Here is a 453736-nt window from a genome sequence, read left to right as displayed (position 1 = left end):
CGGCGGCGTTAATGATCAGCGTTTTAATTTTATCTCCGCCACCGCGCAGTTTACTGCCGGTGGGGAAGCCTGCGCCGCCGAGGCCAGCAACGCCAAACTGGTGGATACGCTCGATCAGCGCTTCACGCGTGCGGGTCTGATAGTCGCTCCAGCCATCGCGCTCGATCCAGCGGTCTTCGCCGTCGGCGTCAATGATCACGCTCATCTCCGCCAGCGCCGACGGGTGCGCGGTAGTGTGCGGAGCGATGGCGGCAATGGTGCCGGAGGTCGGGGCGTGAACGGGCAGCATTCTTCCCCAGCCGCGGGTCAGCGGCTGGCCGCGCAGCACCCGGTCGCCCACTTTAACGCACAGTTCGCCCTCGGCGCCAATGTGCTGCTTCAACGGGATAACAAAGCGCTGCGGCAGGGAAACCTGACGCAGCGGGGTGCCGTTAGACTGGGTTTTCATTTCAGGCGGGTGAATACCGCCGTTGAAATCCCAGACCTTGTCTTTTCGGAAAGCGGAAAATAGCTTAAACATGTTGTTCCACAGGAATATTTCGCACCGGGATCGTATGCAGATCCCATTTCCAGGTCTCCGGGGTGGTGGCCACCGGAACGAGTGAAATGCACTGGGTCGGGCAGGGGGCGACGCACAAATTGCAGCCGGTGCACAGGTCGCTCATCACGGTATGCATGGCGCGGGTCGCCCCAACGATGGCATCCACCGGACAGGCCTGGATACACTTGGTACAGCCAATGCAGTTCGGCTCGTCAATTACCGCGAGCATGCGGGCCGGCTCCGCTTCCTGTGCGTCGCCGTCGACAGGCTGCGGGTCGACGTTCAGCAAGGCGGCGATTTTTAACATCACCGCTTCGCCACCCGGCGCGCAGCGGTTTATTTTCTCACCCTGTACGCCGACTGCTTCCGCATAGGGGCGACACCCAGGGTACCCGCACTGCCCACACTGGCTCTGCGGCAATAGCTCATCAATTTTTTCCACCACCGGGTCGTCCTGCACCGCGAAACGACGCGAGGCGTATCCCAGTATTAAGCCGAAAATCAGCCCTAACAGGCTGATGGCGATCACGGCTATCCAGACTGCGCTCATTACAACTTCACCAAACCACTAAAGCCCATGAAGGCCAGAGACATTAAACCGGCGGTAATCAGCGCGATGGCATTACCGCGAAACGGCGCGGGGACATCGGCCACCACCAGCCGTTCACGGATCGCCGCGAACAGCACCATTACCAGCGAGAAGCCGACGGCGGCGGCAAAGCCGTACAGCGCCGACTGCAGGAAATTGTGGCCCAGATTAATATTCAGCAGCGCTACCCCGAGTACGGCACAGTTGGTGGTGATCAGCGGTAGAAAGACCCCCAGCAGGCGATAGAGCGCAGGGCTGGTTTTACGCACCACCATCTCAGTAAACTGAACCACCACGGCGATAACCAGAATAAAGGCCAGGGTACGCAAATAAACCAAATTTAGCGGGATAAGGATCCAGGTATCAATCAGCCAGGCGCAAATAGAGGCCAGGGTCATCACGAAGGTGGTAGCGAGCCCCATCCCCATTGCGGTTTCCAGCTTTTTGGAAACCCCCATAAACGGGCACAGACCAAGAAACTTCACCAGAACGAAGTTATTGACCAGGACTGTACCAATAAAGAGCAGTAAATAATCAGCCATCATGCGACCTGAAACGAAAAAAAGCCGCTTATTATCGAATAAAACGATACCAGCGACAACAGGTTAAGTGTGGGGGTATTACGGATTAACAAAAGTCCGTTTTACCCGCTGCGAACGGCGAAAATAGGGCGCCAGCAGCGCAGCGGCCAGCAGCGGAAACAGCAGCTGACGCAGGGCAAGCACATCCGAGACCGGCGAGAAGGCAAAAGCCTTTATCGCCAGCAGCAGGGTGATGAGCAGCCAGATAATGTAGTGTTTCGGCACCACCGAGCGCCGCTTGAAAAAGGCGATAGTCAGCCAGAGCGTGTAATACCACATGGCGAGGGCAAACAGCAGCGAGGCGACCCACAGCGCCATATGGCCCGCGCTCATGGCGCGCAGTAGGGTATAGGTCAGCGGCGACATCAGCGCATTGGCAAAAAACAGCAGCGATAACGAGGCGCTCAGCAGCGCCACCAGCAACCAGGCCAGCGGAGCCAGCAGCCATCCGCCGATGCGCTCTGCAGATTGAGACGTCATGTTTCTCCCCTATTCAACGCCAGTGAATAAAATCAGGCCGGGAAGTATAAGCAACTGGCGTGAAGGATGACAGCCTTACTGCACGAATCGCCAAACGGATTTAGGAACCTGGCCCACATCGAACAATTTACCACCGGAGACCAGCTCTGCGCGACGATGATCGGCGGCGCGATACATATTCACGATCTCCTGGGTGTCAGTCAGGGAGTAGTTAAGGTGATCAAATAGTTTTTCAAGGCTTTCCAGCGAACTGATTTTGCGAAATTTTAATAAGTAGTCCAGCACGGTCATTTTCGTATCCATTTTATAATCGGAATTATTGCGTTGAATATTATCAGCATTCACTAAACCTACTCTCAACCAACGGCGCCTTCTGCTGGGGCCGCGTGGAATGAATCAGGTTATATAAACCCATGACAAGGGGCAAAGCCAGCCTTGAAGAGCAGGGAGAAGTTTAAGAATATTCTAAAATCAGACCGGGCGCCGAATGGCGCCCGCAAGAGAAGATTAACGCTGTTCGCCGTGACTGGCAATAACAGATTTGTACCAATAAAAACTCTTCTTTCGTTTCCGCGCCAGATTTTGCTGGTGATCGACATAGACAAAACCATATTGCTTTTGATAGCCGTTGTGCCAGCTCAGCAGATCGATAAATGACCAGGGGTAATAGCCGCGCACATCTGCCCCCAGCGCCAGCGCTTTTTCGAGGGCGCCAATATGGCTGCTGAGATAATCAATCCGCGGGTCGTCGACCACTTCCCCGTCAATAATCGGGTCCTTCGCGCCGAGGCCATTCTCGGTGATATATATCGGAATATCGCCATAGCGCGCCTTAATCATCATAATGCCGTCAGTTAGCCCCTGCGGCCAGATTTCCCAGCCCCATTCGGTATATGTACTCTGGGGATTACGCACGAAATAGAATAATCCCTCCACGCCAGGCTCGCCGCCGGTAGCGATCTCAGGCGGCTGGGCAGATACCGTTTCCCGGCGATAGTAATTCAGACCGATAAAGTCGCAGCGGTTGTCACGGAGCAGCGCGTCGTCGCCTGGAGCAAAGCGAGGTACCCCCCACAGCGCCTGGGTCTGCGCCAGCAGGTCGGCAGGATAGGTGCCTTTCAGCACCGGATCGTACAGCCAGTGAGTATGGATGGCGTCAGCCAGTTCGGTGGCCTTAATGTCCGCCTCGCTGTCGGTGAGCGGGGTATGCGGTTGCAGTACGTTGACGAAGCCAATCTCGCCGGCCACAGCCATCTCGCGAAAGGCCTTCACCGCCAGCGCATGGGCGATAAACACGTGGTGGCAGGCCTGAATAGCACGCGCCGGATCGCGGACCGCCGGGGGATGGAGGCCGTTAATGTAGCCGTGCCCAATGAAGACAATGGTTTCGTTGAAGGTAGCCCACAGCTTCACCCGTGAACCAAAGCGCGCATAGCACAGGCGGGCGTACTCGGCGAAGGCCTCGGCGGTAGTGCGCGCTTCCCAGCCGCCCTCATCCTGCAGGGCCTGCGGCAGATCCCAGTGATAGAGGGTGATCATCGGCTCAATATTGTGCGCCAGCAGTTCGTCGATCAGATCGCTGTAAAACTGGGCCCCCGCTTCATTCACCTTACCGCGCCCGGCGGGCAGCAGGCGGGGCCAGGAGATGGAGAATCGATAGCTTTGCAGGCCCATCTCGGCCATTAACGCCACGTCTTCGCGAAAACGGTGATAGTGGTCGACGGCAATATCGCCGGTGGTGCCTTCAAAGGTGGTACCCGGCAGATGAGAGTAGATATCCCAGATTGACGGTCCTTTACCGTCGGCGTCGTGTCCTCCCTCAACCTGATACGCTGCGGTAGCGGCACCCCATAAGAAATTGTGCGGAAAAGCGGCCATGAAAAAGCTCCCTGTCTGATGATAAAGGGAGTGTAATAAAAGCGCGAACATATGTGCAACCGGTTTCTGAAACCGGTTGCACAGTTGCGAGGCGGGTCACTGTTTTAACGCGGAGCTACTTCGTGTGCACCACATCCGCTGGCGGTGGGGACTGATAGTTATCTATATGGTGTGCGATAACCAAAAGCAGTGCCGAAATACCAAAAACAATCCAGCCAATAAGTTCTACAATACGGGTAAAAACAGTTGTCATAACACTTCAATATCCTTTGAACACAGCGTGAAATGTTACTCGATGGTCAGCAGATCACAAGGGGTATCTGTCTGATTTCTCACACTTGCATGTAAGTCGCAAAGTAAGGAATGATAAGTTTTGCTCACGGTTTGTAAAATTATTCTCATTAACCTGGTGTTGATATCAGTTGCATAAGCGAGGCGGTAAGATGAGCGATGCGATCCGGGTGGGGCTGGTGGGGTTCGGTTACGCCAGCAAAACGTTTCATGCGCCGTTGATCGGCGGCACGCCGGGTATGGCGCTGAAGGCGGTCGCCAGCAGCGACGCCGATAAGGTCCATGCCGATTGGCCTGGCGTGAAGGTAATGAGTGCGCCGGGGGATCTGCTGGACGACCCGGATATCGATCTGGTGGTCATCGCCACCCCGAACGACACCCACTTTCCGCTGGCGAAAGCGGCGCTGGAGGCGGGAAAGCATGTTGTGGTGGATAAGCCCTTTACCGTGACACTGTCACAAGCTCGCGAGCTGGAAAGCCTGGCGAAGCACTGCGGTCGGATACTTTCGGTGTTTCATAACCGGCGCTGGGACAGCGATTTCTTAACGGTCAGCGCGTTGATCAACGAAGGTCAGCTGGGGGAGGTGTGTTACTTCGAGTCGCATTTCGATCGCTTCCGACCACAGGTGCGCCAGCGCTGGCGTGAGCAGGCGGGTCCTGGCAGCGGCATATGGTATGACCTCGCGCCGCATCTGCTCGACCAGGTCGTGGTGCTGTTTGGCCTGCCGGTAAGCATCACGGTGGACCTCGCGCAGCTTCGGCCCGGCGCGCAATCCACCGACTATTTTCACGCCGTGCTGGCCTATCCGCAGCGGCGGGTAGTACTGCATGGTACGTTACTCGCCGCCGCGGAGAGCGCGCGCTTTATCGTCCACGGCTCGCGGGCCAGCTATATTAAGTACGGTCTTGACCCGCAGGAGGAGCGGCTAAAAAACGGTGAACGGCTGCCGCAGGAGGACTGGGGATATGATATGCGCGACGGTACCCTGACCCGCGCCGAAGGGGATGAACGTAGTCAGGAGAAATGGCTGACGCTACCGGGTAATTATCCCGCCTACTATGCCGCTATCCGCGACGCGCTTAACGGCGTAGGGGAAAACCCGGTCCCGGCCAGCGAGGCGATTCAGATAATGACCCTGATTGAGTTGGGTATCGAGTCGGCCAGACATCGTGCCACGCTCAGCCTGGTCTGAGGAGGAGCCCGGCAGCACGGCTGCCGGGCCGGTTATCAGCCTTTGGCAACCCGCTGAATGAGGGCGGCTTTTTCCTGTTCGCCGAGGAACGCCAGGGTCAGGCCGTTGATCTGCGCCTGACGGATCTGCTCCCGGCTCAGCCCTGCCGCCGGCGCCGCCACGGTATACTCGTGAATGATGTCCACACCCTGGACCGCCGGATCGTCGGTGTTGAGGCTCGCCAGCACGCCGTGCTCAAGGAACTGCTTCAGCGGATGCTGGGCCAGGGAGGCCACGGTGCTGGTTTGCACGTTCGAGGTCAGGCAGGATTCAATCCCGATGCGGTGCTCGGCCAGGTAGTCCATCAGGGCTGGATCCTCTACCGCTTTAACCCCATGGCCGATGCGCTCCGCGCCCAGCTCACGAATGGCCTGCCAGATACTTTCCGGGCCGGCCGCTTCGCCCGCGTGGACGGTGATATGCCACCCGGCGTCGCGGGCCTGGTTAAAATGGTTGCGGAACAACGTACCCGGGAAGCCTAGCTCATCGCCGGCGAGGTCGAGGGCTGTGATGCCCTCGCGGTGGGCGAGCAGCGCCGCCAGCTCTTCCTGACAGGCGGCTTCGCCGAAGGTGCGGCTCAGAATACCGATCAGCCGGGCGTCGACCTGGAAATCGCGGCATCCCTCTTGAACCCCGGCAATTACCGCCTCTACCACGCCGTCGACCGGCAGCCGGTGGGTCATCGCCATATAGCGGGGAGAGAAGCGCAGCTCAACGTAGTGCAGGCCATTTCGCGCCGCGTCTTCGACGTTCTCATACGCCACGCGGCGACAGGCTTCCAGCGAGGCCAGGACCTTTACCCCCCAGTCGAGCTTGGCGAGGAAACTAACCAGATCGGGCTCAAGGCTGGTGACCTGGACATGAGGACGCAGCGTGTCGAGGGTGGTTGCGGGAAGAGCGATATTAAATTCGCGGCCAAGATCGAGGATGGTTTGGGCCCGGATGTTACCGTCAAGATGACGATGAATGTCGGTTAATGGCAATGAGGAATCAATCATGGTCGCACTCTTTTTTTAGTTAAAGTGCACGTCATTATACAACATGAACATAACTGTTTAAAAGCATTGAAAAAATGTATGCGATACAAATAGCTGGCAGCAATCAGGTCAGCATTACGGTCTTTTTGACTGGCCCCTTTAAAACGCAGAACGAATATCATGATTGACGCGATCCTGACCAGATCAGAAATGCACACGCGCTGACCGCGGCGCCCGCAAGGCAGACCGCCTGCCATCCCCAGTGGGAATAAAGCTGTGTGGCAACGATAGCCCCTGTCGCGCTGCCCAGCGAATAAAAACACATGTAAGCCCCAACCAGGCGGCTTGCCGCTGCAGGCCTGGCGGCAATGATCAGGCTCTGGCTGGAGACATGAACGGCCTGTACCGCAAAGTCCAGCGCAATGACGCCAGCTATCAGCCAAAGCAGAGAGGTTTCGGCATAGCCGATAGGAAGCCATGAGATGGTCAGCAGCGCCAGCGCCAGGCCGGTAGTGCGCTGAGCCCATCCCTGGTCAGCCCACTTGCCCGCTCTGGCGGCGGCCAGCATGCCAGCGAAGCCGGCTAAGCCAAACATCCCCGTCTGGGTGTGCGAGAGGGAAAGGGCGGTGAGCGGCATGACCATGGTCGTCCATAGCATGCTGAAAGCGGCGAAGATAAATAGCGCCAGGATCCCGCGCTTTCTCAGTTGCGGCTCGGTGAGGTACAGCTGAAACACGGACTTCAATAAGGAAAGGTAAGTCGGCTTTTGCGGCTGCGGCTGCGGCTGCTGCGGGGGCGAAGGCATGATTTTCCAGACGACCCCTGCAATCACCAACATCAGACAGGCAGCCGTGAGATACACAGCTCGCCAGCCGGCGATATCGGCTATCGCGCCTGAGATAAACCGAGATAACAGGATACCTGAAACAATGCCGCTGGTCAGGGTACCCACCGCCTGGCCTCGTTTCTGCGGCGTCGCCAGTACTGCCACCCAGGCCACCAGCACCTGCACCACCACGGCCATCAGGCCGACGATCAGCATGGCGCCAAGCAGAGTTGCTATATTGGGGGATAACCCTGCCGCGACTAACGCCGCTACTGAAAGCAACAGTTGACTCATCACCACGTATTTACGGTTCAACCAGTCCCCGAGCGGAACCAGGAACAGCAGGCCAATGGCATAGCCCGCCTGCGTAGCGGTGATGACGCTACCAATCATGCCTGGCGACACCTTCAGGCTGACCGCCATCGAGTCGAGTAAAGGCTGTGCTGAATAAACATTGGCTACTGCCAGCGCGCAGGTTAGTGAAAACAACGCCGTTATCCCTGTGGTCAGCATCGTGTCAGGGACTGACGCAGTTTGGATCCTTTGGCCGGTACATCTACTTGCCTTACATTTCATAAGAGACCCTCTGTCTGGTTGCTTTTTAAAACTAGTGTACCTATAGAATTAGCCTTGCTGGTTTTTTTTTGCAACTGGTAAAGGTGAGGATTAAGCTAGATCAGTAGATAAATTGATAAGGAGCGCGCAGATGGCAAAGCAGGAATCACTTAGAACCAGTGAATGTCCGGTGGCGAGAACGTTGGAATCAATTGGTGAACGCTGGTGCCTGATGATTATCCGCGAAGCATTTGACGATGTGCGGAGATTCAGCGAGTTTCAAAAAAATTTGGGGCTGGCCAAAAATATCCTTGCCTCGCGGCTGAAGCATCTGGTTGATATCGGTATTTTCGAGATTTTACCGGCATCGGATGGCAGCGCATACAAGGAATATGTCCTGACTGAAAAGGGGCGCTCCGTGTTTCCCATTGTTGTTGCGCTGCGGCAATGGGGAGAGCGTTATATGTTTGAGCAAGGGGAAACCTATTCGGTCCTGCTGGATAACGCGCACGGCCAGCCCCTTCAGTATCTGGATGTGCGTTCCGCTCAGGGGGATAAACTGCAACCAGGCGACTGTCATCGCCGGCGCATTGTGTCAGATACCCGCGCCGAATAATGGCGTGAAGAATTTGCAGGATACCAGCGAGAATACGAGCGTACCGCTAAAGGGTCATGGAACAATCCTGACGTGTTTTTTTGCGAACTGCTTCTGATGCCAAAGCTCCGGACGCGTGAAAGTGACCCACCGCCAACCGCAGGAGGCGGTGCATAACCATTTACAATTATATTTTATTTGAATGTATTCATGTTACATATTAAATTCTGCTTACTTTATCGACGATGAGGCAAGGATGCGGATGTGGAGAGCGTAATCCATAACAATATTGAGGGTTTTCTGCTGTTGTTATTAAGCATGTGGCCGATTCTGCTGGTGGTATTCATTGGCGTCGCAATTTCATTCTATACCATGCTGTTACGCAAGACGGCGCTGGCCTGCCTGCTTTTCGCCCTCGCCATCGGCGCCGCAGGCTGGAGTCTCGCTTAGCCGCTGGCCTCAGGGTTTATCCAGCAGGCTCATGCTGGAGGTGGCGGCGCCATCATTCAGATTGGCGGGCGAATGCCAGTCGCGACCCGCCAGCGCACTGTCGCTCTGTCCGCTGCCGACGCCTTGCTGCGTCGACAGTGATGAACCTTCCAGTGCTTCATCCGCCCCTGACCGATCGGGCAGGGAACTGGTATAGCCGCCATTATTCGAGTACGTATCCATGCCGTTGACTTCGTTAGGCACCGTGTCGGTAGTCGTACCGTCATCGTTAATGCAAAAAGAGCCGCCAATGCCGTTTGGCTGACAGTCTGCAGCAAAAGCCGGACTGGCCAGCGCGGTCAGAAGCAATAACGGTAAGCCGATTTCCTTCATTCTTATCTCCCAGGGCCGTGTGGTCTGCCAGACATTCTGTACTATAGCGGCGGCAGTAGCGCGGTAAGTAACAAAACTGTGTAATTTTGTAATGACCGGTGGACGGTTTGTCGTTCGGCCAGGAAAGAGCGTGCGCTAAGCGTGGTATAGCGGCTCGGCAGAAAGCGGTAATCAATTGTTAATTCTACGTAAAGGTTAATGAAAATTTAAGGGAACGCCGCTATGTTGGCAGCATCATACTTTCCATTAAGGATATGCCATGCGCGATAAATATTCCGGCCTGCAGATTGGGATTCACTGGCTGGTTTTTTTGCTGGTAGTAGTAGCCTATGCGGCGATGGAGCTGCGCGGGTTTTTTCCCCGCAGTGAACGGCCATTGATTAATATGGTGCATGTTTCCTGCGGGATCACCATTTTCGTGCTGATGGTGGCGCGTCTGCTGGTGCGGCTGAAATCGCCGGCGCCGCCGATCGTACCGAAACCATCGCCGATGATGACCGGTTTCGCCCATCTTGGTCACCTGGCGATCTATTTGCTGTTCATTGCCTTGCCGTTGATCGGCATGGTGATGATGTACTGGCGCGGTAACCCCTGGTATGCCTTTGGTCTGACCATGCCGTATGCCCCGCAGAGCGATTTTGAGCGGGTGGATACCCTGAAGGCGATCCATGAATGGTTGGCCAATGCCGGGTACTTTGTGATTGGCCTGCATGCTCTCGCCGCGCTGCTCCATCATTACTGGTGGAAGGATAATACTCTGCTTCGAATGATGCCTCGTAAGCGCTAAATCATCCTCTTTCACTTCCTGACCCCGTCCCGCGACGGGGTTTTTTTTGCCTTCACCGCTAATAGAATATAGTATACCCCCCTATATGATACGGAGGCGTAATCGTGCCACATTCACCTGAAGATAAAAAACGGGCGCTCAGCCGCGTAAGACGCATCCGCGGCCAGGTCGAAGCCCTTGAGCGCGCGCTGGAGTCCGGCGAGCCCTGTATGACTATTCTGCAGCAGATCGCCTCGATTCGCGGGGCGGCGAACGGCCTGATGGGCGAAATGGTGGAGATCCACCTGCAGGACGAGCTGGTCAGCGGCGACACCACCCCTGAGCAGCGGGCCGCGAGAATGGCAGAGGTCGGTCATCTGCTACGATCCTATTTAAAATAACATCACGACGAGGAAGAGACAGTTATGAAATCACGCGCAGCAGTGGCCTTCGGCCCCGGTCAGCCGTTAAAAATCGTTGAGATTGACGTCGCGCCGCCGAAAAAAGGCGAAGTTCTGGTGAAAATCACCCACACCGGGGTGTGTCATACCGATGCCTTCACCCTCTCCGGTGACGATCCGGAAGGTGTCTTCCCGGCGGTGCTGGGCCATGAGGGCGGCGGGATTGTCGTGGAAGTGGGCGAGGGCGTCACCAGCCTTAAGCCGGGCGATCACGTCATTCCGCTGTATACCGCCGAATGTGGCGAGTGCAAATTCTGTAAGTCGGGTAAAACCAACCTCTGTCAGGCGGTGCGTGCCACCCAGGGTAAAGGGCTGATGCCGGACGGCACCACTCGTTTCTCGTACAATGGCGAACCGATCTATCACTATATGGGCACCAGCACCTTCAGCGAATATACGGTTTGCGCCGAGATTTCGCTGGCGAAAGTCAATCCGCAGGCGCCTTTGGATAAAGTGTGCCTGCTGGGCTGCGGCGTAACCACCGGTATCGGCGCGGTGCATAACACGGCGAAGGTCAAGGCCGGGGATAGCGTCGCGGTCTTTGGTCTGGGCGGCATTGGTCTGGCGGTGATCCAGGGCGCGGTGCAGGCGCAGGCCGGGCGCATTCTGGCGGTTGATACCAACCCGGATAAGTTCACTCTCGCTAAAGAGATGGGCGCGACCGATTTTATCAATCCGAACGACTACGATAAGCCGATTCAGGATGTGATCGTTGAGTTGACCGACGGCGGGGTGGATTTCAGCTTCGAGTGCATCGGCAATGTAAATGTGATGCGCGCGGCGCTGGAGTGCTGCCATAAAGGCTGGGGTGAGAGCGTGATCATCGGTGTAGCCGGCGCCGGGCAGGAGATCAAGACCCGTCCGTTCCAGCTGGTGACCGGCCGCGTGTGGCGCGGTTCCGCCTTCGGCGGCGTAAAAGGGCGCAGTCAGCTGCCGGGAATGGTGGAAGACGCCATGGCGGGTAAAATTCGCCTCGATCCGTTTATTACCCATCGCCTGCCGCTGGAGCAGATTAACGAGGCCTTTGATCTGATGCATGAAGGTAAATCGATTCGCACCGTGATCCACTTTGGCGACCAGTAATCCCCGACGCTGAAGGCGAATCGTCACTCATAAAAAAAGGGCCCGGATGGGCCCTTTTGTGTATGTCGATCAGTGATGGTCTGGGAGCGCGTAGGCGATGATGTAATCGCCGCGATCCGGTGACTGACGGGCGCCGCCGGCATTGATAATGATGTACTGCTTACCGGTTTTCGGTGAGACGTAGGTCATCGGGCCGGACTGGCTGCCGACCGGCAGACGCGATTTCCAGATCTCTTTGCCGTTCGCGGTATCAAAGGCGCGCAGGTAGAAATCCTGGGTGCCGGCGAAGAACAGCAGTCCGGACTGCGTTGCCAGCGATGCGCCAAGGGTCGGCATGCCGATTGGAATTGGCATGTGCATACGGATCCCCAGCGGCCCGGTGTCTTCTACGGTGCCAACCGGCACCTGCCACACCAGTTTCCCGGTTTTCAGATCTACCGCGGACATGGTGCCGAACGGCGGCTTCTGGCAGGGAATGCCCAGCGGCGACAGGAAACGTTCGCGCATCGCGCCAAACGGCGTGCCCTCCATCGGCACGATGCCCATCTCGATCCCGCTGGCGTCTTTCGCCACCTTCGCGCGCGGCACCATATAGTTGGCCAGGCCCAGACGCATATCGTTGACAAACATCAGGCTGTTGTTTGGATCCAGCGAAACACTGCCCCAGTTCATGCCGCCGAGTGAGCCCGGGAACTGCAGGGAACGATCTTCACCTGGCGGGGTAAAGACGCCCTGATGGCGCATCTCTTTGAACTGAATACGGCACAGCAGCAGGTCGATCGGTGTCGCTCCCCACATATCGGACTCGGTCAACGTCTGGTTGCCGATCATCGGCATCCCTACCGAGTAAGGTTGCGTCGGCGAGTAGCGTTCACCTTTGACGTTGCCCGCCGGCACCGGACGCTCTTCCACTTTGGCCACCGGCTCGCCGGTCTCGCGGTTGAGCATAAAGATCATGCCCTGCTTGCTGGTCTGCACCAGCACCGGGGTGGTGCCGCCCTTGCCGTCAGGCAGATCGTACAGCAGCGGCTGAGACGGCAGGTCAAAGTCCCACAGATCGTGGTGTGTGGTCTGGAAGTGCCAGCGCACCTGGCCGGTGGTGGCATCCACGGCCACGATAGAGGAGCTGTATTTATCGTCCAGCGCGGTACGTTCGCCGCCAAAGAAATCTGGCGTGGCGTTGCCGGTGGGCAGATAGATCAGATTCAGCTTCGCGTCGTAGGACATCGCCGACCAGACGTTTGGCGTACCGCGCGTGTAGGTCTGGCCTTCCGGCGGAACACCGGTCAGCGCTGGATTGCCCGGATCCCACGCCCATGCCAGTTTGCCGGTGTGGACATCAAACGCGCGGACCACGCCCGGCGGTTCGCCAGTGGAGTAGTTATCCGCGACGCGGCCGCCCACCACAACCACATTGCCCGCCACCAGCGGGGTGGAGGTCTGCTGATAGTAACCCGCTTTCACTTCACCCATGCCGACGCTGAGGTCGACAATACCGCCATCGCCGAAGTTTTCGCACAGTTTGCCGGTATCGGCATCAATGGCGATCAGGCGGGCGTCGATGGTCGGCAGGAACAGACGACGGGAACAGGCGGCCGGCTGCGTGCCTGACGCTGGCGCGGTTTGCGCCTGGCTATCTTCGTAATACCCTAAGCCGCGGCAGCGCTGCCAGTTGGGTGAAGAGGATTTGGAGTCATAGCGCCATTTCTCTTTTCCGCTGTCCACATCCAGCGCCAGCACTTTACTGTAAGGGGTACAGACATAGAGAGTATCGCCAATCTGCAGCGGGGTGTTCTGATCTTCTGCGCCCGAGCCGTTGCTCTGTGGGATATCGCCAGTATGCGCTACCCAGGCAACCTGCAGCTGGTTGACGTTTTGTTTGTTGATTTGGTCGAGGGCGGCGAAACGGTCGCCGTGGGTGGTGTTACCCCAGTGCGCCCAGTTTTTCTGCTGTTCGCCTGGCGCGACGGGCTTGACTGGTACCGCTTCAGTCGCGCTGACCAGCGGTGCGGATTTGAACATCCAGCCAAAGCTCACCGCCAGCGCCACGGCGAGAACGGCGGCGACGCCATAGGCCGGGCCTTTTTTCGCCGGTGGGCTGGCGAGGAAAGGCCAGACCAGGGCGGCCAGGAAGGCCAGTACGCCGAGCGCAAACAGGCGCGAGAAGAGCGGCCAGTAGTTCCAGCCAGCGTCACTAATCGCCCAGATCACCGAGGCGATAAACGCCACGGCGTATAACAGAATACCGCCGCGGCGGTTGCGGAAAATCAACACCGCCGCGATGACCATGACCACGCCCATCAGCGCGAAGTACAGTGTACCGCCGACGAGGGCCAGTTTTGCCCCAAGAATACCCACAGCCAGACCGATGATGAGCATCAGTCCGGCGAGAAGCCACTGCAGGATCCGGGGGAATCCGCGCGGCGCGTTGCCAGTTGCCATGTAATCTCCTTAACCACACCAGCCACCTCACTGCGAACCAAATGAAACATGTTTCTTTTGAATCATTTTTGAATGAAGTGGTTTTAACCTTCATAAAACTGTATTTGTTGCTTGATTAGATTTCGAGTGAACCATTTGGTGAAATCGAGACATGATAGATCTGTTAAAGAAGTTTGCGCAAATGTTAATAAATAATTTCGCACTAAATGATTATTTTGCCGAATATGTCTAACGTCATGGGGAGCGGCGTAGGCGCGTTTGCAGGTTCCCCGGCCGCTGCGGGCCGGGGAGAAAGGGGGGTCAGGCAGGCATGGACTTACGGATAGCGCTGAGCAGCGTCTGCGTACCCGGGGTCAGTGTCGCATCGACGCGGGTTAAAATGCCGATGGGCTCTCCGGCGCCCTGGGTGGCGATCGGCAGGGCGGTTAGCACGCCACGGCGAAGATCGTCTTTTACCGCCCCGGAAGGGACAAACCAGACATAGTCAAAATCCACCGTCAGCTGGCGCGACAGGGAGGCGGAGAGGGTCTCGATGCAGCCGGCGGGCATCTTACAGCCCTGGCTCTGGAGCAGCGCTTCGGCGTTTTGCCGCGGCACGGTGCCTTTAGGTGAGACCACCACCGGCCACTCCATCACCCGACTAAGGGTCACCGTCTCCTGAAGCAGGGGATGTCCCGGGCGAACCACCAGCTTCAGGGATTCAAGGAACAACAGTTCGTAATGCAGCCCGCTCATCAGCTCCGGGTCGGACATACGTCCAATGCCGATGTCGATCTCCCCGGATTTTAAGCCGGCGAGCAGCATGGTGTTGTTCATAGTGGCGACCTGCAGCGTGATATCTTTTTGCTGCTTGTGAAACTGGCCGATCACCGTCGGTAGGATCCCCAGCGCGGCGGTGGGCAGCGCGCCGATGCGCACGATATCGTTATTCAGGCCCTCTTTGCGGTTCAGCGCCTGGCCGGCCGAATTAAGGGCGTCAAGCACCTTAACGGCATGCGTCAGAAACTGTTCGCCGACCAGGGTTAGCTGCGCCCCAAGACGACCCCGCTCGAACAGCCGGGTACCGGTCAGCTGTTCTAGCTCGTTAAGCGTTTTCGAGAGTGCTGGCTGGCTCAGATTTAATGTTTCAGCCGCGCGCCCCAGCGTTCCCTGTTGAGCGACGGCCACGAAGGTGTGTAGATGGCGCAAGCGAATGCGCTGACTGAAGAGACCATTTTTTTCCATAGTAAGATGATGTTAAAAACACAGCGGTGAAAGAGACAAGCGGACTTGTTTAAATTTGATAACCAGATAGCAAAATATTATTAACATTTGAGTTGGTTACATGACAAGATCTTTCCCTGTGGTTGAAAACGCCTTCGCCCCGCAGAAACGGGGCGAAGGTGGTGGTCACCGCGACGGCTAAATATCGAAAAAGACGGTTTCGTTCTCGCCCTGCAGATGAATGTCAAAACGATAGACCACTTCCGTACCGCGAACCTCGCGCTCGGCGATTAAGGTTTTGCGTCTCACCTCCCACTCGATGAGATTCAGCACCGGGTCGCTGGCGTTGGCCTCGTGTTCATCGGCAAAGTACATCCGCGTATTCAGGCCAATATTGATCCCCCGCGCCACCACCCACAGGTTGACGTGCGGCGCCATCAGCCGGCCATCGCGACCGACCACCGGGCCCGGCTTGATGGTTTCAAAGCGCCAAATGCCGGAGGTGAAATCAGAGCAGGTACGCCCCCAGCCGCGGAAGGCCGGGTCGACGGCTTTCTGCTGTTGACGATCGTCAGGATGGTTATAGCGACCCGCGGCGTTGGCCTGCCAGATCTCCAGCAGCACATCGCGGACCGGCGTCCCGGAGCCGTCGATAACCCGGCCTTCAATGGTGATGCGCTCCCCGGCGGTATCGGCGGTAGTGAGGACCGGGCCAAAATTTTTCTCAAAAATATGAAAGCCTGCGGCGTCCGGCGCCAGGCCGATATGAACATAGGGTCCCGCCGTCTGCGAGGCGGTTTCAGGCAGATACTCTTTCATCGGGCGGCCCCCTGAGTGCGATTTTCAAACAGCGTGGCGCGGTGGCCGCGCAGAACAAGGTCGAAGCGGTAGGCCAGACAATCCAGCGGTACGGCGGCGTGCAGGTCCAGCTCGGCGATCAGCGTGCGCACGGCGTCGTCATTCTTAATAGTCCTGACGATCGGGCACTGCTTAATCAGCGGGTCGCCTTCAAAATACATCTGGGTGATCAGGCGCTGGGCCCAGGCGTCGCCCGAGAGTGAAAAATGGATATGCGCCGGACGCCAGTCGCTGGCCTGGTTGCGCCAGGGGTAGGGGCCAGGTTTGATGGTGCGAAAACAGTAATAGCCGTTTTCATCGGTAAGCACCCGGCCGCAGCCGCCAAAGTTCGGGTCAATCGGCGCCAGATACTGATCTTTTTTATGCCGGTAGCGACCGCCAGCATTGGCTTGCCAGACTTCCACCAGCGTATTTTTCATCGGTCGGCCGAATCCATCGCGCACGTAACCGTGGACGATGATCCGCTCGCCGATCGGCAGGCCTTCTTTGGCATAGTTCAGGATTAGGTCATTATCCAGAGGGCCGAGGTCGTCGCGGCTAAATACCGGGCCGGTGATCTCTGACAGCGAGTTCTGCAGAGAGATGAGGGCGTTTTTTGGCGAGCGCAGGACGCTGGTTTTATAGCCCGGCGCGTAAGCGGGCGGGTGGCTACTGTAATCGCGATGGACAACCTCACGTGGGGACCATTTGTCGTTCATAGGGTACTCCGTGTAGACGGTAGAGGGGCATATTGTTGTAATGTCGCCAGAAGCAGTGTGTGTAAATGTATTGTTAATTTAAAGTGAAATTACCGGGTGTTTTTCATAACTATGGGTTATGTTTTGCGCAATGACCTGGACCGGCGGCAGGTTATCGCCATCACAGTTTGTAAATTCTTCCCCCCGCGGCGAGGCAGCTTTCCTACACTCCAGGAAGTATTCACTGGAGGTAACACATCATGGCGAACACCATCACGGCTGATGAGATTCGGGAGCACTTTTCACAGGCCATGTCGGCCATGTACCAGCAGGAAGTTCCGCAGTACGGAACGCTGCTGGAGCTGGTGGCTGACGTCAACCTGGCGGTACTGGAAAATAATCCGCAGCTGCATGAACAGCTCGCTAACGCTGACGAGCTGGCGCGCTTAAACGTGGAGCGCCACGGCGCGATTCGCGTGGGCACAGCGGAAGAACTGGCGACGCTCCGTCGCATGTTTGCCATCATGGGAATGTATCCCGTTAGCTATTACGATCTCTCGCAGGCCGGCGTGCCGGTCCACTCCACGGCGTTTCGTCCCATCGACGATGCCGCGCTGGCGCGCAATCCATTTCGGATTTTCACCTCGCTGCTGCGCCTGGAGCTGATTGAAAATCGCGCCCTGCGCGAGCGGGCCGAGGCGATCCTCGCGCGGCGCAAAATCTTCACCCCCCGCTGCCTGGCGCTGATTGCGCAGTATGAAGCAGAGGGCGAATTCACCTCTGCCGACGCGCGCGAGTTTGTCCAGGAGGCGCTGGAGACGTTCCGCTGGCACCGGCAAGCCACCGTCGATGAGGAGACTTACCATGCTCTGCATCGCGAGCACCGCCTGATTGCCGATGTGGTCTGTTTCCCGGGGTGTCATATCAACCATCTCACGCCGCGGACGCTGGATATTGACCGCGTCCAGTCCCTGATGCCGGAGTGCGGTATTGAACCCAAAGCGTTGATTGAAGGGCCACCGCGCCGGGAGGTCCCGATCCTCCTGCGGCAGACCAGCTTTAAGGCGCTTGAGGAGCCGGTGATGTTCGCCGGAGAACACCGAGGCACCCATAGCGCCCGCTTTGGCGAAATTGAGCAGCGGGGCGTGGCGCTGACGCCGAAAGGGCGCGCGCTGTACGATCGGCTGCTGCAGGCGGCAGGAACCGGGAAAGACAATCTCAGCCACCAGCAGCATCTACAGGAGGTGTTTAGCGAATTTCCCGACAGCGAATTTCTGCTCCGTCAGCAGGGGCTGGCCTGGTTTCGCTACCGCCTGACGCCCACGGGTGAGGCACATCGCCAGGCGTTTCGCCCGGGCGACGATCCGCAGCCGCTGATTGAGCGCGGGTGGGTGGTCGCCCAGCCGATTATTTATGAAGATTTTTTACCGGTCAGCGCGGCGGGCATTTTTCAGTCCAATCTGGGCAACGAAACCCAGGCGCGCAGCCACGGGAACGCCAGTCGCGAGGCGTTTGAGGCAGCTCTGGGCTGCCCGGTGCAGGATGAGTTTGAACTATACCGACAGGCGGAGGAGCGCAGCAAACGACGTTGCGGTCTGCTGTAAAATCAGTACCCTGCTGGCATCAGCCTTACAGGGAGCAGGTTATGCAACATCCGTCGAAACCGTTGGCGAAAACCCGTCAGGGAACGCTGGCCGGGAGCGCAGAACAGGGGATTCATATCTGGCGCGGCATTCCGTACGCCGCGCCGCCCGTGGGCCCGCTGCGCTGGCGCGCGCCGCAGCCAGCCGCCCGCTGGCAGGGGGTACGTCCAGCCGAGACCTTTTCCGCCGCCAGCTGGCAGGACATTGACTACTGCCGCGAGCTCGGCGGCGGCGATCCTGGCGCCTTCAGCGAAGACTGCTTATATCTCAACGTCTGGGCCCCGGCCAGCGCAGCGCAGCGCAGCCGCTGCCGGTGATGGTCTGGCTGCACGGCGGCGGGTTTACCATCGGCGCCGGCAGCCTGCCGCCTTACGATGGCAAAGCGCTTGCCAGCCGCGACGTGGTGGTGGTGACAGTTAACTACCGGCTGGGCCATCTCGGTTTTTTCGCCCATCCGGCGCTGGAAGAAGAGGCGGGCGAACGTCTCTATAATTTCGCGTTGCTCGATCAGATTGCCGCTCTGCAGTGGGTTCAGGAGAATATCCACGCCTTCGGCGGGGATGCCGCCAACGTCACGCTGTTTGGCGAATCCGCCGGGGCGCGCAGCGTGCTGTCGCTAATGGCCTCCCCGAAAGCGAAAGGGCTGTTTCATAAAGCGATTATTCAGAGCGGGTATACGCTACCCGATCTGCCGCGGGAAAAAGCGCTGGAAAAAGGGCGCCTGCTGGCGGAACACTTCGCCTTACCGCAAGCCAGCGCTGAGGAATTGCGGGCGATCCCGGCGGAGGCCTTCTGGTCGCTCACCGCGCCTCTGAATACCGGGCCAGCGCCTATTGTCGGAGACGCGGTGCTGCCGCAGCCGATGCTGGAGACCTTCTTTGCCGGCCGCCAGCATCCGATACCGGTGATGATCGGCTCCAATAGCGATGAAGCCAGCGTGATGGCCGTGTTCGGCGTCGATATTGCCGGGCAGATCCAGAAGCTGCGCCGAGAGCGCCGTCTGGGGCTGGGGCTGATCAAACTCCTCTATCCCGGCGTGAAGGGCGATGAAGCGCTGGGGCGGGAAGTATGCCGCGACATGGCCTTCACCACCCTTGGTTATGTAGTGATGCAGGCGCAACAGCGCGTGGGTCAGCCGTGCTGGCGCTACTGGTTTGATTATGTCGCGGAAGCGGAGCATGACGCCTACCCGCATGGGGCCTGGCATGGCAACGAGGTGCCCTACGTGTTTGATAACCTGCGGTTGACCGACCCGGTGCGGCAGTACGCCAGCGAAGCGGATCTGGCCTTCGCCGCTCAGGTCGCTGACTACTGGACGCAGTTTGCACGCCTCGCCAGCGGCGAGCAGACGCTTTCCGGCGCAGTGCGCTGGCCGGCGTGCCTGCGCGGGCGGGATCGCCTGTTGCGCATTGGCTTGCATAAGCGCGCCGGGTTTAAAGTGGAGAACCGCTTTATGCGCGCCAGACTGGCGCTGTTTCGCCGGGTGATGAAGCATCACGTGACGCTGGAATAAATCCCATAATGCGCAACTGTCGCCACCGACCGGTGGCGACGTTATCTCACATGACCACCACCGGCTTGATCACCTTGCCGGACGCCGAATCGGCGAAGGCCTGGTTGATATCGGCCAACGGATAGCGGGCGATAAGCTTATCGATAGGGAATTTTCCCTGTTTATAGAGTTGCACCAACAGCGGAATAAACAGCGCCGGCACGGCGTCGCCTTCAATCACCCCGACCAGCGATTTTCCCTCCGCCATCAGGTCGTTCTGCACGTTAAGGGTGATATCTCCGGTAAAGCCTACAATCGCCACCGTTCCCAGCGGTTTCACCGCGTGTACGGCCTGCAGAACGATAGCGGAGACGCCGGTCGTTTCCACCGCGTAGTGGGCGCCTTTACCGGTGATTTGTTTAATCACGGCGACGGCATCCTGTTCCTTGCCGTTGATCTGATGGGTGGCGCCCAGTTCGCCCGCCAGGGCGAGGCGGCTGGCATGGATATCCACCGCGATAATCTGTGAACAGCCGGTTAATTTCGCTGCCATGATGGCGCTGAGCCCCACCGCGCCGCAGCCAAACACCACCAGCGATTCGCCGACCACCGGTTTCAGGCGGTTGAGCACCGTCCCGCTACCGGTCTGGATACCGCAGCCCAGCGGGCCGAGCAGGGTGAGATCAACCTCCGGGTCGACCACGACCGCGTTGCTGGCGCGGGTGACCACATACTGGCTGAAAGACGACTGGCCAAAGAACAGGGACAGATCCTGGTCTCCCAGCCGGTAGGGGGTGGTGCCATCCCCGCGTCGGCCGCCAAAATTAAGCGTATTAAAATCTTCGCAAGCCGAAGGGTGGTTGCTTAAACAATTTTCGCAGTGGTGGCAGGCGGCGTAGCTGAGCACCACGTGGTCTCCTACCCTGATGCCGCTAACCGCCTCGCCGACGCTGGCAACGATCCCGGCGCCTTCATGGCCGAGGATCGCCGGCATAGGCACAACCCCGGGGTTGTCGCGCATCACGGCGTCGGTATGGCAGACGCCGGTGGCGACAATTTTCACTAATATCTCGTCCTTCCCCGGCGGGGCGACCTCGACGTCTTTGATGACAAAAGGCTGCTGGTAGCCCAGCGTGACGGCTGCTTTCACTTGCATGGCATGACTCCTGAATGAATTCCCTGGAGAGCGTGGCGGGACAGCCCGAACGGCTCTCCCCTGTTGGCCGCTAACGTGAAGAAAGATAGCGGTTATCGGGGAAAAGTTAGCACCAGGCGCGATGGAAATTTGCGCGAATCGTGCCTAAAAAACGCGCGCGGCGAGGAGCGATACATGGGGTGAATATTCAGCACTGGAGAATAGATTTCCCTTGAATAGTCAGGGGCAAAAAGCGGCAGGCAGCGTGTATGCCCTGGCTACACGTCAGAGGAAATGAAAAAAACAGGCTGTTCCTCTGGACAGGGCTTTTTTACCTTTTTTCTGCTGGCAACAATTGGATTATTAATCGTTTTTGTCTAGAGTGGGCGGAAATTATCACGCAGCGTGATGACGCGTTGCGAATCAATTCACCCGTGCAGAAGGACGCTTTCTCAGGCATGAACCGCAGACGTTTTCTTAAATCTTCCATGGCTGTTGCCGCCGTATGCGGAACGTCAGGAGTCGCTTCCTTATTCAGTCAGGCCGCTTTTGCCGAAGACGCGGGCATTGCCGACGGGCAAACGCGTCGTTTTGATTATGCTGTTCTGCAGGCGATGGCTCACGATCTGGCGCGCCAGCCGTGGGGCGGCGCCCCGCGCGATCTGCCGCCGACGCTCGCCAATCTCACCCCGCAGGCCTATAACAGCATCCAGTACGATGCCAACCACTCGCTGTGGAACAATATTGAAGAGCGTAAGCTGGACATCCAGTTTTTCCACGTCGGGATGGGGTTCCGTCGCCGCGTGCGGATGTTCTCTTTAGACGCCAGCACCCAGCAGGCGCGCGAGATCCACTTCCGTCCGGAGCTGTTTAAGTACAATGACGCCGGTGTGGATACCCGTCAGCTGGAAGGACAGTCTGACCTCGGCTTCGCCGGGTTCCGGGTGTTTAAAGCGCCGGAGCTGGCGCGCCGCGATATCGTGGCGTTCCTCGGCGCCAGCTACTTCCGCGCGGTAGACAGCACCTATCAGTATGGCCTGTCGGCCCGCGGTCTGGCGGTGGATACCTTTACCGATACCCCGGAAGAGTTTCCCGACTTTACGTCGTTCTGGTTCGAAACGGTCAAAGGGGACGCCACGGTGTTTACCGTTTACGCGCTGCTGGACAGCCCGAGCATCACTGGCGCCTACAAGTTCACCATCCACTGTCAGGATACCCAGGTTATCATGGACGTGGAAAACCACCTGTACGCCCGCAAGGATATCAAACAGCTGGGTATCGCGCCGATGACCAGTATGTTCAGCTGCGGCAATAATGAGCGGCGGATGTGCGACACCATCCATCCGCAAATCCACGACTCCGATCGGCTGTCAATGTGGTTGGGCAACGGGGAATGGGTCTGCCGGCCGCTGAATAACCCGCAGAAGCTGCAGTTCAATGCCTTCCAGGACAAGAACCCGCGCGGCTTTGGTCTGTTGCAGCTGGACCGTGATTTCTCCCACTACCAGGATGTGATGGGCTGGTATAACAAGCGTCCCAGCCTGTGGGTTGAGCCGCGTAACCAGTGGGGCAAAGGGGCGGTCAGCCTGATGGAGATCCCAACTACCGGCGAAACGCTGGATAATATCGTCTGCTTCTGGCAGCCGGAAAAGGCGGTGAAGGCGGGCGACGAACTGGACTTCCGCTACCGTCTTTACTGGAGCGCGCAGCCGCCGGTGAGCACCCCGCTGGCGCGCGTTCTGGCCACCCGCACCGGGATGGGGGGCTTCCCCGAAGGATGGGCGCCGGGTGAACACTACCCGGATAAGTGGGCGCGTCGTTTTGCCATCGACTTTGTCGGCGGCGATTTGAAGGCGGCCGCGCCGCGCGGTATTGAACCGGTGATCACCCTCTCCAGCGGGGAAGCGAAGCAGATTGAGATCCTCTACGTCGAGCCGTTCGATGGCTACCGGATCCTTTTCGACTGGTATCCGACCACCGACTCAACCGACCCGGTGGAGATGCGTCTGTTCCTGCGCTGTCAGGGAGAAGCCATCAGCGAAACCTGGCTCTATCAGTATTTCCCGCCGGCAGCAGATAAACGCAACTACGTTGACGATCGGATCATGAAATAACCCTGAGTCACCCGACGCCCGCAGGCAGTCCCTGCGGGCCAGAAGAGAGCGCTATGACCACAGATATCCCAGCAGTACCTGAGTCGATCCCGGTAACCGACGCGCTGACGCTAATCGCCATTGATGAGCGCTACGTTAGCGACCTGCACCAGCTGGTGGTCAAAAACCAGCGCTGGCTACAGCAGTCGCTCAGTTGGCCCGCCGAGGTGCGCAGCGAAGACGAGACCCGACGTCATGTGCAGGGCAACGTGATGCTGCATCAGCGGGATTACGCCAAAATGTTTTTGCTGTTTCTCGATAAGCAGCTAGTCGGGGTCCTGTCGTTCAATCAGATCGAGCCGCAGAATAAAACGGCCTATATTGGCTACTGGATCGATGAAGAGCACCAGGGGCAAGGGCTGCTTTCCCGTTCATTACAGGCCTTTATCCGCCATTATGCCGCCAGCGGGCTGGTGCGCCGGTTTGTGATCAAATGCCGGGTGGCGAACACCCGCAGCAACCAGGTAGCGTTGCGCAACGGGTTTGTTCTGGAAGGCTGTCTCCGACAAGCCGAGTATCTGAACGGTAGCTATGACGATCAGAATATCTACGCCCGCATTATTGACCGCGATGAGGCATTAAAGCGCGCCTAACAGCGGCGTGCGGGTGATGTGCTGCTGGCCGTCAAGCGTTTTCGGGCCGCGCAGATGAATGGCCTCTCCCTCCTGTGCGGCAATCTGCACCTCGTCATTGATGGAGACCTGGTGCTCAACGATCACATCGCCGGTGATGACTGTCCGCCCCTGGATCAGCACATCGTCGTCGAGCAGAATCGGACCACCTCGCAGCTGCGCCTCGCCGCCGACCATCGCCCGATGCTTCAGCAGGCAGTTGCCTTCAATCACCGCATTCTCTGCCACCTGCGAACTGTAGCGCACGGTGGGAATGGCATCCTCTCCACGACCGGCGATCAGACGCGCGTGCCCGTATACCCGGGCGTTATCGCATACCCAGACGTCGTTTTCTTCGTTTCCTTCAAGTCTTGCCTGGTCAAACACTTCCGCCCGATGTTCGACAAACGCATGCTCAACGAAGGCATCGCCGTAGATTTGCGCCTGGTGGAGAATGCGCGAGGCGCTGACGGTGGCTCGCTGATAGATCTGCAGGACTTTGTCGCGATCGGCGGTTAACCCGCGCGCGGCAATCACCTGGCAGTGGGGGAGAAGACGCGCCTCGTCGGCAAGGCGACAATAACCGCGCACCTGGCTCTGCATAACCGTGACGTTGTCACTGATCTGCGCGTGATGGCTGATCTGCGAGGCGTGAATGCAGGCCCGTCCGCCGATGGTGGCCTCATGGCTGACCACGCAGAACCCGGTTAAGCGGGCGTCGTCACGGATGCGCGCCCCGGCGAAGACCACGCTGTTGACATCGTAGATCCAGCACTCCCCCTGCTGGCTGAGAGCGCATTCCTCATCCACCCAGCCGCCTTCGCTGCCCGCTTTAACGTCAGCGAAATCAATAAGCGCCACGATCTGGCGCAGGGTGACGCTTTGTTTGCCATGCTCTTCCTCATAACAATACTGCCGGGTCTGTTCGCTGAGACGGTATTTACGCATGGCCGATCCTTATTACTTATGGTTAACATAAACATAGCAAAGATCGCCATAGCGCGCGGGATAAGGTTCCTTTAGAATGCAACTTCAAATTAAATTGATATCATCAATAAAATGAATAAAACGCAAACGCCGCGGCAGGTGCTAAACCTGCCGGCGGGTTATTTTGGCATGGTGCTCGGCACCATCGGAATGGGCTTCGCCTGGCGTTACGCCAGCACCCTCTGGCCGGTCAGCCGCAGCATTGGTGATGGGCTGGTGACGCTGGCGATGGCGATGTGGGTCCTGCTCAGCATGGCGTTTATCAGCCGGGCGATCCGCTTTCCGGCGAGCGTGCTGCGGGAGATGCGTCATCCGGTGAGCAGCAGCTTCGTCAGCCTGTTTCCGGCCACCACGCTGTTGGTGGCGATTGGTTTGGCTCCCTGGTGCCGGCCGCTGGCGTTCGGGCTGTTTGTGCCGGGCGTGGCGCTGCAGCTCGCCTATGCCGCCTGGCAAAGCGGTGGGCTATGGCGGGGGAACCATCCTCGCGAGGCCACCACGCCGGGGTTGTATCTGCCGACAGTAGCCAATAATTTTATCAGCGCGATGGCCTGCGGCGCGCTGGGATTTTCCGATGCCGGACTGGTGTTCCTCGGCGCCGGGGTCTTCTCCTGGCTGAGCCTCGAGCCGGCGATCCTCCAGCGTCTGCGCAGCGCAGGCGCGCTGCCGACGCCGCTGCGCACCTCGCTGGGGATCCAGCTGGCTCCTGCGCTGGTGGCCTGCAGCGCCTGGCTCAGCGTAAACGGCGGGGAGGCCGATACCTTCGCTAAGCTGCTGTTTGGTTACGGCCTGCTGCAGCTACTGTTTATGCTCCGTCTGATGCCCTGGTATCTTCGTCAGCCGTTCAATGCTTCTTTCTGGAGCTTCTCGTTCGGCATTTCCGCGCTGGCCACCACCGGTCTGCATCTCGGCCAGGCCAGGGGAGACGGCTTTTTTCATCATCTGGCGATGCCGCTATTTATTTTTAGCAATCTGGTTGTCGGCCTGCTGCTGCTGCGTACAGCGTTGCTGTTGGTCAGCGGAAAACTGTTGCTCCAGGTCGACCGGGAAACACTCCTGAATAAGAAGGAAGGATCATGACAAAGCGTGACGCGGATTATTTTAGTCAAAAATACAGCCTCACCCGTACCCATTCCGAGGTGCTGCATGCCGCGACGATTGTGCCGCCGGGGCGGGCGCTGGATCTGGGCTGCGGCAACGGGCGTAACAGCCTTTATCTGGCGGCGAACGGCTTCGCGGTGACGGCGTGGGATAAAAATCCGATGAGCGTCAACAATCTGGAAAGTATTCGCGCCGCCGAGCGACTGGATAATCTGCAAACGGCGGTGAAAGACCTCAACAGCCTGAGCTTTGACGGCGAGTATGACCTGATCCTCTCCACCGTAGTGATGATGTTCCTCGAGCCTGACACCATCCCGGGCCTGATCGCCAATATGCAGCGCTGCACCGCCGCCGGCGGCTATAACCTGATTGTGGCGGCGATGGATACCGAAGACTATCCCTGCACTGTCGGCTTCCCGTTTGCCTTTAAACCTAATGAGCTTCGTGATTATTACCAGGGCTGGGAGCTGCTGAAATACAATGAGGACGTCGGCGAGCTGCATCGCACCGACGCCAACGGCAATCGCATCAAATTGCGCTTCGCCACCCTGTTGGCGCGCAAGCCTGCCTGATTCGCCGCGGCGTGGGAAGCTGAGCATGGCCCGCGCCGCATTCCCCGCCAGAGCCTGGGCAAGACAGAGACCCGTTGCGGCGAAAATGAGCCTGGAAAACCGCGCGATACCCCTTTTAAGTGATTATTTATTAACGTAATGTTCAGGCAATCAATATTTATAAATCTTCCTTGACGAAGCCCTTTTTTTGTCACAAAACTAGTGGGTCCTATTTGCTATAACGTCTGCCGAAAAAAACTGCATTTACAGGGATCTCTCTATGCGTACTCGCGTTTTACTGAAAGTCGCCGCTCTGGCGGGAATATTGGCGTTGACCGGCTGTGCGGCGAAAGTGGCGCAACCGGATCAGTATTCGGGCTTCTTAAAAGATTATTCCAGTTTGAAAGAAACGACCTCTGCCTCCGGCAAGCCGGAGCTGCGCTGGATCGATCCGAACTTCAATCCGGCCAACTATGACAATATTGTTTATCACCCGGTGACCTACTATCCGGTACCGAAGCCGACCACCCAGGTAGGGGAGAAGGCGCTGCAGGATATTCTTAACTACACCAACAAAGAGCTGAAACAGGCTATTTCCGAGCGTAAACCGCTGGCCACTACCGCCGGCAAGCGCAGCCTCATCTTCCGCGGGGCGATCACCGGGGTGGACTCCAGCAAAGAGGGGCTGCAGTTCTATGAAGTGATCCCGGTCGCTATGATTGTCGCCGGCACCCAGGCCGCCACCGGCCATCGTACCATGGACACCGATCTGTACTTTGAGGCGGAGGTCATTGACGCCAGCACCAATAAGCCGGTCATCAAGGTCGTTCGTAAAGGGGAAGGCAAAACCCTGGCGAATGAGAATACACCGCTGACCGTCGATACCCTGAAGCAGGTTATCGATGATATGGCGGTCGACGCCGTTAAATTCGATCCCTCTCAGCGTTAATCGTGCCAGCGCCGTCTGACGACGGCGCTGGTTTTCTTCAGCCTCCTCAGGCCAGCCTTCGGCGCAGCAATAGCTGTTCCGGTTTGGCAAACATCACCAGGTTACCCAGCAGGATCAGCGCCAGCCCGATCACGGCGCTGCTGTGCCAGACATACCCTTCATAGACGGTGGAAATGGATAAGGCGACCAGCGGAAACAGCAGCGTACTGTAGGCGGCTTTGCTGGCGCCGATGCGCCCAACGAGAGTGAAATAGGCGCCAAAGGCGATGACCGAGCCGAACAGCGCCAGGTAAAGCAGGGCGCCCAGATAGCTGACGGTCCATTCTGGCATAAAGTTATCGCCGCGCAGCAGAGCGATCGCCCCCATCACCAGCGTGCCGTAGAGCATCGCCCAGCTGTTGGTGGTCAGCGTTTCCAGCCCGCGGCGCTGGTGGCGAATACTGAACATATTGCCGAGCGAAAAACCGTAGGTGCCCAGGGCGCTCAGCCCGATCCCCCACAGCAGCGAGGCGTTCAGTCCGTTGGCCAGCAGGTCGTCCCAGAACAGGATGACGATACCGGCGAGACCCAGCGCGGCGGCGGCCCAGAAGCGGCCCGGCGGCTGCTGGCGAAAAAAGAGAAAGCTGTTGATGGCGTTAAACAGTACCGCCATCGAAAAGATCACCGATTCCAGACCGGTATTGATCCAGGCGGCGGCGGTATAAAAACACCAGAAATTAAAGCAGAAGACGCAGCAGCCCTGCAGCAGGCAGCAGAGATGATCTTTCGCGCCCAGCGGCCGCAGGCGTCGTGTGACGAGCAGAATCGCCAGCATCGTGACGCTGGCTACGGCGAAACGCCAGAAAATCGATACCGGCGCGGCCACCGGTCCCTGTTGTAAAAAAATCGCAATCCACGTTGTACCCCAGATCACGACAACGAGTGCATAGAGTAATGCGTTCACCCTGGTTCTCCTCTACCTGTTGATGGGAGGAGTATGCCGGCTGCCGGCTGCTGCGGCTTTCACCGGTTTGTTGTCGGCTTGCAAATTCTTGCGCTTATTTGCCATCCGCTGGCGGTGAGGACTGGAAACCGCGCCGTAGTCTCCCTAGACTAGGGCTTTTACAGACAATGTGTGAAGACGATGGGTTACGGGACATTTGAAACATTACGGCGACAGAACGCGGTGCTGAAGGGAACCGTGGAGCTGAATTCCGGTATTCAACTGGCCGCCTGGTATAACAATTGCGATACCGTGACGGTGCGCAGCGACCATCATACTTTAAGTCTGTACGTGGCTGATGGCTACGAAAGCTATCAAAAGACGCCGCACGGCTGGAAAAATGGCGGCGGCCCGGATCGTTTTTGTCTGATGCCGAAAGGCGATGAAAGCGTATGGGATATCCGCGGCGATCTGTCGTTTGTGCATCTTTACTGTACCGATGCGCACCTGCGTCGCGTCGGCGAGGAGGTGTGGGACCGCAGCCCGGCGAACTTCACCCTGCAGGAAAAGACCTTCGCCAGCGATGATAAAATCACCGCAGTGTATCGTCAGTTTTTGCTGGCTAACGACTGGCGGCAGCCGGCGAACCAGCTGACCCTCAGCGCCGCCAGCAGCTTACTGCTCACCCATCTGATCCAGCACTATTCCACCGTGCAGTGGCGTTTGCCGACGGTCACCGGCGGGCTGGCGCCAGGCGTAAAGCGTCACGTACTGGCCTGGATCGATGCTCATCTCGATCAGCCCTTGACCCTGGCCGACCTGGCGCAGCAGGCGGGTCTGAGTGAGTTTCATTTTGCTCGTATGTTTCGTCAGTCGCTAAATATGGCTCCGCATCAGTACGTCATGCAGCAGCGAATGGCGAAGGCGCAAAACCTGATCTGCCATAGCGCGCTGCCGTTAACCGAGATAGCGCTGGCCTGTGGTTTTAGCTCCCCCAGCCATTTCAGCCATCGGGTCAAAGCCGCCACCGGCCTGACGCCCTCCCAGCTACGGGCGGCGCAGCGCGGATAGCACGCCGTAACTCACCCCGCCGAGCACCACGCCCCAGAAGGCGGAGCCAATTCCCGCCAGCGTCACCCCGCTGGCGGTGACCAGGAAGGTTAACACCGCCGCATCGCGTTCACTGGCCTGATGCACCGCCTGAAACAGACTCCCGCCGATGGTGCCGAGCAGCGCCAGACCCGCCAGCATCTGGATCCACGCCGGCGGCAGGGCCGACATCAGGGCGGTGATTGACCCGCCGAACAGACCGGCCAGCAGATAAAAACCGCCCGCGGCTATGGCCGCCAGCCAGCGCTGGTTCGGATCCGGGTGCGCCTCCGGGCTCTGGCATATGGCGGCGGTGATCGCCGCGATGCAGATGGAATAAACCCCAAACGGCGCCAGCAGTAGTGCCAACCCCCCGCAAACGACGATCAGTGCGGAGACCGGTACGGTATAGCCTGATGCCTGCAGGGTGGCGAACCCCGGAGCGTTCTGCGAGGCCATGGTGACGAGGAAGAACGGCAGACCGACGCTGAGCAAAAGCGCCGGAGTAAACTGCGGGGCGACCCATTCCGGCGTCACAAATGCCAGCGGCACGGGGGCGCTAGCCACATCACCGGACGCCGCCGCAATCAGCGCTCCAATCACCAGCGCGGCCACCACGGCGAAGCGGGGCCACAGCGCTTTACACAGCAGCCAGGCGGCGAGCATCCCGCCGCACAGCGGCAGATGATCCTGTAAGCCGGCGAAGGCCTGCAAACCAAACCGTAGCAGGATCCCAGCCAGCATCGCGGCGGCCAGCGAATGGGGAATGATCTTCATCAGCCGGGCAAACAGGCCGGTGGCGCCGCAGATAACGATCAGCGCGTTGGCGAAAATAAAGATCCCCACGGCCTCGGCGAGGGTCACCCCCTGCAGGCCGCTAACTAACAGCGCAGCGCCCGGCGTTGACCAGGCGGTGAGCACAGGAACTTTCCGCCAGGCGCTCAGCGCGAGAGTACTGATGCCCATGGCGAGGCCAAGAGCCGTCATCCAGCCGGCGATCTGCCCGGGGGTAGCGCCGGCCGCGGCGGCGGCCTGCCAGATGATGGCGGCGGAGCTGGCGTACCCCACCAACACGGCGACGAAGCCAGCGAACAGAGTGGGAAGCGGAAGACTAAACGAGCGCATCGATGATTCTCATGTGCGTTATAACATCCATTCACTGTATCATTGTGCGTTATAACGCACAAGCGGTGGTTCGCGCAGCTACCCTGGGAGAAAAACTCGCCGCCAGTGGCGTACGATGCCGTTAAACGTCCTGAAAAAATCAGACAAATGGCGGTATACTTTGCGCAGTAAAAACGGGAGGAAGGATGAATATTGCGCAACATCTGGCGGCAACGCTTAAAACCCTGCGCCAGCAGCGAGGCTGGAGCCTGTCGCGACTGGCGGAAGAGACCGGGGTGTCGAAAGCCATGCTCGGGCAGATTGAGCGGAATGAATCAAGTCCAACGGTGGCGACGCTGTGGAAGATTGCCACCGGGCTGAACGTACCGTTTTCGGCGTTCATCGTCCCGGACGCCAGCGCCGCGCCCTCCGCGTTTGATCCGCAGCAGCAGGCGATGGTGGTGACGCCAGTATTCCCGTGGGATCCCGAGCTGCGCTTTGACCATTTTTCGATAACCCTTGCCCCCGGCGCGCTGAGCGAATCAACGCCGCATGAGAAAGGGGTGATTGAGCATGTGGTAGTGATAAGTGGTACGCTGGATTTGTGCTTACAAGGGGAGTGGCACTCGCTGCAGGCGGGTGAGGGTAGGCGTTTCGCCGGCGACGCGACGCATGCGTATCGTAACCGCGGCGCCCAGGCGGCCCATTTCCATTCTCTTATCCATTATCCAAAAGAAAAAACCGCGAGCGAACCCGCGGCCAGACAAGATGACTGATGATAACCACTCACAACGTGACGAGGAAAATCCGGAATACGTGATGACAGTACTCTTCGCCGTGATTTGAGGGAAATATCTTTTCCATCAATACTTTGTTGAAAAGTGAAAATTCGTCGTCGTGTGACGGCGGAAAAGGTTTTCGTCTGCGCCCGGTTCTGACTACAATAGCCGCCATTTCGACCCCCTTATACTGGATAACAACACGCGTATGCGCCTGCACAATCATCGTCTTGAACTTCTTAGTCCTGCCCGCGACGCCGGTATCGCTCGCGAAGCGATCCTTCACGGCGCCGATGCCGTTTACATCGGTGGACCTGGCTTTGGTGCCCGCCACAACGCCAGCAACAGTCTGAGCGATATCGCCGGGCTGGTGCCTTTCGCTCATCGCTTTGGCGCAAAGGTATTTGTGACGCTGAACACCATTCTGCATGACGATGAACTGGAGCCGGCGCAGCGGCTGATTACCGATCTCTACGACGCAGGCGTCGATGCGCTGATCGTCCAGGATATGGGGATCATGGAGCTGGATCTGCCGCCGATTGAGCTGCACGCCAGCACCCAGTGCGATATTCGCAGTGTGGAAAAAGCGAAGTTTCTCTCCGACGCCGGCTTCAGTCAGATCGTGCTGGCGCGCGAACTGAACCTCAGTCAAATCAAAGCCATTTACGACCACACTGACGCCACTATCGAATTCTTTATCCATGGCGCGCTGTGCGTGGCCTATTCCGGGCAGTGTTACATTTCGCACGCCCAGACCGGACGCAGCGCCAACCGCGGCGACTGCTCGCAGGCTTGCCGCTTGCCGTATACCCTGAAGGACGATCAGGGGCGGGTGGTGGCCTATGAGAAACATCTCCTGTCGATGAAGGATAACGATCAGACCGCCAACCTGGCGGCGCTGATCGACGCTGGCGTACGCTCCTTCAAAATTGAAGGCCGTTACAAAGACATGAGTTATGTGAAAAACATCACTGCGCACTACCGTCAAATGCTGGATGCCATTATCGAAGATCGCGGCGACCTGGCGCGCGCCTCGGCTGGACGCACTGAGCATTTCTTTATCCCGTCCACGGATAAAACCTTCCACCGGGGCAGCACTGACTACTTTGTTAATGCCCGCAAAGGCGATATCGGCGCCTTTGATTCGCCGAAATTTATCGGCCTGCCGGTAGGTGAAGTTCTGAAGGTAGGCAAAGACCATCTCGACGTTGAAGTCAGTGAACCGTTAACCAACGGCGATGGTCTCAACGTGATGATTAAGCGCGAAGTGGTGGGCTTCCGTGCTAATACCGTGGAAAAAACCGGCGAAAACCGTTATCGGGTATGGCCGAACGAGATGCCAGCGGATCTGCATAAAGTGCGCCCCCATCAGCCGCTCAACCGCAACCTCGATCATAACTGGCAACAGGCGCTGCTAAAGACCTCCAGCGAACGCCGCATCGCGGTAGATGTGACGTTGAGCGGCTGGCAGGAGCAGCTGGTTCTCACCATGACCTGTGAAGATGGCGTCAGCGTGACCCACACCCTTGACGGGGAGTTCGCCGAAGCTAACCAGGCGGAGAAAGCGCTGGCCAACCTGCGTGACGGTGTCACAAAACTGGGGCAAACCATCTACTATGCGCGCGAGGTGCAGGTTAATCTGCCGCCGCTGTTTGTGCCCAACAGCCTGCTCAACCAGCTGCGTCGGGAAACTGCGGAGATGCTGGATGAAGCGCGCCTCAACGCCTGGCAGCGCGGCACCCGCAAGCCGGTCTCCGTACCGCCGCCGGTCTACCCTGAGACCCATCTCTCCTTCCTCGCCAACGTCTATAACCACAAGGCGCGGGCGTTCTACCAGCGCTATGGCGTACAGCTGATCGACGCCGCCTATGAAGCGCACGAAGAGAAGGGCGATGTGCCGGTGATGATCACTAAGCATTGTTTGCGGTTCGCCTTCAACCTCTGCCCGAAGCAGGCGAAAGGCTCCATCAAGAGCTGGAAAGCCACGCCGATGCAGCTGATCCATGGCGATGAGGTCCTGACCCTGAAGTTTGACTGCCGTCCGTGCGAAATGCACGTGGTCGGCAAGATCAAAAACCATATCCTCAAAATGCCGCACCCGGGCAGCATTGTGGCCTCCGTCAGCCCGGACGATCTGATGAAGACGCTGCCGAAGCGCAAAGGGGCCTGATTCGAGTCGATGCTATTGGCAGGATGCCCGCGGTTTACGGTCGTCCTGCCAGCGGTGATGTTCGCGCAGGTCTGCGGCGGCCTCCTCGTGCTGGCTGCGAAGCTCATCGCTATCCGCTTCGTTCAGCAGCTGCTGTTCGAGACTTTGCACCGGAAAGTACTCGTGTCCCTGACGATGGGCCAACAGATGCCCGGAAAATAATGCGCACAGCAACAGCAGGGCGCTTATGCTTCTCTTTAACATACCTTTTCTCGACGGAACAATGGCGTGGACATACTATGTCAGGCGCAATGCAGGCTTTTTTTCGGGCATCTCAAAGAACGGCAAGAGTTTGTCAACGATGGCTGACGAAGGATGAAAAAAGGCCTGACGCGGAAGCCAGGCCAGAGTGTTACGCTTTCGGCGGCAGCGGTTTCCCGCTGTGCTCGCTCCCTTTTGGCGGCTGCTTGCCGTTGTGCTGCGGCTGTTTACCGTCGTGCTGCGGCTGTTTGCCGTCTCGTTGTGGCTGTTTGCTGTTGTATTGCGCTTGCTTACCTTCGTGTTGGCCGTTTTTCACCGGCGGTTTACCCTGATGCTGCGCGCCTTTTTCCGGCGGCGGCGGCGGGTTGTCGGCAGCAAAAGCCCATGACGACATTCCAAGCGTCATTACGGCGGAGAGTAAAGCTAACTTCTTCATAGCAATATCCTTTCTTCAGATGTATCACCGTATTTCATCAGGCAAAAGTGAAGATAAGATGGAGAAGTCCCTTTTCGGACCTCTCTGCATCCCACTCAGACTTTTAGCCCTGCGGCGGTCATCAGCAGGCGAAACAGCAAGCTTATGGCGGCCAGCGTCAGTACGCTGCCTCCCCAGAGCGCGATCAGCCACAGCAGACGTTTAGGCCAGGCAGTATGCATCAGTGATATCCCTCCCCGGGCTGAACTTTGCCGCGGAACACGTAATAGCTCCAGCAGGTGTAGCCAAGAATGACCGGAATAATCAGCAGGGCGCCCACCAGCATAAAGCCCTGGCTTTGCGGGGGAGCGGCAGCCTGCCACAGCGTGATGGCCGGCGGGATAATATGCGGCCAGATGCTGATCCCCAGTCCGCTGAAGCCGAGAAAGACCAGGCCCAGCGTCAGCGTGAAGGGCGAAACATGGCGGTCGCGCTGATGCAGCGTGCGCCACAGCCAGCCGCTAACGAGGATCACCAGCAGCGGCACCGGCAGCAGGAAATAGAGATTCGGCAGGCTGAACCAGCGGGCAGCAATCGCCGTGTGCGCCAGCGGAGTCCACAGGCTGATGACGGCAAACACCGCCAGCAGGGCACCCAGCAACCGCCGCGATGCGCTGCGCATTCTCTGCTGCAGCGCGCCTTCACTTTTCATCACCAGCCAGGTGGCGCCGAGCAGCGCATAGGCCACGCATAGTCCGAGTCCGCAGAACAGGCTGAACGGGGTCAGCCAGTCAAACATGCCGCCGCTGAAGGCGCGACCGCTGACGGTGAAACCGTTGATCACCGACCCGACCACCACGCCCTGGCTGAAGGTTGCCAGCAGGGAGCCGCCAAAAAAGGCGCGATCCCAGAATGGCCGGTGCGACGGCGTAGCCTGGAAGCGAAACTCAAAGGCGACGCCGCGAAAAATCAGGCCGATCAGCATCAGGGTCAGGGGGATCGACAGGGCGTCGATGATCACCGCGTAGGCGAGGGGAAAGGCGCCAAACAGGCCGGCGCCGCCGAGCACCAGCCAGGTTTCATTGCCATCCCATACCGGCGCGACGCTGTTGACCATTACGTCGCGATCCCCGCCGCCCCGCACCGTGCTGAACAGCAGGCCGATGCCCAGATCAAAGCCATCCATGACGATGTACATCAGCGTGGCAAAGACGATAATCACGAACCAGATCACCGATAATTCGATACCCATTAGCGGGACTCCTTCTGCAGATAACCTTCAGTGGCGGCGGACAGCGGGCGGGCTGGCGTACCGGTTGTCGCCGGGAGCATCTCCTGCGGCCCCTTGCGGATCAGGCGCAGCATATAGCTGTAGCCGACGCCGAAGACGGCGCTGTACACTACGATAAAGGTCAATAAACTGACCGACATATGCAGATCGCCATGAGCGGAAACGGCATCGGCGGTGCGCTGAACGCCATACACCACCCAGGGTTGGCGGCCCACCTCGGTGGTCACCCAGCCGGCGAGAATAGCGATCAGGCCGGATGGCCCCATCCACAGGGCAAAACGCAGAAACGGCCGCGAGTGGTATAGCCGGTCGCCGCGACGCAGCCACAGGGCCAGCACGCCCAGCAGCAGCATCAACATGCCCAGCCCGGCCATCAGGCGAAATGACCAGAACACCACAGTAGAATTCGGGCGCTCCTCAGGAGCGAACTCTTTCAACGCCGGCACCTGTTTATCAAGACTGTGGGTGAGGATCAGACTGCCCAGGGCCGGGATCTCAAGCCCGTAGCGGGTGCGCTGCTGGTCCATATCGGGCCAGCCAAACAGCAGCAACGGCGTTGGCTCACCCGGCGGATTTTCCCAGTGCCCCTCAATGGCGGCGATTTTCGCCGGCTGGTGCTGCAGGGTATTCAGGCCATGCATATCGCCGATCAGCGCCTGGACGGGGGCGACCAGCAGCGTCATCCATAGCGCCATCGAGAACATCTTACGGATCGCCGGCGACTGATTGCCGCGCAGCAGATGCCAGGCCGCCGAGGCGCCGACAAACAGCGCGCTACTGAGAAACGCCGCTACTGTCATATGCAATAATCGGTAGGGGAACGACGGATTAAAGATCACCGCCAGCCAGTCGACGGGCACGACCTGGCCATCAACGATCTCAAACCCCTGCGGGGTCTGCATCCAGCTGTTAGAGGCGAGGATCCAGAAGGTGGAGATGATAGTACCCAGCGCCACCATGCAGGTGGCGAAAAAGTGCAGCCCCGGCCCCACGCGGTTCCAGCCGAAAAGCATCACCCCGAGGAAGCCCGCTTCCAGAAAAAATGCCGTCAGGACTTCATAGGTCAGCAGAGGGCCGGTTATGCTGCCTGCAAACTGTGAGAAACCGCTCCAGTTGGTGCCGAACTGGTAGGCCATCACCAGCCCGGAAACGACCCCCATACCGAAGTTGACGGCGAAAATCTTCGACCAGAAATGGTACAGCGAGCGCCAGACGGGATTTTTGGTTTTTAGCCATAAGCCTTCGAGCACCGCCAGATAGCTGGCCAGTCCGATGGTAATGGCGGGGAAGATAATATGAAATGAGACCGTAAAAGCGAATTGAACTCGCGCCAGATGGAATGCATCAAGACCGAACATGCAGGACTCCACAACAAAATTGATTCAGCGCAATTTTAGGTGGAGTGACGACTGAGGGGCAGAGGCAGTCACGCCATTTTTTATCATAACAGTTGGCCGCTGTTATGATTTTTCAGCTGTTGCCAGGGCGAGAAAATATCCTTGAGCAACCTTGATTAATCCCTGCGGAAGGTGATTAGGCGTCTATTCCGCTGTCTGTCATGTTATTGCTAACGGCTGGCTACGCGGCCCTGCCGCCGGTATGGCGTAGTCACCTGGTCGGCATAATATATCCTTACCACCCGCCGTAGCTCATATTTTGGCTTACGAAATCCGCCACGGATTTTTACTCTGATTTATTGTCACTCATTAGTATGAGAATAAGTAAAAACGCTGAGCCGGTTAATCGTAAATTAAATAATAATAAATTGTCGGCTCCGCGGCTAATTTGTACTGTATGAGCTCGGGAATAAATAAAAGGGAATGCCAATGTCTGAAAAAGGATTACAGAGTCTGTGCATTACGCTTGGCGTAATGATTATCTTCTGGTTTGTTTTAATCTCGCTATTCTGGGTGGTGATATTTTAAACCCATCTCGTGCTATCACGGCGACGCGGCCGCCGCTGCAGATATAACAGTTACAGGAAACTATGATTTTTTTATAACTGATATATGATAATGGGACGTTATCGTACGGGGACGGCCGCAATGAAAAAGTATCAACAGTTGGCGCAGCAACTGACCGAGCAGATCGCCCTTGGCGTCTGGTTGCCTGGCGATCGGCTGCCGTCGCTGCGCGAGCAGGTGATCAGCAGCGGCATGAGCTTTATGACCGTCAGCCATGCCTATCAGCTGCTGGAAAGCCAGGGGCGCATCGTCGCCCGTCCGCAGTCGGGTTATTATGTTGCCCCCCAGCCGGTGAAGCTCCGCCAGCCGGCGCCGCCTGCCCAGGTCACTCGCGATGAAGCCGTCGATATCAATACCTATATCTTTGAGGTGCTCCAGGCCAGCCGCCAGGCGTCGATGCTGCCCTTTGCCTCGGCCTTTCCGGACCCGCGTCTCTTCCCGCTGCAGCAGCTCAACCGCTCGCTGGCGCAGGTGAGTAAAACCGCCACCGCCATGAGCGTCATTGAGAATCTGCCGCCGGGCAATGCAGAACTTCGGCATGCCATTGCCCGTCGCTATGCCCTGCAGGGGATGAACGTCTCGCCGGACGAGATCGTCATCACCGCCGGGGCGCTGGAGGCGCTTAACCTCAGCCTGCAGGCGGTGACCGAGCCGGGAGACTGGGTGGTGGTGGAAAACCCCTGCTTCTACGGCGCCCTGCAGGCGCTAGAGAGGCTGCGTTTGAAAGCATTGTCGGTAGCCACTGACGTCAGGGAAGGCATTGATCTGACGGCGCTGGAGGCGGCCCTGCAAAACTATCCGGTGAAGGCCTGCTGGCTGATGACCAACGGCCAGAATCCGCTCGGCTTCACCCTCAGCGCTGAAAAAAAAGCGGCGCTGGTGGCGCTGCTGGCGCGCTATAACGTGATGTTGATCGAAGATGATGTCTATAGCGAGCTCTATTTTGGCCGCGAAAAGCCGTTACCGGCGAAGTTCTGGGATCGCCAGGAGATGACGCTGCACTGCAGCTCGTTCTCAAAATGTCTGGTACCCGGCTTTCGTATCGGCTGGGTGGCGGCCGGCAAACAGGCGCGGCGGATCCAGCAGCTCCAGCTGATGAGTACGCTTTCCACCAGTTCGCCGATGCAGTTAGCCCTGGTGGATTACCTGTCCACCAAGCGCTATGACGCCCACCTGCGCCGTCTACGTCGTCAGCTGGCGGAGCGTAAACAGCAGGCCTGGCAGGCGCTGCTGCGCCATCTGCCGCCGGAGGTCATCGTCCACCACAGCGACAGCGGCTACTTTCTGTGGATCGAACTACCGGAAGGGGCCGACGCTAGCGCACTTAGCGCCCGGGCGCTGGCGTCGCACATCAGTATTGCCCCAGGGAAAATGTTCTCCACCTCCGACAACTGGACCTCGTTTTTCCGTTTTAATACCGCCTGGGGCTGGGGGGAACGCGAAGAGCAGGGGGTGAAGCGCCTGGGGGAGCTTATTCGCGAACAGCTTGCCTGACCCTGTCGTTTATTTTTCTCATCATAAACATTCTGCGAAAATAAGCGAAAGAGGATTTTTATCGAGGCCGGTCATTATTTTACCGGCGCTCACCATAGGAAATATGCATACCCCTCCTCATTCCCTAACTCGTTGTCTATAATCCATAAAGTCCTGCTTGTGTTGGCGATTTTTACGTAATGCGTCCCGGGTCACAACCTGAATAAATTCCCCTGGGGGCGTTAATCCGCTGACTACCCTTATTTCAGGAGATATTTTTACGGCACGGCTGCCGCTAATTCCTTTGTGACAGGAGTAACACCTGATGAGCAAAAAAATTGCCCGTTGCAGCCTTTATGTGCTGGGTATGGCTTGTTTGACCGTTCAGGCGGCAGAGCCGCTCACCTCGCTGGATAAACCGGAAGGGCGGCTCGATATTATTGCCTGGCCGGGATATATCGAACGCGGTCAGACCGACAAACAGTACGACTGGGTGAGTCAGTTCGAAAAGGACACCGGTTGCCAGGTTAATGTCAAAACCGCTGGCACCTCTGACGAGATGGTCAGTCTGATGGCCAAAGGCGGCTACGATCTGGTCACCGCCTCGGGTGATGCTTCGCTGCGCCTGATCATGGGCAAACGCGTGCAGCCGATCAACACGGCGCTGATTGCCGGCTGGGGCTCCCTTGATCCGCGTATTGCGAAGGGGGCGTGGTTTAACGTCGGCGGTAAAGTCTATGGCACGCCGTATCAGTGGGGGCCGAACCTGCTGATGTACAACACCCGCGTATTCCCGACGCCGCCGGACAGCTGGCGCGTGGTGTTCGTCAAGCAGGATCTACCGGATGGTAAAACCAACCAGGGGCGGGTGCAGGCCTATGATGGCCCGATCTATATCGCCGACGCCGCGCTGTTTGTCAAAGCCACCCAGCCGCAGCTGGGGATCGAAGACCCCTATCAACTGACCGAAACCCAGTACAACGCGGTGCTGAAAGTCCTGCGCGACCAGCAACCGCTGATCCATCGCTACTGGCATGACGCCACCGTACAGATGAACGACTTCAAAAACGAAGGGGTAGCCGCCTCCAGTTCGTGGCCCTATCAAGCCAACGGCCTGAAGGCGGAAGGCCAGCCGGTCGCCACCGTGTTCCCGAAGGAGGGGGTAACCGGCTGGGCGGATACCACCATGCTGCACAGCGAGGCGAAGCACCCGGTCTGCGCCTATAAATGGATGAACTGGTCGCTCACGCCGAAGGTGCAGGGCGATGTGGCGGCATGGTTCGGTTCGCTGCCGGTGGTGCCTGAGGGCTGTAAAGCCAGCGCGCTGCTCGGTGATAAAGGCTGTGAGACCAACGGCTATGAGCAGTTTAACCGCATTCACTTCTGGAAAACGCCGGTTGCGGAAGGCGGGAAATACGTGCCCTATAGCCGCTGGACTCAGGACTATATTGCGATAATGGGCGGCCGCTAAGGATCGGAGGCAAACAATGACGTACGCGGTCGAGTTCCAGAATGTATCGCGCCTGTATGGCGATGTGCGGGCGGTGGATGGGGTTAGCATTGGCATACGCGATGGAGAATTTTTCTCGATGCTGGGTCCGTCCGGCTCGGGTAAAACCACCTGCCTGCGGCTGATTGCCGGTTTTGAGCAGCTCTCCGGCGGAACCATCCATATCTTTGGTCAGCCGGCCAGCGAACTGCCGCCCTGGCAGCGGGATGTGAATACCGTGTTCCAGGACTACGCGCTATTTCCCCATATGTCGATCCTTGACAACGTCGCTTACGGCCTGATGGTCAAAGGCATGGCGAAGAAAGCGCGCCATGCCCGCGCCCAGGAGGCGCTGGAGAAGGTGGCCCTTGGCTTTGCTCATCATCGCAAGCCCTCCCAGCTCTCCGGCGGCCAGCGGCAGCGGGTCGCGATTGCCCGGGCGCTGGTGAACCAGCCTCGGGTGCTGCTGCTCGATGAGCCGCTGGGCGCCCTGGATTTGAAACTACGCGAGCAGATGCAGGTGGAGCTGAAAAAGCTGCAGCAGTCGCTGGGGATCACCTTCATCTTCGTGACCCACGACCAGAGCGAAGCGCTGTCGATGTCGGATCGCGTGGCGGTGTTTAACAACGGGCGCATTGAGCAGGTGGATGCCCCGCAGGATCTCTATCTGCACCCCAGGACCGCATTTGTGGCCGGTTTTGTCGGCACCGCCAACGTTTTTGCAGCCGAGGCGGCCCGACGATTGTGCGGGATGGCGGGCAGCTGGTCGCTGCGTCCGGAGCATGTTCGCCTGCAGGGCGGCGGCGAGGTGCAGGTGCAGGGTGTGGTGCAGGCGGTGCAGTATCAGGGGGCGGCGACGCGGATCGAGCTCCGCCTCGCGGATGGCGACAAACTGCTGGTCAGCCAGGCCAACATCGATGGCGCGGCGGCGGCCAGCGTTCCGCGAACCGGGGAAATAGTACAGGCGTCATGGTCGCGCTCGGCGATGACCCCGCTGGAAAGCGGAGGCTGAGATGACCATGGCAATAATTCCTGCGCAGACCGGGCGCATATCGGGGATCTTCTGGCGCCGACCGGCGCTGGGCCTGTTTTTACTGCTGCTCGGGCCGCTGATGTGGTTTGGCATCGTCTATCTGGGATCGCTGCTGACCCTGCTGTGGCAGAGCATTTATACCTTTGACGACTTCACCATGTCGGTGACCAGCGACTTCACGCTGGCTAACCTGCGGGCGCTGTTCAACCCTGCCAACTACGACATTATTGTGCGGACCCTGGTGATGGCGCTGTGCGTCACGCTGGCCAGCGCGCTGCTGGCGCTGCCGATGGCCTGGTATATGGCGCGCTACACCAGCGGCAAAATGAAGGCCTTCTTTTATATCGCGGTCATGCTGCCAATGTGGGCCAGCTATATCGTCAAAGCCTATGCGTGGGTGCTGCTGCTGGCGAAAGATGGCGTGGCGCAGTGGTTCCTCGGTCATCTTGGACTGGAGGGGGCGCTGAACGCGCTGTTGAGCGTCCCGGCGGTTGGCGGCAATACCTTGTCCACCTCCGGCCTTGGACGCTTTCTGGTGTTCGTCTACATCTGGCTGCCGTTTATGATCCTGCCGGTGCAGGCGGCGCTGGAGCGTATTCCGGGATCGTTGCTACAGGCCTCGGCCGATCTCGGCGCGGCCCCGCGGCAGACCTTTCGCTACGTGGTGCTGCCGCTGGCCATTCCCGGCATCGCCGCTGGGTCGATCTTCACCTTTTCGCTGACGCTAGGCGACTTTATCGTGCCGCAGCTGGTGGGCCCGCCGGGATACTTTATCGGCAATATGGTTTACTCGCAGCAGGGGGCGATCGGCAATATGCCGATGGCGGCGGCGTTTACCCTGGTGCCTATCGTCTTGATTGCCCTCTATCTGGCGTTCGTGAAACGTCTGGGAGCCTTCGATGCACTCTGAACGCGCGCCCTGGTATCTGCGACTGGCGACCTGGGGCGGGGTGATATTCCTCCACTTTCCGCTGCTGATTATCGCCATCTATGCTTTTAATACGGAAGATGCAGCCTTTAGCTTTCCGCCGCAGGGGCTGACGCTGCGCTGGTTCAGCGAGGCGGCCGGGCGCAGCGACATTCTGCAGGCAGTGACACTGTCACTTAAGATCGCCGCCCTGTCGACCGCCATTGCCTTAGTGCTTGGCACGCTGGCTGCAGGAGCCCTGTGGCGCAGCGCCTTTTTTGGCAAAAATGCGGTGTCGCTACTGCTGCTGCTGCCTATCGCCCTGCCGGGGATCATTACCGGCCTGGCACTCCTGACGGCGTTCAAAGCGGTCGGCCTTGAGCCTGGCCTGCTGACGATCGTGGTGGGGCACGCGACCTTCTGCGTGGTGGTGGTGTTTAACAACGTCATCGCCCGTTTCCGCCGGACTTCGTGGAGTATGGTGGAAGCCTCGATGGATTTAGGCGCTACCGGTTGGCAGACCTTTCGTTACGTAGTGCTGCCCAATCTGGGGTCGGCGCTGCTGGCGGGGGGAATGCTGGCATTCGCTCTGTCGTTTGATGAAATTATCGTTACCACTTTTACCGCGGGGCATGAACGCACCTTGCCGCTGTGGTTGCTGAATCAGCTGGGGCGGCCGCGAGATGTGCCCGTCACCAACGTTGTCGCGCTGTTGGTGATGCTGGTAACGACGATACCAATCTTAGGGGCCTGGTGGCTCACCCGCGACGGCGATAACGACGCCGGAAACGGGAAATAAAACCATGAAACAGGATAATGCTATGCAACACAACCTATTGATAAACGGTAAGTTAGTGGCAGGTGAAGGCGAGAAGGTTCCGGTATATAACCCTGCAACCGGCGAAGTGATCCTGGAGATTGCCGAAGCGACAGCGGCCCAGGTCGATGCCGCCGTTGAGGCGGCGGACCGGGCATTCGATGCCTGGAGTCAGACGACGCCGAAGACGCGTGCGGAATGTCTCCTGAAGCTGGCGGACGCCATCTCGGCGCAGGCTGAAACCCTGGCGCAGCTGGAGTCGCTGAACTGCGGCAAGCCGCTGCACTGCGTGATTAATGATGAAATGCCGGCCATCGCCGACGTCTTCCGCTTCTTCGCCGGCGCCGCTCGCTGCCTGCCGGGGATGGCGGCCGGAGAGTATCTCGAAGGGCATACCTCAATGATCCGCCGCGATCCGGTGGGCGTGGTGGCCTCCATCGCGCCGTGGAACTATCCGCTGATGATGGCGGCCTGGAAGCTGGCCCCGGCGCTGGCGGCGGGCAACTGCGTAGTGATAAAACCCTCGGAGATCACCCCGCTGACGGCGCTGAAGCTGGCGGAGCTGGCAAAAGATATCTTCCCGGAGGGGGTTATCAACGTGCTGTTTGGCCGCGGTAAAACGGTGGGCGACCCCTTGACCGCCCACGTTAAAGTGCGAATGGTCTCCCTGACCGGATCGATTGCCACCGGGGCCCATATCATCGGCCATACCGCCTCGTCGATTAAACGCACCCACATGGAGCTGGGCGGTAAGGCGCCAGTGATCGTTTTTGACGATGCGGACATCGATGCGGTGGTGGATGGGGTGCGGACCTTCGGTTTTTACAACGCCGGCCAGGACTGCACGGCCGCCTGCCGGATCTACGCCCAGCAGGGTATCTATGACCAGCTGGTGGAGAAACTTGGGGCGGCGGTGGCCAGCCTGAAAATGGGGGCGCCGGAGGACGCTGCCACCGAACTGGGTCCGCTGAGCTCGCTGGCCCATCTTGAGCGCGTTAGCGCGGCGGTGGAAGCCGCAAGGGCGCTGCCGCACATTAAAGTGGTCACCGGCGGCAGTCGGGCTGACGGCGCGGGCTATTACTTCCAGCCGACGCTGCTCGCCGGCGCCCGGCAGGAAGACGCTATTGTCCAGCGCGAAGTGTTTGGTCCGGTAGTCAGCGTGACGCCTTTCAGCGATGAAGCGCAGGCCCTGAGCTGGGCGAACGACTCTCAGTATGGCCTGGCCTCCTCGGTATGGACGAAAGATGTCGGTCGCGCCCATCGTCTTAGCGCCAGGCTGCAGTACGGCTGCACCTGGGTCAATACCCACTTTATGCTGGTCAGCGAAATGCCGCACGGTGGCCAGAAGCTGTCAGGCTACGGCAAGGACATGTCGATGTATGGCCTTGAGGATTATACCGTGGTCCGCCATGTGATGGTTAAGCATAGCTAAAGGATTGACCATTTAGCGCCAGGCGACTATTGCGCGATGGGTGTGTTAGGCCGCTAATAGTCACAATGGCAAAAATTGTCAAAACTCAACCCAGGGGATATGAGATTATTCTGATGCCCCTTCAAGAGCTAAGCCATCATGAGTGCCGGAGATAAGCGCCGGATGGGGTCCGCCAGTCACCCTGGGCGCACAGCGCCCGGCGGGTGGGGCGGCAACATCGCGGTTCGCGACCGAATTGCGGCCCCTGTCTGTCGGCAGGGGCTTTTTTGTGCTCGCAGAAGAGCGAAGAGATGAGCCGGCCAGTCGCGCCGGGATAACGAGAATACCGCTTTAACTACTTTCAGCGCTTGGTTTTTTTGCTGGGCAGGCTGGCGCTGCGCCGGTCACGAATGTAGGAAATAAGATTATACACCGCCGCGACCAGCAGGATTAGCGCGATGACCAGCGTGATGATTCCGGACATATCCACCTCGAAATTCACAGCGCGAACTGCGCTAAAGCATTACCAATGGTTATGAATGTAAGTATTATCTGACGCGAAGGCAAATGATATTTGTTGTCATTTAGCGCTATTTCTGGCTCTTATCCGTGATGACGGAGATGAAGAGGTTATGTTACAACGGCTTGCCATCGCCATTTATCTTCTTACGATGACGGCCCGCGCGATATATTGCGCCTGTGGCGAAGGCGGCGATCCTTTTCCCCTTGCCGACGGCGAAATATTTTCCTTATTAGCGAAATTAACTCCCCTGAACAGAAAGTATTTCACGGCTAGAGATAAGCTTTTAATATTTACGGTTATCGCATGATATTTGTTCTGAATATTTTATAGCCCTGAGGCAGAGGCAAATACCGGATGCCGCCCGGTAGCGCGCCCCGGGTTTGACTTTCCGCCGCCGCTCATGCGATCATTTAGGGCATATTAGGTTTTGACGTTGATGTCGCTGTGAAAATTTTTGCTTTTATTCTGCTGGCTATCGGCGCTGTGGCGCTGAGCTATGGTAATGCCCCGGCGAAACGAATCCAAAGCTGTGAGAAGATGGGCGTAGGGCAGGCCGTCTGCGCCGCCGCCGAATGGGATAGTGAAAAACTCAATGTACTGCCGCGCTATAACCCCAGTCTTAATAAGGTAATAGCTGCCGCGCAGTTAGCCCCCGCCGCCCGACAGCAAGATAACAACTCTGTTGTTCGCGCGTAAAAAAGCAGCCTTCGTGGCTGCTTTTTTAGGTTTCGTTGCTGAATTAAATGATTAAAACCAGCCAAATCTTACGGACAGCAGGCTGATAAGCGCGAACGCGGCGCAGACATTAATCATAACGACGGTTTTACTGGAGACATCCATAGCGCCACCCTAATGAGGAAGTCCTAAAGGTATAGTACGGCGCCAGCGGTTGCGCTATCAGATTAAGACGAATCAGGCTTTATTCTGAATATTCAGCCCGTTTCTGATTTTGTTATACAGGTATCTCTGAATCACGACGTCATGGCAGATAATCATCCCACCATGGAACGCCCTCAGGGAAGGAAAAAGTAAGAATGACGTTATATCAAAAAATGTTGGTGTTTTACGCCATTATGGGCGTGATATGCGCCGTGATTAGCTGGTTTTTAACCAAAGAGAGCCGGATGATCCGCCTGCTGGCGGCCCTGCTGATCGGCGCCACCTGGCCGTTCAGCTTCCCGATGGCGCTGCTCGTCTCGCTGTTTTAACCCTCAGGCGCTAGACGGCAGAAAGGGGTAGCACAAAGGATAAGGTTACTGTATAAAAAAACAGTAACCTTATCATGGAGGCATACAGGTGAACGGTTTTTATTCGTCCGTCGCTGGCGCCACGCTGCGCTGGCACGATTTCCCGGGAGATGGCCTTCCGGTGGTGTTTATCCACGGCCTTGGCTGCGCGTCATCCTACGATTATCCCCGCATTGCCAGCGATCCCGCGCTCCGCGAACGGCGCAAAATACTCATCGATCTGCCGGGCTTCGGCTATAGCGATAAACCGCGCGTGTTTAGTTACAACATACATGAGCAGGCTTTAGTTTTGGAGCAGTTCCTCAGCCACCTGCGCCTGCAGCGCTTCGCGCTGTTCGGGCATAGCATGGGAGGGAGCATCGCCATCGAAGCGGCGGGGCTACTGGGCGAGCGGGTGACCACGCTGCTGGTCTCGGAACCCAATCTGTTCGCCGGCGGCGGCGAGTACAGCAGGCGCATTGCGGCGCAGTCAGAGTCAGCCTTTGTCGCTGACGGCTATGCCCGGCTGCTGGCGGAGGAGCGCTCGCCGTGGGCGGGTTGTTTACAAAACAGCGCCCCCTGGGCCGTCTGGCGGGCCGCCAGCAGCCTGATATGCGGCAGCGACACGCCCTGGTTTACCCAGCTATGCCAGCTGCGCTGCCAGAAAATGCTGATCGTCGGAGAGCGGTCGCTCCCTTATGCGGATAGCGACCTCGTTCAGGCACAAGGGATCCCGGTCGGCATCGTGCCCCATGCCGGACACTCGATGGCGTGGGAAAACCCGCAGGGGCTGGCGCAGCTTATCGCCAGCCATAGTTAAGAGGCGCTGGGCCTCAGAAGGGAAGCTCGCGGGGCTGGGTCTGGATCGTTATCCAGCGCAGCTCGGTGAATTCCGCGATCCCGGCCCGGCCGCCAAAGCGGCCATAGCCGGAGGCTTTGCAGCCGCCAAACGGCATTTGCGCCTCATCATGCACCGTTGGGCCATTGATATGGCAAATCCCGGTATGCAGACGTTGCGCTACGTTCCACGCTCTGGCGCTGTCGCGGCTGTAGACCGCAGCGGAAAGACCGTACTCACTGTCGTTGGCCACCGCCAGCGCCTCCTCTTCGCTATGAACGCGAATAATCGCTTTCACCGGACCGAAGGACTCTTCACGCCACAGCCGCATCTCGCGGGTCACGCCGTCCAGCAGGGTCGGGCTCATATGGGTATCGTTGGCTTTACCACCGGTCAGCAGGCGAGCGCCTTTCGCTAACGCATCGTCAATGAGCGCGTTGCAGCGGGCGATGGTGTTCATATCGACAACCGGGCCAGTGAGGGCGGCAGGCAGGGCGGCGGCGCGCCTGGCCAGCAGCGGGATAAACGCCTCCGCTACGGCATTGTCGACAATAATGCGCTCGGTGGACATGCAGATCTGCCCGGCGTTGGCGAAGGCGCCAAAAACAGCGCCCGCTGCCGCTTGCTCAATATCAGCATCGTCCAGCACCAGCAGGGGCGCTTTTCCACCGAGCTCGAGCACCGCTGGTTTCAGATACTGTCCGCAGGTGCGGGCGATAATGCGTCCCACCGGTGTGGAGCCGGTAAAGTTAACGCGCCGCACCGCCGGGTGGGCGATCAGCGATTCCACCAGCGCCGGCGCATCTTCAGGCGCACAGGTAAGATAGTTCACCACGCCCGGCGGGAAGCCCGCCGCGTCAAGGGCGTCGATAATCAGTCCCTGAGTGGCGGGGGAAAGTTCGGCGCCTTTAAGGATCACCGTGTTGCCACAGGCCAGCGGCGTCGCCAGGGCCCGGGTGGCCAGAATCAGCGGCGCGTTCCACGGCGCCATGCCCAGCACCACTCCCGCCCCCTGGCGGACGCCCATCGCCAGGTTACCCGGCACGTTGGACGGAATTATTTGCCCTTCAATCTGGGTGGTCAGCGCCGCCGCTTCACGCAGAATATCTGCCGCCAGATGAACGTTAAATCCGGCCCAGTGCGCGGTCGCGCCGGTCTCCGCCGCCATGGCGGCGATAAATTTCGCCTCCCGCAACAGCATCTGTTCCGCCGCCTCGAGCAGTAAGCGACGTCGTTCCGCCGGCGCAGTATCGCGCCACAGCGGAAAGGCGCAGGCCGCGGCTTCGACGCAGCGTTTGCCGTCGGCGAGGCTGGCGGCAGCGGCCACCGAGGCTGCCTCATCGTGGGCCGGGTGGCGTCGGGTAAAGGTGCGGCGGCCTTCGGCATCGTGCCACTGGCCGTTAATGTACAGATTGCAGGTGATTGTCATGGTGGAAACCTCTTGTTCTGCGGTTCCCCCAGTGTACCGGGCGGCACTGACGGGAAGCGTGAGCCGGGCGGTTATCGCACATTTTTTTGCAGGAATTTTGTGTGGCTCACATCATCCCGAAGCCCTCTGGCGTAAAAAGCAGCGCAACGTCGATTAAACCAGCAAATTCCACGCGTTTTGCATAAGGTGATAGCCATTGATTATTTGCCGCCGTCAGGCGGCTGTGCTGTTATTACTGTTCTTATAATCAATAATCAGGACTTATAACCATGTCTACAGGGAAAACCACGCTGGCGCTGCTGCTGAGCGCACTGCTGCCGGCCGGCGCCGCCTGGGCCGCAGGCAATGACACTCTGGTCTACTGCTCAGAAGCCTCTCCGGAGTCCTTCAATCCGCAGATCGCCAGCTCCGGTCCGTCGTTCGTCGCCAGCTCGCAGGTACTGTATAACCGTCTGGTGAGCTTTGACCCGGTGAAAAATACGCCGATCCCGTCGCTGGCCACCGAGTGGCACGTCTCTGAGGATGGCAAAACCTGGACCTTTACTCTGCGTCAGGGGGTGAAGTTCAACAGCAACAAATTCTTCAAACCGACCCGCGATTTTAACGCCGACGACGTCCTGTTCTCCGTGCTGCGCCAGATGGATCCTCAGCATCCTTATCACAAGGTGTCGCAGGGGAACTATGAATACTTCCACGACGTGGGCCTCGATAAGCTGATTAAATCGGTGAAAAAGGTGGATGATTACCATGTCCAGTTCGAGCTAAACGAGCCGAACGCGGCGTTTCTTGCCGACTGGGGCATGGACTTCGCCTCTATTCTGTCGGCAGAGTATGGTGAGGCGATGCTGAAGAAAGGAACGCCGGAAAACGTTGATAACTGGCCTGTCGGTACCGGGCCGTATGCGCTGCAGCAGTATAAAGTGGATTCGCAAATCCGCTATATTGCCAATCCCCACTATTGGGAAGGCGAGGTACCGACCAAGCACCTGATCTTCTCCATTACGCCGAACGTCGAGACTCGTCTGGCGAAACTGCAGACCAACGAGTGCCAGATTATTCCCGCGCCGTCGCCGGTACAGTTCCCGGTGATTAAGGGCAATAAAGATCTGGCGCTGCATGCGGTTGAGGCGCTGAACGTCGGCTATCTGGCGTTTAACACCGAGAAAAAACCGTTTGATAATGTGCTGGTGCGCCAGGCGTTAAACTACGCTACCGACAAGCAGGCGATCGTCAAGGCGGTATTCCTCGATTCCGGCAGCGTGGCGAAATCACCGATCCCGTCGACGATGCTCGGGTATAAGAAAGATCTCCCGGACTATGACTACGATCCGCAGAAAGCCAAAGCGCTGCTCAAGCAGGCGGGTCTGGAGCAAGGCGCGGAAGTGACCCTGTGGTCAATGCCGGTCCAGCGCCCCTACAACCCAAACTCAAAACGCATTGCCGAAATGATCCAAAACGACTGGGCGAAAGTGGGGGTGAAAGCCAAAATTGTCAGCTATGAATGGGGCGAATACCTTGCCGGTATGCGTAAAGGGGAGCACGACAGCGCCCTGTATGGCTGGATGTCGGACAACGGCGATCCGGACAACTTTGCTGGCACATTGCTCAGCTGTGATAATATCCAGACCGGCTCCAACGCCGCCCGCTGGTGTGATAAATCCTATGACGCGCTGGTAAAGAAAGCGCTGTTGGTGAGCGATCCGCAGGCGCGGGCCAAACTCTACGAACAGGCGCAGGAGATTTTTTATCAGCAGGCGCCATGGATCACCCTGGCGACCGGGAAAACCTTCTATGCGACGCGCAGCAACGTCAGCGGCTACACCGTCAGCATGATGGGGAGCGATTTTTCCAAAGCGAAGCTGAATTAAGCGAAAGGAGAACAGGATGGCACATCTGGATGAGGTTATCGTCAAAGTCGATGACACCCTGGCCGAGGGCGTTATCGCGCATATGAATGAGCTGCTAATCGCCCTGAGTGATGATGCGCAACTCAGTCGTGAGGAACGCTATATCCAACAGCAGCGTCTGCGCACCGCCATCGCCCATCATGGGCGACAGCATCAGGAAGAGCAGGACGCGCGCCGCGAGCAGTTGACCAAAGGCGGCGCGATCCTCTGAAGATGCGCTCAGAACTGGCGTCTGGCCACCAGCCAGGCGCCCACCACCAGCATCACCGCCCCGCATAACGGTCCGATCAGCGCCCGCACCGGCACGCCGTGGGCGCGAACTAAATCCATGATCAACCCGCCCACCAGCTGGCTGGCCACCAGTACCGCAATGGTCGTCGCCGCGCCAACGTTTTGATAACCGCTGATGCTGGCGAAGACGAAAAAGGACCCCAGCAGGCCGGGGATCAGCGTCCACCACTTCACGCTCAGGGCCAGCTCCTGAAAGCCGGCGACGCCCTGGCGCAGCAGTAACATCGTCACGAAGATAACGATCCCGACCAGCGAATTGAGCAGCATAGCGATAAGGATCGTCGACGCCGACTGGGTGATGCGCACCATCAGAGTGTTCTGCACCACCAGGCCAACGCCGGCGGCGATCAGGCAGGCGAGAGTGAGCGACGCGTTCATGCTTTGCCGTCCGGGTCCTGACGCGCATCCAGCTGCAGCTGCATAAAGGTCAAATCCAGCCAGCGGCCAAATTTGGTGCCCACCTGCGGCATCTGCCCGGTGGTGATAAAGCCCAGCGTTTCATGCAGATGCAGCGAAGCGTGATTCTGCGACTCGATGCCGGCGACCATCACATGTTTATTCAGCCGTCGCGCTTCGGCGATCAAGGCGACCAGCAGCTTGCGGCCCAGCCCTTTCCCCTGATGTTCGGGATGAACGTACACCGAATGCTCCACGGTATGGCGAAAGCCGTCAAACGCCCGCCAGTCGCCAAACGAGGAATAACCGGTAATGACGCCGTCTTCCTCGCTCACCAGTACCGGAAATCCAGCCAGCTGGCGGGCTTCAAACCAGGCGATGCGGTTGTCGGTATCCACAGTTTTATCATTCCAGATGGCGGCGGTATGGACGACGGCATGGTTATAGATCTCGGCGATCGCCGCGCAGTCGTCTTTAATGGCAGGACGAATGGACATAGCAAACCTCAATTTTTCGTACACTATAGTAGTACAATATTATTACAATAATGAACGCCACGCTGTCATCCGTTTTCAGCATAATTTTAACGGCTAACCCGGGAATAACGCGTCTCGGTGGATGGTTGTGTAATGGGGGGGCGCACACTATAGTGTTACGTTATGAATACTATAGAAGACAACCTCAATCAGCGCATCAGCGCGCGCATCCGCATCGAGCGCGAGTCCCGCGGCTGGTCGCTGAACGACCTCGCCGAACGGGCCGGCGCCTCGCGGGCGATGATCCATAAAATCGAGCGCGGCGAAAGCAGCCCGACCGCCTCGATGCTGGGCCGCCTTTCCGGCGCCTTCGGCATCAGTATGTCGACCCTGATCGCCCGCGCGGAAATGCAGGAGGGCAAGCTGCTGCGCTTTGCCAGCCAGCCGGTATGGCGCGACCCGCAAAGCCACTATCTCCGCCGCCACGTTTCGCCGCGCAGCGATTTGCCGATCGATCTGGTGCAGATTGAGCTGCCGCCCGGTAGCGATGTGCCGATGCCCGCCGCGTCCTATGCGCTTGCCCGCCAGCTAATCTGGCTGCAACAGGGCGAGCTGGTGTTTGTCGAAGGCAATACCCGCCATGAGATGCAGGCGGGGGATTGTCTGGAGCTTGGCCCGCCCAACGATTGTCGCTTTATTAATGAATCCGCAGAGACCTGCGTCTATCTGGTGGTTCGCCTTAATCAATCGCCATCCGGCTCTTAATGTTAAAGCATAATACGCATAAAGCAGCTAGCCTCAGTACAGTCTGCTAACAAGAGGAGTTTGCTATGACAGATCAACCGCAACGCCATCGCCGCTGGGTGCTGGCTTCCCGTCCCCATGGTGAACCGACGGCAGAGAATTTCCGCCTGGAAGAGAGCGAAGTGCCGACGCCAGGCCCGGGTCAAGTGCTGCTGCGTACCGTTTATTTATCGCTCGACCCGTATATGCGCGGGCGCATGAGCGACGCGCCGTCCTATTCGCCGCCGGTGGCCATTGGCGCGGTGATGGTGGGAGGGACCGTGAGTCGCGTGGTCAGCTCAAATCATGCCGATTATCAACCCGGCGACTGGGTGCTGGGCTACAGCGGCTGGCAGGATTATGAACTCTCCGACGGCAGCGGACTGGTGAAGCTGGGTGACAATCCGCAACACCCGTCCTGGTCGCTGGGAGTTCTGGGGATGCCCGGCTTCACCGCCTACATGGGTTTGCTGGACATCGGCCAGCCAAAGGCGGGCGAAACGCTGGTGGTCGCCGCGGCGACCGGGCCGGTTGGCGCCACGGTTGGACAGATCGGCAAAATTAAGGGCTGCCGCACCGTCGGCATCGCTGGCGGCGCGGAAAAATGCCGCTATGCGGTTGAGACGTTAGGCTTTGATCTCTGCCTTGACCATCGTGCGGATGATTTTGCCGAACAGCTGGCCCAGGCCTGCCCGCAGGGTATTGACGTTTATTATGAAAACGTCGGCGGCAAGGTTTTTGACGCGGTGCTGCCGCTGTTGAATACCGCAGCGCGGGTACCCGTCTGCGGGCTGGTGAGCGGCTATAACGCCACCGGGCTGCCGGACGGGCCAGATCGTCTGCCGCTGCTGATGGCGACCATCCTCAAAAAGCGCATCCGGATGCAGGGCTTTATTATCGGCCAGGATTACGGGCATCGGATCGCCGAATTCCAGCAGCAGATGGGGCGCTGGGTGCAGGAGGGGAAAATTAAATATCGCGAACAGCTGATCGACGGTCTGGACCAGGCGCCGCAGGCGCTGATCGGCCTGTTAAAAGGTGAGAACTTCGGTAAGGTAGTGATCCGCGTCGCGGCGGACGACTAGCCTGGCGGGCTTCGACTTAACAGGCCCCTTTCCCGCCAGGGAAAAGGGGCCTGGCATAGAGGTCAGGCGTAGAAGGCTAACCGCTGGGCGAGCAGATCCACAAAGGCTTCGCGGTCCACATCCAGCATCAGGGTCGTATTGGGCCGATTGCCGGTCAGATGGTAGTAATCGACCACCGTCATCCCCTGGGTATATTTGCCTTCCGTTTCTACGCCAACCCAGCGTTCGATCGTGGTAAAGATCTCCGGCTTGAGGAGCCAGGCGATGGTGCAGGGATCGTGCAGCGGCGCGCCGTCGAAGCCCCACTTTTCATCTTTGTGGTAGGCCATAAAGAAGTCGAGCAGCTCGGCGACGATGGTCGACACCGGGTTGCCAATCTGGCGGAATCGCTCGATATCGGCGGGAAGGATTTGCGCCTTATGGGTGACGTCAAGGCCCGCCATCACCACCGGGATCCCGGACTGAAAGACCATTTCCGCGGCCTGCGGATCAACGTAAATATTAAACTCCGCCGCCGGCTGCCAGTTGCCCAGCCCCATGGCGCCCCCCATGATCACGATGCGGGCGATCTTCGCGTGCAGCTCCGGATGGCTGGCGAGCAGCAACGCCACGTTAGTCTGCGGTCCGGTGGCCACCAGAGTCACCGGCTCCTGGCTTTCCCGCAGCACGCTGGCCATCAGCTCGACGGCGGTGCAATTCTGCGGCGCAAAGGCCGGCTCAGGCAGGCTCGGGCCATCCAGTCCGCTCTCGCCGTGCACGTTATCGGCGATGATCAGATCGCGCATCAACGGCTTCCACGCGCCGCCGGCAACCGAAATGTCCGGCCGGTTCAGCAGCGTCAACATACGCAGCACGTTGCGCAGGGTCTTCTCCGGGGTCTGGTTGCCTGCAGAAGCGGTGACGGCTTTCACCTCCAGCTCCGGCGAGGCGAGGGCGAGGACCAGGGCGATCGCGTCATCATGTCCCGGATCGCAATCAATCATAATCGGCAGTGCCATAGCAGCTCCTTGTTGGCGATGTTCTGTGACCAGACTAACGCTGCGAGTCGAGGCAGACGAGATGGTGTGCAGAATAGTGTGATGGAGACCACGATTGCTGCGAGGTAACGCGTATCGTTACGCGACCGTCCGTAAACATGGTGCCTCGTTTTGCGGTGGCGCAAGTTGGCGCCCGGCGCGGCGCGATATAATAGAAAAATTGCTAATCCTTACGGATATTAATGGTTTGCTTTTCGGCGGGCGGGTTCTTATCCTTAAGAAAACTCAAGAGGTTATTACGATGAAAGATGTAGTAGATAAATGCAGCACCAAAGGCTGCGCCATTGATGTCGGGACGATCATTGATAACGAGGACTGCGTCTACCGGGCCGAGAAGGTGTTCCCAAGCCGCGAAGAAGCGGAATCCACCGTAGCCGCCGTGCGCGAACGTGCTGCCGCCGCAGCGCCGGCCAGTGAACCGCCGCAGGTCGATTACACCATCGTCGCCGCTGGCGACGTGGTGAAACTCGACCTCTCCATCGCCTTCTCCTGCCAGGCAGAAAAGATCATTTTCGAGTTATCCTTGCGAAATCTGCTTTAATTCGCGCCCGTAGCGGAAGCGCGATGCTCTGGCGGGCAGGCGCCTTCCGCTGATGCAGCATGCTGCCCGCCCGGCGACCTGAGCCGGGTGAGCGCGGTTAGTCTTGAAAGACGACGTTTCCGCCAACCATAGTCATCACCACGCGGCTGGCGCCAATCTCCTCATGGGCTACGGCGAAGATATCGCGGTCCAGCACCTGAAAATCAGCGACTTTGCCGACCTCTATCGATCCGCGTACCGCTTCTTTCCCTTCCTGATAGGCCGCATTGATGGTGTACATCCGCACGCCGTCCGCCACGCTAATTGCCAGCTCCGGGCGAATAACCTTGCCGCTGGAAGATGATTTGCGGGTGACCGCTGCCTGAACCATTTTGCGCCAGTTCACCAGCGCCATGATGCCATCTGACCCGCCGGCGACGATGACCCCAAGGTCGATGATATCCCGTAGCCCTTTGCAGATTTCCCCCTTGATGCCACAGTAGCGGGCGCGCTGTTCATAGTCATATGCCGGGCCGCCGGGTGAGGGTTGTTCGGAAAGCAGAATGCCGTATTTTGCCGCCGTCACGAAATCTTGCCGATCGCCCATGGAGCCGTGCAGCACATAATGCCGTCGGCTCTCCCCCGGATAGCGCTGAATCGCCTGCACGAAGCTGTTAATCGTGACTTTTACCGCCTTATCGCCGACCGCATGGACTGCCACCTGAAAACCGCGCTGGTGAGCCAGCAGAATCATCTGCTGTAGCGCCTCAACTTGTGCTTCCTCGGTCGCCTCGGGGCCACCAAACACCGAGCGTCCGCGATATCCCGGCCGGTCGGCGTAATCCTGATTCATCCACGCCGTGTGCGACGTGGGTACGCCATCGCAGAACAGCTTTATGGTCCGGCAATCCAGCCAGTCCCGGTCGGTGAACAGAGAGAAATCAAAGCTATCCAGATCGCGCTTCAGGGTGGCGCAGGACTGAACGCCCCGCTCGGCGGAGTAAAAGGCGATGGATACCCGGGCGGTGAGTTTTCCTTCATCCTGCAGTTCACGGTAGGCGGCGATGGCGCGATCCCCCGCAGCGCCCACCTCGCGCGTGTTTTCCCCCGGACCCATGGCGCCTTCCGTGTAGCTGGCATACCCTTCGCTGTTCATCAGGCGCTGGGCTGCCAGAAGGTTCTCTTTGAGGGCCGCTACGGTCAGACGGGGCATCGTGCCGGATGCGAGATGCAGGGCGGGCAGGTCGATGAAATTGCCGTCCAGTTCGCCACTGGCCGTTCGCCCCAGATGTCCGCCGAGGGGATCAGGGGTGCTGGCGTCAAGACCGGAGAGGGCCAGCGCCCGGCTGTTGACGATGCAGGAGTGACCGTCCCACAGGGCGAGCAGGGTGGGATGATCGGCCGTGACGTCGTCAATATCCCAGCGCGTCAGAGAGCGCTGCTCGGCCGCGCACTCCTTGATTGCGTTTGGATCCAGACCGCAGACACGAATCCATGCCCCGGCGGGAGTGCGGGCTGCCTGGTCGCGCAGTCTTTCCCGCAGTACTGCCAGGGAACGCACGTCCTGGCAGTTCAGGCAATGCCAGCTGTCAGCGAGCCAGCCGATATGGATATGTGAGTCATGCGCGGCGGGTAAAATGAGTTTGCCGCCAAGGTCAATGACCTGCGTCTGGGGACCAATATGCTGCTGAATCTCCTGGTCTTCACCAACGTTAATAATCCATCCCTGCTTCACGGCGATGGCGCGCTTAAAACTAAAATGTGCGTCCACCGTGGCGACCTTGCCGTTAATCAATACGCAGTCCGCATAAACGACATTATCCATTTATCCCTCCCTGGCTGATAAAAGTGCCGATCAATATAAATAGTAACCATGGTGATTATGTGGCGACTATCTGACTACGAAGGGGGTGGAGTGTCAAGCGCGGGTCGTTGGCGGGTGTCCGCCTGGCGGTGGAATAGACGGTAAGGAAAAGCGCTTCGCCCGCCGATCGCGAGAGGCATCGGCGGGGAAGGGGCGTGTTATTCGAAGCGCCAGGCGAGGTTCAGGCCGATGCCGTAGTTACGTCCCGGGGCAGGCTCGTAGTAACGCCCGTTAGACTCGTTAACGATGACAGACCCGACGTACTCCCGGTCGAACAGGTTGTCGATGCGACCGAACAGATCCATATCCATCCTGCCGTAGCTCCATTTATAGCCGGTCGTCAGGCCAACCACCGTCCAGGAGGGCGCTTTGGCGGTGTTTTCGTCATTGGCCATGATATCGCTCATATAGCGAATATCGCTCCCGGCGTACCAACCTTGCTCCGGCTGATAGCCAAAGGAGGCGTAGCCCATATTGCGCGCGATCCCCGGAATGCGATTGCCATTGCAGCTGGCGTCGTCGCAGACGTTAGTGCGATAGGTCGCGTCCAGCCAGGTCCAGGCCGCCTTCAGACGCCAGCTCTCGCCAAACTGCTGATCCAGCCCCAGCTCCATCCCCTGACGGCGGGTCTTGCCGGCGTTTTTATAACTGGTGCGCCCGCCGCTGCTGCTGTCGACCACAATCTCATTATCGGTATTGGTCTGGAACAGGGCGGCGGTGAACAGCCCATTGCCGATCCGCGTCTTGCTGCCGATCTCCACCGTGTCGTTGGTGGAGGGTTTCAGGCCGAAGTTGAGGCCGCTCTGGTTATCGGAGCGGTAGGAGAGTTCGTTAATGGTTGGCGTCTCGAAGCCGCGGCCGGCGGAAAGATAGACGTTCCACGCGTCGGTCAGGGCATATTTCAGCGAGCCCGCGGGCAGCCATTTGTGATAGCTGGCATCACCGCTGTCATCGCCATTGCCTGGGGTGATGTAGTAGTCGTTCGAGTCGAACCATACCGAGCTGTAGCGAACCCCGGCATCGAGCGAGAGTTTGTCAGTGAGCTGCCACTGGGTCTGCAGGTAGGGGTCGACGTTCCACATCAGGTTGCGTTCGTTACGGCGCAGCGCGCCCTGTTCGCCATACTGCGGCGCGCCGTTGACCATCACAAAGTTTTCATACCCTTTGCGCCGCTCGCTCATGTTCTCGTAGTCGAGACCGGCGGTGAGCGTGACGGGCACCAGCAGCTCTCCGCGATGGGTCAGCCGGGTATCAATCCCCTGGTAGTGACGGGTAAGGTCGATCACCCCGCCGGCATGGCTCGGCTTCAGCTGCGGCGCGCGCGGGATCGACTGGAACTGAGTGGTTTCACGTTCTCCAGCGTACATCATAACGCTGAGATCGTCCTGGGCACTGAGCTGGCGCTCATAGCGCAGGCCGGCCTGGGTCTGTCGGGTATTCTTGCGGGTATTATACTGGTCGCCGCGCGGCGACTGGCGCGGGTTATCGCGCCATTCATCGGCGGTCAGGCCACCGGCGTCATTGGCTTTGATATCCACGCTATTCAGCAGCAGAGTCAGCTTACTGACGTCGTTGATGCGCACCCCCAGCCGGGCGTTCGCCAGATTTTTGCGCGCGCCGCTGTGATCGCGATAGCCATGGGTGGTGAAGCGATTGGTTGAGACCGTGTAATCCACATCGCCTGCGTGGCTGCCGTCGCCAACGGCGCCAGTGGCTTTCATCCCGTAGTGCCAGGTGCCGAAGCTGCCATAGTAGCTGCTGGCTTCCACGGTGGGCGGCTGGGTGCCGGTCTGGCTGGTGACGTTGATCACCCCGCCGGACGAGTTACCGTACAGGGCAGAGAAGGGGCCGCGCAGCACCTCAATGGTGTCAACGCTGCCGATATCAATATTTGAGGTCTGCCCCTGGCCGTCGGGCATGGTGGCCGGAATGCCATCCACATAGATGCGCAGTCCGCGCACGCCATAGGTTGAGCGCGAGCCAAAGCCGCGAATCGACAGCTGCAGATCCTGGGCATAGTTTTGCCGGTTCTGCACCTGCAGGCCCGGCACGGCGCCCAGCGATTCAGAGAGATTGACGCGCGGCGCGGCCTGGCGCATCTCATCCCCATTCACCACGCTGACGGCGGCGGGGGTATCCAGTTCAGAAACCGTGGTTGGCGCGGCGGTCACCACCATGGTTTGTTCATCAGCGGCCTGGGCTGCGGCAATGAGCGGCAAGAGCAGGGCCGGGAGGGCGGCGTGACGCACGGACAGGATTTTCATCGATAATACTCAAAACGAACCAAATGGAACATATGTATATATGTTACCTCGTTTGTAAAATATTTGAAAATTATTAACTGCTACTGGTTAACGGATAGTGCTCGCCAGGCATGAATTTACCGCACAACAACAATTAGCGCTCCACTTTGAGATAAATAATGATTACTATTCGCATTCAAAAATAAGGGTAAAGCCAGGACTTTACCGCCGGAAGCGATGTCGGGTCAGCACATACTGGTTTATCAAAGGGAGTCGTCATGTCATTACGTCATTTTGCCGCGCCGCGTCTGCGCCATTCACTGCTCGTCACTTCTCTGCTGCTGGCAGGCAGCTTTAGCGCCCACGCCGCGGAAGAGATGCTGCGCAAGGCCGTCGGAAAAGGGGCCTACGAAATGGCCTACAGCCAGCAGGAGAATGCGCTGTGGGTCGCCACATCACAGAGTCGTTCGCTGGACAAAGGCGGGGTGGTTTACCGTCTTGACCCCACCACCCTCGACGTGACGCAGATTATTCACAACGATCTGAAGCCGTTCGGCGCCACTATCAACCATGCCACCGGCACGCTGTGGTTTGGCAATACCGTCGACAGCACTGTCACCGCTATTGACGCCAAAACCGGCGCCGTGAAGGGGCGCCTGGTGCTGGACGAGCGTCAGCGCAGCGAAACCGTGCGTCCGCTGCAGCCGCGCGAGCTGGCGGTCAATGAGCAGACCAACACGGTCTACATTACCGGTCTGGGCAAAGAGAGCGTGATTTGGGTGGTAGATGGCGCAACCCTGAAGCTGAAAACGACCATTACCGGCACCGGGGCAATGGCGACGGGTCTGGCGATCGATCCGCAGGCTAAGCGTCTGTATACCACCAACGCCGATGGCGAACTGCTGACCATCGACAGCGAGAGCAACACGATTGCGTCGCGCAAAAAATTGCAGGATGACGGCAAAGCGCATTTCTATCTTAACCTGAGTCTCGATACCGCCGGCCATCGTGCCTTTATTACCGACAGCAAGCAGCCGGAAGTGCTGGTGGTCGATACCCGCGACGGCAAGGTGCTGGAGAAAATCGCCGCGCCGGAGTCGCTGGCGGTGCTGTTTAACCCGGCGCGCAACGAAGCCTATGTGACGCATCGTAAGGCCGGGGAAGTCAGCGTTATCGACGGCAAGAGCTACAAGGTGGTGAAGACCTTTAAAACGCCGACTCACCCCAACAGCCTGGCGCTCTCCGAGGACGGAAAAACGCTGTACGTTAGCGTGAAACAGGCTTCCAGCCGTGAGAAAGAAGCCACCGCGCCGGACGATGTGATCCGCATCGCCCTGTAAGACCTCAGCGCGACGAAACCGGAAAACGGTGGTCGCGCTCCGCATGCCGCCGGGCCAGGCCCGGCGACTCACCCTCTGTTACAAACGCCTATTGGCCTGACAAACCAGATGGTTATACACTTAACCCTTTCCCGCCACGTGCGGGCAGTGGTAATCAGTGGAGATAAAATGAAAAAGCCATTCATGGTGATTTGCGCCGGCGCGATGCTGGCGCTGCTGGCAGGTTGTTCGTCAAACTACGTTATGACCACGAAGAGCGGTCAAACTATCGTTACCCACGGCAAGCCGCAGCTGGATAAAGAAACGGGGATGACCAGCTATATCGATGAGTCAGGTAATAAGCGGGAAATTAACAGCAGCGATGTGTCGCAGCTGGTTGAAGATAATTAAGTTCTGACCTCCCGGTTTGCCCGCGATGGACAAACCGGGAGTCCTGCCAGTTACTTCCTCAGCGTCGGCGCCGTGCTGTGAATCTCATGCACGCGTTTACGCACACCAAACCAGCCAGCCACCAGCAATACCGCCAGCAGCGGAATTGATCCTATGGTGTAGGTACCGTTCGGATAATCGAAGGCCATCAGCACCAGCACGCTGAACAGGAACAGCAGCGTCAGCCAGGAGGTGAACGGCGCCCCCGGCATTCTGAAGCTGACCTTTGCCGCTTTCCCTTCCTTGATCGCTTTGCGCAGACGCATCTGACACACCACGATAAAGCCCCAGGAGGCAATGATCCCCAGCGAGGCGACGTTGAGTACGATCTCAAATACCTGAGATGGCACCAGATAGTTGAGGAAAACCCCGACTACATATACCCCCAGCGTCGCCAGGATCCCGGCGTAAGGGACGTGGTGACGGCTCATCTTCGACATAAACTTCGGCGCGGAGCCTCCCATCGACATCGAGCGCAGAATACGCCCGGTACTGTAGAGACCCGAGTTAAGGCTGGAGAGGGCCGCGGTTAACACCACGATGTTCATCACGCTGCCGATATATGGCACGCCCAGCTTTGAGAAGAAGGTAACGAACGGGCTCTGTCCGGCCTGGTAGGCGTTCCACGGCAGAAGCAGCACCAGCAACACCACCGAACCGACATAGAACAGACCGATACGCCAGATCACGCTGTTGATGGCCTTCGGCACCATTGTCTCCGGATCCTTACACTCTCCGGCCGCGGTCCCCACCAGCTCGATGGAGGCGAAGGCGAAGACCACCCCCTGCACCAGCACCAGCGCCGGCAGGAGGCCGTGCGGGAAGAAGCCGCCGTTATCGGTGATCAGATGGAAGCCGGTGGCATTGCCGTCCAGCGGCTTACCGGAGCCGAGGAAAATGGTGCCGACCACGAGAAAGGCGACGATCGCCAGCACCTTAACCAGCGCGAACCAGAACTCCATTTCGGCGAACCACTTCACGCCGATCATATTCATGGTGCCGACGATAGCCAGCGCGCCGAGGGCGAAGACCCACTGCGGCACATCGCCAAACGCGCCCCAGTAGTGCATATACAGCGCCACGGCGGTGATATCGACAATCCCGGTCATCGCCCAGTTAACGAAGTACATCCAGCCGGCCACGTAAGCGGCTTTTTCACCGAGGAACTCCCTTGCATAAGAGACGAAGCTGCCGCTCGAGGGGCGGTGGAGGACCAGTTCGCCGAGGGCGCGAAGAATAAAGAAGGAGAAGATGCCGCAGACCAGATAGACCAGGGCGAGCGCTGGCCCTGCCATTTGTAAACGTGCCCCGGCGCCGAGGAACAAACCGGTACCGATAGCGCCGCCGATGGCGATCATCTGTACCTGACGGTTGCCCATCGCTTTGTGATAACCCGCTTCATGTGAGTTAAGCCAGTGGCGTTTTGCAGCATGATGCTCCGCTGCATTTTCGTGTTTCGTATTCATTGATGTATCAGTTTCCTGTCAATGCCCATGTTTGCAGCCGGAATGGAGGACGGCTGGCACATTATGCTGGCTTTCTCATCATTCTGACGTAGGAGATAAGCTCAGACATGGCGCTGAATCCTACACGTAACCTAATAGTTACGCACCTAAAACATTTACCGAGAGCATTTGACAGATTTATCAATGAGATCAGCGTCGCAGAGTTTCCAGTAACAGCGTGAAAGCGCTGGTATGCTGGCGCCGGCTGGGGTAATAGAGATGGTAGCCGGGGAAGGCGGGGGTCCACTCCGCCAGCACCCGCACCAGCCGGCCGCTGGCTAAGGCCTCCGCCACGCAGTCATCCGGCACGTAGGCCAGCCCGAGGCCCGCCTCCGCCGCGTCGATGCGCTGCGGCAGGCTGTTGAGGATCAGCTGTCCCTCCACCCGCACCTGAATCTCCCGGCCATCGCGGGCAAATTCCCAGGCGTAAAGTCCCCCTCGTGTCGGCAGGCGCAGATTGATACAGCGATGTTGGGCAAGATCCCAGGGCGTTTGCGGCGTACCGGCCCGCTGCAGATAGGCCGGCGAACCCACCACCGCCATCCGCATATCCGGGGCGATGCGCACGGCAATCATGTCTTTTGCCACCTGTTCGCCGAGACGCACCCCGGCGTCGAAGCGGTCACCCACGATATCCGTGAGCCCATTATCAACAGTGATTTCGATGTTAATATCAGGATATTGCAGCATAAATGGCTTTAGCGCCGGCCAGAGTACCGCGCTGGCGGCATGCTCCCCGGCGGTAATGCGCAGGTTGCCCGCCGGGCGTTCTCGGGTGTCGCGCAATGCAGCCAGGGCCTGCTCGATCTCTTCCAGATGCGGACCGAGGCGCTGAATCAGTCGCTCGCCCGCTTCGGTCGGCACCACGCTGCGGGTGGTGCGGGTCAACAGCCGGACATCGAGCCGCGTTTCGAGATGGCGCATGGCATGGCTGAGCGCCGACTGCGACACGCCAAGCTGGGCCGCCGCGCGGGTAAAGCTGCGTTCACGCGCCACCACCATAAAGGAGAGCAGATCGTTTACGTTCTCTTTTAGCATAATCTTTCCGGATTGATGAATACTGCTCACAGGTACGCAGAGTGTATGCCCGGCCTGAGGATTGTGCCAGCCTGATGGCCGGACGCAGTGGAGCAGAATGGTTATGGCGGATGATTTATTCCTCTGTGCAGGGCAGGTATTGTAGTAGGCCCAAAAAACGCCAGCGCCAGGTGAACCGACATTCGCTGGCGCGGCATGACCGGGGGGACGGCAGCCTGAAAGATGATTCAAGAGTATCGCCAGGCAGAGTCTGGTAACCGGGGAGAAACAGAGATGAATATCAACGTGGTCGGCACCAGCGGCTCAGGCAAATCCACTTTGGCCCGGCGCCTGGCGCACAGGCTGGAATTACCCTGGATCGAGCTCGATCGCCTGTACTGGCGGCCGAACTGGCAGGGCGCGCCGGATGAGGCATTTTTCGCCGCCATTGCCGCCGCGACGGCCACGCCGGGCTGGGTGCTGGATGGCAATTACAATCGCAGCCGCAGCGTTAAATGGCGTGCGGTGGATTTGGTGATCTGGGTAGATTATGGTTTCTGGCGCACGCTGCGCCAGGCGGTATGGCGGGCGGCGAGCCGGGCGTGGCGACATCAGGAGCTGTGGCCGGGCACGGGCAACTGCGAGAGTTTTCGCCGTTCGTTCTGCAGCCGGGAATCCATCATCCTCTGGACGCTGAAAACCTGGCGGCAGCATCGCCGACGCTATCTGGCCGATATGCAGGATCCGCAATATCGTCATATTCGCTTCGTCCGGGTGCGCAATCCGCGGCAGGCCGAGGCGCTGCTCCGCGAGCTGGAAGCGCAGCGTTCAGCCGGGCATATCTAATTTTCAGCAGTACACATGTGAATTAATTGTTTCTCAATAGTTAGCAGAGATTTTAATAATGCAGGCACGTACTTTCATATGAGCCTGCGAAATGTCTTATCGAATCAGTATTCTGGATAAAAGTCCGCTTGCCGCCGGGGAAACCGCCGCGCAGGCGCTGGCGCGTACATTAACGCTGGCGCAACACGCCGAAGCCTGGGGCTACCACCGCTTCTGGGTCGCCGAACACCACAATACCGATCAGCTGGCGAGCCCCTCGCCGGAGCTGGTTATCGCCTGGCTGCTGGGCCACACCCGGCGGATCCGTCTTGGGTCCGGCGGCGTCATGCTCCAGCACTATAGCCCCTATAAGGTCGCGGAAAACTTTAACCTGCTGGCCGCCCTCGCGCCGGGCCGCATCGATCTCGGGGTCGGCAAGGCGCCTGGCGGCCTGCCGCTCTCCACCCGCGCCCTGCAGCAGGGCCTGCATCAAGAGGAGAAAGGGACCTTTGCCGATCAGCTGGCGCAGCTGGATAACTGGCTGTCGCTGACTGAGCCCGGGGGAGAGGAGAGCCTACGCGCCACGCCGATCCCGCCTCGCCGGGCAGATGGTTTTCTGCTCGGCGCCAGCCTGGAGAGTGCTGAACTGGCCGCCCGCCTTGACTGGAACTTTGTCTTTGCCGCCCATCTCAATGGCGACAGCGCGCTGCGCCGTGCCGTGTTCAACCGCTGGCGCGAGCTCAGCCCGCGTGAGGCGATGGTCGCCGTCCAGGTGGTGGTCGCTGACGATCCGGCCACCGCCGCCGCGCTGGCGCAGCAGGTCGAGGTGTGGGGCGTCGAGCTGGAGAACGGCCAGCGGGTGACCGTCGGCAGTGAGGCGCAGGCCGTCGCTTTTGCCCGCCAGGCCGGCAGCCGACCGACGCGCATTGCCCGCCGTGAATCTTCGCTGATCTCCGGTACTCCCGAACAGGTTAAAGCCCGGCTTGACGCGCTGCAGGCGGAAGAACAGTTGGATGAACTCATCATTGATACCCCCATTAGCGACGGGCCAGCGCGCCTGCACTCCCTGCGCCTGCTGGCGCAGGCTCACTACGGCAAGGAGGTGCTGAATGTCCTTTGAACAACAACTGATTAGCTGGCGGCGCGAGCTGCACCAGAACCCGGAGCTCTCACTGCAGGAGGTGGCCACCACCGCGCGGATCCGCGACTGGCTGCAGAGCGGCGGGCTGACCCTGCTGCCCTACGATCTGAAAACCGGGCTGGTCGCCGAAGTCGGCAGCGGCGACAAGGTGATTGCCCTGCGGGCGGACATCGACGCGTTGCCCATCGAGGAGGCGACCGGTCTGCCTTACCGCTCGCAGAATCAAGGGGTAATGCATGCCTGCGGCCACGATATTCACACCAGCGTGATGCTGGGGGCGGCGCTGCTGCTGAAGGAGCGGGAAGCGGAACTCCCGGGGCGGGTGCGGATCCTGTTTCAGCCGGCGGAGGAAAATTTTGGCGGGGCGAAAACCCTGATCCGCGCCGGGGCGCTGGAGGAGGTGTCGGCGATCTTCGGCATGCACAATGAGCCCGGCCTGCCGGTGGGCGAATTTGCCACCCGCGGCGGCGCGTTCTACGCCAACGTCGACCGCTTCGTCTTCAAAGTGACCGGGAAGGGGGCGCATGCCGCCCGCCCACATGAAGGAAGGGATGCGATCCTGCTGGCCAGCCAGCTGGTGACGGTGCTGCAGAGCGTGGCCAGCCGGGAGGTGAACACCCTCGACTCGGTGGTGCTCAGCGTGACGCGGATCCAGGGAGGCAATACCTGGAACGTGCTGCCGGAGAGCGTCGAGCTGGAGGGGACGCTGCGCACCCACAGCAGTGAAGTGCAGCAGCGGGTCAAGGCCCGGGTCAGCGAGATTGCGGCCGGTTTCGCCAGCGCCTTTGGCGCGCAGATTGACGTCTTCTGGTACGCCGGCCCGACGGCGCTGGTCAACGACGCCCGCTGGGCCGACTTCGCCAGCGAGGTGGCAGCCCAGGCCGGGTATCGCACCCACCATGCCGATCTGCATCTCGGCGGCGAAGATTTTGCGGTCTATCTTCAGCATATTCCCGGGGCGTTCGTCAGCATCGGCAGCGCCAGCGAATATGGTTTGCACCATCCGGCATTTAATCCGGATGAACGGCTGATTGCGCCCGCGGCGCACTATTTCGCCCGTCTCGCGGAAGAAGCGTTACAACACATTTAACGAATGACAGGGGAAGGGGTAGCTATGTCTGAAAATCGACAATTGCGTCTGGGAACCATATTGCATGGCGCATCGGGAAATATGTCCGCCTGGCGTCATCCGGCGGCCCAGGCGGACGCCAGTATTAATTTTGATTTCGTCACCCAGACGGCGCTAAAAGCAGAAGCGGGGAAGCTGGATTTTATTTTTGTCGCCGACGGTTTATATATTAACGAAAAATCGATTCCCCATTTTTTAAATCGCTTCGAACCCTTAACGGTACTTTCCGCGCTGGCCGCGATCACCCGGCGACTGGGGCTGGTGGGGACGTTATCGACTTCTTACAGCGAGCCGTTTACCACCGCCCGCCAGTTCGCCAGCCTTGACCATTTAAGCCAGGGACGGGCGGGGTGGAACGTGGTCACTTCCCCGCTGGAGGGGTCGGCGAAAAACTTCTCCCGGGCCCAACATCCGGATCATGCGCTGCGCTATCGCATTGCCGATGAATATCTGCAGGTGGTGAAAGGCTTATGGGATTCATGGGAAGAAGATGCCTTTGTGCGCAATAAGGAGACTGGCCAGTTCTTTGATAAAAATAAACTGCATACGCTCGATCACCACGGCGATTTCTTTAAAGTTGCCGGGCCGCTAAATATTGCCCGCACGCCGCAGGGCCGACCGATTATTTTCCAGGCCGGCGCATCGGACGACGGCAAGAAATTAGCCGCACGCCACGCCGATGCCATTTTTACCCATCAGGACTCGCTGGCCGAGGCGCAGGCATTTTATCGGGATGTCAAAAGCCAACTCGCCGCATATCAGCGCAGTCCGGACCAACTGCATATTTTCCAGGGCGTCAGCGTCATCGTCGGGGATGACGCCGAGGACGCGGAGCGGCAGTACCAGACCACCGCGGCGTTGGTCTCCATCGAGGATGCCCTGAATTATCTCGGGCGCTATTTCGAACACCATGACTTTTCGCAGTACCCGCTTGATGAACCGTTCCCGGATATTGGCGACCTCGGACAAAACAGCTTCCGCAGCACCACCGACGAGATTAAACGTCACGCCCGCGAGCGGGGCTTAACCCTGCGCCAGGTGGCCCTGGAGGCAGCCAGCCCGCGTCCGCGCTTTACCGGCACCGCCAGCGATGTCGCTGATGGCCTGCAACTGTGGTTCGAGCAGCACGCGGCGGACGGCTTCATTATTCAGGGCGGCACGCCGGAAACCTTCCCGCGCTTTGTGGATGAGGTGGTTCCGCTGTTACAGGCGCGCGGACTGTTCCGTCGCGACTATCCGGGCACCACCCTGCGGGAAAGTCTGGGTCTGGCGCTACCCGCTAATCAATTCCAAAAATAATAAAAGAGAATCACGCTATGCAGAAAACAACACTCTTGCTGGCCGTCGCGTTGGTATTTAGCGCCTCATCGTGGGGTCAGGACGTCAAGATCAATGGCACCGGAGTGAGCCTGGAGGCCAACAAAACGCCGATTCACACAGCGAAAAATCCGCAGGCCATTGCCCTGTTGCCGCAAGATCTGCATCTGGCGGTGCCGGGGAAATTCACCGTCGCGGTGGCGGCCCTGAACTCTCCGCCGCTGACGGTCTTTGCCGATGACAACAAAACCCTGCTCGGCAGCGAGGCGGATATCGCCCGGCTGGTGGCGGAGAGCCTCGGGCTGGAAGTAAACGTGGTTCCCACTTCATGGGAAGACTGGCCGCTGGGGGTCACCTCCGGCAAATATGATGCCGCGATCAGCAATATTACCGTCACCAAAGAGCGGAAAGAGAAGTTCGATTTCGCCACCTACCGCAAAGACTCGCTGGGCTTCTACGTCAAAAGCACCAGTCCGCTGAGCAAGATTGACAAAGCGGAAGATATCGCCGGGCTAAAGATTATTGTCGGCTCCGGCACCAACCAGGAGGCGATCCTGCTGGCGTGGAACGCGGAGAACGTCAAGAAGGGGCTTAAGCCGTTTATCCCGGTCTACACCAAGGATGATGCCGCCCAGACGCTGGCCCTGCAGACCGGACGAGCCGATGCCTTCTTCGGTCCCAACGTGATTGGCGCGTGGAAGGCGGCGCTGACCGGCAAAACCAAACTGGTGGGCAGCGTCGATGGCGGCTGGCCGAAAGCGGCGCACATCGCGGTAACGCTGAAAAAAGACAGCGGGCTGGTGAATGCCGTCCAGGCGGCGCTGAACGGGGCTATCGCCAGCGGGGACTACGCCAAAGTGCTTAACCGCTGGGGCGAAGGGGTGGAAAGCATTCCGCAATCGGAAATCAATCCGCCCGGACTGGGCGACTGACAGGAGGCGCGATGAGCGAAGCATTCCGCGATATTTCTCCGGAGGCTCCGGAGCTGCAGCCGATTATTAGCGGGCTGTTTGCCGAATATGCCGCCCGCTACGGCGACTATTTTTCCCGCGATGCGGAAGTGGAGTTAAGTGAGTGGTATGTGCCGCCGCAGGGGCTGTTTATTGTCCTTGAGCGTGAGGGCGAAATTATCGCCACCGGCGCGTATAAGCCGAAGGATCGCCACACCGCAGAGATCAAACGTATCTGGACGCACCGCCGTCTGCGCCAGCAGGGGCTGGCGGCGAAGGTGGTCCAGGAGCTGGAACGACGGGCGGTGCTGGCCGGGTACAGCCATATCTACCTGACCACCGGTTTCCGTCAGCCGGAGGCGGTAAAGCTCTATCTCAGCCAGGGGTATGAGGCGCAGTTTGACCTCACGCGAGACCCGGAAGAGTACAGTCAGCCGCCGTACGATGGCCGGCTGCGGTTCACTAAAGCGCTGGCGGTGAGCGCCTACAGCCACAGCGCCTGAGGAGGCATTATGCATTCATCTGAAACGATCAAAGTGGTGCCGGCGCGCTATCCGCTGCGGGTGGTCGGGGCTCTGGTCGCCCTGCTGGTGCTGGCGGTGGTGATCCAGTCGGTGGCCTTTAACCCGCGCTGGGAGTGGGGCGTCTTCGCCCGCTGGTTCTTCGACCCGGTGATCCTCGAGGGGCTGGGGCAAACCCTGCTCCTGACCCTGCTCGGCACGGTGTTAAGCGTGATCTTCGGCGGCCTGCTGGCGCTGGCCCGTTTGTCCTCATCGTGGCTGCTCAGCAGTCTCGCCTGGGGCTATATCTGGCTGTTTCGCTCGCTGCCGCTGATTGTGGTGCTGATCATTCTCTATAACTTTTCCTATCTCTACGACACCCTGTCGCTGGGGATCCCGTTTACCGGCGTGACCTGGGCCAGCTATCAGACCATTAACGTGCTGGGGCAATTCTCCACGGCGGTGGTGGGCCTGACCCTGGTGCAGAGCGCCTATACCGCGGAGATTATTCGCGGCGGCTTTCTCGGCGTCGACCACGGGCAGTATGAAGCCGCCGCCGCGCTGGGGCTACCCGCCTGGCGGCGCACGTTGCGCATTATTCTGCCGCAGGCGCTGCGCACCATCCTGCCCTCCGGCTTCAACGAGATCATCAGTCTGGCCAAGGGAACGGCGATGGTGTACGTCCTGGCGATGCCGGAACTGTTCTACACCATCCAGATGATCTACAACCGTACCCAGGAGGTGATCCCGCTGTTGATGGTCGGCGCCGCCTGGTATCTGGCGATCACCAGCGTCCTCTCCGCCATTCAGTATCTGGTGGAACGGGGCCTGGCGCGCAGCGAGCGCCGCTCGGCGGTAAACAGCGCCCGCAGCAGTCGAACCACTCAATCCGCACGTCAAGCGCAGCCGCAGGAGGCCGTTCATGCCCAGCTCTCATAATGGCCATATCTCTATCACCGGGGTCAGCAAATATTATGGCCGCCACAAGGCGCTGGACGATGTGTCGCTGGAGATCCCCCCGGGCACGGTGACGGTGATCCTCGGCCCTTCCGGCTCGGGCAAGTCCACGCTGCTGCGCACCATAAATCACCTCGAACGGGTCGATGAGGGATTTATTCAGATTGATGGCGACTATATCGGTTATCGCCGCAAAGGCGACAAGCTGTATGAGATGAAAGAAAAGGAAATTCTTCGCCAGCGGATCAACGTCGGCTACGTGTTCCAGAACTTTAACCTGTTTCCGCACCTGACGGTGCTGGAGAACCTGATTGAGGCGCCGATCGCCCACCAGCAGGTCACGCGCAAAGAGGCCATTGCCCGCGCCTATGAGCTACTGGACGTCGTCGGACTGCGCAATAAAGCCGACGCCTGGTCCCGGCATCTCTCCGGCGGCCAGCAGCAGCGTATCGCCATTGCCCGGGCGCTGGCGCTGAACCCGCGGGTGATCCTGTTTGATGAGCCCACCTCGGCGCTGGATCCCGAGCTGGTGGGCGAGGTGCTGGATGTGATCAAGAAGCTGGCGCGATCGGGCACCACCCTGGTGGTGGTCACCCATGAGATTGGCTTTGCCCGCGAGGTGGCCGACCAGGTGGTGTTTATGGTCGACGGCAGGATCGTCGAGCAGGGCAGCAGCGACGAGGTGCTCAACCATCCGCAGCATCCGCGTACCCGGCAGTTTTTATCCAGGGTGCTGCCGTCATGAACAGAGCGCTAATGACCCTTGTTCTCAGCGCTTTTGCCATGAGCGCTCACGCGGCGCTGGATCTGCGCGCCAATGAGCAGCCATTGCCGGTCACCCGCGACCCGCAGGCGATAGCGAAAATTCCGCCGGGCTATCGCTTCGTCGAGCCGGGGACGCTAACGGTGGCGATCTCGGCGCTCAATTCGCCGCCGCTGGCCCTGCTGGCTAGCGACAACCGCACGCGGATCGGCAGCGACCCGGATATAGCCCGCCTGCTGGCCGGAAGCCTTGGCCTGAAGCTCAGGCTGGTGCCCACCGCGTGGGAGGACTGGCCGCTGGGCATCGCCTCCGGCCGCTACGATGTGGCGCTGATCAATATCGCGGTGACCGAGAAGCGCAAAGAGAAGTTCGATTTTGCGACTTACCGGGTGGACTCCCTGGCCTTCTCGGTGAAATCCACCAGCGATATCGCCGCGGTAAACGGACCCGCCGATCTCGCGGGGCGCAAAGTGATCGTCGGGTCCGGCACCAATCAGGAGCGGATCCTGCTGGGCTGGAACGAGGACAACCGCGCCGCCGGACGGCCGCAGGCCCAGCCGGTCTACCTGACCGATGATGCCTCCGGCAATCTCTATATCCAGTCCGGGCGGGCGGATATCTTTTTCGGCCCGCAGTCGGTGGCAGCCTATAAAGCGGCGCTTAACGGCCAGACCCGGGTGGTGGGCCTGGGGCCGAAAAAAGCGTGGGTGGCGACAACCACCAAAAAAGGCAACGGCCTGGTCTATGCCCTGCAGGCAGCCCTCGACGGGGCGATTGCCCGCGGTGAATATCAGCAGGTGCTGGCGCGTTGGGGGGAGCAGGGCGAAGCGGTGGCGCAGTCGGTGGTCAACCCGCCGGGGATAACCTACTAACCCCCAGTGGCATGGTGTGCCGGGTGGGTGAGCGGCAAATTTCTGCCTACACTTAGGCATTACCCTGGAGGCAGACCATGATAACCGTTTATGGCGTGCCGGGATGGGGCTCGACGATTAGCGAGCTGATGCTCTCCCTGGCCGATATTCCCTACGAGGTGGTTGACGTGGAGGGCTTTGACCAGCCCGGTCCGGCGCGCGAGCGTCTGCGGCAGATTAATCCGCTGTGCCAGGTGCCCACCCTGAGGCTGGCCGACGGGAGCATCATGACCGAAACCGCCGCCATCGCGCTGATGATCCTCGACCAGCGTCCCGATCTGGCCCCCGCGCCGGGGACGCCACAGCGTCCGCAGTTTCAGCGCCTGCTGGTCTGGCTGGTGGCCAATGTCTATCCTACCTTTACTTATGCCGATTACCCGGAACGCTGGGCGCCCGCCGCCGCGGAGCAGCTGGTGGAGAATTGTCGCCAGCACCGGAAAAATCTCTATCTCTGGTTCGAACAGCAACTGGCCGCCGGGCCGTGGGCGCTGGGCGCGTCGGTAACGTTGCTGGATTGCTATATCGCGGCGATGTACCGCTGGGGACCCCGCCAGGCGTGGTTTGACGACCACGCGCCAAAATTCGCCGCCATCGCCCGGGCGGTCTGTCAGCGACCGGAGCTGGCCGCGGCGCTACGCCGTAACAAGCTGATTTAACGCACGCGATGCCAACCAGAACGGCCATTCTGTGGTAGCGTTATGGCTCTGATCACAAGGAGTCTTTGCTATGCCGCATGTTGATATTAAATGTTTTCCCCGTGAACTGACTGATGAACAAAAAACCGCGCTGGCCGCCGACATTACCGAGGTGCTGATCCGCCATCTGAACAGCAAAGAGAGCGCCGTCAGCGTCGCACTCACTCAGGTTGAGCCGGACGCGTGGCAGGCGGTGTGGGACAGTGAGATCGCCCCGCAGATGGCGCAGTTGATTAAGCAGCCGGGTTATAGCATGTAACCCGACACCCGGAGGCGATGCTGCGCATTTGTCCGGGCTACGCGCTCTCAGCGGTCTGCAGTTCCGTAGCCCGGGCAAGGCGCTTTGCGCCGCCCCCGGGGAGGGGCTTCTCCGGCGACGCACTGAGAGAAACAGCATGTTCATCTATCCTAAGCGCCAGAGAGCCAACCGAGGTGGGTATGAAAGACGAATTGTTTGCCGATCTGCTGGCGAGTGCAGAAGAAATGGTCAGGATCGAGAAAGGTGAACAAATGCCGATGGAGCAGCACGTTCATACCTTCAGCGAAATTGACGTGAAAGCGATACGTGAAGCCACAGGTTTAAAACAGCAGGACTTTGCAGCGGCCGTTGGCGTTAGCTACGAGTTGGTTAAAAGCTGGGAAACGAAACGACGTCACCCAACCGGTGCAGCCAGAAAACTGCTTTTATTGCTTCAGGGTAATCCATTGATTATCAACTTGTTGAAGGTTGTTTGAAAGGTTATTCTTCGCAAGGAAAATGGCAGAGTTTGCCCCCTTTCGTAACCGGGGTCTTTAAAAAGGAGTGCATTACGTATGGAAACCAACGATTCTATTTTGAAAGAAATCAAGAAATACAGCGCTCATATTGATAGGTTTAGAGCGCGAGCAAACACTCATGGTATCTGGTTGTTTATTGCTACCCTTGGATGCTGGGGGGTAACTGAGCCCAGTATTCGGATATTAGCATTCGTTATGCTTTTCTTTATTTTTTTGTTTCTTCTACACGGTAGCTTTCCAGGTGAAAAGCGAACGTTTAAAAAGATTCACGATGATATAAAAAATAAAATAGTTGATAATTTAACACCAGAACAACAGCAAGAAAGGTTTCACGATCTTCTCATCGTTGAGAAAAAACGAAAGTCACTTGTTGGAATTATAAAAACAACCTTTATCTTTTTAGCCTGTTATGGTTTTTATTTTATGAGTTTATATTACTTCATACAGCACTGGCATAGTGACAAAGTAACAGCGTGTATTTAAATCAACCCGTCCTGGCATTTGAGCCGGACGGGCCGTTTGATTAAAACCAAATCTCCGTCTGCACGCCGAAGTTCCATGTCCCGCCGGCGGTAAAGCCTTTGCTGCCGAAATCGTCATTTATCGCGTAGCGATCCAGCGCTTTATCCCAGTTCATCCAGGTGGCAAAGAAGCGGATTTCCGGCCGCGCCTTGATATCCAGCACATCACCCACTTTAAAGGTGGGGGCGAAGGTCAGCTTGTAGAAATCACCGCGCACCGCCTGATACTGATAAACGTTGTCATTATAGCGATAGCTGCGCCCGTTCGGATTGAGATCCATATACTGCCACGAGGCCTCATACAGCAGGGCGAAGTGAGCGGAGATCCCCTGTGATACCCGCAGGTTAAACGTCGCCCAGTCGTAGCGGTCGCCGTCGCGATAGCGGTCTTCGCTATGCTGGGCTATCACCGACGGCGCCAGCTGCCAGTTTTTCCCCAACGGCAGGATGCCATACGACGCAAAGCGCAGGGAGGCCGCGTTCTCGGTCAGATCGCCATCGCTCCCCGGCTGACGCGCTTCGGCGCCCAGCCCGACGCCGTATTGCAGGGCGCTTTCCGACACCCCCGGCGCCAGGCCGTAGAACTGTTGTTTGTCGTGCAGGGCCAGCATCGCGTAGTAGCCGTTTTTGGCGGTGTTATCGCTGCGCAGGGCATAGCTCCCGGTGGTCGAGGTATTATCTTTCAGATCATCGTTGCCCTGGGCGGTCATCACCGTGGTCATCAGTTGCCAGTTGCCGTAAAAATGGTTGGCGGTGAACAGCAGATTCTGGATGTCATTATCCGCGTAATTATCGCTGCCAAGGTCGCCGAAGTTACGTGCATACACCGAATAGTCGCCGCGCAGGCCGCTTCCCCAGTCGACATCATTGATCCCGCCGCCGGTACCGCCGAGGAACATGATGTCGCTATCGGTAAAGTGGATATCGAAGTTATCCCGATCAAAGCGCTTGCCGGCCCAAATTGAGGCGCGTTTTAACGGACCGGTGAATTCGGCAAAGTTACCCATCTCGACGTACAGCTGACGAATGTTCAGATGGTGGCTGTCGTTATCCTGAACCCACGGATCCGGGTTGGTGGCCCCGTCGGCGAGCATGGTCTTAAAGCGCGCCCATGAACCATCGTTGAAGGTGAGCTTTTTGCCAAAGCTCAGCTCAGCGTAATTATCTTTTTCGTTACCGAGACGACCGACATGGGCATCGCCGTTGAGCGAACTGGCCGGGGAGACGCCCGGCCCGCCGCGGGCGCCTTTACCATGGCTGTTGACTAACATCCCGGAACGGGCGTAGGCGTTAAAGGTAAACCCATCGTCCGGGGCGCGCTTCGCCAGCTGCTCGCTCAGTTGCTGATTAGTGGCCTGCTGTTTTTGTTCGCGAGCCGTGGTCTGCTGGCTGAGCGCCTGCACCTGCTGCTCCGCCGCCGCGGCGCGCTGCTCGGCGGCGGCAGTTTGCTGTTCTGCCCGCTGCGCGCGGCGGCTGGCCTCGCTGGCCTGCTGTTCAGCGAGATTGAGGCGCGCTTCCAGCTGCGCCAGCCGTTGCTCCACGCTCAAGCCGGCGGCGCTGACGCTGATGAGCGGAAAAAGGGCGCAGCAAACCGCTGCGCTAATCACAGAGATACGCATAAAAATCCTTAATTTATCCAGAGGTTAAATCAGCGGGGGCGCCTTACATGGCGGGAGATTCTCCGGCGGTCGGGGCCGGGGCTGGCGAGGCGCCGCGTCCGGCATCAAGGTCGGCACGAATCTGCTCATACTGATCGTCGAGGCGGTAGAAGCGGCCCATCCACAGCATCGAGGCGAGGATCAATAGCGCCGGAATGTATAGATAGCAGGCCTTGATGGCCAACAGGGCGCTGTCGCTCTGCGTGTGGTTGGCGATATAGCCGCTGGAGGAGAGCAGCACGCCGGTGATAGCCCCGGCACCAGCCATCGCCACCTTGCCGAGAAAACCGTTTATCGAGGTCAGGATCCCTGCGGTATTAATCCCGGTTTTCCACACGCCGTAATCCACCGGGTCGGCCTGCATCGAGAAATAGATAGCCGTGCGTTGGCCGGCGCCGAGGGAGAGGATCACGGCCCCGACGATCAGTCCCAGAACGTGGGCGCCAGACACCATCATAATCCCCATCCCGAGCAAATTGACCGCGCTGGCCACCAGATAGACATGACGTTTTTTCATGCGTCGGGCCAGCAGCGGGACGGTGAGGGTGCCGAGCAGGGGAACGAAGGTGGAGATCCCGGCGATAACCGCCGTCAGCTCGGTATTCCCGACGTAATAATGGAAGAAGTACACCAGGGCCCCGGTCTGAAAGAAAAAGGCACCCCACATCAGAAAGATATTGCTGGCGAAGACCCACCACGGACGATTGGCGCGCAGACTAATCCAGGCGCGTTTCAGGGTCATGCGCTCCCCGGTAAGGGTGATCTTTTCTTCGACGTTGCGAAAGCTCACCAGCAGGAAAAAGGCCGCCAGTACGCCAAAAATCACCGCGGTATAGAGGAATCCCTGCTGCTGGTTGCCTTTGCCTAGCATGCCGACCAGCGGCAGCGTAGCCACGGCGACGATGGTGGCGCCAAGGGAGCCCAGCAAAATGCGCACCGCCGACAGCGTGGTGCGTTCTGCGGAATCACTGGTTAAAAACGGCAGCATGGCGCAGAACGGAATATTCACCAGGGTGTAGAGGAACGACAGACACAGATAGGTGACAAAGGCGTACAGCAGTTTGCCGGTGGTGCCGAAATCCGGCACATAAAAGGCCAGAATACACAGCAGGCCAAAAGGCAGGGCGCCGATCAGCAGCCAGGGGCGGCAGCGCCCCCAGCGGGTGGTGGTATTGTCGATCACCAGCCCCATCAGCACGTCGGCCACGCCGTCTACCAGCCGGGTGACCAGGAACATCAGGCCGACATAATAGGCCGGGAGACCCATGACGTCGGTGTAAAAGAACATCAGATACAGAGAGATCATCTGCCACACAAGGTTGCAGGAGAGATCGGCAATGCCATAGCCAAGGCGCTGCCGCCACAGGGTAAACGTTGTTTCTGCCATAAATCACTCGCTTATCGTTGTTGTTAAAGTCCGTACTGGCGAATAAACCAGGCCGGGGTACAGCTCCACGCATGGCAGTAACTGTTGATAAGCTTACTGCCATACGGGGAAAAGTCAGGATGTTGGGGGTCGAAAATTTCCCAGAAGGTGTCGGCGCCGTAGGCGACCATCGCCCCCCAGTAGGCTTTGATCTCCGCCACCGCCTCCTCGCGCAGGCCGGACTGTAGCAGGGCAACAATGTGATGATGACGCAGGTACGGGGTGTTCATGGCAATGGCGGGCGGCTGCTGCTGCAGGCGGCGCATCAGCGCCTGACGCTGCCCGGCGGTGCCAACTTCCGCCAGCACCAGCCAGATCTGCGACGCCCATGAGACCTGACGCACGGCGCCGCTGATAAACACCTGCCGATCGTTGTCCCACAGGTGGTGGAGGGCGGCCTCCTTCAGCTGCCAGAGCGTGGCAGTGTAGTCGGGTACCCGCTGCGGTTCAAAACGCTGCGCCAGCCAGAGGGCGCGCTGCAGACAGTAGATGAGCACCCCTTGCGCCGAGGCCTGTTTATTCAGCTCCGCCTGCCAGTCGATAAATACCCACCAGTCATCGCTGTCGCGCACCAGCCCCTGAGAATCGCAGCGGGTCAGCGCCAGCTCGATTTGCCGCCGCGCCGTGGGCCACAGCTCACCGACGGTTTCCGTGTCGCCGGTGCTTTGCAGGTAGTTATAAAGCACGTCGACAAAAAACAATGAGTAATCAAACAGAAAGGTGTCATCGGCGCGTACCTCTGGCTGAACAAAGACATTGGCGGAAACCATGCCATCTTCCCGGGTATGGCCGGCAAAGAGATACAGGCAGCGGCGGACCAGATCGTGGTGGCCGAAGGTCACGTCATTCACCTGCGCCTGCAGGCGCAGGTCGCCCAGCCACAGCCGACGGTCGCGTTTCGGCCCATCTTCAAACACCTCCTGCATGCAGTTTTTCAGGGTACGAACGGCAACGTCATCAATGGCTTTCAACTGCGGATCGGCGATGACCGCCGGGTGCGGGCTGCCGGCAGAGGTGACGGTTTCCAGAGCGATCTCATCGAACTGCAGACGAAACTTGCGCGACAGCGCTTTGACCTCCACCTTCAGGTAGCGCAGGCAATAGCGACGTGGCAGAGCGACCCGGGCGGGCAGGACGTCAAGCCACAGATCCTGCTGCTGCAACCAGCTGCTGCTCAGCCATCCCTGGTATTCGCTGAACGGCTCACAGACTTCGCTCAGCGTCTCGCCGAAGGTGAAGTGCAGATGGGCCGGGGCATCGGGCGGGCTGCCGACGCTGCGGCAGCTGAACTGCAGGTAGCCAACAAAATGGCTGCCAAAATCAATAATGATGCTGTCGCCGACGTTGAGCGGTTGCTGATAAAACTGCTCCGGCGTGCAGACGGTATTCCCCCGCCAGCCGTTCAGCGCTCCTGGTTCAGCGACGGCCTCGACGATGGCCTGCGGCGTCTGGCGCAGGCGTTGCAGCGCGGGCGTCAGGTCGGCCGCACGCTGTAAAAAGCGCGGATGACGGATCATCGCCACGCTGGAATTGTATTGAATTGCTTGTGACATACTGCGTCCTCTCCGTTAGGTTAGGCGCAGCATAGGCCGTCGTCCGGCGCGGCTACCACTCTGGCAATGCCAAACCGTCAGTGAAAATGGCAGGAATAATGAGGTGGGGGCGCTGGCGATCACAAATCCGCACATCGGGCGCGTGCCGAGGGCCGGAATAGATTATCGTGCCCCTGCGCCATAGGTTGTTCAGGATTTGCTGTAATGATGACACTGACCGTTGAGTATTATTTCACCCATTCCCAGGATAAGCTCGGCATGTACGCCAGTGACCCGGAGGATAATAGCCAGGAGCACGGCCATGAATTTGCCGAACTGGTGATCGTTGAGGAGGGGCATGGGTTACACGTTATTAATGGTCGCCCGCTGTATATCCAACAGGGAGACGTATTTTACGTCCAGCCTGGCGATGTGCATTATTATGATGAGCTGGGGACGCTGAAGCTGATTAATGTCTTAATTAATCCGGCGGTGGCCTTTGGCTATTTACAGCAGATGGAGGGATTGCTGCAGCAATTATCCGCGCAGCGCGCCGCCTGCTATGGCTGGCTAGCGCCGGAGACTCGCAGCTATTGCCGGGAACTGGTGGAAAAGATATTTTCCCCGGCGCTGAGGGCGGCGGATAATACTCCGCTACGGGAGTCTCTCTTTTTCCAGCTGGTGACCACCATTCTCACAGCCGAGTCGGAAGCCGAATATAGCAGCACTCGCTATAAACTGCATAAATTACTCACCTGGCTTCAGGAGCACTGTTTCGAAGAACATAACTGGCAGCAGCTGGCGGAGCAATTTCATCTCACCACCCGCACCGCGTTTCGCCATATTAAAGAGGCCACCGGATTAACCCCGGATAATTATCTGAAACGTCTGCGGCTGGTCTCCGCGCGGGTCAAATTACGCGAAACGGAGATGACCATTACCGAAGTGGCTTATCTGTGCGGCTTTGCCAACAGCAACCACTTTACCACCCTGTATAAAAAAGTGTTTGGCCTGACCCCCAGCGCCGATCGCCGCCGCCCACCGGGTTAAAAGGGGGCCGCAGGCCGGGCAGGTGAAAAACCTGCCGCCCGCGGCAAGTCATGCTTATTCGTCGAGGGAGTTTGCCCGCACATGACGGCCGCTGGCGACAAAATTGCCGGTGCCAAGATGATGCAGGGTATTGAGCTTATCGTCGTCGAATTGCCAGCGTCCGGTGACGAACGCGCGCTCATCGGCGGCGGCAGAGACCACCTCCCCGAACAGGGTATCGTACTGGGTCTGGGCCGCCGTCGCCGGCAGCAACCGGCACTCCATCCATGCCAGACATTTCTCCTCGATCAGCGGCAGCCCCAGCTCCGGACCGGTTACTACCGGGATCCCCCAGGCATTGAATTTGTCCTCATCGCGGCCGCTGACGCTGCCGACGGCGTAGGTCCAGCTGGCGGCTGCGACGCCGGGAACCACAATGCCGAAGGTGCCATTGCGCTCGATGATCTCCCGCGTCCAGGTGCTTTTATCCACCACGATAGCCACCCGCGGCGGGGCGAATTCCACCGGCATTGACCAGGCGGCGGCCATAACGTTGCGCCGGTCGGACGGGGCATCGTAGCTGGTGATCAAAATGGTTGGGCCGTGGTTGAGCAGACGGCTGGCGTACTGCAGTTCAACGTGGCGAAAGCGGCTCATAGGCGTTCCTTGAATAATGGGTCGGTTGGCAGGTAACACGTTAAGCCGCAATGAAAATGTAATCAATACGTCATCTCGTCTGACTATAGTCGCCAGCACTAAGTCCCAAAGAGGATCACAATATGTTGGCTCCCCTGATGCTATCCCAGGTGAGCGTGCCCCGTCGGATGTCGACCGCCGGGCTGGTCTCGCTGTCCCGAAAGGGAGGGCGATGATGCGCACGCTGACCCCTATCACCCTGCAGGAGGTCTCTTTCGCCTTCGCAGAGACCCCTATTCTTGACCGCTTCACGTTGCATATCGAACCCGGCCGCATCGTGGCGCTACTGGGCCCTTCCGGCTGCGGCAAAAGCACGTTGCTGCGTCTGCTGGCCGGGCTGAGCGTGCCGGCCAGCGGCGAAATCCGCTTTGGCGACAGGCTGGTCGCCCGCGCAGGATGGGGATTGCCCCCGGAGCAGCGCGATATCGGCATGGTTTTTCAGGATTATGCCCTCTGGCCGCATATGAGCGTGGCGCAGAACGTCGCCTTTCCGCTGCGCATGCGCGGCGTCTCCCGCAGCGAACGCGAGCGCCGGGTCAGCGAGGCGCTGGCGCGGGTAGGCCTCAATGGCTTTGCCGAACGTAAGCCTTCAGGCCTCTCCGGCGGTCAGCAGCAACGGGTGGCGCTGGCGCGGGCGATCGTCGCCGCGCCGCGGGTGCTGCTGTTTGATGAACCGCTCTCCAACCTGGACAGCGAACTGCGCGAATCGCTGTGTGGCGAAATGAGCCGCCTGCTGCGACAGCTCGGCATCACCGCCCTGTATGTCACCCATGACCGACGTGAAGCCGAGCTGTTAGCCGACCAGATTGTCTATTTATCCGCGGGCCGCGTGGCCGCTGTCCGCGCCGTTACGCCAACCTCAGGGGAAGTTGCATGAACACCGTTATGACCGTTAAGAAAGGAGTGGTACTCGCGATGGCTCTCTCCGCCATGATGCTCTCCAGCGCCCATGCGCTGACCGTTTACACCGCCGGACCCGGCTCGCTGGCGAAAAGCCTGGCCAGCGGTTTTGAACAACAGACCGGGGTGAAGGTGACCGTTTTTCAGGCCACCACCGGCAAAGTGATGGCCCGACTGGAGGCCGAGCAGGCCAACCCGCAGGCGGATGTGCTGATCTCCGCCTCGTGGGATACCGCCGAAGATCTGCACCAGCGGGGCTGGTTGTTGCCTTTTGCGAGCGCCAACGCCGACCAGGTACCGGCGAACCTGAAATCGGCGGACTATATCGCCCAGGGCGTCTCCGCCCTGGGTATTGTCTGGAACAGTAAAAGCGGCACCCCGGAACCGAAAGAGTGGCGGGATCTCACCCAGCCGGCGTTTAAAGACAAGGTGACAACCCCCGACCCGGCGCTCTCCGGCGCGTCGCTGGATTTGCTGATCGGGCTGCAAAACAGCATGGGCGACCAGGCCTGGCAACTGTTTGACGATCTGAAAAAGAACGGCATGGTAGTCAGCGGACCCAACGCCCAGGCGGTGACGCCGGTGATGCAGGGGGCGAAAGCGGCGGTGTTTGGCGCGGTGGATTATGTCTCCTACGGCAACATTCAGCAGGGCGAGTCGCTGAAGGTGATCTTCCCGGCCAGCGGAACAGTGATTGCCCCGCGCCCGATGATGATCCTCAAAACCAGCCAGCATCCCGGCGATGCCAAAGCCTTTATCGATTACGTGCTGTCGCCGGAAGGTCAGGCGAAGGTCGCCGACGCCTGGCTGATGCCCGCCCGCCGCGACGTGGCGGCTAAACGTCCGCTACTGGACGCGCTGAAGGTGCTGCCCACCACCAGCGAGGGCAGCAGCGAGCGGGGCGCCGTGCTCGCCCGCTTCAGTCAGCTGTACGCGCAGTAATTGATCCCGTTTCTCCGGCGCTGGCCGCCGGAGGACCCTCAGCTTCAGGAACCGGTTGTGAAACAAACATTCCTTTCCGGCGCGACCCTTGCCGCCCTGGTGATGCTGGTCGCGTTACCGTTAGTGTTTATTCTGCTGCAGGCGATTTTTCCCCATTTTAGCGCCGGTTCGCTCGGGGACGCCTTTGGCGGTATCCCGGCGCTGCTGGCCGATCCTCAGCTGCCGGCGATGCTCGGCGGTACGCTGTGGATCGCCGCCGGCGTGGCGCTGGTCAGCGTAATGATTGGCCTGCCGCTCGGCATCCTGCGCGGTATGTTTTCGCTGCCGCTGCCCCGGCTGTGGGATCTCCTGTTTTTGATCCCCTTTCTGACGCCGCCCTATATCTCGGCGCTCTCCTGGATGCTGGCCCTGCAAAGCCAGGGCTATCTGCAGCAGCTGACCGGCTGGCAGCTGAACGATCTGCTGTTCAGCCGCAGCGGGATCGTGCTGGTGATGACCTTTAATATATTTCCGGTGGTCTACTTTGCCGTCTCCCGCAGCCTGCTGGCGAGCGGGACCCGGCTGGCGGTGGTCGCCCGCGTCCATGGCGCCAGCGCCTGGCGCGCCTTCTGGCACGTGACGCTACCGATGCTCTCTCCGGCGCTGGCGGCGGGGATGCTGCTGGCGTTTACCCTCGCCATCGAGGAGTTTGGCGTACCGGCGGCGCTGGGCAGCCGGGCGGGAGTGGTGATGCTGACGGTCGGTATTGAGAAAAAGCTGGCCGACTGGCCGGTGGATCTCCCTGGCGCCGCGCTATTGTCGCTGCTGCTGATGGCGGTGGCGTTGTTCGCCTGGTGGCTGCAAAGGCGGCTGGTGGGGGAGAAAGAGGTCACCAGCGTCACCGGTAAGCCGGGGGAGAACCACGGGGCATCGCTGGGCTGGATGATGCTGCCCGCCGTGCTGGCGATGGCGGCCATCGGCGGCCTGGCGGTCGGCGTCCCCGCCGTCTCGATGATGCTCACCAGCGTGATGGGCACGCTCTCAGGTGGCGTGAGTGTTGAGAATGTCACGCTGCGTCATTTCGCGGCGCTGTTTGACCAGCAGGGAGATGCCCTGTCGGCCCTCGGCACCAGCCTGTCGCTGGCCCTGGGTTCGGCGCTAATCGTCGGCGCGCTGGGCCTGCTGACCGCCTGGCTGGTGATGGTGCAGAAGATTAAAGGGCGCGGGATGGTGGACGCGCTGTCGCTGATGCCGGCGGCGCTGCCGGGCGTGGTGGTGGGGGTCGGTTTGATCCTGCTGTGGAATCAGCCCTTCTGGCCGCGCTCGCCCTATAACACGCTGTGGATGCTGCTGCTCTCCTATTGCTGCCTGCTGTTGCCCTGTCCGGTGCGCTATGTCGGCAGCGCGCTGCGCCAGCTGGGCCCGAACCTTGAGCCCGCCGCCAGGGTGCACGGGGCGTCGCCACTGCAGGCGCTGCGGTTGATTGTCCTGCCGCTGGTCTTTCCGGCGCTGCTGGCGGCGATGCTGATGGTGTTCGCGGTGGCCTCCCGGGAGCTGGTGACCTCGCTGCTGCTCTCTCCGGCCGGTACGCAAACCGTGGCGGTGTTTATCTGGCGCCAGTTCGAACAGGGTTCCGTCGGTCAGGGCATGGCGATGGCCAGCCTGACGTTGTTGACCGGTCTGGTCCTGATGCTGACGGCGCTGGCGCTGATGCAGCGCCGCACGTGCGGTTAACGCTAAGCGCACAAAAAAGACGGTCGGCGCGGAAAAATAGGCTATAAATGTCGGACACCTACAGCTGGAGGCCCTGATGAGTCCCTTTTTACGCGCCTATTTTTCCCGTCTGAGCTGGACGGGTGAGCCTGATGTTTCCATTGATACCCTGCGGGAACTGCATCTGCAGCATAACAGCGCCATCCCCTTTGAAAACCTCGACGTCCTGCTGCCGCGTGAAATCCACCTTGACGATGGGGCGCTGGAAGAGAAGCTGATCGCCGCCCGCCGCGGGGGGTATTGTTTTGAACAGAATGGCCTGCTGGAGCGCGCGCTGCGCGAGATAGGCTTTAACGTCCGCAGCCTGCTGGGCCGCGTGGTGCTGGCCAACCCGCCGCAGATGCCGCCGCGTACTCACCGTCTGTTGCTGGTGGAAGTGGCGGGGGAGCGCTGGATCGCCGACGTCGGCTTCGGCGGCCAGACGCTGACCGCGCCGATCAAACTGCTGGCCGATATCCCACAGCAAACGCCGCACGGCAGCTATCGTCTGGTGCATGAAGGGGATGAGTGGACGCTGCAGTTCAACCATCACGAACACTGGCAGTCGATGTACCATTTCGATTTAGGCCGCCAGTATGCGTCTGATTATGTGATGGGCAACTTCTGGTCGGCGCACTGGCCGCAGTCCCACTTCCGTCACCATCTGCTGATGTGTCGTCATCTGCCGGACGGTGGCAAAATGACCCTCACCAACTTCCACTTTACCCACTGGGAGAATAACCATGTGGTGGAGAAGATCGATTTTGCCGATGTCTCCGCGCTGTATGAAGGGCTGCAGACCCGCTTCGGCCTGGGGGTGGACGATCCTAAACATGGCTTCAGCGAAGCGGCGCTGGCGGCGGTGATGGCGGCGTTCGATACCCATCCGGAAGCCGGGAAGTAAATCTCCTCATGCCCGGTGGCGCTGCGCTTACGCGGGCCTGCGAGGTTTGAGCCTGTGAGAGGCCCTGTAGGCCGGGCAAGGCGTAGCCGCCACCCGGCGAAATTACAGGTACCGTGCCTGATATCTTGCCCGGCGGCGCTGCGCTTGCGCGGGCCTACGGGTATGAGCCTGTGAGAGGCCCCTGTAGGCCGGATAAGGCGTAGCCGCCATCCGGCGAAATTACAGGTACCGTGCCTGATATCTTGCCCGGCGGCGCTGCGCCTGCGCGGGCCTACGGGGTATGAGCCTGTGAGAGGACCCTGTAGGCCGGGTAAGGCGACAGCCGCTACCCGGCGAAATTACAGGTACCGTGTCTGATATCTTGCCCGGCGGCGCTGCGCTTGCGCGGGCCTGCGAGGTTTGAGCCTGTGAGAGGACCCTGTAGGCCGGGTAAGGCGACAGCCGCCACCCGGCGAAATTACAGGTACCGTGTTTGATATCTTGCCCGGCGGCGCTGCGCCTGCGCGGGCCTGCGAGGTATGAGCCTGTGAGAGGCCCCTGTAGGCCGGATAAGGCGTAGCCGCCATCCGGCATAAAGCCTGGAGTCAGGTACGATAAATACCCGGATTTGGCGCGAAGGCCTCGTCCGGGCTACCGGTAAGGATGAATGGTAAACGCCGCCAGCGCTCAGCGCCGGGAGCGTACCACCTGGTAACGCCGGGTGAAATATTCCACCGGCGCGCTCCAGACGTGAACCAGCCGGGTGAAGGGGAAGATCAGAAAGATGGTCATTCCGAGCACCAGGTGGACGCGGTAAATCCATGCGACACCGTCCAGATGCGCCGAGGCGCCGCCGTGGAAGGTGACCACCGCCTGCGCCCAGTCCACCAGCTTGAGCATTTCGCTGCCGTCCGGATGCTGGGCGGAGAAGGGGATGGTCGTCAGCCCCAGCGCGCACTGAATCAGCAGAATGCACAGGATCAAAATATCCGCGGTCGTGGAGGTGGCGCGAATTCGTGGGTTGGTCAGGCGGCGCATCAGCAGGCCGATACCGCCTACCAGGGTCAGCACGCCGCAGATGCCGCCAAGGATCATGGCCATCAGCTGCTTCTGGGACATCGGCAGGAACCACGAGTAGACCCAGTGTGGGGTCAGCATGCCAAAGAGATGGCCAAAGAAGATGCCGAGAATGCCGATATGAAATAAGTTCGACCATAGCACCATCCCGCGCTTATCCAGCATCTGGCTGGATGAGGCGCGCCAGGTATACTGCCCGTAATCGTAGCGCAGCCAGCTGCCCACCAGAAAGACGGTGCCGCACAGGTAAGGGTAGATATCGTAAAAGAAGACGTTCAGATACTGGATCATTTCGGGCCTCCGGCGCGGATGTCAACGTACTGCGGCGCCACATTCTGACTAAAGCGTCGTTGATAAGCTTGCATCGACGAGCTATCGCAAGCGGTCGCATTATCTTCGATAAACTTCACCTGCTCTTCTTCCCACACGGCGTCCAGCGCCTGATGGGTATCGTCGCGCTTTTCTCCCGCCACCTGTTTTGTGACACTGTCACTGGTGAGCGGGCTTTTAGCCAGCGCCAGCAGGGCGTCAAACAGCTGGTAGTACGGGCAGGCTCGCTGCTTAAGACGGCCGCCGATCAGCGCCAGAATCGGCGCGATATTCTGCAGCCCCTCCCGAGCCTCCGCGGGAGGTAGAATACTGAGATACTCCAGATACAGCGGCAGATGGTCGGGCAGCTCGCGACAATCGATCTGCAGACCCGCCTGCTGATACTGATTCATCAGGTCGACCATCGCCTGGCCGCGGTCGCGGGATTCGGCATGCACATGTTCAAACAGCAGCAGCGAGGTGGCGCGCCCGCGCTCGAACACCTCGCACCATTCGGCCTGGCGATCCAACAGCGGAGCCGTCAACAGCTCACCGACAAACGGCGTCAGGGAAGGGACATCGGCCCTGATCAGCGCCAGGGCGTCGTCGCGGTTCTCCCACAGTAACTCGTCGGGGTACTCCAGCAGCAGACCGATCACTTTCAGGATCCGCATCACTCGCCCTCCCCATGCTTACGCACGCCGCTGACGTCGATGGCGTCGATCCGCCGGCTGTTAAACAGGTTGAATTTCGTATCTGACCCGTGGCAGCCATCGCCGAAGGTAAAGCCGCAGCCGTTACGTTCCGGAAAGGCATCCTCCGCCAGTTCGCGATGGCTGGTGGGGATCACGAAGCGGTCTTCGTAGTTGGCGATCGCCAGATAGCGATACATCTCTTCGACCTGCTCAACGCTGAGGCCCACCTCTTCAATGGCCCGGGTATCGGTGACGCCCTCGACGGTTTGCGAGCGCTTGTAGTGGCGCATCGCCATCATCCGTTTCAGCGCGCGCAAGACCGGTCCGGTATCGCCGGCGCTCAGCAGATTCGCCAGGTATTGCACCGGGATGCGCAGACTCTCAACCGCCGGCAGGATGTTGCCGTTGCTCGGTAAGCCGCCGGCGTCGGCAACCGACTGGATCGGCGACAGGGGCGGCACGTACCAGACCATCGGCAGGGTGCGATACTCCGGATGCAGCGGCAGGGCCAGCTTCCAGTCCATCGCCAGCTTATAGACCGGCGACTTCTGCGCCGCCTCAATGACGTTGTGCGGGATCCCTTGCTTTAGCGCTTCCTCGATGACCGCCGGATCGTTTGGATTAAGGAACACCTCGCACTGGCGCTCATAGAGGTCGGTTTCATGTTCGGTACTAGCCGCCTCTTCAATACGGTCGGCGTCATACAGCAGTACGCCAAGATAGCGGATGCGCCCGACGCAGGTTTCTGAGCAGACCGTTGGCTGCCCGGACTCAATGCGCGGATAGCAGAAGATACATTTTTCCGACTTACCGCTCTTCCAGTTAAAGTAGATTTTTTTGTACGGGCAGCCGCTGATGCACATCCGCCAGCCGCGGCATTTATCCTGATCGATCAGTACGATGCCATCTTCCTCACGCTTGTAGATGGCGCCGCTCGGGCAGGTGGCCACGCAGCTCGGGTTGAGGCAGTGCTCGCACAGGCGCGGGAGATACATCATGAAGGTATTTTCGAACTGGCCGTACATCTCTTTTTGCATGGCTTCGAAGTTACGGTCGCGGGCGCGTTTCTCGAATTCGCCGCCGAGCAGCTCCTCCCAGTTCGGGCCCCAGTTAATCTTATCCATACGCTCGCCGCTGATCAGCGAGCGCGGGCGGGCGGTCGGCAGATATTTGCCCTCCGGCGCGTTGTGCAGGTGCTGGTAGTCATAGGTAAAGGGTTCGTAGTAATCGTCGATCGCCGGCAGCACCGGGTTGGCGAAAATCTTCGATAATACGCTGACCCGATTGCCGAGGCGGGGCGTCAGCTTACCGCTAATGCCGCGGATCCAGCCGCCTTGCCACTGATCCTGGTCCTCCCAGTTTTTGGGGTAGCCAATGCCCGGTTTGGTCTCCACGTTATTGAACCACGCGTACTCCATGCCTTCGCGGCTGCTCCAGACGTTTTTACAGGTGACCGAGCAGGTGTGACAGCCGATGCATTTGTCCAGATTCAGCACCATTCCAACCTGAGAACGGATTTTCATTTTTTCGCCTCCTGTACCTGATCGCGACCTTCGTCATCCAGCCAGGCAATATTCTTCATTTTGCGGATCATGATGAACTCGTCGCGGTTCGATCCGACGGTGCCGTAGTAGTTAAAGCCATAGGCCAGCTGGGCGTAGCCGCCAATCATGTGCGTTGGCTTCGGACAGACGCGGGTTACCGAGTTATGAATGCCGCCGCGACGACCGGTCACTTCCGAACCCGGGATATTCATAATCCGTTCCTGAGCGTGGTACATCATGGTCATCCCCGGCGGCACCCGCTGGCTCACCACCGCCCGCGCGGTGAGAGCCCCGTTGGCGTTGAACGCTTCAATCCAGTCGTTATCTTCAATGCCCAGCTCTTTCGCGTCGGTTTCGCTAAGCCAGACGATCGGCCCGCCGCGCGACAGCGTCAGCATCAGCAGGTTTTCGCTATAGGTGGAGTGGATCCCCCACTTCTGGTGCGGCGTCAGGAAATTCAGCGCTTTTTCCGGAAAGCCGTTTGGCGGCACGGCCTTCATCTGGCTGACGCTGCGGGTATCAATGGGCGGGCGATAGGCTACCAGGCTTTCGCCGAAGGCGCGCATCCACGGATGGTCCTGATACAACTGCTGGCGGCCGGAGAGGGTGCGCCATGGGATCAGCTCATGCACGTTGGTATAACCGGCATTGTAGGAGACGTGCTCGCTTTCCAGTCCCGACCACGTCGGGCTGGAGATAATTTTGCGCGGCTGCGCCTGAATATCGCGAAAGCGGATCTTCTCATCCTCTTTATTGAGCGCCAGATGGGTATGATCGCGGCCGGTAAACTCTCCCAGCGCCTGCCAGGCTTTCACCGCCACCTGGCCGTTGGTTTCCGGGGCGAGGCTAAGAATAACTTCGGAGGCGTCAATGGCGCTGTCGATCCGCGGCCGGCCTTTGGCCGGACCGTCGGGCTTGACGTAGTTAAGCTTGCCGAGGAAATCGACTTCGCTTTGCGTATTCCACGAAATGCCTTTTCCGCCGTTGCCAAGCTTATCGAGCAGCGGGCCGAGAGAGGTGAAGCGTTCCCAGGTGGCAGGATAGTCGCGTTCCACCAGGACAATCGACGGTGCGGTTTTCCCGGGGATCAGATCGCATTCGCCCTTGCGCCAGTCAAGCACCTCGAACGGCTGCGACAGTTCGCCGGGGGAATCATGCTGCAGCGGGACCAGCACCACATCGGTCTCTTTGCCAAGATGGCCGACGCAGACCTGCGAGAAGGATTTAGCGATATCCTTGTAGATCTCCCAGTCGCTTTTCGCCTCCCAGGCCGGGTCGACGGCGGCGGAGAGCGGGTGGATAAACGGGTGCATATCCGAGGTGTTCATATCGTCTTTTTCATACCAGGTGGCGGTCGGCAGGACAATATCGGAGAAGAGACAGGTACTGGACATGCGGAAATCGAGGGTCACCAGGAGATCGAGTTTGCCCTCAATCGCCGCGGTCTGCCACTCGACTTCCTCAGGTTTTACCTCATCGCTGGCACCCAGTTCATCACCCTGAATACCGCTGTCGGTCCCGAGCAGGTATTTCAACATGTACTCATGCCCCTTACCGGACGATCCCAGCAGGTTTGAGCGCCAGATAAACAGGTTGCGCGGATGGTTTTTGCCGCTATCCGGCTGCTCGGCGGCAAAGCGAATATCGCCTGATTTTAACGACTGGACGGTGAACTCCGCGGGGGAGAGCCCGGCGGCCTCGGCCTGCTGCTTAATGGTCAGCGGGTTGACGTTGAGCTGGGGCGCAGAGGGTAACCAGCCCATCCGTTCCGCACGGACGTTGAAGTCGATGAGGCTGCCGCTAAATTTGCTGGCGTCGGCCAGCGGCGACAGCAGCTCCTGCGCGGTCAGTTTTTCGTAGCGCCACTGGCTGGCGTGGTTGTAGAAATAAGAGGTACTGTTCATCTGCCGCGGCGGACGACTCCAGTCCAGGGCGAACGCCAGCGGCAGCCAGCCGGTCTGCGGGCGCAGTTTCTCCTGACCGACATAGTGCGACCAGCCGCCGCCGCTCTGGCCGACGCAGCCGCAAAATACCAGCAGATTAATCATCCCGCGGTAGTTCATATCCATGTGGTACCAGTGGTTCACCCCGGCGCCGAGGATAATCATTGAGCGGCCGTGGGTCTTATGCGCCGTATCGGCAAACTCGCGGGCGATTTGTTCGATATGTTGACGCGGTACGCCGGTGATCTGCTCCGCCCATGCCGGGGTATAGGCTTTGACCTCGGCGAAATCCTTCGCCGCATTGACATCGTCAAGCCCGCGATCCAGACCGTAGTTGGCCAGAATCAGGTCATAGACGCTGACCACCAGGCCGTTTTCGCCACTGGCCAGCGTCAGCTGTTTAGCCGGTAGCGGGTGAAGGGTCACCGGTGACTGCGCTACGCTGCGAAAATGCGGGTTTTCGTTGCCGCCAAAGTAGGGGAAGCCCACCGACACCACGCTGTCGCGAATATCCAGCAGCGACAGCTTAAGCTCGACATCTTTGCCGTCTGCCCGTTGTTCGAGATTCCATTTGCCTTTTTCGCCCCAGCGAAAGCCGATGGAGCCGTTCGGCGCCACCAGTTCGCCGTCGCTGTTATAGGCCACGGTTTTCCATTCCGGGTTATTACTTTCTCCGAGACCGTCAAGCAGGTCGGAAGCACGCAGCATACGGCCCGGCGTATAGCTGCCGTCGTCGCGCGGCTCGAGTATCACCAGCATCGGCATGTCGGTGTAGGTCCGGCAGTAGTTGAGAAAGTAATCGCTCGGGTTATCGAGGTGGAAGGCTTTGAGGATCACATGGCCCATGGCCATCGCCAGCGCGCTGTCGGTGCCTTGCTTCGGCGCCAGCCACTGGTCGCAGAGCTTAGCGACTTCCGAATAGTCCGGCGTGATGGCGATAGTTTTGGTGCCCTTGTAGCGCACTTCGGTAAAGAAGTGGGCGTCCGGGGTTCGGGTCTGCGGCACGTTGGAGCCCCAGGCAATAATGTAGCTGGAGTTGTACCAGTCGGCGGATTCCGGCACGTCGGTCTGTTCGCCCCAGGTCATCGGCGAGGCGGGGGGCAGATCGCAGTACCAGTCATAAAAGCTCAGGCAGGTGCCGCCAATCAACGATAAATAGCGAGTGCCCGCGGCGTAGGAGACCATCGACATCGCCGGGATCGGCGAGAAGCCGGCGACGCGGTCCGGGCCATAGTGTTTGATGGTCCAGACGTTGGCGGCGGCGATGAGCTGGTTCAGCTCTTTCCAGCTGGAGCGGACAAAACTGCCTTTGCCGCGCGCCGCTTTATAGCTGCGGGTTTTTGCCGGATCCTGCATGATGCTATCCCATGCCAGCACCGGGTCGGGATGCTTCGCCAGGGCTTCGCGCCACAGCTCAATCAGTCGTTTACGCGCCAGCGGGTACTTCAGGCGGTTGGCGCTGTAGAGATACCAGGAGTAGCTGGCGCCGCGCGGGCAGCCGCGCGGTTCGTGATTTGGCAGATCCGGCCGGGTGCGCGGATAATCGGTCTGCTGGGTTTCCCAGGTAACGAGACCGTTTTTGACGTAAATTTTCCAGCTGCAGGAGCCGGTGCAGTTCACACCGTGCGTGGAGCGGACAATTTTGTCGAACTGCCAGCGTTGACGGTAGCTATCTTCCCAGTCACGGTTGTTGTTGTAGACCTGGCCGTGGCCGTTGGCAAAGGTCTCGCCCTTCTGCTTAAAGTAGCGAAAGCGATCCAGAAGTTTACTCATGACATTTCTCCTGCTCCGATGATGTCCGGCATCGTGCCACCCGGCCGGATGAGCGAACGAACTCGTAAGGCCGGATAAGGCGTAAGCCGCTATCCGGCAGATAAATCGTTATGGTTAAGCGGGTTTACGGCGGCCGTAGACCAGCCAGGTCACCAGCACGCAAACCACATAGAAGACAAAAAAGACTTTCATCGCGCCAACCGGTGAGCCGGTCATCGCCAGCGAGGTGCCGAAGGCTTTCGGAATAAAGAAGCCGCCGATGGCGCCGATCGCCGAGATAAAGCCCAGCGCGGCAGCGGTATCGGTCACCGCCTCGTGCTGCGCTTCTTCATCGCTGCCGCCGCGCTGTTTTACGCTGTCGATGGTGAGCTGGCGGAAGATGACGGCGATCATCTGGAAGGTGGAGCCGCTTCCCAGACCGGCGGTTAAAAAGAGCCCCATAAACACCACGTAGAAAGCGAGAAAGCTGCCGGAGCCGCTGCCTGGCAGGGTCAGAAACAGCAGGCCGGTAAACAGCGCCATCAGGACGAAGTTAACCAGCGTCACCCGCACGCCGCCGAGACGGTCGGAGATGATCCCGCCGAACGAGCGCGCCAGCGCGCCGATGAACGGTCCAAAGAAGGCGAGCTTGAGGATATCGACCGCGGGAAACTGGGTTTTCGCCAGCATGGCAAAGCCGGCGGAAAAGCCGATGAACGAGCCAAACGTCGCCAGATAGAGCAGGCTTAACAGCCACATATGCGGTCGCTTGAGAACGGGAAGCTGATCGCGAATCGAGGCCTTTGAACCGGCGATATCGTTCATGCCGAACCATGCCGCGACGGTGGCGAGCAGCAGCAGCGGTACCCAGACGAGCGCCGCATTACTCAGGGTGATTGTCGAACCATCGGGCTGGGTGACGCCATGGACGCCGAGAGAGGTGAAGAGCGGCAGGAAGATGACCGCCGGGGCGACCATCTGCATCACGCTTACGCCCAGATTGCCAAGGCCGCCGTTGACTCCCAGCGCGCTGCCCTGTTTCGCTTTGGGGAAAAAGAAACTGATATTTCCCATGCTGGAAGCAAAATTCGCTCCGGCAAAACCGCACAGCAGCGCAATAATAATAAATACCCAGAACGGAGTAGTAATATTCTGGATTGCCACCCCTAACCAAATACAAGGCACGATCAGGATAACGGTACTTAATACGGTCCAGTAGCGCCCGCCAAAAAGGGGTACCATAAAGGAGTAGGGGACCCGTAATATCGCGCCGGAAAGTGAAGGCAGGGCGGTTAATAAAAAAAGCTGGTCGGTGGTGAAATGAAAACCGACCTTATTGAGATTGACCGCTACGGCGCTGAATAACATCCATACGCAGAAAGCAAGTAGCAGGCAGGACACTGATATCCATAGATTTCTTCGCGCAATGGCTTGGCCTTTATTTTCCCAGAACGCCTTGTTTTCAGGCCGCCAGTTGTTCAAAAGGTAATGATTATCTTTATCATTCTGCACCGACATATTGCCCTCTACTTGCCCGGAAAGGAGTAAATAAATAAGGTCAACAGCTGAATACAAGGGGATAGTGAATAACGCTTAATTTGCGTTATCTATGAAGCGTAGATAAAAAAAACGTGCTGACAGAGAGCACGTGGTAAGCGTAGCGGAATTAATTGTTACTAAATGTAAATATGCCTAAAACAACTCCAGCGTAATCATCTTATTTACATAGCGGCTAAACGCCGCCTCATCCAGGGCCTGCGCGTCCAGCGCATAAATCCCGTCGAGGCCGCACACCAGGGCGATAAAGCGCCAGGCGATATCCGCCGCAGGCTCAGCCGACCGAAATTCGCCGCTGGCGAGGCCCTGCTCGATGATGGCGACGGTCTCGGCATGCCACATATTCATGGTCAGCAGGTAGGCCGCTTTGATGTCCGGATCGCTGTCGGCCAGCACCTGGCCTTCGCGCCACAGGCGGATATAGGGTTCCAGTCGGCCATCCTCGCTGCCGATCATCGAGAACAAGCGCTCGCGCCAGCTGGCGTCCTCAGCCACCAGCGGCATGTCGAGCATCTCGCGGATCAGGCGGATGAAAACCTGCGCTTTCAGCTCGCCGATGGAGGTGAAGTGGTGGTGCAGCTGCCCGGCGGCCACCTGGGCTTCGCGGGCGATCTGCCGCACGGTCATGGCGGCAAAGCCGCCGCGCAGCGCCAGGCGCATGGCGGCCTGCATAATCCCTTCCCGTCGCGCATCACGTTGTAAATAGTGCATAGAACCCCGCTGTCATCTGGCTTTGGCCGAGTGTAACAAAAAGTTGGACATGTGTTCAACAATCCGGCAGGATCGCCATCCTGGACGTGTGTCCAATATTCAATATTGATTGAGGTACAAGCTATGTCACGGCAATGGATGACGCTGATGGCGATTTTGCTGGTTTATATTCCGGTGGCGATTGACGCTACGGTGTTACATGTGGCCGCGCCGACCCTCAGCGTGGCGCTGGGTAGCAGCGGCAATGAGCTGTTGTGGATCATTGATATCTACTCATTAGTGATGGCCGGGATGGTGCTGCCGATGGGCGCCCTTGGCGATAAGATCGGCTTTAAGCGCCTGCTGCTGCTCGGCAGCGCCATTTTTGGCATCGCCTCGCTGTGCGCCGCGCTGTCGCCGACGGCCATGACGCTGATTGCCTCACGCGCTTTGCTGGCGGTGGGGGCGGCGATGATCGTCCCGGCGACGCTGGCCGGGATCCGCAGCACCTTTGCCGAGGCCAGCCAGCGCAATATGGCGCTGGGGCTGTGGGCAGCGGTCGGCTCCGGCGGCGCGGCCTTCGGCCCGCTGGTGGGCGGTATCCTGCTGGAGCATTTCTACTGGGGGTCGGTGTTCCTGATCAATGTGCCGATCGTGCTGGTGGTTATCGCGATTAACGCGAAAGTGGTGCCGCGCCAGCCCGCGCGCCGCGAACAGCCGCTCAATCTACTGCAGGCGCTCGTTTTGATTGCCGCGATCCTGATGCTGGTGTTTAGCGCGAAATCGGCGCTGAAGGGCCAGCTGGCGCTGTGGCTCACCGCGCTGGTGGCGCTCGGCGGGGCGGCGATGTTAACCTGGTTTATCCGCAAGCAGCTGTCGGCGGCCCGCCCGATGGTGGATATGCGCCTGTTCACCCATCGCATAATCTTAAGCGGGGTGATGATGGCGATGACGGCCCTGATTACCCTGGTCGGTTTTGAGCTGCTGATGGCCCAGGAGCTGCAGTTTGTGCACCAGAAAACGCCGTTCGAGGCGGGGATATTTATGCTGCCGGTAATGGTGGCCAGCGGCTTCAGCGGCCCGATTGCCGGCCTGCTGGTGTCGCGGCTTGGGCTGCGCGAGGTGGCGACCGGCGGGATGCTGCTCAGCGCCTTCAGCTTTCTCGGCCTGGCGTTGACCGATTTCAGTACCCAGCAGTGGCTGGCCTGGGGGCTGATGACGCTGCTGGGCTTTAGCGTGGCCAGCGCGCTGCTGGCCTCCAGTTCCGCGATTATGGCGGCAGCGCCGAAGGAGAAAGCGGCGGCCGCGGGGGCGATTGAAACCATGGCCTATGAGCTGGGCGCCGGTCTCGGCATAGCGCTGTTCGGCCTGATCCTGACCCGCAGCTACAGCGCCTCTATTGCGCTGCCGTCTGGCCTGAGTGGCGCCATGGCGCAGCAGGCGGCGTCATCGATTGGCGAGGCGGTGAGTCTGTCCCAGGCGCTGCCCGCCGGGGTGGCGCAGGCGCTGATGGCGGCGGCGAAGGCGGCTTTTATTCAGGCTCATAGCCTGGTGCTGGCGACGGCGGGTGTATTGCTTCTGCTGCTGGCCGCCGGGATCTGGCGCAGCCTCGCCACCGTGGCGAAACCGCAGTCGGCGCTATAGCTGCAGCGACAGATCCATCGCCGCGCGCCGTAGCGGGGCGAGGGCCTTCCCTTTTAACGCCGCGGCGCTGACCGTCGCGGCAGGTACCCCGACATTCAGGGCGGCCACCACCTGACCGTGACGCGACAGCACGGGTACCGCCAGCGAGCACAAGCCTACCTCGATCTGCCGGTCGGCGAGGGCATAGCCCTGCATGCGCACCCGGGCGATCTCTGCACGTAAACCGGACAAATCGCACAGGGTATGCGGAGTGTAGCGAATAAGCGTAGCCCGTGACAACGTCACTTCCAGCTGTTCCTCCGGCAGCGCGCTCAGCAACACCCGCCCCATCGACGTGGCCCACGCCGGCAGGCGGCTGCCGCGCCCCAGATCGATGCTCAGTAAATTATTGACCGCCGCGCGGGCAATATAGAGCACGTTATCCCCGTCGAGCGTGGCCGCCGAACAGGATTCGCCGAGCGCTTTGCCAAGATTATCCAGCGCCGTCTGCGCCACCTTGGCCAGCGGCGTGCCTGCCAGATAGGCGTGGCCGACGGCCAGCACCCGGGGGAGCAGTTCATAGCTACGGCCATCCGGACTGTGCACCATGCCCAGCGCGGCGAGGGTATACAAACAGCGGCGTACCGCCGCGCGCGAGATTTGCGTTTTCTGGCTGAGCTGGGAAATGGTCAGCCGCTGGCGCTGGGGGGTGAAGGCGTTAAGGACCTCCAGCCCGCGGGCCAGAGATAGCATAAAGTTAGGGTCGTGCTCGGCCTGCCTGGCGCTCAGCGTATTGGGGATATTGTCGCTCATCGCATCCTTCTCCGTTGCAGCGTAAAGCTCACGGCAGATCACTATACCTTGCGCAAAATGGGGCGCGCTGAATTGTGCCGGTTTTACCACCACGATCACATTAATAACCGTCTTTTAACAAACGCGTCGATAATCGCACAACATTTCGATTATCGCCGTTGACCATCCGCCAGGCTGAACCCTATTGTCAATGGCACAGACCCCCGTTATGGATGTGGGTACAAAAAGTTATATATCTCATCAGGAACAGAAAATGACTGCCACCGTAGAGCAAATCGAGAGCTGGATTGTGGATGTCCCGACCATCCGGCCGCATAAATTGTCGATGACCACCATGGGCTGCCAGTCGCTGGTGATCGTGCGCCTTACCCGTTCCGACGGCATTTGCGGCATCGGCGAAGCCACCACCATCGGCGGCTTGAGCTATGGCGTTGAGAGCCCCGAGGCCATCTCGTCGGCGATCACCCATTATCTGACGCCGCTGTTGAAAGGGCAGCCGGCCGATAACCTGAATGCGCTGACCGCCCGTATGAACGGCGCCATTAAAGGCAACACCTTTGCGAAGTCCGCCATCGAAACTGCGCTGCTCGACGCCCAGGGCAAAGCCTTAGGTCTGCCGGTATCAGCCCTGCTCGGCGGCGCGCTGCAAACGGCGTTGCCGGTGCTGTGGACCTTAGCCAGCGGCGATACCGCGAAAGATATCGCTGAAGGAGAAAAACTGTTGGCCGAAGGCCGCCACCGGGCGTTCAAACTGAAGATCGGCGCGCGTGAACTCGCCACCGACCTGCGTCATACCCGCGCCATCGTTGAAGCGTTAGGCGACCGCGCCAGCATCCGTGTCGACGTCAACCAGGCCTGGGACGCTGCCACCGGCGCGAAAGGCTGCCGCGAACTGGCGGCGATGGGCGTCGATCTTATCGAACAGCCGGTCAGCGCCCACGATAATGCCGCCCTGGTGCGGCTAAGCCAGCAAATTGAAACCGCGATCCTCGCGGATGAAGCGGTCGCGACCGCTTACGATGGTTATCAGCTGGCGCAGCAGGGCTTTACCGGCGCTTACGCGCTGAAAATCGCCAAAGCCGGGGGGCCGAACAGCGTGCTGGCGCTGGCCCGCGTCGCGCAGGCGGCAGGGATTGGCCTGTACGGCGGCACCATGCTGGAAGGCACCGTAGGGACCGTGGCTTCTCTGCACGCCTGGTCGACGCTGCCGCTGCAGTGGGGTACCGAGATGTTCGGCCCGCTGTTGCTGAAAGACGATATTGTCAGCGTGCCGCTCACCTTTGCCGACGGTCAGGTGGCGCTGCCGCAAACGCCGGGCCTTGGCGTCGAGCTGGATGAAGACAAACTGCATTTTTATACCCGCCAGCCGTAGCGGGGAACAGGAGAAAAAAATGTTATTTAAAGTGGAGATGACCGTCAATATTCCGCCTGGCTTTCCCGCCAACGAGGCGGAGGAAATAAAACAACGCGAAAAAGCCTATTCGCAACAATTACAGCGGGAAGGCAAATGGCGGCATATCTGGCGCGTTGCCGGCCTTTATGCCAACGTCAGTATTTTCGATGTTCAAGATGCCGAAGAATTGCATCAAATATTAATGGGATTGCCGCTATATCCCTTTATGGCGATAAAAGTGGAAGCCCTCTGTCGTCATCCGTCATCAATTCGCGATGACGATCGCTAATAATAATATCTGACCTCACGCCGGTATTACCGGCGTATACCCTGCAAAATATAAGAGAGAACCAGTATGAGTAATGTATTCGTACAACAACCAGCTATTCAGAAATTATTACGCGACAGTGCCGGATTAGATGTTGCCGGCGGCGATGAACGTTTTAAGGCGATTATTCATCGTCTGCTGGAAAATATCTGCACGCTCATCGACGACTATAACGTTACGGAAGAAGAGTTCTGGCACGCGGTAAACTATTTGCACGAGCTGGGCGGGCGTCAGGAGGCGGCGCTGCTGGCGGCGGGTCTGGGACTGGAGCATTTCCTCGATCTGCGCCAGGACGCCATCGACGCGGCAGCGCATCGGGAAACCGGCACCCCGCGCACCATCGAAGGGCCGCTGTACGTGGCTAATGCGCCGCTGGCCGAGGGTCACGCCCGCATGGATGATGGCGCCGACGCCGGAGAAGTGATGTGGCTGCACGGTGAAGTCAAAGACACCGAAGGTCGGCCAGTGGCCAACGCTATTGTTGATATCTGGCACGCCAACACCCTCGGAAATTATTCCTTCTTCGACCCAGGCCAGAGTGAGTACAACCTGCGCCGGCGGATCCGCACCGGCGCCGATGGCCGCTACAGCGTGCGCAGCATCATGCCCTCCGGCTACGGCTGCCCGCCGGATGGCCCAACCCAGAAACTGCTGGACAGACTGGGTCGCCACGGCAACCGTCCGGCGCACATTCACTTTTTCGTCTCCGCGCCGGGTCATAAACATCTGACCAGCCAGATTAACCTCAATGGCGATAAATACCTGTGGGACGATTTTGCCTTTGCCACCCGCGACGGCCTGATTGCCGATCCGGTAAAAGTGACCGACCGCGAGATCATCGCGCAGCGCAATCTTGAGGGAGAGCACACCGAGGTTTGTTTTGATTTCACCCTGTGTAAAGCGCTGAGCGCCGACGAAGAGCAGCGTGGGATCCGCGTGCGCGCCAAAGAGTAAGCGGCATTATCGGCCCCGGGCACGCTACTGCCCGGGCCAGATATTGCACTCGAAAACGAAGAATTCACCCTGTTTCTTTCATCCTGAATCCTGCAGGAGGGACCGACTCATGCAAAAAACGCTCTCGACGCTCAAAGACAAAATCAATAATGCCTTAGTTGTCGACCGTGAAAATCATATTTACCGCTGCCATCGTTCTATATTTACCGACCCGCAGCTGTTTGAATTTGAAATGAAGCATATTTTCGAAGGTAACTGGGTATTTCTCGCTCATGAAAGTCAAATTCCCCAGCCGGGTGATTATTATACCCTGACGCTGGGACGGCAGCCGGTTATTATTACCCGCGATAAAAAGAATGAGCTGCACGCGCTAATTAACAGCTGCGCCCACCGCGGCGCCATGTTATGTCGACGCAAAACCGGGAATAAAAATTCGTTTACCTGTCCGTTTCACGGCTGGACCTTCAGCAATAACGGCAAATTATTAAAAGCCAAAGATGAGAGCACCGGCGGCTATCCGCCGAGCTTTAAACAAGACGGCTCCCACGACCTGCAAAAATTGCCGCGTTTTCAGTCTTACCGCGGTTTCTTATTCGGTAGCCTCAAGGCCGACGTGCAGCCGCTGGAGGCCTATCTCGGAGAAACCTGCAAGATTATCGACCTGATCGTCGACCAGGCGCCGGAGGGGCTCGAGGTACTTAAGGGTTCGTCGAGCTATGTATATGAGGGCAACTGGAAACTGGGCGCGGAAAACGGCGCCGATGGCTATCACGTCAGCGTGGTCCACTGGAACTACGCCTCAACCATGTCACGCCGCAACTATGAAGCGGAAGGGACGCACGCGGTGGATGCCAACGGTTGGTCAAAAAGCCTCGGCGGCGGCTATGGATTTGATAACGGCCATATGCTGTTGTGGACCCGGGCGCTCAACCCGGAAGTGCGCCCGGTCTATGCCCACCGCGAACGGCTGCAGGCGGAATTTGGCGAACGCCGTGCCGACCAGATGGTCAACGAAACCCGCAACCTGTGCCTGTACCCCAATGTCTACCTGATGGATCAGTTCTCGACGCAAATCCGCGTAATCCGCCCCATTGCGGTGGATAAAACCGAAGTCACCATCTGGTGCTTTGCGCCGAAAGGGGAATCCGACCAGGCCAGAGCGCTGCGAATCCGCCAGTACGAGGATTTCTTTAACGTCAGTGGGATGGGGACGCCGGACGACCTCGAAGAGTTCAGCGCCTGTCAGCGCGGCTATCTCGGCGAAAATCTGCCATGGAGCGACCTCAGCCGCGGCGCGCTGCGCTGGGTCGATGGCGCGGATGAGCATGCGCAACATGCCGGCTTTTCGCCGCGGTTAAGCGGGGTGAAATCGGAGGACGAAGCGCTGTACATCGCCCATCACCACCACTGGCAGACGCTGATGCTGGCGGCCATTGAACAGGAACAACAGCGTTACGACCAGTCCATTACCCAGCGCGTGGAGGTGGCCTGATGCTTAACCTCGAACAGGTTCGCCAGTTTCTCTACTATGAAGCCCGTCTGCTGGACGATCGTCAGTGGGACGAATGGCTCAGCTGCTACAGCCCGCAGGTGGTCTACTGGATGCCGGCGTGGGGCGACGATGACCAGCTGACCCGCGACCCGCAAAAAGAGATTTCGCTTATCTACTACCCCAACCGCGAAGGGCTGGAGGATCGCGTCTACCGCATTAAAACCGAGCGCTCCGGGGCCAGTACGCCGGAGCCGCGCACCGCCCACATCATCAGCAACGTTGAGCTGATGGGCGAAAGCGACGAGGGTCTGGAGGTGCGTTACAGCTGGGTCACCTGGAGCCATCGCTATCAGCACACGGATGCCTATTTTGGCTCTACCTGCTGCACGCTAATCGAACAGGACGGCAGACCGCAGATCGTCCGCAAAACCGTGCGCCTGAATAACGACTATATCCGTCAGGTGATTGATGTTTACCACATTTAAGAGGCGCTTATGACCTTCAATATTGCTCTTAATTTTGAGGACGGCGTAACCCGCTTTATTCAATGCCATGCCGGAGAGAAAGTCCTGGATGCCGCCTATCGCCAGAAGGTGAATCTGCCGATGGACTGCTCGGACGGCGTTTGCGGTACCTGCAAATGCCACTGCGCCAGCGGTGAGTACGACCTGGGCGAAGATTATCTCGACGAGGCGTTAAGCGACGACGAAGCGCAGAATCGCCAGGTGCTGACCTGCCAGATGGTCCCGACCAGCGACTGCGTGATCGATGTGCCGGTGGCCGCTGCCCAGTGCAAAACGGCCCTGGCGACGCTCGGGGCGCAGGTGCGGCAGGTGAATTTACTGTCCGATACCGCCATCGAACTGGTGGTCGCCCTCGATGAGCCGCTGGCCTTCCTGCCGGGGCAGTACGTCAACATTCAGGTGCCGGGTACGCCTCATGTCCGCGCCTACTCATTTAGCTCGCAACCGGGTTCCCTCGAAGGGCGTTTTCTGATCCGTAACGTGCCTGGCGGGATGATGAGCCAGTGGTTAACCCAGCGGGCGCGGCCCGGCGATCGTCTTACCCTCAGCGGCCCGATGGGCAGCTTCTATCTGCGCCACGGCGAACGTCCGCTGCTGATGCTGGCGGGCGGTACCGGCCTGGCGCCGCTGCTCTCCATGCTCCATACCCTGCAGACACAGGGCAGCCAGCGTCCGGTGATGCTGCTGTACGGTGTTACTCGTGACTGCGATCTGGTGAAAACCGACGCGCTGGATACCTTTACTCAACAGCTGACGGGGTATCGTTGGCTACCGGTGGTGGCCGATGAAAACAGCACTTGTCCGCAGCGCGGCTTTGTCACCGACCATCTCGACGACGCGATGCTGAACATCGGCGACGTGGACATCTATCTCTGCGGCCCGCCGCCGATGGTTAACGCGGTTGCCACGGCGTTGCGCGACCGCGGGATCACCCCGGCGGGGTTCTGGTATGAGAAATTTATCGCCAGCCAGAGCGCGGCGGCATAAGGAGGCAAAATGCGTTTTACCGATAAAGTCGTCGTCATCACCGGCGCGGCGCAGGGCATTGGCCGCCAGACGGCGGAGCAGGCGGCTGCAGAAGGCGCGGCTCTGCTGCTCATCGATCGCTCGTCATACGTCCATGAGCTGGCGGCGACGCTGGCGCAATCCGGCTGTCTGGTGCTGGCGCTGGAGGCGGATCTGGAAGCGTGGGAAAGTACCGAGCAGGCGTTTGCCGCCGGGGTCGCTCATTTTGGCCGTATCGACGTGCTGATCAACAACGTTGGGGGCACCATCTGGGCGCGCCCCTTTGCCGAATATCAGCCGGAGCAGATTGAGAAAGAGATCCGCCGCTCGCTGTTCCCCACGCTGTGGGGCTGCCGCGCGGCGCTGCCATGGATGCTGAAGCAGGGCAAAGGCAGCATCGTCAACATTTCGTCGGTGGCGACGGCGGGAGTGAATCGGGTGCCGTACTCGGCGGCGAAAGGCGGCGTTAACGCGCTGACCCGCTCGATTGCCATGGAGTACAGCGGCAGCGGTATTCGGATTAACGCCGTGGCCCCGGGCGGGACCGAGGCGCCGCCGCGCCTGACGCCGCGTAACGAAGAGCAGCCGAGCGAGCAGGAAAAGGCGTGGTATCAGCAGGTCGTCGATCAGACGGTGGCGAGCAGTCTGCTGCACCGGTACGGCACGCTGGCGGAACAGGCGAATGCGATCCTGTTTCTCGCCAGCGATGAGGCCAGCTATATCACCGGCGTGACGCTGCCGGTAGCCGGAGGCGATCTCGGCTAACGGCGGGTGGCGTACCAGCAGAGCAGGGAGCCGAGACATACCATCCCGGCCCCCTGCCAGAAGGACCACGACAGGGTCGCACTCAGCAGGATCGCCGCCAGCGCAGAGGAGAGCACCGGCGTGAAGTAGGAGGCCGCCGCCAGCAGGCTGACGTTGCCGTGCAGGATGCCAACGTTCCACGCCGCGTAGGCCAGCCCCAGCGCCACGGAGACCGTCATCAGCTTAATGACCACCGGCCAGCTAAACAGCATCGGCGGCTGGTCGCTGGCGAGAAATTTCAGCCATAGCGTCAGGGCGGTTAACAGGACGAACAGCGTAATGGCGTTTTTACCGCGGGCATATTTGGCCGTCACCGTGCAGTAGGCGGCCCAGATAAACGCCCCGACAAAGGCCAGCAGATAGCTAAGCGGGCTGGAAATGACGTTACTGATAATCTCATCGGGCTGTAGCCCATGCTCACCGCCCAACACCCAGCCAACGCCCAGCAGGGCGAGAATCAGGCCGGGGATCACCAGCCAGCCGCTTTTCTGGCCATTAAAGAGAATGGCGAATAAAATCGTCAGGCTGGGCCACAGGTAATTGACCATTCCCACCTCAATGGCCTGCTGGCGGCTGGCGGCATAGCCCAGCGACAGCGCGAGGCAGATTTCATAGCTGACAAACAGCACGCTGCCGGCCAGCAGATAGCGACGCGGGATCTGGCGCAGGTTGGGAAAGCCGACGGTAAAGATCAGCAGCAGGCCGCTAAGGCTGTAAATCATCGCCGCGCCGCCGACCGCTCCCAGTCCTTCGCTGACGCCGCGAATCAATCCGACCATCGTGCTCCATAAGATAATGGCGGCGAAGCCGATCGTCGTGGCTCTCTTTTTCTCCATGCTTTTCCTGATGGTTACGCAAATGCAGCCGGCATATATATCATCTTTTTATCGGTGAGGGGCGAAATTTTCCGCCGTTGCTAACCCTTAGGGATTAGCGAAAATGGCCAGGGCTGGCGATTAAGGGGGCGAAGGTTTTCCTCCTTGATTTGACGCAAATTTTCCCGGGATTTTGCTGTTAGTTTCCTCCGCGCGATGAATCAACATCCTGCATGGAGGAATGCAATGGACGTCAGCCGCAGAAAGTTCTTTAAGATCTGCGCAGGCGGTATGGCCGGAACTACCGCCGCCGCCCTGGGCTTTGCCCCTAAAATGGCGCTGGCTCAGGCACGCAATTTCAAATTGCTGCGTGCGAAAGAGATCCGCAACACCTGCACTTACTGCTCCGTGGGCTGCGGGCTATTAATGTATAGCCTCGGCGACGGTGCGAAAAACGCCAAAGAAGCGATCTACCATATCGAAGGGGACCCGGACCATCCGGTGAGCCGCGGCGCGCTGTGCCCGAAAGGGGCAGGCCTGCTGGACTATGTCCACAGCGAAAACCGTCTGCGTTATCCGCAATACCGCGCCCCAGGCTCGGATAAATGGCAGCGCATCTCCTGGGATGAAGCCTTTAACCGCATCGCCCGACTGATGAAAGCCGACCGCGACGCCAACTTTATTGAAAAGAATGAACAGGGCGTGACGGTTAACCGCTGGCTTTCCACCGGCATGCTGTGCGCCTCGGCGGCAAGCAATGAGACCGGCATGCTAACGCAAAAATTTGTGCGATCGCTGGGTATGCTGGCGGTAGACAACCAGGCGCGCGTCTGACACGGACCAACGGTAGCAAGTCTTGCTCCAACATTTGGTCGCGGTGCGATGACCAACCACTGGGTGGATATCAAAAACGCCAACGTCGTGGTGGTGATGGGCGGTAACGCCGCCGAAGCCCATCCGGTGGGTTTCCGCTGGGCGATGGAGGCGAAAAACAATAACGACGCCACGCTGATCGTCGTCGACCCGCGCTTTACGCGCACCGCGTCGGTGGCCGATATCTATGCGCCGATTCGTTCCGGTACCGACATTACCTTCCTGTCGGGCGTGCTGCTGTACCTGATCGAAAACAATAAGATCAATGCCGAGTACGTTAAGCATTACACCAATGCCAGCCTGCTGGTGCGGGATGATTTTGCCTTCGAAGAGGGGCTGTTCAGCGGCTACGATGCGGAAAAACGCCAGTACGATAAATCGTCCTGGAACTACCAGTTCGATGAAAACGGCTACGCCAAACGCGATGAAACGCTCACCCACCCGCGCTGCGTGTGGAACCTGCTGAAGCAGCACGTTTCCCGTTACACGCCCGAGGTGGTCGAAAACATCTGCGGTACGCCGAAAGCGGACTTCCTTAAAGTGTGCGATGTGCTGGCCTCAACCAGCGCCGCGGACCGCACCACCACCTTCCTGTATGCCCTGGGCTGGACGCAGCACACCGTCGGCGCGCAGAACATCCGCACCATGGCGATGATCCAGCTGCTGCTCGGCAATATGGGGATGGCCGGCGGCGGCGTCAACGCCCTGCGCGGCCACTCTAATATTCAGGGGCTGACCGATTTGGGCCTGCTGTCGACCAGTCTGCCGGGCTATTTGACGCTGCCATCGGACAAACAGACCGATCTGCAAAGCTACCTCAGCGCCAACACGCCGAAGGCGACCTTGCCCGAGCAGGTGAACTACTGGAGCAACTACCCGAAATTCTTCGTTAGCCTGATGAAATCCTTCTACGGCGAGGCGGCGCAAAAAGAGAACGACTGGGGCTTTGAGTGGTTACCGAAGTGGGACCAGGCTTACGACGTTATCAAATACTTCAATATGATGGATAACGGCAACGTCACCGGCTATATCTGCCAGGGCTTTAACCCGGTTGCCTCCTTCCCGGATAAAAACAAAGTGGTTCGCAGCCTCAGCAAGCTGAAATATATGGTGGTTATCGACCCGCTGGTGACCGAAACCTCGACCTTCTGGCAGAACCACGGCGAGTCTAATGATGTCGACCCGTCGGCGATTCAGACCGAAGTCTTCCGTCTGCCGTCGACCTGCTTTGCCGAAGAGGACGGTTCGATCGCCAACTCCGGTCGCTGGCTGCAGTGGCACTGGAAAGGTCAGGATGCCCCAGGTGAAGCGCGCAATGATGGCGAAATCCTTGCCGGGATTTACCATCGCCTGCGCGAACTGTACCGCACCGAAGGCGGGAAGGGCGCGGAACCCCTGCTGAAGATGAGCTGGCGCTACAAGCAGCCGGACCATCCGGAATCGGAAGAAGTGGCAAAAGAGAACAACGGCTACGCGCTGGCGGATCTCTACGATCAAAATGGCACTCTGCTGGCGAAAAAAGGCCAACTGCTCAATAGCTTCGCGCTGCTGCGCGATGACGGCAGCACCGCGTCGTCTTGCTGGATCTATACCGGCAGCTGGACCGAGCAGGGTAACCAGATGGCGAATCGTGATAACGCCGATCCTTCGGCCCTGGGCAATACGCTGGGATGGGCCTGGGCGTGGCCGCTCAATCGTCGGGTGCTGTACAACCGCGCTTCGGCCGATATCAACGGCAAGCCCTGGGATGCGAAGCGGATGCTGATCCAGTGGAACGGCAGCAAGTGGGTCGGGAATGATATTCCGGACTTCAATACCGCGCCGCCAGGGAGCAACACCGGGCCGTTTATCATGCAGCAGGAGGGGCTGGGTCGCCTGTTTGCGCTCGATAAACTGGCGGAAGGGCCGTTCCCGGAGCACTACGAGCCGATGGAAACCCCGCTTGGCACCAACCCGCTGCACCCGAAAGTGGTCTCCAGCCCGGTGGTGCGGTTGTATGAAGAGGACGCCATTCGCTTAGGTAAGAAGGATAAATTCCCGTATGTCGGGACCACCTATCGTCTGACCGAGCATTTCCACACCTGGACCAAGCATGCGTTGCTCAATTCCATCGCGCAGCCGGAACAGTTTGTCGAAATCAGCGAAGGGCTGGCGAAAAGCAAAGGTATCGCTAACGGCGATTGGGTGAAAGTCAGCAGCAAGCGCGGCTTCATTCGCGCGGTTGCCGTGGTGACCCGCCGACTGCGCACGCTGAACGTCAACGGCCAGCAGGTGGAGACCGTCGGGATCCCGCTGCACTGGGGTTTTGAAGGCGTGGCCCGCAAAGGCTACATCGCCAACACCCTGACGCCTAACGTTGGCGATTCCAACTCGCAAACGCCGGAATACAAGGCGTTCCTGGTCAACATCGAGAAAGCGTAAGGAGCGATTCAATGGCGATGGAAACCCAAGACATTATTAAACGCTCCGCGACCAACCCGATCACCCCCGCGCCGCGCGCGCGGGACTATAAAGCGGAAGTCGCCAAGCTTATCGATGTCTCCTCCTGCGTGGGCTGTAAAGCCTGCCAGGTGGCCTGTTCCGAGTGGAATGACATCCGCGATGACGTGGGGCACTGCGTCGGGGTGTACGACAACCCGGCGGATCTCAGCGCCAAATCCTGGACGGTAATGCGCTTTAGCGAGACCGAACAGAACGGCAAACTGGAGTGGCTTATCCGCAAGGATGGCTGTATGCACTGCGCAGAGCCGGGCTGCCTGAAAGCCTGCCCATCCGCCGGGGCGATTATTCAGTACGCCAACGGCATCGTCGATTTCCAGCAGGAAAACTGCATCGGCTGCGGCTACTGCATTGCAGGGTGTCCGTTTAACGTCCCGCGCCTCAATAAAGAGGATAACCGGGTCTATAAATGCACCCTGTGCGTGGATCGGGTCAGCGTCGGCCAGGAGCCGGCCTGCGTGAAAACCTGTCCTACCGGTGCTATCCACTTCGGTACGAAGAAAGAGATGCTGGAGGTGGCCGAGGAGCGGGTGGCTAAGCTTAAAAAACGCGGTTATGCCAACGCCGGGATTTACAACCCGCCGGGCGTCGGCGGAACCCACGTGATGTACGTCCTGCATCATGCCGACCAGCCGGAGCTGTATCACAAGCTGCCGAAGGAACCGCAGATCGATACCAGTATCAGTCTGTGGAAGGGGGCGCTGAAACCGCTGGCGGCGGCGGGCTTTATCGCCACCTTCGCCGGGCTGATTTACCACTACATCGGTATCGGGCCGAACAAGGAAGTTGACGACGACGAGGAGAAGCATGATGAGTAAATCGAAGATGATTGTGCGCACAACGTTTATCGATCGCGCCTGTCACTGGACGGTGGTTATCTGTTTCTTCCTCGTGGCGCTGTCGGGAATATCGTTCTTCTTTCCGACGCTACAGTGGCTAACGGAAACCTTCGGCACGCCGCAGATGGGGCGTATTCTGCACCCGTTCTTTGGGGTGCTGATTTTTGTCGCGCTGATGTTTATGTTCGTGCGCTTTGTCCACCATAACATCCCTGATAAACAGGATATTCCGTGGCTGAAAGGCATCGTCGAGGTGCTGAAAGGCAACGAGCATAAGGTGGCGCGCGTCGGTAAGTATAACGCCGGGCAGAAGATGATGTTCTGGACCATCATGAGCATGATATTTGTGCTGCTGGTGACCGGGGTGATTATCTGGCGCCCATATTTTGCGGAATATTTCCCGATGCAGGTGATTCGCTATAGCCTGCTGATTCACGCAACATCGGCCATCATTCTGATCCACGCCATCCTTATCCATATGTATATGGCGTTCTGGGTGAAGGGGTCGATTAAGGGAATGATTGAAGGCAAGGTGAGCCGCCGCTGGGCGAAGAAACACCACCCGCGCTGGTATCGCGATGTCGAACGCCTGGAAGCGATGAAAGAGAGTCGTGAAGGGATGAAGTAAGCCTTCACGGCGCGAAACCCGCTCCGGAGATGTCGGAGCGGGTTCCCGGCAGTCAGCAGTTCGTGATAAGTGTATCGATTGAATCGATAACGCCCTGGCGCGCATGACTCAGATTGCAGACGAAATCCTGTGGCGGGATCCGTTTATTAATTAAGTTACTGCTCATTGGCGTACAAAGTAAAAAGCTGTCAATTCTATATTTATCCTTGGTACGGCATGCTGATGCCAGCGTGGTAACTGTTGTGGTCGCATTAAAGGAATAATGACTCTCGTGGCCAGGTCTGCATAATAATCATTCTGCACGATCATATAATATGGCAGGGTTTTATTTGTCTGAGCAGAACAATTTCGATAAACATTGAATTATTCAAGCATCATAGCACCCTGAAAAATTCATCATCAGTAAGAGTGCCTCCTTTTGCAATAAATTCATTCATTGCGGCAATGAATTCCTTGTGCTGTCGCTGTTTATCTGCTTCTCGTAAATCCTTACCTGGCTGTTCTGACGCCTTCTGGACGGGTACGTCAGTGGGTCTTTTACGTAGCGTATTACTTTTCATCATAGGCTCCTTGCGGTTGGTTCTGTGATTATTTACTTTACCCACTAAAAAATAAATACCAGCAGTAAGTTTAATATTTATTTTGCGAGACAGCTTCCAGAGGGAAGTAACAGCCTGAAATATTCATGGTTATAGTAATAAACCTGGCGCTGGCATTAACCAGCGCGACGGGAAATAATCAAAACTTCTCTGGAATGAAGCGGAAAGGAAAATTAGTCTGTTTCATTTTGCCAATTTTGCGCTTCGGCAGCGTCACAGGCTCCACCGGTAAAGCTTCATAGGGGATCTGCGACAGCAGATGGGTGATGATATTCAGACGCACGCGCTTTTTATCCTCCGAGCGGGCGACGAACCACGGCGCCCAGGCGGTATCGGTGGCGGCGAACATGGCGTCGCGGGCAGCGGTATATTCATCCCAGCGGTTGAAAGACTTAATGTCCATCGGCGAGAGCTTCCAGATTTTACGCCCGTCGTCGATGCGATCCCGCAGACGGCGCTCCTGCTCCTGCGGAGAGACCTCCAGCCAGTACTTGAGCAGAATAATGCCCGATTCGACCATGCCGCGCTCCACCATCGGCGCGCCGTCGAGGAACTTCTGCACCTCCTCCGGCGTACAAAAGCCCATCACCCGTTCGACGCCGGCGCGGTTATACCAGCTGCGATCGAAAATCACGATTTCGCCGGCCGCCGGGAGATGCTTGATATAGCGCTGAAAGTAAAGCTGGCTTTTTTCGCGCTCGGTGGGCGAGGGTAAGGCGACGACCCGGAAGATACGCGGGCTGACGCGCTCGGTGATGGCCTTAATGGTGCCGCCTTTCCCGGCGCCGTCCCGGCCTTCAAAGACAATGCACACTTTCAGTCCTTTGTGTACCACCCAGCGCTGCAGTTTCACCAGCTCAACGTGGAGTTTGCGCAGCGCTTTCTCGTACGCTTTGTTGTCGAGCGGCGCGATTTTTGCCGCCGTGTCGACCGGATTACCGCTTTTCTTGTTGCCCATCGCCATGCTCCGTGTTGCCGAGGTATCCCTTTGAAGTGTAATCCTCCCCCGGCGAGGCGGTGGAAAATTATTCGCCGGGTTTTCCCGCCAGGATGACTTCCAGTCCCACCCGCTGCCCCCACGACAGCTCCAGGGTGTTACCGTCCGGGTCGGCAAAGAAAGCGAAATAGCCCACCGGATCGCCCAGCTGCTCCGGCTCCCGGCGTAAAACACCTTCCCGCCGTGCGAGGGCCACTTTCTCATCGATCTCGGCCTGGGTGGCGCAGGCGACGCCGAGATGGCCGAACGGTCCCAGCGGCGTATCGGCCGGATCGTCACTTTGCACCAGCACCAGGGCGAAAGGCCGGGTGCGGTCGCTGAGCCATGCCACTTTCCGCGCCGAGGGGAGGTCGGGCTCGCGCTGGTGAATGACGGTCATCGCGGTATAGCGGGTATAAAAATCGATGCTGCTGGCCAGACAGCGGACGATAAAGGCGACATGAGTAAAACCGACATCAACACTATGCATGGATAATTCTCCCAAGGTGAACGATGTTTTGACTTTACAACCTCAAGTTAACTTGAGATCAATGAGGTGTTTATCTCTTTGAGCCCACTGATTTTGATAGGGGATTGTTACTGCGAAACCACGCCGCCGGTATGCCACGCGGCTGGGGAACATGAACGAATCAGGCTGTTGTATGGAGGAAACTGTCGTCGGGCGTTTTTAGCTGGTGTGTCGGGGCGGGATAGTAAATAATGCCGGCCGGCTCTCAATATCCCTATAAGATGTATGAAAAAAACGATTTTTTCACTGGCGCTGGGCACCTTTGGACTTGGCATGGCGGAGTTTGGCATTATGGGCGTGCTGCCGGATATGGCGCACGATGTCGGAATATCCATACCCGCCGCCGGCAATATGATTGCCTGGTATGCCTTCGGCGTGGTGATCGGCGCGCCGATCATGGCGCTGCTCTCCAGCCGGTTTTCCCTGAAATCGGTGATGCTGTTCCTGGCTGGCCTGTGTATTCTCGGCAATACTCTGTTTACCTTCTCCAGTAGCTACGCCATGCTGGCGCTTGGCCGGCTGGTTTCCGGGTTTCCCCACGGGGCGTTTTTTGGCGTCGGCGCGATTATCCTGTCGAAAATCGCGCCGCCGGGGAAGGTGACCGCCGCGGTGGCGGGGATGATTGGCGGCATGACGATCGCTAACCTGGTGGGCGTCCCGGGCGGCACCTGGCTTGGGCATCACTTCAGCTGGCGCTATACCTTTGCGCTTATCGCGGTATTTAACGTGGCGGTATTTCTGGCGATCTTCTGCTGGGTGCCCACGCTTTATGACCGGGCCAGCACGCGGCTGCGCGAGCAGTTCCGTTTTCTGGCCTCCCCGGCGCCGTGGCTGATTTTCGCCGCCACCATGTTCGGTAACGCCGGCGTGTTTGCCTGGTTCAGCTATATCAAGCCCTTTATGCTCAACGTCTCCGGCTTTGCTGAAAGCAAGATGATGCTGATTATGATGCTGGCGGGGCTGGGAATGGTGGTCGGCAATCTGTTCAGCGGCAAAATTTCCGGGCGCTACAGCCCGCTGCGCATTGCGGCCATGACCGACGGGGTCATAGCCGTGACGCTGCTGCTGATCTTTGCCTTCGGTGAACACAAAGTCGCTTCGCTGGCGCTGGCGTTTCTCTGCTGCGCGGGACTATTCGCCCTGTCAGCGCCGCTGCAGATCCTGCTGCTGCAGAACGCCAAAGGCGGCGAGATGCTGGGGGCGGCCGGGGGACAGATCGCCTTTAACCTCGGCAGCGCCATCGGCGCCTTCTGCGGCGGAATGATGATCGCCCAGGGCTTTGGCTGGAACAGCGTGGCGCTCCCCGCCGCCGCGCTGTCGTTTCTGGCGATGAGCGCCTTGCTCATCTATGGCTGTCATCAGCGGCGACAAGCTTACTAACGACGCCTACTCACGCCAGGGTTCGCCCAAGGTAAGCATCAGGCGGTTGGCCCAGGCGAAAAAGGCCGCGGACTGCAGCAGATCCAGCTGGGCCAGAGTATCTAAGCCCTGCTCATCAAGCGCCGCCAGATGATCGGCGTTTAACGCGGGTGGCGTCACCGATAGCGCGGCGGCGGCGTCGATTTCCGCCTGCCAGCGCGGCGATTGCCCGTCGCGCAGATCCTCTCCCGGCGTCACCGCCAGCAGCGTGTCGACGGCGGTCTCGTCCTTCGCCAGCTGCGCCGCTTTGCGGGCATGCACCGAGGCGCAGTAAATACAGCCGTTGATTTTACTGGCGACCGTGGCGGCCAGCTCGCGTTCGGCGCGCGGCAATCCTCCCGCGGTATAGAAAATGCCCTTATCGGTCAGGGTCCGCTGCTCCAGCACCGGCTGGTTGCGCGCCAGCAGGCGAAAGTAGGGGGAGTCGCTATGGCCATATTTGGCCAGAATCGCCTGTTCTTCAGCGTTGAATTCCGCCAGCGGTTTATCGGCCAGCCAGGGTTCCCAGTGCAGCTCGTCGCGGGTGAAGCGAACCGGGGCCGCTTTGCCGCTCTGCGCGTACGGGGTGGTATGCCAGTATCCGGCGACCAGCGGCGTATCTGCGCTGACGATGGGCTTATGGTTGAGCGCCCGCAGGCCCAGCAGCAGTCGGCTCTGGAAGCTGACAAAGGCTACCAGCTGCGCCAGGGTGACGATGCCCCGCAGGCTCCAGCCCGCGCTGGTTAAGGTGTGCAGCGCGCCGGGAGTGGCTTCAACGGGGGTGAAGGTGAGCAAGCGGGCAAAGGCCAGCGCCGGGACCAGACGATCGGTGGTCGGATCGGCGAGGCCGAAACCGGCATAGTGCGCCGCCAGCGCGTCCGCCTGGTGCAGTTTCGCCACCTTCGCGGCCACCGCGAAGCGTTCATCAAGAGGAAAGTCAGCGTCCTGCTGGCGGAACAGCACTTCATAACTTCCCTGGGCGTGACGGGTGGCGGCATCGCGGACGGCGCGCGCCTGATAAAGCGGGGAACCGGGGGTAATCTCCGCCAGTTCTGCCAGAATATCCTGACTCAGCGTCATGGGGACTCCTTATCTGATGTGGGGGGCAATATGCTGAGCGATCAGCTCAATGGAACGCAGCGTATCCCTGTGCGAAGGCTCGACCGAGTGCACCTGAAACGAAATATCGGTGGCGCGGGCCAGCACGCTGTCCTGCGCCAGGGAGGCAATAACATGCTCAGGATCGCCAACGTGGGCATCCAGCTGTTGTAGATAGTCGGTGACACTGTCACCTTCTATCGTATGACCCGCCGCCCGGTGCTGTGTCGCCTGCTTGCGCAGACCGGGCTCGGCGACCTGCAGGGCGTGGGCGTGACTGTCGGCGACGAAGGCGGTGCGCGAGGCGAGGATCCGCGGTGCAACGCCGTCCGGCAGCGCCGCCAGGTAGGCGTCGATGATCGGGTTCTGAATGGCGTCCAGCGGCAGGCGTGGCTCGCCGGACGGCCGTGGCTGAGTGCGGGACAGCATCAACCCGTGTCCCGCCTGACCGGCGCGGATAGCGCCCTCCGCCGAGAAGGTGGCGATCCAGATACGCTCCGCCAGCTGCGGCGCCGGCGGATAGAGACGGTTATCCGGGTGGCTCAGCGTGTCGCCGCGCCAGGCGCTATGGATCAGGTGCAGATGGTCGGCAAACGCCGCCCCGCGCTGCTCGCTGGTCAGGCCGAAGGGCAGAAACGAGGTTGGCGTGCCGCCTGAGCCAAACCCCACCTCCAGACGTCCGTCGGTGAGTAAATCCAGTACCGCTGCGTCTTCGGCGACGCGCAGCGGATTTTCCATCGGCAAGGTGATAATCGCCGTACCGAGGCGGATCCGGTCGGTCTGTGCCGCGACGTGGGCGAGAAACACCAGCGGTGAAGGCAGGCCGCCTTCCTGTTCATGAAAATGGTGCTGGGCAATCCATGCGCTGTCGAAGCCCAAACGCTCCGCGTGGCGGATCTGTTCGGCCGCCAGCCGGTAGCGCGTTTGCGCGGAGCCCTGATCGAGCAGACGGGTAAAAAAACCGAGGCGTTTAGGCATTATGCGTTCTCCGTGTGGGCCTGTGCTAAGCGGGAGGAAACCTGTGGAATGGCGGCGATCAGTTCGCGGGTGTAGGCCTGCTGCGGGGCGGCGAACAGGCGGTTTACGTCGCCATGCTCCACCACCTGGCCGGCGCGCAGCACCGTGACGCTGTCGGCGATCCGCCTGACCGTCGCCAGATCGTGGGTAATGAACAGGTAGCTCAGACCCAGCTGCTGCTGTAGCTGCTGCAGCAGGGCGAGGATCTGCGCCTGAACGGTGACGTCGAGCGCCGAAGTCGCTTCGTCAAGGACCAGTATCGCCGGCTCGAGGATCAGCGCCCGGGCAATCGCCACCCGCTGGCGCTGGCCGCCGGAAAGCTCCCGCGGCGTACGCGACAGCAGCTCGGGGGCCAGGGCCACCCGGGCGGCAACGCTCTCCACACGCTGGCGACGCGTCGCCGCGCTGAGGCGCTCAAAGTTTTTTAACGGCTCTTCGATAATCGCAAACAGCGTCTGGCGCGGGTCGAGCGAAGCGAAGGGGTTCTGGTAGACAAACTGGATCTTGCGCCGCAGCTGACGCTGTGCCTCGCGGCTGAGATGCCCGGCGTCAATACCGTCGATGGTGACCTGTCCGGCGTCGGCGCGCTCAAAGCCCAGCAGGATCCGCGCCAGGGTGGTTTTCCCGGAGCCGGATTCGCCCACCAGCGCATGGGTGCTGCCGCGTCTGACCTCAAAGCTGACGCTGTCGAGCGCCTGCAGCGCCTGTTTGCCCAGCGAGAAGCGTTTGCTGATCCCCTCCACGCGAATGGCCGGCGTGGCCAGCGGCCGGTGACACGCCGCCGTTAGCCTCAACGGCGCATCCTGCAGGTCGTGGAGCAGCTGGCGGGTGTAAGGATGCTGCGGACGCTGGACAATCGCCTCGGTGGCGCCTTGTTCCTGAATCTCTCCCTGGCGAAACACCATGATCCGGTCGGCGCGTTCGGCGGCCAGCGCCAGATCGTGGGTGACAAACAGCACGGCGGTACCCGACTCGCGACGCAGGATATCGAGCAGGTCGAGAATGCGCTTCTGCACCGTGACGTCGAGGGCGCTGGTGGGCTCGTCAGCAATAATCAGATCCGGCTGCAGGGCAATGGCGATGGCTATCAGCACCCGCTGTTTCATCCCGCCAGACAGCTGATGCGGATACTGGTCAAAACGCTGTTCCGGGTGGCTGAGACCGACTTTAGCGAGCAGGTTAAGGGCCTGCTGTCGGCGCTCAGCGGCGGAGAGGGACTGATGCAGCCGCAGGATCTCTTCCACCTGCTGACCAATGGTTTTTACCGGGTTGAGCGAATTACCGGGATCCTGCGGGACCAGGCTGATGCTCACTCCGCGCAGGCGGTTCAGGCGTTTTGCCGACCAGTCGCTAATCACTTCGCCATTGAGGACAATCCGCCCGGCATCCCGGCGGGCATTATCCGCCAGCAGGCCGATAATGGCCTGCGCGGTGGTGGTTTTCCCCGAGCCGGATTCTCCGACGAAGGCCAGCATTTCGCCGCGCTGGATGGAAAAGCTGATGTTGTGCACCACCTCGCGCCATTCGCCCCGCGAGCGGTAGCTGATGCGCAGATCTTCAACGGACAGAACGGTCATGGGCGTACTCCACTCCACTGGCGGCTAAGACGATTGGCGGCAAGGACCACGGCGACCACGGCGAGGCCGGGGAAGGTGGTCAGCCACCAGGCGGTTGACAGGTAATTGCGACCTTCGGCGATCAGTAGTCCCCACTCCGGGACCGGCGGCGGAGTGCCGTAGCCGAGGAAGCTGAGGGTGGCCAGGGCCAACATCGCCTGACCGAACTGCAGCGTCGCGAAAGCAAGCACCGCAGTGAGCGAGTTGGGCAGAATATGGCGCCAGAAGACGGCGAAAAAAGTGCCGCCGCTGCCCCGGGCCGCCTCGACGTAATCGCTGTGGCGCACGCGCACCACTTCTGCTCGCGCCAGGCGCGCGAAGCTGGCGATAGCCGCGACGCCAACCGCCACCGCCGCATTTACCGTGCCGAAACCCAGCAGAATAATCACCGTGAGCTGCAGCAGCAGGGAGGGGATGGCCAGCAGGACATCGACCAGGCGCATGATGGTGGATTCCACGCGTCCGGCCAGCGCCCCGGCGAGGGTGCCAAGGGCGGTACCCACCACCAGGCCGATGGCGACGGCGATCAGCGCCGCCGACAGGGAATGCACCGCGCCGTAAACCACCCGCGTCCACAGGTCGCGCCCCAGCTGGTCGGTACCCAGCCAGTAGTGCGCCTGCGGCGCCAGGCGCTGAGCGCCGGGGATCCCCTCCAGCGGGTTAGAGGAGGTAAACCACTGTGGGGCAATGGCCATTAACAGGGCGGCGATCATCACCGCCCACGCCAGCCACAGGCCAGGCTGCAGGCGCACTCTACGCCACTCCGGGCGGCGGCGAACCGCGATGGTATAGTCGACCAGGCTCATTTCGCACCTCCGGTCTGTAAATGGAGTCGGGGGTCCAGTCGCGGCATGACCAGGTCGACCAGCAGGTTGATCAGGACGAAACCGAGGGCGGAGATCATCACCACCGCCTGTAGTACGGCGATATCCTGGTTATTGACCGCCTGCTGGGTCAGCTGGCCGAGGCCGCTGCGGCCGAAGACGGTCTCGGTGATCAGCGCCCCGGCAATCAGTTCGCCGAGCAGCAGCCCGGCAATATTCAGCGCCGGCAGCAGGGCATTCCCCATCACATGGCGCCAGAGGACGCCCGTTTCGCTCATGCCCTTGGCGCGGGCGACCGCGACGAAGGGCTGAACCGCCACCTGATCCATGCTGCGCATCAGGATCTGCGCCAGTGGGGCGGAAATGGGCAGTGCGACGGCGATAACCGGTAAAATCAGTCCTTCCAGTGGGCCGGGGTTGATCACCGGGATCCAGCGCAACTGAAACGAGAAGAGCTGGATCAGGGCGATACCCAACCAAAAGGTAGGTAGAGAGATAAACAGCACCGGTAGCGACTGCAGAAAATTGCTCAGCCAGCGCAGCCCCGGCAGCCGCGAGGCGAAAGTGAGGGCGAACGCCAGCGCCACCGCCAGCAGGAAGGCCGGCAGCGCGAGGCTTAAGGTATCCGGCAGGTTGCTGGCAATCAGACTGCTGACCGCCAGACCCGCCTGCAGGGAATAGCCGAAGTCGCCGTGCAGCATCGCCAGCAGTGTGTGCAGGTACTGGCGCCACAGCGGGCTATCGGCGCCGTAGGCCAGTCGCATCTCCGCAATTTGCGCCGGGCTCAGGCCAAGGTCCGGGTTCTGAAACTTGATCAGCACCGCATCCCCCGGCAGGACCTGCAGCAGGAAAAAGGTGAGGGTAAAGGCCGCCCACAGGACCAGCAGCCCCTGGCCGAATCGTCGCAGAAGATAAGCGCTCATAACCGGCCTCTTAGTGCTTGTCCAGCCACGCGCCGTAGAACGACGGACGACCGACGGCCTCGAAGCTGACGCCTTTGACCCACGGCGCGCCGGCGAACACCTGCGGCTCTTCGAAAATAGGGATCACATAGGCGTTATCGATCAGATAGCGCTGGGCGTCACCGGTTAACTGCAAGCGCTGCTGCGGCTCTACCGCCGCGGAGATGCCGGTCAGCAGGTCATTGAGCTTATCATCGCGGAAGCGCTGCACTTTATCGCTGGAGCCGCCTTTCTGCAGCAGCGCATCGCGGTTGTTGGGGAAGAACATACTTTTCACCACATCCGGGTCGGCGCGGCCCACTTCTGAGACGGTGAGCGGGGTTTTCTGCGGGTCGAGGTTATCCAGCGTACGGCTACCGGCATCCCCGGCTTTGACCGTCAACGCCACACCCACCTGGCGCCACTGCTGGGCGATCAGCTGCAGCACTTCCTTATTTTGCGGCTGCGGCAGCGACTCATAGACGGTCAGCGCCAGCCGCTGACCGTCTTTGCTGCGAATACCGTCGGCGGCGGGCTTCCAGCCGGCGTCATCCAGCAACTGCCGGGCTTTGGCCTGGTCGAAGGTGAGTTTATCGCTGAGATTGACATAGCCGGCGGCAGAGCTGGCCAGCACGGAGGTGGCTTGCGGGTAGTTAGCGGAGAACAGCGTCTCCACCACCTGCCTGGCGTTGGTGGCATGGAGCAGGGCCTGACGCACCCGCAGGTCAGCGACCAGTGGGTTATCCGGGCGGAAGCTCAGGCTGTCGTTGACCCCGCGGGTAGGGGCAGCGTAGATCTTAAATCCCTGATCGGTAGCCTGCTTTTCATCGTAGGCCTGCACCTGGCGAATAAAGCCCGCCTGACCTGCCAGCAGCGCGCCGATACGCACGCTGTCTTCCGGCGTCACAATATAGGTGATGCCGTCGAGGTTAGCGGGCCCCTGCTGGGCAATGTTTTTCGGCCCCCACTGGTAATCCTTGCGCGCCACCAGCGTCAGCTCGCGGCCTGGTTTTTCATCCTGCACGACGAAGGGGCCGGAGCCGATAATATGTCGGGCATCGCCCAGCTCTTCAAAATTACGCTGCAGGGTGCTGAGAGATACCAGACCGGAGCCGATGGTGGCGGTTCCCTGCAGGAAGCCCGGCGACGGCTTGTTGAAGTAGAATTTTACCGTCAGCGGGTCGATCACTTCGCTGCGCTGGTAGTTATTGATGACCTCCGAGACGGGCAGACGATGGGCTTTATCTCCCAGACCATAGGTATCGAAGTTTTTGGCGACGGCGGCGGCGTCCAGCGGTGTGCCATCTGAGAAAGTGACTCCTTTGCGCAGGTGGAAGGTGTACTCGGTTTTATCGGCATTGCTGGTCCAGCTCTCGGCGATCCACGGCTCAATCTCCAGCGTTTTCGGGTTCTGCCAGGTGAGCTTGTCGGTTATCTGATTGAGAATCCCGCCATTCGGGTAAAAGCCGCCGGCGGGCGGATAGAGATTGGTGTGCGGTTGCTGCTCCAGATAAATTAAGGTGCCGCCTTTAACCGGCGTGTCGGCGGCCCAGACGGAAAAGGCGCCGGTGAGAAACAGCGCGGCCAGCGCGGGCAGGCGAAAATGACGATGCATGGTGAATTCCTTTGTTATCTATTGTGTTGCCATCATCGGGCGCGGCTAAAAACAAAGGAACCAAGGAATTGCGCTAAGCATTTGCGGAAATTGCATTTACTTCCCGGGTTGGGAAGCGAGAGGACGTGCCAGGGGGATCGCCTCTCCCGGACGGGAGAGGCGCGGGTGATTAGCTACGCAGATCGATAACCATACGGCCGCGGATCTGACCTTGCTCCATCTCTTTGAAGATAGCGTTGATATCTTCCAGCGGACGCAGGGTGACTTTCGGCACCACTTTGCCTTCGGCGGCAAACTGGAAGGCTTCCACCAGATCCTGACGGGTGCCGACCAGCGAACCGACCACTTCGATGCCGTCCAGCACCAGACGCGGAATATCGAGGCTCATCGCCTCCGGCGGCAGGCCCACCGCAACCACGCGGCCACCGGCGCGAACGGCATCCACCGCCGAGTTAAAGGCCGCTTTAGCCACCGCGGTTACTACCGCAGCGTGGGCGCCGCCGGTTTTTTCCTGAATCACTTTCGCCGCATCTTCATTGCGGGAGTTGATGGTCAGGTCGGCGCCCATCGAGGCCGCCAGCTCCAGCTGTCCGTCGTTGACGTCGATAGCGATCACTTTGGCGTTAAACACATTCTTCGCATACTGCAGCGCGAGGTTACCCAGCCCGCCGAGGCCGTAGATGGCGATCCACTGGCCCGGTTTGATGTGGGAGACCTTGACCGCTTTGTAGGTGGTGACGCCCGCGCAGGTGATGCTGCTGGCGGCGGCGGAGTCGAGGCCGTCCGGAACTTTTACCGCGTAGTTGGCGGTGACGATGCACTCTTCCGCCATGCCGCCATCGACGGTATAGCCGGCGTTTTTCACCGAGCGGCAGAGCGTCTCGTTGCCGCTGTTACAGTAATCGCAGTGGCCGCAGCCTTCGAAGAACCACGCCACGCTGGCGCGGTCGCCCGGCTTCAGGGAGGTGACGCCCGGGCCGACTTTTTGTACCACCCCGATCCCTTCATGGCCGAGAATGACGCCGGTTTTATCGCCAAAATCGCCGTTTTTCACGTGCAGGTCAGTATGACACACGCCGCAGCATTCCATTTTCAACAGCGCTTCGCCGTATTCCAGCGGGCGCAGCGTTTTTTCCGTGACGTTAACCTGATGGTCGTGGGTAACAACAGCTGCCTTCATGCCTGTCTCCTTGTGGGGGAATTGATTAACTTAATTAATGCAATAGTACCCAATAAGGATTAGACGCTGAGTGGTAAAATACAAGGCGCTTAGTACAGAATGTGGCTTTTTGCTACAGAGATAGCACAAAATTCAGACAATATCGCTATATTTAGTAGGTAATAATATTGACGCTGAATGGTCATGTTTTTGTCATCACTCGAATCTATTGTTTTGCGCATCAATTTCTTATAACAACAGAGTGATACAACAATGCATCTGGTAAAAACCATCCTCACCGCCGGTCTGCTTTTGTCCGCCGCCGCCCAGGCCCACAATGTGCTGGAATTTCCCCAGCCGGAAAACAACCCGGAAGAATTTTACGCCGTCACTGAGATCCCGACGGGCGGGATCATTAAGTACGAAACCGATGCTAAAACGGGGTTTATCGTCGCCGACCGCTTTCAGTCGATGCCGGTGGCCTACCCGGCGAACTACGGCTCGCTGACCCAGTCGCTGGCCGGGGATGGCGACCCGCTGGACGTGGTGTTTTATACCCGCGCGCCGATGGCCCCGGGCACGCTGATTAAGCTGCGGGCAATTGGTGTGCTGAAGATGATAGACGGCGGTGAGAAAGACGACAAAATCATCGCCGTACCGGCCAGTAAAATTGACCCGACCTACGACGACATCAAGACCATCTCCGATCTGCCGAAAATAGAACAGCAGCGGCTGGAGGCCTTCTTCCGGGTCTATAAAGAACTGCCGGAGGGGCGTAAAAAGGTCGAGCTGGCCGGCTTTAATGACGCCGCGGCCGCGAAGCAGGAGATCAAATCGGCCTGGGAGGCTTGGAAGGCGAAGAACCCGCAATAATATTCATCGCGGGCGCTGTCCGGCGCCCGCGGCATTCGCTTTCACGATCCCTATGGCGGCAAAATCACACGTCACACGTCACACGACAACGCTATCCCACCATATTGCATCTTGACGCAGGATGAAGGCGATGGTTGTATTGTACAACCATTTCATTTTCTGAACCCGCCGCCATGCCTGATACCCCCTTAATCCAACAGATTCGTACCGCCTCGCGGTTAATGGTGCGCGAGCTGGGCTTTATGAGCACCACGCTGGCCGCCACCCATTATTCACCTTCGGCGGTGCACACCCTGCTTGAGGTATCGATGAGGGGGGAGATGACGGCCGCGCAGCTGGTCACGTTGCTGGGACTGGAAAAATCAAGCGTCAGCCGGATGGTCTCTCGTCTGCTGGCGGCCGGTGAGCTGGAGGAGCGTCCTTGCGCGGAGGATGCGCGCGCGAAATCACTCGCCCTGACGGCAAAGGGGCACGATACTGTGGCGAAAATTAACGCCTGGGGTACCCGTCAGGTGGTGGAGGCGTTAGACCATCTGGATGAGACGCAGCAGCAAACTGTCGCCACTGGACTGGCGGCCTATGCCCGGGCGCTGGCGCAGTGTCGGGATAGCGCGCTCGCGGATACGGCTCCGCAAATTTCGCTGATGACCGGCTACCAGCCGGGGATGATCGGCCGGATAGCCCAGATGCACGGGGAGTATTACGCCCGTCATCATGACTTTGGCGCTTTTTTTGAAGGCAAGGTCGCCAGCGGCGTAGCGGAATTTGCCACCCGGCTCTCCTCCCCGGCCAACCAGATCTGGCTGGCGATCCGCGAAGGGAAAATCGTCGGCTCGCTGGCTATCGATGGCGAGGACCTCGGCCAGCAGGAGGCGCATTTGCGCTGGTTCATTCTCGATGACAGCTGCCGGGGAAGCGGCATTGGCAGGCGGCTCCTCAGCGAGGCGATGGCTTTCTGCGATAGTCGCCAGTTTAGCGCGGTGCAGCTGTGGACCTTTAAAGGGCTGGACGCGGCCCGCAAACTGTATGAATCCTTTGGCTTCACGTTAATCCGAGAATGGCAGGGGGAGCAGTGGGGAAAGGTAATGACCGAGCAGCAATTTACCCGGTCCGGAAACACCGGCTAAGGGCGTGGCGCCTTAGCCGGTGGGGGGACATGGAGATTACGTCAGTTGGTTAAGCAGGCGGGCAATCTCCTCTTGCCACTGTGCCTGCAGTGACGGCTTTTGATGTTTTGGCTTGCGGGCCATGTCGTCAGCCAGCCACTGCTCCAGGTCAATCAGCCGCGCCAGCAGCGCCTCCTCATCATCGTCAGCCCCGGCGGGTGTACTCTGCAAAGCGAGCCGACTGTCCGGGGCGGGCGCCACGGCCTGCAGACGGGCATAGACCTCCTCCAGGCTGTGCCACTCCGTTAGCCCGGCGCTGTCAATCAGCCAGAAGCGGTTACAGCTTTCGCTAATCAGCTGGCGGTCATGACTGACCAGCAGCACGCCGCCGGGGTAATCGCGCAGCGTCTGCGCCAGCGCCGCTTTACCCTCCATATCAAGATGGTTGGTGGGTTCATCCAGCAGCAGCAGACTGTAGCGCGCCAGCGACAGGCCAACGAACAGCAGCCGCGATCGCTCGCCGCCGCTGAGGGTGCTGACCTTCTGGCTATGTCTCGCCCAGCCAAACCCGGCGGCGATCAGCGCCCGTTTACGGGTGTCCGCCGACGGGGCAAACGGCGTCAGGGCCTCGAGCAGGCTGGCCTCGTTCGGCAACTGCGCCAGCGTCTGGTCATAGTAGCCGGGGTGCAACCGGGGATGCAGGCGCAGCCCCGGGAGAGGCGATGCGTTGTTCATCTGCTGCCACAGCAGGCGCAGCAGGGACGATTTGCCGCCGCCATTACGTCCCATGATGGCCACGCGATCGCCGCTGCGCAGGCGCGCCACGCCGGTGGTGAAGAGGGATGGCTGACCCGGCGCGGGCGAGACGGGAAGGGTGTCCATCTCCAAAAGGCGGTCGGCCGGCAGGGCGTCCCCCTGTAACACCAGGCGCCACGGCGGGCCGACGCTGAGCTCGGTCTGCTCGTCTTTCAGGCGGGCGACCTGCTTCTCCATCTGTTTGGCTTTGCGGGCGAGATCTTCATTGTCATAGACCCGACCCCAGGTGGCCAGCCGCCGGGCGCTGGCGCTGACCCGGTCGATCTCTTTTTGCTCCGCCTTATGACGTAACGCGGCGCTTTCATCCTGCTCCTGCAGTGCCTGACGGGCAGCGCTGCAGGGCAAGGCGAAGCAATGTAGCGTCTGGTCACGGAGGATCCAACTCGCATTAGTTACAGCATCCAGTAAGGTGTTGTCGTGTGACACCAGTACGAAGCTCCCCTGCCAGGTTTGCAGGAAGCTTTCCAGCCACAGCAGGGTGGGCAGATCGAGATGGTTGCCCGGCTCATCCAACAAGAGCAGATCAGGCTGGCGGATCAGCGCCCGGGCCAGCAGCAGACGCGTGTGCTGGCCGCCGCTCAGGGTGGCGGTCTGCTGCTCCATCACCGCCGGGGTAAAGCCCATCTGCGCCAGCAGGCGCTCGGCCAGCCAGCGCTGTGCTTCCCGCGCGTCGGCGGGTAATGGGGCCAGCACCGCCTGCAGCAGCGACTGCGTATGCAGCGCCTCCGGCAGATGCTGTTCAACGCGGGCCATCAGACACTGACCGGCGAGCGAGACGCTGCCCGAGGTGGGCGCGAGGGTGCCGTCCAGCACCTGCAGCAGGGTGCTTTTGCCGCAACCATTATGGCCGATGAGACCGATCCGGTCGCCTTTCTTCAGGGTGAAGGAGAGGGAGTTAAACAGCGGCCCAAAAGCCGTCTCCACGTGGAGCGCATGGGCAGTTAGTAATGTACTCATAGTCAACTTACTCAAGAGTTACAGGCATGCAAATGCCTCGTCAAAACTCGCTGACGATAACCCGGTAAGCCGGAGAGAAGGGATTGCGTGAAGGGTCTTCGCTCAAGCCATAGTTATCGCAGCACGATACCGATAACGCTTGAGCTGGCGCAATTGCCTAAGGCATGTGAAACAATAAACATTTCACAATACAGCATGGGGGGCCTCCTTTTTTATTCAGTAAGTTGATGGGTGATGGCAGTGTAGTGGGGAAAGGGAAAGCGCGCCAGTGACAAAACTGGCAGGGGGCCGATACCCACCAGTTTTCGTGTTCAGTGCCATTACCGGCGAGATATTGTTGGCGCAGAAGGCTAGTGTGTTTGCTAAAACGTAATGGGAAACCAGCGGGCGTGGTCGCGGGTATATTCCGTCATCGCCTGGGGATCCTTTATCGCCTGGCAGGGAGCCTCGAGAATATTCGGATACGAATCCGGATACCAATCCTCTTCGGTCGTTAAGGTAAAAAAGCGAGACTCCCGGTGGGTTTCACAGGTATAGGCGTTTTTAATATTGTCGACTTTGCGATATCCCCTGGGATCACGATATTCGATATACACGTTGTACTCAGAGCGGGTACCCCGCCACGCGCCAGGCTCCGGTTTCTGCCAGCGTATCGTCTGGTAGTAGCGCTCCCGCTCGCCGTAGCGATAGACAGGGGTTTCCCCGCCGGGAATCACGTCGGGTCTCAGGAAGAAAAACAGCAAACCCGCCAGCAGGAGTAACACCGATGGGAGAGTGTGGGTCAGCAGCCGCGGCGCCCGACGGTTAACCAGCAGCAGCCACAGCAGCGGCGGGATCGTGCTGACGATAAAAGCAAAGAGGATTTTCGCCGGCGTATAGAGTTCATGCACCGAAACCTCGCCGGCTTTCGCCGCGTAAAACGCCTGCTTATCGCCGAAATACCAGTACTCACCGTGAAAGGCGCTGATGGCGCTCACCAGCAACAGTCCGCTAAACAGCCCCAGCCAGAGGCGTAATATCGGCTGCAAAACCATTTTTTGCTGGCTCATTTACGGCTCCTGATGGTTTTAGTGACAAGCAGCTCGTCTTCAGAGACCGTATCCAGATCGGCAATCTGACTACACTGGTTGGCAAGGACCTGCGGATCGCCGTTCGGGAACCAGCCCTCATTGAATGACAGGGTGTAAAACTGGGTATGCCGCTGCACTTCACAGCGCCAGGCGCGGCGAAGATTGTTTCTGTCGATAAGCCAGCGGGGATCTTTCGCTTCAACAAAGGTTTCATATTTTGATTGCTTAGCGGAATGACTACCTGACCGGGTTTTCATCCAGAATATGGACGCATAATAGGTATTGTGTTTACCGTACTGAATACTGGCATCCCGACCCGGGGTGACCTCCGGATGGAGGAAAATAACTATCCCGGCGGCAATCAGTACCATCAGCGGTAATATAGGATGCTGTATCGGCCGCCAGGGAATGTTACGTACCGCCAACAGCCAGACCAGGGTAATAATAAACACGTAGAGCAGGGCGAAGAAAAATTTACTCGGTTCATAGATGACGACATCCACCAGATCGCCGGTGGCGGGCTGATACTGTTCCGCCCGCGGGGTGAGCATCCACATATCACCGCTGAAGAGGCACATTCCGGTCATGATGGCGATACCGCCGATAAGAAACAAGACAATACGGATCAGAATCGCATTCACTTTATTCGCGCCAGGGGTTAATTTTAGCATTTCACATTCCGTTGTGAGGGGGTGAGAAACAACTATTTTGCACAGCGGAGGGCGCGCGGCAAATGCTATCCGTTTTATATTTTTACGATGAATGAATATGGGCGAAAAAGATGTTTCTGTGGCGGGAGGTATTATTCTGACGTTATTAATAACCGGGCCGCTATTTCGACCCGGTGACAGCGATTAAATCGAGGTGCGGCGATAATTGCGATATTCCGGTAGCCAGAAATTATCGCTGATCGCTTGCAGCAGCGCTTCGGCGGAGGTTTTCACCGCCACGCCTTGCTCCTGGGCCACCTTACCCACCGCGAAGGCAATCGCCCGTGAGACGGTCTGGATATCCTTCAGCTCCGGCAGCACCGGACCTTCGCCGTTGTTGACCAGCGGCGAGTGCTGCGCCAGGGTTTCGCTGGCAGCCATCAGCATCTCGTCGGTGACCCGCGACGCGCCGGAGGCGATCACCCCCAGTCCAATACCCGGGAAGATATAGGAGTTATTGCACTGGGCGATGGGATACTGCTTGCCTTTCACGGTAACCGGGGAGAATGGGCTGCCGGTGGCGACCAGCGCCTCGCCGTCGGTCCAGCTCAGGATATTCTGCGGCGTCGCTTCCACCCGTGAGGTTGGGTTGGAGAGCGGCATCACGATCGGCCGCGGGCAGTGCTTGTGCATCTCGCGGATAATCTCTTCCGTGAACAGTCCCGGCTGACCCGAGACGCCGATCAGGATGTTCGGCTTCACGTTGCGCACTACGTCCAGCAGGGACAGCGCCTCGCTGGTGGTATCCCAGCTCTGCAGCTGCTCACGCTTTTGCACCAGCTTGTTCTGGAACGGTAGCAGATTAGGCATGCCGTCGGTTAACAGGCCGAAGCGGTCAACCATAAACACGCGCTGGCGGGCCTCTTCTTCACTGAGTCCTTCGCGGACGATCTGGGCGATAATTTGTTCAGCGATACCGCAGCCGGCCGAACCCGCGCCGAGAAAGACGATTTTTTGCTCGCTCAGCTGGCTACCGGCGCCGCGGCTGGCGGCGATCAGCGTCCCGACGGTCACCGCCGCGGTGCCCTGAATATCGTCGTTAAACGAGCAGATTTCATTGCGGTAGCGGTTGAGCAGCGGCATGGCGTTCTTTTGCGCAAAATCTTCAAACTGCAGCAGCACGTCCGGCCAACGGGCCTTAATCGCCTGGATCACGTCGTCAACGAACTGATAGTACTCGTCGTCGGTAATGCGTGGATGGCGCCAGCCCATATACAGCGGATCGTCGAGCAGCTGCTGATTGTTTGTTCCGACGTCCAGCACGATAGGCAGGGTGTAAGCCGGGCTGATGCCGCCGCAGGTGGTATACAGCGACAGTTTACCGATCGGGATCCCCATTCCGCCGATCCCCTGGTCGCCGAGGCCGAGAATGCGCTCGCCATCGGTGACCACAATCACTTTCACGTTGTGGTTCGGGACGTTTTGCAGGATGTCGTCAAGGTTATGGCGATTCTGGTAGGAGATAAAGACGCCGCGGGCGCGACGATAGATCTCGGAGAACCGTTCGCAGGCCGCGCCTACCGTCGGGGTATAGATAACCGGCATCATCTCTTCAAGGTGGTTGCCGATCAGGCGATAAAACAGGGTTTCGTTGGTGTCCTGGATGTTACGCAGATAAATATGTTTGTCGATTTCAGTTTTGAATCCCTGATACTGGATCCAGGCGCGTTCCGCTTGCTCTTCGATAGTTTCAACCACTTCCGGCAGCAGGCCGAGCAGATTGAAATTGCTGCGCTCTTCCATACTGAAGGCGCTTCCCTTGTTGAGCAGGGGGAATTCAAGCAGAACGGGACCCGCGTAGGGGATGTACAGGGAACGGTTTTTCTTATGGGTAAATTGCATCGCACTAACTCCTTGATCATGACCACAGTCCCGGCGCGGCGATAAGCGAAGGGCGGGTGGAAAGCAGCGGGCAGAGTATAGAGCAGAAGGTCTTCAAGCGGGTAAACAAGCAGTCAATTGCCATAAAAAAACACCATCCTGGCAACAGGACGGTGTTGTTTATCATCACTCAGGCTGAAAATTAACCACCGCGGCGTTTGCGGCCGGTAGCATGGATGTGGTTAATGGTGGTTTCTTCATCGCCTTCCAGCACCACTTTTTTCTGCCGGGAAAGCTTATAGTTCAGACCGAGAAGATGACGTGCCTGATGGTTCGATTTCATTCTGACTCCTTTATCCTGTTCTGGTTTCAAGGGCAAACCCGGTAATGACCGGATGAAATGTAACCCAAAGTCGGCCGCGCGTTTTTTGTGCGGCCACAGGTAGGGTGGTCCATTTTCTCGGTAATAGCAACCCTGGGGAGCCAGATTAAGAACAGTCCTCCTTGCGCGCCGCAGGGGTCACCACTTCATCTCACCGGTATTAACTTTGGCGCTTAACTCCAGCGAGCTGGTCTCCGCCAGGCCCGGCCACTGTGCCTCCATCGCCTTGATCACCCCGGCCGAATCCGAATGCGTCTTCAGCGCCTGCTCGAACTGCTGGAGATAAGTTTTTGTAAAGCGCACCGCGCTGTCTCCCTCCGGCGGGGTGCCGAGATAATGGCCCGGGATCACCCGCTGCGGGTGCAGGGCGATCATCTGGTCCAGCGTATTACGCCATTGCTGACGACTGGCCGGCGTCTGGGTGTCGGCGGTCCAGAGATGCATACCCCACGCCACGCCGGTGCCGCCGAGGATCGTTTTGTTCGCCCGGATCCAGACGAACGCCGCGTAGTCATGCGGCTGCATGATGGTCACTTTCTCGCCATCGATGGTAAAGCTGTTGGCCTCCAGCGCCTGCGGGACATACACCTGCGTCGGCGCGCCGTCTTTCATTTGCGGGCCCCAGTACGCCAGTTTGGCCGCTTTGGTGGCTTCAATATGTTTGACGACCTCCGGCGTGGCGACCACCTCCGCCTGCGGGAAGGCTTTTACCAGCGGCTCAAGACCAAAATAGAAATCCGGATCGCCAGAGGTGATCACAATCCGCGATAGCGGTTTGCCGTTTTTCCTGATCATCTCCACCAGCTTTTCCCCATCTTTGACGCTGAACTGCGCGTCGAAAAGTACCGCTTCATGCGGACCGGAAACGAGGGTCGAGTTGACGGCAAAAAGTCCTTTTTCCTGCGGGTTGTAAGTTTGCAGCGTCAGAGGCGCCGCGAAGACCGCGCCGCTGAACAGGGCGGTAGCAACAGCAAGGGCAGATAATTTCATGATTTATTCTCAGTAACAGGTGAATGCGTTCCATTGTACGGATTTCGCTATTTGATAAAATTCCTGAAACAAGAGATGCTGAGTTTCATAAAACGTGCAGATCAGGGGGAGTGATGGACAGGGTGATTGCTGCGCAGGTGTATCTGCGCATCTGCGAGCTGGGAAGTCTTAGCGCCGCGGCGCGGGCGCTGGGTATGTCGCGCCCGATGGTCAGTCGCTATCTGGAGCAGATGGAGAGCTGGGCCGGCGCCCGGCTGATCCATCGCTCAACCCGGCGGCTGACGCTGACCCCGGCCGGGGAGAAGGTATTGCTCAAGACCCGCGGTTTGACGCGGATCGCCGATGAAATCGCCGGCGAGCGTCAGCGGGCCGATCCCAGCGGCACATTGCGCGTCGCCTGCGCGCACTTTACCGCCATGCAGCTAATCTCCCCGCTGCTACCGGACTTTCTCGCCCGCTATCCACTGCTGCGCCTGGAGCTGGATATCAATAACCATCCGGTCAGCCTGATCGGCGAGCGTATCGACGTGGCCATTCGCATTACCGACAACCCGGAAGCGGGGGCCATCGCTCGTCGCCTCGGAGTGTGCCGTTCGCTGCTCTGCGCCGCGCCGGGCTGGATGCGCCAGCATGGCCCGTTGACGACGCCCGACGATCTGCAACGACATAACTGCCTGCTATACAGCCATTTCGCCAGCCAGCACTGGCAGTTCAGCGATGCGCAGGGGCGCGAAGCGTCGGTGGCGGTGAACGGTAATCTGAGCGCAGGGATATCTTCATTGCTGCTGGAGGCGGCGGTTGCCGGGTGCGGCATTGCGATGCTTCCCGAACTGGAGGCCCGGGGCGCGATTGACAGCGGCACGCTGGAGGTGGTGCTTCCGGAGTGGACGCCAAAGGCGTTGAGCGTTTACGGCATCTATCTTTCCCGCGACTACCAACCTGACGGATTACCGCTATTTCTTGATGCGCTGCAGAGGCGTCTGGGAGAGGAGACTGGCCACGGCTGAGTCTAGGCGCTTCGTGCCCAGGCAGCACCGGCGGAAGGCAATTCCGCCGGTAGGCTGACGTTGAGCTTTATTCGTTGCCCCACTGATTAAGAAAATTAGCGATATCGTCAATGCGGTTTTCGTTAATGGCCGCCTCGCGGGCCATTTCTCGCTGCGCCTCTTCGTCAATCTCTTCGTTATTAGTTAACCGCGCAATCAGCAGTTGGAAATAGCGCGCCAGCGCATCGCGTTCTTCATCCTTTACCGGCGCAGCCGCTTCGGTCTCGTATTCGTCCACGATGTCATAAAATTTCAGGGGGATGTCATTACTCATCTGTCGTCCTCAGGGGTGGCGTCGGGGCCAGGGTTAGCGCACAGCGGCGGGCGGACATCATAGCATGCGGCCAGAGTAGCGGAGTGGAGGAAAGAAAAAATTGCCGCAACCGGGAGGCGAGGGGCCAGTATATAGCCGCAAGGGTTGGCCGGGAAAATACCGGCGCGCGCTGGCGCGCGTCGGTATGCCGGGAGGCTTAGACCACACCATCCCCGCCGTCAGAACACCACACCTGTCCGGAGGTATATGAGCAGGCATCGGATGCCAGGGTGACATACAGCGGGGCGATCTCTACCGGTTGCCCCGGGCGCCCCATCGGCGTGTCTTTGCCAAACTGTTTCACCTTCTCGTCCGGCTGGCCGCCGCTGGATTGCAGCACCGTCCAGTAAGGGCCAGGCGCTACGGCGTTCACGCGAATGCCTCGTTTCGCCACCTGTTTAGCCAGCGATTTAGTGAAGATCGCGAGACAGGCTTTGGTCTGCGCATAATCGAGCAGGATCGGGCTGGGTTTATACGCCTGCACCGAGGTGGTATTGATAATCGCGCTTCCGGCCTGGAGGTGAGGCAGTGCGGCGCGGGTGATCCAGAACGGCGCGTAGACGTTGGTTTTGAAGGTGGCGTCGAAATCTTCGGTGGTGAGTTCCTCAAGGGTTTCGCAGTATTGCTGACGTCCGGCGTTATTAACCAGGATGCTCAGACCTCCCAGCTGTTCCACCGCGTCGGCCACCAGCGACTGGCAGAAGGATTCTGAGCGAATATCACCCGGGAGGGCGACCGCGGTGCGCCCTTCGGCTTTGATCAGGGCGATAACTTCATCCGCATCCTTTTGCTCTTCGGGCAGATAGTTTATCGCGACGTCGGCGCCTTCGCGGGCAAAGGCGATCGCCACCGCACGGCCAATACCGGAGTCGCCGCCGGTAATTAACGCTTTCTTACCAGCCAGTCGCCCGGAGCCGGTGTAGCTGGTTTCACCGTGGTCCGGGGATGGCTCCATTTCCGCATCCAGACCCGGCGGGGTTTGTTCTTGCTCCGGGAACTCCGGACGTGGAGCCGTCTCTTCTGGCAACATGGAGGTGGGTAACTTCTTCATTGGCGGTTTTTCATCTTGCATAGTCATCTCCTTCAGACAGAACGGGCCAGCTCTAAGAATAGGTCAGCTTCTCCTGGCGACAGCCACTGAATGACTCGCAACATCGCAGTCAATGGCCAACCGTAGGCGTAACGGTATGCCTTAACCGACTGATCCTTGGCGTATTTCGGGGGATAGCGTTGCGTTATTATTGCTGACGTTAAATTAGGATTATTCCATCCTTAATCAAGGACCGAGGGCTATTTTCGTAACGCGCATGATCTTTTTCTCGAGTTAGGATGAAGGTGCTCCCTGAATAAACGATGAAGATGTTCATTCGCAAACCATGGCCTATAAGTTGATACCTCTTTAGGGGTAATATTCCTGGGGTTGTATTCAGCGGGATAAAGAAATATTTATTCATTAAATCGTTTGCATTTTTTTACAAACGGCCGTTGGACGATTCTGTTTTACCCGCCGGTGAACATAACCTACGTCAAATAAAGGAGTTGTGTGAGGTATATTTTATCTTACCGCTTCGTTAGTAAAGCTTTATTTTGTCAGTGCGCGGATGGGTATCTGAAATTAATTTGACTCCTGCAGGCATTCCTCTAGTGTTAGATATCGAGGGCGATGATTTGTAACAGGGTCATTTTCCATTTACCAACCGATATTGATCAAACCAAAGGTGAAAATTATGGCAGAGCATAGAGGCGGTTCAGGTAATTTTGCAGAAGATCGTGAGAAAGCATCCGAAGCCGGGCGTAAAGGCGGACAGCACAGCGGCGGGAACTTTAAAAATGATCCTGAGCGTGCATCCGAAGCCGGTAAGAAGGGTGGTAAGAACAGTCATGGCGGCGGCCGTAAATCCGGTGACAGCTAGCGACTGATGAGCTGTGACGCCGACAAATCGGCGTTGAGACAAAACCTGTGGGCCAGATGGTCCGCAGGTTTCTGCATATTCAGGGTTTATTTCTCTATAACGACATTCATTATCCGCGATGCGGGGGAACTAAAAGGTGAGGAGGAAATCGCCGCATCACTAGCAATAAAAGAAGGCCGCAGCGGCAATAAATTAGCCGGACGGTAAAGACAGAAAATAACGGAACGGGACAATACGCAACGCTGTTTTCTTTTTTATGCTTAGGCAAAAGAAAGACATTTTCAGCGTAAGGTTTAGCGCCTGACGCTGCGGTCAGAGCGTCGATAAAATGGTCGCTCAATATTGTTCGGTCCTAAGGTAATAAAATGAAGTTGACGCCAGTGTTTATTAAGCGCTGTCATCTTGTCGCCGCCGTTATGTGGGTGGGTCTGGCGATACCCTCGTTGATCTGGTGGAAAGACAGCGTACTGTGGGTCATTCTCATCAGTATTTATGCCAATATTGTTGGCCATTTATCCGGATATAGCGCAGCGCGAGCTGACCAGGCGGCGGAAGAGAGTGAAGATTCCACGTCAAAATAAAAGGTTAATGATCAGAGGTGTATATGACGGATATTGAAAATTATCACAACTGGCTTCGCGATGCGCATGCCATGGAAAAACAGGCTGAGTCGCTGCTGGTGGCCACCATCAGACGCCTCGATAATGAACCGCAGTTACGCACCCGCCTTGAACAACATCTCTATGAAACCCGACGGCAATTGTCCGCCCTGCAGGATATCATCGCCCGCAACCATATTTCCCGCTCTGCGCTGAAGGATGCGATGAGCCGGGTGGCGGCGTTAGGACAGACCATTGGCATCATGCTGCCCGGTGATGAGGTTATTAAAGTGATTATCACTGCCTACGTTTTTGCCCATTTTGAGGTCGCCTGCTATACCGCTTTATTAACGGCGGCGAAAAGAGTAGGCGACCACAGCGCGATGCATACACTGGAGGGTATCCTGGCTGAAGAGAGAGGAATGGCTGATTGGCTGCTCCATTATCTGCCAGTGCTGACCGGGCAATATCTTATGGATACCGATATGCCTGGCGTTGAGGCCGGGCATTAAGCCGCCGGAGAACGCTATGGTCAAACGGCAAACCATCGCGCTCCTCGCCGCCGAGGAACAGGTTCCGCTGGTATTAACCGCCAGGCAGCAGGCGCTGGTGGACGCGGTAGCGAACAGGATGCTACCAGCGGAACGCAATCCCGTATCGCCTGTCGGCAAACCGCGCGCGAAGGCCAGGGCGGGGTCCGGATCGCGCTGAGGCGGCTGACAGGGACGGGCAGAACGCGAGGTGAGAGTGATGCAACGGGAGGAGTGGTTTCACAGAGCGGTCATCTATCAGGTTGACAGTTCGCTCTTTTATGATGCCAATGGCGATGGTTTTGGCGATCTCGCGGGCATTCGCCAAAAGCTACACTACATTCGCAGCCTGGGAGCGACGGTGCTCTGGCTAACTCCGTTCTATCTCACTCCTCTGCAGGATGATGGCTATGATATCAGCGATCATCTGCAGCCCGATCCGCGGTTCGGCACTATCGCTGACGTGATTGAGCTGATTGCCCGCGCCCGCGAGCTGGGACTGCGGGTGATCGTTGAGCTGGTGATCCAGCACACCTCCGCGCAGCACCCGTGGTTCCAGGCGGCGCGACGCGATCCCCGGTCGCCGTGGCGGCCGTATTATCTGTGGGCCGATCGGCCGCCGGAAAACGACGATCCTCCCATGTTTCCCGGCGTTGAGGAGAGCGTCTGGCGCTGGGACGAACAGGCTGGGCAATATTATCGCCACATGTTTTATCACCACGAGCCCGACCTGAATCTCGCCCATCCGCCGGTGATCGCTGAAATCGAAAACATTATCACCTTCTGGCTGCAGGCTGGGGTGTCTGGCTTTCGTCTCGATGCCGCGTCACATCTGGTCAAGCAGGCCGGAAAGGGCGACGAGACGCGCGGCTACCCGCTGCTGACCCATCTCCGGCAGGTTGTACAGCGCCTCAATCCCGATGCGATACTCCTGGGTGAAGTGGACGTCGCGGTAGAAGATTACCGTCATTATTTCGGCCAGGGCGATCGGCTGCAGATGGTGCTTAATTTCTGGCTTAACAAATACCTCTACCTCAGCCTGGCGCAGCAGCGCGCCGCGCCGGTGTTGAAGGCCCTGCAGGCGATGGTGACCCCGCCGGACGGGTGCTGCTTCGTCAACTGGCTGCGCAACCATGATGAACTGGATCTTGAGGGGATTGGCGAGCGCAACAAGCGCCAGGTTATCCGCACCTTTGCCCCTGATAAATCGATGTCCGTTTACCAGCGCGGCGTACGCCGAAGACTGGCGCCGATGCTGGACGGCGATACCCGACGCATAGCCTTAGCCCATGCTATCCTGCTGGCGCTCCCCGGCGTGCCGGTGATGCGCTATGGCGACGAGATTGGCATGGGTGACGATCTCTCCTTACCGGAGCGCTACGCGGTCAGAACGCCGATGCAGTGGTCAGCCGCGGCCAACGCCGGCTTTTCCCGGGCGGCGCGGGATGATTTGCCGGTAAAACCGGTGGCCAGCGGGCGGTTCCGCTACCAACGGATCAATGTAGAAACGGCGCTGCGCCATCCCAGGTCGCTGCTGCATCGGGTACGCAATATGGTATTGGCGCGCACGGAATATACTGAACCGGGATCCCTCCCTTTTACTCTCCTTACCCTAAAGCCCGACGCGGTGCTGGGCTTACTCTATCGCAGCGAATCGCGGGAGGTATTGATGCTGGCCAACTGCAGCCAGCAGGCGGTAGAGGTCCTGCTCCCGCCGCTGGCCGAGGGCTACTGGAGCCCAATTCTGGAAGATAAGCTCTATCAGGATGGGCTGCACGGCGGGAAAGATGCGCGGCTGGCACTCTCCGAGTATGGTTACCGTTGGTTCAGCCGCAGCCTGAGTTAGCGCCGTTTTCCGGAACGACGGAACAACGCCCGCAGCGCCATCGTCGCCACCGCTACCCCGACGCCGGCGGCGACTTTACCCGGGAGATCGGCGCTGATGGTGACTGCTTTACGCCGTGCGCCATCGTTAAAGGGGCCGTGGCCCGGATGATTGCCGCGCACCGGCGTGAACAGGTCGTCCTGTTGGTCTGACGACTTTGGCTGACCGGTAAACTGTCCCTCCCACGCTTTTTTCACCATCAGCCGATCGAGCAGGCGAGGGAAGAAGACCTGGCCGAGGATCGACTGGATGGTGCTTTTTCCGACCCACAGCTCGTTGACCGGGCGCTGGATGACGCTGTAAATAGCCTCGGCGGCGACTTCCGGCTGATAGACCGGGGGCACCGGCTGCATGGCCTGATCCATTTTGTTTCGCGCCCAGCCAAACTGGGCGGTGTTCATCCCCGGCAGTTGCACCATGGTCAACTGGATGTGGCTTTTCTCATGCATCAGTTCGGTTCGCACGGCATCGGTAAAGCCGCGGATCGCCGCTTTCGCTCCGCAGTAAGCCGACTGCAGTGGGATTGAACGCCAGGCCAGCGCCGAGCCGGCCTGAATAATCACCCCCCGATCCCGGGGGATCATGACCTCCAGCGCCGCGCGGGTGCCGTTCACGTACCCGAGATAGGTCACCTCCGTCACCCGGCGAAACTCCTCCTCGCTCATCTGACGAAAGGGCGCCAGCACGGTGGTCATGGCGTTGTTGATCCAGACGTCGATTGCCCCGAGGGTGGTTTCCACCTCGGCGGCGGCGCGCTGCAGCGCCCCGGCATCGACGACATCGGCGCTAATAGCCAGCGTTTTAATGCCAAACCGTTCACAGGCCTGTCGCGTCTCCTGCAAACCCGATTCGTCTCGGGCGATCAGCGCCACGTGATATCCAGCGCGGGCGAAACGCAGCGCGGTAGCTTTGCCCGCTCCCGCGGTTCCACCGGTAATAACCATCACAGACATAGTGACCTCATTATGTTTTGGCTTTCACAATATTGACTGTACGGATCGGTTAATTATTTCTCACCAATGGCAATGACGAGGTGGGAAATATCCTGGAATAAGCGCAATGTGAATCAGGCGGCATCTCCTGGTTAGTTTCGGCAGATCCTACATACTTCGGCGAAGGCGTTCTATAATTTGTAGGATCCCTGACAACCAGCGAGGAGGAAAAATGTTAATGTTGAACGTTGTTAACGGTGAAAAAGAAGAGGATGACGCCACTCGCGCTCCGGAATCAGGTGATAAACAACCGGAGCGTGATAAATAGCGAAGCCGATACTATTCCTGCTCAGGAATAATGGATATCTGGCCGTTACGCTCGAGAATAGCGAATTTGATCGCTTTCAATTCATAAATGCCATGGTGCTGCCTGGCCGCCAGCAGGATATCATCGACAGAGATATTGACGAGCTTAATCTTCTCGTCGATGACAGCACCATTTTCCACCACGATAACCGGCGTACCATCGAGAAAATTTTCTGCCTGAGCAAATTTTTTCTTAATATAGCCGAACAAAATATCAATACTAACCAGGGTGACGATAGTCAGCATCGACCCGGTAACCGAATAGTCTGTGCTGAGCATCGCCTGCTGGGTGGCTTCGCTGATAATCAGCAACAGTATCAGGTCAAAGTTGGTTAATTGCATCAGGGTTCTTCTGCCGGCAATCTTAAAAATAATCAACAGGATCAGATAGATTGCTGCGGCTCTAAGGACCATTTCCATAGCGACTCCTACGGATAGACAAACTGCTGCCAGGTTACAGAATAGCGATCGTTAACTACCGCCTGCAGAGAGATATTACCGGCCGTTTTTGGGGTAACGGCTAACCACACAGATATCGGTGAAGGGGGGTTCGACCGCTGATAGACGAGATGTAATTTCCCGTCGGCGCTATACATTTTATCCGGCTGCGGACGGATATCACCGATCTGGTAGCGGATTAATAACGGGGCGGCGAAGCTGATAATGGTGTCGCTGGCCGTATCCGGTTTAATCTGAATATTAAACTCGGTTTCACTCATCAGCCTGGCATAGCGCTGATAATCGACGCTTAATTCGCCTCCACTGGTTTCCCGGTGTGCTTCACTGAGATAACCGGAGGACCACAGGCCGCTTAACGCGGTAAGAATGATGAGACTCAAAACAATTATCCCATAGCGGCGGAAGCGATATTCAAAGCGTAAGGAGCGTTCATTCTCATCGACGATAGGACAAGGCTGTTGATTCTTAATCATTAATATTTTCCCCGCGTTTCGTTTCGCCAGGAGCGTAACGATAAGGACATTCTTATATTAGACGATATCAGAACAATTGACTTTGTAAAAATGGCCAGCCTCAGCCAGGCTTTATTCTCATCGTCAGCAAAAAACGGAGGCATGATGAAAAAACTAGCATTGGCCATGGCATGTCTGTTTGCCGTAGGGCTTTGTTGAATAAATAAGATTTCGTGCGAACGACCCTGTAGCTGGCTGGATTTTCAGGCAATACGCACGCTTTCTGGCATCCCGGCCTTTGTCATCCTGTTCAACGCACGCACCATGGCCATAGCTTCCGCTACCTGACCATCGTAGTCACGCAGCGTCAGTGAATCTCCCAACAACTGCTTCATTCTGTACATTGCCGTTTCCGCTATCGAGCGACGGTTATATTCCGTTGTCCATTTCCACCGTGCATTGCTTCCGCTCAGCCGCTGATTAGCAACGGCACGGTTGCGGTCTGCGTACTCACCGGGCCAGTAACCTGCTCCTTTTCGGGGAGGAATAAGCGCGCTGATTTTTTTGCGGCGCAGTTCATCGTGACAGAGCCGGGTATCGTAAGCCCCGTCTGCCGCGGCTGCCCTGATTTTTCTGTGAGTCTGCCGGATAAGGCCCGGGAAGGCTTCTGAGTCCGTGACGTTATTCAGCGACAGGTCTGCACAGACAACTTCATGTGTGTTGCTGTCAACAGCAAGATGCAACTTTCGCCAGATACGACGGCGCTCTTTGCCGTGCTTTCTGACTTTCCATTCGCCTTCACCAAAGACCTTCAGCCCGGTGGAATCAATCACCAGGTGTGCGATTTCACCCCGGGTGGACGTTTTGAAACTGACATTAACCGACTTTGCCCGCTTACTGACACTGGTGTAATCCGGGCAGCGCAACGGAACGTTCATCAGGGCAAAAATGGAATCAATAAAACCCTGCGCAGCCCGCAGGGTCAGCCGGAATACGCGTTTAATCACCAGAACGGTGGTGATGGCGAGATCAGAATAGCGCTGGGGCCTTCCTCGTGATGAAGGCGTTGCCGACTCATACCAGGCCTGAATGGCCTCATCATCCAGCCAGAAAGTGAGGGAGCCACGGTTGATGAGAGCTTTGTTGTAGGTGGACCAGTTGGTGATTCTGAACTTTTGCTTTGCCACGGAATGGTCTGTGTTGTCGGGAGGATGCGTGATCTGATCCTTCAACTCAGCAAAAGTTCGATTTATTCAACAAAGCCTTGCCGTAGGTGTCGCGCAGGCGGACGATAAGGGAGGGTTTAGCCAGGATGCAGCGCCGCCGCCGCCGCACAAACTCGATGACGGCTATCGCGGCGTCGAGGATGGCCGGATCATGACCGTTGAGCAGGCGAAAACCATGCACGATGGCGCGACCGTTTCGCTGCGCGGCAATCTGCTCAAGCGGCAGGGAGATGACCGTTATCAGTTTCGTGATAAAAGCGGCACCATCACCGTTATTATCCCGGTCGCCGCGTTTAACGAACAACACGTAGAGCCAGACGATCTGGTCAATATCAACGGCAGTCTGGATCGCAAAATGACGCCGCCGGTCGTGCGAATCGATCGTCTGCTCAAGCAGTCGCCTAAGTAAGCGGAGCACGTCGATATGAGCACCTTTTCTCACTCGCAAGACGAAGAGCGCGGTAAGCAACCTGCCCGTGAGGCGCCCGGGGAGCAGGGCGAAGTTCCGCGTAAACGGGACGACAGCAAGGATGACAAATCCGATCCCTGGCATCCGCAGGATGGCCGATAGCGTCACCAACGACACGAAAACCAGGGGAACGTGGGGGCCAGAGGCTGCGAAAAGACGCAGCTTCGGCATCACGCACTATACTTTTTGTTCGACATCACTACAGGAGGAATCAAATGGCGATTCATAAGAAAGGGCTAGCGCACTGGGAAGGCGACCTGAAGCATGGCAAAGGCACCGTGTCGACAGAAAGCGGGGCGCTGAGCCAGCAGCCCTACGGATTTAACACCCGTTTTGAGGGGGTGAAGGGCACCAACCCTGAGGAGCTGATCGGCGCTGCACATGCCGCCTGCTTTTCGATGGCCCTGTCGCTGATGCTCAGCGAAGAGGGATATACCGCAACGTCCATTGACACTACCGCAGTGGTCACCCTCAATAAAACCGACGGCGGCTTTGCGATTACCGATATCGCGCTGCAAAGCCAGATCGTCCTGCCGGACGTGTCTCCGGCGGCGTTCGATGAGATCATCCAGAAAGCGAAAGCAGGCTGCCCGGTATCGCAGGTGCTGAAGGCCAACATTACCCTCGATTACCAGCTGAATCCGTAAGCCGTCGTGCCCGCGTGCTGCGGGCACTCTTTCCGCAATATCTCTCCCAATACTGTCCAACAGTGGTATCTTTTGTCCTTTAGTTGCACGTAAGGGATACCATCATGATCGGCATTCGCCGGATGATCGAGGCGCAGGTGCTCGGCCTGACCGGCATGGCGCTAAAAGAGATCGACTTTGAACGACCCAAAGGAGAGCCGGGGCTGTTTGGTCCCCAGTCGGCCATCTGGCAGGTGCACGGCGATTTTACCTCGATGCTCTGCGGCGGCATTAGCGCGCTGTTGCTGCAGATGCTGCATCCTCTGGCGCTGGCCGGCGTCTGGGATCACTCTCGTTTTCGCGAGGATATTTTGGGCCGCCTGCGCCGCACTAGCCAGTTTATTTCTGCCACCACTTTTGCCACTACCCCCGACGCCGAACGGCTAATCGCCAAAGTACAGGGGATCCATCAGCGGATCGCCGGGGTGGATAAGGACGGAACCCCGTATCAGGCGAGCGACCCGGCGCTGTTAACCTGGGTGCACGTCGCCGAGTGCAGTTGCTTTATGGCCTCCCACCTGCGCTACAAGCGGACGGTGGTCAGTCCCGAGCGCCAGGAGGACTATTTTCGTGAGTCGGCGGAAATCGCCCGGCGGCTGGGGGCTCGGGATATCCCTCAGACACCGCAGGAGGTGGCGGACTATCTCGAGGCGATGCGCCCGCGACTGCGCTGCGACGAACGTACCCGGGAGGTAGCCGAGGTGCTGCTCTCCACCCGTCTGCCGGGGCGGATGAGCCAGCCGGTCGGCCGGGTGATGATGAACGCAGGAATTGACCTCCTGCCGGAATGGGCGCAGGAGATGCTGGGATTGTCGCTCACGCCGCTGCAGCGGCGCACGACGCGCCTGATGGTGCATGGCGTGGCCCGCGTACTGCGCGCCTCGGTACGCAACGGCGCCTGGCATTGCGCCATGCGCCGGATGACGGAGGCGTGATTCAGTTCGCTTGGCCCAGGTGACCGGCAATCAGCGCCTGCAGACTGCCATCCGCCCGCCACTCGCTAAGCGCGTCGTTTACCGCGTGAAAACGGTCCACGTCCGCCCGGGCGACGCAGATGGCCTGCTGGATCTCGGTAAAATTATCCGCCAGTACCCGCACCCCGGCGTGCTGACGGGCTGTCGCCTCCAGCGGCTGGCGGATGCCGGCGACCATATCCCCTTCACCGGCGAGGAAGGCGTCGATTGCTTCCTGCGAAGAGGGAAGGCGATGCAGGCTGGCGTGCTGCAGATGGCGGGTTAGCCATAGATCGTATGCGGCGTTTTGTCCGACGTTAATGGTGGTTGCCGGGCGATCCATGTCGGCCACGCTCTGGCAGGGCGAATCAACGCTGACCAGCGCGGTGCCCTGGATGGTGATATAGGGCGAGGTAAAGCGCAGGGTGGCTTCCCGCGCCGGATCGATGGCCAGAAAGGCAATATCCCAGTGCTCGCCACCGGCGTCAGCCACCACTTTACCCGCGGCAGGATAGGGAACGAATTCGGCGCTGACGCCCCAGCGCGTCGCCAGCCGATGGCTGAGCTCGACGGTGATGCCCGCGGGCTTTCCTGTCTCCCCGAGATGGGCCAGGACCGCATTGCCCAGATTAATGGCGAAACGCAGCCGGGATGGTTTGTTATGTGACATCGCTGACTCCTGTGGTGGCTAAGCTAAAGTGGCCCGACCTGTGGCCACCCTTCAAAAGATAGTTCATAGGCGCAAGGTTGCAGCGTTCCAACGGCACATACAGTAAATAGTCATTACCGACCGCCGCGATATCGTTAAACGGCAAGGCAATGGCTTTTATATTGTTAAGCATAAACTCAGTTTGTCAGTTTATTCTTCCCGCTCACAAAGGGAGAGAAATAATGACACAACATAATTTTGAAAATGATAATAAATATCATGAGCGTTCGGTGCAGGCGCGAAAGAGTACCCTTGTTAGCGTGGTGGTTAATATTTTCCTTTCTGCCTTACAGGTAGTCGTGGGAATATTTTCCGGCTCTCAGGGATTAATTGCCGACGGAATGCACTCTTTTTCCGATCTGGTCGCCGATGGCGTGGTATTGATGGCGAATAAAAAGAGCCGTCGACCGTCTGACCACGATCACCACTATGGCCACTGGCGCTATGAGAACGGCGCCTCCCTAATCATCGGCGCGATGCTGCTGCTCGTCGGGGGTGGCATGCTATGGTCCGCGGCGGGCCATCTCGCGCAACCGCAAACTATTCCGCCGGTGCACAGCGCGGCGCTGTGGATGGCGCTGGTGGCGCTGGCCGTCAAGGAGGGGCTGTTTCGCTATATGCTGGCGGCCGCCAGGCGGCTGAATTCGTCGCTGCTTATCGCCAATGCCTGGCATGCCCGCTCTGACGCCGCATCCTCCCTGGTGGTGGCCCTGGGGATTATCGGTAATCTGGCCGGGTTCGCCTGGTTCGACCCGCTCGCCGCGCTGGCGGTGGGGCTGCTGATTGCGCGCATGGGCTATCGTTTCGCCGTCAGCGCGCTGCATGATTTAATGGACCGTGCGGTTGATGAAGAGATGCAGCAGGCGATCGCCGATACGCTGCGAACCACGCCGGGCGTGGCGGGCCTCCACGATCTGAAAACCCGTAAGGCGGGGGATCTGGTGCTGGTGGATGTCCATCTCGAGGTGGCTGGCGAGATGTCGGTAGCCGAAGGGCATCAGATTGCCCGTCACGCGCGGGAGCGGGTGCTGGCGCAGCATCCGGTGCTTAATGTGATGGTGCATCTCGATCCCTGCGAAGCGCAGGGGTTGACGAAAGCGGTCTGATACACCCGGTAGCATAAGCGGAAAAATGAATTGGCTCAGCGGTTATTTTTTCTTCTGAGCCATTATTGCTGGCGCATTGATTGCCTGAAATATAAAAAAGGCCCATACTAAAAACGCCATTACCATCGCTAAATAATGGCGCAGATCTGCCCATCGCAGTTAACGATAAAATAAACCAATCGGCTCATAGATAATCTCTATTCTGTATTCAGAGATAATGACCAGAGCGGTAATTCAGGAAGTCAGACAATGATCATTCGGCCAGAACAACACTGGTTTCTTCGCCTATTTGACTGGCACGGCTCCGTGCTGTCGAAAATCATCTTTCGCCTGCTGCTAAATGTGCTGATGTCGATCATCGCCATTATCAGCTATCAATGGTACGAACAGCTGGGGATCCACTTAACCGTGGCGCCGTTCAGCCTGCTGGGGATTGCGATTGCGATTTTCCTCGGCTTTCGCAACAGCGCCAGCTACAGCCGCTTCGTCGAGGCGCGAAATCTGTGGGGGACGGTGCTTATCGCCGAACGCACGCTGGTGCGTCAGCTGCGCAATATCCTGCCGGCGGAACACGATGCCCATCGCCGCATCGTCAGCTATCTGGTGGCCTTTAGCTGGAGCCTGAAGCACCAGCTGCGCAAAACCGAACCGACGGCTGATCTGCGGCGGTTGCTGCCGGAGGAGAGGGTGACGGAGATCCTCGCCAGCTCAATGCCCACCAACCGGATCCTGCTGCTGGCCGGCAACGAAATTGGCCAGCTGCGGAAGGCGGGCAAGCTCAGCGACATCACTTACGGGCTGATGGACAACAAACTCGACGAGCTGGCGCACGTGCTGGGCGGTTGTGAAAGGCTGGCCACCACCCCGGTGCCTTTCGCCTATACCTTGATCCTGCAGCGTACCGTCTACCTGTTCTGTACGCTGCTGCCGTTCGCCCTGGTCGGCGATCTGCACTACATGACGCCGTTTGTCTCGGTCTTTATTTCTTACACCTTTTTATCGTGGGATTCGCTGGCGGAAGAGCTGGAAGATCCGTTCGGCACCGCAGCCAATGACCTGCCGTTGAACGCGATGTGCAATACCATCGAGCGCAATCTGCTCGACATGACCGGTCAGCATCCGCTGCCGGAGACGCTGCGTCCGGACCGTTACTTCAATCTGACCTGAGCCTGGCCCACCGGGCGGTTTCGCTGCCCGGTCATCACTTTCCGTAGCAATTTATCCGTCACAGCACCGCGGTGAAAACCGCAAAATTTGCAAATAAGTTAAATTTAACACCTGATAGATAACATCAATTATACAGAATTGTGGTGTATGTTATTATTCAGTTAACAAACGCAGTACCTACGCTTTCCCATCGTACTATCCTTGAGAAACAGCATTCTTTTCAGGTGACGCCATGCGATTCACGCTTCGTCGCCGGGGTTGTCGTACGCCTTTTTCGGCTAGAGACAGCCAGAACAGAGCAGCAGGAGTAAAGAGATGACCAATAAAAGACGCGCGGTTCCCGGTGTTCACCCCTATGACGGTCCGGCAGGCGGGTGGGGCGCGTTGAAGGCCACGGCCATCGCCGTGCGCACCCAGATGGATGCCTTTGAGGCGCCCGCCACGCTGCTGCGTACCAACCAGCCGGACGGTTTTGACTGCCCGGGCTGCGCCTGGCCGGATAAAGAACATAAATCGACCTTCCAGTTTTGCGAAAACGGCGCCAAAGCCGTGACCTGGGAGGCGACCACCAAACGGGTGACGCCCGCATTCCTCGCGGCAAATACCGTTTCTTCCCTGCTGGCAAAAAGCGATTTTGAACTGGAGGGCTACGGCCGCTTAACCCATCCTTTGGTTTACGACCGGGACAGCGATACCCTGCGCCCGGTGGCGTGGGAGCAAGCCTTCGCCCGTATCGGCGAGATCCTCCGCGGCCTACAGCCGGATGAGGTTGAATTCTACACCTCTGGCCGAGCCTCCAACGAAGCGGCGTGGCTGTTCCAGCTGTTTGCCCGCGAGTATGGCACTAACAACTTCCCCGATTGCTCCAACATGTGTCATGAATCCACCAGCGTGGGCCTGCCACAGTCGATCGGCATTGGTAAAGGCACCGTCTCCCTCGACGATTTTGACCAGACCGAGCTGGTGATCTCCATCGGCCATAATCCGGGCACCAACCACCCGCGGATGATGGGCACCCTGCATGAGCTATCCCGCCGCGGCGTGCCGATTATCGTTTTCAATCCGCTGCGTGAACGGGCGCTGGAGCGTTTTGCCGATCCGCAGAACGTGATGGAGATGGCGACCCGGCGCTCGACGCCGATCGCCTCGACCTACTACCAGGTACGGGCCGGCGGCGACGCGGCGGCGCTGAAAGGGATCGCCAAAGCGCTGCTGCAGCTGGAGGAGGAGCAGGGCAATGTGCTCGACCACGCGTTTATTGCCCAACATACCCAGGGATTCACCGCCTTCGCCGATGACCTCCACGCCACCCGCTGGCAGGACATCGAACAGGAGTCTGGCCTGACGCGCGAATCCCTGACCCAGGTTGCGGCGGCTTACGCCAAATCCAGGGCCACCATCGTCACCTACGGTATGGGCATCACCCAGCATAACAAAGGCACCTCCAACGTGCGTCTGATTGCCGACCTGCTGCTGATGCGCGGCAATATCGGCAAGCCGGGGGCCGGGATCTGTCCTTTGCGCGGTCACTCGAACGTCCAGGGTAACCGCACTGTCGGGATCAGCGAAAAACCCTCCGCGGCTTTCCTCGACAGCCTGCAGCGGGTGATGGGGATTACGCCGCCGCGGCATCATGGCCACGATGCGGTAAAGGCCTTGGAGGCCATGATCGCCGGCGATGCCAAAGCGCTGATCTGCCTTGGGGGCAACTTCGCCGTGGCGATGCCGGACCACGAACGCGCCTTCCCGGCGATGCGTGGCCTTGAGCTCAGCGTTCACGTCGGCACCAAGCTCAACCGCTCACATCTCCTGACGGCGAAAGAGACCTTTATTCTGCCGTGTCTGGGCCGCACCGAGCTTGACCTGCAGGCCAGCGGCCGGCAGTCGATCACCGTCGAGGATTCGATGTCGATGGTGCATGCTTCGTCGGGCAAGCTTAAGCCCGCCTCGCCGATGCTGCGCTCGGAGCCGGCGATTGTCGCCGGTCTGGCGAAGGCCACCTTGCCGGCCAGCAAAGTGGACTGGCAGTACCTCGTGGAAGACTACGATCGCATTCGCGATCTGATCGAACAGACCATTCCAGGGTTCGAGAATTATAACCAGCGCATTCGCCATCCTGGAGGCTTCCGCATGCCGCTGCCGCCGACCGAGCGCATCTGGCCTACCGCCACCGGTAAAGCCATGTTCTCGGTATTTAAAGGGGTGCATGAGAACGTGGTGGTGGAGGGTGAGGACGTGATGCGCCTGGTGACGCTGCGCAGTCATGACCAGTACAACACCACCATCTACGCGATGGATGACCGCTACCGTGGCGTCTTTGGCCGCCGCGACGTGCTGTTTATGAACGAGCAGGATATGGCCGCCCAGGGTCTGGAGCATGGCGATCGGGTGGATATCCATACCGCGCTGCCGGGAAGCGAGCTGACGCTGGAAGATATCACGGTGGTGGCCTACGGCATTGCGCCGGGCACCGTCGGCGCCTATTATCCGGAAGCCAACGTGCTGGTGCCGCTGAACTATCTCGATGAAGAGAGCGGCACCCCTTCATATAAGTCGGTTCCCGTTCGCCTGACGCTGCGCTCGAAAGAGATCCGTCCGCTGGCCGGCGGGCGCTAAAAAGGTATAGCGCAGAGCGGCGTCGCGCCGTCCTGCGCCCCGCAGCACCTCGTGGTGTCCTCGCTTGAATTTATCGCTAGCGAAACTAACATTCTGGTAACCTGTGCGCGGCCCCGGGGGTGAACGGCGGGGTTCAAACGGGAAAGAGAATGGATATTAAGCAACTCAAGTATTTGATCGCGCTCGATCAGACGCGCCATTTTGGCCAGGCGGCGGCGGCCTGTCATATTACCCAGCCGACGCTCTCCATGCGCATTCGTAACCTGGAAGAGGAGCTGAACCTGACGCTGATCCAGCGCGGCCAACGTTTTGAAGGTTTTACCCCGGAGGGAGAGCGGATCCTGGCCTGGGCGCGGGCGGTGCTGGCCGCTCATGACGGCCTGGCGGCAGAGGCGGCCATCTGTCGCGGGCAGATGGTCGGCCAGCTGCGGGTCGGTATGGTGCCGCTGGCGAGCCTCAATCCGATGCAGTTGATTAAACCCCTGGCGGAGAAATATCCGGCGCTGCAGTTCAGCCTGTTGTCGATGACCTCGGAGCAGATTATCGATGGCGTCAGCCGTAATCAGCTGGATCTGGGGATCTGTTATCTGCAGCATCTGGATGAAGGTCAGTTCAAGATTGCTCGCTTGCCGCAAACCCGGATGGGGCTCCTGCACGATAAACGCCATTTCGACTTCAGCGCCGGGACGCCGGGATGGGAGACGCTGGCGACGCTGCCCCTCGGCTTTCTGACCAAGGGGATGTATTACCGGGAATCGATTGAAATCAGCTTTAAGGCCAAAGGGCTAACGCCGAGGTATGTCTTTGAAAGTGATTCGACGTTTCAGATTATCCAGGCGGTGCAGGCGGGGATCTGCTGCGCCATTATGCCGCTTAACAACGGCCTCGAAGCGCTAAGCGATAATCTTGAAATTCTGCCGATCGCCGAAACCCATGTTGATTCACAGCTGGCGCTGATTATGCGCCAGCAGGAACCAGTCTCGACCCTGGCGGAAAAATGCTTCGCCGAGGCGCAGGGGATATTTGGCTGAGGCCGGGCCGCCGACCTGGCGGCTTGTCACTAAAATGCCTAAACGCCCCTCTGATGGGAGAGTGTCAATATAGCCCCGGTGATGCTGGACCGTTGGTAAAAGTGGTATTGCGGCGCCGCTTAATGCTGTCCAGAAGTTACAAGCCTTAATGACAATTTTTTATCCCTCCTGCAGTACACATCACAAATATTAACTATGACAACAGCCGTCATTTAAGTTAACAACAACCGATATGTATTTGCAGCTCCGGCGGCGACCGCCATCAGATATTCTCCAGACGAATGCCCCGCGTTCTCGGGCCGAAGATCCCCACCGACAGCATCACCATCAGCATACTGACGACGATAAAGCTAATTACTCCCGGCGTGCCGGCGTATTGCAGAATAATGCCGATCAGAATGCTGGTCACCGCGGTCGAGAGCCGGCTGAACGAGTAGCAGAAGCCGACGGCGCGGGCGCGAATATGGGTCGGGAAGACCTCGGCCTGGTAGGCGTGATAGCTGATGGTCAGCCAGGCGTTGGACCAGGTGATCATAAACCCGCAAATCACCAGCAGAATCGGGTTGTTTTGCAGGGCGAACAGGGTGCCGAAGATAACGGTCATCAGCGCGGAGAGGACAATCTGCCACTTGTTTTCAAAGCGATGCACGAAGCGGGTGCAGAACAGGCAGCCCAGCGGATAGGCGAGGGTGATAAAGAAGGCGTACAGCAGGCTATGGGTGATGCTGGCGCCCTGACCGGAGAGCAGCGCCGGCAGCCAGTTGCCAAAGCCGAAGAAACCGATCGCCTGGAAGAAGTTCATCACCATCAGCATCAGGGTGCGCTGCCGATACTGCGGCGCCCAGATTTCGCGGAAGGTGCCGCGTTTGACGACGCTCTGTGCCGCATGCGCATGCTTCGGCGACGGCGTCAGGCCGCAGCGGGCTTCCATCTCACACATCACCGTATGCGCGTCATCATGCCGCCCTTTGCTTTCCAGCCAGCGGGCTGACTCCGGTAGCTTTTTGCGGATAAACCAGATCGCCAGTGAGAACAGTGCGCCAAAGATGATCACCCAGCGCCAGCCGCTGAGGCCGAACAGGGTGGTCGGCACCAGCATCCAGGACATCAGCGCCACCGCCGGAACCGAGAGGAACTGGATGAAGAAGGCAAAGGCAAAGGCTTTATTGCGCAGATGGGTTGGCACCCATTCGCTGAGATAGGTATCAATGGTCACCTGCTCAATGCCGAGGCCGATCCCCACCAGAAAGCGGAAGAAGATCACCCCTTCCGCGCTACTCTGCGTCGCCATCAGCAGCGAAAAAAGACCGTACCAGGCGAGCGCCACCATAAAGGTCAGGCGGCGGCCCAGTTTGTCCGCCAGCGGCGCCAGCAGACTGGCGCCGATAAACAGCCCCATAAAGGTGGCGGAGGCGAAGGCCGCCTGGTCGGCGATGCCGAAGATGCCCGCCTGTCCGGTGTGGAAAATGCCCTCCGCCAGCAGGCCCGCGCTGATATACCCGGTCTGGAAGAGATCGTAGAGCTCAAAGAAGCCGCCAAGTGAGAGCAGGGTAATAAACGACCATAACCCAAATGAGGCGGGCAGCGCATCAATGCGTCCGGTTAAGCTGGCGTGCGGTTGTCCTGGCGAAGCATAGGGCGTTTCGCCGAGAACCTGGGTGGTAGACATGGTGTTGTGTTCCTCAGGAAGAATGGTTTGCCTGCTAATGTTAATTGATTGTTAATAGTTTTAAATTTTTAATCCTTAGCCTTAGCGACATTCTTTAGCGTAAGATCGCGCTGGGGAGACATAAAGATGATATTCATGCTGGTTTTCGCCGCATCCCAGCGACGGAATTGAAGTAAATCACCGCTGACGGCATTTTAGTCGCCTGGCGATGTCACGCTACGCAGGACCCGCGAAAGACAAACTAAACGAATCGTCACCGGCGGCGTTTTCGTGCTTTACCCATCATTACCCCGGGCTATAATGTGCCCACTTTTATTCAGGAGTCATTCGTTGGACAGTCACCCTTATTGCGATTTTCCGGCAAGCTAACGCGATCATTTCGCTGCTTGCCGTCCCGGCGGGCAGCAATCTCTCAGTTCCGGATTGCCTCCCTCAATAATTTATGCGCCATTGAGCGCGAGAGGCAGCGTTATGTTTATGTTTTCCAGACCCTTATTTCCTCCACCATCATCCACCCGCTAATCGCCCGGCGCGGCTGAGCGCTACATCTGTAATTTTTGGCTTTCTGTTTTCTGGAGGAAGGCGCGATGGTATTTCCTTATATGACACATTTACTCGCGGCAATGTTGTTGGGGGCGCTGATCGGCGCGGAAAGACAGTGGCGACAACGTATGGCCGGTTTACGCACCAATGCCCTGGTGGCCACCGGCGCGGCGGTGTTTATTCTCAGCGCGATGTCGGCCTCGCCGGACAGCCCGGGGCGTATTGCAGCGCAGATCGTCTCCGGTATCGGCTTTCTTGGGGCAGGGGTGATTATGCGCGATGGTATGAACGTCCGCGGCCTCAATACCGCCGCCACGCTGTGGTGTTCGGCCGGGATCGGCGTACTCTGCGGCCTGGGACAGTTCTGGAACGCGACGGCGGCTACGCTGATTATTCTGTGCGCCAATATCCTGCTGCGCGAGGCGGCGCAGCGCATTCATGCCTTGCCGGGGGCCGGTGACGAAGAGAAACGCTATGTCTTACGCGTCACCTGTCTGCGCGAACATGAAAATGCCGTACGTCAGCTGTTGCTGAATATTGCGCAGCAGCAGCGGTTTACCCTGCAGGGATTGCAGTCGGCGGCGGCGGACACAGCGGACCATCTGGAGATTTGCGCGCAGCTGATTAGCCATAAGCAGCACCAAAAAACGCTGGCGCAAATTATGGCGCAAATGGGCGTTCAGCAGAACGTCACATCGGTGCACTGGCGTGTCGGAGAGGCGTAGGGGCTGGCGGCGGAGCAGCGGAAACGGCCGCTCGTCGCGCGATTCGCCATCCCGCGGGAAAGCGGCTAGAATGGCCTCCTCGCAGGAGGTTATAAGAATGTTAAATAATGGATGTGTACCCTCGCAATCTGGTCCCACAGAGGTGACGGCTGATTTTCGTTTTACCCGCGTGATGGCCGAGCAGGCGGCGCGGGCGCGTCTGACGCTGGACGACGATCAGCTGTCACTCATCGCCCGCCTTGACGCCCTCGGTCAGCAGTTGGTGTCCACGACAGGCAGCCCGCAGGGGGTATACGTCTGGGGACGTACCGGGCGAGGGAAAAGCTTTATCCTCGACCACTTTTTCGCCAGCCTGCCGCTCGCCGCCAGGCGGCGGGTCCATTTTCATCACTTCTTCCGCGAACTGCACCAGCGGCTGAATGCCCCCGGAGCGCCCGACCTGCAAACGGTGATGAGGCAGATGACATCCGGTTGCCGCCTGCTATGCTTCGACGAATTTCATCTGCACGACCCCGGCGACGCCATGCTGATTAAAGCCTTGCTGGAACACCTCTTTCAACACGGTATCGTGCTGCTGGCCACCTCAAACTACCCACCGGAGATGCTGCTGCCCAATCCGCTATATCACGATCGCTTTTTACCGTCGATCGCGCTGATCCGCGCCCATCTAACGGTGGTGGCGCTGAACGGCGAGGAGGATTATCGCGAACGGCATCTGAGCCAGGATAACGCCTTCTGCAGCGGGCGGATGTGGGTTAATCCGAATGCACAACAGCGTCAGCTGTATGACCTGCAGTCGCTGCCTGGCGAACCGGTTTCGCTGACGGTAGGCTATCGCACGCTGCTGGCGGCCGCGGCGTCGCCCGCGTTGCTGCACTTCACCTTTACCCAGCTTTGTCAGGCCGCCACGGCGGTGATGGACTATCTGACGCTCTGCGAAAGCTATGCCGTCTGGCTACTGGACGAGGTGCCGCCATTGGCTACGGTGGGGCCGGCGGCCCAGCAGCGCTTTATCAATGTGATTGATGTGCTGTATGAAAAGCAGATCCGCCTGCTGCTGGTGACCCGCTGCGACCTGGAGACGCTGGTGGCAGGGGTGGAACTGGAGGATATTCAACGAACGCGGAGTCGCCTGCAACAGCTGCCGCGGGCGGTATAAGAAAAACGCCCCGGCGGGAGCCGGGGCGAGAGGATTACAGATCGAAGCGGTCGAGGTTCATCACCTTGGTCCAGGCGGCAACGAAGTCATGCACCAGCTTCTGCTGCCCGTCGGCGCAGGCGTACACTTCCGCCAGGGCGCGCAGTACCGAGTTGGAGCCAAACACCAGATCCACGCGGGTGGCGCTGTACTTCGCTTCGCCGGTTTTACGGTCGCTGCCGGTAAACAGCTCCGCGTTATCATCGGCCGCTTTCCAGACGGTAGCCATATCAAGCAGATTAACGAAGAAGTCATTGCTGAGCACGCCGACGCGGTCGGTAAACACCCCGTGTTTGCTGCCGTCGTAGTTCGCGCCCAGTACGCGCAAGCCACCGACCAGCACGGTCATTTCCGGGGCGGTTAGCGTCAGCTGCTGCGCTTTATCGATCAGCAGGGTTTCCGTCGAGACACCGCCTTCGATACGGCGATAGTTGCGGAAGCCATCCGCCAGCGGCTGCAGCAGATCAAACGACTCGACGTCGGTCTGCTCAGGCAGAGCGTCGACGCGGCCTGGGGTAAACGGCACATTGACGCTGACGCCGGCGGCAGCGGCCGCCTGCTCAACGCCGACCACGCCGGCCAGCACGATAATATCGGCCAGCGACGCTTTGCCGGAGGCGCGCTGGATCGCCTGCAGGGTCGGCAGCACCCGGCTGGCGATGGCGTTAACCGGCCAGTCTTTCTGCGGGGCCAGCGCCAGACGCGCGCCGTTAGCGCCGCCGCGTTTATCGCCGCCGCGGAAGGTGGAGGCGGACGCCCAGGCGACCGAGACCAGCTCACTGACCGACAGGCCGGCGCCGGCGATGGCGCTTTTCAGGCTGGCGATATCTTCCGCGCTCGGCTGATGGGTCGCTGCCGGCAGCGGATCCTGCCAAATCAGATCTTCTTTCGGCACTTCCGGCCCGAGGTAACGGGATTTTGGCCCCATATCACGGTGGGTCAGCTTGAACCACGCCCGGGCGAACGCCTCGTTAAAGGCCTGCGGATCGTTGAGGAAGCGACGGGAGATTTTTTCAAACTCCGGGTCGAAGCGCAGGGTCAGGTCGGTGACCAGCATGGTCGGTTTGCGCTTTTTCTCCGGGTTAAACGGATCCGGGATAATCTCCGGCGCGTCTTTGGCTTCGAACTGGATCGCGCCAGCCGGGCTGCGGGTCTGCACCCATTCGTATTTGAACAGGTTTTCGAAAAAGTAGTTGCTCCACTGGGTGGGCGTCTGCGTCCAGACCACTTCCAGACCGGAGGTGATGGCGTCCGCGCCTGCGCCGCTGCCGTAGCTGGAGTGCCAGCCCAGACCCTGCGCTTCCAGCGGCGCGGCTTCCGGCTCGGCGCCGACGTGGCTGGTTTCTGCGGCGCCGTGGGTTTTGCCCAGCGTATGGCCGCCGGCGATCAGCGCGACGATCTCTTCATCGTCCATCGCCATATTGCCGAAGGTGGCGCGAATGGCCGCCGCGGCGGACAGCGGCTCGCCGCTGGCGTTCGGACCTTCCGGGTTGACATAAATCAGACCCATTTCGGTGGCGCCGATGGCCTGTTTCGCCAGGCTTTCCGGATGACGGTGGGCCAGCCACTCTTTCTCATCGCCCCAGTCGACGTCGAGATCCGGTTCCCAGACGTCTTCGCGACCGGCGCCAAAGCCAAAGGTGCGGAAGCCGGCGTTTTCCAGAGCGACGTTACCAGCCAGCATGTAAAGGTCGGCCCAGGAGATTTTCTGGCCATATTTCTGTTTCACCGGCCACAGCAGACGGCGGGCCTTATCGAGGCTGACGTTGTCAGGCCAGGAGTTCAGTGGGGCAAAGCGCTGCTGTCCACGACCTGCGCCGCCGCGACCGTCAACGGTGCGGTAGGTGCCGGCGCCGTGCCAGGCCATACGAATAAACAAGCCAATATAGCTACCCCAGTCTGCCGGCCACCACTCTTGCGAATCGGTCAGCAGCGCTCTGAGATCAGCCTTCAGCGCGGAGTAATCGAGCTTTTTAAACTCTTCCCTGTAGTTAAAATTCTCACCCAACGGGTTGGAGCGATTGGAGTGCTGGTTTAACAGATCGACACGCAGCTGGTTCGGCCACCAGTCGCGGTTGGCGGTGCCGCTGCCGGCGCTCTGTTTTGGCGTCTCGGCGTGGAAAGGGCACTTCCCGGCGGATGCATTGTTGGATGGGTCGTTAGACGTGCTCATATCAGGCTCCGTTTGCTTTTGTGAATGCCGTTACGATATACACTGCTACCAATAAGCGATATTTGAATGAATCTACGGATTTAATAGCTATTTCCGTTCAATGAAGGGTTAGGCAACCTCCTGGTGGGACCGTGTCGGCCTGGAGATTGAGATTAACCTCATTAGTAACCATAGCCGTAACGAGGCGGCAAAGGAAACGATCCGCGTCAAGCTGGGCGAAGGAATGCTAATTGTTTGAGATATGACAAGTTTTACTACGAAACTCGCATTAGCGCTGCCAGTAGGGCGGCGATCCAAACACGTCGGCAAAATAGTCAATCACTGTCCGCACGTTGAGAGAGGGATGGCGGGTATAAGGATAAATCGCCGCGATATACGATGGCGTGTGGCTGATGGCCGCCGAATAGCGATCCATCAGCGTGACTAATGTCCCGTTGTGCAGCGCTTCGCTGACCATCCAGTCGGGAAATAACACGATCCCCATCCCGCCGATGGCTGAAGTGAGCAGGGCATCGGCATTGTTCGAGGTCATGAGCGGGGTCAACGGATAGTGCACCCATGCCTCTTCGCGCTGGCGAAACAGCCAGCGGTTGGCTCCCTGCGAACCGCCATACACCAGCGTGCGATGTTGATGCAATGCCTCCGGCGAAGTCGGGCTGCCGTACCGTGAAACATACTCCGGGGAGGCGGTCAGGTAATAGCGCTGGCTGCCAAACACTCTGGCGTGATAGCCCGCGTCCGGCAGGCTGCTGATGCGAAAAAGGATATCCGTCGCATCGCGATGGGGATCGATAAAATCGTCGGTCAGCATCAGGTCAAACTGCAGTTTGGGATGCCGGGCCGCCAGTTCCGGAAGCCAGGGGGCGATATGCCGCTGACCAAAATAGACCGGCGCATTGATCCGCACCAGTCCGCCGGGGACCTGTGCCCGATCCTGTAACGCCCGTTGCGCGTCGGCGTACTGTCCCAGCAGTTCCCGGGCGGACGCTGCGAAAAGGCGTCCTGCTTCGGTCGGTACCACGGCACGGGTGTTGCGGTAGAACAGCTGCTGCCCGAGGGCATCTTCCAGCTGCTGGATGGTTCGCGAGATCAACGAGGGAGAGACCCCTTCGCGGCGGGCCACTACGGAAAAACTCTGGTTATCGTAAACCGCGATGAAAAGCTGAAGGGCGCGAAAATCGACGCTGCTGGCATCGGCCATCTGTGCAATTCCTGCAATAGTGTTTTCTGCATTATACCGTTTATCGCATCAGCACGCTGTTTTATCCTCAGCCGCCTGTTGTACAGAGGAGGCGCAGTAATGGCGTTATTATTCATTTTATTAGTGATTGCCGGCGGCATGGGATTATCGGTCGAGGCCGGCCTGCTGGGGCCGCTGGCGAGCCAGGTGGGGGATCTGTGGGCAACCATGAGCATCTTTGGGATTGGCGCAGTGTTAACCTTTTTTCTGATGCTCTTTTTCAGCCCGCGTAGCAGCCCGTCGTTCTTTTCTCTGCCCGGCTGGCAACTCACCGGTGGTCTGTTGGGGGCGGGGTACGTGGTGATCTTGACCGTGGCGACGCCGGTGATTGGTATTGCCATGACCATGATCGGCATCCTGGCGGGTCAGGTGGCGAAAAGCCTGGCGATCGACCATTACGGGTTATTCGGCAGCCCACGGCGCAAAATCGATCCGCGGCGCGCCATGGCGCTGATGTTGATTATGGCGGCGTTACTGCTGGTGGCTCTGGGTTAAGGAGGGGAAATGGATACGATAGTGATCATTCTGGCACTGTGCGGCGGCGCATTGCTTAGCGTCCAGGCGGCGATAAATGGCCGTCTTGGCAGCCAGGTGGGGGTGCTGCGCAGCGCCTTTTTAACCTTCGCCACCGGCGCGCTGGTGACGGGATTGCTGATCCTGTTTTTTGCTCCAGCGACGTCGGTAAACCTGCTACAGGTGCCTAAGTGGCAGCTGCTGGGCGCTTTTTGCGGCGTGCCCTACATCGTCATTATGGTGCTGGCGGTGCAGCGGATAGGCACCGCTACGGCTACCGTGGCGGTGATCTTTGGCCAGCTGACGATGAGCCTGCTGATCGACAACTTTGGCTGGCTGGGCAATAGCACGATGGCGTTCTCGCCGGCGCGACTGGCGGCGGTGATATGTCTGGCCCTCGCGCTGTACTTAATCTACACCTCAGGGAAGTCGGCTACCTCCCACGAGGCGGCCCGCGCAGAACAGTGAGCTGCGCCGACGCGTCGGGCATCGTGAATATAGCCTGACGCGTCACGGGCAAGGTTAAGAATAACGATCCCTCTAACATGCTGAAACATTTCTGCCAGATCATTAGCAACCTTTCAGTAGGGCTGGCGCTGCGATAAGGCTATGCTTCCCGGCCGTTACGCCGTTGGCTTTTCCAGTGATTCAGGTGATGTACCGCTAATGCCCCTTTTGAGAGATGAAATTCGCGACCACTCCGCGGAAGAGATGCTGTTTATCCGCCGGGCCGCAATTGCTTTTCTGCTGGTGGTGGTCTGCTTTGGCGTGCTGATCGTTAACCTCTACCATCTGCAGGTGGAGCAGCACGATTTTTACCAGACCCGGTCAAACCAGAACGACATCAAAATGCTGCCCATCGCCCCCAGCCGCGGGCTGATATTCGATCGCAACGGCATTCCGCTGGTGCAGAATATCACCCTGTATCGCCTGCAGGTGATCCCGAGCAAAATTCCCGATATGGCCGCGCTGTTGCAGCAGCTGACGCCTATCGTCGACCTGACGCCGGACGACATCGCCAGCTTTCGCGACGATATGCACCACACCAGCCGCTACAAAGCGGTCACCCTCAAGTCAGACCTCAGCGATGTGGAGGTGGCCCGCTTCGCGGTCAACGAATTCCGTTTCCCCGGCGTGACGGTGGAGAGCTACCAACAACGGGAATACCCCTACGGCGCAGAGCTGGCGCACGTGGTGGGCTATGTGTCGAAAATCAACGACAGCGATCTGCAGCGGCTGGCGAAAAACGGCGAAGAGGAGAACTACGCCGCCGACCGCAATATCGGTAAGCAGGGCATCGAGGGCTATTATGAAAAAGCGCTCCATGGCACCACCGGCTATCAGGAAGTGGAGGTGGATAACCACGGCCGGGTGGTGCGTCTACTGAAAGAGGTGCCGCCGGTGGCCGGAAAAAACCTCTATCTGACTCTCGACCTTCATCTCCAGCAGTATATTGAGTCGGTGCTGAAGGGACAGCGGGCGGCGGTGGTGGTGGTCGACCCGCGGGATGGCGGCGTGCTGGCGATGGTCTCCAGTCCCAGCTACGATCCTAATCCGTTCGTCAAAGGTATCGGCTATCAGGCCTATAAATCGCTGCTGGAGAATCCGGACCGGCCGCTGATCAACCGCGTCACCCAGGGGCTATATCCTCCGGCTTCGACGGTCAAACCCTATATGGCGCTGTCGGCGCTCTCCGCTGGGGTCATCACCCCGAACACCACCTTCTTCGGGGCGCCGACGTGGACGCTGCCGGGCACGCAACGCCGCTACCGCGACTGGCTGAAAACCGGCCACGGCATGCTCAACGTGACTAAAGCCATCGAAGAGTCAGCGGATACCTTTTTCTATCAGGTCGCCTTCGAGATGGGCATTGACCGGATCCATGAATGGCTGAGCAAGTTCGGCTACGGCCAGTCCACCGGCATCGACCTTAATGAGGAGTACGCCGGGGTGCTGCCCAGCCGGGAGTGGAAACAGCGGGTGCATAAAAAGCCCTGGTATCAGGGGGACACCATCTCGGTCGGCATCGGCCAGGGGTACTGGATCGCCACCCCGATCCAGATGGTGAAGGCGCTTACCACTCTGCTGAACAATGGTAAAGTACAGGATCCGCATCTGCTCTATTCGATGAAGCAGGGCAACCATGTGGAACGTTATCAGCAGCCGGCGAACCTGCCGCAGGTGGGTGACCCGAAATCCCCGTACTGGGGCATTGTGCGCAACGGCATGTATGGGATGGCGAATCAGCCCAACGGCACCGGCTATAAGCTGTTTCATACTGCGCCGTATCAGATCGCGGCGAAGTCCGGGACCTCGCAGGTCTTTAGCCTGAAGCAAAACCAGACCTATAACGCCAAAATGATCCCGGTGCGTCTGCGCGACCATATCTTCTACACCCTGTTTGCCCCTTATCAGCATCCGAAGGTGGCGATGGCGCTGATTCTGGAGAACGGTGGCGGGGATGGGGTGGTAGCCGGACCGACGGCGCGCGCCATCCTGGACCATATTTTTGTCCCGCAGCAGGCATCTTCGGCGGCAGCCGATGTGCCGCAGCGTGATAGCGCCGATGCCCAGTAAGCGACAGGACTTATTCCGCAGGCGCATCGTCCATAGTAATTGGTTATTTGTCCCATCGTCTTCCCAGCGGCATAGTGTTTTACGGAAACATGACCCGGAGCGAGGAGGAAAGGTGACACGTAACCGATTACTGCTGGTCCAGACCGGCACGCCGCCGACGGCCATTCGCCAGGCGCATGGCGATCTGCCGCGCTGGTTTCGCACGCTGCTGGCGCCGTGGCAGACGCAGCTCACCACGGTGCGGGTGTTTGAAGATGTACCGCTGCCGACGCCGGATAACCAAACCTTAGCGGTGCTAACCGGCTCGTGGGCGATGGTAACCGATCGTCTGGCGTGGAGCGAACGGACCGCCGACTGGATCCGGCAGGCGGTGGCTATCGACATGCCGCTGTTCGGCGTTTGTTATGGTCATCAGCTGATGGCCCATGCCCTGGGGGGCGAGGTGGCGTATCATCCTGGCGGGCGGGAAAGCGGCAGCCAAACCATTACGCTGTCGCCATGGGGTGTCGATGATCCGCTGCTGAGCGGCCTGCCGGCTACATTCCCCGCGCATCTGAGCCATTTGCAAACCGTGACTCGTCTGCCGGAAGGGGCCACGGTGCTGGCCGCGTCCTCCCACGATCCCCACCAGATTGTGCGCTATGGGCCGCACGCGGTCTCTACGCAATTTCACCCGGAATTTACCGCGCCGATAGCCCGTTCGCTGATCCGCCACCGGGAGGCGGTGCTGCAGGCGGAAGGTATTGACGCGCAGCGGTTACACGACGAGGTGCAGGAGAGCCCGCAGGGCGCGGCGATCCTTACGCGCTTCGTCAGCGCCTTTCTGACCCCTTATGCCCCCGGCCATTAATCCCCTGTCGTGAACAGCACCTGCCAGCGGCGACGCCGGCGGGTCATTTCGCGTGCCAGATCGGCCACCTCTGCAACGCGCAGCGCGTCAACCGCCTGCGGCGTTAGCTCTGGTAATCCATACTCCTGACGCAGGGCGGACAGCGCCCGCGCCTCTGGCGGCCTGCTGGCGCGGATCTGAGCGGCCAGGCGCTGCTGTAGCGGTCTGAAGGTCGCCTCATCCATGGGGGCCAGCTGGCGCAGAAAGTCTTTACCACAGCGCAGCAATTCCCCGGCGCGGCGATCCGGGGACTGGAGCGCCATCAGCAGCCCGTCGCGATCGGCGACCCGCTGATAGCGGCAGCTCACCACATAGCCAATCTGCTGCTCCACCCGCAGGCGCTGGAAAAATAGCGGCTCACAATGCTGCGCCAGCAGCCGCAGGGCCGCCAGCGAGGCGCCATCCGGCAGCGGAATGAAGACCAGCAGCGCCGTATCGCCTCCCGGATAAACCAGACGTTCGACGCCGCGGCGGCAGGGTGCCGGAGCGGGCATCGGCGGATTAACCGGGGCGGTAATCAGGCTCAGCTGACTCGCTACCCACTGCGCATCTTCTGCGCTGCCGCCGGCCAGGGCCGCCAGCCAACCTTTCTGATGCCCGGATGTACCCAGCCGTTCGGGGAGTTGAGCCATGAGATGACGGATAGCGATACTTTCCGGCGGTGGGGTCAGCGAGGCGACCGGGAGCGCGAGCTGCCGCAGGATGGCCTGCAGGATCGCTTCCGGCCGTCGGCCTGGCTCCGGCAGCTGGAGGGTCAACTGCCAGCTGCCGTCGAACAGATGCCACTCGCCGTGTCCCCCGGCATGGCGCAGGGCGGCAAGCAGTGGGCGCAGCTGTTCCCCACGCGCCAGTCCTTCGGCCTGATCGGGCGAGTAGTAGAAGGGCGGTCGCAGCAGGAGCCTCGGCGGCTCTTCCGGTAACGGGAGATGGAGCAGCGGCGCGGCTTTCTCCGGGCATTTGGCAACGAGATCGCCAGCGGCCTGCGGATAGAAAGCGAACGCCAGCGCCGGGTCAGACTCAGGGCGGCGGCGCCAGCGGCTAAGCGGCAGGCTAAAGCCCTGGGTGGCAACAGGCTCCCATGGGGAAACGGTTTGACAGGCCAGGCTGACCGACGGGGCGGCCTGCAGGGCGGCGCAAAAATCGGCGAACCCGGCGGGCGGCGCGCCGGGGGCAAAGCCGAATGCCCGCTGGCGCAGCTGATCGAGAGGCGACAGCGCCTGAAAGCGGCGGCGGGATAGCTGATAGTAGTGTTGCTGCTGCTCAGGCGTCGTTTGCTGTAGCGCCTGCAGCCAGTGGGTTATCTGCCGGTCGACCTCTTCCGGCCGGTCGCTGGCGAAGACCAGCGCCAGCCAGCCGAGGTGCCGATCCTGATACAGCCAGTTCAGCGCCACATCCCCGGCCAGCCGGCGCTGGCGCAGGCTGGCCATCAGGCTGCCGGGGGCTTCATCCAGCAAAAACTCGCGCAGTAACGTGACGTTGTCACTTAAAGCGATCAGCGGGCAGCGCCACAGCGCGGGCTGGCTGGAGACCGCCAGCTGCAGTGCAGTGAACTCGCCCAGGCGCAGCGGCGGCGCCGGCGGCGGCGCCTCGCCTGCGGCAAGCCCGGCGGCGAAACGGGCCGCCAGCTCGCCGAGCGCCTCCAGCGACTGCGGCCCCTGCAGCCAGAGCTGCATTCGCCGGGCGACGTAATGGGTGCGGTGAAAATCGCCTAAGGCGGCCTGCAGCGCAGCGAGATCGCCCGCCAGCGCGTCGGCGCTGCCTACCTGAAAGCGGCGAAACGCCGGGGGCGCGCTGGCGGCGTGGCGCACCGCGGCTTCCCGGCGCGATGGCTCATGCTGCTGGATCAGGCGGTACTCGGCGTCAATCACCGCCACTTCGCGCTGAATATCTTCCCTGAGCAGCAGCGGGGCCTGCAGCATCTCCTGTAGACGCGCGACACCATCAGCCAGAGCATCGGCGGCAACCTCGAAAAAGAACGCGCTATGGCGAGCCAGGGTGGTGGCATTCACGCTTCCGCCCTGGCGCTGCACCCAGCCCATCAGTCGGTCATCATCCTGGTAGCGCTCTCCGCCGTAAAACAGCAGATGTTCCAGCAGGTGCGCCAGCCCAGGGAAGCGCGACGGTTCGTGGTGGCTGCCGGCGGCGACCCGCGCCAGGGCAGCCGCGCGATCCGCCTGCGGCTGATGGACCAGGGTGGCCTGCAGGCCGCCCGGCAAAGTGACGGTGCGGGTCGCCAGCGTCATTACAGGTCCCGGGTTTGGTAGATCAGCTGCGAGCGGGTACGGTTGCGGAACTGCAGCTGGCTGACTTTTATGTCGCTGCAGGCCGCTTCGCGCCGGGCCTCGAGGATTTTGTGATGATGCGGGGATTTGCTGCACACCGGGTCGGCGTTATCGGCGCTGCCGGTCAGCATAAAGGCCTGGCAGCGGCAGCCGCCGAAGTCCTTCTCTTTTTCATCACAGGAGCGGCACGGCTCCGGCATCCAGTCATACCCGCGGTAGCGATTGAAGCCGAATGAGTCATACCAGATCGATTCCAGACTCTGCTCCAGCACCGACGGAAACGCCACCGGCAGCTGGCGCGCGCTGTGGCAAGGCAGGGCGGTGCCTTCCGGGGTGACGCTGAGGAAAATCGATCCCCAGCCGCCCATGCAGCCTTTCGGCCGCTCTTCGTAATAGTCCGGGGTGACGAACAGCAGGTTGGTGAGGTTGCCGCTGGCGGCCATTTTCTGCCGGTAGTCAGCGACCACCTGCTCGGCGCGGGCGATCTGTTCCCGGGTCGGCAGCAGCCCTTCGCGATTAAGAAACGCCCACCCGTAGAACTGGCAGGTGGCCAGCTCAACGTCATCGGCTTCCAGCTCAATGCACAGCTCGATAATTTTATCGAGCTGGTCGATGTTGTGCCGGTGGAGAACGAAGTTGAGCACCATCGGGTAGTCGCGCGCTTTCACGGCTTTGGCCATGGCCAGCTTCTGCTGGAAGGCTTTTTTGTTGCCGGCCAGCGCGGCGTTGAGCACTTCATCGCTGGCCTGGAAGCTAATCTGGATATGGTCCAGCCCGGCCTCGCTGAAGGCGTCCAGTTTGCTCTCCGTCAGCCCTATCCCGGAGGTGATCAGGTTGGTATAGAACCCGAGGTCGCGCGCGGCGCGGATCAGCTCCGGCAGATCTTTACGGGTCAGCGGCTCGCCGCCGGAAAAGCCCAGCTGAACGCTGCCCATCGCCCGCGCCTGGCGAAAGACCTCGATCCATTGTTCGGTGGTCAGCTCCTTATCCTGCCGGGCGAAGTCCAGCGGATTGGAACAGTAGGGACACTGCAGCGGGCAGCGGTAGGTCAGCTCCGCCAGCAGCCACAGTGGCGGATTGACGGTGGGTTTACTCTGGCTCACGGCAGGTGATCCACTTCTGTTGACAGGCGATCTGCAGGAACTCGATGACGTCGTCATCGACGCCGCCGGCTTCCGGGAAACGTTCATTAAGCATGGCGATAATCGCCGCGACGTCGCGCCGGCCATCGACCAGCTCGAGGATCGCCGCGGCGGTCTCATTGAGTTTGGCCATACCCTCCGGATAGAGGATCACATGGCTCTCCTGGGCGGCTTCCCACTGCAGTCGGTAGCCGCGACGAAAGGCAACGATGGACGTTTTCTGCATGATTACACCAGTCGGGTCGTGTGCCAGGCCGCCTTGTCGGTGACCGTGTGATAGGGCGGGCGCTGCAGGGCATAGGCCATGGTCATGGCATCGAGCATCGACCACAGAATGTCGAGCTTAAACTGCAGGATCTCCAGCATCCGGTTCTGTTTTTCAGCGCTGTCGCAGTAGGCCTTCGCCAGCGCCAGGCCATGCTCAACGTCGCGATTGGCCTGGCTCAGACGACTGCGGAAGTAAAAGTAGCCTTCCTCTTTGATCCATGGATAGTGCTGCGGCCAGCTGTCGAGGCGCGACTGATGGATCTGCGGGGCGAACAGCTCGGTCAGGGAGCTGCAGGACGCCTCCTGCCAGCAGGCGCGACGAGCGAAATTGAGATAGGCATCCACTGCGAAGCGCACGCCGGGCAGCACGTGACGCTCGCTGAGCAGATCGTCGCGGCTCAAACCGACCGCTTCCCCCAGCCGCAGCCAGGCTTCAATCCCGCCGTCCTCGCCGTGGCTGCCGTCGTGGTCGAGGATCCGCTGCACCCATTTGCGCCGGGTTTGCGCATCCGGGCAGTTGGCCATAATCGCCGCGTCTTTCAGCGGAATAGTGGTCTGGTAATAAAACCGGTTCGCCACCCAACCCTGAATTTGCTCGCGGGTCGCGTCGCCGTTATGCATGGCGATGTGGTAAGGGTGGTGAATATGGTAGAAGGCGCCTTTAGCCCGCAGAGCCTCTTCAAAGGCCTGCGGCGACAGCGTGTCAGTGATCAGCATGCGGTATCCTGAAGGGTGATTGCCATCCCGTCCCAGCTCACTTCGATCCCCTGTTGCGTTAGCGCCTGGCGCTGGGGAGACTGCTCGTTAAGGATCGGGTTGGTGTTATTAATATGAATGAGAATTTTGCGTTTTGCCGGCAGGGAGGCCAGCAGGGCCATCATCCCGTGCTCGTCGCCGAGCGCCAGGTGGCCCATATCGCGCCCGGTATTGCGCCCGACGCCGGCGGCCTGCAGCTCGTCATCCTGCCAGACGGTGCCATCGATCAGCAGACAGTCCGCTTTTTGCAGCCACGGCAGAAGGGTTTCATCCGGCTCACCCAGCCCCGGGGCATAGAACAGCGTCTGCCCGTTGCGGCGATTTTTGATAAACAGCGCCACGTTATGACCCGGCAGCGGCCGGTCGCGATACGGCGAATAGGGCGGCGCGTTGCTGGCGATAGGCACCGCGGTAAACTGCAAATCAGGACAGGCGTCAACGGTAAAAGGCTGCTGCGGAGCGATGGGATGATGCACCAGGCCGCCGTTCCAGTGCCGCAGCATGGTAAACACCGGGAAGCCGGTGGAGAGATCCTCATGAACCTCCGGGGTGCACCAGACCTGATGTGGGCAGCCTTCCCGCAGGCTCAGCAACCCGGTGGTGTGGTCGATCTGACTGTCGGTGAGAATAATGCCGCCGATATGTGTTCCGCGCAGTACGCCGGCTTTATTTAACTCGGGGGTATGGGCAATCTGCTGGCTGATATCCGGCGAGGCGTTGCACAGCACCCACTCTTTACCGTTGTCGCTGACGATAATTGACGACTGGGTGCGGGGGGCAGCCTGAATGGTGCCATCGCGCAGACCCTGACAGTTGGCGCAGTTGCAGTTCCATTGCGGGAAACCGCCGCCGGCGGCGGAACCGAGGACTTTAATGAACATGAAGACGGACCGGGTAATGAATGAAGGTGCCCGCGCGAACGGCGGGCGGGGCGATTAACGGTTAGAAATGTACAGCGTCACTTCCAGACCGAGACGTAAATCGATAAAAGCAGGTTTCTTCCACATGTTTTGTTCCTCTTAAAAATGACTACAGGCCTCACGGATAATGGTGGATCTGTGACGGCTGCCGCATATTGCGCTTCACCGGGAGAGAGATCAACCCGGAATCTGTAAGGAATTAACTTTATGTTTACAATATAACCTATTGTTGCCAAACATTTTTTAATACCCGTAGCCAGTTACGCCACAGCAGCTTATCCAGCACCAATTGATCATAGCCGCTAGCGCGCAACGTATTAATAAGCCGCGGTAAGCCGGCCACATCGCCCAGCTCGTCCGGCAGGGTGATGCCGTCAAAATCCGAGCCAAGGGCCACATGATCCTCACCCATTATGTTAATAAGATAGTCGATATGCCGGACAATGGTGGTTAAGGGCGTGTCGCTATCGCGCCGGCCGTCGGCGCGCAGGAAAGCATTGCCGAAATTGACGCCCACCACGCCGCCGCTGTCGCGGATCGCCCGCAGTTGCTGGTCGGTCAGATTGCGCGGCTGCGGGCACAGGGCGTGGGCATTGGAGTGGGTGGCCACCAGCGGTGACGTTGAGTGATGGGCGGTATCCCAGAACGCTTTTTCATTCATATGAGACACGTCCATCTGCATCTTCAAGGCATTGACCTGCTTAATCAGATCGATACCTGCCGCTGTCAGTCCAGGCCCAGTGTCCGGGCTACCGGGAAACGAACCGTTAACGCCGCTGCCGAAGCGGTTCGCCATATTCCAGAACGGACCAATGCTGCGGACCCCGGCGGCATAAAAGGCCTGCAGGTCGCGGCCCTCGCCATCAAAACCTCCGGCACCCTCAATATGCGCCACCATCGCCAGTACCTTATCCTCGCGGCAGCGCTCGATATCCGCCGCGCTCAGACACAATCTCAAGCGTCCAGCGGAGTGCGCGATAAGTTGCTTCAGGATGGCCAGTTGCTGCCAGAGGATATCGATCGGATCCCATCGTTGGCTGGCGTATTGCGGCGTCATACGGGCAATATATTCCTGCGGTGGCACGAATAGCGCGAATAGCCCGCCGGCAAATCCGCCTTGCAGCATGCGCGGATAGTCGAGATGGCCGTTCTCAATCCCGGCAAAGAAGGCGCTCACCGGATCCTCGCGATGGTGAAGCCAGAGATTCAGCAGCAGGTCATTGTGACCATCAAAAATCGCCATAGCGGGTTCCTGCGTTCTTAAGTGGTGAAAAATGCCTGCCACGGTAACGGATTTATCTCCCGGGGCAAGCATAAATTCACATGCCCGCAACAATTGCCAACCTCGACTTTGTATCACACTGTATCTCGCGGCGCAGCGCTGACATTAAGAGATAAAAATGGCCCCGGTCGGGCACATGGCGGATACAAATTTCCGTTTTACTGGTCACGTACTCTCTTGATGACGATAAAAGGTGAGAAAACGATGAACAGATTATCCCTAGTCCGCTATACCAGCGCCGTGGCGCTGGGGTTATCCACCCTGTGGTCCGCCGCCGTTTGCGCCGCTGAAGACGCGGGGGCGTTCGACAAGATCCAGCAGATCCGCGCCGGCGACCTGAATATTGGCTACGTGGATATCGGCCCACGCGACGGCCAGCCGGTGATCCTGCTGCACGGCTGGCCCTACGACATTCAGAGCTATGCCCAGGTGGCGCCGGCTCTAGCGCAGAAGGGTTACCGGGTGATCGTGCCGTATCTGCGTGGCTACGGCACGACCCGTTTCCTCTCCGCCAGCACGCCGCGTAACGGTCAGCCGTCGGCGATGGCGGCCGATATTGTCCATCTGATGGACGCCCTTAACATCAGGCAGGCGGATCTGGCCGGTTTTGACTGGGGCGCGCGCACGGCGGATATCGTCGCCGCGCTGTGGCCGCAGCGGGTGAAATCCCTGGTCTCGGTGAGCGGGTATCTGATCAGCAGTCAGCAGATTGGCGAAAAACCGCTGCCGCCGCAGGCTGAGCTGTCGTGGTGGTATCAATTCTATTTTGCCACCCCGCGTGGGGAGGCCGGTTACCGGCAAAACACCCACGACTTTGCGAAATTTATCTGGCATCAGGCGTCGCCGCAGTGGCAATTCAGCGATGCGACCTTTGCCAAAACCGCCCGGGCTCTGGATAACCCGGACCATGTGGCGATCACCATCAGCAACTACCGCTGGCGCCTGGGGCTGGAGAAAGGGGAAGCGAAGTATGCCGGCTATGAACAACGGCTGGCGGCGCTACCGCCGATAACCGTGCCCACCATCACCCTGGAAGGGGCGAATAACGGCGCGCCGCATCCGGCTCCCGCCAGCTACCGTGCCAAATTTACCGGTAAATATGAGCACCGGGATCTGCCGGGAGCGGTGGGCCATAACCCGCCGCAGGAGGATCCGACGGCGTTTGTGCAGGCGGTGGTGGACGCCGATCGTTTGTAACCCGCGCCTTGCCGGCGGCGCGACGTTGCGCTTCCGGCAACACGGCTTATGCTTGTGAAGAGTTTATTTTGCCGCAGGAGCAGCCTTTGGAGCGTATTGACCACATCCTGGTCGTCGACGACGACCGCGACATCCGGGAACTGATAGTCGACTATCTGGAAAAATCGGGATATCGCGCCAGCGGCGCGGCGAACGGCAAAGCCATGTGGTCGGTACTCAAAAACCATAAAATTGACCTGATTGTGCTGGATATTATGATGCCGGGCGAGGATGGCTTAACGCTCTGTCGCCAGCTGCGCGCCAACCCGCAGCAGGATATCCCGGTGCTGATGCTCACCGCCCGCACCGATGACAGCGACCGGATCCTCGGCCTGGAAATGGGGGCTGACGATTATCTGATTAAGCCCTTTGTGGCCCGCGAACTGCTGGCGCGCATCAAAGCCATTTTACGCCGCACCCGGGCGCTGCCGCCCAACCTGCAGATCACCGAGGCGGGCAGGCTGATCGCCTTTGGCGACTGGCTGCTCGACACTGCCGCTCGCCATTTGCTGGACGACAGCGGCGCCATCGTCGCCCTCAGCGGGGCGGAGTATCGGCTGCTGCGGGTGTTTCTCGACCATCCCCAGCGGGTGCTGAACCGCGATCAGCTGCTCAATCTGACCCAGGGACGCGACGCGGAACTGTTTGAGCGGTCGATTGACCTGCTGGTGAGCCGACTGCGCCAACGGCTACGGGAGGATGCCCGCGAGCCGGCCTACATTAAAACGGTGCGCAGCGAAGGCTATGTGCTGTCGGTGCCGGTCTCCATTCGCGAGAGGCATGAATGAGGTTTTGGCCCGCCTCGCTGCAGTCGAGGCTGATGGCGCTGCTGTTTCTGGCGCTGCTGCTGGCGAATACCTTAACCCTGTCGCTGCTGTTTTATGAGCGTATGAGCAGCGCTCGCAGCGTGATGCTGGGGAATCTGGCTTCCGATGTCGCCACCAGCGTGGCGATCCTTGACCGCCTGCCGGCCGCTGAGCGCCCACAATGGCTGCCGAAGCTGGCGCGCGGCAATTATCGCTATCTGCTGGACGCCGGGGAGCGCGGCGATTACCCGGCCAGCTGGCGCGCCCGGGACGCTGCCCGCTCCCTGCAGGAGGCGCTGAGCGCGCAGTATCCGGTAAGTATTGTGGCGATCCCCGGCCCGCGGCAGCATATTCAGGCCCATATTACCCTTCACGACGGCGCGCCGTTAACCCTCGACCTGTGGCCGAAACTACCGGCCATCGCCCGCTGGCTGCCGGTGGTGCTGATCGCTCAGTTTGTCCTCTTGCTGGCCTGCGCTTGGTACGCGGTTCGCCAGGTATTGCTGCCCATCTCCCGCTTTACCCACGCGGTAAATGCCCTGGAGCCGGCCAGCGACACGGCGGGAACTATGGCCGAGCAGGGGCCGGAGGAGGTGCGTCGCGCCGCCCGCGCGTTTAACGCGATGCAGGCGCGCATCCACGATCATCTGCAGGAGCGAGCGCGGATCCTTGCCGCCATCTCCCACGATCTGCAAACCCCGATAACCCGAATGAAGCTGCGGGTGGAGATGGCCGACCAGCCGGAACTGCGCGATAAGCTACTGCAGGATCTCGACAATATGACCCGTCTGGTGCGGGAGGGCATCGCCTTCGCCCGCACCTCGCAGCCGCTGGAGGAGGCGCGACAGCGGCTGAATCTCGATGCGTTTCTCGACACCATCGTCTGCGATTATGCCGATGTCGGCCGGCCGGTCCAGTTTTGTCCCGAAGAGACCGCCGGGGTGGTGTGGGTCCCGCCGCAGGCTCTGCGCCGGGTGATGACCAATCTTATCGATAACGCCTTGAAATTCGGTACGACGGCCACGGTAACCCTGACCCGTGACGCCGTGGGAGATATCACCCTTCATGTGCTGGATGAGGGGCCGGGGATCCCGGAGGCCTCGCTGCAGGAGGTGCTGCAGCCGTTTTATCGCCTGGAGGACTCGCGCAATCGCGATACCGGCGGCACCGGCCTGGGGCTGGCGATCGCCGCGCAGCTGGTCAGCCAGATGGACGGCGCGCTGCGCCTGGCCAACCGCCCGCAGGGCGGCCTGGACGCCAGCGTTCGCCTTGCCGCGGCGGGATTGTATCCTGCTGTATCTCCGGGAAAGACGGATAACTAAGCCGACAATTCTCCCCCTTTCCCGACACATTCGCCTTACATGGCCTTGCTGTAATGTCGTGGCTGCCACTCTCGGCAGCGACGGCATAATGAGGAGAAGGCGATGTCGATATTAATTGCATTTTTGGGCGGAATGTTAACCCTGCTGAGCCCCTGTACGCTGCCGGTGATCCCGCTGCTTTTCGCCAGCGTCCGGGGCCGCCGGGGGCAGCTGGCGATCATGCTGGCAGGAATGGCGCTGATGTTCGGCGCTGTCTCCTGGCTGGTGACGGTCGCCAGCGGCTGGGTGGTGAATCTGACCCTCGCAGGCCGCGGTCTGGCGCTGGCGTTCTTCGCCCTGGTCGGGCTGAGTCTGCTTTCGCAACGCGTCGCGCAACGGCTGACCTCACCCCTGGTAGCGTTGGGGAATCAGCTTAACGATGCCAGTTCACGCCAGCGCGGCTGGATCGGTTCTCTGCTGGCCGGGCTGGCGGTGGGCCTGCTGTGGGCGCCGTGCGCCGGGCCGGTATTGGGGGCGATACTTAGCCTGGGCTTTGTGCATCCGGGGCAGGCGACTACCGGCGGCTTGCTGCTGGCCTACGGCAGCGGCGGGGCGCTGATGTTATTCCTGCTGGGGTGGTGCGGGGCGGCGTTGATCGCCAGATTGCGTCGCGGACAGGCGTTCGGCGAACGGCTGCGCCGGTTGGCAGGGGGGGCAATGCTGGCCTCGGTGGCGCTGATCGCTAGCGGCGGCGATCGCTATCTGCAAAGCGCTGGTGGACTGAGCCAGGCGCTGGAGCAGCGGCTGGCCGCCCGTCTGCCGCAGCCGGAGCAAAAGACCAGCCTCCAGCCGATCGCCGCGCCGCAGCCCAGCAGCGCGATGCCCTCTCTGGCGGGGGGCAGCGCATGGATCAACAGCCCGGCGTTAACTCAGGAGCGTCTGAAGGGCAAAGTGGTGCTGGTGGATTTCTGGACCCGGGAGTGTATCAACTGTCAGCATACCCTGCCTTACGTGCGCGACTGGGCGAACAAATACCGCGCGGCGGGCCTTGTGGTGATTGGCGTTCATACCCCGGAATATCCCTGGGAGCGTTCGTTGCCCCTGCTGCGCCAGGCGGTGAAGGACTGGCGGGTAACCTACCCGGTGGTGGCGGATAATGAGTACGCCATCTGGAACGCCTTCGGCAATCAGTACTGGCCGGCGCATTACATTTTCGACGCTCGCGGACAGCTGCGTTATACCGCATTCGGCGAAGGGGATTATGCCCGCCAGGAGCAGGTGATCCAGCAGCTGCTGCAGGAGAGCAAAGCTTGACCCGCGGCGCAGGCGTCTGGCGGACGGATCTCTCCAGCCTTTATACCCGATGCCGGGCGGCGCTGCGCTTGCCCGGCCTACATCAGCACGCAGGGAGAATGTAGGTCCGGTAAGGCGCAGCCGCCACCGGGCATTGAAGCGGGAGAGGCGCTGGGCTGGGCTGCGCTACGCTTGCCCGGGAGACAGAATGTGGAGGGGGTAACAGATGCTGCCGTACGGTTCCCTCTCCCTTCAGGGAGAGGGTTAGGGTGAGGGTGAATGGAAATGACGTGACAGTGTCACCTGTCGAGCCATCCCTGCAGGGCCTCGGTCATCAGTTCGCCGAGCAGCGCCACGGCGGCGGAATGGTGTTCCTCACGCGGGGTTTGTCGCAGGCTGACGGCCAGACTTCCTGGCGCTGGCAGGAGTCCTCCTGCGGGGCGCAGGTTGCCTGGCATGCCGATGCGGGTGCGTATCGTCAGGCCCAGCCCGGCCTGCACCGCCGCCCAGATGCCGCTCAGGCTGTGGCTGACGAACACCACCTGCCAGGGGATCCCCGCGGCATCGAGACAGGCAATGGCGCGGGAGCGCATCAGACACGGGCTGTCGAACATCACCAGCGGCAGCGGCTCGCCGGAGACCAGCAGAGCGCGAATATCCAGGTCAGGATGCGCAATCCACGCCAGCGGGCAGAGGCCCAGCCCGGAACCCTGATCTTCGTTTTGCCACAGCAGCGCCAGATCCAGCGCCTCTTCCGCCAGCGCCTGGTGCAGCGGACCATTGCGATCCACCCTGGCGACTATCCGCACCTGCGGATGATGCCGTTTAAATTGCCCGAGGATCCCCGGCATCAGCGATTCGCCAAAATCTTCCTGCATACCAAGGTGGATCTCGCCGGTGAGCCGCTCACCCTGCAGCGCGCGCAGGGTTTCATCATTGAGCGCCAGCAGGCGTCTGGCGTAGCTCATCAGCTTTTCGCCTTCCGCGGTGAGCACCAGATGCCGCCCCTGTTTGGTCACCAGCGCCGCACCGCACTGGCTCTCCAGCTTTTTAAGCTGGGCGCTGACCGCGGAAGTGGAACGCGATAGGCGCAGCGCTGCCTGGGCGAAACTGCCGCACTCCATGCCGGTCACAAAGCTGCGCAGGGCGTCGAGATCCAGCCCTGGTAAGCGTTTCTCCATCATCATCCCCATTTTCAGGACGTTTATCCTGAACGTTGTTATTTTCGGGATAGTACTGTGGCATCGCGAGAGGCAGGGGTCAACGGGCCCTGCGAAGAGAGCATTAGCGGTGCGGAAAGAAATAAAAAAAAAGCCGATAAGGACATTATCGGCTTATTGCAGGCAAGGCTGACAGCGGGGCGGCAGGCGCCGCCTCGCTAAGGCAGGTTATTGCGCCAGCAGCTCCTGAGCGGTGTGCTCCACCAGGTTCAGCAGAACCTTCACGTCATCCAGCGTCACCACCGGGTTCAGCAGGGTCAGCTTCAGGCAGGTAACGCCGTTGTGCTCGGTTACGCCGACGTTAGCGCGGCCGGAGGCCAGCAGGGCGTCGCCGACGCGCTGGTTGAGCAGCGCGATAGCCGCCGCGTCGCTCCCGGCCATCTGCGCCGGACGGGAACGGAACAGCACGCTCGCCAGCTGCGGCTGCATCACCAGCTCCAGCGTCGGCTGCGACTTCACGTACTCCGCCACGTTTTTCGCCATCGTGACGCCGTGATCGATGATCGCCGCATACTGTTTCTGGCCCAGCGCTTCCAGACCCATCCACAGCTTCAGCGCATCGAAGCGACGGGTGGTCTGCAGCGACTTAGACACCAGGTTCGGTACGCCGTGTTCTTCATCGAACTCGGAGTTCAGATAGGCCGCCTGATAACGCATCAGCTCGTAATGGCGCGCGTCCTTCAGCAGGAAGGCGCCGCAGCTGATGGTCTGGAAGAACTGCTTGTGGAAGTCCAGGGTAACGGAATCCACCAGCTCCAGACCGTCAAGGTAGTCGCGATACTGCTCAGACAGCAGCAGGGCGCCGCCCCAGGCTGCGTCAACGTGCAGCCAGATCTGATGTTCCGCAGCGATACCGGCGATGTCGCGCAGCGGGTCGATAGCGCCCGCGTCGGTGGTGCCGGCGGTGGCGACGATCGCCATGATCTGCTCGCCGTTAGCCTGCGCTTGCGCAATCTTCGCCTGCAGGTCGGACACGTCCATCCGCGCGAATTCGTCGGTTTTCACCAGCGTTACCGAGCGGTAGCCGAGGCCCATCAGCGCCATGTTCTTCTGCACCGAGAAGTGGGCGTTTTCCGAGCACAAGACTTTGTACTTGCGGATATCTCCCGGCAGCCCATCCTGCTGGATGGAGTGGCCCTGACGGGCGAAGAAGGCGTCTCGCGCCAGCATCAGGCCCATCAGGTTGCTCTGGGTGCCGCCGCTGGTGAAGACGCCGGCGTCGCCCGCCGGAAAACCGACCCGGGCGCGCAGCCATTCGATCAGCTTCATCTCGATAATGGTTGCCGACGGGCTCTGATCCCAGGAGTCCATGCTCTGGTTGGTGGCGTTAATCAGCACTTCCGCCGCCTGGCTAATCACCAGGCTCGGGCAGTGCAGGTGCGCCACGCACTGCGGGTGATGCACCGACAGGCTGTCTTTCAGGAAGTACTCGATCGCACGATCAATCGCCGCCTGGTTACCCAAACCCTGTTCGTTAAATTCTAGGGAGATACGCTCACGCAGCTCGTCAACGCTTTTCCCCTGATACATCTCAGGTTGCTTCAGCCACTGCACAACGGCCTGGCTGGTCTGCTCGATAACCTGCTGATAGGCTTCAACGCTCTGCGCTGAACCAGCAAGAATCGGATTCAATGTGGACATGGCGGTCACTTACTCCACTCAGACCGGTTTTACGCCGGCGGCCAGCAGGGCCTGTTCAAATTTGTCGAGGAACACGTCCAGCTCCGCGTCGCTGATCAGCAGGGACGGCAGCAGGCGCAGCACGCAGCCGTGACGACCGCCACGCTCGAGGATCAGGCCCGCTTCGAAGCATTTCTTCTGCAGCAGGGCAGAGAGTTCGCCGTCAGCCGGGTAGCAGCCCATGTGATCCTGCGCTTCGTTCGGCTTGACGATTTCGATACCGATCATCAGACCGAGACCGCGAACGTGGCCAATCACCGGGTAGCGTTTCTGCAGCTCGGCCAGTTTACCTTTCAGCCACTCGCCCTGGGCGGCGACTTTGTCGGCGATCTTGTTGTCGCGCAGATGACGCAGGGTGGTCAGGCCGGTGGCCATCGCCAGCTGGTTACCGCGGAAGGTGCCGGTGTGGTGACCCGGTTCCCAGGCGTCGAACTGCTTTTTAATGCCCAGCACCGCCAGCGGCAGCCCGCCGCCAACCGCTTTCGACATCACGATGATGTCCGGCTGAATACCGGCGTGCTCGAAGGCGAAGAATTTACCGGTACGGGCAAAGCCGGCCTGCACTTCATCGACGATCAGCAGAATGTCGTGCTCTTCGGTCACTTTGCGGATGCGCTGCAGCCACTCGACCGGCGCCGGGTTCACACCGCCTTCGCCCTGAACGGCTTCAAGGATCACCGCCGCCGGTTTACGGACGCCGCTCTCCACGTCGTTGATCAGGTTTTCGAAGTAGTAGGTCAGGGCTTTCACGCCGGCTTCGCCGCCGATGCCCAGCGGGCAACGATACAGGTGCGGGTAAGGCATGAACTGGACTTCCGGCATCATGCCATTAACCGCCGCTTTCGGCGACAGGTTGCCGGTGACGGACAGCGCGCCGTGGGTCATCCCGTGATAGCCGCCGGAGAAGCTGATCACCGCGGTACGACCGGTGTATTTTTTCGCCAGCTTCAGCGCGGCTTCCACGGCGTCAGCGCCGGACGGGCCGGTGAACTGCAGGCAATATTCTTTCCCTTCGCCCGGCAGGCAAGAGAGCAGGTATTCGGAGAAGCGATCTTTTAACGGGGTGGTAAGATCGAGAGTATGTAACGGCAAGCCGCTGGTAATGACACTTTGGATGCTCTGCAATACATCAGGGTGGTTGTGGCCCAGAGCGAGAGTACCGGCGCCCGCGAGGCAGTCCAGGTACTGTTTGTTATCCGCATCCGTCAGCCACACGCCTTCGGCTTTAGTGATAGCCAGCGGCAGCTTACGCGGGTAACTCCTGACATTCGATTCGAATTCGGCCTGACGGGCCAAAAAGGTTTCGTTGTTTGCGTCTAATAAATCGGCACGTAAAGTATCAATACGGACTTTATCCGTCATCATATCACTCCCACAACCAGCATTGCGGTTGAACGCTGGTTGAATAATTGGTGTAAGAAATTGAATTGGCATTCATAAAGCGCGCACAATATATGGCTTTTTAAATCCGCATTCAACGTTTTATTGATTGCGCTATTTTGACGTTATTCTTACCAGGGGCAAAATTAACGTAACTTGCTGAATTATAATAGAACAACGCTCTGTCACTATAACCCTTTAAAGTGTAATTATTAGTGAGAAAGTCTCTATATTTTTATTGCCGCTACGTTAAAGCGCTGACGGAATGCCTTCCGTCAGCGATAGCAAGACTCAATGCAGTTCCACCGCATAATTTGTTAAAGGTGTAACTTTTTTCACCAACTTATTGTTATATAAAAACTGTTCGTAAGTCTCGTAGCGCGCTTTATCCAGCGCTGCCGGATCGGTGGCGAACAGGGGCACGGTTTGCAACCACGCCTGGTGGTTGAGTTCGGTCCTAAGCTCCGGGTGGGCGGCGGCGAACGCCTCCCAGCTCTTCTGCGGATGGGCGCGCAGATAGCCCACTCCCTCCTGCAGGGCGGTGAGGAATTTACGGATCTTCGCCTCATGAATTGCGTCGCGATGGGCGACAATCACCAGCTCGTCATAGGCCGGCACGCCGTAATCTTCGACGTTCATCACCACCGGCGTTTTGCCCTGCAGCTTCAGCTCCTGCGCTTCTATATTACGATAGCCGCCGATAACCGCGTCCACCTGGCCGGCCAGCAGGGCGCTGGTCAGCTGGAAATTGACGTTCACCAGTTTGATGCTGGCCGGATCGATCCCCGCATGTTGCGCCATGGTCGCCAGGGTGGCCTGCTCAATGCCGCTGACCGAGTAGCCCACCTTCTTGCCTTGCAGATCTGCCGGGGTTTTGATCTGCTTATCCAGGGCGATAACCGTATTCAGCGGCGAATTAATCAGAGTCCCTACACGCACCAGCGGTAACCCTTCGTCAGCAAAGAAGTGCACCTGCGGCTGGTAGGTGATGGCCAGATCCGCTTGACGGGCGGCCACCATGCGCGGAGGCAGCGCGGGATCGGAAGGGGGGATAATCCTGACGTCCAGCCCCTGGGCCTTAAAGGCGCCGATCTGCTCGGCCACCATAATCGGCGCATGGTCGGGATTAATGTACCAGTCCAGCACCAGCGTCAGCGGTTCATTGGCCAGCGCGTGGCCGCTGAACAGGGCCGTCAAGGTTGCCCCGGCGAATAGCGACTTTTTCATCTGTTTTCCTTTATTACGTCATTCTTATTCCGGCGACCAGTCGATCAGCCGGTGTAGCAGGGTATCTACCGCCAGCCACAGCAGGAGGGTCAGTAGTACTAAAATAAACAGCGCGGCGAAGCAGATATCGGTTTGCAGTCGCGCATTGGCGTTGAGCATGACGTAGCCCAGCCCCTCGGCGGAGCCGACCCATTCGCCGATGATCGCGCCAATGGGCGCCACCGCCGCCGCCATGCGCAGGCCAGAGCCCAGCGCCGGCAGGGCGGCCATCAGGCGGACATGTCGCAGTTGCGCGCCGAAGGAGGCATTCATGCTGCGCGCCAGATCGAGATACTCCTGGTTGACCCGCCGCAAGCCATCAAAGAAGGCGGAAGTCACCGGAAAGAAAATCACCAGCACCGCCATCGCCACTTTGGCGCTCATGCCAAAGCCCAGCCACAGCACCAGCAGCGGGGCGAGGGCAAAGACCGGGATCGCCTGACTGGTGAGCACCAGCGGCATCAGCCAGCGCTGCAGACGGGGGGAGAGGATCATGCCCAGCGCCAGGGTGACGCCGAGCGTCACGCCCAGCGCCAGGCCGCTCAGGATCTCACTGAGCGTGATAAGCGTATGCCAGCCGAGATAGGCGCGATTAACCCATAGCGCCTCGGCGACCGCCATCGGGGACGGTAAAAGAAAATGGGGAATGCCGCTGCGGCTGGCCAGACCCCAGAGGAGCATCAGCCCGCCGAATACCATGCCGCCGCGCCAGAGACGTCCAGTCATGGTTGGGCCCTCATCAGCTGCTGCAGCAGGGCGGCCTGGCCGATCAGGAGATCGGGCGCGTCCGGCGCGCGCGGAGGTGTGCCGGCGAGGTGATGGCTATCATCAATGTCGCCGTCGGCCGCCGAGAGGACCAGCAGGCGGTGGCTCAACCGGCAGGCCTCCTGCGGATCGTGGGTGATAAGCACCACCGTGCGACCGGCCAGCAGGGTGGCCGCCAGGGTCTGAATGCGCGTACGGTTGAGGGTATCCAGCGCCGAGAAAGGCTCATCCATCAGCACGATGGGGCGATCCTCATACAGCGTGCGCGCCAGCGCGGCGCGCTGACGCATGCCGCCGGAGAGAGTCGCCGGGCGGGCGTCGGCGCAGGATGAAAGCTCAACCTGTTCAAGCAGAGCGGCGACCCGGGCACGATCGACTTTTTCACCGCGCAGCCGCGCGCCGAGGGCGACGTTGTCCCGAACGCTCAGCCAGGGGTAGAGCAGATCTTTCTGCCCCATCCACGCCAGACGGCCCTGAATCGGTTGCCCATCGCTGGCGACCACTTCTCCGCGGGTGGCGGGCGCCAGACCGGCCATTACCCGCAGCAGGCTGGTTTTGCCGGCGCCGCTGGCGCCGAGCAGCGACACCCACTGCCCGCCGGGGACCGTAAACGACAGGTTGTCGAACAGCCGACGGTCGCCGACATGCAGGCTCAGGCCACGGACCTCGATACCCGGCGCCGTCACGCCCGGGTCTCCGCCGCGGCGTTGAGGCCCATCTGCCAGAACTGCGCCTCAAGGCGGGTGGCGGTGGTGAAAATCTCGCTCAGCTCAGTGATTCGCGCCTCGCTCCCGCGCTGCTGCCACACCGTTTCCAACAGCGCCAGCGCGGCGCTGACGCCCTGCAGATAGCCTTCATCGCCATAGTTGCGGATCCATGAGGCGTAGGGGTTATCGTCCAGTCGGGTGGCGGGATGCTGCAGCAGGCCGAGACCGATTTCGGCGTAGCCCGCGACGCAGGGCATCAGGGCGACCAGCAGATCCAGCGCGTCACCCGAGTGGCCAATATCCAGCACGTAGCGTGTATAGTTGAGGGTTTCGGGGGCTTCAGGTTGGGCGGCCATCTCCGGTTCGCTAATCCCCCACTGGGCACAGTAGCCGACGTGCAGCGGCAGTTCGTTGAGGATGGCATTCATTGAGGCGGCCGCGGCCCGCATCTCCGGCAGCGCGCGCAGTTTACTCACCAGCAGCGCGTAGCTGCGGGCAAAGTGAATCAGAAACAGATAATCCTGGGTCAGATAGCGACGAAAGGCGTTTTCCGCCAGCGTCCCATCGGCAAGTTGCTGGACGAAAGGATGCGCCACATAGCGCTGCCAGTCAGCGGCGGCCAGCTGGCGTAAACGGCCGTAAAGACCTTGGCTAAAAGCGGGAACGATCACAGGACCTCCATTTATTCAGGGGAGATCCGGGCGTGCAGGGGTGTGAACAGGCAATGGCGGTAATGCTGGCAAAATTGCCGACCCGTCCCTTCGCTGGCATGACCCAGATCAGGTTCAAAGGGTTCGGCTTGCGCCATCTCAGCCCTCACGGGACACCCCTCGGTAGCGCTATGTTATACGACATTCACCTTTTGAATACAATCACCGCGCCACCTTGACGCAGGATGATGGTAATGGGGGATAGCCAGCGCTTTTCCGCGCAAGAACTACTAACCACCGGGCCGCGACGAACGGAAGAGCGGCTTTTACGCGCGCAATAGTTTCGTTGTCGGCGCTGAATACCGTTTTTAACTAAAACCGCAGGCGCTATCTGCCGGTAAGATGCGCGCACTTTTATTGCTGTGGAGAGGCTGTTGATGCGTAAAGCCTTCTGGCTATTATTCGCGCTGGCGCTGCCGGCGCTGGCGCTGCCGGCGCTGGCGCAGGATCCGGTGCTACCCGCCGTGACGGCGATCCATACGGCGCCCACCCTCGGTGAGCTGCCGCCGCCGGAGTCGCTGCGACCGTGCTGCGCTTTTGGTTACGACCTGCACGTGCGCGCGGCGGGCATTCCGATCCCGATGTACCAGATCGGTAATGTGTTGACTCTGGGTACGCTGGGTAAGCACCATTACAACGACAGCGCGTTCGGTGCGGTGAAAAATCTGCTGGGGCTCAGCGAGGAGCAGAACGGGCTTATCTATACCCGCCGCGGCGGGTTTATTGATATCGCCCATGTGCGCGATACGGCGGACAACACCTTTTATCTGTTCAATCGTATTGCGCCGACGCTGGGTCAGGCGGGGCGGATCTTCTACAGTGAAGAACTGGGCGTGCGCCGCGTGCAGCTGAATGCCTTTACGCCGCCGGCGGGCGTCAGGCAGCGCTATCAGCTGGCGGCCTGGCTCGCCGGGCATCTGGCCTTCGAAATCGCCCAGTGGCATGAGATCGCCCAGTGGTATGGCTTCCAGTCGGTCCCCGGGTTTTCCGAAGAGATTTCCGCTTTTTCGCCCGAGGATCTCTACTCCAATTTACTGGGCGCGAGGCTGGCGATTAATGTCATCCTCAGCGGCCACGGCGGTTCGCTGGAGGATTATAACCAGGCCATGGATGCGGCGCTGAAACAAGTGCTGACCCGGCTGCTGGTGGCGACGCGCGGAGAGACGGAAGCGATGTTTCAGCAGATCGACGGCGACTGGTGGAACAGTCACCGGCGGGTGCCGGATAAGTTTCTGGTACTGAAGCGTAACTACGATCTACAGGAAAACCGGCTGCCGACGCCGGTCCCATTCGAAACCATGCCGCCGTATCGCCTGACCATGCCGGAGCAGGTCGGGGGATTCCGCTTACGCGACCTCGGCGAACTGCAGATCTATCCAGGGCACGATATGCAGGCATTGCCGGTTCCCGCGCAATACTATGGCGCCGGAGCGTTCCAGGGGCTGGCGGACCGCGCCCATGAGGCGGATAAAACCCAGCTGGCGCGGACAGAAAAATAGCCGTAAAGGCTCAGGACGAACGCCCTGAGCCGGCGAGTTAGCGGAAGTCGACCCAGCAGGCACCGTTGTCGGCAGAACGCACGCAGTTTTCCACCCAGCGGACGCCGAACGCCCCGGCGCGGGCGTCCGGGTACCAGAAGTCGGCCAGCAGCGCCTCGTCGCGACGGTCGGCGGCATCCATGGCGATGGCGAAGCGGCGATAGAGATTCGACCATGCCTCAAACAGGCCCTCGGGATGGCCGCCGCCGATGCGATCATCCTGACGCGCCAGCGGATCGAGATAGTCCATACCGCGCTCGAGGATGCGCACGGGTTCGCCCTGGATTTCGTAGCGTAGCTGGTTGGGCTGTTCATCCCACCATTCGAGACTGGCTTTTTCACCGATGATTCGCACCTTTTGCCCGTGCATCGAACCGCAGTTGACGGCGGAGCTCCACAGTGAGCCGATGGCCCCGTTGTCATACTCCATCAGTACATGGGCGTTATCTTCCAGCGGCGCGCGGCTTTTGACGAAGCTTTGTCTGGCGCACATCAGCCGGGTGATCTTCAGCTGCGGGGCCATGGTTTCGACCAGAAACAGCGGATGGGTGGCCAGGTCGCCCAGCACATAGCTGGGGCCGACGAAGCGGGGATCGACCCGCCAGCGGGTACTGGCATTTTCCTGTTCCACCGGCTGGGCGTGAAAACCGTGGGCAAACTGCATATTAACGATACGGATATCGCCCAGCAGCCCGTCGGCGATCATCTGCCGGGCCTGCAGGATCAGCTGGTGGCCGGCATAGCCGTAGGTCACCCCGATAATCTTGCGCCGCCGCTGGCTGAGCGCCACCAGCTCGTCAGCTTCCTCGCTGCTGAAGCACAGCGGCTTTTCGCACACCACGTGCAGCCCGGCCTCCAGCGCGGCCCGGCAGATGGCATAGTGGGTGTTATTTGGCGTGGCAACTGACACCGCCTGAATGCCGTCAGGCCGGGCAGCCTCGCCGCGGAACAGGCTTTGATAGTCGGCGTAACAGCGGTCGGGATCCACCCCCAGCTGTTGGCCGAACTGGCGTCCGCGCTCGGCATCAATATCAAAGGCGCCGGCCAGCAGCGTGAAGGTGTTATCGCGCAGCGCTGCAGAGCGGTGAATATAGCCGATCTGGCTGCTGCCGCCGCCGCCGACCATGCCCCAGCGCAGGGTGCGGTCGAGAGGTTTTAAACCGTTAATCATGTCGTGCCTCCTGTCAGAATCCGACGTCGCGCAGATAGCGCAGACTTTCCGTGACCGCCTGCAGGCTGCCTGCGGCATGGCGCGGGTCGCGCTCTTGTTCAATGGTTATCCAGCCCTGATACCCCCGGCGGGCAAGAAAGTCTTGGATAGCCGGATAGTCAATGGCGCCGCTGCCGAGCGGGCACATCACCCCTTCGGCGCAGGCAGTGAAGAAGTCGATACCTTCATGGATAGCGCGCTGATAAACCTGCGGGTCGACATCCTTGAAGTGCAGATAGTCCAGGCGGTGGTAATAGCGATCCAGCCAGTCGAGCGGATCCATCCCGGCGTAATAGAGATGTCCGGTGTCCAGACACAACCCGGCGACGTCGTGCGGGATATCGTTGGCCAGCCGCTCGATCTCATCCGCGAATTCAATGCTGCCCCCGGCGTGCGGATGGATAACCGCCCGCACACCGTACTCCTGCCAGGCGAGGGTGCTAAGGGCGATAATGTGCTCCATCATGCGCTGCCAGTCTTTGTCATTGAGGCGCGGAGCCAGCGCGCAGCGCCCGGCAAAGCGCGCCCGTTCGGGGTTGCCGAAGTCGATAATCACCAGATAGGGCGGCTGGAAAGGGCGGCCCGGGATCGGTTCGGCAGCGGCTACCTGCGACAGATTGCGGCAGATTTGATGGGTCAGCGCCACCAGGGTGGGGAAATGGGCCTCGCTCACCAGATCGTCAAAGATCGTGCCGGCGACCAGCGACAGCTGATGCTGCTCCAGCGCCGCGCGCAGGCTGGCCGGATCGGTGGGGAGATAACCCCAGGGGCCGAGCTCAATGCTGCGATAGCCAGCCTGCGCCGCCTCCTTAAGCACGGTAGCCCAGGCAGGGAGGTTAGGGTTTTTCGGGTCATCGACGCCCCAGCTGCAGGGGGCGTTAGCGATAGGATGTATCATGTCGGCTTCCTTTTTCATACAAGGGATGCCGCTGAGTATTGAATAAAGATTTCATTGTCAACAATGATGGAATTTTGATTTTATGATAATCATCATGATTTTAATTGATGGATATTTTGATAATTTTTTATCAAGTCGAGAGGTGGCGCGGTCCGCCCGATAACCATCTCCGCTGGAGACGGAGCCGGAAATTTACATATTTTCTTTGGTGATGATATCGAAAGGCTGAGGGAGTGAAATCACCTCGCTATGGGGGCGTGAAGCGGCGTCCGCCATGGCGCGCAGCGTAACGGCGGCAAACTCATCCAGCCGGTGGTTAAGCATGATGTCGATGGTGCCATCGATCAGGGCCAGTTCACTGTCGCTGAGCGGACCGTGGCAGACCAGAGCGATCTCCTGCTGACGGCCGCTGTCGCGCAGCGCGTCGACGATCCCTTCGACGCCGCCGCAGGGGGCGTAGATCGCCTGCAGGGCCGGGTACTGAGTCAGCATCTGTTCCGTCACGGTCCTGGCGATATCCGCCCGTTCATGACTGCGAACCGGCTCAAGGATCTGTTGCCCCTTGCCCTGTTCTCGCAGGCAGGAGCGAAAGCTGATCTCACAGCTTTCCTGGCAGGTAAAACGATTATCGCCAATGATAATGCCAATTTCACCATTCCCCCGGCATAAGCGCTCGATAAACCAGGCGGCGGTGCGCCCGGCTTTATGATTATCGAGGCCGATATACCCGCTGCGCTGGGGGACCGATAGATCGGAAAGCAGGGTGAGCACGCGCACGCCGCGGGCGGCGGCCCGGGCCACCGCGTGGCGAATCAGCGGGTGATCCAGCGCCACCAGGCCGAGCACCTCCACTTCATCGCTGAGTCGGTGAATGGCCTGAGCCATCGCTTCCACCGCATCGATGGCAAAATGCAGTATCACCGGCGCCTGGCCCGCCGGTAGCCATGGGGCAGCCTCGCGCGTCAGCGCCCGGGCCAACGGCAGGTAGAAGGAGTGGCTCTCCTGCAGCAGGATAAAGCCCATTCTGATCGTGACCGGCGCTTTGCCGGCAGCCAGGCGATAGTGGGGCTGCTCGAGGGTAAAACCCAGCCGGCGGGCGGCCTCCAGCACGCGCCGCGCCGTGGACTCTTTCACCGCCGCGCGCTTATTGAGCACCCGGTCGACGGTGGCTACGCCGACGCGCGCTTCACGCGCAATGTCGGCAAGGGTGATTTTAGTGGCGATTTTTTTCAAGGTATTTGTCGCTATGAATGAGCGTAATGATAGAAACTATCACGGTTAGCCTGGGCAGAAAAGCGACTCTCTGCCCGCCCTGGCCTATGCCGCTGTGCCTGCCGGGTAACCCTGTTGGCGATGCACACTCTGTGATCAAAAGCGACTACCCGTTCTGGCATCGCTGCTATGCTGTTGAAATAAAATTATTATTAAAGGCAGCATCGCTTCTGTTGGTTAAACTGCGCGCAAAGTCACCCTCAGAGGGCTTTACTGGGCGCATAACCGACTATACTTGGCGCGCTCGCGCGTAATTGCGGTTTCTCGGTGTCTATTTTGCTTTCACTTTAAACCAGCGTTGGGGCTGCACAGCGTTAAGTGCCGTTCCGCGCCGGCAGTGGGTCGGTTTGGGGCCTGTATGTTATTAAAAGAGCTGGCTGTTTTTGAGGTCTTAAGCACCCCGATATGGGTAGTTCATCCTTTTAACGAAAGGGTGGTCTATGCCAATCAGGCTTCCCGGACATTGAGCGGCGAGATGTCGCTCAATGAGATGCGTAACGGTATTTATTCCACCTGTCCGGAAACGCAACTGCAGCACTACCTTCGCTATCTCGACACCATGAGCGAGATATTCGAAGTCTGGACGTTACCCACCGCCAATGGGTTGCAGTCGGTGTATTGCAAAACCACCCTGATTGATACCGAAGACTGTGGTTGCTTGCTGCTGTTTGAAGCCGTGAAGCTGCTGGCGCAAAATCAGTCGATTCATACCGGCTCCCGCCGCTACCAGCGGCGTAACAATGGCTTTTTCGCTCGCTTTTTTATGACCAATACCGCGCCGATGCTGTTGATTGACCCTCATAAAGATGGCCGGATTGTCGATGCCAATATTGCCGCGCTACGTTTTTATCATTATTCCGATGAGGAAATGCGCACCAAACATACCTGGCAAATAAATACCCTGGGCCGGGACGTCATCCCCATTATGAATAATATTGCCAGTCTGCCTGGCGGTCATAAACCGCTTAATTTTACGCATATTCTGGCTGACGGCTCGCTACGTCATGTCCAAACTTATGCCGGGCCGGTGGTGCTGTATAATATTCGACTGATGCTATGCATCATTCACGATATCACCGAAGAAGTGCATCTGAAAAAAGAGCTGGAATTTTCCGCCGCCCACGATCCGTTAACCGGCTTGCTTAATCGCCGGGAGTTTCACCGTCTGGTTGAGGCGCCAACTTTTATCCCCCGGGGTTATTGTCTGCTGTTAATCGATATCGATCATTTCAAGAGCATTAATGATATTCACGGCCATCAAAAAGGCGATGAGGTCCTGCTGGTGCTCTCTCGTATTCTGGAAACGTCGGTCGACCGCGAAGATAAAATTTATCGCTGGGGTGGAGAAGAGTTTCTGCTTTTTTTGCCCCATTCGCCGATCGGCCGCGCGCTGATACTGGCGGAGGGGATCCGCCAGGCGGTTAGCGAATACCAGACGCTGTCGGTGACCGTCAGCATCGGCGTGGCTGAACATCATGACGGCGAAACGGTTGATCAACTGTTTTCCCGCGTCGATAAAGCGCTGTATGCGGCAAAAAATGACGGGCGTAATCGGGTGACGCGCATGCCTTTTGACAGCTCTGAGCGACGGCGCAGTAGAGATGGCGCCGCCTGAATAAGCCCCCGCCTGTAGTGGGTTAGCCTGCGTTAAGGTGGCAAACAAGGTATGGTGCGTTTTCTCGTTCTTTTCAGGAAGTGGGACTGGCTGAGGGGTCAGTCCTGACACCACACCCGCTCGCCATTCACCCACGTCTCGCTGATATTGCGTTCATCACCCAGGGTCATCAGCACGAACAGCTGCTCATAAATGTCATGGCAGCGGCCTATGCGCAGGCGCTGCAGCGGGGTGACCGCCGGGTCAATCACCACAAAATCCGCCTCTTTGCCCGGCTGGAAATTGCCAATTTTCTCCTCCAGCCGCAGGGCGCGCGCCCCGCCAAGGGTGGCGTGATAGAAGGCCTCGCTGGCGCGCAGGCGATAGCTCTGCAGTTGTCCTACCTTGTAGGCCTCGCCCAGCGTCCGCAGCATGCTGAAGGTGGTCCCGGCTCCGACGTCGCTGCCGATGCCCATCCGCACCTGGTGCTGCCAGCAGGCGGGCAGGCGGAACAGCCCGCTGCCGAGAAACAGATTCGACGTCGGGCAGAAGGCGACGGCGGACCCGGTGTCATGCAGGCACTGCCACTCGGCATCATCGAGATGGATCCCGTGAGCGAAGACGCTGCGTTCGCCAGTGAGCTGATAGTGATGATAGACATCCAGATAGCGCGCATGCTCAGGCCACAGCTGTTTAACCCAGGCGATCTCCTCCCGGTTTTCACTGAGATGCGTCTGCAGCCAGGTGTCGGGAAACTCGGCCCGCAGGCGCTGCACCGCCTCCAGCAACCCCGGGGTTGAGGTGGGGGCAAAGCGCGGGGTGATGGCATAGCCCAGCCTGCCGCGCTGATGCCAGCGGCGGATCAACGCCCGGGTCTGCTCGTAGCTCTCCCCGGCGGTTTCGCACAGGTAGTCGGGCACATGGCGATCCATCATCACTTTCCCGGCGATCAGGCGCATATTCAGACGCAGCGCTTCGCTGAATAACGCCTCCACCGAGGCCGGATGCAGGGTACAAAACACCAGCGCGGTGGTGGTGCCATGGCTTATCAGCTGATTTACAAAAAACTGCGCTATCTCCTGGGCATACTCCGCATCGGCAAACTGGCTCTCCACCGGGAAGGTGTAGGTGGTGAGCCACTCAAGCAGCTGTTCGCCAAAGGCGCCGATCATCTCGGTCTGCGGATAGTGAACGTGGGCATCAACGAACCCCGGCAGCAGCAGCTTACCCCTCAGATCGACATAGCCCTTCAGGGGATGCAGAAAGGCTTCCCCCTGCTGCCATGGCAGCAGGGCGATAATTTTCCCCTCCTGCAGGAACAACAGGCCATCATCGAGATAGCGGGCCTGGGCGGCCACCTCATCCGGGGTCTCCGCCACGCCGGCGATATCAAAAAATGCACCGCGCACCGCGGTCTGGTAATCCATCATCGAACCTGCCTTCTCTTAACGCTCTGGGAATAGTGATAAACAGCAAGATTGGTGCCAGTTTGCAGCCTGCCGCGGCCAGACGCCGCGGCAGAAGGGGAAGGTTACTCTTTTTGCGCCACCGCGCCGGAGCGGAAGGCGGCTTTCGCCTGCACTTCACGCTCGTCGCGAGCCAGCCAGCGGTAGGCGGTGGCGCCGAGAAAGACGCCGATAAACCAGCTGAAGTTCGCCACTTCATGCAGGGCCGGAATAAAGCTGATAATCAGCCCAAGGCCCACCGACGGCAGCAGGGCGGCAATCGCTTTCGGGTTAAAGCCGTTGCGGTACCAGTATTTACCCTGCGGCGTATCGTCAAACAGATCGTCCACTGACACCCGGCCGCGTTTGATCAGGTAGAAGTCGGCGATCAGGATGCCAAACAGCGGGCCAATAAAGGCGCCCAGCACGTCGAGGGTATAGTGGATCAGCTCCGGCGAGTTAAACAGGTTCCACGGCGTCAGGAGTATCGAGCCCACCGCGGCAATCATCCCGCCGGTACGGAAGCTGATTTTCTGCGGCGCGCAGTTGGAAAAATCGAAGGCCGGCGAGACGAAGTTAGCCACGATATTGATGCCGATGGTGGCGGTGATCATGGTCAGCAGGCCGATGGCCACCGCCAGATCGTTACCCACGCGGCTGACGGTTTCGATCGGGTCGGTGATCATTTTGCCGAACAGCGACTGGGTGCCGGAGACAATCACCACGGTCACCACCGAGAATAGCAGGAAGTTAAACGGCAGTCCCCAGCGGTTACCGCGGCGGATCTCGCCCATGCTTTTGCCGTAGCGGGAAAAGTCACCGAAGTTAAGCAGCGGCCCGGAGAAGTAGGAGACCACCAGCGCCGTGGCGGTGATCATCTGCCAGGTCTGCTCGCCGGCGCTCAAGGATTTGCTGGCGAGGGTAAAGGAGATACCGTCCAGACCAGTCTTGTATACAATCCAGCCGGCCAGCGCCAGCATCACCACATAAACCGCCGGACCGGCGATATCGATAAAGCGTTTGATGGCGTTCATGCCATGCCAGAACACCATCGCCTGCAGCAGCCACATAGTGGCGAAGCACAGCCAGCCTAGGGGCGACAGCCCGAGAAAGCTGCTGCTGGTCAGCGAGGCAAGGGAGGGCCAGAACTTGAGCAGGACCAGCATCAGGGCATTCGCCGCCAGATAGGTCTGAATGCCGTACCAGGCAAAGGCGATCAGCCCGCGGATCACCGCCGGGATATTGGCGCCGAAAACGCCAAACGCCTGACGACAAATCACCGCGTAAGGCACCCCGGCCATCTGGCTCGGCTTCGCCACCAGGTTGGCGCACAGCTGGACAATACAGATGCCCACCAGCAGGCAGAGCAGAACCTGCCAGCTGGCCAGCCCAAGCGTAAAGAAGCTCGCCGCCACTACGTAGCCGCCCATGCTGTGCACGTCCGACATCCAGAATGAAAAGATATTGTACCAGCTCCAGTTCTGGTCGCGGGTCGGCGCCAGATCGTCATTACATAGCCGCGGACTGTAGCCGGCGGCCGCCTTGTGAGTCTTCGTCTGCTGCGTGTGGGATGAATGTGGCATGAAACCTGCTCCTCTGAATGAAAACCCTTTGATATGGATTGCTGAGGCTATTGCAGGATCCAGGCCAGAATGATGAATCTTGTATACAAAAATTAAATTTTATGTATACGATCTGCTATCGATAAGTGAAACCGGAGTGGGTTAATGAATAATGAACATCGTCTCCAGGCCGCGCCAGCGCTGCAGGACAAGGACGAAAGCATTTACCAGGCGCTGATGACGGCTATCGTCGAACATCAGCTGCCGCCGGGCAGCAAACTGCCGGAAGAGGCGCTGGCGGAGGTGTTCGCCGTGAGCCGCACCGGCATCAGAAAGGTGCTGCAACGACTCGCCGCTGTGCAACTGGTCACGTTGACGCCCAAACGTGGTGCACACGTCACCAGCCCGAGCGTGGAAGAGTCCCAGGCGATCTTTCGCACCCGGGCGCTGCTCGAGGTCGCCAATCTCCCCGATGTGATCGCGCGCTGTCAGCCGCCGCATCTGGCGGCGCTGGAGAACATTATTCAGCGTGAACAGCAGGCCCATGCGGCGCACGACGGCCCGGCGGCGATCCGCCACTCCGCTGACTTTCATATTCAGCTGCAGGCTATCTCCGGCAACCCGGTGCTCACCGAGATGGTGACCCGCCTCAGCCAGCGCTCCTCTTTAGTGATTGCCGCCTGGGGCGCCCCCTGGCGACAGGGCTGCCGTTGCGACGATCACCAGCAGCTGGTCGGTTTGCTGCGGGATAAAGCCCTGCAGCCGCTCAGCGAGGCGCTGATGCACCATTTTGATCATATTGTCGCCAGCCTGTGCTTCGAGCGCGATGGCGTCAGCCTGCCCGATTTTTCCCGGCTGTTCGCCGGCCACAAGGAGTCGTGATGTCTTCCGTTCGTATACAAGTGATTAACCCCAACACCAGCCTGGCGATGACTGAAACGATAGGCGCCGCTGCGCGTGCGGTCGCTGCACCGGGCACCGAGATCCTTGCGGTCTGTCCCCGCGCCGGGGTGCCGTCAATTGAGGGCCACTTTGACGAAGCCATCGCGGCGGTCGGCGTGCTGGAGCAGATCAGGGCCGGACGCGAGCAGGGGGTGGATGGGCATGTGATCGCCTGCTTCGGCGACCCGGGGCTGCTGGCGGCGCGGGAGCTGGCCCAGGGGCCGGTGATCGGTATCGCGGAGGCGGCAATGCATATGGCGACGATGGTCGCCACCCGTTTCTCCATTGTGACCACGCTGCCGCGCACGCTGATCATCGCCCGTCATTTGCTGCACCAGTACGGATTTCATCAACACTGCGCGGCGCTGCACGCCATTGACTTGCCGGTGCTGGCGCTGGAAGACGGCAGTGGCCTGGCGCAGGAGAAAGTGCGTGAGCGCTGCATTCGCGCTCTGAAAGAGGATGGCAGCGGGGCGATTGTTCTTGGCTGCGGCGGGATGGCGACCCTGGCGCAGGAGCTGACCCGCGAGCTGCGGGTGCCGGTGATCGATGGCGTCAGCGCGGCGGTGAAGATGGTGGAGTCGCTGGTCGCGCTGGGCCTGGCGACCAGCAAGCATGGGGACTTAGCGTTCCCGGAGAAAAAAGCGTTAAGCGGACAGTTTCAGTCGTTAAATCCATTTTAAAAGGGGCAGGAGATGGGAGAGAACCAGGAACACTATCCTCGCGATCTGCGAGGTTATGCAGGGGAGCCGCCGCACGCGCGCTGGCCGGGCGGGGCGCGGATCGCGGTGCAGTTTGTCCTCAACTATGAGGAAGGCGCGGAGAATCACGTCCTGCATGGCGATGCGGGTTCGGAACAGTTCCTGTCCGATATTATCGGCGCCGCCAGCTACCCGGCGCGCCATATGTCGATGGATTCACTCTATGAGTACGGCAGCCGGGCAGGGTTCTGGCGCATCCATCGCGAGTTCAGCCAGCGCGGGCTGCCGTTGACGGTCTTCGGCGTGGCGATGGCGCTGGCGCGGCATCCGGAGATTGTGGCGGCGATCAAGGCTGCGGATTACGATGTGGTCAGCCACGGCTGGCGCTGGATCCACTATCAGCACATGGATATTGCCGAGGAGCGCGAGCATCTGCAAAAAGCGGTGCAGGTACTGACCGACCTGTTCGGCAAACCGCCCACCGGCTGGTATACCGGCCGCGACAGCCCTAACACCCGCCAGCTGGTGGTGGAGCACGGCGGCTTTGATTACGACAGCGATTATTACGGCGATGATTTACCTTTCTGGAGCGAAGTGGCCTGCAGCGACGGCAGCCAGCGGCCGCACCTGATCGTGCCTTATACCCTCGACGCCAACGACATGCGCTTCGCCACCGCCCAGGGATTCAACACCGCGGAGCAGTTTTATACCTATCTGAAAGACAGCTTTGACGTGCTATACGCCGAGGGTGAAACCGCACCGAAGATGATGTCCGTGGGGATGCACTGCCGACTGCTTGGGCGTCCAGGCCGTTTCCGCGCGCTGCAGCGTTTCCTTGATTATATCCAGCAGCACGACAAGGTGTGGGTCTGCACCCGGCAGCAGATTGCCGACCACTGGCGCGAAACCCATCCGTATCGCGGGTAGCTTGTTGCCCCTGATCCTGGCCCTCTCTTCAGGGAGAGGGCTCCGCCCGGTCGCGTCTGTTACACCGGTTTACCAGAATGTAATTTGATTATTGAATAAGCATGGCGAGGAGTACCAGGCACAGCAGCAGCACATAGATGCGCGCATACCATACATCAGGTACCGCAGGGATTGCCCGGCGGCTAAACACTATCCCGGCCCAGCCGGTCAGGACGAGCAGGCCTAAAATTTTCAGGCTGATAAACCCCAGAAATCCGCTCAGCGGAATGCTGTGCCAGCCAATGACGGCATAGGTCACAGCCCCGCATAGCGCCACGGGCAAAGAAAGCGGGTTGGATGCGCTAACGCACTCCTGCATTGCATACCCGTGTCGCCGTAGCAGGGGCACCGTCATGACGCTGCCGCCCACGCCCAGCAATGCGGCGATCGTACCGATAATCACACCGCCGCCGGTGACCACTGGCAGGGACAGGCGACGCCGAGCGCTGCCCGTGAAAAAACCCTTGCGCAACAAACAATCGCTGATGGTTGCCAGCATATAGAGAATAAACAGCGCGCGAACAATATTCTCGCTCAATATCCCCGCCAGACAGGAGCCCACCACCGCCCCAATGGCAATAAACCATAACAACGGAAACAGCGTCTGCGCGGCAAGCCTGCCCGCCCGCCAGTTTCGATAGCTGACCCAGCCGGCGTTAAATATCATCACCGCCGTTGAGGTAGCCACTGCGACATGCATGGCGTTGCCCGCGATCGCCGGCTGCCGGAGCATCAGTTGATAGACAAAGGGCACCACCACAAAGCCGCCGCCGAAGCCGAACAGCACCGTGGTAATGCCGGTAGTAAAGCCTGCCAGCGCAATAATAACGATCTCATTCAAGAGAGTATCCCCGACCTGAAAATGAGCGAGCAGCTTATACCGGTCGCGTACTGCTTCCCATTTGCGTAGCGCTCAATTACCTTTGTAAATCGGTCAGAGGGAGGCAGGTGTGCGCAACGTAAAAATTGACGAGTTCGATCGACTCGATCGTGATGTGGTGGCGTTAGGTAATGACTATGCGCAGGGATTTATCCTGCCCCCGCACCAGCATCGTCGCGCACAGCTACTGTATGGCGCGACCGGACTGATGTATGTCACTACGCAAGACGGAGAATGGGTGGTTCCTCCGCAACACGCTGTCTGGATCCCCCCTGAAACCGTGCATGCCGTCAGATTTGCAGGGGTGACCACGCGTAGCTTGTATATTGAGCCAGATTGTGTGGCCGCTTTCATTAAACACCGTCGTTGCGAAGTGATCAGCGTCTCGCCGCTGTTGCGCCAGCTACTGCTTGAGGCTGTGGATTTACCACCGTTGTACGACAGCCCACGCGATCGCACGCTGATACAGTTGATGTTGCTGGAACTGGCCGCCATGCCGGTCCGCGAATTTGACATTCCGTTGCCGCAGCATCCGGCGCTGCTGGCGCTTTGTCAGGCTTTTTTGCTTAACCCCTCTATCCATGATCCTGCGGCGCGCTGGGCCAGGGCGCTGTTTATGAGTCCTAGTACCTTTCGCCGCCATTTCCTGAAGCAGCTGGGCCTGTCGTTTTCCGCCTGGCGACAGCGAGCCTGCGTGGTGAGCGCCCTGGCATGGTTGATAGCAGGCAAACCGGTGAACGAAGTGGCATTATCCCTTGGATACGACAATGCGTCCTCTTTCGCCACCATGTTCCGCCGCGTGACCGGGCAGCCGCCGTCGTTTTATCACCCAGCCTGAGGCGTCGGAGAAGGGGACTCCCGCAGCATGTGTCGGAAAAGAATGTCGCTTTTATGGCGTTGCTATGCGTTTACGCGGTCATAAGACAGATAATCCAGGAAGGCCTGGCTTCGTTTTCAGGTACCCCTACATTTAGTGGTGGCTACATCCAGGCGGTTTATCTATTCTGCCTGTAACCGTGAGAAGACCGGAGTCTCTCTTTGTGAACCATCTTATCGTTGAAAAAATCATCATCATCATTCTTCTCATCCTGTGGGGATTCGATACCTTCAGAACCAGGAAAAGAAAACGCTATGATCCCGCGATTGAAGCGGCTGATGCCAGCGAACGTTATCAATGGCGCTATCTGAGATGGGGATTTCGAATCATACAGGTGGTAGCGGGAGTGTATATCGTCGTTCAACTGATACAGGTATTACTGAGATAGAGGCATGGGCAGAGTTGCTTTTCGCGTCGACAAGGGGAAGCGTTCGCTCTGTGCCAGAGCAGACGTTAACGTCGATAACTACGTCACTTCTGAAGCTGAACATAACCATTATCAGCTACACTTGTTCCTGTTTTTCGTCGAGAGCTGAGAACTTGCCTGCATATCAAAGGAGGGTTTTAAGATGATAACATTTCAAATAACGGCTTATGTGACCCTGCAATGATGCAAGTGATACTGGTTCGACACGCGGAAACAGAATGGAATGTAAAAAATATTATTCAGGGACACAGTGATAGCGCATTGACGCTTCGTGGGGAGCGTCAAACATCAGCTTTATTGGCAGCGTTTGCAGAGAGTGATTACCGGGTAGAATGTGTTTACGCGTCTCCACTTGGCCGGGCCTGGCAAATGGGACAGCGCCTGGCTGAGCGTTTTTATTGTTCACTGATAGCTGAACCGGCTTTGAAAGAACAGGCTTTTGGTCAGTTTGAAGGCATGACAACCGTAGCGCTGCTGCAAAATAATCCGGACGCCGCAGAAGCATTATTCACCCTGGATGCAGAGTATTGTCCGCCAGGGGGTGAGTCTCTCTCAGATGCTTCGCAGCGAATGATACATTTTTTATCCAGTCTGGAAAAAAAACATCATCATCGAACAATATGTATTGTGTCTCACGGGCAGGTCATTCAGGGCGTGCTTGCGACATTAAAAAGTGGATCTGTGGATGATTTTCACCGCTATGCACAACCCAATGCGAGTTACGCCGTTTTCGAGCTGATTAATGGAAGCTGTACCGTTCTAAGCTGGGGGATCGCGACACATTTACGTCACCTGGATTAGCCGTTACCTTGCTGTCATTCAAATCGATGATGATTGAAGTACAACGTCCGCTTCTTGCCCGCATCGAACGGAGGTAACGTAGCGGAAATATGTTTTCGGACTCTACCAGGATGCCTTTCATCGAAACGTTTATGACTTTCCTTCTCGCACTGACGCTTCTGGAGATTTCTCCTGGGCCAGACATGATGCTGACTATCGCCACCAGGAGCGGACGTTCAGATGACTGGGGATCCCCGGTTATATCCTCCCGTTTTTTGACGTCAGAAATTCATAGTTTTATGCCCAGGTTTTGATATTTCAGAGGAACTGGTAACAAAAGCATGTTGAGGTAGAACTTTTTTAAGTAAAAACATATTGGTGTCAGGGTCTGGATCTGCGCAATAATCATTCACAACGATAAGGCGGTAATCCAGATCAAAAGCTTGTCCGACTGTGGAAAGCACCACACGACTGGTAGTTACACCCGTAAGAATCAGGTTTTCGATGCCTTAAGCACGAAGGATCATCTCAAGTTCAGTAAACGAGAAAGCTCCGACTCTGCGTTTGACGATGACGACTTCATTTTCTGCTGGAGCAACATCAGGATGAATAGCCGTGCTCTCGTTATCAGCCATAAAAACTCCATTCTCCTTAATCGAAGCGAAGATAGTGTTGTTTTTGCTGACCTCTGGATACCCCTTGCGGAATCCGACGCTGACATAAATGACCGGTACGCCTGCTGTGCGCGTAGCGGCAATCAGCGGAAAGCCGCCTCCGCCTTCTTGAGGCAATCAATTCAAGCAGACGTAGCCTGAGGGCGAGGGGTATTGCGATATCCTAATATAAGTCGCCAGTTTTGATGACAGAACGACAAAAATCCGCTTTTCGCTCACAGCGGATCTTCACCTGCGTTAGCTCGTCCGCTCCTCCCTTAAAGCTGCCCTTTACGGCAGACTAGTGCCAGGAGCGGATGTTGCATGCCCACAGGAGCGCGATGGAAATGTAGCAGTACAACTTATCCCTATCGTCAAAAAATGGCACTAACTGAAAGATGTCAATCTGCTTCCTCATATATATCTACATTCCCCCCTATTCATTAATAAAGGATGGATGAAGATGCTGAGAGGTAAAAGAGCTGTAATTACCGGTGGTGGCACGGGATTTGGTCAGGCGCTGAGCGTATGGTTAGCGCGAGAAGGCGTCGAGGTGGATTTTTGCGCGAGGCGCGCTGATGACATTCAAAAAACTTGCAGTATCATTACGGCTGAAGGCGGAATGGCGAAAGGGCATCTCTGTGATTTAACCCTACCTGAATCCCTTTCTCAGTTTTCTTCACAGTTGTTAACTTTAGACAAGCCCATAGACATTTTAATCCTCAATGCTGCTCAGTGGCTTTCAGGAACGTTAGACGATCAATCAGACACAGAAATCATAAATACTATCAGTTCAGGCCTGACAGGTTCTATTCTGCTGACTCAGGCATTGCTACCCGGGTTAAGACGTTCAGAAAGTGCGGATATCGTCTCAATTATATCTTCATGGTAAGCGTACAGCGTGAACCGTCTGGTCATAATCTGAAGCATCCGACAAAGTGGTGTCCACCAAATAAGTAGTGGGAACCAAAGTGTCAGATATGCAGAAAAATATGACTCCCGGCAGGCGTAAAGGCTGCCCTAATTATTCTCCTGAGTTTAAACAGCAACTCGTTGCTGCCTCCTGCGAACCCGGGATATCCATCTCAAAACTGGCGCTTGAAAATGGCATTAATGCCAATCTGCTCTTTAAATGGCGCCAGCAGTGGCGCGAGGGAAAGCTGCTATTACCTTCCTCTGAGAGTCCTCAGTTACTTCCTGTGACTCTCGATGCCACCGCCGTACAACCAGAACCGCCCGCTGAGGACTCAGAGCTCAGCATCTGCTGTGAGGTAACGTTCCGGCACGGGACACTCCGCCTCAACGGCACTGTCAGCGAAAAGCTTCTGACTCTGCTGATACAGGAACTGAAGCGATGATCCCGCTACCAACAGGCACCAAAATCTGGCTGGTTGCCGGTATTACCGATATGAGAAACGGCTTCAACGGGCTGGCTGCAAAAGTGCAGACGGCGCTGAAAGACGAACCGATGTCCGGCCATGTCTTCATCTTCCGGGGCCGCAGCGGCAGTCAGGTTAAACTTCTGTGGTCCACCGGCGACGGGCTGTGCCTGCTGACCAAACGGCTGGAGCGCGGGCGCTTCGCCTGGCCGTCAGCTCGCGATGGCAAAGTGTTCCTGACCCCGGCGCAGCTGGCAATGCTGCTGGAAGGCATCGACTGGCGACAGCCGAAGCGGTTGCTGACCTCCCTGACCATGCTGTAGGCTTCTTTATCCTGGTTGTCGCAGAATAAGCCTGGTAAAATGCTGGCTTATGAATGACATCTCTTCTGACGACATCCTTCTGCTGAAACAGCGCCTTGCCGAACAGGAAGCGCTGAACCGTGCCCTGCTGGAAAAGCTGGCAGACCGGGAGCGCGAAATAGACCATCTGCAGGCGCAGCTGGATAAACTTCGCCGGATGAACTTCGGCAGCCGTTCCGAAAAAGTCTCCCGCCGTATCGCACAAATGGAAGCCGATCTGAACCGGCTTCAGAAAGAGAGCGATACGCTGACCGGTCGGGTGGATGACCCGGCAGTACAGCGCACTCTGCGTCAGACCCGCACCCGCAAACCGTTCCCCGAATCACTCCCCCGCGATGAAAAACGCCTGCGGCCAGCGGGTTCCTGCTGCCCGGAGTGTGGTGGTGCGCTGAGTTACCTGGGTGAGGATGCCGCTGAACAGCTGGAGCTGATGCGCAGCGCCTTCCGGGTGATCCGGACCGTACGGGAAAAACATGCCTGCACAAAATGTGATGCCATCGTGCAGGCCCCCGCGCCTTCGCGCCCCATTGAGCGGGGTATCGCCGGACCGGGGCTGATGGCCCGCGTGCTGACCTCAAAGTATGCAGAGCACACACCGCTGTATCGTCAGTCTGAAATATACGGTCGCCAGGGCGTGGAACTGAGCCGTTCACTGCTGTCGGGCTGGGTGGATGCATGCTGCCGGCTGCTGTCCCCGCTGGAGGAGGCGCTTCAGGACTATGTCCTGACTGACGGTAAACTCCATGCCGATGATACCCCGGTCCAGGTGCTGTTGCCGGGCAATAAGAAGACGAAGACCGGGCGGTTGTGGACGTATGTTCGTGATGACCGCAACGCCGGGTCAGCGCTGGCACCGGCGGTGTGGTTCGCCTACAGCCCCGACAGAAAAGGCATCCATCCGCAGACCCATCTTGCGGGGTTCAGCGGTGTGCTACAGGCGGATGCGTACGCCGGGTTCAACGAGCTGTACCGCGATGGCCGGATAACGGAAGCCGCCTGCTGGGCTCACGCCCGCCGTAAAATCCACGATGTGCACGTTCGCACGCCGTCAGCCCTGACGGAGGAAGCCCTGAAGCGTATCGGCGAACTGTATGCCGTGGAGGCGGAAATAAGAGGAATGCTGGCGGAACAACGGCTTGCTGAACGTCAGCGGAAAACGAAACCGCTGCTTAGTACCCTGGAAAGCTGGTTGCGTGAAAAAATGAAAACGCTGTCGCGACACTCGGAGCTGGCAAAGGCGTTCACGTACACCCTGAACCAGTGGCCGGCCCTGACGTACTATGCAGAAAACGGCTGGGCCGAAGCCGATAATAACATCGCTGAAAATGCGCTGCGGATGGTCAGTCTGGGTCGTAAAAACTGGTTGTTCTTCGGCTCAGACCACGGTGGTGAGCGGGGAGCGTTGCTGTACAGTCTGATCGGGACGTGCAAACTGAACGGCGTGGATCCAGAAAGCTACCTTCGCCATGTCCTTGACGTCATAGCTGACTGGCCGGTCAACCGGGTCAGCGAGCTGCTACCCTGGCGCATCACACTGCCAACTGAATAACACATCCCCGTCAATACGGTTCTCGCTGTACGCTTACTCTTCATGTGGGATTCCTAATTTTACAGATTCAATTGCGCACCCCGCTTTTTTTGCCAGTAAACACGGGCTTAGCGGGTTTACAACTAAACTTTCGTACCAGTTGTCTAAAGAAAATATACGTGTGACTGGGTTGTATCCCCCGGATTTCGAGCTGACAGGGTTAGAGGCGTTTGTCGATAGCCAGCCCAAAATGGGGGAACGTCTGATGAATGGGCGTTCAGTCTGGGAAACAATTCGCTTTGTGCTGACTCAACCCCGTAATTGCCATATCAGGAGCATCTACTTTGAAGGCCCAACTCGCGAAAAACTGGCAGTCAGAAGCTGAGTCTGCGACGTTTAACAGTGTAGCCAACGTCCGCTGATCGCTCATATCAGACCTTCAACTCAGATAGCTTGTCCGCTCTGTGCCAGGAGCGGACATTAAAATCAAAACCGATGGCAAGCTTACCGAGCATAACATTATGCTTGCGCTGCTGTGTAACGTGCTTCCAGCTTATCCAAAAAGCCAAAAAGTACTTGATTCATTTCACTGTAATCGTGCGCCCGGAGCGCTTCAGGCGTGTCAACGAAACGATATTCTGCTGCACGGCTCAGGTCTTTCTCAGAATGAGCGATCAGCCGTTCTACAACGTCCAATGTGAGCTCCATGTGGCACTGGAAACCAAAGACGCGGTCTGAATAGGCAACGATCTGCCGCGGACAGCCTTCGCTGTAAGCGATAATTTTAGCCTCTGGCGTCAAACCTGGCATATCGTTATGCCAGTGACCCACTTCAAGTGTTTTCCCAAAGTGAGAGAACATCTCATCCTTCCTGCCGTCTTCGGTCAATGTGATCGGGAATTTACCAATCTCTTTTTCCGGGCTATGAGAGAACGGCGCGCCCAGCGCTTCACCAATGAGCTGTGAACCCAGGCAGATACCGATCACCGCCTTACCGGTTTTAACCGCGGAAGCAATCAGCGCCTGTTCCGCTTTAGCATTAAAGTGTGGGCACTCTTCAAGCGTGGTGTCAGGATCTTGCGGACCGCCCATAACGATAAGAAAATCGATGCCTACGGCGTCATCAGGTAGCCGATCGCCTGCATAGACGCGTGAGTAAGTTACATCATGACCCTGGTTTATTGCCCAGGTTTCATATGCGCCCGGGGCTTCAAAACTTTCATGTACGATAAAGTGTACACGCATGAGGTTAAGCTCCTGTAATATCTTTGATGATCAGGATGATAAGTCACGCACCCATTGCCTAAGGCTCTACTCCGGGTGGTTCCAGTTTCGATATGATAATGGCAGGGGCTAAATCTGAAATGCCAGGTAGTATAGATAAAGCGCCAAGACATGATGAAACCACAGGCTGGTCCAGTACTGCGATAAGCTATCAACGCGGCGAGGCAGATCCTCCCCATCATCATGTTGAGGGGCAGCTACTCTTCGCCACCAGAGGGGTTATGCTGGTGCAAACAGAGAGCGACCGTTGGGTGATCCCTCCTCAACGGGCATTATGGCTACCGCCTCTGCATATCCATAGTTATCATCTGCTTTCACAAACCGATCTCAGGGCGATCTATTTCAGCAGTAGCCTTATCGCAGAATGTACGAGCTTTACGAAGAGTCAACAGGTGCATGTGATCACGGCTACGCCCTTAGTCAAAGAGCTTATCGCTGGGCTGTTCAGTGAGGACTACGCCAGACCGAGTCAACGGAAGATAGCGTTGTTGCTTCTGGAAATTCTCAGCGAGGCTCCACCTTTAACGATGGCGCTTCCCATGCCGAATGATGAGCGATTATTCAGCGCTGCCAGATCGCTACTGGTCAATCAGCGCTGGGAAGCATCGCTGAGCGAGCTGGCTTTTATGTCGGCCATGTCGGAACGGACCTTTTCCCGATTGTTTATGAAGGATACAGGCTTTAGTTTTAGAACATGGAAGCAGAGAGCCAGAATTTGCGCTTCGTTGGATCTTCTCGCGAACGGTGTTCCAATCAAACAGGTCGCTTACCAGCTTGGTTTCTCATGCCCGGCGGCCTTTACCGCTGCTTTTCGCTGCATTTTGGGGGCAACGCCACGCGATTTTGTGCCTTAAACCGGGAAACCCTCAAAGCGGTCTTTGAGACTGTCATGGGCATATTACCAGACGCAGAAACCCTGCGAGGGTAGGGGTATCCCGCCTTTGCTGTTGAGAAAGGTAGTTTAATTTGCACCCGACACACTCTCATTGATTAAAGCACGGAGTGGAGATTACTGCGGTCCACAGTTCTGACAAACCGTGAAAGAGAAGGCCTGCATGAAGAAAAAAGGTGTCGCGATGCGTGATGAAATTACCTTATGACAGACCTTGCGGTGATTTACGGCACCGGGTGGATTCCGGACGCTGTGAGCCCCTCATTGCTACGAAGCCTGATTCTGCTGTACCTCACGCCATATGATAGCCTGCGCAACAATCACATCCTGCCCATTAATGCGTCCAGGGGAGTACTCCCGGGCCCTGGACGTCCCCTGTGTAGGCTGAAGATAAATTAGCATTGCTGTTAATCGTGGGTTCTGCAGATGGGTAGAAATTGATAACTTAGGATGCAAGTTCGTCCCGCTCTTTCTGCAGTTTTCATCGAGGGGATATTCTGCGGAATAATTGTGCCCATATACAAAGATAGTTCCGAATCGGAATGAGTTAATAATCGGTACAGCAGGCGTTGCGCTCGGGCCGACAATGATCGACCACGAAAAGCAGGAAGTATTACTTTGTCAGTAATACGATATCCTCTCAGAAAAGCGATGTTTCCTTTCTGGCATATTAGCAACCCGGCGCGAACATCGTTTTCATAGATAATATATACTTCTCTCTCTGAAATATGGTCACACAACTCTTCGTCATCAACTGCTACCAAATTGCTTGCAGACAGTTCGCGAACTGTCTGCCATGTATGCTTATAGGCATCACCCAGGGCCTGACAACACCAGTCAAAATCTTCGTATGTCGCCACTTGCAAAGTAAGAGATTTATCATTGAATTCAGGGGGTTCAGAAAAAGACGCGGCATATATATACTGGTCGGGAATACCCTGCAGGAAGGACTGGCCGGGTACAAGAATGCGGACATACTGAGCTCTGAGTTGTGACCATTCCTTACTAATGAGTTCTAATGCAGTATGATTTAGGTCAGAATCCATACCTACAATATCAATAAAAGGTTTGTTAATATTTCCGCCCTGATAACGGGGGCCAGTAAGAAATTGCTTTCCATCAATTTTGAGTTTTCGTTGTAAAAAATATTCCTGACATAATCCAGTTTCTCTCCAGGGAAATCGCGCCGAGAAACTTCTGTCTGTACACCTCGATTCCTGCTCTGACAACCATTGTTTTAACCATGAACGTAGAGTAACTTCAGGCACAGGTAGCCTGGCATATTGAGATAGCATGTAAGATAGCATAAAAAATATTTTGCCCTTGGATGTAAAAATGTTTTTTTAAACAAATCAGAATAGTTCTACTCTCATTTTATTACCAATTATAGCTGGCACGTCAGCTCCTTGCTCAATGCGGACCTTTAGCTCGACAGCTTGTCCGCTCCGCGCCAGAAGCGAACAGTGTTATGAGTGGCCAGTGATAAAACGTCAGCCCGTTGACCTTGCCTTAAAGCACCTCAACCACTTCAAATTCTTCTGCGATCAACTCCATATCTTCAGAAAAATGACCTTCAGAGCTGAAAATCTCTGATGCTCTTTCTTCCAGTATTCAAGGCTTAAATCGCCTTCACCTTCTTTGCGGGCGAACGCTTCAGTGACATCACAAAAACGAACCAGCTGCATCGAAATCAGTCTGATCACGCAAACTGGAACATTCTGACCATCAAGAATAATGTTATAACTCCCGATTCTCGGGGCGGATTCTTCCTGCTGGTAAGAGGCAAAAGATCCGCAAGAGGCCGTTTTGATCCCTTTTTTGATCAGGTCAGCCAGCTCGTTAGCCAGTTGCGGACTGTCACCCATTTGCCAGGCATCTGCGCCGGGATATTTCTTTTTTATTTCCTCAACCTCAACCATGAAAATTCCTTCGTTATCGTCAATGAAAAGAAAAGCTATCCCTTTTTTAACATGAGCGGTCCCAACATAATAGGCGATATCATTATTTAGATAGTGTGGTCCGTTCTTCGCTCAAAACTGACCTTGATCGATAACTTCGGCTGGCTGGACAATGCGTCGATTCCATTCTCGATGAGCCGAATCGGCGCCATTGTCTCCCTGGGTATTGCGCTGTACTTGATTTACTCCAGCAGCAGGGCAAAAGCCGCAACGGTGGAAATCCCCCGTCGGCCAGTACCGCGGGGGGAGTTGACGATTATTCCCAGCGTTTCAGCAGCAGGCTGGCGTTAACGCCGCCAAAGCCAAAACCGTTCGACAGCGCGTAACGCATCTTCTGCGGGCGGGCCTGCAGCGCCACCAGATTGAGACCTGCCGCCTCTTCATCGGGGTGATGCAGGTTCAGCGTCGGCGGCACCACCTGGTCACGCAGCGCCTGAATGGTGAAGATGGCCTCGATCCCGCCGGCCGCGCCTAACAGATGGCCGGTGGCGGATTTCGTCGAGGTAATGGCGACCGGATGGGCGCCAAACAGCGTTTTAATCGCCGCCAGCTCGCCTTTATCACCGACCTGCGTCGAGGTGGCGTGGGCGTTGATATGGTCAATCTCTTCCGCGGACACTCCGGCCTGGCGAAGGGCGGTTTCCATGGCCCGACGCGCGCCGTTCCCGTCTTCCGGGCCCGCGGTCAGGTGATAAGCATCTGCGCTGGTGCCGTAGCCCACCAGCTCGGCCAGCGGCGTGGCGCCGCGCGCCAGCGCGTGCTCCAGCGACTCGATCACGATAAGCCCCGCGCCTTCTCCCATCACAAATCCATCGCGGTCGCGGTCAAAGGGGCGGGAAGCGGCTTCTGGCTGGTCGTTGGAGGCGCTGGAGAGCGCCCTTGCCGCGGCAAACCCGGCCAGGCTAACGCGATGAATTGCCGCTTCCGCGCCGCCGCAGAGGGCAATATCCGCCTCGCCGCTGCGGATCATCCGCGCTGCATCGCCGATGGCCTGGGCACCCGCTGCGCAGGCGGTGACCGGCGCGCCGATGGGGCCCCGGAAGCCGTGGGCGATGGACACATGCCCGGCGGCCAGGTTGGCCAGAAAAGAGGGAATGGTGAATGGGGAGAGGCGACGCGGCCCGCGTTCATCGGTGGTATGTACCGCATTGGCGATCTCACTGAAGCCGCCGATCCCGGTGGCGATCACCGTGGCGGTACGTTCCTGTTCGGCCGCAGATGCTGGCGACCAGCCGGCCTGGGTCAGCGCTTCACGGGCGGCGACCAGCGCAAACTCAATAAAGCGATCCATCTTTTTGCGCTCTTTCGCGGGGATGGTCGCCAGCGGGTCGAAGCCGTGCAGCGGATCGCTGTCAATGGACGGCACCTGGCCGGCCACTTTGCAGGGAATATCCGCGACCAGCTGCTCGCTGAGCCTGGTGACCCCTGACTTTCCTGCCAGCAGCGACTGCCAGACGTGCTGTACGCCGCAGCCCAGCGGGCTGACAATCCCCATCCCGGTGACGACAATGCGTTTAACGGAAACGCCCATAGTTAACTCTCCTGTAGTATCAGTGTGCCGGCGGCTTTTTCATCAAGGGAACCAGCAGCGCGGCAAGTAAAAAACCCATCATGATGAGGTAGAACGCATCGGAAAAGGCCTGGGTTCGCGCCTCCCGTAGCGCCAGCGCGGAAAGATTTTTCAGCGCCGCCGTCTGCGCGGCATCCGGCGAGATCCCCTGGACGGTGAAGTTTGCCGCGCTGCGCTGAACAAAATCGCTCATTGCCAGGTTGGCGTTATTCAGATGGTCCGCCAGGCGGCTATAGTGCAGATTGGTTCTGTCGTTAAGCACCGTGCCGCACAGGGCGATGCCGATGGCGCCCCCGAGGTTGCGCATCAGATTAAACAGCCCGGAGGCCAGCTTCAGGCGCGCGGGCGGCAGGCTGCCCAGCGTCAGGGTCACCGTTGGCGCGACGGCAAACTGCTGCGCCAGTCCGCGAAAGGCCTGCGGGAGCAGCAACTGGTCCGCCCCCCAGTCGTGAGTGATCGGAACAAAGCTGTACATTGACACCGCAAAGCCGATCAGCCCGGCCATCAGCAGCCAGCGCAGATCGACGCGGTTGGCGAGCCACGAATAAAACGGAATAGACATGACCTGGAACAGACCGGTGGAAAATACCGCCAGGCCGATCTCCAGCGCACTGAAACCGCGCACACTCCCCAGATACAGCGGGGTTAAATAGATGGTGGCGAAGATGCCGACGCCGGCCATAAACGAGAAATAGCAGCCGAGGCTGAAGGTTCGATCCTGCAGGGCGCGGAGATCCATCACCGGCTGCGGATGGCGCAGGGTGCGGATAACAAAGGCCACGCCGCAGAGCAGGGCGACCCAGGCGGTGGTCGTCAGGGTCGCGTCATCAAACCAGCCCCAGCGCGGACCTTCTTCGAGGGTATATTCCAGGCAGCCGAGGGACAAGGCCAGCAGCAGAATACTGAGATAGTCGGCGCCGCGCAGCAGAGTGGGGTCGGCGCTGTCTACTTTTACCAGCAGCGGCACTGCCACCGCGATGTAAATCCCCGGAACAACGTTGATAAAGAACAGCCAGTGCCAGTTGTAGTTTTCGGTGATCCAGCCGCCCACCGTTGGACCCAGCGTAGGGGCGAGGGAGGCCAGGCCGCCGATCGTCGCCGCGGCGATGACCCGCTGTTTGCCCTGAAAAAAGGCGAAAGCGGTGGTGAACACCAGGGGGATCATCGACCCGCCCGCCAGTCCCTGCAGGGCGCGGAAGGCGATCATACTCTGGATGTTCCACGCCCAGCCGCACAGCAGGCTCATCAGCGTGAAGCCCGCCGCGGAAGCGGCAAACAGCCAGCGGGTCGACATGACCCGGGCCAGCCAGCCGGAAAGCGGGATAATAATGATCTCGGCGATCAGGTAGCTGGTTTGTACCCAGACGGTTTCATCGTCGCCCGCCGACAGGCCGCCGCCAATATCCCGCAGCGAGGCGGAGACGATCTGGATGTCGATAAGGGCAATAAACATCCCCACGCACATGCTGGCGAAGGCGAAGATCTTCTTCGCCGTCGGCATCGACAGACCCTGCGGGGCGGACAGCGCCTGAACGGTGCTCATCGAGGGCTCTTTTCGTTCACGGTGACGATCACCGACAGTCCCGGGCGCAGGACGTCAAGCTTTGCCCCGTCACCTTCCAGCGCAATGCGGACCGGCACCCGCTGCACGATTTTAGTGAAATTCCCGGTCGCGTTCTCCGCCGGCAGAATGCTGAAGCGTGAGCCGGTCGCCGGCGCCAGGCTGGCGACATGCCCCTTAAAGGTATGGTTCGGCAGCACATCGGCGACGATGGTCACCGGCTGGCCGGCACGCATATGCGCCAGCTGGTTTTCCTTGAAGTTAGCGTCAATCCACAGGCCGTGCGCGGGTACCAGGGAGAGCAGCTGCGTACCGCTGCTGACGAAGGAGCCGGACCACGCGCGGCGGTTGCCAATCACCCCATCGAACGGTGCGCGAATGTCGGTATAGCTGAGGTTCAGCCTGGCCATCTCGAGGTTAGCCTGGGCCTGCGCCAGGGCAGCCAGGATTTGCTGCTGGCGAGCATCCAGCACCGCCAGCTGACGTTCGGCCACGGTTTTATCCGCTTTGGCCTTCTCCTGCTCGGCGTGCGCCCGGCGATAATCGGCGGAGGCGTTATCGCGGATCTGTGCGGAAATCGCGCTCGACGCGGCCAGGGCGTTATAGCGTCGGTTGTCGTTAGCCAGTTTTTCGGTTGCCGCTGTGGCGGCCAGTAACGAGGCCGCAGAGCCGGCAATGGTCGCCTGCTGAAGCTGGCGGGTAGCCTGGATATCGGCCAGCGCGGCCTGCTGCGCCGCCACTTCTCCGGCGGCTTTCGCGAGGGCGGCGCGATAATCGCGGTCGTCAATGCGGATCAACAGGTCACCTTTTTTCACCGCCATATTGTCCTGCACCGCCAGCTGCTGGATATAGCCGGAGACTTTGCTGGAGATGGCGCTAATGTCGCCGCCGACATAGGCATCATCGGTGGTCTGCATAAAGCGCCCGGTATGCCACCAGTAAACGCCGTAGCTCGCTGCCGCCAGGGCGGCAGCGCCCAGGGCCGCCAGGACAAGAATATTTTTCTTACTGGTCGGATTCATTGCTGGCATCTCTGTAAGGTTCAGGCTGGAATTTTTGTCCGCTATCGCCTTCGCGTTTGCGCAGCAGATATTCATGACGATATTTCATCAGCGGCGAGGCGGCGGGGCCCGGCACCATGGCGTATTTACCCGGGATAATCTCTTCCCCAGTCGCTTTATCCACCATGACTGGCTCCACGTGGCGCTGGGTTGCCATTTCCACCAGCTGCATCTGACGCCCTTCGGGGGCGAAGTGGCGATTACCCCATTCCGCCAGCGCCAGCAGCACCATGCGGAAATCGCGGCCGCGCGGCGTGAGGTGGTATTCGTAGCGCGGCGGGGTGCTGCTGTAGCACACCTTCTCCAGCAGTCCGTCATCGACCAGTTCCTTCAGGCGGCGCGACAGAATATTGGGCGCGACGTTGCTGCTTTTCTGGAACTCGTCAAAGCGGGTAAAGCCCGCGAAGGCATCGCGCAGAATCATGATGCTCCAGCTGTCGCCGATGCGGCCCAGGCTGCGGGCGATGGGGCAGAGAGCGTGGCAAAGCGGTTCATTTTTCATGGGCTGTCCAGTAACCAGGTGGCTTTTGCCAGCAAATTGACATAGTAACTATCAAAATGCAAGTTACTCTTCATGGTACCCAGAGAAGAAGCTGCTCCCGTTTCGCTACGCCGTTTCACCTTTGAATGCCGAATATTGGACAGTCGCCGCCGCCTTATATCTTCTTGACCGTAATAAGAGATAAATATCGCTGATGGCAGATGAAACATTTTAATAATGATAAAAATCGATGTGCTGGGTAATGACCTTTATTGGGGGATACGATATAAGGTATGGCGACACTCAAATTAACATTCTCATAACTTATAAAGGTTAAATAAATGAAGCAGGTGGGTATTGTTGGTTGGCGAGGGATGGTGGGCTCAGTATTGTTGCAACGCATGATCGAAGAAAATGATTTCGACGATATTACAGCGCATTTTTTTAGTACCTCCAGTGCGGGTGCCCCGGGCCCGGTTATTAATGGTAGAAGCGACAGGCTGAAAGATGCGAATTCCCTTAGCGCACTCGCCGAAATGGATATCATCATCACCTGTCAGGGCGGGGATTATACCAAAGCCATCTATCCGGCGTTAATTAACCATGGCTGGCAAGGTTACTGGATTGATGCGGCTTCGGCGCTGCGGATGGATGAAAGAGCCTGCATTATTCTCGACCCCGTCAACCGCGAAAATATCGATCGTGCGGTAAAAGCGGGAATTAAACTGTTTGTCGGCGGCAACTGCTCCATTACGCTGAGCCTGATGGGGTTGGCCGGGCTGATAAAAGCGGATCTTATCGAATGGATGAGCGTGATGACCTATCAGTCTGCCTCCGGGGCGGGCGCCAAACAGGTGCGGGAATTAATCGCACAAAGCGCTTATATCAGTCAGCATTTATCCGCTGATGAACTGACATCATCAGGTTCCGTGCTGCCATTGGTAAATAAAGTGAGTGAGTTGATTAACAGCGCGGGCATGCCGGTGGAGACTTTTGGCGTCCCCCTCATGGGCAGCATCATTCCGTGGATCGACAGCGATCTGGGCGATGGAAACAGCCGCGAAGAATGGAAGGGCGAGGCGGAAACTAATAAAATTCTTGGCCTTGCGCCGGGTACCATCCCGGTCAATGGTTTATGCATTCGGGTCGGGGTGATCCGCTGTCACAGCGCGGCGATTACGCTGAAACTTAAACGTGAGGTCAGCGAAGCGGAATTTGCTGAGTTAGTCACCCATTCCCATCCGTGGGTAAACTATGTCCGCAATAATAAGCAAGAGAGTGTCAGTAAATTGACCCCGGCTGCTATTAGTGGTTCGCTGCAGGTAGGTATTGGCCGCTACAAGAAAATGTCGCTAAATAATGACCCAGTCTACTCGGTGTTAACGGTTGGCGATCAGCTATTGTGGGGCGCTGCGGAGCCCCTGCGCCGCATGTTAAATATCCTGCTGGGCAAAATATAGTTACGGTCATCCGGGGAAAGCCCTCGCGCGCAGGCGGTTAAGACAAATGTTTAACGAAGCGTTTGCGAACCTCCTTGTAGCCGTTATTTTCATAAAATTGATGCGCTCTGATTCTTTTTTCACTACTTGAAAGTTCGATCTGAGCGCATTGTTTATCGCGGGCGAGGCGCTCTGCGGCCTGGAGAAGCTGCTGGCCTATCCCTGATCCACGTGACGATTCCTCGATGACCAGCGCGGAAATTAATGCCCATAAACGGTTCTCATGTACCGGTAAAATAAAATTGATAACGATTACGCCACACACGGCGTTTTCTGTTTCCGCCACCAGCGCACTCATCATGCTCTGCGGGGCAGTGATGCGTTGCGCTAAGATCGCCGTCTCCGTCTGATAGCCCAACTGCAGAAATAGCGTTTGCAGCGAGGGGATATCTTTTGCTTCCGCAGCTCTGATGAACACCATGATATTCGACTCCAAATAACATGTTACCGGACCGGAAGCGGGCCGGCGGATACCTTATTCCCCGGTCCGCTCCAGTCTATGCCACTCAGTCCATCAGACTGACCTGGGCGGCGACAATCCGCCAGCCGTAGGGGAAGCGTACCCAGGTCTGCTGCTGGCGGCCCAGGCGCGCGCTGCCTTCGCGGGTGAACTCGGTGCTGCACACCGCCATATCCGCGCCAAAGGTGGTAATGGTGGTATGGCGCAGATCGCGGGCCAGACCGGCGGCGGGGCGGGCGGCGCGAAAGGCGCGGATCGCCTCGATGCCATACAGATTTTCGCCGGCTCCCAGCCGTACGGTGCGCGGGTCGTGCCAGAATAGCGCATCCAGTGCCTCGATGTTATTGCTGACCAGCGCCTCTTCATACTGATAAAACGCCGCCGTCACCTCGGCGAGGATCGCCGGGCGGTCTACATTATCCAGATTGATCATGCTGCACTCTCCGCCACTCGGGCATCGGTAATGCCCATCGCTTCCAGCGCCCGCGCGGCGCGAAGACAGGCTTGTTCGTTAAACGGCGCGGCAATCAGCTGCAGGCCAATCGGCTTGCAGCTGGCGGTACGCAGGGGCACGGTCACCACCGGCAGACCGAGGAAGGAGATCGGCTGCGTCAGCATTCCCATGCTGGCACGCACCGGCAGCGGCTGGCCGTTAATCACCATCTCCTCCGCGCCTATTGGCGTGGCGCTGCATGGGGTGGCCGGGGCGATCAGCACGTCGGCCTGGCTGAACAGGGATTTCATTGCCTGGCGAGCATGACGGCGAAAACGCTGAGCCTGCAGATACCACGCGGAGGGGATCATCGCCCCGGCCAGCAGCCGCTCGCGGGAGTGAGGTTCAAAGCGCTCGGGCGAGTGGCGAAGATCCGTCAGGTACTGATTGCCGCCTTCGCTGGCGCTGATGATAAAGGCCGCCGAGCGGGCCAGCGCGGCATCCGCGAACTGCAGCTCGCTGTCGGCGCCCAGCGCGTGGGCGACCCGATCCACGGCCGCCCGGGCGTCGTCATCGCACCAGGTGGTGAAATAGCCGCCCAGCCGCGCGCAGCGCAGCCCCTCCAGCCCGCGTTCCAGCAGGTTGCCGGTGCGCTCGCTGGCTTTATCAGCCTGAAAGTCATCGGCCGGGTCGCGCCCCTGCAGGGCGTCATACACCGCGGCGAGGTCGGCCACCCGACGGGCAAAGGGACCAATATGATCCAGACTGGCGACAAACGGATGGCTGCCAGAGCGCGACAGGCGACCGAAGGTGGGTTTCAGGCCAAAGATCCCGCACAGCGACGCGGGGACGCGAATCGAGCCGTTGGTGTCGCTGCCGAGGCTGAAATGGACCAGTCCGGCCGCCACCGCCGCGGCCGAACCGCCGGAAGATCCGCCGGCGATCCGCGACAGATCGTGCGGGTTGCGTGTCGCGCCATAGTGGCTGTTTTCGGTGGTAAAGCCATAGGCGTAGGCGTCCATATTGAGCATCCCGCTGAGCAGGGCGCCGGCGCTGTGCAGCTGGCGCACCGCCCAGCTATCGCTGGCTGCCGGCGGCCGGTCGCTCAGCAGTTCGGCGCCGGCGAGGGTGGTGTGCCCGGCGACATCAAACAGATTTTTCACCGCGTAAGGAATGCCTGCCAGCGGCGGCAGGGGGCGCTTTTCCCGGCGCAGGGCGTCGATGCTGTCGGCCTCCGCCAGCATGCGATGGGCGGTGACCTCAGTCCAGGCGTTGATCTGCGGATTCACGCGGGCGATATCGTCCAGCGTCTGGCGGGCGATCTCCCGGGCGCTCAGTTCGCCATCGTGCAGCGCACGCTGGAGATCGGCAATGGTGAAGTGTTGAAGAGTCATGCTTTATACACCCCCGCAATCTCCTCGCGCGGCCCGAGGGGATAGTCCATCAGCGGCTGCGCCATGGCGGCGATGCGGGCAAACTGGCGCTCCAGCTCCTCACGGCGCGGCGCATCCAGCTCCATATCCAACAGGTGAGTCATCTGCGTCAGATACTCGCTCCAGTCTGGCTGTGTGGTCATAGTCTGCTCCTTAGTATCCGGCGGCGGCGCCGTTGCTGCGTGGATCGGTCGCCCCTTCAAGCAGGCCGTTGGGATGGCGGACAATGGCGCCGGCGTGGCCCATCGCTTCGCTGAAATCAGCCAGCACTTCTACGTCGTGCCCCAGCTCGCGCAGGCGCGCGATACAGGCGGGGGCAAAGCGTCCCTCCAGCTTCAGTGAATCGGAGGACTGGCCCCAGGTGCGGCCCAGCAACCAGCGCGGACGGGAGATGCTCTCCTGCAACGGCACCCCCTGCAGGATATAGCGGGTAAACAGCGCCGCCTGCGTTTGCGGCTGACCGTCGCCGCCCATCGAGCCATAGACCAACACCCGGCCATCGTTCAGGCGGGCGGCGGCAGGGTTGAGGGTATGGAATGGCTGTTTGCCTGGGGCCAGCGCCAGGAGATGCTGCGGGTCGAGGCTGAAGGCCGCCCCGCGGTTTTGCCAGACGATCCCGGTGTCCGGGAGTACCACGCCGCTGCCGAACTCGTGATAGATACTCTGAATAAACGACACTGCCAGTCCGCTGTTATCCACGACGCCCATCCAGACGGTATCGCCCGGGCCTTTGCCGCCGCCCCAGGGGGAAGCGCTGGCGTCGTCGATGCTGTCGGCCAGCGGCTGCAGGGCTTCCGGGGTGAGCAACTGCTGTACATCCACATCCAGATGGCGCGGATCGGTGATATGCGCATCGCGCAGGGCAAATGCCCGCTTGGTGGCTTCGACGATACGGTGCACCGTTTGCGCGTCGTCGGCATCGGCCATCTTCAGACGGTCGGTGATGCCAAGGATCGCCAGCGACACCAGCCCCTGCGTGGGTGGGGCAAGATTCCACAGCGTGCCCTGCTGGTGCTGGAGCGTCAGCGGCCCCGGACGCCTGGCGCGGTGGGCCTGCAGGTCGCCGAGGGTGACAGGCATCCCCAGCGTGGCCATACCCTGCGCGAGACGCTCGGCCAGCGGCCCGCGATAAAAGCTGTCGAGACCGTCGCTGGCCAGCATGCGCAGGGTACCGGCGAGGGCGGGCTGGCGGAAGCGGCTGCCGGGCCGCGGGGCCTCGCCCGCGACCAGCCAGGTTTCGCTGAAGCCCGGCTGATGGCGCAGCTCTTCCAGTTTGCTGGCGGTGGCGTGGGCCTGCGAGGCAGTGACCGGAATGCCGTCTTCGGCATAGCCGATCGCATCGGCCAGCAGGCGGGCCACCGGCAGCGCGCGGCCGGTTAAGTCCCGAGAAATACGCAGCGCCTCGTCCCAGCCGCTGACGGTGCCGGCGACGGTCAGCGCGGCCTGCGGTCCCCGGTGGGGAATATGCCGCTGTCCGGCGTAGGCCTCGAGGGTCGCCAGCGATCCGGCGGCCCCGCTGGCGTCAATGGCGATGGGGTCTCCCTCAGGCGGCACGATCAGCCAGAAGCCATCGCCGCCGAGGCCATTCATATGGGCATAGACGACGGCGATGGCCGCCGCGGCAGCCACCATCGCTTCAATGGCGCTGCCGCCCTCGCGCAGGATCGCCAGCGCGCTCTGACTGGCGAGGTGGTGGGGGGCCACCGCCATGCCGTGGGTCGAAACGTTGCTACTGTGCATAAATTATCCTTTCTGAACGAATCACCCGCAGAACACTGCAAAAGCTGTTCCATCTCTGAACGTTTCGTTTCATTGATAAAAACGATGACCAGAATTTTCCCACTGGCACGCTATGTGTAAGGCATAGCAGATACAGTATGATGAGGAATGGATGATGAAACGAAAGTTACAGGGGCGCTATGCAACAACTCGATGAACGACTGAAAGGGCAATACGCCTCGCTGTCGCCGCAGGAGCAGCGGGTGGCGGATTTCATCTTTGACCACTTTGACGACCTGATAAGCTACAACAGCGCCGAGCTGGCGCAGCTGAGCGGCGTGTCGAAAGCCACCGTCAGCCGGCTGTTTAAGCGCCTCGGTTACGACAAATATAAGGATATGCGCGATGAACTGCGCACTCTGCGTCAGAGCGGGATGCCGCTCACCGACCAGCGCGACGCGGTGCAGGGTAACACGCTGCTGGCGCGCCATTATAAGCAGGAGATGGCAAACCTCACCCAGTGGGTCAACGCCCTCGACGCCCGCCAGTTCGCTGAGGCGCTGACGGCGATGGTGGCCGCCCGCCGCATTGTGGTGATTGGCATGCGCAACGCCTATCCGGCGGCGCTGCATCTGCGCCAGCAGCTGCTGCAGGCCCGCGGCCAGGTGCTGGTGCTGCCCCAGCCGGGTCAGAGTCTCAGCGAAGAGCTGGTCGATCTGACCGCCGATGATCTGGTGGTAATGATGGCGTTTCGCCGCCGGCCGCGAATAGTACGCCCGCTGCTGCAGCAGCTGCAGCGCGACGGGGTGCCGGTCCTGTTAATGTGCGAGCCGCAGGCCCACAGCCTGTTTCCGCTCTCCCGCTGGCAGCTCTGCGCGCCGCTGGACAGCGTCTCCGCCTACGATAGCTATGCCTCGGTCAACAGCCTGATTAATCTGCTGGCCAATGCCTTTCTCCATGAAACGCTCGACAGCGGTCGTCCGCGCATCCACGATATCGCCACGCTTTACCAGCAGCTGGACGAGCTGGAACAACGCTGATGGGGCGCCAGCGTGGTGCTGTGCATTATTATGGTGCAATAAAAACCACGTGATGGCGCCGCCGCTCTCTGAGCACTTTTCCGTTAACGCTTGTCCTTTCTCACTTTTTGTTTTAATTCCTCGCCAACCCTCGCCTCGTCCGTATCTGGCACATTAGTTGCAAAAACAGATTCAAAGAATCTTTTGTTTCATGCTAACGTAACGGGTAAACATCATGAAGAAACTGTTGATCGCGCTGGCCGGGGCCGCTTGTCTCCTATCGTCTGTTTCTGCCGCGCAGGCTGACCAGCTCCAGGATATTGAAAAACGCGGCGTCATCCGCATTGCCGTACCCCAGGACTTTCCACCGTTCGGCTCGGTGGGTACCGACCTGCAGCCGCAGGGGTATGACATCGATATGGCGCGCTATCTGGCGAAATCGATGAAGCTCAAGCTGCAGCTGGTCCCGGTGACCAGCGCCAACCGCGTGCCGTATCTGCAGACCGATAAGGTGGACCTGGTGATTTCCAGCCTCGGCAAGAACGCCGAGCGCGAGAAGGTGATCGACTTCAGCCGCGCCTACGCCCCGTTCTTCCTCGGGGTGTTTGGCCCGAAAGGGGCGGAGCTGAAGGACGCGGCCGCGCTGAGCGGCAAAAGCATCGGCGTGACCCGCGGGGCGGTGGAAGATATGGTACTGACCAGCGTGGCGCCGCAGGCGGCGCAGATTAAGCGCTACGAGGATAATAACACTACGCTGTCGGCTTACCTGTCCGGTCAGGTGCAGTATGTCGCCACCGGCAATCTGGTGGTGGCGGCCATCTCCCGGCAGAACGCCGACAAAGCGCCGGTGCCGAGCTTTATGCTGAAGGACTCGCCGTGCTTTATCGGTCTGAAAAAGAACGAACCGGCGCTGAAGGCGAAAGTGGATACCCTCATTGAGCAGGGCATTAAGGACGGCACCCTCAACGGTCTGTCTGAGAAGTGGCTGAAAGCGCCACTGCCTGCCAGCCTCGGCGCGTAAGGTCTGGGGATGACGGAGCAACTTCATTTCTCTGAGCTCTGGCCGCACTGGCCGGAGCTGCTGGCCGGCCTGTGGGTGACGGTGCAGTTGACGGTGCTGGCGACGATAGGCGGACTGGCGATCGGCATCCTTGGGGCGGCGATCCGCAGCGGTCGCCCGGGAATGCTCAGCCGGGTATGGGGCGGATATGTGGAAATCATCCGTAATACGCCGTTTGTGGTGCAGCTCTTTTTTATCGTCTTTGGTTTACCGAACCTCGGACTGAAGATGACCGCCGGTGAAGCGGCGCTGCTGGCGATGATGGTCAACCTCGGCGCATATAGCACCGAGATCGTCCGCGCCGGTATTCAGGTGACGCCGAAGGGCCAGTGGGAAGCCGGTCGCGTGCTCGGGCTTAGCCGGACGCAAACCTTCGTTCGCGTCGTATTGCCCCCGGCGCTGCAGCGGATTTACCCGGCGCTGGTCAGCCAGTGCATCATTGTGATGCTCGGCTCGTCAGTGGTGTCGCAGGTCTCCTATGAGGAGCTGACCTTCGCCGCCAACCTGATCCAGTCGCGGACATTTTTGAGCTTTGAGGTCTATCTGGTGACCACCGGGATCTACTTAGCGTTATCGATAGCGATGCGCCAGCTGCTGATGGCGGCGGGGCGTAAATGGCTGGGGGTACAGGCCTGATGACCACTTTTACCGACTGGGACATTATCCGCAACCTGCTACTGGCCGGTCGCTGGACGGTGCTGCTGTCGCTGGTCGCGTTCACCGGCGGGGCGCTGGTGACCTTACCGTTACTGCTGCTGCGTCTCACCGGCGGACGCCAGGTGAAACGGCTGATCCGCGGGTATATTGAGCTGTTCCAGGGCACGCCGCTGCTGATGCAGCTGTTTCTGGCATTCTTTGGCGTGGCGCTGTTCGGCGTTGACGTTTCGGCGTGGACCGCCGCCTCGGTCGCCCTGACGCTCTACACCAGCTCCTTTCTGCTGGATATCTGGTTCGGCAGCATTCGCGCGCTGCCGAAAGGCCAATGGGAAGCCTCGCGCTGTCTCGGGCTGAGCTTCGGCCAGACCCTGTACCGGGTGGTGGCGCCGCAAGCGCTGCGCATTGCCATCGCGCCGACGGTGGGCTTTGCCGTACAGGTGATCAAAGGCACGGCGCTGGCATCGATTATCGGCTTTGTGGAGCTGACCAAGGCCGGGACGATGCTGACCAACGTCACTTATCAGCCGTTTAAAGTGTTTGCCCTTGTGGCGCTGGGCTATTTCATTCTGTGCTATCCGCTGTCCCGCTACAGCCGCTATCTGGAGAACAAATTCAATGCCTCTCATCACCATTAATCAGATGCAGAAGTACTACGGCGACAACCATGTGTTGAAGGGCGTCGATCTGGATATCGACATGGGGGAAGTGATCTCGATCATCGGCCGCAGCGGCTCGGGTAAAAGCACCCTGCTGCGCTGTATCAATGGTCTGGAGGGCTACCAGGAGGGAAGCATCAAGCTCGGGGGCATGACCATCACCAACCGCGATTCCCAGGCCCGGGAGATCAGCCGCTCCATCGGCATGGTGTTCCAGAACTTTAACCTGTTCCCGCACATGACGGCGCTGGAGAACGTCATGCTGGCTCCGCGGCGGGTACTGAAGAAGTCCCAGGCCGAATGCCGGGAGCTGGCGCAGCGGATGCTGGAGAAGGTCGGTCTTGGCGACCGTCTGGATTACTATCCGGCCAATCTCTCCGGCGGCCAACAGCAGCGCGTGGCCATTGCCCGGGCGCTGGCCATGTCGCCGAAAGTTTTACTCTGTGACGAAATCACCTCGGCGCTCGACCCGGAACTGGTGGGTGAAGTGCTGAAGGTGCTGGAGCAACTGGCGGCGGAAGGTATGACGCTGATCCTCGTCACCCATGAAATGAATTTTGCCCGCGAAGTGGGCGACCGCGTGGTGTTTATGCATCAGGGACGCGTCTGGGAGCAGGGCGACAGCAAAACGCTGTTCGCCAGCCCGCAGACCAGCGAACTGAAACAGTTTATCTCCTCGGTGCGCGGTCTTAACTAACGTAAGGAATGGCAGATGGATATCACTCAGTTTTCGCAAATTAACCCGCCGCAGCGCCTGCTGATGGGGCCGGGGCCGATCAATGCCGACCCGCGCGTGCTGCGCGCCATGTCGAGCCAGCTGGTTGGCCAGTACGATCCGGCGATGACCCACTACATGAATGAAGTCATGGCGCTCTACCGCGGCGTGTTTCGCACCGAAAATCGCTGGACGATGTTGGTCGACGGCACCTCGCGCGCCGGGATCGAAGCGATTCTGCTGTCGGCGATCCGTCCCGGTGACAAGGTGCTGGTGCCGGTGTTCGGCCGGTTTGGTCATCTGCTGTGCGAGATCGCGCGTCGCTGCCGGGCAGAGGTGCACACCATCGAGGTGCCGTGGGGTGAGGTCTTTACGCCGGATCAGGTTGAGGATGCGATCAAGCGCGTGCGGCCGCGCCTGCTGCTCACCGTGCAGGGCGATACCTCCACCACCATGCTGCAGCCGCTGGCGGAGCTGGGAGAGATTTGCCGTCGTCACGATGTGCTGTTCTATACCGACGCCACCGCGTCGCTCGGCGGTAACCCGCTGGAAACCGACGCCTGGCAGCTGGACGCCGTGTCCGCCGGGATGCAGAAGTGCCTGGGCGGTCCTTCCGGCACCTCGCCCATCACCCTCAGCCCGCGGATGGAAGAGGTCATCCGCCGCCGCCGCTGCATTGAGCAGGGGATCCGCACCGATGCCCATCACGATGGCGTCGACGAGATGATCTACTCCAACTATTTCGATCTCGGCATGGTGATGGATTACTGGGGGCCGGAGCGCCTTAACCACCATACCGAAGCGACCTCGGCGCTGTTCGCCGCCCGGGAGTGCGCGCGCCTGATCCTCCAGGAGGGACTCGACAACGGCATCGCCCGCCACAAACTGCACGGCGATGCGCTGCTGAAGGGCATCCAGGCGATGGGGCTCGAGACCTTTGGCGACCTGCGGCACAAAATGAATAACGTGCTGGGGGTGGTGATCCCCAACGGGGTCAACGGCGATCAGGTACGCAAACTGATGCTGGAAGATTTCGGCATTGAAATTGGCACCTCGTTTGGTCCGCTGCACGGTAAAGTCTGGCGCATTGGCACCATGGGCTATAACGCGCGTAAAGACTGCGTGATGCAGACGCTCAGCGCGCTGGAAGCGGTCCTGAACTACCTCAGGTTCACCACCACCCAGGGCGCGGCGATGCAGGCGGCCTGGGATCACTACCGCACCGAGGCCACCCTATGAGTGACACCGTCCGCCAGCAGGCGGAGAGAGAGGCGGCCGCCAGCCGGGTGATGGCGCGTGCCGATCGGCTGGCCGCCCTCAGCGAAACCGCCGATGCCCTGACCCGGGTCTATCTGTCGCCCGAACATCTGCAGGCCAACCAGCTGGTGGGCCAGTGGATGCAGGCCGCCGGCATGATGGTATGGCAGGACAGCGTCGGTAATATCTGCGGTCGCTATGAAGGCGTGCAGGAGGGCGCGCCGGCGGTGCTGCTGGGCTCTCATCTCGACACCGTGCGCAACGCCGGGCGCTACGACGGCATGCTCGGCGTGCTGGCGGCGATTGAGGTGGTCCAGCGTCTGCATCAGCAGGGGCGACGGCTGGCGAAGGCAATTGAGATCGTCGGCTTTGGCGATGAAGAGGGCACCCGCTTTGGCATCACCCTGCTCGGCAGTCGCGGCGTCACCGGCACCTGGCCTGAAAGCTGGCTGTCACAGTGCGATACCGACGGGGTGAGCGTCGCCCAGGCGCTGGTGAATGCCGGACTCGATCCGGCGCGGATCGCCCACGCGGCCCGTCACCCGCGGGATATCGCCGCCTATCTGGAACTGCATATCGAGCAGGGGCCGTGCCTGGAGCAGGCGGGGCTGGCGCTCGGCGTGGTGGAGGCGATTAACGGCGCCAGACGGCTGAACTGCCGTTTTACCGGCGAAGCTGGCCATGCCGGCACGGTGCCGATGCTTCATCGCAAGGACGCCCTCGCCGCGGCGGCGGAATGGATGATGCAGGTGGAAAACCTGACCCGGCAGCGCGGCGGTAACCTGGTGGCGACGGTCGGCACCCTGCGCTGTGCGCCGGGCGCGGTAAACGTGATACCGGGCGAGGTGCAGCTGACGCTGGATATTCGCGGCCCGCAGGATGCGCCGCTGACGGCGCTGCTGGAGGAACTGCTGGGGCAGGCGCAGGCCATTGCCGGGCGCCGCCAGCTGAGTTTCGCCGCCGAGGAGTATTATCGCATCGCCGCCACCGCCTGCGACAGTCACCTGCAGGCGGTGCTGAGCGAGGCGGTGGTGGCGGTGCAGGGGCGTTCCCTGACGCTGCCGAGCGGCGCAGGGCATGATGCTATCGCCATCGCCGAGCGCTGGCCATCGGCGATGCTGTTTGTGCGTTGCCTGGGGGGCGTCAGCCATCACCCGGCGGAGTCGGTCACCGCCGCCGACGTCGGGCTGGCTATCGACGCTTTCTCCCGGGCGGTAGAGAAGGTGGCCGACGCCTGATCGCGCCGGTCACCGTGCCCCGGCTGGCGGCTTTACACCGCCAGCTGGTTGACCACCTCGGCGACGGAGGTGATGGCATGGATGTTGCCGATCCCCGCGCCCACCGAGATATATCCCTCATCGGTATTCCCCTCCAGCATGCCCAGCCGCATCCCGCGCAGACCACCCATCGCCTGGGCCAGCTCGGTCCTGGAGGCGCCGGCCCGGTCCATGGCCACCAGTGTGTCGCTCAGTTTGCCGGGCAGCGCGCGGTAGTAGTCCGGCAGAGTACGGAACAGGCGCAGATCCAGACCGTTGGCGGCCACAATTTTCGCTTTCACCGAGTCGGGAACCCGGCTTTCGATGGTGCTGATAAATACCGAACCGGCGAAGACGCCCTCCGCCCCCAGGGCATGAACGGCGCGCGCGCCCCGGGCGTCGGTGATCCCTCCGGCGGCCATCACCGGAACCCGCTGTACCGCGTCAACGATCAGCGGGACGATGGTGAAGGTCCCGAGGGCGGTACCCGGCAGCGTGCCGCCTTCGTCAAAGCCGGTGGCGACAATAATATCCGCTCCGGCCTGCTCCGCGCGGCGGCTGTTCTCCGGCGTCGGGTTGATGTCACGATAGATAATGGTGATCCCGGCGGCTTTCAGTTCGTCGAACAGCGCCGGTTTTAACGAACCGTCGCCGTAGCCGGTGTAGACCACCACCTTAACCCCTTCCTCTTTGATCACCGGGAGGATCGCCGGCGTCCAGATGTCATTTTCCGCCGTCGGGATCAGGTTGACGCCAAAGGGTTTCTCCGTCAGCTGTTTGGTTTTGCGGATCTCTTCGCGCATTTTCGCGGCGGTGGCCTCCGGGGTGGAGACGGCGGTTGCCGCCGTCAGTCCGGCGTTCGGGCCCAGCACGCCAAGCCCACCGGCGTTGCCGACGGCCGCCACCAGACGAGCATCGGTTAGCCAGGAGAGGGGCCCCTGGACCACCGGTTTTTCAATACCCAGAATGCGGGCGACGCGGTTAGGTTGCATGCTATTTTTCCTTGTATGTTAATAAGTTATAAATTTGTTCGCCCCAGCGATGCGGCAATGAGGGCAGTGTAGGCGTCTTTATTGTTTTAAAAAATGAGCAAAAACTTTCATCACTATTATTAAATTAGTAATAATGTGAACTGATGAAGAGGTGGGAGGCGGGCCATCATGCAAATGAATCTGTTTGAAAATATTAAAATTTTTATTGAAATCGTCGATGCCGGCAGCTTTGCCCAGGCGGCGGAAAATTTGCAGATCCACCGACCGGCGGTGACCAAAGCACTGCAGCAGCTGGAGCAGGAGAGCGGGGTCCGGCTGCTGCAGCGCACCACCCGGCGTCTGTATCTTACGCCGGAGGGGGAAGAGTTTTATCGTCGCAGTAAACCGTTGCTCTCCCAGGCCGACGATCTGCTGGAGTCGTTCGCGCCGGACCGGCCGATCCGCGGTCAGCTGCGCGTTGATATGCCGATCGCCTTTGCCCGGCTGCTGGTGATCCCGCACCTGCCGGATTTTTATCAGGCCCATCCGGAGGTGGAGATTGTCCTCAGCAGCTCCGACGTACGCCGGGATATGCTGCGCGATGGTCTGGATTGCCTGCTGCGGGTGGGGGATCTTGAGGATGGCGACTATGTGGCGCGTTCACTGGGGGAGGTGGCGTTAACCACCTGCGCCAGTCCGGGCTATCTGGCGCGCTATGGGGCGCCCGCGACGCTGGAGGACCTGCAGTCGCATCTGGCGGTGAACTGGGTGAACAGCAGCAGCCGGCAGATTATGCCCTGGCGATTCCAGACCCCGGAGGGCATCAGGCAGATCGCCATTCCCGGTAAACTGGTGCTGGACAACTCTGAAGTCTTTACTGCTGCCGGGCTGGCGGGGCTGGGGATGCTGCAGGGGATGCGTTTCTTTTTGCAACCTTATATCGACAGCGGGCAACTGGTGGAAGTTTTGCCGGACTTTCCGGCGCCGCGTCGACCGTTGTCGCTGCTCTATCCGCACCGGCATCTCTCGCATAAGGTTCGGGTCTTTGCCGACTGGCTGCAGGGGCTGGTAGCGACCCTGGACTGACAATCGGCGCTGTCGCCTTGACTCTATCGGCTGAGCGTTTATATATAAAATGTGAATGCTATTAATGCAACGAATCACAAAGCTGGATAACGACTTAACCTGTAAGGGAATGCTGATGAAACTCTGGAATAAAACACTACTCGCTTCCGCCCTGTGCCTGACCCTGTTTGGCTGCGACGATGCGTCGAAAGTTGATAACAAACTGGATAAGGCTAAAGATAATGCGGAGCAGATGAAGGATGCCGCGGCGGATAAAGCGCAGGCAATTAAACAGGATGCGGATAAGCAAATCGATACGCTGAAAAGCCAGGCTGACGCCGAGGCCGATCGCCTGAAGGATCAGGCCAGCGCCATCAAGGCCGAGGCGGACAAGAAGGCGGACGCCATCGCCCAGCAGGCGAAAGCCCAGGCCGATGCGGTGAAGCAGAACGCAAAGCAGGAAAGTGACCGCATAGTCAAAGAGGCGGGTCAGATCAAAGACAACGCCATCGGTGACGCCAATCAGCTCTCGGCTGAAGCGGCGAGCAAAACCAAAGCCATCCAGGACAGTATCGCGAAGGATAAACAGAACGCCGCGCCGCCTGCCGCACAGCAGTAACTCGCGGTGTTTGTCTGACCCGCCGCCCGGAAATATAGGGAGCGGAGCCTGATAGATTGCCCGGCGGGCTGCGCTTGCGCGGGCCTACGCAGGGGGCGGGTTGGCTGCGCAATGACCGTGTATCACCCTTTTGTAGGCCGGGCAAGGCGTCGCCGCCGCCCGGCACATGGACCGCAATAACATCCTGCTCAGGGGTATCTTACGATACCCCTTTTTTATGCCCGCCGTGGGTTCAACGGTTTGGCAGCAGGGTGCCTTTCAGGCCGTGCGGCTCCGAGCGCAAATACTGCGACGGCACACGGACCTGGGCGCCAAGGCTGGCCGCTGCGTGCCACGGCCAGTGCGGATCGTAGAGTACCGCGCGGGCGAGGGCGATCAGGTCGGCATCGCCATTCTCCAGCGCCGCTTCCGCCTGCTGCGGGTCGGTGATCAGCCCCACGCCAATCACCGGGATGGCTACCTGCTGGCGAATATCGCGGGCGAAAGGCAACTGGTATCCCGGCCCAACGGTGATCGCCTGCTGCGGCGACAAACCGCCGCTGGAGACGTGAATATAGTCACTGCCCAGCGTTTCCAGCTGCTGGCTAAACTTAATGGACTGCTCGCAGTCCCAGCCGCCTTCGACCCAGTCGGTAGCCGACAGCCTGACGCCCACCGCCATGGTGTTGCCCACTGCCTCGCGGATCGCCTTAAAGACTTCCAGCGGATAGCGCATTCGGTTCTCCAGCGAACCGCCGTACTCGTCGCGGCGCTGGTTGCTGAGCGGCGAGAGAAACTGGTGCAGCAGATAGCCGTGGGCGGCGTGCAGTTCAATCAGCTCAAAGCCCAGCCGCTGGGCGCGCAGCGCGCTGGCGACGAAGGCCGCTTTGATGCGCGCCAGATCGGCATGGCTCAGTTCAGCGGGAGCGCGATCGCCATCGTGAAACGCCACGGCGGAAGGGGCGACGGTCTGCCAGCCACCATCGTTGAGCGCCAGCTGATGGCCTCCCTGCCACGGGGCGGCGCAGGATGCCTTGCGTCCGGCATGACCCAGCTGGATCCCCAGACGGATCGGCGACCAGGCCCGAATATCTTCGACTACGCCGCGCAGGGCGTTTTCGGTTTCATCATCCCACAGCCCCAGATCCCCCGGGGAGATACGCCCCGCAGGCTCTACCGCCGTGGCTTCCAGAATTAACAGGCCGGCGCCGGAGAAAGCCAGTTGGCCAAGATGGATCCGGTGCCAGGAGGTCGCCTTACCCTCGTCGGCGGAGTACTGACACATCGGGGCGATAACGATACGGTTATCAAGGGTGAGTTGACCAATTCGCGTCGCGCTAAAAAGATGACTCATGAATACCTCGTAAATGTTAAACGTGGTCGTGCAGGGGACGGACAGTTGCTGTTTATAGCACGCCTGTTCCCCCCCCCAGTATTCGGATATTGCGCTTAAGCGCTCCGCTATTCGATATACCAGAGACGGCGCCGTCGGCCGGCGGCCTGCTGCGACACGGCGCGGGCCATTGCGCTGCCAATCTCGGCGCTGGCCGTCAGCCCCTGCACAAAGGGGCGATCGTGCATCAGCCAGGGAAGGGCGCCGAAGGCGACCCGACCGCGCACTGTCTCCGGCGCCTGCAGCGTGTAGTCATCACCAACGTCCGGAATGTCGTCGCCGCAGGCCAGCAGCTGCTGGCGCAGTGAAGGGAAGGGCAGATCCCGGGTTTTCAGCGCCTTTTGTCCGCGGGCATCGATAAAGACATCGAATTCGCAGCGCTGACGATGATGAACAATCAGCGTCCGGTCAGGCTCCCGCTGCAGCTCATAATCTTCGCCCAGCGTCAGGATCCGCAGAATGCCAGCCCGGTGCAGGGCCAGCAGCCGACGTATGGACTCCGGCGGAATGGCGGCGTAGTTATCGATAAATACCCGGGCGAGGCCCTGGCGGAAGCGACGGCTGTCCGCATCGTTGAACTGCGGCACCACGGTTTCAATCGCCTCATGCAGGCGCAGAATGGCATAGCGCCAGGGCACCGTGTGGTGTTCGCGCTTATTGCGCTCCACCTCCTGCAGATTGCGCTGCGCCCACTGAAAGGGGTCATGGGTGAGGCGGTCGGCAAACCAGGCGTCGGCGATACTGTCAGGCGTCAGCTGACGAAGCCCGATCGCCTCGCTCCAGTCGGGGGCAGCATATTCCAGCTCTTTAACGATCAGCTCAAAAATCCGATCTAACAGAGCGTCGCTACCCTCCGCAATGGCCGCTTCGAGGGCGGCGGGAGTGGCAATCTCCAGCGGCTCCCACGGGATCGGGCAGTAAAAATCGGCCTCCGGCAGCACGCCGTGGCGTGACATCAGGGTGATCTCCAGCGCTTCGCTGCCTGGATGAAGGGAAAAATGGGTCGTTTTGTCGTCCTCGGTATGGAAAACGCCGTGGCGGGCCACTACCGCCACGGCGGCATCAATCGCGCTTAATGAAGTCCCAAGGATCCCCACCCGGCAGGGGGCAATGCGGGCCTCCATCAGGCCGGTCCACGGGCTGGGGAAGTACTGTCGGCTGGCGCGCTCTTCTTCAGGCCACAGATGGCCGGTGGCAATCGCCACCAGGTCGACAATTACCGGGTCTGCTGCACTATCGGTGTGGATGGCGATCCCGGTGGGCTGAACCGCAATATCCGTGACTTCACAGGATTCACAAACGCTAATCACAAAGCCGACGTCCCGGGCCCGCTCAACGAGGTACAGAAAACGGTCGCGATAGTATTCGCCGAGGATAACCCGCGGCAGAAACTGGCGCTCATGCAGGGCGTGCCGTTCAAGCCCGCGCGCCGCCAGCCAGTCATCGCTTTTCTGCTGCAGCCATTGCAGGTAGGTCAGGTCGATGGGGGGGATCTCAATGCTGGCAATATTGGCCAGCATTTGCGCCGCGGTATTATCGTCACTGTAGGGCATACCCACCCCGGCCTGCGCCTCTTTTTCAAACAAGGTGATGGCCAGCGGCTCACCGCGCTTCACCAGTTCATAAAAGGTGTAAATCCCCGTCGGCCCCACGCCGACGATGGCAATTCTCTTCATGATTCTCTCCCTTCCTGTGGGCAGATGCGGCATTGATGACGCTTCGCTTAAGCGAACCTGGTTTTAATTCTGGTCGAAAATTGCCGAACCGGTGAGGGGAACACGCAATTTGAAACAAATTAGCATGCTAATAAACTTGCCGATTGTCGTAAAAGGGGTGTAATTAACAAAAGAGCAACTTTCTATACAAACAATTTACACAAGCGGTGACCCCAGCTCGCTCTGCTGGACGCCGCGCACACTCCCGGCAATGCCGTCGGGATAGGGATGACAAGATGCACGGCTGGACCTCACGACAGCGTAATGCGGCGATAGCCAGTTTTTTAAGCTGGACGCTCGATGCTTTCGACTTTTTCCTGTTAGTTTTTTTACTGAGCGATATCGCCCACTCGTTTCATGTCGACCTTGAGGAGGTCACCCTGGCGATTCTGCTGACTCTGGCCGTGCGGCCCGTCGGCGCGCTAATTTTCGGCAGGGCGGCGGAGAAGTTTGGTCGCAAACCAATCCTGATGCTCAACATTGTGTTCTTCTCGGCTTTTGAGCTGCTCTCCGCCGCCGCGCCGTCGTTGATGCTGTTTTTCCTGCTGCGGGTGCTGTACGGCGTGGCGATGGGCGGGATCTGGGGCGTGGCCTCTTCGCTGGCGATGGAGACGATCCCCGACCGCTCGCGCGGCCTGATGTCCGGCCTGTTCCAGGCGGGATACCCCTTCGGCTATTTGCTGGCGGCCGTCGCCTACGGGCTGCTGTTTGAACAACTCGGCTGGCGCGGGATGTTTGTCATTGGCGCCGCGCCGGTGCTGCTGCTGCCGTTTATCTATTTCTGCGTCGAGGAGTCTCCGGTTTGGCAGGCGGCCAGGCAGAATAAAGAGAGTACGGCCCTGCTGCCGGTACTGCGTAGCCACTGGAAGCTGTGCCTGTACCTGGTGGTGCTGATGGCGGCTTTCAACTTCTTCTCCCACGGGACGCAGGATCTTTACCCGGTCTTTTTGAAAGTTCAGCACGGCTTCGAGCCTAAAACGGTCAGCATCATCGCGGTCTGCTATAACATCGCCTCGATCATTGGTGGAGTGTTCTTCGGTTCGCTGTCGGAGAAGATTGGCCGACGCAAAGCGATTATGATCGCCGCCCTGCTGGCGCTGCCGGTCATTCCACTGTGGGCTTTCGCCAGCGGCTCGCTGGCGCTGGGGGCGGGGGCGTTCCTGATGCAGTTTATGGTCCAGGGGGCCTGGGGGGTGATCCCCACCTGGCTCAATGAACTGGTCCCGGCCAACACCCGGGCGGTGCTGCCCGGCTTCGTCTACCAGCTGGGTAATTTGCTGGCTTCGGTGAATGCCACTCTCCAGGCATCAATCGCCCAGCATCATGGGCATAACTACGGCCTGGCAATGGCCCTGGTGGCCGGGACGGTGGCGATTGTCATTACCGTCCTGACCTTTTTTGGTCGCGAAGGCCGGGTGATCCAATCCGCAGGAGCGGGACATCACCAGCCGCTCTCCACCAGCCGTTAACTTTTGTGACCGGGCGTGGCCAGGCGCCCGGTCGCATACATTAGTCACGCAGACGAATAGACGCCGCCTGGCGTTTCTCCAGCGAGCAAATGACAATCCCCACCATGATGAACAGCGCGCTAAACAGATGCCAGGCATGCGGCTGGGTATGCAGGAAGAGGATGCTCAACACCCCGCCGGAGAGGGGGATGATGTGGGTGTAAATTTCGCCCCGCGTGGCGCCAATGGTGGCGATACCTTTGTTCCAGAACAAATAGGCCAGCCACGATGGGAAAATTACCAGATACGCCAGGCCGCTGAGGAAAAACGGCTCGCGCCAGGCTGCCCAGTCCTGCGCCGGGTGGCGCATCAGCCAGAAGATGACGATTGGCAGCAGGATCAGGGCGCCGAGCAGCGAGCTGACGGCGACAAAGCCATTCGCCGGGATTCGGCGGTCCTTCAGACGTAACAGCGAACAGTAGAGCGCCCAGCTCAGCGCCGACCCCATCGCCCACAGGTCGCCGATGGCAAAGGTGTGCAGAGAGGCGGCGTGCAGCGGATTTCCCTGAAATAAGAGGATCATCACGCCGAGGGTGCTAAAAGCCACTCCGAGCCAGTTACGCCCTGATACCGGATCGCGGAAAAATAGTCGGTTAATCAACAGTACCATGCTCGGCGTGGCGGACATATAGATGGCGGCGTTGAGCGCGGAGGTGGTTTGCAGGCCAATATAGAGCGTGAGCGGGAAACTGACCTGGCCGCAGAGGGTTAGCACCACCACCGCTGGCGCGTTTGCCCGCAGCAGGCGGCGACTGCCGGCGATTTGCCGTCGGTAGAGCAGGCCCAGCAGCAGCGCCGTCAGCGCCCAGCGCGCTTCGGTCATCAGGATCGGATCCACGCCCTGCACCAGCACGTGCCCGACAACATAATTCCCGCCCCAGAACAGAGCCGCCAGCGTCAGTAACAGATAAGGCATGATGATTCCTTGTGTCGTTTGTCACTGTACTGAATGGTAATGTTATTGTTTTTATAATATCAATAATATTTTAGTGGTTTTTATTGTATTAATTTAAATTCTTTAATAAACAGTAAATTGACAACGCGTGTGAAATTTACGTTGCCGCATTATGGACGGTACTATACCGTATAGTAGCCATGTATTTCACAGGGATAAATCATGCGTAACACAGATAATGGGGTGATTGGAAGCGACCAGACCGCGGTGATGGCCAGGCTGGCGCTGGATGAGTTAATTGACCAGCTTCTGCACAGCAACGCGCTGTCGCTGAAGCTGACGGCCAACCCGCTGGTGGCCGACAGAGCCTGGCATCTCACTGAGAATACCTGCATCCGCGCCTTCTCCGCTGACGATCCACAGGCCAAAAAGCGTGCGCACAACGCGCTGTTCATTCTCTATCAGTCCTGGCTTGCCGACCCGCTCTCGCCAGCGGCTGCCAATCAGTTTCATCCGCTGCTTTCCGGGATCAGAAATTACATCGAGTCTGAGTGGCTGCGGGCGGAAAGCAAACGCTTCCACTACCAGAGACCAATGCTTAACGCCGGCAATATCGTCGACGAACTGCGCGCCTTATGCCAGCAGCACCCGGCGTCTCATCATCCGCTGTTCGATTTCCTTGCCAGCGAGGCCTCTGCGGCGCAAATCGACTATTTCTTCAAAAGCGACAGCGCCCTCAATCTGCTTTTCTTCGATCTGGTGGCGATGGGGCTGGTGGGCTCGCTGCCGGAAACCCGCGCTGAGATTGCGCAAAATCTGTGGGATGAGATAGGCCAGGGCAGCACCGAGATCACCCACGTTAATCTGTATAAGGATTTACTGAAGCGGCGAAATATCGCCTTACCGGACAATCATTTTGCCCATTTGTACGAGTGGCAGGGGCTGGCAGGGTATAACGCCTTTATGCTGGGCGGCGTAAACCGTCAGCATTACTACAAATCGCTGGGCGTGATGGCGATGACCGAGCTGCTCGACCCACCGCAGTATGAAAAACTGGTGGCGGGCTGTCGGCGGATTGGGCTTTCCGAGCGCGACGTGCATTACTATGCCGAACATATCACGGTCGACATCGGTCATGCGGATGGCTGGCTGAACAATGTGATTGTGCCGATTGGCAAAAAACATCCGGCGGCGATGGAGGAGGTCTTCTTTGGCGCCGCGCTGCGTCTGCAAACCTGCAACGATTACTATGATTGTCTGCTGGCGGCCCTGCAGTCGCTGGGCGGCAGCTTATCATCTCACAGCGTACCGCCTTCTGAGTAAATAAGCGCTTTGGCCGCGCTCCAGGCGGTCATCCCCGGCGGGATCTCCCGACATTCGGCGGACTCGGCCTGCTGGGCGGCGATAGCGCCATCGATGAGCATCACCATCATCATGGCGACCCGCTCGGCAGGCTCTGGTTTTAACACCTGCAGGAGGATATCGCGGAAGAACTGCCAGAGGAGCGACTTAAATCGGGAGCATTGCTCCCGGATCGCCGGCGATGACGCGCCATATTCAAACAGCGCGCGGGTAAACATGCAGCCGTGGAACGTTTCGCAGGTAAACCAGCGATGGTAGTAGTCGAACACGGCAAACAGCTTTTCCCGCGCGCTGGGTTTATCCGCGGTGATCTGCGCCAAATCCTGCATAAATTCGCTCTCTTTCTGCTTGAGGATAGCCAGAATGAGCGCCTCTTTATCGGCGTAATAGCGGTAGAAGGTCATTTTGGAGATGCCAGCATGTTCAGCAATCCGCTCGATGCTGGGCGACTGATATCCTTCGCGATTAAACAGCGTGCTGGCGTGGCGGAGAATGTCCGCTTGTTTTGGCTTCATGCGTTTTCCTGTCGAATGGTTCGCTGTCACGATTGCCGGTGACACGGCCGTCCTGCGACAGCGGTGCATTATGCCGGATCTTGCCGCCAGACGGGCAAAAAGTAAATCAGCCGCGGTTTATGCGGCGTCGGTTCCCTCAATAAAAACAAGATTGCGTAGACATACACAAGTCACCATACTTGTCTGCGATAAATCGCTTTGCATAAGTACGGAGGAGTCGCGTTAATAATCAGTATTCTGACCAGGAAATACCATCTTTCATAGTCAGCGATTGACTCAGGGCTTGCTCATGAAGAGCGATGACAACACCTGGAAAAATAAATAATTAACAAGGAATGGTTATGTACTACAAGAATGAAATTGTCCGTTATTTACAGGCTAACAATATTCTTGCGTTAAAACTCGAACATGCCGTAGCGGGTGCAGAAAAGGCCGTAGCAAACCAAATTGAAACCATAGGCGCAGGTGCAAAGCGTGCGCTTTATTATACGTCCTGTTTTACCGATGAGTACCAGGATGTGTGCCTGCAACAAAAAACCGAAGACATACGATTTAAAAACGGTGTGATTTATCTCCTTAAACATGGAAATATTGCATACGATATGCTCAAGCTATATTTTGAACAAATATTCAAAGACAAAGCTTCAGAGGAACTGGAGCGTATAAAGCGAATACTTATGGCTGTTAACATTCATATTGCCGCAAGCTCACTGACCAACGCTGGATTTGCTTTGGCAACAGCCTCATTTGTCGCTACAGGTATAAACCTCAATCTTGAACTTAGTGCATTGGCTGGACGCCGGGCAGGGGGAGTGGTAGGCGCTATCGGAATATATGGTATTGTGCAGAAAGCAGCAGAGAGTGCACATCGTCTTTGCGTTTCCGAACCTGCGTATTATTCGGTACTTTACGCACATGAGCTGGAAATGATGTACTTTCTGATAGAACCATTGTTTCTAAAATCTGAGGCGTTTACAGCACAACAGGCCTCGAATGAGGGTATTGCAGACATCATTACCAGGATGATCCGATAGCTATGATGAATCTTATTAAAAGATTGCTGCAAAGAATATTCAGATCGTTAATTTCATATTATGGCCCTGCTGTATTGACAATCCTCTTCGCCATGGCACAAGGGCTCTTTTTTCCAGAGACGCCTCTCTGGCTTGTTCCCCTGTTTTTCGTATTTGTAATTGTAATGTTTTATCGATTTGTAAAATTTTGACATTGAAAACTTAACTTTATATTAAATTTATAAGGAAATAATATGTCTATACCCGCACATTTATGGCTGGAAGATGAAAATGGCTCCCCCAATTCTCGGCAGTTGTTTGATGCCACTGCGCCTGGGTTCTATCGAGTTAAAATCCTTTTCTCATGGGGTAACTATTCCGGTAGATCCAAACTGGGGAAAACTAACCGGTACGCGGATCCATCAACCTGTAACGATCGTAAAAGAGTTCGATCAAACAACACCGCTCTTGTACAGAGCCGTCTGCGAAGGCCGAACGATGAAGAAGGCGACAATCAAGATGTACCGCATTCTGGAAACAGGTATCGAAGCCGAATATTTCAATATCATTCTGGAAAACGTCAAATTTACCACGGTTGCACCATTTCTTTCTCCGGGTGGGATGAGTAGTACCCATCTCGAAACACTCGAATTGCGTTATGAGGCGATCACCTGGAAGTATACCGAAGGGAATATTATCTATCGTGACTCATGGAATGACCGGTGTTGCGCCTGAACTCCCAGCTAACCGATTACGAGGAGATCTTCGCCTACGGCGATACGCCGGAAGATTTCGCCATGCTGACCCTGGCCACCACCAAAATCTATCGCTGGGATGAGGCTCCGCCATGAGCCTGGCAGCGCCAGGCTGCGCAGGTTAAGATGGCCCCGCCATTGCCCGTCTCATTGAGAAGAAGAGAAGAGATGATGTTACCCCTGACCACGCCCCGGCTGCTGCTGCGCCGGTTCAGAACGGAAGATCTGCCGACTTTCAGCCATTATCGCAATCTGCCGGAGGTGGCCCGCTTCCAGAGCTGGACCCACTACGGCATGACAGAGGCGACAGCCTTCTATGAACAACAGCGTTCGCAGGCCTTTGCTGAGGATGAGAGCTGGTTCCAGCTTGCCGTAGAGATCCAGGCCAACGGTGCGCTGGCGGGAGATGTGGGGATCCACTTCTTAGATCACGGCAGACAAGCCGAGCTGGGGATGACCTTTTCCCCTGCGTATCAGCATCAGGGGTATGCCCGGGAAGCCATACGGGCGGTGATGGCCTTACTCTTTGAACAGTTAGCCCATCACCGGCTGATAGCGGTGGTAGACACACGCAATACCGGCGCGATCAAACTCCTGGAAGGGCTGGGCTTTCGTCGCGAGGCGCATTACCGGCAGAATATCTTTTTTAAAGGCGAGTGGGGCGATGAGTACCTGTACGCGCTGCTGCGCAGCGAATATCAGTGAAGTGACGGGCGAACCGTCACTTCTGCCCGGCGGACGATTAGCTATGCTGGCGGATAAAGCGCGCGCGCCACGGTTTTAGCACCCACAGCGCGAGGGCGGCGGTGATAAAATCAAGGCCAATAGCGCAGCTGAAGACTACATGCCAGCCGTGGGTGTACTGATAGAGCAGTGCCGCCAGCGGGCCACCGAAGATTGACCCGATGCCCTGAGAAATATACAGCCAGCCATAGTTGGTGGCGGCATGCTCGCTGCCGAACGTATCGGTGAGTGTCGACGGGAAGAGAGAGAAGATCTCCCCCCAGCCAAAGAACACCACCCCGGAGAGCAGGACAAACAGCAGCGGATCTTCCCGGCACGCCAGCCAGAGCATCATCGCTACCCCCTCCAGCGCAAAGGCGATAAACATGGTTTGCTCGCGGCCGAAGCGGTCGGAAATAAACCCAAACAGCGGCCGGGTTAAGCCGTTGGTAAAGCGGTCTATCGTTAACGCCAGCGGCAGCGCCGCCATGCCAAACACCACCGCCTGGCTAATGCCGAAATCCTCGGCGAACACCGCCATCTGCGAAGTGACCATCAGCCCGGAAGTCGACATCATCGCCATCATGGCGAACATCAGCCAGAACAGCGGCTGGCGCAGCATTTCCCGGGAAGTAAACGATCTGCTGCTCTGCGCCACCGTCTGACTGACGGGCTGGGAGACAGCGGGCGGCGGCAGCTTCAGCCCCTGACTGGCGATGAAGCCGACGAGGGCGAAAAGGATCCCGAAAGTCGTCATCGTATGTTCAAGGCCGTTAGTGGTCAGCGACAGGGAGATGGGGAAGGTGGTTATGATGGCCCCCATCCCGTAGCCCGCCGCCACCGCGCCGGCGGCAAATCCCCGCTGCTGTGGGAACCATTTGACCATCAGGCCGACAACGCCGATGTAGACGATCCCGGTCCCGAGGCCGCCCATGCAGCCATAAACCAGCCAGAGCGTTGCCAGGCCATTCACCTGCGCGGAAAGCACCCAGCTCATTCCCGCCATCACTGTGCCAATAGCGATCAGCCGCCGTGGGCCAAATTTTTCCACTAACCGCCCCTGAAAAGGGGAAAAGAAGGTCTGCAGGATGATCAGCAGCGAGAAGGTGACCTGCAATTCTGGCAGACCGACGCCAAGTTTGGCGGCCAGGGGTTTTGTCAACAGCGTCCAGACATATTGCGGACTGGAGATGGCGGCCATACAGATCAGGCCCAGCACCAGCTGGCGCCACTTGCCATATTTCGGGGTAACCAACGGTTCGCTGAGTGTCGTCATGTTGTTCTCCGTTTTCAGTAAGCAGGCTTCCGTGAAACGCATCCACCCTGGATGCCTCACAGAAAGGGGAAGGTTGCGACCGCAGACTGGCGACCTGTTGTGGCCATATGGCATACGTTCTTGTCCACATTGCGGTATACAAGCGAAGAGCATTAAACGTGCCATATAAAATAATTTTTTATATTCAACTGGTTAATGTAATGAGGGCATGTCTGACGGGGGGCGGCATGGTGAATGTGCGGCACCAGGGCGGTGCAAATGAATTATCGCGGTGCGCTTTACCTGCTAACTGGCGTAGGAGACATCGTATATCCTGGAGTGGCGCTAGACGGACTTCAGTGCAAAGCCGCCCAGGCGGGTCGAGGCTACGAAATCACCGCCTGGGGCGGCTGGCAAGATAAACGGGAAATGAGGCTGGCGGTTTACCCGCTTAGTAGCGAAAAAACGCTACTGTCCCGACTATTTTTTGCTTTATGAGCTGGGCATTTATTGTATGGACTCTCGCAGAGAGACATTCTTCCTGGTAGAAACCCTGGCTACCACACACAGATACTAGATAGGGGAAGCCTTATCGCCCTATATTAAACTCATGCCGCGGTACTGGCCCGGACTTTGAGCACTGACGGAATTTCAATGAACTTTTCACCAGGCTTATCGTTAAGCAGTTCGAGAAGAGCTTTACCGGCTTTCACCCCAATGTCATGCCAGGGAAACTCAACGGTTGTCAGGGCAGGGGAACAGACTGTCGATAACACTCCTCCGCCTAAACTCGCAATGGCTACGGTATTGGGCACCTTAATGCCGGCACTGTGGCAGGCCATCATACATCCACAGGCCATTTCATCCGACGTGCAAATTAACGCATCCAGATCGCCCCAGGTAATCATCATATCCTTGAATATATTGACGCCTGTGGCGATGGTAGATGGCAAATGCGTGGTTACCACCCGGTGCGGGGAGCGGTTCAGAGCGAGCATCGCCGTATTCCATCCGCTCAGCAACTGGCGAAACATTGTGTTATTAGCCGGGGTACAGAGCAGTGCGATGTTTTTTAATGAGGCGTCGGCCAGATGAGTCACGATCTGTTTTACGGCCTTACCGTAATCCACGCCGATGCACATACCCACAGGGTGGGTATTTAGCGCGCCAATTTCCAGAATAGGAACATCCACGTTGGCCAGCAGCTGGGTGCAGCTCTCAATGGTATCGATATTGAACTGAATAATGGCCGCCGGGTTATAGGCGAGCATTTTTTCAAACGTCTTTTGTTCACTTTGACCGTCATGCCCGGATTCCATAAACATCATGGTATATCCGCGTTCGGTCAGCACTTTTTGCAGCGCTTCAGAGACCGGCAAAAAACCCGGCGAAGAGAAGGTGGGAACGACGGCGAGAATAAGATCGGAATGGACCGACGCCAGATTACGTGCCTGCAGATTAGGGACATAGCCGAGTTGACTGACGGCCGCATCGATGCGATCGCGAAGCTCAGGATTCACTTTTTCAGGCATTCTCAGCGCTCGCGAGACGGTCATGGCGCTCACACCGACAAACTCAGCCACCTCGGTCAGGGTTATCTTACCCGTTCCTTTACGTCGTTTTTCTTTCGGGCTACCGTCCGCGTCTAAACTCTTCACCAAAATCACCAACCGTTTGAAAAATAAAATATAACGAAAGTATATCTGCGAATCGCATTATAACTTACCACAGCGAGGGGGAAAGCACATTATAGCCAGTGTTAGCGGTAACGCACTTTTTAACATTTTTCTTTGTTAGCGCTAACTTTGGGAGGTGTATCACAGTTGCATTTTATTTAGCTGTTTATAGTGCAGCACATAGACCCCCTCGGGAGAGCATATGATCAGAGACTGGTTAACCCCGGATAAAATTAAAGTCATTAACTCAATAGATAGCTGGGAAAATGCCGTTCGACTTGCAGCAGAACCCTTGCTGATGCAAGGGTATATAGCCGGGTCGTATATTGAGGCGATTTTGCAAAGCCATAAAGAACTTGGGCCTTATTACGTATTAGCTCCCGGCTTGGCGATGCCTCATGCCCGTCCTGAACAGGGGGTATTAAGAAATGGATTATCGCTTCTTCATATTAAAGAAGGGGTGTCGTTCGGCTCGACAGAGAACGATCCGGTATACGTGGTAATCATACTATGCGCTCGTTCCGGAAATGAACATATCACGATGATTGGTGAACTGGCTGAAATCTTTAGCGATCAGCAAAAGTTACACCGATTGTTAAATGCCGATGATAGCAAGGCGATTCAGGCCGTTATTGACTGAAGGAAAACAGAATGAAAAAAGTACTTATCGTGTGCGGTAATGGTTTAGGCAGCAGCTTCATCGTTGAAATGAATGTCAAAAAGATCCTTGCCGAAATGAATAAAGAAGCTGAAGTCGCACATACCGATCTGACGTCGGCAAAAAGCGAAACTGCCGATCTTATTCTCAGCGCCAAAGACATTGCAGAACATCTTAGCAGTCACTCTGCAAAGGTCGTTGGATTAAGTAATTTACTTGATAACAATAAAATTAAAGAAATTTTAGCAGAAAACATTTAAGCAACGGCTATCTGATTCGTGGAGTTAAACATGCTTCATTTTCTTATTTATGATGTGCTAGGAACACCGGCGATACTGGTTGGTTTATTTTCACTGATCGGTCTGCTGTTGCAAAAAAAAGGAATTTCAGACGTTATTTCAGGCACGCTGAAAACCATCATGGGTTTTGTCATATTGACCGCCGGCGCCGGTATTATAGCCTATACGTTAACCATCTTTAGCCAGTTATTTGAACATTCTTTCCATATTCAGGGCGTGGTGCCCAACACTGATGCCATGGCCGCTCTGGCGCAGAAGAATTACGGCACGGAAACCGCCACCATTATGGTATTGGGCATGCTGATCAATATCGCCCTGGCGCGTCTAACGCCATTAAAGTACATCTTTCTGACCGGACATCATACGCTTTATATGGCTGCGATGCTGGCGGTTATCCTGTCTGTAGGGGGCTTGTCAGGGGGATGGGTGGTGGCCATCGGGGCGGTTATTCTCGGTGCGATGATGGTCATCTCCCCGGCTATCTTGCAGCCGTTTACCCGTAAAATAACCAACACCGACGATCTGGCGCTCGGGCATTTTGGATCTATTGGCTACCTGCTGTCCGCGCTGGTGGGCAAAATTATTGGTAAAGGTAGTCCCTCGATTGAAGAGATCAAAGTACCTAAGTCGCTCAATTTCCTTCGCGACTCATCGGTGGCCATCTCTCTCACCATGATGATTCTGTTTCTGGTGCTGGTGCTCGTTGCGGGCAAATCCTTTGTCGAGGAGACCCTGAGCGCTGGTCAGAACTTTATTATCTTCGCCATTATTCAGTCCCTCACGTTTGCTGCAGGAGTTTATATCATCCTCGCCGGGGTTCGGATGGTGATTGCCGAGATCGTCCCGGCGTTTAAAGGGATTGCGGACAAACTGGTTAAAGACGCGAAGCCGGCGCTGGACTGTCCGACGGTGTTTCCCTTCGCTCCGAATGCCGTCATCGTCGGCTTCCTCGCAAGCTTTGTCGCAGGACTGGTCAGTATGTTCCTCTGCCCGCTGTTCGGCTTGAGCGTCATCGTCCCGGGCCTGGTTCCCCACTTTTTCTGCGGGGCCACGGCGGGGGTTTACGGCAACATTACCGGCGGACGTCGCGGGGCGGTGGTAGGGGCTTTTGCTCACGGTCTGCTCATTTCGTTCCTGCCTGCCATTCTCTTGCCCATGATGGGGGATATGGGACTGGGCTCCACAACCTTTGGAGACGCAGACTTTGGCGTTGTCGGCATCGTGCTGGGTCATATCATCGCAATGTTTAACTAACTATTTATCGGAGGTGGTTTATGAGCGCTAAATTTTCACCGTCACTGATGTGCATGGATTTAACGCAGTTCAAAGAGCAGATCACGGCAATGAATAAAAAAGCGGATTTTTACCATGTTGATATAATGGATGGCAATTACGTCCGCAATATCACACTGTCTCCCTTTTTTATTGAGAATCTGAAAAAAATTACTACTGTGCCCATTGATGTTCATCTGATGGTGAATCATCCGGAAGATATCATTCCCATGTGTCTCGAGGCCGGCGCCGATATCATCAGCTTTCATCCCGAGACGGCGAATAACAAAATATTCCGCCTGCTGAATCAGATCAAGGATGCGGGCAAAAAGTGCGGGGTGGTGCTGAACCCGGCGACACCGGCAGAAAGCATTGCCGAATATGCGCATCTGCTGGATAAAGTGACGGTCATGTCGGTTGACCCTGGCTATGCCGGACAAAAGTTTATTCCTGAGTCGCTGAACAAGATTAGAAAGCTCATCAACATGCGCAAAAATAATGGCTATCACTATCTGACGGAAATTGATGGCTCTTGCAATGAGAAAACCTTCGGTCAGATTGCTGAATCCGGGGTAGATGTCTTTATCGTCGGCACATCGGGTCTGTTTTCGCTCCATGAGGATGTCAGCCAGGCGTGGGACAGAATGATCGAGATCTTCCAGCGGGAAACTGTCGCTGCATAACGGGTTATTTCTCTTCGAACCACAGTGTGTATTTGAATAAGCCTTAAAAGATCTGCATCACGCCAGCGATGCTGGTTTGTTATTTAACGACCACTCTATATGAATGCGGGTGAACCATGGATATTTCGACAGTGCTTAATGTTAAAAACATCAAGTTAAATATGACCGCCAGAACCAAAGAAGAGGTGATAGAAGAACTCACCGATTTACTTATCCAGGATGGCGCCGTCACCAATAAGGAAGATTTTATTCGTGATGTCTGGTTACGCGAGGAGCTAGGCTCTACCGGCTTTGAAAACCATATCGCTATTCCACATGGTAAATCTTCCGGTGTTTCCCGTACCGCATTAGCCATCGGACGCACGCAACATGCCATTCCCTGGGAGACCATGGATGGCAGCGACGTCCGCTGTGTTATTTTATTTGCGGTTTGCCTGGTGGATCAAAATGCCACCCATATTCGCCTGTTGGCACAAGTGTCTGGGTCACTGGCGGATGAAGACATTATCGCTAAATTACTTGTTGAATCTGATCCACATAAAATCATTGCGCTTTTCAATTCAGAAACTGAAAACGCCGATGCTTAATACCAACTTGCTAATATCGATTTGTAATTTATTAAATTAATTAACGGAGAAACATTATGAATATTGTCGGCGTTACCGCCTGCACGGTGGGGATTGCACATACCTATATTGCGCAAAAGAAAATTGAAACTGCGGCTAAAAAAGCCGGACATAACGTTAAAATCGAGACGCAAGGAACCATCGGCATTGAGAACCCGTTAACCGCTGATGAGATTGCCGCAGCAGATATTGTCCTGCTTGCTGCCGATGTCAAAGTAACGGGCGAGGAGAGATTTGCCGGCAAGAAAGTCGTTAAAGTCGCGACGGAAACGGCAGTCAAATCCCCCAATAAGTTGATTGAAAAACTCAGTGAAATAGTCAATTCATAATTTTATTTCGGCCTGGCGACTCTACATTAAAGGGCGTGACTTATGTCTCTAAAACAAATATGGCAAGCAGCAAACCCTAAAGGACATCTGCTGACCGCTATCTCGTTTCTGATCCCCATTGTCTGTGGTTCTGGGTTTATTATCGCCATCGGTATGGGGCTTGGCGGAACGGTGCAGGACACGTTAACTCCGGGACAATTTGATGTATGGCAGGCGATGGCCACCCTGGGCGCCAAGGCGCTTGGGCTGTTGCCGGTGGTGATTGCCGTGGGAATATCTGGCTCGATTGCCGGCAAACCAGGCATCGCGCCAGGATTTGTCGTCGGGCTGGCGGCGAATACTATAAGCGCAGGCTTTATCGGTGGGATGATTGGTGGCTATATTGCGGGGTATATTGCGCTGGCGATCATTAAAAACGTCAAGGTGCCTGACTGGGCCCGCGGGTTGATGCCGACGCTGATCGTTCCCTTTTTTGCCTCCATTATCAGCTGCCTGATTATGGTCTATATCATCGGTACGCCTATCGGTATCTTTACGGAAGCGCTTACGTCTTTCCTGAGAAGCATGGGCACGTCTTCGAATTTGGTGTTAGGCGCAGTCATAGGCGCATTGTGTATCATTGACTTTGGCGGCCCGCTGAATAAGACATGCTTTGCTTTCGTGCTGACCCTGCAGGCGCAGGGGATAAATGAACCCATTACCGCACTTCAGTTAGTTAACACCGCTACGCCTATCGGATTTGGCCTGGCTTTCTTTATTGCCAAACTGCTGCGTAAAAATATCTATAACCGTGAAGAAGTAGAAACCTTAAAATCAGCGGTTCCGATGGGGATTGTGAATATCGTTGAGGGTTCTATCCCGATCGTCATGAATGATATTGTGCGCGGTATCGCGGCGGCGGCTATCGGCGGCGCGTGCGGCGGGGCGGTCACCATGGTCTATGGTGCGGATGCGACGGTTCCTTTTGGCGGAGTACTGATGATCCCCACGATGTCACATCCGATGGCAGGCATCATGGCCCTGCTGGTGAATATCGTTGTTACCGCCACGGTCTATGCCGTCATCAAAAAAGATATCCCTCGCGACGTGATTGTTGATAATGATTACGAAGAAGAGGATATCGACCTGGATGATATTAAAGTGAGCTAACGTATCCCAGGGTTATTTTAAATCAACATTAAGCTCTTCCTGTAAGAACATCAGCCCATGACTAAGCATTACTTAGTCATGGGCTACTCTTTGCATCTGTCATCCCCGAAGAAAAATGGAGCAGGGTAAGCAGAAGATCAGGGGAAATAATCTTGTTGCAAAAATGTGAACCCTTCAGTAGCCTTGTCTCTTTCGGAGACAGGAAATGCTCGTCACTGATTCACTTCTTGCTTACACCCTCGCTGCTACACTGCTTACCCTGACGCCAGGTCTTGATACTGCTCTTATTCTCCGCACGGCGACTGCTGAAGGGGGACGCAAAGCCTTGCATGCCGCGTTAGGCATCGATCTCGGGTGCTTTATCTGGGGCGCGCTGGTGGCCTTTGGTTTAGGTGCGCTACTGGCGGTTTCTGAGTTGGCTTATACCTTATTGAAATGGTGCGGAGCAGGATACCTTTGCTGGCTGGGCATCCAGTTGCTCCTGCGACCACGCCAGCAATTTAACACCCACCCGGCCGAATCAGATTCCACGAGTAACTGGTTCCTGCGTGGGATGCTAGGGAATGTGCTTAACCCCAAAATGGGCGTCTTCTACGTTTCGTTTTTACCCCAGTTTATCCCCGCCGGGCATTCACCCGTGAGCTGGACTTTTCTCCTGGTCGCTATCCATGTATTGATTGGTACGCTGTGGTCGTTAACGCTGATTACCGCCACTCGCTATGCCGCAGGCATCCTGAAAAAACCAGCCGTAGTGAAATGGATGGACCGAACGACCGGCTGCCTGTTTCTGTTGTTTGCCGCGAAGCTGGCCATGAGTCGGCGGTAGTCACGCAGGGGCGTATGCCCCTGTTTTTGCCTTAAAAAATGAGCAACCCGTGGAGTACTACTCAGTGGTGAAACGATCGGGCTCGAACGAACGCTTAGCCAGTTTCTTTTGCAAAACGATGACAATAATTGGGGTTCCTGATGCGGTAATTGCACATACCGCCAACAGCGTATCCATATTTTGTAGCGCCATGCGATGGTCGGGTAACAAAAAAGCAGACAGGAAAAATGCGGCAGTCGTCATCAGATACATCATGGATGTCTGTAATGAAGAGAATCCCGCTCGTTGCTTGTTATCAGGAAACTGAATCGTCACCGCCGACGATGACACCAGACGACTGTAAGCTGCGCCGAGAAATAACGTAATAAATAGCGCTGGATGCGGATAGCCCATCAGGGGTATCAGTAAGCTCAGGATAAAAACGAGGGTCGACCCGGTCGCCAAACTCAAAGCAGAAACACGAGAGGTTAATGCGCCTGTCATTCTGGTAGACAGATACCCCGCCAGGCCCCCGCCGAAGAACAACCAGGGCAGCAGACCTTGAGAAGCCCCCAACAGCTGCGTCATTAATGGCGCCAGGACAGGAATGATCAGCATTGGACTAAACTGTACCAGCGCATTACCGGAAGCAAACAGTAAAGTATCTACATCGAGGGGCAGCGCGTGGGACGTGTCGAAAGTGACGGGATCCTGAGGGATGATGGAGACGATCAGTGGCAATGCCAACCAACACAGTGTACAAATTAACCACAACGCGACATGCCAACCGTAATGAGTACACAAAAATAGTACAGCGGGCATCCCCACGATGCTGACCATCGAAAATGACGCAATCACCGTCGCCAACATTTTTCCGCGCAAGTCAGCCGGTGTGTGGTTTATCAAAATAGTGATCCCCACAGCCATTGTCGTACCGCCAACCAGTCCTGCGAAGAAGCGCAATGTAAGAAGAAGAGGAAAACTGGTAGTGAATGTCGTCAACAGTGTCGCCATGGCTAGCAGTACCATATTAGCGATTAAAAAATGCTTCTTATTGCAACGATCAATCCAGTAAAAGGCGATAATTCCCGACAGGACGGCTCCAGATGTGTACATACCGGATACATAGCCTGAGAAGGTGACGGGAACAGCGAAATCTGCAGCCATAAATGTAAAAACAGGGCTGAACATCATATATTCCAGCGCATTAGTAAACTGGACAAAAGCGATTACCATAGCAATCCGAATGAGCGTCTTTTGATTAAATGTTGTGGTGACCAGTGGCATAGCAAGCGACCTGTGGATGAAAGATATCCTAGCTTAACTGCTATCAAACTTGTCGATTAGATGGTAAAAATGGCACTCATTATTATCATATGTGGGATAGTTGATGCGGCCAGTTCTTGACTTTAATGCGCTGAAAATCTTCATTGCTGTGGTGGAAAGAGACAGTTTTGTCGGGGCATCGAAAGCCCTGGAAATGCCGACATCAAATGTGAGCCGTTGCATTTCTCAGTTAGAAGACAAACTGAACCTTCAGCTCATTGAGCGCAGTACCCGACATATGAAGCTCACACAGGCTGGGCATCTACTCTATACCCGGGCGAAGCCATTACTGGAAGCACTTGAGCAAACTGAAACCGAATTAACGTTGCGACAAATGCAATTCAAGGGGCCATTACGTATCTGTATTCCCAATGAAATCGGTCCTGTATTGCTGGGCTCTGTTGTTGCTGATTTCGCCTGTCAGCATCCGGATCTGGAGATGAGTTGCGTCACAAATTTGTCGGGTTATGAATCCCTGCGAGATGATCTGGATTTAGCTGTCATTGTTAGCCGTGGTCAGATGGATGACAGTGACTACATCGCCCGTCATCTGGTGACGATCCCTTGCACCATCGTTGCGGCCCCCTCCGTCATCCAGCGTTATGGCACGCCTTCTCGAATACAGCAATTTGAAGAGTTACCCTGTATTACAACGGTGAATGCGCTTAAAGGCGCTCCCTGGCAGTTTGTGAATAAAAAGGGCGGATTCGAGACGATCAAGGTTAACGGTCGTTATCGGGTCAACAGCGGAGAGATGGCAGGGCGAGCGGCCATCTCAGGTGTCGGTTTTGCCATCCTGTCGAAACAAGCCTGCCAACCCTATATTGATGATGGGCGGTTAATCGAGATTGAATTTGAACAATCGGCAGCCCCCTTGCAATTGTTCGCTCTGTATTCAGATCGGCGTTACTTGCCGGCAAAAACAAGAGCGCTTATTGATTTCATGCATCAGAGATTGAGTCATTAACAAGAGGCCATCTTCAGCGCGCCAGGGCAGCGCTGTTTTATTCAGCCGGCCGGCTCAAGCAACAAATCTCTGATATAGCCCTCCAGCAGGGAGGCACAAATTCGCGTTTCATACGACATCATCCCAGCTGGTGGATGGAGCAACCAGGCACTAAATGGCGGGATCGGATAGTGGCTTAAGAGGGGGATGAGCGCGCCGTCTGCCATTTCTTTTCTGCAAACCGGACTTTGCAAAACACCAATGGCATGTCCCGCTAATAACCAGGAGAGGACACTCCGCCAGTGCGTGGACTGAAATTGAATATTGACGGGAACATTAATGAGTTGATCTTCGGAAGCGACCAATTGAATGCGATTACTGGCGAATACACCGGAAACAGCAGCAAATGGATAATCTGTCAGCGCATCCGGCGTGTCAGGATGACCCATTTTCGCCAGCAGAGCCGGAGAGGCGAGTAACACTCTGCGCACGGTGCCAAGCGGGCGTGCGACAAAAAAACCTTCGGAGACATCACCTAATCTCAGCGATAAATCGACCCCCTCGGTGACGGGATTGATGACGCGGTCGTTAAAAATGACATCGACCTGTAGCTCCGGATGCTCGTTCTGAAGCTGCAACAATGCAGGCATCAGCAGGCTTTCTCCGGCGGAATAGGGCGCGGCAATACGGATTTTGCCTTGCAGCCCCTGATTTTCCTCATTCACAGAAAGAGCATGCTCTGCCGCCTGAACGGCCGTTTTGCTTCGCTCATAAAACACGTTACCGCTTTGCGTTAGAGACATGTTACGCGTGTTGCGCCTAAGCAAACGTGTCCCAAGATGAGCTTCCAGTTTTTCTATTCTTTCACTCACGGCGGGCTGGACAATACCGAGATCGCGGGCTGCAGCCGACATGCTGCCCCGTTCAACCACCCTGATAAATATGCGCATTGCTGAGAAGAGATCCATTCACCAATTATATTGGCTTTACCGATAAATGTAAGTGGGGACAGGTATCTACTGCTTTACTGCGAAATGATGAAAAATCCAGACTCAAGGCCTGAGTCAGGCTAAATTTCAATCTATTTAATTGATTTATTGGTGGAAAATAATGATGCCAGAGATAAAGCTTTTCATGTTCCAGTCAGGAACACAGCATTGTCGATATCAGCATATCCGGATGAATCAGGGCGTGGGAGAGCATTATGAGATCCCTGTCCCCTGGTTTCTGCTGACCCATCCGGATGGGTTTACGCTGATTGACGGCGGTCTGGCTGTCGAAGGATTGAAAGATCCCAGCGGTTATTGGGGAAGTGCTGTAGAGCAGTTTAAACCGGTGATGTCAGAAGAACAGGGTTGCGTGGAACAACTTAAGAGGATTGGCATTGCTCCTGAGGATATCCGCTATGTGGTCCTGTCCCATTTGCACTCTGATCATACGGGAGCAATTGGTCGCTTCCCCCATGCTACGCATGTTGTCCAGAGGCAAGAGTATGAATATGCCTTTGCCCCTGACTGGTTTACTTCGGGAGCCTATTGCCGACGCGATTTCGATCGTCCCCAACTTAACTGGCTATTTCTGAACGGGTTGTCCGATGATCACTATGACCTTTACGGTGATGGCACGTTACAATGTATTTTCACCCCAGGGCATTCACCGGGCCATCAATCTTTTCTTATCCGCTTACCGGGTGGTACAAATTTTACGCTAGCGATTGATGCGGCTTATACCTTAGATCATTACCATGAGAAGGCGCTCCCGGGGCTAATGACGTCTGCTACTGATGTCGCTCAGTCTGTGCGAAAGCTGCGTCAGCTTACCGAGCGATATCATGCGGTATTCATACCCGGCCACGATCCTGAAGAATGGAAAAAAAACAGGCTTGCGCCAGCCTGTTACTATTGAATCATTCCTCGCTGATCGCCAAAAAGCGTCTGTTAAGCAGGGCTGTCAGCTTATCTTGTTCGAAATGGCCCTGGTGATGGCCGGGGCCATTTCTGCGGGCAAGCTCAGGGCTTCACGTCCAGCACGACATGACTGAAGGTTTGATAGGTTTTTTCGTCCGGCGCGGGCGGGATGTTGGCTTTTTTCAGCGCGGACATCACCTGCGCGCAGAATGGCCGATCGCCGCTCTCGACCGTTGGATCCTGCACCGTCCCGTCACGCTGCAGCATAAAGCGCACCGAGCATTTTTGCCCTTGCCAGGAGGCCGGCTGGTCTATGTTAGCGAAGATAGCCGCCTGGATCCGTGCCAGATAGCGTGAGGCATTGGCCTGGGGTGAAGTATCGGAACCCGTTTGATAATCGCGAAGTATCTTATCCACTTCAGCCGATATTTTAGCGTCTTCGGCGCTGCCCGGCGCAGAAGCACGACCCGAGCAGGCGGAAAGGAGTAAAGAGAGGGTGCAAACGAGCACAGCGTTGGTTTTCACGGACATGCTAAGCCTCCTTGCTGGTGGTGATACCGTCGTGTACGAGGCGGTTATCCTCTGTTATTCCGCGATATTATTCAAACGCTGAATTGCATGGTACGCGCTTTCAGTGACAGTGTCACTCATTTTTTACTTTCGTCGCGGGCGGTGATGCCATCCAGTCGCGAATGATGTCACCGTATAGCTGTTCGGCCTCCGCTAGTCGGCTGAGCAGGCAGTATTCGTCGGTTTGATGCGCCATCGACGGCTCGCCGGGGCCGAGAATAATACAGGGCGGATCGCCCAATGCAGGCAGCAGCAGCGAGGCGTCGGTAAAGTAGGGCACCACGCGCGGCGCAATCGGCTCAGCGTGCAGCGGCTGACAGCGTTGATAAACCTGCTTAATCCACGCATGATCCTCCCGGCTGAGGACGGCGGGCAGGTCGACCAGCGTGGAGACGGTGACGCTTTCGCCAAGCAGCGTCGTCAAGCGCTCCCGGATAGTGGCGTGCTGTAAATTGGGCGCGCTGCGGATATCGACATCAAAACGCGTGCGGTCCGGTACGGAATTAATATTGAGTCCGCCTTCTATGCGTCCGACGTTGAGGGTGGGTTGCTTCATTAGCGGATGCGGCGCGCCTGGCGAAAAATGCTGAATCTTACCCAACGCATCCGCCGCAAGATAAATAGCATTGATCCCCAGCTCCGGCATCGCGCCGTGGGCGGTTTTCCCCCGCGTTTCGCAGCGTAGCCAGAGCGCGCCTTTATGGCCGATAACCGGATAGTTGGCGGTGGGTTCACCGACGATCAGCGCGCCCACCTCCGGCAACGTTGCGGAGGCGATCAGCGCCCGCGCGCCGTCGCAGCCGGTCTCTTCTCCGCCGGTTATCAGCAATACCGCGCCGCGTCCGGCGAGGATCGCTTCCTGCTGATGAACGCAGGCGACGGCAAACGCCGCTATCGCCGCTTTCATATCGCTGGATCCGCGGCCATAAAGACGCCCGTCTTCCATCTGCGAGCCGAAAGGATCGTACTGCCAGCGGGCATTTCCCAGCGGGACGGTATCCAGATGTCCGGTAAAGGCCAGCGGTTTACCGCTCTTCGCCCCGGGCAGGCTGGCGATAAGATTGCAGCGTCCTTCGCCGAACGACGACAGCGAAACCTCAAAACCGCTATCATCAAGCCAGTCGGCGAAGAACCGCATGCAGTCGGCTTCGCAGCCCGGCGGGTTGATGGTGTTAAAGCCCAGCAGCTGCCGGGCGAGCTCAAGAGTCGCGGTCATCAGCGGCGTTCCGTCAGCCAGTCGAGGCAGTTAATCCACAGCTGGCGATAGCCGGGCCATTTGGCAAACTCTTCCGGCAGCCAGTGCGCCGACATGTCGCTGGTCCACACCAGCGAGCGTCCCTGCTGATATTCACGAACAGCCAACAGCGGATGACCGGTACCGGCCACGGTCGCCAGCAGTTTGCCTTCCGGGTGCATTTCAACTTCGTTATAGCCCAGCAGCCACGGCCATTCGCCCGGAATATCGTTAAACAGGGGGTGAGACTCCGTCACTTCGGCATAGCAGCCTTCCGGGGTTTCAATGCGATCGTCCCAGGCCAGGCAGCGTACCGGCAGCACTTTCTCCACCTCGGTATGGCGGTAGCGCGCGCCGCCGTTGATTCCCTGGAAGCTGTAATAGCCGCCGATCATCATCAGCGCCCCCCCGCCGGCCACGTAATCATGCAGGAGCGTTAAACGGTTGGCGGTTCGGCGGCTCTTCAGCCAGGTGTCCGGATGCAGCAGCAGCGTATTGGCGCCAATGTCCGAGAGAATAATCGCATCCCACTCCTGCAGCGCTTCCAGCGTCAGCGGAAAGTCGGTCGCCGCCGCGTGGGCGGGCATATAGGTAATGGCATAGGGACTGTCGGCGAGCGCGGCCAGAAAGTCCGTTGCACCGGTGTGCCAGGTGGCGGTGGCAAACTGGTCGAAGCCTTTAACGTGCGTTGACGTGCTGGTCCAGGACTCACCGACAAGTAAGATTTTTTTCTGCATGATGACGTTTCCTTTTATCCGCCAAAGACCCGCTGGGGGTTTCCAATCATTAAGGTTTCAAGTTGTTCGCCGCTGACGCCGTGGCGCCGCAGACGGGGAACAAAATGCTTGAGTATGTAGCCATAACCGTGGCCGCCGTAGCGGGTGAGCATGGTTTTCAGGAAGACGTCCTGCGACAGCAGAATTTGCTGGATGTAGCCGTCGTCAATCAGCTCGCGGATCGCGCGGGCGTTCTCCTCGTCGGAGGGCGACTGCGCCGACTCGTCGGCGTAGTAATAGCTCATGCCAATCATGTCGTATTCGAGAAACGCCCCGCGCTGCGCCAGTTCGCGCTGGTAGCGCTTATCGGCAAAGCTGGGATTCATATGGCACAGCACGGTATGGCGTAAATCGGCGCCTTCCTGCTCGAGAATATCCAGCACCCGATGGCCCAGCCGCTCCCAGCCGGGCAGATGGACCTCGATCGGCACGCCGGTCGCGGCGCTGGCCCGACCCGCAGCACGCAGGGATTTCTCCTCATCCGGCGTAAAGCGGCTGGAGATACCGATTTCGCCGATGAGCCCGGCGAGCACCTCCGGTTTCTCCTCCGCGCCGCCAAGATCGTAAATCAGCCGTTCGGTCAGCTGTTCGACGCTGCTGATTTTTACCCACTCAGGGTGCGAAGGTTCCAGATAGAGCCCGGTACCCATAATGATGTTCAGACCGGTCAGCCGCGCGATGCGCGCCAGCGCTTTCGGATCGCGGCCAATGCCGATATTGGTCGGGTCGACTACCGTTTCTCCGCCAAGGGCGCGATATTTAGTCAGCTCGTCAATCGCAACGTCGACATCAAACAGCTGACAGTTATCGCGGCTCATCAGCGGGTTGAGCGACAGTTCGCCAAGGTTTTCCATTTTCACCGGCATTTCGGCAAGATGGCGATCGCTGCAGCAGCAGGGCGGCACCCATTTGCCGGAGGCATCCAGCAGAATATGCTCATGCATCAGAGTAACGCCCATTTCGTTAATCGGCAGTGGGCCAAGCACAGTCATTACATAACCGCTGCTAACGCCAACCGGCAGCGGGGAGGGATGGCGAAAAATTGATCCTTTCATCAGCTATCCTTTTGCCGCGGAGCGCGTCGGGTTGAGAATGCGGGTGTTCAGCCAGATAGCCAGCAGGATAATGGTGCCGGTGGCTATCTGGGTGTAAAACGGCGAAATATGCGACAGGATCAGCCCGTTCTGAATGACCGCAATCGACAGTGCGCCCAGCAGCGTGCCAATAATAGTTCCGAAGCCGCCAAACAGACTGGTGCTGCCTAGCACAACGGCAGCAATGACCTGCAGTTCAAAGCCTTCGCCCTGGTTGGAGGAGCCGCTGCCGAGGCGTGCGGTAATGATCATCCCCGCCAGCGCGGCGGCCATTCCGCTGATGATATAGACCTTCATGGTGACCGCTTTGGTGTTAATGCCGCTGCGCCGCGCGCCTTCGGCGTTAGCGCCGATGGCGGTCACGTAGCGGCCAAAGCGCATATGGTTGAGAACGATATGCCCGATCAGCAGAATCAGAATGCCGAGCAGTGCGGGCATGGGGATCCCGACGACCCACGCGCGTCCGATAAAGGTAAACAGGCTGTCAGCCGGCACCGGAATCGAGTAGCCTTGGGTGACCAGCAGCGCGATGCCGCGAACTACGGCCAGGGTGGCGAGCGTGACGATAAACGCCGGAATGCCTTCATAGGCAATAAAGAAGCCGTTGATGGCGCCAACGAATCCGCCTAGCAGCAAGCCGCCGAGGAGTACCACCGGCCACGGCAGACCCCAGCTATTCAGGGCGATAGCGGAGAGCGCGCCGACCAGCGCCAGGGTGGAGCCTACCGACAGATCGATACCGCCGGTGGTAATGATCAGAGTCATTGCCGTCGCGACGATCAGCAGCGGGGCGCTCTGACGGATAATGTTGAGCCAGTTGGTGCCGGTGAGAAAGTTGCTGGTGATCAGCGAAAACACCACGCAGCAGAAGACGAAAAAGAGCGCGATGCTGACTACGCCTGAATGGTTATGCAGCAGGCGGCGCGGCAGCGAATGCTGGATCATGCGTGAGCTGCTTAAATTCATGATACTCATCCTGTTACCTCAATGTGCTGCCGCAGAGCGGGCGGTGAATTTTTCGCCCACAATCAGGTTAACGATATCGCTCAGGCTGGTGTCGGACACCCGTCTGTCGGCGACGTTGGTACCTTCATACATCACCATGATCCGGTCGCAGACCAGGAACAGGTCCTGCAGGCGGTGGGTAATCAGAATCACGCTCACCCCGCGAGCGGAAACGCGGCGAATGAGCTCCAGAACCGCTTCAACTTCCGCGACGGCCAGCGCGGCGGTGGGTTCATCCATAATCAGCACTTTCGGGTCAAAGGCCGCGGCGCGGGCGATGGCTATAGCCTGGCGCTGGCCGCCGGAGAGATTTCGCACCAGCAGCCGGGTATCCGGAATGGAGATCCCGAGCCCTTTAAGCATCTCTCTGGCATCGGCGTGCATTTTGGCCTCGTCGAGAAAGGGGATGCCGAGGACCGATTTCATCGGCTCACGGCCCATAAACAGATTGCCCGCGACATCGACCGTGTCACAGAGCGACAGATCCTGGTAGACCATCTCGATATGGCAACGGCGTGAATCGGCCGGATTCGTAAACTGTTGCTGTTCACCGTCGATACGAATCGTGCCGCTGGAGGGGATCACCGCGCCAGAGAGCACTTTGGTCAAGGTGGATTTCCCCGCGCCGTTATCGCCCACTAAGCCCAGCACTTCGCCCGGGGCCAGCTCAAGGTTGACTCCGCGCAATGAGCGTATCGACCCGTAGGTCTTGGTGATATTGATCATCTCTACCCTTGGCGGGGTAGTTTGTGGCTGCTGCATCTGATAACTCCCATCGCTGTGGCCGGGAAAATGTTCGCCATCCTGCGGGAGAGACTCTATCCGACACGGTTTACAACCTAGTAAACCGGTTTACCTGCGGACCAGAGCACTCGCCAGTGCAGTCAGGACAAACGCTATGTAAGATATTTGTTCGCCAGTAAGAACATTGCAGCATCCGTGCCAGGGCAGTAACCACACAGCAGCCCTGTAACTTAACCTTATGTATTCAATACACTTAATTGAATACAATCCGGTAAACCGGTTTACTGATTATAGTGAATAAATTGTTAATTGATCGTTTTTTGCGCCAAAAGCGGGCGCTTTTGCGCCATTTTGGGACGGGCTTAACAAATCTTGATCGAGTCGCGGCCAATCCATTCAACCGGCAGGCGGGTTTCCGCAGGGATATCCGGATCGTCGTTTAGCAGGCGCATCATGATGTTCACCGCAGTGCGGCCCAGTTCGCGGGCGGGCTGACGGATAGTGGAGATCCGCGGCTGGGTAAAATCGGCATAGTTGGCGTCATCGAAGCCCACTAACGATAGCGCCTCTGGCGCCTGGAGCCCACTGGCGCGCAAGCCGTCGAGCAGACCGAGCACCAGATAGTCGCTGGCAGCGAAGACGGCGGTAGGGCGAACCTGTTGGCTGAACAGGTACCGCAACGCTTGCTGGCCAAACTCGCGCTGGTAGTCGCCATACATCACCCATTCGGGCGGCCAGCTCAGGCCCGCTTGCTCCATCGCGGTGCAAAAGCCCTGATAGCGCTCGCGGACGCTCATCAGCTTGTCCGGGCCACCGACGAAAGCGATATGGCGATGCCCGGCGGCGATCAGTTTTTCGGTGGCGATCCGCCCACCCTGGACGTTATCGGCAAACACTTTCGGTACCTTACTGCCGGGAATATCTTCATCCAGCAGGACAATCCGTTCGTGACGCTGGACTTCCTTGCGCAGCAGGCCATTATCGGGGCGGTTGGTGGTGAACAGCAGACCGTCGACCTGGCAGGTATCCAGCCAGCGAATGAACTGGCACTCTTTTTCCGGGTTGTTGCGGGTGATACACAGCACCAGGCTGTAGCCGCTGGCAGAAGCGGCCTCTTCGGCTGCGTCGGCCAGTTCGGCAAAGAAGGGGTTGGTAATATCGGGAAGCACCAGGCCAAGCGTTTCGCTGCCGCCTTTGCTAAGACGGCGTGCCAGGCTATTGCCGCGATAGTCCAGTTCGCGAATGGCGGTTTCGATGCGGTCGATGGTGTCCTGCGGCAGCACAATACTGTTGTTCATATAGCGCGACAGGGTCGCCTTCGACAGCCCGGCCAGCTTTGCCACATCGGATAACAATACACGTTTTATACTCATTTCCTGCGCCATTTCTGCCAGAATCGGCTATCTGTAACATAGTTAAGCGCGGTGGATACAGCAATTTCTCTGCGAACAATCACCAAAAATAAATGCTTGACAAATTTTAATCAGCAGAGAATTGTATAGGCAGTTTACCGCATTATCCGGGAAGTCATTCCCAACCCCGTTTAAGTTATTCCAGTCGCGCACCGACACGGACCGGTTGCCGGGATGACATTAAGCAGGTATCCGCCGAACGTTCAATGATTGTTCTGGCGATATAGACGATATTTGCCCGCCAAAAAAATAATCCTTCTGCGTTCGCATGCGGCGCGGAACTCTGCTGGCTATCAACTATTCCCGACGAGGATACTGATGATGTTATTTCACACCGGAAAACTGCGTTTACTTGCTGTCGCCACGACCATGCTGGCATCAATGAGTTTTATTTCTGCCGCCAGCGCTGCCGGTCCGACTTATGCGCTGGTACAAATCAACCAACAGGCGCTGTTCTTTAATCTGATGAATAAAGGCGCACAAGATGCGGCCAAAGCCAGTGGCAAGGATTTAGTTATTTTTAACTCTAACGATAATCCCGTGGCGCAAAACGACGCGATAGAAAACTATATTCAGCAAGGCGTTAAAGGCATTCTGGTTGCTGCTATCGACGTTAACGGGATCATGCCAGCGGTTAAAGAAGCCGCCGCCGCAAACATTCCGGTGATTGCGATTGATGCCGTATTACCGGCCGGGCCACAGGCAGCTCAGGTCGGCGTTGATAATATTGAAGGCGGCAGAATTATCGGTCAATACTTCGTGGACTACGTGCAGAAAGAGATGGGCGGCCAGGCGCGACTGGGTATAGTCGGCGCGCTGAATTCGGCCATTCAGAACCAGCGGCAGAAAGGGTTCGAAGAGACGCTGAAAAGCAATCCGAAGATTACTATCGCTAACGTGGTCGACGGGCAGAATGTGCAGGATAAAGCGATGACCGCGGCGGAAAACCTGATCACCGGTAATCCGGATATGACAGCGATTTATGCCACCGGCGAACCCGCGCTGCTCGGCGCTATCGCCGCCGTAGAAAACCAGGGGCGGCAGAAGGATATTAAAGTCTTTGGCTGGGATCTGACGGCGAAGGCGATTTCCGGTATTGACGGCGGCTACGTCACCGCCGTACTGCAGCAGGACCCGGAAAAGATGGGCGCCGAAGCCCTGAATGCGCTGAACAGCATCACGTTGGGTAAAACCGTGCCGAAAACCATTCTGGTTCCGGCGACGGTGGTAACCAAAGCGAACGTCGATTCATACCGTCCGCTGTTTAAGTAGGTCAGCGCGCCCCGTCCGTGGTTAACAGGGCGGCGAGCTCACGGCTGCCGGGAAACGCGCTGAGCGTCCCCCGGCGGCTAACCGTAATGGCGGCAGCGCGACTGGCGTGCGCCAGCGCCAGCGCATCCGGCGCGACGCCGCGCAGCAGGGCGGAGGCCAACATGACGGCGAGGAACGTGTCGCCCGCGCCGGTAGTATCAAGCGCCTCGGCGGGCACGGCGGGACAAAACTGACGCTGGCCCTCCTGGACCAGCCAGGCGCCTGCGGCGCCCTGGGTAATCACTAAGGTTTTCACCCCGTATGGCTGGAGCAACTCGGCCTCGGATTCATTGACCACCGCGATGTCGATGAGGGGCCACAGATGGCAAAAGTCAGGATTGACAGGTGAGGGGTTGAATACCGTCGTCATGCCGCGGCTTCTGGCGTACTGGAACAGCGCCCGCGTTTTATCGAGGGAGAAATTGCCCTGCTGTAGCAGAATATCGCCAGCGACGGCATCCGCCATATGCGGAATCATTTCATCCAGGCTGAATGTATCGGCCGCCGCCGTAGTGGTAATGATGGCGTTGTCGCCATCAGCGCTATTTAAAATAATCGAGGTATCGCTATGTTGATTGAAATGGCCGTCGGGTAGTAGCGTCAGTGGTTCATTTTTTATCTGCTGGCGGATCCACGCGCCGTTGCTGTCATTTCCCGTGGCGGCAATTAAACGCGTCTCTATTCCGCAGCGGGATAATATAATCGCCTGGTTCGCGCCTTTACCGCCGATATCCTGCGACACTTTAACGCCGTGAATGGAGGCTCCTTTTTTCGGTATATCCGGAATGGACCAGGTTTCATCTACGGTAATATTACCAGTAACGTAAACACGCATAGTGTTCCCTTAACAGGATGGATAAGATGGTTGCTATCTCAGCAGAAAAAACGAATGCAATACAAGCTATTTTTTCACGAAGCAAGGCTGTTATTGGTGTTATTCATTGCGACCCATTTCCTGGCTCGCCAAAATATCGAGGAAAATCAGTCTCGGATATTGTTGAACGTGCGCTTCGCGATGCTGAAAATTATATTTCAGGCGGTGTTCATGGTCTGATTATTGAAAATCATGGCGATATTCCTTTCTCTAAACCTGAGGATATCGGCCATGAAACCTCAGCGCTGATGGCGGTCATTACCGAGAAAGTTCGTGAACGTTTTGCTGTGCCGCTGGGCATTAACGTTCTGGCTAACGCGGCGATCCCGGCAATGGCGATCGCCCTGGCGGGAGGCGCCGATTTCGTCCGCGTCAACCAGTGGGCCAACGCCTATATCGCCAACGAAGGATTTATAGAAGGGGCGGCCGCTAAGACGCTGCGCTACCGCAGTATGCTGCGCGCTGAACATATTCGCGTTTTTGCCGATAGCCACGTTAAGCACGGTAGCCATGCCATTGTCGCCGATCGTTCGATTCAGGAACTGACGCGCGATGTCGATTTCTTCGAGGCTGACGCGGTGATCGCCACCGGCCAGCGTACGGGCGATAGCGCCACGATGGCGGAAATTGACGAGATCCGCGCGGCGACGGAACTACCGCTCCTGGTGGGCTCCGGGGTGACACCGGCTAACGTGAAGCAGATCCTCGGGCGGACTCAGGGGGTCATTGTGGCCAGTACAATGAAGGTCGATGGCGTCTGGTGGAACGATGTTGAGCTGGCCCGGGTGAAACATTTTATGTCGGTCGCGCAGGCCGCGCTGGAGGAAGCTTAATGGAAGCGTTTAGCGAACGCCTGCTGCGCGAACATCAACCGGCGTGGCAGGCGATGCAGCAGCACCCGTTTGTGACTGATATCGAACAGGATCGTCTGCCGACAGTCGTCTTCAACCGCTATCTGGTGTTTGAGGGCAACTTTGTCGCGACGGCAATCGCGATTTTTGCCCTCGGGGTCAGCAAAGCGCCGGGTATTCAACAGCAGCGCTGGCTGATTGGCGTGCTGAATGCCCTGGTTGATATACAGATCGCGTGGTTTGAACAGGTGTTGTCAGCGCGGCAGATCGATCCCGCTGAGTACCCGGATGATTTGCCCGGGGTACGGCGCTTTCGCGACGGTATGCTGCGGACCGCCCACGAGGGCAGCTATGAGCAGATTGTGACCCTGATGTTCGGTGCGGAATGGATGTACTATTTTTGGTGCCGACGGGCGAGCGAACATTATCAGAGCGATGCTGATTTACGACGCTGGGTGGAAATGCACGCGGAGGACGAATTTTATCAGCAGGCTCTCTGGCTAAAAAACGAACTCGACCGCTGCGCCATGGCGCTGAGTGAAGACGAAAAGCAGGCGTTATCGGCGCTTTACGGCGAGGTGCTGCAGTGGGAAATTGATTTCCATCACGCGGCGTACGAGGAGTAGCCGCGAGGTGAAGAACAGGAGGCGCCGGAAGCGGCGTCTCCTGAAATATTGCTCAGGTCGTCCGCCTCTTATCCGGGCAATGTCTCTCCAGCCATTGTGCGACGAGGGGCCATAATTTCTCCGCATTCCGGGTACGAAAGAAGCCCATATGACCAATGGATGAAAGTCCGTAATCCGCCCGCCGTATTTCACGGCGTTCTATTTTTGCGTTTTGCGCTGGAGCAAGCAGGCGTGAGATGGCTTCTGTATTAGCCCAAGGGTCGTCATCAAAACCCAACACCAGAATAGGTAAGGTTATCTTTCCTGCCCGCTGACGCGCATCCCACTCCGGGTCGTCATAGAAATATTCAGGCATCGCGCTCCAGCGTCCCCACTGAAGCATCGCCGGAGCCGGTAAATCTTCACCCAGCCCGAGACGTCTGGCTGGCATATACCCAAAGAGCCGGCAAAGTGCCGGCCCCAAAACGCGCAGTAAACACCATACTCGCAGCTTTTCCTTCGTTTGGCTGATAGTGCTTGTCACGCCTGCGTGTGAGGCAACCATGACGGCGGCTCGCAGGTCGGTGGAGGCGGAAGATAACAGCACGGCATGCCCGCCAATACTGTGCCCAATCGCCAGCAGGGTAAGGCCAGGGGCTCGGGCTTTCGCCCACGCGGTGATGCATCCGACGTCCTGCTCGATCCAGTCGGACATGGTGTTTTTGTTGTGACGGACTCTCCCGGACTTCGAAAGACCAGTGCCCCGGTAATCATAAGTAATGACACTAAACCCCCTTTTATAAAGGTATTCAGCGAATCCTTTATAAAATCCCTGTACAACGGCCGTCGCCGGGTGAACGATCACCAATGCTTTGGCTTTGTGTCTTTGCCAGAGCGTGGCGGCGACAAAGCCGCCCTGGCTTACGGGGATGATGACAGATTCCATGAGTCTCGCCTTGTGTGGTCATACCAGTTTAACCTGGATTTACTGTAGCTGCTGCGTCAGAAATCAGCGAATGTTTTTGAGACGATCTCAGTAAGAAAAACGTCCTGAAAGCATTGGCGACCAGAATCAGGAGCCCTCAGGCGGGGTGCCAACTCCCAGCCTGCCATTTAAGGTCCCATATCCTTTCACAATCAATCAGCCTCTGCGCCAGGTGCCTTGTGTTAGGGGGGATAATGTCCGCTTTAGTTTCGTGTCACCTTGCCGGAATACAGACTTTCCTGCCATGCCATGGCAAATTTCCTGCACTTTGACGCTCATTGATTATACTTTGATGGCAGCTTGTGCTGCCTCAAGCAGTTGTCGCGATGGTGGATATCAAAACCAATATCCCGAACATTGGGTCAACGGGGCCGAGGAACATGTGTTCATGTAACAGTCGTGGAGGTATGGAAAGATGGGATTATTAAATTTTGTGAAAGAAGCGGGCGAGAAAATATGGGATGCCGTCTCCGGCGACAGTAAAGAAGATCGGGCCGATAAGCTGAAAAAACATATCGATGGACTTAATCTGCCTGGCGCCGAAAAGGTCAATATTGATGTTGCGGAAGATGGCACAGCAACGGTCACTGGTGATGTCGCTTCGCAGGAGGATAAGGAAAAAATTCTGGTTGCGGTCGGGAATGTCACTGGCGTAGGCCAGGTCAGTGACGGCGTTAAGGTGACGCAAAGCGGGGCGGAAAGTCGTTTTTACACGGTCAAATCCGGTGACACTCTGAGCGCAATCTCAAAAGCGATGTATGGCTCGGCCAATGAGTATCAACGCATTTTTGAAGCCAATAAACCGATGCTGACCCATCCCGACAAAATCTATCCGGGTCAGGTGCTGATTATCCCGGCGAAGTAGGCCACTCAGCAGCAACATCAGTGATGGCAGGAATACTTGCTTTATACCGCTGTCGGAAGCCGCCGCGGACATCTATTCCTCTATCAACGGCAAAAGAGCCAGCAAGCTGGCTCTTTGTTCCCCCGGGTTCAGGCGCTTACTGTGCGTCAGCCAGTGCCAGTCGGGCCTCTTCCTGCTCGGTGATTTTACGCTGTTGCTCAAGTTCCAGCGCGCCGCGATGAGAGAGGTAGCAGAAGAGTATGCAGCAGACGATCCCGCCCATCAGCAGATAGAACCCGCCGTGCCAGCCCATTTTATCGACCATTACGCCGAACAGGCTGGTGCCTAACGATGCGCCAAAGATATAGCTCATAAATCCGCGCAGACCCACGGCTGAACCGACGGCAAAGCTGGGGACGATTTCCATGGTTTGGACCGAGGCCAGAAACTGCGGGACATAAATAAGGCAGCCCACAATCGCCGCGAATACCGTGACCATCAGCAGAGATTCGCTTTTCCAGTAGCCAATCAGACAGATGAAGATTAGCGTCATACAGATTATAGCTAACGGCATCCGGCGCCCTTTAAACAGCTTGTCGGAGAGCCAACCGGCCAGCAGAGTAGACGGAATCGCCGCCCACTCAAAAAACAGGAATGCGACGCTCATTTGTTCTTTGGAAAAATGTTTCACCGTCAGCAGGTAAATTGGCAGCCAGCTGATCATGCCGAAACGCACCATATAGACAAACACATCCACAAAGGAGACATACCAGGCGTTTTTGTTACGCAGTACGTAGGTACAGAAGATCTGAAATGCGCTCATGTTCTCCGGCGCTTTCTGGCCGTGTTTGGTCTTCAGCACCACTTTCTCTTCCGGCATCATCTCTGCCAGCGAAGGCAGACCTTCCTCGCGCGGCGAACCCTTACCCAGCACCAGTACGCTAATGGCGAATACCACCGCCACGCAGGCCGGTACAATGTAGCTGGCGCTCTGCCAGTGCTCGGTGCCGAGAATGGCGAATGCGGCGCCGACGATCGGGGCGACAATTCCGCCGCCGACGTTATGGGAAATGTTCCAGAACGCCCCTACGCGGCCACGCTCACGGCGCGGGAACCAGTTCGCAATAGTAATAAAAGAGGGGCCGACCCCCATACCCTGAAACAGGCCGTTCAGGACAACCAGCGCAGCGAAGACCCAGAATGCGGTACTGAATCCTAATCCGACGTTGACGATGGCGCACAGCACCAGGCCACAGGCCATAAAGACTTTCGGGCTGGCTTTATCCGCGAGGCTGCTCATTACGCCTTTACTGATCCCGTAGGCGATGAGCATACAGCTGCTGAGCAAACCGATCTGCGTGGCGCTGAGGTCTAACTGTTCTTTCAGATAGGGCGTGGATAAGGTGAAGTTATTGCGCACGATATAGTACGCCAGGTATCCCAGAAATACGCTTAGCAGCGCCTGCATACGGTATCGACCATAGGTTGCCTGAATTTTCTCAGCAGGAACTTTATTCGCCGACGGGCCTTTTTTTAATAATGATAACATGTCGTCACCTGTATTTATATTGATATGAACATCAGGAGTAATTATCCCGAAGGGTGAAATAAGCGGCTAAAAAATTCAAATCGTCGAAATGAGTCAAAATTGACTCAAAATAAAGCAGGGACGGGTTGTTTTTGACCCATGTGGCATGAGTGAGATTTTGCGCAATTAATTTTGCGCTGATTTTATGTCCGGCTTGTGCGGACACTAACAAATTGCCTAATCATTATCTGGTAATCTTTCCCGATATTCCCGGACGCCCGTTTGACTATTTTTCCGCTCGCGGCGATTAATTCACCAGATGTCATAAACGGGTAAGTTTTGTCTCAACGCGGTTTTTACGGTATTTCAATATTTATGAACGGGATCACAAACATATTTCTTCGTGGGGTCAGGATAGTGAGCAAAATGCTCGCGCTGCTGCTGCTGACCGCATGGCTGAGACCCTGTGCGGCGCAAGGCAATGAGCTGGTGATGGCGACGACATTTTCTCCCAGCGCCACCGTGTGGATTATCGATCGCTGGCAGAAAGAGCCGGGGTCGGTGATGATAAGGACGCTCAACCGCACCAGCGCCTCGCTGGAACAGTTGCTTGATACGGCAAATGCCGAAAATGTCGATCTGATCCTGACTTCGTCGCCGATGCTGCTGCAGCATCTTCAGGAGCATCAAAAACTGGCGCCGTTCAGCGGTGCGCCGGCAGTCAGCCAACATCTGGTGCCGGAATCCATTCGCTCCACCTCCGTGGCCGTGGCGATCTCCGGGTTCGGTTTGCTGATGAATCGCTCAGCGCTGATGACCCGGCATCTGCCTGCGCCAGCGGACTGGGATGACCTGACCGATCCCCGTTATCAGGGGGCGCTTCTGATGAGCAGTCCGTCGCGTTCGGATACCAACCATCTGATGGTGGAGTCGCTGCTGCAACAAAAAGGCTGGATTAAAGGATGGGAAACGCTGTTGACGACGGCGGGAAACCTCGTGACCATTTCATCCCGTAGCTTTGGGGTGGCAGATAAGATTAAAAGCGGCCTGGGCGTGGCTGGTCCGGTGATTGATAATTACGCCAATCTGCTGCTGAACGATCCGCACCTGGCTTTTACCTATTTCCCCCAGTCGGCGGTTTCGCCGACCTATGTCGCAGTGCTTAAAAACAGCCAGCACGCCAGCGAAGCGCGGCGGTTTATTCGCTATCTGTTAAGTCCGGAGGGCCAGACGATCCTCGCCGACGCTAATACCGGGAAGTATTCGGTAACACCGCTGGCGCCAGGCAATCCACGGGCGGCGCAGCAGGCGATGCTGATGAATCAACCGCCATTAAACTATCGATTGATCCTCAAACGTCAGCGTTTGGTTCAGCGGATGTTTGATACGGCGATTAGCTTTCGTCTTGCCCAGCTCAAAGACGCCTGGCGAGCGCTGCATAGCGCGGAGGTCCGTCTTAAGCGTCCGCTGCCCGAGATACGGGCGCTGCTCACCCGTGTCCCGGTGGATCCGGCCAGCAGTGAGGATGAAGCCTGGCTGGCTCAGTTCGACAACAAAAGTTTTGCGGAACAGCAGATGATGGAGTGGCAGCTCTGGTTTCTCAACAACCAGCGACAGGCGATTACTAAACTGGAAGAACTGAAATGACGGACAGGTCCATGCTGCAACGCCTGCGGCAAATCAGTATCAGTAGCAGTCTGCGCGGGGCATTTCTGACGGGGGCGCTGCTTACGCTGATTGTCAGCAGCGTAAGCCTCTATTCCTGGCATGAACAAAGTTCGCAGATCCGCTATTCGCTGGATGAGTATTTTCCGCGCATCCATGCGGCTTTTCTGATTGAAGGGAATCTCAACCTGGTGGTCGATCAGCTCAATGAATTTCTGCTGGCGCCAAATACCACGGTACGACTGCAGCTGCGCAACCAGATTATCCAGCATCTGGACAAAATAGAACGGCTAAGTCAGGGGTTGTCGCCGGCAGAACGCCAGCAGTTGGGGGTGATATTGCAGGACAGCCGCGCGCTGCTGGCGGAACTGGATCGCGTGCTCTACAACATGTTTCTGGTTCGTGAAAAGGTGGGAGAGCTTGCGGCGCGGATCGACTGGCTGCACGATGATTTCACCACCGAGCTAAATTCGCTGGTGCAGGATTTTACCTGGCAACAGGGAACGCTGCTCGATCAGATTGAAGCCCGACAGGGGGATGCGAGGCAGTATCTGAAACGCGCCCGGGAAGTGCAGAATGAACAGCAGCAGGTCTATACCCTGGCTCGTATTGAAAATCAGATCGTTGACGACCTGCGCGACAGGCTCAATGAACTGAAATCCGGGAATGATGACGGCATGCTGGTGGAGACGCATATCCGCTATCTTGAAAACCTGAAAAAAACGGCGGATGAAAATATCCGTGCGCTGGATGACTGGCCGAGCACCATTACCCTGCGACAAACGATTGATGAGCTGCTGGAAATTGGCATGGTGAAAAATAATATGCCGGATACCATGCGCGACTATGTTAGCGCGCAAAAAGCGCTCGTGGAAGCCAGCCGGTCCAGAGAAGCGACGCTGGGGCGCTTCAGAACGCTGCTGGAAGCCCAGCTTGGCAGCAGTCACCAGCAGATGCAGATGTTTAATCAGCGTATGGCGCAGATTGTCCGGGTCAGCGGCGGGTTAATCCTGGTGGCGACGTTGCTGGCGCTGCTGCTGGCATGGGGGCTGAACCATTATTTTATTCGCTCGCGGCTGGTGAAACGCTTTACCGCGCTGAATCAGGCGGTGGTGCAGATTGGTCTGGGCCGGACCGAGGCGACCATTCCGGTTTACGGGCGCGACGAGCTGGGACGTATTGCCGGTTTGCTTCGTCATACCCTGGGTCAGCTTAATGCGCAAAAACAGCAGCTGGAACAGGAGATTGGCGAGCGAAAAGCGATTGAGGCCGATCTGCGCGCCACGCAGGACGAGCTGATCCAGACCGCTAAACTGGCGGTGGTGGGGCAGACGATGACCACCCTGGCGCATGAGATTAATCAGCCGCTGAACGCGCTGTCGATGTATCTTTTTACGGCGGGAAGGGCGATCGAACAGGGACAGGCGGAGCAGGCGCGGACGACGTTAAGCAAAGCAGAAGGGCTGATCAACCGCATTGACGCGATTATCCGCTCCCTGCGCCAGTTTACCCGCCGCGCAGAACTGGAAACGCCGCTGCATCCGGTCGATTTGCGTCAGACGTTTACCGTGGCGTGGGAACTGCTGGAGATGCGTCATAAGCCTCAGCAGGGGACGCTGGTGATACCGGATGACACTGTCTGGATCCTGGGGGACGAAGTGCGCGTCCATCAGGTGCTGGTGAACGTGCTGTCCAATGCCCTCGACGCCTGCCCGCACGCCGCGCAAATCACCGTGAGCTGGCAAATCCAGGGCGGAAGGCTGTGCGTGTTGATTGCCGATAACGGCCCTGGCTGGCCTGCGGCCTTACTCCCTTCGCTGTTAAAGCCGTTCACTACCAGTAAAACCGTGGGGCTCGGAATAGGGCTTTCGATATGTGTTTCGCTGATGACGCAAATGGAAGGGGCGTTGCGCCTGGCGTCGACGTTTACACGCAGTGCCTGCGTGGTGCTGGAATTCAATTTGACGGATGTAAAAGATGTTGAGTAATAACTGTTCGATTCTGCTGATTGACGATGATGCCGATGTGCTGGATGCCTATACGCAGCTGCTTGAGCAAGCGGGGTATCATGTCAGTGCCTGTAATAATCCGTTTGATGCGCGGGAGCAGGTGCCGAAGGACTGGCCCGGCATCGTTTTAAGCGATGTCTGCATGCCCGGCTGCTCCGGTATCGATTTAATGACAGTGTTTCATCAGGATGACGATCTGCTGCCGATTCTGCTTATCACCGGTCACGGCGATGTGCCGATGGCGGTGGAGGCGGTGAAAAAAGGGGCCTGGGATTTCCTGCAAAAGCCGATCGATCCGGGCAAGCTGCTCACGCTGGTGGACGCCGCGCTGCGTCAGAGGCAATCGGTTATCGCCCGTCGCCAGTATTGTCAGCAAAAATTACAGGTTGAGCTTATTGGCCGCAGCCAATGGACGGTTCGGTATCGCCAGCGCCTTCAGCAGCTGGCAGAAACGGATATTGCGGTATGGCTTTACGGCGAGCCGGGAACCGGCCGCATGACCGGCGCGCGTTACCTGCACCAGTTAGGACGGCACGCTGAAGGTCCGTTTATCGCCTGCGAGCTGACTCCGGCTAACGCCCATACGCTTAATGAACTGATCGCCCAGGCCCAGGGCGGGACGCTAGTCTTAAGTCACCCCGAGCATCTGACTCACGAGCAACAGCATCAGCTGGTACAGCTGCAGAGTCATGAGAAGCGGCCTTTTCGCCTGATTGGTATCGGTAGCGCTTCGCTGGTGGAGTTGGCCGCCAGCAGCCAGATAGTGGCGGAACTCTATTACTGCTTCGCGATGACGCAAATTGGCTGCCAGCCTCTGTCAAAGCGACCTGATGATATCGAGCCGCTGTTTCATCACTATTTGCAAAAAACCTGTCAACGGCTGAATCATCCCGTCCCGGAGGTGGATGCTGGTCTGTTGAAGGGGATGATGCGCCGGGTGTGGCCAAATAACGTTCGCGAACTGGCGAACGCCGCCGAGCTGTTTGCAGTAGGGGTATTACCACTCGCAGAAACGGTTAATCCGCTGATGCACATTGGCGAGCCGACGCCGCTGGATCAGCGGGTTGAGGACGTCGAACGGCAGATCATCACCGAAGCGCTGAATATCCACCAGGGACGTATTAATGAGGTGGCGGAGTATCTGCTGATACCGCGTAAAAAACTTTATCTCAGAATGAAGAAGTATGGTCTGAATAAAGAGCACTACAAAGGGGTTTAGGGCATCTTGTCAGACGATGGTTGAAAATTATGAGGACAGATACAGATTATAAATGCCTTCAAGTCAGCAGAGGCGATTTATGTTATTGTGACTGCTTAAATTTCCTTAAAAGGTGTGACTGTTGAACATGCGAATATTGACTGTAGTTGATTATGATGAAATGTGGCCGACTTTATTTGAGAACGAACGTACTCTGTTGCAGATGACGCTTGGTAAAGTGATATCCCGGATTCATCATATTGGTAGCACCTCGGTGCCTGGATTATCAGCTAAGCCAGTAATAGATATATTAATCGAAGTTGCTAATCTTGAAGAACTGGACAGTTTGAATCAGGCAATGGAGGGTGTAGGATATACTGTGCGTGGTGAAAACGGCATTTTAAATCGTAGGTACTTTACAAAAGGTGGAAGTCAGCGTAGTCATCATATCCATGCGTTTACCACCGGGGATGCTCAAATCATAAAACACCTGGCATTCCGTGATTACCTTATTAAACACAATGACGTAGCCATTCAGTACGCTTTAATGAAAAAAAGCGCGATGTTATTATGTGAAAATGACAGCCACCGATACAGCATTTATAAAGCGGATTTCATTCAGAAACATCTTCGTATGGCACTTATTGATGCGGGTCACCTGGGCTAGCCTTCAAATAAACTACAACCCATGTTTTTTTTGTAATTTTTCACAGCGTTACCTCTTGTTTCTCCATTATTAGCAAACAGCACGCCTTGCAGACTACCTGCGGCTTCCTGCAACTGAGCTTTCTGAATAAGCGACAGGGCGATAAAGCCGATAACGCATCGTTCAGTATGGAGGCACTATTTCACAACCCCAGCGGCCTGGCCTCCTGTATGAACTCAATCAGAAGGCGAAGCCCGGTCGGCAATTGCCGGCGGCTTGAATAATAGATATGAAAACCTTCCTCCAGTGGGGACCATTCCGTAAGCACCAGACGGAGCCGTCCATCCTTGACATAGGGTGCAACAAGAGGCTCCGGAAAATACATTAGGCCAGCCCCGCCCAATACGGCCACCAGACCCGTTTCGGCATGATTGACCGTCACTGAGCCTGGCACTGTCATTTGGTATGTTTCGCCGTCTCGCGCAAGTTCCCAGCGATAAACCCGATCGTCACCGAGACGATTGCTGATGCAGCGATGGTGTAATAAATCATCCGGATGTTCAGGCGTTCCGTAGCGTTCCAGGTAATCAGGGGAGGCCGCGATAACCCAGCGAATATCGGCAGATAAACGCCGGGCAACCATGTCCTCCGGGACGGTGCCACCGTAGCGGATGCCGGCATCGAAGCCCGCATCAGTCACGTCAACCATTCGGTTGCTGGCCACAATATCGATTTCAATATCGGGATAGCGATCCATAAAAGCGGGCATGACCGGCGCAAGCAAAAGATTTGCCGCTTCAACGGCTGCATTGATGCGGATACGACCGGTAGGGGTATTGCGATACCGGTTAAGCGATTCAAGCGCGCCTTCTATGGTGTCGAAAGGCTGAAGAACAGACTGAACCAGTTCCTCACCAGCTGCCGTAGGGGTGACGCTCTTGGTCGTGCGATTAAGCAGGCGAACCCCGAGCCGGGTTTCCAGCCCCTTCAGGGCATGACTCAGCGCTGATGCACTGACACCTAGTTCAATTGCCGCACGGCTGAAGCTGCGATGACGTGCAATCGCCATGAAATAAATAAGATCGGCAACATCAGCTCTGCTTATTTGCATACAGAATAGTTTTCCTTATGCGGCGTTAAAACCGGAATGCGTTGATGAAGAAATGATATACACCTTAGACCGATTAGGGCTAATCCATTGCTGAATTTTTTTCACAAGTCCATTCATGCACGTCCACTCACTGTACACGTTGTGCTTCGTTATTCTTGAAAATCATGCGCTCTGGCTGGTAGGCCAGGGCGGAACACTCATCTAACGGAGCCGTTTATGAACTATACGCATCTTGGCCGCACCGGCCTGAAAGTCAGCCGCCTTTGTCTCGGAACCATGAATTTTGGTGACGTCACCGACGAGAAGACCAGCGCCCGCATTCTGGATGAGGCGCTTGAGGCGGGTATCAATTTCATTGATACAGCAGACGTGTATGGCACTGAACAATCTCCCGATATCCAGCAAGGCTCGGGGCTGTCCGAGGAAATTATTGGTCGCTGGCTTCAGCAGGGTGGCCGCCGTGAACGCATCGTTCTGGCGACAAAAGTCTATCAGCCTATGGGACCGGGCCCGAACGATCGCCGGCTTTCTGCGTATCATATTCGCAAAGCCTGCGAGGACAGTTTGCGACGGCTTAAGACCGACCATATTGACGTCTATCAGATGCATCACATCGATCGTCATACGCCGTGGGAAGAGATCTGGCAGGCCATGGAACTGCTTGTTCAGCAGGGAAAGGTTCTTTATATCGGTAGCAGCAATTTCGCGGGCTGGGACATTGCGACTGCGCAGTCAGTCGCCACGGCCCGTCATTTCCTGGGCCTGGTCGCCGAGCAAAGTCTTTATAATCTGACAGCCCGCACCATTGAGCTGGAGGTCATTCCCGCATGCCGCCATTTTGGCCTGGGGTTGATCCCCTGGAGCCCGCTTGCCGGAGGGCTGCTTGGCGGCGTACTGAAAAAGATGGCAAGCGGGCGCCGTGCAAGGCCCGCGTTTGCCCGTCTAATCAAACAGTATCGTCCGCAGCTGGAAGCCTATGAAGGATTATGTGAGGACCTCGGCGAAACCCCCTCCGATGTGGCGCTGGCCTGGCTCCTGCAGAATCCTGTCGTTACCGCTCCACTGATTGGGCCTCGTACGGTCGAACAACTCCAGCAGGCGCTTCACGCAACGACAGTCACGCTATCAGACGACACCATGAGCTGTCTCGACGAAATCTGGCCCGGCCCCGGGGGAGAAGCGCCCCAGGCTTATGCCTGGTAATGACCAAATTAATGAATCCTTTCTTCGTTATAGGGAGTTCCAGTTTATGAGCAAGATGATGCATGACCAGCCTTCTGCTGCCGTACCCGCTTCCCGGGACCGGCGCAATTTTCTGATCGCCGGCGCCGGTCTGGCTTTGGCCGCAACCACCCTTGGCAGGAGCGGCGCCGTGATGGCGAAACCGGCTGGTCAGGACACGCCGAACGCCCCTTCGGATGCTGCTCCCGTCCGGAAGGAAACCTTAACCACGCGTAAACTCGGCTCGCTGGAGGTGTCCAGCATGGGACTCGGGTGCCTGCCGATGGTGGGTTATTACGGCGGAGGTCCGCGCGATCGTAAAGCCATGGTTTCGCTTATCCGGGCAGCCTTCGAACAAGGTATCACGTTCTTTGATACTGCCGAGGTCTATGGCCCCCATCTCAGTGAAGAATTTGTCGGGGAAGCACTCGCTCCCGTTCGCGATCGTGTGGTGATTGCCACCAAGTTCGGCTTCGGCGTGGAGGAGGGGAAGCCCACTTCCCTTAACAGCCACCCTGACCATATCCGCCGTGCCGTAGAGGGCTCACTAAAGCGTCTGAAAACGGACCACATCGATCTTCTTTATCAGCATCGCCCCGACCCGAATGTGCCGATCGAGGATGTGGCGGAAACCGTGAAGGCGCTGATCCAGGAGGGGAAAGTGAAACACTGGGGACTGTCGGAAGCGAGTGCCAGGACAATCCGCCGCGCACATGCGGTACTCCCTGTGACTGCAGTGCAGAGTGAGTATGCCATGTGGTGGCGGGAACCAGAGACGCGGATATTTCCAACGCTCGAAGAGCTGGGTATCGGTTTCGTACCTTACTGCCCGACTGCCCGCAGCTTCCTTGCCGGAGCAGTCAATCCAAGCCAGCGGTTCGACAGCACCGATCGGCGGCATAACCTGCCACGCTTCCAGCCCGATGCCCTGGCCAAAAACATGGTGCTGCTTGAATTCGCGCAGTCGTGGGCCCGTCGCAAAAACACCACTCCGGTTCAGTTCGCGCTGGCCTGGGTGATGGCGCAGCGGCCCTGGATTGTCCCTATCCCGGGTACGACGCAATATCCGCACCTGATAGAAAACAGCGGTGCACCGCAAGTCCGGTTGACGGACAGCGAGCTACGCGAAATCGATGCGGCGCTTGCCAAAATCCCATTGCAGGGCGGTCGCGCCGATCCGTTTACCGAAAGTCAGTTTGATAAAAGTTAATACCTGCTCTCACAGGGAGACTGCAGGTGAAGTCTCCCTCTGTATTATTGCCGGGGATAAATCACATGAATGGACTAAATCATAACGCGCTTACATGCAGTGCCGTCCCCATACCGCCCTGGGAGCGTTCTCTTCAGACCGTGGAGGCCCAGCCGTACTTCAGCGTTTCACAGGCGTCGCTCGTGCTTGAAGGGATCGTGTTCGATCGGAACAATAACCTGCTGTTTGTTGATGTGGCGACGGGGCGCGTGTTTAAGCTAACCCCGGAGCGGCAGCTTTCCATTGTCCTTAAGGAGAATACGTTCGGTGCTTCCGGCCTGGCGGTACACAAAGATGGACGGATCTTTATCGCCTCGGTGGGCGATATGCAGCGAGGTTCTGTTCGGGCTATCGAACCCAACGGCACTCGTGAGCAGATGATTGTTGCTACTGATGCCGGATTTCTTGTCAACGACCTGGTCTTTGATAATCAGGGCGGATTTTATTTCACTGACAGTCGGGGAAATTCAGCCGATCCACAGGGTGGGGTGTTCTACGTTAGTCCCAATGTCGGGTCAATTCATGCCATCCTGCCTGGACTCGCGGTCGGGAACGGCATAGCGATTGACCCCGCTGGCTCTCAGATATGGGCCACAGAACACGCTAAAAACAGGCTTCATCGCGTAAGACTGTCAGACGCCACCACGATCGCCCCGTTTGGTTCAGTTGTTACCTATCAGTTCACCGGGCCGGCGCCAGACGGGGCCCGTGTCGACAGCGAAGGCAATGTATATGTGTCCATCTCAGGCCAGGGCCGCGTCATGGTCTTCAACCGCAACGGACTGCCTATTGGGCAAATTGTGCTGCCTGACCGCGACAAAGGCCGTAACCTTAAATCGACAAGCCTGGCGATCCGCCCCGGGCATCGCGAGTTGTTTATTGTCGCTAACAGCGGGACCGAACCTGGTGGCGCGATGATTTTTCGATCGGGCGCATTCGCGCCGGCACCGTTTCCCTTTTCACATCAGTGACCGGGAATGTGTGGTCTGGGAGACCCGGCAACGCCGGGCCAGGGCAGGGTGTTAATAGTTCTGGAACGCTGAAGGCGGCGTGAGGGAAGGCGGCGTATCCGGAAGCGGGGGAATGATCCCGTCAACGGGGTGCGGCAGATAGCGAGCTTCCAATTCCGTAATTTCGGCATCGCTAAGTGAAAAGTCCAGCGCGCTGATAGCCGTGGAAAGATGTTCTGGTTTCGTTGCGCCAATGATCGGTGCTGTGATGACGGATTTTGATAACAGCCAGGCAATTGCAACATGAGCTCTTGGCACAGCGTGCTTTTCGGCAATGCTGGCAACAACATCAATAACGGGCTTATCCAGAAGGGCTGCGTTCTCATACATTTTTAACGCAAAGGCATCGTTTTGCGTTCGTCGGGACGTGACACTCCAGTCGCGCGTGAGCCTGCCGCGTGCCATCGGACTCCAGGGGATCACCCCAACGCCCTGGTCTTCACACAGGGGCAGCATCTCGCGCTCTTCTTCCCGGTAAAGCAGGTTGTATTGCGGTTGCATCGTGATAAATCGGGTCCAACCGTTACGCTCAGCGGTATGCTGCATTTTTGCAAAGCGCCAGGCTTCCATAGAAGATGCGCCGATATAACGCGCTTTTCCTGCTTTAACGAGGTCATGCAGAGCCTCCATGGTCTCTTCAACTGGCGTGGAGTAGTCAAAGCGGTGAATCTGAAAGAGATCCACGTAATCCATACCTAAGCGCATCAGACTATCGTCAATAGACTGAAATATGGCCTTGCGGGAAAGAAACCCGGTATTGGGTGAGTTGCGCCACGGAAAGAAGGTCTTTGTCGCCACAACGATCTCGTCGCGTCTGGCCATCTCTCTCAGCGCTTTTCCTGTAATTTCTTCTGAACTACCGCCCGAGTAGATATTCGCGGTATCAAAAAAATTAATGCCGGCTTCAAGCGCCTGACGAATGAGCGGTCTTGACGCCTTTTCATCCAGGGACCAGGGCTGAGGCAAACGTTCAGGTTCGCCATAGCTCATACAACCGAGACAAAGACGGGAGACTTTCAACCCGCTACGACCCAGATTCACATACTTCATTCGGTGTTCCTTCTTTTGTTGCCAGCAATTCTGTATGTGACAGGGTATTGCACTGGTATGAAGGGAACCAGCATGCGCCATTGAATAGTGTTATGAGTTTTTTTCACAAGTAGTCGACAATGGAATTAAAATCGAAGTACAGTCCCCACAAAGTAACATCGGTGATCGTATCAAACATCCCTGCTATATTTTCAACTTAACGTTTGTTATTTACCTGAACTACACGCTGCAAGAAGATATTGAAGCGTTGCCCAGTATGTTTTTCCTTCCAGAGCATCATCTTTATGGCAGAATCTAAAGGGCAGAACGTGATTTTCAGGTGAAAGGACTATCAATCGAGAGGCTGGACGAGTACGCATGTAATCCCTCTTAAATAAAATTTAAACCCTCATTTCGGATTTTCCAATAAATATAGATTACAGTCTATAAGTGCACATTGAGAATACCTTTTCTTACCACGTCAACTGCGCTTATCGTCCGCTTCTCGCTCATAGCGGACTTTCTGCTCAGCGAATCCGCCCACTCCGTGCCAGAGGCGGACGTTGTCTAGATAAGTATGTTAAATCCTCTAATGGACCTGAAAGGGGATTTTAAACGGATGCGTTCACTTCTAAATTTCTTAACCACTCATCCACTGATATTGAATACAGAAGGCTTGGAGGTGCATCTTTAACATCATGAATCTCTTTGACATATCTTAACCCCGACTTCTGTAACACTTTCTGTGACGCCAGATGATTCTCTCGAACAACAGCCGAAATTTCGGTTAATTTAATAACATCAAATCCAAATTTTATCGCGTATATGGCAAATTCTGTGGCCAGACCCTTCCCCCAAGCCTCTGTAGATAAGCGATACCCAAGATTATTGATAACTATATCGTCATAATTACGAATTCCCAGCCCGCCAAAACCGATGATTTTTTCAGGATTAGTAAGAAGCGAAATTGCCCAGTTTCCAAAACTATGAGTTTGCCAATGGTCGAGCCAGCGATTCATAACCATTTTTGCATGATCAATGTTCGGATATGGTCCCGCAGGATTAAAAGTGTTCGTAGCGGGATCACCATAAATTTTGAATAGATCGTTTAAGTCTGATGAGATTACAGGCCGAAGGTACAATCGATTAGTTTGAACTAGCAATTTTATCCCCTAATGTATCATGCCATCACTATGCTTTATTAACATGGAGCCTTTTGATTTAATCACACTTTTACGTTGGAGTAACTGGTGACGAGATTGACCGTTATGTCCGCTCCTCGCTCAAAGCGGACCTTAAACTCTCTTGCATTGCAGCTCTATGAAGATGGGATTATGTCTGCCATCATCTCCATGTCATTTCCTTGTACCGAAAATCTCGTCAGAACGTGATTGTAATGTCTTCAGCGCATTGAGCATATCGTCTTCGTCCAGAGATCGCTGGGATTTCTTCTCTGTGGGTTTCCTGCGTCGGCGCGAGGGGCCATCTCCGGCAGGGAGAGCCTGTGACCGGTTATTGTCGCGTTTGTCCTGTACCAGTTTGATAAATTCAAGTGTACGCCCGAGGCGCTTGTTGTCCACGATAGCCCCCTGGTCGATTTCCTGAAGGCGATCATAGGTGGAGTAGGGAAGGACAACCCCGTTTAGCCGGAGCTCTTTCCGGCCATCCGGGTAATGCCATACCTCAATGTACTTGCCAATAGCCCTTCGGCTTAACTCATTGTCTTCAATCAGATAGAGCACTTTGTCATACTGCACCGTCAGGGATTTTGAAACACGGCGCGGTTCCCGCCATGTGAAAAATGCGGTCAGATCATCATCAGTTTCAAGTGGCCGGTGAACATCAAAGTCATGCCGGGGTGCTTTGCCAAAGCGCCGGTTATAAGCGGTCATAAACTCATCAGTAAACCGTGATTTTCAGCGAGCTTTTCCCACGTCAGTGTGGGGCCAAAATCGGCATAGCGTTCACGGATGATATTCAGGGCCTGATCAGTCAATGATGCGGAAAGCAGGCGATTTCCGGTGCGACCACGACTCTGGTTATTCATGCCCAGTGGCCCGGACTGACGATAACGTTTCAGCAGGCGGCTGCAATGGCGCGGCGTGATACCGAGCATTTCGGCTGCCAGACCAGGACGCAGGTTGCGGTCGATGACATCCTGAAGGATCCTGAGTCGGTTTACATCTCTCATTGAGAAAAACTCCGTTCCGTATGCCGTCATGAGTCTCATCCTTTGAAAGCAGTGATCGCTGTGGTGAGACTGTAGCGCGGACATGTCTAATTTGGTCAGAGACGGACATCTCAATTTAGCTACTACAACATGTGTCAAGGCTCAATTGAAATGTCCGTTATCCAGCTCAATTAAAATGACCACTTTGATCTCTCATTCTCTTTACTGATAGACTTTCCTCCGACTGAAACAACAGGATGATTGAGCCCATGCTTCGATACGAGTTAACGCCGAACAATGCAGGTTTTATACTGTGGGGAGATTCAGAAGCCCTGAATGAATTACATGAACTCATTCATTACATCGTGGATGAAAGCCCACTGATTAAAGTTAAAGACGGATTTATGTTATCCCTTGCCTATGATATTCGTAAAGCACGGGAAGGTAATCGTCGTGTTGAGCAACATCAGTATGATCAACATGATACATATAAGCTTTATGGTGTTGAGCTTTTATGGCCTCTGGTCCTGGTACAGTCCTCAATACTCAGAAACTCAATGGGTTATATTCAGACAGACAAAAACCAGCTGTCTGTCATGTATGCCTTTGAATACCTGATAGAATCAGCATTAACAGAGTCTGAGAGAACAACGTCGAATGATATTATGCTAACAGTAAAATATGCATCAGACTCTGATTTTAATTTCATTGAGGATAATATTGACAGCAGGTGCTGCCATTTTATCAGCCTATCTCCGGAGCAAAGAAAAAAGCAGTTAATCAGTATTGTTCGTTCTTTTCATTCATTATGGGGTAAGTATGCCCGTGAAAAGCAGGACATAAAGATGCTGAACGAAATGAATAATACATCATGGGTCTGGCCGGACAATATCAACTGGTGAGCAACCACTGTCCGGCCAGTGAGTACCATCAGCGGGCTCTTTTACCAAAAATGTCCTCTGAACGTGACTGAAGCTGTTTGAGTGCTTCGAGCATGTCATCATTATCCAGTGAGCGCTGGGATTTCTTCCCTTCCTGCTTTGGCCGTCGTCGGGAAGGGCCATCTCCAGCGGGAATTGACTGAGAGCGCGTGTTATCCCGCTTGCTCTGCACCAGACTGATAAACTCCAGGGTTCGGCCAAGACGCTTGTTATCGACAATCGCGCCCTGGTCGATTTCTGACAGTCGGTCGTAGGTAGAGTAGGGAAGTAGCGTACCGTTCAGGCGCAGCTCTTTTCTGCCATCAGGATAGTGATACACATCGATATATTTACCTATTGCACGGCGACTCAGTTCGCTGTCTTCAATCAGGTACAACATTTTATCATATTGTATCGTCAACGATTTTGAGACTTTACGTTTTTCACGAACAGTGAAAATAAGCCCCAGGTCCTCATCATGTTCTACAGCACGGTGTACGTCAAAATCATGTCGCGGTACTTTGCCAAAACGGCGGTTATAGTCAGCCATATAGGCCTCAGCGAAGTCATTTGCAGCCTCCATTGAACAAATGCCCTGTAACCGCAGCTCTTTGACCAGACGATCCTGTAAAGTGAGGTGAGCTCGTTCTACACGCCCTTTGGCGGGACTGGTTTCTGCACAGATAGTCTGGATGTTCAGTTCATGCATGGCTCGCCCAAACTGAGTATGCCCGTCTCCGCCTGTGGCGTGTTTATTGTTAACACGAAAAACACCGGCTTTATCGCTGTACAGTGCCAGCGGTTTACCATGCTTATCGATATAGCGCCGCGTGGCTTCGAAGTAAGAAAACGTGGACTCCGATTTAACAAACAACAGTTCCATCAGTTTGCTGGTTGCATCATCAACATAGACCAGCGCGGTGCAGGCCGGGCCACGGCCTTCAAACCAGTCGTGATCACAGCCATCTATTTGTATCAGCTCACCAGTACACGGACGCCGGTACCGTGGTTGAGGGATCCTTGCGGCACGTTGTTTACGGGGAACCCATAAGCCAGCCCGCACCATGATGCGCCGGACAGTTTCTTTGCCAAGAAACAGTCCGTGGAGTTCTTCGAGCTTTTCACGCGCCAGAGTCGGACCGAAATCAGCATAACGCGTCTTGATCAGTTCCAGAGCCTGATCTGCGAGCCCGGGTGGCAACTGGCGGTTACCACGCATGCCACATCGTCTGCTGGCCATACCAAGCGGTCCGCCTTCACGGTAACGGGCAAGAAGTCTGCGGCATTGCCTGTCGCTGATACCGAGGTGCTCGGCCGCACGGCGCGTTGTGATGCGACGTTCAATGACGTCCTGTATAATCTTGATCCGGTTGATCTCTTTCAAAGTAAACACTCCTGAGCTTTCTGCGCTCATGATATGCCTCCCGGTAGTTTAAACGGACCAGTGAAGCTTACCATAGCGCGGACATCTGAATTGAGCCACAGGCGGACATTACTATTGAGCCATTACAACATGAGTGCGCATAATGTATATTATGTTAAATGCAATGTCGTACTCAATAATGTCATCTTTGATAGCTGCCTCTTCCCACATCAACACTATGACCGTCATTCCTTTCATGCACGTGAATGCTGCGCTATAAGGCAAAATGTTCGAGGTGATAAATCAAGCATGGCTTTTAACAATCACTTCGCCCACTACAGCCTGTTCTCCTACAGTAAAAGCCAGGGAAATTCATTCAGCCACACCTGCTGCTTGTACTGTCCGGCATATCTTACTGCTGTTGCATTTTCTGACCGAACGCGTCACGGGATGCCAGATGAAATGCTCATTTGATAGCGCGCCGCCTGCAGTGTGTATCAACCGGGCTTGATCAGCCACAGACGTGATTATCAAAAAGATACCAGCTTCGTTTTCCGCACTCAAATGGCGAGTGCCATCGCGACCATAAACAGAACCGCCAGCTGAAGTTGAATGGTGTACTGAAGCCCAACGCAGCCGGCTTCCATGTTGACAGGCTCTGCCTCACCTCCCCCTTCCCTTGTATCTGGTGATTAGCTACCACCAGGGAGCACCTGACTACAACATATCGCAATTCCGTTCATCGCCGAAAAAGCATAAATGCTCTCTCGGGCATTTATGCTTTTATATCGCGGTCAGAAAGATTTGTTATGTTTCATCTATGAATGATACTCGAGCCACTATTCATCCAGCTGAACTGCTTATACTTTTACAGATGAATACAACACACAGTGGATTAGCTTTCACGCTTTGCCATCATCAATGCCAGATCAACGAGACGATTAGAGAATCCCCATTCATTGTCGTACCACGCCAGAATTTTGACCATATTACCGCCAATCACCAGCGTTGATAGACCGTCGATAATCGACGAGCGTGGGTCTCCCTGGTAATCGCTGGAGACGAGCGGTTCATCGCTATAACCCAGGATCCCTTTCAGAGGTCCCGCTGCGGCGGCTTCGCGAAAAGCATTGTTCACCTCTTCGACCGTCACATCTCGCTCAAGCGTGACGGTGAGGTCAACAATGGACACCACTGGCACAGGGACGCGTAGCGAGTATCCCGTTAAACGCCCATCCAGCTCAGGAATAACTTTACCCAGAGCCTTCGCTGCGCCGCTGGAGTAAGGCACAATCGACAATGCGGCGGCGCGAGCCCCGCGCAGATCTTTTTCCGGCTGATCGTGCAGCGCCTGGCTGTTGGTGTAGGCATGGGTGGTGTTCATCAGACCATGCTTAATACCGAAATGCTGGTGCAGGACCTGTGCAGCAGGTGCAAGACCATTGGTGGTGCAGCTTCCGTTGCTGATCACGTAGTGTTTATCCGGGGAGTAAAGGCTCTCATTAACGCCCATCACAATGGTTAAATCATCGTTTTTACCCGGGGCAGAGATAATCACGCGCTTGGCGCCACCGCTGTGGATATGTACAGCAGCCTTTTCACGGTCCGTGAATAATCCTGTAGCCTCAATAACGATGTCGACTTCACACTGACGCCACGGAATACTGGCCGGGTTGCGTTCACTGAATACGGTAATGGGTTTACCATCAACAACAAGCCCCCCTTCACCCGCGGTGACCTCTGCATCCAGCTTACCGAGAAGCGAGTCGTATTTCAGCAGATGCGCCAGCGTTTTGCTGTCCGTCAAATCGTTGATTGCCACAATTTGAATATCCGGATTATTCAGTGCTGCGCGCAGTACATTGCGTCCGATCCGGCCAAAACCGTTAATACCGACCTTTACCATAATTAACTCCTTATCGATTATCGCTGGAGTCAGAGTAGGACGGACGGGTTATGGCGTAAATGACAAAAAAGGATCACTTTACGCCATTTTGCGACAGTGAAATCGTTGACGATATTCACCTGGAGTGAGGTTAAGCTGTTTCTCAAACAAGCGTCGCAGGTTAATACTGCTGCCAAATCCCGTTTGCTCGGCGATACGATCCAGCGTCTCGTGAGTCTGCTCCAAACGCTGCCGCGCGGCGGCCAGGCGGGCTTCCGCGACGTACCGCGCTGGCGAAGCGCCGGTTTCCCGGGTAAAGACGCGGGTGAAATTTCGCGGACTCATGGCGACTTTTTCCGCCAGCTTATCTACGCTGAGGTCGGCGGTGAGGTTTTCGAGCAACCACGCCAGCAGATCGTTAATCGGGCCCTGGGTGGCGGTCTGCTGAAGGTTATAGCGGCTAAACTGCAGCTGGCCTCCCGGGCGACGCAGATACATGACGAAGTCCTGGGCGATATCGCGCGCCAGGCTGAAGCCATAGTCTTCTTCAACCAGCGCCAGCGTAAGATCAAAGCCGGAACTGACCCCGCCAGAGGTCCAGATATGTTCGTCCTGAATATAGAGCGGCCCGCCCTCGACGCGGATCTGCGGGAATTCCGCCTGCATGGTTTCCAGCAGCTTCCAGTGGGTAGTGGCCCGTCTGCCGTCCAGCAGTCCGGTTTGCGCCAGCAGCATCGCACCGCCGCAAATGGAGACTATGCGGCGAGCATGGGGAGCGGCAAGGCGCAGCCAGTCAACCACCGCCATCCCCTCCTGCGGGTTTTGACCTCTGCCGGTAATCATGATGGTATCGAGGGGCTCGCGAGGGTCAATCTCATGCAGACGATGGTCGGCCAGCAGATTTAAACCTGACTGACCATGGATAACCTGATGCGGTTGAGTTGTCGCTAGCTTGACCTGGTAGCAGATTTCCCGGGCACTTTCCGGGTGCAGGCGGTTGGCCTGCATCAGAATGTCAGCAATACCGGCGGATTCAAACAGCATGCCGCCATCGGGTACAATAATAAGTATCTTTTTCATGTCCTGAAAAGTAATCTTTTTACAGAATAAGTCAACAAAAGGATGTAAAAACCTGAAGGCTCGGAAAGAGTGGTTTCATACGTGCCTTCAGTTTCAGGGAGATGAACGTTAAACAGGTAGATTTTGCCTCACAGTACAGGCAGCATCACTTTGACAGGACATCACGAAGGTAGAATCTCAATCGTGGCTGCCCTGGCGCGTATCCCTGTCATTGCGGAAACATAGCTGCTGCCGGAGTACTTTTTCAGGTAAGCCTGATCAATTTTACTTTCAAGCTCAGGGTCCGAGGGTATAGGTCATGAGCGGGAAATTCATAAAGGCCATCGGCGTTGTCACGGACCATGAATTGCCAGAGTTGACGGCTCGGGGATGATAGCCGCGTTTAGTCATGTAGTAGTCCGCATAGTCCACGAGGAACTGTGCTTCACCGCCCTTCAGTTTATTATACGCTGGCTGGTATGCCGGTTTGCCGTTTGCTGCATCTTCCCAGCGTTGAAGACTCATCTTCTCCAGCGCCTGCTCGCGTTGCTCCGGTGTTACGCTGTCATTGTAGCCTTTTGACATTACGCGGCTCATATCATACATGGTGCTGGCAACGACCGCTTTTACGCGCTTATCCACGGCAACAGCGTTCAGGGCAATCCCCCCCATGCCGCAGATACCGATGACACCGATACGTTCACGATCCACATAAGGTTGTAGTCCCATAAAATCGACTGCAGCCATAAAGTCTTCGGTATTGATATCGGGTGAAGCAATATTGCGGGGTTCACCACTGCTTTCACCGGTATAAGACGGATCAAATGCCAGCGTCACGAATCCGCGCTCTGCTAAAGTCTGAGCATAGAGACCCGAGGCCTGCTCTTTTACCGCGCCAAAAGGCCCGGAAATAACAAGCGCAGCAAGCTTCTTGTTCCCGCGATCTTTTGGAAGATACACATCTGCGGCCAGCGTAATGCCGTAACGGTTTTTAAAAGTAACTTTTTGATGATCCACTTTTTCGCTCCTTGGGAAAGTTTTATCCCACGTCTGAACCAGACGGCCTGAAGAATCTGCTGTGCCTGGTGCAGGCTGGGCCACCGCAACTTCTGTTGAAATCAGAGCCATCGCCCCGGCAAGGAGTGCGCCATTAAAAAAGCGCGTCGAAGATATTAGCGTCATGATATTAAAACCTTTCATTGGATATTGAGGGACCTATTTCAGACAACATGCATGAGTATTTCAGTTACAACTTTCGGCCGGTAATCACTGGCGATACCAAACGCTTTGACATTGATCTGGACGTTCTCAACGATAGCGGGCAGATCTGCTTCCTTGATGTTCAGCTGTTCAAGACGTGTTGGCGTACCAATTTCTTCAAACCACTTCTCAAGCGCAGCGATGCCGTCGTGGCAGTTAAAAAATGGCTTAAACCTGAACGGGTTAAATTTGCTCGCGGTGAACCCTGATTTCAGGACACTGCCTCATTTCAGAGTTATTATTTTGAATGTCTTTAATAAAAGGTGTTATTAAAATACTCTGCATTATTTGCCTGATCCTCTGAACCTAATCTCAAAGCGTGTATTTCAGTTTTCATAGCTGCTAAGTTGATAACCTCAAAAGAGGTCAAAAGTGTGGGGCATTACAGAATGATTCCTGACAAATCGGTTGAAATACTGCTGGGTGAGCTATCGAGGGATATTGCACAGCGCACACCCGGCACCGGCGATTTCCCTACCGCCGTAGAAGGGCTCGAATTGTTTCGCCGAAACGAACCCGCTCCCCCGGTAAGCTGCCTGGTCCCTCCCAGTATCGTTCTGGTGGCCGATGGCGCGAAGATCATGTGGGTTGGGGGTGAACCTTATGAATATAATGCGGAAAAATTCCTGATTACCTCTCTTGACCTGCCGGCCAGTTCGGAAATATTGCAGGCTTCGACATCCCAGCCCTGCGTCGGCGTAGCCTATAAGCTTGACCAGCGCGTGCTAATGGAATTAATTGCCCAGGGAAGCCTGCCGCCGGTCAAAAAACGAGACGCGGGAACGAGTGTCGGGATAGGTACTATTACCGATGCTTTGCTGGAGCCTTTCTGCCGTCTGCTTTCTTTGCTTGACGAACCTGAAGCCATTCCTGTTCTCGGGCCGCTGATCCAAAGAGAGATACACTACCGGCTTTTGATGAGCGATCAGTCCGATCATCTCAGACAGATTGCAGCAGTCGACGGCCATGGCTACCGTATCGGTAAAGCTATCGACTGGTTAAAGACCAATATTGCATCACCTTTACGCGTCGAGGAACTGGCAAGTCGGGTGCAAATGAGCACGCCCTCTTTCCACCACCATTTCAGGCAGCTTGCGGGGATGAGCCCGCTACGGTATCAGAAATGGCTGCGCCTCAATGAAGCCAGGCGACTGATGCTGAATGAACATTACGATGTCACCACAGCAGCCTATGCGGTCGGTTACGAAAGCCTGTCCCATTTCAGCCGGGAATATACGCGGATGTTCGGGGAATCGCCCAAGAGGGATATTACTGAACTGAGAAAGTCAGCGGGTAAGCTTTAATCAATTCTGGACCGCCTGTACCATGCCTGGTCTTCGATATCCCCCGGCACGTGAGTCGAATACCCGGAACTTTATCCCCGCCCTGAGGGACGGGGTTTTACGACGCGCTGGTTAGTGACAACGTCACAGCAGCGCGCTAAAGATGCTCCTCTTCATCCAGCGAGATCACCTGAATGCCGGCATTACGATACGCCTGAACATCATCAGGCAGACGATCCACCACCACCGTGTCAATTCGATCTGCGGCGGTAAATTGGGCAAGCGAGGTGTTATTCAGCTTGCTGTAGTCGCAGACAATAATCACCTGACTGGCGTGTTCCACCATGCCTCGTTTCGTTTCTGCCAGCATGATATCGGCCACGCAGGCGCCGTGTTTCAGCGACAGCGAATTGGTGCCCATAAATGCTTTATCGACGTTTAGCGTGTCGAGAATGGAACGTCCGTTGATCGCCACCACGCAGTGGTATCCCTTCTTGACGATCCCACCCAGCAGAATAGTTTGAATCGAGGGACTGGCCTCAAGCTCCCGGGCTATTTGGTAATCATTGGTAACCACCGTGACGTTCTGTCTGTCACGAATATTGCGCGCGATATGTAGCGTCGTGGTACCGGTATCCAGCACGATTATATCGCCATCCTCAACCAGCGCCGCCGCGCGCTGGCCGATCCGTTCTTTCGCGCTGAGATTGACAATTTCGCGGGCGTCCGATGCTTGTTCGAAGCTCGCTCGGGTACGAAGAACGGCTCCGCCATGCGTTCGGGTCAGCAACCCCTCCTCTTCCAGCTGGCGGAGATCGGCACGAATGGTGGCGCCCGATACATTAAAGACGTCACACATCTCAGAAACAGCAACTTTGCGTTTTTCCCTGAGAATACCGAGTAACTTCTCCTGTCTTTCTTCTGCAAACATTCTGCCTCTCTCTTTTTTACGGCACGTTACGGCTTACTTTTGCGTATCAGTCGGGCCCCACGCTGAGCGCATCCAGCCTGTCGTATAAGGCAGCGGATTGCCGGTACAGCGTATCAAAAAGCTCGCAGCAGGCGTGGTAATAATCCCGCAGACGGGGATCCGGTGAGATCAGTTTGTCGAACTGCACCGTTTGCCGCACGCCGCTGGCAAAATCGGCGTACAACCCTACGCCAACCCCGGCGATAATACCGCATCCGGTGACGCCATTCTCCTGATTACGCGTAGATAATATCGGCAGATTGTACGCCGCGGCTTTGATTTCAAGCCACAGCGAGCTGCGCGCGCCGCCGCCGGAAGCGATCATTTGTTGCGGATACTGCGCGCACTTCTGCAGCTGCCGAAGATTGCGCCAGGATGCAAAGGCCACCCCTTCCAGAACTGCGCGGAATAAATGACCGCGGCGATGCTTGCGCTGCAGGCCAAAAAACTGTGCCCGCGAGTTCGTGTGTTCGGCCAGACGTTCTCCCGTCAGATAGGGAAGAAACAGCAGCCCTTCTGCCCCCGCCGGCACCGCCGCCGCTTCCTGTAAAAGCTGTGGATGCGTAATCTGGTTATCGGCAAGTGCCAGCCGCGCCCAGCGGACGGCATCGCCGCCGGCGTCGAGGATCGTAAATCCGCCCCAGGCCGCGTTGGCAAGATGAAGATTATTAACCAGCGGATGGTGTAACGGCCGCGGCGACACCACCGTCATCAGCGTCGACGTGCCGGTTGAATCAGACGCCATCCCCGGTTCATACACACCCGAGCCCAGCAGAGAGGCCGCCATATCCGACGTCCCGGCAACCACCGGGATACCCGCCGGCAGGCCCGTCAGGTCGGCTGCGCGCTGCGTCACCTGGCCGATTATGTCGCTGGAAAGTTTAAGCTCCGGGAGCTGATCGACCCGCAGACCAAACGTTTCGCAGGCTTGCGAAGACCAGCTACGGGTTTCGCTGTCCATCAGGAAATAGCATGACGCTTCGCTATAATCGGTCGCCATGGCACCGGTCAGCATGAAATTAATATAGTCCTTCGGCATTAATACTTTGGCGAGCTGCGACCAGCGATCCGGATGATTTTCGCGCCACCAGGCTAACTTGAAAGCGGGCCATGCTGCCGCAGGCGGATTATTCAAATGCGCCAGCCACTTTTCCCGCCCTTCGCGCGCGATAAAGGCATCCACCTGCGGCTGGCTGCGCTTATCATTCCATAACAGCGCCCTGTCCTCCACCAGCTCGCCACGGTCGTCCAGAAGGACGGTGCCATGCATCTGTCCGCAAGCACCAATAACCGCAATTTGCGCTGCCGTTTCAGGATAGCGGTAAAGCACCTCGCGTATACAGTCGCAGGCGGCCTGCCACCATAAAGACGGGGCCTGTTCTGACCAACCTGCACGCGGCGTGGTTTGCTCATACTCTCTTTGCGCAAAGCCGATCATCGCGCCGTCAATGCGCACAATAGCGGCGCGGGTACTGCCAGTGCCAACATCAATCGTGAGTATTTTATCTTTCATCACTAACTCCGGTGACGTCTTAAGGCGGGCCACCAGGCCCGCGGTCTCTCAGTTTAATCGGCGTTCAGCTCGGGAAAACGTTCCGGGTGCTGCTCCAGTTCAGCCAGCACCTTGGTTACCGCGCCATGGCTCATGCCAAAGCGGCGCACGCCAAGCTGGTACAGCGCACGCACCGTGGCCAGATCGCGAATGCCCCCGGCGCCTTTGATATCGATTCGGCCTTTAAGCTGGTCGGCGATGATCCTGACTTTTTCCACCGTGGCGCCGGTGGGCGCCCAGCCGGTAGAGGTTTTGACCCACTTCATCCCCACCTCTACGGCAATTTCGCACACGCGACGAATCTGCTCCTCATTAAGATAGTGCGTTTCAAGGATCACTTTGGCCGGTACCGGGGCGGCGGCTTCCACCACGCGGCGCAAATCTTCGCGCACATAGTCATAATCGCCGGAGAGCACTTTGCCGATATTCACGACCATATCCACTTCCCGAGCGCCGTCGGCAATCAGCTGCCGCACTTCCTGAACCTTGGTATCGGTGGTATGCCCACCGCCGGGAAAGCCGACCGGACCGCCAATCATCACCTCTCCCGTACCCTGCTGCGGCAGCAACGTACTGAGAAAGCGCGTCCAGCAAGGCAGTACGTGGACGGAAATAATATTGTATCTGGCAGCCAGCTCGGCGCAGGCGCGAACATCCGCTTCGGTACTGGTGGCCTGAACTGCGCTCAGATCAACTAAACGTGCAAAACGACGGGTTGTTTCATTCATGGTTTTATCCTGCTTTTTGTTTTTAATTGCTTTCATTTAATGCTGTTATCTGGTCTAAATCCATTTAAAAACGCAGCAAATGAAAATAACGTGATCAAATTAGCATTTTTTTATTTTCATTTGTTTTTAATTAGCAGGCATGAAATGAACGCTACCCTTGCAGAGCGCGCGTAATCGGGCATAAACGGGCGCAAAGGCAATCTTGCATTTATTTTTGTTTGTTTTTGTTTATGCCTGAATAACGGACGAAATAGCGAAAACCGCTGGCGCAAGTGATGCGAAATGCGGGCGCTATCACAGTGTTCGGCTGCGGAAAGCTTGCCTTCGCCGGACATTCCCAAGGTCTCAACGCCCTGCGCAAGGGAACGGTAATCTGATTATGTACTTCAGGAGAGAGCTATGTTGCCGCTGGAACGTCATCGTTTGATTGTTGAACTGCTGGGCCAACGCGGCGTCATGCGCGTGAATGAGATTGCGCAAGCGACTCGGGTCTCCAGGGAAACGATTCGCCGCGATCTGAGCGAGCTGGAACGCAAAGGCATCTTAACCCGAAGTCACGGTGGAGCGCTGGCGGCGGAAAATCCGCTGCCGGCGACCCGGGCGGCGGCATCCGCCCTGCCAGTTGAAGATAGCCAGGAAAGCTTTCAGCACAGAACGCTGCTGCACAGCGAAGGCAAAATGCGCGTGGCCCGTAAAGCACTGCAGTTTCTCCAACCGGGACAGACCATTGTCCTGGACGGGAGTAGCACCAGCTGGTTTTTGGCCCGGCAGATGCCGGAGATGGCGTTGACGGTGATTACGCCCTCCATTCGCATCTTACAAACTCTGATGAGCCGACGCTCGTTGCATCTCGTCGGGCTGGGGGGCGATTTCTCCCCGACCGAAGAGTCGTTCTTCGGGGAAACCGCCTCACGAACGCTACGCGAATATGCCATTGATACGCTCTTTTTCTCCTGCCAGGGGCTGGAGCGCGATAGCGGCTTGTATGCGGGTACGCAAGCCCACGCCGCCCTGCTGAAACAGATGCTGCTGGCCGCCCGTCAGACTGTGGCTTTGGTCGACGGCAGCAAGCTGGGGCGAACAGGCGTCGCGCGTATCGGCGGACTGGGCGAGCTGGACTGTCTGGTGACTGAAAGGTTTGTCGATCCGCTGCTGGAAAAAGAGATGACCTGGCATAACGTCAGCCTGCAAATCGCCTGAGTACGCCGTCATGACGTGACGGTTAATACGCGCAATGTCGAAACGCTGCTTACCGCGGCAGGGCCAGACTTTGCCTGAATTCAGCCACCACCGGAATAAATGAGGCCTTATGCGTTATTACCTTTCTCCCTCGCTGATGTGTATGGACATGATGAAGCTGACGGAACAGCTGCGCTTTCTAAACAGCAAAGCCGACAGGCTGCATGTCGACATCATGGACGGCCACTATGTCAAAAATCTGGCGTTGTCGGCCAGCTTTGTGGCGCAGATCCGTCCCTACACTTCGCTTCCTATCGATGTCCATCTGATGGTCGAAGCGCCCGCTTCGTTTATACCGGCGCTGTTAGACGCCGGCGCAGACGCCTTCTCACTGCATCCGGAGACCATCTGCCGCGAAGCGTTCCGGGTTATCAATATGCTTCGTCAGGCGGGGAAAGAGGTGGGAATGGTGCTCAATCCCGCCACACCGGTTGAGAGCATCCAGCACTATCTGCATCTGCTCGATAAGGTGACGGTGATGACCGTCGACCCAGGCTATGCCGGTCAGCCGTTTATTCCTGAAATGCTCGCCAAAATTACGCAGCTTCATCAGCTCAAAGAGACCGGCAGCCTCCGCTTCTTGCTGGAAGTCGATGGCTCCTGTAACCGCAACACCTACCGCGCGCTGCTGGGCGCCGGCGCACAGATATTAGTGATGGGCAGCAGCGGTTTATTCCGCGCTGATATGCCGCTCGAGCTGGCCTGGGAAACCATGTCCCGCGAACTGTCCGCCGCGCTGCACTCCCCCGAGCTGGTATAGAGGAGCGAATGATGTCAGGAAAAGTCTGTGTTTTTGGTTCATTCAATTTCGACATGGTCGCCAGGGTGGATCGCTTTCCGGTACCAGGTGAGTCGTTAGTGGCCTGCGGAAGTATGACCAGCGCCGGAGGTAAAGGGGCGAACCAGGCCACCGCCGCGCTAAAAGCGGGAGCAAATGTCCACTATATCGGCAAGATTGGCAATGACACCTTCGGCCATTTTGCCCGCCGTCATCTGAAAGGCGTGGGCTTCAATGCTGTGACGCTGCTGGTCGCCGAAGAGATCCCCACCGGCAATGCGCTGATTTATGTCGCCGGTAACGATGCCGAAAACATGATTGCCGTCGATCCCGGCGCGAATATGACGGTGACCGATGATGAAATCGCCGGCTGCATTCCCGCTATCGGCTGCGCGGATGTGGTTCTGGTTCAGCTGGAGAACAATCTTTCTGCTATTGAACAGGTCATAGACGCCGGCAAACAAGCCGGGGCCCTGGTAATACTCAATCCCGCGCCCTGGCAGCCCGTTGAGCACGCCGTTCTAAGCAAAGTGGATTTACTTACACCGAACGCCACGGAGGCCGGGTTAATGACCAGACGCCGGGTTGACAGTCTGACGGCCGCGGCTGAGGCCGCCGACGTGTTACATGCTCAGGGCGCGCGCAACGTCATTATCACTCTCGGCGCCAGCGGCGCCCTGCTGAGCGAGCATGGGGTGAAATCCCCTATTCCCTGCTTTCCTTCTCACCCCCGAGACACTACCGGTGCGGGCGATGCCTTCAACGGCGCGCTGGCGGCGCGGCTGGCCTGCGGGGAACCGCTACAGGCCGCAGCCCGATTCGCGGCGGCCTATGCCGCCGTCAGTGTCGAAAAGCAAGGCGCCTCATCTTTACCTGAGTACCTGGAGGCACAGGAACGGCTTCTCCGTGCCGCCGCTGATTATGAAATGGCATAAACCCTACTGTATAAAAAACATTAAGAGGATAGCTCAATGAGTACGCTAATCACGGATAAGGTCGAGAACGCAGCGGTCCAAAAAGAAAAACTGGACACCAGTGCGTATTTACCCCATACCCCCTGGCTGCAATTTTTACTGGTCTGTTGCCTGTTTGCGCTATGGGGGATGGCGGGCAACCTGAATGATATTTTGATCGCCCAGTTTAAAAAGGGCTTCGATTTAACGGATACCCAGACAGCGCTGGTGCAGTCGATTTTTTTCCTCGGCTACTTTTTTGTCGCCCTGCCCGCGGCGGCGCTGATTAAGCGTTTTTCCTATAAAGCGGCGATTATTATTGGGCTGTGCCTGTACGCCCTCGGCTGCTTCCTGTTCGTTCCGGCCGCACAGATCATGACCTACGGCGCATTCCTCGCCTGCCTCGGAGTGATCGCCTGCGGACTTTCTTTTCTGGAAACGTCGGCAAACACCTACTCCAGCCTGCTGGGTCCGATTCAATCCTCCACCCAGCGTATTAACTTTTCGCAGATCTTCAACTCGCTGGGCGTGATCTCCGGCGTATTAATTGGCCAGCTGATGGTCTTTGGCGAAAACGATCCGAGTCATGAACAACTGCTGGCGATGCCCGCCGCCGCTGCAGACGTTGCACGCCATCAGATGGTTGGTCAGGTGGTCGGGCCCTATCTGATTATCGGCTCCGTACTGGTGGTGCTGGCGCTGGTGTTCGTGTTTATTAAATTCCCGTCGTGCAAGGGCGCGCCCGCTCAACAACAGCAACTCCCGACGGAAAGCATGGGGCCAACGCTGAAACGCCTGTTTGCTATCCCGCGCTTTCGCCTCGGGATCCTGTCGCAGTTTTTGTACGTCGGCGCCCAGGTTGGCGTATGGAGCTTCACGATTCGCTTTGTGCAGCTCGTGCAGCAAGGCACCAGCGAGCACTCCGCGACTTACTGGCTGCTGGCTTCTCTGGTGATTTACGCCGTGGGAAAAACCGTGGCCACCTGGTTGATGAACCGTCTGAATCCGGCGATGCTGCTCGGAACGTTTGCCCTGGCCGCCACCGCCCTGTTACTGATTGCCGTTTTCAGCGGTTCAATGCTGGCGGTCTATGCGCTCATTCTGGTCAGCTTCTGTATGGCGCCATGCTGGCCGACGAACTTTGGTCTGGTGATCAAAGGGATGGGGAAAGATACCCAGACCGCAGGCTCGATCGTGGTGATGTCGATTATCGGCGGGGCCGTAATTCCGCTGGTGATGGGCATTATCTCGGATATGAACGGCGGCAATATGCAAATCGCCTTTATCGCTCCGCTCCTGTGCTTTGTGTATGTCGCTTTCTACGGCTTCTGGTGCGTGCGTAAGGGGGTATAACATGCGCGAACTTATCAACACGATTGCTCATATTGGCTATCAGGTCAGTGACTTAACGCGTTCGCTTGCCTTCTATGAACCGCTGGGCTTTCAGCGCCAGCAGCGGTTTAGCAAGCCATCGCCACAGGGCACTATTGAAGTTGCGTTCCTGGAAATGGCGGGCGCCGTCCTCGAGCTGTATCAGCTTCCCGCTGGAACGCCCTTTGACGCCCCTCGCTGCGGTATCGATCATCTGGCGCTGGAAGTCAGCGACCTGGATGCGGTGCAGCAGCGGCTGGCGGCGCTCGGTTATCCGCTCGATGAAGGGCCGATAGAAGAAGACAACGTGCGCTTCCTGCTTATTCGCGGCCCCGATGGCGAACGGCTCGAGTTCGATGCCTGTAAACGCTAAGCGGCAGGGCTGACCCCTTCACTCTTTTAGGCCCGGTTAATACGGGTCTAAAAGATAGCGTCCTCTGGCATTATTCACGTCGGTTTGATTCGCAGATATCTCTCCCCCACCCGGTCTCTCCTGCCCATTGTGCAATGTTACAAAATTGCTTCTGTTTTGTTGATTTTCTATTGTGAGCCATTCGGCAATTTCCTCTCCTGAATTTCCCCAGACTACTCCTACTCAATACGCGATATCAGGAGAGACACATGAACAGCACCTCCGCCGACTTCCAGAATCTGTACCAGGCCCTGAGCCACAGCGCCGCCCGCAGCCCGGATGCCCTGGCGCTGGCGTTTGAGGATCGGCGCTATCTGTACCGCGATTTTCATCTGCGGGTACAGCGGGCGATGGCGCAGCTTGATCGCGGCTGGTCGCTGCGCAAAGGCGACCGTATTCTGCTGGCCTGGGGCAATCACCCCGCTTTTTGCGAAGTCCTTTTTGCCGCGCTGGGTTTGGGCATCGAAGTGGTGCCGTTCAACACCAAGCTTAAGCAGGCCGAAAGCGAGGCGCTGGTAGGCCATATCGCTCCCCAGGTTGTCCTGTTCGATGCGACCGTACAGGACTGGCTGAAAAACACCCCTGACGCGCGTGCGGTTTCACTCAGCGAATGGCAGGCGCTCTGCCTTCCCGAACCGCTGACCCGCCCGCCGGTCCCGGTTAACCGCGACGATACGGCGGTGATGATGTTCACCTCCGGCACCACCGGAGAGCCTAAAGGGGCGATTATCACCCACAATAACCTGCTCTGCGCGATTGACGCCTATACGCAAAAACTGAATCTCACCGCCGCGGATAGCACCATTCTGGCGGTGCCTATCTATCACATCACCGGCCTGTCGGCGCTGCTGGCGCTGTTTATTAGCCTCGGCGCGAGCATCTGGCTGCAGCATCGGTTCAATGCCCCGCAGGTGATCACCACCCTGCGCGAGCAGAACATTACCTTTCTGCACGGCTCGCCCACCATTTTTATCCTTCTTTGTCAGGCTGCGCGTGAGCAGAGCGCCAGCCATCCCGGCGATTTTCCGGCATTGCGCACGATTGCCTGCGGCGCGGGCCACCTGAGCGATGGACTGATCAAGGAGTTAAAAACCCTGTTCCCGCATACCGCGATTCAGCCGATCTACGGCCTCACCGAAACGACCTCGCCTGCGACGATTTTTCCGGGCGACGTCTGGGGCAGCGATAAATGCGGCAGTTCAGGTCAGGCGATCCCGGGTCTCGCCATTACCATCCGCAACGATCGCCAGCAGCCCCTCCCCGCCGGGCAAATCGGCCATATCTGGCTAAAAGGCGATGTGGTGATCCGCGAATACTGGCAGCACAGCGAGCGACGCCCGAGCTGCGATGCGCAGGGCTGGTTTTGTACCGGCGATCTGGGCTATCTCGACGACGAAGGCTGGCTGTACATCAAAGACCGCAGCAAGGACATGATCAATCGCGGCGGCGAGAAAATTTACTCACTGGAGCTGGAAAACATTCTCTCTACCTATCGGGGAGTACGGGAAGTTGCCGTCATCCCGACCCCCAGCCCGGTCTACGGCGAAGAGCCCGTGGCGTTTATCGTGCCGGATGGCCAGCATCACCTGACCAGCGAAGAGATCCTCGACTGGCTGAAGGTCAAAATCGCCCGCTTTAAGCTACCGGCGCGCATTATTTTCACCCGTGCTTTACCGCGTACCCACAACGGCAAAGTGAGCAAACAGCAGCTCAAAACGCGTCTCGCAGAATCCATCATCACGCTATCAACGGAGGATAAAAAGTGAGCAGCAAATTTATCGACGCCCATGAGGCGGCGCGGTGGGTCGCCAGCGGCGACACCGTCTGCACCGTCGGGATGACGCTTATCGGCGCGGCGGAGTCCATTTTAAGCGCCATCGAAGCGCGCTTTCTGACCGCGGGCGAACCGCGTGACCTGACGCTACTGCATGCCGCGGGGCAAAGCGATCGCCAGCGCGGTATCCAGCACTTTGCCCATCCGGGTATGGTGACCCGCCTTATCGGTTCGCACTGGGGCCTGGCGCCGCGCTGGATGGCGATGATCAACAACAACGAAGTGGAAGCCTGGTGCCTGCCGCAGGGGCAGATCGTTCATCTCTATAGCGCGATGGCCGCCGGACTGCCGGGGCGGCTTTCTCCCGTCGGTCTCGGTACCTTTGTCGATCCGCGCATAGAGGGCGGAAGGATGAACGCCCGCACCCGCGAACGACCCAATCTGATCGAGCACGTCACGTTTCGCGGCGACGAATATCTGTTTTATCCGGCCCTTCCTCTGGACGTGGTCATTGTGCGCGGCACCCATGCTGATGAAGACGGTAACCTCACGACCGATGAAGAGGTGATGAAGCTGGAAGTCCTGCACGCCGTTCTCGCCGCCAGACGCTACGGGGCGAAGGTGCTGGCGCAGGTGAAATATCGCGTAGCGAAAGGCTCGCTGCATCCGAAAAGCATCACCGTTCCCGGCAACCTGATCGACGCCATTGTGGTGTGCGAAGAGCCGCAGACGGATCACCGCCAGACTTCAAGCTGGGCCTTCGACCCAGCGCTGTGCGGCGATATCCAACTGCCCGCCGCGCAGAATGCACCGCTGCCGCTGGATCTGCGCAAGCTTATCGGGCGGATTGCCTGCCGCTATCTGACCCCCGGCTGCGTCATCAATCTCGGCACCGGTATTCCCAATGACGTGATTGGCGCCATTATTCATGAGGAACAGCTCGGGGAGCAGGTCACCATCACCGTCGAGTCAGGGATCTACGGCGGGCAGCAGGCGGGTGGCGTGGATTTCGGTATCGGCCGTAATCTGAGCGCGATGATTAGCCACCAGGATCAAATGCTCTACTACAACGGCGCAGGGGTCGACATCACCTTTATGGGCGCCGGCGAGATGGACCCGCACGGGCACGTCAATGCCACACGGCTCGGCGCATCCTGCCCCGGCGCGGGCGGTTTTATCGATATCACCCAGAATGCCCGCCACGTCGTGTTCTGCTCCTCTTTTACCGCCAAAGGGCTGGAGATCGCCTGTGAACACGGGGCACTGCATATCCGCCGCGAAGGCGAGGTGCGTAAATTCGTCGCCGGGGTAAACCAGATTTCTTACAACGGCGAACTGGCCCGCGCCAAAGGACAAGCCATGCATTACGTCACCGAACGGGCGGTTTTCGAACTGCGCCCGGAAGGACCGGTGCTGACGGAAATCGCCCCCGGCATCGATCTTGAGCGCGACATCCTGGCGCATATGGATTTTCATCCGGCGATCGCCGCGGATCTTCAGGTTATGGACAGCCGAATGTTCGCCCCGCCGCCCTGCGGTCTCGCGGAACATCTGTCCCGGAATTCATCCTCTGACTCATAAGGAACGTTGCTATGAAACTTGCCAGTAAAACCGCCATTGTCACCGGCGCCGCACGCGGTATCGGCTTTGGCATTGCCCAGGTGCTTGCGCGGGAAGGCGCGCGAGTGATTATCGCCGATCGTGATGCACACGGCGAAGCCGCCGCCGCTTCCCTGCGCGAATCGGGCGCACAGGCGCTGTTTATCAGCTGCAATATCGCTGAAAAAACGCAGGTCGAAGCCCTGTTTTCCCAGGCCGAAGAGGCGTTTGGCCCGGTAGACATTCTGGTGAATAACGCCGGAATCAACCGCGACGCCATGCTGCACAAATTAACGGAAGCGGACTGGGACACGGTTATCGACATTAACCTGAAAGGCACTTTCCTCTGTATGCAGCAGGCCGCTATCCGCATGCGCGAGCGCGGCGCGGGCCGCATTATCAATATCGCTTCCGCCAGCTGGCTTGGCAACGTCGGGCAAACCAACTATTCGGCGTCAAAAGCCGGCGTGGTGGGAATGACCAAAACCGCCTGCCGCGAACTGGCGAAAAAAGGTGTCACGGTGAATGCCATCTGCCCGGGCTTTATCGATACCGACATGACGCGCGGCGTACCGGAAAACGTCTGGCAAATCATGATCAGTAAAATCCCCGCGGGTTATGCCGGCGAGGCGAAAGACGTCGGCGAGTGCGTGGCGTTTCTGGCGTCCGATGGCGCGCGCTATATCAATGGTGAAGTGATTAACGTCGGCGGCGGCATGGTGCTGTAAGGAGAAAAACAATGACCCAGGCTAATGATATTGTGATTGTCAGCGGCGTCCGTACCGCTATTGGCACGTTTAACGGCAGTCTTAAACATACCCATCAGCATGACCTTGGGGCCGCCGTCATTCGCGAAGCGATCGCCCGCGCCGGGATTGCGCCGCAGGATATCGACGAAACGATCGTCGGCAACGTCGGGCAAATCGCCGAAAGCGGTTTTATCGCCCGCATCTGTCAGCTGCGCGCGGGGATCCCGCAGGAGAGCACCGCCTATTCCGTTAACCGCCAGTGCGGCTCCGGACTTCAGGCCCTGGCGGACGGCATGATGCAGCTGCAAAGCGGCCAGGCCGAGGTGGTCGTCGCCTGCGGCACTGAAAATATGACCCAGTTGCCCTACTACCTGCGTAAAGCGCGCGATGGCTATCGCATGGGCAATGGCGAGCTGGAAGATGGCCTGATCTCCATTCTCACCTGGCCGGAAGGCCCTTATCACAACGGCATCACCGCGGAAAACGTCGCGCAACGCTTCGGTATTACCCGCGAAGCGATGGACGATTTCGCCTGGTCGAGCCAGCAGAAGGCGCTGAAGGCGATCGCGGAGGGTCGCTTTCGCGAGCAGATCCTGGCCCTTGAGGTGCCGGACGGCAAAAAAGCGACCCGCCTGTTTGCGACCGATGAACACCCGCGCGACACCCCGCGTGAAAAGCTCGCCACGCTGCGTCCGGCGTTTAAAGCCGACGGCGTGGTGACGGCGGCCAACTCATCGGGCATTAACGACGGCGCGGCGGCGCTGGTGATGATGACCCGCCAGCAGGCGGAAAAACGCGGCTTAACCCCGCGCATGCGCATTCGCGGCTGGGCGGTCGCCGGCTGCGGAGCGGAGATTATGGGGTTTGGTCCCTCTCCCGCTACCCGACGCCTGATGGACCGTCTCAATATAGATGTGCAGTCCATTGATTTAATTGAACTCAACGAGGCCTTCGCCGCTCAGGCGCTGGCGGTGATGAACGATCTGCGTCTCGACCCGGCCCGCGTTAACGTCAACGGCGGCGCGATCGCCCTCGGCCACCCGGTAGGCGCCAGCGGTGCGATTCTGCCGGTCAAACTGATGTATGAAATGGCGCGCAGCGGCGCACGCACTGGTCTGGTCAGCATGTGCATCGGCGGCGGCCAGGGGATTTCTATGCTGTTCGAGCGCGAAGGCGCTTAGCAAAAGACGGCCCGAAGTGGGGCTTCGGGCCGGGCGTCGTTCGGGTCAGCACCCGGCGACAACCTGTGAGCTGACGAACGGGATCGTCTCGATCCCGGCAAGGCTTCTGACCACGAATACGGGGAAATAATAACCATGTCCGCAATAAATGAAAAGGCGGTAAACGGGACGCAGCTGCAACGCACCCATAAAAAAATCTACCGCCATTTGATGCCGCTGCTTATCGTGGCGTACATCATCAGCTTTATTGATCGTACCAATATTGGCATGGCGAAAGCGACCATGTCGGTGGATATCGGCCTTTCCGCAACCGCATTCGGCCTCGGGGCCGGGTTGTTTTTTCTCACCTACGCAGTGCTGGAGATCCCCAGTAACCTGTTTCTCACCCGGATTGGCGCACGGCGCTGGATAGCTCGCATCATGATTACCTGGGGCATCCTCTCCTGCGGTATGGCGTTTGTCACCGGGCCTACGTCCTTTTACGTGATGCGCCTTCTGCTCGGCGCCGCCGAAGCGGGACTCTATCCGGGCATTATTTACTACCTCACCCTCTGGTTTGGCCGCGAAGAGCGCGCAAAAGCCACCGGCCTGTTCCTGCTGGGGGTCTGTCTGGCCAATATTATCGGCGCGCCGCTGGGCGGATTGTTATTAAGCCTTGATGGCATGTCCGGCTGGCACGGCTGGCAGTGGATGTTCTTTATCGAAGGGCTGCCTGCGATAGCGCTGGCGTTCGTCGTCTGGCGCAGACTGCCGGATAAACCAGCCGACGCCCGCTGGCTGGACAGCGACGATGTGCAAGCCATTAACGCGGTACTGGCGAAAGAAGCCGAGGAAACGCGCCATACGCCGAGCCGTTTCTCCCTGAAAACCGCGCTGTCCACCCGAGTGTTTTTGTTGCTGGTGCTGATTTACTTTACCCACCAGTTTTCGGTTTACGGCCTGAGTTATTTCCTGCCGGGGATCATCGGTAGTTGGGGCCAGCTTACTCCGCTGCAGATTGGTCTGCTGACCGCCATCCCGTGGATTGCCGCCGCCGCGGGTGGGATCCTGCTGCCGCGATTCGCCCGCACGGAACAGCGTTCCCGCAGCATGCTGATGGCCGGATATCTGGTCATGGCGACCGGCATGGCGATTGGCGCCATTGCCGGCCACGGTGTGGCGCTGCTTGGCTTCTCGCTGGCCGCTTTCATGTTCTTCGCTATGCAATCCATCATCTTTAACTGGCTCCCGTCCATCATGAGCGGGCATATGCTGGCGGGCAGCTTCGGCCTGCTCAACTGCCTCGGGCTGTGCGGGGGCTTTCTCGGGCCGTTTATTCTCGGCGCGTTTGAGGACCGCACCGGTGCGGCAACGTCCGGCTTATGGTTCGCTGTCGCGCTACTGATTATCGGCGCGCTGGTGTCCCTGTTTCTCAAAAGTTCCTCATCCCCAGGCTCCGTATCGGCGAAACAGGCCCACGGCGAAAAAGTGTAATCAGGAGGCCATTATGCGCATTGAAGTGTTACTGGATTTAAAAACCCGACTCGGCGAAAGCCCGGTCTGGGATGTCGAACAGCAGCGTCTTTGGTGGGTGGACAGCCTCGACGGGCGCCTGTTCGCCTGCAACGCGCAGGGCGGCGCGATCAAGAGCTGGGACGTGCGACAGAAAATTGGCTCTTTCGCCCTGCGCCAGAACGGCGAAGGCGCGGTGGTGGCGCTGCAGAATGGCGTTCATCTGCTCGACTTCGCCAGCGGCGAGCTGACGCTGTTGCACCATCCGGAAGCGGACCGACCCTTTAACCGGCTCAACGACGGCAAAGTCGATCGTCAGGGACGCTTTCTGTTCGGGTCAATGGATATGCGCGAAGAGGAACCGAGCGGCGCGCTATATCGCCTGGACCCCGATCTGTCCCTGCACGTGCTGAAGAAAGACATTATCGTCTCTAACGCCCCCTGCTGGAGCCCCTCCGGCGAGACCTTCTATTTTGCCGATACCTGGACGGGCGAAATCTGCGCCTGGGACTACAACACCGCGACCGGCGATCTTTCCGGCGAACGGGTCTTTTGCCATGTCGATCGCAGCGAAGGCGGCGCGGCGGACGGCGCCACCGTGGACAGCGAAGGCTATCTGTGGAACGCGCTGGTCTACGCGGGCAAGCTGGTGCGCTATACCCCGGAGGGCAAGGTCGATCGCATCATTGAGATGCCGGTGAAAAAAGTGACCAGCGTGATGTTCGGCGGCGAAAACCTTGATGTGCTGTACGTCACCTCCATGGCGCAGCCGCCCCTGCCGCGCTTCCCGGAAGATAATCAGCTGCGCGGCAGCCTGTTCGCCATTTACGACCTGGGCGTGACCGGCGTAGCGGAACGGCGCTTCGCCGGCTAAACGAACCACCGGCTCGCCGCGATAACAATAATACCCGGCGAACTGACTCTGACCCTGACACCAGGCGGCGCGCATCATGCTGTCGCGACGCCGCGGAGTAAACACGACTATGACAACAATCAATCACACACCTGCCGGCGAACAACGTGGCAAAAAGCGGCTGATACATCGCTTCTCCTGGGTTTCGCTACTGGTTTGCTGGCTAATCTGGGTGCTTAACGCCTACGATCGCGAGATGATCCTGCGCCTTGGCCCGGTCATCTCTAAGGAGTTCTCGCTCTCGCCGGAACAGTGGGGCAATATCGTCGCCCTGATCATGGTAGCCCTTGCGGTGCTGGATATTCCCGGCTCCATCTGGAGCGATCGCTACGGGTCTGGCTGGAAACGAGCGCGCTTTCAGGTACCGCTGGTGCTGGGCTATACCGCGCTGTCTTTTATTTCCGGGATTAAAGCGATCAGCCACGGGCTGACGGCCTTTGTGCTGCTGCGCGTGGGCGTCAACCTTGGGGCCGGCTGGGGCGAACCCGTCGGCGTCAGCAACACCGCGGAGTGGTGGCCGAAAGAGAAGCGTGGTTTTGCGCTGGGGGTGCATCATACCGGCTATCCGATTGGCGCGCTGCTGAGCGGCGTGGTGGCAAGCCTGGTGCTTGCCACGTTTGGCGAAGGCAGCTGGCGCTACTGCTTCCTGCTGGCGCTGCTCGTCGCCATCCCGCTAATGATCTTCTGGGCAAAATATTCTACCGCCGACCGCATCAACACGCTTTATCAGCATATCGACAGCCAGGGGTTGACGCGCCCGGCGACGCAGGAAAGCAGCCATGTCGCCAAAGGCGAAGGGATGAAGACCTTTTTACGCACCCTGCGCAACCGCAATATTTCGCTGACGGCGGGCAATACCCTGCTGACGCAAATCGTCTATATGGGCATTAACGTTGTACTGCCCCCGTATCTTTATCACGTCTCCGGCCTGTCGCTGGCGGCGTCCGCCGGGCTGAGTATTATCTTCACGCTTACCGGTACCCTGGGTCAGGTAATCTGGCCCTGGCTGTCGGATAGCTTTGGCCGTAAACGAACCCTGATCGTCTGCGGTCTGTGGATGAGTATCGGCATTGCGCTGTTCTATTTCGCCACCAATATGCCGCGCCTTATCGCCATTCAGCTATTTTTTGGCCTGGTGGCCAACGCCGTGTGGCCTATCTACTACGCCATGGCGTCGGACTCCGCCGAAGAACGCGCCACCTCTACCGCTAACGGAATTATCACCACGGCGATGTTTATCGGCGGCGGCATTTCGCCATTGCTTATGGGCTGGCTCATTCAGTTTGGCGGCGGCTGGGAAAATCCAGCGGGTTATATCTACGCCTTCTTTACCATGGCGGGATGTGCGCTGCTGGGGATGTTATTACAGCTCATGACCACCGATAAAACGCCGCGCAAAGCGCATTAACGCAGGAGAACGTATGAAGATTGTTATCGCGCTGGATTCGTTTAAAGGTAGCTGTAGCGCGCAGGCCGCTTGCGCAGCGGTAGCCCAGGGATTGCGCCGGGTTGACCAGACGCTGGAGCTGGTCGAAATGCCCGTGTCCGACGGCGGAGAGGGACTGCTGTCGACTCTGGCGGATAGTCCGTTGCTTAAGGGGGCGGTGTGGCAACAGCAGCGCTGTACCTCGCCTTATGGCCTCTCCCTGCAGGCGGATTTCCTGATCCTGCCCGGCGAGCGGGCCATTATCGAGATGGCGCAAAGCTGTGGGCTCGAACTCACGCCGCCAGCGCAGCGGGATGTGCGTCAGGCCAGCAGCTACGGGCTGGGCGAACAGGTAAAGGCGGCGCTGGACGCCGGGTGTCGGCACTTGATTATCGGCCTGGGCGGCAGCGCGACCAACGATGGCGGCATCGGTTTTGCCCAGGCGCTCGGCGCACGATTCTGGCGTAAGGACGGCACCCTGCTGCCGGCTCCCGCGGCAGGTCAGGACCTGGCGCATATTCAGCGCATCGATTTGAGCGGTCTGGACCCGCGTCTACAGCAAAGCGAAATACAGGCCTCCTGCGATGTCACTAACCCTCTGCTTGGCGAGCATGGCGCCACCTGGGTGTATGGGGCGCAGAAAGGCGCGGACGAGGCAGCGCTCAGCGAGCTGGAGGCGGGAATGGCGCATTATAGCCAGCTGCTTACGCAAACCCTCGGATTCGACGTCAGCGAGCGGCCCGGCGCCGGGGCCGCGGGCGGTATGGGGGCTGCGCTTATCGCCTATACCGGCGCCACGCTGCGTCCGGGCATTGACCTGGTGCTGGAGCTGCTTAACGCCGACGACCATCTTCGCGATGCCGCGCTGACGATCGTGGGTGAAGGCTGGCTCGATCGGCAGAGCGCCTTTGGTAAGGCCCCGGTGGGCGTGGCAGGCAAAGCCGCACGCCATGGCGTGCCGGTTGTGGCCCTTTGCGGCGGGCGTGATGAGAGCAGCCGGCAATTATATCAACACCATATTGACGCAATGTGGTCTATTTGCCAGCGCCCTATGGCGCTGGCAGAGTCGATGAACACATGCGAACCGCTCCTCGCCGACGCCGCGGAGAATGTTCTACGAACCTTTCTGAGCGGGTGGCGCGGAGAGGCACATAAGCGGATAACTGTATGATTATTACAACAGCGCTGGCTAATGAAATTGTCGCCCGGGCAATGGCGATAATTCATCATAACGTGAATGTGATTGACCATCATGGACAGATCATTGCCTCAGGTGAACGGCATCGTATCGGCGAACAGCATGAAGTCGCCCGGGAGGTAATACGCACCGGGAAACGCATTTGTATTAACAACGCCGCGGAAGCCGCGCGTTTTCACAACGTGCATCCTGGTATTAATCATCCCATTATCTATGACGATCGCGTGGTGATGGTGGTAGGCATCAGCGGCGATCCCGCGGCGATAAGCCGCTATGCTGAACTGGCGGTGCTCACCGCCGAACTGCTGGTCCGCCAGGCCATAGAGATGCGGGAAACCAACTGGCGGCAACGTCTGCGTGACACCTTGTTTTGTCAGTATCTGGAACAAGGGGCTACGCCCGCCGGGCAAGAAGCTCTTCATCGCCTGCTGGAACTTGGTTTCGATTTTGATACACCGCGGGTTCCGATCGTAGTGACCGTGCAGGTCGAACAGCATCAGTTAAGCGACATACTGAGTACGCTGTTGCGGGAATTCTCGCAGCTCTCCGGCGTAAGTGACGTTATTTTGCTGGGCAGCCATGAAATATTGATCCTCAACGCGCTAAGCGAAGCCCAGGAAACTCTGCTGCGGGGCATTGAGTTTGTACTGAGTAATCAGATAAGCCATTACCATATCGGGATTGGCGTGCAGGCGGACAGCGCCCCGGACATTCGCGAGGCCATTCGGTTCGCCCGCTCGGTGATCGAAGTGGGTAGCAAAGTGCAGCCGCAGCGGCAGATCTACTACTTTCGCGAAATGGCAATGCTCTGCCTGTTCAGGGTGCTGGAAGACAGCTATATGGTCAATTTTTTTATCAATAACGTACGCCAGCTGCTTGAGCATGATTCCGGCGAAGTGCTGCTGGATACCCTGAGCAGCTTTATTGCCAATAATGCCGAACCGGGCAAAACGTCGCTGCTGTTGGGGATTCATCGTAATACGCTCACCTATCGGCTGCAGCAAATTAAAAAGCATATACAGCTCGATCCGATGGTCTTCACCGACCTGACGCAGCTGGCGGTGTCGGTACACTGTTATCGCCGGCTGAATCCGCGCCAGAGCGAATGGATTGATAGCTTAAGCTAACGTACGGTAGATTCGAATTGATGCCCCATCCGCCAGGATAAGTGGCCACTATGGCCACTTCTTTCCTGGCGTGGGTAGGAAACTACGCTTTTGACGACGGCGACAGCCACTGATATACCGCAGACAAATCCTCTCCGGCATATCCCGCGTCCGCCGCCTGCTGCCACAGTTCGGCGATGTTTTCCAGCCCCGGCATGGTGTGCGGCTCGGCCAGGGAAAGCGCCAGCCGGGCATCTTTCAGGGCATGCGCCAGCTGCATCTGCGGGGTAAACTGCTCGCTGGCGATGGCGTCCAGTTTCACTTTGACATAGGGCGCCGCCAGCGGGCCGCCTTCCAGGGCGCTCCACAGCTGGTCGGGGGTGAAGCCCAGCGTCTTCGCCAGCTGGGCGCTTTCCGCGATGCCCTGCATCATCGAAATCAGCCAGGCATTGAGGACCAGCTTCATTTTCTGGCTGTTGCCCGCCTCGCCAAACCACTGCGTCCCGCGGGAGATAGCCGCAAACACCGGTTCGGCAGCGGCGCCCTTTTCCCTAACGCCGCTGGCGAGCACCAGGATCTGTGCCTTCTCCGCTGGGGCTTTGGTCCCCGACACCGGGGCTTCAATATAGGTCATCGCTGGCTGAAGTTCCCGCAACAACGCGATGGCCTGCCGGGTCTCCGGCAGGCCAATGGTGCCCATCTGGCAATAGATCGCCTGCGGCTGACAGGCGGGCGCGATTTGCGCCAGTACCTCGAGGGTGGCCTCGCCGTCGGCGAGCATACTGATGATCACCTCGGCATCGGCCACCGCCTGCTGCGGCGTGGCGTGCAGAGATAACCCATGCGCCTGTAAATCTTCGCCGCGGGCTGGCGAACGGTTCCAGCCGGCAACGGTAAAGCCGTTTTTCAGCAGGTTACTGGCAAAAGCGTGTCCCATGGCGCCGAGTCCCAGCACCGCGACCTTTGGTAATATACTCATCTTGTCTGTCCTGATTCGCGTCTTAATAAAAGCGGACCTCTACTATCGCATCTCTGGCACGGATGTCAGTAGCAATAACGGGCATGAAAAGTGACACTGTCACTGATGTTCTCAAGGCTGACGAAGCCATTCCAGTAAGCGGCGCATCGCTGGCGACAGGCTGGCGTCATCCTGATAGCACAGGCACAAACGGCGCTGCGCCCAGCGGTCCTGTAACCCGATGACGGCAAACGAATAGCGCTGCCGGTAACGCTCGGCAATAACGCGCGGCAGGATCGCCCCGCCGGCGCCGTGCGCCACCATCTCGCAAAGCCCTGCAAAATGGCTCATCCTGACCCGAACGTTTAGCGCCTGGCCGAGTTCAGCTGCGTGCTGTTCGATATGCTGCTGTAGCGCACTGGTCTGATAGAGGGCGACCAACGGCTCGTTGAGCACCGCCGCAAACGCCACTTCCTGTTTTTCGGCCAGAGGGCGAGCTGGCGGCACGATCAGCACCAGCGGGTCGTCAGCGACGGGATCGAGGCGCAGCGGCCCGGCGTCGACCGCATCGGACACCACTCCGGCCTGCGCCACGCCCGCCAGGATACAGCTGACGATATCCGCGCTGGTGCGTTCTTCGGTTTCGATCTGCACCGCAGGGTGCGCTGCCATCCAGGCGGCAAGCTTCCCCGGCAGAAAGGCCGACATCGCCGAGGTGTTGGCGAACAGGCGCAGCGTCCCCCGCTGACCGCAGGCGAAGGCGTGCATCGCCTGGCGCAGACGCTGCTGCTGCGCAAGAAGCGGGCGGGCATGGCGCGCCAGTACCTCCCCGGCCTCTGTCATCGTCACCCCGCGGGCATGACGGTGCAACAGCGGCACGCCGATCTCGGCCTCCATCTTGCGCAGCCTCTCACTGGCGGACGCCAGGGCCAGATGGGCATTCGCCGCTCCGCCGGTGATACTACCGGTATCCACGATGGCGATAAATAGCCGCAGATCGGCCAGATCCAGTCGCATCAGGCCCTCCTTTCCCTTCGGTTTTTCCGTAGTCTATGGCCAACATACCGCATTGTGGCCCTCACGACCAGCTGTTTCAATGCCCCTTTCTACCCTGAAAAGTGAGCCATAATGTTCGATTTACACACGATCTCTTTCCTGTTGATCTTTATTGCCGCCGGGCTGGTCAAAGGGGTGACCGGCATGGGATTGCCCACCGTGGCGATGGGCCTGCTTGGCCTGCTGATGCCGCCGCAGGCCGCAGCGCCGCTGCTGGTCCTTCCCTCGCTGCTCACCAATCTCTGGCAGTTACTGGCAGGCCCGGCGCTGGCGCAGATTGTACGCCGTCTCTGGCTTATGATGACCGGGATTATTATTGGCACGTTGGCCGGATCCTCACTGCTGATCGGCCTCAATCCTCGGTGGTCGGCGCTGGCGCTTGGCGCCGCATTGATAGTCTATGCCGGGTATGCGCTCTGCAGTCCGGTGTTTCAGGTTTCCGGCCGCGTGGAGAAGTGGCTGTCGCCGCTCATGGGCGGGCTGACCGGCGTTATCACCGGGGCGACCGGGGTATTTGTTATTCCGGCCGTTCCCTGGCTACAGGCGCTGGGCTTTCGTCGCGACGAGCTGGTGCAGGCCCTGGGGTTGTCGTTCACCCTTTCCACTCTGGCGTTGGCGGCTGGCCTCGCCCTGCACGATGGCTGGCATGATGATGCATGGCTATTGTCGGCGCTGGCGCTGTTGCCGGCGCTGCTCGGCATGTGGCTGGGACAGCGGATCCGCTCGCGTCTCAGCCCGCAGCGCTTTCGTCAGGGCTTTCTGTTGTTCCTGCTGGCGCTGGGGATAGAGCTGATCGCCCGGGGATGGCTGGTCTGAATCCTCTAGCGGCGGGTAATGTGCTTCACATTGTACTTACTGGTGTTCTGGTAGATCTCTGAGAAATCGACGATCGCCCGGTTCTGGGCGTAGCTGAGCGACTGCACCCGCAGCAGGAGGCTGTTTGGCGCCACCTGCAGCAGCTCCGCCTGCTCACGGGTCGCCAGCACCGGGGTATAGCTGCGGTGGCTCTCGATGATGGTGATATGGCACTCTTTTTTGAAATAGTTGAACTTAGACTGCTCGAGGTTACCCACGCTGAGCCAGGGGAAGGTGGCGAAGGGGATATAGCTGTTTTCCACCAGGATTGGGACCTCATCGATCAGCCGCAGCCGTCTGACGTAATACACTTTCTCCCCCGGCTGGATCTTTAACTGCTGGGCAATGGCTGGCGGGGCATCAAGCAGCGTAAATTCAATAACTTTGTTACGGTAGTTGGTGACGCCCACCACCTGCATCTGGTAGTTAAAGCCCTCCAGTTCCCCGCCATGATAGTTACTTTTACGCACAATGCAGGTTCCGCTGCCGTGCCGCCGCGCGATCAGCTTTTCTTCCTCCAGTAGCGCCAGCGCTTTGCGCAGCGTCATCACCGAGACCTTCAGCTCCGCGGCGAGCGCTTTTTCGCTGGGCAGCATATCGCCGACGGCATAGTCGTCGCTGTTGATGCGGGTCCGCAGTTCAGTGGCAATCTTTTTATAAATCACTTTTAGATGTCTCGATGGAGTGGCGCCAGTCAACGGTAACCATGAATAACTTCATGTAATTAGATGATTATTTTTATCTTGCAGCGAAAAAATCAACAATGACACATCTATAAATCACGCCATATTTATATATCTGTCCAGCAATAATATATATGATTTTCGTCACAGATGGCCCTTTTCCTGCTCGGGTTCCCGGTGGTCTGCTCCTAGTCTGATAAGCCTATTCATCAGGTGATGACAGCGGTCTGCAAAGACGAGAGGACAACCATGATTGGAGTGAAAAAGCTTCAGGACTTTTCCAAGGCGATGATCGGGCCGGTGCTGTATCTGCCAGCTATCGGCCTGTTGATCGCCCTGTTCAGCATGACGACCAACCGGCTGTGGGTGGATGAAAGCAGCGGGCTCTACCTGATGGGGAAATTTGTCTCCAGTATGCTCTGGGCGCTGATGAACCATCTTGGGTTTCTGTTCTGCCTTGGGCTGGCCAGCGGTCTGGCGAAAACCCGCAAGGCCGAAGCGGCCTTCGTGGCGGCCATGACCTGGCTGATGTACCTGGCGGCGAATAATAGCTGGCTAACCCTCACCCATCGCCTGGCGACCGGAGCCACCAACGCGCAACTGTACGGCAGCGGACAAACCTTTATCTTCGGTTTTCAGGTTATCGATATGGGCGTATTCCTTGGGATTATCCTTGGCTGCGCTGTCGCCTTTGTCCATAATCGCGTGATTGGGATTGAGTTTCGCGGCGCGCTGTCGATCTACGGCAACAGTAAGCTGGTGCTGATCGTGATGCTGCCGCTGGTTGGCATGTTCGCCATCGCCACCGTCTATCTCTGGCCGGTAGTGGAGCTGGGCATTTCGGCGCTGACCGGCTTTATGAAATCCTTTGGCGCCATCGGGGTCTTCCTGTACGGCTTTCTCAACCGGTTCCTGATCCCCACCGGGCTGCATCATCTGATCTGGTCGCCGTTCGTTTTTACCTCTATCGGCGGTCAGCTGCTGATCGATGGTCAGACCGTCATTGGCGCTAAGCCTATTTTCCTGGCCGAAATCGCCCGCCACCCCGTTGACGCGCTCAGTGATTCCGCCCGTTTCCTCACCTATGGGATGGTGAAGATTTTTGGCACCGCCGGCATGGCGCTCGCCTTCTACCGTACGGCGAAACCGGAGAATAAGCAGCGGTTGAAAGTCACGCTGATCCCCTTGATTGTTACCTCCGTCCTGGTGGGGATCACCGAACCTTTTGAGTTTCTCTTTATCTTCACCGCCCCATTGCTGTGGCTTATCTACTCCCTGCTGGACGGTTTTTTCCAGATGCTGGCCTGGCTGCTTCACGTCAGGGTCTGCGCCACTAACGGTCTCATCGATTTCGTCGTCTATAACCTCCCGGCGGGAGTCAGCGCGACGCGCTGGCCGGTGTTTGTCGCCCTCGGTCTGCTGGAAACCGCGACCATGTACCTGGTCGGCACCTTCTGTATTACCCGTCTGCGGCTGCTCACCCCGGGCCGAGAAACCGCAGCCGAAGATGAGCATTCGCAACAGGCTAATAGCGAGTATCCGGATAAAGGCGCGCTGGTGATTGCCGGGCTGGGAGGGAAAGAGAATGTCTGTGCGGTGGGCAACTGTTTTACCCGTCTGCGGGTTGATGTGCGGGACCCCGCCCTTATCCAGCAGACGCTGTTGAAAGAGAGCGGCGGGAGCAGCGTGCTGATTAAAGGAAACCATGTCCAGGTTATCTATGGCCTGGGAGTTAACAAAATTCGAACGGCGGTCAACGCCAGTCTGGGTGTTATTGAATAACGAGGTGGTAAATGAAAGATAATTTTGTGGTCACCATTGCCGGCGGCGGCAGTACTTATACCCCTGGGATTGTGATGATGTTACTGGAAAATATGTCGCGCTTTCCCCTGCGGGAGATCCGTCTGTATGACAACCATCACCAGCGTCAGAAGACTATCGGCGACGCCTGCGCCATCCTGGTGGCTGAACGCTTCCCACAGGTGAAGTTCAGCTATACCACCGATCCGCAGGCGGCCTTTACCGACGTCGATTTCGTGATGGCGCATATTCGCGTTGGCCTGTATGAGATGCGGGAAAAGGATGAAAAGATCCCGCTGAAATATGGCGTGCCGGGCCAGGAGACCTGTGGTCCGGGTGGGATTGCCTACGGTATGCGCTCGATTGCCGGGGTGCTGGAGCTGGTCGATTATATGCAGCAGTACGCACCAGGGGCCTGGATGCTCAACTACTCCAACCCGGCGGCTATCGTCGCGGAAGCGACCCGTCGCCTGCGGCCCGACGCGCGCATCATCAACATCTGCGATATGCCGGTGGCTATCGAGGGTCTGTTCGCCGACATCCTCGGCCTGCCGTCGCGCAAAGCGCTGAACGTTCGTTACTATGGCCTGAACCACTTCGGCTGGTGGACCAGCATCACCGATAAAGCCGGTAACGATTTGATGCCGGCGCTGAAGCGTCACGTGGCGGAGCAGGGATACTGCAGCCCAAAAGAAGACTTTCAGCATAAGGCGCCGAGTTGGATCGAGACCTTTAAAAAGGTGAAGGATGTGTTTGCCCTCGATCCGAAGACGCTGCCTAACACCTATCTGAAATACTATCTCTACCCGGACTATGAAGTGGCGCATTCCGACCCGGAGTTTACGCGGGCCAACGAGGTGATGGCCGGACGCGAAAAAGAGGTCTTTGATATGGCCCGGGAGATCACCCGTCGCGGCACGGCGGAAGGCGCGCATTTCCATGCCGGGGCCCATGCCACCTTTATCGTCGACCTCGCCTGCGCCATCGCCTTTAACACCCAGGAGCGGATGCTGTTGATCGTCGAGAACAACGGATCCATCGCCAACTTCGATGAGACGGCGATGGTGGAAGTCCCCTGCCTGGTGGGCGTTAATGGTCCGGAACCGCTGGCGATGGGGAAAATCCCGTCATTCCAGAAAGGGTTGATGGAGCAGCAGGTGGCAGTTGAGAAACTGGTGGTTGACGCCTGGATTGAGGGCAGTTACCAGAAACTGTGGCAGGCCATCGCCCTGTCGAAAACGGTGCCCAGCGCTTCGGTGGCGAAAGCTATCCTCGATGAACTGATCGTCGCCAACGAAGGCTACTGGCCCGCACTGCACTGATCTTTTTCGTGATGGGTAAGATGCAGAGAATCCACCTTCTCTGCATTTTTACCCGGTGTTTCCCCCGGTGATGCATTCATCCTTAACCTCCTCCCCCGTGGGCAAAGCGAATCGCTCATTTCCCCCTTCAGACCGGAGGTAAAAGGCCTCTATCTTCATTTTGCCCCGATCGTGACAATGAAATATAAATTCTATTCTTCAATATTATGGCGTAAAAATGTGATCTGCGTAGTATTCTTCGATTTACATTAACCCACTGAAAACAACATCGTTATTACCTCACTGTAAATTTAAACTGCTTTTCATGGGGATATACTCCCTTTAGCCTTTGTGATTGGCTTCATGCATTTACCATTCTGCAACACTGATTTGAAATTAAATTTTCATAATGTGATCTTGTTGCATGTTCATTCCATTTCTTTGTGCCATATTCTTACCACGGTAAATCGCCGGAGCGACAGCAACGTGCCACACCAGAGCGCTGTTCATCGGCAAATGTCGTCGCGACTGACGCACTAAAGACCGCTAACCCGCAAAGGAGAACGGATATCGACTACATCCATGTCAACACCAAGCCGTAAACCTCTTTGACCGCCATTGCTTAGCGTACCCTGCCTTGTGCTGAGCAATTACACAAAGAAGAAAATCATTTAATTCAGTTAGATACGACAACACAGGCGTGATAAATCCTGACTGGGGAGATGTATTTTTATCTTGTGTCGTTCAACAAAATAAAGGGACTACCATGTCATTTATAACAAACCTGAACCAGCAACAGAGAAAACGACTTCATCAGATCACCTTAGTGGCCACCTTCGGCGGCCTGCTTTTCGGTTACGACACCGGCGTTATCAACGGCGCCTTTTCCTCACTGAAGCAGTACATGGCGCTGACCCCAACCACCGAAGGGCTGGTAATGAGCGTTCTGCTGGTCGGCGCCGCGCTGGGCAGCGTGTTTGGCGGCAAATTTGCCGATTACTTCGGCCGGCGTAAATATTTACTCTTTCTCTCCTTTGTTTTTCTCATCGGCGCGTTGCTTTCCGCCGCGGCCCCCGATATCACTACCCTGCTGATTGCCCGCGCCCTGCTGGGCTATGCCGTCGGCGGCGCTTCGGTCACCGCCCCCACTTTTATTTCAGAAGTGGCGCCTACCGAGATGCGCGGCAAGCTGACCGGCCTGAATGAAGTCGCCATCGTCATTGGCCAGCTGGCGGCGTTTGCCATCAACGCGATCATTGGCATCATCTGGGGCCATCTGCCGGACGTCTGGCGCTATATGCTGCTGGTACAAGCGATTCCGGCCATCTGCCTGTTCGTTGGCATGTGGCGCGCGCCGGAAAGCCCGCGCTGGCTGATCAGCAAAAATCGTCATGATGAAGCGCTGCATATCCTCAAACAAATCCGCCCGGCGGAACGCGCGCAGAAGGAGTACGATGACATCTCTACCCTGATCAAAATTGAAGCTGGTAATAAGTACAGCGCCCAGAGCACCTTTGCGACGATTGTCAAAACACCCTGGATCCTCAAAATTTTGCTGGTCGGCATTACCTGGGCCGCACTGCAGCAAACCACCGGCGTTAACGTCATTATGTATTACGGTACGGAAATCCTGAGTGCCGCCGGTTTCTCAGAGCGTACTTCGCTGATCTGCAACGTGCTGAACGGTGTTTTCTCCGTGGGCGGTATGCTGATCGGGGTACTGTTCCTTGTCGACCGCTTCAAACGTAAGACAATCATCATCTACGGTTTCGCCATTATGGCAACCCTGCATCTGATTATCGCCGCTGTCGATTACACCCTGGTGGGTGACCTGAAAGCTACCGCCATCTGGCTGCTGGGCGCGCTGTTCGTCGGCGTGATGCAGGGCTCCATGGGCTTTATTACCTGGGTGGTATTAGCCGAACTGTTCCCGCTGAAATTCCGCGGACTGTCGATGGGGATCTCGGTATTTTTCATGTGGATCATGAACGCGGTGGTCAGCTATCTGTTCCCGCTACTGCAGGCAAAACTGGGCCTTGGGCCAGTCTTCTTTATCTTCGCCGCCATTAACTATTTAGCCATTCTTTTCGTGGTCTTTGCCCTGCCCGAGACCTCCAATAAATCGCTTGAGCAGTTAGAAGCAGAGCTGTCAGCAAACCATGAAGATAAAAAATCCACTCGTCTCACCAGGGAGGTTGGTTATGATCGATAACATCACGCTGGATAATCTGCATATTGGCTGCAAAGCCAGTAATAAAGCGGAAGTCATCGCCATGATCGGCGCGGAGTTTAAAGCCAAAGGCTATGTCAATCAGGAATGTGTCCACTTTCTGCTGGAGCGTGAACATCAGGTCTCGACCTTTTTAGGCAATGGCATCACCCTGCCGCATTTGCCGAAATCCGCGACGGATATCATCCTTAAAACCGGGATTGAGATCTATCAGTTTCCTGATGGCGTAATCTGGGATCGGAGCAATGTAATGTTTATTGCCATCGGCGTGATCGCGAAAGAGAAAGAGCATATTGACGTACTCAAGGAAATTGCCTCGATATTTAGCGATGAGCTGATCGCTAACGCACTGTCATTAATCTCCGACAAACATGATTTCCTGAAAATTCTGCAGCATAACGCCTTGCCCCATTAAGTATGACACCGACCGGAGCTCTGGCCCCGGTCGGATTTTCACCCCTCGCCCAGCAAACATGGCGAATAATCTGATTCTCCCCGTTATAACCTCAATGGTAATAATAACCAGAGAAACCAACGTATTGCTACTTGCTTGAAGTACGCGCATTAGCGCAGGCATCTCATAACTAAAAAACCATTAAAACAATGAGTTAAATATTCTCCAGGGCTACTGACCCTCAGGTTTATTGCTCGCGCTGTTAGCACCGTACGCCAGTGATTCCTGCGGTATTCCATTAGTTTTGATTTATATCAATACCTGTTCGATCGTTAAAATGCATTTTACAGCGCGATTATTTTAGCAGGGTGAATACGACATTGGTTTTACGATTGGGCTATTTATTTAGCCGACCCGCAAGTCTGTGGGGATGGCTGATGTGTAATGCGTTTAACGGTATTGCGATTGTCCTCTGCTTTCGTGGCATAAGCAGCGTCACCGGTTTCAGCGAGGCGATCTGGCAGGTCATCATCACGCTGGCTATTATCATATCGACCTGGTACAGCGCTAACTATTTTGCTGCGCTGGAAGCTCGACGCGATAAACGACGCTATCTGCTGCTGGCCTGGGTGGTCATGACCATTCTGTTGAATTTTATTCACCTTGGCGGTGGTTAACGCCATTTATTAAAGGATCATACCATGACGCTGGCGATGCTGTTGGTGCTTATCAGCCACCATAAAGGGCTGACGCTCTTGCTGATCGTAATTATTGCGCTGCTGTTTATTGCGCTCACTCCGCTGGTCAAAAAACTGTTGAGTCACCTTCACGATCGTTCCTGAATTTTCTTTTATGACCGCCTACAGGGGGCCTTCTCTTCGTCATCTCCGTTTATCCCGCCACCCGTTCCCCCAGCATACAGTTTGTGGCAACGCCAGAAAAAGAAATGAGAACCATTATCATAAAAGCTGTGCTAACGTGTCAGCCCAACAATAACGCCAGAAGCAACAAAACAGGGGGACAGACGAGGTGAAGTTGAGTTCAAGGAGCATCACAACAGGTCGTACGAGCGGGCTGCTGACGCTGGCGATTGGCGCACTCTTCTACAGCAGCGGCAGTATTGCCCGGCCGGATCTTCAGCCGCTGGGGCCGAACATTGCGGATAAAGGGTCGGCGTTTTACCACTTTACGCAACGCCAGTATGACTCTGCCGATGGCGAACGTCACTACCGGGTATGGACCGCAGTGCCGGACAAAGCCCCGCCCGCCGCCGGCTATCCGGTACTGTATATGTTGGATGGCAACGCGGTGATGGATAAACTCGACGACGCGTTTCTGCAGCAGCTCTTCGCCGGCTCCCCGCCGGTGATCGTCGCTATCGGCTACCAGACCGCGCTGCCCTTTGATACCGCAGCCCGCGCCTGGGATTACACCCCACCGCTAAAGACGCATGAGCCTCGCGCCGGGAAACCCGCGCTACCGCCGCGTAAAACCGGCGGCAATGATGCTTTTCGCCAGCTGCTGACCGAAACGATGGTTCCCCAGACGGAAGCTAACCTGAAAATAGATCCCCACCAGCGCGCTATCTGGGGCCACTCCTACGGCGGATTGTTTGTGCTCGACGCGTGGAGGAAGGCTTCGCCGTTCGGGATCTACTATTCCGCCAGCCCGTCGCTAGGTCAGGCCCTGCAATCGCCTTTGCAGGCAAGCCAAAGTCTTGATGCCGTCCGCTTTCGCGGGAAATCGCTGTACCTACTCGAGGGTGACGGTAAAGCCCGTGGAGAGCCGTCCGGGCACGAGGCCTCGCTTGAGGTGTTGCGTCAAACCCAACAGCAGCTTGCCAGTAAAGGGTTGACCGTAGCCTTCTGGCGCTACCCCGGCCTGACGCACGGTCAGATGTTCGAGGTCTCGCTGCGCTCGGCGCTGCTGCATCTTTCCGGGCAGGCAGCGCTTGCGCATCAATAACGCCCTTACGCCCACCAGCGGAGGATGGGCGCATCAGCGCCGGTCGGGCAGGTGTTTGATATCGACCGGCTCGCCGAACAGAAATCCCTGCATCTCGTCACATCCCTCCTCTTCGAGGATCTGCAGTTGTCCAGCCGTTTCCACCCCCTCGGCGATAAGCGGCGTATTGATCGAATTGCCCAGCGAAATAATGGCTCGCACGAATGAGCGTACCTGAGGGTTGCTCTCCACATCTGTCATAAAGCTGCGGTCGAGTTTGATGACGTCGAAATGAAAATCGCGCAGCATGCTCAGGGAGGAGTAACCGGTGCCAAAGTCATCCAGCGCAATACTGATCCCCATTTTTTGCAGATGATGCAGAACGCTGAACGCCAGCTGTTTATTGATCACAAACGCCGTTTCGGTGACCTCAAACTCCAGCAGACTGACCGGGTAGGCGGTACGCATCAGGATCTCGCGGACTTTTTCGATAAAGCTACGATGGCGCAACTGCACCGGAGAGATATTGACCGAAACTTTTCTGTTCAAACCATTTTCCAGCGATTCGTTACACACCTGCTCGAGCACCCAGTAACCTAAGGGCACGATAGCGCCGCTCTCTTCGGCGATGGGAATAAACACGTCCGGCGGGATCGTCCCCAGCTGCGGATGCTGCCAGCGCAGCAGCGCCTCGTAACCGGTGATGCTACGATCTTTGATGTTGCGGATAGCCTGATAGTGGAGCGAAAACTCCCCGGCGTGAATACCGCGCCGGATATCGGCGGCCATCATATTGCGCTGCCGCGTCTTGTCATCCATTTCACGTTCATACCAGCAAATCTTATGGTCGAGGCTGCTTTTTGCCCGATACATAGCCAGATCGGAATTGCTCAGTATCGTATTAATATCCGTGCCGTCCTCCGGGTAGACTGAGATGCCAATGCTGGCGGAGAGAACCACTTCCGTCGCGGCAAACGTCTGCTTACCGCTGAAGCAGTGCCACAGGCGCGCAGCAAAGGCATCCACTTCCCCCTCATCGGAAAAAGGTTTAACGGCCACAAACTCATCGCCGCCGAAGCGGGCGACCATCTCCTCCTTCTGCAGCGTTTTGAGCACGGCGCCCGCAACGCGCTGCAGCAGCTGGTCACCAATCAGATGGCCCTGCAGATCGTTAATCTCTTTAAATTTGTCTAAATCGATCGTGAAAATGGCAAAGCGGCGGGCATCATTTCCAGTGATCAGCTTCTCCACCCGTTCAAAAAACTCCACCCGATTGGGTAAACCGGTTAACGCATCGTAGCGCGCCATCCAGGCGATGCGGTCGTTAATCGCCTTCTGTTCACTAATGTCGCGGGTAATTTTGGCAAAACCCAGCAGGGTGTTCTGCTCATCGCGGATGGTATCGATCATGACATGCGCCCAGAATCGGGACCCGTCTTTGCGATACCGCCAGCCTTCCCCTTCAAACTGCCCGCTACGCAGGGCGATTTCCAGGTTTTTTGCGGGTACACCGGAGAGTTGCTCAGCTTCGCTATAGAAGAGACCGAAGTAGCGACCGATGATCTCATCGCTCAGGTACCCTTTTGCCCGGCGGGCGCCCTCATTCCAGCTAATGACCGTGCCGTCGGCGCTCAGCATATAGATGGCATAATCTTTAACGCTTTCAATAAAGTGGCGATAGGCAATATCCGTCAGGTGATCGTTACTCATGGTACAGCGCTCTCTGTGGCTTGATCGTGGCAAAACGCATTAGATATAGCAGAATTACGCCTATTAAGAATACAAGGAGATAGCCTTTTGTTGGCCTCTTTCTGACCCGGACACCGCAGTAGGCGCCGCGGACGCTCTCGTTAAGAGTAGTGGACCAGGCCGTCCGAAGGAGTGATATTCCCCGCGATTTTTGCACTTAGGTCGCCCACTAATAGTTACTTTTATTGATTAAAAAGTTTGATTGAAAGAATAAATAAAAGGAGTAATGTTAATAATACTTTCTATGGAGGTTAAATATGTTGCGTGATTATTTAAAAGTGGAAAAAGAAGACCAGCTTGTTGAACAACAGAGTCGGCATGACAATAGCCAGCATTATTCTTCGGTGACCGAATGGGTTATTTTAAGTAAAGATGGCCAGCGCAAAGGCCGGGTATCCCTGTTTGACCGCTTCACCACCCGCCGCTCCTGGAGCGACAGTTTCCGCATTACGCAGTTCGATAATGCGGGTAAAGTGGTGGTGGATAAACTCACTGACGCGCTGTAAATCCTTCGGATTCCCGGCCTGACGGGAGAATATTAATACGCAAAATTAACACCTGCATAAAATATATTGATGCGTCGCCATCATGTTATTTTCTTTCTGCATACCGATAATCTAATGGGTAATTTTCGCCATGGTGCACAGCGCGAATTTTTAACCCGAAAAAATGCTGAATATAAGCCCGCTGGTCGGGCTTTTTTGCATGGTGCTCGCCATCTACGCCACAAAATGCCAAGGACATCCCGCGCTGGATTGTATACGATGTATATACGAATCGTTACGGTATATATCTATGGGAATCGTCAAAATCTCCGATCTGCTGCACGATGATATTCGTGATGCCAGCAAAGCCATGTCCCGCTCCGTCAATGCCCAGGCGGAATACTGGATCCGTCTGGGCATGATGAGCGAACTCTACCCTGAGCTTAACCACCAGCAGATCAAACTGCTGATGCTGAAATCCGGCTCTGACCGTCTGCTGGAGGTGATCAATGCCATCAATAATCATTAAAACCGCCGACGAACTCGCCCGGCAGCGCCATGCCGGCCAGCTGCTGGCGTCAGTGTTTGATATGCTGGATACTTTTATCGTTCCCGGCGTAACGACGATGGCGATTAACGATCGAGTGGAAGATTTTATCGTCAACCAGCTGCACGCCCGCCCGGCCAGCAAGGGGCAATACGATTTTCCCTATGTGTTGAACACTTCCATTAACGATGTGGTGTGCCACGGGATCCCCAAAGCGACCGAACATCTGCGCGCCGGGATGATTGTTAACGTCGATATCACCCTCGAGAAAGCGGGCATGATTGCCGACTCCAGTAAGATGTACCTGATAGGCGATGTCTCCCCGCTGGCCCGCCGGCTGGTAAAGACTACCTATGAAGCGATGTGGAAAGGCATTGAGGTGGTGAAGCCTGGCGCGACGCTGGGCGATATTGGCCACGCTATTCAGCGCTGGGTGGAGGAACATGGCTATAGCGTGGTCAGAGAATATTGCGGTCACGGCGTCGGTCAGGAAATGCATGAGGAACCGCAGGTGCTGCATTACGGCCGCCCCGGAGAAGGCGCCGTGCTGCAGGAAGGCATGGTGTTCACCATTGAGCCGATGGTCAACCAGGGCGACAGCCGTATCAAAACCAAAAAAGATGGCTGGACGGTGGTTACCCGCGATAAAAAACTCTCCGCGCAATGGGAGCACACCGTGGCCGTTACCGCCAACGGTTTTGAGGTGCTGACGTTACGCGACGATGAACAGTCGCGGATCCGCTGAGTTGCTTCCCTTTCTCTATGACGGTGGGCCGCTTTCCGATCCCGGAGCTCGCTTGGGCGCCAGACGACACCTGATTCTGCCGCCGGGCGGCGGCAATAATTGTTTTCATGAATGATTTTCTGCGCGCGCGTCTGCCCGCTGGTTATGGCTGATGCGCGCATAAACCGCACAACGGTTTATCCTTTACCTCCTTGCATCAGCTTACTCTTCATTGCCTTTATCCCGCCTTAGCGATAGCGAATAATGACATCCGCTTCACTATGCTGCGCATTTCGCCAGTGAATACTGACCTCACCACGATTGTCCGGCATGGCGTAGCGAGGACGGTTGTTTGTCAAGGCGACCTGTTCCGGTGAATGGTGCTGGCACGAGACATCGATACGATCGTGCCGGGGGGCGATAACACAGGCCGGATTGATGACCCGTCCTGAAAAATGAACCTGGCCGGAAAGCGCAGCAGACGACGCCAGCGGCGCCAGGCACAGACATAGCAGAGCGAGACGGAATGGAGACATAGCAATCTTCCTTGATAACGGGTGACACTGCGCGGCACAGCATCGTTTCTGTGCCCTACAACCTGCGGCTTCCTGCCGTCACTCCACGCTACTGCAAAATAGCGGCAGCGTAAATGATTATCCCGGGCCACCCGGTCAACTGCCGGGAATAACAGCAACTTTTTCGTAAAATTTGCTCAGAACAGTTATCTCCCGGAAATAATGCATTATACGTATGGGACTCTTTTCAATATTTAATGAGATTATACTTACACCAAAAAATAAATAATGTTACAGCTTAACACATCTTATCAATGGGCCTTTACGATGTTCTCCGTATAATCCCGCCCCCGACGGTAATATACATTAGCGATGCTTACCGTTTTTTTGTGAACAGAAATAAAAAACATGCTTTAAAAATGTTAAACGCTTTTGTTAACTTGTGATTATTTAATAAGGTTTGAGTATGAAAGAAAAAGGCACCCTGCTGGTTGTTGGTTCACTGCTGGCCTTAAGTCTGGCTACTGTGACCACCGCCCGCGCGGCGGGTACACTGAATTTCACCGGTAAAATTATTAACGAGTCCTGCCAGATCGCCAATAACGGTGGCGATGTTAATGTCGATTTTGGCAACGTCGATATGTCGGCGCTGAAATCCCATGAAGCGAAAACCGCAGAAACGCCGTTCACTATCAACCTCACCGGTTGCCCACTGGCGCAGAACATCAGTATCAGCCTGGAAGGTACTCCGGACACCAACGCTAACGGCACCAGCGCCGCCGTGCTGGCGCTCTCTGACGCCGCGGATACCGCCAAAGGGGTGGGCATTGAAGTCTTCTCTTCCCCTGACGGCTCAACGGAAGGCACTCAGCTGACCTTTGACAAGCAGAGCAAAACGGCGGTTTCGCAAGCCGACGAAAACGGTGATATTGCATTTAACTTTATTGCCGATCTGAAGAGCGATTCCTCACAGGATGTCACCGCCGGCAATATTAATGCCACGGCCAATATTGATATTGTGTACGAATAGAATGTCCTGATTGCCACTTTTCCAAGGGCAGCGTCCCCCTGCCCTTATTCTCATTCCTCGTGACCGGATCCTCAATTATGCAGTGTTATGAAGCGGCTTTTATCCTGAGCCTTCTCTTTTGCCCGTTCCTGGCGTCTGCCGCCGGGGTTGCCATTGCCGGCACACGTGTCATTTATAATGAACAAAGCCATGAGGCTGACATCACGGTAAAAAACACCAATCCTCACGATCCGGTGCTTATTCAGAGCTGGGTAGACGATCTGGCTGATAATAATAAATCACCGTTTATCGTCACCCCGCCATTGTTCCGTCTGGATGCCGGAGACAGCAACGATCTGCGCGTGTTATTAACCTCGGCGCAACTGCCAAACGATCGGGAAAGTTTGTTCACCCTGAATATCAAAGTGATTCCTGCCAATACCGCGCCGGCTGGCGAGAACATTCTGCAATTTGCTATTAAGAATCAACTGAAGCTCATTTATCGCCCGGCAGGGCTCCCTGGCTCGGCGCTCGACGCGGCGCAGCACCTGCGCTGGCGGGTCAGCGGCAACCATCTGCAGGCGGAGAATGGCTCCCCCTATTATGTGACTATCACCACGCTCAGCTGCACGGGCCAGAACCAGAAAACGCCGCTTGAGCGCAGCGTGATTGCTCCTCACAGCCGTGAAGAGTATGCCCTCCCCGGCGAGGCCTGCGCCCGCGAGGTGAGCTGGCGCATTCTGGATGACTTTGGCGCTGTGCAGACGTTTAGCGCCCCGGTTTCGGCGCACTAAGCGTCTGATGTCGCGATGCGCCACGGCCCGGCTCATACCGTTACCATCGTCAGCCTCTCCATCCTGCTGGGCGGACAGAGCGCGCTCTTGCACGCCCAGGCGACCTTTAATATGGATCTGCTGGAGAAAAACGACCATTTGCCGGCAGTGGATCTGCAACGCTTCAATCAGCAGGCGGGCCAGCCGCCAGGCGCCTATCCGGTGAGCTGGCAGGTCAACGGCGTCACGCTGGACGCCCGTAAGACCGTCACGTTTCGCCAGAACGATCGCGGACAGCTCACGCCCTGCCTTAAGCCGGAAGATCTGCTGCAGGCCGGAGTTAACCCGGCCGTGCTGTCCCAGGCGCCCGGCGCAACGTCCCGCTCATGTCCCAAACTCAACGCACTGCTGCCGGGCAGCACGGTCAATTTCGATTTTGCTCATCAGCGGCTGGTAATGACCATTCCTCAGGCGCTGATGACGCACCGGGCGAGGGATAATGTTCCCTCTGCGCTGTGGGACGAAGGTATTAGCGCCTTTCAGAGTAACTATCGTTATTCAGGCGCCAGCCAGCGTACCCGCGAGGGCAGCACCGAGCGCGATAACTATCTGATGTTGAAAAGCGGCGTGAACGTCGGCGCCTGGCGCCTGCGCGCCAGCAATAGCCTGACCGCCAACAGCGATGATAAGCCCCAGTGGACGACCAGCGGCGCCTGGCTTGAGCGCGACCTGACGCGCTGGCAGAGTGAACTGACCCTCGGAGATACCTTCACGTCGGGCGATGTGTTTGACGCGGTACAGTTTCAGGGAATATCCCTCGCCTCCAGCGATGCGATGCTCCCGGACTCGCAGAAAGGTTTTGCCCCGACCATCCGCGGGATTGCCAGAACCAACGCCCAGGTCACGGTTAGGCAAAATGGCTACGTGCTGTATCAAACCTACGTCACCCCCGGCGCGTTCGTGATTGACGATCTTTATCCCACCGCCAGCAGCGGCAATCTTGAGGTTGCCGTCAAAGAGTCGGATGGCGAAATCCGCCGCTTCACCCAGCCGTATGCTTCGGTGACCAGCATGCAGCGCGAAGGCAGCCTGAAATACAACCTGGTCGCCGGGCGCTACCATAGCGACGATGCCAGCCAGCGGCCGTTGATGATGCAGCTGTCGCTGATGCGCGGGTTCGCCCACAATCTGACGCTGTTTGGCGGACTGCAGAGCGCGGCGCAATACCATAACCTCTCGCTCGGCGCGGGACAGGGGCTGGGTGATGCCGGGGCGCTCTCGCTGCAGCTGTTAAACGCCCGCGACCGGCACCAGCAGGATCCGATCGATGGCCGGGCCTGGCAGCTCCAGTACAGCAAAGGTTTTGATCGTCTCGGCACGCAGTTGACTTTCACCGGCTGGCGTTATTCGCATCAGCGCTATGCCACGCTGAGCGAGGCGTTTTCCAGCCCGGGTAGCGACGACGACCTGCAGGATAGCGACAACAAAAAAGCAACCCTGGAAATCACCGCCAGCCAGAGCCTGCCGTACGATATCACCCTCTATGTGAGTCTCGACCAGGACAGCTACTGGTCAGGGGGCGCCACACAGCGTACCGCCAATATGGGGATCAGCAGCCAGGTTCACGGTATCGCGTGGTCGCTCAGCTACAGCGACTCCCGCAGCAGCCACGGTGACAAGGAGGATGACGAGCCGCATTCCGACAAAGTGGTGACGTTGTCACTTTCCGTGCCGTTGAGCCACCTGCTGCCGGGGAGCTATGCCGGCTATACCCTGACCTCCTCCCGCCACAGCGTTGGCAGTCAGATGGTCAGCCTCAACGGCACATTGCTGGACAATCACGCGCTTAGCTACGCCGTCAGCCAAACCCGCGATCGGCAAAACGGGTCCAGCGGCAGCCTGACGGCCGGGTACAGCAGTGGAAGGGGCGATCTGAATCTCGGCTACAGCCACGATTCGCAGGCCGCTCGTCTGAACTACGGCGCCAGCGGGGGCATTCTGATTCACCGCCACGGGGTAGTCTTTACGCCGGAAATGAATGGCGCTGTCGTCCTGATTGACGCCGGTGGCGCCGGGGGTGTGACCCTCGCCAACCAGAAAACCATCGCCACCAATGGTGACGGGTACGCCGTGCTGCCCTTCGCCACCGCCTATCACCGCAACGACGTCTCTCTCGACAGCCATTCGCTGCCGGAGAATGTGGATCTGGCCAACAGCACCGTGACGCTGGTCCCTACCAAAGACGCGGTGGTTCTGGCGCGCTTTCACACCCACGTTGGCTATAAGGCGCTGTTTACGCTGCAGTCGCGGGGACAACCGCTGCCCTTTGGCAGCGAAGTACGCGTCAAAGACACCAGCAGCATCGTTGCCAGCGAGGGTCAGGTGTACCTGGCCGGCCTGGCGCCAAAAGGCACCCTGTATGCGCAATGGGGGCCGGGCCCTCAGCAGCGCTGTAGCGCCCGCTACGATCTCACCCCGACGCTGGCGCAGACCCCCCATCCACTCATTTTACAGCAGACGTTATCATGTCCTTTTTAACTCTCCTGCGTCGGGTCGCCATGACGCTGTTATTTATTCTGTTACCGGCCGCCAGCGGATGGGCCTGTACGCCAGTGTTTGTCCGCGGCCAGGCCTCCACCCTTCGGCTGAACGTGGGGCAGCTCACGGTTCCGGCTGACGCCAGACCCGGCACCCCGCTGTATCATAAAAGTTTCGCCTGGAACCGCCTTAGCGACGGCGGCGAACAGTGGATCCGCTGCGCGGACGATCCGCACGGGCTGTCACCGCTGCTGCTGGACAGTCTGCTGTCCGGGGGAGTGACGCGACCGACGGTTTATCAAACTAACCTCGCCGGCATTGGCGTTCGCGTATCGCTGCGCGCTATCGGCGGCTATGGCGGCTTTCCTGACCGGCCGACGCCCTCGCCGTTTAGCCAACGGGTGGACAATCCCGCCGCCTTGCCCGATGCGGTGTGGAAACTGGGCTATTTCCGCCTGACGATTGAGCTCATTAAAACCGGTCCCGCGGCGACGCCGGGCGAGCTTGAGTATCACAGCGAGCGCTTTTTAATGGCGGAGCATACCCCGCTGGCCGCGTTAGACTTAACCGGCAGGATCAGCACCGCGGGATGTTCAGTGAATGACGCCACGCCAGCCCTGATCAAGCTCCCTGCGGCGATGCTTGACCACTTCGGCGGCGTCGGCAAAACCACCGGCGACACCCCTTTCGCGCTGCAGCTGGATTGCAATAGCGCGGTCACGGTTTCCCTGCGAGTTGACGGCGCGGAGCCCCTCACCGCCCGGGGGCATGGCGTTCTGCGCAATGACGCCACCGACGATCGGGCGCAGGGTATTGGCGTGCAGTTGCTTTACCATCGTCAGCCGGTCGTACTGAATCATGAGATGACGCTGGGCAGCGCGAGCGCGGGCCGGTTTACCCTGCCGCTCACTGCCCGCTACTACCAGACACGTTCCCGGATCACCGCCGGTCAGGTGTCGGCCGTCGCGACCTATACCTTGCATTATGACTAGGCGATGGCGAACCGACGGATGAAGAGGATGAAGGAATTGCTCTGACCGGCGAATCGTAAGAGAATAGCGCCTACACGCGACGATCTGAGTACACGGGAGTTCATCATCAGCCATTCTCGTCGATTCCCCTTAGCCAGCAAAGTGGCGCTGGCAGGCGCGGCGCTCATCGCCGCTGGCATGCTGTTCAGCTGCACCAGTAAAGCCCCTAAATCCCTTGTCACGCCGCCGAACGCTGCCGCCGTCAAAGCCGGGCAGGCGCACCGGGAGCCGGTGCGCGGCGTGTGGCTCACCACCGTTTCGCGCCTTGACTGGCCGCCGGTCGGGTCGATTATCGCCAGCACGCCGGAGAGCCGCATCACGCAGCAGAAGCTGGCGCTGATCGCTAAACTCGATAACCTGCAGCGCCTGGGGATCAACACCGTCTTTTTCCAGGTGAAACCGGACGGTACGGCGCTCTGGCGGTCGGATATTCTGCCGTGGTCCGATATGCTGACCGGCAAAATCGGCGAATACCCTGGCTACGATCCGCTGCAGTTTATGCTGGATGAAGCGCACAAGCGCGGCATGAAGGTTCACGCGTGGTTTAACCCCTACCGCGTCTCGGTCAACACCAAACCGTCGACGATTGCCGAGCTGAACAACACCCTCACCCAGGTACCGGCCAGCGTGTTCGTCCTGCACCGTAACTGGATCCGCACCGCCAGCGATCGCTTTGTTCTCGACCCGGGCATTCCCGAAGCGCGTGACTGGATCACCAGCATCGTCGCTGAAGTGGTGCAGAACTACCCGATTGACGGCGTGCAGTTCGACGACTATTTCTATACCGAAACCGCCTCTTCCCCTCTTAACGACAACGAGACTTTCCGCCGTTACGGGCAGGGCTATGCCTCGAAGGGCGACTGGCGGCGGCATAACACCCAGCAGCTGATAGCCCAGGTTTCCACTACTATCAAAAAGCTCAATCCGAACGTCGAGTTTGGCGTGAGCCCGGCGGGGGTGTGGCGCAACCGCTCCCACGATCCGGCGGGGTCGGATACCCGTGGCGCGGCCGCCTATGATGAGTCCTATGCCGATACCCGCAGCTGGGTGCAGCAGGGACTGCTCGACTACATCGCGCCGCAGATCTACTGGCCGTTTGCCCGCGATGCCGCGCGCTATGATGTGCTGGCCAACTGGTGGGCCGAGGTGGTTAAACCGACGCATACCCGGCTGTATATCGGCGTGGCGCTGTACAAGGTGGGTGAACCGTCCAAAAATGAGCCTGACTGGACGGTGGACGGCGGCGTGCCGGAGCTGAAAAAGCAGCTCGATCTCAATGAGACTCTGCCGCAGATCCAGGGCACCATCCTGTTCCGCGAAAACAACCTCAATCAGCCGCAAACCCGGCAGGCGGTTAACTATTTGCGCAGCCGCTGGGGGCAGCCGCAGAGCTAGCCGCCAGCCGGCTCTGCTATAGCGCCTGCAGCCCTTGCTGCAGGCGGGCGTGCAGCTTCAGCATGTTCTCTGTAATGGCCTGCCAGACGTGGCTGGAAAAGTCCGCCGGCAGCGTCCGGCGAGCGCTTTCGATTGCCTGCGGCACATGCCCGGCAAACTCCTGGAGGATAGCCAGCATCTGCTCCCGGGGAAAGTTCACCGCTTTGGCCGTCGCCAGAAAATGACGCGGATAGATGGCGTTAACCTCTGTTTTACGCCCTTTTGTGGCATTGAGCCCCATCGACAGCTTCAGATCGCGCAGATGCAGTCCCGTGCCGCCCAGCACCGGAAACGCCGAAATAATGTCGTAGAACGGTGTTAAGCGGTAGCTGCCGCCGGGCAACAGGTAAATTGAGAAGTTTTTTGCGTGACCGTCCGTCGCCCCCGTCAGCCACTGGAAGACCATGAACTTCATAAAGTCATAGCGATCTTTCAGCGCTTCACTCGAGCCCAGCAGAAAGGTCATGATCGCGGCGATACCCGGCCCGCCGTCAGACTCATATTTCATCGCTGAAGGAAGACCAAAAGCCTGACACAGATCCTCCTGCGGCAGACGCAGCAGCACCCGTCCCTCCTGCGCCCAGCGCCGGTCGAAGCGGGTTACCGCCAGGGCGCGGATCCGCGGGGTGGTGATGATCTCCGCTTCCGGCACCGCCAGGCCCAGTTCTCTGGCCAGCGCCAGGCACAGATACTCATTATCCACGCTTTCACGCAGATCCAGCGTCGCATTGGGCTGCTTGATCTCGCCGATGGGCAGCTTAATGATATGCGTGGTCGGCGTGGCGCCCTGCGGAATACACCACTGCTCGCCCATCCGCAGCAGCGCCGTTTTCTCCTGGGCGCCGGCCACCGAGATACGGAAATCGTCCTGGCTGGTAATCATCCCGAGGGGGATATCCGACTGGTAAGCGGTCAGCAAAGCGGTGAGCTGCGCCTCGTCCAGCGTCTGCCAGCGTAATCCTTCCAGGTGCGCCTCTTCCCCCGGCGGCAGGAGGGTCACCGCCCCTACGCTATCCCGCCCGACTTCGGCCAGCAGATCGAACGGCTGCTTCGAGCGCGCCTGATAGCGCCTGACGATCCGGTCGCGGACCTGCGGGCTGTCGGGCAGCAGGTTATCAAAATAGTGATACACCGCGTCGGCAGTGATATTGCCATACTGCAGCGGCAGTGAGAGGGAGAGCGGTCTGGCGCGCGGGCTGCGCAGCCACTCTTCCTCATAGCGAAAACTGTGCGCCCCGTTAGCCTGGCGGGTTAAGGTTCCCACGCGCACATTGTTCATCCAGGTGGTAAGCGTCGCCATTACCAGTCAAGGTCCGTGTTGTTATCGGGAGCCGGCGCCGTCTCAGCAGCTTTGGCGTTCAGCGTCATCACCACCCCCAGCGACTGGAGGATCTTAAACAGCGTGGTTAAGGTGGTTTTGTCGGGGTGATTTTCAAAATTGGACAGCGTGGCCTGCTTAATGCCGATCCGCCTGGCCAGCGCATCCTGGGTCCAGTGGTTCTGCTGGCGCAGCAGCTTCATGTAATTGGCCAGCTGCACGGGACTGTATATCTGCGGGGAATTCATCGCCTTGTTCCTCACCATCATTTATCCCCCTGTCGGGATAAACTTGGTTTTATACCCTACAGGGGATAATGTCAAGGATATCCCCTGATGGGGATAAGAGAATAATTATCCTTGTGTGGGGATAAAACAGGAAGGATGATCGCCGGAGCCACCTGTACATGCCCGGTGGCGGCTGCGCCTTACCGGGCCTACGGGCTGTCTCTACCCGCTCCGTTACGATCCAGGCCGGGCAAGCGCAGCGCCGCCCGGCAGCGAGCAGCCGGCTTAGCTGCCGCGGTAGGTCGACCACCCGCCCGGGGCGATGAGAAACGGCAGATGGAAATGGTCCTCTGCCGCCTCTCCGATAACAAAATCAATCTGCGCCCGGGTAAAGACGCTCTCGCGCCCGGCGCGGGCAAACCACGCCCCGGTTTCCGCTGTTAAGCAATAGCGCCCCGCCGGCAGCGGCTCGGCGCTAAAGGTGGCGATACGCCCCTGGGCGTTGGTCACCAGGTTCGCCAGCGTCTCGCCCTCCCGGCTCAGGCTGACCGTTACGCCTTCTGCCGGCGTACCGGTGGAAATATCCAGAATATGGGTGCTCAGGGTGCTCATTCGCCAATCACTCCTTCCAGTCTTAACATCGTAATCTCTCGCAGCTGGGCAAGCGCCTCGGCCACTTCTTCGTCGGCGGTATGCTGCAGCCGGCGCGTCAGCGCCTGCAACATCTCATCGCCGCTGCGCCCTTTGGCGCGGATTAAAAACACCCGGCCAAAGCGGGCTTCGTAGCGGGCATTGCCCTCCCGCAGGGCCTGCGCGAGCCGCTCATTCTCGCTGTCCACCGCCGACTGCTCCTGGCGCGACAGCGCCGCATGCGCCTGGCCGCCGGTCGGCTTCTCACCGATCCGCGGATGGGCGCTGAGCGCCGCGTTCAGCTCATCCTCTCCCCAGTTAGCCATCGCCTTACGGGCGGCCTGCAGCAGCGCATGGCGGCTGGCGAAAGGTCGTAAGCTCACCAGCATCTCGCCCCAGGCCGGGATCGCCACGCAAGGGGCCAGCAGCCCCGCCGCCTCATCTTTGCTCAGGCTGTTAAACTGACTCAGCGCGATCATCCTGACTCCTTAACGATTTCGTCGCCGCCTGCTCCTGCGGCAGAATAAGGTTCAGCGCTATCGCTACCAGCCCACCGCTGGTGGCCGCCGAACCGAACAGATCGCCGACCATCGGCGGAAAATGGCTGAGAAACGCCGGCACCGACTCCACGCCAAGACCCGCGCCAAACGCCAGCCCCACGATCAGCACATCGCGACGGCTCAGCGGGGTCTGGGTAATAATCCGGATCCCGGCCGCCACCACGCAGCCAAACATCACCATCGTGGCGCCCCCCAGCACCGGCGCCGGGATCTGCCGCAGCAGTTCGCCCACCGGGGGAAACAGCCCGAGCAGGATCAGAATCACGCCAATGTAGCGTCCGACATAGCGGCTGGCCACCCCGGTCATCTGGATCACGCCGTTGTTCTGCGCGAAGGTGGTGTTCGGAAAAGCACAGAGCATGGCGGCCACCATACAGCTGACGCCATCCGCCAGGATACCGCCCTTCAGCCGGTTACGGAAAGCGCGATCGTCAACAGACTGTTGCGAAATCAGCGAGTTGGCCGTCAGATCGCCCACCGCCTCCAGAATACAGACCAGCGACACCAGGGCGACCGGCAGAAATATCGCGCTGTTAAACTGAAAGCCGAACGGAAACAGCGTCGGCAGGCGAAACAGAGTGTCGCCCAGGCTGTGGAGATGGAACTGACCGCTCAGCCCCGCTGCGATGCAGCCCACGGCAATGCCCACCACCACCGAGGAGAGCCGCAGCCAGCGGTTTTTGGCGCAGCTCAGCAGGACGATAACCCCGAGGGTGCCCGCCCCGAGCGCGATATTGCTCATGCTGGCGAAATCCTCGGCCTTTTCCCCACCGCACCAGTTGATGACGCTGACCTTGATCAGGCTGATGCCGATCAGCGCAATCACGCTGCCGGTAATGATGGGAGTAAAGATTTTCTTCAGCGGTTCGATAAAGCGGCTGACAATCACCGGCACCAGAGCGGCGACAAAGTTAACGCCAAACAGCATCGCCATCATATCCTGCGGCCCGCCGCCCTGGGCTTTTACCCACATCCCTCCGGCCACCGTCACGCCGAGGAAGGCAAAACTGGTGCCCTGCATGCAGATCATCCCGGCGCCGATGCCCCATACCCGATTGGACTGCAGAAAAGTGCCGATGCCCGAGGCCAGCAGCGACATACTGATGAGATACGGCAGCCAGTCGCCAAGCCCGAGGGTAGCGCCGATGATCAGCGGCGGCGTGATGATCCCCACCAGGCCCGCCAGCACATGCTGGAGAGCGCTGAAAAAGGCCGGAAGCGGTGGGATCCGCTGTTCAAGGCCGTAAAGCAGGCCACTGTGATGTTCGTCAGACATAGTGATATCCCGTAGCAAAGAGAAGTGCATGGGCTAGTGCACAAAGCAGGCCAGAGACGACAAAAGGGCACCAATAAATTTATTATCACTCCAAAATCATCAACTTAGGTTACACTCGTGATGCATCACCCCTCTCCGCTGCTGAACCAGGCGTCTGAAACGATAGATTCTTAATGCAACATACAGAAACTTTTGATTCATAAAAAGGCAACCAATACCTCACATTGCACCGATGCGGTGCGTCATGAGCCATCGCTGTGCCACAGGCAGGCGGTTTTCCTCCCTCCGGCGAACTGGTACGCAAATTGCTGTAGTCAGTCACAACATCGGGAGAAGGAGAAAAAAATGAAAGCAATCGTGATTGGCGCCGGCATCGGCGGTTTAAGTGCGGCAGTGGCGCTCAAACAGTCGGGGATCGACTGCGACGTCTATGAAGCGGTGAAAGAGATCAAACCGGTCGGCGCAGCGATTTCCGTGTGGCCCAACGGCGTGAAGTGCATGGCCCACCTCGGCATGGGCGACATCATGGAGACCTTCGGCGGGCCGCTGCGCCGGATGGCGTATCGTGATTTCCGCAGCGGCGAGAACATGACCCAGTTCAGTCTCGCCCCGCTGATCGAACGCACCGGCAGCCGTCCCTGCCCGGTCTCCCGGGCAGAACTGCAGCGGGAAATGCTGGATTACTGGGGACGGGACAGCGTGCAGTTCGGCAAACGCGTCACCCGCTGTGAAGAAGACGCCGACGGCGTGACGGTATGGTTTACCGACGGCAGCAGCGCCAGCGGCGATCTGCTGATTGCCGCCGACGGCAGCCATTCCGCACTGCGTCCGTGGGTGCTGGGCTTTACCCCGCAGCGCCGCTACGCCGGCTACGTCAACTGGAACGGCCTGGTGGAGATAGATGAAGCGCTGGCCCCCGGCGACCAGTGGACCACCTTTGTCGGCGAAGGCAAGCGCGTCTCGCTGATGCCGGTCTCCGCCGGCCGGTTCTACTTTTTCTTTGATGTGCCGCTTCCGGCGGGTCTGGCGGAGGATCGTGACACCCTGCGCGCTGACCTCAGCCGCTACTTTGCCGGCTGGGCGCCGCCGGTGCAGAAGCTGATCGCCGCCCTCGACCCGCAGACTACCAACCGCATTGAAATCCATGATATCGAACCTTTCAGCCGCCTGGTGCGCGGCCGCGTCGCGCTGCTCGGCGATGCCGGACACAGCACCACCCCGGATATTGGCCAGGGAGGCTGCGCGGCGATGGAAGATGCAGTGGTGCTGGGCGCCGTTTTCCGCCAGACCCGCGATATTGCGGCCGCCCTGCGCGAGTACGAAGCCCAGCGCTGCGACCGGGTTCGTGACCTGGTGCTGAAGGCGCGCAAACGGTGCGATATTACCCACGGGAAGGATATGCAGCTCACCGAAGCCTGGTACCAGGAGCTGCGCGAGGAGACCGGGGAGCGCATTATCAACGGCATGTGCGACACCATCCTCAGCGGGCCGCTGGGCTGACCGTCGCCATGGATTCGATCACCGCACTCAGCGTCTGAATGGCCATTTGCGCGGGCCGCGAAAGCTGACGCGAGGGTGCAGTACACAGCGCCAGGGTCAGCGGTCGCAGCAGCGTACTGCGCAGCGGGACAAAGGCCAGCTGTCCACGCTGGACCTCGTCCAGCACGTCGAGCAGGCTAAGGAGCGTCACGCCGCTGCCGCGCAGCACCAACGACTTGATAAGCCGGATATCATTGCAGCTGATGGTATTCTCCGGCGCAAAGTCATGGTGGCGATAGAGGAGCGCCACCCGCTCATGGACGATCAGCGGCGCGCCGGGCACGATATGCCGCTCCAGGCTGAGCTCGCCCAAAGACAGCGCCTTCGCCCCCGCCAGGGGATGGTCCGGACGCATCACAATCCCCACCTCCAGCTCGGCAAAGGCCAGCACGCTGAGTCCAGCCTGCCCCTGCGGATCGAGGATCAGGCCGACGTCCAGGTCCGCCTGACGCACTTTCTGGCTGACGGTGTGGCTGTCAGCCACCTGCAGATCCAGCTCCAGCCACGGCCAGCTGGCGATGATCTCCGCCAGCGCGGCGGCGAAACCCCCTTCCGCCAGCGCCTGCACCATGCCAACGCTAACGCTTCCGCGCTTCATCCCCTGCAGCTCATCGAATTTCTGCCGCGTCTGGCGAAACTCCTTTTGCCAGCGCAGCAGGTTGTCATACAGCAACTCACCGGCGGTGGTCATCCGCAGTCCCTCCGGCAGGCGCTCGAACAGCGGGGTGCCGAAGGCCTCCTCAGCCTGCAGGATCTGGCGGTTAATCGCCGAGGCGGAAATATGCAGCTGCTCGGCGGCCCGGCGTAGGCTGCCGCAGCGGGCCACGGCGATGAAATAGTGCGCGAAACGGGAAAATGGACTCATGGCGCCCCTGTACTCTTTTTTGCAACAGCAGAGTGAATTAATGGTGATGGATGTGAACACCCTAATATGACAACAATAATCTCACAACAATAAAACAATCACCGATGTGAGCAGGAAGAGAAATCATGAAGACAATCACCCCCACGCCCCCCGCCCATTGCACCTTTGACCCGGAAGACTGGCTGCGGCTGGCCCGCTGCTGGCACCCGGTGGCCCGCGCCTGCGATATTGCCGGCGCCCCGGTGAAAGCCACCCTGCTGGACGAACAGCTGGTTATCTATCGTATTAAAGGCCAGGTGGTAGTCGCCCGCGACGTCTGCCCGCACCGCGGGGTGCCGCTGACCCTGGGGTTTCATGAAGAAGAAGGCATCGTCTGCCCCTATCATGGCCTGCGCTTTGGCGAGGATGGCCGCTGCAACCGTATCCCCTCCAGTCCGGGGCAACCCATTCCGGCCAAACTGCATCTCACCAGCTTCGCCGTGGAGGAGCGCTACGGGCTGATCTGGACCTGCCTGGCCTGCGATCCGGACAATCCGCCGCCGTTACCGACCATGCCGCACTGGGACGACGCCGGCTTTCAGCAAATCAACTGCCCGGCCTTCGAGGTAAAGGGATTTGCCGGCCGCCAGGTCGAAGGCTTTCTCGATGTCGCCCACTTCGCGTGGATCCACACCGATACCTTCGCCGATCCGGACAACCAGCAGGTGCCGGACTATACCCCGCAGGAGACGCCGTTCGGCTTTGTTGCCGACTACTGGAGCTCGGTGGGCAATTACCCGGCCAGCTCTGATTTCCGCGCGCCGGAAGGGTTCCAGTGGCTGCGTCACTTTGAAATGCATCTGCCGTTCACCGCTACGCTGACCATCCATTTTCCCGCCGACGCCAGGCTGGTGATCATGAACGCCGCCTCGCCGGTGTCGTCCCGGGTGACGCGGATGTTTGCCCCTATTGCCCGCAACTTCGATCTGCACGTGCCGGTGGAAGACGTACATGCGTTCAACCTGCGGGTATTTGAAGAGGACCGCCTGATGGTCGAGACCCAGCGTCCGGAACGGTTGCCGCTGGATCTGACCCTGGAGGCGCATATTCCGGCGGACCGCAGCTCTATCGCCTACCGGCGCGGGCTGAAGAAGATGGGCTTTGGCGATTTCTTTCTGGTATGAGTGGAGGTCATATGCGCGACATACTCCCGGTGGTGGTCGATGGCCTGTGGCGCCAGGGCGCGAAAAACCTGGCCGTTCGTCTGGTGAGCGCCGAGGGGCAACCGCTGCCGGCGTGGACGCCCGGCGCCCATATCGATCTCCATCTTCCCTGCGGGCTGATCCGTCAGTACTCCCTGACCGGCAGCCCGGCCGAACGGGATCGCTATCTGCTCTGCATCGCCCGCGAGTCGCAGTCTCGCGGTGGCTCCCGTTATATTCATGACACCCTGCGCCCGGGACAGCCATTGATGATCTCTGCCCCGCGCAACCACTTTCCGCTGCACGAGGGCGGCCATGTGGTGCTTCTCGCCGCCGGGATCGGCATTACGCCGCTGCTGGCGATGGCACACGCCCGGGCGGCGTCCGGCGCCAGCTTTACGCTGCACTATTACGTTAGCCGTGCGCAGGAGGCCGCCTTCGCCACCGAGATCGCCCGCCAGCTAACGGGTGGAATCTGCCAGATCCACTGCTCAGACGAGGGGCAGAGTCCGCGCCAGCGGCTGGCGCAGGATCTGGGGGCTCCGGACGCCGACACCCGGGTCTACTTCTGCGGTCCGCCCGGATTTATGGCCCGGGTTCGCGATACCGCGCGGGCGGTCGGATGGGAGGAGGCGCAATTGCACAGCGAAGCGTTCCAGCCGCCCGCCCCGACGACGGCGTCGGCGGCGGACGGAACCTTCACCATCACCCTCGCCTCCACCGGGGAGCGCTGGCCGGTGCCGGGGGACAAAACCATCGCCCAGGTGCTGCAGGAGCATGGCGTCGCGGTGCCGCTCTCCTGCGAGATGGGGATCTGCGGCGCCTGCCTGACGCCGGTACGCGAGGGAACCGTCGACCACCGGGATACCGTGCAGTCGGAGGCGGAAAAACAGGCCGCAGAGCAGCATATTGCGCTGTGCTGCTCCCGCAGCCTGTCGGCCAATTTAGTTATCGATCTCGCGGGATAAGCGGCCCGTCACCGGCTGGTCGGCGCGGGCGACCGGTTTCACCCGTACGGCGGCGAAGACAATCACCATCGAGCTCAACAGCAGCAGACCGCTGCCGGTGAAGACGCCGCTGGCGCCGTGCAAATCAAACACCGCCCCGCCGCCGGCGGCCCCGGCGCTGATGGCCAGCTGAATAGAGGCGACCAGCAGACCGCCCGCGCTTTCTGCTTCATCCGGCACGGTGGTGGCAAGCCAGGTGGACCAGGCCACCGGCACCAGGCCGAAGGCAAATCCCCACAGGGCGACCAGCAGCCCGGCCAGCACGGTCAGATGGCCAAACGTCACCATCAGCAGCGCCAGAACGCTCATCATCAACGGCACCAGCGCCAGGGTCAGGCGCAGGCTACGGCTCAGCAGATAGCTCGCCACCGAAGTGCCGATAAAGTTAGCGACACCGAAGCCGAGCAATATCAGCGAAACCCCTTCGACACTGGCCTGCGCGACGGTCTCAAGGAACGGCCGCAGGTAGGTAAAGAAGGCGAAATGGCCGCTGAAAATCAGGATCGTCGCCAGCATGCCGCCCAGCATACCGGGGCGGCGCAGCACCCTGAACAGCGTGGAGAAGGTCCCGACGCTCTCCGGGCGCATGGAGGGCAGCACCCACAGCTGCCAGAGCAGCGCCAGCAGGCTGGGTATCGCACAGAGAATAAACACGTTGCGCCAGCCGATCAGCTCCCCGAGGTAGCTGCCGAGCGGCGCGGCCACCACCGTGGCGACAGACACCGCGGAAAAGATGATCGCCAGCGCCTTTGGCACATGGGCCGCCGGCACCAGACGCATCGCTGTGGCGGTGGACATCGCCCAGAAGCCGCCGATGGCGATCCCCAACAGCAGACGGCCCAGCAGGAGAAACGCCAGCGAATCGGCAAAAGCGACCATCAGGCTGGAGACTATCTGCAGCACGGAAAAGAACATCAGCACCCAGCGGCGATCGATATTGCGGGTAGCGGTGGCGATCAGCAGGCCGGTAACTAACGCCACCAGCGCCGTCGCGGTGACCGCCTGTCCGGCCATCCCTTCACTGACGCCGAGGCTGCTGGCCATCGGCGTTAACAGGCTGGCGGGCAGAAACTCGGCCACGATCAGGCCGAACACCCCGAGGGCCAGGGCATAGACGGCGCGCCAGGCAGGTTTGGCGGGAGACAGGCTCTCGTCAGCAGCTATGCAGGAACTCATATACAACTCTCCAGGTTTATTAACATCCTGGTCATCTTAGGGACTTACTTTCGGACGATATATGATGCATACTCTTCAGTTATTGATTATTCGTCCGGAATTACCATGAGCCAGCCTGCCATCGACCTGACCAGCGAACTGTTGCGCGGTATGCGCCTCTCCGGCGTTAACTACCGGCGCATCGAAACCGCACGCCCGTTCGGCGTCGGCTTTAGCGCCGTGGCGGGTAAAGCCCAGTTCCATTTCATCAGCCGCGGGCCGGTGCTGCTGCGCATGGCCAGCGGAGAACAGTTCACCCTCGAGAGCGGCGATGCGCTGTTTATTCCCAACGGCGACGGGCACGCCCTGCTCTCGGATCCGCAGGCCACGGTGGTCAACGTGGCGCAGCTGCCCAGCGAAACGGTGTGCAGCACGGTAAGTTGTATCAACGCTGGCGACCAGCCTGACTGCCCAGAGCGCGCCGTCATTTTCAGCGGTTGTATGGACTTTGAGCTCGGCGGCATGCAGCCGCTGGTCAAGGCCATGCCCGAGGTGATGCGGGTCAGCAGCCTGCTAAACACCTGGCCGGAGATCCAGCCGCTGTTGGTAGCGATGGAGCGGGAATCGCTCACCCGCCAGGCAGGCTATGCCGGGATCCTCGCCCGGCTGGCGGACGTGGTGGCCGCGCTGATTGTCCGCGGCTGGGTAGCGTGCGGGTGCGGCAACGCCACCGGCTGGGTACAGGTCCTGCGCGATCCCCGGCTGGCGAAAGCGATCTACGCCATGCATCAGCGCCCGGGGGTCAACTGGAAAGTGGAAGATCTGGCGCGGGAGGCGGGTCTTTCACGCTCGCTGTTCGCGGAACGTTTTCTCGCCGCCACCGGCACCACCCCCGCCCGCTATCTCACCGAGCTGCGTATGCGGCTGGCGGTGCAGTACATCACCCATGAAGGCCAGGCGCTGGAAAAAGTCGCCTTCAGCCTCGGGTATCAGTCGCTGGCGGCCTTCAGCCGGGCTTTCAAACGCATCACCGGCCAGCCGCCGGGGGCCCTGCGCGCCACGGCACGCTAGAGTCAGCCTTTATGTAAAGCGATACACGCCGTTGCCGACACGAAAGCGCTGCCCCTTAAGCGCCGGGTTGGCGACGCGGAACACCAGTTCGGTCAGCTGGTTGGCAGCCCCTTCACGGAAGATAAATTGCTGGCCGCCCACGTCCAGTCCCTGCTCCCCCAGGGGCGGAAAGCCCAGCAGCGCCTGCCAGCGATCGCGCACCGCCTGCGGATTGACCACCACGAACACCGCCTGCTCAAGCGTAATGTCGCCCAGCGGATGCGGCGCGTCCAGCCTCTGGGCGCGCAGCCGCGTCAGCCGGGTGGCGTCGTCTTCTCCCCACTGCAGCACAAAGGGATAGACCAGCCCGGCAGTGTCGCCATCGATGGTGAAGATCCGCCAGCGGATGATATTGCCCTGCGGATCGTTGCGCTGGCCATCAACAATCGGTGACACTGTCACCCCTGTGCGACGCAACTGGTCATGGGTGGCGTCGATGTCGTCGCTGCGCAGCGCCACCCGAAACAGCGCCTCATTCTCCGGCAGCAGCCGTGCGGCGTCGCGCGAAAGGAGGAATTTGTCCGTCGCGGCGCGCAGTTCGTCCGGGTCGGCAATGGCGAGGAATTCGATATAGGTCAGGCCAAAATAGCTCAGCGCATTGCGGGTTCCCCACCCCGGATGGTGCCCACCGGCCACCGCCCACAGCTGCTGCCCGGCAAAGATTTCAATCGCCGCTTCCGGCTGATTCACAAACTGTACTGCGTGGTCCCACTGCAAGGTTGCCATGATCTCTCCCGCGATTGTGCCTGGTCAGGCGCCTGCGGCAAAAGATAGTGCTGGGGTGAAGGGAATGGCAAACAAGAATTAAATATATCGAAAGCAGGATAAGTGATTTATATCAACGCGGTATGTCGCATCTGACAGGCGATGAAACGGCGGGCAAAGAACCGCCCGCCACGGGGTCAGACCGACCCTTCTTTCTCAATCACCAGAATACGCGCCGCCCCCTGCGGGTGAGCGACATGCTCGCATCCCACCCCGGCGTAGAAGATATCGCCGGCGTTTAGCATGATGATCTGCTCCTCGCCGTCGACTTTCACATGCATCGCCACCTGACCATCCATCACGGCAAACACCTCCTGACCATCATTGATGTGCCAGATATAGGGTTGGTCGGTCCAGTGTAGACGCACGGTGGTGCCGGAAAAATTGGCAATATCCAGCGCGCCCCACGCGCGGTCGGCGGTGAAATCTTTACTGCTCCAGCTCTGCATGGTGGTGTCCTGTGGTAAGGGTTATTTTTTCTGCCAGTTTGCCCAGGGATCCGCTTTCTCCACCGGCGCGTCATCATCAAGGGAGGCGAGATACATAGCCTCTACCTCTTTGCGCGCCCACGGCGTCCGGCGGAGAAATTTGAGGCTGGACTTAATGGTGGGATCGCTTTTAAAGCAGTTAATGTTGACCTGGCGGGCCATTTCCGCCCAACCATAGCGCGCCACCAGGGCATTGAGCAGCGCTTCCAGCGTCACGCCGTGCAGGGGATCTTTCGAGCTGTGCATTACGATACGTCCGTTCCGCATTAAAAAGTGCGCCTACCTTACTGGCTCTCACCGACGGGCGCAACCGGCTTCATTACGCGCTTCGCGCCTATATCTATTTAACGCAAAAGCACTGAACCCCGCGCAGTCATAAATTAGAAAATAACGTTATTGGTTGCTTATTTGGCCTTGAGGCAAGCTGTGTTCAGCCCCGGACAGAGGAAATCACCATGCGCTGCTGTTGTGCCCGAACCCAGAACCTGAATCTACCCATAACTTATTACCCCGTTTTCGGAGAACACAATGAACGCGACCACCCTGCCGATTCTCGACCTGGCCCGCTACGCGGACCCCGCGGATAAAGCGGCCTTCCTGGCCGACCTGCGTCATGCCGCCCGCGACATCGGCTTCTTCTATTTGATCAACCACGGTGTCGACGACGCGCTTCAATATGAAGTTCAGCGCCAGTCCCAGCGCTTTTTTGCTCTCGATGAGGCGCAAAAACAGCAGGTGGCGATGATCCACTCCCCCCATTTTCGCGGCTATAACCGCGTGGCCTCTGAGCTGACGCGCGGCCAGCCTGACTGGCGAGAACAGTTTGATATCGGCGCCGAACGTCCGGCGCTGACCCTCAGCGACGACGCCCCGCGCTGGCAGCGCCTGCAGGGTCCGAATCTGTGGCCTGCCGCCCTGCCGTCGCTTAAACCGGTATTACTTCACTGGCAACAGCAAATGACCCAGGTGGGCATCCGCCTGCTGCGCGCCTTTGCCGAAGCCCTGCAGCTCCCGGAGAATGCTTTCGATCAGCTCTACGGCGAGAAACCCAACGAGCATATCAAACTGATCCGCTATCCCGGCCAGCAGGAGACCCAAAGCAGCCAGGGCGTCGGCGCCCATAAAGATTCCGGTTTCCTCAGCTTCCTGCTGCAGGACGAGCAGAAAGGACTGCAGGTTGAGGTCGCGCCTGGAGAATGGATCGACGCCGTGCCGCTGGCCGGCAGCTTTGTGGTCAATATTGGCGAACTGCTGGAGCTGGCGACCAACGGGTATTTGCGCGCTACCGTCCATCGCGTGGTGTCGCCGCCGGCGCAGCAGCAGCGCCTCTCCATCGCCTTCTTCCTCGGCGCCCAGCTTGACGCGGTGGTGCCGGTTTACACCCTGCCGCCCGAGCTGGCGCGTGAAGCGCGAGGGCCGGACAGCGACCCGCACAATCCGCTGCTGCGCGATGTCGGCTGGAATTATCTCAAGGGCCGTCTGCGTTCCCATCCGGACGTGGCGGAACGCTACTATCAGGACGTGTTTCGCGAACGCGCCGAGCAATTGATCGTTTAACCATAACTAAAAAGGAACACACCATGAAATATGCCGCTTTTAAACTGGCAGGGGTCGCACTGTCTCTTTCTCTGGCATGGACGTCTGCCCAGGCTGCCGCGCTGCGCGTCGCCGCGGACCCGGTTCCCCACGCGGAGATCCTCAACTACATCAAAAAAATCGATCCCAGCCTCGATCTGAAGGTGGTGGAGCTGACCAGCGGGGTCAACGCCAATGAACTGCTGGCCAGTGGCGATGTGGATGCCAACTACTTCCAGCATGTTCCCTATCTGAAGGATCAGGAGAAAGCGTTGGGTAAAACCTTTGCCGTCGCGGCCACCGTGCATATTGAGCCGCTGGGAATTTACTCGCATAAGCATAAAGATTTCTCATCACTGCCGGAAAACGCCACCGTGGCGGTGCCGAATAACACCACCAACCTGAGCCGGGCGCTGTTCCTGCTGCAGGCGCAGAAGCTTATTAAGCTGGACCCTAAATTTACCGACCCGGCCACCACCCTGGCGACGCCGAAGGATATTGTCGAGAACCCGAAACACCTGAAGATTCTGGAGATTGAATCGCCGCAGATCCCGCGCTCCCTCGACGATGTCGACCTGGCGGTGATTAACGGTAACTACGCGCTGGAAGCCGGCCTGGTGCCAGCGAAGGATGCCCTGGGGCTGGAAAGCGCCGAGCATAACCCGTACGCCAATATTCTGGTGACCACCCCAGCCCTGGCGAATGACCCGCGCATTAAGGCGCTGGCGAAAGATCTGACCTCGCCGCAGGTGGCGGAGTTTATCCGTAAAACCTACAACGGCTCGGTGATCCCGGTGGCCCCTCAGTCATGATAACCATCGAAGGGCTGAGCAAAACCTACGCCGGAACCGGCCGACCGGCGCTGAACGATATCGCGTTGCAGATACCGAAAGGGGCAATATACGGCATTCTCGGGCGCAGTGGCGCCGGCAAAAGTACGCTCATCCGCTGTCTCAATTTACTGGAGCGGCCCACCTCGGGCCGCATTCTGGTGAACGGACAGGATATTACCCAGTTGAACAAGGCGGCGCTGCGGGATTATCGCCTGCGCACCGGGATGATTTTCCAGCACTTCAATCTGCTGCATGCCCGCACCGTCGCTGACAACATCGCGGTGCCGCTGGAGATTGCCGGAGTGCCGAGGGCCGCTCGCGAGGCCCGGGTGCGCGAACTGCTGGAGCTGGTGGATCTCAGCGAAAAGGCCGCTGCTTTCCCGTCACAGCTTTCCGGCGGGCAAAAGCAGCGCGTCGGCATCGCCCGGGCGCTGGCCGCCCGGCCGGAAGTGCTGCTGTGCGATGAGGCGACCAGTGCGCTGGATCCCGAGACCACCGCCTCGGTGCTGGCCCTGCTGGCGGATATTAACCAGCGCCTCAATCTGACCATTGTGCTGATTACGCACCAGCTGGAGGTGGTGAAAACCATCTGTGACCACGCGGCGCTGCTGGAACAGGGCGAGATTGTCGAAAGCGGTAAACTCGCCGACCTGCTGGTGACTCCATGGTCGCGGCTGCGCCAGTCGCTGCTGCACGACCCGCAGGCTGAACAGGAATTTCTTACCCGCCACGGCGTTCAGGGGAGGCCATTATGCGGAGTAGCATGAGCTGGGAAGATTTGTGGCCGTTATTACTCGACGGCACGCTGGATACGCTTTATATGGTGGGCCTGGCGGCCCTGTTTACCGTGCTGATCGGGCTGCCCACCGGCGTGCTGTTATTTATTTCCCGCGCCAACGGGCTGGCGCCGATGCCGAAACTGAACGCGCTGTTAGGCGCGGTGATCAACATCGGCAGGTCGCTGCCGTTTATCGTACTGCTGATCGCCCTGATCCCCTTTACCCGGCTGATCGTCGGCACCACGCTGGGCAGCACCGCCGCCATCGTGCCGGTAACCATCGGCGCCTTTCCATTCTTTGCCCGTCTGACGGAAAACGCGCTCGACGAGGTGGACTACGGGAGAATTGAAGCCATTCTGTCGATGGGCGGCAACGTCTGGCACGTCATTTTTAAATCCCTGCTGCCGGAAGCCCTGCCAACGCTGCTGGCCGGGATCACGCTGACCATCGTGATGCTGATTGGTTTCTCCTCCATGGCCGGTGTGATCGGCGGCGGTGGACTCGGCGACCTCGCCATCCGCTACGGCTATCAGCGGTTTAATAATGAAGTCATGTTTGGCACAGTGCTGATCCTGGTGGCGATGGTCCAGGGGGTGCAAATGGCCGGCGATCGGCTGGTGCGTAGCCTGGCCCACCGCCNNATAACGGCACGCCGACGGTGGTGGCGCGTCCGGACAGCGAATTTACCGACCTCTGCCGCCAGCTGGCGGACCAGAGTGGCGGCGTCACACTCGCGGATCAACCCCACCCCCTGCCCGGCCCAGTGGGCGCCATACTCATGGACACCCTGGGCTTTCGCGGCGGCGGCCAGTGCTTTGCCGATATCATACGCCAGCGGATAATCCGGCACGGCGCTCGCCGGATAGCCTTCCCCCAGCGCACAGAAGGCATTCGCCAGACAGCGTGCCGGACGCCCGGATATCGCGGAGGTCAGCACCGTACGCCCGTCAAGGCTGTTGTGGATCGCCGCGCGATAGCCGGCGTCGGCGGCCGATTCCGGACACAGTAAAAACGCCGTACCGAGCTGTACGCCCTGCGCCCCCAACTGCATCACGCTGGCGATCCCCGCTCCGTCCATGATGCCCCCGGCAGCCACCACCGGGATGGTTAGCCGACGCCGCAGAAGTTGCACCAGGGTGAAGGTGCTCAGCTGCGCGTCAGGCTCCTGCGGAGCAAAGATCCCCCGGTGCCCGCCCGCCTCATAGCCCTGAGCGACCACCACGTCGATCCCCTGCTGTTCAATCAGCAGCGCCTCCTGCAGCGAGGTTGCCGTCGCCAGGGTAACGATCCCCTGCCGCCGCAGACGCAGGATCGTCTCACCTTCAGGAAGGCCGAAATGAAAGCTCACCACCGCCGGCGAGATGTCGAGAAGCAGCTCCAGCATCGGCGCATGACCGACAAATGTCTGGTATATCTCGCTTAACGAATCCGGTGGCGTACTACCATAGCGGGCAAAATGGGGACGTAATGTTGTTGCCCAGTTGGCTTCCCGCCGGGCGTCGCGCCGGGGCGGCGCATGGCAGAACAGATTGACATTGAACGGGCGGTCCGTCAGCTGGCGGGTGGCGACTATCATCGCTTCCGCCTGGGCAACGGTTGAAGCGCCCAGCCCCAGCGAGCCCAGCGCACCGGCATTACTTACCGCGGCAGCCAGCGCGGGGGTGGAGACGCCCGCCATCGGGGCCTGAATCAGGGGATAATCAATATCAAGAAGCGAAAGCAGCGGGTTGCTCATGGTTTCCTCATGCATTAACGATGCCGGAGGCTTACCATCTCCTTTAAAGATGGTAAGATCAACATTATTATCGTATTGAGAAGAAAAATATGAACCACAGCACACTCGAGATCTTCATTCAGGTGGCAGAAACGCAGAGCGTCACCCAGGCAGCAAAACGGCTGGGCCGCGCACAGTCCAATATCACGACCCGCATTCAGCAGCTGGAAGAGGAGCTTGCCGTTGAGCTCTTCGTTCGCGGCAACAAAAAAATGGTGTTGTCCCCGGCAGGCGTGCAGTTTCTCAGCTATGCCCGGCGGATCCTGAGCCTGGCGGAAGAGGCAAAGCAGGCTCTGCATCCGACAACCCCAGGCGGCAGTCTGCGTCTGGGCGCGATGGAGGCGACCGCCGCCAGCCGGCTGCCGCCGCTGCTTACCCGCTACCAACAGCAGTGCCCACAGGTGGATATCACCCTCATCACCCAACCGACCCGCCAGTTAACCGAGGGGGTGTTAACCGCCGCCCTTGATGCCGCGCTGGTCTGCCTGCCGCCAGGGGCCGATGGGCAACCTGCCTGTCCCGCCGAACTGGCATTCACCCCGGTGTTTTATGAAACCCTGATGCTGGTCCGTCCGCAGACCCCGGGTCCGCTGCGGTTCGCGGCATTTGCCAGCGGCTGCAGCTACCGCGCGCTGGGAGAACGCTGGCTGGCGGAACAGCAGGCGGCCGTCGAGGTGCATGAGGTCAATTCCTATCACAGCATGCTTGCCTGCGTGGCGTCCGGGCGCTACGCCTGCCTGCTGCCGGAGAGCGTGCTGTCGCTGATGACGCTTCCCGAAAACTGCCTTAGCGAACCGCTGTGCGAGGCGACCACCCAGCTTATCTGGCGCAGCGGCTTGAGCGCCCCCGCCCTGAGCGAGTGGCGCAAGCTGCTGCAAAGCGTGGCGATTGGCTAAGCCTGGCGTTCGGTAAAGACCAGCCCTGCGGCAATCAGCAGCGCCAGCGCCGCGGCATAGAGCGCCGGGTTAAATGAAGCCGCGATCTGATACAGCGCGCCGGCGATAAGCGGCCCGGCAATCTGTCCCACACCGTACAGTGCAGTCATCGCGGCAATCATATTGAAGCTCACCTGATGGCTGAGACTTTTCGCCTTCGGTAGCGCAATGGTTACGGTGCCCATAAAGGTAAAGCCCACCAAAAGCGCGCTTAGCACGCAAAACAGCAATGAAGCGCTGCAGGCTGGAAGGATCACGCCAAGCGCCTGGACGAGCAGGTTGCGGGTCAGCGCTTGCCGGTATCCCCACTTTAGCACCAGCTTATGCCAGATGAGGCAGGACGGCGCGGCCGCCAGACCAAACAGCGCCCACAGATGGACCGGGTCAACGCTCTGCAGCGAACCGGACAGAAACAACGGCAGATAAGTGGCGGTGATGATATAGCCGAAGCCCGCCAGACCGTAAACCATCAAGAGTCGCCACGCCGCGCGACGGGTATCGCTCCCGGACGCAGGCGAGGAGGTTTCAACATGGGAAACCCGCACCAGTGCAGCCGGCGGAGTCAGCAGCCAACGGATCGCCAGCGCCAGCAGCAGACCGGCGCATAATGCGCAGAGCAGCCAGATCTGCTGGCTGGTGAGGCTCAGGGCATGTCCAAGGGCGATCCCCTCCGCGGAGATAAATATCCCCAGCCCCACCCCGGCATACAGCAACGGCGCCCCGTGATGATGCCCCATATGTTCCAGCAGCCACAGCGAACCTGCAATCAGCGTTATCGCGCTCAGCGCGCCGGCGACGGCGCGCAGCGTAATAATGGTCCACGGCGAGCTCACCCAGGCCAGCAGCGCCAGGCTGGCGATGGTCAACCCGGCGGAGATAATGCTCAGTCGGGTGGCGGCCCCAGGCTGCACCCGCGCCAGCAGCAACGCACCGACCAGATAGCCAGCGTAATTGGCCGACGCGGCGAGATTGCCCTCGTGCAGGGTTAACAGACCTTCATTAAGCATAAGCGGCAGCACGCCGGTGAAGGCAAAGCGCCCATAGCCCATGCCGATCATCAGTACTATCGATCCAGCCAGTGCCAGCCATAAGGCCTGGCGCGATTGGTTATTCATCCACCACCCCACAATGATTCTCAATTTAAGAACAATAATATTGTATAATTCTTTTTTATTATGATGAAGAGGTATTGTTGGCGCAAGGCGGATGTTAATCCGCTATGGTATTTACAGAGAGAAGGTGGCGCCTGGGCACGGCTTAACACACGCCGGGCCGATTTACCGGTACAGTATCAACTCAACCTATGCTCACGGGAGTCATTATGTCGTTCTGTCATATGCGCATTGCCAGGCCGGTCAGCGAACTGGACACCACCGCCAGCATGTATTGCGCCGGGCTGGGACTCGAGCTGCTCGGCAGCTTTACCGATCATGAAGGATTCAGCGGGATAATGCTCGGCGCGCCCGAAGCGGGCTGGCATCTGGAATTCACCCACTGCCGCCACCATCCCGTCACCCCCTCGGCAGGCGATGAAGATCTGCTGGTGCTGTACTATCCGCAGCAGGCGGCATGGGAGGCACAGTGCGCAGCCATGGACGCCGCCGGATTTCTGCGCGTTACGGCGTTTAACCCTTACTGGGAGGTCAATGGCGTCACTTTCGTCGACCGGGACGGCTACCGCACGGTATTGCAAAACCGCGCCTGGGGCATGGTGTGTGATTCGTCGGGTATGGCGGCGAGCTGACGCTGAGCGAGGCGGGCGTTAAGCGCTGTAAAAGCAGTTATTTACATTCGTACAAATATCGTTCCCGTCGGTTACCGATAAAACGCTGTCGCGCCTCGCCAGCGCCCTCACGGCGCGCTATGCTACACATCCCGTTGTATTAACCTCCTATCCCTATGAGCACTTCCGTCAGCACTACACAACTCAATTTGCGCATTATTTCGATCGTTGTTTTTACCTGTATCTGCTATCTCTCCATTGGTCTGCCGCTGGCCGTACTGCCGGGCTATATTCACTATCAGCTGGGCTACAGCACCTTTGTGGCCGGAATTGTGATCAGTCTGCAGTACATATCGACGCTGATAAGCCGGCCGCACGCCGGGCGCTATACCGATATCTGGGGGCCGAAAAAAGTGGTCAGCCTTGGGATCGTCTGCTGCCTGCTCAGTGGCGCCTTCACGCTACTGGCGGTAGTCCTGCAGGCAACGCCGATGCTGGCCATTGCCGCGCTGCTGGCGGGCCGGGTGTTTCTCGGCGTCGGCGAGAGCTTTACCGCCACCGGCGCCACCCTGTGGGGGATCAAAACCGTCGGCGCGATCCACACGTCACGGGTTATCTCCTGGAACGGCGTGGCGACCTATGTGGCGATGGCGGTCGGGGCGCCGCTGGGAGTTACCCTCAATCACTATTTTGGCATCAGCGGCTTTGCTACGGTGGTAGTGCTGGTCGCGGCCATCGGTCTGCTGTTCGCTCGTACCCGCCAGGACGTCAAGGTGACCGCCGGCGCCAGAGCGCCCTTTCACGCGGTGGTGCGAAAAATCTGGCCTTACGGCCTGGGGCTGGCCTTTGGCACCGTCGGTTTCGGCGTTATCGCCACCTTTATCACCCTCTACTTCGCCGCGCACAGCTGGCAGGGCGCCGCGTTTACCCTTTCGCTGTTCAGCGTCGGCTTTATCTGCGTTCGCCTGGTGCTGGGAAATACCATTACCCGCTTTGGCGGAGTCCCGGTCTCCCTGGCCTGCTTCATCATCGAAAGTCTCGGCCTGCTGCTTATCTGGCTGGCGCCATCAGCATGGATGGCCGGCGTCGGCGCCTTTCTCACCGGTTCGGGTTTCTCGCTGGTCTTTCCGGCTTTAGGAGTTGAGGCGGTAAAACAGGTGGAAGAGCAAAATCAGGGAACCGCCCTCGGCACCTACTCGGCGTTTCTTGATCTGGCGCTGGGCCTGACCGGGCCGCTGGCCGGCTGGGTCGCCGGGTTCTACGATCTCGCCACGCTGTATCTGCTGGCGGCGATCGTGGTGGCGCTCGCATTCCTGTTGATTTTCCGCGTCCATCGGCAACAGCGGCTTGTCGCCAGAGAGTAGTGTGGCCCGGCTCGCGGGCCGCCGCGGTCCGATGACGCCGGCAAAAAATGAATCGGCAATTGACGACGATTCGGCTTCCGTGCCAACATCCCGTCAGCGTCTGGCAACAGATGCATGGACGGTACTGGTAGACAACAGAGTTCGCGCAACGATCCAGCCCGGTACCGTAGTCCAATCCGAATCACTGACCCACACGGTGAATTCCTGATTCTGGCGGGAAACACAGACATGCACCAAAGTTTTAATCAGCGCGTTCATTTCTATTACTGCGTCCTGGTCGCGCTGAAGATGCACGGAAAATCGAAAAAAGCAGGTGGTATCAGGGGAAAGAATAACTTTCTGCTGAAATGGCTGCGCCGGGCGCAGGATAACAACATTTTTCCTCCCGATATCACCAGTGAAATCGAATGGCTGCGAGGAAAAATTATTCAGGCTGGCTATGACACCGATCTCGAGCCGATGCTGGATTTTGTCTACGCCACCGCCAGCCGCGCCGAGGCGCTCAAAAACGCCGAATAGGCTCCTGCGCCCGCCACGGGCGCAGAGACGTTCCCTGCCATGTCTCAATCCCAGGTTCGGCCAACAGCGCAGGCGCAATCCAGCCACGTTCTATTTTGTGACACTGTCACGCACAAAGGTGACCGCTGAGGTTCATTAACCGCTGACATGCCGCCTGACGCGTTCTATGCTTTACCCTGTCTCCCTCCTCACACAGGAACTGCACCCGATGGCCGACTGGAATCCTTCGTTGTATCTGCAATTTGACGCTGAACGTACCCGCCCCGCGGCCGACCTGCTCTCGCGTATTGCCCATCTGCAGGTCGAGCACGCCGTCGACCTCGGCTGCGGGCCGGGAAACAGCACCCGCCTGCTACGCGCCGCCTGGCCGTTGGCGACGATCGTCGGTATCGATAACTCCCCGGCCATGCTGGTCCAGGCGGCGCAGGCCTTACCCGACTGTGAGTTCATCGACGCCGATATTGCCCGCTGGCGGCCTGCGCAACCGCCAGATGTGATCTATGCCAACGCCTCTCTGCAGTGGCTGACGGATCATGAGACGCTTTTCCCCCATCTGGTAAACCAGCTGGCGGACAACGGAACGCTGGCAGTGCAGATGCCGGATAACTGGCAGGAACCTTCCCATACCCTGATGCGTCAGGTTGCCAGCGAGATGGGGTTGCCGGACCGTGGACGCCAGCCGTTACTCCCGCCCGCCGCCTGGTACGATCTGCTCAGCCGCCAGGGTTGCGAAGTTGATATCTGGCGCACCACCTATTTTCATCCCCTTGCTTCTCATCAGGCGATTGTCGACTGGCTGCAGGGCACCGGGTTACGCCCCTATCTGGCAGGCCTGGACGAGCAGGCCGGAAGCGCGTTTCTCACACGCTATCTCGCATTGCTCGCCGCACACTATCCGTTACAGTGTAACGGGAAGGTGCTCCTGCGTTTCCCACGGCTGTTTATCGTGGCGCGAAAGATCGCCGCCTGACCGTTGGGATAGGTGGGCAGAAAAGCGGAGTGATGAAAGGTGTAAAGGATTGGCTATACCATCCTGATTTTCAGGATTGATAATCCCGAACGTTGCGATATTCAATATCTTAGTCAGCGTGCGACAGTGATGACTCCTTTAACCTGCAAAGAGAATCACTATGAGTACTCCTCCTGTCGATCGCCGAACGCTGGCTGCTATCGCGCCAAAGCTAGCCGAGCTGACCGAAACGGTGCTGTTTGGCGATATCTGGGCGCGGAGCGAGCTGTCGCCCCGCGAACGCAGCCTGATCACCCTTTCCGCCCTGACGGCGCAGGGCAAAACTGAACAGCTGCCGTGGCACATCGCGTTCGGCTATCAGAATGGCCTGAGCCGGGAAGAAATTGTCGAATTGTTTACCCATCTGGCGTTCTATGCCGGTTGGCCGGCGGCGGCCAGCGCCCTGACCTGCCTGAATGCGCAGGAGGCGTCATGCCCCTGACCCGAATTTCGCTTGGCACCGCCTGGCGTCCCGCGGAGTTTGCTCAATTGTCGGCGCTCTTTCATGAGTGTCTGGTGGCGGAGTTCGACGTTCCGTCAGCAGATAGATTTCAGTTTATCGAACGGGCCGCTGATGAGCAGCGCATTTACGACCCGCACTACCTCAGCGAAGGACGCAGCGCCCGCTTCGTGCTGTTTCATATTTTCGCCGGAAAACCGCGCAGCCGGGCGCAGAAACAGGGACTCTATCGTCGGCTCTGCGCGCGGTTAGACGATGAGATGGCGGTCAGCCCGCAGGACGTGATGGTGGTTATCCAGTTTAACCAACTGGAGGACTGGAGTTTTAGCGCAGGGAAGATGGCGGGTGAATGAGACAGGCGGCGCCGGAAGAGGCGCCGCGTTTCAGATGATATAATTTACTACCACGCGAGATGATGCACCAGCGAGAGATCCCAGGCCGTTGCCAATAGCGAAAGAAACATAATCACATTGACCACTGTTTCAAGACGTTTTTCCATCGTTGCTTCTCCTGAGCCTGTTTCCCCTGTTATAGCGGGAAAAGCTTAACAACCTCTTACCGCTTCAGGACTCAAGCGTGATCCTGTAGCGTACGTAATCGTCAGCCGGGGTAAACTCATCATACAGATGACGGGCGGGATTATCACGGCGCGTATGCCAGTACAGCCGCGACCAGCCTTTGTCCGCCCCTTCGCTTTGCAGCGACTTAATCATGGTTCTGGCAATACCCTGTCCACGGAAGGCGGGATCGACAAACAGATCCTCCAGATAGCAGATCGGCGTGGTAACCCAGGTTCCCTCATGAAGAACACAGATAGCGAAGCCGACCACCGCATCATCCACCACCGCGACTCTACCCAATACAGACGAGTTTACATCCAGCATCCGCTGCTAGGTGTATTCGGTCACCTCTTCCGGCTGCGGGCTACCGTAAAAACGAGTGTAGCCTTGCCAAAGCTGAAGCCATTCGGCTTTGTCGTGGGGCCGTACTTCCCGGATATCGATGACCATGAGAGTTTCCTTACAGATGAATGCATTAGCCTGCGAATATTGGCAGGAGATATGAGTTGAGGCCATTATTTTCCTGCGCAGATATTTGTTCAAGCGCTTCGGCCATAATTCTCCTGCTGTTCGGAACGATTTGGCACTAAAAAGCCGTATGCAGAGGAGCCACTGACCGGCTGTTACAGGTTAGTATAATAGTATGTTGTAACTAATAAAGATCCTGCACAACCCGGCCGCAGCCGGGTGTATAGATGGACTATCAGCACAGAGGTTTGACGGCGTCGCGCATACCGCAGGTCAGGATAGCGTCAAGGTCGGCAGTCACTAGCTCCACCAGCCCCGGGATCTGGCTCAGATCCTGCTGCCAGTGATCCGCCACGCTGAGCACGGCGGTGACCAGCTCGCGAGTGCTCATCTGGCCATCGCGATGGCGGGCCCACAGCGTTTGATAGCGCGATATCCAGTCGGCGTCATCCTGTACTGGATAGCTCTCACCATCCCGCTCTCCTCGGTAAAAGGCGATCAGCGCCGCCAGGGCAGAGGTCAGACGCGGCGGCAGCGCGCCATGCGCTTTCTGCCCCGCCAGCAGCTGCGGCAGAATACGGGTGCGGTACTTGGTCATGCCGTTTAGCGCAATCGAGAGCAGCTGATGTTTAATATAGGGATTACGGAAGCGCCCTGTCACGGCGCTGGCGAATGACACCAGCTCATCGCGCGGCAGATCCAGCACCGGAATAATCTCGTCATAAATCGCTTTTTCGACAAACGCGCAAATCTCCGCATCGTTCATCGCCTCACCCACGGTGTCGATCCCGGCCTGGAAGGCCACCGGCACCAGCGCGGTGTGCGCCCCGTTAAGGATCGCCACTTTGCGTTCTTTATACGGCTTGATATCGTCCACAATGCGCACATTCAGCGGCAGTTTATCGAGACGCAGCTCGGCCTCCAGCGAGGCAGGCCCCTGGATAACGAACAGGTAGAAATGCTCAGCGGTATCAAGGAAAGCATCTTTATAGCCGGTCTGCGCCTCGAGAGCCGCCACTTCATCACGCGGATAGCCGGTCACAATGCGATCCACCAGCGTCGAACAGAAGGTATTCGCTGAGGTCAGCCAGGTGATAAATGCCTGCGGCAGTTCCCATTCGCTAGCATAGCGCAGCACCAGCGCCTGCAGCGCCTCGCCGTTATAATCGATCAGCTCGCAGGGAATAATCACCCATCCCTTGTCGGCCGCACCGGCGAAATGCTGGTAACGCTCAAACAACAGACGGGTCAGTTTCGCCGGATAACTGACCGGCGGCGCGTCGTCAAACCGATCCCCGGCATGGTAGCTGATGCCCGCCTCGGTGGTGTTGGAGAAGACAAACCGCATCTCCGGGTTATGCGCCAGGCGTAAAAAAGCGTCGAAGTCTGCGTAAGCGCTGATCTCCCGGTTGACCGAGCGGATAAGACGCGCATCGCTGACCGCTTCGCCCTGCTCGTTCAGGCCGCGAATAATAGTCGTGTACAGGCCATCCTGGGTGTTCAGCGAAGGCGGAAAATCTGTGGCGATAGGCCGCACGACCACGATGCCCGCATTCAGGTCGGTATGCTCGTTGAGCAGGTCGATCTGCCAGTCAACGAATGCGCGCAGGAAGTTACCTTCCCCAAACTGGATGATACGGTCAGGGTACTGCGCGCCGGGGAAATCACGACGGTTTAAAGTTTTCACAATGGGTTCCCTCTAATAGTAGTCATACAACCTGAGTAATTGGTCCAATAAGTTATCAGGTTTTGCTACCAGTGAAACCCTGTTTTGATCAAAGCAATCTGCAATAGCGGCCGTCAGGGCAGAAACTTATAGAATAGTGAGGTGGCAGTCATTTCGCCGTCGGGCATCAGCGCATAGCGCGGAATTTCCCCCACTTTTTCCCAGCCGCAGCGGGCATAGAACTGTTCCGCCCCGCTGCCGGTCGCCGTGTCCAGCACCAGCACCGTCTTCCTTTCCCGCCGGGCAATGCGCTCCAGCTCGCTCATCAACGCCAGGGCGATCCCCTGGCGGCGGACATTTTGGTGAACCAATAATTTGGCGACATCCGCTCGATGGGGCTGGTTTTCCGGTTGACTGGTGATAAGTTGCACGGTGCCAACGGGACGTTCCTCCGCGTCGAAGGCGGCCAGCACAATGCGCTCCCCGGCCGCCACGCTGTCGGCAGTGCGTTGCCAGAACGTTATCGCCGTTTGCGGCGCGAAAGGCAGCATAAAGCTCACCGAGGCGCCGCCGTTGACACAGCTTGCCAGGATCTCGCTTAATGCCGGGAGGTGATGGAGAATATCGTCACGCGAGAGCGTGCGCAGTGAAAAGGATGTGGTCATAAAAGCTCCCTGTTATCGACCACATCACTATGTTTTTAACCAAAAATTAGCACAAGCAGGATCCCGATAGGATTTTCTTATGGCGCGCTTTCGGTCAGCGTCGGCATACAAATTTGGTTACGACCGCTCTGTTTGGCTTTCACCATCTCATCGTCCGCCGCCAACAGCAGCTGGTTAAACAGCTCGGTGATGCGGGCGTGGCCTACCTCGCGCGTCTCCAGTCCCAGACTGATGGTCAGGTGGATCGGGTTCTGGCCCAGGCCGAAAGGCTGCGACTCCACACCGTGACGGATCTTTTCCGCCAGCAAATAGCCCTGCTGGGCGCTGTCGACGACGGCGGCCACCGCAAACTCTTCGCCGCCGATACGGGCCACCATCCCCTGCTCACCCACCAGCTGTCGAACCTGCTGGGCAAACTGGGTCAGCACGCAATCGCCGCCTTCATGGCCCAGAGCATCATTCACCCGTTTGAAGCCATCGATATCCAGCACCATCACCGTCAGCAGCTTATCCGCCGGCAGCGTCTGACGCTTCAACGCTTCGCTCAGTCCGGAACGGGAATAGACGCGGGTCTGAAAGTCAAAATCGGCGCGCAGGGCCAGCTGCTTCACCAGCGTGTTAATCGCTTCGACACTGGATGCGACAATCACCGGGCTAATCAGCATGGCGGCAATTCCGAGGCGGGTGGAGAACAGCTGCCACGGCTGCATTCGCGCATCTGGCGAAAAGTGAATTAACGAATTAGCGACCAGCAGTATTTCGCCGATGCCAGTGAGAAAAGTCAGCAGACAGGTCAGCGGCAGCGGATAGCGTACAGCGCACCAGATCAAAGCCGGTAACGGGAAGGTAATGCTGCCCGCGCCGCCTACCGCCACGCCAAGCGCAATTGACAGGACCAGCGCCAGCACCGGCAGCAGCTGGCGAAAGCGAAAACCGCTTAATGCCGAAGGCAGCGTCAGGGTCAGAATAAAGGGCAGGATTAATACCGCCGTTGAGAACTGTTCGCTAAACCAGTCCGCCAGCTGGGGAACGAAGGTGGCGCGTTCAACATCCACCGACCCCAGCGCGCCGACCGCTGCGCACAGTAAGGCGGCTAACAGGCAGAAACAGAATAAATTAAGCGCGTTTATCGGGCCCGGCATGGAGTCGGCGCGACGTTTATCCCACAGCACCAGCTGCGCCAGCGTCACAATAAAGACAATATTGGAAAAGTTAATCAGCAATGAGGCAAAGCCCATTCCCCAGCGCGAGGTTAATCCGTCATAGACCAGCATTGCCGCAAAACAGACGGCATAAAAATAGCTGCGGTTAAGCCATACATAGCGTGCAAAAATCCCGGCCATCACTGCATTGAGCGGCCAGAAGAAAGAGAGCTCCTGCACCAGACGCAGCATAGCGCCAAGAAAATGCAGCAGTAGCGTTAACGTAAATAAGACCAATGCATCGCGCACGGGTTGTTCTTCACGAAACAGCGTAAATGACCGAATCGACAGTGAAGACATTCAGTAATTATCCGTCTAATTGTTTCAGGAAATTATTATGTTAATAGTTAGTTAGCGGATTATCATAACATGAGAATATTTATCAGGCATACTCCGGCGCCGATCAAATGCAAATTAGCGCACAGACGGCGCATTCATTTGTAGCACCAGCCAGCGGTGGATGACCTGCACGATATAGTCCTGCTCCGGCTCGCTCAGCGCGCGGCCGTGGGGAATGGCATGCCATTTTTCCAGGCAGCCGCGACAGCAGGTAGCGGTCGCGTGCTGGGCGATAAACACCGGGTGACCGCGCATCGGCGTCTGCTTGCCATCATTGATCGGCGCAGCGGGCGCCAGCCGCTGGCGAATAAAGTCTGCGGCATGCCGATCGATAATCTCCGGTCCCTTATCGAGACAATATTGCCGCTCTTTCCCCCCCAGACGGAAGCGTGAGCGAAACGTCGAGCGCGCCAGGCGTGCAAACAAGCGATCCTGATCGACCATCAGAACACCGACCTCCCCATCCGCTGAGTTAGTTTTTCCAGCATCGCCACGCCGGCCAGCGAGTTCCCGGCGTCGTCAAGCTCCGGGCTCCACACGGCGATCGCCATCTCCTGCGGGACAATCGCCACGATCCCGCCGCCGACGCCCGATTTCGCCGGCAGGCCAACGCGCCAGGCGAATTCACCGGCGTTCTGGTACATGCCGCTGGTCATCATCAGGGCATTAACCTGGCGGGACTGGATGGGCGCAATAACCGGCGCGTCGAGATGCGGGGCAATGCCGCGGTCGGCGAGAAACAGAAAGGTTCGCGCCAGCTCAACGCAGCTCATCTCCAGCGAACAGTAGTGGAAATAGTTCTGCAGCACGGTGGCGACGTCGTTATGGAAGTTACCAAAGGATTTCATCAGCCAGGCGATGGCGGCGTTGCGCGCCGAATGCTCAAACTCTGAGCGAGCTACCACCGGATCGTAGGCGATATCGGCCACGCCGCTCAGACGGCGGACAATCTCCAGCATCCGCTGACGCGGGGCGCTGAGCCGGCTCTGCAGCATGTCGCAGACCACCAGTGCCCCGGCGTTGATAAACGGGTTGCGCGGTTTGCCCTGCTCGATCTCCAGCTGCAGAAGCGAGTTAAAGGGCTGGCCGGAAGGATCTTTCCCCACCCGCTGCCAGATCTCCTCCTCCTGATAGTGGTTCATGGCCACCACCAGGCTCAATACCTTGGAGATTGACTGGATGGAAAAACGTTCATGGGCATCGCCAGCGGCAAAGTGCTGACCGTCCACCGTACTGATCGCGATACCAAGCTTGTCGCCGCTGACGCTGGCCAGCGCCGGAATATAATCCGCCACTTTTCCGCGGCCAATCAGCGGCCTGATTTCTGCCAGAATGGCTTCCAGCATTGCATTATTGATAACCGTCGCCACACGCGGCTCCTTGCCCACCATCAAAATTCGGTGGGCGAGTATAGCAGACGTGGACGACGGTCGTCAGGGGCTAACGTTGATTAGCGACGGTCTTTCCAGACGGTCTGCGCATTACAGAACTCGTGCAGGCCAAAATGCGACAGCTCGCGGCCAAAACCGCTCTTCTTCACGCCGCCGAAGGCCACGCGGGCGTCGCTGGCGCAGTAGCCATTGAGGAAGACGCCGCCGCACTCCAGCTCGCGGGCAAAGCGCTGGGCCTGCGCCTCGTCGGTGGTATAGACCGTGGCGGACAGGCCAAACTCGCTGTCGTTGGCGAGGGCCAGTGCATGGTCAGCGTCGCGAGCGGTGGTCAGGGTTGCTACCGGACCAAACAGCTCCTGACGAAAGCCGGTCATCCCGGCGGTGACGTTGCCCAGCACCGTTGGCGCATAGTAGTTGCCCGCCCCTTCGATTTTTTCCGCGCCCAGCAGCAGAGTCGCTCCTTCATCAAGGGTCGCCGTTACCTGCTGGTGCAGTTCATCGCGTAAATCGAACCGCGCCATCGGTCCGACGTAGTTTTGCTCATCGCGCGGGTCGCCCATCTTCAGCGCTGCCACGGCGTCGACAAATTTGCGGGTGAAGGCCTCGGCAATGCCGGCTTCGAGGATAAAGCGTTTCGACGCCGCACACACCTGGCCGCTGTTCTGATAGCGGCCGGTGACGGCGGCTTTTACCGCTTCATCGAGATCGGCATCGTTGAGCACGATAAAGGGATCGGATCCCCCCAGCTCAAGCACGCATTTCTTCAGCGCCGCGCCCGCCTGGGCGCCAATCGCCTTCCCGGCGCGGACGCTGCCGGTGACGGTCACCGCCGCGATGCGGTCGTCATTGATAATCTGCGAAACGCCGTCATTGGTGGCGTTCACCCAACCAAATACACCATCCGGCAGGCCGGCGGCGGCAAAAATTTCGCCCAGCAGACGGGCGCTGCCCATCACGTTCGGGGCATGCTTCAGCAGATAGCTGTTGCCGGCCAGCAGGATCGGCACCGCGCCGCGCATCACCTGCCAGACCGGGAAGTTCCACGGCATCACCGCCAGTATGGCGCCCAGTGGACGATACTCAATTACCGCCTGGTTATTTTCCACCAGGGTAGCTTCCGTCGCCAGCATCGCCGGGCCGTGTTCAGCGTACCAGTCGCAGAGGTTGGCCGATTTCGCCACCTCGCCGCGCGCCTGAGCGATCGGCTTGCCCATCTCAAGGGTGATCATCTGGGCCACCTCTTCGCCACGGGCGCGCAGCGCGGCCCCGATGCGGCGCAGGGCGTCGGCGCGGTCGGCAAGCGGCGTCTGACGCCACTGGCGATAGCCCGCTGCGGCGAGCGCGATGGCCGCGTCGACCTCGCGTTCGCTGGCCCACGGCAGCGAGGAGACCACCTCACCGGTAGTCGGATTGACGGAGACGGCGTGCGTTGCAGATAAATTCATCATTATTCTCTCTCGTTGCTTGCGAAGTGTCCGTATTCTGGCTTACCTTTCCATTCATTGAAAATGAATAATATTAAGCAACACATTCACAAAAGAAGAATATCATGGACCTGACTCAGCTAGAGATGTTTAACGCTGTCGCCAGCACCGGCAGCATTACCCAGGCGGCGCAGAAAGTGCATCGCGTGCCGTCCAACCTCACCACCCGCATCCGCCAGCTGGAGGCCGACCTCGGCGTTGAGCTGTTTATCCGCGAGAACCAGCGCCTGCGCCTGTCGCCTGCGGGACACAGCTTTTTGCGCTATAGCCAGCAGATCCTCGCCCTGGTGGACGAGGCGCGAATGGTGGTGGCGGGCGACGAACCCCAGGGGCTGTTTTCTCTTGGTTCGCTGGAGAGCACCGCGGCGGTACGGATCCCCAGCACTCTGGCCCACTTTAATCAGCGCTACCCGAAAATTCATCTGGCGCTCTCAACCGGCCCTTCCGGGACGATGATCGACGGCGTGCTGGAAGGCGCCCTGAGCGCCGCGTTTGTCGACGGCCCGCTGGTGCATCCGGGCCTGGAGGGGCTGCCGGTGTTCCCTGAAGAGATGATGATCGTCGCCCCCTACGGCCACGCACCCATCACCCGCGCCAGCGAAGTGAACGGGGCCAACGTCTACGCCTTTCGCGCCAACTGTTCCTATCGCCGGCATTTTGAGAGCTGGTTTCATGCCGACAGAGCGACCCCGGGCAGGATCCACGAGATGGAGTCTTACCACGGGATGCTGGCCTGCGTCATCGCCGGCGCCGGCCTGGCGTTGATCCCGCGCAGCATGCTGGAGAGTATGCCCGGCCATCAGCAGGTTTCCGCCTGGCCGCTGGCCGAAGAGTGGCGCTGGCTCACCACCTGGCTGGTGTGGCGCCGGGGCGCCAAAACCCGCCAGCTGGAGGCGTTTATAGCGCTGCTGAACGAAGATCGGCAAACAGTGGTTTCTCCATAAACACGCTGAGCGGATCGGGTTGATACGGCGCAAACGCGCAGCGGGTCTGGTAGCCGTTGCGCGTGTAGAGGGCGATGGCCGCATGCTGATGGATACCGGTCTCCAGGCGCAGGGTATGGCAGTCGCGCTGACGCGCTTTCGCTTCCAGCGCCGCCAGCAGCTTTTCTCCCAGCTGCTGGCCGCGGTGCTGAGGATCGATATAGACCCGCTTCATCTCGCCAAAGCCTTCCTCACTGAGGACAATAGCCCCGCAGCCAACGGCCTCGCCCTGCGGGCTGCGGATCGCCAGGGCGATGACCGTCTGCGGCGGCAGCTGGCTAAGGTCCAGCAGGTGGTTGCTCTCCGCCGGGTAGAGGGTCTCCTGCCAGGCGTCGAGGGCGGCAATCAGGGCGATAAATTCGGCGTCGGTAGGGGCGATGTCGGTGATGGTGTACATAGGTGAGCTCCTTTTTTACCCCACTGTAGCGCGGCCGGCGGCTTTTCCCGACATAGCATTAACTTATATTGCCGCCCGCCTATTGCGCTAACCCACTGAAACACAGTAATTTTATCCCCTGCCGTTCGTACTTGAGATCTGAATATGCACACCAAAGCCCGTAAAGTGATGATTATTGGCGCCGGCAATGTCGGCGCGTCGGCGGCCTACGCCCTGCTCAACCAGAGCATTTGCGAGGAGCTGATCCTCGTCGACCTTAACCAACAGCGCGCTGAGGCCCACGCTCAGGACCTGAGCGACGCCGCGGCCTACCTGCCGGGGATGATGACCATCTCCACCCGCGAGGCCAGCGACTGCGCCGATGTCGATATCGCGGTGATCACCGTCTCCGGCGGCGCGCTGCGCCCCGGCCAGAGCCGGCTGGATGAACTGACCTCCACCGCGAAGATTGTGAAGAGCATTGTGCCGACGATGATGGCCAACGGATTTAACGGCATCTTTCTGGTGGCCACCAACCCCTGCGACATCATCACCTGGCAGGTATGGCAGCTTTCCGGCCTGCCGCGCAGCCAGGTGCTGGGCACCGGCGTCTGGCTGGATACCACCCGCCTGCGTCGCCTGCTGGCGCAGGAACTGGAGATTGGCGCCCAGAGCATCGACGCCTTTATCCTCGGCGAGCATGGCGATACCCAGTTTCCGGTGTGGTCGCACTCCTCGGTATATGGCACGCCAATCGCCTACCTCTACCAGCAGCGCACCGGCCTGCCGCTCGATCGCGAGGCGATGGCTGACAAAGTGCGCAAGCTGGGATTTGAGATCTACGCGGGTAAAGGCTGCACCGAATATGGCGTGGCAGGGACCATCGCCGAGATCTGCCGCAATATCTTCACCGGCAGCCACCGCGCGCTGGCGGTCTCCTGCATTCTTGACGGCGAGTACGGGGTCAGCGGCGCGGCGGCTGGGGTGCCGGCGGTGCTGGCCCAGGGTGGCGTGAAGCAGATCATTGAACTGCAGCTGGCCGGCGAAGAGCAGGCGAAGTTCAGCCAGTCGATCGCGGTGATCAAGGCCAATATCGCCCGTCTGCCCTGACTGCAGCCTGCGAGTCAGTCGGCAATGATCAGCTGCGGGGAAAGGGTCTCCAGCGCCTCGCGGGTTTTATCCGGCAGGTGGGCGTCGGTCACGATATCGGTCAACGACGCCAGCGGAGCGATGTTGAACAGTGACCAGGCGCCGTATTTGGAGCTGTCCGCCAGCAGGATACGCCGCCGGGCATTGGCCATCAGATCGCGCTTCAGGGCGGCCTTTTCCTCCGTCGGGGCGGTGATCCCCTTCTCAAGGTCCCAGCCGTTGCAGCTGACGAAGGCGAGATCGGGCCAGATGGTCTGCAGCAGGCGGCGGCCGTGATCGCCGATGCACGACTGGCTGCTGTCATCGATGCGCCCGCCGATAATCGTCACTTCGATCTGCTTAAATTCCGATAGGAACAGCGCGATATGTAAATCGCTGGTGATCACCCGCAGCGGCAGATGGGTGATCTGCCGCGCCAGCTCAATCATGGTGGTGCCGGCGTCAAGCACAATGGCGTCGCCGGCTTTCACCAGCGCTGCCGCCGCACTGGCGATAGCCTGCTTCTCCAGCGTCGTCGGCTGGGAAGGAATAAACCGGTTCAGCGTCACCCCGCCGTGCGTTCGGCTGATCACCCCTTCCTGATCGAGTTTGATCAGGTCGCGGCGAATGGTGGCCGGCGAGGCGTTGGTCGCCGCCACCAGCTGGTCGACTGTCACCAGATTATGGCTTTTCAGGAAGTCCATAATCTGCTCTAACCGGTTATATCCCTTCATGTTATTCCTGCGCGATGTGCATGGCGAGCTCAATGGAGGTTGCCATGCTCTCAGACTTCGCTTTACCTGTCCAGGCAATATCAAACGCAGTGCCATGATCCGCGGAGGTACGGATAAACGGCAGCCCGGCGGTAATATTCACCCCGTCATAGAATCCCAGCAGCTTCAGCGGAATATGCCCCTGGTCGTGATACATCGCCACTACCATGTCGTACATGCCTTCGTGACACTGCATAAACACCGTGTCCGGCGGACAGGGGCCGGTCACCTCCACTCCCTTCGCCCGCATGGCGGCGACCGCCGGGGCGACGATACGGATCTCTTCATCGCCAAACAGGCCGTTCTCCCCGGCGTGCGGGTTAACGCCGGCGACCGCGATGCGCGGACGCGGATAGCCGACGCGGCGCAGAAAGCGATCCGCCACGCCAATCACCGTCTCAATCCGCGGCTGGTTTAGGGTATCGAGGAACTGGCGCAAGGAAATATGGGTAGTGATATGGATAACCTTAAGCTTCTCGGTATAGAGCACCATGGCGTAATCGGTAGTCTGCGTCAGGTGGGCCAGCAGTTCGGTATGGCCGGGATAAGCGTGCCCGGCGAGATGCAGCGCCTCTTTATTCAGCGGCGCGGTAGCGATGGCCGCGACCGCGCCCTCCAGCGCCAGCGCGGTCGCCCGCCTGATGCAGCGAAACGCGAGATCCCCTGCCTGGGCCTGGACTTCGCCAGGGCGCAGCCCCTGCGGGTCGCTGAGTGGTTCATCAATGACGTTGATGGTCGCTGGGGAGAAACTCGCCTCGGCGGGATGGTTAATAATGCGCAGCTCCGCCCGCGGTGTGATATTTAGCGCCAGGATCCGCCGCAGCGTCTGCGCGCAGCCCACCACCACCACCGGCGCGCCGCTCAGCGCCCCCTCGGCGAGGGATTTGATAATAATCTCCGGACCAATCCCTGCCGGGTCGCCCATTGTCACTGCAATCATCTTAGACACTCAGTTTCTCCTCAATAAAATTCACAACATGTAATAGCGTGGTGTCGGTGCCGAATCCTCCGGCTTTGGTCATCACCGGCCGCGACCAGCGGCCGCCGAGAAAATGCCCGTATGGAACGCACTCCGCCACCCGGCCGCGGATCTGAAACCCTGTGGCGCCGAGCGCGTGCGCGACGGCGATGGCCACATCGCCGCCGGTAAGATACAGCGCGCCAGGGGAAGACTGCGCCACCGCCTGCGCCGTGACGTCGGCAAGCCAGGCGCAGATGTGCTCCCCGTAGGCGGCGCGGCTGAGGCCGCGTTCACGGCACCGGGCTTCAATCCCTTGCCGGACGGCGTGATTCGGGCGGGTGGTTACCACGCAGTGCTGGCCCTCACGCAGCGCCCCGGCGATCCGAGAAGCTTCCTCCTTTGGCGATCCGCTGAAGGTCTGTTCGACATCAATTTCAATCACCCGTACTCGGGAATGGACCTGCAGCGCAGCAACCTGACGCTGCGCCATCTCGCTCATCGAACCGACCACCGCCAGCAGCGGGCCCTGCTCGCTGCGGCGCAGGCGGCGAGCCAGCGCCTCGCAGAGACCCGCCGAGCCGACCAGCAGGGTCTCCCGCGCATGGGGCGCAACGGCGTCGATCACCTGGTCCAGATGGCTGTCTTCCCAGGCGTCGACAATCAACACTCGCTTCTCCTCGCCCGCCGTCGCTAATGCCGCCGGAAGCTGGCCAGCGTTCAGGGTCAGACAGGGAAGACGGCTCTGCATGGCGATAATTTCGCTAATCTCCGCCCGGCTCGCCGGCGTTTTCGGATCGCTGGCAAATTCGGTCTGATCGAGGGGCACACCATGCACATAGCAGCGCCCGTCCCGGGTATGCCGCCCGGCTGCCGGATAAGCCGGGGCCACCACAGCCATCCGGCAGCCTTGCTCCGCCATCATTGCCTCCAGTTCGCCGCCGGGATTACCGCGCAGCGTGGAGTCAATCTTCTTTACCTGCCAGTGCGGGACGAATGTCGCCGCGCCGCGCAGCAGAGCGGCGACCTTGTCCGCCGCCGCCGCGGCGCTCATCGCCCGGCTGTCGCTGTTGAGAATTAATGCCCGGGCGGTTGATGGCTGTCCGGCGGTGAAGGCCACTTCCACCGACATACCCGCCTCCGCCAGGCTGACCCCGGCGTCATTGGCCCCGGTAAAGTCATCCGCCAGCACCAGCACTCTGTTATTGCCGTCGTTCATTGTCCTGCCTTGTAGTCGATAAAATCTTAAATTGATTATATTCAATCATATTTGATTAAATGTGAGCAAGTTCAAGTTATTAAGCTGCCGTATAAATTATAACTTTTCCCCATCAGACGAGTGGCAAGATTTATGAATGATTGAATTCAATCAATTACTACCAAGGAGAAACGCGTGGCGACGATACACAGCACAATCATCAGCGGGGCTGGCGCCTCATCGGCCCTGCTCCCGCTGCTGGCCGGTAAAACCTCAATCCTGCTGGTGACCGACAAGAACGTCGGGGCGCTGGAGGCAACCCAGGCGATTCATCGCCTGCTGGCGGCTGAAGGACGTGAAGTTGAGGTCATTGACAGCGTGCCAGCTGAGCCCAACCATCACGATGTTACGCAGATCGTCAGCCAGCTGGGCGCCAGCCAGCCGCAGATGGTCGTTGGTATCGGCGGGGGGAGCGTACTGGATGTAGCAAAACTGCTGTCAGTACTTCTGCACCCTGAGGCGCCCTCGCTGACGTCCCTGCTGGCAGGCGAGCAGCCGCAACGACGAATTTGCTCATTGTTAATCCCGGCCACCGCGGGCACCGGATCCGAAGCGACGCCGAACGCCATTCTGGCGATCCCCGAGCAGCAGACGAAGGTGGGGATCATCTCCCCGGTGCTGCTTCCGGACTATGTCGCCCTGCTGCCGGAGCTGACCACCAGCATGCCGCCCAGCATCGCGGCGTCGACCGGAATCGATGCTCTGTGTCATCTGCTGGAGTGCTTTACCTCCACCGTCGCCAACCCGGTGAGCGATAACGCGGCGTTAAACGGTTTACACAAGCTGGTACGCCATATCGAGCGTTCGGTAAATCAGCCGCAGGATCTGACGGCGAAGCTGGAGATGCTCTGGGCCTCGTGGTACGGCGGCGCAGCGATCAACTATGCCGGCACTCACCTGGTGCATGCGCTCTCCTATCCGCTTGGCGGTACCTGGCATCTGCCGCACGGGGTGGCCAACGCCATTCTGCTGGCGCCCTGCATGCGGGTGGTCCGCCCTCACGCGGTGGCGAAGTTCGCTCAAGTCTGGGACCTGATCCCTGATGCAGATCGCACGCTCAGCGCGGAAGAGAAATCCCATGCGCTGGTCGCATGGCTGGCGGCGCTGGTCAAACGACTGCCGCTGCCGGACAACCTGGCCGCGCTAGGCGTGCCTCAGGAGAGTATTTCCGCCCTCAGCGCAGCGGCGCAAAACGTCAAACGCCTGATGAACAATGCCCCATGCAGCGTCAGCCGCGAAGAGATCGCGGCCATCTACCAAACGCTGTATCCAGAACATGCCTAACAGGAGAAAGTTAAATGAGGAAAGCTATTAGCGGCGTACTCACCGCCATTGTCACTCCCTTTACCGCCGAGGGAGCGCTTAACCTGCCGGCGCTACGCCAGCAGGTGCAGCGCCAGCTCGCCGCAGGCAACGGTATTTTCTGCGGCGGCACCAACGGCGAGTTTTTTGTCCTCAATGAGGAAGAGAAGATCGCCATCGCCAGAACCTGCGTGGAAGAGGCGGCCGGTCGCGCGCCGGTGGTGGCCCATATTGGGGAGGTTTCCACCCGGGAGACGCGCCGGCTGGGCCAGCAGATCGCCCTCCTCGGAGTTGACGCGGTATCGGCCATTACCCCGTGGTTCGTGCCCTTGAAGCAGGAAGAGCTGATTAACCACTATACGGCGATCGCCGACGCGCTGAGCGTCCCGCTCTTTCTTTACAACATTCCCGCCCGCACCGGTAACACTATTGCCCCGGAGACCGCGCGCCAGCTGGCCCGCCACGAGAATATAGTCGGCATTAAGGATAGCGCCGGCAGCTACGACAGCCTGAAAGGCTTTCTCGACGCAGTGCGCGATATCGACGGTTTCGACGTTCTGAACGGGCCGGACTCGCTTATCCATCAGGGATTCGTCGACGGCTGCTCGGCCTGCATCTCGGGGCTTGCCAACGTCGCCCCCGCTGAAATTAACGCCATCTGGTCGCGCTTTCACGCCGGGGATATCGCCGGATCGCGCCAGGCCCAGGAGCAGGTAACGGGCCTGCGCACCGATCTGTATAAAGTGGCGTTCTCGCCTGCGGCGGTGAAGAAAGCCCTGCAGCTAATGGGTCACGAGGTGGGCGACAGCCGCTACGCGGTGCAGTTTAGTGACCACCAGCTGCAGCAGATTAAAAATATCATTAACACCTACCTTCACTAATTTACGTATCCGCCCCGGCCATCACTGGCTGGGGCAAGGTCTTGTATTTGCGACGCTCATTGTCGCCAGTAAACAGGAAACGGTTATGAAAGTAATTTGCACCTCGCCCTCATTCGCCAAATACGACGATGCGCCCATTTCGGCACTGAAAGAGGCCGATCTTGAACTGGTCATGTTGCCTGCCGATGCCTCTATAGAGATGCTGGCTCAGCATCTGCCTGATGCCATAGCGATGATTGTCGCCTTCACCGACATCAATGAATCGCTGCTGGCAAAGGCCCCGAGGCTAAAAATTGTCTGCAAACACGGCGTTGGTGTGGATAACATCGATCTTAACGCTACACGTCAGCGCAAAATTTTTGTCACTAACGTTCCTGATGCCAACAAGCATGCGGTGGCCGATTTTGCTTTTGGCTTAATTCTCAATACTGCCCGCCAGATTTATCAGGCAATCAGTGAAACGAAAGCAGGCAACTGGCCTCGTATTTTTGCCACTGATGTATATGGCAAAACCCTGGGGATCGTCGGTTTAGGCCATATCGGTAAGGAAGTGGCGCGACGTGCGCGCGGATTCAATATGCGAGTGCTCGCCACCGACGCCTGGCCAGACAGAGAATTTGCACAACAACACCAGATTGAATATGTCTCACTGGATACCCTGACGGCGCAAAGTGATTTTATTAGCCTGCATACCCCTTTAACCCCGGAAACTGAAAATATGTTTAATGCCGCCCGGCTACAGCAGATGAAATCAGGGGCATTCCTGATCAATGTTTCCAGAGGCGGTATTGTTGATGAACAAGCGTTGTATGAAGCACTAAAATCAGGACACCTCGCCGGAGCCGCAGCTGACGTTTTTCTCGAGGAACCTTGCGCTACGCACCCTTTATTTACCCTGGCGAATTTTGCGCCAACATCTCATATTGCTGGATATACGGATGGCGCAATTAGCAATATTAGCGCGCGCTGCGTCAACAATATTATTACCTGCGTCTGTCGTGGTAAACGACCTGAAAACATTATGAATTCGCTGTAAATAACGAGGTGGGAAGCATGCCATTCCCACCATGGTAACGAACATCTACTTAGAGCCGAATATATGAACACGACAGCTAACACTACTCGTATTCGCTGGTGGATAGCCGGGTTAATGTGGTTGGCTATTGCCATCAACTATATCGACCGGACAGTATTATCTGCCGCAGCCCCACATTTAATCGATGAACTGAAACTCGACCCCGAAATGATGGGGTTTATCATGGCGGCTTTTTTTTGGTCATACTCGTTATTACAGATCCCCGCCGGGTGGTTCGCCGATCGTTTTGGTCAGAAAAAAGGTCTTGGTTTAGCCGTCGCCTGGTGGTCAATTGCCACCTCGATGATGGGTGTTGCCACGGGTTTTAAATCACTTCTGGCACTGCGTCTGGCTTTAGGTGTTGGCGAGGCCGCCGCCTACCCCAGCAACGCAGGGATCGCCGCACGCTGGTTTCCGGATAAAGAACGTGCCACCGTATCCGGACTCTTCGATAGTGCGTCAAAATTTGGCGGGGCGATTGCCATGCCGCTTATCGTCTGGATGATCTACACCTTTGACTGGCGACTGACCTTTTTGATTATCGGCAGTGTGGGCATTTTATGGGTTATCGCCTGGTATTTTATCTATGCTGAAAACCCGGAAGAACACAAACGCATCAGTCCTTCAGAAGTGCGTATTATTCGTGATGGCCAAAAACAACATCACGGCGACAAAACTGTATTGCCCATGAAATGGTATAAGCTCTTGCGTTATCGTAACATTTGGGCAATGTGCATCGGCTTTTTTACCATCAATTATACCTCCTATTTTTTTATTACCTGGCTCCCTACTTACCTGGTAAAAGAAAAAGGTATGGATTTTATTAAAATGGGAATGGTAGCCGCTCTGCCTTTATTATGCGGGATGGTTATTGAAGTTTTTGCTGGCTGGGCCTCGGATCGTCTGGTACATAAGAAAGTACTGTCTCTTACGGCCACCCGTAAACTGTTTTTGACTATCGGCTTGCTTATGGCACTTTGTATCGGCTTTGCACCATTTACCGACTCTGTGTTTATGACCGTCTTTCTCTTGTGTGTCGCAAAATCAGGCACGACGGTCGCCGCATCGCAGGTTTGGGCCTTACCGGGTGATGTTGCACCCAAAAATAGCGTCTCAATTGTCGCTGGGCTGCAAAATACGGTTTCGAATATGGGAGGCGCAGTCGGTCCGATCATTACGGGTGCGATCGTTGCTGCGACAGGCTCATTCAACTGGGCACTGATTTTCTCGGCCATTCTTGTCGTTATCGGGATAATCAACTACCTGTTCCTGATGGGTAAAATTGAACCTATCAATGACAAAGGTGGAAAATCACCCGTCCTTAATGCCGCAGAACAACATTAAGTCCAATCCGCCCGGTAGAGGACGCCACCGGGCGTAAACACATTGTTAACCTCGCAGGTAAACCGTTCCGCGCATATAGGTGGTGGCCTGGCCGCTAATCAGCACACGGTCGCCCTGCCACTGGCAGCGCAGGTCGCCGCCGCGAGCGGAGACCTGGCGCGCCATCATGGTGGTTTTCCCCAGCTTTTCGCCCCACCAGGGGATCAGCATGCTATGGGCGGAGCCGGTGACCGGATCTTCCGGCACCCCTTCTCCCGGGCAGAAGAAGCGGCTGACAAAGTCATACTCTTCATCCGGCGCGCTGACGCAGATCATTTTGCCAAGCGTTCGCAGCCGCGCCATATCCGGTCGCACCGCTTCAACCTGCTGGCGATCCGCCAGCACCACCAGATAATCGCGCCCTTCCCGAACTTCAACGGCGGCCTCGAGTCCCAACCCGGTCAGCAGATCCGCCGGCGGGTTTTCCACCGGAGAGGTCGACCACGCAGGGAAATCGAGCGTCAGCCAGTCGCCATTACGGGTGACCCGCAGCTCACCAACAAAACGGGTGCTAAAGAGAATCGTCGCCGAAGGATGGTCGAGATATTCGAAAATAACGTGCGCAGCGGCGAGGGTCGCGTGACCGCAGAGATTGATCTCAGCGAGTGTGGTAAACCAGCGCAGCTCATAGCCCTCGTCGGTACGGACAAAGAAAGCCGTTTCGGATTGATTATGCTGCTGGGCCATTTTCAGGAGCACATCGTCGGCTAACCACTCGCTGAGCGGGCAGACGGCCGCGGCATTGCCGCCAAAGTTTTTATCGCTGAAAGCATCGACCAGATAAAATTGAATTTCCTGCATACCCTGTCCTTACTTTTTTTACTTTCCTTCAAGATGACATAAAAGCTCCCCCTTGACACTATCCATAGCAAAATTAATCGCTTAACCGCGGCCAGCCCCTTGCGATGAAATGAGACGCAGATCACAAAATGATTGTCTTTTCGCCAACAATCGTTTTAAGATCAGCGTCACATCTTTCCCTGAATCACCAGTCCAGAGCTTATGACTACGAATACGGTCTCACGCAAGGTAGCGTGGCTACGTGTCGTGACGTTGGCCATCGCCGCGTTTATTTTTAACACCACAGAGTTTGCCCCGGTCGGTCTGTTGTCGGATATTGCCGACAGCTTCGGCATGGAAACCGCCCAGGTGGGCATGATGCTGACCATCTACGCATGGGTGGTGGCGTTAATGTCGCTGCCGTTTATGCTGCTGACCAGCAAAGTGGAGCGCCGGCGCCTGCTTATCGGCCTGTTTATTCTGTTTATCGCCAGCCACGTCCTGTCGTTTTTTGCCTGGAATTTTGACGTGCTGGTGATCAGCCGCATTGGTATCGCCTTTGCGCATGCAGTGTTCTGGTCGATAACGTCGGCACTGGCCATCCGCATGGCCCCGCCGGGCAAACGGGCGCAGGCGCTGAGCCTGATCGCCACCGGTACCGCGCTGGCGATGGTGTTTGGTATTCCGATCGGGCGCATTATCGGCCAGTACTTTGGCTGGCGGATGACCTTCCTGGCGATCGGCCTCGGCGCGTTAGCCACCCTGGCCTGCCTCGTAAAACTGCTGCCGACCCTGCCGAGCGAACATTCTGGCTCGCTGAAAAGCCTGCCGGTGCTGTTCCGCCGCCCGGCGCTGGTCAGCGTGTACATTCTGACCGTGGTGGTGGTGACCGCTCATTATACCGCCTACAGCTATATCGAGCCCTTTGTCCAGACGGTAGCGGGCCTGAGCGGCAACTTTGCCACCGTACTGCTGCTGATCCTTGGCGGGGCCGGTATTATCGGCAGCATTCTGTTCGGTAAACTCGGTAACCAGCACGCGTCGGGGCTGATAAGCCTGGCGATTGCCCTGCTGCTCGCCTGCCTGCTGCTGCTGCTGCCGGCCTCGCATAACCCGCAGCACCTGATGCTGCTCAGCATCTTCTGGGGGGTGGCGATCATGATTATCGGTCTCGGCATGCAGGTGAAAGTGCTGGCCTCCGCTCCGGATGCCACCGACGTCGCCATGTCTCTGTTCTCGGGCATCTTTAATATCGGCATAGGCGCCGGGGCGCTGGTCGGCAGCCAGGTGAGTCTGCATCTTTCCATGGCCTCCGTCGGCTACGTCGGCGCCATTCCGGCGCTGGTCGCGCTGGTCTGGTCGCTGATGATATTCCGTCGCTGGCCGGTATCGCTGGAAGACCATCAGCCGCACCACTCCTGATTCCGTCGCACAAAAAAGCCCGCCGGTATCGCGCCGGCGGGCTTTTTTTCTCTGCGCATCGCGGGCGGTCAGGGATGCCAGGTCGAAATGATCTCCAGCACGCCGTTAATAATAAACTGCACGCCCATGCAGACCAGCAGAAAGCCCATCAGTCGCGAGATGGCCTCGATGCCGCCTTTGCCAACCAGACGCATAATCGCGCCGGAACTGCGCAGACAAGCCCACAGAATCACCCCTAACAGCAAAAAGATGATCGGCGGCGCCGCCAGCACCACCCACTCCGGGAAGTCCACGCCGTGCTTAACGGTCGAGGCGGAGCTAATAATCATCGCGATGGTGCCCGGACCGGCGGTGCTTGGCATCGCCAGCGGCACAAAGGCGATATTGGCGGTCGGTTCATCCTGCAGTTCTTCCGATTTGATCTTCGCTTCCATCGAATCGTGGGCTTTTTGCTGGGGAAACAGCATGCGGAAACCGATAAAGGCCACAATCAATCCGCCGGCGATACGCAGCCCAGGTATTGATATGCCGAATGTATTCATCACCACCTGACCGGCATACCACGACACCATCAGGATGGCGAAGACATACACCGATGCCATTAACGCCTGTTTATTACGCTCGGCGTTGTTCATATTACCGGCCAGGCCAAGGAACAGCGCCACGGTTGTGAGTGGATTCGCCAGCGGTAAAAGCACCGCCAGGCCGAGCCCTATTGCTTTAAACAAATCGAACATAGTTAATTAAAGTCCCGTTAATATTCATTTTTTAAGAATGGTTTCACTCCGTGAGTATATCGGCTTCAACAAATTTGACGCCAGCCTGCTGATAAATCACTTCTGCAAAAAAATAACAAGCGTTAGAAAAATCATAAAGAGTGACCCACATCGTACTTTTCCATTTTAGCAAATCGTGGCATCGGCCAATTCATAATGTTGACTTATGATTGCCTGGGAAATAGTATCACTTGCAACTAATTACTTGCCTGGGCAACCATTATGAAAAGTACCAGCGACCTGTTTAATGAAATGATCCCGCTGGGTCGCTTGATCCAGATGGTTAACCAGAAAAAAGATCGCCTGCTCAATGACTACCTCTCACCTATGGATATTACCGCGACCCAGTTTCGCGTGCTCTGCTCCATTCGTTGCGAAGTATGTATTACCCCCGTTGAGCTGAAAACCGTGCTTTCCGTCGACCCGGGCGCGATGACGCGCATGCTCGACCGCCTGGCGTGCAAAGGCTGGATTGAACGGTTACCCAACCCAGCTGACAAGCGCGGCGTGCTGGTGCAGTTGACGCCGGACGGCGCAGCCCTTTGCGAGCAGTGTCATCAGGTTGTGGGTCAGAAGTTACACCAGGAGTTAACGAAAAATCTGTCGGCGGACGAAGTCGCCATGCTTGAGCAACTGCTCAAGAAGGTCCTGCCGTAAAAATAAGAAGAGGTAAGATGATGTCCAGACGTAATAATGACGCCATCACTATCCATAGTATTTTGTCGTGGATCGAGGATAACCTGGAATCGCCCCTGTCGCTGGAAAAAGTGTCTGAGCGCTCCGGTTACTCTAAGTGGCACCTGCAACGTATGTTTAAGAAAGAGACCGGCCATTCCCTCGGCCAGTACATCCGCAGCCGCAAGCTGACGGAGATTGCGCAGAAGCTCAAGCAGAGTAATGAGCCAATCCTGTACCTGGCGGAACGCTATGGTTTCGAGTCGCAGCAGACCCTGACGCGAACGTTCAAGAACTATTTCGATGTTCCGCCCCACAAGTATCGCATAACGAATGTACCTGGCGAATCCCGCTATCTACATCCGCTAAATAACTGATGTTAATCGCCTGCACTATAAAAGACGTATTGAGGAAATCATGAAACTATTCGCTGCCGCAGCTATCGTACTCTTGTCGCTGGCCTCCAGCCTCAGCTATGCGGAGCAAAACACCACGCCGGTGCGTCAAAACCAGCGTGATACAATGATTATCCCTTCAGAACATAATGATTCGCCGTTTGATTTCAATCATATGGCGGCTGGTAATGATAAATCTGACGAACTTGGCGTGCCGTACTACCAGCAGCACGACCTGTGATGCCATTACACGCATAATTGTGTATAGCCCCGTCTCCGGGGCTTTTTTTTATCCGCGCGCCATGCCAGGCCGCACCAAACGTAAGCCAAAGACATTAATGTAGAGTCCGGCCATAATCAGCACCGCCCCGGTGAGCTGCAGTCCGCTCAGCGTCTCCCCGAGCAGCAGCGCAGCGCTGGCCATTCCCACCACCGGCACCAGCAGCGACAGCGGCGCCACCCGCCAGGTTTCATACCGCCCCAGCAGCGATCCCCAGATGCCATAGCCGACGATAGTGGCGATAAACGCCAGATAAAGCAGCGACAGTATCGTTAGCAGATCGATGTGTTGCAGACTCGCCAGCATGGTCTGCGGGCCATCGATCAACAATGAGGCCAGCATAAACGGCAGCACCGGGATCAGCGCGCTCCAGACCACCAGCGACATGATTGGCGGCCGGCTCGCCTGGGACATGATTTTCTTGTTGAAAATATTGCCGCAGGCCCAGCTGAGCGCCGCCGCGAGGGTCAGCATAAAGCCCACCAGCGGCACATGCTCCCCGCCAAGGCTGCCCTCCACCAGCACCAGCACGCCAAAGATCGCCAGGGCGATCCCCGCCAGCTGCTTGCCCTGCAGACGTTCGCCAAAGACGAAGGCGCCAAGGATGATGGTGAAGAAGGCTTGCGCCTGCAGCACAAGGGAGGCCAGCCCGGCCGGCATACCCAGGCCGATAGCGCAGAACAGAAAGGCGAACTGACCGAAACTTATGGTCAGGCCATAGCCCAGCAGCAGGCGCAGCGGAATAGCTGGCCGGGCGACAAACAGCAGCGCCGGGAAGGCGACCAGCATAAAGCGCAGCCCCGCCAGCATCAGCGGCGGCATATTGTGCAACCCCAGCTTAATCACCACAAAGTTAAGCCCCCACACCACCACTACCAGCAGCGCCAGTAGTCCATCTTTCCTCGTCATACCCCTGCCTCTGTCGTTATTGGAATTTTTGTGAACAAAATCAAAGTAGCGAAAAAGCGGCCGCCGGGATAGATCATTATTTTTGGCAGGCCCGGAAGTGCGCCCGTCGACCGCGATGACCTGTACAAGGCGTAATGACCGTGTTATTTGTGATCGAAGACATAAAATTATAACAACATGACAGGCAAGGAAATCATGATCACCACTCTCCGGCGCTCCACCATCGCGCTGCTGGCATCGTCGTTACTGTTGACTATCGGCCGCGGGGCCACACTGCCGTTTATGACCATCTATCTCACCCGACGCTTTCAGCTGGAGGTGGATGTGATTGGCTATGCCCTGTCGCTGGCGCTGGTGGTTGGGGTGTTGTTCAGCATGGGTTTTGGCATCCTCGCTGACAGGTTCGATAAAAAGCGCTATATGGTGTGGTCAGTGCTGGTGTTTATTCTCGGCTTCAGCGCAATACCGCTGGTCAATAACGCCCCCCTGGTGGTGATCTTCTTTGCGCTGATCAACTGCGCCTACTCGGTCTTTTCCACCGTCCTGAAAGCCTGGTTCGCCGATCGGCTGACGGCAGAGAAAAAAGCGCGCATCTTCTCGCTGAACTACACCATCCTCAACATCGGCTGGACCGTTGGGCCGCCCATCGGCACCCTGCTGGTAATGCACAGTATCAATTTGCCGTTCTGGCTGGCGGCCGCCTGCGCCGCCTTTCCGCTGGTGTTTATTCAGCTGTTTCTTCAGCGGGATGACGCCGCCGCGGCCCAGCCGGGCGCCGCGCCCTGGTCGCCTTCGGTGTTGCTGCGCGACCGGGCGCTGCTGTGGTTTACCTGCTCCGGGCTGCTGGCCTCCTTCGTCGGCGGCGCCTTCGCCTCCTGTCTCTCGCAGTATGTGCTGGTGGTCGCCAGCAGCGATTTCGCCGAGAAAGTGGTGGCCGTGGTGCTGCCGGTCAACGCCGCGGTGGTGGTTGCTCTGCAGTACGCGGTTGGCCGGCGGCTGAGCGCGAGAAATATCCGCCCGCTGATGACCTTCGGCACCGTCTGCTTTGTGATCGGCCTTGTGGGCTTTATGTTCTCTGGCGCCAGCCTGTGGGCGTGGGGGATCTCGGCGGCGATCTTCACCCTCGGGGAAGTGATTTATGCCCCCGGGGAGTATATGCTGATTGACCATATTGCCCCGCCGGGGATGAAGGCCAGCTACTTCTCCGCCCAGTCGCTGGGGTGGCTGGGGGCGGCATTCAACCCGATGCTGACGGGGTTGATCCTCACCCATCTGCCGCACTGGTCGCTTTTTGTCATTCTTATCGTGGCGATTGTCGCCGCCTGGCTGATGATTTTCCGCGGGATCAATGCCCGCCCCTGGCAACCGGATTCTCCGCTGGCCAACGCCTGACGCCAGCTGGCATGCGGCTGTCAGGTTGCTGTCGGGCCGTTGTCGGGTCGCTGTCGTGGTGGCTGGCGGCCCGGTTCACCATACTCCATCACAGGTTTACATCCGCAGAACGTTATGGAGCATACGAATATGAACAGCAACAATCAGGTCAAACAATTACGGCTGCAGCGCGCCTGGTCCCAGGAGCAGTTGGCCGAAATGGCGGGTCTCAGCGTCCGCACGATCCAGCGCATTGAGAATGGCGAACGCCCGGGGCTGGAGACCCTCAGCGCCCTCGCCGCGGTCTTTGAGGTGACGGTGGCCGAGATCGGCGGCGAAGCCCGGCGGGAAGACGCGCCGGGCCAGGAAGCCTCACTGGATCTGCGCATAGAGGAAGCCAAAGCGCGGGTGCATCAGGAGAGCCGCTTTTTCCGTTCGCTGTCGGTGGCGCTGGTGGTTTGCGTGCTGCTGGCGGTGCTTAACCGCTTCACTAATCCACAGTACTACTGGTCCGGCTGGGTCGCCCTGATCTGGGGCGCCCTGCTGGTGGTGAGAGGATTACGCCTGTTCGTGTTCGGCGAATGGATTAAAAACTGGCGCCAGGCGCGCCTGCAGCGGCTGCTGCGCAAATAGGCCGCAAACCGGCGGCGCGACCGCCGCCGGCATGGTCAGATGGTCACCATGGCGCGCACGCCGTCGCTCTCCATATCACCACCCTTGCCTTGCTGGACGATGGCGCCGCGCGACATCACCAGGTAGTGGTCCGCCAGTCCGGCGGCAAAGTCATAGAACTGCTCCACCAGCAGGATCGCCATGTCTCCGCGGCTCGCCAGCTGGCGGATCACCTCGCCAATCTCTTTGATGACCGAGGGCTGGATCCCCTCGGTGGGTTCATCAAGGATCAGCAGCTGTGGGCGGCTGGCCAGCGCGCGGCCAATCGCCAGCTGCTGCTGCTGGCCGCCGGATAAGTCACCGCCTCGCCGCTGCTTCATGGTCCTGAGCACCGGGAAAAGCTGGTAGATCTCCTCCGGCACCTGCTGCGCTTCGCGGGCGGGAAAGCGCGACAGCCCCATCAGCAGGTTTTCTTCCACCGTCAGGCGCGGAAATATCTCGCGCCCCTGGGGGACGTAGGCGACCCCGGCCTGCACCCGCTGGTGCGGTTTGCGATGGGTGATGTTCTGATCCTGCCAGCGTACCTCACCGCTGCGCGCCGGGATCAGCCCCATCAGGCATTTCAGCAGCGTGGTCTTACCGACGCCATTGCGCCCCAGCAGGCAGGTGACTTCGCCCTGGCGGGCGGAAAAATCCACCCCGCGTAAAATATGGCTGCCGCCGTAGTATTGATGTAGCTGACTCACCTGTAACATTGGCGCTCCTTAACGTCCCAGATAAACTTCAATGACCTGCTCATTGGCCTGTACCTCCCGCAGCGATCCCTCCGCCAGCACCTGGCCCTGATGCAGGACCGTCACCCGGTCGGCGATGGTCTCGACAAATCCCATGTCGTGCTCCACCACCATCAGGGAGTGCTGTCCAGCCAGGGTACGAAACAGCTCCGCCGTATACTCCGTTTCCGCATCGGTCATGCCGGCCGCCGGCTCATCAAGCAGCAGCAGATGCGGCTCCTGCACCAGCAGCATGCCGATCTCAAGAAACTGTTTCTGACCATGGGACAACAGACCGGCCTGGCGGTAGCGCTCGCCGTCAAGACGCAACAGGCGCAGCACCTCATTCAGCCGATCGTCCTGTTCGCTGCTTATCCGGGCGCGCAGGCTGGCCCACACCGATTTATCCCCCTTCATCGCCAGGGCGAGATTTTCCGCCACCGTCAGCGCTTCGAAGACCGTCGGCTTCTGAAACTTGCGCCCGATGCCCTGGCGGGCGATGGCCACCGGGTCAAGAGTGGTCAGATCCACCGACTGGTCATAGAGCGCTTTGCCGCTTTGCGGCCGGGTCTTGCCGGTGATCACGTCCATCAGGGTGGTCTTGCCCGCCCCGTTGGGGCCGATCACACAGCGCAGTTCGCCGACGCCTATCGCCAGCGACAGATCCGTCAGCGCCCGGAAACCGTCAAAGCTGACGTTGATGTTCTCCAGCTGCAGCACCGGATCGGTTTGTTCGCGAAAGCGATCGCCGGGCAGCTGGCGGGTAAATAGTCCTTCATCCGGTTGCATTAGCGGTCTCCTCGACGCAGCAGGCCCATCACCCCGCGGGGTAAAAACAGGGTCACAATGATGAAGATGAGGCCGAGAAACAGCTGCCAGTACTCTGGCATCGCCACGGTGAAAATGCTTTTCGCACCGTTGACCAATCCGGCGCCAAGCACCGGGCCAATCAGGGTGCCGCGCCCGCCGAGCGCCACCCAGATGGCGGCCTCGATGGAGTTGGTCGGCGACATTTCGCTGGGGTTGATGATCCCGACCTGCGGGACATATAACGCCCCCGCCAGACCGCAGAGCACCGCCGACAGCGTCCACACCAGCAGCTTGAAGCCGCGCGGGTCGTACCCGCAGAACATCAGTCGGTTTTCGGCGTCACGCACCGCGGTGAGGATCCGGCCAAACTTACTCTGCGCCAGCGCCGCGCCCAGCCACAGGGTCAGCAACAGCAGCAAAACCGTGGCCATAAACAGGCTGGCGCGGGTGCCGGTGGCGGTGACAGGAAAACCCAGCAGCGTAGTAAAACCGGTGAAGCCGTTATTCCCGCCAAACCCGGTCTCGTTGCGAAAGAACAGCAGCATACCGGCATAGGTCAGGGCCTGGGTCATGATCGAGAAATAGACCCCTTTGATCTTCGAGCGAAAGGCAAACCAGCCGAACACCAGGGCCAGCAGACCGGGAACCAGCACCACCAGCGCCATCGCCCAGGCGAAATGCTGCGTGCCCCACCAGAACCAGGGCAGCTCGCTCCAGGAGAGAAAAGACATAAACGCCGGTAGACCGTCGCCCGCCGCCTGGCGCATCAGGTACATTCCCATGGCGTACCCGCCGAGGGCAAAGAAGATCCCGTGCCCCAGCGACAGCATGCCCGCATAGCCCCAGACCAGATCCAGCGCCACCGCCACAATGGCGTAGCAGAGGATTTTGCCGCTCAGCGTCAGCAGCCAGCTCGGCACCGCCAGCGGATGCGAGGCCGGCAGCAGCGCCAGGAATGGCATACTCAGCAGCCCCAGCACCAGCAGGATCCCCAGCCAGCGCAGAGGCCGCGGCGCGCGCTGCGCCAGCGTTAAGGTGATTGGTTGGCTCATTAGTCGATAACCCTCCCTTTCAGCGCGAACAGACCCTGTGGGCGTTTCTGAATAAACAGAATAATCATCACCAGGATCAGGATCTTGCCCAGCACCGCGCCCATTTGCGGTTCGAGAATTTTGTTGAAAATGCCCAGCCCAAAGGCCGCCGCCACGCTGCCGGCCAGCTGGCCGACGCCGCCCAGCACCACCACCAGAAACGAGTCGATGATGTATCCCTGACCCAGTTCAGGCCCGACGTTGCCAAGCTGCGACAGCGCCACGCCGCCCAGCCCGGCAATACCAGAGCCGAGGCCAAAGGCCAGCATATCCACCCGCCCGGTAGGCACGCCGCAGCAGGCGGCCATCGCCCGGTTCTGCGTCACGGCGCGGACGTTCATCCCCAGACGGGTACGGTTCAGGATGAGCCAGGTAAAACACAGCACCAGCAGGACGAACGCCAGCACCGCCAGCCGGTTCCACGGCAGGATCAGGTTCGGCAGGACCTGCACGCCGCCGGAGAGCCAGGCCGGGTTTGCCACCTCCACGTTCTGCGCGCCAAACAGCATCCTCACCAGCTGGATAAGCATCAGGCTGATCCCCCAGGTGGCGAGCAGCGTTTCCAGCGGCCGACCATACAGATGACGAATAATGGTGCGCTCCAGCGCCATGCCGATCCCGGCGGTCACCAGAAACGCCACCGGCAGCGCGACCAGCGGATAAAAGGCCAGCCATTGCGGCGCGAGCTGCGCCAGCGCCTGCTGTACCAGCCAGCAGCTGTAGGCGCCGATCATTAACATCTCGCCGTGGGCCATGTTAATCACCCCCAGCAGGCCATAGGTGATCGCCAGCCCCAGCGCGGCCAGCAGCAGCACCGAGCCCAGCGACAGCCCCATAAAGGCCTGGCCCAGCAGATCGCCGAGCAGCAGACGATGTTTGATCTTTTGCAGGCTATCGCTGGCCGCCTCGCGCACCGCCGCATCCGGCTCATGCTGGGCATCGGTAAAGGGGATCAGCAGCGCCTGGGTTTCCGGGTCCGCGGAATGGCCGAGCAGCGTCACGGCGGCCAGCCGCGCGCTGGCCTCAGGCTGAGTGAGCTGCAGGCGCGCCAGCGCCACCTCCAGCAGACCCCGCACATTATCATCGGTTTCCGCCTGCAGCCGCTGTTGCAGCAGCGCGGCCATGGCCGGAGTCGCTTCCCGCTGTAGCGTTCGTGCGGCGGAAGCTCTCTCCGTGACGTTGTCACTTAAAATAAGGTGGCTGGCCAGCGCGCCGGCAGCCAGATTGCGCAGCCGGTTGGTCAGACGGACCGGCCGGGTTTCGCCCTGCGGCGCGGCGACAGCGCCCAATGGCTGTAATCCGCCCTGTCGGGTGCGGAAAGCATGTTTTCCGTCGTCCATCACCAGGCTCTCGGTGGTCAACGCCCGCAGCAGCGGCAGACGATCCGCCTGCGGCGCTGCCGCCCACTGGGTCAACAGCTGCGCCTGCTGGCTGCGACTGGCGGCAACGAAGTCGTCCGCCTCCGCGGCCTGCGCCCGCCATGGCAGCAAGGTCAGCAATAGCGCCAACACACTCATGAGACGCAATGCGTTCATGTCGTTCTCCTCTGGTCAGCGGCCGACGGGCGCGACGCTCCCGCCCCGTCGGCCGTGGCGCTTACTGGCTGACGGTTTTCACCGGATGGTCAGGTTTCTTATCATTACCGGGGATCCACGGACTCCACGGCTGCGCGCGAACGGGCTCATCGGTCTGCCAGACCACGTTGAACTGGCCGTTGCCTTCAATTTCACCGATCATCACCGGCTTATGCAGATGGTGGTTGGTGGCATCCATGGTCAGGGTAAATCCGGACGGCGCGTTGAAGGTCTGCCCGGCCATCGCCTCGCGTACTTTGTCAACATCGGTGGTGCCCGCTTTGGTCACCGCCTGCGCCCACATATGCAGGCCCACCCAGGTCGCTTCCATCGGATCGTTGGTCACCACCGTATCGGCATTCGGCAGCTTGTGCGCTTTGGCATACGCGCGATAATCGGCGACAAAGGCTTTGTTGGTCGGATTATCGACGGACTCAAAGTAGTTCCATGCCGCGAGGTTGCCGACCAGCGGTTTGGTATCGATGCCGCGCAGCTCCTCTTCCCCCACCGAGAACGCCACCACCGGTACATCGGTCGCTTTCAGACCCTGGTTAGCCAGCTCTTTGTAGAACGGTACGTTGGAATCGCCATTGATGGTGGAGACCACTGCCGTTTTGCCACCGGCGGCGAATTTTTTGATATTGGCGACGATGGTCTGGTAATCGCTGTAGCCGAACGGGGTGTAGACCTCCTCGATATCTTTGTCCTGGATCCCTTTGGCATGCAGGAAGGCGCGGAGGATCTTGTTGGTGGTGCGCGGATAGACGTAGTCCGTCCCCAGCAGAAAGAAACGTTTAGCGCCGCCGCCGTCCTCGCTCAGCAGGTATTCCACCGCCGGGATAGCCTGCTGGTTAGGCGCCGCGCCGGTATAGAAGACGTTGGGGGACATCTCTTCCCCTTCGTACTGCACCGGGTAGAACAGCAGGCCGTTCAGTTCCTCAAACACCGGCAGGACCGATTTACGCGAGACCGACGTCCAGCAGCCAAACACCACCGCCACTTTATCCTGGGCCAGCAGCTGGCGCGCCTTCTCGGCAAACAGCGGCCAGTTGGAGGCCGGGTCGACCACCACCGGCTCCAGTTTCTTGCCCAGCACCCCGCCTTTGGCGTTGATGTCGTCGATGGCCATCAGCGCGACGTCTTTCAGCGGCGTTTCGGAAATCGCCATCGTCCCGGAGAGCGAATGCATGATCCCGACTTTGATGGTGTCGGCGGCATAGGCCTGGAAGGAGAGACCCATAGCCATAACAGAGGCGGAGAGTGCAAAAGCTTTTAATAACGTTCTACGTTGCATGATTCACTCCTGAGTAGCGCAAAAAATAAAGAATTAACAGCTAACCAGAGGTGATAAGGCAAAAAAGGTGCCAGGTTGTGAAAACAGCGGGATGCGGCGCAGGTGGGCGATAGTGGCGAAGAGGATGGCAGCGTTGCCTCATCACGGTGCAACGCTGCGCTAAGAAAGCAATTACCAGACGTCGGCGGCGATGGAGGTCACCAGACGGACCTTTTGCCATTGCTGGTCTTCGCTGAGGGCATTCCCCTCTTCAGTGGAGGCGAAACCGCACTGCGGGCTGAGGCAGATCTGCTCGAGCGGCACGTACTGCGCGGCCTCGGCGAGTCGCGCTTTTACCCCCTGCGGATTCTCCAGCTCGCCGTTTTTGGTGGTGATCAACCCGAGGACCACCTGCTGATGGCCGGGACGAATAAAGCGCAGCGGCGCGAAATCCCCGGAGCGGTCGTTGTCGTACTCCAGGAAGAAGGCATCGACATTAACGCTGCCAAACAGCACCTCGGCAACCGGCTCGTAACCGCCTTCCGAGATCCAAGTTGAACGGAAGTTACCCCGGCAGACGTGCAAGCCCACCGTCAGATCGGCCGGCTTACCCTCCAGCGCCTGGTTCAGCACCCGGGCATAAATACGCGCCAGCGCATCCGGATCCTCGCCGCGCTCACGTACCTGCTGGCGCTGGGCATCGGAGCACAGATAGGCCCACACGGTATCGTCCAGCTGCAGATAGCGGCAGCCGGCGTCATAAAACGCGCGGATGGCGTCGCGCCAGGTGGTGGCCAGATCGTCGAAGTAGTCGCTAAGATCCGGGTAGACCGTGGCATCGATATCTTTCCGCCCGCCGCGGAAGTGCAGCACGCTCGGGCTGGGAATGGTCATCTTCGGCTGCGCGTCGCCGCTGATGCTTTTCAGATAGCGGAAATCCTCCAGCATCGGGTGGTCGCCAAACGCCAGCTTGCCGGTGACGCGAACGCCGTGCGCTTTGGTCTGCACGCCGTTGAACTGGATCCCCTGCTCGGCATCGTAACGTTCAACGCCCTGCAGGCCATCGAAGAAATCGAAATGCCACCATGCGCGACGAAACTCACCGTCGGTGACCACGTGCAGGCCGCAGTCGCATTGCTGCTGAACCAGATGACGGATCGCGTTATTCTCAATCTCGCGTAGCTGAGCGGCGTCGATAATCCCCTCAGCCAGCTGCTGACGCGCCTGTTTAATGCTGTCCGGGCGCAAAAAACTGCCGACGATGTCTGCGCGGAACGGGGCCTGTTGACGTTGCATGCTGTCTCCTTAGCGGTGGGCGCGTTAGTTGCCCACCGTGATAGTTCATTACTTGAATTTTTAGACTTCTGGATGGCTATATGTCCAGATACTGGCATGCAGAGTGGTGGGTCGCAAACGAGAATATTTCATGGTACATGAAAAATTTTCAATCACCGGAAGCAAACGCATAGCCCTCATCTTCCCAGCCGGTGAGTCCGCCGAGCATCATTTTCACCGGCCGCCCCAGCTCGGCCAGCTTCAGCGCGGCAACGTCAGCGCCGTTGCAGTGCGGCCCGGCGCAGTAGACCACAAAGAGGGTATCCGCCGGCCAGGCCGCCATTCGCTCGGCGGTGATCTGGCTGTGCGGGAGATGCTGCGCGCCTGGCAGGTGACGTCTGGCGAAAGCTTCCTCGCTGCCGACCACGTGCAGCAGGACGAAGTCGACCTCGCCGGCACGCTGGGCGCTGTGCACATCGGCGCAGTCGGTCTCAAGATGCAGCTTATGGCTGAACCAGCGGATAGCCTCAGCGGAGGTGGCAGGGGGAAATTGGGTTACTACACTCATGGCGTCTTCTCCTTGTCTGTGATAACACTACTTTACTGACGCCCATCACCCTGATCTGCCGACAACCATGACAGAAAACGCTAACATCCTGACAACCCCTTCTGTGACACCGTCACATCATCAGGTGGTCGCCCTCGCCTACGATGGCCTGTGCACCTTTGAGTTTGGCGTAGCCGTGGAGATCTTCGGCCTGCCGCGCCCGGAAATGGGCGACAACTGGTACCAGTTCGCCGTCGCCGCCGTCGATGAAGGGCCGCTGTGCGCCACCGGCGGCATCCGCCTGATGACCGACGGCGGTCCTGAACTTCTCGCCCAGGCGGATACGATCGTGGTCCCCGGCTGGCGCGGCGTCGACGCCCCGGTCCCCGAGGCGCTGTGCGCCGCGCTGGCTTCCGCCCACGCCCGCGGATGTCGGATTATTTCTATCTGTTCCGGGGTGTTCGTTCTCGCCGCCGCCGGGCTGCTCAATGGCCGCCAGGCGACAACCCACTGGCGCTACACCGCGGCGCTGCAGTCCCGTTTTCCGCAGATCCAGGTGGTGGAGGACGTCCTTTACGTGGGCGATGCTTTGCTGATGACTTCCGCCGGCAGCGCGGCGGGGATCGACCTTTGTCTGCATCTGGTGCGTGAAGATTTCGGCAGCGAAGCCGCCAACGTCGTCGCCCGCCGCCTGGTCGTCTCTCCCCATCGCGACGGCGGTCAGGCGCAGCAGGTCCTGCGCCCGGTAGCCCGCAGCCGGGAGAGCCTGCGCCTCGGTCAGCTGTTTGACTATCTGCACCAGCATCTTGCCGCCAGCCATACCGTCGCTTCCCTCGCCCAGCGCGCCGGCATGGGGACGCGCACCTTTTTGCGCCGCTTTGAGGAGGCCACCGGTAAAACGCCCGCCCGCTGGCTGCTGGAGGAACGACTGCTGCGCGCCCGCCAGCACCTGACGGAGAGCACGATGGGCATCGATCAGATCGCTGAGCGCTGCGGGTTTGCCAGCGCCGGCACCCTGCGCCACCATTTTCGCCAGCACTTCGCGCTCAGCCCGCTGCAGTACCGTAAACAGTTTACGCCTTCTCCGATTGCAAAATCGTCGCAGCCACGGACAATAGACGGCCACAGTAAACCGGTCGCCAGGAGGGTCGATGATGAAGAAAGAGTGTCGGGTAGTGATCTATAAAGAGGGGCTGCTGGGCAGTCTGTTTTTTGGCGAAGCCAAGGCCGACCCTGACAAAATGAGCCAGTTTCTCAGCAGCTATACCCGTGAGGGATGGGAAGTGAAAACCATGTCGGTGGAGCGCCGCCGTACCGCCCTGTTCTGGTCGCGGGAAGCGTATCTTTTCGTGCTCGAACGCCCCCTCTGATAGCCTGCGCCTGGTTTACACGTTTAAGCCAGGCGTTTCTAAGCGTCAGCTTTCAGGGCTGACGGATATAGCCCTGCGCCTGCATTTTCTGCATGCCTTCCTCGCTGGCGCAGACCATGCCGGTAGTCAACATGGCAAAGCCAAAGCGCTGATAAAACGTAATTTTATCGGCCACCGCATAGATAAATATTTTGCCAAAGGGCAGGAGTTGCTCCCGGATGGCCAGCATCAGCTGTTGCCCGTAGCCCTGTCCCTGACGAGCGGGGACGATCGCCACATCCGCCAGATAGCTGCTCCAGGTACAGTCGCTGATGGCTCGCGCCACGGCAATCAGCTGACCGTTCTCATAGCCAAACCAGCAGAAGGTGCTCTGGCGGAACGCCTGCTCCAGTTGCTGAACATCACGCTCATTCAGCCCGGCCTCGGCGATGATCGTTCGCACTCGCTGCCAGTCCACCCGCCCGATTGCCTCTTTACCCTCAATCACCATCATGACCTTGTCTCCCGTCGTCTCCCGGAAGCAAGATCTAGCATGCCGCGGCAGGATATGCCAGATGGAAAGCCGGACTGAAGCAGTCGGTACAGGGTGGAAGGGGCAAAAAAAACCGCCATATGACTGGCGGTAAATCAATGCTTGCATGGATAGATTGTGTTTTGCATTTTTCGCAGACAGATAAGCTTTACCTCTCTACGTTTGCTGCCGAAGTTAGCATGCTCAACTTCAATAAAGCCTCAACGACCAGCAGCTAAAGCTTCTCCACCAGCGCTTTCAACTGCGCCAGGGTCTGCTGCCGGTCCTCCGCGGCGGCGACAGGCCAGGCCGACTGGCGCACGATGAGCCGGGTCGGCAGCAGCTCGCGGATCCGCAGCTGCGGGGCCGCCATCAGGGCAATCAGCCGCTCCACCGCCCTTTTGCCCAACAGATCGAAGTCCTGCGCCACCGTGGTGAGCGGCGGCTGGAAGTAAAGGCTGTCGGCGGTGTCATCGTAGCCGGTCACCGATACCGCCTGGCTGCCGCTGCGATTGAGCTGGGCCAGCGCGCTGAGCACACCGAGCGCCATCTGATCGTTTGCCACCACTATGGCGCTGATCCGCGGCTGCAGGTGGAGGAGCTCGAAAGTTTTCTGCCAACCGCTGGCGGCGCTCCAGTCGCCAAACACCGTAGTAGAGCGGGCAATATTCAGACTGTGCAACGCCTCGCGCCAGCTGGCGAGACGCAGACGGGCGGAAACCGAACTTTCCGGTCCCGCCAGCAGACCAAATTCGCGATGCCCCAGCTCCCACAGGTGGCGCACGCAGGCCCCGCAGCCGTCGCGGTGGTCGAAGCGCACGCAGCAGACATCGGCCTCCGGGGAGACATCGAGAAACAGGCAGGCCATATCCGGATTGTCTTGCACCAGCCGCTCGGCAGTGGCGCTCTCCAGCGGCAGACTGACGATCACCCCGCGAATATGCTGGGCGCGCAGCTCGTCCAGCCGGGCCTGCAGCGCGACAAAATCAGCCTGCGCCGGCATCGCTATCGCCACTTCCAGCTGATGCAGGCTGGCATGGCTCTTTATCGCGGCGGCGATCTGCGAGGGGGCGTGCAGCGTCAGCGAGGCGGTAATCAGCCCGATGGAGGGCGCCGCTTTGCCGGCAAGCAGCTGCGCCGAGCGGTTAGGCACATAGTGCAGCGCCTGCATCGCGCGGATCACCTGCTCGCGGGTGCGGGCTGACACCACCTCAGGACGGTTCAGCACCCGGGAGACCGTCTGCTGGGACACGCCCGCGGCGCGGGCGACATCCTCCAGGGTTGCGGTACGACGCGGCATCTTTTCTCCTCAGCAATAACAATATCGTGCGCTAACATTTTATGTTTAACGCGCGACAAAAAACAGCGCTTCGCCCCCGCTTTCGTGATCGTCTGTTAATTTCGATTCCCCCGAGATTGCTGGACAAAACAAATTGCCCGATAACGTTAACCATCCTGTTTAGCGAACGACAATTTCTGACTTACCGGGGTTTAATATGCAAATTAGCGATACCGGCCGCAGCCACACTCCTGACTTTCACGCCGTCCTCGCCCGTGAAGACTGGCAGAACCAGACCATTACCCACCTTAACCGCCTGCCAGCGCATCCCGTTTTCGCCAGCTGGCGCGATGAGCTTGCCGCCCGCGATAACCTACCTTCATCCCGCCGCCGTCAACTGGACGGCGAGTGGCAGTTCTCTTACGCCCGTAGCCCGTTTGCCGTCGATGCGCAGTGGTTGACGCAGGATCTACCGGACTGCCGCGGCACGCCTGTGCCTTCCAACTGGCAGATGGAGGGCTATGACGCGCCGATCTACACCAACGTCCGCTATCCCATTGACACCACCCCACCGCGGGTGCCGGAGGATAACCCGACCGGCTGCTACTCCCTGCACTTTACGGTTGAGGACACATGGCGCGAGAACGGGCAAACGCAGATTATTTTCGATGGCGTCAACTCGGCGTTTCATCTGTGGTGCAATGGCGTGTGGGTCGGCTATTCGCAGGACAGTCGCCTGCCGGCGGCGTTCGATCTCAGCCCCTTTCTGCGTCCGGGCGACAACCGCCTGTGCGTGATGGTCATGCGCTGGAGCGCCGGCAGCTGGCTGGAAGACCAGGATATGTGGCGGATGAGCGGTATTTTCCGCTCGGTATGGCTGCTGAATAAGCCGCAGCAACGGCTATGCGACGTGCAGTTGACGCCAGCCCTTGACGCCCTCTATCGCGACGGCACTCTGCAGGTCCAGGCGACCGTCGAAGCGACTGAGGCGGCGCTTGCCGGGCTCAGCGTCGGGGTTAGCCTGTGGCGCGGCGAGGAGCAGATCGCCGCCGGGCGGCAGCCGTTAGGTACCCCGACGGTGGATGAGCGCGGCCACTACGCGGAACGGGTCGATTTCTCCCTGGCGGTGGCGACGCCGGCGCACTGGAGCGCGGAAACCCCGAACTGTTATCGCGCCGTGGTCACCCTGTGGCGCGGCGACGAACTGCTGGAGGCCGAAGCGTGGGACATCGGTTTTCGCCGCATCGAGATTGCCGATGGCCTGCTGCGTCTCAACGGTAAACCGCTGCTGATCCGCGGCGTTAACCGCCATGAGCATCATCATTTGCGCGGGCAGGTGGTCACCGAGGCGGATATGGTGCAGGACATTCTGTTGATGAAGCAGAACAACTTTAACGCCGTGCGCTGCTCGCACTATCCCAACGCGCCGCGCTGGTATGAACTCTGCAACCGCTACGGTCTGTACGTGGTCGATGAAGCCAATATTGAAACCCACGGGATGGTGCCGATGAATCGGCTGTCCGACGATCCGGCGTGGCTACCAGCCTTCAGCGCCCGCGTCACCCGGATGGTACAGAGCAACCGCAACCATCCGTGCATTATCATCTGGTCGCTGGGCAACGAGTCCGGCGGCGGCGGCAACCACGAAGCGCTGTACCACTGGCTGAAACGCAACGATCCGAGCCGTCCGGTGCAGTACGAGGGCGGCGGCGCGGATACCACCGCCACCGATATTATCTGTCCGATGTACGCCCGCGTCGAACGCGACCAGCCGATCCCGGCGGTACCCAAATGGGGGATCAAAAAATGGATCAGCCTGCCCGGTGAGCAGAGGCCGCTGATCCTTTGCGAGTACGCCCACGCGATGGGCAACAGCCTCGGCAACTTCGCCGATTACTGGCAGGCCTTTCGCGAGTATCCGCGGCTGCAGGGCGGGTTTATCTGGGACTGGGCCGACCAGGCGATCCGCAAAACCTTTGCCGACGGCAGCGTCGGCTGGGCCTATGGCGGCGACTTTGGTGATAAGCCTAACGATCGCCAGTTCTGTATGAACGGTCTGGTGTTTCCCGATCGCACGCCGCATCCGTCGCTGGTGGAGGCGAAGCACGCCCAGCAGTATTTTCAGTTCACGCTGCTGTCGACCTCGCCGCTGCGGGTGCGCATCATCAGCGAATACCTGTTCCGCCCAACCGATAACGAAGTGCTGCGCTGGCAGGTGCAGGCGGCCGGTGAACCCCTGTATCACGGCGACCTGACCCTGGCGCTGCCCCCTGAGGGCAGCGACGAGATAACGCTGCTCGATAGCCTGATCCTGCCTGAAGGCGCCCGCGCGGTGTGGCTGACGCTGGAGGTGACCCAGCCCCAGGCGACCGCCTGGTCAGAAGCGGAGCACCGCGTCGCCTGGCAACAGTTTCCCCTGCCCGCCCCGCTGGCGCTGCCGGCGCCCACCGTGTCTGCCGGCGCTCCGGATCTTATCGTCAGCGATGAGGTCTGGCAGATCCGCGCCGGTTCGCAATGCTGGACCATCGATCGCCGGACGGGTCTGCTGAGCCGCTGGTCGGTTGGCGGTCAGGAGCAGCTGTTGACCCCCCTGCGTGACCAGTTTATTCGCGCGCCGCTCGACAACGACATTGGGGTCAGCGAAGTAGAGCGTATCGACCCCAACGCCTGGGTGGAGCGCTGGAAAAGCGCCGGCCTGTACGATCTTGAGGCGCACTGCGTCCAGTGCGATGCGCAGCGCCTGGCAAATGAAACCCTCGTCGACTGCCGCTGGCACTACCTGCGCGGCGAAGAGGTAGTGATTGTCAGCCACTGGCGCATGCACTTCACTGCTGACGGAACCCTGCGGTTGGCGGTGGACGGCGAACGGGCGGAAACCCTGCCGCCGCTGCCGCGGGTCGGGCTGCACTTCCAGGTGGCGGATCAGCAGGCGCCGGTGAGCTGGCTGGGTCTGGGGCCGCATGAGAACTACCCCGACCGGCGGAGCAGCGCCTGCTTCGCCCGCTGGGAGCAGCCGCTGGCGGCGATGACCACCCCCTATATCTTCCCGACGGAAAACGGCCTGCGCTGTGATACCCAGGCGCTGGACTGGGGGCGCTGGCACATCAGCGGTCATTTCCACTTCTCCGTTCAGCCATGGAGCACCCGTCAGCTGATGGAGACCGACCACTGGCACAAGATGCAGGCCGAAGACGGCGTGTGGATCACCCTCGACGGCCTGCATATGGGGGTGGGAGGCGATGACTCCTGGACCCCCAGCGTGCTGCCGCAGTGGCTCCTGAGCCAAACGCGCTGGCAGTACGAGGTCTCATTGCGTTGCTTTTAATCCGTGGGGGCGACAGCCCCCACCCCACAAACAGAATAACAAGGGATCATGGTGATGAAATTCTCAGAACTGGCGCCACGAGAACGGCATAATTTCGTCTATTTCCTGCTGTTCTTTTTCTTTTACTATTTCATTATGTCGGCCTACTTCCCGTTTTTTCCGGTGTGGCTGGCGGACGTTAACCATTTAACTAAAACGGAAACCGGGATCGTTTTCTCGTCTATCTCGTTATTCGCCATTATTTTTCAGCCGGTGTTCGGCCTGATGTCGGATAAGCTCGGCCTGCGCAAACATCTGCTGTGGACCATTACGGTATTGTTAATTCTGTTCGCGCCATTCTTTATTTTCGTTTTCTCTCCGCTGCTGCAGATGAATATTATCGCTGGTTCGCTGGTAGGCGGGATCTACCTGGGGATTGTTTTCTCCAGCGGCTCCGGGGCGGTGGAAGCTTATATCGAACGCGTCAGCCGGGCCAACCGCTTTGAATATGGCAAAGTGCGGGTCGCAGGCTGCGTCGGCTGGGCGCTATGCGCCTCGATAACCGGCGTGCTGTTCGGCATCGATCCCAATATCACCTTCTGGATCGCCTCCGGCTTTGCGCTGGTGCTCGGTCTGCTGCTCTGGCTGTCGCGGCCGGAAAGCAGCAACAGCGCCCAGGTTATCGAGGCGCTGGGCGCCAATCGCCAGGCCTTTTCGCTGCGTACGGCGGCAGAGCTGCTGCGTATGCCGCGCTTCTGGGGCTTTATCGTCTATGTGGTGGGTGTCGCCAGCGTCTACGACGTGTTTGACCAGCAGTTCGCCAACTTTTTCAAAAGCTTTTTCGCCAGTCCGCAGCGCGGTACCGAAGTGTTTGGCTTCGTCACCACCGGCGGCGAGTTGCTCAACGCGCTGATCATGTTCTGCGCGCCGGCCATCGTTAACCGCATCGGCGCCAAAAACGCCCTGCTGACCGCGGGGATGATCATGTCGGTGCGTATTCTCGGGTCGTCCTTCGCCTCATCGGCAGTCGAGGTGGTGATCCTCAAGATGCTGCATATGTTTGAGATCCCCTTCCTGCTGGTGGGAACTTTTAAATATATCTCTTCCGCCTTTAACCCGCGCCTCTCGGCCACCCTGTTCCTGATCGGTTTTAATCTGTCAAAACAGCTGTCCGGGGTGGTGCTTTCCGCCTGGGTGGGCCGGATGTACGACACCGTCGGCTTCCATCAGGCCTATCTGATCCTCGGCTGCATAACCCTGAGCTTCACCCTGCTCTCGTTCGTCACCCTACGCGGCGGCAACCGTCTGCTGCCGACCGCAGAGACGCAGAGCCCCGCCTGACTCCAGCGCCCCCGTCAGGGATGACGGGCTTCACTCGACAATCCGCGTCTCCCCGCCGAGATTCTCCAGCGCATAGCGCTGACAAGGCGCCCCGGCGGCGATAAGCTCCGCCAGCTCCGCCGAGTGGCTGGTCAGCCAGATCTGGCTGTAGCGCGAGGCCTCGATAATCAGCCGGGCCAGCGCGGGCAACATGTCGCGATGCAGGCTGTTCTCCGGTTCATTGATCGCCAGAAACGCCGGCGGGCGTGGACTGAGCAGCGCGACGGCGAGGCACAAAAAGCGCAGCGTACCGTCGGACATCTCCGCCGCCAGCAGCGGGCGGCGGATCCCTTCGCGACGCATTTTCAGAGCGAAACGCGAGTGCTCGTTTTCACAATAAAACTGGCAGCCGGGAAAGGCGTCGGCAAGGATTTCATGCAAAATCTCCTCCGCGCCGATCTCGACAATGGTCTGAAAGGCGGCGGCGAGATTCTGGCCATCGCTGTCGAGGACTGGCGAACGGTAACCCACGGCCGGCTGACGCAGCGGCGAATGACGGCCAATCGCGAATTCATGATAAAACCGCCAACGGCGCAAGGTCTCCCGCACTCGCGATACTTCGGGGAAACGGTGCGGCTCGCCAAGCTGACCGAACACCGACTCATTTTCATAAATACTCTCGGTGAAAGTACTTTTCTCCCCGGTGACATCGACGAGAAACGCCGCCTGATTCTTGCGCTGCAGTACGCGGGAGGAAGGCCGGCGGGAGTAGCCGGCCAGCCAGATATTCTCTTCTTTAACGATAGGATCGAGCATGAATTGCGTCGGATAGGGCAATTTTTCAGGGAAGCCTATCTGCAGCTCATAATCGAAGCTGTCGGTCCGGCAGGCGATTTGCAGCCGGCGGGGGTGACGATCGAGGGGCGAACGCTCCCCGGACCACATCATATTCTCCAGACCGCCCTCTTCGCTGATAAACCCCGAAAGCCTGCCCTCAGCGGCAGCGGTCAGCAGGTGGATGGCGTTATAAATATTGGATTTACCGCAGCCGTTAGGGCCGAAGACAATGTTCAGCGGCCCGAGCTCCAGCGCGATATCCTTCACTGAGCGAAAATTTTGAATACGAATGTACTGAATCATTATGCGTCCGGCCCTGGAAATAGAAGGCTGCCACAGTAGCACAGCGGCGCCCGGCATACCCTCTTACGCCCCCTTTCGGGCAGGGTTTAACAGAACATTTTTTTCATTCCACGGGTCAGGGCGACCCGCGTCAGCTTATCGCTATCCTGATGGGCGTCGCTGAAAACGCCAAAAAAATAGCGTTCATCGTCAATGGTTTGGCTAACAATTCGGTAGCTCAACGGTTGCCCGGATAGCGCACCGTACTGCGCAGGCGTCACCGAGACCTCGGTCGCGTCATCGGCGACGCTGACCAACAGCCCGTCCGCCTTACCGCCCACCAGCATGACCTTAATTATCGGGTGCACCAGTTCCTCCCGGGATGGCATATAGCGTTGGCGAACCGCAGGGACCGGCGGGCGTGATGATCGGCAAACAGCGACGCCCGACAGAGTGCGGTATTTAGTACTTTCTTATAGTTCATCACGGCCTTGAGTCAAAAAATAGCGTGCTTAGGCAGGGCTAGATATTGATTATTCGAAATAAAAGATGACAAATGATGAAGGAAAAAAGAGGAATTGTGAATCAGCAAAACGCCGGGTTATTCTTATTTGTCGCTTCTTTACTCGCCTTTATCGGCCCTCACTCAAGGATGTATTGTGGTTAAGCGTTATATTCGCCTGTGTATTATCTCCCTGTTAGCCACCCTGCCGCTGGCGGTACACGCCAGCCCGCAGCCGCTTGAGCAAATTAAACTAAGCGAAAGCCAGCTGTCGGGCCGCGTAGGCATGATAGAAATGGATCTGGCCAGCGGCCGCACGCTGACCGCCTGGCGCGCCGATGAACGCTTTCCCATGATGAGCACCTTTAAAGTAGTGCTCTGCGGCGCAGTGCTGGCGCGGGTGGATGCCGGTGACGAACAGCTGGAGCGAAAGATCCACTATCGCCAGCAGGATCTGGTGGACTACTCGCCGGTCAGCGAAAAACACCTTGCCGACGGCATGACGGTCGGCGAACTCTGTGCCGCCGCCATTACCATGAGCGATAACAGCGCCGCCAATCTGCTGCTGGCCACCGTCGGCGGCCCCGCAGGATTGACTGCCTTTTTGCGCCAGATCGGCGACAACGTCACCCGCCTTGACCGCTGGGAAACGGAACTGAATGAGGCGCTTCCCGGCGACGCCCGCGACACCACTACCCCGGCCAGCATGGCCGCGACCCTGCGCAAGCTGCTGACCAGCCAGCGTCTGAGCGCCCGTTCGCAACGGCAGCTGCTGCAGTGGATGGTGGACGATCGGGTCGCCGGACCGTTGATCCGCTCCGTGCTGCCGGCGGGCTGGTTTATCGCCGATAAGACCGGAGCTGGCGAACGGGGTGCGCGCGGGATTGTCGCCCTGCTTGGCCCGAATAACAAAGCAGAGCGGATTGTGGTGATTTATCTGCGGGATACGCCGGCGAGCATGGCCGAGCGAAATCAGCAAATCGCCGGGATCGGCGCGGCGCTGATCGAGCACTGGCAACGCTAACCCGGCGGTGGCCGCGCGCGTTATCCGGCTCGTAGCACCTCGCAGGCGTGCCGGGCGATATGACTGGCGGCGGCATCGGAGAGATGCCGGTCGGTAATGATGGTGGTGAACCGGGTCAAAGGTAACGCCATAAACGTGGCCACCTGATTGTATTTCGAACTGTCGCACAGCAGGATGCTTCTCGCGCTGACCTGGCTGACGGTCTCCTTGACGGTAACCTTGTTCTCATCAGGGGTGAATATCCCGCGACTGTCCCAGCCGCTGGCGGAGATAAAGGCCGTATCGATAGCCAGGTGGCGTAACGTACGCGCCGCCGATTCGCCCACGCAGGAGCGGTTCTCCCGGCACAGAGTGCCGCCGGTGTGGATCACGCCGCACTGGCTGGCATCGATCAGCAGCTGGGTTATCTCAAAATCATTGGTGACCACCTGGAGATCGTTCCGGTCGAGGATCGCCCGCGCCAGCGCCAGGGTGGTAGTCCCGGCATCCAGATAGATGCAACTGTTTTTAGCGATATGACTCGCCGCCAGCGCGCCGATCGCCTGTTTCTCCTCACTCTGCAGCGTGCTTTTCACCAGATGACTGGGTTCCGCGGCCAGCCGGCTGACGGCGCGTACGCCGCCCGAGACGCTGACCAGCAGCCCCTGCTCCTCCAGTTTACTGACGTCCCGACGGATGGTCATATGGGACACGCCGAGGATCTCCGTCAGCTCGTTAATGCTTACCGCCCCACGCTGCTCCACCAGGGCTAAAATACGCTGATGTCGTTCTATTGGAATCACCGCTCTCCCCTTACCATTTTTTCACACCAGGCGTCACCACCCAGACTACGGCCCTGGCGACACCCGGTGTTGTTATCGCGCTTTGCCGCTGTTTTTTACGCTATTTTAGGGCAAGAATCGCCGCTGTGCAGCCTCTTTCCGCCTGTGAATTTTTTATATTCATGTGGGTTATTCGTGATAACTCTCACATAAATTCACATGATAACGCTTTATTCTATCATTAAATCACATTAATTAACTAATGTTCACAAGGAGACCAGCATGGCTGCACACACTAACGTCTGCGTGATTGGACTGGGTTCAATGGGCATGGGCGCCGCCCGCGCCTGCCTGCAGGCGGGCCTGAACACCTGGGGCGTTGACATCAATCCCGACAACTGTCGCGCACTGCTGGCGGCGGGCGCCAAAGGCGCGGGCCCCAGCGCGGTGCCGTTCGCCGCGTAACTGGATGCAGTTGTGCTGCTGGTGGTCAATGCCGCCCAGGTGCGGGGGATCCTGTTCGGCGAGAGCGGCCTCGCCGCCCATCTGAAGCCGGGCACCGTCGTGATGGTGTCGTCCACCATCGCCTCCGCCGATGCTCAGGCCATTGCCGAGGCGCTGGCGGAGTACCAGCTATTGATGCTCGACGCGCCGGTATCGGGCGGCGCCGTGAAAGCGGCCGCCGGCGACATGACGGTGATGGCCTCCGGGAGCGATGCCGCCTTTGCCCGACTCGCGCCGGTGCTGGACGCCGTGGCCGGCAAAGTCTACCGCATCGGGAGCGACATTGGTCTTGGATCGACGGTAAAAATTATCCATCAGCTGCTGGCCGGGGTGCACATCGCCGTTGCCGCCGAAGCGATGGCGCTTGCCGCCCGCGCCGGGATCCCACTGGAAACGATGTATGACGTGGTCACCCACGCGGCGGGTAATTCCTGGATGTTTGAGAATCGCATGCAGCACGTCCTGGATGGCGATTACTCGCCAAAATCCGCTGTCGATATTTTTGTCAAAGATCTCGGGCTGGTGAATGACACTGCCCGGGCGCTGACCTTCCCGCTGCCGCTCGCTACCACCGCGCTGAATATGTTCACCTCCGCCAGTAATGCCGGATTCGGTCGGGAAGATGACAGCGCGGTGATCAAGATTTTCAACGGCATCACCCTGCCGGGCCATAAACAGTGAGGAGAGACAACATGCAGCTTGGTGTCATTGCCGATGACTTCACCGGCGCCACGGATATTGCCAGCTTCCTCGTGCGCAACGGCATGCCGACGGTGCAACTGAATGGCGTGCCGACCCGCGATCTTCCGCTGACCAGCGAGGCGGTGGTCATCAGCCTGAAAACTCGCTCCTGCCCGGCGGAAATGGCCGTCAGCCAGTCGCTGGCGGCCCTGCGCTGGCTGCAGGCCCAGGGCTGTCAGCAGTTTTATTTCAAGTACTGTTCCACTTTCGACAGCACCGCGCAGGGCAACATTGGCCCGGTGCTGGATGCCCTGCTGGCCGAGCTGGGTGAGACGCGGACGGTGATTTCCCCGGCGCTGCCGGTTAACGGCCGCACGGTCTATCAGGGATATCTGTTCGTCGGCGAGCAACTGCTGAATGAGTCCGGGATGCGCCACCATCCGGTGACGCCGATGGAGGATGCGCACCTGGGCCGCTTAATTGAGCGCCAGGGGCGCGGAAAAGCCGCGCTGATTGCCTGGCCGATTGTCGCCCGGGGGCCGGAGGCGGTCGCCGCCGCGCTGGCGGCAGTCAACGATCCGGCGGTGCGCTATGTGGTGCTCGACGCCCTCAGCGAACAGGATCTGCTCACCCAGGGCGTGGCGCTGCGGGAGATGAAGCTGGTCTCCGGCGGTTCCGGCCTCGCCATCGGCCTCGCCCGCGACTGGGCGCAGCGCCATGGCGCCCGGGGTGAAAGCGCTCAGGCCGGCATGCCGCTGGTCGGCCCGGCGGTGGTGCTCTCGGGCTCCTGCTCGGTGATGACCAACAGCCAGGTGGCGGCCTATCGTCAACAGGCCCCCGCCCGCGCCGTCGACTTAAGCGCCTGCTTTACCGATCTGGAGAGCTACGTCAGGACGCTGACTGACTGGGTGGACGCGCAGCGCGATGCGCCGCTGGCGCCGATGATCTATGCCACCACCGAGCCGCAAACGCTGCAGCGGATCCAGGCGCAGTATGGCGACAAGGCCAGCAGCGAACGGGTGGAACAGCTGTTTGCCGCTCTTGCCGCCGCCCTGAAGGCGAAAGGATTTACCCGCTTTATTGTGGCCGGAGGGGAAACGTCGAGCATTGTGGCGCAGACCCTGGGGGTTGAGGCGTTCCATATTGGGCCGACCATCTCCCCTGGCGTGCCCTGGGTGCGTGACACCCGCCAGCCGCTCTCCCTGGCGCTGAAGTCAGGTAACTTCGGCGATATCCAGTTCTTTGCCCGTGCCCAGCAGGAGTTTCGTCATGACTGAGCAACAACTGCGAGAGGAAATGGTACAGATTGGCGCCTCGTTGTTTAGCCGCGGCTATGCCACCGGCTCCGCTGGCAATCTGTCGTTGCTGCTGCCGGACGGCAACCTGCTGGCGACGCCGACCGGCGCCTGCCTCGGCGAACTGCAGGCTCAGCGGTTGTCGGTGGTGACGCTGCAAGGGGAATGGATCTCCGGCGATAAACCATCGAAAGAGGTCACTTTTCACCGGGCGGTCTATTTGCACAACCCGGCCTGCAAGGCGATCGTCCACTTGCACAGCCATTATCTGACCGCGCTCTCCTGCCTGCAGGGGCTCGACCCGCAACTGTATCCGCCCCTTTACCCCCTATGTGGTGATGCGCGTCGGCGACGTCCCGGTGGTTCCCTACTACCGGCCGGGCGATGACCGTATTGCCCAGGCGCTGGCCGGGCTGGCGCCCCGCTATAACGCCTTTTTACTGGCCAACCACGGACCGGTGGTTACTGGCTCATCGCTGCGCGAAGCCACCAACAATACCGAGGAACTGGAAGAGACCGCACGGCTGATATTTACCCTCGGCAACCGCGAGATCCGCTACCTGACCGCTGACGAAGTGAAAGAACTGAGATAAAACCATGCCAAAATTCGCTGCAAATTTATCCATGCTGTTTACCGAACTGCCGTTCCTGGAACGCTTTGCCGCCGCTGCCCGGGCGGGATTTGAAGCCGTTGAGTTTCTGTTTCCCTATGAGTATGCCGCCGGGGAAATCAGACAGCGCCTGCAGGAGAACCAGCTGCAGCTGGTGCTGTTCAATACCCCACCCGGCGACGTCAACGCCGGAGAATGGGGGCTCGCCGCCATTCCCGGGAGAAGCGCGGAGGCCCGACGCGATATTGAGCTGGCGCTGGAGTATGCCTGCCAGCTCGGTTGCCCGCAGGTGCATATCATGGCCGGCGTGGTGCCGCCGGGAGCGGATCGCGCAGACTGCGAGGCCGTGCTTATCGATAATCTGCGCTACGCCGCGGAGTGCTTTGCCCGCCACGACAAGCGGATACTCATCGAAGCGCTGAATCCGCAGACCAAACCGGGCTATCTCTACCACAGTCAATATCAGACGCTGGCGATGGTGAAACGGGTCGACAGGCCGAACCTGGCGGTGCAGTTAGATCTGTTTCACGCGCAGAAGGTGGACGGCAATTTAAGCCATCTTATTACCGAATATGCCGGCCAGTATCGCCATATTCAGATTGCCTCCCTGCCCGACCGTCATGAACCGGATGAGGGCGAAATAAACTATCCGTGGCTCTATGCGCTACTGGATAAAACCGGTTATGACGGCTGGATCGGCTGCGAATATATCCCCCGGACAGACACGCTTTCCGGGCTGGGGTGGTTCTCGCCCTACCGGAAAAAATAAACGCCGTTTTCTAAAAAAATAACTCTCTGTACACCTGTTAATACCCGAGGCAAACCTATGTCGACATCGGCGCTGTTACTTATTGCGTTAGCCAGCGTAGTGCTGTTGCTCCTGTTAGTGATCAAAGCGAAAGCACATCCTTTTGTGGCGCTCCTGATCGTCAGTCTGCTGGTGGCATTCGCCACCGGCATTCCGGCAGATAAAATTATAACCACCATTGAAAAAGGCATGGGCGGCCTGCTTGGCCACATCGCCAGCATTATTATTCTGGGCTCAATGCTGGGGGTGCTGATTGAAATGTCCGGCGGCGCCGAATCGCTGGCGAAAACGTTGACCGGCGTACTGGGTGCAAAACGAACCATTGCCGCCTTAACCATTGTGGCTTTTATTCTCGGCACCCCGGTCTTTTTTGAAGTCGGCTTTATCATCATCATTCCGTTAATCTACGGCTTCAGCAAAGTCGCCCACGTGTCGCCGCTGAAGTTTGGCCTGCCGATGGCCGGCGTGATGTTAACCGTCCACGTGGCGCTGCCCACCCATCCTGGCGCAGCGGCTGCGGCAGGCATTCTGCATAGCGATGTCGGTTGGCTGATGCTGGCGGGGATTGGGGTGTCGGTGGTCGTCGGTATCGTGGGCTATTTTGTCGCCCGGTTTATCAATCGGCGCCATTATCATCTGTCGATTAACGTGCTGGAGCAGCAACAAACGGCGGAAGTACCGGATCTCTCGGTTAACGCGCAGCAGACCCGTCTGCCGCCGCCGAATGCGCTGGTTATCGGTGGGCTGATCGTGGTGCCCATCATGCTGATTGTTTCCGGGACGCTGTGTCAGGCGCTTCTGCTGCCGGAAAACGCGGTTCGCCAGCTGATGACCGTCATTGGTACCCCGCCGGTCGCCCTGCTGATCTCCCTGGGCCTGGCCAGCTGGACGCTGGGCATCCGTCGGCGGATGAGCCTGAAAAAGCTGGGCGAAGTCACCGGCAGCGCGATCCCCTCGTCGGCGGACGTGATCCTCGTCGCCGGCGCCGGCGGCGCCTTTGGCGGCGTACTGGTCGCTTCCGGCATCGGTAATGCCTTAGCCGAGGCGCTGGAGACAATACATCTGCCGCTGATGCCCGCCGCTTTTCTGCTATCGCTGGTGCTCAGAGCCTCGCAGGGTTCGGCCACCGTGGCGATCCTCACCACCTCCGGTCTGCTGTCGCAGGCGGTTGTCGGTCTGGAGCCGCTGCAGCTGGTGCTGGTGACGCTGGCGACCTGCTTCGGCTCGCTCGGGCTGTCGCACGTCAACGACGCCGGGTTCTGGGTCGTCACGCGCTATCTCGGACTCTCGGTGCCGGATGGACTCAAAACCTGGACCGTCTTGACAACCATCATGGGGGTGACGGGCTTTCTCATCACCTGGCTGCTGTGGTTTGCGCTTTGATGTTAACCTGGGTGGCTCCGGCCACCTTAACTTCGCCCCGGCACAGGCCCTGACCCACTACCGCTGTCAGACCGCAGACCCGCTGCCGACAGCGTCACCGGGATAAAATAGCGTACGCGATAGCGCCTGTCCCCTGCCTCTTCGCCTTCCGCATGGCGGGTTATAAAACATTCAATGTCATAGCCGTCCCGACGACTTACCCCCAGGGATGGCAGCAGCTCCATATACAGATCGCTGGATAAACGAGCATAACGTGACCAATTGCCGTAGAATTCAACCCCGACATAAAGCCCTGACCGGGTGGTCAGCGAGCTGTTCATGCCCAGCGCGGGGGGCAGCTTTCCCGCCTCATGACAGCCGACAAAAGCGTTAACCTCGACGTTAAGCTCATTTTTGCTCGCCGCGGCGTAGTCGGAAAGTACGGAAAGCGAGCCTCCGCCAGCGGTGAAAAAACGGTCAACCTTTTGTCTGATGCTCGTCTTAGCGGTGCTTTGCAACACCAAATCCGACAGGCGCAGTTCATACTTCATCGGATAGCCGTAATAGACCTGTTCCGGCAGAGAAAAAAAACGAGCCAGAGGTAGGCTCTCTCCGTCCGGGTGAAACTTTTTCAACAGCTTTGCCGTGTCCCAGTGCGCCGCGCAACGGTATTCACGTGGCGAGAGCGAAAAGCGCTTCTTAAACTCCCGGGAAAAGGTCTGCGGCGAGTCATAGCTTAACTGCCAGGCAATAGCGGCGATCGGTTGTCGTGTTAAGCGCAGACTGACCGCTGCGATGGTCAACCGCCGCAGACGAATATACTGCCCGATGGGTAACTGGCCATACTGGTAAAACACGTCGTACACAAACCGACGTGAATAGCCCATATACAGCGCCAGGTCATCGATCGCCGGGTTACAATAGATATTATCCTCCAGCCACGCCAGCATTTTCAAATAGAGCATCTGCTTCATAAGTACGGCATACATCCTGTATTCTTGTCCTCCGCTAATTTTAACAACAGAGCGCGGCTATCACTAAGCTTTTTATGCATCGCAAAAATAAAAAAACAGGAAACGGCTTTAAATAGTTACAAATATATGCTTAAGGTTTTGTTTATTAGGAACTTTCGCATATCAATATACCGTTATCTCACTTTCCCTACCAGATATTGCATTAATGGAAAACATCCCTTAGATTACCACGGCTAAAAATTGTACCCGCATCATCATTATATTCTTTAATTTATCCAAGTATGTTTTTTAATGCCCACAGGGAAGTTATATGACTAATTTTTTGTTCAATATAAAAAATCACTATTTGCGAGTCGCTATTGCTGAACTGGTTGATGAAGCGATGAAGGCCGCCGGGCGGCCACACTATCAGTTTTCTCAACAATGGGATGCAGGATCGATGGCGCAAGCTGATGTGATATTTACGGAAATGGTCGCGGGGGAGTGGTACTTGTGCCAGGATCTTTTTCAGCATGCCCCGGAACAATATACGCTTTTTATTTTCCCGGACAATGAACACGCTACCGTAGATGAGGGTTTACCGAATTGTCTGCAGCATGCGGTATTTATACCGCCTCACGCTCGCGTTCAGCGGCTGAAAGATGAGATAGCTAACGCCATTGAGCGTCCGCTGCTACCGCGGCAAGACCCGCCGTTCAATCGTCTGCGGCGTTGCATTAATTGCGCCTGCAGGTCGGTCAGCGACGCGCAAACCAAAGTCATTTACGCGTTCAGTATTGGCCTGAGCCCGCATGAAGTCGCCGCTGCGCTAAATATTAGTCCCAAAACGATTCATTCACATAAAAAGAATATTATGAGTAAATTTAATTTGAATAGCCGTCAGCAGTTTAACAACCTTGTGCAACTGCTCGCCAAACGCTGATACAACTCGTCGTTTTATTCTGTCAAACAATCATCTTCTGGAACGGAAAACATACCGTCTCTTGCGCCTTTCCTGAATATAGGAAAAGCCACTCCATAAAGAAATGATGGGACATAAAATCAGACACAAAATAATAAAGAAGTCGCTCATATCAAACCTGACAAAAGAATTTAATTTAGAGTGATAATATTCACTCGATTATATTCAGGCAAGACCAGCGCCTCATTTTTGAGAGTGGGAAATAGAATGGTAGGATAATTCCTGGTAGCGAATATTAACAGGTAAAATAAGACGCAGCGCCAGTGTCTGAGGAGGGAATGAGAGGCCTGTTAGCGTCTTTTTGCATTGAGGATGAGAAAAAGATAGCCAAATGTGTAATTCCCTGTACAGTGGAGGGAATCACAAAGTGAAGCTCGCGTTCCGCGTAGCGGACATCACGGTTGGTTGAATGTTTGTACATATCAGCCTCGCCCTCCTTTAGGGTCAGGCCATACTCATCTTGCATGCTGAGCGCGGATGTTCTTACGCCGCGGGAGCGATCGTAACAACTATGCTAACCACCCTGATTTACCGCAGCCAGGTTCATCCTGACCGCCCGCCCGTCGATCTCGACGCTTTAGTCCATCGCGCCAGCAGTAAAAATTTGCCCCTTGGCATCACCGGCATTCTGCTGTTTAACGGCCTGCAGTTTTTCCAGGTCCTGGAAGGGACTGAGGAGGCACTTGAGTCGCTGTTCAGCGAAATCCAAAGCGACCCGCGTCATCGCGACGTAGTGGAGCTGATGCGCGATTACTCAGCCTACCGACGTTTTCACGGCACCGGAATGCGCATACTGGATCTCCGGCTGTTTGAAACCGATGGCGCGCTGGAGGAAATTCTGCGCTTTAGCACGTTTGGGGTCACCGAACCGGTCAACGACCGGATGTTCCGGCTGCTTAGCGCCTTCATTGCCGACGGCGGCCGCTATTGCCTGCCCGAGCCGCTGCAGCCCTCTCGCTGGATGATGATGCCCGCGTCAGGTACGGCCGCACCGCAGCACCTGCCCGGTCAACCTTGCCAGTTTGCTCTGCAGGCTATTGTCGAGCCGGCTAAAAAGCGAGTTTCTTCCTTCGAGGCTCTGATCCGCAGCCCAACCGGCGGCTCTCCCGTGGAAATGTTTGCCGCCATTGCGGCGGAGGATCGCTACCGTTTTGATCTTGAAAGCAAAGCGTATGCATTCGCTCTCGCCGGCCAGCTGCCGCTCGGGAAACATCAGCTGGCGATTAACCTGTTGCCCGGATCGCTGTATCACCACCCTGACGCCGTAGGCTGGCTGATGGACAGCCTGCTGGCGGCCGGCCTCAGACCGGATCAGGTACTGATCGAGGTCACCGAGACAGAGGTGATCACCTGCTTTGACCAGTTCCGCAAGGTGCTCAAAGCCCTGCGCGTCGCGGGCATGAAGCTGGCCATCGACGACTTTGGCGCAGGTTATTCCGGCCTGTCGTTACTGACCCGTTTTCAGCCTGATAAAATCAAAGTGGATGCGGAACTGGTACGCGATATCCATATTAGCGGCACCAAACAGGCGATTGTCGCCTCGGTCGTCCGCTGCTGCGAGGATCTTGGCATTACGGTGGTGGCTGAAGGTGTCGAAACCCTGGAGGAGTGGTGCTGGCTGCAGTCGGTGGGCATTCGCCTGTTTCAGGGCTTTCTCTTTTCCCGACCCTGCCTTAACGGCATCGGCGAGATCTGCTGGCCGGTAGCGCGCCAGGCAATGGACCTGTAAGGCCGCGCCCCCGGGCATCGTCACTCCCAGTGGGCAAGCTTTTCGCTCAGCGCCGCCAGGGCATATCGTACCGCTTTCGCCACCACGGTCTCACAGTCGCCGGCAAAGCACATCCGTTTGGTTTCAGTCTGGCCGCGAAAATTCCAGGCAAACCATACCGTGCCGGCGGGGGTACCATCTTCCCCGCCCTCCGGTCCGGCGTAGCCGCTGACGGCGATGGCGATATCGGCCCCGGCGAGCGCCAGAATACCAGAGGACATCTCCTGAACGCAGGCTTCGCTGACGGCGCTGTGTACCGCCAGGGTTTCCGCGCGAACCTGCAGCACGTTGCGCTTGGCTTCATCGCTGAAGGTCACTACGCCGGTATCATAAAATGCCGCGGTATCCGCCTGGGCACAGAGCGCTGCCGCCAGATTCCCTCCGGTGCAGGACTCCGCCGTGGTCAGTCGCAAACCGCACGCGATCAGCGCCCGAGCCACTTCAGCGGTTAGTTCATGCGTATTGTTTGCGTCGCTATCGATCTCGTCAGTCATTCTTCCTCCTCGCCGAAACTGAAAGAAATAGCAGACTCACTGCGTCTGTTAACAGAATAGCATATCGATTTCTTTGTCGTCGGGGGGCCATTTATATTTTCAGGGGGAAAGGATAAAGGCCCGCAGGGCGGGCCTTTAAGGTAACATCCTCGGAACAACGGTGAATCAAACTTTATGTTCTATCACGCGCCCCTGATTCTCGATCGCAATTTTACGCGGTTTTTCGCTCTCCGGGATTTCCTGGTGGATGGCTATTTTTAAGATGCCGCTATCCAGCTGCGCCTGATTAATTTGGGCGTGTTCAGGAAGAGAGAAACTGAGCTGGAAATTAGCGCGGCGGATACCTTTATAAATCCAGCGTTCACCGCTGTCTGTCGAGGAATCGGTTTCCTGGCGTTTCCCGGAAATATGCAGATTCCCCCCTACGGTTTCTATTTCCAGCTCATCATCTTTCCAGCCAGGCACGCTGACGCTGAGCAGGAAATTGCTGTCGTCGACTTTCTGTAAATCATAAGCCGGTAAAGTGCCCACCGGCGTATCGCCCGTTAACTGGCTGAAAAGACGGTCAATACGATTAAAGCGATCGGCAAAAAGAGAATCAGCAAATACCGGGAGTGCTGACAAGGTTTTGAGTGCCATAATTAACCTCCTGAATATCCATTCAAAAGCTCAACATAAAGGCAAGCATTGCTTGTCCGCTATATAAAATAATATCTAAGGCGCGTTTTTCAAGACCCGAAATAAAAAAATTTTCTTCGCCAGCCTCAGTGAAAAATAAGCATGCCGGTGGCGAAGTTACCCCCGCCCGACGGCGGGGGCTGTGGCGCTTCTGAGTCCCATAACTGATGCTGTTTAACATTCAATAAACAGAAGCGACATGTATATATAACTTGTTTAAGGGGATGTCAACGTCCGAATCGCTCCCCCCTTGCCGTTGTGTATTCTCCCCTTGAACAGCGCGGTTAGCAACCCGGCTGCCTCTCAGAATCCCCTTGCCAACAGCGGCGCTTCGACGTGGCATTCGCCTTGTTGCCGTCAACCGGACGCCGCTGGTGAAAATATACCCGGCCGGGTAAGGAACCTTTCATCCGACACCGTGCCTAATGATCTGCATACGCACTTTCTGAGGCACCGCCATGGCCAGCATTTTTATCTCAACCACCCTGTTCGCCCTCTTCGCGTCGATGTTGATCGGCCTGGGAATGGTGTGGAAAAGCATTTCCAACAATCCTGATAACTGATTCTGTTGTACGCCGTTGCTGTTCACCCTCCGCAGCGGCGGGTCTACCCCGCCCCTTTTTATCAATGACCACCCCAGGTTTCGCTCAGGCGCAATCTCCTCAAGGACCCGCGCCTGCAAAAGGTATTTTTGAAAAAGCAATTCATACAGTGAATAAGTAACTCTGATTAATATATTTGAGACCAGAATTAACGCATGCAATATAAGCAATTTAAGCAGTTTGTGCCAAATTAGCGGTCATGCCCGCGCAACGCTAAAAAATAAGTCATTGATTAATATACCATTAATTTTACTCGCCAGCTCAAAGTCCAAAATTAGACTTATTGCATTTGTTGATTATTAGAAATATCCTAAAGGCATACGCATTTAATGTTCTCCACTTAAAATGCATGACAACTTTCACGATCGCCATGACTATGCCTGATATTTTAATTAACACTGAAAACATATTTCTTAATCGCGGAATTTGCGAACTGCTTAGCGAGATTGCGAAGGAAGAACACATCCGTGAACCGTATTCCGTTGTAGACTATTCCACAGATATATTAGGTCCGATTGATATGCTGTTCACAGAAATGGCCGCTGGTGAACATTATCTATGCCACCCGTTTTTCAAAAAACTCCCTCCGCACACGTCTATTTTTATTTTCGTCGCCACCGACAGCGCTTTGCAGGTTGAACGGTTACCACTTTGTCTACGCGATGCCACTTTTATCAGCATGAACAGCGACTTGCGCCGCGTAAAAAATCAGATTGCAAAACGTCTGACGGAGTCGACAACATCTAGTTGCGGTGGGCTGGAAAAAGACAGCAGACGCTGTGTCAAATGCCCTCGGTTAACCTTGACCAAATCACAACTTTATATTATCGATGCGATCAGAACGGGAATGAACAATCAGCAGATAGCGCAAGAACTGGGCATCAGCCATAAGACGGTCTTCTCTCACAAAATCAATATTATGAAAAAATTCCAAATAGCTACCAAACAAGAGTTAACGAGATTCTCATCTGTTGCTCTTGCGCTTTCCGCAGGAAGGATCGGTTAACGTCGGAATTTATTAAAGCGCATCTTCATTTTTCTTCTTTCTCTAACATAGGACAGGCCAAAAAACAAAGATGTAAACAATAACACCACCGCCAGGACTAATAATAGTAAGTTACTCATAACAACCTTTTAAAAGATAAAGATGATTTTTTAAATAATAAGGGGTGGATATTTTCAAATACAACCCAGCGACAACCATTTCAGACAAAGGTAAAACTCCGTGCGATAATTCTGAAAGATAATAAAAAGAGTAAAAACGATTTCCTTTATCAGACAGGCGTTAGGGTAATAACGATGAAGCATAAACGGACGATGCCAGGCCTAACGCCCAGCGTGTACTGTCGCGACGTCAGGCAAGATGACGGCCTGAAATAATGGTCTACTGACGTGGAAGGAGCGTGGTGATTGGGCAGGTGAAAACACCGTTTTGCAGCTGTTCTATACTGTTAGTCAGACATCACGCTGGAGGTGGCTATGTGCGGACGTTTTGCGCAAGCGCAAAGCCGGGAAGAATACCTGGCGCATCTCGTGGAAGCGGCCGAACGAGATATTGCCTGGGACCCGGCGCCTATCGGGCGCTATAACGTCGCGCCCGGGACAAAAGTTTTACTCCTCAATGAACGCGATGAGCAACTCCATCTCGATGCCGTTTACTGGGGCTATGCGCCAGGATGGTGGGATAAACCGCCGCTGATTAATGCCCGGGTTGAGACTGCAGCCTCCAGCAGGATGTTCAAGCCGCTGTGGGAGCACGGACGGGCGATCTGCTTCGCCGACGGCTGGTTTGAGTGGAAAAAGGAAGGAAATAAAAAGCAGCCATACTTTATCCAGCGTAAGGATGACCAGCCAATTTTTATGGCCGCGATTGGTCGGACTCCGTTCGAACGTGGGGACCATGCCGAAGGATTCTTGATCGTGACGGCCGCCGCCGATCGCGGTCTTGTCGATATTCATGACCGTCGGCCGTTGGTCCTGACGCCTGAAGCCGCCCGGGAATGGATGAGGCAGGATGTCACCGGCGCGGAAGCGGCGGAGATTGCCAGCGACGGAGCCGTTTCCGCCGACGATTTTACCTGGCACCCGGTAACGCGGGCGGTCGGCAATGTGAAAAATCAGGGGCCCGAATTACTTGCCCCTCTCAGCCCATGACAAACGTAATCAAAGCGGCGGATAACGCATCATATTCAGCGAAGAGATAATTAAATTTTATACCGCCCTGGAGTAGTGCCGAACATCCGACGGAACAAGGTTATGAAGGCACTCACATTGTCATATCCCAGATCCAGCGCTATCGCCGTCACTGGCTTGCCGGCAGCCAGTAGCTCAAGAGCCCTGAGTAAGCGTATCCGCTGTCGCCATTCATTGAAGCTAAAACCCGTTTCGGCTCGGAATCGTCGCGTGAGCGTGCGTGATGACATGCCGGCCCAGGCTGCCCATTCTTCCAACCTGCGCCCGTCGTCCGGGTTTGCTGACAGCGCCTGCGCGATTCTGAGCAATCGGCTATCTTGCGGCATTGGAAGCCCAAGATTAACCCTGGGAAGGGAACCAATTTCATCAAGAATAACGCCAGCTAAACGTTTTTGGGACGCATTAAGCTCTACACCTTGCCATGCAGCCGCTCGCGTTATCGCTTCACGCAGCAGATTTGTCATTGAGAGAACAGATGGCTTATCAGGTAGCTCGCCACAGGCTTTGGCAGAAACATAAACACTCCATCCTGAATATGGACCGTGCGAGCGCAGGCCGTGCGGAACACCTGGCGGTATCCAGACGGCATGTGTTGCCGGTACCACCCAGCGACAATCACCGCCATCGACCGTAAGTAGCCCACGTATGGCACCGATTAACTGCCCACAGCTGTGATGGTGGCGTGGAGTCTCCCGTATTACCTCAGACTGACGTACCGCGACGAGTAAAGTGGGTCCCTGGGGTGAAAACACCGGTTCGAATGGAATCAATGGATCGTGCATATTGGCGTGTTTGAGGTGTTTAATGTCTTTTATACCGTACTGAAGCCAGTTAGTCGATTGTAAAGTATTCATCACTTTCACAGAGGACTAACCATCAAAATGATTACTATTACTAGGGTATTGGATGACATTATCAACCACCAACAGATACCACTGGATCGGATACTCAGTCGCTATTTTAGTCCCGGTTATCGGCAGCGCACTGATAACAAGTGGGAAGGATTAGATGGCTTTGCTCAGCATGCGCGTAGACTCCGGGAAATTATCGCCTTCGCTAAAATTGAGTTACATGACGAACTTCGTAACGGGAATCTTTATGCCACAAGGCATCGCGTTCTGTGCACCAGGCGCAGCGGAGAAGAGGTGGACATGGAAGTTTATATGTTCGCTGAAATAGATGATTCCGGGCGCTTCATTCGTATCGAAGAAGCCACGTTAATGCTTAAAGGGAGAGAGAGCGATAGAGATTTAGGCAGCGTGAGGTAAAAGAAATATAAGGTTACGACTAGATCAGACAAAAAACCGGGCAGCACGCCCGGTTATCTTGTCAGACTAAAATTGCCCTACGCACTCAACCCGCGATTTTTCAGCATCGGCTCAATCTGCGGATCGTGTCCGCGCCACTGGCGATACAGTTCAGCTAAATCAGTGCTGTTCCCGCGTGATAAAATCGCCTCACGGAAACGCTGACCGTTCTCACGGGTCAAACCGCCCTGCTCCACGAACCATTGATAGCCGTCGTCGGCCAGCATCTGGGTCCACAGATAGGCGTAATAGCCTGCCGCATAGCCGCCGCCGAAGATATGGGAGAAATAGCTGCTGCGATAGCGCGGGGGGACCGCCGCCAGATCCAGGTTCTCTTCCCGAAGCACCAGCTGCTCAAACGCGTCCACCTCCTCCGGTAATGCCGAGGTCGACAGGCTATGCCACCGCATATCGAGTAACGCAGCAGCCAACAGCTCGCTCATGTCGTACCCTTTATTGAAGGTTGCCGCACGCAACATATTGTCGCGTAGCGCCTGCGGCATCGGCTCCCCGGACTGGTAGTGCTTCGCGTAGTGGGCAAACACCTGCGGCTGGCTGGCCCAGTGTTCGAAGATCTGCGAAGGAAATTCGACAAAATCGCGCGGCGTATTGGTCCCCGAGAGACTGGCGTAGCGCTGGCTGGCGAACAGCCCATGCAGGGTATGGCCGAACTCATGAAACAGGGTGATCACCTCATCCCACGACAGCAGCGCGCTTTGCCCTGCCTGCGGGCGGACGTAGTTGCAGACATTGTAGATAACCGGGCGCTGCGCGCGAAGAGTCGACTGTTCGACAAACACATCCATCCATGCGCCGCCGCTCTTTGAGTCACGAGCGTAGTAGTCACCGTAAAACAGCGCCATCCCTTCGCCGTTGTGATCGAAGATCTCCCAGACCCGCACATCCGGGTGATAGACCGGTATATCGAAGCGCTCAACAAAGCGCAGACCAAAGAGCTGCGAGGCCGTCCAGAAGACGCCGTCGTGCAGCACCCGCTCGAGGGCAAAATAGGGTTTGAGCTGCGCGTCATCAATGGCATAGGCAGCCCGCCGCACCTGCTCGCTGTAGTAAAGCCAGTCCCATGCCGTCGCGCGAAAACCCCCGCCTTCGTTGTCGATCACCTGCTGGATGTCCGCCAACTCACGTTCCGCCCTCGCCCGCGCCGCCGGCGCGATCTGACGCATAAAGCCCAATGCCTCCGCCGGGGAAGCCGCCATTTGATCGGTCAGCGCCCAGCTGGCGTAATCAGCGGCTCCCAACAGCTCAGCCTGCTGCGCGCGGATCGCCGCCAGCCGCAGTACCAGGTCACGCGTATCATGCTCATCGCCCTGCTGATTGCGGGTCCAGCCGGCGGCGAAGAGATTCTCCCGCGTTTGCCGGTCGCGCAGCGCAAGCAGCTGCGGCTGCTGGGTGGTATTGGTCAGCGTCAGCAACCAGCGGTCGCTAAGCCCTCTTTCACGCGCTGCGTCAGCCGCCGCCGCTATCTCCTCATCGCTCAGGCCAGCCAGTTGATGCCTGTAATCAACCACCAGGCCGCCGCTTTTTGCCGCTCCCAGCAGTCGCTGCTGGAACTGACTTTGCAGCGTAGCCGCTTCGGTGTTCAGTGTGCGCAGCGCCGCCTGCTGCTCGGGAGCCAGCGTCGCCCCGGCGTGAACAAAACGTTGCCACGTCAGGGTCAGGAGACGATAGGACTCGCTGTCCAGCGCCAGCGCGTCGCGCTGCTCGTAGACGCTGTTCACGCGCTGAAACAAGGCCGCATTAAGCCAGATGTCATTCCCCAGCTCGGCGAGTTCGGCGGAAAATTGTTCATCCAGTGATTGAATATAAGGATTGGTATGGGCGCCAGCCATGGCGAAAAAGACCCGCGTCACCCGCGCCAGCAGCTGACCACTCTGCTCCAGCGCCTCGAGCGTGTTGGCGAAACTGGCCGGCTGCGGATTGTCGATAATAGCGCGAATTTCGGCCCGCTGCTGCCGGACGCCCTCATCAAACGCCGGGCGATAGTGGCTGTCGTCAATCACATCGAACGGCGGCGCCTGGTAAGGCAACGTACTGACGCTAAAAAAGGGGTTTCGTTCGGACATCTTTCTCTCCTGTACAGGCTAATGCTGTAAGATTAGGCCTCTCCTTAAGGGGTCGCAATGATTTCCGTTACCGGTCGCCGCCTGTGCGTGCTATGGTATGAAAACACAAAAAGCGTTGAGGAACAGTAAGATGATTATCATGGTCACCGGCGCCACCGCCGGTTTTGGTGAAAGTATTACTCGCCGTTTTATCGCTAACGGTCATAAAGTGATTGCCACCGGTCGTCGTGAAGAGCGCCTGAAGACGCTGAAAGACGAGCTGGGCGATAACCTTTATATCGCGCAACTTGACGTCCGCAACCGCGCCGCCATTGAGACGCTGATTGCTGACCTGCCGGCCGAGTGGCAGGCTATCGATGTGCTGGTGAACAACGCCGGCCTGGCGCTTGGTCTGGAGCCGGCGCACCGCGCCAGTGTGGAAGACTGGGAAGATATGATCGACACCAATAATAAAGGGCTGGTGTACATGACCCGCGCCGTGCTGCCGGGGATGGTGGAGCGCAATCGCGGCCATATCATCAATATCGGCTCTACGGCAGGCAGCTGGCCTTACGCCGGCGGAAACGTCTATGGGGCGACCAAAGCCTTTGTCCGTCAGTTTAGCCTCAATCTTCGTACCGACCTGCACGGCACCGCGGTGCGCGTGACCGACATCGAGCCGGGTCTGGTGGGCGGCACCGAGTTTTCTAACGTCCGCTTTAAGGGCGATGACGCTAAAGCCGAAAAAGCTTACGAAAATACCCAAGCGCTAACGCCGGAAGATGTGACCGAGGCGGTCTGGTGGGTCGCCACCCTGCCGAAACATGTCAACATCAACACCCTGGAGATGATGCCGGTGAGTCAGAGCTTTGCCGGACTCAGCGTTCACCGTCAGGGCTAACCGTCAGCCACCCGGCCTGCGGGCCGGGTATGGGCGGAAACGCAAAAAACGCGTAAAATAGTGCGCATAACCCCCTAAAAAGTAACCATCAATGGCCGCAGAATCGCAACTGAATCCGACGCAACCCGTCAATCAGCAAATTTATCGCATCCTCCGCCGGGATATCGTTCACTGCCTGATCCCGCCTGGTACACCGCTGTCGGAGAAAGAAGTCTCCGTGCGTTTTGCAGTGTCTCGTCAGCCGGTGCGCGAAGCCTTCATTAAGCTGGCGGAAAACGGACTTATCCAGATTCGTCCCCAGCGCGGTAGCTACGTCAATAAAATCTCATTGTCGCAGGTGCGTAATGGTTGCTTCGTCCGCCAGGCGATTGAGTGCGCGGTGGTTCGCCGTGCCGCCGGCATGATTAACGAAGAGCAACTTTATCAGCTGGAACAGAATCTTCACCAGCAGCGTATTGCCGTTGATCGGCAGCAGTTAAACGACTTTTTCCTGCTCGATGATGAATTTCACCAGAAGCTGTCGATTATCGCCGACTGTCAGCTGGCCTGGGAGACGGTGGAAAATATTAAAGCCGCCATCGATCGCGTCCGCTATATGAGTCTGGACCATGTCACCTCTCCGGAGATGCTTCTGCGCCAGCATCATGAGATTTTCACCGCGCTGGAAAAACGCGATGCCGAGGCGGTAGAAAAAGCCATGAGTATCCATTTGCATGAAATCAGCGAATCCGTACTGCTGATTCGCCAGGAGAACCGCGACTGGTTTAGTGAAGAATAAGAGCCAGACGGCTGCCGGCATGGCCGACGCAGCCGTCGTCTCATTGAAGGGATTATCTAACGACCAATACCGGCGTTTTGGCGTAGCGCAGAATTGACTCGGCGTTGGAGCCCAGCAGATGGGTGGAGATCCCCGGTTTGCGGGAACCAATCACAATGACATCGAACTCTTCGTTGTTACTGAGAGCCAGAATTTCGTCACGCACGTTGCCAAAGACTACGCGGGTATGGATCCGCGTCATGGGGATGGCGAACAGTCGCGCCACCTCGCGCATTTTTTTCTCCGACTCTTCTTTCATATAGGCTTCAAACTTACGAATATCCGCCGTAAAACCGCGCAATAGCGAACGGCTGCTGTTCGGCAGAACGTTGAGCAAGGTGATCTCGCCATTTTCGGCCGAAGCGAGAAATTCCGCGTGACGCACCGCTTTATCGCTTAAATCCATTTCAAAGACATCAACAGGCAATAAAATTTTTTTATACATGGCCCGTACTCCTTTTGCAGAGAAAGTTCTTTTTCAATAACTTAACTATGCCATTATTGCGGTGAAATACCAGTCATTGTTCGGAAAAATAACAGCTAATTATCTTTAGTAAATCAGGGAAATATAGAGTTATGTATAGACATTGCGTTCGATCATATTCTGCGTCTGCTAAAACCGATCGCTAGCAAAAAATAGACATCAGCGGAGTATCGTAGAAATAACTGAAGAGCCGGTGTCGACCCCGGGACCGACACCGGAAAAAGATTATTGCGCGGCGGCCCACGCGGCGACGGTAGCTTTAGCCCCCTGCCGCTGCAGCGCTAAGTAGGCGCGGGTCACCGCCGTGACAAAGCGTGACTCCTGCGGCAGTTCGACGCCGAAAATAGCCTCAATACCCAGCAGCGCTTTGACTCGCGCTTCGCCATCGGCGCTGGCAGCCACCGCTTGCTGGATAACCGGCAACAACGGGTCGCATATCTCGATTGACTGGCCCGCATCGTCAACGCCGCCAACGTAACGCATCCACCCTGCCACGCCCAGCGCCAGCAGTGTAAAATCACGCTGATGCACCAGATGCCAGCGTATGGAGTCCAGCATGCGCTGGGGCAACTTCTGGCTGCCGTCCATGGCTATCTGCCAGGTGCGGTGCTTCAGCGCCGGATTGCAGTAACGGTCAATCAGCAAACTGGCATAGCGTGACAGATCCACCCCCTGCACCTTCAGCGTTGGTGCCTGTTCGTCCAGCATCAACGACAGCGCCGCGCGACGGTAGTTATCGTCCTGCATACAGTCGTTGATATGCTGATAACCGGCCAGATAGCCGAGATAAGCGAGGAACGAATGGCTACCATTGAGCATTCTCAGCTTCATCTCTTCGAAAGGCACCACGTCGGCGACCAGTTCCGCTCCCGCTTTCTCCCACTGCGGACGTCCGGCAACAAAGTTATCCTCAATCACCCACTGACGGAAAGGTTCGCAGGCCACCCCGGCCGGGTCGCGCACCCCGGTCAGCTGGGTAATTTTATCGAGGGTTTCGGCAGTCACCGCCGGGACAATCCGGTCCACCATCGTCGACGGAAAGGTGACATTCTGCTCTATCCAAGCGGCAAGATCCTCGTCCAGAGCCCGGGCGTAGGCGCAGACGACGTTGCGCATCACGTGACCATTTTCCGGCATGTTATCGCAGGACATCACGGTAAAAGCAGGCAGGCCGGCCGCCCGGCGGCGAGATAAGGCCTCCACCACTACCCCCGCCGCCGATTTTGGCTGGTGCGGGTTATGCAGATCGGCGGCGATCAGCGGGTGATCGAGCTGCAGTTCGCCGCTGGCTGGCGAATGGCAATAGCCTTTCTCAGTAATCGTCAGGGAGACAATGGCCACCTGTGGCTGACACATCGCCGCCAGCACCGCTTCGAGACCATCAACCCCGGCGTGCAGCGCCTGCTTCACCACACCAACCACGCGCGCGGTCCAGGCGTCGGCGGACATTTCGGCGACGGTATACAGCAGATCCTGCTGCTGGAGATCGGCGATCTGCTGCTCGCCGCCAATCAGATTAACTTCGGTGTAGCCCCAGTCGCTGCCGTACTCGCTGGCCAGTATATCGGCATACACAGCCTGATGAGCGCGATGAAACGCGCCAAAACCAAGATGAACGATACGGGGGATCAGTGCGCTGCGATCGTAGGTCGGCAGCGTGGCGTTAGCGGTTAAGAGGGTGTTTTCCATGATGACTCTCGTTGTTATGTAGCCCATCAACCATTCTCGGGGAGAACTCTCGAGGAGAATGCCTTTGTGCCTCAACCATCTCACGCAATTGGTATAACATCTTTGATTTCTGTCAACTACCATACAAGAAGATCTCGCCTGATAAAGCACGGGGCACGTGGCTGCAATCGCCGCAGTGACAGGATAGCGCAGGTAACGGGAGGAGAAGAACATGGCGGCCGCGCGTCCCTGCGGGCCTGCTGTTGACGAATCGCCGAGCGTTGTTAATCGATGCGAGTTTTGACGATAAAGAAATAGCACAGCGCCCCGGCAAAGGTCACCCCGGCGGCGATCACCAGCGCCAGATTGAAAGAGTGAGTCGTATCCACTACCCAGCCGGTCACGATCGGCGCGAAGGAGGCAAACACAAAGCTGCCGAAGTTCTGGATCGCCGCCACCGAAGCCACTTTATGCTCCGCCACCATTACCTGCACCAGCCCCCAGGCGGACGTCCCGGCAAAATGAACGCAAAACAGCGCCATGGAGATAAAAGCCACCGCCTGGGCTGGCGTGGACGATTGCACCACCAGCAAGGTGCCCAGCGCCGACAGCACCAGACCGATAACAATCGCCGTTTTGCGGGTTTTCGCCTGATCGTAGCCTCTGCGCGCCAGGGCATCGACCACCAGGCCGTTGACCCACATCCCCACCGCCGCGGCAAGAAACGGGATCGCCGCCACCCAGCCGGTACGGGCCAGGCTTAACCCCTGCTGCGCCTGCAAATAGCCGGGCAACCAGGCGATATACAGCCAGCCGGTGTAGTTCACACCGGAAAAGCCGAGGATCATCCCCCAGGTAGTCCGCCGTTTAAACAGAGCCAGCCATTCGCTAAACTTCAGCGCCGGGCGGGCCGCCTCCTCACTGGCCAGATACTGCTGCTCCTCCTCCTGCAGGGTAAACTGCCGACGGTTACGGTAGCCCACATACCAGCACAGGCCGACCACGATCCCGGCTAAACCAATCACCACAAACATCGTTCGCCAACCCCAGGCCAACTGCATGATGACCAGGGCCGGCGGGGCGATAGCCTGGCCCAGCACCGTCGAGGAGTTGAATATTCCCACCGCCGTGCCGCGCTCTCTTTGCGCATACCAGTCGTTGATCGATTTCACGCCGGCTGGCATAAACGGCGCTTCGCCGATCCCGAGGCCAATGCGCAGCAGAATAAAATGCGAGAACGAATTGACCATCCCGGTCAGGGCCTGCATCGCGGACCAGAAAATCAGCCCGGCGCCCAGCACAATCCGTGGCCCCAGGCGATCCAACAAAATACCGGAGGGCAGTTGCGCGAAGCCGTAGGAGAGCGAAAAGGCGGAGAGCAGCACCCCAAACTCGGTGGCGCTAAGGCCCAGGTCGGCGCGTATCGCCTCCCCGGCGACGCTCAGCGAAGAGCGGTCAAGAAAGTTGACGATACCGGCGATAAACAGCAGCGTCAGGGTGATCTTCTGCACCCGACGGATGCGTAACGGCGTCGCCCTGGTCCGGGCGGCAAGAGTCTCGATAGCCATCGTTGTTCCTTACAGAGTCATATGAAATAGGATGTCTGATAAGTAAGGCAACAGGTCGACTACCATACAAGAATTAGGGTTGAAAAAAGCGGCAGGAATCACACATGACGGGCTTAGGCCCGTTCCCACCCCGCCACGATGATTAGCATGCCGCACAGGGCGATGGCCGCGCCCGCCCAGTCATAATGGGTTAATTTGACCCCATCAACGACCCGCAGCCAGAGCAATGCGGTACAAACGTACACCCCACCGTAGGCGGCATATACCCGCCCGCTGGCGGCCGGATGGAGCGTCAGGAGCCAGACGAATAGCGCCAGCGCCAGGGCGGTGGGGATCAGCAGCAGCGGCGTTGCCCCGCGCTTGAGCCATAGCCACGGTAGATAACAGCCGACGATTTCACACAGAGCGGTAGCAAAGAACAGCAGCGTTGTTTTGAGCATTAAAAGATTCGTAAAAGAGACAAAGCGTTGAACTATTCTACGCGATAATGGCCTCTGCCCCACGCTGTTTTGCCGGCTATGCCCGACAAAAGAGCTGTAGTAAACTGAACCTGAGGGTTAACCCATCACTTAAAGGAAATCGTGATGAACATGACACTGAATAAACGCTGGTGCCTGACCGCCATTCTGGCGTTAAGCGCTGTGGTCTACACCTCCAGCTCCTATGCCGCCACCGACCGGCTGGTGATTGAATCTGGCGACAGCGCGCAGAGCCGTCAGCAGGCGTCGATGGAAAAAGAGCAATGGAACGACACCCGCAGCCTGCGCCAGAAGGTGAACAAACGGGCGGAAAAAGAGTGGGATAAAGCCGATGTCGCTTTCGACGCGCAGGATAACTGCCAGAAGAGCGCCAACGTCAATGCCTACTGGGAGCCAAACACCCTGCGCTGTCTTGACCGTCGCACCGGCCGCGCGATCAATCCCTGAGCCGCTCCCTGACCACGCTGGCGCCTGCGGGCGCCGCCTTTCTGTAATCCCTTTTCCGTTTTGACCACAGGAATCTCCATGACCGACGCGCTACACGTCAAACTCCGCCCGCTTGAGCGCGAAGATTTGCGCTTCGTCCACCAGCTCGATAACAACGCCAGCGTCATGCGCTACTGGTTTGAAGAGCCGTACGAGGCCTTCGTTGAGCTCTCCGATCTGTACGACAAACATATTCACGATCAAAGCGAGCGCCGCTTTGTCATCGAATGCAATGGCGATAAAGCCGGACTGGTGGAGCTGGTTGAAATCAACCATGTGCACCGCCGGGCCGAGTTCCAGATCATCATCTCCCCCGACTTCCAGGGAAAAGGTCTCGCCACCCGCGCCGCACGCCTGGCGATGGACTATGGCTTTACCGTGCTCAATCTGTATAAGCTGTATTTAATCGTTGATAAAGAGAATGAAAAAGCGATCCATATTTACCGTAAGCTCGGCTTTATGGTCGAGGGTGAACTGATCCATGAGTTTTTCATTAACGGCGAGTACCGCAACACCATCCGCATGTGCCTGTTCCAGCACCAGTATCTGGCCGAGCACAAAACGCCCGGGCCGTCCCTGCTGAAGCCGACGGCTCAGTAATAATCGATACGGTTTTTAATGGTGTAGTGGCGGGTCAGCGGCGGCTGGACGCTTTCATCGACCACCTGCAGCTCACAGCTCAGCGGATTGTCGTGATCGTCGTAGTCGCAGGTCTGACGCACCGTGCCCAGCGTGCGATCGTTGAAGGTGCTGATGGCGGTATAGTCCAATTTCTTACGCGGATCCTTTGACGGCGTTGAGGCGACGGTAAATCGCTCCTCTTTGGCGGTGGTGGTTTTTCCCAGCGGATAGCCATCGCTGTCATAGCGGTAGGTGGCGGTGGTCTCTTTGCCGCGTGCGCTGATAATAAAACCGTTATCATCCGTCTCCCAACTCACCCCGGCGGCAGGCATCTCCGCCAGCTGACACTTGCCCTGTAGGCGCAGCCGCTTCTCGTGGGTGCGCCCATCGACGTAATAGTTGGCGTCCAGCAGCAGCGTGGCGCCGGTTTTGTTCTCCACATCTTCCAGGGTCAGCAGATCGAAACACCCTTCCCTTGAGAGCTGAGCGCTAACCTTCTTGACCACCACATCGTGTTCATCCAGCAGCGTCTGGCTAAAATCTTTCACCGGCCCGCGCAGGGGATCAAACTCAAACTCATTGGAAAAACTCGCCATTTCCGGGGTGAAGGCGTCCGGGGCGCTTTTACGGTCGCATGCCGTCAGCAGCAGCGCTGCCGGGATCAGCCAATACAATCTTTTCACAGACGATTCCTTTTGTGTACATCCGATCATATTAGCAAATACAATTGTTTACACCAGTTCTGCTATGCTTAAATCTGGATAACATCGATAAGGAGCGTAAGATGAAACTATCCCTCTGCACCGGCGCTGCGCTACTGCTGTGCTCCACGGCCGTACTGGCGGCTCCCGACTCCTGTGAACGGGTCAAAAGCGACATCCAGCAGAAGATCATCAACAATGGCGTACCGGAAACCGCCTTCAGCCTGGCCATTGTGCCAAACGATCAGGCAGACCAGCCCGGGGTTCAGGTGGTCGGTCATTGCGCCAACGACACCTTCAAAATCACCTATACGCGTAACAGCGACAGTCCCGCCGAAAACGACGCTCAGTAGGCCCTCTTCGGTTTCAAATGAAAGATCTTATCCCTGCATTGACCAGGGATAAGGTCTGCTGGCTACCCATAACGTATTATCGCTCACCCCTGCGTCGGTTAATGACGTGGCGGTCCTTCTCCGCACAGCATAACTATCATGGAGTGAGCAATGTCGAATCAGGAATCTCCCGGCGGCGTCAGCCGACGCGCGCTACTAAAATCTACAGCCCTCGGCTCCCTGGCGCTGGCCGCCGGCGGGCTGACCCTGCCCTTTACGCTGCGCCGCGCCGCGGCGGCAGTTCAGCAGGCTACAGGCGACACAACCCGCATTGTCTGGGGCGCCTGCTCGGTTAACTGCGGCAGCCGCTGCGCCCTGCGGCTGCACGTGCGTGATGATGAAGTGGTTTACGTCGAAACGGATAACACCGGCGACGACCGCTACGGCGACCATCAGGTCCGCGCCTGCCTGCGCGGGCGTTCGATTCGCCGGCGCATCAATCATCCGGATCGCCTTAACTATCCCATGAAGCGCGTCGGCAAGCGCGGAGAAGGCAAATTTGTCCGCATCAGCTGGCAGGAGGCGCTGGATACCCTCGCCGACCGCCTGAAGAGCGTGGTAGCGCAGTATGGCAACGAAGCCGTATACATTAACTACTCTTCAGGGATCGTCGGCGGCAACATCACCCGTTCGTCGCCTTCCGCGTCGCCGGTGGCGCGTTTAATGAACTGCTACGGCGGCTCGCTTAACCAGTACGGTACCTACAGTACTGCGCAGATTGCCTGCGCCATGCCCTACACCTACGGCAGTAACGACGGCAACAGCACCTCGGATATTGAAAACAGCAAGCTGGTAGTGATGTTCGGCAACAATCCGGCGGAGACCCGGATGAGCGGCGGCGGTATTACCTGGTATCTGGAGCAGGCCCGCGAGCGCTCTAACGCGCGAATGATCGTCATCGATCCGCGCTACACCGATACCGCCGCCGGTCGGGAAGATGAGTGGATCCCCATTCGCCCCGGCACCGACGCCGCGCTGGTGGCCGGTATCGCCTGGGTGTTGATTAACGAAGATCTGGTGGACCAGCCTTTCCTTGATAAATACTGCGTTGGCTACGACGAGAAAACGCTCCCGGCCGGGGCGCCGGCGAACGGTCACTACAAAGCCTATATCCTCGGCGAGGGCGACGACGGGATCGCTAAAACGCCGCAGTGGGCCTCGCGTATTACCGGTATCCCCACCGAGCGCATCATTAAGCTGGCGCGCGAAATCGGCATGAGCAAGCCGGCCTACATTTGCCAGGGCTGGGGGCCCCAGCGCCAGGCAAACGGCGAACTCACCGCCCGGGCGATCGCCATGCTGCCGATCTTAACCGGCAACGTCGGCATCAACGGCGGCAATAGCGGCGCCCGCGAATCAACCTACACCATCACCATTGAGCGCCTGCCGGTGCTGGAAAACCCGGTGAAGACCGCCATCTCCTGCTTTACCTGGACCGACGCCATCGCGCGCGGTCCAGAGATGACCGCCAGCCGCGATGGCGTACGCGGAAAAGAGAAGCTGGATGTGCCGATCAAGTTCCTGTGGAACTACGCGGGCAACACCATCATCAACCAGCACTCCGACATCAATAAGACCCACGAAATTCTGCAGGATGAAAGCAAGTGCGAAACCATTGTGGTTATCGACAACTTTATGACCTCGTCGGCGAAATACGCCGACCTGCTGCTGCCCGACCTGATGACCGTTGAGCAGGAGGATATCATTCCTAACGATTACGCCGGCAATATGGGCTATCTGATTTTTATTCAGCCCGCCACCTCAGCGAAGTTCGAACGCAAACCGATTTACTGGATCCTAAGCGAAGTGGCGAAACGACTCGGCGACGACGTGCATCAACGTTTTACCGAGGGACGTAGCCAGGAACAGTGGCTGCAGTATCTGTACGCCAAAATGGTGGCGAAAGATCCGGCGCTGCCGGCCTACGAGGATCTGAAGCGAATGGGCATCTACAAGCGCAAAGACCCGAACGGCCACTTCGTCGCCTATCGCGACTTCCGGCACGATCCTGAAGCGCATCCGCTCAAAACCCCGTCCGGCAAAATTGAAATCTACTCCAGCCGACTCGCAGAGATTGCCGCCCGCTGGCAGCTGGAGAAAGACGAAGTTATCAGCCCGCTGCCGGTCTACGCCTCCACATTTGAAGGCTGGGACGATCCGCTGCGCAGCCAGTATCCACTGCAGCTGTTTGGTTTCCACTATAAAGCGCGCACCCATTCCAGCTACGGCAACGTTGAGGTATTACAAGCGGCCTGTCGCCAGGAAGTATGGATCAATCCGCTTGACGCGGAAAAACGCGGGATTAAAAACGGCGATATGGTGCGCGTTTTTAATCAGCGCGGCGAAGTCCGTCTTCCGGCGAAAGTGACGCCACGCATCATGCCGGGGGTCTCGGCGATGGGCCAGGGCGCCTGGCACGACGCCAATATGACCGGAGATCGGATCGACCATGGCGCCTGCATGAATACCCTGACCACCCACCGCCCGTCACCGCTGGCGAAGGGGAATCCACAGCATACCAACCTGGTCGATATCGAGAAGGTTTAAGGAGTAAACCATGAGCACGCAATATGGATTCTTTATCGACTCCGCTCGCTGTACCGGATGCAAAACCTGCGAGCTGGCCTGTAAGGACTACAAGAACCTGACTCCGGAGGTCAGCTTCCGCCGGATCTATGAGTATGCCGGCGGCGACTGGCAGGAGGACAACGGCGTCTGGCAGCAGAACGTGTTTGCCTATTACCTCTCCATCGCCTGTAACCACTGTGAAGATCCGGCCTGCACCAAGGTCTGTCCGAGCGGCGCGATGCATAAGCGCGAAGACGGTTTTGTGGTGGTCAACGAAGAGGTATGCATTGGCTGCCGCTACTGCCATATGGCCTGCCCGTACGGCGCCCGCAGTATAACGCCGACAAAGGCCATATGACCAAATGCGATGGCTGTCACGAGCGCGTCGCCGAGGGGAAAAAGCCGATCTGCGTCGAGTCCTGCCCGCTGCGGGCGTTGGATTTCGGGCCGATTGCCGAACTGCGCGCTAAGCACGGCCAGCTGGCCGCGGTAGCGCCGCTGCCGTCGGCGCACTTTACCCGGCCGAGTATCGTTATCAAACCTAACGCCAATGCCCGGCCGTGTGGCGATACCACCGGTTACCTGGCGAACCCGAAGGAGGTGTGAGATGGGAAACGGATGGCATGAATGGCCGCTGGTGCTGTTTACGGTGCTGGGTCAGTGCGTGGTCGGCGCGACCATCGTCAGCGGTCTTGGCTGGCTGGCGCTGGGGGACCAACGGGAAGCCCGGCGGCGGCTGGTGCGCAATATGTTTTTTATCTGGCTGTTGATGGGCATTGGTTTTCTTGCTTCGGTGATGCATCTCGGTTCACCGCTGCGCGCGTTTAACTCGCTGAACCGCATCGGCGCCTCGGCGCTGAGCAACGAAATCGCCAGCGGCGCTCTGTTCTTCGCCGTGGGCGGATTCTGGTGGCTGCTGGCGGTGCTGGAAAAAATGCCGGCGACGCTGGGTAAAGTCTGGCTGGCGATCGCCATGCTGTTAGGGCTGCTGTTTGTCCTCGCAATGACCCGGGTTTACCAAATCAATACCGTGCCAACATGGTACAATGGCTACACCACCAGCGCGTTCTTTCTGACGGTGCTCCTCAGCGGGCCGCTGTTTGCCGCCCTGCTGCTGCGGCTGGCGAAAGTCGACTTTAACGGCTGGTTTTTTGCCGGACTGAGCGTGGCCGCGCTGGTCATCAGCGCCGCAGTTATCATTATGCAAAGCGCCGGGCTCAGTACCCTTCACAGCTCGGTTCAGCAGGCGGCCAACCTGCTGCCAGATTACGGCAAACTCCAGGCGCTACGCCTGGTACTGCTGGCGCTGGGCCTCGGCTGCTGGCTATGTCCGCTGATCCGCCGCCAGCCGCCGCGCGCTACGGGGCTGCTGATCGGCCTGCTGCTGGTCTTGATCGCCGAATGTATTGGCCGCGGCCTGTTTTATGGTCTGCATATGACCGTCGGTATGGCGGTTGCCGGTTAATGAGACGGCGCGCAGGCGCGCGCCGCAGAAAGGAATAAGTGATGATGCCGATCCCAAATCGCGACGCCGTCGCGTTAAGCGCCCGCACCCTGGGCGCGCTGTTCTCTTATGCGCCGAATAGCGCGGAAATTGCGCCGCTGGTCGCCGCCTTCCAGGACGGGAGCTGGCAGCAGCAGTGGCCCTTCCCGGTCGCAGCCCCGCTGGCGTCAGGGTTTGCCGCATCGGCTGAAGAAACGTTGCCGGAAGCCTGGCAGCGCCTGTTTATCGGGCCATGGGCCCTGCCGGCGCCGCCCTGGGGCTCTGTCTGGCTGGATAAAGAGTCTGTGCTGTTTGGCGATTCCACGCTGGCTCTGCGCCAGTGGATGCGCGAGAACGGTATCGCGCTGGAGGCCGATGGCAACGAACCGGAAGATCATTTCGGCACCGTGCTACTCCTGGCGGCATGGTAGTGCGAAACGGAGCAGGATGCGTTGTTCGCTCAGCTGCTGGCCTGGCACCTGCTGCCGTGGTCCGGGCGTTTCCTGAGCGTCTTTGTCGACCATGCCGCCCACCCCTTCTATCAGACGCTGGGTCAGCTGGCGCAGGCGACTCTGGCGCAGTGGCAGGAGAATCTGCCGATCGCCGTGGCGCAAAAACCGCTCTATCGTTAACCCTTCGCCGCGCCGGTATCCGGCGCGGTTTTATTTTGCCGCTTCCCAGCCTTTCACCCGCACTTATCGCTTTTGCATCTAAGGTTATTCCCTATCACAATAAGCCAATGTTTTCTGAACCTCGCCGTGACTAATGCATCGTCTTCATCCCTACCCTGATGTGCAGGTGATGTTTCGCCGCCTGCTGATCGCCACCCTGATTGGCCTTCTCGCCGCCCTGGCGGTGGCGCTGTTTCGCCACGCTATGGTGGTGCTGGAAACGCTGTTGCTCAGTAATGACAGCGGGAGCCTGGTCAACGCCGCACAGTCGCTGCCGGCGTGGCGTCGGCTGGTTACCCCCGCGCTGGGCGGCCTGACGGCGGGAACCTTACTCTGACTCTGGCAACGACGCAGCGTCGCGCGTCCACATGCCGCCACCGATTATATGGAAGCCCTGGAGACCGGCGACGGCTGTTTCGATACGCCGGCAAGCCTGGTGAAATCGCTGGCGTCATTGCTGGTCGTGGTGACCGGCAGCGCGATTGGCCGGGAAGGCGCCATGATCCTGCTGGCCGCGCTGGCGGCCTCGCTGTTTGCCCGTCGCTTCACGCCGCAGAGTGAATGGAAGCTATGGGTCGCCTGCGGCGCGGCTGCCGGGATGGCCAGCGCCTATCATGCCCCGCTGGCCGGCAGCCTGTTTATTGCTGAAATTCTCTTTGGCACGCTGATGCTGGCCTCGCTTGGGCCGGTGGTGATCTCGGCGGTGATCGCCCTGCTGTTGACGCAGTTTCTTAATGGCGGCGCCGCGCCGCTGTATCACGTCGTGTTACAGCAAAACCTCAGCGCCCTGCACTATGGCTTAATGCTGGCGACTGGCCTGCTGGCCGGGCTGTGCGGGCCGCTGTTTATCTGGCTGATGGACTACAGCCACCGCGGATTCGTTAAACTGAAGCTGGCGCCGCCATGGCAGCTGGCGCTGGGCGGGCTGATTGTCGGCGGCTTATCGCTCATCACCCCGGCAGTATGGGGCAACGGCTACAGCGTAGTGCAAAGCTATTTGCTGCTGCCGCCGTCCGGTGCGCTGCTGGTGGGCGTATTTATCTGCAAACTGCTGGCGGTGCTGGCCAGCAGCGGCTCCGGCGCGCCTGGCGGGGTCTTTACCCCGACGCTGTTTGTCGGCCTGGCGATGGGCATGCTGTTTGCCTGCTTCAGCAGGCTGTGGCTGCCGGGAAGTGAAGAAATGGCCATCATGATGGGTCTGACCGGCATGGCGGCGTTTCTGGCCGCCACGACCCATGCGCCGATCATGTCAACCCTGATGATTTGCGAGATGACCGGGCAGTATACGCTGCTGCCCGGTCTGCTGATAACCTGCGTCGTGTCGTCTGTGCTGTCGCGGACGTTACGCCGGGATTCGATCTATCGCCATCACGTTGCCGAGCATGTCTAAGTCGACGTAGCGGCTCAGCTCACGCTGTTCGGCGCGCGGTAGATAAGGCAGCTCGCCGATCAGCGGCGCCGGCAGCTTTTTGCTGAGGACATCGATGATTTCGGCGTAGTGCGCCAGACCGGGGTTGATCCGATTGGCCACCCAGCCAATCAGCGGTAAACCGTCATTGGCGATCGCCTGGGCTGTCAGTAGCGCATGGTTGATGCACCCCTCCTGGATCCCCACCACCATCAGCACTGGGAGCTGCTCCTGAACCACCCACTCGGAGAGCGGCCGCAGGTCGTTCATCAGGCTGCGCCAGCCGCCGGTGCCTTCAACCACCACGTGTTCGACCTGCGCGGCCAGACGCTGCAAACCATCGGACAGCAGACCGTAGTTGATCGGGCAGCTATGCGCCACGCTGCTCTCGTCTTCGCTTAAGGCGATGGGATTGACAGCCTCATAAGGTAACGCCAGCGTGGAGACGCTCTGCAACACCAGCGCATCTTTGTTACGTAAACCGTCCGGCGTCTCTTTGCTGCCCTTCGCCACAGGCTTATACCCGGCCACGCTTTTGCCTCTGGCAGCAAGTGCCTGCAACAGCGCACGGGAAACCACTGTCTTCCCGACAGAGGTGTCTGTACCTGTAATAAAGAAACGCTTAAACATCACTAACCCCACAGTTTTGTCGATGAAATATACGGGAGAGAAATAATCAACGGTGGGCAAAGTCTACGTGAAGCCGTCTGAGGTCAGCTTGAGATAGCGCAATTTTTGGTGTGACTATGAAAAAATGTTAACCCTGTAACAGTCGTATGAGTAAGGATCCGTTATAGAGCGCATCTTTAACCAGCGCCGCGCCAGCCATCGTTCCGCGGTTGGAGAATTGAGTACTTTCAACGGTAATATGCCGGCTATAGGCTGGGAGAGATTGTTGCCGAATACAGCTGGAAATTGCCGGAAAAAGAATTTCTGCCGCCAGATTGAACGGCGAGCCAATCAGAATTTTCTGCGGATTAAACAGATTGACCATGATCGCCAGAATCCGCCCAACGTGATTACCCACGCCGCTGATGATGTCCCGGGCTAACAAATCGCCCTGCAGCGCCGCCTGACAAAGCCACTCCACGCTCAGCGGACGCTGGTGCAGCAGCGAGCTCATCGACTGCGCCATGCGCATCTGCGCCAGCTCCAGCACGCTTTCTACGCTGGCAATCGTCTCCAGGCAACCATGGTTGCCGCAGTAACAGCGTTTGCCGTAGGGATCGACCTGGGTATGGCCAATCTCCACCAGGCTGCTGCTGCCGGCGTGCAGCAGGCGCCCATCGGTGATCACCCCGGCGCCGACGTTATGATCGATGACCACCTGAATGACGTCCCGGGCGCCGCGCGAGGCGCCAAACAAAGATTCCGCCATAGTCCAGGCGCTGATGTCATGCTGAATATAGACTGGCACCCCAGTATGATTGGCCAGCGCTTCGCCGAGCGGGACATCTTTAACATCCTCATAAAACGGCATGCGATGAATAATGCCATTTTCGGTATCGATAATACCGGGCATCGTCATGGCGATGGAGGTAAGGCGTTCCAGCTTCTTTTGATGGCGAATAAAGAAGCGATCAATATGGTCGATAACGCGCGTCAGAAACGGCGTGCTGTCGGTGAGCGCCAGCTCCAGCTGATCCTCCACCACCAGCTGACTGCTTAAATCACGCAGCGAAAGATGGATCTCACCGCGGCTGATGCGCACCGCCAGATAGTGCCATGCCTCGGTCTCCACCATCAGCCCCACCGCCGGGCGGCCGCGACTGCCGGGCTCCTGGATCTCGGTCTCCTGAACCAGATGCGCTTCCAGCATTTCGCGGACGATTTTGGTGATGCTGGCCGGCGCCAGTTGCGCAAATCGGGAAAGGTCGATACGCGATACCGGGCCGAGCTGATCAATCAGGCGATACACGGCGCCCGCATTGGTCTGCTTTATTTGATCGATATGGCCTGGTTGACTATCCGCTACCACCATTGACTCCCTTATTTTCGCGCTTCGAAATAAACTTTCGGCTATGGTGAAGCACTTCGACGGTGAACGTCAAATTTTTACTTAGCCTTGTGATTTACCGCACATTTCCAACCCCTTTTCGCCTCAATTATGCTCGCTTTTCCAGGAGAGCAGCGCCTCACGAAAGCGTTTTGCCAGTGCCCCTTGCTCATGGTGTTTAGACCACACCAGCCACATCTCCGATACCGCATCCTGTTCGTCGATCGGCAGCCAGCGCATTTCACTGAGCTGGACGCGCTGAAAGGAGGCCGGGAGGATCGATACCCCCAGGCCGGCGGCCACCAGACCAATAATCGTCATTGCCTCCCCCACCTCCTGGGCAATCTTCGGCGTGTGGCCGTAGCGGCGCAGCAAGCCGAGGATGTCGTCATACAGGCCAGTGCCGACGTGCGGGTCGAAAAAGACGAAGGGCTCGCGCGCCAGCGCCGCCAGGCTGACCGAGGGCTGGCGGGCCAGCGGGTGATTCGCCGGGACCATCGCCAACAGCGGCTCGCGCAGAACCCGCTCCCACGCCAGGGTGTCCGGCAGTTGAGTATTGCGCAGCAGCCCCAAATCCAGAGCCCCTTCGCTCAGGGGCACTATCTGTTCGCGGGTGTTAGTCTCGCGGGTGAGAATATGCACATCCGGAAGGCGTTGGCGAAACATCGATAGCGTATCGGAGACGGCCTTAATAAAAGGGGCCGAGGAGGTAAAGCCGATGCGCAGCTCACCCGTTTCGCCATGGTGTAGACGGGCGGCGCGAGCAGCCGCCTCATCCACCTGGGCGAGGATTTGTCGGCTATCGGCGAGAAACTGCTTTCCGGCCGCCGTCAGGCTGACGCTGCGGTTGGTACGGGCAAACAGGCGAGCGCCGGTCTGCTGCTCAAGGATCTGAATCTGCTGGCTTAGCGGTGGTTGAGAGATGTTCAGTCGCGCCGCGGCGCGGCCAAAATGTAGCTCCTCAGCAACGGCGACAAAGTAGCGCAAATGACGCAACTCGATATTCATATTTAAAACGTCTTATTTGAGATTATTAATATATTAGACAGAATATTTACATTTTCATACCCTAAAAATGTGAGCTGAATGGTCACAACACTCTGTTGGTAAGCAGCAACTTCTACGCAAGGAATTCTCTGTGAGTCGTACAACAACCGTTGACACCGTGCCGGCGGGCGAGGTCAGCGTCGCTGGTGCATCCCGCCCGGATCCGTTTATTAAACGTGGCACCCCGCAGTTTATGCGCGTCACTCTCGCGCTGTTCTCCGCCGGTCTGGCCACCTTTGCCCTGCTCTACTGTGTGCAGCCGATCCTGCCGGTGCTGTCGAACGAGTTTGGCGTGTCGCCGGCCAGCAGCAGTATTTCGCTTTCAATTTCCACGGCGATGTTGGCGGTGGGCTTGCTGTTTACCGGCCCGCTGTCGGACGCTATAGGCCGCAAGCCGGTGATGGTCACCGCCCTGCTGCTGGCCGCCTGCTGTTCACTGTTGTCGACTATGATGACCAGCTGGCACGGCATCCTGATTATGCGCGCGCTCATCGGCCTGTCGCTGAGCGGCGTAGCGGCGGTCGGCATGACTTATCTGAGCGAGGAGATCCACCCCAGTTTCGTCGCCTTTTCGATGGGGTTATATATCAGCGGCAACTCCATCGGCGGCATGAGCGGCCGCTTGCTGACCGGGGTCTTTACCGATTTCTTCGGCTGGCGCGTGGCGCTGGCGGCGATCAGCGGCTTTGCGCTGGCCGCGGCGATTATGTTCTGGCGTATCCTGCCCGAGTCGCGCCATTTCCGCCCGACCTCGCTGCGACCGAAAACGCTGCTGATTAACTTCCGTCTGCACTGGCGCGACCGTGGCCTGCCGCTGCTGTTCATCGAAGGTTTTCTGCTGATGGGCGCTTTTGTCACCCTGTTTAACTATATTGGCTACCGGCTGATGATGTCGCCGTGGTCGTTAAGCCAGGCGGTGGTAGGCCTGCTGTCGGTAGCTTATCTCACCGGGACCTGGAGTTCACCGAAGGCAGGGGCCATGACCGTACGCTTTGGCCGCGGGCCGGTGATGCTTGGCTTTACAGCGGTGATGCTCTGCGGCCTGCTGCTGACGCTCTTTTCTTCCCTGTGGCTTATTTTCATCGGCATGCTGCTGTTTTCCGCTGGCTTCTTCGCCGCGCATTCCGTCGCCAGCAGCTGGATTGGCCCACGCGCCCGCCGCGCCCGCGGTCAGGCGTCATCGCTGTATTTGTTCAGCTATTATTTGGGTTCAAGTCTTGCCGGGACGTTAGGCGGGGTATTCTGGCATCACTACGGCTGGAACGGCGTCGGTGGGTTTATCGCGCTGCTGCTCCTTGCCGCGCTGTTGACCGGCACCTGCTTACATCAGCGACTGAAATAGTCGCGTGTGACGTGGCCTGCGGGCCACGTTTCACCACATGCCCATTATGGAAGACAAGCCCATCAGCTCTCTGACGGCATCAACGGACAGTAGTGCAATAAACAGCCAGGTGAACGGATTCATAAACCACCCCCGAACCTCCAGACCTGTGTAATCGATCACAGTTTAGTACCGATATGTTACCGTTTTCTGTCACACCGATCACAGAGGTGAGCTTATTCTCCCGCCATGTGTCTTTCCCTTCCCCTGTGCGCAACGCTCGACCCGCCGGGCGTATCAGGATAGTGTAGAGGCAAAGCGATAATCTCTTTATTCACCTGTCACGGACCGAACGCCACTATGACTGAAAATACGCCTTATCAGCAGCTTACCCGTACCTTTCAGCGCCTGTCGCGCTTTTCGCATCTCGCCGCCATCGCCGGCTGGGATATGTTCGCGATGATGCCCCCGGGCGGGAGCGTCGCCCGCGGCGAAGCGCTGGCCGAGCTCGGCGTGCTGCAGCATCAGATCCTGACCGATAAAAAAGTGGGACAATGGTTACAGGAGGCCCGCCAGCAGGATCTTAATGATGTTGAACAGGCCAACCTGCGGGAAATGCAGCGTCAGTACGATCAGGCGGCGCTGCTGCCGGAGAGCCTGGTGGAAGCAAAATCGCTGGCCGGCAGCCGCTGCGAGCATGCCTGGCGCAGCCAGCGTCCCGCCAATGACTGGACGGGCTTTGCCGACAACCTACGCGAGGTGGTCAGACTGAGCCGTCAGGAAGCGCAGATCCGCGCCGATGCCAGGGGCGGCTCACGCTACGACGCGCTGCTGGATATTTTCGAACCGGATATGACCAGCGCGCGGCTGGACAGCCTGTTCGCCGATCTCAAATCGTGGCTACCTTCCCTGCTTAGCCAGGCGGTGGAGAAGCAGGCGAAGCAGACGCTAATCGCCCCGCAGGGGCCTTTCCCCATTGCTGAACAACGGGAGCTGGGCCTGCAGGCGATGCGTATCCTTGGCTTTGACTTCGACGGCGGGCGCCTCGACATCTGCGCCCACCCGTTCTGCGGCGGCGTACCCCAGGATGTGCGCATCACCACCCGCTACAACGAAAACGACCTGCTCAGCGCTCTGTTCGGCGTGATCCACGAAACCGGCCACGCCCGCTACGAGCAGAATCTACCTCGCCCGTGGGTCGACCAGCCCGTAGGACTCGCCCGCTCCACCGCTATCCACGAGTCGCAGAGCCTGTTTTTTGAAATGCAGCTGGGACGCAGCGAGCGGTTTCTTAACCGCCTGTTACCGGCGGTGCGCGAGCGGTTTGGCGATCGGCCGGCCTTTAGCCAGGACAATTTTGTCGCCTGGAATCAGCAGGTGAAACCCGGCTTTATTCGCGTCGATGCCGATGAGGTGAGCTACCCGGCGCATGTCATCCTGCGTTATGAAATTGAACGTGCGCTGATCGACGGCGAGATTGAGGTAGATGATATCCCGTCGCTGTGGGACGAGAAAATGCAGCACTGGCTGGGGCTGTCGACCACCGGCAACTATCGGGATGGTTGCATGCAGGATATTCACTGGACCGACGGCGGATTCGGCTATTTCCCTTCCTATACCCTGGGCGCGATGTATGCCGCGCAGTTGATGGCCGCGGCCCGCCGCGCGCTGCCGACATTAGATCGCGATATTGAGGAAGGCGATTTCAGCGCCCTGTTCGACTGGCTGCGGCAGAATATCTGGCAGCATGGCAGCCGCTTCACCACCTCGCAGTTGATTCAGCAGGCCACCGGTGAGGATCTTAATAGCCGCTACTTCCGCGAGCACCTGACCACTCGCTACCTGTAATCATACGCGCCGGGCTACCCGGCGCGTCCTGTCGTTCCCGCCTTGTACATTCGGTTACACGCCGATACCAAACACTCACGGAAAGCTCGAAAAGACAAGCATATAGTGATTTCACCGGCCCCGCAGTGGGGTTGAAATTAAGAAAACTTTTCGAGGATATCAGAATGAAAAAAGTATTAGCTCTGGTCGTTGCCGCTGCTATGGGTCTCTCTTCCGCCGCTTTCGCTGCTGACGCAGTAAGCACCACTCAGGCACCGGCTGCCACCCACAGCACGGCTGCCAAGACCACCCATCACAAAAAACACCACAAAGCCGCGGCAAAACCGGCTGCAGAGCAGAAAGCTCAGGCTGCCAAAAAACACAAAAAAGCAGAAGCTAAACCAGCCGCTGCTCAGAAAGCCCAGGCCGCTAAAAAACACAAAAAAGTAGCAGCTAAACCAGCTGCTCCGCAGAAAGCTCAGGCGGCGAAAAAGCATCACAAAGCTGCGGCTAAACCGGCAGCCCAGAAAGCGCAGGCAGCGAAAAAACACCACAAAACCACTAAACACCAGGCCGCTAAACCGACTGCACAGCCGGCAGCATAATTCCTCCCGGTGAACCAACCTTCTTAATAATCGGCGCTGTTTCAGCGCCGTTTTTTCTGGAGAGCACTATGCTGCGGCGCTATCGTTTTGAGCTCATCCTGATCCTGCTAATTATATGCGCAGTGGTTGCAACCCGTTTTTTCCTCTCTTAATTATTTATCCCGCGCTCGCATTTTGCTGCTTCTACCAGCTTTTCATTAAAATGAATACCGTGCGGCTATCGCTGACCCGCTCCCCGCTTCCCGCTTCCCATTATCCTGTGACTCTCTGCGGCGCAAAAAAATGTCCGGCGCCAGAAGACGCCAGACATGTTAGTCGTAATATCTCGCACGCCTGGCCCTTGCCGGGTGGTGCGTCCATCACAATGCACGCACGGCTTCCATCACCAGATAGCCGGTCGCGCCCCAGATAGCGACTGAGACCAAGGAAACATAAACCAGTGCGCGAATACCTTTTTTAGACATAAGCCCTCCGAACGCAGGGGAAATAGAGTTCAGGCTATCATCGCCGGTACTACCTCTCTATTTACTCAACGGCAGGGCGACGGTAACAACGTTTTCGGTGAGAAAATGTTTCGCATTGAAAATAATTACGAGAGGCGTAAAGAAGTGCGAATTCCGGTGAAGATCTGGTGGGTAAAAGTATTATTTTTGGGCATTATGCTGACAAACCAGGAATAATCCCACGGATGAATTGCTGCATTATTAACCGAATTCAGTACGTTCTGATACATGAATTTTGTTGCGCAAGACGCCACTTTCTGCGGAAATAGCACAAGCAGAACACTGGTATTAACCGCTTGAAATCAGGAGGTTTTACCAGCGCCAGACCCCACCGCGCGCTGATGTGGTATACAGTTTGGCCTGTTTAGAATTATTGTTTACTTTCAAAAACTTAAATCTCCTGCTACTGTCAATAGACATCATAGCCTCCCCAGAGAGTGATATGCGTAGAGACGTTCTGTTATTACTGTGTTCATTTTATCTGTTACCTCTGGGCGCACATGCCGATGATAGCGGACTGAGCGCCAAAGATATTAAGACGTTGTTTTTCGGTCACGATGACCGCAAAGCGGTGAACCGCCCCGAGGAGAGTCCGTGGGACGCGATTGGCCAGTTGGAAACCGCCAGCGGCAATCTGTGTACGGCGACGCTCATCTCTCCGCATCTGGCGCTGACCGCGGGCCACTGTCTGTTAACGCCCCCGCGCGGCAAGCCGGACAAAGCGGTCGCCCTGCGCTTTATTTCCCGCAAGGGCAACTGGGTCTATGAGATCCACGGCATTGACGGGCGAGTCGATCCCAGCTTAGGCAGACGCCTGAAAGCCGATGGCGACGGCTGGATTGTCCCTTCCGCTGCGGCGCCGTCCGATTTTGGCCTGATCGTGCTGCGCTATGCTCCGTCTGGCATTACGCCGATCCCGCTCTTTCCGGGCAGCAAGGCCGATCTCACCGCCGCGCTGAAGGCGGCGGACCGTAAAGTTACCCAGTCTGGCTATCCTGAAGATCATCTCGATAATCTTTACAGCCACCAGGATTGCATCGTGACAGGGTGGGCGCAAACCAGCGTACTGTCGCATCAGTGTGACACCCTGCCTGGCGACAGCGGCTCGCCGCTGCTGCTGAAAACGGAGGACGGCTGGCAGGTGATCGCCGTGCAGAGTTCGGCCCCCGGCCCGCAGGATCGCTGGCGGGCGGACAATCGCGCCATTGCGGTGACTGGCTTTCGCGATAAGCTGGAGGCGCTTGCCGGTGAGTAATGGACCGAGGCCGGTGAAGAATATCATTATTGACATCGTCCTGGCGGAAATGATTTTCCGCCAGCCGAAAGCAGTGAACCTGCGCAGCCCTCAGCGTCACCTGACACAATTACAGCGGGGCCAGGCGTGAATGAAGTTTCCATTTGCCGCCTGGCTTTGCAGGCGGCGAGACGTCAGGCGAGTTTAATTAACACCATGCCGGCTACCAGCAGGATAACCCCCGCCCAGCCTTTGTTATTCAGACGCTGACCAAACAGCACCCAGCCGGCGGCGATGGTCGCCGCGATACCGAAGCCGCCCCACAGCGCATAGGCGACCGAGAGATCGATCCCTTTAACCGCCTGCGACAGGGCGCTGAACGCGCCCAATACTGCCGCCAGGGACAGGATGCCGTAGATCTTGCGGCGGAAGCCGTCGGAAAACTTCAAAAAGACGTTGGCAATAATTTCCAGCACAATGGCGATTGCCAGCCAGGCGGCGTGGATCCACTCAAACTGCTGCATGGGCCACCTCCTGCTTGGAAGACGCTTTTTTCTGGGTGCCGGACTTAATTAAGACGATCCCTATCACCAGGGTGGTCAAGCCGGCTATTTTCAGCAGGGACAGACTCTCATCAAACAGCAGCACGCTGAACAGGGTAATCAGTAAAATACCGATCCCTTCCCACAACGCATAGGCCACACCGAGGGCAATCTTTTTAACCGCAAAGGCAAGAAAAATATATGACAGGGCAATCATGGCCAGCATTAAAATAAAGCCGGTGTGCCCGCCGCTCACGCTTGCCCATTTCATAGACAAGGTGCCGGTAATTTCAGCAATAATTGCTAAAGCTAATAAAATCCAATAAAACATGATCCCTTCTCCTGCTTGAGAATATAATCCATTACCGTTTACGCGAGACGTAAACAGGAAAATTTCTGACGTAGATATCGCTGTGCGCTTGGCGCCAGCTCAGGCAGAAAGAAGGTGACTATAGCGCCGAATGCCAGTGCTGTTCGCCGGCAAAACGGGAAAAAGTGAGGGATACTGCGGGGTGATTTAAAATATACATCCTGAACTGATTGTCCATAAAATTACAATTATCCGCGGTGTTGCTTCTCGTCCGGTGCGGATGAAAATTGTCCTCAGTAGTTAAACACAGGTAGATTTGTAGCATAGTGCTACATTTAATTCAAAGACTTTGCAATTCTTTACGCCGCGGTTTTTCTTCAATGCGTTTGTTCTGCAAAAAAGCGTCATTATGCTAATGTAACGCAACCTGTTAATAGGCAAGGAAGTTTGAGGTCGGGATCCTATGGCTAAACCCATTATTACACTTAACGGATTAAAGATGGTCATCATGTTGGGCATGCTGGTGATCATCCTTACCGGCATTCGCTTTGCGGCGGACATAATCGTCCCGTTTATCCTGGCGCTTTTTCTGGCGGTGATCATCAATCCTCTGGTTCAGCTACTGGTCCGCTGCCGGGTGCCGCGCGTGCTGGCGATCTCGCTACTGATTGGCCTGATTGTTATGTTAGCCATTGTGCTGCTGGCCTCGCTGGGGACCTCGCTCAACGAGCTGGCGCGCACCCTGCCGCAGTATCGCAACTATCTCTATGAGCCGATGCAAACCATCGCGCCCTGGCTGCAGCGTATGGGATTCACCGTTTCGGTGGTCGAGCTCAATAAGTACATCGACCCTAACGCCGTAATGACCCTGGTCACCAGCCTGCTCACTCAGCTGTCGAACGCCATGTCCTCCATTTTTCTGCTGCTGCTGACGGTGGTGTTTATGCTGCTGGAGGTGCCGCAGCTTCCCGCTAAGCTGCAGCAGTTAATGTCCAGACCAGTAGAAGGCATGGGCGCGATCCAGCGGGCCATCGACAGCGTATCGCATTATCTGGTGCTGAAAACTGCGATAAGCCTGATCACCGGCCTGGTGGTCTGGGGCATGCTGGTGCTGCTGGATGTGCGCTTCGCCTTTATGTGGGGGCTACTGGCCTTCGCGCTGAACTATATTCCCAATATCGGTTCCGTGCTGGCGGCCATTCCGCCGATCCTGCAGGTGCTGGTATTCGGTGGTCTGTACGAGGCGCTGGTAGTGCTGGCCGGCTACCTGATCGTCAACCTGGTATTCGGCAATATTCTCGAACCTCGTATCATGGGGCGCGGGCTGGGCCTCTCGACGCTGGTGGTATTCCTGTCCTTAATCTTCTGGGGATGGTTGCTGGGTCCGGTTGGCATGCTGCTCTCGGTGCCGTTGACGATTATCGTCAAAATTGCCCTCGAGCAGACCAGCGGCGGGCAGAGTATCGCTTTCTTATTAAGCGATGTCAGTAAACAGTAGTCCTTCCGCAGGCCGGCGCTTCGCCGGCCTGCTCCCTGCCCTACACTCTCTCCGTAGACCACTACGCCTTATGTATTATTGATCCGCATCACAAACGTTGCGGCGGAATCGTTACTCTGATGCTAACGATCGGCCACCGCGCTTAATTGATGCTCATAGCCTCGCGTCGCACACTAATCTCCACCAGGACAAACAAAACGATTTGTCGAATCAGGAGGTTATTAATGAATGCCGAACAAACGACGGGGCGGGTCTGGAACCGTCGCCGAACGGAAAAACAGCGGCGGCTGACCGAGGCGAACATGCCAGGTAAGGTCATCCCGACTGACCAGTTGGTCAGCGTACTGGAAAACCTGCTCGCCCCCGGCGACCGGGTTGTGCTGGAAGGCAACAACCAGAAACAGGCCGATTTCCTCTCGCGCATGCTGGCGGAAGTTAATCCGCAAAAAATTCACGACCTGCATATGATTATGCCCAGCGTGGGGCGCAGCGAGCATCTGGACCTGTTTGAAAAAGGTATTGCCCGCAAGCTGGATTTCTCTTTCTCCGGCACCCAGAGCCTGCGCATTTCGCAACTACTGGAAGATGGCCTGCTCGAAATCGGCGCCATCCACACCTATATCGAACTCTACTCGCGCCTGTACGTCGATCTGTCGCCAAACGTCGCGCTGATTGCCGGCTATAAAGCTGACCGCAAAGGCAACCTGTATACCGGACCGAGTACCGAAGATACCCCGGCGCTGGTGGAAGCCGCCGCCTTCCACGACGGCATTGTGATAGCCCAGGTCAACGAACTGGTGGACGACGAATGCGATCTGCCGCGCGTCGATATTCCCGGCTCGTGGATCGATTACGTGGTGGTTGCCGACAAGCCGTTCTTTATCGAACCGCTCTTCACCCGCGATCCGCGCCTGATTAAGCAAGAACACATACTGATGGCGATGATGGCGATCAAGGGCATCTATGCGGAACATCAGGTGCAGTCGCTTAACCACGGTATCGGCTTTAATACCGCCGCCATCGAGTTGCTGTTGCCGACCTATGGCGAGCAGCTCGGCCTGAAAGGCAAAATCTGTAAACACTGGACCCTGAATCCGCATCCAACCTTAATCCCGGCCATCGAGAGCGGCTGGGTGGAGAGCGTGCACTGCTTCGGCGGCGAACTGGGGATGGAAGAGTACATCCGCGCCCGCCCGGATATCTTCTTTACCGGCCCGGATGGCTCGATGCGCTCTAACCGCGCCTTCTGCCAGCTGGCGGGCCAGTACGCGGTAGATATGTTCATTGGTTCAACCCTGCAGGTGGATGGTCTGGCTAACTCCTCGACCGTCACCCGCGGCCGTCTTTCCGGCTTCGGCGGCGCGCCGAACATGGGCCACGACCCGCACGGTCGCCGCCACGCCACCCCGGCATGGCTCAATATGATCACCGAGCCGGACCCGATGCAGCGCGGGAAAAAGCTGGTGGTGCAGATGGTCGAAACCTTCCAGGCCGGCGTGAAACCAACCTTCGTTGAGACGCTGGATGCAGTTGAGGTGGCGAAAACCTCCGGCATGCCGCTGGCGCCGGTAATGATTTATGGTGATGACGTCACCCACGTCCTGACCGAAGAGGGTATCGCCTACCTGTACCGTGCGGAGAGCCTTGAAGAGCGCCGGGCGATGGTCGCCGCGGTGGCCGGGATCACCGATATCGGCCTTGGTGTGGACGCCAAACGCGTCGCCGCGCTGCGTCAGAGCGGCAAAGTGGTCTACCCGGAAGATCTCGGGATTCGCCGCAGCGATGCCACCCGCTCCCTGCTGGCCGCCGGCAGCGTCGCCGACCTGGTGGAGTGGTCCGACGGACTGTACAACCCACCGGCAAAATTCCGGAGCTGGTAATGAAAAATCTCTCCCCCCTGCACGCAGAAAGCCGCGTCAGCTGGCTGGCGCATACCGCCAGCGCCTGTCTGATTGACGAAGCCCGTCTGAGCCCGAAACCGGGTCTGGTGGATAGCCGCGGCAACGGCGCGCATCAGGACCTGAATCTGGCGCTGATGGAGCGCTCCGCCCGCAGCCTGCAGCCGACCTTTCACGCGCTGGCCGAGCAAAGCTGGCGTCGCCCGGCGGACATCGCCCTGCGCGAAACCGTCGGCCGCCTTGGCCGCGAAGGCGAAGCGCAGATGATGCTGGCGACGGGTGGGGTTAACACCCACCGCGGCGCTATATGGGCGCTAGGCCTGCTGGTCAGCGCGGTGGCGATGTTGGGTGGAGAGGGTCAGTCACAGGCGATCGCCGACGCGGCCGCCGCCCTCGCCCGCCTGCCCGACGGCTTCGCGCCGAAAAGCTTTAGTAAAGGGCTTCGCGCCAGCCGCCGCTGGCAGGTGCCAGGCGCCCGCGAGGAAGCGCAGTGTGGTTTCCCGCATATCACCCGCCTGGCGCTGCCGCAACTGCAGCACAGCCGGGCGCGAGGCGCCAGTAAGCCGCAGGCGCAGCTTGATGCGCTGATGGCCATCATGACCTCGCTGAGCGATACCTGCGTGCTGTCGCGCGCCGGTATGGCCGGGCTGCAGGCCATGCAGCAAGGCGCTTGTGAGGTGCTGGCGGCTGGCGGTTGCGCCAGTTTCGCCGGGCGCGCCGCCCTGGCCCGCCTGGACGCAATCATGCTGGCGCTAAACGCCTCGCCGGGAGGCGCCGCCGATCTCCTTGCCGCCACCCTGTTTCTCGACAGAGTTGCCGGCTAACGCATTCAGAGGATGTTATGGAACAGATTACATTGTCATTTCCTGCCAGCCGCGCCCTCAGCGGCCGAGCGCTGGCAGGAGTCGTGGGTTCAGGCGATATGGAAGTACTTTATACCGCCGCACAGAGCGCCACGCTCAACGTACAGATCACCACCTCAGTGGATAACAGCCAGGCGCGCTGGCAGGCGCTGTTCGACAGGTTGAACCTGATCAACGGCCTGCCCGCCGGGCAGTTGATTATCCACGACTTCGGCGCCACGCCGGGCGTCGCCCGTATTCGTATTGAACAGGTTTTTGAGGAGGCCGCTCATGCGTAACGATCGCAGCTTTATCGAACTGCGCGCTCGCGAACGCGCCCACGCTCTGCTGGACGACGGCAGCTACCGCGAACTGCTGGATCCGTTTGACGGTATTATGTCGCCGTGGCTCGGCGCCCAGGGCATCGTCCCGCAGTCCGACGACGGTATGGTGGTCGCCAAAGGCACGATCAACGGCCAGCCTGCGGTGGTGATTGCCATCGAGGGCACCTTCCAGGGAGGCAGTATGGGCGAAGTGTCCGGCGCCAAAATGGCCGCCGCGCTGGAGCTGGCGGCGGAAGATAACCGCAACGGTATCCCGACGCAGGCGGTGCTGTGCCTCGAAACCGGCGGCGTACGTCTGCAGGAGGCCAACCTCGGTCTGGCCGCCATCGCTGATATTCACGCGGCGATTGTCGATCTGCGCCGCTACACGCCGGTAGTCGGCATCATCGCCGGCACCGTCGGCTGCTTTGGCGGTATGTCTATCGCCGCCGCGCTGTGCAGCTATCTCATTGTCACTCGTGAAGCCCGTCTCGGCCTCAACGGCCCGCAGGTTATCGAGCAGGAAGCCGGCATTGAAGAGTACGACTCCCGCAACCGGCCGTTTATCTGGAGCATGACCGGCGGCGAAATTCGCGCCGCCAGCGGACTGGTCGACGCGCTGGTTAACGATGGCGTTAACGCCGTTAAAACCGCAATGAATGAGGCGATCGCCAAAGGCGTACCGGTACAGCACCGCAGCGACAACTATGACGATTATCTGCGTCGCTTGAGCCAGTTCGACACCCGCCAGCAGGCGGATACCGCGCAGATTAAACAGCTTTTTGCCCGGGAGGATAAATAATGAGTCAGTTCCCAAACCGCGCCGCGCTGTGGCTGAACAAACTGGCGCCCGACGCGCCGCTGATGAGCGGCCTGTGCCCTTCCGTCCAGGTGGCAGACGGCCAGATTAATGGCGAAAACGTGCGTTTTATCGCCGTGGTCCCGGATGCTAACAACCACTACCCGCGCGCCGCCGGCGGCGAAGTTGGCCTGCTGGAAGGCTGGACGCTGGCGAAAGTGGTTAATGAAACCATTGCCGCCGACGCCGACCAGCCAGTCAAACGGCCGATCGTCGCCGTGATCGATGTGCCAAGCCAGGCCTATGGCCGCCGCGAAGAAGCTTTCGGCATTCACCAGGCGCTGGCCGGGGCGGCTGGCGCTTATGCCAAAGCCCGTTTGGCCGGCCACCCGGTAATTGGCCTGATCGTCGGCAAAGCGATGTCCGGGGCGTTTCTGGCCCACGGCTACCAGGCCAACCGCCTGATCGCCTTTAACGATAGCGGCGTGCTGGTCCACGCGATGGGTAAAGCGTCGGCGGCGCGCATTACGCTGCGTACCGTAGAGGCGCTGGAGAAACTGGCGGCTACCATTCCGCCAATGGCCTACGACGTCAGCAACTATGCGACGCTCGGCCTGCTCTCCGCCCTGCTGGATATTAATAATCCGGATGCCCCTGACGATCACGATCTGTCGTTGGTCAGCAACACGCTGCGCGACGCCATCGCTGATGCGCGCACCGATGCCTCACTGAAGTGCCGCCTGGGCGCGGAAAACCGCCGCAGCTCGCAACTGGTTCGCGATCGCATGCGCGCCAGCTGGTAAGACGTTCGTACGTAAGTAGTAGAAGAAAACCTGCCGGAAGCCGTCCCCCGGAGCGCGTAATAACCGCGCCGGGTAGGGACGGCTTTTAGAAAAAATAACAATCGCGCCAGTACTCTATCTTATTTACAGGTGATTTATGACTTATGTGATTATTCATGCTCTTGCCCCGATTTTCGTTATCATGCTGCTGGGCTTCTGGGCCGGTAAGGCCGGGATGGTAGATAACAAAAACGTCTCGCTGCTTAATATTTTTGTAATGGATTTTGCCTTACCCGCCACGCTGTTTAGCGCGACGGTACAAACGCCGTGGGCCGGGATCGTCGCCCAGTCGCCGCTGGTGCTGGTGTTGACCGGCGCGATGTGGATCACCTATGCCGCGATCTACTTCCTCGCCACCAGCGTGTTCAAACGCACGCCGCAGGATGCCGCGGTGCTGACCCTCACCGTCGCCCTGCCAAACTATGCCGCGTTAGGTCTGCCGATCCTCGGCAGCGTGCTGGGTGAAGGCGCGTCAACCTCACTGTCGGTAGCGGTCTCTATCGCCTGCGGCTCGGTGCTGATGACCCCGTTCTGCCTGCTGATTCTGGAACGTGAAAAAGCCCGCGCCGCGGGAGAAAACAGCGGTTCTACGCTGGCGATGCTGCCGGTGCTGATGTGGCGTTCGGTGAAAAAACCGATCGTCTGGGGCCCGCTGCTTGGGGTGGTGCTTTCCGCGATCGGCATTAAAATGCCGGACCTGCTGCTGGCGTCGATCAAACCGCTGGGCCTGGCTGCCACCGCCGCCGCGCTGTTCCTCACCGGGGTGATCCTGTCGGCGCGTAAACTGCAGCTCAATGCGCTGATCGCTACATCAACCATCGTGAAACTGCTGGTGCAGCCGTTTATTGCCTGGGGTCTGGTGATGTTACTTGGGTTGCACGGTTCCATTGCCATTACCGCGATCCTGATGATAGCCCTGGCCGCCGGCTTCTTCGGCGTGGTCTTCGGCAACCGCTTCGGCGTCCAGTCTCCGGATGCTGAAGCCGTGCTGCTGTTGAGCTCGGTTCTGTGTATCCTGTCGCTACCGCTGTTTATCTCTTTGACTTCAGGACTGTAAACCATGTCAGCAACGCCGCGTCCCCACGATTTAGTTTGGTTAAACCACGCCAGCGCCCTGGAAGACATTGCCGAGCCGTGGGTGGCTCAGCAGTGGCGAGCCGCGCTGCCGGTGGTGGTGAGGCGCGACGTTGACGACCAGGCCCGCGTCCCGGTTGGGGTGCGGGGCATGAAGCGCGAGCAGCGCGCCGCCGGCTGGGTACAGGCGCGCAATATCGTGCGCAGCGTCACCCCGGAGATGCTTGTTGATCGTGAGGTCTTACTCCATTCGCCTTTTGTCTCGCAGCCGCCGGTCCAGGGGGCTATCGCCCTCACCTTACACCGCTGGCCCTGGGGCTGGGGCGTCACCGGCAGTACCGGCTACGCGCTGGCAACCGAGATCCCGGTGCTGCATGCGGCCAGCGATCTGGATCTGCTGATCCGCGCGCCACAGCCGCTGGACCGCGAGGCGCTGCTGGAATGGCAGACCCGGGTGGCCCAACTCCCATGCCGCGCTGATACCCAGGTCGAAACGCCGTACGGCGCCTTCGCCCTTAATGAATGGCTGCGCGACGGGCGCGCGCTGCTGAAAACGTCCCGCGGCGCGCGCTTAACCGCGACGCCGTGGCACAGGGAGGAATAATGAAGATTTTATTTACCTTTCCCGGTCAGGGCGGCCAGCGTCCCGGCATGCTGGCGATGATCCCCGATCGCGAGGCGATCCTCACCCAGGCGCGCGCCGTGCTGGGGGATGAAGTCGCTACTCTCGATAGCGCCGACGCGCTACAACACACCCGTGCGGTCCAGCTCTGTCTGCTGATCGCCGGGGTAGCCTGGGCGCGCGAGCTACAGCGTCAGGGCGTGGATCCGCAGATGGTCAGCGGCCTGTCCATCGGCGCGTTTCCGGCCGCGGTGATTGCCGGCGCGCTCGATTTCGCCAGCGCGTTGCGGCTGGTGGCCCTGCGCGGGGACTTAATGGAACAGGCGTATCCTGAAGGTTACGGACTGACGGCGATTATGGGCCTGACCCGCCCGCGGGTTGAGACGCTGATGCAGGGCCACGAGGTTTATCTCGCCAACCTGAACGCCGAAACGCAGTTCGTGATTGCGGGCCGTGATGAGGCAATGGCCGAGGTGGCGCAGCTGGCGCTGCGGGCTGGCGCCAGTAAAGCCCAGCGGCTGGCGGTCAGCATGCCGTCGCACTGCGCGCTGCTGGATAAACCCGCCGCTGAGCTGGCGAAAGCTTTTGCCGGCGCCAGCTTAAGGCGCCCATGGTGCGCCTATTTAAGCGGCTCGACGGCGCGCGTGCTGTGGGATCCGCAGCGGATCGCCGACGATCTGGCGATGAACATGGCGCGCCCGGTCCACTGGCAGGAGGCGATGGTCGCCGCCGATGAACGCGACGCCAGGCTGGCAATCGAGATGCCGCCCGGCGGGGTGCTCACCTGCCTGACTCGCCAGGCGGGCTGGCGCGGGGAGACCATTGCGCTGGAGCGCAGCGGCCTGGACGTCGCCCGCCATCTGGCGCAGCGGCTTAGCGATTAAGACTGCGGGCGTACATCCGTCCTTCCGCCGCCAGCGCCAGCAGGTCGGCATCGCGTTCGCGATGGTGCGAATAGACGATAGAGATCAGCTGGCGCATCTGGTAGGGTTCCGCCAGCTTTAGCAGCTGTACATCCTTCTCATACACTTTCTTCATCCGCCCCGGCAGCAGGGCAAAACCGACGCCAGCCTGCACCAGGCTTATCATCGAAAAGATATCATTCACCCGGGTGACGATCTCCGGCTCGAAGCCGGCGATATGGAATGCTTCCCGGAATCCGGCATAGGTGGCGAACCCCTCCGCCAGCGAAACAAACTTGCGGTCGGCGTAATCGCGCAGATCGGCGAGCCGTGAGGCATCCAGCCGTTCAGTCGCCGGGGCGGCGAGAAAAATATCGTCCTCAAACAGCGGCACCACGTCGAAAGCGGTATTATTGAACTCCCCTTCGTTGGTGGCGATCAGGATGGCATCGAGGGCATCGTCTTCCAGCATATCCAGCAGCATCTGATTTGAACCCATCGTCAGGTCCAGCTCCAGCTCCGGGCGACGCAGCTTCATCCCCATAATGATGCGCGGAACGGTTTCCAGGGTCAGAGAATAGAGGGTACCGATGCGCAACCGCCCCTGACCGACGCCTGCAACCTTGCGCGTCGCCTCGAGCCCGCGGTTCATCAGACTTATCACATCCTGGCAGTATTCAAGCAGCGTCCACGCCGCCTGCAGCGGCAGCAGGTTGCGCCCTTTATGGACAAACAGCGGGCAGCCCACCCCCTCTTCCAGGGTATGCAGCGCGCGGTGAACGCTGACGCTGCTGAGTTTAATCGCTTCGGCGGTTCTGGCGATATTACCTTTCGCCATAAACATCATAAAGACCGACAGCTTGCGGAAGGTGATCTCCTGGTTAATATCCTCTTGCATGGCCCTTCCACACTCCTGGTTTAATTTTCTTATTTCAATTCAAACCAGTATATCTTTTATGACGCCAAAGTTGCAGGCAGCGCGCGGCCTCAGCCGGTAAATAACGCAAAAAAGGGAAGACCATGGTCTTCCCTTTTGTTCACTGTCGAGTTTGCTTTTACAGCGCCATATCGTGCTGCGGCGAGGCCTCGCGCGGCGTCTCTGCCGGCTTGGCGGTCGCGGTAGGCGCAGCCGCTGGCATCTGGATCACCGGCGGTTTCGTCAGCTGCAGGGTCGCAGCGGTGTCATCCCAAACCTGCTGGGTCAGCGCCACGTTACCGTTCAGCTTCTGGCCGTAGCTCGGCACAATAGCGTGAATGCGGCTCTGCCACTCCGGCGAGTTAAACTGCTGCGGGAACATCTGCTTGAGCACGTTCAGGGTGATTGGCGCGGCGGTGGAAGCCCCCGGCGAAGCGCCGAGCAGCGCGGAAATGGTTTTCTGCTGATCGACCACCACTTCGGTACCGAGCTTCAGCACGCCGCCCTTCTCTGCGTCTTTCTTGATGATCTGTACGCGCTGGCCGGCCTGGATCAGTTTCCAGTCTTCTTTACGCGCGTCCGGGTAGTACTCTTTCAGCGCAGCGAAACGGTCATCATCGCTGAGCATCACCTGGCTAACCAGGTATTTCACCAGATCGAAGTTGTCGAGACCGACGTGGGTCATCGGCAGCACGTTATTGGTGGTGGTAGTGCTGAGCAGATCGAAGAACGAACCATTTTTCAGGAACTTGGTCGAGAAGGTGGCGAATGGCCCGAACAGCACCACGCGCTTACCGTCGAGGTAACGTGCATCAAGGTGCGGCACCGACATCGGCGGCGCGCCGACTGAAGCCTGGCCATACACTTTCTCCAGGTGCTGCGCAGTGACCGCCGGGTTCTCGGTCATCAGGAACGAGCCGCCCACCGGGAAGCCGGCATAGTTGTCCGCTTCCGGAATACCGGTTTTTTGCAGCAGCTTCAACGCGCCGCCGCCGGCGCCGATAAAGACGTATTTGGCGTCAATAGTCTGCGCTTCTCCGCTCTGCACATTCTTAATCGTTACGTGCCAGGAGTTGTCGGCATTACGTTTGAAATCCGTTACCTCAGAGGAGGTCTGCAGGGTGAAGTGGTTATTTTTCTTAAGGCTGCCGATCAGCTGGCGAGTGATTTCGCCGTAGTTGACATCGGTACCCACCGGCGTCCAGGTGGCGGCCACTTTCTGCTGCGGATCGCGGCCTTCCATCACCAGCGGCGCCCACTGTTTAATTTGCGCGTGATCGGTGGAGAATTTCATCCCCTGGAATAAAGTGGTCTGCTGCAGCGCGTTATAACGCTTCTGCAGATAATCCACATTATCACCCCAGACGAAGCTCATATGCGGCGTGGAATTAATAAACGAGTGCGGATCGTGCAAAATACCGCGTTTCACCTGTGCCGACCAGAACTGACGGGAAATCATAAACTGCTCGTTAATATCGAGCGCTTTGCTGACGTCAATCGACCCGTCCGCCCGCTCCGGCGTATAGTTCAGCTCCATATTCGCCGAGTGGCCAGTACCGGCATTATTCCAGCCGTTGGAAGACTCCAGCGCCACGCCGTCCAGTTTCTCCACCATGGTCAGATCCCAGTCCGGCTGCAGCGCCTGCAGCCAGGTGCCGAGCGAGGCGCTCATGATCCCGCCGCCAATCAGCAGGAAGTCGGTTTTTTTCGAGGTATCCGCTTCAGCATGCGTCGCCGCGCTGACGAACATCGCTAATGCGGTTAAGGAAATAATCGTTTTTTTCATTGCAGGCATAATAGAATTATCACGTAGCACACGGTCATAAGAGGCAGCATATTAACGCACTTTTACTTTATTTTAAAATATCATTTACACTCTCGCATTTTAAACCAAACAGTTATTTAACTTAAAAAATCAATTTTAAAAATAGAGCGAAGACGGATAAAAAATAAGGTCGAAAATTCAATATCTATTGCCGGGTAAAATAAAAGATAAGAATTTCTTTAATTACAAAAGTCCAGGCGCGCATGCTCATCGCGCGCCTGGCAGAGAAGGGATTACTGGGCGGGAGTGACAGCGCTACGCTGGGCTTCACGCAGGGCGAGACGCAGATGATCGTGATGTTTGGTTAGCAGCTCCCGCGCGTGCCAGGCGTCGAGCCCGCTGAGCAGCATCAGGATCGCGGTGCGGCAGTGCTGATGACAGCTGGCCAGGGTGGCCTTTGCTTCACTGCGCGTGCAATCGGTGGCCGCCATCACAATCGCTATCTGCCGCTCCGCCCAGTGCGAATTGTCAGCCTGCACGTCCACCCGCAAATTGCTGTACACCCGACCGTCACGGATGGCGAGTCCGGTTGTCAGCATATTGACGATCTGCCTCTGGGCCAACTGAGCCTTCGGATTGGCTAACCCCGCCACCGCCTCCGGCCCGGTCTGCGGAGCAATAATGATATCCGCCAGCTGCGCCGCCTCGCTGGTCGGCTGCTGGGTGATGACCGCTATCGGGGCGCCCAGCGACCAGGCGTGGCGCATCGCCCCCCACACCCATGGCGTCTTGCCGCTGACGGTCAGCGCCAGCAGCATATCGCGGTTGCTGAAGTCCAGCGACTGCAGCTCAAAGGCGCCCAGGTCATAATTATTCGCTGCAGTCTCCCGCTCGGCCATCGCCGCCGTCTGCCCACCGGCAATCAGCCCCACCAGCGCGTGTTTACCTTCCGGCGAATAGTCGCTGACCGCCTCAATGGCCGTCCGGCCCGAAGCGCCGGCGCCAATAATGACCAGGCGCCCTCCTCGGCTTATCGTCGCGGTGGCGATATCAATCAGCCGGGCGATATCCGGCAGACAGGCGCCGACCGCCTCCGATATCTGCTTATCATCCTGATGCAGCATCGCCAGCATATCGGCGGTGGCGAGGCGATCGATGTGGGTGGTCTCCGGGTGACGACGAGCCTGCATTGACGCGGTTAGCGAACTGCTCATAACAACCTCCATTTACGACAGAAAAAGCGCATCTCGGCAAAATCAGCGGCCTGATGCATATCCTTATATTCATCAGGACTATTTAACCTCTGCCGCCACTATAAGTGGAATGTTCTGCGCTTTACCGCCGTCGGGGTCACAGTTTACCGTCCCCAACGCGCGTTTACGGGTGATTGTCGGTTATCTGAGCAATTCTGTCTGAGGTCTCATCTTCACCACCCGCCTGCATAGCCAGCCAGAAGGATTGCTGGCAAAGGTTATAAAACTGTTTGCGCATCGGGTTGATCTCCTGGCCGGCGGCGTCGATAACCTGCCAGTCAATCCAGCACTCCGGGCAGGATGCGCTATCCTGCTGCGCGATCTCGAGCTCATAGCGGCGCTGGATCACCACCCCGCTGCGATGCCGCCAGCGGGCGATCTCCCACTCTGCTTCCGCTTCATTATCCTGTTCACGATGCTGCGCCAGACGTTCAACGTGCCGCTGCCGGAGGATATCCCGGACCAGAGAAGCCAGTTCCATAGTGTCTCCCTTAAGCCTGTGGCGAAAAGCCGCAGTGTATCGCGCGCTGGAGGAGTCTGCCGTAGCAAAAGCGGCCTTTTGCTTTGATTACACGGCTTTATGTATGCCGCGCTATCGGCGATAATAATCTTTCACTGAATCTACCCGGGGTCGTCATGAAGGCTTCAGAGCACCCGCCTCGCGTTCGCCAACGCGCCTTACCGTTAAAGCTGAGCACCGCCGTGTCCTTGATGATCGGCAGCGTCATCGGCGCCGTGCTGCTGCTGGTGTATGCCTTGTGGTATATGCAGATCAGCAACGCCACCCGCGACGGTCTGAAAGAGACCGCGCTGGCGGTGGCGCGCACCATGGCCGATATGCCGCAGGTGAAGCGCGGACTGGAGGCGCCCCCGCAGCAGCAGATCATTCAGCCGCTGGCGCAGGCCATTACCCGCCGCAACGACCTGTTGTACGCTATCGTCACCGATATGCAGGGTATTCGCTATTCGCATCCGGACAGCTCAATCATCGGCAAACCGTTCATCGGCCACGATATTCAGCCGACGCTGCAGGGGAAAGAGAATGTCGCCATCAACCACGGGGTGCTGGCCCCGGCGCTACGGGTGTTTACGCCGGTGTTCAACGAACGGCATCAGCAAATCGGCGTGGTGGTGGTCGGCATTTCACTGAGTAAAGTGGACGAACAGATCGCCAACAGCCGTTGGGACGTGCTGCTGACCATCCTGTTCAGCGCGCTGGTCTGCGCGCTGGGCACCTGGAGCCTGGTTCGCGGCCTGAAGCGCGTGCTGCTGGGGCTGGAGCCGCACGAAATATCCACCCAGTTTCAGCAGCGTCAGGCCATGCTTCACGCCCTCAAGGAGGGGGTGGTGGCGGTCGATGCCCATGGCGAGGTAAATCTCATCAACCCCGCGGCGGAAGAGATCCTCTTTTCCGGCCCGGATAAGACTCTCGTTCACAGCCCCCTGCTCGACGATCTGCAGACCGTACTGCAGAGCGGCGAGCCAATGTTCGACCGCGAACTGGGGTGCAATGGTCTGCTGCTGATCGGCAATACAGTGCCCATTCGCAGCCAGGGTGCGGTGGTCGGCGCCATCTGTACCTTCCGCGATAAAACTGAGGTCAGCCAATTGCTGCAGCGACTGGACGGCATGATGAGCTATGTGGATGCCCTACGCACCACCTCCCATGAGTTTATGAATAAACTGCACGTGATCCTCGGTCTGCTGAATATGAAAAGCTACGGCAAACTCGAAGAATACGTGCTGCAGACCGCCCACCGCTACCAGGCGGACATCGGCGACATTCAACATCGCATTAAATCCCCGGTGGTGGCCGGCTTCCTGATAAGTAAAATTCAGCGCGCCACAGAGTGCGGCTTTACCCTGACGCTGGCGGAGGAGAGCCTGGTGCCGGATTGTCCGAACGAGAAACAGGTCACGGTGCTGGTGACGGTGCTGGGCAACCTTATTGAGAACGCGCTGGACGCCATGAGCGGCCAGGCGGAGGGTGAGATCGGCCTGCTGCTGCACTACCAGGACGGCTGGCTAAGCGGTGAAGTGAGCGACGATGGGCCGGGGATCCCGGAGAACAACATCGACGCTATCTTTAACAAAGGCTTCTCCACCAAAGGCGAGAATCGCGGCGTCGGGCTGTTTCTTGCCAACCAGCAGTTGCGCGAGCTCGGCGGCACCCTCGCCGTCGAATCGGAACCCGGCGTATTTACCCAATTTTTTGTTCATCTCCCCTGGGATAGTAAAAGGAAACCTGCGTGATAAATGTTTTAATTGTTGACGATGATGCCATGGTGGCCGAACTGAATCGCCTGTACGTGGCAAGGGTTCCCGGCTTTCGTTGCAGTGGGAGCGCTTCGACGCTCAGTCAGGCCCAGGAGATGATTAACGATCCGCAGCAGGAGATCGATCTTGTGCTGCTGGATGTCTACATGCAGCAGGACAGCGGGCTCGATCTCCTGCCGACCATCCGCGAGTCGGGTCGCGCCATCGACGTTATCATGATTACCTCGGCGGCGGATGCCGCCACGGTACAGACCGCGATGCATTACGGGGTGGTCGATTACCTGATCAAACCCTTCCAGTTTCCGCGCTTTGAAGAGGCGCTCACCACCTGGCGGGAGAAGCGCAAGCTAATAACCGGCCAGCCCTATTACGAACAGGCCGATGTCGACCGCCTGCTGCACGGCGGCGCGCCGGAGGCCAGCGACGCGCGCAAGCTGCCTAAAGGGTTAACCGCGCAAACGCTGCGCACACTCTGCCAGTGGATTGACGCCCATCCGGATGTCGAATTCTCTACCGATGAGCTGGCGGCGGCGGTGAATATCTCCCGCGTTTCCTGCCGCAAATATCTGATTTGGCTGGCGCAGATCAATATTCTCTATACCACTATCCACTACGGCGCTACCGGGCGGCCGGTCTATCGCTACCGCCTGGTCGCCGAACAGTACAGTTTGCTTAAGCAGTACAGTCAATAACCCGATAGCCGCTGTCCAGCGGCGCAAAACGCAGCCGCTGCGGCGATGAGAGAATAATGTCGCGATTTTTGGTAACGAAAATCGCGTCGATATCCTGCCGCTGACGCAGCGCTGCGCAGCCCTTCTCCACGCCGAGGCCGAACAGCAGCGTGGTCCAGATGTCGCCGTCTAAAGAATCCGCGGAAATGACCGTCACGCTGTCGAGTTCGTTGTCCAGCGGATAACCGCTGCGCGGGTCGAGAATATGGTGCCAGCGTTTGCCATCCTGTTCGAAATAGCGCTCGTAGGTCCCGGAGGTGACTACCGATTGCCCGTTGACCGTCAGCGAACCGATCAGCGCCTGCGCGTCGGCAAATGGTTTTTTCAGGCCAATGGCCCATTCGCCGAGGGTATGCACATTGCCGCCGAGGTTGATCAGCGCCTTCTCCACCTGCTGCTGACGGAGATAATCGCGCACGCGGTCAGCGATATAACCTTTGGCGATCGCCCCGAGATCCAGCTCCATCCCCGGCTGTTGGAGAAACACGCTGCAGGTTGCCTCATCGAGGATCACCTCCTGTGGGCGGGTCAGCGCCAGTCGGGCTCTGATCTCAGCCGCGTCAGGCACGCTGTGCCCGTGAAAACCAATTCGCCACAGCTTCACCAGCGGGCCGATGGCGAGGTTAAAGGCGCTGTCGCGCACCATGCTGGCGGCTTTGGCGCACTGGATCAGCTGAAAGACCGGTCGGCTGACGGTGACCGGATGACGCCCGGCGGCATGGTTGATATCCATCACCTGCGACTCGGCGCGGTTAACGGTGAGCAGGTCTTCATAGCGCTTGATAAGCTGGAAAACGCGGGAGGCCATCGCCTCATCGTGGGAACAGAGTTTGAGCAGGATGGGCGAGCCCATCAACACGGCGGAGTAGCTATAGACGCGGTTATCGGACATCGGGCTCTCCTTAGAAGGGGCAAGCCGGGCGGCGAAAGCGCCAACCCGGCAGGAGCAAGGTTACAGGTTATCCTCTGGCACGTTTCGCCGCCTGATGGCCCGCGAGGGTACCGAAGATGATGATATCCGCCACCGCGTTACCGCCGATACGGTTGCCGCCGTGGATCCCGCCCACCACTTCACCGGCGGCGTAGGCGCCGCGAATCGGCTGCTGCGCCACATTCAGCACTTCGCCATCGGTATTAATGGTCACGCCGCCCATGGTGTGGTGCACCCCGGGTGCGATGCGAATGGCGTGGAACGGGCCTTCGTTAATCGGCGCGCGCAGCGCGGTGGTCCGGCCAAACTGTTCATCATGCTGTTTTTCCACCGCCCCGTTGTAGCACTCGAGGGTGGCGAGGAAGGCATGGTAATCCATCCCCAGTTTCTCCGCCAGTTCCCGCGGTGAGCTGGCGCTGGTGACGAAGCCTTTGGCGATGTACTCGTCGGCAGCTTTGTTTTTCGCCCGCACATGTTCGTCGAAGACGATGTAAGCATAGTGTTCCGGCAGAGCGATAATCGCCGCCGAGACTTTATCGCGGGTCTCCATCTCGTTGAAGAAGCGGTTCCCCTGCTGGTTAACGAGAATAGCGCCGCCGCCGCGAATCGATTCGGAAATCAGATACGAGGTCTGCTGCTCCACGGTCGGGTGAATCTGAATTTCGCCCATGTCCACGGTGCCGGCGCCGATGCGTTCCAGCAACGCGATACCGCTCCCGGTAGCCCCTTTGTGGTTAGTGGTGACGAAGCCTTCAAGGTCAGGACGATACTTCACGACCATCGCGCTGTTAGCGCTGAAGCCGCCGGTGGCCACTACGATGCTTTTGGTCTGTACTTCAATGACCTCTTTTTCGTCGTTGATCAGACGTACACCGCTAACCTCATCCCCGCGCATCAGGATCTCTTCCACCGAGGTATCCAGCAGGACGTCAATACCGCGTTTGGTGATGTTGCGCACCAGGCCGCTAATCAGATAGCCGCCGACCGCTGACCCGTCGCGCGGACGGTGGGTACGGTCAATGCTCATCCCACCGGTGGTGGTAATGTCGTTGAGCATAATGCCCCGGTCCGCCAGCCACTCAATGGCTTGCGGCGCGTTTTCAACGAAACGGCGCAGCAGCTGCGGGTTGTTTTTGTTGTGGCCGCCCTTCAGGGTTTCCTGATAGAACAGCTCTTTACTGTCTTCGATACCTTTCACGCGCTGGAAGCGGGTTTCCGCGGCGTTCATCCCGGCGGAAGCCTTGATGGTGTTCCCGCCGATGGTTGGCATTTTTTCAACGATCAGCACGCTGGCCCCTTCGTCGTGGGCCTGAATGGCTGCCGCCAGGCCGGCGCCGCCGCTGCCGACCACCACCACATCATAGCTTTTCGGCGCGGCGTCATTGCCGCCCTCTTCCGCCGCCAGCGCTTTACTCGATTTCAGCATCGCTTTGGCGACCGCTTTTTTCACCGCCTCGCTCTGGCTGGTGGCCCCGGAAATGGCATCGACGTGCGGGGTATTGGCGGTGAGAATACGTTCGCGGATCTCTTCGAAGCTGGTGGTGAATTCCACAGTCTGGACCGGGCTCGCCGCCAGTTCGATATCGGCAATATGGTCATTTTCGAGGCTGACGTTGATCACCAGCTCATTGGCGTCATCGTGGACGGTCTCAACAAACATCCCCGGTTTAAATTTGGCGTCGCCCATGCTCATGTCGCGGATCATCGCTTCCACCAGCGAGAAACGCCATAGCGGTTCCGGAATGTGCAGCGCTTCACGCTGGGTGCTGTCGATAAACAGCTCCAGCTCTTCGCCGGCGGCGATACGTGACGCCCAGTCCGGATAGGCGATGCAGGCGCGGCCCACGGCGATCAGGTCATAACCATGATCGAGGCCCTGCTCGGCATCGGCGGCGTTGACTACCCCGCCGACGCCCATCACCGGCACCTGGGCGAGGGTGTCAGAGCGCATCGCGCAGTATTTCTCGATAAGCGGCGTCGGATCGCTGGTATCGACGATAGACGGACGCAGGGTGGCCCCCACCGAGAAGTGCAGATAATCGACACCGCGGGCGGCCAGCTTTTCCAGCAGATACATGGTGTCGTCAAAGCGGATCCCCGGGACCTCCATCTCCTCCGGCGAGAAGCGATAGCCGATGATAAAGGCATCGTCGGCGTACTGGCGGGCCATTTTGTGGGTGATATCCAGCACCGCCAGTGGGAAACGGGCGCGGTTGTCGCGGCTACCGCCCCACTCGTCATCGCGCTGGTTGGAGTTCGGCGAATAGAACTGCTGAATGAGATAGGTGTTGGCGCCGTGAATTTCGACCCCGTCGAAACCGGCGAGAATGGCGCGACGAACGCCGTCGCCAAACTTGGCGATCATCCCTTCCACTTCTTCTCCGCTCAGCGCCCGCGGCATGGCGGCGCCCTCACGCGGCGCGGCAATAGCGCTCGGCGCCACCGGCTGGCGCCCCCCGATCAGCTGCGGGTCGACCATACGGCCGCCGTGGTAGATCTGCAGAATCGCTTTTGAACCCTCGGCTTTGATCGCCTCAGCGATTTTCGCCAGGCCGGCAATTTTTTCATCATTATCGATGCCGATCGCGCCCGGGAAGGCCAGACCGTAGTCATCAATAAAGCAGCACTCGACAATAATGGTACCGATGCTTCCGGCGCGCGCGCGGTAGTACTCCACCAGCTCGCTGGTGACAGTACCATCGAAATAACCGGTGCAGGTGGTCATTGGCGCCATGAGCAAACGGTTTTTCAGCTCGGTACCATTTGGTAAAGTAAATGGCTGCAAAATACGTTCGTTACTGGTCATAAGTTACGCTCCAGATTTTAAAATATTAAAAGCTCAGAATGAGGTGACGGAATCATTAATGGTTTTGGTTTTTTAATTCCTGTTGTCATGCCAATAATATAACGCGTTTTTTAATTACTAAACCAATTACGTTAGTTATAAAACTATTTAACCCCAGCAATAACATCGCTACCTCTATTGTATTATTAAAATAATAAATGGCATTTACATAATACAAATGCGTGATAACAATTAGGATACTTTTGTTAACATAAACAATGACAAGAAAAACCGCAAAAATACAATAAAATCATAAAGATACCAAAAGTGAATATAATTTCAGCATTTATTGTTCATTTTTCTTTTAACATCTATCGATATTTTCGCCAAAATAACACCTCATCATATAGGGTTATACTGATAATAAAAAAATAGTGAAATCACCGGCTTTTCTTGATCTTGATCAATTGCAACGGCCATTGAAAGCGCAATATATAAATAACCAACAAATTTAATTTAACGCCTCATAAAACGCGTTAAATAAGCGCCCTGTCGATACTCAGAAACGCAAAATAAAAACTAAAGTAACTTTTGTAATTAAAGAAACCACTGAGCAAGACGCTGGCGTAAACGTTATTTTCAACAACTTGCAGATACTCATTATGAAAGAGAAAAAGACAACCATACCGCCTGCCGGTGCAGTCAAGCCAACGACTGCGAATAAAAAACCTCTCCTGATGATGGCGCTGCCGATTATCGTTGCCGTGCTGTTATTGTTCGTCCCGGTCCCCGAAGGCCTGCCGCCGTACGCCTGGCACTACTTCGCTATCTTTGTCGGGGTGATCGTCGGGTTGATTTTTGAACCGCTGCCCGGCGCCGTTATCGGTATCACCGGCGTGGTAGTTATTGCCCTGTGCAGCCAGTGGCTGCTGTTCAGCCCGGATCAGATGGCCGCGCCAGGCTTCAAAATGGCTGGCGCCTCCTTTAAGTGGGCGGTGAGCGGCTTCGGCAACTCCACCGTGTGGCTTATCTTCGGCGCGTTCATGTTCGCCGCCGGCTACGATAAAACGCAGTTCGGCCGCCGCCTGGCGCTGATTCTGGTGAAATATCTTGGCCGTCGCAGCCTGACGCTCGGCTACGCCATCACCTTCGCGGATCTGCTGCTGGCGCCGTTTACGCCATCTAACACCGCACGCAGCGGGGGGACTATCTACCCGATTATCGCTAACCTGCCGCCGCTGTACGGTTCAAAGCCAAACGATCCGAGCGCACGTAAAATCGGTTCCTATCTGATGTGGGTAGCGATCACCGCCGCCTGTATTACCAGCTCGATGTTCCTGTCGGCTTTGGCCCCGAACCTGCTGGCCCTGGCGCTGGTCAAAAGCATTGTTGGCATCAATATCTCCTGGGGCACCTGGTTCATCGCCTTCCTGCCGCTGGGTATCCTGCTGATTCTGGCTATGCCGCTGCTGGCCTACTGGTTCTACCCGCCGGAAGTGAAAGTCAATAACGAAGTGCCACTGTGGGCCGCGCGTGAACTGGAAAAACTGGGCAAACTGTCGCGCAATGAAATTCTGCTGCTGGTATTCGTCTGCTTCGCGCTGATGATGTGGATCTTCGCCGCCGACTGGATCGAACCGGCGCTGGCTGCCCTGCTGGTTATCGTGCTGATGCTGTGGACCGGCGTGCTCTCCTGGAGCGATATCACCAACAACAAAGCGGCATGGAACACCTTTGTCTGGTTCGCCACCCTGGTGGCACTGGCCGACGGCCTCTCCTCCACCGGCTTTATCGCCTGGCTGGGTAAAGAGGGCGGCGCGCTGATGAGCGGCATCTCCCCGGGGATGGCGACCATCGTCCTGCTGCTGGCGTTCTACTTGCTGCACTATCTGTTTGCCAGCACCACCGCGCACACCACCGCGCTGCTACCGGCCATGCTGACCATTGCCTCGACTATCCCGGGAATGAATATGGAAGTGTTTGTCCTGCTGATGGTCACCTCGCTGGGCGTGATGGGGATCATCACCCCGTACGGTACTGGCCCAAGCCCAATCTACTACGGCAGCGGCTACCTGCCGACCAAAGATTACTGGCGCCTCGGCACCATCTTTGGCGCCATCTTCCTGGCCGCCCTGCTGCTGATTGGCTATCCGTGGATGTCCATGATGTTCTGATTCATAACCGCCGGGACTACCCCGGCGGTTTTTATCTTTATGGAGTAAGTGACTATGTCGACTAAACCGTTTGTTTATCAGGATCCGTTTCCGCTGGCGCACGACGATACGGAATACTATCTGCTCAGCAAAGAGCACGTCTCCGTCGCCGAATTTGACGGCCAGCAGGTCCTGAAAGTAGAGCCGCAGGCGCTGACCCTGCTCGCTCAGCAGGCCTTCCACGACGCCGCCTTTATGCTGCGCGTCTCCCATCAGCAACAGGTCGCCTCGATTTTGCTCGACCCGGAAGCCAGCGATAACGATAAATATGTCGCCCTGCAGTTCCTGCGCAACTCGGAAATTGCCGCCAAGGGCGTGCTGCCGACCTGCCAGGATACCGGCACCGCGATTATCATGGGGAAAAAAGGCCAGCGCGTCTGGACCGGCGGCGGCGATGAAGCCGCCCTGGCGCAGGGGGTGTACAACACCTATACCGAAGATAACCTGCGCTACTCACAGAACGCGCCGCTGGATATGTATAAAGAGGTTAACACCGGCACCAACCTGCCGGCGCAGATCGATCTCTACAGCGTCGACGGTGAAGAATATAAGTTCCTGTGCATGGCGAAAGGCGGCGGTTCCGCCAACAAAACCTATCTGTACCAGGAAACCAAGGCCCTGATCACCCCGGCGAAGCTGAAAAACTACCTCGTTGAGAAGATGCGCACTCTCGGCACCGCCGCCTGCCCGCCGTACCACATCGCATTTGTGATCGGCGGCACCTCGGCGGAAGCGACGCTGAAGACCGTCAAACTGGCCTCGACCCGCTATTACGACGGTCTGCCGACCGAAGGTAACGAACACGGTCAGGCGTTCCGCGACGTGCAGCTGGAGCAGGAGTTGCTGCAGGAAGCGCAGAACCTCGGCCTCGGCGCGCAGTTCGGCGGGAAATACTTCGCCCACGATATCCGGGTGATCCGTCTGCCGCGCCACGGCGCCTCCTGCCCGATCGGCATGGGCGTCTCCTGCTCCGCCGACCGCAACATCAAGGCGAAAATCAACCGCGACGGTATCTGGATCGAGAAGCTGGAGAGCAATCCGGGAAAATATATCCCTGAACATCTGCGTCAGGCCGGCGAAGGCGAGGTGGTAAGCATCAACCTGAATCAGCCGATGAGCGAGATCCTGGCGCAGCTGTCGGCACATCCGGTCTCCACCCGCCTGAGCCTTAACGGCACCATTATCGTGGCCCGCGACATCGCCCACGCCAAGCTGAAGGAACTTATCGACAACGGCGAGGCGCTGCCGCAGTACGTCAAAGATCACCCGATCTACTACGCGGGCCCGGCAAAAACGCCAGCCGGTTACGCTTCCGGCTCCCTCGGCCCAACCACTGCCGGCCGCATGGACTCTTACGTTGATCTGCTGCAGTCCCACGGCGCGAGCATGGTGATGCTGGCGAAAGGCAACCGCAGCCAGCAGGTGACCGATGCCTGCCATAAACACGGCGGCTTCTACCTTGGAAGCATCGGCGGCCCGGCGGCAGTGCTCGCCCAGCAGAGTATCAAGAGCCTCGAGTGCGTGGCCTATCCGGAACTGGGGATGGAAGCTATCTGGAAAATCGAAGTGGAAGATTTTCCGGCGTTTATCCTCGTCGATGATAAAGGCAACGACTTCTTCCAGCAGATCCAGAATAAGCAGTGCGCGGGCTGTAAACAGCACGGCTAACGCTATCCTCTGACGCTGATATCAGGCCGTCGCCGTTTGGGCGACGGCTTTTTTTATGTCCGCGTTTCCCCAGCTTGAATTCACTTCGCACCAGGCTATGCTCAACTACAAGCCCTCCGTTTTTTGCTGAAAAATAACAATAATTCTTATCTCAGGTGCCTCAATGAACAGGATGAGCATCGTTATCCTCTGGGCGCTGGCGCTGCTGGTGCTCCAGCCGGCGCTGGCCGCCGAACCGCGACAGCAGCCAACCGCGCGCGAGCAGGCACGCACGGTCACGATTTTCCACCAACCTGTCGTCATGTTGCAGGCCACCTTTGGCCAGACCACGCCCGAAGAGCGCGTTTTGCGCACCCGCAGCGCCCTGCGCGCCTTCACCGAAGATGATATTCGCCAGCCGCTGCGGGTCGTGCCGGTTATCCGCTATGGTCAGCCAGGCAGACTGTTTCTGATGAACGGCAAACCGGTGCTGCTGCTGAGCCAGGCGGATCTCGACGAGGGCGATGATTTAACCCTCGACCAGGCAGCCCAGCGGGTGCTGGCGCGTATGGAAGCCCAGCGCACCAGCCTCCAGGAACAGTTCAACAACCGCTATCTGTTCATCTCCGCCGGTAAAGCCCTGGCCGGGGCGCTGCTGCTGGCGCTGTTTTACTACGGCGCCTTCCGCGCCTGGCGGCGGGTGCGACGCTTTTTCCTGCTGCGGATCCTTGAAAAACGCAGCGCCATACCGCAGCACTGGCGGCGCTATCTCGGCAATATTGAAGTTCGACTCTATGCTGTGCTGGTCATCTTTCTCGGGTACAGGGGGCGGCGGCGACTGGCCGCCCCCTGTGCGCTCCCTGCGCCATAAGAGACAGAACGCAGAAGATCAACCGGGAGCGCAATCTGCCCGGAATTAACATAGAAGTTGTAGCCCTGCCAAACGTTGTGGTCCTGCCAAACATAGTGCGAACAGGGACATTTCCGGTTGTGCCGCCATTTCGCCGGGTGGCGGCTGCGCCTTACCCGGCCTACGGGGTCTACAGGCGATCTTCGCTTCCCAGGCCCGGCAAGCGCTGCGCCGCCGGGCAATCTATCGGCGCGTACCCGCCATTTCGCCGGGTGGCGGCTGCGCCTTACCCGGCCTACAACGACTGCCGGGCAATCCGACCCGGACGACGACTCAACCCTGCGCGGCGTCGATGTCGTCAAACACCTGCTGCGCCAGATGCATCGTGGCATTGGCCGCCGGCAGCCCGCAGTACAGCGCAGAGTGCATGATCAGCTCTTTCAGTTCATCGCGGGTCACCCCGTTGTTAAACGACGCGCGCAGATGCATCTTCAGCTCCGCCTCGCGATTGAGAGCGATCAGCATGGCAATAGTGATCATGCTGCGGGTATGGTGATCGAGCCCCGGACGCGTCCAGGTCTCGCCCCAGGCATAGCGGGTAATAAAGTCCTGAAACTCATCATTCAACGGCGTCAGATGCTGCAGCGTACGGTCGACGTGGGCGTCGCCCAATACTTTGCGCCGTACCGCCATCCCGTCCTGATAGCGCTGTTTATCATCCATGGCGTTCCCCCTGGAAAAAGCTCAGCAGCGCCGAAGTAAAGCTTTTCGGCGCCTCAATGTTAGACAGATGCGATGCCGCCAGAACCACCACCTCGGAGGCGGGGATCTGCTGCTGCAGGAAATGAGCGTCACCGACCGTGGTGACAGGGTCACTTTCCCCGGCGATGATTAGCGTCGGCAGCGGGATCTGCCCCACTTCGCCCCGCAGGTCGGCGGCGGCCAGCGCCTCACAGCAGGCGGCATAGCCTTCAGCATCGGTATGGGTCAGCTGGTGACAAAGCGCCTCGACCACCTCCGGCGCCTTCTGGCGAAACGCGTGGGTGAACCAGCGGTCTGCCGCTCCGGCGGCCACCACCGCCATCCCCTCCTGACGTACGGCCCGCGCCCGCGACAGCCAGCTGGCCTGATCGCCAATGCGCGCCGCGGTGTTGGCGACCGCCAGACCATGAAAACGCTCCGGCGCAAAGCGTCCCAGCCACAGGCCGGTCAAACCGCCCATCGAGATCCCGCAGAACCAGGCGCGGTCGATATTCAGGTGATCGAGCAGCGCAATCACATCCTCACCCAACTGGGCGAGGGTCACTTTGCCATTTTTCGTCGTTTTACCGTGGCCGTGCGTGTCGTAGCCCAGCACCCGGAAATGGGCGGTTAACGCCTCGATCTGCGGCTGCCACATCGCCCGGGTGGTGCCCAGCGAATTGGAGAGGACGATAACCGGCGCGCCATCCGGCCCGTCGAGTTGATAATCAAGATTCATCACGTTGCTCCTGATAACGCGCCAGCACCTGGCGCACAAAGCGTTCGGCGCTGCCGGTCGCCGTTGCCGGGTCCAGCAGCGTGGTTAAGCGTTCACGAGAGAGATACTGACTGACCTGTGGGTCAGCCGCGAGCAGATCGACCAGCGGGCAGTGACGGTCCAGCGCCTGGCGGCACAGCGCTTCGATGTGATGATGCGCCTCGGCTTTGCCAATGAATTCCGCCAACGCCAGAGTCACCGCCTCAGCCATAATCAGCCCGTGGGTGATATCGAGATCGGCGCGCATTTTCTGCGGGAAAACCTGCATGTCGCGCACCAGCGACTCGCTTTGCGCCAACGCCCCGCCCACCAGGGTAATTAGCTCCGGCAGGGTCTCCCACTCCGCCTGCCAGCCGCCCAGCGCCCGCTCATGCTGCTGGAGTTGGCTGGCGTAGATCGTCGCCATCAGCCCCGGCGTACGCTGGGCGGCGGTCAGGATCGCCGCGCAGGCCACCGGATTGCGCTTATGCGGCATCGTCGACGAACCGCCGCGGCCTTCCGCCACCGGCTCGCCCACCTCAGCCACTTCGGTCTGCATCAGCAGGGAAAAGTCGTTAGCGAATTTACCCAGCGTGCCGCAGACGCCGGCAAACCAGGCGCCCGCCTCCAGCAGCCGATCGCGCTGGCTGTGCCACGGAGTATCCGGCAGCGACAGACCGAGGATCTGCGCCAGCACCAGGCCAACCGCCGGCCCTTTCTCTTTTAGCGCGTCCAGAGTGCCCGCGGCGCCGCCGAACTGCAGCGCCAGCAGTCGCGGACGCATCTCGCGCAGCCGCTGCTGCCAGCGCAGGAGCGCGTCGAGGGTGCCCGCCAGCTTCAGGCCAAAGGTCACCGGCAGCGCGTGCTGCATCCAGGTCCGGCCCGGCATCACGGTATCGCGATAACGATCCGCCTGGAGAGCCAGGGCCGCCAACAGCTGCTCAAGCAGGGTCTCAGCGGCATCCAGCGCCCCGCGCAACTGGAGCACCAGTCCGGTGTCGATGGCGTCCTGGCTGGTAGCGCCCCAATGAATGTAGCGCGCAGCCTCAGGATTTCGCGTTTTTACCTGCGCCGTCAGCTGTTTCACCAGCGGGATCGCCAGATTACCGGCTCCCACCGCCGCCTCGCCCAGCGCGGCAAAATCGATGGCCTCGTGGCGGCAAGTCGCCA

At 58.2% G+C, this 453736-nt stretch carries 444 protein-coding genes, 23 pseudogenes and 1 riboswitch (1 of these 468 running past the window's edge); of the genes and pseudogenes, 254 read left to right on the top strand and 213 right to left on the bottom strand.

Annotated elements, in window-relative coordinates; genetic code table 11:
• The 7 genes from rsxC to blr all read right to left on the bottom strand — a co-directional run.
• Positions 1 to 520: the 5' portion of an electron transport complex subunit RsxC gene (rsxC, locus tag BHE81_RS07535; protein ID WP_070991620.1), read on the bottom strand. Its footprint begins 1436 nt before the window's first position; only the first 520 of its 1956 coding nucleotides appear in the window; its start codon is at positions 518 to 520; the stop codon falls past the left edge of the window.
• Positions 513 to 1091 carry an electron transport complex subunit RsxB gene (gene rsxB, locus BHE81_RS07530; protein WP_004143816.1) on the bottom strand — a complete coding sequence of 193 codons (579 nt, stop codon included), beginning with the start codon at positions 1089 to 1091 and terminating at the stop codon, positions 513 to 515. The genes rsxC and rsxB overlap by 8 nt, the downstream gene beginning before the upstream one ends.
• Complete coding sequence (gene rsxA, locus BHE81_RS07525) at positions 1091 to 1672, bottom strand: electron transport complex subunit RsxA (protein ID WP_110246343.1); 582 nt, start codon at positions 1670 to 1672, stop codon at positions 1091 to 1093. Before rsxA ends, rsxB begins: the two co-directional genes overlap by 1 nt.
• Before the next feature lie 78 nt (positions 1673 to 1750).
• Positions 1751 to 2191, bottom strand: a complete 441-nt coding sequence (locus BHE81_RS07520; RefSeq protein ID WP_023301869.1) for a DUF2569 domain-containing protein — start codon at positions 2189 to 2191, stop codon at positions 1751 to 1753.
• Between the two features lie 75 nt (positions 2192 to 2266).
• Positions 2267 to 2482 (bottom strand): transcription modulator YdgT, encoded by a 216-nt coding sequence (gene ydgT, locus BHE81_RS07515; protein ID WP_002907652.1) that lies wholly within the window; start codon positions 2480 to 2482, stop codon positions 2267 to 2269.
• Positions 2483 to 2698: 216 nt separating this feature from the next.
• Positions 2699 to 4069: a GH1 family beta-glucosidase gene (locus BHE81_RS07510; protein ID WP_073545865.1), complete on the bottom strand. Its 1371-nt coding sequence runs from the start codon at positions 4067 to 4069 to the stop codon at positions 2699 to 2701.
• 115 nt (positions 4070 to 4184) lie between these two features.
• On the bottom strand, positions 4185 to 4322 hold the full coding sequence (blr, locus tag BHE81_RS07505; RefSeq protein ID WP_004227851.1) for a division septum protein Blr: 138 nt from the start codon (positions 4320 to 4322) through the stop codon (positions 4185 to 4187).
• A 190-nt stretch (positions 4323 to 4512) separates the two neighbouring features.
• Between blr and BHE81_RS07500 the strand changes: the two genes are divergently transcribed.
• The gene (locus BHE81_RS07500; protein ID WP_002907650.1) at positions 4513 to 5553 is read left to right on the top strand and encodes an oxidoreductase; all 1041 of its coding nucleotides are present in this window, start codon (positions 4513 to 4515) and stop codon (positions 5551 to 5553) included.
• A 35-nt stretch (positions 5554 to 5588) separates the two neighbouring features.
• Here BHE81_RS07500 and add read toward each other — a convergent pair whose 3' ends face one another.
• Both add and BHE81_RS07490 read right to left on the bottom strand, forming a co-directional pair.
• Positions 5589 to 6590 (bottom strand): adenosine deaminase, encoded by a 1002-nt coding sequence (gene add, locus BHE81_RS07495; protein WP_004151209.1) that lies wholly within the window; start codon positions 6588 to 6590, stop codon positions 5589 to 5591.
• Between the two features lie 157 nt (positions 6591 to 6747).
• Entirely contained in the window at positions 6748 to 7908 is a 1161-nt protein-coding gene (locus BHE81_RS07490) for an MFS transporter (RefSeq protein ID WP_024622666.1), read from the bottom strand.
• Between the two features lie 193 nt (positions 7909 to 8101).
• Here BHE81_RS07490 and BHE81_RS07485 point away from each other — a divergent pair, with 193 nt between their 5' ends.
• Together BHE81_RS07485 and BHE81_RS07480 are read left to right on the top strand one after the other, a co-directional pair.
• Positions 8102 to 8566: a winged helix-turn-helix transcriptional regulator gene (locus tag BHE81_RS07485; RefSeq protein WP_004180158.1), complete on the top strand. Its 465-nt coding sequence runs from the start codon at positions 8102 to 8104 to the stop codon at positions 8564 to 8566.
• A 243-nt stretch (positions 8567 to 8809) separates the two neighbouring features.
• Positions 8810 to 8995 (top strand): hypothetical protein, encoded by a 186-nt coding sequence (locus BHE81_RS07480; protein ID WP_002907644.1) that lies wholly within the window; start codon positions 8810 to 8812, stop codon positions 8993 to 8995.
• Positions 8996 to 9004: 9 nt separating this feature from the next.
• Here BHE81_RS07480 and BHE81_RS07475 read toward each other — a convergent pair whose 3' ends face one another.
• Complete coding sequence (locus BHE81_RS07475; RefSeq protein WP_004143806.1) at positions 9005 to 9367, bottom strand: hypothetical protein; 363 nt, start codon at positions 9365 to 9367, stop codon at positions 9005 to 9007.
• A gap of 259 nt (positions 9368 to 9626) precedes the next feature.
• Here BHE81_RS07475 and cybB point away from each other — a divergent pair, with 259 nt between their 5' ends.
• The 3 genes from cybB to BHE81_RS07460 all read left to right on the top strand — a co-directional run bounded on the left by cybB (position 9627) and on the right by BHE81_RS07460 (position 11677).
• On the top strand, positions 9627 to 10154 hold the full coding sequence (gene cybB / locus BHE81_RS07470; protein ID WP_002907640.1) for a cytochrome b561: 528 nt from the start codon (positions 9627 to 9629) through the stop codon (positions 10152 to 10154).
• 104 nt (positions 10155 to 10258) lie between these two features.
• The gene (locus BHE81_RS07465) at positions 10259 to 10534 is read left to right on the top strand and encodes a metal/formaldehyde-sensitive transcriptional repressor (RefSeq protein WP_002907563.1); all 276 of its coding nucleotides are present in this window, start codon (positions 10259 to 10261) and stop codon (positions 10532 to 10534) included.
• A 24-nt stretch (positions 10535 to 10558) separates the two neighbouring features.
• Complete coding sequence (locus tag BHE81_RS07460) at positions 10559 to 11677, top strand: S-(hydroxymethyl)glutathione dehydrogenase/class III alcohol dehydrogenase (RefSeq protein WP_004143804.1); 1119 nt, start codon at positions 10559 to 10561, stop codon at positions 11675 to 11677.
• Between the two features lie 69 nt (positions 11678 to 11746).
• On the opposite strand, the gene BHE81_RS07455 is transcribed toward BHE81_RS07460, so the two are convergent.
• The 4 genes from BHE81_RS07455 to pcaH form a co-directional block, all read right to left on the bottom strand.
• On the bottom strand, positions 11747 to 14119 hold the full coding sequence (locus BHE81_RS07455) for a membrane-bound PQQ-dependent dehydrogenase, glucose/quinate/shikimate family (RefSeq protein ID WP_019705725.1): 2373 nt from the start codon (positions 14117 to 14119) through the stop codon (positions 11747 to 11749).
• A 300-nt stretch (positions 14120 to 14419) separates the two neighbouring features.
• Positions 14420 to 15343 (bottom strand): LysR substrate-binding domain-containing protein, encoded by a 924-nt coding sequence (locus tag BHE81_RS07450; protein WP_004143800.1) that lies wholly within the window; start codon positions 15341 to 15343, stop codon positions 14420 to 14422.
• A gap of 177 nt (positions 15344 to 15520) precedes the next feature.
• Positions 15521 to 16141, bottom strand: coding sequence for a protocatechuate 3,4-dioxygenase subunit alpha (gene pcaG, locus BHE81_RS07445; protein ID WP_004184258.1), 621 nt, complete (start codon positions 16139 to 16141; stop codon positions 15521 to 15523).
• Positions 16138 to 16878, bottom strand: coding sequence for a protocatechuate 3,4-dioxygenase subunit beta (gene pcaH / locus BHE81_RS07440; RefSeq protein ID WP_014907499.1), 741 nt, complete (start codon positions 16876 to 16878; stop codon positions 16138 to 16140). The genes pcaG and pcaH overlap by 4 nt, the downstream gene beginning before the upstream one ends.
• Before the next feature lie 239 nt (positions 16879 to 17117).
• Here pcaH and BHE81_RS07435 point away from each other — a divergent pair, with 239 nt between their 5' ends.
• On the top strand, positions 17118 to 18461 hold the full coding sequence (locus BHE81_RS07435; protein ID WP_002907549.1) for a VOC family protein: 1344 nt from the start codon (positions 17118 to 17120) through the stop codon (positions 18459 to 18461).
• A gap of 41 nt (positions 18462 to 18502) precedes the next feature.
• A pseudogene (locus BHE81_RS07430) lies at positions 18503 to 20013 on the top strand (carboxylesterase/lipase family protein).
• A gap of 46 nt (positions 20014 to 20059) precedes the next feature.
• On the opposite strand, the gene BHE81_RS07425 reads toward BHE81_RS07430, so the two are convergent.
• Positions 20060 to 21148: an NAD(P)-dependent alcohol dehydrogenase gene (locus tag BHE81_RS07425; protein ID WP_023286515.1), complete on the bottom strand. Its 1089-nt coding sequence runs from the start codon at positions 21146 to 21148 to the stop codon at positions 20060 to 20062.
• 437 nt (positions 21149 to 21585) lie between these two features.
• On the opposite strand from BHE81_RS07425, the gene BHE81_RS07420 reads away from it, so the two are divergent.
• Together BHE81_RS07420 and rimL are read left to right on the top strand one after the other, a co-directional pair.
• Complete coding sequence (locus BHE81_RS07420) at positions 21586 to 23241, top strand: glucan biosynthesis protein D (protein ID WP_002907489.1); 1656 nt, start codon at positions 21586 to 21588, stop codon at positions 23239 to 23241.
• A gap of 53 nt (positions 23242 to 23294) precedes the next feature.
• Positions 23295 to 23873, top strand: a complete 579-nt coding sequence (rimL, locus tag BHE81_RS07415) for a 50S ribosomal protein L7/L12-serine acetyltransferase (RefSeq protein ID WP_023285216.1) — start codon at positions 23295 to 23297, stop codon at positions 23871 to 23873.
• Here rimL and ydcK read toward each other — a convergent pair.
• Positions 23859 to 24839 (bottom strand): YdcK family protein, encoded by a 981-nt coding sequence (gene ydcK / locus BHE81_RS07410; protein WP_004891515.1) that lies wholly within the window; start codon positions 24837 to 24839, stop codon positions 23859 to 23861. The two genes, rimL and ydcK, sit on opposite strands and share 15 nt — an antisense overlap.
• A 111-nt stretch (positions 24840 to 24950) precedes the next feature.
• Between ydcK and tehA the strand changes: the two genes are divergently transcribed.
• The 3 genes from tehA to BHE81_RS07395 all read left to right on the top strand — a co-directional run bounded on the left by tehA (position 24951) and on the right by BHE81_RS07395 (position 27476).
• Positions 24951 to 25955 (top strand): dicarboxylate transporter/tellurite-resistance protein TehA, encoded by a 1005-nt coding sequence (tehA, locus tag BHE81_RS07405; RefSeq protein WP_023342784.1) that lies wholly within the window; start codon positions 24951 to 24953, stop codon positions 25953 to 25955.
• Positions 25952 to 26548 (top strand): tellurite resistance methyltransferase TehB, encoded by a 597-nt coding sequence (gene tehB / locus BHE81_RS07400; RefSeq protein WP_004184253.1) that lies wholly within the window; start codon positions 25952 to 25954, stop codon positions 26546 to 26548. The genes tehA and tehB overlap by 4 nt, the downstream gene beginning before the upstream one ends.
• 259 nt (positions 26549 to 26807) lie before the next feature.
• The gene (locus BHE81_RS07395) at positions 26808 to 27476 is read left to right on the top strand and encodes a DUF3313 domain-containing protein (protein ID WP_004184252.1); all 669 of its coding nucleotides are present in this window, start codon (positions 26808 to 26810) and stop codon (positions 27474 to 27476) included.
• A 46-nt stretch (positions 27477 to 27522) separates the two neighbouring features.
• Here the strand turns inward: BHE81_RS07395 and BHE81_RS07390 are convergent, their stop codons facing one another.
• The gene (locus tag BHE81_RS07390; protein WP_004180146.1) at positions 27523 to 28419 is read right to left on the bottom strand and encodes a DMT family transporter; all 897 of its coding nucleotides are present in this window, start codon (positions 28417 to 28419) and stop codon (positions 27523 to 27525) included.
• A 180-nt stretch (positions 28420 to 28599) separates the two neighbouring features.
• Between BHE81_RS07390 and BHE81_RS07385 the strand changes: the two genes are divergently transcribed.
• Entirely contained in the window at positions 28600 to 29469 is an 870-nt protein-coding gene (locus tag BHE81_RS07385; RefSeq protein ID WP_004151213.1) for an AraC family transcriptional regulator, read from the top strand.
• Here the strand turns inward: BHE81_RS07385 and BHE81_RS07380 are convergent.
• Positions 29446 to 30612, bottom strand: a complete 1167-nt coding sequence (locus BHE81_RS07380) for a benzoate/H(+) symporter BenE family transporter (RefSeq protein ID WP_023301873.1) — start codon at positions 30610 to 30612, stop codon at positions 29446 to 29448. The genes BHE81_RS07385 and BHE81_RS07380 overlap by 24 nt on opposite strands.
• 185 nt (positions 30613 to 30797) lie before the next feature.
• Between BHE81_RS07380 and BHE81_RS07375 the strand changes: the two genes are divergently transcribed.
• Positions 30798 to 31367 (top strand): helix-turn-helix domain-containing protein, encoded by a 570-nt coding sequence (locus BHE81_RS07375; RefSeq protein WP_002907473.1) that lies wholly within the window; start codon positions 30798 to 30800, stop codon positions 31365 to 31367.
• Between the two features lie 10 nt (positions 31368 to 31377).
• Here the strand turns inward: BHE81_RS07375 and BHE81_RS07370 are convergent, their stop codons facing one another.
• Entirely contained in the window at positions 31378 to 31545 is a 168-nt protein-coding gene (locus tag BHE81_RS07370; protein WP_032409955.1) for a hypothetical protein, read from the bottom strand.
• 33 nt (positions 31546 to 31578) lie between these two features.
• On the opposite strand from BHE81_RS07370, the gene BHE81_RS07365 reads away from it, so the two are divergent.
• Entirely contained in the window at positions 31579 to 33540 is a 1962-nt protein-coding gene (locus BHE81_RS07365) for a peptidase U32 family protein (RefSeq protein ID WP_002907469.1), read from the top strand.
• Positions 33541 to 33552: 12 nt separating this feature from the next.
• On the opposite strand, the gene BHE81_RS07360 is transcribed toward BHE81_RS07365, so the two are convergent.
• From BHE81_RS07360 to BHE81_RS07340, 5 genes are all read right to left on the bottom strand, one after another.
• Positions 33553 to 33783, bottom strand: coding sequence for a DUF2554 family protein (locus BHE81_RS07360; RefSeq protein WP_023301874.1), 231 nt, complete (start codon positions 33781 to 33783; stop codon positions 33553 to 33555).
• Positions 33784 to 33931: 148 nt separating this feature from the next.
• Positions 33932 to 34216, bottom strand: coding sequence for a hypothetical protein (locus BHE81_RS07355; RefSeq protein WP_009307734.1), 285 nt, complete (start codon positions 34214 to 34216; stop codon positions 33932 to 33934).
• A 95-nt stretch (positions 34217 to 34311) separates the two neighbouring features.
• Positions 34312 to 34437 (bottom strand): DUF2474 domain-containing protein, encoded by a 126-nt coding sequence (locus tag BHE81_RS07350; protein WP_002907461.1) that lies wholly within the window; start codon positions 34435 to 34437, stop codon positions 34312 to 34314.
• Positions 34437 to 35447: a cytochrome d ubiquinol oxidase subunit II gene (cydB, locus tag BHE81_RS07345; RefSeq protein ID WP_023301875.1), complete on the bottom strand. Its 1011-nt coding sequence runs from the start codon at positions 35445 to 35447 to the stop codon at positions 34437 to 34439. Before cydB ends, BHE81_RS07350 begins: the two co-directional genes overlap by 1 nt.
• Positions 35447 to 36844, bottom strand: coding sequence for a cytochrome ubiquinol oxidase subunit I (locus BHE81_RS07340; RefSeq protein WP_023301876.1), 1398 nt, complete (start codon positions 36842 to 36844; stop codon positions 35447 to 35449). Before BHE81_RS07340 ends, cydB begins: the two co-directional genes overlap by 1 nt.
• A gap of 687 nt (positions 36845 to 37531) precedes the next feature.
• On the opposite strand from BHE81_RS07340, the gene BHE81_RS07335 reads away from it, so the two are divergent.
• The 6 genes from BHE81_RS07335 to patD all read left to right on the top strand — a co-directional run bounded on the left by BHE81_RS07335 (position 37532) and on the right by patD (position 44601).
• Positions 37532 to 38944: a PLP-dependent aminotransferase family protein gene (locus BHE81_RS07335; protein WP_023301877.1), complete on the top strand. Its 1413-nt coding sequence runs from the start codon at positions 37532 to 37534 to the stop codon at positions 38942 to 38944.
• 304 nt (positions 38945 to 39248) lie between these two features.
• Positions 39249 to 40394: a putative ABC transporter substrate-binding protein YdcS gene (gene ydcS / locus BHE81_RS07330; protein ID WP_110246339.1), complete on the top strand. Its 1146-nt coding sequence runs from the start codon at positions 39249 to 39251 to the stop codon at positions 40392 to 40394.
• Positions 40395 to 40410: 16 nt separating this feature from the next.
• Positions 40411 to 41424, top strand: coding sequence for an ABC transporter ATP-binding protein (locus BHE81_RS07325; RefSeq protein WP_004184243.1), 1014 nt, complete (start codon positions 40411 to 40413; stop codon positions 41422 to 41424).
• A gap of 1 nt (position 41425) precedes the next feature.
• Positions 41426 to 42355, top strand: a complete 930-nt coding sequence (locus BHE81_RS07320) for an ABC transporter permease (protein WP_004189770.1) — start codon at positions 41426 to 41428, stop codon at positions 42353 to 42355.
• Positions 42345 to 43151, top strand: coding sequence for an ABC transporter permease (locus BHE81_RS07315; RefSeq protein WP_004143773.1), 807 nt, complete (start codon positions 42345 to 42347; stop codon positions 43149 to 43151). Before BHE81_RS07320 ends, BHE81_RS07315 begins: the two co-directional genes overlap by 11 nt.
• Before the next feature lie 22 nt (positions 43152 to 43173).
• Entirely contained in the window at positions 43174 to 44601 is a 1428-nt protein-coding gene (gene patD / locus BHE81_RS07310) for an aminobutyraldehyde dehydrogenase (RefSeq protein ID WP_004175939.1), read from the top strand.
• 340 nt (positions 44602 to 44941) lie between these two features.
• Here the strand turns inward: patD and BHE81_RS07305 are convergent, their stop codons facing one another.
• Positions 44942 to 45064: a small membrane protein gene (locus BHE81_RS07305; RefSeq protein ID WP_004175940.1), complete on the bottom strand. Its 123-nt coding sequence runs from the start codon at positions 45062 to 45064 to the stop codon at positions 44942 to 44944.
• Between the two features lie 148 nt (positions 45065 to 45212).
• Here BHE81_RS07305 and BHE81_RS07300 point away from each other — a divergent pair, with 148 nt between their 5' ends.
• Both BHE81_RS07300 and BHE81_RS07295 read left to right on the top strand, forming a co-directional pair.
• Entirely contained in the window at positions 45213 to 45410 is a 198-nt protein-coding gene (locus tag BHE81_RS07300; protein ID WP_004189776.1) for a hypothetical protein, read from the top strand.
• A 137-nt stretch (positions 45411 to 45547) separates the two neighbouring features.
• Positions 45548 to 45799 carry a hypothetical protein gene (locus tag BHE81_RS07295; protein ID WP_024622665.1) on the top strand — a complete coding sequence of 84 codons (252 nt, stop codon included), beginning with the start codon at positions 45548 to 45550 and terminating at the stop codon, positions 45797 to 45799.
• A gap of 51 nt (positions 45800 to 45850) precedes the next feature.
• Here BHE81_RS07295 and yncL read toward each other — a convergent pair whose 3' ends face one another.
• The gene (yncL, locus tag BHE81_RS07290; RefSeq protein ID WP_002906891.1) at positions 45851 to 45943 is read right to left on the bottom strand and encodes a stress response membrane protein YncL; all 93 of its coding nucleotides are present in this window, start codon (positions 45941 to 45943) and stop codon (positions 45851 to 45853) included.
• Between the two features lie 194 nt (positions 45944 to 46137).
• Here yncL and BHE81_RS07285 point away from each other — a divergent pair, with 194 nt between their 5' ends.
• Both BHE81_RS07285 and BHE81_RS07280 read left to right on the top strand, forming a co-directional pair.
• Positions 46138 to 46311 (top strand): GhoT/OrtT family toxin, encoded by a 174-nt coding sequence (locus BHE81_RS07285; RefSeq protein WP_002906888.1) that lies wholly within the window; start codon positions 46138 to 46140, stop codon positions 46309 to 46311.
• Positions 46312 to 46399: 88 nt separating this feature from the next.
• Positions 46400 to 47149 (top strand): alpha/beta fold hydrolase, encoded by a 750-nt coding sequence (locus tag BHE81_RS07280; RefSeq protein ID WP_004891556.1) that lies wholly within the window; start codon positions 46400 to 46402, stop codon positions 47147 to 47149.
• Positions 47150 to 47162: 13 nt separating this feature from the next.
• Here the strand turns inward: BHE81_RS07280 and BHE81_RS07275 are convergent, their stop codons facing one another.
• Positions 47163 to 48596, bottom strand: a complete 1434-nt coding sequence (locus BHE81_RS07275) for an aldehyde dehydrogenase (RefSeq protein WP_004200088.1) — start codon at positions 48594 to 48596, stop codon at positions 47163 to 47165.
• Between the two features lie 269 nt (positions 48597 to 48865).
• Here BHE81_RS07275 and BHE81_RS07270 point away from each other — a divergent pair, with 269 nt between their 5' ends.
• Positions 48866 to 50464 carry an ABC transporter substrate-binding protein gene (locus BHE81_RS07270; RefSeq protein WP_002906804.1) on the top strand — a complete coding sequence of 533 codons (1599 nt, stop codon included), beginning with the start codon at positions 48866 to 48868 and terminating at the stop codon, positions 50462 to 50464.
• A 16-nt stretch (positions 50465 to 50480) separates the two neighbouring features.
• Positions 50481 to 50714 (top strand): YdcY family protein, encoded by a 234-nt coding sequence (locus tag BHE81_RS07265; RefSeq protein ID WP_002906801.1) that lies wholly within the window; start codon positions 50481 to 50483, stop codon positions 50712 to 50714.
• 8 nt (positions 50715 to 50722) lie between these two features.
• Here the strand turns inward: BHE81_RS07265 and BHE81_RS07260 are convergent, their stop codons facing one another.
• Both BHE81_RS07260 and BHE81_RS07255 read right to left on the bottom strand, forming a co-directional pair.
• Positions 50723 to 51172: a DMT family transporter gene (locus tag BHE81_RS07260; RefSeq protein ID WP_004180135.1), complete on the bottom strand. Its 450-nt coding sequence runs from the start codon at positions 51170 to 51172 to the stop codon at positions 50723 to 50725.
• A complete protein-coding gene (locus BHE81_RS07255) occupies positions 51169 to 51687 on the bottom strand; it encodes a GNAT family N-acetyltransferase (protein WP_002906796.1) in 519 nt (172 codons plus the stop codon). Before BHE81_RS07255 ends, BHE81_RS07260 begins: the two co-directional genes overlap by 4 nt.
• Positions 51688 to 51849: 162 nt before the next feature.
• Between BHE81_RS07255 and BHE81_RS07250 the strand changes: the two genes are divergently transcribed.
• Together BHE81_RS07250 and BHE81_RS07245 are read left to right on the top strand one after the other, a co-directional pair.
• The gene (locus BHE81_RS07250) at positions 51850 to 52431 is read left to right on the top strand and encodes a helix-turn-helix domain-containing protein (protein ID WP_002906794.1); all 582 of its coding nucleotides are present in this window, start codon (positions 51850 to 51852) and stop codon (positions 52429 to 52431) included.
• Between the two features lie 65 nt (positions 52432 to 52496).
• Positions 52497 to 53534: an NADP-dependent oxidoreductase gene (locus tag BHE81_RS07245; RefSeq protein ID WP_002906792.1), complete on the top strand. Its 1038-nt coding sequence runs from the start codon at positions 52497 to 52499 to the stop codon at positions 53532 to 53534.
• A gap of 62 nt (positions 53535 to 53596) precedes the next feature.
• On the opposite strand, the gene rihA is transcribed toward BHE81_RS07245, so the two are convergent.
• Positions 53597 to 54532: a pyrimidine-specific ribonucleoside hydrolase RihA gene (gene rihA / locus BHE81_RS07240; RefSeq protein ID WP_023301878.1), complete on the bottom strand. Its 936-nt coding sequence runs from the start codon at positions 54530 to 54532 to the stop codon at positions 53597 to 53599.
• On the opposite strand from rihA, the pseudogene BHE81_RS28650 reads away from it, so the two are divergent.
• A pseudogene (locus tag BHE81_RS28650) lies at positions 54494 to 54723 on the top strand (hypothetical protein). The gene rihA and the pseudogene BHE81_RS28650 sit on opposite strands and share 39 nt — an antisense overlap.
• Before the next feature lie 89 nt (positions 54724 to 54812).
• Positions 54813 to 55112, top strand: a complete 300-nt coding sequence (locus tag BHE81_RS07235) for a DUF406 domain-containing protein (RefSeq protein WP_023301879.1) — start codon at positions 54813 to 54815, stop codon at positions 55110 to 55112.
• A 97-nt stretch (positions 55113 to 55209) separates the two neighbouring features.
• On the opposite strand, the gene BHE81_RS07230 is transcribed toward BHE81_RS07235, so the two are convergent.
• Both BHE81_RS07230 and pqqU read right to left on the bottom strand, forming a co-directional pair.
• Complete coding sequence (locus BHE81_RS07230) at positions 55210 to 56916, bottom strand: amidohydrolase (RefSeq protein WP_023301880.1); 1707 nt, start codon at positions 56914 to 56916, stop codon at positions 55210 to 55212.
• Between the two features lie 197 nt (positions 56917 to 57113).
• Positions 57114 to 59219 (bottom strand): TonB-dependent receptor PqqU, encoded by a 2106-nt coding sequence (pqqU, locus tag BHE81_RS07225; RefSeq protein WP_002906783.1) that lies wholly within the window; start codon positions 59217 to 59219, stop codon positions 57114 to 57116.
• Positions 59220 to 59476: 257 nt separating this feature from the next.
• On the opposite strand from pqqU, the gene BHE81_RS07220 reads away from it, so the two are divergent.
• Positions 59477 to 60538, top strand: a complete 1062-nt coding sequence (locus tag BHE81_RS07220; RefSeq protein ID WP_002906780.1) for a YncE family protein — start codon at positions 59477 to 59479, stop codon at positions 60536 to 60538.
• A gap of 168 nt (positions 60539 to 60706) precedes the next feature.
• Positions 60707 to 60928: a YgdI/YgdR family lipoprotein gene (locus tag BHE81_RS07215; RefSeq protein ID WP_002906779.1), complete on the top strand. Its 222-nt coding sequence runs from the start codon at positions 60707 to 60709 to the stop codon at positions 60926 to 60928.
• A gap of 50 nt (positions 60929 to 60978) precedes the next feature.
• Here BHE81_RS07215 and ansP read toward each other — a convergent pair whose 3' ends face one another.
• The gene (gene ansP, locus BHE81_RS07210; RefSeq protein WP_002906778.1) at positions 60979 to 62433 is read right to left on the bottom strand and encodes an L-asparagine permease; all 1455 of its coding nucleotides are present in this window, start codon (positions 62431 to 62433) and stop codon (positions 60979 to 60981) included.
• Positions 62434 to 62622: 189 nt separating this feature from the next.
• The gene (locus tag BHE81_RS07205) at positions 62623 to 63510 is read right to left on the bottom strand and encodes a LysR family transcriptional regulator (RefSeq protein WP_002906776.1); all 888 of its coding nucleotides are present in this window, start codon (positions 63508 to 63510) and stop codon (positions 62623 to 62625) included.
• Positions 63511 to 63783: 273 nt separating this feature from the next.
• Between BHE81_RS07205 and BHE81_RS07200 the strand changes: the two genes are divergently transcribed.
• From BHE81_RS07200 to BHE81_RS07140, 12 genes and pseudogenes are all read left to right on the top strand, one after another.
• Positions 63784 to 64335, top strand: coding sequence for an adenylate kinase (locus BHE81_RS07200; RefSeq protein WP_004180132.1), 552 nt, complete (start codon positions 63784 to 63786; stop codon positions 64333 to 64335).
• A gap of 91 nt (positions 64336 to 64426) precedes the next feature.
• A complete protein-coding gene (locus BHE81_RS07195) occupies positions 64427 to 65434 on the top strand; it encodes an MsnO8 family LLM class oxidoreductase (protein ID WP_004151219.1) in 1008 nt (335 codons plus the stop codon).
• The gene (locus BHE81_RS07190) at positions 65424 to 66545 is read left to right on the top strand and encodes a M20 peptidase aminoacylase family protein (RefSeq protein ID WP_004180131.1); all 1122 of its coding nucleotides are present in this window, start codon (positions 65424 to 65426) and stop codon (positions 66543 to 66545) included. The genes BHE81_RS07195 and BHE81_RS07190 overlap by 11 nt, the downstream gene beginning before the upstream one ends.
• A 24-nt stretch (positions 66546 to 66569) precedes the next feature.
• Positions 66570 to 68833: pseudogene (locus BHE81_RS28645) on the top strand (NtaA/DmoA family FMN-dependent monooxygenase).
• A gap of 11 nt (positions 68834 to 68844) precedes the next feature.
• Entirely contained in the window at positions 68845 to 69354 is a 510-nt protein-coding gene (locus tag BHE81_RS07175) for a GNAT family N-acetyltransferase (protein WP_002906702.1), read from the top strand.
• Positions 69355 to 69363: 9 nt separating this feature from the next.
• Positions 69364 to 70290 (top strand): amino acid ABC transporter permease, encoded by a 927-nt coding sequence (locus BHE81_RS07170; protein WP_004184216.1) that lies wholly within the window; start codon positions 69364 to 69366, stop codon positions 70288 to 70290.
• Positions 70274 to 71053 carry an amino acid ABC transporter ATP-binding protein gene (locus tag BHE81_RS07165; protein WP_002906697.1) on the top strand — a complete coding sequence of 260 codons (780 nt, stop codon included), beginning with the start codon at positions 70274 to 70276 and terminating at the stop codon, positions 71051 to 71053. The genes BHE81_RS07170 and BHE81_RS07165 overlap by 17 nt, the downstream gene beginning before the upstream one ends.
• Positions 71054 to 71091: 38 nt before the next feature.
• Positions 71092 to 71943 (top strand): transporter substrate-binding domain-containing protein, encoded by an 852-nt coding sequence (locus tag BHE81_RS07160; RefSeq protein ID WP_072093194.1) that lies wholly within the window; start codon positions 71092 to 71094, stop codon positions 71941 to 71943.
• 77 nt (positions 71944 to 72020) lie between these two features.
• Positions 72021 to 72638, top strand: coding sequence for a glutathione S-transferase family protein (locus BHE81_RS07155; protein WP_023280157.1), 618 nt, complete (start codon positions 72021 to 72023; stop codon positions 72636 to 72638).
• 70 nt (positions 72639 to 72708) lie between these two features.
• The gene (gene pptA, locus BHE81_RS07150) at positions 72709 to 72936 is read left to right on the top strand and encodes a tautomerase PptA (RefSeq protein ID WP_004175957.1); all 228 of its coding nucleotides are present in this window, start codon (positions 72709 to 72711) and stop codon (positions 72934 to 72936) included.
• Positions 72937 to 73115: 179 nt separating this feature from the next.
• Positions 73116 to 73412, top strand: a complete 297-nt coding sequence (gene nadS, locus BHE81_RS07145) for a NadS family protein (protein ID WP_004148529.1) — start codon at positions 73116 to 73118, stop codon at positions 73410 to 73412.
• Between the two features lie 78 nt (positions 73413 to 73490).
• The gene (locus tag BHE81_RS07140; RefSeq protein WP_004175959.1) at positions 73491 to 73937 is read left to right on the top strand and encodes a hypothetical protein; all 447 of its coding nucleotides are present in this window, start codon (positions 73491 to 73493) and stop codon (positions 73935 to 73937) included.
• A gap of 40 nt (positions 73938 to 73977) precedes the next feature.
• Here the strand turns inward: BHE81_RS07140 and BHE81_RS07135 are convergent, their stop codons facing one another.
• The 3 genes from BHE81_RS07135 to BHE81_RS07125 are packed head-to-tail and all read right to left on the bottom strand — an operon-like array spanning position 73978 to position 78612.
• A complete protein-coding gene (locus tag BHE81_RS07135) occupies positions 73978 to 75594 on the bottom strand; it encodes a carbohydrate porin (protein ID WP_004151221.1) in 1617 nt (538 codons plus the stop codon).
• A 43-nt stretch (positions 75595 to 75637) separates the two neighbouring features.
• On the bottom strand, positions 75638 to 77020 hold the full coding sequence (locus tag BHE81_RS07130; protein WP_004151222.1) for an MFS transporter: 1383 nt from the start codon (positions 77018 to 77020) through the stop codon (positions 75638 to 75640).
• Between the two features lie 23 nt (positions 77021 to 77043).
• Positions 77044 to 78612: a family 78 glycoside hydrolase catalytic domain gene (locus tag BHE81_RS07125; RefSeq protein WP_023301882.1), complete on the bottom strand. Its 1569-nt coding sequence runs from the start codon at positions 78610 to 78612 to the stop codon at positions 77044 to 77046.
• A 204-nt stretch (positions 78613 to 78816) separates the two neighbouring features.
• Here BHE81_RS07125 and BHE81_RS07120 point away from each other — a divergent pair, with 204 nt between their 5' ends.
• Positions 78817 to 79641, top strand: coding sequence for a helix-turn-helix domain-containing protein (locus BHE81_RS07120; RefSeq protein ID WP_004200067.1), 825 nt, complete (start codon positions 78817 to 78819; stop codon positions 79639 to 79641).
• A 54-nt stretch (positions 79642 to 79695) separates the two neighbouring features.
• On the opposite strand, the gene BHE81_RS07115 is transcribed toward BHE81_RS07120, so the two are convergent.
• A complete protein-coding gene (locus BHE81_RS07115; protein WP_004151228.1) occupies positions 79696 to 80277 on the bottom strand; it encodes a flavin reductase family protein in 582 nt (193 codons plus the stop codon).
• A gap of 211 nt (positions 80278 to 80488) precedes the next feature.
• Between BHE81_RS07115 and BHE81_RS07110 the strand changes: the two genes are divergently transcribed.
• From BHE81_RS07110 to nhoA, 4 genes are all read left to right on the top strand, one after another.
• A complete protein-coding gene (locus BHE81_RS07110) occupies positions 80489 to 81193 on the top strand; it encodes an ABC transporter ATP-binding protein (protein ID WP_004189827.1) in 705 nt (234 codons plus the stop codon).
• On the top strand, positions 81190 to 82158 hold the full coding sequence (locus BHE81_RS07105; protein ID WP_002906621.1) for an ABC transporter substrate-binding protein: 969 nt from the start codon (positions 81190 to 81192) through the stop codon (positions 82156 to 82158). Before BHE81_RS07110 ends, BHE81_RS07105 begins: the two co-directional genes overlap by 4 nt.
• A 57-nt stretch (positions 82159 to 82215) precedes the next feature.
• The gene (locus BHE81_RS07100; RefSeq protein WP_023301883.1) at positions 82216 to 83871 is read left to right on the top strand and encodes an ABC transporter permease; all 1656 of its coding nucleotides are present in this window, start codon (positions 82216 to 82218) and stop codon (positions 83869 to 83871) included.
• 76 nt (positions 83872 to 83947) lie between these two features.
• Positions 83948 to 84793 (top strand): N-hydroxyarylamine O-acetyltransferase, encoded by an 846-nt coding sequence (gene nhoA, locus BHE81_RS07095; protein WP_004175970.1) that lies wholly within the window; start codon positions 83948 to 83950, stop codon positions 84791 to 84793.
• A 666-nt stretch (positions 84794 to 85459) separates the two neighbouring features.
• Here the strand turns inward: nhoA and narI are convergent.
• The 6 genes from narI to BHE81_RS07065 form a co-directional block, all read right to left on the bottom strand.
• On the bottom strand, positions 85460 to 86140 hold the full coding sequence (narI, locus tag BHE81_RS07090; RefSeq protein ID WP_004175972.1) for a respiratory nitrate reductase subunit gamma: 681 nt from the start codon (positions 86138 to 86140) through the stop codon (positions 85460 to 85462).
• On the bottom strand, positions 86137 to 86832 hold the full coding sequence (gene narW / locus BHE81_RS07085; protein WP_023301884.1) for a nitrate reductase molybdenum cofactor assembly chaperone: 696 nt from the start codon (positions 86830 to 86832) through the stop codon (positions 86137 to 86139). Before narW ends, narI begins: the two co-directional genes overlap by 4 nt.
• Positions 86832 to 88376, bottom strand: coding sequence for a nitrate reductase subunit beta (gene narH / locus BHE81_RS07080; protein WP_004148517.1), 1545 nt, complete (start codon positions 88374 to 88376; stop codon positions 86832 to 86834). The genes narW and narH overlap by 1 nt, the downstream gene beginning before the upstream one ends.
• Positions 88373 to 92113, bottom strand: coding sequence for a nitrate reductase subunit alpha (locus BHE81_RS07075; RefSeq protein ID WP_110246337.1), 3741 nt, complete (start codon positions 92111 to 92113; stop codon positions 88373 to 88375). The genes narH and BHE81_RS07075 overlap by 4 nt, the downstream gene beginning before the upstream one ends.
• A gap of 114 nt (positions 92114 to 92227) precedes the next feature.
• The gene (locus BHE81_RS07070; RefSeq protein WP_110246336.1) at positions 92228 to 93610 is read right to left on the bottom strand and encodes a NarK family nitrate/nitrite MFS transporter; all 1383 of its coding nucleotides are present in this window, start codon (positions 93608 to 93610) and stop codon (positions 92228 to 92230) included.
• Positions 93611 to 93784: 174 nt separating this feature from the next.
• The gene (locus BHE81_RS07065) at positions 93785 to 94360 is read right to left on the bottom strand and encodes a TetR family transcriptional regulator (RefSeq protein WP_004888643.1); all 576 of its coding nucleotides are present in this window, start codon (positions 94358 to 94360) and stop codon (positions 93785 to 93787) included.
• 123 nt (positions 94361 to 94483) lie between these two features.
• Between BHE81_RS07065 and kmrA the strand changes: the two genes are divergently transcribed.
• Positions 94484 to 95983, top strand: a complete 1500-nt coding sequence (gene kmrA, locus BHE81_RS07060; RefSeq protein WP_023301887.1) for an efflux MFS transporter KmrA — start codon at positions 94484 to 94486, stop codon at positions 95981 to 95983.
• On the opposite strand, the gene BHE81_RS07055 is transcribed toward kmrA, so the two are convergent.
• The gene (locus BHE81_RS07055) at positions 95978 to 96868 is read right to left on the bottom strand and encodes an IclR family transcriptional regulator domain-containing protein (RefSeq protein ID WP_072145301.1); all 891 of its coding nucleotides are present in this window, start codon (positions 96866 to 96868) and stop codon (positions 95978 to 95980) included. The genes kmrA and BHE81_RS07055 overlap by 6 nt on opposite strands.
• 115 nt (positions 96869 to 96983) lie before the next feature.
• Between BHE81_RS07055 and BHE81_RS07050 the strand changes: the two genes are divergently transcribed.
• The 7 genes from BHE81_RS07050 to benD all read left to right on the top strand — a co-directional run bounded on the left by BHE81_RS07050 (position 96984) and on the right by benD (position 103236).
• Positions 96984 to 98147, top strand: a complete 1164-nt coding sequence (locus BHE81_RS07050) for a muconate cycloisomerase family protein (protein ID WP_072143290.1) — start codon at positions 96984 to 96986, stop codon at positions 98145 to 98147.
• A gap of 19 nt (positions 98148 to 98166) precedes the next feature.
• The gene (gene catC / locus BHE81_RS07045; RefSeq protein WP_002906471.1) at positions 98167 to 98457 is read left to right on the top strand and encodes a muconolactone Delta-isomerase; all 291 of its coding nucleotides are present in this window, start codon (positions 98167 to 98169) and stop codon (positions 98455 to 98457) included.
• Positions 98458 to 98523: 66 nt separating this feature from the next.
• The gene (gene catA, locus BHE81_RS07040) at positions 98524 to 99450 is read left to right on the top strand and encodes a catechol 1,2-dioxygenase (RefSeq protein WP_004175986.1); all 927 of its coding nucleotides are present in this window, start codon (positions 98524 to 98526) and stop codon (positions 99448 to 99450) included.
• Positions 99451 to 99559: 109 nt separating this feature from the next.
• The gene (locus BHE81_RS07035; RefSeq protein WP_004175987.1) at positions 99560 to 100942 is read left to right on the top strand and encodes a Rieske 2Fe-2S domain-containing protein; all 1383 of its coding nucleotides are present in this window, start codon (positions 99560 to 99562) and stop codon (positions 100940 to 100942) included.
• A complete protein-coding gene (gene benB, locus BHE81_RS07030; protein WP_032737812.1) occupies positions 100942 to 101427 on the top strand; it encodes a benzoate 1,2-dioxygenase small subunit in 486 nt (161 codons plus the stop codon). Before BHE81_RS07035 ends, benB begins: the two co-directional genes overlap by 1 nt.
• Positions 101428 to 101436: 9 nt before the next feature.
• Complete coding sequence (benC, locus tag BHE81_RS07025) at positions 101437 to 102453, top strand: benzoate 1,2-dioxygenase electron transfer component BenC (RefSeq protein WP_032737811.1); 1017 nt, start codon at positions 101437 to 101439, stop codon at positions 102451 to 102453.
• A 9-nt stretch (positions 102454 to 102462) separates the two neighbouring features.
• Entirely contained in the window at positions 102463 to 103236 is a 774-nt protein-coding gene (gene benD, locus BHE81_RS07020; RefSeq protein WP_004143751.1) for a benzoate diol dehydrogenase BenD, read from the top strand.
• Here benD and yddG read toward each other — a convergent pair.
• On the bottom strand, positions 103233 to 104111 hold the full coding sequence (gene yddG / locus BHE81_RS07015; RefSeq protein WP_004175990.1) for an aromatic amino acid DMT transporter YddG: 879 nt from the start codon (positions 104109 to 104111) through the stop codon (positions 103233 to 103235). The genes benD and yddG overlap by 4 nt on opposite strands.
• A 225-nt stretch (positions 104112 to 104336) precedes the next feature.
• On the opposite strand from yddG, the gene fdnG reads away from it, so the two are divergent.
• Genes fdnG through fdnI form a run of 3 tightly spaced genes read left to right on the top strand, consistent with a single transcriptional unit; the run spans position 104337 to position 108929 of the window.
• Positions 104337 to 107384: a formate dehydrogenase-N subunit alpha gene (fdnG, locus tag BHE81_RS07010; protein WP_102082997.1), complete on the top strand. Its 3048-nt coding sequence runs from the start codon at positions 104337 to 104339 to the stop codon at positions 107382 to 107384.
• Between the two features lie 11 nt (positions 107385 to 107395).
• Positions 107396 to 108280, top strand: a complete 885-nt coding sequence (gene fdxH / locus BHE81_RS07005; protein ID WP_004143747.1) for a formate dehydrogenase subunit beta — start codon at positions 107396 to 107398, stop codon at positions 108278 to 108280.
• Positions 108273 to 108929 carry a formate dehydrogenase-N subunit gamma gene (fdnI, locus tag BHE81_RS07000; RefSeq protein WP_002906457.1) on the top strand — a complete coding sequence of 219 codons (657 nt, stop codon included), beginning with the start codon at positions 108273 to 108275 and terminating at the stop codon, positions 108927 to 108929. The genes fdxH and fdnI overlap by 8 nt, the downstream gene beginning before the upstream one ends.
• A gap of 162 nt (positions 108930 to 109091) precedes the next feature.
• Here fdnI and BHE81_RS29110 read toward each other — a convergent pair whose 3' ends face one another.
• From BHE81_RS29110 to BHE81_RS06980, 4 genes are all read right to left on the bottom strand, one after another.
• A complete protein-coding gene (locus tag BHE81_RS29110; RefSeq protein ID WP_228958389.1) occupies positions 109092 to 109238 on the bottom strand; it encodes a CcdB family protein in 147 nt (48 codons plus the stop codon).
• A gap of 65 nt (positions 109239 to 109303) precedes the next feature.
• The gene (locus tag BHE81_RS06990) at positions 109304 to 109489 is read right to left on the bottom strand and encodes a hypothetical protein (RefSeq protein ID WP_004175994.1); all 186 of its coding nucleotides are present in this window, start codon (positions 109487 to 109489) and stop codon (positions 109304 to 109306) included.
• Between the two features lie 178 nt (positions 109490 to 109667).
• Positions 109668 to 110486, bottom strand: coding sequence for a polyphosphate kinase 2 (ppk2, locus tag BHE81_RS06985; RefSeq protein ID WP_004180084.1), 819 nt, complete (start codon positions 110484 to 110486; stop codon positions 109668 to 109670).
• A 67-nt stretch (positions 110487 to 110553) separates the two neighbouring features.
• Positions 110554 to 110994 (bottom strand): VOC family protein, encoded by a 441-nt coding sequence (locus BHE81_RS06980; RefSeq protein WP_021440202.1) that lies wholly within the window; start codon positions 110992 to 110994, stop codon positions 110554 to 110556.
• A gap of 264 nt (positions 110995 to 111258) precedes the next feature.
• On the opposite strand from BHE81_RS06980, the gene araJ reads away from it, so the two are divergent.
• Complete coding sequence (gene araJ / locus BHE81_RS06975) at positions 111259 to 112413, top strand: MFS transporter AraJ (RefSeq protein WP_004180082.1); 1155 nt, start codon at positions 111259 to 111261, stop codon at positions 112411 to 112413.
• A gap of 6 nt (positions 112414 to 112419) precedes the next feature.
• Here araJ and BHE81_RS06970 read toward each other — a convergent pair whose 3' ends face one another.
• The 7 genes from BHE81_RS06970 to adhP all read right to left on the bottom strand — a co-directional run bounded on the left by BHE81_RS06970 (position 112420) and on the right by adhP (position 120722).
• Positions 112420 to 113511 (bottom strand): alkylhydroperoxidase domain protein, encoded by a 1092-nt coding sequence (locus BHE81_RS06970; RefSeq protein ID WP_020802157.1) that lies wholly within the window; start codon positions 113509 to 113511, stop codon positions 112420 to 112422.
• A 9-nt stretch (positions 113512 to 113520) separates the two neighbouring features.
• Positions 113521 to 114507 carry a putative FMN-dependent luciferase-like monooxygenase gene (locus tag BHE81_RS06965; protein WP_004184178.1) on the bottom strand — a complete coding sequence of 329 codons (987 nt, stop codon included), beginning with the start codon at positions 114505 to 114507 and terminating at the stop codon, positions 113521 to 113523.
• Positions 114507 to 116123 carry a dipeptide ABC transporter ATP-binding protein gene (locus BHE81_RS06960; RefSeq protein ID WP_021440201.1) on the bottom strand — a complete coding sequence of 539 codons (1617 nt, stop codon included), beginning with the start codon at positions 116121 to 116123 and terminating at the stop codon, positions 114507 to 114509. The genes BHE81_RS06965 and BHE81_RS06960 overlap by 1 nt, the downstream gene beginning before the upstream one ends.
• The gene (locus BHE81_RS06955; RefSeq protein ID WP_020324770.1) at positions 116120 to 116968 is read right to left on the bottom strand and encodes an ABC transporter permease; all 849 of its coding nucleotides are present in this window, start codon (positions 116966 to 116968) and stop codon (positions 116120 to 116122) included. Before BHE81_RS06955 ends, BHE81_RS06960 begins: the two co-directional genes overlap by 4 nt.
• On the bottom strand, positions 116965 to 117909 hold the full coding sequence (locus BHE81_RS06950) for an ABC transporter permease (protein ID WP_023280140.1): 945 nt from the start codon (positions 117907 to 117909) through the stop codon (positions 116965 to 116967). Before BHE81_RS06950 ends, BHE81_RS06955 begins: the two co-directional genes overlap by 4 nt.
• Before the next feature lie 10 nt (positions 117910 to 117919).
• A complete protein-coding gene (locus BHE81_RS06945; protein WP_002906226.1) occupies positions 117920 to 119542 on the bottom strand; it encodes a TIGR04028 family ABC transporter substrate-binding protein in 1623 nt (540 codons plus the stop codon).
• Between the two features lie 169 nt (positions 119543 to 119711).
• On the bottom strand, positions 119712 to 120722 hold the full coding sequence (gene adhP / locus BHE81_RS06940; protein WP_002906221.1) for an alcohol dehydrogenase AdhP: 1011 nt from the start codon (positions 120720 to 120722) through the stop codon (positions 119712 to 119714).
• Between the two features lie 252 nt (positions 120723 to 120974).
• Here adhP and BHE81_RS06935 point away from each other — a divergent pair, with 252 nt between their 5' ends.
• Together BHE81_RS06935 and BHE81_RS29105 are read left to right on the top strand one after the other, a co-directional pair.
• Positions 120975 to 121574: an inorganic diphosphatase gene (locus tag BHE81_RS06935; RefSeq protein ID WP_002906218.1), complete on the top strand. Its 600-nt coding sequence runs from the start codon at positions 120975 to 120977 to the stop codon at positions 121572 to 121574.
• Between the two features lie 173 nt (positions 121575 to 121747).
• Entirely contained in the window at positions 121748 to 122701 is a 954-nt protein-coding gene (locus tag BHE81_RS29105; protein ID WP_004176019.1) for a bifunctional helix-turn-helix transcriptional regulator/GNAT family N-acetyltransferase, read from the top strand.
• A 36-nt stretch (positions 122702 to 122737) separates the two neighbouring features.
• Here BHE81_RS29105 and BHE81_RS06925 read toward each other — a convergent pair whose 3' ends face one another.
• The 4 genes from BHE81_RS06925 to BHE81_RS06910 all read right to left on the bottom strand — a co-directional run bounded on the left by BHE81_RS06925 (position 122738) and on the right by BHE81_RS06910 (position 128075).
• Positions 122738 to 124453, bottom strand: a complete 1716-nt coding sequence (locus BHE81_RS06925) for an ABC-F family ATP-binding cassette domain-containing protein (protein WP_032428292.1) — start codon at positions 124451 to 124453, stop codon at positions 122738 to 122740.
• Between the two features lie 362 nt (positions 124454 to 124815).
• Entirely contained in the window at positions 124816 to 125502 is a 687-nt protein-coding gene (locus tag BHE81_RS06920) for a hypothetical protein (protein ID WP_004200032.1), read from the bottom strand.
• Positions 125499 to 126194, bottom strand: coding sequence for a hypothetical protein (locus tag BHE81_RS06915; protein WP_032737809.1), 696 nt, complete (start codon positions 126192 to 126194; stop codon positions 125499 to 125501). The genes BHE81_RS06920 and BHE81_RS06915 overlap by 4 nt, the downstream gene beginning before the upstream one ends.
• Positions 126195 to 126377: 183 nt before the next feature.
• Positions 126378 to 128075, bottom strand: coding sequence for an NAD-dependent malic enzyme (locus tag BHE81_RS06910; protein ID WP_002906125.1), 1698 nt, complete (start codon positions 128073 to 128075; stop codon positions 126378 to 126380).
• Between the two features lie 56 nt (positions 128076 to 128131).
• On the opposite strand from BHE81_RS06910, the gene BHE81_RS28120 reads away from it, so the two are divergent.
• Complete coding sequence (locus tag BHE81_RS28120; RefSeq protein WP_002906122.1) at positions 128132 to 128260, top strand: hypothetical protein; 129 nt, start codon at positions 128132 to 128134, stop codon at positions 128258 to 128260.
• On the opposite strand, the gene sra is transcribed toward BHE81_RS28120, so the two are convergent.
• Together sra and BHE81_RS06900 are read right to left on the bottom strand one after the other, a co-directional pair.
• On the bottom strand, positions 128257 to 128397 hold the full coding sequence (sra, locus tag BHE81_RS06905; protein WP_004143727.1) for a stationary-phase-induced ribosome-associated protein: 141 nt from the start codon (positions 128395 to 128397) through the stop codon (positions 128257 to 128259). The two genes, BHE81_RS28120 and sra, sit on opposite strands and share 4 nt — an antisense overlap.
• Positions 128398 to 128574: 177 nt before the next feature.
• Positions 128575 to 129426: a Vmh family MBL fold metallo-hydrolase gene (locus BHE81_RS06900; RefSeq protein WP_021440196.1), complete on the bottom strand. Its 852-nt coding sequence runs from the start codon at positions 129424 to 129426 to the stop codon at positions 128575 to 128577.
• Between the two features lie 113 nt (positions 129427 to 129539).
• Here BHE81_RS06900 and BHE81_RS06895 point away from each other — a divergent pair, with 113 nt between their 5' ends.
• Positions 129540 to 130433, top strand: a complete 894-nt coding sequence (locus tag BHE81_RS06895; RefSeq protein ID WP_021440195.1) for a LysR family transcriptional regulator — start codon at positions 129540 to 129542, stop codon at positions 130431 to 130433.
• A gap of 67 nt (positions 130434 to 130500) precedes the next feature.
• Here the strand turns inward: BHE81_RS06895 and BHE81_RS06890 are convergent, their stop codons facing one another.
• Both BHE81_RS06890 and BHE81_RS06885 read right to left on the bottom strand, forming a co-directional pair.
• Complete coding sequence (locus BHE81_RS06890) at positions 130501 to 130746, bottom strand: YmjA family protein (protein ID WP_004180069.1); 246 nt, start codon at positions 130744 to 130746, stop codon at positions 130501 to 130503.
• 196 nt (positions 130747 to 130942) lie between these two features.
• Positions 130943 to 131857, bottom strand: a complete 915-nt coding sequence (locus BHE81_RS06885; protein WP_004151242.1) for an SDR family oxidoreductase — start codon at positions 131855 to 131857, stop codon at positions 130943 to 130945.
• Positions 131858 to 132512: 655 nt separating this feature from the next.
• Here BHE81_RS06885 and BHE81_RS06880 point away from each other — a divergent pair.
• The 5 genes from BHE81_RS06880 (at position 132513) to BHE81_RS06850 (ending at position 135673) form a co-directional block, all read left to right on the top strand.
• A complete protein-coding gene (locus tag BHE81_RS06880) occupies positions 132513 to 132698 on the top strand; it encodes a general stress protein (RefSeq protein ID WP_004143718.1) in 186 nt (61 codons plus the stop codon).
• A gap of 365 nt (positions 132699 to 133063) precedes the next feature.
• The gene (locus BHE81_RS06865; RefSeq protein ID WP_004143717.1) at positions 133064 to 133279 is read left to right on the top strand and encodes a hypothetical protein; all 216 of its coding nucleotides are present in this window, start codon (positions 133064 to 133066) and stop codon (positions 133277 to 133279) included.
• Between the two features lie 23 nt (positions 133280 to 133302).
• Positions 133303 to 133809: a ferritin-like domain-containing protein gene (locus BHE81_RS06860; protein ID WP_023301896.1), complete on the top strand. Its 507-nt coding sequence runs from the start codon at positions 133303 to 133305 to the stop codon at positions 133807 to 133809.
• Between the two features lie 16 nt (positions 133810 to 133825).
• On the top strand, positions 133826 to 134008 hold the full coding sequence (locus BHE81_RS06855) for a hypothetical protein (protein ID WP_004143715.1): 183 nt from the start codon (positions 133826 to 133828) through the stop codon (positions 134006 to 134008).
• A 39-nt stretch (positions 134009 to 134047) separates the two neighbouring features.
• Complete coding sequence (locus BHE81_RS06850) at positions 134048 to 135673, top strand: alpha-amylase family protein (protein ID WP_021440193.1); 1626 nt, start codon at positions 134048 to 134050, stop codon at positions 135671 to 135673.
• On the opposite strand, the gene BHE81_RS06845 is transcribed toward BHE81_RS06850, so the two are convergent.
• The 4 genes from BHE81_RS06845 to BHE81_RS06830 form a co-directional block, all read right to left on the bottom strand.
• Complete coding sequence (locus BHE81_RS06845) at positions 135670 to 136665, bottom strand: SDR family oxidoreductase (RefSeq protein ID WP_020802127.1); 996 nt, start codon at positions 136663 to 136665, stop codon at positions 135670 to 135672. The two genes, BHE81_RS06850 and BHE81_RS06845, sit on opposite strands and share 4 nt — an antisense overlap.
• Before the next feature lie 318 nt (positions 136666 to 136983).
• Positions 136984 to 137430 (bottom strand): DUF421 domain-containing protein, encoded by a 447-nt coding sequence (locus BHE81_RS06840; RefSeq protein WP_004148482.1) that lies wholly within the window; start codon positions 137428 to 137430, stop codon positions 136984 to 136986.
• Positions 137431 to 137438: 8 nt separating this feature from the next.
• Positions 137439 to 137942 (bottom strand): hypothetical protein, encoded by a 504-nt coding sequence (locus BHE81_RS06835; RefSeq protein WP_021440191.1) that lies wholly within the window; start codon positions 137940 to 137942, stop codon positions 137439 to 137441.
• A gap of 242 nt (positions 137943 to 138184) precedes the next feature.
• Positions 138185 to 139153 (bottom strand): IS5 family transposase, encoded by a 969-nt coding sequence (locus BHE81_RS06830; RefSeq protein WP_000654811.1) that lies wholly within the window; start codon positions 139151 to 139153, stop codon positions 138185 to 138187.
• A gap of 19 nt (positions 139154 to 139172) precedes the next feature.
• On the opposite strand from BHE81_RS06830, the gene BHE81_RS06825 reads away from it, so the two are divergent.
• From BHE81_RS06825 to BHE81_RS06815, 4 genes are all read left to right on the top strand, one after another.
• Positions 139173 to 139556, top strand: a complete 384-nt coding sequence (locus BHE81_RS06825; protein WP_110246692.1) for a YdeI family stress tolerance OB fold protein — start codon at positions 139173 to 139175, stop codon at positions 139554 to 139556.
• A 15-nt stretch (positions 139557 to 139571) separates the two neighbouring features.
• Positions 139572 to 139718, top strand: a complete 147-nt coding sequence (locus BHE81_RS28115; protein ID WP_002906033.1) for a hypothetical protein — start codon at positions 139572 to 139574, stop codon at positions 139716 to 139718.
• A 113-nt stretch (positions 139719 to 139831) separates the two neighbouring features.
• Positions 139832 to 140263 carry an OsmC family protein gene (locus BHE81_RS06820; protein WP_002906030.1) on the top strand — a complete coding sequence of 144 codons (432 nt, stop codon included), beginning with the start codon at positions 139832 to 139834 and terminating at the stop codon, positions 140261 to 140263.
• A gap of 104 nt (positions 140264 to 140367) precedes the next feature.
• Positions 140368 to 141237, top strand: coding sequence for an oxygenase MpaB family protein (locus tag BHE81_RS06815; RefSeq protein ID WP_004176040.1), 870 nt, complete (start codon positions 140368 to 140370; stop codon positions 141235 to 141237).
• A 1-nt stretch (position 141238) separates the two neighbouring features.
• Here BHE81_RS06815 and BHE81_RS06810 read toward each other — a convergent pair whose 3' ends face one another.
• Together BHE81_RS06810 and BHE81_RS06805 are read right to left on the bottom strand one after the other, a co-directional pair.
• On the bottom strand, positions 141239 to 141925 hold the full coding sequence (locus BHE81_RS06810; protein ID WP_004184165.1) for an ABC transporter substrate-binding protein: 687 nt from the start codon (positions 141923 to 141925) through the stop codon (positions 141239 to 141241).
• Complete coding sequence (locus tag BHE81_RS06805) at positions 141915 to 142097, bottom strand: hypothetical protein (protein WP_004143707.1); 183 nt, start codon at positions 142095 to 142097, stop codon at positions 141915 to 141917. Before BHE81_RS06805 ends, BHE81_RS06810 begins: the two co-directional genes overlap by 11 nt.
• 49 nt (positions 142098 to 142146) lie before the next feature.
• On the opposite strand from BHE81_RS06805, the gene BHE81_RS06800 reads away from it, so the two are divergent.
• The 4 genes from BHE81_RS06800 (at position 142147) to BHE81_RS06785 (ending at position 147884) form a co-directional block, all read left to right on the top strand.
• The gene (locus tag BHE81_RS06800) at positions 142147 to 143070 is read left to right on the top strand and encodes a cation diffusion facilitator family transporter (protein WP_004151892.1); all 924 of its coding nucleotides are present in this window, start codon (positions 142147 to 142149) and stop codon (positions 143068 to 143070) included.
• A 249-nt stretch (positions 143071 to 143319) separates the two neighbouring features.
• Positions 143320 to 144237: a bestrophin family protein gene (locus tag BHE81_RS06795; RefSeq protein WP_023282626.1), complete on the top strand. Its 918-nt coding sequence runs from the start codon at positions 143320 to 143322 to the stop codon at positions 144235 to 144237.
• Positions 144238 to 144552: 315 nt separating this feature from the next.
• A complete protein-coding gene (locus tag BHE81_RS06790) occupies positions 144553 to 146853 on the top strand; it encodes an FdhF/YdeP family oxidoreductase (protein WP_023280134.1) in 2301 nt (766 codons plus the stop codon).
• A 149-nt stretch (positions 146854 to 147002) separates the two neighbouring features.
• Complete coding sequence (locus BHE81_RS06785; RefSeq protein ID WP_002906016.1) at positions 147003 to 147884, top strand: LysR family transcriptional regulator; 882 nt, start codon at positions 147003 to 147005, stop codon at positions 147882 to 147884.
• Between the two features lie 262 nt (positions 147885 to 148146).
• Here BHE81_RS06785 and BHE81_RS06780 read toward each other — a convergent pair whose 3' ends face one another.
• Positions 148147 to 149553 (bottom strand): MFS transporter, encoded by a 1407-nt coding sequence (locus BHE81_RS06780; RefSeq protein WP_110246691.1) that lies wholly within the window; start codon positions 149551 to 149553, stop codon positions 148147 to 148149.
• Between the two features lie 587 nt (positions 149554 to 150140).
• Between BHE81_RS06780 and BHE81_RS06770 the strand changes: the two genes are divergently transcribed.
• Positions 150141 to 150821 carry an MgtC family protein gene (locus BHE81_RS06770; RefSeq protein ID WP_002906011.1) on the top strand — a complete coding sequence of 227 codons (681 nt, stop codon included), beginning with the start codon at positions 150141 to 150143 and terminating at the stop codon, positions 150819 to 150821.
• A 97-nt stretch (positions 150822 to 150918) separates the two neighbouring features.
• The gene (gene zapE, locus BHE81_RS06765; RefSeq protein WP_023282625.1) at positions 150919 to 151980 is read left to right on the top strand and encodes a cell division protein ZapE; all 1062 of its coding nucleotides are present in this window, start codon (positions 150919 to 150921) and stop codon (positions 151978 to 151980) included.
• A gap of 34 nt (positions 151981 to 152014) precedes the next feature.
• On the opposite strand, the gene katG is transcribed toward zapE, so the two are convergent.
• Positions 152015 to 154192 carry a catalase/peroxidase HPI gene (gene katG / locus BHE81_RS06760; RefSeq protein WP_004180028.1) on the bottom strand — a complete coding sequence of 726 codons (2178 nt, stop codon included), beginning with the start codon at positions 154190 to 154192 and terminating at the stop codon, positions 152015 to 152017.
• A gap of 268 nt (positions 154193 to 154460) precedes the next feature.
• Positions 154461 to 155393 carry a LysR family transcriptional regulator gene (locus tag BHE81_RS06755; RefSeq protein WP_004184162.1) on the bottom strand — a complete coding sequence of 311 codons (933 nt, stop codon included), beginning with the start codon at positions 155391 to 155393 and terminating at the stop codon, positions 154461 to 154463.
• A 99-nt stretch (positions 155394 to 155492) separates the two neighbouring features.
• On the opposite strand from BHE81_RS06755, the gene BHE81_RS06750 reads away from it, so the two are divergent.
• From BHE81_RS06750 to BHE81_RS06735, 4 genes are all read left to right on the top strand, one after another.
• Positions 155493 to 155927 (top strand): DMT family transporter, encoded by a 435-nt coding sequence (locus BHE81_RS06750; protein WP_002905764.1) that lies wholly within the window; start codon positions 155493 to 155495, stop codon positions 155925 to 155927.
• A gap of 9 nt (positions 155928 to 155936) precedes the next feature.
• Entirely contained in the window at positions 155937 to 156413 is a 477-nt protein-coding gene (locus tag BHE81_RS06745; RefSeq protein WP_004143692.1) for a DMT family transporter, read from the top strand.
• 198 nt (positions 156414 to 156611) lie between these two features.
• Entirely contained in the window at positions 156612 to 158522 is a 1911-nt protein-coding gene (gene mrdA, locus BHE81_RS06740; RefSeq protein ID WP_002905759.1) for a penicillin-binding protein 2, read from the top strand.
• Positions 158523 to 158634: 112 nt separating this feature from the next.
• On the top strand, positions 158635 to 159372 hold the full coding sequence (locus BHE81_RS06735) for a glutamine amidotransferase (protein ID WP_110246690.1): 738 nt from the start codon (positions 158635 to 158637) through the stop codon (positions 159370 to 159372).
• On the opposite strand, the gene pqqF is transcribed toward BHE81_RS06735, so the two are convergent.
• From pqqF to BHE81_RS06700, 7 genes are all read right to left on the bottom strand, one after another.
• A complete protein-coding gene (gene pqqF / locus BHE81_RS06730) occupies positions 159369 to 161654 on the bottom strand; it encodes a pyrroloquinoline quinone biosynthesis protein PqqF (protein ID WP_032413723.1) in 2286 nt (761 codons plus the stop codon). The two genes, BHE81_RS06735 and pqqF, sit on opposite strands and share 4 nt — an antisense overlap.
• Complete coding sequence (gene pqqE / locus BHE81_RS06725; protein WP_004184158.1) at positions 161654 to 162796, bottom strand: pyrroloquinoline quinone biosynthesis protein PqqE; 1143 nt, start codon at positions 162794 to 162796, stop codon at positions 161654 to 161656. The genes pqqF and pqqE overlap by 1 nt, the downstream gene beginning before the upstream one ends.
• On the bottom strand, positions 162783 to 163061 hold the full coding sequence (pqqD, locus tag BHE81_RS06720) for a pyrroloquinoline quinone biosynthesis peptide chaperone PqqD (protein WP_004143686.1): 279 nt from the start codon (positions 163059 to 163061) through the stop codon (positions 162783 to 162785). Before pqqD ends, pqqE begins: the two co-directional genes overlap by 14 nt.
• 2 nt (positions 163062 to 163063) lie before the next feature.
• Complete coding sequence (gene pqqC / locus BHE81_RS06715; protein ID WP_110246688.1) at positions 163064 to 163819, bottom strand: pyrroloquinoline-quinone synthase PqqC; 756 nt, start codon at positions 163817 to 163819, stop codon at positions 163064 to 163066.
• Positions 163813 to 164739, bottom strand: coding sequence for a pyrroloquinoline quinone biosynthesis protein PqqB (gene pqqB / locus BHE81_RS06710; protein ID WP_073841956.1), 927 nt, complete (start codon positions 164737 to 164739; stop codon positions 163813 to 163815). Before pqqB ends, pqqC begins: the two co-directional genes overlap by 7 nt.
• 54 nt (positions 164740 to 164793) lie before the next feature.
• A complete protein-coding gene (gene pqqA, locus BHE81_RS06705; protein ID WP_002905689.1) occupies positions 164794 to 164865 on the bottom strand; it encodes a pyrroloquinoline quinone precursor peptide PqqA in 72 nt (23 codons plus the stop codon).
• 136 nt (positions 164866 to 165001) lie between these two features.
• Positions 165002 to 166021, bottom strand: coding sequence for a dipeptidase (locus BHE81_RS06700; protein ID WP_023342791.1), 1020 nt, complete (start codon positions 166019 to 166021; stop codon positions 165002 to 165004).
• A gap of 243 nt (positions 166022 to 166264) precedes the next feature.
• On the opposite strand from BHE81_RS06700, the gene BHE81_RS06695 reads away from it, so the two are divergent.
• From BHE81_RS06695 to BHE81_RS06680, 4 genes are all read left to right on the top strand, one after another.
• A complete protein-coding gene (locus BHE81_RS06695) occupies positions 166265 to 167257 on the top strand; it encodes an alpha/beta fold hydrolase (protein WP_004189934.1) in 993 nt (330 codons plus the stop codon).
• Positions 167258 to 167343: 86 nt separating this feature from the next.
• Positions 167344 to 168084 (top strand): response regulator, encoded by a 741-nt coding sequence (locus tag BHE81_RS06690; RefSeq protein ID WP_023278971.1) that lies wholly within the window; start codon positions 167344 to 167346, stop codon positions 168082 to 168084.
• Positions 168081 to 169424 (top strand): ATP-binding protein, encoded by a 1344-nt coding sequence (locus BHE81_RS06685; protein ID WP_023342792.1) that lies wholly within the window; start codon positions 168081 to 168083, stop codon positions 169422 to 169424. The genes BHE81_RS06690 and BHE81_RS06685 overlap by 4 nt, the downstream gene beginning before the upstream one ends.
• A gap of 102 nt (positions 169425 to 169526) precedes the next feature.
• The gene (locus BHE81_RS06680) at positions 169527 to 170717 is read left to right on the top strand and encodes a cytochrome c biogenesis protein/redoxin (protein ID WP_023342793.1); all 1191 of its coding nucleotides are present in this window, start codon (positions 169527 to 169529) and stop codon (positions 170715 to 170717) included.
• A gap of 278 nt (positions 170718 to 170995) precedes the next feature.
• Here BHE81_RS06680 and BHE81_RS06675 read toward each other — a convergent pair whose 3' ends face one another.
• From BHE81_RS06675 to tenA, 7 genes are all read right to left on the bottom strand, one after another.
• Positions 170996 to 171889: a LysR substrate-binding domain-containing protein gene (locus BHE81_RS06675; RefSeq protein ID WP_016831594.1), complete on the bottom strand. Its 894-nt coding sequence runs from the start codon at positions 171887 to 171889 to the stop codon at positions 170996 to 170998.
• A 195-nt stretch (positions 171890 to 172084) separates the two neighbouring features.
• Positions 172085 to 173566 carry a pyridoxal phosphate-dependent decarboxylase family protein gene (locus BHE81_RS06670; RefSeq protein WP_073545874.1) on the bottom strand — a complete coding sequence of 494 codons (1482 nt, stop codon included), beginning with the start codon at positions 173564 to 173566 and terminating at the stop codon, positions 172085 to 172087.
• Positions 173567 to 173575: 9 nt separating this feature from the next.
• A complete protein-coding gene (locus tag BHE81_RS06665) occupies positions 173576 to 174961 on the bottom strand; it encodes a diaminobutyrate--2-oxoglutarate transaminase (protein ID WP_072198359.1) in 1386 nt (461 codons plus the stop codon).
• 306 nt (positions 174962 to 175267) lie between these two features.
• Positions 175268 to 176203 carry an ABC transporter substrate-binding protein gene (locus BHE81_RS06660; protein WP_023342795.1) on the bottom strand — a complete coding sequence of 312 codons (936 nt, stop codon included), beginning with the start codon at positions 176201 to 176203 and terminating at the stop codon, positions 175268 to 175270.
• A 24-nt stretch (positions 176204 to 176227) separates the two neighbouring features.
• A complete protein-coding gene (locus BHE81_RS06655) occupies positions 176228 to 176968 on the bottom strand; it encodes an ABC transporter permease (protein ID WP_004143673.1) in 741 nt (246 codons plus the stop codon).
• On the bottom strand, positions 176965 to 177693 hold the full coding sequence (locus tag BHE81_RS06650) for an ABC transporter ATP-binding protein (RefSeq protein ID WP_023342796.1): 729 nt from the start codon (positions 177691 to 177693) through the stop codon (positions 176965 to 176967). The genes BHE81_RS06655 and BHE81_RS06650 overlap by 4 nt, the downstream gene beginning before the upstream one ends.
• The gene (gene tenA, locus BHE81_RS06645; RefSeq protein ID WP_015958456.1) at positions 177690 to 178385 is read right to left on the bottom strand and encodes a thiaminase II; all 696 of its coding nucleotides are present in this window, start codon (positions 178383 to 178385) and stop codon (positions 177690 to 177692) included. Before tenA ends, BHE81_RS06650 begins: the two co-directional genes overlap by 4 nt.
• 68 nt (positions 178386 to 178453) lie before the next feature.
• Positions 178454 to 178555: riboswitch (TPP riboswitch) on the bottom strand.
• Between tenA and BHE81_RS29100 the strand changes: the two are divergent.
• Both BHE81_RS29100 and BHE81_RS06640 read left to right on the top strand, forming a co-directional pair.
• Positions 178556 to 178736 (top strand): annotated as a pseudogene (locus BHE81_RS29100) (hypothetical protein).
• Between the two features lie 65 nt (positions 178737 to 178801).
• The gene (locus BHE81_RS06640; RefSeq protein ID WP_023301905.1) at positions 178802 to 179923 is read left to right on the top strand and encodes a DUF4056 domain-containing protein; all 1122 of its coding nucleotides are present in this window, start codon (positions 178802 to 178804) and stop codon (positions 179921 to 179923) included.
• Positions 179924 to 179960: 37 nt separating this feature from the next.
• Here the strand turns inward: BHE81_RS06640 and BHE81_RS06635 are convergent, their stop codons facing one another.
• The 3 genes from BHE81_RS06635 to BHE81_RS06625 all read right to left on the bottom strand — a co-directional run bounded on the left by BHE81_RS06635 (position 179961) and on the right by BHE81_RS06625 (position 183303).
• Complete coding sequence (locus tag BHE81_RS06635) at positions 179961 to 181133, bottom strand: Gfo/Idh/MocA family protein (RefSeq protein ID WP_015958454.1); 1173 nt, start codon at positions 181131 to 181133, stop codon at positions 179961 to 179963.
• 13 nt (positions 181134 to 181146) lie between these two features.
• Positions 181147 to 182070 carry a TIM barrel protein gene (locus BHE81_RS06630; protein ID WP_023301906.1) on the bottom strand — a complete coding sequence of 308 codons (924 nt, stop codon included), beginning with the start codon at positions 182068 to 182070 and terminating at the stop codon, positions 181147 to 181149.
• Positions 182071 to 182262: 192 nt separating this feature from the next.
• On the bottom strand, positions 182263 to 183303 hold the full coding sequence (locus BHE81_RS06625) for a LacI family DNA-binding transcriptional regulator (RefSeq protein ID WP_009485818.1): 1041 nt from the start codon (positions 183301 to 183303) through the stop codon (positions 182263 to 182265).
• A 397-nt stretch (positions 183304 to 183700) separates the two neighbouring features.
• Here BHE81_RS06625 and BHE81_RS06620 point away from each other — a divergent pair, with 397 nt between their 5' ends.
• On the top strand, positions 183701 to 184957 hold the full coding sequence (locus tag BHE81_RS06620) for a sensor domain-containing diguanylate cyclase (protein ID WP_021314003.1): 1257 nt from the start codon (positions 183701 to 183703) through the stop codon (positions 184955 to 184957).
• 98 nt (positions 184958 to 185055) lie between these two features.
• Here the strand turns inward: BHE81_RS06620 and guaD are convergent, their stop codons facing one another.
• Positions 185056 to 186366, bottom strand: coding sequence for a guanine deaminase (guaD, locus tag BHE81_RS06615; RefSeq protein ID WP_023301907.1), 1311 nt, complete (start codon positions 186364 to 186366; stop codon positions 185056 to 185058).
• Between the two features lie 101 nt (positions 186367 to 186467).
• Positions 186468 to 187964 (bottom strand): NCS1 family nucleobase:cation symporter-1, encoded by a 1497-nt coding sequence (locus tag BHE81_RS06610; protein WP_021440172.1) that lies wholly within the window; start codon positions 187962 to 187964, stop codon positions 186468 to 186470.
• A gap of 144 nt (positions 187965 to 188108) precedes the next feature.
• On the opposite strand from BHE81_RS06610, the gene BHE81_RS06605 reads away from it, so the two are divergent.
• From BHE81_RS06605 to puuE, 3 genes and pseudogenes are all read left to right on the top strand, one after another.
• On the top strand, positions 188109 to 188825 hold the full coding sequence (locus BHE81_RS06605; protein ID WP_004179987.1) for a GntR family transcriptional regulator: 717 nt from the start codon (positions 188109 to 188111) through the stop codon (positions 188823 to 188825).
• Positions 188825 to 189696 (top strand): annotated as a pseudogene (gene hpxA / locus BHE81_RS06600) (allantoin racemase). Before BHE81_RS06605 ends, hpxA begins: the two are co-directional and overlap by 1 nt.
• On the top strand, positions 189581 to 190513 hold the full coding sequence (gene puuE, locus BHE81_RS06595) for an allantoinase PuuE (protein ID WP_004179983.1): 933 nt from the start codon (positions 189581 to 189583) through the stop codon (positions 190511 to 190513). Before hpxA ends, puuE begins: the two are co-directional and overlap by 116 nt.
• A gap of 88 nt (positions 190514 to 190601) precedes the next feature.
• On the opposite strand, the gene BHE81_RS06590 is transcribed toward puuE, so the two are convergent.
• Positions 190602 to 191393: a sulfite exporter TauE/SafE family protein gene (locus tag BHE81_RS06590; RefSeq protein ID WP_004184144.1), complete on the bottom strand. Its 792-nt coding sequence runs from the start codon at positions 191391 to 191393 to the stop codon at positions 190602 to 190604.
• 109 nt (positions 191394 to 191502) lie between these two features.
• Between BHE81_RS06590 and BHE81_RS06585 the strand changes: the two genes are divergently transcribed.
• The 5 genes and pseudogenes from BHE81_RS06585 to BHE81_RS28620 all read left to right on the top strand — a co-directional run.
• Positions 191503 to 192270, top strand: a complete 768-nt coding sequence (locus BHE81_RS06585; protein ID WP_004189983.1) for an AraC family transcriptional regulator — start codon at positions 191503 to 191505, stop codon at positions 192268 to 192270.
• Positions 192271 to 192472: 202 nt separating this feature from the next.
• Entirely contained in the window at positions 192473 to 192697 is a 225-nt protein-coding gene (locus BHE81_RS06580; protein ID WP_004176101.1) for a hypothetical protein, read from the top strand.
• A gap of 4 nt (positions 192698 to 192701) precedes the next feature.
• Positions 192702 to 192845 (top strand): hypothetical protein, encoded by a 144-nt coding sequence (locus BHE81_RS28110; protein WP_004184140.1) that lies wholly within the window; start codon positions 192702 to 192704, stop codon positions 192843 to 192845.
• A 71-nt stretch (positions 192846 to 192916) separates the two neighbouring features.
• Positions 192917 to 193537, top strand: a complete 621-nt coding sequence (locus BHE81_RS06575) for a histidine phosphatase family protein (protein ID WP_004189986.1) — start codon at positions 192917 to 192919, stop codon at positions 193535 to 193537.
• 110 nt (positions 193538 to 193647) lie between these two features.
• Positions 193648 to 193752: pseudogene (locus BHE81_RS28620) on the top strand (LysE family translocator); the annotation flags it as partial.
• Positions 193753 to 193797: 45 nt separating this feature from the next.
• Here the strand turns inward: BHE81_RS28620 and BHE81_RS06565 are convergent.
• Positions 193798 to 194307, bottom strand: a pseudogene (locus BHE81_RS06565) (isochorismatase family cysteine hydrolase).
• 325 nt (positions 194308 to 194632) lie between these two features.
• On the opposite strand from BHE81_RS06565, the pseudogene BHE81_RS06555 reads away from it, so the two are divergent.
• From BHE81_RS06555 to BHE81_RS06535, 5 genes and pseudogenes are all read left to right on the top strand, one after another.
• Positions 194633 to 195055 (top strand): annotated as a pseudogene (locus BHE81_RS06555) (SDR family NAD(P)-dependent oxidoreductase); the annotation flags it as partial.
• Positions 195056 to 195149: 94 nt separating this feature from the next.
• Positions 195150 to 195527, top strand: a complete 378-nt coding sequence (gene tnpA / locus BHE81_RS06550) for an IS66-like element accessory protein TnpA (RefSeq protein WP_004114613.1) — start codon at positions 195150 to 195152, stop codon at positions 195525 to 195527.
• Positions 195524 to 195871: an IS66 family insertion sequence element accessory protein TnpB gene (gene tnpB, locus BHE81_RS06545; protein WP_004114612.1), complete on the top strand. Its 348-nt coding sequence runs from the start codon at positions 195524 to 195526 to the stop codon at positions 195869 to 195871. The genes tnpA and tnpB overlap by 4 nt, the downstream gene beginning before the upstream one ends.
• A gap of 49 nt (positions 195872 to 195920) precedes the next feature.
• Entirely contained in the window at positions 195921 to 197459 is a 1539-nt protein-coding gene (tnpC, locus tag BHE81_RS06540) for an IS66 family transposase (protein ID WP_016808813.1), read from the top strand.
• Between the two features lie 160 nt (positions 197460 to 197619).
• A complete protein-coding gene (locus BHE81_RS06535) occupies positions 197620 to 197823 on the top strand; it encodes a hypothetical protein (protein WP_165453462.1) in 204 nt (67 codons plus the stop codon).
• A 134-nt stretch (positions 197824 to 197957) separates the two neighbouring features.
• On the opposite strand, the gene BHE81_RS06530 is transcribed toward BHE81_RS06535, so the two are convergent.
• Positions 197958 to 198683, bottom strand: coding sequence for a type 1 glutamine amidotransferase (locus tag BHE81_RS06530; RefSeq protein ID WP_023300997.1), 726 nt, complete (start codon positions 198681 to 198683; stop codon positions 197958 to 197960).
• A gap of 92 nt (positions 198684 to 198775) precedes the next feature.
• Here BHE81_RS06530 and BHE81_RS06525 point away from each other — a divergent pair, with 92 nt between their 5' ends.
• A complete protein-coding gene (locus tag BHE81_RS06525) occupies positions 198776 to 199576 on the top strand; it encodes an AraC family transcriptional regulator (protein WP_024622652.1) in 801 nt (266 codons plus the stop codon).
• Between the two features lie 445 nt (positions 199577 to 200021).
• Here BHE81_RS06525 and BHE81_RS06520 read toward each other — a convergent pair whose 3' ends face one another.
• On the bottom strand, positions 200022 to 200921 hold the full coding sequence (locus BHE81_RS06520) for a hypothetical protein (RefSeq protein ID WP_019705126.1): 900 nt from the start codon (positions 200919 to 200921) through the stop codon (positions 200022 to 200024).
• Positions 200922 to 201123: 202 nt separating this feature from the next.
• Positions 201124 to 201479 (bottom strand): annotated as a pseudogene (locus BHE81_RS06515) (ASCH domain-containing protein).
• Between the two features lie 177 nt (positions 201480 to 201656).
• Here BHE81_RS06515 and BHE81_RS28615 point away from each other — a divergent pair.
• Positions 201657 to 201863 (top strand): annotated as a pseudogene (locus tag BHE81_RS28615) (EamA-like transporter family protein); the annotation flags it as partial.
• On the opposite strand, the gene fabF reads toward BHE81_RS28615, so the two are convergent.
• From fabF to BHE81_RS28105, 5 genes are read right to left on the bottom strand one after another with little or no spacing between them, the layout of a single operon-like run.
• Positions 201829 to 203103, bottom strand: a complete 1275-nt coding sequence (gene fabF, locus BHE81_RS06505) for a beta-ketoacyl-ACP synthase II (protein ID WP_023301908.1) — start codon at positions 203101 to 203103, stop codon at positions 201829 to 201831. The pseudogene BHE81_RS28615 and the gene fabF overlap by 35 nt on opposite strands.
• Before the next feature lie 19 nt (positions 203104 to 203122).
• Positions 203123 to 204685 carry a DHA2 family efflux MFS transporter permease subunit gene (locus BHE81_RS06500; protein WP_015958439.1) on the bottom strand — a complete coding sequence of 521 codons (1563 nt, stop codon included), beginning with the start codon at positions 204683 to 204685 and terminating at the stop codon, positions 203123 to 203125.
• Positions 204682 to 205725, bottom strand: coding sequence for an HlyD family secretion protein (locus tag BHE81_RS06495; protein WP_023301909.1), 1044 nt, complete (start codon positions 205723 to 205725; stop codon positions 204682 to 204684). The genes BHE81_RS06500 and BHE81_RS06495 overlap by 4 nt, the downstream gene beginning before the upstream one ends.
• On the bottom strand, positions 205709 to 206266 hold the full coding sequence (locus BHE81_RS06490; RefSeq protein ID WP_023301910.1) for a winged helix-turn-helix transcriptional regulator: 558 nt from the start codon (positions 206264 to 206266) through the stop codon (positions 205709 to 205711). Before BHE81_RS06490 ends, BHE81_RS06495 begins: the two co-directional genes overlap by 17 nt.
• Positions 206263 to 206385, bottom strand: a complete 123-nt coding sequence (locus BHE81_RS28105) for a hypothetical protein (RefSeq protein ID WP_032409959.1) — start codon at positions 206383 to 206385, stop codon at positions 206263 to 206265. The genes BHE81_RS06490 and BHE81_RS28105 overlap by 4 nt, the downstream gene beginning before the upstream one ends.
• 201 nt (positions 206386 to 206586) lie before the next feature.
• On the opposite strand from BHE81_RS28105, the gene asd reads away from it, so the two are divergent.
• On the top strand, positions 206587 to 207705 hold the full coding sequence (asd, locus tag BHE81_RS06485) for an aspartate-semialdehyde dehydrogenase (RefSeq protein WP_004199947.1): 1119 nt from the start codon (positions 206587 to 206589) through the stop codon (positions 207703 to 207705).
• 37 nt (positions 207706 to 207742) lie between these two features.
• Here asd and BHE81_RS06480 read toward each other — a convergent pair whose 3' ends face one another.
• The 5 genes from BHE81_RS06480 to hpxW all read right to left on the bottom strand — a co-directional run bounded on the left by BHE81_RS06480 (position 207743) and on the right by hpxW (position 211810).
• Positions 207743 to 208165 carry a GNAT family N-acetyltransferase gene (locus BHE81_RS06480; protein WP_004176111.1) on the bottom strand — a complete coding sequence of 141 codons (423 nt, stop codon included), beginning with the start codon at positions 208163 to 208165 and terminating at the stop codon, positions 207743 to 207745.
• Positions 208166 to 208250: 85 nt separating this feature from the next.
• Entirely contained in the window at positions 208251 to 208637 is a 387-nt protein-coding gene (gene hpxZ / locus BHE81_RS06475) for an oxalurate catabolism protein HpxZ (RefSeq protein ID WP_002905421.1), read from the bottom strand.
• Entirely contained in the window at positions 208634 to 210031 is a 1398-nt protein-coding gene (locus tag BHE81_RS06470; protein WP_021440162.1) for an AtzE family amidohydrolase, read from the bottom strand. The genes hpxZ and BHE81_RS06470 overlap by 4 nt, the downstream gene beginning before the upstream one ends.
• A complete protein-coding gene (gene hpxX, locus BHE81_RS06465) occupies positions 210028 to 210213 on the bottom strand; it encodes an oxalurate catabolism protein HpxX (protein WP_004179955.1) in 186 nt (61 codons plus the stop codon). The genes BHE81_RS06470 and hpxX overlap by 4 nt, the downstream gene beginning before the upstream one ends.
• Before the next feature lie 10 nt (positions 210214 to 210223).
• Positions 210224 to 211810, bottom strand: a complete 1587-nt coding sequence (hpxW, locus tag BHE81_RS06460) for an oxamate amidohydrolase (RefSeq protein WP_110246674.1) — start codon at positions 211808 to 211810, stop codon at positions 210224 to 210226.
• 179 nt (positions 211811 to 211989) lie between these two features.
• Between hpxW and hpxU the strand changes: the two genes are divergently transcribed.
• From hpxU to hpxK, 7 genes are all read left to right on the top strand, one after another.
• Positions 211990 to 212829, top strand: a complete 840-nt coding sequence (gene hpxU / locus BHE81_RS06455) for a MurR/RpiR family transcriptional regulator HpxU (RefSeq protein ID WP_004176115.1) — start codon at positions 211990 to 211992, stop codon at positions 212827 to 212829.
• Between the two features lie 214 nt (positions 212830 to 213043).
• Complete coding sequence (locus BHE81_RS06450) at positions 213044 to 213829, top strand: transporter substrate-binding domain-containing protein (RefSeq protein ID WP_004143665.1); 786 nt, start codon at positions 213044 to 213046, stop codon at positions 213827 to 213829.
• A gap of 9 nt (positions 213830 to 213838) precedes the next feature.
• On the top strand, positions 213839 to 214504 hold the full coding sequence (locus BHE81_RS06445; protein WP_004143664.1) for an amino acid ABC transporter permease: 666 nt from the start codon (positions 213839 to 213841) through the stop codon (positions 214502 to 214504).
• Complete coding sequence (locus tag BHE81_RS06440) at positions 214504 to 215160, top strand: amino acid ABC transporter permease (protein WP_021440159.1); 657 nt, start codon at positions 214504 to 214506, stop codon at positions 215158 to 215160. Before BHE81_RS06445 ends, BHE81_RS06440 begins: the two co-directional genes overlap by 1 nt.
• Entirely contained in the window at positions 215141 to 215878 is a 738-nt protein-coding gene (locus tag BHE81_RS06435) for an amino acid ABC transporter ATP-binding protein (protein WP_004143660.1), read from the top strand. The genes BHE81_RS06440 and BHE81_RS06435 overlap by 20 nt, the downstream gene beginning before the upstream one ends.
• Before the next feature lie 15 nt (positions 215879 to 215893).
• Positions 215894 to 217135, top strand: coding sequence for a pyridoxal-phosphate-dependent aminotransferase family protein (locus BHE81_RS06430; RefSeq protein WP_004179945.1), 1242 nt, complete (start codon positions 215894 to 215896; stop codon positions 217133 to 217135).
• Positions 217132 to 218391, top strand: coding sequence for an allantoate amidohydrolase (gene hpxK, locus BHE81_RS06425; protein WP_021440158.1), 1260 nt, complete (start codon positions 217132 to 217134; stop codon positions 218389 to 218391). Before BHE81_RS06430 ends, hpxK begins: the two co-directional genes overlap by 4 nt.
• Positions 218392 to 218423: 32 nt before the next feature.
• Here the strand turns inward: hpxK and BHE81_RS06420 are convergent, their stop codons facing one another.
• On the bottom strand, positions 218424 to 219401 hold the full coding sequence (locus BHE81_RS06420) for an NAD(P)H-dependent flavin oxidoreductase (protein WP_021440157.1): 978 nt from the start codon (positions 219399 to 219401) through the stop codon (positions 218424 to 218426).
• Positions 219402 to 219575: 174 nt separating this feature from the next.
• Here BHE81_RS06420 and BHE81_RS06415 point away from each other — a divergent pair, with 174 nt between their 5' ends.
• The gene (locus BHE81_RS06415; RefSeq protein WP_004218747.1) at positions 219576 to 220466 is read left to right on the top strand and encodes a LysR family transcriptional regulator; all 891 of its coding nucleotides are present in this window, start codon (positions 219576 to 219578) and stop codon (positions 220464 to 220466) included.
• 64 nt (positions 220467 to 220530) lie between these two features.
• The gene (locus BHE81_RS06410) at positions 220531 to 221064 is read left to right on the top strand and encodes a hypothetical protein (RefSeq protein WP_004179939.1); all 534 of its coding nucleotides are present in this window, start codon (positions 220531 to 220533) and stop codon (positions 221062 to 221064) included.
• A 232-nt stretch (positions 221065 to 221296) separates the two neighbouring features.
• On the opposite strand, the gene BHE81_RS06405 is transcribed toward BHE81_RS06410, so the two are convergent.
• Both BHE81_RS06405 and BHE81_RS06400 read right to left on the bottom strand, forming a co-directional pair.
• Positions 221297 to 222397 (bottom strand): NADH:flavin oxidoreductase/NADH oxidase, encoded by a 1101-nt coding sequence (locus tag BHE81_RS06405; RefSeq protein ID WP_002905225.1) that lies wholly within the window; start codon positions 222395 to 222397, stop codon positions 221297 to 221299.
• A 107-nt stretch (positions 222398 to 222504) separates the two neighbouring features.
• A complete protein-coding gene (locus tag BHE81_RS06400; RefSeq protein WP_023301911.1) occupies positions 222505 to 224112 on the bottom strand; it encodes an FAD-NAD(P)-binding protein in 1608 nt (535 codons plus the stop codon).
• Between the two features lie 275 nt (positions 224113 to 224387).
• Here BHE81_RS06400 and BHE81_RS06395 point away from each other — a divergent pair, with 275 nt between their 5' ends.
• Positions 224388 to 225620 carry an MFS transporter gene (locus BHE81_RS06395; RefSeq protein ID WP_004148411.1) on the top strand — a complete coding sequence of 411 codons (1233 nt, stop codon included), beginning with the start codon at positions 224388 to 224390 and terminating at the stop codon, positions 225618 to 225620.
• A 40-nt stretch (positions 225621 to 225660) separates the two neighbouring features.
• Here the strand turns inward: BHE81_RS06395 and BHE81_RS06390 are convergent, their stop codons facing one another.
• Positions 225661 to 226575 carry a DMT family transporter gene (locus tag BHE81_RS06390; protein ID WP_023301912.1) on the bottom strand — a complete coding sequence of 305 codons (915 nt, stop codon included), beginning with the start codon at positions 226573 to 226575 and terminating at the stop codon, positions 225661 to 225663.
• Positions 226576 to 226776: 201 nt separating this feature from the next.
• On the opposite strand from BHE81_RS06390, the gene BHE81_RS06385 reads away from it, so the two are divergent.
• A complete protein-coding gene (locus tag BHE81_RS06385) occupies positions 226777 to 227877 on the top strand; it encodes an iron-containing redox enzyme family protein (RefSeq protein ID WP_023301913.1) in 1101 nt (366 codons plus the stop codon).
• On the opposite strand, the gene BHE81_RS06380 is transcribed toward BHE81_RS06385, so the two are convergent.
• Positions 227853 to 228431: a TetR/AcrR family transcriptional regulator gene (locus BHE81_RS06380; RefSeq protein WP_023301914.1), complete on the bottom strand. Its 579-nt coding sequence runs from the start codon at positions 228429 to 228431 to the stop codon at positions 227853 to 227855. The two genes, BHE81_RS06385 and BHE81_RS06380, sit on opposite strands and share 25 nt — an antisense overlap.
• A 341-nt stretch (positions 228432 to 228772) precedes the next feature.
• Here BHE81_RS06380 and BHE81_RS06375 point away from each other — a divergent pair, with 341 nt between their 5' ends.
• The 5 genes and pseudogenes from BHE81_RS06375 to BHE81_RS06355 all read left to right on the top strand — a co-directional run bounded on the left by BHE81_RS06375 (position 228773) and on the right by BHE81_RS06355 (position 230904).
• Positions 228773 to 229465, top strand: a complete 693-nt coding sequence (locus BHE81_RS06375; RefSeq protein WP_023301915.1) for a hypothetical protein — start codon at positions 228773 to 228775, stop codon at positions 229463 to 229465.
• 2 nt (positions 229466 to 229467) lie between these two features.
• Positions 229468 to 229656, top strand: a complete 189-nt coding sequence (locus BHE81_RS06370) for a hypothetical protein (RefSeq protein ID WP_024622647.1) — start codon at positions 229468 to 229470, stop codon at positions 229654 to 229656.
• Positions 229657 to 229698: 42 nt separating this feature from the next.
• Positions 229699 to 230179, top strand: a pseudogene (locus BHE81_RS06365) (Hcp family type VI secretion system effector).
• Positions 230167 to 230295: a hypothetical protein gene (locus BHE81_RS06360; protein WP_004176131.1), complete on the top strand. Its 129-nt coding sequence runs from the start codon at positions 230167 to 230169 to the stop codon at positions 230293 to 230295. The pseudogene BHE81_RS06365 and the gene BHE81_RS06360 overlap by 13 nt, the downstream one beginning before the upstream one ends.
• Positions 230296 to 230325: 30 nt before the next feature.
• The gene (locus BHE81_RS06355; RefSeq protein WP_072145299.1) at positions 230326 to 230904 is read left to right on the top strand and encodes a GNAT family N-acetyltransferase; all 579 of its coding nucleotides are present in this window, start codon (positions 230326 to 230328) and stop codon (positions 230902 to 230904) included.
• Between the two features lie 37 nt (positions 230905 to 230941).
• Here the strand turns inward: BHE81_RS06355 and oxlT are convergent, their stop codons facing one another.
• On the bottom strand, positions 230942 to 232240 hold the full coding sequence (gene oxlT, locus BHE81_RS06350; protein WP_023301918.1) for an oxalate/formate MFS antiporter: 1299 nt from the start codon (positions 232238 to 232240) through the stop codon (positions 230942 to 230944).
• Between the two features lie 216 nt (positions 232241 to 232456).
• Here oxlT and BHE81_RS06345 point away from each other — a divergent pair, with 216 nt between their 5' ends.
• Entirely contained in the window at positions 232457 to 232675 is a 219-nt protein-coding gene (locus tag BHE81_RS06345) for a hypothetical protein (protein WP_072145313.1), read from the top strand.
• 110 nt (positions 232676 to 232785) lie between these two features.
• Here the strand turns inward: BHE81_RS06345 and BHE81_RS06340 are convergent, their stop codons facing one another.
• Positions 232786 to 233838 carry a LacI family DNA-binding transcriptional regulator gene (locus tag BHE81_RS06340; protein WP_004151868.1) on the bottom strand — a complete coding sequence of 351 codons (1053 nt, stop codon included), beginning with the start codon at positions 233836 to 233838 and terminating at the stop codon, positions 232786 to 232788.
• A gap of 217 nt (positions 233839 to 234055) precedes the next feature.
• On the opposite strand from BHE81_RS06340, the gene BHE81_RS06335 reads away from it, so the two are divergent.
• From BHE81_RS06335 to BHE81_RS06300, 8 genes are all read left to right on the top strand, one after another.
• Positions 234056 to 234493 carry a PTS sugar transporter subunit IIA gene (locus tag BHE81_RS06335; protein ID WP_004143637.1) on the top strand — a complete coding sequence of 146 codons (438 nt, stop codon included), beginning with the start codon at positions 234056 to 234058 and terminating at the stop codon, positions 234491 to 234493.
• 11 nt (positions 234494 to 234504) lie between these two features.
• Complete coding sequence (locus BHE81_RS06330) at positions 234505 to 234771, top strand: PTS sugar transporter subunit IIB (RefSeq protein ID WP_004176134.1); 267 nt, start codon at positions 234505 to 234507, stop codon at positions 234769 to 234771.
• A 30-nt stretch (positions 234772 to 234801) separates the two neighbouring features.
• Positions 234802 to 236064 (top strand): PTS ascorbate transporter subunit IIC, encoded by a 1263-nt coding sequence (locus tag BHE81_RS06325; RefSeq protein ID WP_004176135.1) that lies wholly within the window; start codon positions 234802 to 234804, stop codon positions 236062 to 236064.
• 20 nt (positions 236065 to 236084) lie between these two features.
• A complete protein-coding gene (gene alsE, locus BHE81_RS06320; RefSeq protein WP_004179925.1) occupies positions 236085 to 236765 on the top strand; it encodes a D-allulose 6-phosphate 3-epimerase in 681 nt (226 codons plus the stop codon).
• A 116-nt stretch (positions 236766 to 236881) separates the two neighbouring features.
• A complete protein-coding gene (locus tag BHE81_RS06315; protein WP_002905131.1) occupies positions 236882 to 237352 on the top strand; it encodes a PTS sugar transporter subunit IIA in 471 nt (156 codons plus the stop codon).
• A gap of 56 nt (positions 237353 to 237408) precedes the next feature.
• Positions 237409 to 237720 carry a PTS fructose transporter subunit IIB gene (locus BHE81_RS06310; protein ID WP_004176139.1) on the top strand — a complete coding sequence of 104 codons (312 nt, stop codon included), beginning with the start codon at positions 237409 to 237411 and terminating at the stop codon, positions 237718 to 237720.
• A gap of 42 nt (positions 237721 to 237762) precedes the next feature.
• Entirely contained in the window at positions 237763 to 238869 is a 1107-nt protein-coding gene (locus BHE81_RS06305) for a PTS fructose transporter subunit IIC (protein WP_004224873.1), read from the top strand.
• Between the two features lie 205 nt (positions 238870 to 239074).
• Positions 239075 to 239695 carry a LysE family translocator gene (locus BHE81_RS06300; protein ID WP_023341571.1) on the top strand — a complete coding sequence of 207 codons (621 nt, stop codon included), beginning with the start codon at positions 239075 to 239077 and terminating at the stop codon, positions 239693 to 239695.
• Positions 239696 to 239752: 57 nt separating this feature from the next.
• Here the strand turns inward: BHE81_RS06300 and BHE81_RS06295 are convergent, their stop codons facing one another.
• Positions 239753 to 240961, bottom strand: a complete 1209-nt coding sequence (locus BHE81_RS06295) for an MFS transporter (RefSeq protein ID WP_023342800.1) — start codon at positions 240959 to 240961, stop codon at positions 239753 to 239755.
• 103 nt (positions 240962 to 241064) lie between these two features.
• On the opposite strand from BHE81_RS06295, the gene BHE81_RS06290 reads away from it, so the two are divergent.
• Positions 241065 to 241967: a LysR family transcriptional regulator gene (locus BHE81_RS06290; RefSeq protein ID WP_004176143.1), complete on the top strand. Its 903-nt coding sequence runs from the start codon at positions 241065 to 241067 to the stop codon at positions 241965 to 241967.
• 41 nt (positions 241968 to 242008) lie between these two features.
• On the opposite strand, the gene BHE81_RS06285 is transcribed toward BHE81_RS06290, so the two are convergent.
• Positions 242009 to 242896 (bottom strand): LysR family transcriptional regulator, encoded by an 888-nt coding sequence (locus BHE81_RS06285; protein ID WP_073545661.1) that lies wholly within the window; start codon positions 242894 to 242896, stop codon positions 242009 to 242011.
• Positions 242897 to 243056: 160 nt separating this feature from the next.
• Between BHE81_RS06285 and ahlK the strand changes: the two genes are divergently transcribed.
• Entirely contained in the window at positions 243057 to 243851 is a 795-nt protein-coding gene (gene ahlK, locus BHE81_RS06280; RefSeq protein WP_004218740.1) for an N-acyl homoserine lactonase AhlK, read from the top strand.
• Positions 243852 to 243955: 104 nt separating this feature from the next.
• On the opposite strand, the gene BHE81_RS06275 is transcribed toward ahlK, so the two are convergent.
• The 7 genes from BHE81_RS06275 to BHE81_RS06245 all read right to left on the bottom strand — a co-directional run bounded on the left by BHE81_RS06275 (position 243956) and on the right by BHE81_RS06245 (position 250661).
• On the bottom strand, positions 243956 to 244384 hold the full coding sequence (locus BHE81_RS06275) for a cell envelope integrity protein TolA (protein ID WP_004179900.1): 429 nt from the start codon (positions 244382 to 244384) through the stop codon (positions 243956 to 243958).
• 112 nt (positions 244385 to 244496) lie between these two features.
• Positions 244497 to 245639 carry a M20 family metallopeptidase gene (locus BHE81_RS06270; protein WP_032737772.1) on the bottom strand — a complete coding sequence of 381 codons (1143 nt, stop codon included), beginning with the start codon at positions 245637 to 245639 and terminating at the stop codon, positions 244497 to 244499.
• Positions 245639 to 246394 carry a glutamine amidotransferase gene (locus BHE81_RS06265; RefSeq protein WP_002904983.1) on the bottom strand — a complete coding sequence of 252 codons (756 nt, stop codon included), beginning with the start codon at positions 246392 to 246394 and terminating at the stop codon, positions 245639 to 245641. Before BHE81_RS06265 ends, BHE81_RS06270 begins: the two co-directional genes overlap by 1 nt.
• 14 nt (positions 246395 to 246408) lie before the next feature.
• Complete coding sequence (locus BHE81_RS06260; RefSeq protein ID WP_004176149.1) at positions 246409 to 247488, bottom strand: phosphotriesterase family protein; 1080 nt, start codon at positions 247486 to 247488, stop codon at positions 246409 to 246411.
• A gap of 3 nt (positions 247489 to 247491) precedes the next feature.
• The gene (locus BHE81_RS06255) at positions 247492 to 248493 is read right to left on the bottom strand and encodes an ABC transporter permease (RefSeq protein WP_023301922.1); all 1002 of its coding nucleotides are present in this window, start codon (positions 248491 to 248493) and stop codon (positions 247492 to 247494) included.
• A gap of 18 nt (positions 248494 to 248511) precedes the next feature.
• Positions 248512 to 249258, bottom strand: coding sequence for an ATP-binding cassette domain-containing protein (locus tag BHE81_RS06250; protein WP_004198552.1), 747 nt, complete (start codon positions 249256 to 249258; stop codon positions 248512 to 248514).
• Positions 249259 to 249638: 380 nt separating this feature from the next.
• Positions 249639 to 250661, bottom strand: coding sequence for a LacI family DNA-binding transcriptional regulator (locus tag BHE81_RS06245; protein WP_004176158.1), 1023 nt, complete (start codon positions 250659 to 250661; stop codon positions 249639 to 249641).
• A gap of 345 nt (positions 250662 to 251006) precedes the next feature.
• Between BHE81_RS06245 and BHE81_RS06240 the strand changes: the two genes are divergently transcribed.
• Positions 251007 to 251960, top strand: coding sequence for a substrate-binding domain-containing protein (locus BHE81_RS06240; protein WP_110246673.1), 954 nt, complete (start codon positions 251007 to 251009; stop codon positions 251958 to 251960).
• Position 251961: 1 nt separating this feature from the next.
• On the opposite strand, the gene BHE81_RS06235 is transcribed toward BHE81_RS06240, so the two are convergent.
• A complete protein-coding gene (locus BHE81_RS06235) occupies positions 251962 to 252834 on the bottom strand; it encodes a PfkB family carbohydrate kinase (protein WP_004213032.1) in 873 nt (290 codons plus the stop codon).
• A 26-nt stretch (positions 252835 to 252860) separates the two neighbouring features.
• Between BHE81_RS06235 and BHE81_RS06230 the strand changes: the two genes are divergently transcribed.
• Together BHE81_RS06230 and BHE81_RS06225 are read left to right on the top strand one after the other, a co-directional pair.
• A complete protein-coding gene (locus tag BHE81_RS06230) occupies positions 252861 to 253706 on the top strand; it encodes a BtpA/SgcQ family protein (RefSeq protein WP_002904914.1) in 846 nt (281 codons plus the stop codon).
• The gene (locus BHE81_RS06225; RefSeq protein WP_002904912.1) at positions 253706 to 254350 is read left to right on the top strand and encodes a TenA family protein; all 645 of its coding nucleotides are present in this window, start codon (positions 253706 to 253708) and stop codon (positions 254348 to 254350) included. Before BHE81_RS06230 ends, BHE81_RS06225 begins: the two co-directional genes overlap by 1 nt.
• 52 nt (positions 254351 to 254402) lie before the next feature.
• On the opposite strand, the gene BHE81_RS06220 is transcribed toward BHE81_RS06225, so the two are convergent.
• Positions 254403 to 255275, bottom strand: a complete 873-nt coding sequence (locus BHE81_RS06220) for an alpha/beta fold hydrolase (RefSeq protein WP_004151646.1) — start codon at positions 255273 to 255275, stop codon at positions 254403 to 254405.
• 454 nt (positions 255276 to 255729) lie between these two features.
• On the opposite strand from BHE81_RS06220, the gene lysM reads away from it, so the two are divergent.
• On the top strand, positions 255730 to 256179 hold the full coding sequence (gene lysM / locus BHE81_RS06215; protein ID WP_004184091.1) for a peptidoglycan-binding protein LysM: 450 nt from the start codon (positions 255730 to 255732) through the stop codon (positions 256177 to 256179).
• Between the two features lie 136 nt (positions 256180 to 256315).
• On the opposite strand, the gene pgtP is transcribed toward lysM, so the two are convergent.
• Positions 256316 to 257707, bottom strand: a complete 1392-nt coding sequence (gene pgtP, locus BHE81_RS06210) for a phosphoglycerate transporter PgtP (protein ID WP_004184088.1) — start codon at positions 257705 to 257707, stop codon at positions 256316 to 256318.
• A 405-nt stretch (positions 257708 to 258112) separates the two neighbouring features.
• Between pgtP and pgtC the strand changes: the two genes are divergently transcribed.
• The 4 genes from pgtC to BHE81_RS06190 all read left to right on the top strand — a co-directional run bounded on the left by pgtC (position 258113) and on the right by BHE81_RS06190 (position 263225).
• Positions 258113 to 259333: a phosphoglycerate transport regulator PgtC gene (gene pgtC / locus BHE81_RS06205; RefSeq protein ID WP_023286446.1), complete on the top strand. Its 1221-nt coding sequence runs from the start codon at positions 258113 to 258115 to the stop codon at positions 259331 to 259333.
• A gap of 11 nt (positions 259334 to 259344) precedes the next feature.
• A complete protein-coding gene (pgtB, locus tag BHE81_RS06200; RefSeq protein WP_021440137.1) occupies positions 259345 to 261339 on the top strand; it encodes a two-component system sensor histidine kinase PgtB in 1995 nt (664 codons plus the stop codon).
• A complete protein-coding gene (pgtA, locus tag BHE81_RS06195; protein ID WP_004176165.1) occupies positions 261329 to 262579 on the top strand; it encodes a two-component system response regulator PgtA in 1251 nt (416 codons plus the stop codon). Before pgtB ends, pgtA begins: the two co-directional genes overlap by 11 nt.
• 127 nt (positions 262580 to 262706) lie before the next feature.
• Positions 262707 to 263225: a GrpB family protein gene (locus tag BHE81_RS06190; RefSeq protein WP_004176166.1), complete on the top strand. Its 519-nt coding sequence runs from the start codon at positions 262707 to 262709 to the stop codon at positions 263223 to 263225.
• A gap of 181 nt (positions 263226 to 263406) precedes the next feature.
• Here BHE81_RS06190 and BHE81_RS06185 read toward each other — a convergent pair whose 3' ends face one another.
• A complete protein-coding gene (locus BHE81_RS06185; RefSeq protein WP_002904893.1) occupies positions 263407 to 264315 on the bottom strand; it encodes a LysR family transcriptional regulator in 909 nt (302 codons plus the stop codon).
• A 216-nt stretch (positions 264316 to 264531) separates the two neighbouring features.
• Between BHE81_RS06185 and BHE81_RS06180 the strand changes: the two genes are divergently transcribed.
• From BHE81_RS06180 to BHE81_RS06170, 3 genes are all read left to right on the top strand, one after another.
• Complete coding sequence (locus tag BHE81_RS06180) at positions 264532 to 265518, top strand: aldo/keto reductase (RefSeq protein WP_023286444.1); 987 nt, start codon at positions 264532 to 264534, stop codon at positions 265516 to 265518.
• Between the two features lie 46 nt (positions 265519 to 265564).
• On the top strand, positions 265565 to 266746 hold the full coding sequence (locus BHE81_RS06175) for an aldo/keto reductase (RefSeq protein ID WP_004891956.1): 1182 nt from the start codon (positions 265565 to 265567) through the stop codon (positions 266744 to 266746).
• Between the two features lie 65 nt (positions 266747 to 266811).
• The gene (locus BHE81_RS06170; protein ID WP_023280078.1) at positions 266812 to 267756 is read left to right on the top strand and encodes an SMP-30/gluconolactonase/LRE family protein; all 945 of its coding nucleotides are present in this window, start codon (positions 266812 to 266814) and stop codon (positions 267754 to 267756) included.
• Between the two features lie 51 nt (positions 267757 to 267807).
• Here BHE81_RS06170 and BHE81_RS06165 read toward each other — a convergent pair whose 3' ends face one another.
• The 4 genes and pseudogenes from BHE81_RS06165 to BHE81_RS06150 form a co-directional block, all read right to left on the bottom strand.
• Positions 267808 to 268845 (bottom strand): aldo/keto reductase, encoded by a 1038-nt coding sequence (locus BHE81_RS06165; RefSeq protein ID WP_023280077.1) that lies wholly within the window; start codon positions 268843 to 268845, stop codon positions 267808 to 267810.
• A gap of 245 nt (positions 268846 to 269090) precedes the next feature.
• Positions 269091 to 269204: pseudogene (locus BHE81_RS28610) on the bottom strand (DNA mismatch repair protein MutT); the annotation flags it as partial.
• Between the two features lie 231 nt (positions 269205 to 269435).
• Positions 269436 to 269987, bottom strand: a complete 552-nt coding sequence (locus BHE81_RS06155) for a GNAT family N-acetyltransferase (protein ID WP_016831605.1) — start codon at positions 269985 to 269987, stop codon at positions 269436 to 269438.
• 192 nt (positions 269988 to 270179) lie between these two features.
• A pseudogene (locus BHE81_RS06150) lies at positions 270180 to 271045 on the bottom strand (helix-turn-helix domain-containing protein).
• Positions 271046 to 271263: 218 nt separating this feature from the next.
• On the opposite strand from BHE81_RS06150, the gene BHE81_RS06145 reads away from it, so the two are divergent.
• The gene (locus tag BHE81_RS06145) at positions 271264 to 271896 is read left to right on the top strand and encodes a DUF6904 family protein (RefSeq protein WP_149888832.1); all 633 of its coding nucleotides are present in this window, start codon (positions 271264 to 271266) and stop codon (positions 271894 to 271896) included.
• Positions 271897 to 271924: 28 nt separating this feature from the next.
• Here BHE81_RS06145 and BHE81_RS06140 read toward each other — a convergent pair whose 3' ends face one another.
• Complete coding sequence (locus tag BHE81_RS06140) at positions 271925 to 273328, bottom strand: ISNCY-like element ISKpn21 family transposase (RefSeq protein WP_001567368.1); 1404 nt, start codon at positions 273326 to 273328, stop codon at positions 271925 to 271927.
• A gap of 258 nt (positions 273329 to 273586) precedes the next feature.
• On the opposite strand from BHE81_RS06140, the gene BHE81_RS28100 reads away from it, so the two are divergent.
• Positions 273587 to 273751 (top strand): hypothetical protein, encoded by a 165-nt coding sequence (locus BHE81_RS28100; protein WP_004221585.1) that lies wholly within the window; start codon positions 273587 to 273589, stop codon positions 273749 to 273751.
• A gap of 421 nt (positions 273752 to 274172) precedes the next feature.
• On the opposite strand, the gene gap is transcribed toward BHE81_RS28100, so the two are convergent.
• From gap to BHE81_RS06120, 4 genes and pseudogenes are all read right to left on the bottom strand, one after another.
• Positions 274173 to 275183, bottom strand: coding sequence for a type I glyceraldehyde-3-phosphate dehydrogenase (gene gap, locus BHE81_RS06135; RefSeq protein ID WP_002904873.1), 1011 nt, complete (start codon positions 275181 to 275183; stop codon positions 274173 to 274175).
• A 78-nt stretch (positions 275184 to 275261) separates the two neighbouring features.
• Positions 275262 to 276242: a GlxA family transcriptional regulator gene (locus BHE81_RS06130; RefSeq protein WP_023342803.1), complete on the bottom strand. Its 981-nt coding sequence runs from the start codon at positions 276240 to 276242 to the stop codon at positions 275262 to 275264.
• A gap of 161 nt (positions 276243 to 276403) precedes the next feature.
• A pseudogene (locus BHE81_RS06125) lies at positions 276404 to 276532 on the bottom strand (DUF2255 family protein); the annotation flags it as partial.
• A gap of 1 nt (position 276533) precedes the next feature.
• Positions 276534 to 277421, bottom strand: a pseudogene (locus BHE81_RS06120) (alpha/beta hydrolase); the annotation flags it as partial.
• A 29-nt stretch (positions 277422 to 277450) separates the two neighbouring features.
• On the opposite strand from BHE81_RS06120, the gene BHE81_RS06115 reads away from it, so the two are divergent.
• Both BHE81_RS06115 and BHE81_RS06110 read left to right on the top strand, forming a co-directional pair.
• The gene (locus BHE81_RS06115) at positions 277451 to 277690 is read left to right on the top strand and encodes a hypothetical protein (RefSeq protein ID WP_002904864.1); all 240 of its coding nucleotides are present in this window, start codon (positions 277451 to 277453) and stop codon (positions 277688 to 277690) included.
• A 180-nt stretch (positions 277691 to 277870) separates the two neighbouring features.
• The gene (locus BHE81_RS06110; protein WP_004199872.1) at positions 277871 to 278785 is read left to right on the top strand and encodes an AraC family transcriptional regulator; all 915 of its coding nucleotides are present in this window, start codon (positions 277871 to 277873) and stop codon (positions 278783 to 278785) included.
• Positions 278786 to 278921: 136 nt separating this feature from the next.
• Here the strand turns inward: BHE81_RS06110 and BHE81_RS06105 are convergent, their stop codons facing one another.
• From BHE81_RS06105 to deoC, 3 genes are read right to left on the bottom strand one after another with little or no spacing between them, the layout of a single operon-like run.
• Positions 278922 to 279695 carry a DeoR/GlpR family DNA-binding transcription regulator gene (locus BHE81_RS06105; RefSeq protein ID WP_009485221.1) on the bottom strand — a complete coding sequence of 258 codons (774 nt, stop codon included), beginning with the start codon at positions 279693 to 279695 and terminating at the stop codon, positions 278922 to 278924.
• Positions 279696 to 279741: 46 nt separating this feature from the next.
• Positions 279742 to 281247: a xylulokinase gene (locus BHE81_RS06100; protein ID WP_023301931.1), complete on the bottom strand. Its 1506-nt coding sequence runs from the start codon at positions 281245 to 281247 to the stop codon at positions 279742 to 279744.
• A gap of 53 nt (positions 281248 to 281300) precedes the next feature.
• Positions 281301 to 282050, bottom strand: a complete 750-nt coding sequence (gene deoC, locus BHE81_RS06095; RefSeq protein WP_021440130.1) for a deoxyribose-phosphate aldolase — start codon at positions 282048 to 282050, stop codon at positions 281301 to 281303.
• 363 nt (positions 282051 to 282413) lie between these two features.
• Between deoC and BHE81_RS06090 the strand changes: the two genes are divergently transcribed.
• From BHE81_RS06090 to BHE81_RS06025, 14 genes are all read left to right on the top strand, one after another.
• Positions 282414 to 283214 carry a DeoR/GlpR family DNA-binding transcription regulator gene (locus tag BHE81_RS06090; protein WP_021440129.1) on the top strand — a complete coding sequence of 267 codons (801 nt, stop codon included), beginning with the start codon at positions 282414 to 282416 and terminating at the stop codon, positions 283212 to 283214.
• Between the two features lie 109 nt (positions 283215 to 283323).
• Positions 283324 to 284013 (top strand): D-allulose 6-phosphate 3-epimerase, encoded by a 690-nt coding sequence (alsE, locus tag BHE81_RS06085; protein ID WP_004151641.1) that lies wholly within the window; start codon positions 283324 to 283326, stop codon positions 284011 to 284013.
• Positions 284014 to 284024: 11 nt separating this feature from the next.
• Positions 284025 to 284966: a ribokinase gene (locus tag BHE81_RS06080; RefSeq protein WP_110246614.1), complete on the top strand. Its 942-nt coding sequence runs from the start codon at positions 284025 to 284027 to the stop codon at positions 284964 to 284966.
• Between the two features lie 36 nt (positions 284967 to 285002).
• The gene (gene fucP, locus BHE81_RS06075; RefSeq protein ID WP_004143414.1) at positions 285003 to 286337 is read left to right on the top strand and encodes an L-fucose:H+ symporter permease; all 1335 of its coding nucleotides are present in this window, start codon (positions 285003 to 285005) and stop codon (positions 286335 to 286337) included.
• 1 nt (position 286338) lies between these two features.
• Complete coding sequence (locus BHE81_RS06070) at positions 286339 to 286728, top strand: VOC family protein (protein ID WP_004176179.1); 390 nt, start codon at positions 286339 to 286341, stop codon at positions 286726 to 286728.
• Between the two features lie 248 nt (positions 286729 to 286976).
• Complete coding sequence (locus tag BHE81_RS06065; protein WP_021440127.1) at positions 286977 to 288533, top strand: class I adenylate-forming enzyme family protein; 1557 nt, start codon at positions 286977 to 286979, stop codon at positions 288531 to 288533.
• Positions 288530 to 290122 (top strand): acetyl-CoA--acetoacetyl-CoA transferase subunit alpha, encoded by a 1593-nt coding sequence (locus tag BHE81_RS06060; protein WP_021440126.1) that lies wholly within the window; start codon positions 288530 to 288532, stop codon positions 290120 to 290122. Before BHE81_RS06065 ends, BHE81_RS06060 begins: the two co-directional genes overlap by 4 nt.
• A gap of 11 nt (positions 290123 to 290133) precedes the next feature.
• Complete coding sequence (gene fabG, locus BHE81_RS06055; protein WP_004190119.1) at positions 290134 to 290868, top strand: 3-oxoacyl-ACP reductase FabG; 735 nt, start codon at positions 290134 to 290136, stop codon at positions 290866 to 290868.
• An 11-nt stretch (positions 290869 to 290879) separates the two neighbouring features.
• On the top strand, positions 290880 to 292070 hold the full coding sequence (locus tag BHE81_RS06050; RefSeq protein ID WP_004148393.1) for a thiolase family protein: 1191 nt from the start codon (positions 290880 to 290882) through the stop codon (positions 292068 to 292070).
• 135 nt (positions 292071 to 292205) lie between these two features.
• A complete protein-coding gene (locus tag BHE81_RS06045) occupies positions 292206 to 293543 on the top strand; it encodes an MFS transporter (protein WP_004143425.1) in 1338 nt (445 codons plus the stop codon).
• Between the two features lie 13 nt (positions 293544 to 293556).
• The gene (locus BHE81_RS06040) at positions 293557 to 294435 is read left to right on the top strand and encodes an SMP-30/gluconolactonase/LRE family protein (RefSeq protein WP_004148392.1); all 879 of its coding nucleotides are present in this window, start codon (positions 293557 to 293559) and stop codon (positions 294433 to 294435) included.
• Between the two features lie 76 nt (positions 294436 to 294511).
• Positions 294512 to 295882 (top strand): MFS transporter, encoded by a 1371-nt coding sequence (locus BHE81_RS06035; RefSeq protein ID WP_004176181.1) that lies wholly within the window; start codon positions 294512 to 294514, stop codon positions 295880 to 295882.
• A 13-nt stretch (positions 295883 to 295895) separates the two neighbouring features.
• Positions 295896 to 297071, top strand: coding sequence for a glycerate kinase (locus BHE81_RS06030; RefSeq protein WP_021440125.1), 1176 nt, complete (start codon positions 295896 to 295898; stop codon positions 297069 to 297071).
• Positions 297068 to 298225: a CdaR family transcriptional regulator gene (locus BHE81_RS06025; RefSeq protein WP_002904834.1), complete on the top strand. Its 1158-nt coding sequence runs from the start codon at positions 297068 to 297070 to the stop codon at positions 298223 to 298225. Before BHE81_RS06030 ends, BHE81_RS06025 begins: the two co-directional genes overlap by 4 nt.
• An 82-nt stretch (positions 298226 to 298307) precedes the next feature.
• Here the strand turns inward: BHE81_RS06025 and BHE81_RS06020 are convergent, their stop codons facing one another.
• The gene (locus tag BHE81_RS06020; RefSeq protein WP_110246615.1) at positions 298308 to 299183 is read right to left on the bottom strand and encodes an NAD(P)-dependent oxidoreductase; all 876 of its coding nucleotides are present in this window, start codon (positions 299181 to 299183) and stop codon (positions 298308 to 298310) included.
• A gap of 111 nt (positions 299184 to 299294) precedes the next feature.
• Entirely contained in the window at positions 299295 to 300179 is an 885-nt protein-coding gene (locus BHE81_RS06015; RefSeq protein ID WP_021440123.1) for a LysR family transcriptional regulator, read from the bottom strand.
• 111 nt (positions 300180 to 300290) lie between these two features.
• Here BHE81_RS06015 and BHE81_RS06010 point away from each other — a divergent pair, with 111 nt between their 5' ends.
• Positions 300291 to 301034: a sulfite exporter TauE/SafE family protein gene (locus BHE81_RS06010; protein ID WP_023342804.1), complete on the top strand. Its 744-nt coding sequence runs from the start codon at positions 300291 to 300293 to the stop codon at positions 301032 to 301034.
• Between the two features lie 5 nt (positions 301035 to 301039).
• On the opposite strand, the gene BHE81_RS06005 is transcribed toward BHE81_RS06010, so the two are convergent.
• Complete coding sequence (locus BHE81_RS06005; protein ID WP_023342805.1) at positions 301040 to 301738, bottom strand: GntR family transcriptional regulator; 699 nt, start codon at positions 301736 to 301738, stop codon at positions 301040 to 301042.
• Positions 301739 to 302005: 267 nt separating this feature from the next.
• Between BHE81_RS06005 and BHE81_RS06000 the strand changes: the two genes are divergently transcribed.
• The 7 genes from BHE81_RS06000 to iroE all read left to right on the top strand — a co-directional run bounded on the left by BHE81_RS06000 (position 302006) and on the right by iroE (position 309446).
• Positions 302006 to 303538: a PTS transporter subunit EIIC gene (locus BHE81_RS06000; RefSeq protein WP_023342806.1), complete on the top strand. Its 1533-nt coding sequence runs from the start codon at positions 302006 to 302008 to the stop codon at positions 303536 to 303538.
• A gap of 11 nt (positions 303539 to 303549) precedes the next feature.
• Positions 303550 to 304878: a 6-phospho-alpha-glucosidase gene (locus BHE81_RS05995; RefSeq protein ID WP_023342807.1), complete on the top strand. Its 1329-nt coding sequence runs from the start codon at positions 303550 to 303552 to the stop codon at positions 304876 to 304878.
• A 745-nt stretch (positions 304879 to 305623) separates the two neighbouring features.
• A complete protein-coding gene (locus BHE81_RS05990; protein WP_004143440.1) occupies positions 305624 to 307069 on the top strand; it encodes a sugar porter family MFS transporter in 1446 nt (481 codons plus the stop codon).
• On the top strand, positions 307059 to 307502 hold the full coding sequence (locus BHE81_RS05985) for a PTS sugar transporter subunit IIA (RefSeq protein WP_002904819.1): 444 nt from the start codon (positions 307059 to 307061) through the stop codon (positions 307500 to 307502). Before BHE81_RS05990 ends, BHE81_RS05985 begins: the two co-directional genes overlap by 11 nt.
• Before the next feature lie 416 nt (positions 307503 to 307918).
• Entirely contained in the window at positions 307919 to 308158 is a 240-nt protein-coding gene (locus BHE81_RS05980; protein WP_002904816.1) for a hypothetical protein, read from the top strand.
• A 24-nt stretch (positions 308159 to 308182) separates the two neighbouring features.
• Positions 308183 to 308323, top strand: a complete 141-nt coding sequence (locus BHE81_RS28095) for a hypothetical protein (protein WP_002904814.1) — start codon at positions 308183 to 308185, stop codon at positions 308321 to 308323.
• A 187-nt stretch (positions 308324 to 308510) separates the two neighbouring features.
• Positions 308511 to 309446 carry a siderophore esterase IroE gene (gene iroE / locus BHE81_RS05975; RefSeq protein WP_032428163.1) on the top strand — a complete coding sequence of 312 codons (936 nt, stop codon included), beginning with the start codon at positions 308511 to 308513 and terminating at the stop codon, positions 309444 to 309446.
• Between the two features lie 33 nt (positions 309447 to 309479).
• Here the strand turns inward: iroE and BHE81_RS05970 are convergent, their stop codons facing one another.
• Positions 309480 to 311135, bottom strand: a complete 1656-nt coding sequence (locus tag BHE81_RS05970) for a putative bifunctional diguanylate cyclase/phosphodiesterase (RefSeq protein ID WP_004143447.1) — start codon at positions 311133 to 311135, stop codon at positions 309480 to 309482.
• Positions 311136 to 311431: 296 nt separating this feature from the next.
• On the opposite strand from BHE81_RS05970, the gene BHE81_RS05965 reads away from it, so the two are divergent.
• The 3 genes from BHE81_RS05965 (at position 311432) to map (ending at position 312951) form a co-directional block, all read left to right on the top strand.
• Positions 311432 to 311680 carry a hypothetical protein gene (locus tag BHE81_RS05965; RefSeq protein ID WP_002904810.1) on the top strand — a complete coding sequence of 83 codons (249 nt, stop codon included), beginning with the start codon at positions 311432 to 311434 and terminating at the stop codon, positions 311678 to 311680.
• Between the two features lie 289 nt (positions 311681 to 311969).
• The gene (locus BHE81_RS05960) at positions 311970 to 312188 is read left to right on the top strand and encodes a ParD-like family protein (RefSeq protein ID WP_002904808.1); all 219 of its coding nucleotides are present in this window, start codon (positions 311970 to 311972) and stop codon (positions 312186 to 312188) included.
• Entirely contained in the window at positions 312169 to 312951 is a 783-nt protein-coding gene (map, locus tag BHE81_RS05955; RefSeq protein ID WP_020802441.1) for a type I methionyl aminopeptidase, read from the top strand. The genes BHE81_RS05960 and map overlap by 20 nt, the downstream gene beginning before the upstream one ends.
• A gap of 227 nt (positions 312952 to 313178) precedes the next feature.
• On the opposite strand, the gene BHE81_RS05950 is transcribed toward map, so the two are convergent.
• Positions 313179 to 313466, bottom strand: coding sequence for a hypothetical protein (locus BHE81_RS05950; RefSeq protein WP_004176193.1), 288 nt, complete (start codon positions 313464 to 313466; stop codon positions 313179 to 313181).
• 445 nt (positions 313467 to 313911) lie between these two features.
• On the opposite strand from BHE81_RS05950, the gene BHE81_RS05945 reads away from it, so the two are divergent.
• From BHE81_RS05945 to BHE81_RS05920, 5 genes are all read left to right on the top strand, one after another.
• A complete protein-coding gene (locus tag BHE81_RS05945; RefSeq protein WP_004143457.1) occupies positions 313912 to 314475 on the top strand; it encodes a fimbrial protein in 564 nt (187 codons plus the stop codon).
• Between the two features lie 77 nt (positions 314476 to 314552).
• Positions 314553 to 315248 (top strand): molecular chaperone, encoded by a 696-nt coding sequence (locus BHE81_RS05940; protein WP_023342810.1) that lies wholly within the window; start codon positions 314553 to 314555, stop codon positions 315246 to 315248.
• 15 nt (positions 315249 to 315263) lie between these two features.
• Positions 315264 to 317765, top strand: coding sequence for a fimbria/pilus outer membrane usher protein (locus BHE81_RS05935; RefSeq protein WP_023342811.1), 2502 nt, complete (start codon positions 315264 to 315266; stop codon positions 317763 to 317765).
• Positions 317753 to 318757: a fimbrial protein gene (locus BHE81_RS05930; protein WP_004224758.1), complete on the top strand. Its 1005-nt coding sequence runs from the start codon at positions 317753 to 317755 to the stop codon at positions 318755 to 318757. The genes BHE81_RS05935 and BHE81_RS05930 overlap by 13 nt, the downstream gene beginning before the upstream one ends.
• Positions 318758 to 318898: 141 nt before the next feature.
• Positions 318899 to 320191 carry a glycoside hydrolase family 10 protein gene (locus BHE81_RS05920; protein WP_002904794.1) on the top strand — a complete coding sequence of 431 codons (1293 nt, stop codon included), beginning with the start codon at positions 318899 to 318901 and terminating at the stop codon, positions 320189 to 320191.
• Between the two features lie 16 nt (positions 320192 to 320207).
• Here BHE81_RS05920 and BHE81_RS05915 read toward each other — a convergent pair whose 3' ends face one another.
• The 5 genes from BHE81_RS05915 to BHE81_RS05895 all read right to left on the bottom strand — a co-directional run bounded on the left by BHE81_RS05915 (position 320208) and on the right by BHE81_RS05895 (position 324241).
• The gene (locus BHE81_RS05915; protein WP_023342812.1) at positions 320208 to 321530 is read right to left on the bottom strand and encodes a type II toxin-antitoxin system HipA family toxin; all 1323 of its coding nucleotides are present in this window, start codon (positions 321528 to 321530) and stop codon (positions 320208 to 320210) included.
• A complete protein-coding gene (hipB, locus tag BHE81_RS05910) occupies positions 321530 to 321796 on the bottom strand; it encodes a type II toxin-antitoxin system antitoxin HipB (RefSeq protein ID WP_024622638.1) in 267 nt (88 codons plus the stop codon). Before hipB ends, BHE81_RS05915 begins: the two co-directional genes overlap by 1 nt.
• A 264-nt stretch (positions 321797 to 322060) precedes the next feature.
• Entirely contained in the window at positions 322061 to 322387 is a 327-nt protein-coding gene (uraH, locus tag BHE81_RS05905; RefSeq protein ID WP_004184023.1) for a hydroxyisourate hydrolase, read from the bottom strand.
• Positions 322384 to 322884: a 2-oxo-4-hydroxy-4-carboxy-5-ureidoimidazoline decarboxylase gene (gene uraD, locus BHE81_RS05900; protein WP_002904787.1), complete on the bottom strand. Its 501-nt coding sequence runs from the start codon at positions 322882 to 322884 to the stop codon at positions 322384 to 322386. The genes uraH and uraD overlap by 4 nt, the downstream gene beginning before the upstream one ends.
• Entirely contained in the window at positions 322862 to 324241 is a 1380-nt protein-coding gene (locus BHE81_RS05895; protein WP_004184021.1) for a nucleobase:cation symporter-2 family protein, read from the bottom strand. Before BHE81_RS05895 ends, uraD begins: the two co-directional genes overlap by 23 nt.
• A 345-nt stretch (positions 324242 to 324586) precedes the next feature.
• Here BHE81_RS05895 and hpxO point away from each other — a divergent pair, with 345 nt between their 5' ends.
• Positions 324587 to 325741 carry an FAD-dependent urate hydroxylase HpxO gene (hpxO, locus tag BHE81_RS05890; RefSeq protein WP_002904783.1) on the top strand — a complete coding sequence of 385 codons (1155 nt, stop codon included), beginning with the start codon at positions 324587 to 324589 and terminating at the stop codon, positions 325739 to 325741.
• Here the strand turns inward: hpxO and hpxR are convergent.
• Positions 325722 to 326645 carry a LysR family hpxDE operon transcriptional regulator HpxR gene (hpxR, locus tag BHE81_RS05885; protein WP_002904781.1) on the bottom strand — a complete coding sequence of 308 codons (924 nt, stop codon included), beginning with the start codon at positions 326643 to 326645 and terminating at the stop codon, positions 325722 to 325724. The two genes, hpxO and hpxR, sit on opposite strands and share 20 nt — an antisense overlap.
• Before the next feature lie 125 nt (positions 326646 to 326770).
• Between hpxR and hpxD the strand changes: the two genes are divergently transcribed.
• Positions 326771 to 327808 (top strand): molybdenum cofactor-independent xanthine hydroxylase subunit HpxD, encoded by a 1038-nt coding sequence (gene hpxD / locus BHE81_RS05880; protein ID WP_014907614.1) that lies wholly within the window; start codon positions 326771 to 326773, stop codon positions 327806 to 327808.
• 11 nt (positions 327809 to 327819) lie between these two features.
• Positions 327820 to 328794, top strand: coding sequence for a molybdenum cofactor-independent xanthine hydroxylase subunit HpxE (gene hpxE, locus BHE81_RS05875; protein ID WP_023283699.1), 975 nt, complete (start codon positions 327820 to 327822; stop codon positions 328792 to 328794).
• Here hpxE and BHE81_RS05870 read toward each other — a convergent pair.
• Entirely contained in the window at positions 328771 to 330009 is a 1239-nt protein-coding gene (locus tag BHE81_RS05870) for an MFS transporter (protein WP_023342813.1), read from the bottom strand. The genes hpxE and BHE81_RS05870 overlap by 24 nt on opposite strands.
• A gap of 105 nt (positions 330010 to 330114) precedes the next feature.
• Between BHE81_RS05870 and BHE81_RS05865 the strand changes: the two genes are divergently transcribed.
• Positions 330115 to 331059 carry an AraC family transcriptional regulator gene (locus tag BHE81_RS05865; RefSeq protein ID WP_004190181.1) on the top strand — a complete coding sequence of 315 codons (945 nt, stop codon included), beginning with the start codon at positions 330115 to 330117 and terminating at the stop codon, positions 331057 to 331059.
• Positions 331060 to 331068: 9 nt separating this feature from the next.
• Here BHE81_RS05865 and BHE81_RS05860 read toward each other — a convergent pair whose 3' ends face one another.
• The 3 genes from BHE81_RS05860 to BHE81_RS05850 all read right to left on the bottom strand — a co-directional run bounded on the left by BHE81_RS05860 (position 331069) and on the right by BHE81_RS05850 (position 332597).
• Positions 331069 to 331824: a VOC family protein gene (locus BHE81_RS05860; RefSeq protein ID WP_014907617.1), complete on the bottom strand. Its 756-nt coding sequence runs from the start codon at positions 331822 to 331824 to the stop codon at positions 331069 to 331071.
• Between the two features lie 176 nt (positions 331825 to 332000).
• On the bottom strand, positions 332001 to 332312 hold the full coding sequence (locus BHE81_RS05855; protein WP_002904646.1) for a cupin domain-containing protein: 312 nt from the start codon (positions 332310 to 332312) through the stop codon (positions 332001 to 332003).
• 21 nt (positions 332313 to 332333) lie between these two features.
• Positions 332334 to 332597 (bottom strand): VF530 family DNA-binding protein, encoded by a 264-nt coding sequence (locus BHE81_RS05850; RefSeq protein ID WP_023286417.1) that lies wholly within the window; start codon positions 332595 to 332597, stop codon positions 332334 to 332336.
• Positions 332598 to 332879: 282 nt separating this feature from the next.
• On the opposite strand from BHE81_RS05850, the gene BHE81_RS05845 reads away from it, so the two are divergent.
• The 4 genes and pseudogenes from BHE81_RS05845 to BHE81_RS05830 form a co-directional block, all read left to right on the top strand.
• Positions 332880 to 333908: an isopenicillin N synthase family dioxygenase gene (locus BHE81_RS05845; protein ID WP_023342814.1), complete on the top strand. Its 1029-nt coding sequence runs from the start codon at positions 332880 to 332882 to the stop codon at positions 333906 to 333908.
• Between the two features lie 23 nt (positions 333909 to 333931).
• The gene (locus BHE81_RS05840; RefSeq protein WP_002904638.1) at positions 333932 to 334738 is read left to right on the top strand and encodes a MetQ/NlpA family ABC transporter substrate-binding protein; all 807 of its coding nucleotides are present in this window, start codon (positions 333932 to 333934) and stop codon (positions 334736 to 334738) included.
• Positions 334735 to 335526 (top strand): methionine ABC transporter ATP-binding protein, encoded by a 792-nt coding sequence (locus tag BHE81_RS05835; protein WP_023342815.1) that lies wholly within the window; start codon positions 334735 to 334737, stop codon positions 335524 to 335526. Before BHE81_RS05840 ends, BHE81_RS05835 begins: the two co-directional genes overlap by 4 nt.
• A pseudogene (locus BHE81_RS05830) lies at positions 335523 to 336177 on the top strand (methionine ABC transporter permease); the annotation flags it as partial. The gene BHE81_RS05835 and the pseudogene BHE81_RS05830, both read left to right, overlap by 4 nt.
• A gap of 2 nt (positions 336178 to 336179) precedes the next feature.
• Here the strand turns inward: BHE81_RS05830 and BHE81_RS05825 are convergent.
• Positions 336180 to 337273: NAD(P)H-dependent flavin oxidoreductase (locus BHE81_RS05825; RefSeq protein ID WP_228268704.1), on the bottom strand; the 1094-nt coding region annotated here is incomplete at its 3' end.
• 89 nt (positions 337274 to 337362) lie between these two features.
• Here BHE81_RS05825 and BHE81_RS05820 point away from each other — a divergent pair.
• Entirely contained in the window at positions 337363 to 338208 is an 846-nt protein-coding gene (locus tag BHE81_RS05820; protein WP_023280057.1) for a LysR family transcriptional regulator, read from the top strand.
• Here the strand turns inward: BHE81_RS05820 and BHE81_RS05815 are convergent.
• A complete protein-coding gene (locus BHE81_RS05815; protein ID WP_016946390.1) occupies positions 338205 to 339362 on the bottom strand; it encodes a YbfB/YjiJ family MFS transporter in 1158 nt (385 codons plus the stop codon). The two genes, BHE81_RS05820 and BHE81_RS05815, sit on opposite strands and share 4 nt — an antisense overlap.
• 206 nt (positions 339363 to 339568) lie before the next feature.
• On the opposite strand from BHE81_RS05815, the gene BHE81_RS05810 reads away from it, so the two are divergent.
• The 6 genes from BHE81_RS05810 (at position 339569) to BHE81_RS05785 (ending at position 343675) form a co-directional block, all read left to right on the top strand.
• Positions 339569 to 339991: a VOC family protein gene (locus BHE81_RS05810; RefSeq protein ID WP_020953402.1), complete on the top strand. Its 423-nt coding sequence runs from the start codon at positions 339569 to 339571 to the stop codon at positions 339989 to 339991.
• Between the two features lie 155 nt (positions 339992 to 340146).
• Positions 340147 to 341334: an MFS transporter gene (locus BHE81_RS05805; protein ID WP_004179791.1), complete on the top strand. Its 1188-nt coding sequence runs from the start codon at positions 340147 to 340149 to the stop codon at positions 341332 to 341334.
• Positions 341335 to 341562: 228 nt separating this feature from the next.
• Complete coding sequence (locus BHE81_RS05800) at positions 341563 to 341853, top strand: hypothetical protein (protein ID WP_002904624.1); 291 nt, start codon at positions 341563 to 341565, stop codon at positions 341851 to 341853.
• 208 nt (positions 341854 to 342061) lie between these two features.
• Positions 342062 to 342823 (top strand): trans-aconitate 2-methyltransferase, encoded by a 762-nt coding sequence (gene tam, locus BHE81_RS05795; protein ID WP_004176221.1) that lies wholly within the window; start codon positions 342062 to 342064, stop codon positions 342821 to 342823.
• A gap of 160 nt (positions 342824 to 342983) precedes the next feature.
• The gene (locus BHE81_RS05790) at positions 342984 to 343304 is read left to right on the top strand and encodes a carboxymuconolactone decarboxylase family protein (RefSeq protein ID WP_002904619.1); all 321 of its coding nucleotides are present in this window, start codon (positions 342984 to 342986) and stop codon (positions 343302 to 343304) included.
• On the top strand, positions 343295 to 343675 hold the full coding sequence (locus tag BHE81_RS05785; protein WP_004190202.1) for a tautomerase family protein: 381 nt from the start codon (positions 343295 to 343297) through the stop codon (positions 343673 to 343675). Before BHE81_RS05790 ends, BHE81_RS05785 begins: the two co-directional genes overlap by 10 nt.
• Positions 343676 to 343885: 210 nt before the next feature.
• Here the strand turns inward: BHE81_RS05785 and BHE81_RS05775 are convergent.
• The 7 genes and pseudogenes from BHE81_RS05775 to sad form a co-directional block, all read right to left on the bottom strand.
• Positions 343886 to 344332, bottom strand: a pseudogene (locus tag BHE81_RS05775) (GNAT family N-acetyltransferase).
• A gap of 253 nt (positions 344333 to 344585) precedes the next feature.
• Positions 344586 to 346037, bottom strand: coding sequence for a tagaturonate reductase (locus BHE81_RS05770; protein WP_110246619.1), 1452 nt, complete (start codon positions 346035 to 346037; stop codon positions 344586 to 344588).
• A gap of 113 nt (positions 346038 to 346150) precedes the next feature.
• Entirely contained in the window at positions 346151 to 346681 is a 531-nt protein-coding gene (locus tag BHE81_RS05765; RefSeq protein ID WP_023342817.1) for a GNAT family N-acetyltransferase, read from the bottom strand.
• Between the two features lie 77 nt (positions 346682 to 346758).
• On the bottom strand, positions 346759 to 348183 hold the full coding sequence (locus BHE81_RS05760; RefSeq protein ID WP_004148352.1) for a GGDEF domain-containing protein: 1425 nt from the start codon (positions 348181 to 348183) through the stop codon (positions 346759 to 346761).
• Between the two features lie 114 nt (positions 348184 to 348297).
• Entirely contained in the window at positions 348298 to 348666 is a 369-nt protein-coding gene (locus BHE81_RS05755) for a DUF4186 domain-containing protein (RefSeq protein WP_004190206.1), read from the bottom strand.
• Positions 348666 to 349613 (bottom strand): glutaminase B, encoded by a 948-nt coding sequence (gene glsB, locus BHE81_RS05750; protein ID WP_004143533.1) that lies wholly within the window; start codon positions 349611 to 349613, stop codon positions 348666 to 348668. The genes BHE81_RS05755 and glsB overlap by 1 nt, the downstream gene beginning before the upstream one ends.
• A gap of 59 nt (positions 349614 to 349672) precedes the next feature.
• On the bottom strand, positions 349673 to 351061 hold the full coding sequence (sad, locus tag BHE81_RS05745) for a succinate-semialdehyde dehydrogenase (RefSeq protein ID WP_004179780.1): 1389 nt from the start codon (positions 351059 to 351061) through the stop codon (positions 349673 to 349675).
• A 101-nt stretch (positions 351062 to 351162) separates the two neighbouring features.
• On the opposite strand from sad, the gene ptrR reads away from it, so the two are divergent.
• Positions 351163 to 352041 carry a putrescine utilization regulator PtrR gene (ptrR, locus tag BHE81_RS05740; protein ID WP_002904495.1) on the top strand — a complete coding sequence of 293 codons (879 nt, stop codon included), beginning with the start codon at positions 351163 to 351165 and terminating at the stop codon, positions 352039 to 352041.
• Here the strand turns inward: ptrR and BHE81_RS05735 are convergent.
• Complete coding sequence (locus BHE81_RS05735; protein ID WP_002904493.1) at positions 351995 to 352477, bottom strand: GNAT family N-acetyltransferase; 483 nt, start codon at positions 352475 to 352477, stop codon at positions 351995 to 351997. The two genes, ptrR and BHE81_RS05735, sit on opposite strands and share 47 nt — an antisense overlap.
• A gap of 144 nt (positions 352478 to 352621) precedes the next feature.
• Between BHE81_RS05735 and BHE81_RS05730 the strand changes: the two genes are divergently transcribed.
• On the top strand, positions 352622 to 353566 hold the full coding sequence (locus BHE81_RS05730; protein WP_021440097.1) for an L-lactate dehydrogenase: 945 nt from the start codon (positions 352622 to 352624) through the stop codon (positions 353564 to 353566).
• Positions 353567 to 353580: 14 nt separating this feature from the next.
• Here the strand turns inward: BHE81_RS05730 and BHE81_RS05725 are convergent, their stop codons facing one another.
• Genes BHE81_RS05725 through dtnK form a run of 3 tightly spaced genes read right to left on the bottom strand, consistent with a single transcriptional unit; the run spans position 353581 to position 356534 of the window.
• Complete coding sequence (locus tag BHE81_RS05725; RefSeq protein ID WP_149888789.1) at positions 353581 to 354318, bottom strand: DeoR/GlpR family DNA-binding transcription regulator; 738 nt, start codon at positions 354316 to 354318, stop codon at positions 353581 to 353583.
• A gap of 1 nt (position 354319) precedes the next feature.
• The gene (locus BHE81_RS05720; protein ID WP_016532445.1) at positions 354320 to 355306 is read right to left on the bottom strand and encodes a D-threonate 4-phosphate dehydrogenase; all 987 of its coding nucleotides are present in this window, start codon (positions 355304 to 355306) and stop codon (positions 354320 to 354322) included.
• Positions 355299 to 356534 (bottom strand): D-threonate kinase, encoded by a 1236-nt coding sequence (dtnK, locus tag BHE81_RS05715; RefSeq protein WP_073545719.1) that lies wholly within the window; start codon positions 356532 to 356534, stop codon positions 355299 to 355301. Before dtnK ends, BHE81_RS05720 begins: the two co-directional genes overlap by 8 nt.
• 174 nt (positions 356535 to 356708) lie before the next feature.
• On the opposite strand from dtnK, the gene BHE81_RS05710 reads away from it, so the two are divergent.
• From BHE81_RS05710 to BHE81_RS05695, 4 genes are all read left to right on the top strand, one after another.
• Positions 356709 to 357857 (top strand): iron-containing alcohol dehydrogenase, encoded by a 1149-nt coding sequence (locus tag BHE81_RS05710; RefSeq protein WP_110246620.1) that lies wholly within the window; start codon positions 356709 to 356711, stop codon positions 357855 to 357857.
• A 14-nt stretch (positions 357858 to 357871) separates the two neighbouring features.
• The gene (locus BHE81_RS05705; RefSeq protein WP_021440094.1) at positions 357872 to 358756 is read left to right on the top strand and encodes a dihydrodipicolinate synthase family protein; all 885 of its coding nucleotides are present in this window, start codon (positions 357872 to 357874) and stop codon (positions 358754 to 358756) included.
• 85 nt (positions 358757 to 358841) lie between these two features.
• Positions 358842 to 359792, top strand: coding sequence for a phosphoglycerate dehydrogenase (locus tag BHE81_RS05700; protein ID WP_021440093.1), 951 nt, complete (start codon positions 358842 to 358844; stop codon positions 359790 to 359792).
• Between the two features lie 63 nt (positions 359793 to 359855).
• Positions 359856 to 361175: an MFS transporter gene (locus tag BHE81_RS05695; RefSeq protein ID WP_004179768.1), complete on the top strand. Its 1320-nt coding sequence runs from the start codon at positions 359856 to 359858 to the stop codon at positions 361173 to 361175.
• 45 nt (positions 361176 to 361220) lie between these two features.
• Here the strand turns inward: BHE81_RS05695 and BHE81_RS05690 are convergent, their stop codons facing one another.
• On the bottom strand, positions 361221 to 362015 hold the full coding sequence (locus BHE81_RS05690) for a PhzF family phenazine biosynthesis protein (RefSeq protein WP_004179766.1): 795 nt from the start codon (positions 362013 to 362015) through the stop codon (positions 361221 to 361223).
• A 201-nt stretch (positions 362016 to 362216) separates the two neighbouring features.
• Between BHE81_RS05690 and BHE81_RS05685 the strand changes: the two genes are divergently transcribed.
• On the top strand, positions 362217 to 363416 hold the full coding sequence (locus BHE81_RS05685; protein WP_002904407.1) for a sugar transporter: 1200 nt from the start codon (positions 362217 to 362219) through the stop codon (positions 363414 to 363416).
• A 68-nt stretch (positions 363417 to 363484) separates the two neighbouring features.
• Here the strand turns inward: BHE81_RS05685 and BHE81_RS05680 are convergent, their stop codons facing one another.
• Together BHE81_RS05680 and BHE81_RS28090 are read right to left on the bottom strand one after the other, a co-directional pair.
• A complete protein-coding gene (locus BHE81_RS05680) occupies positions 363485 to 364153 on the bottom strand; it encodes a MarC family NAAT transporter (RefSeq protein WP_002904403.1) in 669 nt (222 codons plus the stop codon).
• A 43-nt stretch (positions 364154 to 364196) separates the two neighbouring features.
• The gene (locus tag BHE81_RS28090; protein ID WP_004217987.1) at positions 364197 to 364325 is read right to left on the bottom strand and encodes a hypothetical protein; all 129 of its coding nucleotides are present in this window, start codon (positions 364323 to 364325) and stop codon (positions 364197 to 364199) included.
• A gap of 89 nt (positions 364326 to 364414) precedes the next feature.
• Here BHE81_RS28090 and marR point away from each other — a divergent pair, with 89 nt between their 5' ends.
• The 3 genes from marR to marB are packed head-to-tail and all read left to right on the top strand — an operon-like array spanning position 364415 to position 365503.
• On the top strand, positions 364415 to 364849 hold the full coding sequence (gene marR, locus BHE81_RS05675) for a multiple antibiotic resistance transcriptional regulator MarR (RefSeq protein ID WP_004143563.1): 435 nt from the start codon (positions 364415 to 364417) through the stop codon (positions 364847 to 364849).
• Positions 364850 to 364869: 20 nt separating this feature from the next.
• Positions 364870 to 365244: an MDR efflux pump AcrAB transcriptional activator MarA gene (marA, locus tag BHE81_RS05670; protein WP_002904397.1), complete on the top strand. Its 375-nt coding sequence runs from the start codon at positions 364870 to 364872 to the stop codon at positions 365242 to 365244.
• Between the two features lie 40 nt (positions 365245 to 365284).
• Positions 365285 to 365503 carry a multiple antibiotic resistance protein MarB gene (gene marB, locus BHE81_RS05665; RefSeq protein WP_002904394.1) on the top strand — a complete coding sequence of 73 codons (219 nt, stop codon included), beginning with the start codon at positions 365285 to 365287 and terminating at the stop codon, positions 365501 to 365503.
• Between the two features lie 48 nt (positions 365504 to 365551).
• Here the strand turns inward: marB and eamA are convergent, their stop codons facing one another.
• Positions 365552 to 366451, bottom strand: a complete 900-nt coding sequence (gene eamA, locus BHE81_RS05660; protein ID WP_004143566.1) for an O-acetylserine/cysteine exporter — start codon at positions 366449 to 366451, stop codon at positions 365552 to 365554.
• A 195-nt stretch (positions 366452 to 366646) separates the two neighbouring features.
• Between eamA and ydeE the strand changes: the two genes are divergently transcribed.
• Positions 366647 to 367843, top strand: a complete 1197-nt coding sequence (gene ydeE, locus BHE81_RS05655) for an efflux MFS transporter YdeE (protein ID WP_021440091.1) — start codon at positions 366647 to 366649, stop codon at positions 367841 to 367843.
• Between the two features lie 129 nt (positions 367844 to 367972).
• Complete coding sequence (locus BHE81_RS05650) at positions 367973 to 368455, top strand: helix-turn-helix domain-containing protein (RefSeq protein WP_002904389.1); 483 nt, start codon at positions 367973 to 367975, stop codon at positions 368453 to 368455.
• Positions 368456 to 368490: 35 nt separating this feature from the next.
• Here BHE81_RS05650 and urtE read toward each other — a convergent pair whose 3' ends face one another.
• The 7 genes from urtE to BHE81_RS05615 form a co-directional block, all read right to left on the bottom strand.
• Positions 368491 to 369189 carry an urea ABC transporter ATP-binding subunit UrtE gene (gene urtE / locus BHE81_RS05645; RefSeq protein ID WP_004176246.1) on the bottom strand — a complete coding sequence of 233 codons (699 nt, stop codon included), beginning with the start codon at positions 369187 to 369189 and terminating at the stop codon, positions 368491 to 368493.
• Positions 369190 to 369198: 9 nt separating this feature from the next.
• The gene (urtD, locus tag BHE81_RS05640) at positions 369199 to 369996 is read right to left on the bottom strand and encodes an urea ABC transporter ATP-binding protein UrtD (RefSeq protein ID WP_004148342.1); all 798 of its coding nucleotides are present in this window, start codon (positions 369994 to 369996) and stop codon (positions 369199 to 369201) included.
• Positions 369996 to 371069, bottom strand: coding sequence for an urea ABC transporter permease subunit UrtC (urtC, locus tag BHE81_RS05635; protein WP_004148341.1), 1074 nt, complete (start codon positions 371067 to 371069; stop codon positions 369996 to 369998). The genes urtD and urtC overlap by 1 nt, the downstream gene beginning before the upstream one ends.
• Positions 371069 to 372643 carry an urea ABC transporter permease subunit UrtB gene (urtB, locus tag BHE81_RS05630; protein ID WP_015958384.1) on the bottom strand — a complete coding sequence of 525 codons (1575 nt, stop codon included), beginning with the start codon at positions 372641 to 372643 and terminating at the stop codon, positions 371069 to 371071. The genes urtC and urtB overlap by 1 nt, the downstream gene beginning before the upstream one ends.
• 61 nt (positions 372644 to 372704) lie before the next feature.
• Entirely contained in the window at positions 372705 to 373976 is a 1272-nt protein-coding gene (gene urtA / locus BHE81_RS05625; protein WP_004224704.1) for an urea ABC transporter substrate-binding protein, read from the bottom strand.
• Between the two features lie 171 nt (positions 373977 to 374147).
• On the bottom strand, positions 374148 to 375251 hold the full coding sequence (locus BHE81_RS05620; protein ID WP_004148338.1) for a cobalamin-independent methionine synthase II family protein: 1104 nt from the start codon (positions 375249 to 375251) through the stop codon (positions 374148 to 374150).
• Between the two features lie 148 nt (positions 375252 to 375399).
• A complete protein-coding gene (locus tag BHE81_RS05615; protein ID WP_004183961.1) occupies positions 375400 to 375798 on the bottom strand; it encodes a rhodanese-like domain-containing protein in 399 nt (132 codons plus the stop codon).
• A gap of 67 nt (positions 375799 to 375865) precedes the next feature.
• Between BHE81_RS05615 and ftrA the strand changes: the two genes are divergently transcribed.
• Both ftrA and BHE81_RS05605 read left to right on the top strand, forming a co-directional pair.
• Positions 375866 to 376963 carry a transcriptional regulator FtrA gene (ftrA, locus tag BHE81_RS05610; RefSeq protein WP_029602386.1) on the top strand — a complete coding sequence of 366 codons (1098 nt, stop codon included), beginning with the start codon at positions 375866 to 375868 and terminating at the stop codon, positions 376961 to 376963.
• Positions 376932 to 377147, top strand: a complete 216-nt coding sequence (locus tag BHE81_RS05605; protein ID WP_004205985.1) for a DUF4177 domain-containing protein — start codon at positions 376932 to 376934, stop codon at positions 377145 to 377147. Before ftrA ends, BHE81_RS05605 begins: the two co-directional genes overlap by 32 nt.
• A 52-nt stretch (positions 377148 to 377199) precedes the next feature.
• On the opposite strand, the gene BHE81_RS05600 is transcribed toward BHE81_RS05605, so the two are convergent.
• A complete protein-coding gene (locus tag BHE81_RS05600; RefSeq protein ID WP_021440087.1) occupies positions 377200 to 377640 on the bottom strand; it encodes a GNAT family N-acetyltransferase in 441 nt (146 codons plus the stop codon).
• Between the two features lie 253 nt (positions 377641 to 377893).
• Positions 377894 to 378958, bottom strand: coding sequence for a LacI family DNA-binding transcriptional regulator (locus BHE81_RS05595; protein ID WP_004183956.1), 1065 nt, complete (start codon positions 378956 to 378958; stop codon positions 377894 to 377896).
• 196 nt (positions 378959 to 379154) lie between these two features.
• Between BHE81_RS05595 and BHE81_RS05590 the strand changes: the two genes are divergently transcribed.
• Both BHE81_RS05590 and BHE81_RS05585 read left to right on the top strand, forming a co-directional pair.
• Complete coding sequence (locus BHE81_RS05590; RefSeq protein ID WP_021440086.1) at positions 379155 to 382262, top strand: beta-galactosidase; 3108 nt, start codon at positions 379155 to 379157, stop codon at positions 382260 to 382262.
• A 54-nt stretch (positions 382263 to 382316) separates the two neighbouring features.
• Positions 382317 to 383582 carry an MFS transporter gene (locus tag BHE81_RS05585; RefSeq protein ID WP_004176258.1) on the top strand — a complete coding sequence of 422 codons (1266 nt, stop codon included), beginning with the start codon at positions 382317 to 382319 and terminating at the stop codon, positions 383580 to 383582.
• 30 nt (positions 383583 to 383612) lie between these two features.
• On the opposite strand, the gene BHE81_RS05580 is transcribed toward BHE81_RS05585, so the two are convergent.
• Complete coding sequence (locus BHE81_RS05580) at positions 383613 to 384701, bottom strand: AAA family ATPase (protein WP_021440085.1); 1089 nt, start codon at positions 384699 to 384701, stop codon at positions 383613 to 383615.
• An 86-nt stretch (positions 384702 to 384787) separates the two neighbouring features.
• Positions 384788 to 385048 (bottom strand): hypothetical protein, encoded by a 261-nt coding sequence (locus BHE81_RS05575; protein ID WP_004176262.1) that lies wholly within the window; start codon positions 385046 to 385048, stop codon positions 384788 to 384790.
• Between the two features lie 291 nt (positions 385049 to 385339).
• Between BHE81_RS05575 and BHE81_RS05570 the strand changes: the two genes are divergently transcribed.
• Positions 385340 to 386206, top strand: a complete 867-nt coding sequence (locus tag BHE81_RS05570) for a broad-spectrum class A beta-lactamase SHV-187 (RefSeq protein ID WP_021440083.1) — start codon at positions 385340 to 385342, stop codon at positions 386204 to 386206.
• Between the two features lie 20 nt (positions 386207 to 386226).
• On the opposite strand, the gene BHE81_RS05565 is transcribed toward BHE81_RS05570, so the two are convergent.
• A complete protein-coding gene (locus BHE81_RS05565) occupies positions 386227 to 386988 on the bottom strand; it encodes a DeoR/GlpR family DNA-binding transcription regulator (protein WP_002210513.1) in 762 nt (253 codons plus the stop codon).
• A gap of 261 nt (positions 386989 to 387249) precedes the next feature.
• On the opposite strand from BHE81_RS05565, the pseudogene ltnD reads away from it, so the two are divergent.
• The 5 genes and pseudogenes from ltnD to BHE81_RS05535 all read left to right on the top strand — a co-directional run bounded on the left by ltnD (position 387250) and on the right by BHE81_RS05535 (position 392249).
• Positions 387250 to 388152, top strand: a pseudogene (gene ltnD / locus BHE81_RS05555) (L-threonate dehydrogenase).
• Positions 388153 to 388163: 11 nt separating this feature from the next.
• On the top strand, positions 388164 to 389429 hold the full coding sequence (gene otnK, locus BHE81_RS05550; RefSeq protein WP_004224682.1) for a 3-oxo-tetronate kinase: 1266 nt from the start codon (positions 388164 to 388166) through the stop codon (positions 389427 to 389429).
• A pseudogene (locus tag BHE81_RS05545) lies at positions 389422 to 390040 on the top strand (aldolase). Before otnK ends, BHE81_RS05545 begins: the two are co-directional and overlap by 8 nt.
• A 4-nt stretch (positions 390041 to 390044) precedes the next feature.
• Complete coding sequence (locus tag BHE81_RS05540; protein ID WP_004176276.1) at positions 390045 to 390827, top strand: HPr family phosphocarrier protein; 783 nt, start codon at positions 390045 to 390047, stop codon at positions 390825 to 390827.
• Between the two features lie 57 nt (positions 390828 to 390884).
• Positions 390885 to 392249, top strand: a complete 1365-nt coding sequence (locus BHE81_RS05535; protein WP_002903916.1) for a GntP family transporter — start codon at positions 390885 to 390887, stop codon at positions 392247 to 392249.
• 26 nt (positions 392250 to 392275) lie between these two features.
• On the opposite strand, the gene BHE81_RS05530 is transcribed toward BHE81_RS05535, so the two are convergent.
• Positions 392276 to 393202 carry a helix-turn-helix domain-containing protein gene (locus tag BHE81_RS05530; protein ID WP_021440081.1) on the bottom strand — a complete coding sequence of 309 codons (927 nt, stop codon included), beginning with the start codon at positions 393200 to 393202 and terminating at the stop codon, positions 392276 to 392278.
• A gap of 310 nt (positions 393203 to 393512) precedes the next feature.
• On the opposite strand from BHE81_RS05530, the gene kbvR reads away from it, so the two are divergent.
• Positions 393513 to 394124 (top strand): LuxR family transcriptional regulator KbvR, encoded by a 612-nt coding sequence (gene kbvR / locus BHE81_RS05525; protein WP_021440080.1) that lies wholly within the window; start codon positions 393513 to 393515, stop codon positions 394122 to 394124.
• Positions 394125 to 394154: 30 nt separating this feature from the next.
• On the opposite strand, the gene BHE81_RS05520 is transcribed toward kbvR, so the two are convergent.
• Positions 394155 to 394274, bottom strand: a complete 120-nt coding sequence (locus tag BHE81_RS05520; RefSeq protein ID WP_004195995.1) for a small membrane protein — start codon at positions 394272 to 394274, stop codon at positions 394155 to 394157.
• Between the two features lie 400 nt (positions 394275 to 394674).
• On the opposite strand from BHE81_RS05520, the gene BHE81_RS05510 reads away from it, so the two are divergent.
• A complete protein-coding gene (locus tag BHE81_RS05510; protein ID WP_004143607.1) occupies positions 394675 to 395892 on the top strand; it encodes a diguanylate phosphodiesterase in 1218 nt (405 codons plus the stop codon).
• 20 nt (positions 395893 to 395912) lie between these two features.
• Here BHE81_RS05510 and BHE81_RS05505 read toward each other — a convergent pair whose 3' ends face one another.
• From BHE81_RS05505 to BHE81_RS28085, 3 genes are all read right to left on the bottom strand, one after another.
• On the bottom strand, positions 395913 to 396425 hold the full coding sequence (locus tag BHE81_RS05505) for a 2-oxo-tetronate isomerase (protein ID WP_032429511.1): 513 nt from the start codon (positions 396423 to 396425) through the stop codon (positions 395913 to 395915).
• A gap of 165 nt (positions 396426 to 396590) precedes the next feature.
• Entirely contained in the window at positions 396591 to 397064 is a 474-nt protein-coding gene (locus tag BHE81_RS05500) for an Hsp20 family protein (RefSeq protein ID WP_004183942.1), read from the bottom strand.
• A 445-nt stretch (positions 397065 to 397509) separates the two neighbouring features.
• Positions 397510 to 397611: a hypothetical protein gene (locus BHE81_RS28085; protein WP_223174615.1), complete on the bottom strand. Its 102-nt coding sequence runs from the start codon at positions 397609 to 397611 to the stop codon at positions 397510 to 397512.
• On the opposite strand from BHE81_RS28085, the gene BHE81_RS29010 reads away from it, so the two are divergent.
• The 3 genes from BHE81_RS29010 (at position 397571) to BHE81_RS05485 (ending at position 398711) form a co-directional block, all read left to right on the top strand.
• A complete protein-coding gene (locus BHE81_RS29010) occupies positions 397571 to 397666 on the top strand; it encodes a YnaM/YnfT family protein (RefSeq protein ID WP_271229884.1) in 96 nt (31 codons plus the stop codon). The genes BHE81_RS28085 and BHE81_RS29010 overlap by 41 nt on opposite strands.
• 219 nt (positions 397667 to 397885) lie before the next feature.
• Positions 397886 to 398008, top strand: coding sequence for a hypothetical protein (locus tag BHE81_RS28080; RefSeq protein ID WP_020316505.1), 123 nt, complete (start codon positions 397886 to 397888; stop codon positions 398006 to 398008).
• Between the two features lie 67 nt (positions 398009 to 398075).
• Positions 398076 to 398711, top strand: coding sequence for a helix-turn-helix transcriptional regulator (locus BHE81_RS05485; protein ID WP_023286395.1), 636 nt, complete (start codon positions 398076 to 398078; stop codon positions 398709 to 398711).
• Here the strand turns inward: BHE81_RS05485 and BHE81_RS05480 are convergent.
• Together BHE81_RS05480 and BHE81_RS28075 are read right to left on the bottom strand one after the other, a co-directional pair.
• The gene (locus BHE81_RS05480; protein WP_004143611.1) at positions 398708 to 398830 is read right to left on the bottom strand and encodes a small membrane protein; all 123 of its coding nucleotides are present in this window, start codon (positions 398828 to 398830) and stop codon (positions 398708 to 398710) included. The two genes, BHE81_RS05485 and BHE81_RS05480, sit on opposite strands and share 4 nt — an antisense overlap.
• 54 nt (positions 398831 to 398884) lie before the next feature.
• Entirely contained in the window at positions 398885 to 399013 is a 129-nt protein-coding gene (locus BHE81_RS28075) for a hypothetical protein (RefSeq protein WP_004219446.1), read from the bottom strand.
• A gap of 171 nt (positions 399014 to 399184) precedes the next feature.
• Here BHE81_RS28075 and BHE81_RS05475 point away from each other — a divergent pair, with 171 nt between their 5' ends.
• Positions 399185 to 399859, top strand: coding sequence for an SOS response-associated peptidase (locus BHE81_RS05475; protein WP_004176282.1), 675 nt, complete (start codon positions 399185 to 399187; stop codon positions 399857 to 399859).
• Positions 399860 to 399909: 50 nt separating this feature from the next.
• On the opposite strand, the gene BHE81_RS05470 is transcribed toward BHE81_RS05475, so the two are convergent.
• Positions 399910 to 400680: an AraC family transcriptional regulator gene (locus BHE81_RS05470; RefSeq protein ID WP_228268724.1), complete on the bottom strand. Its 771-nt coding sequence runs from the start codon at positions 400678 to 400680 to the stop codon at positions 399910 to 399912.
• A gap of 99 nt (positions 400681 to 400779) precedes the next feature.
• Here BHE81_RS05470 and BHE81_RS05465 point away from each other — a divergent pair, with 99 nt between their 5' ends.
• Positions 400780 to 401166 (top strand): nuclear transport factor 2 family protein, encoded by a 387-nt coding sequence (locus BHE81_RS05465; RefSeq protein WP_002903735.1) that lies wholly within the window; start codon positions 400780 to 400782, stop codon positions 401164 to 401166.
• Positions 401167 to 401243: 77 nt separating this feature from the next.
• On the opposite strand, the gene dcp is transcribed toward BHE81_RS05465, so the two are convergent.
• Complete coding sequence (gene dcp, locus BHE81_RS05460) at positions 401244 to 403289, bottom strand: peptidyl-dipeptidase Dcp (protein WP_032417100.1); 2046 nt, start codon at positions 403287 to 403289, stop codon at positions 401244 to 401246.
• Positions 403290 to 403419: 130 nt separating this feature from the next.
• Here dcp and ydfG point away from each other — a divergent pair, with 130 nt between their 5' ends.
• Entirely contained in the window at positions 403420 to 404169 is a 750-nt protein-coding gene (gene ydfG / locus BHE81_RS05455; protein WP_002903733.1) for a bifunctional NADP-dependent 3-hydroxy acid dehydrogenase/3-hydroxypropionate dehydrogenase YdfG, read from the top strand.
• A gap of 91 nt (positions 404170 to 404260) precedes the next feature.
• On the top strand, positions 404261 to 404947 hold the full coding sequence (locus BHE81_RS05450; protein ID WP_002903730.1) for a GntR family transcriptional regulator: 687 nt from the start codon (positions 404261 to 404263) through the stop codon (positions 404945 to 404947).
• Positions 404948 to 404999: 52 nt separating this feature from the next.
• Here the strand turns inward: BHE81_RS05450 and BHE81_RS05445 are convergent, their stop codons facing one another.
• From BHE81_RS05445 to BHE81_RS05430, 4 genes are all read right to left on the bottom strand, one after another.
• A complete protein-coding gene (locus BHE81_RS05445; protein WP_004183938.1) occupies positions 405000 to 405431 on the bottom strand; it encodes a universal stress protein in 432 nt (143 codons plus the stop codon).
• A gap of 264 nt (positions 405432 to 405695) precedes the next feature.
• Positions 405696 to 407159: a mannitol dehydrogenase family protein gene (locus BHE81_RS05440; RefSeq protein ID WP_023342835.1), complete on the bottom strand. Its 1464-nt coding sequence runs from the start codon at positions 407157 to 407159 to the stop codon at positions 405696 to 405698.
• A gap of 263 nt (positions 407160 to 407422) precedes the next feature.
• On the bottom strand, positions 407423 to 408706 hold the full coding sequence (locus tag BHE81_RS05435) for an MFS transporter (RefSeq protein ID WP_023342836.1): 1284 nt from the start codon (positions 408704 to 408706) through the stop codon (positions 407423 to 407425).
• Positions 408707 to 408819: 113 nt separating this feature from the next.
• Positions 408820 to 409182 carry a YnfA family protein gene (locus BHE81_RS05430; RefSeq protein WP_072198387.1) on the bottom strand — a complete coding sequence of 121 codons (363 nt, stop codon included), beginning with the start codon at positions 409180 to 409182 and terminating at the stop codon, positions 408820 to 408822.
• A gap of 108 nt (positions 409183 to 409290) precedes the next feature.
• Here BHE81_RS05430 and BHE81_RS05425 point away from each other — a divergent pair, with 108 nt between their 5' ends.
• Together BHE81_RS05425 and speG are read left to right on the top strand one after the other, a co-directional pair.
• Entirely contained in the window at positions 409291 to 409632 is a 342-nt protein-coding gene (locus tag BHE81_RS05425; protein WP_002903720.1) for a DUF1283 family protein, read from the top strand.
• Between the two features lie 78 nt (positions 409633 to 409710).
• On the top strand, positions 409711 to 410271 hold the full coding sequence (speG, locus tag BHE81_RS05420; RefSeq protein ID WP_002903719.1) for a spermidine N1-acetyltransferase: 561 nt from the start codon (positions 409711 to 409713) through the stop codon (positions 410269 to 410271).
• Here the strand turns inward: speG and BHE81_RS05415 are convergent.
• On the bottom strand, positions 410265 to 410975 hold the full coding sequence (locus BHE81_RS05415; protein ID WP_023282549.1) for a YnfC family lipoprotein: 711 nt from the start codon (positions 410973 to 410975) through the stop codon (positions 410265 to 410267). The two genes, speG and BHE81_RS05415, sit on opposite strands and share 7 nt — an antisense overlap.
• A 101-nt stretch (positions 410976 to 411076) precedes the next feature.
• Here BHE81_RS05415 and BHE81_RS05410 point away from each other — a divergent pair, with 101 nt between their 5' ends.
• From BHE81_RS05410 to clcB, 6 genes and pseudogenes are all read left to right on the top strand, one after another.
• Entirely contained in the window at positions 411077 to 411346 is a 270-nt protein-coding gene (locus BHE81_RS05410; protein ID WP_002903714.1) for a DUF1161 domain-containing protein, read from the top strand.
• Between the two features lie 150 nt (positions 411347 to 411496).
• Positions 411497 to 413932 carry a selenate/tellurate reductase subunit YnfE gene (ynfE, locus tag BHE81_RS05405; protein WP_040186584.1) on the top strand — a complete coding sequence of 812 codons (2436 nt, stop codon included), beginning with the start codon at positions 411497 to 411499 and terminating at the stop codon, positions 413930 to 413932.
• A gap of 10 nt (positions 413933 to 413942) precedes the next feature.
• A pseudogene (locus BHE81_RS05400) lies at positions 413943 to 414559 on the top strand (DMSO/selenate family reductase complex B subunit).
• A gap of 1 nt (position 414560) precedes the next feature.
• The gene (locus tag BHE81_RS05395) at positions 414561 to 415418 is read left to right on the top strand and encodes a DmsC/YnfH family molybdoenzyme membrane anchor subunit (RefSeq protein ID WP_004190282.1); all 858 of its coding nucleotides are present in this window, start codon (positions 414561 to 414563) and stop codon (positions 415416 to 415418) included.
• Positions 415419 to 415459: 41 nt separating this feature from the next.
• A pseudogene (gene dmsD / locus BHE81_RS05390) lies at positions 415460 to 416068 on the top strand (Tat proofreading chaperone DmsD).
• A 133-nt stretch (positions 416069 to 416201) separates the two neighbouring features.
• Positions 416202 to 417497: pseudogene (gene clcB, locus BHE81_RS05385) on the top strand (voltage-gated ClC-type chloride channel ClcB).
• Here clcB and bioD read toward each other — a convergent pair.
• The 3 genes from bioD to BHE81_RS05370 form a co-directional block, all read right to left on the bottom strand.
• Positions 417450 to 418145: a dethiobiotin synthase gene (bioD, locus tag BHE81_RS05380; protein WP_002903703.1), complete on the bottom strand. Its 696-nt coding sequence runs from the start codon at positions 418143 to 418145 to the stop codon at positions 417450 to 417452. The pseudogene clcB and the gene bioD overlap by 48 nt on opposite strands.
• Before the next feature lie 127 nt (positions 418146 to 418272).
• Positions 418273 to 419493, bottom strand: coding sequence for a sugar metabolism global transcriptional regulator Mlc (mlc, locus tag BHE81_RS05375; protein ID WP_002903701.1), 1221 nt, complete (start codon positions 419491 to 419493; stop codon positions 418273 to 418275).
• 123 nt (positions 419494 to 419616) lie between these two features.
• A complete protein-coding gene (locus BHE81_RS05370) occupies positions 419617 to 420519 on the bottom strand; it encodes a LysR family transcriptional regulator (RefSeq protein WP_002903700.1) in 903 nt (300 codons plus the stop codon).
• A gap of 130 nt (positions 420520 to 420649) precedes the next feature.
• Here BHE81_RS05370 and BHE81_RS05365 point away from each other — a divergent pair, with 130 nt between their 5' ends.
• Complete coding sequence (locus tag BHE81_RS05365) at positions 420650 to 421900, top strand: MFS transporter (protein ID WP_002903698.1); 1251 nt, start codon at positions 420650 to 420652, stop codon at positions 421898 to 421900.
• A gap of 30 nt (positions 421901 to 421930) precedes the next feature.
• Here the strand turns inward: BHE81_RS05365 and BHE81_RS28605 are convergent, their stop codons facing one another.
• Complete coding sequence (locus BHE81_RS28605) at positions 421931 to 422023, bottom strand: KPN_01571 family protein (protein WP_004206050.1); 93 nt, start codon at positions 422021 to 422023, stop codon at positions 421931 to 421933.
• 216 nt (positions 422024 to 422239) lie between these two features.
• Between BHE81_RS28605 and BHE81_RS05360 the strand changes: the two genes are divergently transcribed.
• The 4 genes from BHE81_RS05360 (at position 422240) to BHE81_RS05345 (ending at position 426199) form a co-directional block, all read left to right on the top strand.
• Positions 422240 to 423727, top strand: a complete 1488-nt coding sequence (locus tag BHE81_RS05360) for a carboxypeptidase M32 (protein WP_149888788.1) — start codon at positions 422240 to 422242, stop codon at positions 423725 to 423727.
• Between the two features lie 164 nt (positions 423728 to 423891).
• The gene (asr, locus tag BHE81_RS05355) at positions 423892 to 424311 is read left to right on the top strand and encodes an acid resistance repetitive basic protein Asr (protein ID WP_002903693.1); all 420 of its coding nucleotides are present in this window, start codon (positions 423892 to 423894) and stop codon (positions 424309 to 424311) included.
• A 945-nt stretch (positions 424312 to 425256) separates the two neighbouring features.
• Positions 425257 to 426069, top strand: coding sequence for a trypsin-like serine peptidase (locus tag BHE81_RS05350; protein WP_002903687.1), 813 nt, complete (start codon positions 425257 to 425259; stop codon positions 426067 to 426069).
• A 13-nt stretch (positions 426070 to 426082) separates the two neighbouring features.
• Positions 426083 to 426199 carry a hypothetical protein gene (locus BHE81_RS05345; protein ID WP_002903685.1) on the top strand — a complete coding sequence of 39 codons (117 nt, stop codon included), beginning with the start codon at positions 426083 to 426085 and terminating at the stop codon, positions 426197 to 426199.
• 43 nt (positions 426200 to 426242) lie between these two features.
• Here the strand turns inward: BHE81_RS05345 and kpnF are convergent, their stop codons facing one another.
• Positions 426243 to 426572 (bottom strand): multidrug efflux SMR transporter subunit KpnF, encoded by a 330-nt coding sequence (gene kpnF / locus BHE81_RS05340; RefSeq protein WP_002903683.1) that lies wholly within the window; start codon positions 426570 to 426572, stop codon positions 426243 to 426245.
• On the bottom strand, positions 426559 to 426921 hold the full coding sequence (gene kpnE, locus BHE81_RS05335; RefSeq protein ID WP_002903681.1) for a multidrug efflux SMR transporter subunit KpnE: 363 nt from the start codon (positions 426919 to 426921) through the stop codon (positions 426559 to 426561). The genes kpnF and kpnE overlap by 14 nt, the downstream gene beginning before the upstream one ends.
• Positions 426922 to 427363: 442 nt before the next feature.
• Here kpnE and BHE81_RS05330 point away from each other — a divergent pair, with 442 nt between their 5' ends.
• From BHE81_RS05330 to mdcH, 9 genes are all read left to right on the top strand, one after another.
• Positions 427364 to 428398 (top strand): AI-2E family transporter, encoded by a 1035-nt coding sequence (locus BHE81_RS05330; protein WP_002903679.1) that lies wholly within the window; start codon positions 427364 to 427366, stop codon positions 428396 to 428398.
• A gap of 224 nt (positions 428399 to 428622) precedes the next feature.
• A complete protein-coding gene (gene mdcA / locus BHE81_RS05325) occupies positions 428623 to 430278 on the top strand; it encodes a malonate decarboxylase subunit alpha (RefSeq protein ID WP_021313857.1) in 1656 nt (551 codons plus the stop codon).
• Entirely contained in the window at positions 430278 to 431120 is an 843-nt protein-coding gene (locus BHE81_RS05320; protein ID WP_149888787.1) for a triphosphoribosyl-dephospho-CoA synthase, read from the top strand. The genes mdcA and BHE81_RS05320 overlap by 1 nt, the downstream gene beginning before the upstream one ends.
• Positions 431121 to 431137: 17 nt before the next feature.
• Positions 431138 to 431437: a malonate decarboxylase acyl carrier protein gene (gene mdcC / locus BHE81_RS05315; protein WP_004143106.1), complete on the top strand. Its 300-nt coding sequence runs from the start codon at positions 431138 to 431140 to the stop codon at positions 431435 to 431437.
• Positions 431430 to 432263 (top strand): biotin-independent malonate decarboxylase subunit beta, encoded by an 834-nt coding sequence (locus BHE81_RS05310; protein ID WP_004143105.1) that lies wholly within the window; start codon positions 431430 to 431432, stop codon positions 432261 to 432263. Before mdcC ends, BHE81_RS05310 begins: the two co-directional genes overlap by 8 nt.
• A complete protein-coding gene (mdcE, locus tag BHE81_RS05305; RefSeq protein ID WP_004224637.1) occupies positions 432263 to 433063 on the top strand; it encodes a biotin-independent malonate decarboxylase subunit gamma in 801 nt (266 codons plus the stop codon). Before BHE81_RS05310 ends, mdcE begins: the two co-directional genes overlap by 1 nt.
• A 136-nt stretch (positions 433064 to 433199) precedes the next feature.
• A complete protein-coding gene (locus BHE81_RS05300; RefSeq protein WP_004148291.1) occupies positions 433200 to 434159 on the top strand; it encodes an AEC family transporter in 960 nt (319 codons plus the stop codon).
• A 3-nt stretch (positions 434160 to 434162) separates the two neighbouring features.
• Positions 434163 to 434780: a malonate decarboxylase holo-ACP synthase gene (locus BHE81_RS05295; protein ID WP_004152239.1), complete on the top strand. Its 618-nt coding sequence runs from the start codon at positions 434163 to 434165 to the stop codon at positions 434778 to 434780.
• Complete coding sequence (mdcH, locus tag BHE81_RS05290) at positions 434780 to 435682, top strand: malonate decarboxylase subunit epsilon (protein ID WP_110246575.1); 903 nt, start codon at positions 434780 to 434782, stop codon at positions 435680 to 435682. The genes BHE81_RS05295 and mdcH overlap by 1 nt, the downstream gene beginning before the upstream one ends.
• On the opposite strand, the gene BHE81_RS05285 is transcribed toward mdcH, so the two are convergent.
• From BHE81_RS05285 to BHE81_RS05270, 4 genes are all read right to left on the bottom strand, one after another.
• Positions 435672 to 436598: a LysR substrate-binding domain-containing protein gene (locus tag BHE81_RS05285; protein ID WP_110246576.1), complete on the bottom strand. Its 927-nt coding sequence runs from the start codon at positions 436596 to 436598 to the stop codon at positions 435672 to 435674. The genes mdcH and BHE81_RS05285 overlap by 11 nt on opposite strands.
• Positions 436599 to 436755: 157 nt before the next feature.
• Positions 436756 to 438366: a malate dehydrogenase (quinone) gene (gene mqo, locus BHE81_RS05280; protein ID WP_076750587.1), complete on the bottom strand. Its 1611-nt coding sequence runs from the start codon at positions 438364 to 438366 to the stop codon at positions 436756 to 436758.
• Between the two features lie 308 nt (positions 438367 to 438674).
• Positions 438675 to 439595, bottom strand: a complete 921-nt coding sequence (locus BHE81_RS05275) for an N-acetylmuramic acid 6-phosphate etherase (RefSeq protein WP_023280026.1) — start codon at positions 439593 to 439595, stop codon at positions 438675 to 438677.
• Between the two features lie 163 nt (positions 439596 to 439758).
• Positions 439759 to 440115 carry a hypothetical protein gene (locus BHE81_RS05270; protein WP_004176301.1) on the bottom strand — a complete coding sequence of 119 codons (357 nt, stop codon included), beginning with the start codon at positions 440113 to 440115 and terminating at the stop codon, positions 439759 to 439761.
• Between the two features lie 155 nt (positions 440116 to 440270).
• Between BHE81_RS05270 and BHE81_RS05265 the strand changes: the two genes are divergently transcribed.
• Together BHE81_RS05265 and dcuR are read left to right on the top strand one after the other, a co-directional pair.
• On the top strand, positions 440271 to 441887 hold the full coding sequence (locus tag BHE81_RS05265) for a sensor histidine kinase (protein ID WP_023301966.1): 1617 nt from the start codon (positions 440271 to 440273) through the stop codon (positions 441885 to 441887).
• Complete coding sequence (gene dcuR / locus BHE81_RS05260; RefSeq protein ID WP_004176303.1) at positions 441884 to 442603, top strand: two-component system response regulator DcuR; 720 nt, start codon at positions 441884 to 441886, stop codon at positions 442601 to 442603. The genes BHE81_RS05265 and dcuR overlap by 4 nt, the downstream gene beginning before the upstream one ends.
• Here dcuR and BHE81_RS05255 read toward each other — a convergent pair.
• Together BHE81_RS05255 and BHE81_RS05250 are read right to left on the bottom strand one after the other, a co-directional pair.
• A complete protein-coding gene (locus BHE81_RS05255) occupies positions 442584 to 443534 on the bottom strand; it encodes an FAD:protein FMN transferase (protein WP_016946653.1) in 951 nt (316 codons plus the stop codon). The two genes, dcuR and BHE81_RS05255, sit on opposite strands and share 20 nt — an antisense overlap.
• Positions 443535 to 443601: 67 nt before the next feature.
• Positions 443602 to 446379, bottom strand: a complete 2778-nt coding sequence (locus tag BHE81_RS05250; protein WP_004152245.1) for a flavocytochrome c — start codon at positions 446377 to 446379, stop codon at positions 443602 to 443604.
• A 641-nt stretch (positions 446380 to 447020) separates the two neighbouring features.
• Here BHE81_RS05250 and BHE81_RS05245 point away from each other — a divergent pair.
• The 3 genes and pseudogenes from BHE81_RS05245 to BHE81_RS05235 form a co-directional block, all read left to right on the top strand.
• Positions 447021 to 448532 (top strand): anion permease, encoded by a 1512-nt coding sequence (locus BHE81_RS05245; RefSeq protein ID WP_004148278.1) that lies wholly within the window; start codon positions 447021 to 447023, stop codon positions 448530 to 448532.
• 54 nt (positions 448533 to 448586) lie between these two features.
• The gene (gene fumA / locus BHE81_RS05240; RefSeq protein WP_004152246.1) at positions 448587 to 450239 is read left to right on the top strand and encodes a class I fumarate hydratase FumA; all 1653 of its coding nucleotides are present in this window, start codon (positions 448587 to 448589) and stop codon (positions 450237 to 450239) included.
• 163 nt (positions 450240 to 450402) lie between these two features.
• Positions 450403 to 451038 (top strand): annotated as a pseudogene (locus BHE81_RS05235) (mechanosensitive ion channel protein MscS); the annotation flags it as partial.
• 363 nt (positions 451039 to 451401) lie between these two features.
• On the opposite strand, the gene pcaC reads toward BHE81_RS05235, so the two are convergent.
• The 3 genes from pcaC to pcaB form a co-directional block, all read right to left on the bottom strand.
• Positions 451402 to 451791, bottom strand: coding sequence for a 4-carboxymuconolactone decarboxylase (gene pcaC, locus BHE81_RS05230; RefSeq protein ID WP_004143067.1), 390 nt, complete (start codon positions 451789 to 451791; stop codon positions 451402 to 451404).
• On the bottom strand, positions 451784 to 452548 hold the full coding sequence (gene pcaD / locus BHE81_RS05225; RefSeq protein ID WP_110246577.1) for a 3-oxoadipate enol-lactonase: 765 nt from the start codon (positions 452546 to 452548) through the stop codon (positions 451784 to 451786). The genes pcaC and pcaD overlap by 8 nt, the downstream gene beginning before the upstream one ends.
• The coding region (gene pcaB, locus BHE81_RS05220; protein WP_228268703.1) for a 3-carboxy-cis,cis-muconate cycloisomerase at positions 452538 to 453736 on the bottom strand (1199 nt) is incomplete at its 5' end. The genes pcaB and pcaD, both read right to left, overlap by 11 nt.

The organism is Klebsiella sp. AqSCr (assembly GCF_008452795.1).
Classification (GTDB): Bacteria; Pseudomonadota; Gammaproteobacteria; order Enterobacterales; family Enterobacteriaceae; genus Klebsiella; species Klebsiella pneumoniae.
The sequence above is the reverse complement of the archived record's forward strand: the minus strand, read 5'-3'. Positions and strand labels throughout refer to the sequence as shown.

Bases quoted from the DNA above. Each gene is read 5' to 3' on its own strand.
- fdnI (WP_002906457.1), top strand. From the start codon at position 108,273: ATGAGTAAATCGAAGATGATTGTGCGCACAACGTTTATCGATCGCGCC.
- kbvR (WP_021440080.1), top strand. From the start codon at position 393,513: ATGACTAATTTTTTGTTCAATATAAAAAATCACTATTTGCGAGTCGCT.
- BHE81_RS06245 (WP_004176158.1), bottom strand. From the start codon at position 250,661: ATGGCGCAGGAAATGAGTATAAAACGTGTATTGTTATCCGATGTGGCA.
- ppk2 (WP_004180084.1), bottom strand. From the start codon at position 110,486: ATGGGCAACAAGAAAAGCGGTAATCCGGTCGACACGGCGGCAAAAATC.
- glsB (WP_004143533.1), bottom strand. From the start codon at position 349,613: ATGGTGGGCAAGGAGCCGCGTGTGGCGACGGTTATCAATAATGCAATG.
- BHE81_RS06315 (WP_002905131.1), top strand. From the start codon at position 236,882: ATGGATATTTCGACAGTGCTTAATGTTAAAAACATCAAGTTAAATATG.
- BHE81_RS07460 (WP_004143804.1), top strand. From the start codon at position 10,559: ATGAAATCACGCGCAGCAGTGGCCTTCGGCCCCGGTCAGCCGTTAAAA.
- BHE81_RS05500 (WP_004183942.1), bottom strand. From the start codon at position 397,064: ATGGCACTCAAAACCTTGTCAGCACTCCCGGTATTTGCTGATTCTCTT.
- BHE81_RS07250 (WP_002906794.1), top strand. From the start codon at position 51,850: ATGAATACTATAGAAGACAACCTCAATCAGCGCATCAGCGCGCGCATC.
- mrdA (WP_002905759.1), top strand. From the start codon at position 156,612: ATGCCCCTTTTGAGAGATGAAATTCGCGACCACTCCGCGGAAGAGATG.
- nhoA (WP_004175970.1), top strand. From the start codon at position 83,948: ATGAGTCCCTTTTTACGCGCCTATTTTTCCCGTCTGAGCTGGACGGGT.
- ydcS (WP_110246339.1), top strand. From the start codon at position 39,249: ATGAGCAAAAAAATTGCCCGTTGCAGCCTTTATGTGCTGGGTATGGCT.
- BHE81_RS06355 (WP_072145299.1), top strand. From the start codon at position 230,326: ATGGCCCCGCCATTGCCCGTCTCATTGAGAAGAAGAGAAGAGATGATG.
- BHE81_RS07500 (WP_002907650.1), top strand. From the start codon at position 4,513: ATGAGCGATGCGATCCGGGTGGGGCTGGTGGGGTTCGGTTACGCCAGC.
- marA (WP_002904397.1), top strand. From the start codon at position 364,870: ATGTCCAGACGTAATAATGACGCCATCACTATCCATAGTATTTTGTCG.
- BHE81_RS06445 (WP_004143664.1), top strand. From the start codon at position 213,839: ATGACGGAGCAACTTCATTTCTCTGAGCTCTGGCCGCACTGGCCGGAG.
- BHE81_RS05700 (WP_021440093.1), top strand. From the start codon at position 358,842: ATGAAAGTAATTTGCACCTCGCCCTCATTCGCCAAATACGACGATGCG.
- catA (WP_004175986.1), top strand. From the start codon at position 98,524: ATGAGTAATGTATTCGTACAACAACCAGCTATTCAGAAATTATTACGC.
- BHE81_RS06065 (WP_021440127.1), top strand. From the start codon at position 286,977: ATGAACAGCACCTCCGCCGACTTCCAGAATCTGTACCAGGCCCTGAGC.
- BHE81_RS06700 (WP_023342791.1), bottom strand. From the start codon at position 166,021: ATGGCGATTTTTGATGGTCACAATGACCTGCTGCTGAATCTCTGGCTT.
- BHE81_RS06100 (WP_023301931.1), bottom strand. From the start codon at position 281,247: ATGAAAGATAAAATACTCACGATTGATGTTGGCACTGGCAGTACCCGC.
- BHE81_RS05930 (WP_004224758.1), top strand. From the start codon at position 317,753: ATGTCCTTTTTAACTCTCCTGCGTCGGGTCGCCATGACGCTGTTATTT.
- tnpA (WP_004114613.1), top strand. From the start codon at position 195,150: ATGCAGAAAAATATGACTCCCGGCAGGCGTAAAGGCTGCCCTAATTAT.
- BHE81_RS28075 (WP_004219446.1), bottom strand. From the start codon at position 399,013: ATGCTTCATCGTTATTACCCTAACGCCTGTCTGATAAAGGAAATCGTT.
- BHE81_RS06755 (WP_004184162.1), bottom strand. From the start codon at position 155,393: ATGGCCGATGCCAGCAGCGTCGATTTTCGCGCCCTTCAGCTTTTCATC.
- hpxZ (WP_002905421.1), bottom strand. From the start codon at position 208,637: ATGATCAATCTGGATAATGTAGACCGCCCGGCGATCCTCGCCGAGGTG.
- pgtB (WP_021440137.1), top strand. From the start codon at position 259,345: ATGCTGCAACGCCTGCGGCAAATCAGTATCAGTAGCAGTCTGCGCGGG.
- BHE81_RS28605 (WP_004206050.1), bottom strand. From the start codon at position 422,023: ATGAATCCGTTCACCTGGCTGTTTATTGCACTACTGTCCGTTGATGCC.
- asr (WP_002903693.1), top strand. From the start codon at position 423,892: ATGAAAAAAGTATTAGCTCTGGTCGTTGCCGCTGCTATGGGTCTCTCT.
- BHE81_RS05680 (WP_002904403.1), bottom strand. From the start codon at position 364,153: ATGTTCGATTTGTTTAAAGCAATAGGGCTCGGCCTGGCGGTGCTTTTA.
- BHE81_RS06925 (WP_032428292.1), bottom strand. From the start codon at position 124,453: ATGAGTACATTACTAACTGCCCATGCGCTCCACGTGGAGACGGCTTTT.
- BHE81_RS05685 (WP_002904407.1), top strand. From the start codon at position 362,217: ATGACTACGAATACGGTCTCACGCAAGGTAGCGTGGCTACGTGTCGTG.
- BHE81_RS05540 (WP_004176276.1), top strand. From the start codon at position 390,045: ATGCCAAAATTCGCTGCAAATTTATCCATGCTGTTTACCGAACTGCCG.
- ydeE (WP_021440091.1), top strand. From the start codon at position 366,647: ATGATCACCACTCTCCGGCGCTCCACCATCGCGCTGCTGGCATCGTCG.
- tehA (WP_023342784.1), top strand. From the start codon at position 24,951: ATGAATAAAACGCAAACGCCGCGGCAGGTGCTAAACCTGCCGGCGGGT.
- BHE81_RS06080 (WP_110246614.1), top strand. From the start codon at position 284,025: ATGTCAGGAAAAGTCTGTGTTTTTGGTTCATTCAATTTCGACATGGTC.
- BHE81_RS05485 (WP_023286395.1), top strand. From the start codon at position 398,076: ATGACTATGCCTGATATTTTAATTAACACTGAAAACATATTTCTTAAT.
- BHE81_RS05860 (WP_014907617.1), bottom strand. From the start codon at position 331,824: ATGGCAACCTTGCAGTGGGACCACGCAGTACAGTTTGTGAATCAGCCG.
- BHE81_RS05245 (WP_004148278.1), top strand. From the start codon at position 447,021: ATGAAAGAGAAAAAGACAACCATACCGCCTGCCGGTGCAGTCAAGCCA.
- hpxU (WP_004176115.1), top strand. From the start codon at position 211,990: ATGCAACAACTCGATGAACGACTGAAAGGGCAATACGCCTCGCTGTCG.
- BHE81_RS06225 (WP_002904912.1), top strand. From the start codon at position 253,706: ATGGAAGCGTTTAGCGAACGCCTGCTGCGCGAACATCAACCGGCGTGG.
- BHE81_RS06750 (WP_002905764.1), top strand. From the start codon at position 155,493: ATGGCGTTATTATTCATTTTATTAGTGATTGCCGGCGGCATGGGATTA.
- BHE81_RS06270 (WP_032737772.1), bottom strand. From the start codon at position 245,639: ATGACCGCGACTCTTGAGCTCGCCCGGCAGCTGCTGGGCTTTAACACC.
- BHE81_RS05705 (WP_021440094.1), top strand. From the start codon at position 357,872: ATGAGGAAAGCTATTAGCGGCGTACTCACCGCCATTGTCACTCCCTTT.
- BHE81_RS05845 (WP_023342814.1), top strand. From the start codon at position 332,880: ATGAACGCGACCACCCTGCCGATTCTCGACCTGGCCCGCTACGCGGAC.
- araJ (WP_004180082.1), top strand. From the start codon at position 111,259: ATGAAAAAAACGATTTTTTCACTGGCGCTGGGCACCTTTGGACTTGGC.
- BHE81_RS05600 (WP_021440087.1), bottom strand. From the start codon at position 377,640: ATGATGGTGATTGAGGGTAAAGAGGCAATCGGGCGGGTGGACTGGCAG.
- BHE81_RS06935 (WP_002906218.1), top strand. From the start codon at position 120,975: ATGCATCTGGTAAAAACCATCCTCACCGCCGGTCTGCTTTTGTCCGCC.
- narI (WP_004175972.1), bottom strand. From the start codon at position 86,140: ATGATCCAGTATCTGAACGTCTTCTTTTACGATATCTACCCTTACCTG.
- BHE81_RS06335 (WP_004143637.1), top strand. From the start codon at position 234,056: ATGATCAGAGACTGGTTAACCCCGGATAAAATTAAAGTCATTAACTCA.
- BHE81_RS06695 (WP_004189934.1), top strand. From the start codon at position 166,265: ATGAACAGATTATCCCTAGTCCGCTATACCAGCGCCGTGGCGCTGGGG.
- otnK (WP_004224682.1), top strand. From the start codon at position 388,164: ATGCAGCTTGGTGTCATTGCCGATGACTTCACCGGCGCCACGGATATT.
- BHE81_RS28095 (WP_002904814.1), top strand. From the start codon at position 308,183: ATGACGCTGGCGATGCTGTTGGTGCTTATCAGCCACCATAAAGGGCTG.
- BHE81_RS05995 (WP_023342807.1), top strand. From the start codon at position 303,550: ATGAAAGATAATTTTGTGGTCACCATTGCCGGCGGCGGCAGTACTTAT.
- tam (WP_004176221.1), top strand. From the start codon at position 342,062: ATGGCCGACTGGAATCCTTCGTTGTATCTGCAATTTGACGCTGAACGT.
- BHE81_RS07135 (WP_004151221.1), bottom strand. From the start codon at position 75,594: ATGCGTATCTCTGTGATTAGCGCAGCGGTTTGCTGCGCCCTTTTTCCG.
- BHE81_RS06655 (WP_004143673.1), bottom strand. From the start codon at position 176,968: ATGACTGGACGTCTCTGGCGCGGCGGCATGGTATTCGGCGGGCTGATG.
- BHE81_RS06440 (WP_021440159.1), top strand. From the start codon at position 214,504: ATGACCACTTTTACCGACTGGGACATTATCCGCAACCTGCTACTGGCC.
- BHE81_RS06915 (WP_032737809.1), bottom strand. From the start codon at position 126,194: ATGCTAAAATTAACCCCTGGCGCGAATAAAGTGAATGCGATTCTGATC.
- BHE81_RS06480 (WP_004176111.1), bottom strand. From the start codon at position 208,165: ATGGTGTTCATCAGAGCTGCGGAAGCAAAAGATATCCCCTCGCTGCAA.
- pgtC (WP_023286446.1), top strand. From the start codon at position 258,113: ATGCTCGCGCTGCTGCTGCTGACCGCATGGCTGAGACCCTGTGCGGCG.
- BHE81_RS06780 (WP_110246691.1), bottom strand. From the start codon at position 149,553: ATGTCTACCACCCAGGTTCTCGGCGAAACGCCCTATGCTTCGCCAGGA.
- BHE81_RS06115 (WP_002904864.1), top strand. From the start codon at position 277,451: ATGCATGAGTATTTCAGTTACAACTTTCGGCCGGTAATCACTGGCGAT.
- BHE81_RS06855 (WP_004143715.1), top strand. From the start codon at position 133,826: ATGGTCAAACGGCAAACCATCGCGCTCCTCGCCGCCGAGGAACAGGTT.
- BHE81_RS06745 (WP_004143692.1), top strand. From the start codon at position 155,937: ATGGATACGATAGTGATCATTCTGGCACTGTGCGGCGGCGCATTGCTT.
- BHE81_RS06910 (WP_002906125.1), bottom strand. From the start codon at position 128,075: ATGCAATTTACCCATAAGAAAAACCGTTCCCTGTACATCCCCTACGCG.
- BHE81_RS06850 (WP_021440193.1), top strand. From the start codon at position 134,048: ATGCAACGGGAGGAGTGGTTTCACAGAGCGGTCATCTATCAGGTTGAC.
- BHE81_RS28110 (WP_004184140.1), top strand. From the start codon at position 192,702: ATGGGCAGAGTTGCTTTTCGCGTCGACAAGGGGAAGCGTTCGCTCTGT.
- pcaD (WP_110246577.1), bottom strand. From the start codon at position 452,548: ATGAATCTTGATTATCAACTCGACGGGCCGGATGGCGCGCCGGTTATC.
- hipB (WP_024622638.1), bottom strand. From the start codon at position 321,796: ATGAATTCCCCGCAGATATACAGTCCCGTGCAGCTGGCCAATTACATG.
- BHE81_RS06965 (WP_004184178.1), bottom strand. From the start codon at position 114,507: ATGCCTAAACGCCTCGGTTTTTTTACCCGTCTGCTCGATCAGGGCTCC.
- BHE81_RS06685 (WP_023342792.1), top strand. From the start codon at position 168,081: ATGAGGTTTTGGCCCGCCTCGCTGCAGTCGAGGCTGATGGCGCTGCTG.
- BHE81_RS05395 (WP_004190282.1), top strand. From the start codon at position 414,561: ATGGGAAACGGATGGCATGAATGGCCGCTGGTGCTGTTTACGGTGCTG.
- marR (WP_004143563.1), top strand. From the start codon at position 364,415: ATGAAAAGTACCAGCGACCTGTTTAATGAAATGATCCCGCTGGGTCGC.
- BHE81_RS06770 (WP_002906011.1), top strand. From the start codon at position 150,141: ATGGTATTTCCTTATATGACACATTTACTCGCGGCAATGTTGTTGGGG.
- BHE81_RS07050 (WP_072143290.1), top strand. From the start codon at position 96,984: ATGGATGTGGGTACAAAAAGTTATATATCTCATCAGGAACAGAAAATG.
- BHE81_RS05450 (WP_002903730.1), top strand. From the start codon at position 404,261: ATGGCCGCAGAATCGCAACTGAATCCGACGCAACCCGTCAATCAGCAA.
- BHE81_RS07195 (WP_004151219.1), top strand. From the start codon at position 64,427: ATGTCTTATCGAATCAGTATTCTGGATAAAAGTCCGCTTGCCGCCGGG.
- pcaH (WP_014907499.1), bottom strand. From the start codon at position 16,878: ATGAACGACAAATGGTCCCCACGTGAGGTTGTCCATCGCGATTACAGT.
- BHE81_RS07270 (WP_002906804.1), top strand. From the start codon at position 48,866: ATGTCTACAGGGAAAACCACGCTGGCGCTGCTGCTGAGCGCACTGCTG.
- BHE81_RS06090 (WP_021440129.1), top strand. From the start codon at position 282,414: ATGTTGCCGCTGGAACGTCATCGTTTGATTGTTGAACTGCTGGGCCAA.
- eamA (WP_004143566.1), bottom strand. From the start codon at position 366,451: ATGACGAGGAAAGATGGACTACTGGCGCTGCTGGTAGTGGTGGTGTGG.
- BHE81_RS06020 (WP_110246615.1), bottom strand. From the start codon at position 299,183: ATGAGTATATTACCAAAGGTCGCGGTGCTGGGACTCGGCGCCATGGGA.
- BHE81_RS05475 (WP_004176282.1), top strand. From the start codon at position 399,185: ATGTGCGGACGTTTTGCGCAAGCGCAAAGCCGGGAAGAATACCTGGCG.
- BHE81_RS07435 (WP_002907549.1), top strand. From the start codon at position 17,118: ATGGCGAACACCATCACGGCTGATGAGATTCGGGAGCACTTTTCACAG.
- BHE81_RS06820 (WP_002906030.1), top strand. From the start codon at position 139,832: ATGGCGATTCATAAGAAAGGGCTAGCGCACTGGGAAGGCGACCTGAAG.
- BHE81_RS05970 (WP_004143447.1), bottom strand. From the start codon at position 311,135: ATGAGTAACGATCACCTGACGGATATTGCCTATCGCCACTTTATTGAA.
- BHE81_RS06970 (WP_020802157.1), bottom strand. From the start codon at position 113,511: ATGACGCTGAGTCAGGATATTCTGGCAGAACTGGCGGAGATTACCCCC.
- BHE81_RS06605 (WP_004179987.1), top strand. From the start codon at position 188,109: ATGAATAATGAACATCGTCTCCAGGCCGCGCCAGCGCTGCAGGACAAG.
- deoC (WP_021440130.1), bottom strand. From the start codon at position 282,050: ATGAAAGCAATTAAAAACAAAAAGCAGGATAAAACCATGAATGAAACA.
- BHE81_RS05730 (WP_021440097.1), top strand. From the start codon at position 352,622: ATGCACACCAAAGCCCGTAAAGTGATGATTATTGGCGCCGGCAATGTC.
- BHE81_RS06865 (WP_004143717.1), top strand. From the start codon at position 133,064: ATGAAGTTGACGCCAGTGTTTATTAAGCGCTGTCATCTTGTCGCCGCC.
- hpxW (WP_110246674.1), bottom strand. From the start codon at position 211,810: ATGCACAGTAGCAACGTTTCGACCCACGGCATGGCGGTGGCCCCCCAC.
- kmrA (WP_023301887.1), top strand. From the start codon at position 94,484: ATGTCACGGCAATGGATGACGCTGATGGCGATTTTGCTGGTTTATATT.
- BHE81_RS07035 (WP_004175987.1), top strand. From the start codon at position 99,560: ATGCAAAAAACGCTCTCGACGCTCAAAGACAAAATCAATAATGCCTTA.
- BHE81_RS07475 (WP_004143806.1), bottom strand. From the start codon at position 9,367: ATGAAGGAAATCGGCTTACCGTTATTGCTTCTGACCGCGCTGGCCAGT.
- BHE81_RS05810 (WP_020953402.1), top strand. From the start codon at position 339,569: ATGTCGTTCTGTCATATGCGCATTGCCAGGCCGGTCAGCGAACTGGAC.
- BHE81_RS05935 (WP_023342811.1), top strand. From the start codon at position 315,264: ATGCGCCACGGCCCGGCTCATACCGTTACCATCGTCAGCCTCTCCATC.
- pgtA (WP_004176165.1), top strand. From the start codon at position 261,329: ATGTTGAGTAATAACTGTTCGATTCTGCTGATTGACGATGATGCCGAT.
- BHE81_RS05835 (WP_023342815.1), top strand. From the start codon at position 334,735: ATGATAACCATCGAAGGGCTGAGCAAAACCTACGCCGGAACCGGCCGA.
- BHE81_RS07360 (WP_023301874.1), bottom strand. From the start codon at position 33,783: ATGTTAAAGAGAAGCATAAGCGCCCTGCTGTTGCTGTGCGCATTATTT.
- BHE81_RS05805 (WP_004179791.1), top strand. From the start codon at position 340,147: ATGAGCACTTCCGTCAGCACTACACAACTCAATTTGCGCATTATTTCG.
- BHE81_RS06025 (WP_002904834.1), top strand. From the start codon at position 297,068: ATGATTATTACAACAGCGCTGGCTAATGAAATTGTCGCCCGGGCAATG.
- BHE81_RS06030 (WP_021440125.1), top strand. From the start codon at position 295,896: ATGAAGATTGTTATCGCGCTGGATTCGTTTAAAGGTAGCTGTAGCGCG.
- BHE81_RS05580 (WP_021440085.1), bottom strand. From the start codon at position 384,701: ATGATTCAGTACATTCGTATTCAAAATTTTCGCTCAGTGAAGGATATC.
- BHE81_RS05735 (WP_002904493.1), bottom strand. From the start codon at position 352,477: ATGTACACCATCACCGACATCGCCCCTACCGACGCCGAATTTATCGCC.
- BHE81_RS05840 (WP_002904638.1), top strand. From the start codon at position 333,932: ATGAAATATGCCGCTTTTAAACTGGCAGGGGTCGCACTGTCTCTTTCT.
- BHE81_RS06435 (WP_004143660.1), top strand. From the start codon at position 215,141: ATGCCTCTCATCACCATTAATCAGATGCAGAAGTACTACGGCGACAAC.
- marB (WP_002904394.1), top strand. From the start codon at position 365,285: ATGAAACTATTCGCTGCCGCAGCTATCGTACTCTTGTCGCTGGCCTCC.
- BHE81_RS07510 (WP_073545865.1), bottom strand. From the start codon at position 4,069: ATGGCCGCTTTTCCGCACAATTTCTTATGGGGTGCCGCTACCGCAGCG.
- gap (WP_002904873.1), bottom strand. From the start codon at position 275,183: ATGGTAAAGGTCGGTATTAACGGTTTTGGCCGGATCGGACGCAATGTA.
- BHE81_RS05990 (WP_004143440.1), top strand. From the start codon at position 305,624: ATGTCATTTATAACAAACCTGAACCAGCAACAGAGAAAACGACTTCAT.
- BHE81_RS06575 (WP_004189986.1), top strand. From the start codon at position 192,917: ATGATGCAAGTGATACTGGTTCGACACGCGGAAACAGAATGGAATGTA.
- BHE81_RS07175 (WP_002906702.1), top strand. From the start codon at position 68,845: ATGAGCGAAGCATTCCGCGATATTTCTCCGGAGGCTCCGGAGCTGCAG.
- BHE81_RS06260 (WP_004176149.1), bottom strand. From the start codon at position 247,488: ATGAAAGGATCAATTTTTCGCCATCCCTCCCCGCTGCCGGTTGGCGTT.
- BHE81_RS07420 (WP_002907489.1), top strand. From the start codon at position 21,586: ATGAACCGCAGACGTTTTCTTAAATCTTCCATGGCTGTTGCCGCCGTA.
- BHE81_RS05915 (WP_023342812.1), bottom strand. From the start codon at position 321,530: ATGGCGACGCTTACCACCTGGATGAACAATGTGCGCGTGGGAACCTTA.
- benD (WP_004143751.1), top strand. From the start codon at position 102,463: ATGCGTTTTACCGATAAAGTCGTCGTCATCACCGGCGCGGCGCAGGGC.
- BHE81_RS06380 (WP_023301914.1), bottom strand. From the start codon at position 228,431: ATGAAGCCAAAACAAGCGGACATTCTCCGCCACGCCAGCACGCTGTTT.
- BHE81_RS07355 (WP_009307734.1), bottom strand. From the start codon at position 34,216: ATGAAGAAGTTAGCTTTACTCTCCGCCGTAATGACGCTTGGAATGTCG.
- BHE81_RS05695 (WP_004179768.1), top strand. From the start codon at position 359,856: ATGAACACGACAGCTAACACTACTCGTATTCGCTGGTGGATAGCCGGG.
- BHE81_RS06185 (WP_002904893.1), bottom strand. From the start codon at position 264,315: ATGCAAATAAGCAGAGCTGATGTTGCCGATCTTATTTATTTCATGGCG.
- pcaC (WP_004143067.1), bottom strand. From the start codon at position 451,791: ATGGATGATAAACAGCGCTATCAGGACGGGATGGCGGTACGGCGCAAA.
- rsxA (WP_110246343.1), bottom strand. From the start codon at position 1,672: ATGGCTGATTATTTACTGCTCTTTATTGGTACAGTCCTGGTCAATAAC.
- BHE81_RS06400 (WP_023301911.1), bottom strand. From the start codon at position 224,112: ATGAAGAGAATTGCCATCGTCGGCGTGGGGCCGACGGGGATTTACACC.
- ansP (WP_002906778.1), bottom strand. From the start codon at position 62,433: ATGAATACGAAACACGAAAATGCAGCGGAGCATCATGCTGCAAAACGC.
- mqo (WP_076750587.1), bottom strand. From the start codon at position 438,366: ATGTTCGTCAGCGCGGCGACGCATGCTGAAGCGGATACCTCGAAAAAA.
- BHE81_RS07235 (WP_023301879.1), top strand. From the start codon at position 54,813: ATGAAAGATGTAGTAGATAAATGCAGCACCAAAGGCTGCGCCATTGAT.
- alsE (WP_004179925.1), top strand. From the start codon at position 236,085: ATGAGCGCTAAATTTTCACCGTCACTGATGTGCATGGATTTAACGCAG.
- BHE81_RS07115 (WP_004151228.1), bottom strand. From the start codon at position 80,277: ATGAGCCGCTTTCGCCACGTTGAACTGCAGTACGCCAGCCGTCTGCTC.
- BHE81_RS05815 (WP_016946390.1), bottom strand. From the start codon at position 339,362: ATGAATAACCAATCGCGCCAGGCCTTATGGCTGGCACTGGCTGGATCG.
- BHE81_RS05440 (WP_023342835.1), bottom strand. From the start codon at position 407,159: ATGGAAAACACCCTCTTAACCGCTAACGCCACGCTGCCGACCTACGAT.
- BHE81_RS06170 (WP_023280078.1), top strand. From the start codon at position 266,812: ATGAATGGACTAAATCATAACGCGCTTACATGCAGTGCCGTCCCCATA.
- BHE81_RS05595 (WP_004183956.1), bottom strand. From the start codon at position 378,958: ATGCCGCGTCGTACCGCAACCCTGGAGGATGTCGCCCGCGCCGCGGGC.
- BHE81_RS05585 (WP_004176258.1), top strand. From the start codon at position 382,317: ATGAAATTCTCAGAACTGGCGCCACGAGAACGGCATAATTTCGTCTAT.
- BHE81_RS06980 (WP_021440202.1), bottom strand. From the start codon at position 110,994: ATGCATAGTGTTGATGTCGGTTTTACTCATGTCGCCTTTATCGTCCGC.
- BHE81_RS06635 (WP_015958454.1), bottom strand. From the start codon at position 181,133: ATGATTAACGGTTTAAAACCTCTCGACCGCACCCTGCGCTGGGGCATG.
- hpxR (WP_002904781.1), bottom strand. From the start codon at position 326,645: ATGAGTCCATTTTCCCGTTTCGCGCACTATTTCATCGCCGTGGCCCGC.
- BHE81_RS07315 (WP_004143773.1), top strand. From the start codon at position 42,345: ATGCACTCTGAACGCGCGCCCTGGTATCTGCGACTGGCGACCTGGGGC.
- BHE81_RS06275 (WP_004179900.1), bottom strand. From the start codon at position 244,384: ATGTCCGTGAAAACCAACGCTGTGCTCGTTTGCACCCTCTCTTTACTC.
- BHE81_RS07370 (WP_032409955.1), bottom strand. From the start codon at position 31,545: ATGGCGGCTATTGTAGTCAGAACCGGGCGCAGACGAAAACCTTTTCCG.
- urtA (WP_004224704.1), bottom strand. From the start codon at position 373,976: ATGCAACGTAGAACGTTATTAAAAGCTTTTGCACTCTCCGCCTCTGTT.
- BHE81_RS05470 (WP_228268724.1), bottom strand. From the start codon at position 400,680: ATGCACGATCCATTGATTCCATTCGAACCGGTGTTTTCACCCCAGGGA.
- BHE81_RS05425 (WP_002903720.1), top strand. From the start codon at position 409,291: ATGAACATGACACTGAATAAACGCTGGTGCCTGACCGCCATTCTGGCG.
- BHE81_RS05510 (WP_004143607.1), top strand. From the start codon at position 394,675: ATGCTAACCACCCTGATTTACCGCAGCCAGGTTCATCCTGACCGCCCG.
- uraD (WP_002904787.1), bottom strand. From the start codon at position 322,884: ATGATCGCGCTGAGTCAGTTTAACAGCCTGAGCAAAGATGAGGCGGCG.
- BHE81_RS05790 (WP_002904619.1), top strand. From the start codon at position 342,984: ATGAGTACTCCTCCTGTCGATCGCCGAACGCTGGCTGCTATCGCGCCA.
- BHE81_RS05330 (WP_002903679.1), top strand. From the start codon at position 427,364: ATGGCTAAACCCATTATTACACTTAACGGATTAAAGATGGTCATCATG.
- zapE (WP_023282625.1), top strand. From the start codon at position 150,919: ATGTTAAATAATGGATGTGTACCCTCGCAATCTGGTCCCACAGAGGTG.
- BHE81_RS07455 (WP_019705725.1), bottom strand. From the start codon at position 14,119: ATGGCAACTGGCAACGCGCCGCGCGGATTCCCCCGGATCCTGCAGTGG.
- BHE81_RS06240 (WP_110246673.1), top strand. From the start codon at position 251,007: ATGATGTTATTTCACACCGGAAAACTGCGTTTACTTGCTGTCGCCACG.
- BHE81_RS06955 (WP_020324770.1), bottom strand. From the start codon at position 116,968: ATGAGCCTGGTCGACTATACCATCGCGGTTCGCCGCCGCCCGGAGTGG.
- urtE (WP_004176246.1), bottom strand. From the start codon at position 369,189: ATGTTACAGGTGAGTCAGCTACATCAATACTACGGCGGCAGCCATATT.
- cydB (WP_023301875.1), bottom strand. From the start codon at position 35,447: ATGGGTATCGAATTATCGGTGATCTGGTTCGTGATTATCGTCTTTGCC.
- BHE81_RS06295 (WP_023342800.1), bottom strand. From the start codon at position 240,961: ATGCCACTGGTCACCACAACATTTAATCAAAAGACGCTCATTCGGATT.
- BHE81_RS07245 (WP_002906792.1), top strand. From the start codon at position 52,497: ATGACAGATCAACCGCAACGCCATCGCCGCTGGGTGCTGGCTTCCCGT.
- narW (WP_023301884.1), bottom strand. From the start codon at position 86,832: ATGCGGATCCTGAAAGTGATCGGTCTGCTGCTGGAGTACCCCGACGAG.
- BHE81_RS05535 (WP_002903916.1), top strand. From the start codon at position 390,885: ATGTCGACATCGGCGCTGTTACTTATTGCGTTAGCCAGCGTAGTGCTG.
- BHE81_RS06880 (WP_004143718.1), top strand. From the start codon at position 132,513: ATGGCAGAGCATAGAGGCGGTTCAGGTAATTTTGCAGAAGATCGTGAG.
- BHE81_RS06680 (WP_023342793.1), top strand. From the start codon at position 169,527: ATGTCGATATTAATTGCATTTTTGGGCGGAATGTTAACCCTGCTGAGC.
- BHE81_RS07380 (WP_023301873.1), bottom strand. From the start codon at position 30,612: ATGCGCTCGTTTAGTCTTCCGCTTCCCACTCTGTTCGCTGGCTTCGTC.
- BHE81_RS07385 (WP_004151213.1), top strand. From the start codon at position 28,600: ATGGGTTACGGGACATTTGAAACATTACGGCGACAGAACGCGGTGCTG.
- ydgT (WP_002907652.1), bottom strand. From the start codon at position 2,482: ATGACCGTGCTGGACTACTTATTAAAATTTCGCAAAATCAGTTCGCTG.
- BHE81_RS05760 (WP_004148352.1), bottom strand. From the start codon at position 348,183: ATGTCTTCACTGTCGATTCGGTCATTTACGCTGTTTCGTGAAGAACAA.
- BHE81_RS05960 (WP_002904808.1), top strand. From the start codon at position 311,970: ATGGGAATCGTCAAAATCTCCGATCTGCTGCACGATGATATTCGTGAT.
- BHE81_RS06220 (WP_004151646.1), bottom strand. From the start codon at position 255,275: ATGGAATCTGTCATCATCCCCGTAAGCCAGGGCGGCTTTGTCGCCGCC.
- BHE81_RS07200 (WP_004180132.1), top strand. From the start codon at position 63,784: ATGAATATCAACGTGGTCGGCACCAGCGGCTCAGGCAAATCCACTTTG.
- BHE81_RS07205 (WP_002906776.1), bottom strand. From the start codon at position 63,510: ATGCTAAAAGAGAACGTAAACGATCTGCTCTCCTTTATGGTGGTGGCG.
- BHE81_RS28115 (WP_002906033.1), top strand. From the start codon at position 139,572: ATGAGCACCTTTTCTCACTCGCAAGACGAAGAGCGCGGTAAGCAACCT.
- BHE81_RS06110 (WP_004199872.1), top strand. From the start codon at position 277,871: ATGATTCCTGACAAATCGGTTGAAATACTGCTGGGTGAGCTATCGAGG.
- pqqC (WP_110246688.1), bottom strand. From the start codon at position 163,819: ATGCTGATCACTGACACGCTGTCGCCGCAGGCCTTTGAAGAGGCTCTG.
- pqqD (WP_004143686.1), bottom strand. From the start codon at position 163,061: ATGCAGAAAACGTCCATCGTTGCCTTTCGTCGCGGCTACCGACTGCAG.
- BHE81_RS05855 (WP_002904646.1), bottom strand. From the start codon at position 332,312: ATGCAGAGCTGGAGCAGTAAAGATTTCACCGCCGACCGCGCGTGGGGC.
- add (WP_004151209.1), bottom strand. From the start codon at position 6,590: ATGATTGATTCCTCATTGCCATTAACCGACATTCATCGTCATCTTGAC.
- BHE81_RS06450 (WP_004143665.1), top strand. From the start codon at position 213,044: ATGAAGAAACTGTTGATCGCGCTGGCCGGGGCCGCTTGTCTCCTATCG.
- BHE81_RS06040 (WP_004148392.1), top strand. From the start codon at position 293,557: ATGCGCATTGAAGTGTTACTGGATTTAAAAACCCGACTCGGCGAAAGC.
- map (WP_020802441.1), top strand. From the start codon at position 312,169: ATGCCATCAATAATCATTAAAACCGCCGACGAACTCGCCCGGCAGCGC.
- BHE81_RS06945 (WP_002906226.1), bottom strand. From the start codon at position 119,542: ATGCATCGTCATTTTCGCCTGCCCGCGCTGGCCGCGCTGTTTCTCACC.
- BHE81_RS07190 (WP_004180131.1), top strand. From the start codon at position 65,424: ATGTCCTTTGAACAACAACTGATTAGCTGGCGGCGCGAGCTGCACCAG.
- BHE81_RS06395 (WP_004148411.1), top strand. From the start codon at position 224,388: ATGCACGGCTGGACCTCACGACAGCGTAATGCGGCGATAGCCAGTTTT.
- BHE81_RS06675 (WP_016831594.1), bottom strand. From the start codon at position 171,889: ATGGGGATGATGATGGAGAAACGCTTACCAGGGCTGGATCTCGACGCC.
- pgtP (WP_004184088.1), bottom strand. From the start codon at position 257,707: ATGTTATCATTATTAAAAAAAGGCCCGTCGGCGAATAAAGTTCCTGCT.
- BHE81_RS05270 (WP_004176301.1), bottom strand. From the start codon at position 440,115: ATGGAACTGGCTTCTCTGGTCCGGGATATCCTCCGGCAGCGGCACGTT.
- BHE81_RS05465 (WP_002903735.1), top strand. From the start codon at position 400,780: ATGATTACTATTACTAGGGTATTGGATGACATTATCAACCACCAACAG.
- BHE81_RS06845 (WP_020802127.1), bottom strand. From the start codon at position 136,665: ATGTCTGTGATGGTTATTACCGGTGGAACCGCGGGAGCGGGCAAAGCT.
- BHE81_RS06370 (WP_024622647.1), top strand. From the start codon at position 229,468: ATGATGAATCTTATTAAAAGATTGCTGCAAAGAATATTCAGATCGTTA.
- rimL (WP_023285216.1), top strand. From the start codon at position 23,295: ATGACCACAGATATCCCAGCAGTACCTGAGTCGATCCCGGTAACCGAC.
- blr (WP_004227851.1), bottom strand. From the start codon at position 4,322: ATGACAACTGTTTTTACCCGTATTGTAGAACTTATTGGCTGGATTGTT.
- ydfG (WP_002903733.1), top strand. From the start codon at position 403,420: ATGATTATCATGGTCACCGGCGCCACCGCCGGTTTTGGTGAAAGTATT.
- urtC (WP_004148341.1), bottom strand. From the start codon at position 371,069: ATGAGCCAACCAATCACCTTAACGCTGGCGCAGCGCGCGCCGCGGCCT.
- BHE81_RS06015 (WP_021440123.1), bottom strand. From the start codon at position 300,179: ATGCGACTGGATCTGGCCGATCTGCGGCTATTTATCGCCATCGTGGAT.
- BHE81_RS05820 (WP_023280057.1), top strand. From the start codon at position 337,363: ATGAACCACAGCACACTCGAGATCTTCATTCAGGTGGCAGAAACGCAG.
- BHE81_RS07275 (WP_004200088.1), bottom strand. From the start codon at position 48,596: ATGACAATCACCTGCAATCTGTACATTAACGGCCAGTGGCACGATGCC.
- pqqB (WP_073841956.1), bottom strand. From the start codon at position 164,739: ATGTTCATTAAAGTCCTCGGTTCCGCCGCCGGCGGCGGTTTCCCGCAA.
- BHE81_RS07375 (WP_002907473.1), top strand. From the start codon at position 30,798: ATGAATATTGCGCAACATCTGGCGGCAACGCTTAAAACCCTGCGCCAG.
- patD (WP_004175939.1), top strand. From the start codon at position 43,174: ATGCAACACAACCTATTGATAAACGGTAAGTTAGTGGCAGGTGAAGGC.
- BHE81_RS06950 (WP_023280140.1), bottom strand. From the start codon at position 117,909: ATGAGCGCTTATCTTCTGCGACGATTCGGCCAGGGGCTGCTGGTCCTG.
- BHE81_RS05725 (WP_149888789.1), bottom strand. From the start codon at position 354,318: ATGAAGGGATATAACCGGTTAGAGCAGATTATGGACTTCCTGAAAAGC.
- fumA (WP_004152246.1), top strand. From the start codon at position 448,587: ATGTCGACTAAACCGTTTGTTTATCAGGATCCGTTTCCGCTGGCGCAC.
- BHE81_RS05300 (WP_004148291.1), top strand. From the start codon at position 433,200: ATGACTTATGTGATTATTCATGCTCTTGCCCCGATTTTCGTTATCATG.
- BHE81_RS06285 (WP_073545661.1), bottom strand. From the start codon at position 242,896: ATGCGCATATTTATCAGGGTGGTTGAACGGGGCAGCATGTCGGCTGCA.
- fabF (WP_023301908.1), bottom strand. From the start codon at position 203,103: ATGGGCGTTTCCGTTAAACGCATTGTCGTCACCGGGATGGGGATTGTC.
- kpnE (WP_002903681.1), bottom strand. From the start codon at position 426,921: ATGTTTTATTGGATTTTATTAGCTTTAGCAATTATTGCTGAAATTACC.
- BHE81_RS06140 (WP_001567368.1), bottom strand. From the start codon at position 273,328: ATGAGCGCAGAAAGCTCAGGAGTGTTTACTTTGAAAGAGATCAACCGG.
- urtD (WP_004148342.1), bottom strand. From the start codon at position 369,996: ATGCAACCGGATGAAGGACTATTTACCCGCCAGCTGCCCGGCGATCGC.
- BHE81_RS06385 (WP_023301913.1), top strand. From the start codon at position 226,777: ATGCGTAACACAGATAATGGGGTGATTGGAAGCGACCAGACCGCGGTG.
- BHE81_RS07450 (WP_004143800.1), bottom strand. From the start codon at position 15,343: ATGGAAAAAAATGGTCTCTTCAGTCAGCGCATTCGCTTGCGCCATCTA.
- adhP (WP_002906221.1), bottom strand. From the start codon at position 120,722: ATGAAGGCAGCTGTTGTTACCCACGACCATCAGGTTAACGTCACGGAA.
- BHE81_RS05530 (WP_021440081.1), bottom strand. From the start codon at position 393,202: ATGAAGCAGATGCTCTATTTGAAAATGCTGGCGTGGCTGGAGGATAAT.
- tnpC (WP_016808813.1), top strand. From the start codon at position 195,921: ATGAATGACATCTCTTCTGACGACATCCTTCTGCTGAAACAGCGCCTT.
- benC (WP_032737811.1), top strand. From the start codon at position 101,437: ATGACCTTCAATATTGCTCTTAATTTTGAGGACGGCGTAACCCGCTTT.
- guaD (WP_023301907.1), bottom strand. From the start codon at position 186,366: ATGATGGATTACCAGACCGCGGTGCGCGGTGCATTTTTTGATATCGCC.
- katG (WP_004180028.1), bottom strand. From the start codon at position 154,192: ATGAGCACGTCTAACGACCCATCCAACAATGCATCCGCCGGGAAGTGC.
- BHE81_RS05590 (WP_021440086.1), top strand. From the start codon at position 379,155: ATGCAAATTAGCGATACCGGCCGCAGCCACACTCCTGACTTTCACGCC.
- BHE81_RS07165 (WP_002906697.1), top strand. From the start codon at position 70,274: ATGCCCAGCTCTCATAATGGCCATATCTCTATCACCGGGGTCAGCAAA.
- BHE81_RS06805 (WP_004143707.1), bottom strand. From the start codon at position 142,097: ATGCTTAACAATATAAAAGCCATTGCCTTGCCGTTTAACGATATCGCG.
- BHE81_RS07425 (WP_023286515.1), bottom strand. From the start codon at position 21,148: ATGCAAGTGAAAGCAGCCGTCACGCTGGGCTACCAGCAGCCTTTTGTC.
- lysM (WP_004184091.1), top strand. From the start codon at position 255,730: ATGGGATTATTAAATTTTGTGAAAGAAGCGGGCGAGAAAATATGGGAT.
- tnpB (WP_004114612.1), top strand. From the start codon at position 195,524: ATGATCCCGCTACCAACAGGCACCAAAATCTGGCTGGTTGCCGGTATT.
- asd (WP_004199947.1), top strand. From the start codon at position 206,587: ATGAAGCAGGTGGGTATTGTTGGTTGGCGAGGGATGGTGGGCTCAGTA.
- BHE81_RS07140 (WP_004175959.1), top strand. From the start codon at position 73,491: ATGGAAACCAACGATTCTATTTTGAAAGAAATCAAGAAATACAGCGCT.
- BHE81_RS06290 (WP_004176143.1), top strand. From the start codon at position 241,065: ATGCGGCCAGTTCTTGACTTTAATGCGCTGAAAATCTTCATTGCTGTG.
- BHE81_RS06305 (WP_004224873.1), top strand. From the start codon at position 237,763: ATGTCTCTAAAACAAATATGGCAAGCAGCAAACCCTAAAGGACATCTG.
- BHE81_RS06900 (WP_021440196.1), bottom strand. From the start codon at position 129,426: ATGAAATTATCTGCCCTTGCTGTTGCTACCGCCCTGTTCAGCGGCGCG.
- BHE81_RS07255 (WP_002906796.1), bottom strand. From the start codon at position 51,687: ATGTCCATTCGTCCTGCCATTAAAGACGACTGCGCGGCGATCGCCGAG.
- hpxE (WP_023283699.1), top strand. From the start codon at position 327,820: ATGCGCGACATACTCCCGGTGGTGGTCGATGGCCTGTGGCGCCAGGGC.
- BHE81_RS05850 (WP_023286417.1), bottom strand. From the start codon at position 332,597: ATGCACAGCTCGAAAGATCCCCTGCACGGCGTGACGCTGGAAGCGCTG.
- BHE81_RS07260 (WP_004180135.1), bottom strand. From the start codon at position 51,172: ATGAACGCGTCGCTCACTCTCGCCTGCCTGATCGCCGCCGGCGTTGGC.
- BHE81_RS06470 (WP_021440162.1), bottom strand. From the start codon at position 210,031: ATGACTCTTCAACACTTCACCATTGCCGATCTCCAGCGTGCGCTGCAC.
- BHE81_RS05295 (WP_004152239.1), top strand. From the start codon at position 434,163: ATGTCAGCAACGCCGCGTCCCCACGATTTAGTTTGGTTAAACCACGCC.
- BHE81_RS07120 (WP_004200067.1), top strand. From the start codon at position 78,817: ATGATGACACTGACCGTTGAGTATTATTTCACCCATTCCCAGGATAAG.
- BHE81_RS07340 (WP_023301876.1), bottom strand. From the start codon at position 36,844: ATGTTCGGTCTTGATGCATTCCATCTGGCGCGAGTTCAATTCGCTTTT.
- BHE81_RS07325 (WP_004184243.1), top strand. From the start codon at position 40,411: ATGACGTACGCGGTCGAGTTCCAGAATGTATCGCGCCTGTATGGCGAT.
- BHE81_RS06860 (WP_023301896.1), top strand. From the start codon at position 133,303: ATGACGGATATTGAAAATTATCACAACTGGCTTCGCGATGCGCATGCC.
- BHE81_RS06105 (WP_009485221.1), bottom strand. From the start codon at position 279,695: ATGTTTGCAGAAGAAAGACAGGAGAAGTTACTCGGTATTCTCAGGGAA.
- BHE81_RS07285 (WP_002906888.1), top strand. From the start codon at position 46,138: ATGACGTTATATCAAAAAATGTTGGTGTTTTACGCCATTATGGGCGTG.
- BHE81_RS05370 (WP_002903700.1), bottom strand. From the start codon at position 420,519: ATGAATATCGAGTTGCGTCATTTGCGCTACTTTGTCGCCGTTGCTGAG.
- hpxD (WP_014907614.1), top strand. From the start codon at position 326,771: ATGAAGACAATCACCCCCACGCCCCCCGCCCATTGCACCTTTGACCCG.
- BHE81_RS07125 (WP_023301882.1), bottom strand. From the start codon at position 78,612: ATGTCACAAGCAATTCAATACAATTCCAGCGTGGCGATGATCCGTCAT.
- BHE81_RS07300 (WP_004189776.1), top strand. From the start codon at position 45,213: ATGTTACAACGGCTTGCCATCGCCATTTATCTTCTTACGATGACGGCC.
- BHE81_RS06920 (WP_004200032.1), bottom strand. From the start codon at position 125,502: ATGAGCCAGCAAAAAATGGTTTTGCAGCCGATATTACGCCTCTGGCTG.
- BHE81_RS07170 (WP_004184216.1), top strand. From the start codon at position 69,364: ATGCATTCATCTGAAACGATCAAAGTGGTGCCGGCGCGCTATCCGCTG.
- BHE81_RS05410 (WP_002903714.1), top strand. From the start codon at position 411,077: ATGAAACTATCCCTCTGCACCGGCGCTGCGCTACTGCTGTGCTCCACG.
- BHE81_RS06000 (WP_023342806.1), top strand. From the start codon at position 302,006: ATGATTGGAGTGAAAAAGCTTCAGGACTTTTCCAAGGCGATGATCGGG.
- BHE81_RS05785 (WP_004190202.1), top strand. From the start codon at position 343,295: ATGCCCCTGACCCGAATTTCGCTTGGCACCGCCTGGCGTCCCGCGGAG.
- BHE81_RS07350 (WP_002907461.1), bottom strand. From the start codon at position 34,437: ATGCATACTGCCTGGCCTAAACGTCTGCTGTGGCTGATCGCGCTCTGG.
- yddG (WP_004175990.1), bottom strand. From the start codon at position 104,111: ATGGAGAAAAAGAGAGCCACGACGATCGGCTTCGCCGCCATTATCTTA.
- nadS (WP_004148529.1), top strand. From the start codon at position 73,116: ATGAAAGACGAATTGTTTGCCGATCTGCTGGCGAGTGCAGAAGAAATG.
- hpxX (WP_004179955.1), bottom strand. From the start codon at position 210,213: ATGACCACACAGCCAGACTGGAGCGAGTATCTGACGCAGATGACTCAC.
- BHE81_RS06420 (WP_021440157.1), bottom strand. From the start codon at position 219,401: ATGCAACCTAACCGCGTCGCCCGCATTCTGGGTATTGAAAAACCGGTG.
- BHE81_RS06415 (WP_004218747.1), top strand. From the start codon at position 219,576: ATGAATCTGTTTGAAAATATTAAAATTTTTATTGAAATCGTCGATGCC.
- ynfE (WP_040186584.1), top strand. From the start codon at position 411,497: ATGTCGAATCAGGAATCTCCCGGCGGCGTCAGCCGACGCGCGCTACTA.
- BHE81_RS06525 (WP_024622652.1), top strand. From the start codon at position 198,776: ATGATAATGGCAGGGGCTAAATCTGAAATGCCAGGTAGTATAGATAAA.
- BHE81_RS07335 (WP_023301877.1), top strand. From the start codon at position 37,532: ATGAAAAAGTATCAACAGTTGGCGCAGCAACTGACCGAGCAGATCGCC.
- cybB (WP_002907640.1), top strand. From the start codon at position 9,627: ATGCGCGATAAATATTCCGGCCTGCAGATTGGGATTCACTGGCTGGTT.
- BHE81_RS05950 (WP_004176193.1), bottom strand. From the start codon at position 313,466: ATGTCTCCATTCCGTCTCGCTCTGCTATGTCTGTGCCTGGCGCCGCTG.
- BHE81_RS05985 (WP_002904819.1), top strand. From the start codon at position 307,059: ATGATCGATAACATCACGCTGGATAATCTGCATATTGGCTGCAAAGCC.
- BHE81_RS05520 (WP_004195995.1), bottom strand. From the start codon at position 394,274: ATGAGCGACTTCTTTATTATTTTGTGTCTGATTTTATGTCCCATCATT.
- ftrA (WP_029602386.1), top strand. From the start codon at position 375,866: ATGACAGAAAACGCTAACATCCTGACAACCCCTTCTGTGACACCGTCA.
- mdcH (WP_110246575.1), top strand. From the start codon at position 434,780: ATGAAGATTTTATTTACCTTTCCCGGTCAGGGCGGCCAGCGTCCCGGC.
- speG (WP_002903719.1), top strand. From the start codon at position 409,711: ATGACCGACGCGCTACACGTCAAACTCCGCCCGCTTGAGCGCGAAGAT.
- urtB (WP_015958384.1), bottom strand. From the start codon at position 372,643: ATGAACGCATTGCGTCTCATGAGTGTGTTGGCGCTATTGCTGACCTTG.
- yncL (WP_002906891.1), bottom strand. From the start codon at position 45,943: ATGGATGTCTCCAGTAAAACCGTCGTTATGATTAATGTCTGCGCCGCG.
- BHE81_RS06310 (WP_004176139.1), top strand. From the start codon at position 237,409: ATGAATATTGTCGGCGTTACCGCCTGCACGGTGGGGATTGCACATACC.
- kpnF (WP_002903683.1), bottom strand. From the start codon at position 426,572: ATGCAGCAGTTTGAGTGGATCCACGCCGCCTGGCTGGCAATCGCCATT.
- BHE81_RS05350 (WP_002903687.1), top strand. From the start codon at position 425,257: ATGCGTAGAGACGTTCTGTTATTACTGTGTTCATTTTATCTGTTACCT.
- BHE81_RS05765 (WP_023342817.1), bottom strand. From the start codon at position 346,681: ATGACCACATCCTTTTCACTGCGCACGCTCTCGCGTGACGATATTCTC.
- BHE81_RS06070 (WP_004176179.1), top strand. From the start codon at position 286,339: ATGCGCGAACTTATCAACACGATTGCTCATATTGGCTATCAGGTCAGT.
- BHE81_RS06665 (WP_072198359.1), bottom strand. From the start codon at position 174,961: ATGATGACGGATAAAGTCCGTATTGATACTTTACGTGCCGATTTATTA.
- ydcK (WP_004891515.1), bottom strand. From the start codon at position 24,839: ATGCGTAAATACCGTCTCAGCGAACAGACCCGGCAGTATTGTTATGAG.
- BHE81_RS06610 (WP_021440172.1), bottom strand. From the start codon at position 187,964: ATGCCACATTCATCCCACACGCAGCAGACGAAGACTCACAAGGCGGCC.
- BHE81_RS07485 (WP_004180158.1), top strand. From the start codon at position 8,102: ATGGCAAAGCAGGAATCACTTAGAACCAGTGAATGTCCGGTGGCGAGA.
- BHE81_RS07070 (WP_110246336.1), bottom strand. From the start codon at position 93,610: ATGTCGGTGCAGAATGATAAAGATAATCATTACCTTTTGAACAACTGG.
- BHE81_RS29110 (WP_228958389.1), bottom strand. From the start codon at position 109,238: ATGATCGTGCAGAATGATTATTATGCAGACCTGGCCACGAGAGTCATT.
- rsxB (WP_004143816.1), bottom strand. From the start codon at position 1,091: ATGAGCGCAGTCTGGATAGCCGTGATCGCCATCAGCCTGTTAGGGCTG.
- dcp (WP_032417100.1), bottom strand. From the start codon at position 403,289: ATGTCCGAACGAAACCCCTTTTTTAGCGTCAGTACGTTGCCTTACCAG.
- BHE81_RS06250 (WP_004198552.1), bottom strand. From the start codon at position 249,258: ATGATCAATATCACCAAGACCTACGGGTCGATACGCTCATTGCGCGGA.
- BHE81_RS07160 (WP_072093194.1), top strand. From the start codon at position 71,092: ATGAGCGCTCACGCGGCGCTGGATCTGCGCGCCAATGAGCAGCCATTG.
- BHE81_RS06620 (WP_021314003.1), top strand. From the start codon at position 183,701: ATGTTATTAAAAGAGCTGGCTGTTTTTGAGGTCTTAAGCACCCCGATA.
- BHE81_RS05310 (WP_004143105.1), top strand. From the start codon at position 431,430: ATGCGTAACGATCGCAGCTTTATCGAACTGCGCGCTCGCGAACGCGCC.
- BHE81_RS05285 (WP_110246576.1), bottom strand. From the start codon at position 436,598: ATGCAAGAGGATATTAACCAGGAGATCACCTTCCGCAAGCTGTCGGTC.
- BHE81_RS06895 (WP_021440195.1), top strand. From the start codon at position 129,540: ATGGACAGGGTGATTGCTGCGCAGGTGTATCTGCGCATCTGCGAGCTG.
- BHE81_RS07075 (WP_110246337.1), bottom strand. From the start codon at position 92,113: ATGAGTAAACTTCTGGATCGCTTTCGCTACTTTAAGCAGAAGGGCGAG.
- BHE81_RS06815 (WP_004176040.1), top strand. From the start codon at position 140,368: ATGATCGGCATTCGCCGGATGATCGAGGCGCAGGTGCTCGGCCTGACC.
- sad (WP_004179780.1), bottom strand. From the start codon at position 351,061: ATGATGAATTTATCTGCAACGCACGCCGTCTCCGTCAATCCGACTACC.
- BHE81_RS05690 (WP_004179766.1), bottom strand. From the start codon at position 362,015: ATGCAGGAAATTCAATTTTATCTGGTCGATGCTTTCAGCGATAAAAAC.
- BHE81_RS07365 (WP_002907469.1), top strand. From the start codon at position 31,579: ATGCGCCTGCACAATCATCGTCTTGAACTTCTTAGTCCTGCCCGCGAC.
- BHE81_RS07520 (WP_023301869.1), bottom strand. From the start codon at position 2,191: ATGACGTCTCAATCTGCAGAGCGCATCGGCGGATGGCTGCTGGCTCCG.
- puuE (WP_004179983.1), top strand. From the start codon at position 189,581: ATGGGAGAGAACCAGGAACACTATCCTCGCGATCTGCGAGGTTATGCA.
- BHE81_RS05250 (WP_004152245.1), bottom strand. From the start codon at position 446,379: ATGACCAGTAACGAACGTATTTTGCAGCCATTTACTTTACCAAATGGT.
- BHE81_RS06175 (WP_004891956.1), top strand. From the start codon at position 265,565: ATGAGCAAGATGATGCATGACCAGCCTTCTGCTGCCGTACCCGCTTCC.
- pqqU (WP_002906783.1), bottom strand. From the start codon at position 59,219: ATGAAAATCCTGTCCGTGCGTCACGCCGCCCTCCCGGCCCTGCTCTTG.
- BHE81_RS05895 (WP_004184021.1), bottom strand. From the start codon at position 324,241: ATGTCTGACGAACATCACAGTGGCCTGCTTTACGGCCTTGAACAGCGG.
- benB (WP_032737812.1), top strand. From the start codon at position 100,942: ATGCTTAACCTCGAACAGGTTCGCCAGTTTCTCTACTATGAAGCCCGT.
- uraH (WP_004184023.1), bottom strand. From the start codon at position 322,387: ATGAGCACCCTGAGCACCCATATTCTGGATATTTCCACCGGTACGCCG.
- narH (WP_004148517.1), bottom strand. From the start codon at position 88,376: ATGAAAATCCGTTCTCAGGTTGGAATGGTGCTGAATCTGGACAAATGC.
- BHE81_RS06180 (WP_023286444.1), top strand. From the start codon at position 264,532: ATGAACTATACGCATCTTGGCCGCACCGGCCTGAAAGTCAGCCGCCTT.
- BHE81_RS05755 (WP_004190206.1), bottom strand. From the start codon at position 348,666: ATGGTCGATCAGGATCGCTTGTTTGCACGCCTGGCGCGCTCGACGTTT.
- BHE81_RS06230 (WP_002904914.1), top strand. From the start codon at position 252,861: ATGGTTGCTATCTCAGCAGAAAAAACGAATGCAATACAAGCTATTTTT.
- BHE81_RS05435 (WP_023342836.1), bottom strand. From the start codon at position 408,706: ATGGCTATCGAGACTCTTGCCGCCCGGACCAGGGCGACGCCGTTACGC.
- BHE81_RS05265 (WP_023301966.1), top strand. From the start codon at position 440,271: ATGAAGGCTTCAGAGCACCCGCCTCGCGTTCGCCAACGCGCCTTACCG.
- BHE81_RS05650 (WP_002904389.1), top strand. From the start codon at position 367,973: ATGAACAGCAACAATCAGGTCAAACAATTACGGCTGCAGCGCGCCTGG.
- BHE81_RS06630 (WP_023301906.1), bottom strand. From the start codon at position 182,070: ATGATACATCCTATCGCTAACGCCCCCTGCAGCTGGGGCGTCGATGAC.
- BHE81_RS05865 (WP_004190181.1), top strand. From the start codon at position 330,115: ATGAGCCAGCCTGCCATCGACCTGACCAGCGAACTGTTGCGCGGTATG.
- BHE81_RS06785 (WP_002906016.1), top strand. From the start codon at position 147,003: ATGGATATTAAGCAACTCAAGTATTTGATCGCGCTCGATCAGACGCGC.
- BHE81_RS06840 (WP_004148482.1), bottom strand. From the start codon at position 137,430: ATGGAAATGGTCCTTAGAGCCGCAGCAATCTATCTGATCCTGTTGATT.
- BHE81_RS06500 (WP_015958439.1), bottom strand. From the start codon at position 204,685: ATGAGCACCGTTCAGGCGCTGTCCGCCCCGCAGGGTCTGTCGATGCCG.
- BHE81_RS06405 (WP_002905225.1), bottom strand. From the start codon at position 222,397: ATGAGTCATCTTTTTAGCGCGACGCGAATTGGTCAACTCACCCTTGAT.
- mdcC (WP_004143106.1), top strand. From the start codon at position 431,138: ATGGAACAGATTACATTGTCATTTCCTGCCAGCCGCGCCCTCAGCGGC.
- pqqF (WP_032413723.1), bottom strand. From the start codon at position 161,654: ATGACGCTGGCGACCCGCACCGTCACTTTGCCGGGCGGCCTGCAGGCC.
- ahlK (WP_004218740.1), top strand. From the start codon at position 243,057: ATGATGCCAGAGATAAAGCTTTTCATGTTCCAGTCAGGAACACAGCAT.
- BHE81_RS06800 (WP_004151892.1), top strand. From the start codon at position 142,147: ATGACACAACATAATTTTGAAAATGATAATAAATATCATGAGCGTTCG.
- BHE81_RS06375 (WP_023301915.1), top strand. From the start codon at position 228,773: ATGTACTACAAGAATGAAATTGTCCGTTATTTACAGGCTAACAATATT.
- BHE81_RS06165 (WP_023280077.1), bottom strand. From the start codon at position 268,845: ATGAAGTATGTGAATCTGGGTCGTAGCGGGTTGAAAGTCTCCCGTCTT.
- BHE81_RS06790 (WP_023280134.1), top strand. From the start codon at position 144,553: ATGACCAATAAAAGACGCGCGGTTCCCGGTGTTCACCCCTATGACGGT.
- tehB (WP_004184253.1), top strand. From the start codon at position 25,952: ATGACAAAGCGTGACGCGGATTATTTTAGTCAAAAATACAGCCTCACC.
- BHE81_RS07305 (WP_004175940.1), bottom strand. From the start codon at position 45,064: ATGTCCGGAATCATCACGCTGGTCATCGCGCTAATCCTGCTGGTCGCG.
- BHE81_RS06010 (WP_023342804.1), top strand. From the start codon at position 300,291: ATGTTCGATTTACACACGATCTCTTTCCTGTTGATCTTTATTGCCGCC.
- BHE81_RS07105 (WP_002906621.1), top strand. From the start codon at position 81,190: ATGAACACCGTTATGACCGTTAAGAAAGGAGTGGTACTCGCGATGGCT.
- BHE81_RS06300 (WP_023341571.1), top strand. From the start codon at position 239,075: ATGCTCGTCACTGATTCACTTCTTGCTTACACCCTCGCTGCTACACTG.
- rihA (WP_023301878.1), bottom strand. From the start codon at position 54,532: ATGGCACTGCCGATTATGATTGATTGCGATCCGGGACATGATGACGCG.
- BHE81_RS07215 (WP_002906779.1), top strand. From the start codon at position 60,707: ATGAAAAAGCCATTCATGGTGATTTGCGCCGGCGCGATGCTGGCGCTG.
- BHE81_RS06430 (WP_004179945.1), top strand. From the start codon at position 215,894: ATGGATATCACTCAGTTTTCGCAAATTAACCCGCCGCAGCGCCTGCTG.
- BHE81_RS06390 (WP_023301912.1), bottom strand. From the start codon at position 226,575: ATGCCTTATCTGTTACTGACGCTGGCGGCTCTGTTCTGGGGCGGGAAT.
- alsE (WP_004151641.1), top strand. From the start codon at position 283,324: ATGCGTTATTACCTTTCTCCCTCGCTGATGTGTATGGACATGATGAAG.
- BHE81_RS06265 (WP_002904983.1), bottom strand. From the start codon at position 246,394: ATGCAGAAAAAAATCTTACTTGTCGGTGAGTCCTGGACCAGCACGTCA.
- BHE81_RS06045 (WP_004143425.1), top strand. From the start codon at position 292,206: ATGTCCGCAATAAATGAAAAGGCGGTAAACGGGACGCAGCTGCAACGC.
- dtnK (WP_073545719.1), bottom strand. From the start codon at position 356,534: ATGAACGACGGCAATAACAGAGTGCTGGTGCTGGCGGATGACTTTACC.
- BHE81_RS06810 (WP_004184165.1), bottom strand. From the start codon at position 141,925: ATGTCACATAACAAACCATCCCGGCTGCGTTTCGCCATTAATCTGGGC.
- BHE81_RS05275 (WP_023280026.1), bottom strand. From the start codon at position 439,595: ATGAGCAGTTCGCTAACCGCGTCAATGCAGGCTCGTCGTCACCCGGAG.
- pptA (WP_004175957.1), top strand. From the start codon at position 72,709: ATGCCGCATGTTGATATTAAATGTTTTCCCCGTGAACTGACTGATGAA.
- BHE81_RS05445 (WP_004183938.1), bottom strand. From the start codon at position 405,431: ATGTATAAAAAAATTTTATTGCCTGTTGATGTCTTTGAAATGGATTTA.
- BHE81_RS06345 (WP_072145313.1), top strand. From the start codon at position 232,457: ATGAATTATCGCGGTGCGCTTTACCTGCTAACTGGCGTAGGAGACATC.
- BHE81_RS06660 (WP_023342795.1), bottom strand. From the start codon at position 176,203: ATGAAAAAGTCGCTATTCGCCGGGGCAACCTTGACGGCCCTGTTCAGC.
- BHE81_RS05980 (WP_002904816.1), top strand. From the start codon at position 307,919: ATGTGTAATGCGTTTAACGGTATTGCGATTGTCCTCTGCTTTCGTGGC.
- bioD (WP_002903703.1), bottom strand. From the start codon at position 418,145: ATGTTTAAGCGTTTCTTTATTACAGGTACAGACACCTCTGTCGGGAAG.
- BHE81_RS06050 (WP_004148393.1), top strand. From the start codon at position 290,880: ATGACCCAGGCTAATGATATTGTGATTGTCAGCGGCGTCCGTACCGCT.
- BHE81_RS05945 (WP_004143457.1), top strand. From the start codon at position 313,912: ATGAAAGAAAAAGGCACCCTGCTGGTTGTTGGTTCACTGCTGGCCTTA.
- mdcE (WP_004224637.1), top strand. From the start codon at position 432,263: ATGAGTCAGTTCCCAAACCGCGCCGCGCTGTGGCTGAACAAACTGGCG.
- BHE81_RS06990 (WP_004175994.1), bottom strand. From the start codon at position 109,489: ATGAAAAGTAATACGCTACGTAAAAGACCCACTGACGTACCCGTCCAG.
- BHE81_RS06330 (WP_004176134.1), top strand. From the start codon at position 234,505: ATGAAAAAAGTACTTATCGTGTGCGGTAATGGTTTAGGCAGCAGCTTC.
- ptrR (WP_002904495.1), top strand. From the start codon at position 351,163: ATGGACCTGACTCAGCTAGAGATGTTTAACGCTGTCGCCAGCACCGGC.
- BHE81_RS29105 (WP_004176019.1), top strand. From the start codon at position 121,748: ATGCCTGATACCCCCTTAATCCAACAGATTCGTACCGCCTCGCGGTTA.
- hpxO (WP_002904783.1), top strand. From the start codon at position 324,587: ATGAAAGCAATCGTGATTGGCGCCGGCATCGGCGGTTTAAGTGCGGCA.
- BHE81_RS07230 (WP_023301880.1), bottom strand. From the start codon at position 56,916: ATGGATAATGTCGTTTATGCGGACTGCGTATTGATTAACGGCAAGGTC.
- BHE81_RS06835 (WP_021440191.1), bottom strand. From the start codon at position 137,942: ATGATTAAGAATCAACAGCCTTGTCCTATCGTCGATGAGAATGAACGC.
- pcaG (WP_004184258.1), bottom strand. From the start codon at position 16,141: ATGAAAGAGTATCTGCCTGAAACCGCCTCGCAGACGGCGGGACCCTAT.
- sra (WP_004143727.1), bottom strand. From the start codon at position 128,397: ATGAAATCGAACCATCAGGCACGTCATCTTCTCGGTCTGAACTATAAG.
- BHE81_RS06795 (WP_023282626.1), top strand. From the start codon at position 143,320: ATGATCATTCGGCCAGAACAACACTGGTTTCTTCGCCTATTTGACTGG.
- fucP (WP_004143414.1), top strand. From the start codon at position 285,003: ATGAGTACGCTAATCACGGATAAGGTCGAGAACGCAGCGGTCCAAAAA.
- BHE81_RS05505 (WP_032429511.1), bottom strand. From the start codon at position 396,425: ATGACTGACGAGATCGATAGCGACGCAAACAATACGCATGAACTAACC.
- mdcA (WP_021313857.1), top strand. From the start codon at position 428,623: ATGAATGCCGAACAAACGACGGGGCGGGTCTGGAACCGTCGCCGAACG.
- BHE81_RS06325 (WP_004176135.1), top strand. From the start codon at position 234,802: ATGCTTCATTTTCTTATTTATGATGTGCTAGGAACACCGGCGATACTG.
- BHE81_RS07155 (WP_023280157.1), top strand. From the start codon at position 72,021: ATGATAACCGTTTATGGCGTGCCGGGATGGGGCTCGACGATTAGCGAG.
- catC (WP_002906471.1), top strand. From the start codon at position 98,167: ATGTTATTTAAAGTGGAGATGACCGTCAATATTCCGCCTGGCTTTCCC.
- BHE81_RS06255 (WP_023301922.1), bottom strand. From the start codon at position 248,493: ATGAATTTAAGCAGCTCACGCATGATCCAGCATTCGCTGCCGCGCCGC.
- BHE81_RS05800 (WP_002904624.1), top strand. From the start codon at position 341,563: ATGCACCAAAGTTTTAATCAGCGCGTTCATTTCTATTACTGCGTCCTG.
- BHE81_RS07110 (WP_004189827.1), top strand. From the start codon at position 80,489: ATGATGCGCACGCTGACCCCTATCACCCTGCAGGAGGTCTCTTTCGCC.
- BHE81_RS06035 (WP_004176181.1), top strand. From the start codon at position 294,512: ATGCTGTCGCGACGCCGCGGAGTAAACACGACTATGACAACAATCAAT.
- oxlT (WP_023301918.1), bottom strand. From the start codon at position 232,240: ATGCGTTTCACGGAAGCCTGCTTACTGAAAACGGAGAACAACATGACG.
- BHE81_RS05620 (WP_004148338.1), bottom strand. From the start codon at position 375,251: ATGCAACGTCAACAGGCCCCGTTCCGCGCAGACATCGTCGGCAGTTTT.
- BHE81_RS05320 (WP_149888787.1), top strand. From the start codon at position 430,278: ATGAAAAATCTCTCCCCCCTGCACGCAGAAAGCCGCGTCAGCTGGCTG.
- BHE81_RS06235 (WP_004213032.1), bottom strand. From the start codon at position 252,834: ATGCGTGTTTACGTTACTGGTAATATTACCGTAGATGAAACCTGGTCC.
- BHE81_RS06640 (WP_023301905.1), top strand. From the start codon at position 178,802: ATGCGTAAAGCCTTCTGGCTATTATTCGCGCTGGCGCTGCCGGCGCTG.
- BHE81_RS06145 (WP_149888832.1), top strand. From the start codon at position 271,264: ATGCTTCGATACGAGTTAACGCCGAACAATGCAGGTTTTATACTGTGG.
- BHE81_RS06960 (WP_021440201.1), bottom strand. From the start codon at position 116,123: ATGACCGTTCTGTCCGTTGAAGATCTGCGCATCAGCTACCGCTCGCGG.
- BHE81_RS07065 (WP_004888643.1), bottom strand. From the start codon at position 94,360: ATGCACTATTTACAACGTGATGCGCGACGGGAAGGGATTATGCAGGCC.
- BHE81_RS07265 (WP_002906801.1), top strand. From the start codon at position 50,481: ATGGCACATCTGGATGAGGTTATCGTCAAAGTCGATGACACCCTGGCC.
- BHE81_RS07130 (WP_004151222.1), bottom strand. From the start codon at position 77,020: ATGGCAGAAACAACGTTTACCCTGTGGCGGCAGCGCCTTGGCTATGGC.
- BHE81_RS07395 (WP_004184252.1), top strand. From the start codon at position 26,808: ATGCGTACTCGCGTTTTACTGAAAGTCGCCGCTCTGGCGGGAATATTG.
- BHE81_RS05360 (WP_149888788.1), top strand. From the start codon at position 422,240: ATGACTGAAAATACGCCTTATCAGCAGCTTACCCGTACCTTTCAGCGC.
- BHE81_RS05940 (WP_023342810.1), top strand. From the start codon at position 314,553: ATGCAGTGTTATGAAGCGGCTTTTATCCTGAGCCTTCTCTTTTGCCCG.
- BHE81_RS07320 (WP_004189770.1), top strand. From the start codon at position 41,426: ATGACCATGGCAATAATTCCTGCGCAGACCGGGCGCATATCGGGGATC.
- BHE81_RS06410 (WP_004179939.1), top strand. From the start codon at position 220,531: ATGCAACGAATCACAAAGCTGGATAACGACTTAACCTGTAAGGGAATG.
- BHE81_RS07220 (WP_002906780.1), top strand. From the start codon at position 59,477: ATGTCATTACGTCATTTTGCCGCGCCGCGTCTGCGCCATTCACTGCTC.
- BHE81_RS06890 (WP_004180069.1), bottom strand. From the start codon at position 130,746: ATGAGTAATGACATCCCCCTGAAATTTTATGACATCGTGGACGAATAC.
- BHE81_RS07490 (WP_024622666.1), bottom strand. From the start codon at position 7,908: ATGCTGACCACAGGGATAACGGCGTTGTTTTCACTAACCTGCGCGCTG.
- BHE81_RS05965 (WP_002904810.1), top strand. From the start codon at position 311,432: ATGTTGCGTGATTATTTAAAAGTGGAAAAAGAAGACCAGCTTGTTGAA.
- BHE81_RS06490 (WP_023301910.1), bottom strand. From the start codon at position 206,266: ATGAAAAATGAACCGCTTTGCCACGCTCTCTGCCCCATCGCCCGCAGC.
- fdxH (WP_004143747.1), top strand. From the start codon at position 107,396: ATGGCGATGGAAACCCAAGACATTATTAAACGCTCCGCGACCAACCCG.
- BHE81_RS05480 (WP_004143611.1), bottom strand. From the start codon at position 398,830: ATGAGTAACTTACTATTATTAGTCCTGGCGGTGGTGTTATTGTTTACA.
- BHE81_RS05870 (WP_023342813.1), bottom strand. From the start codon at position 330,009: ATGAGTTCCTGCATAGCTGCTGACGAGAGCCTGTCTCCCGCCAAACCT.
- BHE81_RS06130 (WP_023342803.1), bottom strand. From the start codon at position 276,242: ATGAAAAAGATACTTATTATTGTACCCGATGGCGGCATGCTGTTTGAA.
- BHE81_RS05605 (WP_004205985.1), top strand. From the start codon at position 376,932: ATGAAGAAAGAGTGTCGGGTAGTGATCTATAAAGAGGGGCTGCTGGGC.
- BHE81_RS05255 (WP_016946653.1), bottom strand. From the start codon at position 443,534: ATGTCCGATAACCGCGTCTATAGCTACTCCGCCGTGTTGATGGGCTCG.
- BHE81_RS06885 (WP_004151242.1), bottom strand. From the start codon at position 131,857: ATGCAAGATGAAAAACCGCCAATGAAGAAGTTACCCACCTCCATGTTG.
- BHE81_RS06520 (WP_019705126.1), bottom strand. From the start codon at position 200,921: ATGCTATCTTACATGCTATCTCAATATGCCAGGCTACCTGTGCCTGAA.
- BHE81_RS06495 (WP_023301909.1), bottom strand. From the start codon at position 205,725: ATGAATCCGACCAGTAAGAAAAATATTCTTGTCCTGGCGGCCCTGGGC.
- fabG (WP_004190119.1), top strand. From the start codon at position 290,134: ATGAAACTTGCCAGTAAAACCGCCATTGTCACCGGCGCCGCACGCGGT.
- BHE81_RS06190 (WP_004176166.1), top strand. From the start codon at position 262,707: ATGCGAATATTGACTGTAGTTGATTATGATGAAATGTGGCCGACTTTA.
- BHE81_RS28100 (WP_004221585.1), top strand. From the start codon at position 273,587: ATGGCTTTTAACAATCACTTCGCCCACTACAGCCTGTTCTCCTACAGT.
- hpxK (WP_021440158.1), top strand. From the start codon at position 217,132: ATGAGTGACACCGTCCGCCAGCAGGCGGAGAGAGAGGCGGCCGCCAGC.
- BHE81_RS05615 (WP_004183961.1), bottom strand. From the start codon at position 375,798: ATGAGTGTAGTAACCCAATTTCCCCCTGCCACCTCCGCTGAGGCTATC.
- BHE81_RS06530 (WP_023300997.1), bottom strand. From the start codon at position 198,683: ATGCGTGTACACTTTATCGTACATGAAAGTTTTGAAGCCCCGGGCGCA.